399 protein-coding genes, 1 tRNA gene and 6 pseudogenes (1 of these 406 cut by a window edge) are annotated in these 413,361 nt (G+C 63.0%); 188 read left to right on the top strand and 218 right to left on the bottom strand.

All coding sequences use genetic code 11. The annotated features are described in order from the left end of the window. The 6 genes from ACODS1_RS03420 to ACODS1_RS03395 all read left to right on the top strand — a co-directional run. The coding region (locus ACODS1_RS03420; protein ID WP_489084535.1) for a hypothetical protein at nt 1-185 on the top strand (185 nt) is incomplete at its 5' end. 14 nt (nt 186-199) lie between these two features. Further along, on the top strand, nt 200-502 hold the full coding sequence (locus tag ACODS1_RS03415; RefSeq protein WP_489084534.1) for a type II toxin-antitoxin system RelE/ParE family toxin: 303 nt from the start codon (nt 200-202) through the stop codon (nt 500-502). Further along, nucleotides 495-788, top strand: a complete 294-nt coding sequence (locus ACODS1_RS03410) for an addiction module antidote protein (RefSeq protein WP_489084533.1) — start codon at nt 495-497, stop codon at nt 786-788. The genes ACODS1_RS03415 and ACODS1_RS03410 overlap by 8 nt, the downstream gene beginning before the upstream one ends. A 293-nt stretch (nt 789-1,081) precedes the next feature. Further along, nucleotides 1,082-3,085, top strand: a complete 2,004-nt coding sequence (locus ACODS1_RS03405; RefSeq protein ID WP_489084532.1) for a hypothetical protein — start codon at nt 1,082-1,084, stop codon at nt 3,083-3,085. A 493-nt stretch (nt 3,086-3,578) separates the two neighbouring features. After that, nucleotides 3,579-3,821, top strand: a complete 243-nt coding sequence (locus tag ACODS1_RS03400) for a hypothetical protein (RefSeq protein ID WP_489084531.1) — start codon at nt 3,579-3,581, stop codon at nt 3,819-3,821. Continuing rightward, the gene (locus ACODS1_RS03395) at nt 3,814-4,125 is read left to right on the top strand and encodes a LasR-specific antiactivator QslA (RefSeq protein WP_489084530.1); all 312 of its coding nucleotides are present in this window, start codon (nt 3,814-3,816) and stop codon (nt 4,123-4,125) included. Before ACODS1_RS03400 ends, ACODS1_RS03395 begins: the two co-directional genes overlap by 8 nt. A gap of 118 nt (nt 4,126-4,243) precedes the next feature. On the opposite strand, the gene ACODS1_RS03390 is transcribed toward ACODS1_RS03395, so the two are convergent. Further along, nucleotides 4,244-4,540, bottom strand: coding sequence for a hypothetical protein (locus tag ACODS1_RS03390; protein ID WP_489084529.1), 297 nt, complete (start codon nt 4,538-4,540; stop codon nt 4,244-4,246). A gap of 225 nt (nt 4,541-4,765) precedes the next feature. Beyond that, entirely contained in the window at nt 4,766-5,932 is a 1,167-nt protein-coding gene (locus tag ACODS1_RS03385; RefSeq protein WP_489084528.1) for an MFS transporter, read from the bottom strand. A 95-nt stretch (nt 5,933-6,027) separates the two neighbouring features. On the opposite strand from ACODS1_RS03385, the gene ACODS1_RS03380 reads away from it, so the two are divergent. Then, nucleotides 6,028-6,921, top strand: a complete 894-nt coding sequence (locus tag ACODS1_RS03380; protein ID WP_489084527.1) for a LysR family transcriptional regulator — start codon at nt 6,028-6,030, stop codon at nt 6,919-6,921. A 148-nt stretch (nt 6,922-7,069) separates the two neighbouring features. Here the strand turns inward: ACODS1_RS03380 and ACODS1_RS03375 are convergent, their stop codons facing one another. Continuing rightward, a complete protein-coding gene (locus tag ACODS1_RS03375; protein WP_489084526.1) occupies nt 7,070-7,939 on the bottom strand; it encodes an AraC family transcriptional regulator in 870 nt (289 codons plus the stop codon). Between the two features lie 311 nt (nt 7,940-8,250). Next, the gene (locus ACODS1_RS03370) at nt 8,251-8,754 is read right to left on the bottom strand and encodes a MarR family winged helix-turn-helix transcriptional regulator (protein WP_489084525.1); all 504 of its coding nucleotides are present in this window, start codon (nt 8,752-8,754) and stop codon (nt 8,251-8,253) included. Nucleotides 8,755-8,839: 85 nt separating this feature from the next. Here ACODS1_RS03370 and ACODS1_RS03365 point away from each other — a divergent pair, with 85 nt between their 5' ends. Both ACODS1_RS03365 and ACODS1_RS03360 read left to right on the top strand, forming a co-directional pair. After that, nucleotides 8,840-9,742: a DMT family transporter gene (locus ACODS1_RS03365; protein ID WP_489084524.1), complete on the top strand. Its 903-nt coding sequence runs from the start codon at nt 8,840-8,842 to the stop codon at nt 9,740-9,742. Continuing rightward, a complete protein-coding gene (locus ACODS1_RS03360; protein ID WP_489084523.1) occupies nt 9,739-10,917 on the top strand; it encodes a cyanate transporter in 1,179 nt (392 codons plus the stop codon). The genes ACODS1_RS03365 and ACODS1_RS03360 overlap by 4 nt, the downstream gene beginning before the upstream one ends. 320 nt (nt 10,918-11,237) lie before the next feature. On the opposite strand, the gene ACODS1_RS03355 is transcribed toward ACODS1_RS03360, so the two are convergent. From ACODS1_RS03355 to fadD2, 3 genes are all read right to left on the bottom strand, one after another. Further along, complete coding sequence (locus ACODS1_RS03355) at nt 11,238-11,771, bottom strand: REP-associated tyrosine transposase (protein ID WP_489084522.1); 534 nt, start codon at nt 11,769-11,771, stop codon at nt 11,238-11,240. Between the two features lie 331 nt (nt 11,772-12,102). Next, nucleotides 12,103-13,791, bottom strand: a complete 1,689-nt coding sequence (gene fadD1, locus ACODS1_RS03350; RefSeq protein WP_489084521.1) for a long-chain-fatty-acid--CoA ligase FadD1 — start codon at nt 13,789-13,791, stop codon at nt 12,103-12,105. 396 nt (nt 13,792-14,187) lie between these two features. Continuing rightward, a complete protein-coding gene (gene fadD2 / locus ACODS1_RS03345) occupies nt 14,188-15,876 on the bottom strand; it encodes a long-chain-fatty-acid--CoA ligase FadD2 (RefSeq protein WP_489084520.1) in 1,689 nt (562 codons plus the stop codon). Nucleotides 15,877-16,104: 228 nt separating this feature from the next. Here fadD2 and ACODS1_RS03340 point away from each other — a divergent pair, with 228 nt between their 5' ends. The 5 genes from ACODS1_RS03340 (at nt 16,105) to codA (ending at nt 21,479) form a co-directional block, all read left to right on the top strand. After that, nucleotides 16,105-17,064: an alpha/beta hydrolase gene (locus ACODS1_RS03340; protein WP_322980640.1), complete on the top strand. Its 960-nt coding sequence runs from the start codon at nt 16,105-16,107 to the stop codon at nt 17,062-17,064. Beyond that, on the top strand, nt 17,061-17,531 hold the full coding sequence (locus tag ACODS1_RS03335; RefSeq protein WP_024307460.1) for a MaoC family dehydratase: 471 nt from the start codon (nt 17,061-17,063) through the stop codon (nt 17,529-17,531). Before ACODS1_RS03340 ends, ACODS1_RS03335 begins: the two co-directional genes overlap by 4 nt. A 209-nt stretch (nt 17,532-17,740) precedes the next feature. Then, entirely contained in the window at nt 17,741-19,012 is a 1,272-nt protein-coding gene (codB, locus tag ACODS1_RS03330; RefSeq protein WP_489084519.1) for a cytosine permease, read from the top strand. Beyond that, a complete protein-coding gene (locus ACODS1_RS03325; RefSeq protein ID WP_489084518.1) occupies nt 19,009-20,232 on the top strand; it encodes a PucR family transcriptional regulator in 1,224 nt (407 codons plus the stop codon). The genes codB and ACODS1_RS03325 overlap by 4 nt, the downstream gene beginning before the upstream one ends. A gap of 11 nt (nt 20,233-20,243) precedes the next feature. Then, nucleotides 20,244-21,479 carry a cytosine deaminase gene (gene codA, locus ACODS1_RS03320; RefSeq protein WP_489084517.1) on the top strand — a complete coding sequence of 412 codons (1,236 nt, stop codon included), beginning with the start codon at nt 20,244-20,246 and terminating at the stop codon, nt 21,477-21,479. Between the two features lie 184 nt (nt 21,480-21,663). On the opposite strand, the gene ACODS1_RS03315 is transcribed toward codA, so the two are convergent. From ACODS1_RS03315 to yegS, 3 genes are all read right to left on the bottom strand, one after another. Beyond that, nucleotides 21,664-22,470, bottom strand: coding sequence for an MOSC domain-containing protein (locus ACODS1_RS03315; protein ID WP_489084516.1), 807 nt, complete (start codon nt 22,468-22,470; stop codon nt 21,664-21,666). Nucleotides 22,471-22,531: 61 nt separating this feature from the next. Beyond that, nucleotides 22,532-23,464, bottom strand: a complete 933-nt coding sequence (locus tag ACODS1_RS03310; RefSeq protein ID WP_322980646.1) for a chemotaxis protein CheV — start codon at nt 23,462-23,464, stop codon at nt 22,532-22,534. Nucleotides 23,465-23,561: 97 nt separating this feature from the next. Continuing rightward, entirely contained in the window at nt 23,562-24,476 is a 915-nt protein-coding gene (gene yegS / locus ACODS1_RS03305; protein WP_489084515.1) for a lipid kinase YegS, read from the bottom strand. Nucleotides 24,477-24,651: 175 nt separating this feature from the next. Here yegS and ACODS1_RS03300 point away from each other — a divergent pair, with 175 nt between their 5' ends. Then, entirely contained in the window at nt 24,652-25,350 is a 699-nt protein-coding gene (locus ACODS1_RS03300) for a pirin family protein (protein WP_489084514.1), read from the top strand. Between the two features lie 220 nt (nt 25,351-25,570). On the opposite strand, the gene ACODS1_RS03295 is transcribed toward ACODS1_RS03300, so the two are convergent. The 3 genes from ACODS1_RS03295 to ACODS1_RS03285 all read right to left on the bottom strand — a co-directional run bounded on the left by ACODS1_RS03295 (nt 25,571) and on the right by ACODS1_RS03285 (nt 30,427). Beyond that, nucleotides 25,571-27,130: an FGGY-family carbohydrate kinase gene (locus ACODS1_RS03295; protein WP_489084513.1), complete on the bottom strand. Its 1,560-nt coding sequence runs from the start codon at nt 27,128-27,130 to the stop codon at nt 25,571-25,573. Nucleotides 27,131-27,251: 121 nt separating this feature from the next. Next, a complete protein-coding gene (locus tag ACODS1_RS03290) occupies nt 27,252-28,829 on the bottom strand; it encodes a glycerol-3-phosphate dehydrogenase/oxidase (protein WP_489084512.1) in 1,578 nt (525 codons plus the stop codon). A 2-nt stretch (nt 28,830-28,831) separates the two neighbouring features. Beyond that, nucleotides 28,832-30,427: an FAD-binding oxidoreductase gene (locus tag ACODS1_RS03285; RefSeq protein WP_489084511.1), complete on the bottom strand. Its 1,596-nt coding sequence runs from the start codon at nt 30,425-30,427 to the stop codon at nt 28,832-28,834. Nucleotides 30,428-30,566: 139 nt separating this feature from the next. Here ACODS1_RS03285 and gliR point away from each other — a divergent pair, with 139 nt between their 5' ends. Continuing rightward, nucleotides 30,567-31,604, top strand: a complete 1,038-nt coding sequence (gliR, locus tag ACODS1_RS03280; RefSeq protein WP_489084510.1) for an AraC family transcriptional regulator GliR — start codon at nt 30,567-30,569, stop codon at nt 31,602-31,604. Nucleotides 31,605-31,687: 83 nt separating this feature from the next. Here gliR and ACODS1_RS03275 read toward each other — a convergent pair whose 3' ends face one another. The 3 genes from ACODS1_RS03275 to ttcA form a co-directional block, all read right to left on the bottom strand. Continuing rightward, nucleotides 31,688-32,359, bottom strand: coding sequence for a DNA-3-methyladenine glycosylase I (locus ACODS1_RS03275; RefSeq protein ID WP_322980653.1), 672 nt, complete (start codon nt 32,357-32,359; stop codon nt 31,688-31,690). 290 nt (nt 32,360-32,649) lie between these two features. Further along, the gene (locus ACODS1_RS03270) at nt 32,650-33,708 is read right to left on the bottom strand and encodes a 3-deoxy-7-phosphoheptulonate synthase (protein WP_489084509.1); all 1,059 of its coding nucleotides are present in this window, start codon (nt 33,706-33,708) and stop codon (nt 32,650-32,652) included. A gap of 564 nt (nt 33,709-34,272) precedes the next feature. Continuing rightward, nucleotides 34,273-35,097 carry a tRNA 2-thiocytidine(32) synthetase TtcA gene (gene ttcA / locus ACODS1_RS03265; protein WP_106736268.1) on the bottom strand — a complete coding sequence of 275 codons (825 nt, stop codon included), beginning with the start codon at nt 35,095-35,097 and terminating at the stop codon, nt 34,273-34,275. 100 nt (nt 35,098-35,197) lie between these two features. On the opposite strand from ttcA, the gene ACODS1_RS03260 reads away from it, so the two are divergent. The 3 genes from ACODS1_RS03260 to ACODS1_RS03250 all read left to right on the top strand — a co-directional run bounded on the left by ACODS1_RS03260 (nt 35,198) and on the right by ACODS1_RS03250 (nt 37,181). Further along, entirely contained in the window at nt 35,198-35,791 is a 594-nt protein-coding gene (locus ACODS1_RS03260) for a DNA-J related domain-containing protein (protein ID WP_489084508.1), read from the top strand. Between the two features lie 165 nt (nt 35,792-35,956). Then, on the top strand, nt 35,957-36,556 hold the full coding sequence (locus ACODS1_RS03255; protein WP_322980657.1) for a Yip1 family protein: 600 nt from the start codon (nt 35,957-35,959) through the stop codon (nt 36,554-36,556). A 130-nt stretch (nt 36,557-36,686) separates the two neighbouring features. Beyond that, nucleotides 36,687-37,181, top strand: a complete 495-nt coding sequence (locus ACODS1_RS03250; protein WP_322980658.1) for a SprT family zinc-dependent metalloprotease — start codon at nt 36,687-36,689, stop codon at nt 37,179-37,181. Nucleotides 37,182-37,329: 148 nt separating this feature from the next. On the opposite strand, the gene ACODS1_RS03245 is transcribed toward ACODS1_RS03250, so the two are convergent. The 9 genes from ACODS1_RS03245 to gspE form a co-directional block, all read right to left on the bottom strand. Continuing rightward, nucleotides 37,330-37,854: a type II secretion system protein M gene (locus ACODS1_RS03245; RefSeq protein WP_489084507.1), complete on the bottom strand. Its 525-nt coding sequence runs from the start codon at nt 37,852-37,854 to the stop codon at nt 37,330-37,332. Between the two features lie 2 nt (nt 37,855-37,856). Continuing rightward, entirely contained in the window at nt 37,857-38,996 is a 1,140-nt protein-coding gene (gene gspL / locus ACODS1_RS03240; RefSeq protein WP_489084506.1) for a type II secretion system protein GspL, read from the bottom strand. Then, nucleotides 38,993-39,967, bottom strand: coding sequence for a type II secretion system minor pseudopilin GspK (gene gspK, locus ACODS1_RS03235; protein WP_489084505.1), 975 nt, complete (start codon nt 39,965-39,967; stop codon nt 38,993-38,995). Before gspK ends, gspL begins: the two co-directional genes overlap by 4 nt. Then, nucleotides 39,964-40,605 (bottom strand): type II secretion system minor pseudopilin GspJ, encoded by a 642-nt coding sequence (gspJ, locus tag ACODS1_RS03230; RefSeq protein ID WP_489084504.1) that lies wholly within the window; start codon nt 40,603-40,605, stop codon nt 39,964-39,966. The genes gspK and gspJ overlap by 4 nt, the downstream gene beginning before the upstream one ends. 56 nt (nt 40,606-40,661) lie before the next feature. Then, nucleotides 40,662-41,048 (bottom strand): type II secretion system minor pseudopilin GspI, encoded by a 387-nt coding sequence (gspI, locus tag ACODS1_RS03225; RefSeq protein WP_489084503.1) that lies wholly within the window; start codon nt 41,046-41,048, stop codon nt 40,662-40,664. Further along, a complete protein-coding gene (gspH, locus tag ACODS1_RS03220) occupies nt 41,045-41,554 on the bottom strand; it encodes a type II secretion system minor pseudopilin GspH (RefSeq protein ID WP_489084502.1) in 510 nt (169 codons plus the stop codon). The genes gspI and gspH overlap by 4 nt, the downstream gene beginning before the upstream one ends. 98 nt (nt 41,555-41,652) lie before the next feature. Next, nucleotides 41,653-42,081, bottom strand: coding sequence for a type II secretion system major pseudopilin GspG (gene gspG / locus ACODS1_RS03215; protein ID WP_489084501.1), 429 nt, complete (start codon nt 42,079-42,081; stop codon nt 41,653-41,655). 4 nt (nt 42,082-42,085) lie between these two features. Continuing rightward, nucleotides 42,086-43,303 (bottom strand): GspF family T2SS innner membrane protein variant XcpS, encoded by a 1,218-nt coding sequence (gene xcpS, locus ACODS1_RS03210; RefSeq protein WP_489084500.1) that lies wholly within the window; start codon nt 43,301-43,303, stop codon nt 42,086-42,088. Continuing rightward, nucleotides 43,304-44,791 (bottom strand): type II secretion system ATPase GspE, encoded by a 1,488-nt coding sequence (gspE, locus tag ACODS1_RS03205; RefSeq protein ID WP_489084499.1) that lies wholly within the window; start codon nt 44,789-44,791, stop codon nt 43,304-43,306. A 310-nt stretch (nt 44,792-45,101) separates the two neighbouring features. Here gspE and ACODS1_RS03200 point away from each other — a divergent pair, with 310 nt between their 5' ends. Next, nucleotides 45,102-45,734, top strand: coding sequence for a type II secretion system protein N (locus ACODS1_RS03200; protein WP_489084498.1), 633 nt, complete (start codon nt 45,102-45,104; stop codon nt 45,732-45,734). 4 nt (nt 45,735-45,738) lie between these two features. Beyond that, on the top strand, nt 45,739-47,682 hold the full coding sequence (gene gspD, locus ACODS1_RS03195) for a type II secretion system secretin GspD (RefSeq protein WP_489084497.1): 1,944 nt from the start codon (nt 45,739-45,741) through the stop codon (nt 47,680-47,682). 277 nt (nt 47,683-47,959) lie between these two features. Here gspD and ACODS1_RS03190 read toward each other — a convergent pair whose 3' ends face one another. Beyond that, nucleotides 47,960-49,663 (bottom strand): amidase, encoded by a 1,704-nt coding sequence (locus ACODS1_RS03190; RefSeq protein ID WP_489084496.1) that lies wholly within the window; start codon nt 49,661-49,663, stop codon nt 47,960-47,962. Between the two features lie 187 nt (nt 49,664-49,850). On the opposite strand from ACODS1_RS03190, the gene ACODS1_RS03185 reads away from it, so the two are divergent. Beyond that, nucleotides 49,851-50,204, top strand: coding sequence for a DUF7079 family protein (locus ACODS1_RS03185; protein ID WP_489084495.1), 354 nt, complete (start codon nt 49,851-49,853; stop codon nt 50,202-50,204). Nucleotides 50,205-50,224: 20 nt separating this feature from the next. Here ACODS1_RS03185 and ACODS1_RS03180 read toward each other — a convergent pair whose 3' ends face one another. Further along, nucleotides 50,225-51,142 carry a LysR family transcriptional regulator gene (locus ACODS1_RS03180; protein WP_489084494.1) on the bottom strand — a complete coding sequence of 306 codons (918 nt, stop codon included), beginning with the start codon at nt 51,140-51,142 and terminating at the stop codon, nt 50,225-50,227. Between the two features lie 64 nt (nt 51,143-51,206). On the opposite strand from ACODS1_RS03180, the gene ACODS1_RS03175 reads away from it, so the two are divergent. From ACODS1_RS03175 to ACODS1_RS03165, 3 genes are all read left to right on the top strand, one after another. Then, on the top strand, nt 51,207-51,824 hold the full coding sequence (locus ACODS1_RS03175) for a LysE family translocator (RefSeq protein WP_489084493.1): 618 nt from the start codon (nt 51,207-51,209) through the stop codon (nt 51,822-51,824). Nucleotides 51,825-51,877: 53 nt separating this feature from the next. Next, a complete protein-coding gene (locus ACODS1_RS03170) occupies nt 51,878-52,267 on the top strand; it encodes a GFA family protein (RefSeq protein ID WP_489084492.1) in 390 nt (129 codons plus the stop codon). Nucleotides 52,268-52,572: 305 nt separating this feature from the next. Continuing rightward, a complete protein-coding gene (locus ACODS1_RS03165; RefSeq protein ID WP_489084491.1) occupies nt 52,573-53,628 on the top strand; it encodes an AI-2E family transporter in 1,056 nt (351 codons plus the stop codon). A gap of 15 nt (nt 53,629-53,643) precedes the next feature. Here the strand turns inward: ACODS1_RS03165 and ACODS1_RS03160 are convergent, their stop codons facing one another. Beyond that, a complete protein-coding gene (locus ACODS1_RS03160; protein WP_489084490.1) occupies nt 53,644-54,537 on the bottom strand; it encodes a LysR substrate-binding domain-containing protein in 894 nt (297 codons plus the stop codon). 108 nt (nt 54,538-54,645) lie between these two features. Between ACODS1_RS03160 and ACODS1_RS03155 the strand changes: the two genes are divergently transcribed. From ACODS1_RS03155 to ACODS1_RS03145, 3 genes are all read left to right on the top strand, one after another. Continuing rightward, entirely contained in the window at nt 54,646-55,536 is an 891-nt protein-coding gene (locus tag ACODS1_RS03155) for an alpha/beta fold hydrolase (protein ID WP_489084489.1), read from the top strand. 280 nt (nt 55,537-55,816) lie between these two features. Then, a complete protein-coding gene (locus ACODS1_RS03150) occupies nt 55,817-57,310 on the top strand; it encodes a hypothetical protein (RefSeq protein WP_489084488.1) in 1,494 nt (497 codons plus the stop codon). A 141-nt stretch (nt 57,311-57,451) separates the two neighbouring features. Further along, the gene (locus ACODS1_RS03145; protein ID WP_489084487.1) at nt 57,452-58,501 is read left to right on the top strand and encodes a lipase family protein; all 1,050 of its coding nucleotides are present in this window, start codon (nt 57,452-57,454) and stop codon (nt 58,499-58,501) included. On the opposite strand, the gene ACODS1_RS03140 is transcribed toward ACODS1_RS03145, so the two are convergent. After that, nucleotides 58,494-59,183: a phytanoyl-CoA dioxygenase family protein gene (locus ACODS1_RS03140; protein WP_489084486.1), complete on the bottom strand. Its 690-nt coding sequence runs from the start codon at nt 59,181-59,183 to the stop codon at nt 58,494-58,496. The two genes, ACODS1_RS03145 and ACODS1_RS03140, sit on opposite strands and share 8 nt — an antisense overlap. Nucleotides 59,184-59,716: 533 nt before the next feature. Here ACODS1_RS03140 and ACODS1_RS03135 point away from each other — a divergent pair. From ACODS1_RS03135 to ACODS1_RS03125, 3 genes are read left to right on the top strand one after another with little or no spacing between them, the layout of a single operon-like run. Next, nucleotides 59,717-60,610 (top strand): MBL fold metallo-hydrolase, encoded by an 894-nt coding sequence (locus ACODS1_RS03135; RefSeq protein WP_489084485.1) that lies wholly within the window; start codon nt 59,717-59,719, stop codon nt 60,608-60,610. A 12-nt stretch (nt 60,611-60,622) separates the two neighbouring features. Continuing rightward, nucleotides 60,623-61,537, top strand: a complete 915-nt coding sequence (locus ACODS1_RS03130; protein ID WP_489084484.1) for a LysR family transcriptional regulator — start codon at nt 60,623-60,625, stop codon at nt 61,535-61,537. A 51-nt stretch (nt 61,538-61,588) separates the two neighbouring features. Beyond that, the gene (locus ACODS1_RS03125) at nt 61,589-61,999 is read left to right on the top strand and encodes a hypothetical protein (RefSeq protein WP_489084483.1); all 411 of its coding nucleotides are present in this window, start codon (nt 61,589-61,591) and stop codon (nt 61,997-61,999) included. A 4-nt stretch (nt 62,000-62,003) separates the two neighbouring features. Here the strand turns inward: ACODS1_RS03125 and ACODS1_RS03120 are convergent, their stop codons facing one another. Then, nucleotides 62,004-62,684: a phytanoyl-CoA dioxygenase family protein gene (locus tag ACODS1_RS03120; RefSeq protein WP_489084551.1), complete on the bottom strand. Its 681-nt coding sequence runs from the start codon at nt 62,682-62,684 to the stop codon at nt 62,004-62,006. Nucleotides 62,685-63,178: 494 nt separating this feature from the next. Between ACODS1_RS03120 and ACODS1_RS03115 the strand changes: the two genes are divergently transcribed. Next, complete coding sequence (locus ACODS1_RS03115) at nt 63,179-65,230, top strand: TonB-dependent receptor (protein ID WP_489084482.1); 2,052 nt, start codon at nt 63,179-63,181, stop codon at nt 65,228-65,230. Nucleotides 65,231-65,292: 62 nt separating this feature from the next. Here the strand turns inward: ACODS1_RS03115 and ACODS1_RS03110 are convergent, their stop codons facing one another. After that, the gene (locus tag ACODS1_RS03110; protein WP_489084481.1) at nt 65,293-66,432 is read right to left on the bottom strand and encodes an acetyltransferase domain-containing protein; all 1,140 of its coding nucleotides are present in this window, start codon (nt 66,430-66,432) and stop codon (nt 65,293-65,295) included. Nucleotides 66,433-66,599: 167 nt separating this feature from the next. On the opposite strand from ACODS1_RS03110, the gene ACODS1_RS03105 reads away from it, so the two are divergent. Then, entirely contained in the window at nt 66,600-68,366 is a 1,767-nt protein-coding gene (locus tag ACODS1_RS03105) for a S8/S53 family peptidase (protein ID WP_489084480.1), read from the top strand. Nucleotides 68,367-68,375: 9 nt separating this feature from the next. On the opposite strand, the gene ACODS1_RS03100 is transcribed toward ACODS1_RS03105, so the two are convergent. The 3 genes from ACODS1_RS03100 to ACODS1_RS03090 all read right to left on the bottom strand — a co-directional run bounded on the left by ACODS1_RS03100 (nt 68,376) and on the right by ACODS1_RS03090 (nt 70,220). Then, the gene (locus ACODS1_RS03100; protein ID WP_489084479.1) at nt 68,376-68,906 is read right to left on the bottom strand and encodes a GNAT family N-acetyltransferase; all 531 of its coding nucleotides are present in this window, start codon (nt 68,904-68,906) and stop codon (nt 68,376-68,378) included. 57 nt (nt 68,907-68,963) lie between these two features. Continuing rightward, complete coding sequence (locus tag ACODS1_RS03095) at nt 68,964-69,533, bottom strand: DUF1285 domain-containing protein (protein ID WP_322980684.1); 570 nt, start codon at nt 69,531-69,533, stop codon at nt 68,964-68,966. An 84-nt stretch (nt 69,534-69,617) separates the two neighbouring features. Next, complete coding sequence (locus tag ACODS1_RS03090; protein ID WP_489084478.1) at nt 69,618-70,220, bottom strand: DUF4823 domain-containing protein; 603 nt, start codon at nt 70,218-70,220, stop codon at nt 69,618-69,620. Nucleotides 70,221-70,421: 201 nt separating this feature from the next. Between ACODS1_RS03090 and ACODS1_RS03085 the strand changes: the two genes are divergently transcribed. After that, complete coding sequence (locus tag ACODS1_RS03085) at nt 70,422-71,171, top strand: COG4705 family protein (RefSeq protein WP_489084477.1); 750 nt, start codon at nt 70,422-70,424, stop codon at nt 71,169-71,171. A 38-nt stretch (nt 71,172-71,209) separates the two neighbouring features. Here ACODS1_RS03085 and ACODS1_RS03080 read toward each other — a convergent pair whose 3' ends face one another. Both ACODS1_RS03080 and ACODS1_RS03075 read right to left on the bottom strand, forming a co-directional pair. Further along, nucleotides 71,210-72,178, bottom strand: a complete 969-nt coding sequence (locus ACODS1_RS03080) for a GTP 3',8-cyclase MoaA (protein WP_489084476.1) — start codon at nt 72,176-72,178, stop codon at nt 71,210-71,212. A gap of 113 nt (nt 72,179-72,291) precedes the next feature. Next, nucleotides 72,292-72,912 (bottom strand): TetR/AcrR family transcriptional regulator, encoded by a 621-nt coding sequence (locus ACODS1_RS03075; protein ID WP_322980688.1) that lies wholly within the window; start codon nt 72,910-72,912, stop codon nt 72,292-72,294. Nucleotides 72,913-72,987: 75 nt separating this feature from the next. Between ACODS1_RS03075 and ACODS1_RS03070 the strand changes: the two genes are divergently transcribed. Then, entirely contained in the window at nt 72,988-74,121 is a 1,134-nt protein-coding gene (locus ACODS1_RS03070) for an aminotransferase class V-fold PLP-dependent enzyme (protein WP_489084475.1), read from the top strand. 229 nt (nt 74,122-74,350) lie between these two features. On the opposite strand, the gene ACODS1_RS03065 is transcribed toward ACODS1_RS03070, so the two are convergent. The 13 genes from ACODS1_RS03065 to ACODS1_RS03005 form a co-directional block, all read right to left on the bottom strand. Then, the gene (locus tag ACODS1_RS03065) at nt 74,351-75,133 is read right to left on the bottom strand and encodes a TatD family hydrolase (RefSeq protein ID WP_489084474.1); all 783 of its coding nucleotides are present in this window, start codon (nt 75,131-75,133) and stop codon (nt 74,351-74,353) included. A 99-nt stretch (nt 75,134-75,232) separates the two neighbouring features. Beyond that, a complete protein-coding gene (locus ACODS1_RS03060) occupies nt 75,233-75,589 on the bottom strand; it encodes a PilZ domain-containing protein (RefSeq protein ID WP_042556691.1) in 357 nt (118 codons plus the stop codon). A 127-nt stretch (nt 75,590-75,716) separates the two neighbouring features. Further along, complete coding sequence (locus tag ACODS1_RS03055) at nt 75,717-76,709, bottom strand: DNA polymerase III subunit delta' (protein ID WP_489084473.1); 993 nt, start codon at nt 76,707-76,709, stop codon at nt 75,717-75,719. Beyond that, nucleotides 76,702-77,334 carry a dTMP kinase gene (gene tmk, locus ACODS1_RS03050; protein WP_489084472.1) on the bottom strand — a complete coding sequence of 211 codons (633 nt, stop codon included), beginning with the start codon at nt 77,332-77,334 and terminating at the stop codon, nt 76,702-76,704. The genes ACODS1_RS03055 and tmk overlap by 8 nt, the downstream gene beginning before the upstream one ends. A gap of 10 nt (nt 77,335-77,344) precedes the next feature. Beyond that, nucleotides 77,345-78,397 carry an endolytic transglycosylase MltG gene (mltG, locus tag ACODS1_RS03045; protein WP_489084471.1) on the bottom strand — a complete coding sequence of 351 codons (1,053 nt, stop codon included), beginning with the start codon at nt 78,395-78,397 and terminating at the stop codon, nt 77,345-77,347. Between the two features lie 3 nt (nt 78,398-78,400). Next, the gene (pabC, locus tag ACODS1_RS03040) at nt 78,401-79,216 is read right to left on the bottom strand and encodes an aminodeoxychorismate lyase (RefSeq protein WP_489084470.1); all 816 of its coding nucleotides are present in this window, start codon (nt 79,214-79,216) and stop codon (nt 78,401-78,403) included. Continuing rightward, nucleotides 79,216-80,460, bottom strand: coding sequence for a beta-ketoacyl-ACP synthase II (gene fabF / locus ACODS1_RS03035; RefSeq protein WP_322980695.1), 1,245 nt, complete (start codon nt 80,458-80,460; stop codon nt 79,216-79,218). The genes pabC and fabF overlap by 1 nt, the downstream gene beginning before the upstream one ends. A gap of 109 nt (nt 80,461-80,569) precedes the next feature. Continuing rightward, nucleotides 80,570-80,806 carry an acyl carrier protein gene (gene acpP, locus ACODS1_RS03030; RefSeq protein ID WP_322980696.1) on the bottom strand — a complete coding sequence of 79 codons (237 nt, stop codon included), beginning with the start codon at nt 80,804-80,806 and terminating at the stop codon, nt 80,570-80,572. 228 nt (nt 80,807-81,034) lie between these two features. Continuing rightward, the gene (gene fabG, locus ACODS1_RS03025; RefSeq protein WP_489084469.1) at nt 81,035-81,778 is read right to left on the bottom strand and encodes a 3-oxoacyl-ACP reductase FabG; all 744 of its coding nucleotides are present in this window, start codon (nt 81,776-81,778) and stop codon (nt 81,035-81,037) included. A 15-nt stretch (nt 81,779-81,793) separates the two neighbouring features. Continuing rightward, nucleotides 81,794-82,732: an ACP S-malonyltransferase gene (fabD, locus tag ACODS1_RS03020; RefSeq protein WP_489084468.1), complete on the bottom strand. Its 939-nt coding sequence runs from the start codon at nt 82,730-82,732 to the stop codon at nt 81,794-81,796. Nucleotides 82,733-82,858: 126 nt separating this feature from the next. Beyond that, complete coding sequence (gene plsX / locus ACODS1_RS03015) at nt 82,859-83,869, bottom strand: phosphate acyltransferase PlsX (RefSeq protein ID WP_322980699.1); 1,011 nt, start codon at nt 83,867-83,869, stop codon at nt 82,859-82,861. 3 nt (nt 83,870-83,872) lie between these two features. Next, on the bottom strand, nt 83,873-84,055 hold the full coding sequence (gene rpmF / locus ACODS1_RS03010) for a 50S ribosomal protein L32 (protein ID WP_037048542.1): 183 nt from the start codon (nt 84,053-84,055) through the stop codon (nt 83,873-83,875). Nucleotides 84,056-84,068: 13 nt separating this feature from the next. Then, nucleotides 84,069-84,596, bottom strand: coding sequence for a YceD family protein (locus ACODS1_RS03005; protein ID WP_322980701.1), 528 nt, complete (start codon nt 84,594-84,596; stop codon nt 84,069-84,071). Nucleotides 84,597-84,706: 110 nt separating this feature from the next. On the opposite strand from ACODS1_RS03005, the gene ACODS1_RS03000 reads away from it, so the two are divergent. Further along, a complete protein-coding gene (locus tag ACODS1_RS03000; protein ID WP_489084467.1) occupies nt 84,707-85,288 on the top strand; it encodes a Maf family protein in 582 nt (193 codons plus the stop codon). 53 nt (nt 85,289-85,341) lie between these two features. Here ACODS1_RS03000 and sppA read toward each other — a convergent pair whose 3' ends face one another. Genes sppA through rluC form a run of 3 tightly spaced genes read right to left on the bottom strand, consistent with a single transcriptional unit; the run spans nt 85,342 to nt 87,953 of the window. Continuing rightward, the gene (sppA, locus tag ACODS1_RS02995) at nt 85,342-86,322 is read right to left on the bottom strand and encodes a signal peptide peptidase SppA (RefSeq protein ID WP_489084466.1); all 981 of its coding nucleotides are present in this window, start codon (nt 86,320-86,322) and stop codon (nt 85,342-85,344) included. Then, nucleotides 86,312-87,007: an HAD-IA family hydrolase gene (locus ACODS1_RS02990; RefSeq protein ID WP_489084465.1), complete on the bottom strand. Its 696-nt coding sequence runs from the start codon at nt 87,005-87,007 to the stop codon at nt 86,312-86,314. The genes sppA and ACODS1_RS02990 overlap by 11 nt, the downstream gene beginning before the upstream one ends. Beyond that, nucleotides 87,000-87,953, bottom strand: a complete 954-nt coding sequence (gene rluC, locus ACODS1_RS02985; protein WP_489084464.1) for a 23S rRNA pseudouridine(955/2504/2580) synthase RluC — start codon at nt 87,951-87,953, stop codon at nt 87,000-87,002. Before rluC ends, ACODS1_RS02990 begins: the two co-directional genes overlap by 8 nt. 580 nt (nt 87,954-88,533) lie before the next feature. Between rluC and rne the strand changes: the two genes are divergently transcribed. Further along, nucleotides 88,534-91,572, top strand: coding sequence for a ribonuclease E (gene rne / locus ACODS1_RS02980; RefSeq protein ID WP_489084463.1), 3,039 nt, complete (start codon nt 88,534-88,536; stop codon nt 91,570-91,572). A 106-nt stretch (nt 91,573-91,678) separates the two neighbouring features. Here the strand turns inward: rne and murB are convergent, their stop codons facing one another. The 8 genes from murB to ACODS1_RS02940 form a co-directional block, all read right to left on the bottom strand. Next, complete coding sequence (gene murB, locus ACODS1_RS02975; RefSeq protein ID WP_489084462.1) at nt 91,679-92,698, bottom strand: UDP-N-acetylmuramate dehydrogenase; 1,020 nt, start codon at nt 92,696-92,698, stop codon at nt 91,679-91,681. After that, nucleotides 92,695-93,159, bottom strand: coding sequence for a low molecular weight protein-tyrosine-phosphatase (locus ACODS1_RS02970; RefSeq protein ID WP_489084461.1), 465 nt, complete (start codon nt 93,157-93,159; stop codon nt 92,695-92,697). The genes murB and ACODS1_RS02970 overlap by 4 nt, the downstream gene beginning before the upstream one ends. Continuing rightward, nucleotides 93,159-93,923 (bottom strand): 3-deoxy-manno-octulosonate cytidylyltransferase, encoded by a 765-nt coding sequence (kdsB, locus tag ACODS1_RS02965; RefSeq protein WP_489084460.1) that lies wholly within the window; start codon nt 93,921-93,923, stop codon nt 93,159-93,161. The genes ACODS1_RS02970 and kdsB overlap by 1 nt, the downstream gene beginning before the upstream one ends. Continuing rightward, nucleotides 93,924-94,109, bottom strand: coding sequence for a Trm112 family protein (locus ACODS1_RS02960; RefSeq protein WP_003245207.1), 186 nt, complete (start codon nt 94,107-94,109; stop codon nt 93,924-93,926). 19 nt (nt 94,110-94,128) lie between these two features. Then, nucleotides 94,129-95,133 carry a tetraacyldisaccharide 4'-kinase gene (lpxK, locus tag ACODS1_RS02955; RefSeq protein WP_489084459.1) on the bottom strand — a complete coding sequence of 335 codons (1,005 nt, stop codon included), beginning with the start codon at nt 95,131-95,133 and terminating at the stop codon, nt 94,129-94,131. Continuing rightward, nucleotides 95,134-95,562 (bottom strand): ExbD/TolR family protein, encoded by a 429-nt coding sequence (locus ACODS1_RS02950; RefSeq protein ID WP_159972580.1) that lies wholly within the window; start codon nt 95,560-95,562, stop codon nt 95,134-95,136. It abuts the gene before it with no gap. Beyond that, the gene (locus ACODS1_RS02945) at nt 95,559-96,191 is read right to left on the bottom strand and encodes a MotA/TolQ/ExbB proton channel family protein (protein WP_322980711.1); all 633 of its coding nucleotides are present in this window, start codon (nt 96,189-96,191) and stop codon (nt 95,559-95,561) included. Before ACODS1_RS02945 ends, ACODS1_RS02950 begins: the two co-directional genes overlap by 4 nt. A gap of 72 nt (nt 96,192-96,263) precedes the next feature. Further along, nucleotides 96,264-98,489 (bottom strand): DNA internalization-related competence protein ComEC/Rec2, encoded by a 2,226-nt coding sequence (locus ACODS1_RS02940; protein WP_489084458.1) that lies wholly within the window; start codon nt 98,487-98,489, stop codon nt 96,264-96,266. A gap of 118 nt (nt 98,490-98,607) precedes the next feature. Here ACODS1_RS02940 and ACODS1_RS02935 point away from each other — a divergent pair, with 118 nt between their 5' ends. Continuing rightward, nucleotides 98,608-99,132 carry a DUF2062 domain-containing protein gene (locus tag ACODS1_RS02935; protein ID WP_489084457.1) on the top strand — a complete coding sequence of 175 codons (525 nt, stop codon included), beginning with the start codon at nt 98,608-98,610 and terminating at the stop codon, nt 99,130-99,132. 35 nt (nt 99,133-99,167) lie between these two features. Here the strand turns inward: ACODS1_RS02935 and ACODS1_RS02930 are convergent, their stop codons facing one another. The 3 genes from ACODS1_RS02930 to ACODS1_RS02920 are packed head-to-tail and all read right to left on the bottom strand — an operon-like array spanning nt 99,168 to nt 102,365. Next, nucleotides 99,168-100,412: a lipoprotein-releasing ABC transporter permease subunit gene (locus tag ACODS1_RS02930; protein ID WP_489084456.1), complete on the bottom strand. Its 1,245-nt coding sequence runs from the start codon at nt 100,410-100,412 to the stop codon at nt 99,168-99,170. Beyond that, nucleotides 100,412-101,098, bottom strand: coding sequence for a lipoprotein-releasing ABC transporter ATP-binding protein LolD (lolD, locus tag ACODS1_RS02925; protein ID WP_489084550.1), 687 nt, complete (start codon nt 101,096-101,098; stop codon nt 100,412-100,414). Before lolD ends, ACODS1_RS02930 begins: the two co-directional genes overlap by 1 nt. A gap of 19 nt (nt 101,099-101,117) precedes the next feature. Beyond that, nucleotides 101,118-102,365: a lipoprotein-releasing ABC transporter permease subunit gene (locus ACODS1_RS02920; protein WP_489084455.1), complete on the bottom strand. Its 1,248-nt coding sequence runs from the start codon at nt 102,363-102,365 to the stop codon at nt 101,118-101,120. A gap of 139 nt (nt 102,366-102,504) precedes the next feature. On the opposite strand from ACODS1_RS02920, the gene ACODS1_RS02915 reads away from it, so the two are divergent. The 3 genes from ACODS1_RS02915 to ACODS1_RS02905 are packed head-to-tail and all read left to right on the top strand — an operon-like array spanning nt 102,505 to nt 104,110. Beyond that, nucleotides 102,505-103,071: a PilZ domain-containing protein gene (locus ACODS1_RS02915; protein WP_489084454.1), complete on the top strand. Its 567-nt coding sequence runs from the start codon at nt 102,505-102,507 to the stop codon at nt 103,069-103,071. Nucleotides 103,072-103,091: 20 nt separating this feature from the next. After that, the gene (locus ACODS1_RS02910) at nt 103,092-103,394 is read left to right on the top strand and encodes a phosphodiesterase (protein ID WP_489084453.1); all 303 of its coding nucleotides are present in this window, start codon (nt 103,092-103,094) and stop codon (nt 103,392-103,394) included. Beyond that, complete coding sequence (locus ACODS1_RS02905; RefSeq protein WP_489084452.1) at nt 103,391-104,110, top strand: glycerophosphodiester phosphodiesterase; 720 nt, start codon at nt 103,391-103,393, stop codon at nt 104,108-104,110. The genes ACODS1_RS02910 and ACODS1_RS02905 overlap by 4 nt, the downstream gene beginning before the upstream one ends. Before the next feature lie 228 nt (nt 104,111-104,338). On the opposite strand, the gene sthA is transcribed toward ACODS1_RS02905, so the two are convergent. The 10 genes from sthA to ACODS1_RS02855 all read right to left on the bottom strand — a co-directional run bounded on the left by sthA (nt 104,339) and on the right by ACODS1_RS02855 (nt 114,684). Beyond that, the gene (gene sthA / locus ACODS1_RS02900; protein ID WP_489084451.1) at nt 104,339-105,733 is read right to left on the bottom strand and encodes a Si-specific NAD(P)(+) transhydrogenase; all 1,395 of its coding nucleotides are present in this window, start codon (nt 105,731-105,733) and stop codon (nt 104,339-104,341) included. 97 nt (nt 105,734-105,830) lie between these two features. Next, nucleotides 105,831-106,061 (bottom strand): (Na+)-NQR maturation NqrM, encoded by a 231-nt coding sequence (gene nqrM / locus ACODS1_RS02895; RefSeq protein ID WP_159972569.1) that lies wholly within the window; start codon nt 106,059-106,061, stop codon nt 105,831-105,833. Then, nucleotides 106,058-107,083, bottom strand: a complete 1,026-nt coding sequence (locus ACODS1_RS02890) for an FAD:protein FMN transferase (protein WP_489084450.1) — start codon at nt 107,081-107,083, stop codon at nt 106,058-106,060. Before ACODS1_RS02890 ends, nqrM begins: the two co-directional genes overlap by 4 nt. A 2-nt stretch (nt 107,084-107,085) precedes the next feature. Continuing rightward, entirely contained in the window at nt 107,086-108,309 is a 1,224-nt protein-coding gene (nqrF, locus tag ACODS1_RS02885; RefSeq protein WP_322980719.1) for an NADH:ubiquinone reductase (Na(+)-transporting) subunit F, read from the bottom strand. A gap of 15 nt (nt 108,310-108,324) precedes the next feature. Continuing rightward, a complete protein-coding gene (nqrE, locus tag ACODS1_RS02880; RefSeq protein WP_159972566.1) occupies nt 108,325-108,933 on the bottom strand; it encodes an NADH:ubiquinone reductase (Na(+)-transporting) subunit E in 609 nt (202 codons plus the stop codon). Then, the gene (locus tag ACODS1_RS02875) at nt 108,933-109,607 is read right to left on the bottom strand and encodes an NADH:ubiquinone reductase (Na(+)-transporting) subunit D (RefSeq protein WP_322980841.1); all 675 of its coding nucleotides are present in this window, start codon (nt 109,605-109,607) and stop codon (nt 108,933-108,935) included. The genes nqrE and ACODS1_RS02875 overlap by 1 nt, the downstream gene beginning before the upstream one ends. After that, nucleotides 109,604-110,392, bottom strand: a complete 789-nt coding sequence (locus ACODS1_RS02870) for a Na(+)-translocating NADH-quinone reductase subunit C (RefSeq protein WP_322980720.1) — start codon at nt 110,390-110,392, stop codon at nt 109,604-109,606. The genes ACODS1_RS02875 and ACODS1_RS02870 overlap by 4 nt, the downstream gene beginning before the upstream one ends. Beyond that, nucleotides 110,385-111,596: an NADH:ubiquinone reductase (Na(+)-transporting) subunit B gene (locus ACODS1_RS02865; RefSeq protein ID WP_489084449.1), complete on the bottom strand. Its 1,212-nt coding sequence runs from the start codon at nt 111,594-111,596 to the stop codon at nt 110,385-110,387. The genes ACODS1_RS02870 and ACODS1_RS02865 overlap by 8 nt, the downstream gene beginning before the upstream one ends. Before the next feature lie 3 nt (nt 111,597-111,599). Further along, nucleotides 111,600-112,937: a Na(+)-translocating NADH-quinone reductase subunit A gene (locus ACODS1_RS02860; protein WP_489084448.1), complete on the bottom strand. Its 1,338-nt coding sequence runs from the start codon at nt 112,935-112,937 to the stop codon at nt 111,600-111,602. Nucleotides 112,938-113,217: 280 nt separating this feature from the next. Further along, the gene (locus tag ACODS1_RS02855) at nt 113,218-114,684 is read right to left on the bottom strand and encodes a glyceraldehyde-3-phosphate dehydrogenase (RefSeq protein WP_489084447.1); all 1,467 of its coding nucleotides are present in this window, start codon (nt 114,682-114,684) and stop codon (nt 113,218-113,220) included. Nucleotides 114,685-114,815: 131 nt separating this feature from the next. On the opposite strand from ACODS1_RS02855, the gene mfd reads away from it, so the two are divergent. Next, nucleotides 114,816-118,268, top strand: a complete 3,453-nt coding sequence (gene mfd / locus ACODS1_RS02850) for a transcription-repair coupling factor (RefSeq protein ID WP_489084446.1) — start codon at nt 114,816-114,818, stop codon at nt 118,266-118,268. A gap of 12 nt (nt 118,269-118,280) precedes the next feature. Beyond that, nucleotides 118,281-118,802 (top strand): CsiV family protein, encoded by a 522-nt coding sequence (locus tag ACODS1_RS02845; RefSeq protein WP_489084445.1) that lies wholly within the window; start codon nt 118,281-118,283, stop codon nt 118,800-118,802. Nucleotides 118,803-118,853: 51 nt separating this feature from the next. Here ACODS1_RS02845 and ACODS1_RS02840 read toward each other — a convergent pair whose 3' ends face one another. From ACODS1_RS02840 to ACODS1_RS02825, 4 genes are read right to left on the bottom strand one after another with little or no spacing between them, the layout of a single operon-like run. Continuing rightward, nucleotides 118,854-119,591 (bottom strand): S-methyl-5'-thioinosine phosphorylase, encoded by a 738-nt coding sequence (locus tag ACODS1_RS02840; protein WP_489084444.1) that lies wholly within the window; start codon nt 119,589-119,591, stop codon nt 118,854-118,856. A gap of 5 nt (nt 119,592-119,596) precedes the next feature. Next, nucleotides 119,597-120,595, bottom strand: coding sequence for a beta-N-acetylhexosaminidase (nagZ, locus tag ACODS1_RS02835; RefSeq protein ID WP_489084443.1), 999 nt, complete (start codon nt 120,593-120,595; stop codon nt 119,597-119,599). Between the two features lie 11 nt (nt 120,596-120,606). Further along, nucleotides 120,607-121,134, bottom strand: a complete 528-nt coding sequence (locus tag ACODS1_RS02830; protein WP_489084442.1) for a L,D-transpeptidase family protein — start codon at nt 121,132-121,134, stop codon at nt 120,607-120,609. Nucleotides 121,135-121,175: 41 nt separating this feature from the next. Beyond that, the gene (locus ACODS1_RS02825; protein WP_489084441.1) at nt 121,176-121,883 is read right to left on the bottom strand and encodes a TetR/AcrR family transcriptional regulator; all 708 of its coding nucleotides are present in this window, start codon (nt 121,881-121,883) and stop codon (nt 121,176-121,178) included. Nucleotides 121,884-122,110: 227 nt separating this feature from the next. Between ACODS1_RS02825 and lexA the strand changes: the two genes are divergently transcribed. Beyond that, complete coding sequence (gene lexA, locus ACODS1_RS02820; RefSeq protein WP_159972554.1) at nt 122,111-122,725, top strand: transcriptional repressor LexA; 615 nt, start codon at nt 122,111-122,113, stop codon at nt 122,723-122,725. 16 nt (nt 122,726-122,741) lie between these two features. Then, nucleotides 122,742-123,212: an SOS-induced cell division inhibitor SulA gene (gene sulA / locus ACODS1_RS02815; RefSeq protein WP_489084440.1), complete on the top strand. Its 471-nt coding sequence runs from the start codon at nt 122,742-122,744 to the stop codon at nt 123,210-123,212. Nucleotides 123,213-123,433: 221 nt separating this feature from the next. Here sulA and ACODS1_RS02810 read toward each other — a convergent pair whose 3' ends face one another. From ACODS1_RS02810 to fadB, 6 genes are all read right to left on the bottom strand, one after another. After that, a complete protein-coding gene (locus ACODS1_RS02810) occupies nt 123,434-123,673 on the bottom strand; it encodes a hypothetical protein (protein ID WP_322980731.1) in 240 nt (79 codons plus the stop codon). Nucleotides 123,674-123,753: 80 nt separating this feature from the next. After that, nucleotides 123,754-124,272: a DUF6586 family protein gene (locus ACODS1_RS02805; RefSeq protein ID WP_489084439.1), complete on the bottom strand. Its 519-nt coding sequence runs from the start codon at nt 124,270-124,272 to the stop codon at nt 123,754-123,756. An 84-nt stretch (nt 124,273-124,356) separates the two neighbouring features. Further along, nucleotides 124,357-126,963 carry a type I DNA topoisomerase gene (gene topA / locus ACODS1_RS02800; protein ID WP_322980733.1) on the bottom strand — a complete coding sequence of 869 codons (2,607 nt, stop codon included), beginning with the start codon at nt 126,961-126,963 and terminating at the stop codon, nt 124,357-124,359. Between the two features lie 104 nt (nt 126,964-127,067). Further along, complete coding sequence (locus ACODS1_RS02795) at nt 127,068-127,310, bottom strand: DUF1653 domain-containing protein (RefSeq protein WP_322980842.1); 243 nt, start codon at nt 127,308-127,310, stop codon at nt 127,068-127,070. A 128-nt stretch (nt 127,311-127,438) separates the two neighbouring features. After that, nucleotides 127,439-128,614, bottom strand: a complete 1,176-nt coding sequence (gene fadA, locus ACODS1_RS02790) for an acetyl-CoA C-acyltransferase FadA (RefSeq protein WP_322980734.1) — start codon at nt 128,612-128,614, stop codon at nt 127,439-127,441. A 30-nt stretch (nt 128,615-128,644) separates the two neighbouring features. Beyond that, the gene (gene fadB / locus ACODS1_RS02785) at nt 128,645-130,792 is read right to left on the bottom strand and encodes a fatty acid oxidation complex subunit alpha FadB (protein WP_489084438.1); all 2,148 of its coding nucleotides are present in this window, start codon (nt 130,790-130,792) and stop codon (nt 128,645-128,647) included. 465 nt (nt 130,793-131,257) lie between these two features. Here fadB and ACODS1_RS02780 point away from each other — a divergent pair, with 465 nt between their 5' ends. Together ACODS1_RS02780 and ACODS1_RS02775 are read left to right on the top strand one after the other, a co-directional pair. Next, nucleotides 131,258-132,079: a hypothetical protein gene (locus ACODS1_RS02780; RefSeq protein WP_489084549.1), complete on the top strand. Its 822-nt coding sequence runs from the start codon at nt 131,258-131,260 to the stop codon at nt 132,077-132,079. 128 nt (nt 132,080-132,207) lie between these two features. Then, nucleotides 132,208-132,657, top strand: coding sequence for a universal stress protein (locus ACODS1_RS02775; RefSeq protein WP_322980737.1), 450 nt, complete (start codon nt 132,208-132,210; stop codon nt 132,655-132,657). 16 nt (nt 132,658-132,673) lie between these two features. On the opposite strand, the gene ACODS1_RS02770 is transcribed toward ACODS1_RS02775, so the two are convergent. Together ACODS1_RS02770 and ACODS1_RS02765 are read right to left on the bottom strand one after the other, a co-directional pair. Beyond that, a complete protein-coding gene (locus tag ACODS1_RS02770) occupies nt 132,674-133,360 on the bottom strand; it encodes a DUF6901 family protein (protein WP_322980738.1) in 687 nt (228 codons plus the stop codon). Between the two features lie 17 nt (nt 133,361-133,377). Beyond that, a complete protein-coding gene (locus tag ACODS1_RS02765; protein ID WP_489084437.1) occupies nt 133,378-135,309 on the bottom strand; it encodes an ATP-binding cassette domain-containing protein in 1,932 nt (643 codons plus the stop codon). A 213-nt stretch (nt 135,310-135,522) separates the two neighbouring features. Between ACODS1_RS02765 and ACODS1_RS02760 the strand changes: the two genes are divergently transcribed. Further along, nucleotides 135,523-137,451 carry a transglycosylase SLT domain-containing protein gene (locus tag ACODS1_RS02760; protein ID WP_489084436.1) on the top strand — a complete coding sequence of 643 codons (1,929 nt, stop codon included), beginning with the start codon at nt 135,523-135,525 and terminating at the stop codon, nt 137,449-137,451. A 132-nt stretch (nt 137,452-137,583) separates the two neighbouring features. On the opposite strand, the gene argC is transcribed toward ACODS1_RS02760, so the two are convergent. From argC to ACODS1_RS02720, 8 genes are all read right to left on the bottom strand, one after another. Further along, the gene (gene argC, locus ACODS1_RS02755; RefSeq protein ID WP_489084435.1) at nt 137,584-138,537 is read right to left on the bottom strand and encodes an N-acetyl-gamma-glutamyl-phosphate reductase; all 954 of its coding nucleotides are present in this window, start codon (nt 138,535-138,537) and stop codon (nt 137,584-137,586) included. A 120-nt stretch (nt 138,538-138,657) separates the two neighbouring features. After that, nucleotides 138,658-139,515: an efflux RND transporter periplasmic adaptor subunit gene (locus tag ACODS1_RS02750; protein ID WP_489084434.1), complete on the bottom strand. Its 858-nt coding sequence runs from the start codon at nt 139,513-139,515 to the stop codon at nt 138,658-138,660. A gap of 14 nt (nt 139,516-139,529) precedes the next feature. After that, nucleotides 139,530-139,733, bottom strand: a complete 204-nt coding sequence (locus ACODS1_RS02745) for a DUF1656 domain-containing protein (protein WP_322980743.1) — start codon at nt 139,731-139,733, stop codon at nt 139,530-139,532. Next, complete coding sequence (locus ACODS1_RS02740) at nt 139,720-141,708, bottom strand: FUSC family protein (RefSeq protein WP_489084433.1); 1,989 nt, start codon at nt 141,706-141,708, stop codon at nt 139,720-139,722. The genes ACODS1_RS02745 and ACODS1_RS02740 overlap by 14 nt, the downstream gene beginning before the upstream one ends. Nucleotides 141,709-141,940: 232 nt before the next feature. Beyond that, a complete protein-coding gene (ccoM, locus tag ACODS1_RS02735; RefSeq protein WP_017361612.1) occupies nt 141,941-142,057 on the bottom strand; it encodes a cytochrome c oxidase subunit CcoM in 117 nt (38 codons plus the stop codon). Between the two features lie 201 nt (nt 142,058-142,258). Continuing rightward, complete coding sequence (locus ACODS1_RS02730) at nt 142,259-142,420, bottom strand: hypothetical protein (protein WP_489084432.1); 162 nt, start codon at nt 142,418-142,420, stop codon at nt 142,259-142,261. Further along, complete coding sequence (locus ACODS1_RS02725) at nt 142,417-143,016, bottom strand: alpha-ketoglutarate-dependent dioxygenase AlkB family protein (protein ID WP_489084431.1); 600 nt, start codon at nt 143,014-143,016, stop codon at nt 142,417-142,419. Before ACODS1_RS02725 ends, ACODS1_RS02730 begins: the two co-directional genes overlap by 4 nt. Before the next feature lie 34 nt (nt 143,017-143,050). Next, entirely contained in the window at nt 143,051-143,344 is a 294-nt protein-coding gene (locus tag ACODS1_RS02720) for an aspartate-semialdehyde dehydrogenase (protein ID WP_322980747.1), read from the bottom strand. 162 nt (nt 143,345-143,506) lie between these two features. Between ACODS1_RS02720 and rapA the strand changes: the two genes are divergently transcribed. The 4 genes from rapA (at nt 143,507) to cmoB (ending at nt 148,890) form a co-directional block, all read left to right on the top strand. After that, on the top strand, nt 143,507-146,350 hold the full coding sequence (rapA, locus tag ACODS1_RS02715; protein ID WP_489084430.1) for an RNA polymerase-associated protein RapA: 2,844 nt from the start codon (nt 143,507-143,509) through the stop codon (nt 146,348-146,350). A gap of 132 nt (nt 146,351-146,482) precedes the next feature. Then, nucleotides 146,483-147,124: a lysoplasmalogenase gene (locus ACODS1_RS02710; protein ID WP_489084429.1), complete on the top strand. Its 642-nt coding sequence runs from the start codon at nt 146,483-146,485 to the stop codon at nt 147,122-147,124. Between the two features lie 57 nt (nt 147,125-147,181). Continuing rightward, a complete protein-coding gene (gene cmoA / locus ACODS1_RS02705) occupies nt 147,182-147,925 on the top strand; it encodes a carboxy-S-adenosyl-L-methionine synthase CmoA (protein ID WP_489084428.1) in 744 nt (247 codons plus the stop codon). After that, nucleotides 147,922-148,890, top strand: a complete 969-nt coding sequence (gene cmoB, locus ACODS1_RS02700; RefSeq protein ID WP_489084427.1) for a tRNA 5-methoxyuridine(34)/uridine 5-oxyacetic acid(34) synthase CmoB — start codon at nt 147,922-147,924, stop codon at nt 148,888-148,890. The genes cmoA and cmoB overlap by 4 nt, the downstream gene beginning before the upstream one ends. 277 nt (nt 148,891-149,167) lie before the next feature. Here the strand turns inward: cmoB and pdxJ are convergent, their stop codons facing one another. The 12 genes from pdxJ to rpoE all read right to left on the bottom strand — a co-directional run bounded on the left by pdxJ (nt 149,168) and on the right by rpoE (nt 159,565). Next, nucleotides 149,168-149,914: a pyridoxine 5'-phosphate synthase gene (gene pdxJ, locus ACODS1_RS02695; RefSeq protein ID WP_322980752.1), complete on the bottom strand. Its 747-nt coding sequence runs from the start codon at nt 149,912-149,914 to the stop codon at nt 149,168-149,170. Beyond that, on the bottom strand, nt 149,907-150,596 hold the full coding sequence (gene recO, locus ACODS1_RS02690) for a DNA repair protein RecO (protein ID WP_489084426.1): 690 nt from the start codon (nt 150,594-150,596) through the stop codon (nt 149,907-149,909). The genes pdxJ and recO overlap by 8 nt, the downstream gene beginning before the upstream one ends. Nucleotides 150,597-150,653: 57 nt before the next feature. Next, nucleotides 150,654-151,559 carry a GTPase Era gene (gene era, locus ACODS1_RS02685; RefSeq protein WP_489084425.1) on the bottom strand — a complete coding sequence of 302 codons (906 nt, stop codon included), beginning with the start codon at nt 151,557-151,559 and terminating at the stop codon, nt 150,654-150,656. Continuing rightward, a complete protein-coding gene (gene rnc / locus ACODS1_RS02680; RefSeq protein ID WP_489084424.1) occupies nt 151,546-152,235 on the bottom strand; it encodes a ribonuclease III in 690 nt (229 codons plus the stop codon). Before rnc ends, era begins: the two co-directional genes overlap by 14 nt. Further along, complete coding sequence (locus ACODS1_RS02675; protein ID WP_489084423.1) at nt 152,232-152,609, bottom strand: DUF4845 domain-containing protein; 378 nt, start codon at nt 152,607-152,609, stop codon at nt 152,232-152,234. The genes rnc and ACODS1_RS02675 overlap by 4 nt, the downstream gene beginning before the upstream one ends. Nucleotides 152,610-152,700: 91 nt before the next feature. Then, nucleotides 152,701-153,555, bottom strand: a complete 855-nt coding sequence (gene lepB, locus ACODS1_RS02670; protein ID WP_489084422.1) for a signal peptidase I — start codon at nt 153,553-153,555, stop codon at nt 152,701-152,703. A gap of 6 nt (nt 153,556-153,561) precedes the next feature. Beyond that, entirely contained in the window at nt 153,562-155,361 is a 1,800-nt protein-coding gene (lepA, locus tag ACODS1_RS02665; RefSeq protein WP_322980758.1) for a translation elongation factor 4, read from the bottom strand. 151 nt (nt 155,362-155,512) lie between these two features. Further along, nucleotides 155,513-156,901 (bottom strand): DegQ family serine endoprotease, encoded by a 1,389-nt coding sequence (locus tag ACODS1_RS02660; RefSeq protein WP_489084548.1) that lies wholly within the window; start codon nt 156,899-156,901, stop codon nt 155,513-155,515. 74 nt (nt 156,902-156,975) lie between these two features. Next, nucleotides 156,976-157,422 carry a SoxR reducing system RseC family protein gene (locus ACODS1_RS02655; RefSeq protein ID WP_322980760.1) on the bottom strand — a complete coding sequence of 149 codons (447 nt, stop codon included), beginning with the start codon at nt 157,420-157,422 and terminating at the stop codon, nt 156,976-156,978. Beyond that, a complete protein-coding gene (locus ACODS1_RS02650) occupies nt 157,419-158,366 on the bottom strand; it encodes a MucB/RseB C-terminal domain-containing protein (protein WP_489084421.1) in 948 nt (315 codons plus the stop codon). Before ACODS1_RS02650 ends, ACODS1_RS02655 begins: the two co-directional genes overlap by 4 nt. Nucleotides 158,367-158,380: 14 nt before the next feature. Next, nucleotides 158,381-158,953 carry a sigma-E factor negative regulatory protein gene (locus ACODS1_RS02645; RefSeq protein WP_489084420.1) on the bottom strand — a complete coding sequence of 191 codons (573 nt, stop codon included), beginning with the start codon at nt 158,951-158,953 and terminating at the stop codon, nt 158,381-158,383. Nucleotides 158,954-158,983: 30 nt separating this feature from the next. Beyond that, a complete protein-coding gene (gene rpoE, locus ACODS1_RS02640) occupies nt 158,984-159,565 on the bottom strand; it encodes an RNA polymerase sigma factor RpoE/AlgU (protein WP_268183036.1) in 582 nt (193 codons plus the stop codon). A gap of 367 nt (nt 159,566-159,932) precedes the next feature. Between rpoE and nadB the strand changes: the two genes are divergently transcribed. Next, nucleotides 159,933-161,564 (top strand): L-aspartate oxidase, encoded by a 1,632-nt coding sequence (nadB, locus tag ACODS1_RS02635; RefSeq protein ID WP_489084419.1) that lies wholly within the window; start codon nt 159,933-159,935, stop codon nt 161,562-161,564. Here the strand turns inward: nadB and ACODS1_RS02630 are convergent. Next, entirely contained in the window at nt 161,524-161,985 is a 462-nt protein-coding gene (locus ACODS1_RS02630) for a protein YgfX (protein ID WP_489084418.1), read from the bottom strand. The two genes, nadB and ACODS1_RS02630, sit on opposite strands and share 41 nt — an antisense overlap. After that, the gene (locus ACODS1_RS02625) at nt 161,969-162,223 is read right to left on the bottom strand and encodes an FAD assembly factor SdhE (RefSeq protein ID WP_322980765.1); all 255 of its coding nucleotides are present in this window, start codon (nt 162,221-162,223) and stop codon (nt 161,969-161,971) included. Before ACODS1_RS02625 ends, ACODS1_RS02630 begins: the two co-directional genes overlap by 17 nt. A gap of 145 nt (nt 162,224-162,368) precedes the next feature. Between ACODS1_RS02625 and ygfZ the strand changes: the two genes are divergently transcribed. The 3 genes from ygfZ (at nt 162,369) to ACODS1_RS02610 (ending at nt 165,013) form a co-directional block, all read left to right on the top strand. Then, complete coding sequence (gene ygfZ / locus ACODS1_RS02620; protein WP_489084417.1) at nt 162,369-163,310, top strand: CAF17-like 4Fe-4S cluster assembly/insertion protein YgfZ; 942 nt, start codon at nt 162,369-162,371, stop codon at nt 163,308-163,310. Nucleotides 163,311-163,356: 46 nt separating this feature from the next. Then, entirely contained in the window at nt 163,357-164,193 is an 837-nt protein-coding gene (locus ACODS1_RS02615; RefSeq protein ID WP_322980767.1) for an HDOD domain-containing protein, read from the top strand. A gap of 64 nt (nt 164,194-164,257) precedes the next feature. Then, nucleotides 164,258-165,013, top strand: a complete 756-nt coding sequence (locus tag ACODS1_RS02610; RefSeq protein ID WP_489084416.1) for a substrate-binding periplasmic protein — start codon at nt 164,258-164,260, stop codon at nt 165,011-165,013. Here the strand turns inward: ACODS1_RS02610 and ACODS1_RS02605 are convergent. Then, a complete protein-coding gene (locus tag ACODS1_RS02605; RefSeq protein ID WP_489084415.1) occupies nt 164,996-166,393 on the bottom strand; it encodes a sensor histidine kinase in 1,398 nt (465 codons plus the stop codon). The two genes, ACODS1_RS02610 and ACODS1_RS02605, sit on opposite strands and share 18 nt — an antisense overlap. Then, complete coding sequence (locus ACODS1_RS02600; protein WP_489084414.1) at nt 166,390-167,061, bottom strand: response regulator; 672 nt, start codon at nt 167,059-167,061, stop codon at nt 166,390-166,392. Before ACODS1_RS02600 ends, ACODS1_RS02605 begins: the two co-directional genes overlap by 4 nt. A gap of 230 nt (nt 167,062-167,291) precedes the next feature. Here ACODS1_RS02600 and ACODS1_RS02595 point away from each other — a divergent pair, with 230 nt between their 5' ends. The 10 genes from ACODS1_RS02595 (at nt 167,292) to ACODS1_RS02550 (ending at nt 178,426) form a co-directional block, all read left to right on the top strand. After that, on the top strand, nt 167,292-168,563 hold the full coding sequence (locus ACODS1_RS02595; protein ID WP_489084413.1) for an OprD family porin: 1,272 nt from the start codon (nt 167,292-167,294) through the stop codon (nt 168,561-168,563). 30 nt (nt 168,564-168,593) lie between these two features. Next, complete coding sequence (locus tag ACODS1_RS02590; protein WP_489084412.1) at nt 168,594-169,571, top strand: Bug family tripartite tricarboxylate transporter substrate binding protein; 978 nt, start codon at nt 168,594-168,596, stop codon at nt 169,569-169,571. A 61-nt stretch (nt 169,572-169,632) separates the two neighbouring features. After that, on the top strand, nt 169,633-170,076 hold the full coding sequence (locus tag ACODS1_RS02585) for a tripartite tricarboxylate transporter TctB family protein (protein WP_322980773.1): 444 nt from the start codon (nt 169,633-169,635) through the stop codon (nt 170,074-170,076). A 1-nt stretch (nt 170,077) separates the two neighbouring features. Continuing rightward, nucleotides 170,078-171,598 (top strand): tripartite tricarboxylate transporter permease, encoded by a 1,521-nt coding sequence (locus tag ACODS1_RS02580; protein WP_489084411.1) that lies wholly within the window; start codon nt 170,078-170,080, stop codon nt 171,596-171,598. Further along, nucleotides 171,582-172,604, top strand: a complete 1,023-nt coding sequence (locus ACODS1_RS02575; RefSeq protein ID WP_489084410.1) for an AbrB family transcriptional regulator — start codon at nt 171,582-171,584, stop codon at nt 172,602-172,604. Before ACODS1_RS02580 ends, ACODS1_RS02575 begins: the two co-directional genes overlap by 17 nt. A gap of 103 nt (nt 172,605-172,707) precedes the next feature. Continuing rightward, nucleotides 172,708-173,643 (top strand): LysR family transcriptional regulator, encoded by a 936-nt coding sequence (locus ACODS1_RS02570; protein WP_489084409.1) that lies wholly within the window; start codon nt 172,708-172,710, stop codon nt 173,641-173,643. A gap of 134 nt (nt 173,644-173,777) precedes the next feature. Further along, entirely contained in the window at nt 173,778-175,235 is a 1,458-nt protein-coding gene (gene tcuA / locus ACODS1_RS02565; protein WP_489084408.1) for an FAD-dependent tricarballylate dehydrogenase TcuA, read from the top strand. 10 nt (nt 175,236-175,245) lie between these two features. Continuing rightward, nucleotides 175,246-176,406 (top strand): tricarballylate utilization 4Fe-4S protein TcuB, encoded by a 1,161-nt coding sequence (gene tcuB / locus ACODS1_RS02560; protein WP_489084547.1) that lies wholly within the window; start codon nt 175,246-175,248, stop codon nt 176,404-176,406. 101 nt (nt 176,407-176,507) lie between these two features. Further along, on the top strand, nt 176,508-177,482 hold the full coding sequence (locus ACODS1_RS02555) for a Bug family tripartite tricarboxylate transporter substrate binding protein (protein WP_489084407.1): 975 nt from the start codon (nt 176,508-176,510) through the stop codon (nt 177,480-177,482). A 239-nt stretch (nt 177,483-177,721) separates the two neighbouring features. Next, nucleotides 177,722-178,426: a 4'-phosphopantetheinyl transferase family protein gene (locus ACODS1_RS02550; RefSeq protein ID WP_489084406.1), complete on the top strand. Its 705-nt coding sequence runs from the start codon at nt 177,722-177,724 to the stop codon at nt 178,424-178,426. On the opposite strand, the gene ACODS1_RS02545 is transcribed toward ACODS1_RS02550, so the two are convergent. The 3 genes from ACODS1_RS02545 to ACODS1_RS02535 are packed head-to-tail and all read right to left on the bottom strand — an operon-like array spanning nt 178,427 to nt 181,337. Then, a complete protein-coding gene (locus ACODS1_RS02545; RefSeq protein WP_489084405.1) occupies nt 178,427-180,034 on the bottom strand; it encodes an ATP-binding protein in 1,608 nt (535 codons plus the stop codon). After that, nucleotides 180,031-180,615 carry a GNAT family N-acetyltransferase gene (locus ACODS1_RS02540; RefSeq protein ID WP_489084404.1) on the bottom strand — a complete coding sequence of 195 codons (585 nt, stop codon included), beginning with the start codon at nt 180,613-180,615 and terminating at the stop codon, nt 180,031-180,033. Before ACODS1_RS02540 ends, ACODS1_RS02545 begins: the two co-directional genes overlap by 4 nt. Further along, nucleotides 180,612-181,337, bottom strand: a complete 726-nt coding sequence (locus tag ACODS1_RS02535) for a winged helix-turn-helix domain-containing protein (RefSeq protein WP_489084403.1) — start codon at nt 181,335-181,337, stop codon at nt 180,612-180,614. The genes ACODS1_RS02540 and ACODS1_RS02535 overlap by 4 nt, the downstream gene beginning before the upstream one ends. Nucleotides 181,338-182,084: 747 nt before the next feature. On the opposite strand from ACODS1_RS02535, the gene ACODS1_RS02530 reads away from it, so the two are divergent. The 6 genes from ACODS1_RS02530 (at nt 182,085) to ACODS1_RS02505 (ending at nt 189,483) form a co-directional block, all read left to right on the top strand. Continuing rightward, nucleotides 182,085-184,991, top strand: coding sequence for a ribonucleoside-diphosphate reductase subunit alpha (locus ACODS1_RS02530; RefSeq protein WP_322980784.1), 2,907 nt, complete (start codon nt 182,085-182,087; stop codon nt 184,989-184,991). Nucleotides 184,992-185,431: 440 nt separating this feature from the next. Next, nucleotides 185,432-186,682, top strand: coding sequence for a ribonucleotide-diphosphate reductase subunit beta (locus ACODS1_RS02525; protein ID WP_489084402.1), 1,251 nt, complete (start codon nt 185,432-185,434; stop codon nt 186,680-186,682). 118 nt (nt 186,683-186,800) lie between these two features. Further along, a complete protein-coding gene (locus ACODS1_RS02520; protein ID WP_489084401.1) occupies nt 186,801-187,310 on the top strand; it encodes a Pycsar system effector family protein in 510 nt (169 codons plus the stop codon). After that, nucleotides 187,307-188,041, top strand: coding sequence for an adenylate/guanylate cyclase domain-containing protein (locus ACODS1_RS02515; RefSeq protein ID WP_396465930.1), 735 nt, complete (start codon nt 187,307-187,309; stop codon nt 188,039-188,041). Before ACODS1_RS02520 ends, ACODS1_RS02515 begins: the two co-directional genes overlap by 4 nt. Nucleotides 188,042-188,172: 131 nt before the next feature. Further along, on the top strand, nt 188,173-188,703 hold the full coding sequence (locus tag ACODS1_RS02510) for an REP-associated tyrosine transposase (protein WP_489084400.1): 531 nt from the start codon (nt 188,173-188,175) through the stop codon (nt 188,701-188,703). Between the two features lie 318 nt (nt 188,704-189,021). Then, nucleotides 189,022-189,483 (top strand): BRO-N domain-containing protein, encoded by a 462-nt coding sequence (locus tag ACODS1_RS02505; RefSeq protein ID WP_489084399.1) that lies wholly within the window; start codon nt 189,022-189,024, stop codon nt 189,481-189,483. A gap of 49 nt (nt 189,484-189,532) precedes the next feature. Here ACODS1_RS02505 and ACODS1_RS02500 read toward each other — a convergent pair whose 3' ends face one another. The 6 genes from ACODS1_RS02500 to ACODS1_RS02475 all read right to left on the bottom strand — a co-directional run bounded on the left by ACODS1_RS02500 (nt 189,533) and on the right by ACODS1_RS02475 (nt 193,034). Next, nucleotides 189,533-190,075 carry a hypothetical protein gene (locus ACODS1_RS02500; protein WP_489084398.1) on the bottom strand — a complete coding sequence of 181 codons (543 nt, stop codon included), beginning with the start codon at nt 190,073-190,075 and terminating at the stop codon, nt 189,533-189,535. Beyond that, entirely contained in the window at nt 190,072-190,584 is a 513-nt protein-coding gene (locus tag ACODS1_RS02495; protein WP_489084397.1) for a hypothetical protein, read from the bottom strand. The genes ACODS1_RS02500 and ACODS1_RS02495 overlap by 4 nt, the downstream gene beginning before the upstream one ends. Before the next feature lie 92 nt (nt 190,585-190,676). Further along, the gene (locus ACODS1_RS02490) at nt 190,677-191,099 is read right to left on the bottom strand and encodes a DUF4952 domain-containing protein (protein ID WP_489084396.1); all 423 of its coding nucleotides are present in this window, start codon (nt 191,097-191,099) and stop codon (nt 190,677-190,679) included. Continuing rightward, the gene (locus ACODS1_RS02485) at nt 191,100-191,852 is read right to left on the bottom strand and encodes a hypothetical protein (RefSeq protein ID WP_489084395.1); all 753 of its coding nucleotides are present in this window, start codon (nt 191,850-191,852) and stop codon (nt 191,100-191,102) included. A gap of 28 nt (nt 191,853-191,880) precedes the next feature. Continuing rightward, complete coding sequence (locus ACODS1_RS02480) at nt 191,881-192,381, bottom strand: PAAR domain-containing protein (RefSeq protein ID WP_489084394.1); 501 nt, start codon at nt 192,379-192,381, stop codon at nt 191,881-191,883. Then, nucleotides 192,378-193,034 carry a hypothetical protein gene (locus ACODS1_RS02475; protein ID WP_489084393.1) on the bottom strand — a complete coding sequence of 219 codons (657 nt, stop codon included), beginning with the start codon at nt 193,032-193,034 and terminating at the stop codon, nt 192,378-192,380. Before ACODS1_RS02475 ends, ACODS1_RS02480 begins: the two co-directional genes overlap by 4 nt. 211 nt (nt 193,035-193,245) lie before the next feature. On the opposite strand from ACODS1_RS02475, the gene ACODS1_RS02470 reads away from it, so the two are divergent. Continuing rightward, entirely contained in the window at nt 193,246-194,034 is a 789-nt protein-coding gene (locus ACODS1_RS02470) for a transporter substrate-binding domain-containing protein (RefSeq protein WP_489084392.1), read from the top strand. Nucleotides 194,035-194,116: 82 nt separating this feature from the next. On the opposite strand, the gene ACODS1_RS02465 is transcribed toward ACODS1_RS02470, so the two are convergent. The 3 genes from ACODS1_RS02465 to ACODS1_RS02455 form a co-directional block, all read right to left on the bottom strand. Then, entirely contained in the window at nt 194,117-195,109 is a 993-nt protein-coding gene (locus ACODS1_RS02465; RefSeq protein ID WP_322980798.1) for a GGDEF domain-containing protein, read from the bottom strand. Nucleotides 195,110-195,338: 229 nt separating this feature from the next. After that, nucleotides 195,339-195,527 carry a DUF1289 domain-containing protein gene (locus ACODS1_RS02460; protein WP_322980799.1) on the bottom strand — a complete coding sequence of 63 codons (189 nt, stop codon included), beginning with the start codon at nt 195,525-195,527 and terminating at the stop codon, nt 195,339-195,341. Then, nucleotides 195,511-195,846, bottom strand: a complete 336-nt coding sequence (locus tag ACODS1_RS02455) for a hypothetical protein (RefSeq protein WP_489084391.1) — start codon at nt 195,844-195,846, stop codon at nt 195,511-195,513. Before ACODS1_RS02455 ends, ACODS1_RS02460 begins: the two co-directional genes overlap by 17 nt. Before the next feature lie 383 nt (nt 195,847-196,229). Here ACODS1_RS02455 and ACODS1_RS02450 point away from each other — a divergent pair, with 383 nt between their 5' ends. The 3 genes from ACODS1_RS02450 to ACODS1_RS02440 all read left to right on the top strand — a co-directional run bounded on the left by ACODS1_RS02450 (nt 196,230) and on the right by ACODS1_RS02440 (nt 198,320). Next, nucleotides 196,230-196,976, top strand: coding sequence for a substrate-binding periplasmic protein (locus ACODS1_RS02450; RefSeq protein ID WP_489084390.1), 747 nt, complete (start codon nt 196,230-196,232; stop codon nt 196,974-196,976). A 174-nt stretch (nt 196,977-197,150) separates the two neighbouring features. After that, nucleotides 197,151-197,846 carry a GNAT family N-acetyltransferase gene (locus ACODS1_RS02445; protein ID WP_489084389.1) on the top strand — a complete coding sequence of 232 codons (696 nt, stop codon included), beginning with the start codon at nt 197,151-197,153 and terminating at the stop codon, nt 197,844-197,846. A gap of 168 nt (nt 197,847-198,014) precedes the next feature. Continuing rightward, a complete protein-coding gene (locus ACODS1_RS02440) occupies nt 198,015-198,320 on the top strand; it encodes a hypothetical protein (protein WP_489084388.1) in 306 nt (101 codons plus the stop codon). Nucleotides 198,321-198,344: 24 nt separating this feature from the next. Here the strand turns inward: ACODS1_RS02440 and ACODS1_RS02435 are convergent, their stop codons facing one another. Further along, complete coding sequence (locus tag ACODS1_RS02435; RefSeq protein WP_489084387.1) at nt 198,345-199,358, bottom strand: sterol desaturase family protein; 1,014 nt, start codon at nt 199,356-199,358, stop codon at nt 198,345-198,347. A 281-nt stretch (nt 199,359-199,639) separates the two neighbouring features. On the opposite strand from ACODS1_RS02435, the gene ACODS1_RS02430 reads away from it, so the two are divergent. Together ACODS1_RS02430 and ACODS1_RS02425 are read left to right on the top strand one after the other, a co-directional pair. Then, the gene (locus ACODS1_RS02430; protein ID WP_489084386.1) at nt 199,640-200,497 is read left to right on the top strand and encodes a DMT family transporter; all 858 of its coding nucleotides are present in this window, start codon (nt 199,640-199,642) and stop codon (nt 200,495-200,497) included. Nucleotides 200,498-200,583: 86 nt separating this feature from the next. Next, nucleotides 200,584-201,132, top strand: coding sequence for a hypothetical protein (locus tag ACODS1_RS02425; RefSeq protein ID WP_489084385.1), 549 nt, complete (start codon nt 200,584-200,586; stop codon nt 201,130-201,132). Between the two features lie 36 nt (nt 201,133-201,168). On the opposite strand, the gene ACODS1_RS02420 is transcribed toward ACODS1_RS02425, so the two are convergent. Together ACODS1_RS02420 and ACODS1_RS02415 are read right to left on the bottom strand one after the other, a co-directional pair. Further along, entirely contained in the window at nt 201,169-201,801 is a 633-nt protein-coding gene (locus ACODS1_RS02420) for a hypothetical protein (RefSeq protein ID WP_489084384.1), read from the bottom strand. A gap of 102 nt (nt 201,802-201,903) precedes the next feature. Beyond that, nucleotides 201,904-202,647 carry a class I SAM-dependent DNA methyltransferase gene (locus ACODS1_RS02415; RefSeq protein WP_489084546.1) on the bottom strand — a complete coding sequence of 248 codons (744 nt, stop codon included), beginning with the start codon at nt 202,645-202,647 and terminating at the stop codon, nt 201,904-201,906. 534 nt (nt 202,648-203,181) lie between these two features. On the opposite strand from ACODS1_RS02415, the gene ACODS1_RS02410 reads away from it, so the two are divergent. After that, nucleotides 203,182-204,273 (top strand): SMP-30/gluconolactonase/LRE family protein, encoded by a 1,092-nt coding sequence (locus tag ACODS1_RS02410; protein WP_489084383.1) that lies wholly within the window; start codon nt 203,182-203,184, stop codon nt 204,271-204,273. A gap of 50 nt (nt 204,274-204,323) precedes the next feature. Here ACODS1_RS02410 and ACODS1_RS02405 read toward each other — a convergent pair whose 3' ends face one another. Further along, a complete protein-coding gene (locus ACODS1_RS02405; RefSeq protein WP_416340204.1) occupies nt 204,324-204,824 on the bottom strand; it encodes a methyl-accepting chemotaxis protein in 501 nt (166 codons plus the stop codon). A 372-nt stretch (nt 204,825-205,196) separates the two neighbouring features. Further along, nucleotides 205,197-206,351, bottom strand: a pseudogene (locus tag ACODS1_RS02400) (FIST signal transduction protein); the annotation flags it as partial. A gap of 193 nt (nt 206,352-206,544) precedes the next feature. Here ACODS1_RS02400 and ACODS1_RS02395 point away from each other — a divergent pair. Together ACODS1_RS02395 and ACODS1_RS02390 are read left to right on the top strand one after the other, a co-directional pair. Next, nucleotides 206,545-206,892 (top strand): cupin domain-containing protein, encoded by a 348-nt coding sequence (locus tag ACODS1_RS02395; protein ID WP_489084382.1) that lies wholly within the window; start codon nt 206,545-206,547, stop codon nt 206,890-206,892. 198 nt (nt 206,893-207,090) lie between these two features. Then, nucleotides 207,091-207,912 carry an HDOD domain-containing protein gene (locus ACODS1_RS02390; RefSeq protein ID WP_489084381.1) on the top strand — a complete coding sequence of 274 codons (822 nt, stop codon included), beginning with the start codon at nt 207,091-207,093 and terminating at the stop codon, nt 207,910-207,912. Nucleotides 207,913-207,966: 54 nt separating this feature from the next. Here the strand turns inward: ACODS1_RS02390 and ACODS1_RS02385 are convergent, their stop codons facing one another. After that, nucleotides 207,967-208,611 (bottom strand): YecA/YgfB family protein, encoded by a 645-nt coding sequence (locus ACODS1_RS02385; RefSeq protein ID WP_489084380.1) that lies wholly within the window; start codon nt 208,609-208,611, stop codon nt 207,967-207,969. Nucleotides 208,612-208,754: 143 nt separating this feature from the next. Between ACODS1_RS02385 and ACODS1_RS02380 the strand changes: the two genes are divergently transcribed. Further along, entirely contained in the window at nt 208,755-210,767 is a 2,013-nt protein-coding gene (locus tag ACODS1_RS02380; RefSeq protein WP_489084379.1) for a peptidase U32 family protein, read from the top strand. Nucleotides 210,768-210,827: 60 nt separating this feature from the next. Here ACODS1_RS02380 and ACODS1_RS02375 read toward each other — a convergent pair. From ACODS1_RS02375 to ACODS1_RS02365, 3 genes and pseudogenes are all read right to left on the bottom strand, one after another. Continuing rightward, nucleotides 210,828-211,259 (bottom strand): annotated as a pseudogene (locus ACODS1_RS02375) (methyl-accepting chemotaxis protein); the annotation flags it as partial. A gap of 108 nt (nt 211,260-211,367) precedes the next feature. Continuing rightward, nucleotides 211,368-212,141, bottom strand: a pseudogene (locus tag ACODS1_RS02370) (PAS domain-containing protein); the annotation flags it as partial. A 111-nt stretch (nt 212,142-212,252) separates the two neighbouring features. After that, entirely contained in the window at nt 212,253-212,546 is a 294-nt protein-coding gene (locus ACODS1_RS02365) for a putative quinol monooxygenase (protein ID WP_489084378.1), read from the bottom strand. Between the two features lie 149 nt (nt 212,547-212,695). Here ACODS1_RS02365 and mdaB point away from each other — a divergent pair, with 149 nt between their 5' ends. After that, nucleotides 212,696-213,283: an NADPH:quinone oxidoreductase MdaB gene (gene mdaB, locus ACODS1_RS02360; protein ID WP_489084377.1), complete on the top strand. Its 588-nt coding sequence runs from the start codon at nt 212,696-212,698 to the stop codon at nt 213,281-213,283. Between the two features lie 5 nt (nt 213,284-213,288). Here the strand turns inward: mdaB and ACODS1_RS02355 are convergent, their stop codons facing one another. Further along, nucleotides 213,289-214,095, bottom strand: a complete 807-nt coding sequence (locus ACODS1_RS02355; protein WP_489084545.1) for a CAP domain-containing protein — start codon at nt 214,093-214,095, stop codon at nt 213,289-213,291. Between the two features lie 227 nt (nt 214,096-214,322). Between ACODS1_RS02355 and ACODS1_RS02350 the strand changes: the two genes are divergently transcribed. Next, complete coding sequence (locus ACODS1_RS02350; RefSeq protein WP_489084376.1) at nt 214,323-215,369, top strand: GGDEF domain-containing protein; 1,047 nt, start codon at nt 214,323-214,325, stop codon at nt 215,367-215,369. Here ACODS1_RS02350 and ACODS1_RS02345 read toward each other — a convergent pair. Further along, entirely contained in the window at nt 215,360-215,806 is a 447-nt protein-coding gene (locus tag ACODS1_RS02345) for a hypothetical protein (RefSeq protein ID WP_489084375.1), read from the bottom strand. The two genes, ACODS1_RS02350 and ACODS1_RS02345, sit on opposite strands and share 10 nt — an antisense overlap. A gap of 275 nt (nt 215,807-216,081) precedes the next feature. Between ACODS1_RS02345 and ACODS1_RS02340 the strand changes: the two genes are divergently transcribed. From ACODS1_RS02340 to ACODS1_RS02330, 3 genes are all read left to right on the top strand, one after another. After that, on the top strand, nt 216,082-216,363 hold the full coding sequence (locus ACODS1_RS02340) for a peptidylprolyl isomerase (protein ID WP_003462270.1): 282 nt from the start codon (nt 216,082-216,084) through the stop codon (nt 216,361-216,363). A 75-nt stretch (nt 216,364-216,438) separates the two neighbouring features. Then, a complete protein-coding gene (locus ACODS1_RS02335) occupies nt 216,439-217,983 on the top strand; it encodes a sensor domain-containing diguanylate cyclase (RefSeq protein ID WP_489084374.1) in 1,545 nt (514 codons plus the stop codon). Nucleotides 217,984-218,028: 45 nt separating this feature from the next. Then, nucleotides 218,029-218,568 carry a DUF1003 domain-containing protein gene (locus ACODS1_RS02330; RefSeq protein WP_489084373.1) on the top strand — a complete coding sequence of 180 codons (540 nt, stop codon included), beginning with the start codon at nt 218,029-218,031 and terminating at the stop codon, nt 218,566-218,568. A gap of 15 nt (nt 218,569-218,583) precedes the next feature. On the opposite strand, the gene ACODS1_RS02325 is transcribed toward ACODS1_RS02330, so the two are convergent. Further along, nucleotides 218,584-219,477, bottom strand: a complete 894-nt coding sequence (locus tag ACODS1_RS02325) for an EamA family transporter (protein WP_489084372.1) — start codon at nt 219,475-219,477, stop codon at nt 218,584-218,586. Between the two features lie 140 nt (nt 219,478-219,617). Between ACODS1_RS02325 and ACODS1_RS02320 the strand changes: the two genes are divergently transcribed. The 4 genes from ACODS1_RS02320 to ACODS1_RS02305 all read left to right on the top strand — a co-directional run bounded on the left by ACODS1_RS02320 (nt 219,618) and on the right by ACODS1_RS02305 (nt 222,187). Then, nucleotides 219,618-220,352, top strand: coding sequence for a sulfite exporter TauE/SafE family protein (locus tag ACODS1_RS02320; protein WP_489084371.1), 735 nt, complete (start codon nt 219,618-219,620; stop codon nt 220,350-220,352). 117 nt (nt 220,353-220,469) lie between these two features. Continuing rightward, nucleotides 220,470-221,171: a YebC/PmpR family DNA-binding transcriptional regulator gene (locus ACODS1_RS02315; RefSeq protein ID WP_489084370.1), complete on the top strand. Its 702-nt coding sequence runs from the start codon at nt 220,470-220,472 to the stop codon at nt 221,169-221,171. Between the two features lie 128 nt (nt 221,172-221,299). Next, a complete protein-coding gene (locus tag ACODS1_RS02310; RefSeq protein WP_322980817.1) occupies nt 221,300-221,701 on the top strand; it encodes an NUDIX hydrolase in 402 nt (133 codons plus the stop codon). A 156-nt stretch (nt 221,702-221,857) separates the two neighbouring features. Then, nucleotides 221,858-222,187: a DUF2025 family protein gene (locus ACODS1_RS02305; protein ID WP_489084369.1), complete on the top strand. Its 330-nt coding sequence runs from the start codon at nt 221,858-221,860 to the stop codon at nt 222,185-222,187. A 1-nt stretch (nt 222,188) separates the two neighbouring features. Here the strand turns inward: ACODS1_RS02305 and ACODS1_RS02300 are convergent, their stop codons facing one another. Both ACODS1_RS02300 and ACODS1_RS02295 read right to left on the bottom strand, forming a co-directional pair. Further along, the gene (locus ACODS1_RS02300; RefSeq protein WP_489084368.1) at nt 222,189-223,010 is read right to left on the bottom strand and encodes an amino acid ABC transporter permease; all 822 of its coding nucleotides are present in this window, start codon (nt 223,008-223,010) and stop codon (nt 222,189-222,191) included. Beyond that, entirely contained in the window at nt 223,007-223,828 is an 822-nt protein-coding gene (locus tag ACODS1_RS02295; protein WP_322980820.1) for an ABC transporter substrate-binding protein, read from the bottom strand. Before ACODS1_RS02295 ends, ACODS1_RS02300 begins: the two co-directional genes overlap by 4 nt. Nucleotides 223,829-223,931: 103 nt before the next feature. Here ACODS1_RS02295 and ACODS1_RS02290 point away from each other — a divergent pair, with 103 nt between their 5' ends. The 3 genes from ACODS1_RS02290 to ACODS1_RS02280 all read left to right on the top strand — a co-directional run bounded on the left by ACODS1_RS02290 (nt 223,932) and on the right by ACODS1_RS02280 (nt 226,426). Then, complete coding sequence (locus ACODS1_RS02290; RefSeq protein WP_489084367.1) at nt 223,932-224,828, top strand: homocysteine S-methyltransferase family protein; 897 nt, start codon at nt 223,932-223,934, stop codon at nt 224,826-224,828. Nucleotides 224,829-224,877: 49 nt separating this feature from the next. Further along, nucleotides 224,878-225,282: a GNAT family N-acetyltransferase gene (locus tag ACODS1_RS02285; RefSeq protein ID WP_489084366.1), complete on the top strand. Its 405-nt coding sequence runs from the start codon at nt 224,878-224,880 to the stop codon at nt 225,280-225,282. Nucleotides 225,283-225,388: 106 nt separating this feature from the next. Next, nucleotides 225,389-226,426: a GGDEF domain-containing protein gene (locus tag ACODS1_RS02280; protein ID WP_489084365.1), complete on the top strand. Its 1,038-nt coding sequence runs from the start codon at nt 225,389-225,391 to the stop codon at nt 226,424-226,426. Here ACODS1_RS02280 and ACODS1_RS02275 read toward each other — a convergent pair. Further along, on the bottom strand, nt 226,423-226,749 hold the full coding sequence (locus tag ACODS1_RS02275; protein ID WP_489084364.1) for a hypothetical protein: 327 nt from the start codon (nt 226,747-226,749) through the stop codon (nt 226,423-226,425). The genes ACODS1_RS02280 and ACODS1_RS02275 overlap by 4 nt on opposite strands. Nucleotides 226,750-226,937: 188 nt before the next feature. On the opposite strand from ACODS1_RS02275, the gene ACODS1_RS02270 reads away from it, so the two are divergent. The 3 genes from ACODS1_RS02270 (at nt 226,938) to ACODS1_RS02260 (ending at nt 228,257) form a co-directional block, all read left to right on the top strand. After that, entirely contained in the window at nt 226,938-227,231 is a 294-nt protein-coding gene (locus ACODS1_RS02270; protein ID WP_322980825.1) for a hypothetical protein, read from the top strand. 259 nt (nt 227,232-227,490) lie between these two features. Next, nucleotides 227,491-227,661: a YhfG family protein gene (locus ACODS1_RS02265; RefSeq protein ID WP_489084363.1), complete on the top strand. Its 171-nt coding sequence runs from the start codon at nt 227,491-227,493 to the stop codon at nt 227,659-227,661. Continuing rightward, entirely contained in the window at nt 227,661-228,257 is a 597-nt protein-coding gene (locus tag ACODS1_RS02260) for a putative adenosine monophosphate-protein transferase Fic (protein ID WP_489084362.1), read from the top strand. The genes ACODS1_RS02265 and ACODS1_RS02260 overlap by 1 nt, the downstream gene beginning before the upstream one ends. Nucleotides 228,258-228,335: 78 nt before the next feature. Here the strand turns inward: ACODS1_RS02260 and ACODS1_RS02255 are convergent. Both ACODS1_RS02255 and ACODS1_RS02250 read right to left on the bottom strand, forming a co-directional pair. Then, nucleotides 228,336-228,411, bottom strand: a tRNA-Thr gene (locus ACODS1_RS02255). Between the two features lie 55 nt (nt 228,412-228,466). Beyond that, nucleotides 228,467-229,309, bottom strand: coding sequence for a CvfB family protein (locus ACODS1_RS02250; protein ID WP_489084361.1), 843 nt, complete (start codon nt 229,307-229,309; stop codon nt 228,467-228,469). Nucleotides 229,310-229,539: 230 nt separating this feature from the next. On the opposite strand from ACODS1_RS02250, the gene ACODS1_RS02245 reads away from it, so the two are divergent. Beyond that, nucleotides 229,540-229,731: a hypothetical protein gene (locus tag ACODS1_RS02245; protein WP_322980827.1), complete on the top strand. Its 192-nt coding sequence runs from the start codon at nt 229,540-229,542 to the stop codon at nt 229,729-229,731. A gap of 6 nt (nt 229,732-229,737) precedes the next feature. Here the strand turns inward: ACODS1_RS02245 and ACODS1_RS02240 are convergent, their stop codons facing one another. Both ACODS1_RS02240 and ACODS1_RS02235 read right to left on the bottom strand, forming a co-directional pair. Beyond that, complete coding sequence (locus ACODS1_RS02240) at nt 229,738-230,880, bottom strand: PQQ-dependent sugar dehydrogenase (RefSeq protein WP_489084360.1); 1,143 nt, start codon at nt 230,878-230,880, stop codon at nt 229,738-229,740. A gap of 86 nt (nt 230,881-230,966) precedes the next feature. Beyond that, complete coding sequence (locus tag ACODS1_RS02235; RefSeq protein WP_489084359.1) at nt 230,967-231,692, bottom strand: substrate-binding periplasmic protein; 726 nt, start codon at nt 231,690-231,692, stop codon at nt 230,967-230,969. 139 nt (nt 231,693-231,831) lie between these two features. On the opposite strand from ACODS1_RS02235, the gene ACODS1_RS02230 reads away from it, so the two are divergent. Then, the gene (locus ACODS1_RS02230) at nt 231,832-232,809 is read left to right on the top strand and encodes a zinc-dependent alcohol dehydrogenase family protein (RefSeq protein ID WP_489084358.1); all 978 of its coding nucleotides are present in this window, start codon (nt 231,832-231,834) and stop codon (nt 232,807-232,809) included. A 228-nt stretch (nt 232,810-233,037) separates the two neighbouring features. On the opposite strand, the gene ACODS1_RS02225 is transcribed toward ACODS1_RS02230, so the two are convergent. Beyond that, a complete protein-coding gene (locus tag ACODS1_RS02225) occupies nt 233,038-234,366 on the bottom strand; it encodes a spinster family MFS transporter (protein WP_489084357.1) in 1,329 nt (442 codons plus the stop codon). A 529-nt stretch (nt 234,367-234,895) separates the two neighbouring features. Between ACODS1_RS02225 and ACODS1_RS02220 the strand changes: the two genes are divergently transcribed. After that, nucleotides 234,896-237,076, top strand: a complete 2,181-nt coding sequence (locus tag ACODS1_RS02220; RefSeq protein WP_489084356.1) for a putative bifunctional diguanylate cyclase/phosphodiesterase — start codon at nt 234,896-234,898, stop codon at nt 237,074-237,076. Nucleotides 237,077-237,158: 82 nt separating this feature from the next. Here ACODS1_RS02220 and ACODS1_RS02215 read toward each other — a convergent pair whose 3' ends face one another. After that, nucleotides 237,159-237,953: a hydroxypyruvate isomerase family protein gene (locus ACODS1_RS02215; RefSeq protein WP_489084355.1), complete on the bottom strand. Its 795-nt coding sequence runs from the start codon at nt 237,951-237,953 to the stop codon at nt 237,159-237,161. Then, the gene (locus ACODS1_RS02210) at nt 237,950-238,840 is read right to left on the bottom strand and encodes an NAD(P)-dependent oxidoreductase (RefSeq protein ID WP_489084354.1); all 891 of its coding nucleotides are present in this window, start codon (nt 238,838-238,840) and stop codon (nt 237,950-237,952) included. Before ACODS1_RS02210 ends, ACODS1_RS02215 begins: the two co-directional genes overlap by 4 nt. Nucleotides 238,841-238,968: 128 nt before the next feature. Here ACODS1_RS02210 and ACODS1_RS02205 point away from each other — a divergent pair, with 128 nt between their 5' ends. The 8 genes from ACODS1_RS02205 to ACODS1_RS02170 all read left to right on the top strand — a co-directional run bounded on the left by ACODS1_RS02205 (nt 238,969) and on the right by ACODS1_RS02170 (nt 247,703). Beyond that, nucleotides 238,969-239,820: a putative selenate ABC transporter substrate-binding protein gene (locus tag ACODS1_RS02205; RefSeq protein WP_489084353.1), complete on the top strand. Its 852-nt coding sequence runs from the start codon at nt 238,969-238,971 to the stop codon at nt 239,818-239,820. Next, entirely contained in the window at nt 239,817-240,623 is an 807-nt protein-coding gene (locus ACODS1_RS02200) for a phosphonate ABC transporter ATP-binding protein (RefSeq protein ID WP_489084352.1), read from the top strand. The genes ACODS1_RS02205 and ACODS1_RS02200 overlap by 4 nt, the downstream gene beginning before the upstream one ends. After that, nucleotides 240,617-241,444: a PhnE/PtxC family ABC transporter permease gene (locus ACODS1_RS02195; RefSeq protein ID WP_489084351.1), complete on the top strand. Its 828-nt coding sequence runs from the start codon at nt 240,617-240,619 to the stop codon at nt 241,442-241,444. Before ACODS1_RS02200 ends, ACODS1_RS02195 begins: the two co-directional genes overlap by 7 nt. Continuing rightward, nucleotides 241,441-242,205 carry a phosphonate ABC transporter, permease protein PhnE gene (gene phnE / locus ACODS1_RS02190; RefSeq protein WP_489084350.1) on the top strand — a complete coding sequence of 255 codons (765 nt, stop codon included), beginning with the start codon at nt 241,441-241,443 and terminating at the stop codon, nt 242,203-242,205. The genes ACODS1_RS02195 and phnE overlap by 4 nt, the downstream gene beginning before the upstream one ends. 141 nt (nt 242,206-242,346) lie before the next feature. After that, entirely contained in the window at nt 242,347-242,964 is a 618-nt protein-coding gene (gene imuA, locus ACODS1_RS02185; protein WP_489084349.1) for a translesion DNA synthesis-associated protein ImuA, read from the top strand. Between the two features lie 7 nt (nt 242,965-242,971). Next, on the top strand, nt 242,972-244,381 hold the full coding sequence (locus ACODS1_RS02180) for a Y-family DNA polymerase (protein ID WP_489084348.1): 1,410 nt from the start codon (nt 242,972-242,974) through the stop codon (nt 244,379-244,381). After that, on the top strand, nt 244,378-247,446 hold the full coding sequence (locus tag ACODS1_RS02175; RefSeq protein ID WP_489084347.1) for an error-prone DNA polymerase: 3,069 nt from the start codon (nt 244,378-244,380) through the stop codon (nt 247,444-247,446). The genes ACODS1_RS02180 and ACODS1_RS02175 overlap by 4 nt, the downstream gene beginning before the upstream one ends. A 98-nt stretch (nt 247,447-247,544) precedes the next feature. Further along, nucleotides 247,545-247,703: a YqaE/Pmp3 family membrane protein gene (locus tag ACODS1_RS02170; RefSeq protein ID WP_003084988.1), complete on the top strand. Its 159-nt coding sequence runs from the start codon at nt 247,545-247,547 to the stop codon at nt 247,701-247,703. 99 nt (nt 247,704-247,802) lie between these two features. On the opposite strand, the gene ACODS1_RS02165 is transcribed toward ACODS1_RS02170, so the two are convergent. Further along, nucleotides 247,803-248,669 (bottom strand): LysR family transcriptional regulator, encoded by an 867-nt coding sequence (locus tag ACODS1_RS02165; RefSeq protein WP_489084346.1) that lies wholly within the window; start codon nt 248,667-248,669, stop codon nt 247,803-247,805. A gap of 130 nt (nt 248,670-248,799) precedes the next feature. On the opposite strand from ACODS1_RS02165, the gene ACODS1_RS02160 reads away from it, so the two are divergent. Then, nucleotides 248,800-250,005 (top strand): YbfB/YjiJ family MFS transporter, encoded by a 1,206-nt coding sequence (locus tag ACODS1_RS02160; RefSeq protein WP_489084345.1) that lies wholly within the window; start codon nt 248,800-248,802, stop codon nt 250,003-250,005. Nucleotides 250,006-250,021: 16 nt separating this feature from the next. Here ACODS1_RS02160 and ACODS1_RS02155 read toward each other — a convergent pair whose 3' ends face one another. Both ACODS1_RS02155 and ACODS1_RS02150 read right to left on the bottom strand, forming a co-directional pair. Beyond that, complete coding sequence (locus tag ACODS1_RS02155) at nt 250,022-250,507, bottom strand: hypothetical protein (protein WP_489084344.1); 486 nt, start codon at nt 250,505-250,507, stop codon at nt 250,022-250,024. Nucleotides 250,508-250,652: 145 nt separating this feature from the next. Continuing rightward, nucleotides 250,653-251,540 (bottom strand): LysR family transcriptional regulator, encoded by an 888-nt coding sequence (locus ACODS1_RS02150; protein WP_489084343.1) that lies wholly within the window; start codon nt 251,538-251,540, stop codon nt 250,653-250,655. 92 nt (nt 251,541-251,632) lie between these two features. Here ACODS1_RS02150 and ACODS1_RS02145 point away from each other — a divergent pair, with 92 nt between their 5' ends. Next, nucleotides 251,633-252,409 (top strand): SDR family NAD(P)-dependent oxidoreductase, encoded by a 777-nt coding sequence (locus ACODS1_RS02145; RefSeq protein ID WP_489084342.1) that lies wholly within the window; start codon nt 251,633-251,635, stop codon nt 252,407-252,409. Next, nucleotides 252,406-253,179: an SDR family NAD(P)-dependent oxidoreductase gene (locus tag ACODS1_RS02140; protein ID WP_489084341.1), complete on the top strand. Its 774-nt coding sequence runs from the start codon at nt 252,406-252,408 to the stop codon at nt 253,177-253,179. Before ACODS1_RS02145 ends, ACODS1_RS02140 begins: the two co-directional genes overlap by 4 nt. Here ACODS1_RS02140 and ACODS1_RS02135 read toward each other — a convergent pair. After that, on the bottom strand, nt 253,173-253,922 hold the full coding sequence (locus ACODS1_RS02135; RefSeq protein ID WP_489084340.1) for a substrate-binding periplasmic protein: 750 nt from the start codon (nt 253,920-253,922) through the stop codon (nt 253,173-253,175). The genes ACODS1_RS02140 and ACODS1_RS02135 overlap by 7 nt on opposite strands. A 144-nt stretch (nt 253,923-254,066) precedes the next feature. On the opposite strand from ACODS1_RS02135, the gene ACODS1_RS02130 reads away from it, so the two are divergent. Beyond that, nucleotides 254,067-254,468 carry a MerR family transcriptional regulator gene (locus ACODS1_RS02130; RefSeq protein WP_489084339.1) on the top strand — a complete coding sequence of 134 codons (402 nt, stop codon included), beginning with the start codon at nt 254,067-254,069 and terminating at the stop codon, nt 254,466-254,468. Between the two features lie 419 nt (nt 254,469-254,887). Here ACODS1_RS02130 and ACODS1_RS02125 read toward each other — a convergent pair whose 3' ends face one another. Next, nucleotides 254,888-255,178 carry a hypothetical protein gene (locus tag ACODS1_RS02125; RefSeq protein ID WP_322981602.1) on the bottom strand — a complete coding sequence of 97 codons (291 nt, stop codon included), beginning with the start codon at nt 255,176-255,178 and terminating at the stop codon, nt 254,888-254,890. Between the two features lie 138 nt (nt 255,179-255,316). Between ACODS1_RS02125 and ACODS1_RS02120 the strand changes: the two genes are divergently transcribed. Then, a complete protein-coding gene (locus ACODS1_RS02120; RefSeq protein ID WP_489084338.1) occupies nt 255,317-255,826 on the top strand; it encodes a winged helix-turn-helix transcriptional regulator in 510 nt (169 codons plus the stop codon). Here the strand turns inward: ACODS1_RS02120 and ACODS1_RS02115 are convergent, their stop codons facing one another. The 3 genes from ACODS1_RS02115 to ACODS1_RS02105 are packed head-to-tail and all read right to left on the bottom strand — an operon-like array spanning nt 255,827 to nt 258,668. Further along, nucleotides 255,827-257,017 carry an MFS transporter gene (locus tag ACODS1_RS02115; RefSeq protein WP_489084337.1) on the bottom strand — a complete coding sequence of 397 codons (1,191 nt, stop codon included), beginning with the start codon at nt 257,015-257,017 and terminating at the stop codon, nt 255,827-255,829. 58 nt (nt 257,018-257,075) lie between these two features. Further along, nucleotides 257,076-257,840: an SDR family oxidoreductase gene (locus ACODS1_RS02110; RefSeq protein ID WP_489084336.1), complete on the bottom strand. Its 765-nt coding sequence runs from the start codon at nt 257,838-257,840 to the stop codon at nt 257,076-257,078. Nucleotides 257,841-257,867: 27 nt separating this feature from the next. Then, the gene (locus ACODS1_RS02105; protein WP_322981598.1) at nt 257,868-258,668 is read right to left on the bottom strand and encodes an SDR family NAD(P)-dependent oxidoreductase; all 801 of its coding nucleotides are present in this window, start codon (nt 258,666-258,668) and stop codon (nt 257,868-257,870) included. Nucleotides 258,669-258,777: 109 nt separating this feature from the next. Between ACODS1_RS02105 and ACODS1_RS02100 the strand changes: the two genes are divergently transcribed. From ACODS1_RS02100 to ACODS1_RS02075, 6 genes are all read left to right on the top strand, one after another. Beyond that, entirely contained in the window at nt 258,778-259,728 is a 951-nt protein-coding gene (locus ACODS1_RS02100; protein WP_179544324.1) for a GlxA family transcriptional regulator, read from the top strand. Between the two features lie 79 nt (nt 259,729-259,807). Next, nucleotides 259,808-261,043, top strand: a complete 1,236-nt coding sequence (locus ACODS1_RS02095) for an NADH:flavin oxidoreductase/NADH oxidase family protein (RefSeq protein WP_489084335.1) — start codon at nt 259,808-259,810, stop codon at nt 261,041-261,043. A gap of 163 nt (nt 261,044-261,206) precedes the next feature. Then, nucleotides 261,207-261,380, top strand: a complete 174-nt coding sequence (locus ACODS1_RS02090) for a hypothetical protein (protein WP_489084334.1) — start codon at nt 261,207-261,209, stop codon at nt 261,378-261,380. Nucleotides 261,381-261,569: 189 nt separating this feature from the next. Beyond that, the gene (locus tag ACODS1_RS02085) at nt 261,570-263,270 is read left to right on the top strand and encodes a putative bifunctional diguanylate cyclase/phosphodiesterase (RefSeq protein ID WP_489084333.1); all 1,701 of its coding nucleotides are present in this window, start codon (nt 261,570-261,572) and stop codon (nt 263,268-263,270) included. 55 nt (nt 263,271-263,325) lie between these two features. Next, the gene (locus ACODS1_RS02080; RefSeq protein ID WP_489084544.1) at nt 263,326-267,735 is read left to right on the top strand and encodes a PAS domain-containing hybrid sensor histidine kinase/response regulator; all 4,410 of its coding nucleotides are present in this window, start codon (nt 263,326-263,328) and stop codon (nt 267,733-267,735) included. Nucleotide 267,736: 1 nt separating this feature from the next. Further along, entirely contained in the window at nt 267,737-268,669 is a 933-nt protein-coding gene (locus ACODS1_RS02075) for a diguanylate cyclase (protein WP_489084332.1), read from the top strand. 2 nt (nt 268,670-268,671) lie between these two features. On the opposite strand, the gene ACODS1_RS02070 is transcribed toward ACODS1_RS02075, so the two are convergent. The 7 genes from ACODS1_RS02070 to ACODS1_RS02040 all read right to left on the bottom strand — a co-directional run bounded on the left by ACODS1_RS02070 (nt 268,672) and on the right by ACODS1_RS02040 (nt 274,950). Further along, a complete protein-coding gene (locus ACODS1_RS02070; RefSeq protein WP_489084331.1) occupies nt 268,672-270,705 on the bottom strand; it encodes a pyridoxamine 5'-phosphate oxidase family protein in 2,034 nt (677 codons plus the stop codon). A 51-nt stretch (nt 270,706-270,756) separates the two neighbouring features. Then, nucleotides 270,757-271,383: a glutathione S-transferase family protein gene (locus ACODS1_RS02065; RefSeq protein WP_489084330.1), complete on the bottom strand. Its 627-nt coding sequence runs from the start codon at nt 271,381-271,383 to the stop codon at nt 270,757-270,759. Between the two features lie 275 nt (nt 271,384-271,658). Beyond that, complete coding sequence (locus ACODS1_RS02060) at nt 271,659-272,552, bottom strand: LysR substrate-binding domain-containing protein (protein WP_489084329.1); 894 nt, start codon at nt 272,550-272,552, stop codon at nt 271,659-271,661. Further along, a complete protein-coding gene (locus ACODS1_RS02055) occupies nt 272,549-273,472 on the bottom strand; it encodes a LysR family transcriptional regulator (RefSeq protein ID WP_489084328.1) in 924 nt (307 codons plus the stop codon). The genes ACODS1_RS02060 and ACODS1_RS02055 overlap by 4 nt, the downstream gene beginning before the upstream one ends. A 42-nt stretch (nt 273,473-273,514) precedes the next feature. Further along, on the bottom strand, nt 273,515-274,135 hold the full coding sequence (locus ACODS1_RS02050; RefSeq protein WP_489084327.1) for a LysE family translocator: 621 nt from the start codon (nt 274,133-274,135) through the stop codon (nt 273,515-273,517). Between the two features lie 50 nt (nt 274,136-274,185). Further along, entirely contained in the window at nt 274,186-274,554 is a 369-nt protein-coding gene (locus ACODS1_RS02045) for a DUF5064 family protein (RefSeq protein ID WP_322981586.1), read from the bottom strand. Nucleotides 274,555-274,632: 78 nt separating this feature from the next. Further along, on the bottom strand, nt 274,633-274,950 hold the full coding sequence (locus ACODS1_RS02040; protein ID WP_489084326.1) for a DUF2288 domain-containing protein: 318 nt from the start codon (nt 274,948-274,950) through the stop codon (nt 274,633-274,635). 294 nt (nt 274,951-275,244) lie between these two features. Here ACODS1_RS02040 and ACODS1_RS02035 point away from each other — a divergent pair, with 294 nt between their 5' ends. The 5 genes from ACODS1_RS02035 to ACODS1_RS02015 all read left to right on the top strand — a co-directional run bounded on the left by ACODS1_RS02035 (nt 275,245) and on the right by ACODS1_RS02015 (nt 280,134). Next, nucleotides 275,245-276,366 (top strand): branched-chain amino acid ABC transporter substrate-binding protein, encoded by a 1,122-nt coding sequence (locus tag ACODS1_RS02035; RefSeq protein ID WP_489084325.1) that lies wholly within the window; start codon nt 275,245-275,247, stop codon nt 276,364-276,366. Between the two features lie 119 nt (nt 276,367-276,485). Then, a complete protein-coding gene (livH, locus tag ACODS1_RS02030; protein WP_322981583.1) occupies nt 276,486-277,409 on the top strand; it encodes a high-affinity branched-chain amino acid ABC transporter permease LivH in 924 nt (307 codons plus the stop codon). Next, nucleotides 277,406-278,665, top strand: coding sequence for a high-affinity branched-chain amino acid ABC transporter permease LivM (locus ACODS1_RS02025; protein ID WP_489084324.1), 1,260 nt, complete (start codon nt 277,406-277,408; stop codon nt 278,663-278,665). The genes livH and ACODS1_RS02025 overlap by 4 nt, the downstream gene beginning before the upstream one ends. Continuing rightward, nucleotides 278,662-279,429, top strand: coding sequence for a high-affinity branched-chain amino acid ABC transporter ATP-binding protein LivG (gene livG / locus ACODS1_RS02020; RefSeq protein WP_489084323.1), 768 nt, complete (start codon nt 278,662-278,664; stop codon nt 279,427-279,429). Before ACODS1_RS02025 ends, livG begins: the two co-directional genes overlap by 4 nt. A 3-nt stretch (nt 279,430-279,432) precedes the next feature. After that, nucleotides 279,433-280,134, top strand: a complete 702-nt coding sequence (locus ACODS1_RS02015; protein WP_322981580.1) for an ABC transporter ATP-binding protein — start codon at nt 279,433-279,435, stop codon at nt 280,132-280,134. Nucleotides 280,135-280,238: 104 nt separating this feature from the next. Here ACODS1_RS02015 and ACODS1_RS02010 read toward each other — a convergent pair whose 3' ends face one another. Continuing rightward, nucleotides 280,239-280,955, bottom strand: coding sequence for a UTRA domain-containing protein (locus ACODS1_RS02010; protein ID WP_322981579.1), 717 nt, complete (start codon nt 280,953-280,955; stop codon nt 280,239-280,241). Nucleotides 280,956-281,262: 307 nt separating this feature from the next. On the opposite strand from ACODS1_RS02010, the gene ACODS1_RS02005 reads away from it, so the two are divergent. From ACODS1_RS02005 to ACODS1_RS01980, 6 genes are all read left to right on the top strand, one after another. Next, nucleotides 281,263-282,321 carry an ABC transporter substrate-binding protein gene (locus ACODS1_RS02005; RefSeq protein WP_322981578.1) on the top strand — a complete coding sequence of 353 codons (1,059 nt, stop codon included), beginning with the start codon at nt 281,263-281,265 and terminating at the stop codon, nt 282,319-282,321. A 189-nt stretch (nt 282,322-282,510) separates the two neighbouring features. After that, nucleotides 282,511-283,317, top strand: coding sequence for an alkaline phosphatase family protein (locus ACODS1_RS02000; protein WP_489084322.1), 807 nt, complete (start codon nt 282,511-282,513; stop codon nt 283,315-283,317). Next, nucleotides 283,314-284,159 carry an ABC transporter permease gene (locus ACODS1_RS01995; RefSeq protein ID WP_489084321.1) on the top strand — a complete coding sequence of 282 codons (846 nt, stop codon included), beginning with the start codon at nt 283,314-283,316 and terminating at the stop codon, nt 284,157-284,159. Before ACODS1_RS02000 ends, ACODS1_RS01995 begins: the two co-directional genes overlap by 4 nt. After that, nucleotides 284,146-284,943 (top strand): ABC transporter permease, encoded by a 798-nt coding sequence (locus ACODS1_RS01990; protein WP_489084320.1) that lies wholly within the window; start codon nt 284,146-284,148, stop codon nt 284,941-284,943. Before ACODS1_RS01995 ends, ACODS1_RS01990 begins: the two co-directional genes overlap by 14 nt. Then, a complete protein-coding gene (locus ACODS1_RS01985; RefSeq protein WP_322981574.1) occupies nt 284,940-285,926 on the top strand; it encodes an ABC transporter ATP-binding protein in 987 nt (328 codons plus the stop codon). The genes ACODS1_RS01990 and ACODS1_RS01985 overlap by 4 nt, the downstream gene beginning before the upstream one ends. Further along, a complete protein-coding gene (locus ACODS1_RS01980; protein ID WP_322981573.1) occupies nt 285,926-286,579 on the top strand; it encodes an HAD family hydrolase in 654 nt (217 codons plus the stop codon). Before ACODS1_RS01985 ends, ACODS1_RS01980 begins: the two co-directional genes overlap by 1 nt. A gap of 86 nt (nt 286,580-286,665) precedes the next feature. Here the strand turns inward: ACODS1_RS01980 and ACODS1_RS01975 are convergent, their stop codons facing one another. The 4 genes and pseudogenes from ACODS1_RS01975 to ACODS1_RS01960 all read right to left on the bottom strand — a co-directional run. Next, on the bottom strand, nt 286,666-287,370 hold the full coding sequence (locus ACODS1_RS01975) for a methyl-accepting chemotaxis protein (protein ID WP_489084543.1): 705 nt from the start codon (nt 287,368-287,370) through the stop codon (nt 286,666-286,668). Nucleotides 287,371-287,568: 198 nt separating this feature from the next. After that, a pseudogene (locus ACODS1_RS01970) lies at nt 287,569-288,453 on the bottom strand (methyl-accepting chemotaxis protein); the annotation flags it as partial. A 331-nt stretch (nt 288,454-288,784) separates the two neighbouring features. Next, nucleotides 288,785-289,489 (bottom strand): methyl-accepting chemotaxis protein, encoded by a 705-nt coding sequence (locus ACODS1_RS01965; RefSeq protein WP_489084542.1) that lies wholly within the window; start codon nt 289,487-289,489, stop codon nt 288,785-288,787. A 198-nt stretch (nt 289,490-289,687) separates the two neighbouring features. Further along, a pseudogene (locus ACODS1_RS01960) lies at nt 289,688-290,707 on the bottom strand (methyl-accepting chemotaxis protein); the annotation flags it as partial. A 460-nt stretch (nt 290,708-291,167) separates the two neighbouring features. Here ACODS1_RS01960 and ACODS1_RS01955 point away from each other — a divergent pair. Next, nucleotides 291,168-292,115: a bile acid:sodium symporter family protein gene (locus tag ACODS1_RS01955; RefSeq protein ID WP_489084319.1), complete on the top strand. Its 948-nt coding sequence runs from the start codon at nt 291,168-291,170 to the stop codon at nt 292,113-292,115. Nucleotides 292,116-292,147: 32 nt separating this feature from the next. Here ACODS1_RS01955 and ACODS1_RS01950 read toward each other — a convergent pair whose 3' ends face one another. Continuing rightward, a complete protein-coding gene (locus ACODS1_RS01950) occupies nt 292,148-294,022 on the bottom strand; it encodes an MFS transporter (protein ID WP_489084318.1) in 1,875 nt (624 codons plus the stop codon). Between the two features lie 565 nt (nt 294,023-294,587). Here ACODS1_RS01950 and ACODS1_RS01945 point away from each other — a divergent pair. The 12 genes from ACODS1_RS01945 to ACODS1_RS01890 all read left to right on the top strand — a co-directional run bounded on the left by ACODS1_RS01945 (nt 294,588) and on the right by ACODS1_RS01890 (nt 310,326). After that, nucleotides 294,588-295,898 carry a nucleotide sugar dehydrogenase gene (locus tag ACODS1_RS01945; protein ID WP_489084317.1) on the top strand — a complete coding sequence of 437 codons (1,311 nt, stop codon included), beginning with the start codon at nt 294,588-294,590 and terminating at the stop codon, nt 295,896-295,898. 116 nt (nt 295,899-296,014) lie between these two features. Then, the gene (locus ACODS1_RS01940; RefSeq protein WP_489084316.1) at nt 296,015-297,442 is read left to right on the top strand and encodes a mannose-1-phosphate guanylyltransferase/mannose-6-phosphate isomerase; all 1,428 of its coding nucleotides are present in this window, start codon (nt 296,015-296,017) and stop codon (nt 297,440-297,442) included. A 62-nt stretch (nt 297,443-297,504) separates the two neighbouring features. After that, a complete protein-coding gene (locus ACODS1_RS01935; protein WP_489084315.1) occupies nt 297,505-299,010 on the top strand; it encodes a glycosyltransferase in 1,506 nt (501 codons plus the stop codon). 17 nt (nt 299,011-299,027) lie between these two features. Beyond that, complete coding sequence (locus tag ACODS1_RS01930) at nt 299,028-300,170, top strand: PilZ domain-containing protein (protein ID WP_489084314.1); 1,143 nt, start codon at nt 299,028-299,030, stop codon at nt 300,168-300,170. A 7-nt stretch (nt 300,171-300,177) separates the two neighbouring features. Beyond that, a complete protein-coding gene (locus ACODS1_RS01925; RefSeq protein WP_489084313.1) occupies nt 300,178-301,653 on the top strand; it encodes a sel1 repeat family protein in 1,476 nt (491 codons plus the stop codon). Further along, nucleotides 301,650-303,065, top strand: a complete 1,416-nt coding sequence (locus ACODS1_RS01920; protein ID WP_489084312.1) for an alginate export family protein — start codon at nt 301,650-301,652, stop codon at nt 303,063-303,065. Before ACODS1_RS01925 ends, ACODS1_RS01920 begins: the two co-directional genes overlap by 4 nt. A gap of 17 nt (nt 303,066-303,082) precedes the next feature. Continuing rightward, a complete protein-coding gene (locus ACODS1_RS01915; RefSeq protein WP_489084311.1) occupies nt 303,083-304,522 on the top strand; it encodes an MBOAT family O-acyltransferase in 1,440 nt (479 codons plus the stop codon). A gap of 10 nt (nt 304,523-304,532) precedes the next feature. Then, nucleotides 304,533-305,624, top strand: a complete 1,092-nt coding sequence (locus ACODS1_RS01910) for an alginate O-acetyltransferase (protein ID WP_489084310.1) — start codon at nt 304,533-304,535, stop codon at nt 305,622-305,624. A gap of 14 nt (nt 305,625-305,638) precedes the next feature. Continuing rightward, a complete protein-coding gene (locus ACODS1_RS01905; RefSeq protein ID WP_489084309.1) occupies nt 305,639-306,283 on the top strand; it encodes an alginate O-acetyltransferase AlgF in 645 nt (214 codons plus the stop codon). Between the two features lie 49 nt (nt 306,284-306,332). Continuing rightward, a complete protein-coding gene (locus tag ACODS1_RS01900; protein WP_489084308.1) occupies nt 306,333-307,736 on the top strand; it encodes an alginate O-acetyltransferase AlgX-related protein in 1,404 nt (467 codons plus the stop codon). Further along, the gene (locus tag ACODS1_RS01895) at nt 307,727-308,833 is read left to right on the top strand and encodes a polysaccharide lyase (RefSeq protein WP_489084307.1); all 1,107 of its coding nucleotides are present in this window, start codon (nt 307,727-307,729) and stop codon (nt 308,831-308,833) included. The genes ACODS1_RS01900 and ACODS1_RS01895 overlap by 10 nt, the downstream gene beginning before the upstream one ends. A 14-nt stretch (nt 308,834-308,847) precedes the next feature. After that, the gene (locus tag ACODS1_RS01890; RefSeq protein WP_489084306.1) at nt 308,848-310,326 is read left to right on the top strand and encodes a right-handed parallel beta-helix repeat-containing protein; all 1,479 of its coding nucleotides are present in this window, start codon (nt 308,848-308,850) and stop codon (nt 310,324-310,326) included. A gap of 36 nt (nt 310,327-310,362) precedes the next feature. Here the strand turns inward: ACODS1_RS01890 and ACODS1_RS01885 are convergent, their stop codons facing one another. Further along, complete coding sequence (locus tag ACODS1_RS01885; RefSeq protein ID WP_489084305.1) at nt 310,363-311,046, bottom strand: polysaccharide lyase family 7 protein; 684 nt, start codon at nt 311,044-311,046, stop codon at nt 310,363-310,365. A gap of 310 nt (nt 311,047-311,356) precedes the next feature. Continuing rightward, complete coding sequence (locus ACODS1_RS01880) at nt 311,357-312,238, bottom strand: RluA family pseudouridine synthase (RefSeq protein ID WP_489084304.1); 882 nt, start codon at nt 312,236-312,238, stop codon at nt 311,357-311,359. A gap of 122 nt (nt 312,239-312,360) precedes the next feature. Here ACODS1_RS01880 and ACODS1_RS01875 point away from each other — a divergent pair, with 122 nt between their 5' ends. From ACODS1_RS01875 to ACODS1_RS01865, 3 genes are all read left to right on the top strand, one after another. After that, complete coding sequence (locus ACODS1_RS01875) at nt 312,361-313,032, top strand: COG3650 family protein (RefSeq protein WP_489084303.1); 672 nt, start codon at nt 312,361-312,363, stop codon at nt 313,030-313,032. A gap of 120 nt (nt 313,033-313,152) precedes the next feature. After that, the gene (gene gap, locus ACODS1_RS01870; RefSeq protein ID WP_489084302.1) at nt 313,153-314,175 is read left to right on the top strand and encodes a type I glyceraldehyde-3-phosphate dehydrogenase; all 1,023 of its coding nucleotides are present in this window, start codon (nt 313,153-313,155) and stop codon (nt 314,173-314,175) included. Nucleotides 314,176-314,332: 157 nt separating this feature from the next. After that, a complete protein-coding gene (locus ACODS1_RS01865) occupies nt 314,333-315,937 on the top strand; it encodes an NAD(P)/FAD-dependent oxidoreductase (RefSeq protein ID WP_489084301.1) in 1,605 nt (534 codons plus the stop codon). Nucleotides 315,938-316,030: 93 nt separating this feature from the next. Here ACODS1_RS01865 and ACODS1_RS01860 read toward each other — a convergent pair whose 3' ends face one another. From ACODS1_RS01860 to ACODS1_RS01825, 8 genes are all read right to left on the bottom strand, one after another. Further along, nucleotides 316,031-316,426 carry a hypothetical protein gene (locus tag ACODS1_RS01860; protein WP_489084300.1) on the bottom strand — a complete coding sequence of 132 codons (396 nt, stop codon included), beginning with the start codon at nt 316,424-316,426 and terminating at the stop codon, nt 316,031-316,033. A 21-nt stretch (nt 316,427-316,447) separates the two neighbouring features. Then, entirely contained in the window at nt 316,448-316,780 is a 333-nt protein-coding gene (locus ACODS1_RS01855) for a Na+/H+ antiporter subunit G (protein ID WP_489084299.1), read from the bottom strand. Between the two features lie 146 nt (nt 316,781-316,926). Next, nucleotides 316,927-317,196, bottom strand: coding sequence for a K+/H+ antiporter subunit F (locus ACODS1_RS01850; protein WP_159973263.1), 270 nt, complete (start codon nt 317,194-317,196; stop codon nt 316,927-316,929). Continuing rightward, entirely contained in the window at nt 317,181-317,684 is a 504-nt protein-coding gene (locus ACODS1_RS01845) for a Na+/H+ antiporter subunit E (protein WP_489084298.1), read from the bottom strand. The genes ACODS1_RS01850 and ACODS1_RS01845 overlap by 16 nt, the downstream gene beginning before the upstream one ends. After that, nucleotides 317,681-319,186, bottom strand: a complete 1,506-nt coding sequence (locus ACODS1_RS01840) for a monovalent cation/H+ antiporter subunit D (protein ID WP_489084297.1) — start codon at nt 319,184-319,186, stop codon at nt 317,681-317,683. The genes ACODS1_RS01845 and ACODS1_RS01840 overlap by 4 nt, the downstream gene beginning before the upstream one ends. Further along, entirely contained in the window at nt 319,183-319,512 is a 330-nt protein-coding gene (locus tag ACODS1_RS01835; RefSeq protein WP_322981560.1) for a Na+/H+ antiporter subunit C, read from the bottom strand. Before ACODS1_RS01835 ends, ACODS1_RS01840 begins: the two co-directional genes overlap by 4 nt. Nucleotide 319,513: 1 nt before the next feature. Then, nucleotides 319,514-322,306, bottom strand: coding sequence for a monovalent cation/H+ antiporter subunit A (locus tag ACODS1_RS01830; RefSeq protein ID WP_489084296.1), 2,793 nt, complete (start codon nt 322,304-322,306; stop codon nt 319,514-319,516). A 431-nt stretch (nt 322,307-322,737) separates the two neighbouring features. Further along, entirely contained in the window at nt 322,738-323,199 is a 462-nt protein-coding gene (locus ACODS1_RS01825; RefSeq protein ID WP_322981558.1) for an outer membrane lipoprotein, read from the bottom strand. Nucleotides 323,200-323,339: 140 nt separating this feature from the next. On the opposite strand from ACODS1_RS01825, the gene ACODS1_RS01820 reads away from it, so the two are divergent. Next, nucleotides 323,340-323,600 carry a hypothetical protein gene (locus tag ACODS1_RS01820; protein WP_489084295.1) on the top strand — a complete coding sequence of 87 codons (261 nt, stop codon included), beginning with the start codon at nt 323,340-323,342 and terminating at the stop codon, nt 323,598-323,600. On the opposite strand, the gene ACODS1_RS01815 is transcribed toward ACODS1_RS01820, so the two are convergent. From ACODS1_RS01815 to dinG, 8 genes are all read right to left on the bottom strand, one after another. Next, a complete protein-coding gene (locus ACODS1_RS01815; RefSeq protein ID WP_489084294.1) occupies nt 323,574-324,710 on the bottom strand; it encodes a glycerate kinase in 1,137 nt (378 codons plus the stop codon). The genes ACODS1_RS01820 and ACODS1_RS01815 overlap by 27 nt on opposite strands. 55 nt (nt 324,711-324,765) lie before the next feature. Beyond that, the gene (locus tag ACODS1_RS01810; protein ID WP_489084293.1) at nt 324,766-326,133 is read right to left on the bottom strand and encodes a GntP family permease; all 1,368 of its coding nucleotides are present in this window, start codon (nt 326,131-326,133) and stop codon (nt 324,766-324,768) included. A 268-nt stretch (nt 326,134-326,401) separates the two neighbouring features. Further along, a complete protein-coding gene (locus ACODS1_RS01805; RefSeq protein ID WP_322981554.1) occupies nt 326,402-327,514 on the bottom strand; it encodes a sugar diacid recognition domain-containing protein in 1,113 nt (370 codons plus the stop codon). A 75-nt stretch (nt 327,515-327,589) separates the two neighbouring features. Beyond that, nucleotides 327,590-328,117: a ProQ/FinO family protein gene (locus ACODS1_RS01800; RefSeq protein ID WP_489084292.1), complete on the bottom strand. Its 528-nt coding sequence runs from the start codon at nt 328,115-328,117 to the stop codon at nt 327,590-327,592. Between the two features lie 263 nt (nt 328,118-328,380). Beyond that, on the bottom strand, nt 328,381-329,028 hold the full coding sequence (gene pdxH, locus ACODS1_RS01795; protein ID WP_489084291.1) for a pyridoxamine 5'-phosphate oxidase: 648 nt from the start codon (nt 329,026-329,028) through the stop codon (nt 328,381-328,383). Between the two features lie 41 nt (nt 329,029-329,069). Beyond that, nucleotides 329,070-329,720: an OmpA family protein gene (locus tag ACODS1_RS01790; RefSeq protein ID WP_489084290.1), complete on the bottom strand. Its 651-nt coding sequence runs from the start codon at nt 329,718-329,720 to the stop codon at nt 329,070-329,072. 69 nt (nt 329,721-329,789) lie between these two features. Then, a complete protein-coding gene (locus tag ACODS1_RS01785) occupies nt 329,790-330,935 on the bottom strand; it encodes a serine hydrolase domain-containing protein (protein ID WP_489084289.1) in 1,146 nt (381 codons plus the stop codon). Nucleotides 330,936-331,029: 94 nt separating this feature from the next. Next, nucleotides 331,030-333,174, bottom strand: a complete 2,145-nt coding sequence (gene dinG, locus ACODS1_RS01780) for an ATP-dependent DNA helicase DinG (protein WP_489084288.1) — start codon at nt 333,172-333,174, stop codon at nt 331,030-331,032. 130 nt (nt 333,175-333,304) lie between these two features. On the opposite strand from dinG, the gene ACODS1_RS01775 reads away from it, so the two are divergent. Then, a complete protein-coding gene (locus ACODS1_RS01775) occupies nt 333,305-333,769 on the top strand; it encodes a CopD family protein (RefSeq protein WP_322981531.1) in 465 nt (154 codons plus the stop codon). 42 nt (nt 333,770-333,811) lie between these two features. Here the strand turns inward: ACODS1_RS01775 and ACODS1_RS01770 are convergent, their stop codons facing one another. From ACODS1_RS01770 to ACODS1_RS01760, 3 genes and pseudogenes are all read right to left on the bottom strand, one after another. Next, nucleotides 333,812-334,573 carry a collagen-like protein gene (locus tag ACODS1_RS01770; RefSeq protein ID WP_489084287.1) on the bottom strand — a complete coding sequence of 254 codons (762 nt, stop codon included), beginning with the start codon at nt 334,571-334,573 and terminating at the stop codon, nt 333,812-333,814. Continuing rightward, complete coding sequence (locus tag ACODS1_RS01765) at nt 334,566-334,859, bottom strand: DUF1145 domain-containing protein (protein WP_489084286.1); 294 nt, start codon at nt 334,857-334,859, stop codon at nt 334,566-334,568. Before ACODS1_RS01765 ends, ACODS1_RS01770 begins: the two co-directional genes overlap by 8 nt. A gap of 160 nt (nt 334,860-335,019) precedes the next feature. Next, a pseudogene (locus ACODS1_RS01760) lies at nt 335,020-335,373 on the bottom strand (OmpA family protein); the annotation flags it as partial. Nucleotides 335,374-335,839: 466 nt separating this feature from the next. Here ACODS1_RS01760 and ACODS1_RS01755 point away from each other — a divergent pair. The 3 genes from ACODS1_RS01755 to ACODS1_RS01745 all read left to right on the top strand — a co-directional run bounded on the left by ACODS1_RS01755 (nt 335,840) and on the right by ACODS1_RS01745 (nt 338,027). Next, nucleotides 335,840-336,337 carry a DUF6231 family protein gene (locus tag ACODS1_RS01755; RefSeq protein ID WP_322981528.1) on the top strand — a complete coding sequence of 166 codons (498 nt, stop codon included), beginning with the start codon at nt 335,840-335,842 and terminating at the stop codon, nt 336,335-336,337. 4 nt (nt 336,338-336,341) lie between these two features. Beyond that, nucleotides 336,342-336,821 (top strand): YchJ family protein, encoded by a 480-nt coding sequence (locus ACODS1_RS01750; RefSeq protein WP_489084285.1) that lies wholly within the window; start codon nt 336,342-336,344, stop codon nt 336,819-336,821. A gap of 84 nt (nt 336,822-336,905) precedes the next feature. Beyond that, nucleotides 336,906-338,027, top strand: coding sequence for a hypothetical protein (locus ACODS1_RS01745; RefSeq protein ID WP_489084284.1), 1,122 nt, complete (start codon nt 336,906-336,908; stop codon nt 338,025-338,027). Nucleotides 338,028-338,094: 67 nt separating this feature from the next. Here ACODS1_RS01745 and ACODS1_RS01740 read toward each other — a convergent pair whose 3' ends face one another. Further along, nucleotides 338,095-338,640 carry a hypothetical protein gene (locus ACODS1_RS01740; RefSeq protein WP_489084283.1) on the bottom strand — a complete coding sequence of 182 codons (546 nt, stop codon included), beginning with the start codon at nt 338,638-338,640 and terminating at the stop codon, nt 338,095-338,097. A gap of 228 nt (nt 338,641-338,868) precedes the next feature. On the opposite strand from ACODS1_RS01740, the gene ACODS1_RS01735 reads away from it, so the two are divergent. The 4 genes from ACODS1_RS01735 to ACODS1_RS01720 all read left to right on the top strand — a co-directional run bounded on the left by ACODS1_RS01735 (nt 338,869) and on the right by ACODS1_RS01720 (nt 342,650). Continuing rightward, a complete protein-coding gene (locus ACODS1_RS01735; protein WP_322981524.1) occupies nt 338,869-339,366 on the top strand; it encodes an LEA/WHy family protein in 498 nt (165 codons plus the stop codon). A gap of 5 nt (nt 339,367-339,371) precedes the next feature. Continuing rightward, the gene (locus ACODS1_RS01730; RefSeq protein ID WP_037049080.1) at nt 339,372-339,566 is read left to right on the top strand and encodes an SEC-C metal-binding domain-containing protein; all 195 of its coding nucleotides are present in this window, start codon (nt 339,372-339,374) and stop codon (nt 339,564-339,566) included. 7 nt (nt 339,567-339,573) lie between these two features. Next, nucleotides 339,574-340,038 carry a DUF2489 domain-containing protein gene (locus ACODS1_RS01725; RefSeq protein WP_322981523.1) on the top strand — a complete coding sequence of 155 codons (465 nt, stop codon included), beginning with the start codon at nt 339,574-339,576 and terminating at the stop codon, nt 340,036-340,038. Nucleotides 340,039-340,136: 98 nt separating this feature from the next. Then, nucleotides 340,137-342,650, top strand: coding sequence for a penicillin acylase family protein (locus ACODS1_RS01720; RefSeq protein ID WP_489084282.1), 2,514 nt, complete (start codon nt 340,137-340,139; stop codon nt 342,648-342,650). Nucleotides 342,651-342,882: 232 nt separating this feature from the next. On the opposite strand, the gene ACODS1_RS01715 is transcribed toward ACODS1_RS01720, so the two are convergent. Next, nucleotides 342,883-343,572, bottom strand: coding sequence for an NUDIX domain-containing protein (locus ACODS1_RS01715; RefSeq protein ID WP_489084281.1), 690 nt, complete (start codon nt 343,570-343,572; stop codon nt 342,883-342,885). A gap of 100 nt (nt 343,573-343,672) precedes the next feature. Here ACODS1_RS01715 and ACODS1_RS01710 point away from each other — a divergent pair, with 100 nt between their 5' ends. The 3 genes from ACODS1_RS01710 to nadE are packed head-to-tail and all read left to right on the top strand — an operon-like array spanning nt 343,673 to nt 346,399. Further along, a complete protein-coding gene (locus tag ACODS1_RS01710) occupies nt 343,673-344,359 on the top strand; it encodes a nicotinamidase (protein WP_489084280.1) in 687 nt (228 codons plus the stop codon). Continuing rightward, complete coding sequence (pncB, locus tag ACODS1_RS01705; protein WP_322981519.1) at nt 344,356-345,561, top strand: nicotinate phosphoribosyltransferase; 1,206 nt, start codon at nt 344,356-344,358, stop codon at nt 345,559-345,561. The genes ACODS1_RS01710 and pncB overlap by 4 nt, the downstream gene beginning before the upstream one ends. A 10-nt stretch (nt 345,562-345,571) precedes the next feature. Then, nucleotides 345,572-346,399: an NAD(+) synthase gene (gene nadE, locus ACODS1_RS01700; RefSeq protein WP_489084279.1), complete on the top strand. Its 828-nt coding sequence runs from the start codon at nt 345,572-345,574 to the stop codon at nt 346,397-346,399. 59 nt (nt 346,400-346,458) lie between these two features. Here nadE and ACODS1_RS01695 read toward each other — a convergent pair whose 3' ends face one another. Continuing rightward, nucleotides 346,459-346,671 (bottom strand): hypothetical protein, encoded by a 213-nt coding sequence (locus ACODS1_RS01695; protein ID WP_489084552.1) that lies wholly within the window; start codon nt 346,669-346,671, stop codon nt 346,459-346,461. Between the two features lie 130 nt (nt 346,672-346,801). After that, entirely contained in the window at nt 346,802-347,368 is a 567-nt protein-coding gene (dcd, locus tag ACODS1_RS01690; RefSeq protein WP_322981517.1) for a dCTP deaminase, read from the bottom strand. 300 nt (nt 347,369-347,668) lie between these two features. Here dcd and ACODS1_RS01685 point away from each other — a divergent pair, with 300 nt between their 5' ends. Next, complete coding sequence (locus ACODS1_RS01685) at nt 347,669-347,881, top strand: cold-shock protein (protein ID WP_268178504.1); 213 nt, start codon at nt 347,669-347,671, stop codon at nt 347,879-347,881. Nucleotides 347,882-348,098: 217 nt separating this feature from the next. On the opposite strand, the gene apbC is transcribed toward ACODS1_RS01685, so the two are convergent. Further along, nucleotides 348,099-349,187, bottom strand: a complete 1,089-nt coding sequence (gene apbC, locus ACODS1_RS01680) for an iron-sulfur cluster carrier protein ApbC (RefSeq protein WP_489084278.1) — start codon at nt 349,185-349,187, stop codon at nt 348,099-348,101. Between the two features lie 183 nt (nt 349,188-349,370). On the opposite strand from apbC, the gene metG reads away from it, so the two are divergent. The 10 genes from metG (at nt 349,371) to ACODS1_RS01630 (ending at nt 359,338) form a co-directional block, all read left to right on the top strand. Then, entirely contained in the window at nt 349,371-351,407 is a 2,037-nt protein-coding gene (metG, locus tag ACODS1_RS01675; RefSeq protein WP_489084277.1) for a methionine--tRNA ligase, read from the top strand. Between the two features lie 21 nt (nt 351,408-351,428). After that, nucleotides 351,429-352,184: a DUF4349 domain-containing protein gene (locus tag ACODS1_RS01670; RefSeq protein WP_489084276.1), complete on the top strand. Its 756-nt coding sequence runs from the start codon at nt 351,429-351,431 to the stop codon at nt 352,182-352,184. 133 nt (nt 352,185-352,317) lie between these two features. After that, on the top strand, nt 352,318-352,902 hold the full coding sequence (gene rsxA, locus ACODS1_RS01665) for an electron transport complex subunit RsxA (RefSeq protein WP_277374313.1): 585 nt from the start codon (nt 352,318-352,320) through the stop codon (nt 352,900-352,902). Next, nucleotides 352,899-353,474, top strand: a complete 576-nt coding sequence (gene rsxB / locus ACODS1_RS01660) for an electron transport complex subunit RsxB (RefSeq protein WP_489084275.1) — start codon at nt 352,899-352,901, stop codon at nt 353,472-353,474. The genes rsxA and rsxB overlap by 4 nt, the downstream gene beginning before the upstream one ends. Further along, nucleotides 353,471-355,915 (top strand): electron transport complex subunit RsxC, encoded by a 2,445-nt coding sequence (rsxC, locus tag ACODS1_RS01655; protein WP_489084274.1) that lies wholly within the window; start codon nt 353,471-353,473, stop codon nt 355,913-355,915. The genes rsxB and rsxC overlap by 4 nt, the downstream gene beginning before the upstream one ends. 123 nt (nt 355,916-356,038) lie before the next feature. Next, nucleotides 356,039-357,070, top strand: a complete 1,032-nt coding sequence (locus tag ACODS1_RS01650) for an RnfABCDGE type electron transport complex subunit D (protein WP_489084273.1) — start codon at nt 356,039-356,041, stop codon at nt 357,068-357,070. Between the two features lie 2 nt (nt 357,071-357,072). Further along, nucleotides 357,073-357,708: an electron transport complex subunit RsxG gene (gene rsxG, locus ACODS1_RS01645; RefSeq protein WP_489084272.1), complete on the top strand. Its 636-nt coding sequence runs from the start codon at nt 357,073-357,075 to the stop codon at nt 357,706-357,708. After that, a complete protein-coding gene (locus ACODS1_RS01640; protein WP_489084271.1) occupies nt 357,705-358,412 on the top strand; it encodes an electron transport complex subunit E in 708 nt (235 codons plus the stop codon). Before rsxG ends, ACODS1_RS01640 begins: the two co-directional genes overlap by 4 nt. After that, complete coding sequence (gene nth / locus ACODS1_RS01635; RefSeq protein WP_013714588.1) at nt 358,409-359,047, top strand: endonuclease III; 639 nt, start codon at nt 358,409-358,411, stop codon at nt 359,045-359,047. Before ACODS1_RS01640 ends, nth begins: the two co-directional genes overlap by 4 nt. 111 nt (nt 359,048-359,158) lie before the next feature. After that, nucleotides 359,159-359,338 (top strand): PA3496 family putative envelope integrity protein, encoded by a 180-nt coding sequence (locus ACODS1_RS01630; RefSeq protein WP_159970462.1) that lies wholly within the window; start codon nt 359,159-359,161, stop codon nt 359,336-359,338. A 123-nt stretch (nt 359,339-359,461) separates the two neighbouring features. Here the strand turns inward: ACODS1_RS01630 and ACODS1_RS01625 are convergent, their stop codons facing one another. Both ACODS1_RS01625 and ACODS1_RS01620 read right to left on the bottom strand, forming a co-directional pair. Next, the gene (locus ACODS1_RS01625) at nt 359,462-360,679 is read right to left on the bottom strand and encodes an argininosuccinate synthase (protein WP_489084270.1); all 1,218 of its coding nucleotides are present in this window, start codon (nt 360,677-360,679) and stop codon (nt 359,462-359,464) included. 106 nt (nt 360,680-360,785) lie between these two features. Further along, nucleotides 360,786-361,721, bottom strand: a complete 936-nt coding sequence (locus ACODS1_RS01620) for a flagellar protein MotY (RefSeq protein ID WP_489084269.1) — start codon at nt 361,719-361,721, stop codon at nt 360,786-360,788. Between the two features lie 153 nt (nt 361,722-361,874). Between ACODS1_RS01620 and pyrC the strand changes: the two genes are divergently transcribed. The 3 genes from pyrC to ACODS1_RS01605 all read left to right on the top strand — a co-directional run bounded on the left by pyrC (nt 361,875) and on the right by ACODS1_RS01605 (nt 363,986). Then, complete coding sequence (pyrC, locus tag ACODS1_RS01615; RefSeq protein ID WP_489084268.1) at nt 361,875-362,921, top strand: dihydroorotase; 1,047 nt, start codon at nt 361,875-361,877, stop codon at nt 362,919-362,921. After that, nucleotides 362,918-363,592 carry a ribonuclease T gene (rnt, locus tag ACODS1_RS01610; protein WP_012017982.1) on the top strand — a complete coding sequence of 225 codons (675 nt, stop codon included), beginning with the start codon at nt 362,918-362,920 and terminating at the stop codon, nt 363,590-363,592. Before pyrC ends, rnt begins: the two co-directional genes overlap by 4 nt. A gap of 175 nt (nt 363,593-363,767) precedes the next feature. Then, nucleotides 363,768-363,986 carry a bacterioferritin-associated ferredoxin gene (locus ACODS1_RS01605; RefSeq protein ID WP_489084267.1) on the top strand — a complete coding sequence of 73 codons (219 nt, stop codon included), beginning with the start codon at nt 363,768-363,770 and terminating at the stop codon, nt 363,984-363,986. Between the two features lie 59 nt (nt 363,987-364,045). Here ACODS1_RS01605 and ACODS1_RS01600 read toward each other — a convergent pair whose 3' ends face one another. Both ACODS1_RS01600 and pap read right to left on the bottom strand, forming a co-directional pair. Then, nucleotides 364,046-365,230: a thiolase family protein gene (locus ACODS1_RS01600; RefSeq protein ID WP_489084266.1), complete on the bottom strand. Its 1,185-nt coding sequence runs from the start codon at nt 365,228-365,230 to the stop codon at nt 364,046-364,048. 213 nt (nt 365,231-365,443) lie between these two features. Next, nucleotides 365,444-366,931 (bottom strand): polyphosphate:AMP phosphotransferase, encoded by a 1,488-nt coding sequence (gene pap, locus ACODS1_RS01595; protein ID WP_439748578.1) that lies wholly within the window; start codon nt 366,929-366,931, stop codon nt 365,444-365,446. A gap of 143 nt (nt 366,932-367,074) precedes the next feature. On the opposite strand from pap, the gene mnmC reads away from it, so the two are divergent. Then, a complete protein-coding gene (gene mnmC, locus ACODS1_RS01590) occupies nt 367,075-369,036 on the top strand; it encodes a bifunctional tRNA (5-methylaminomethyl-2-thiouridine)(34)-methyltransferase MnmC2/FAD-dependent 5-carboxymethylaminomethyl-2-thiouridine(34) oxidoreductase MnmC1 (protein ID WP_489084265.1) in 1,962 nt (653 codons plus the stop codon). A 17-nt stretch (nt 369,037-369,053) separates the two neighbouring features. On the opposite strand, the gene ACODS1_RS01585 is transcribed toward mnmC, so the two are convergent. Beyond that, complete coding sequence (locus ACODS1_RS01585) at nt 369,054-369,947, bottom strand: DMT family transporter (protein WP_489084264.1); 894 nt, start codon at nt 369,945-369,947, stop codon at nt 369,054-369,056. 150 nt (nt 369,948-370,097) lie between these two features. Between ACODS1_RS01585 and ACODS1_RS01580 the strand changes: the two genes are divergently transcribed. The 3 genes from ACODS1_RS01580 to ACODS1_RS01570 all read left to right on the top strand — a co-directional run bounded on the left by ACODS1_RS01580 (nt 370,098) and on the right by ACODS1_RS01570 (nt 374,226). Next, nucleotides 370,098-372,011, top strand: a complete 1,914-nt coding sequence (locus ACODS1_RS01580; protein WP_489084263.1) for a UvrD-helicase domain-containing protein — start codon at nt 370,098-370,100, stop codon at nt 372,009-372,011. A gap of 20 nt (nt 372,012-372,031) precedes the next feature. Beyond that, complete coding sequence (locus ACODS1_RS01575) at nt 372,032-372,931, top strand: LysR family transcriptional regulator (RefSeq protein ID WP_489084262.1); 900 nt, start codon at nt 372,032-372,034, stop codon at nt 372,929-372,931. A 107-nt stretch (nt 372,932-373,038) separates the two neighbouring features. After that, nucleotides 373,039-374,226, top strand: coding sequence for an MFS transporter (locus ACODS1_RS01570; protein WP_489084261.1), 1,188 nt, complete (start codon nt 373,039-373,041; stop codon nt 374,224-374,226). Between the two features lie 224 nt (nt 374,227-374,450). Here the strand turns inward: ACODS1_RS01570 and ACODS1_RS01565 are convergent, their stop codons facing one another. The 4 genes from ACODS1_RS01565 to bglX all read right to left on the bottom strand — a co-directional run bounded on the left by ACODS1_RS01565 (nt 374,451) and on the right by bglX (nt 381,766). Then, nucleotides 374,451-374,984 carry a cytochrome b gene (locus ACODS1_RS01565; RefSeq protein WP_489084260.1) on the bottom strand — a complete coding sequence of 178 codons (534 nt, stop codon included), beginning with the start codon at nt 374,982-374,984 and terminating at the stop codon, nt 374,451-374,453. A 152-nt stretch (nt 374,985-375,136) separates the two neighbouring features. Next, a complete protein-coding gene (mdoH, locus tag ACODS1_RS01560) occupies nt 375,137-377,683 on the bottom strand; it encodes a glucans biosynthesis glucosyltransferase MdoH (protein ID WP_489084259.1) in 2,547 nt (848 codons plus the stop codon). Continuing rightward, nucleotides 377,676-379,172 (bottom strand): glucan biosynthesis protein G, encoded by a 1,497-nt coding sequence (locus ACODS1_RS01555; RefSeq protein WP_489084541.1) that lies wholly within the window; start codon nt 379,170-379,172, stop codon nt 377,676-377,678. The genes mdoH and ACODS1_RS01555 overlap by 8 nt, the downstream gene beginning before the upstream one ends. A 299-nt stretch (nt 379,173-379,471) precedes the next feature. After that, complete coding sequence (bglX, locus tag ACODS1_RS01550; RefSeq protein ID WP_489084258.1) at nt 379,472-381,766, bottom strand: beta-glucosidase BglX; 2,295 nt, start codon at nt 381,764-381,766, stop codon at nt 379,472-379,474. A gap of 178 nt (nt 381,767-381,944) precedes the next feature. Between bglX and ACODS1_RS01545 the strand changes: the two genes are divergently transcribed. Beyond that, on the top strand, nt 381,945-382,817 hold the full coding sequence (locus ACODS1_RS01545; protein ID WP_489084257.1) for a helix-turn-helix domain-containing protein: 873 nt from the start codon (nt 381,945-381,947) through the stop codon (nt 382,815-382,817). A 121-nt stretch (nt 382,818-382,938) separates the two neighbouring features. After that, complete coding sequence (locus ACODS1_RS01540; protein WP_489084256.1) at nt 382,939-385,569, top strand: DEAD/DEAH box helicase; 2,631 nt, start codon at nt 382,939-382,941, stop codon at nt 385,567-385,569. A gap of 88 nt (nt 385,570-385,657) precedes the next feature. On the opposite strand, the gene ACODS1_RS01535 is transcribed toward ACODS1_RS01540, so the two are convergent. Further along, complete coding sequence (locus ACODS1_RS01535; protein WP_322981709.1) at nt 385,658-386,152, bottom strand: phosphate-starvation-inducible protein PsiE; 495 nt, start codon at nt 386,150-386,152, stop codon at nt 385,658-385,660. 123 nt (nt 386,153-386,275) lie between these two features. Continuing rightward, nucleotides 386,276-387,448, bottom strand: coding sequence for a diguanylate cyclase domain-containing protein (locus ACODS1_RS01530; protein ID WP_489084255.1), 1,173 nt, complete (start codon nt 387,446-387,448; stop codon nt 386,276-386,278). A gap of 228 nt (nt 387,449-387,676) precedes the next feature. On the opposite strand from ACODS1_RS01530, the gene ACODS1_RS01525 reads away from it, so the two are divergent. Together ACODS1_RS01525 and ACODS1_RS01520 are read left to right on the top strand one after the other, a co-directional pair. After that, a complete protein-coding gene (locus tag ACODS1_RS01525) occupies nt 387,677-388,642 on the top strand; it encodes an MBL fold metallo-hydrolase (RefSeq protein ID WP_489084254.1) in 966 nt (321 codons plus the stop codon). Between the two features lie 109 nt (nt 388,643-388,751). After that, complete coding sequence (locus ACODS1_RS01520; RefSeq protein WP_322981706.1) at nt 388,752-389,009, top strand: YebG family protein; 258 nt, start codon at nt 388,752-388,754, stop codon at nt 389,007-389,009. A gap of 191 nt (nt 389,010-389,200) precedes the next feature. Here ACODS1_RS01520 and ACODS1_RS01515 read toward each other — a convergent pair whose 3' ends face one another. Next, entirely contained in the window at nt 389,201-390,223 is a 1,023-nt protein-coding gene (locus ACODS1_RS01515) for a Leu/Phe/Val dehydrogenase (RefSeq protein ID WP_489084253.1), read from the bottom strand. A gap of 106 nt (nt 390,224-390,329) precedes the next feature. Here ACODS1_RS01515 and ACODS1_RS01510 point away from each other — a divergent pair, with 106 nt between their 5' ends. Then, nucleotides 390,330-391,133: a SirB1 family protein gene (locus ACODS1_RS01510; protein WP_489084252.1), complete on the top strand. Its 804-nt coding sequence runs from the start codon at nt 390,330-390,332 to the stop codon at nt 391,131-391,133. Between the two features lie 2 nt (nt 391,134-391,135). Here the strand turns inward: ACODS1_RS01510 and ACODS1_RS01505 are convergent, their stop codons facing one another. The 3 genes from ACODS1_RS01505 to ACODS1_RS01495 all read right to left on the bottom strand — a co-directional run bounded on the left by ACODS1_RS01505 (nt 391,136) and on the right by ACODS1_RS01495 (nt 392,421). Then, nucleotides 391,136-391,492: a PilZ domain-containing protein gene (locus ACODS1_RS01505; protein ID WP_489084251.1), complete on the bottom strand. Its 357-nt coding sequence runs from the start codon at nt 391,490-391,492 to the stop codon at nt 391,136-391,138. Nucleotides 391,493-391,550: 58 nt separating this feature from the next. Continuing rightward, nucleotides 391,551-391,973, bottom strand: a complete 423-nt coding sequence (locus tag ACODS1_RS01500; protein WP_489084250.1) for a DUF4124 domain-containing protein — start codon at nt 391,971-391,973, stop codon at nt 391,551-391,553. Between the two features lie 73 nt (nt 391,974-392,046). Then, nucleotides 392,047-392,421 carry a tetratricopeptide repeat protein gene (locus ACODS1_RS01495; RefSeq protein WP_322981701.1) on the bottom strand — a complete coding sequence of 125 codons (375 nt, stop codon included), beginning with the start codon at nt 392,419-392,421 and terminating at the stop codon, nt 392,047-392,049. 150 nt (nt 392,422-392,571) lie between these two features. Between ACODS1_RS01495 and ACODS1_RS01490 the strand changes: the two genes are divergently transcribed. The 3 genes from ACODS1_RS01490 to pyk all read left to right on the top strand — a co-directional run bounded on the left by ACODS1_RS01490 (nt 392,572) and on the right by pyk (nt 395,877). Beyond that, the gene (locus ACODS1_RS01490; protein WP_489084249.1) at nt 392,572-393,378 is read left to right on the top strand and encodes a tetratricopeptide repeat protein; all 807 of its coding nucleotides are present in this window, start codon (nt 392,572-392,574) and stop codon (nt 393,376-393,378) included. Between the two features lie 67 nt (nt 393,379-393,445). After that, on the top strand, nt 393,446-394,354 hold the full coding sequence (locus tag ACODS1_RS01485) for a universal stress protein (RefSeq protein WP_489084248.1): 909 nt from the start codon (nt 393,446-393,448) through the stop codon (nt 394,352-394,354). Between the two features lie 71 nt (nt 394,355-394,425). Beyond that, nucleotides 394,426-395,877 carry a pyruvate kinase gene (pyk, locus tag ACODS1_RS01480; RefSeq protein WP_322981698.1) on the top strand — a complete coding sequence of 484 codons (1,452 nt, stop codon included), beginning with the start codon at nt 394,426-394,428 and terminating at the stop codon, nt 395,875-395,877. Between the two features lie 54 nt (nt 395,878-395,931). On the opposite strand, the gene ACODS1_RS01475 is transcribed toward pyk, so the two are convergent. From ACODS1_RS01475 to ACODS1_RS01460, 4 genes are read right to left on the bottom strand one after another with little or no spacing between them, the layout of a single operon-like run. Then, nucleotides 395,932-396,135 carry a hypothetical protein gene (locus ACODS1_RS01475; RefSeq protein ID WP_489084247.1) on the bottom strand — a complete coding sequence of 68 codons (204 nt, stop codon included), beginning with the start codon at nt 396,133-396,135 and terminating at the stop codon, nt 395,932-395,934. Further along, nucleotides 396,135-396,908 carry an enoyl-CoA hydratase gene (locus ACODS1_RS01470; protein WP_489084246.1) on the bottom strand — a complete coding sequence of 258 codons (774 nt, stop codon included), beginning with the start codon at nt 396,906-396,908 and terminating at the stop codon, nt 396,135-396,137. Before ACODS1_RS01470 ends, ACODS1_RS01475 begins: the two co-directional genes overlap by 1 nt. Nucleotides 396,909-396,939: 31 nt before the next feature. Then, nucleotides 396,940-397,875 carry an iron-sulfur-binding ferredoxin reductase gene (locus tag ACODS1_RS01465; protein ID WP_489084245.1) on the bottom strand — a complete coding sequence of 312 codons (936 nt, stop codon included), beginning with the start codon at nt 397,873-397,875 and terminating at the stop codon, nt 396,940-396,942. After that, nucleotides 397,868-398,995: a GGDEF domain-containing protein gene (locus ACODS1_RS01460; RefSeq protein WP_322981694.1), complete on the bottom strand. Its 1,128-nt coding sequence runs from the start codon at nt 398,993-398,995 to the stop codon at nt 397,868-397,870. The genes ACODS1_RS01465 and ACODS1_RS01460 overlap by 8 nt, the downstream gene beginning before the upstream one ends. A 274-nt stretch (nt 398,996-399,269) precedes the next feature. On the opposite strand from ACODS1_RS01460, the gene ACODS1_RS01455 reads away from it, so the two are divergent. Further along, entirely contained in the window at nt 399,270-400,793 is a 1,524-nt protein-coding gene (locus ACODS1_RS01455) for a fumarate hydratase (protein WP_322981693.1), read from the top strand. A gap of 67 nt (nt 400,794-400,860) precedes the next feature. On the opposite strand, the gene dsdA is transcribed toward ACODS1_RS01455, so the two are convergent. Further along, nucleotides 400,861-402,216 (bottom strand): D-serine ammonia-lyase, encoded by a 1,356-nt coding sequence (gene dsdA, locus ACODS1_RS01450; RefSeq protein WP_489084244.1) that lies wholly within the window; start codon nt 402,214-402,216, stop codon nt 400,861-400,863. A 184-nt stretch (nt 402,217-402,400) separates the two neighbouring features. Between dsdA and ACODS1_RS01445 the strand changes: the two genes are divergently transcribed. Then, nucleotides 402,401-403,075 carry a DUF1028 domain-containing protein gene (locus tag ACODS1_RS01445; protein ID WP_489084243.1) on the top strand — a complete coding sequence of 225 codons (675 nt, stop codon included), beginning with the start codon at nt 402,401-402,403 and terminating at the stop codon, nt 403,073-403,075. On the opposite strand, the gene ACODS1_RS01440 is transcribed toward ACODS1_RS01445, so the two are convergent. Then, entirely contained in the window at nt 403,072-404,046 is a 975-nt protein-coding gene (locus ACODS1_RS01440; RefSeq protein ID WP_489084242.1) for a GlxA family transcriptional regulator, read from the bottom strand. The two genes, ACODS1_RS01445 and ACODS1_RS01440, sit on opposite strands and share 4 nt — an antisense overlap. Nucleotides 404,047-404,139: 93 nt before the next feature. On the opposite strand from ACODS1_RS01440, the gene ACODS1_RS01435 reads away from it, so the two are divergent. Further along, the gene (locus ACODS1_RS01435) at nt 404,140-404,688 is read left to right on the top strand and encodes an isochorismatase family protein (protein ID WP_489084241.1); all 549 of its coding nucleotides are present in this window, start codon (nt 404,140-404,142) and stop codon (nt 404,686-404,688) included. A gap of 1 nt (nt 404,689) precedes the next feature. On the opposite strand, the gene zapE is transcribed toward ACODS1_RS01435, so the two are convergent. Genes zapE through ACODS1_RS01420 form a run of 3 tightly spaced genes read right to left on the bottom strand, consistent with a single transcriptional unit; the run spans nt 404,690 to nt 407,276 of the window. Next, nucleotides 404,690-405,808 carry a cell division protein ZapE gene (zapE, locus tag ACODS1_RS01430; RefSeq protein WP_489084240.1) on the bottom strand — a complete coding sequence of 373 codons (1,119 nt, stop codon included), beginning with the start codon at nt 405,806-405,808 and terminating at the stop codon, nt 404,690-404,692. Then, a complete protein-coding gene (locus ACODS1_RS01425) occupies nt 405,805-406,689 on the bottom strand; it encodes a carbon-nitrogen hydrolase family protein (RefSeq protein ID WP_489084239.1) in 885 nt (294 codons plus the stop codon). The genes zapE and ACODS1_RS01425 overlap by 4 nt, the downstream gene beginning before the upstream one ends. Further along, on the bottom strand, nt 406,686-407,276 hold the full coding sequence (locus tag ACODS1_RS01420) for a GNAT family N-acetyltransferase (RefSeq protein ID WP_489084238.1): 591 nt from the start codon (nt 407,274-407,276) through the stop codon (nt 406,686-406,688). The genes ACODS1_RS01425 and ACODS1_RS01420 overlap by 4 nt, the downstream gene beginning before the upstream one ends. A 112-nt stretch (nt 407,277-407,388) precedes the next feature. On the opposite strand from ACODS1_RS01420, the gene ACODS1_RS01415 reads away from it, so the two are divergent. Beyond that, the gene (locus ACODS1_RS01415) at nt 407,389-407,787 is read left to right on the top strand and encodes a nuclear transport factor 2 family protein (protein ID WP_322981685.1); all 399 of its coding nucleotides are present in this window, start codon (nt 407,389-407,391) and stop codon (nt 407,785-407,787) included. A 1-nt stretch (nt 407,788) separates the two neighbouring features. Here the strand turns inward: ACODS1_RS01415 and ACODS1_RS01410 are convergent, their stop codons facing one another. From ACODS1_RS01410 to ACODS1_RS01395, 4 genes are all read right to left on the bottom strand, one after another. Further along, nucleotides 407,789-410,983, bottom strand: a complete 3,195-nt coding sequence (locus ACODS1_RS01410) for a type I restriction endonuclease subunit R (protein WP_489084237.1) — start codon at nt 410,981-410,983, stop codon at nt 407,789-407,791. 28 nt (nt 410,984-411,011) lie between these two features. Next, complete coding sequence (locus ACODS1_RS01405; protein WP_489084236.1) at nt 411,012-412,061, bottom strand: PDDEXK nuclease domain-containing protein; 1,050 nt, start codon at nt 412,059-412,061, stop codon at nt 411,012-411,014. After that, on the bottom strand, nt 412,058-412,993 hold the full coding sequence (locus ACODS1_RS01400) for a GIY-YIG nuclease family protein (RefSeq protein ID WP_489084235.1): 936 nt from the start codon (nt 412,991-412,993) through the stop codon (nt 412,058-412,060). The genes ACODS1_RS01405 and ACODS1_RS01400 overlap by 4 nt, the downstream gene beginning before the upstream one ends. A 156-nt stretch (nt 412,994-413,149) precedes the next feature. Continuing rightward, nucleotides 413,150-413,361: the 3' end of a restriction endonuclease subunit S gene (locus ACODS1_RS01395; RefSeq protein ID WP_489084234.1), read on the bottom strand. 1,141 nt of this gene lie beyond the right edge of the window; only the last 212 of its 1,353 coding nucleotides appear in the window; the start codon falls outside the window, past its right edge; its stop codon occupies nt 413,150-413,152.

Below are 413,361 nucleotides of genomic sequence, written 5' to 3'. Positions count from 1 at the left end.
CATCCGGGTGCCTTGTGCTCAAGAGCGACTTGAGCAAAAACAAAATACAAGGGTGGATCGGAACGCCGACCGCTCGTAGGGCCAGCGAACAGTCCACCAATCCAGACTCAAAACAGCGCTACAACCTATCATTTAGCACTCCAAAAGCCGCCATATCCTCCAGCTTGGCAATTCGTGCTTTATAAACTACATTCAGCCCATGCAAAAAATCGAATCCGCCACCTTCAGAAACTGGCTGAAGAAGCTCAAGGACGACACCGGCAAGGCGCGCATCGTGGCCCGGATAAACCGGCTGATGGAAGGCCTGCCAGGCGACGTGGCGCCGGTCGGCCATGGCGTCAGCGAACTGCGGATTCACTATGGCCCCGGCTACCGGGTGTATTTCCACCAGCAAGGCGACACGCTGGTGATCCTGCTCTGCGCAGGCGACAAGGGCAGCCAACGCCGTGACATAGAGGCCGCCCAGCAGATCCTGCAGACGTGGAGAAAACGAGATGACTGAAACCTTTAGCGACTTCGATCCCGCCGAATACCTCACCAGCCCCACAGCCATTGCCGAGTTCATGAGCGACGCTCTGGAAACCGGCGATGCCGGCTATATCGCCAAAGCCCTGGGCGTGGTGGCACGCGCCAAAGGTATGACCGAACTGGCCAGAGAAACCGGCCTGTCCCGCGAGCAGCTTTATCGCTCATTCAGCGAACACGGCAACCCGACACTAAAAACCATGCTTGCGGTGATGAAGGCGCTGGGGGTTGATATGGCGGCACGGCCGCATGGTGCGCGGTAAGGGTGTTAGTGTACACAGGGATTACAAGCAAACTTATTATTTAAAAGACACAAGCAGAAAAATAAATACCCCCTCTTTTTGCTGTACACATGAAAATCATAATCACGACATTGCTCTTCACTGAAACTAACCTTAAAAATTAGCGCTGAGAAAAAACATGACACTTGATATTCGAGGAAGTATAAAAAAACACCAAACTCAGCACTAATCCGTACGTCGTATTTGAAGAACTAATCTCGAATGCAATTGACTCATACCTAATCCGAAGATCTCGTGACCCGCAAGTCCCGGACATGCAAATCGAGATAGATGTTACCTTCATCCCGGCAGGGCTTGATGAAAACCAAGAAGACATGATTATTTCCTGCCAGGATAATGGCTGCGGCTTAGGTGAAGAACAACTCAAAGCCTTTCTAACTAAAGACACATCATACAAAGACGACCTTTCAATCCCGGGAATTGGCCAATGTAAAGGTGCTGGCCGAATCCAATATTTCCACCACTTCGCAGAGCTTATTCTTGAGAGCACATATCAAGACGGCGATACATTTATCGATCGAAAGCTTCATTATCTGGAACCCCAAAAGCAAATTGAAGCTGAAAATTTCATTTCAACCCCGACAAACAAAGCAACAACAGGAACGCGAGTCACACTAAAACAACTCAAACCGTTAGTGCACTCCAAAATAATGCGAAGCGAAGAACTAAGCACCCTATTCTCCGCCTCAGACTTAAAAAAGAATGTCCTTGTAACATTCCTTCAAAGATTAATTGGACTTGATAGCCGCCTAGGTGAATTTAGCATTATTTTTAGCAGCCAACATTGGAGTAAAGAACCTCAGCATTCGTCTCTGAAGCGCAGTGACCTACCGAGTGTCACAAGCGTAAAAATAGTAACTGCCGAAGAGTTCAATCCCACAACTAACGAGAGAGTAGCTGAACCTCAAGAAATAAAGATATCCCACTACAAACTAGACACCAAACATTACGACCTCCCTAAAAACTCTATTGCATTATGCGCCAAGTCTTCCCCTGTCAAAGACATTACATCAAGATATCTGAGATCCAAAACCGAGCAGAATAATCCAGTAGGCAACCACCATCATATAGTTCTTATCGAAAGCAGCTACCTAGATCAACGCGTTAATGAACAGCGGGATGACTTTGACTGTATACCTGCTGAGTTCATACCAGACGACATGTTCTCGCCAGATGGTATTTCATATGCCGCCATCTACGACGCCATTGATCCTGTAATCCAAGAAATGGTCACCCCCGCAGACTGGAAAAAAGAAACAGTTCTAAGTTTAGTTTCAAATCAATTCGGCATAAGCGAAGATATGCTAAAAGACACCTCAACGCGTATTGTTTATGGCGATACGCCCCTAGCCGTTGCAGAGCGTGTCTTAAAGAAATATCAAGAGCGCGTCATTGAAGAAACTGCGGAAATCATGACCCTCAAAGACGAGATCACCAAGTCCGAACCAGACTCGGTAGACTTTAGAGAAAAGGTCAATGAGTTATCTTGGAAATACACTGCCTCGCTCAAGAATATCGACATGGCAAACTTATCTCAACTTATTGTGAGACGCGCCGCGGTCGTACAAATACTTGACTTAGCATGCAGAAAAAGGCTGGCGATACAAAAGATCAATAGCGAAGCAAAGCGCAAGGACGAAAGAATTATTCACAGCATTTTCTTTCCTATGCGAAAAGACAGTTCGGATGTTACTGATCATGACATCTGGCTTCTAAGCGAAGAGTACCACTACTATGACTATATCGCCTCTGATCTTCCGCTATCAAAACTAAAATGGGATAACGGCAACAAAATATTTTCCGAGGACATAGACCAACAACTTCAAAAAGTTCTAGACAAGCGATCTAATGAAAACAGCAGCAAACGCCCCGACATAGCCATCTTCAGTAAAGAAGGCTCGGTTATTATTGTAGAATTTAAAGCACCCGGAGTGCAGATGGACGAGCATATAGGTGATCTGCAGGAGTACGCCTATCTGCTAAACGCCAAATCAGGCGGAAAGCTAAAGAAATTTTATGGATACTTGATAGGCGATACAGTCAACACTCTTCGCCTAGGCGGCTGGACTAAATTTCCGACAGGCAATGGTTGGTTTCAATCGAATGCTCTGATTGACCCTGAGAATAATACAAAGCTAGGCGAGACATACTTCGAGATACTACATTTTGAGGATGTCATTGATAGAGCAAAAAAAAGAATTGGCGTTTATCAAGACAAATTAAACCTAAAACTAGATTTTCAAGACTCCGACTACTGACTCGCTCAACCACTCAAGGCGTAGGGTGGACTCGGGAGCGTCAGCGAGCAGTCCACCGGCCCAACAAAAGGCGTACTGCTCCGCGAGTACGCCCTACAAGGCTTCTGACCGATAGCAGCCGCTCCAAAACCTTGCCCTGTCCTTCATCCCGCGCTACAGTCCGCCCCGTCACGGTCAATCCCGTGACCGGGTGTGGTAACCCGTTTTGTCCGGGCGCGGTAGCGCCATAGTCGAGAGCAGGCGCTTTTTTTGTGCCTGCTGTTTTCTCGTGCATTTATGGCGGGCCGTGTGAGGCAGGCTTCGGCCTGGCCGGTTCCCTCGGACGCCGGTTTACCACCCTTGCACGGTCCGCCTCCATTCCGTGTGGTAACGGGTGGAACGCGGCTCCTTAAACGTTCGAGGAGCATAAGGAAAATGCACTATCCCCCTTTTACCCAAGGGCTCCGCCCTGGGCTGCTGGCTGTCGTGTCGACTTCCGTTTTGGAGGTGCTGCATGACCAAGTCTGAATCCGTCGTTATCCCCTTCCCTTCACCACGCAATCCGTTGCACAGCTTTGTCGCGGACGAGTGCCCGTTGCAGGCAGCGGCCGAGTACCGGGCAGCGTTGCTGACCAAGCTGTTGCGGCGAATGCCAGAGCCGGAGTTGGCCAATAGCACCAGTGCGCTGCTGAGCGAGCTGATCGTGCTCTACCGCCGAGCCATCGCCCAGGCAGCCGGGAGGGCCAAGCATGATTGAAGTGCAACGGTACCTCATCCACCTGCCCGGCCATGATGGGCAACCACCTGCCGAATTCGGCTGGAACGTAGATTGCCAGGTGAGCTTCGATCATGGCGTAAAGACCGCGCAGGTCTGGCTGGACAACGCCAATAGCGGCTGGGCGGCGGGCATCAGGCATTGCGGACGGAATTACGGCTGTAACGACTCAGGCGAGGGCATGCCCTCGCCTTTTCATTTGGCAACGAATTTTCTATGTACCGTTCACAAAGCTGAACAATTCTCGCAACGGTGGATGAAAAAAGCGTCATCCACCCTACGGTGAAACCACGGCGTAGGGTGGACAACGCGCAGCTTGTCCACCGCGTCTTCAAGCGCCATCGGTGCTCGAAAATACGCCCCAGGCCCATAGTGTTTGAAGCTACCGCCGCCCGGCCAAATACCTACATCGCCTTGCAAGCATCCAACTCATCTTGAGTCTTCAGCTCGGTCTCGATACCCAGCCGGTGCTTGCAGTAAGCGATCACCACGCTGCGCTCTTCATCACTGAGTTGTGCGAGGGGTTTGTCATCTCGATCAGACAGAAAGATGTTGTCGAATCGAACCTGCAACGTCGGATAATTTTTTATGAAAAAAACAGTGCGATTATCCTCAGCAAAGTGTGTTTCATAAAACCCCATATTCAACCATGACACCAACAAGGAAAAAGCCATCAAAGCAAAGAGTACAGTTCTTTTCATGGTGAAGTCCGCGTAGGCAAAAAGCCTGCCCCCTCATGCTCCTTACAAATTCGATCCCGACATTACCCGTACAGATCCTGTCGTCTACCGTCTGCTATGAAAATTCGCGATACCCTCACAGTTGCTTGATCCCAAAATGCGCTTTGAGCGTGTTTATCAAACTGGTAGCAGCATGATCCCCAAGGGAATCGATTTAGCCCTCACCCTTTTCACTACCGACGATCTTCACGCCACCGCAGCCGCCACCGCCCTGGAACGCCAGGCAAACCCCAGCACCATCAGCAGTCCCAGCCCCGCCATCGCTGCACCGGCCAGGGAGATCGCCGGGTAGCCCAGCCCCGCGTTGATCACTGCACCGCCCAGTGCTGCGCCAATCGCATTACCGAGATTGAAGGCGCCGATATTCACCGCCGAGGCCAGGTTGGGTGCGGCCTTGGCGGCTTCCATCACGCGCATCTGCAGCGGCGGCACGATGGCGAAGCTGGCGATACCCCAGATCAGGATGGCCACGGCGGCCGGCAGCGGCCAGCGCATCAGTACAGTGAAGGCCAGCAAGACCAGGATCAGCGCACTGAGCGAGACGATCAGGGTGCGGTCGACGGAGCGATCCGCTGCCTTGCCACCCCACACGTTGCCCAACGTCAGGCCGATGCCATACAGCACCAGCATGGCGGTGATGAAGGCGGTGGATGCCTGAGTCTCGCTGCTGAGGATCGGTGCGATATAGGTGAACACGGTGAACATCGCGCTGGAGCCGATCACGGTCAGGGCCAGGGCCGCCAGTACCGGACCACGGCCCAGTACGCGGATTTCCGCCAGCACGCCATCGCTCTTCGGCAGCGGCACGTTGGGCAGCGCGAACCACAACGCGAACATCGCCAATACGCCCAGGCCGGTAATGCCCGCAAAAGCCGTACGCCAGCCCAACACCTCGCCGAACCAGGTCGCCAGCGGCACACCGCCGATGGTCGCCAATGTCAGCCCCATGAACATCGCCGCAACTGCCCCGGCGCGTTTGTCCGGCGCCACCACGCTGGCGGCGACGATGGAGCCGACGCCGAAGAAAGCACCGTGGTTCAGCGAGGTCACCACCCGCGCGATCAACAGGCTGGTGTAGTCAGTCGCCAGGGCCGACATCAGGTTGCCCAAGGTGAAGATGGCCATCAGCCCGATCAGCAGGTAGCGTCGGGGAATCTTGCCGGTGGTCAGGGTCATCAGTGGCGCGCCGAGCAGCACGCCCAGCGCGTATGCGCTAACCAGAAGGCCGGCCGCCGGAATGGAAACGCCGAGATCGCTGGCGATGCCCGGCAACATGCCCATGGGGGCGAACTCGGTGACACCGATGCCGAAGGCACCGATGGCGAGTGCAACGAGTGGTGGATTGATACGCATGGAAAGGCTCCTCATCTATGCCGCGAATGCTAGGATCCAAACCTTGACGGCGGTAGATGGCATTTCTGGCAAACACCTTTGCTTGCGGAGCACAAATGGACATAGGCGGCCGATCAGGTGATATGGCGGTGTTCGCCACCGTGGCGGAGCAAGGCAGCCTGTCGGCCGCCGCACGTGCGCTTGGGCTGACGCCCTCTGCGGTCAGCCGGATCATCGCGCGCACCGAGCAGCGTCTCGGCACCCGCCTGCTACTCCGCACCACCCGCGCGATCACCTTTACCGCGGAGGGCGAGGCGTACTTGCGCGGCGCCCGGCGCATCCTTGCCGATATGGCGGAGGTCGAAGACGCCATCGCCGATCAAGGCGTGCCACGGGGCCGCTTGCGTGTGAGTGCTGCGCTCGGCCATGGGCGGATGACCATCGTGCCGCTGGTGGCGGCGTTCAGCGCGCGCTACCCGAACATCACCGTCGACCTCAGCCTGGGCGACGAAGTGGTCGACATTCTCGGCGGCCAGGCCGACGTGGCGATACGCTTCGGCCATCTGCCGGACAGCCCGTTGACCGCACGCAAAGTCGGCGAAACCGGTCAGGTGGTGGTGGCCTCCCCCGACTATCTACAACGCCATGGCACGCCGCAGCAGCCGGAAGACCTGCTGCAGCACAACTGCCTGCGCTTCAACTTCCGCCGCGCCGAACCCAACTGGCCATTCATCCGTGATGACCAGGCGTTCTCACTCAAGGTCTGCGGCAATATCGAATGCAGCAGCGGCGAAGCACTGGCGCAGTTCGCCAGGGTCGGCGCCGGCATCGCGCGCATCGGCGAATTCACCGTGGCCGAGGACATCCAGCGCGGCGATCTGGTGCCGCTGCTGCAAGTCTTCAACCCCGGTGATCGAGAGCCGATTCATGCGGTGTTCGTGGGTGGCTCGGCGATGCCGGCACGGGTGCGGGTGTTCGTGGATTTCCTGCTGGAACAGCATCGCATGTAAGCACCCGCGAGACCTCGTAGGGCGGCCTCACGAGCGCAGCGAGTAGCCCGCCAGGCCATGCCAAGCCTGGCAGCACGACCATCGCTCGAAATCCCATTGGCGTACTGCTTCTGAGTGGCCAGCGCCCCGTTACGCTCTACGTTCGCTTCTAACGCAGCGGCACGTAGATATCCGTTTGCCATTGATCCTTGGGCGTCTCGGGGTAAACGCTCAGGTATTCAAAGAACAGCGGCTGGTCGCGCAGTTCCTCGCCGCTGTTCGGCAGCCAATCGCGGTAGATCGGATAGATCGTTTCGCCGATATGATCCGGGGAGCCCGCATGCCGAACCACGGCATAACGCCCGCCGGGAATGGTCAGCTCGCGAACGTTGAATTCGTTCGCGGCCACGGCCTGTTGAATCTCGCCGCAAATGGCGAAGCGGAACTCGTGCGCGGGCGTGGTATCGGGGTTGCCGTATGGAATGCCGAAGGAGCGGCTCGATGCTATCGGTGATTGCCCGCTTTGCATGCGCCATTGGATGAAGGTGTTGACGCTTTGATCAACCAGTTCGGGTGGGCCGCAGTGCTCCAATGCAGCGACGCGGACGGGAGAGAAATCGACGATTTTTACGTGCATGGCGACAGTCCTTGAAAAGTGAGGGATGGCAAATACCGTATTCCACACCTGCCAATTGGGGGCCTTTCTGAATTCGCTCGGAGATACACCAAACGCTCGCCTGAACGCCCGGCTGAACGCCTCAGGACTTTCAAAACCAGCCTGGAGCGCGGCGTTCAATACCGAGAGCTCGGCCCGAGCCACCAGCCCATGCGCAGCGCGCCGCAGTCGCATCAGTTGCACATAGCGTGAAACCGGTACGCCAATGAATGCGCCGAACTGCCGATGGAAGTGAAAGGGCGAAAAGCTGGCCACCTGACTCAGCGCCTTGACCGACAGATCACCATCGAGATTGGCCTCGATATAGGCGAGCACAGCATCGAAACGCTGCGTGTAGGCAGAGGAAGATGATCGAACAGACACGCTGCAGGAACTCCAGGAATACGGTGATCACTAGCGTAGGCAATCGCGCTGCCCCGCCGCCTAGCCGCATTTGCTCAATTGGGCCTGTTGATCACTCCCACTTGCAGCGCAGTGAGTAAGATGCTGCTGCCCCGATTACCGGCGACATCCAGTAGGGCGGCCTCACGCGCGCAGCGAGTAGCCCGCCAGTCCATGCCAAGCCTGGCAGCACGAGCATCGCTCGAAACGCCATTGGCGTAATGCTTCGAGAACAGATAGCCGCCCGATCTGCCCTACGCCCTCCCCGTCGCGAGCACGGGCATCTTCGTCAATTACTCTGCGACCTGCTGCGCCAAGCCCGCCAACAACTTGCCATTCAATTCATGCAACGTGCGCTGCTCGTCAGCGGTCAATCCTGAAAGCACGCGCTGCAGGTTGGCCACATGGCCTTCGAGCATGCCGTCGATCAGTTCGAACCCAGCCGGGGTCAGCGCCACCAGCACGCCACGGCGGTCGCTGGGGTGTTTACGCCGTTCGATCAGCCCGGCCTTTTCCAGACGGTCGATACGGCTGGTCATACCGCCCGAGGAGATCATCGCGCTTTCATACAAGGCGGTGGGCATGAGGGCGTAGGGCTCGCCCGAACGACGCAGGGTGGCGAGCAGGTCGAACTCGCCGGCCTGCAGGCCGTGTTCGGCGAACAATGGCAGCAGGTGATCGCGGCTGATCACATGGCTCAGCTCACCCAGGCGGCCAATGATGGCCATGGCCAAGCCGTCCAGATCCGGTCGTTGCTGCTGCCACTGTTCGGCAGCCAGTTGTGCGCGGTCTTGCATGTCGCCCTCGATTTATCTTGCCATCAAGATACTTTTCAAAAAGAATGTCGCCATCGTAACGTATTCATGCCAAGGAGGCATCCGCATGCCAGGCTCCAATTTTCGCCCTCTTCTGGCCCTCTCACTGCTGCTGGTGATCGGCACGCTGATGGGGCTCACCAGCAATCTGGTCAAACTGGCCGGCAGCGTTGGCTGGCAGCCGATGGCCTATCTGCTGTGGAGTTTGCTCGGTGGCGGTGTGTTGCTGTTGCTGTTCGCCTGGTGGCGCGGCGAGCGGCCCGGCATGAGCCTGCCAGCGCTGCGCTACTACCTGGCGTCCGGCTTGCTCAGCATCGCGGTGCCGAATGCGCTGTTGTTCAGCTCCATCGGCCATGTTGGCGCCGGTTTCGCCTCGATGTGCCTGGCCTTCCCGCCCTTGTTCACCTACCTGCTGGCGCTGGCACTGCGCATGGAGGGGCTGAGCCGCATCCGTCTGCTGGGCATTTGCGTGGGCCTGTCCGGCAGCCTGATCCTGGCGCTGGGCAAGTTGCATGGCGGCGATAGCCCGACATTGTGGGTTCTGGCTGCGCTGAGCGTGCCGGTGTTCCTGGCACTGGGCAATATCTACCGTGCGCGCTACTGGCCGAGCGGTGCCACACCGCTGTCGCTGGCACCCGGCATGTTGCTCGGTGGCGCCTTGCTGCTGATGGCCACGGCCCTGCTCGGCGTCGACTTCTCTGCGCGCCTGGACAGCCCGCTGGCGGTCGGACTGCTGGTGCTGCAGATGCTGCTGTTCGCGGCGGTCTATGCGTTGTTCTTCATCCTGCAAAACCTGGCCGGCACGGTATTCCTCAGCCAGATCGGTTCGGTGGCGGCGATCACCGGCGCGGCGATGGCCATTGGCCTATTCGGTGAACCGGGCAGCCTGAGCCTGTTGCTGGCAGCGTTGTGCATCGTCGGCGGTGTGCTGCTGGTGGCCTGGCGCGGCGCGAAGGGGGCTCAAGCATGAAGCGCCAGAGCCTGTTGTTGATCGCCATCGTCCTGCTCGGTCTGAACCTGCGCCCGGTGCTGGCCGCCATCGGCCCGCTGCTCGACCGTATCCAGCGCGATACGGGCCTGGATCATGTCGGCGCCAGCCTGTTGACCAGCCTGCCAGTGGTGATCATGGGCCTTGGCGCCCTCAGCGCCGCCCTGCTGCGCCAGCGTCTCGGCGAACGCAACGGGATACTTCTCGGGGTGTTGCTGATCGCCCTCGCCTGTCTGCTGCGTGGCCTGCTACCAGAGGCCTCCACCTTGATCGCGACGGCCTTGCTGGCTGGTGCCGGGATCGCCTTCGTGCAGGCGCTGCTACCCGGCCTGATCAAGTCACGCTTTGCCGCTGACAGCGGGCCCCTGATCGGTTTCTACAGTTGCGCGATCATGGGTGGCGCGGCCTTCGGTGCAGCACTGACGCCCTGGCTGGCGCAGTCGATAGGCTGGTCATGGGCGCTGGCGAGCTGGACGCTGCCGGCCCTGCTGGCCGCAGCGTTCTGGCAACGCGCTGCGCCAGGGCAAGCACTGGCAGCAGCGGCCGATGCGCCTCAGTTGAACGTCTGGCGTTCACCCAGAGCCTGGCTGCTGATGAGCTTCTTCGGTGTCGGTACCGCCGGCTACACGCTGGTGCTGGCCTGGTTGCCGCCCTACTACACCGCGCTGGGCTGGAGCGCGCAGTCGAGCGGCTTGCTGCTGGCGGCGCTGACGCTGTGCGAGGTGTTCGCCGGCCTGCTGGTATCGAGCCTGCTGCCGCGCTATTCGGATCGGCGTGTGCTGCTGGCGGTGGTACTGGTTGCGCTGCTGGTCGGCCTGCTTGGCCTGATCTGCGCGCCGCTGCAGTTGGTGGTGCCGATCTGCTTCCTGCTGGGTATCGGCATCGGTGCGCTGTTCCCGCTGTCGCTGGTGGTGGCCCAGGATCATCTGGACGATCCGCGCCAGACCGGCGACCTGCTGGCCTTCGTGCAAGGCGGCGGCTACCTGATCGCGGCTACGGCGCCATTTCTGGCCGGCCTGCTGCGCCAGTACACCGCCGACCTACGCCTGAGCTGGCTGGCGATGGCCGTCGCCACCCTGGTGCTGATGGCTATGGCAATGCAGTTCAAGCCAGGCAGCGGACGCTTCCATACACGGCCCACCGAACCCAATGCGTAGGGCAGCCTCACGAGCGAAGCGAGTAGCCCGCCGGGCAAGGCACCACGGCGTTCCAACGAGCCCCTGACGGCGTACTGCTTCGCGAGTACGCCCTACTCGCTGATGGCCATGGCAACAAGTTTTACACCGGGCAGCGGGCGGATCCACACCCGCCCCATTCGCGGCATGTAAGCAGAACCGGAACGCCGACCACGTAGGGCGGACTCAGGAGCGAAGCGAACAGTCCGCCGGGCAATGCCAAATCTGGCACCACGAGAATGCTCACAACTCCAGGGGCGTACTGCTTCGCAAGTACGCGCTACGCGTCAGCCCTAGCACGCTCAATCGTCATAGAGTTCCACATCCGTCTGCGGATCTCCCGCCCAATCCAGAGGATAGAGCCCGTCCTCGACGTCTCGGTGAAAAGTGGAATAGGGCCAGTCGCTTACCCGCTGCACCAAGCCATGCTTGAGCGGGTTGATGTGGATGTAATCGAGATGACGGCGGAAGTCCTCGTCGTCACGAATCAGGTGCTCCCAGTAACGACGCTGCCAGATATCGCGTTCACGCCGGCGTAGCAGGATCTTGGAGCGCCACTCGTCAGCCGGCACATCACGGGAGAAGAGCATCTTGATGAGGCGCCAGCGCAGTGCAAAATCTGCCTCGCCGGGCGGAAGCTCGATCAGGCAATGGAGATGATCGGGTAATACCACCCAACCATGTATTAGGAACGGATGGCTGCGTCGGACAGTACGCACGGAATCGCGCAGAACGTCGATATGGCGGACAAGCAGGTCGTTACCGTGGCGAACACGCAGGGCGTGCGTAAAGAAGTAGGTGCCACCCTGACACCAAATGCGGCGGTAGTTGGGCATGAGACGTCGTCCTTGACGGTCTTGGTAGGGAAAAGTCTAGACGACAGATTGTGCAAATATCTCAATCCATAACGGCGTACTGCTTCCGAGCGGCCGGCGTCCCGGTACGCCCTACTCGGTAGCCTGGAGGTTTAGCCTGAGCGTAGGGCGGACTCAGGAGCGCCAGCGAACAGTCCGCCAAGCACCACAACGATCCGGCGAAACCCTGACAGCGCACCGCTTCGCGACGACTGCATGGACGCAGGAAACCAAAGCCAAATACGCCCTACCGTCCAGATCGCCAGGCAACAAAAAACCCGCCGTAGCGGGTTTTCGTTTTAGCAGGCTCGAATCACTTCTTACCCAGTTTCTTCAGCTCTTCGTCGCGCAGTTCGCGGCGCAGGATCTTGCCAACGTTGGTGGTCGGCAGCACGTCGCGGAACTCGACGGCCTTGGGCACCTTGTAGCCGGTGAGGTTGGCGCGCATGTGCTCCATCACCTGCTCTTTGGTCAGGCTCTCGCCGGGTTTGACCACGATGAACACCTTGATCGCCTCGCCGGATTTCTCGTCCGGAATACCAATGGCGGCGCATTGCAGCACGCCCGGCAGGGTCGCCAGCACGTCTTCCAGTTCGTTCGGGTAGACGTTGAAGCCGGACACCAGAATCATGTCCTTCTTGCGGTCGACGATGCGCAGGTAGCCATCTTCCTGGATCAGGCCGATATCGCCGGTCTTCAGCCAACCATCGGCGTCGAGGATTTCATCGGTGGCGTCCTGGCGCTGCCAGTAGCCTTTCATCACCTGCGGGCCCTTCACGCACAGCTCGCCGATCTCGCCGATGGCCAGTTCCTGGCCGTCGTCGTTGATGATGCGGCACAGGGTCGAAGGCACCGGAATACCGATGGTGCCGAGCTGGATGGCGCTGAACGGGTTGACCGTGGCCACCGGGCTGGTCTCGGTCATGCCGAAGCCTTCGCAGATGGCACAGCCGGTAACGTCCTTCCAGCGCTCGGCGGTGGCCAGTTGCAGGGCCATGCCACCAGACACCGTGAGCTTCAGACGGGAGAAGTCCAGCTTGCGGAAGTCCTCGTTGTTGCACAGGGCGACGAACAGGGTGTTGAGGCCGACGAAGCCGGTGAAGGGATACTTGGCCAGATCCTTGACCACGGACGGCAGGTCGCGCGGGTTGGTGATCAGGATGTTGTGCCCGCCGATCAGCATCATCGCCATGCAGTGAAAGGTGAAGGCGTAGATGTGGTACAGCGGCAGCGGCGCGATCAGCACCTCGCAGCCCTCGTTGAGGTTAGCCCCCATCAGCGCCTTGACCTGCAGCATGTTGGCCACGAGGTTGCGGTGGGTGAGCATGGCGCCCTTGGCCACGCCGGTGGTACCACCGGTGTACTGCAGTACGGCGATGTCGCCATTGCTCGGGTTGGCATCGTTGACGCGCTGGCCACGGCCTTTGGCCAGGGCATCGGTGAGCTTGACCGCCTGCGGCAGGTGGTAAGCCGGCACCATCTTCTTCACGTGCTTGATCACGAAATTGACCAGCAGACGCTTGAAGGTCGGCAGCATGTCGCCAACTTCGGTGACGATCACCGTCTTCACGCCAGTCTTGGGTACGACCTGTTCGGCCAGATGGGCCATGTTGGCCAGGCAGATCAGCGCCTTGGCACCGGAATCGTTGAACTGGTGCTCCATTTCCCGCGCGGTGTACAGCGGGTTGGTGTTGACCACGATCAGCCCGGCACGCAGGGCACCGAAGACCACGACGGGGTATTGCAGGACGTTGGGCAGTTGCACGGCGATGCGGTCGCCGGGCTTGAGATCGGTGTGCTGCTGCAGGTAGGCCGCGAAGTCACCGGACAGCTTGTAGATCTCGCCGTAGGTGAGGGTCTTGCCCAGGTTGCTGAAAGCAGGCTTGTCGGCGAAGCGTTGGCAGGACTCTTTCAGTACCGCGAGGATGTTCGGGTACTGGTCGGGATTGATTTCGGCAGCGACCCCAACGGGATACTTGTCCTTCCAGAAATTTTCGGTCATGGAAGCCCACTCCTAAGCTACAGCTGATCATTACCGCGCCGAGGCGGCTATTTGTTGTGTTTAGCTCGCCAGCCCACTGGCCTTGGGCTCGGAAGCGCGCCGAGAGTAGCAGCTTTGCCAGAGGCTCACCAGCACCACACCCCGGCTACACAGTCATTAAAATGACCGAAAAACACAATTCAGTCACAAGCCATCTACTGCAACACAGAGCATCGAAAAGCCTCTATCTCGCTAGTTACAGCGGATAGAGCCTAGCTTGAATCGAATCAGGGCGCAGTGTCGAGTTCGGCATTCGAGCGCAAAGCGCAGGCGTGCAGTTACCAAATCACAACAATTGGTCGGGCGACCGATGAGGCGGGACAGCCCCACCTTCCGAGCGGAAGATGGGGCTGCGGGTCAGGCGATGTCGCGCAGTTCGCGACGCAGGATCTTGCCGACCGGGGTCATCGGCAACGAATCCTTGAACACGATCTGCTTGGGTACCTTGTAGCCGGTGAAGTTTTCCTTGCAGTAAGCCTTGAGCTCTTCCACGGTCACGCCACCATCGCGCGGCACGACGAACAGCTTGACCACCTCGCCGGATTTCTCGTCCGGTACGCCGATGGCCGCGCAGTTGGCCACCTTCGGGTGAGCCATGACCACGTCTTCGATCTCGTTGGGGTACACGTTGAAGCCGGAGACGATGATCATGTCCTTCTTGCGGTCTACGATGCGCACGTAGCCGTCCGGGTCGATCACCGCGATGTCGCCGGTCTTGAACCAGCCCTCGGCATCGAGCACTTCGTCGGTGGCTTCGGGTCGCTGCCAGTAGCCCTTCATCACCTGCGGGCCCTTGATGCACAACTCGCCGCGCTCGCCCAGGGCCAGCTCATTGCCGTCGTCGTCGATCACCTTGAAGTTGGTGCCCGGCACCGGAATGCCGACGGTGCCCAGGCGCGCCAGACGGCCATAGGCGTTGGCACTGGCGATCGGCGAGGTCTCGGTGAGGCCATAACCTTCCACCACGGAGCAGCCGGTCATGGCCTGCCAGCGCTCGGCCGTGGCCTTGACCAGCGCGGTGCCGCCGGAGTTGGTGACCTTGAAGTTGGAGAAGTCGAGGTTCTTGAACTCGGGGTGATCCATCAGCGCGACGAACAGGGTGTTCAGCCCCAGCAGCGCGGAGAACTTCCACTTGCCCAGTTCCTTGACGAAGCCGGGAATGTCGCGCGGGTTGGTGATCAGCACGTTGTGGTTGCCGTTGACCATCATGCACATGCAGCACACGGTAAAGGCATAGATGTGGTACAGCGGCAGCGGCGCGATCATGATTTCCTGGCCCTGCTTCATCAGCGGCGTGCCGTCGTCGCCGAGCTGGGACAGGCAGGCGTCGGCCTGCAGCATGTTGGCGATCAGGTTGCCGTGGGTGAGCATCGCGCCCTTGGCCACACCGGTGGTGCCGCCGGTGTATTGCAGCACGGCAACGTCCTCCTGGCTGGCCTTGACCGGCGTCAGTGCCTGGCCCTGGCCCTGCTTGAGCAGTTGCTTGAAGGCGATGGCCTGCGGCAGATGGTAGTCGGGCACCATCTTCTTGACCTTCTTCACCACGGTGTTGACCAGCCAACCTTTCAGGCTTGGCAGCAGGTCACCCATCTTGGCTTCGATCAGGTAGTCGATCTCGGTGTCCGGCAGCACTTCCTGCACCAGCTTGCCGAACATGTTCAGGTACACCAGCGCACGCACGCCGGCATCCTTGAACTGGTGCTTCATCTCGCGGGCGGTGTACAGCGGGTTGGTGTTGACCACGATCAGCCCGGCGCGCATGGCACCGAACACGGCGATCGGATACTGCAGCACGTTGGGCATCTGCACGGCGATGCGCTCGCCCGGCTTGAGATCGGTGTGCTTCTGCAGGTAGGCGGCGAAGGCAGCGGAGAGGCGATCCAGCTCGGCATAGGTCAGCGTGACACCGAGGTTGCTGAAGGCCGGACGATCGGCGAAGCGCTTGCATGAGCGCTCGAACACTTCGATGACCGACTTGTAGCTGGCCAGGTCGATATCGCTAGGCACGCCAGGGGCGCGTTTGTCGTTCCAGAAATCAGGTTGCATTGTTCTTGTCCTCTTCCCCTGAAGTGATCTGACTGCCCGGAAAGTAGCAGTTCAAAGGCGCTGCGCCTATAGCGCGGAGGCGTCATTGATGGGCTGAATCTCGGTTTAAATGCGGCGATTCGTTACCGATCTTTACCGCAACCGGAAAAACACCATGCAGTGCGCAGCCCTTTGCGCAACGCTGGCCAGGGTGCACAATGCCGCCAGTTTCCGGCACAAGGATTCGCCATGCGCCACAATGCCTTCCCGATGGCCACCAGCGACGGCCTGCACCTGCACGTCAATCACTGGCACGGCGACACAGCCCCGCGTGCGGTGGTCATGCTCGCTCACGGCATGGCCGAGCACAGCCTGCGTTATGCGCGCCTGGCCGAGCGCCTGGTCGCTGCCGGCTTCGACCTCTATGCCCATGACCAGCGCGGCCACGGCCGCAGCGCCGAACACGGCACCCTGGGCCACTACGCCGACGAAGACGGCTGGCACAAGGTGGTGGGCGATCTTGCGACCCTCAACCACCATATCCGCCAGCAGCATCCGCAGGCGCCGATCTTCCTGCTCGGCCACAGCATGGGCAGCTACATCGGCATGGCCTACCTGCTCGGCCACAGCTGCAGCCTGCAGGGCGCCATCCTCTCCGGCTCCAACTACCAGCCGGTGGCGCTGTACAAGGCCGCGCGGCTGATCGCCGGCTTCGAGCGCTGGCGCCTCGGGCCCAAGGGCCGCAGCAAGGTCATCGACTACCTGTCCTTCGGCTCCTTCAACAAGGCCTTCAAGCCCAACCGTACGGCGTTCGACTGGCTCAGCCGCGACGCCGCCGAAGTGGACAAATACGTGACCGACCCGCTGTGCGGCTTCGTCTGCACCACGCAGTTGTGGTGCGACCTGCTCGAAGGCCTGCAACAGATCACCCCGGTGGAAAACCTGGCGCAGATCGACGCCGACCTGCCGCTGCTGGTAATCGGCGGCGACCGCGACCCGGTCAGCGACGGCACGCGCCTGCAGCACCTGGCCGAAGCCCTGAGCGCAGCCGGCATGCACGACGTGCAGTTGAAACTCTACCCAGAGGCCCGTCACGAGTTGCTCAACGAACTCAACCGCGACGAGGTCAGCGAACATTTGGTCGGCTGGCTCGAGCAAGTGCTCGGCCGCAGCCGGCAATGCCCTACCGATACAAGGAGCGAAGCATGACCCAGGTAACCAACATCCCCTACGAGGCCCTCGAAGTCGGCCAGCAGGCGAGTTTCGAGAAGCAGGTAGAGGAACGCGACGTGCAGCTGTTCGCCGCCGTATCCGGCGACAACAACCCGGTGCACCTGGACGCCGCCTTCGCCGCCGAGACCATGTTCAAGGAGCGCATCGCCCACGGCATGTTCACCGGCGCACTGATCAGCGCCGCCATCGCCTGCAACCTGCCCGGCCCAGGCACCATCTACCTCGGCCAGCAGCTCAAGTTCACCCGCCCGGTGAAACTCGGCGACACCCTCACCGTTAAGCTGGAAGTGTTGGAAAAACTGCCGAAGAACCGCGTGCGTATCGCCACCCGTGTGTTCAACCAGGACGGCAAGCAGGTAGTGGACGGCGAAGCCGAAGTGCTTGCCCCAAGCGCCGAGCAGACCGTAACCATGCCGCCGATGCCACAGGTCACCGTCAACTGAGGCGCTGCAAGCTGGTGCGCGACCGCAGCGTCGCGCACCACTTTTGTTCTACACTCACAAACCTTGAGCGATCTGGCGCTCCATAAGCGTATTTCGTTGTGCATATCGCACAAAACCTTTTGATCACTCTGCCAAGCAGCCTGCTGTTCTGCTTTCTGGCACGTCCCCTGCTATCGCCAAGGCCTCACCCTCTTACCGGAGCCAGGTCCATGAGCAACGTCACCCCCGATAGCGATTACCCCCTGAGCGAGGTGCCCAACGGCGCGCGCAAGGGGCTGTTCTCCACCGCCATCCTGCTGTTCGGTTTCACCTTCTTCACCGCAACCATGTTCGCCGGCGGCAAGATCGGCATGGCCTTCGATTTCACCACCCTGCTCTGGGCGGCGGTGATCGGTAACCTGCTGCTCGGCCTGTATGCCGCTGTGCTGGGGCTGATCGCCTGCCGCAGTGGGCTGAATTCGGTGCTGATGGGCCGCTTCTGCTTCGGCGAGGTGGGCAGCAAGCTGTCCGACATGCTGCTCGGCTTCACCCAGATCGGCTGGTACGCCTGGGGTACGGCGACCATCGCCATCGTCCTGGTGAAGATCCTTGGCCTGCCCGAAAGCCTCACCATCCCGCTGATGGTGCTGTTCGGCTTCGGTTTCTGCCTCACTGCCTTCGTCGGCTACAAGGGCCTGGATCTGCTCTCGCGCGTCGCCGTGCCGGCCATGCTGGTGCTGCTGGTGGTGTCGCTGTGGATCGCCACCCGTGATATCGGCGGCCTGGCCGGCCTGCTCGCAGTGGAGCCCAAGGAGAGCATGAGCCTGAGCGTGGCCATCACCCTGGTGTTTGGCACCTTCGTCAGCGGCGCCACCCAGGCCACCAACTGGACACGCTTCGCCAAGAGCGGCCGCGTCGCGGTGCTGGCCAGTCTGTTCGGCTTCTTCATTGGCAACGGCCTGATGATCGTTGCCGGCGCCTATGGCGCCATCGTCTACCAGCAGCCGGACGTAGTCGAAGTGCTGGTGCTGCAGGGTCTGTCCATGGCCGCCGTGATCATGCTGTTCCTCAACCTGTGGACGACCCAGGACAACACCATCTACAACTTCGCCGCAGCCGGCTGCAACCTGCTGCGCACCGGCAAGCGCAAGACCGTGACCCTGGTCGGCGCCGGCATCGGCACCCTGCTGGCCATCGGTGGCATGTACGAGATGCTGATTCCCTTCCTGATCCTGCTCGGCTCGGTCATCCCGCCGATTGGCGGCGTGATCATGGCCGACTACTTCTACGGCCACCGTGCGCGCTACCCGAAACTGGCCGATGTGCGCCTGCCCGCATTCAACTGGGTCGGCCTGGGCGCCTACCTGATCGGTGCGCTGAGCGCCTACTTTTCGCCCTGGGTCGCGCCATTGGTGGGCATCGCCGTGGCTGCCGTAGCCTACGTCGTGCTGTTCGAATTGAACAAAGCCCTGGCCGGCCGCCAGCAGGTCGCCGGCGCGTGAGTCTGACCGTCGCCGACGTACTCGCCCTACCCGACCTGGCCAGCATGCGCCTGCGTGCCGGCCAGGCCGGGCGCGAGAATGCCGTGCGCTGGCCCTACGTGGCGGAGAACGAAGGCATCGCCGACTGGGTGATGGGCGGCGAGCTGATCTTCGTCACCGGCATCAACCACCCGCGCGACGAAGCCAACCTGCTGCGCCTGGTGCGCGAGGGCCATGAGCGCGTGGTCGCCGGCATGGTCATCCTCACCGGCGCCGAGTTCATCCAGGCCATCCCGCCAAGCGTGATCGCAGAAGCCGAGCGCCTAAATCTGCCGCTGATCGAGCAGCCCTACGCGCTGAAGATGGTGGTGGTCACCCAGGCCATCGGCACCGCCCTGGTTCACGCACAGCAGCTCGGCCGCTCGCGCCAGCACGTGCTGGAGCAGGTGCTCGACGGCGATTACCAGTCGCTCGAGGTGCTGCTGCAACGTGGTGACAGCCTTGGCCTGGCACTGCATGTGCCGCGTCAGGTGGCACTGCTGCGCCTCGACGGCAGCGAGCAACTGTTCGGTGATCTGCCCGACGAAGACGCCGAGCGCCAGCTGCAGAGTCGCCAACAACTGCTGCAACGGCGCCTGGAGCAGAGCCTCGGCGAACTCGGTGACGCGCTGCCGCTGGTCAGCCAGGGCCGCCACTGGATCGCCCTGCTGCCCTGCCCCGATGCCCACGCCGAAGCGCGCAACCGCCAGGCCATGACCACGCTGCTCGATGAACTGCGCCCACAGCTCGGTCCGCTACGCCTGTTCCTTGGCCTGGGTAGCGCCGGCTGCGAGGCGCCACGTTTCGCCCAGGGCCTGGGTGAAGCACGCCAGGCCCTGGCCGTGGCACAGCGCTTTCCCGAGCGCCTGGGCCTGTGCAGTTTCAATGAGTTGGGCGTGCTGGAGTTGCTCGGCGCGATCCGCGACCGCAGCCTGCTCGACCGCTTCGTCGAGCGTGTGGTCGGCCCGCTGATCGGCGACGACTCACGCCACCAACCGGTGCTGATGCCGACACTGGAGGCCTGGTTCGCCGAGAACGGCAACCTGGCCCTGGCCGCACAGCGCCTGAACGTTCACCGCAATACCCTGAGCTACCGTCTACAGCGCATCGAAGCGCTGACCGGCTGCTCGTTCGAAGACCCGCACGACCGCCTGAACATCAGCGTTGCGCTGTTGATCCGGCGCCTGTCGTCGCCTGCCTGAGAGGAAATCTGATGATCATCCACAATGCCCGCCTGCGCGGCCGCGACGGCCTGCATCGCATCACCCTGGACGGCGAGCGCATCGCCGCCATCGACGCCCAGCACGCCCTGCATCCCATCGCCGAGGGCGATCTGGACGCCGCCGGCAATCTCGTGGTGCCACCCTTCGTCGAGCCGCACATCCACCTCGACGCCACGCTGACCGCCGGCGAGCCAGCCTGGAACATGAGCGGCACGCTGTTCGAGGGCATCGAGCGCTGGGCCGAGCGCAAGGCGCTGGTCACCCATGAAGACACCAAGACCCGCGCCAAGAAGACCATCGACATGCTGGTCGACCATGGCATCCAGCACGTGCGCACCCACGTCGACGTCACCGACCCGACCCTGGCCGCGCTCAGGGCGATGCTCGAAGTGCGCGAGGAAACCCGCCATCTGATCGACCTGCAGATCGTCGCCTTCCCGCAGGAGGGCATCGAGTCCTATGCCAATGGTCGCGCGCTGATGGAACAGGCCATCGAGCTAGGTGCCGATGTGGTGGGCGGCATCCCCCACTTCGAGAACACCCGTGACCAGGGTGTGTCGTCGATCCAGTTCCTCATGGATCTGGCAGAACGCACAGGCTGCCTGGTGGACGTGCACTGCGACGAAACCGACGACCCGCAATCACGCTTTCTCGAAGTGCTGGCCGAGGAAGCCCGCGTGCGCGGCATGGGCGCACGCGTCACCGCCAGCCACACCACGGCCATGGGCTCCTACGACAACGCCTACTGCTCCAAGCTGTTCCGCCTGCTGAAGATGAGCGGCATCAGCTTCATCTCCTGCCCCACCGAGAGCATCCACCTGCAGGGCCGCTTCGACACCTACCCGAAACGCCGCGGCCTGACCCGCGTGGCGGAGATCGACCGCGCCGGGATGAACGTCTGCTTCGGCCAGGATTCCATCGTCGACCCCTGGTATCCGCTGGGCAACGGCAACATCCTGCGCATCCTCGAAGCCGGCCTGCACATCTGCCACATGCTCGGCTACGAGGATCTCAAGCGCAGCCTGGATCTGATCACCGACAATTCGGCGCGCGCGCTGAACCTGGGTGAAGGTTACGGCCTGGAAGTGGGTCGCCCGGCCAACCTGCTGATCCTCTCGGCGCCGGACGATTACGAGATGGTGCGCAGCCAGGGCCACGCGCTGGTGTCGGTGCGCCATGGCAAGGTGCTGATGCGTCGTACCCCGGCACAGATCGAGCGTGCCTGAAGGCACGCAGGGCACGCCCGACCTTTATTCGCGATAGTTGTTGCTCAGTGCCCGGCATGATCGCGAATGAATTCGCTCCTACAAAAGGCGAACGGTCGTGTAGGAGCGGATTTATCCGCGAATGGGTTGGCGCCGTAGCCTCCTGCATCACGAATAAATTCGCGCCTACAACGCTAGCCTGGCCTTATTCGAGCACTTCCACCGGCATGCCGACCTGCAACTCGCCGACGCCGCGCGGCAAGAGGTTCTGGCCGAAGTACACATCGCCTTCGCGCTCACGGTAAGTCTTGAGGGTGGTCAGGGGCTCACGGTCGGCGCTGCGTTCGCCGCTCTGCGGGTCGACCGTGGTGAGGATGCACCGGGTGCACCCCTTGGCCACCTCGAACTCCACCTCGCCGATACGGATGCGTTTCCAGCTGTCCTCGGCGTAAGGCTCGCTGCCGACCACCACCAGGTTGGGACGAAAGCGCAGCATCGACAGCGGCCGACCGACACGCTGCGCCAGGTCATCCAGCGAAGCCTGGCCGATCAGCAGCAGGGGGAAACCATCGGCGAAGGCCACACGATCACCCGGCAGGGCATAAGCCGTGTCGACCTGACGGGTGCGCGCTTCGGGCACCTGCACCAGACGGCACGACCGACCCAGCAGCTCGCTGAGCCAGGCCGCCGCTTCATCACCCGCATCCGGCACTTGCAGGCTGTCCTGCCAGACGGTTACGCCGCGAAGATCCTGCTCGGGATCGGGCACCGCCACCTCCAGCTCACCGTGCCCGGCAGCGCTCAGGGTCAGGCCACCACGCAGGTTGTACAGCGCGGATAGTTGGCTCATCTGCGGCAAAAGACGCTGGGTGATGAAACGCCCGTTGGCAGCATCGACCACCATCCAGCGGCGATCGCCGCTCAGCCCGAGGCCGTCGACGGCGCAGCGCTGCAGCACCTCCCCGCGACCGGACTTGAGTGGATAGCGATATAACTGCGAAAGACTCAACATGACGCGATTCCCTTGCCGGCAAAACGTCCTTATACGAATTGCCGGCGGGCATCACAAGCGATCAAGCAGGCTCGTCGAGTGTGAGGCGGGTACGAATGACCTCGACCAGCTTGTCCGGCTGGAATTTGGAGAGGAAGCCGTCGCAGCCAACCTTTTTCACCATGGCTTCGTTGAAGCTGCCGGACAACGAGGTATGCAGCACCACGTAGAGATCCTTCAGGCGTGGGTCGCTGCGGATCTCGCTGGTCAGCCGATAGCCGTCCATTTCCGGCATCTCGGCATCAGTGAAGATCATCAACAGTTTGTCAGTCATCACTTCGCCGGTGTCGGCCCACTTCTTCAACAGGTTGAGGGCCTTGAGGCCGTCGCTGGCCATGTGCAGGCGAATGCCGAGCTGGGTCAGGGTGTCGCGCAACTGGCTGAGCGCCACGCTGGAGTCGTCGACCAGCAGCACTTCACGGCCACGAGCCTTTTCCAGCAACGGGTCGGCAAGCTTCTCGGCCGAAACCTTGGTGCTCATGGGGACGATTTCGGCCAGCACCTTCTCGACGTCGATCACCTCGACGATCTGGTCGTCGACCTTGGTGATCGCGGTCAGGTAGTGCTGACGACCAGCCCCACCGGGCGGCGGCTGGATCGACTCCCAGTTGAGGTTGAGGATGCGATCGACGCTGCCGACCAGGAAGGCCTGCACCGAACGGTTGTACTCGGTGACGATGATGGTGCTGCGCTCATCCGGCACCAGCGGGCGCATGCCAATGGCTTGCGACAGGTCGATCACCGGCAGCGTATGACCGCGCAGGTTGACCACGCCACAGACATAGCGATGCCGCTGAGGCATGAGCGTCAGCTTGGGTAGTTGCAGCACCTCTTGCACCTTGAACACGTTGATCGCGAACAACTGGCGTCCGGCCAGGCGGAACATGAGGATTTCCAGACGGTTTTCACCGACCAGTTGTGTACGTTGATCTACTGAATCAAGGATGCCGGCCATCATGCGCTCCCGTGGTGTTTAGTGAGTCTAGCCTGCCTTTCGCGTTATCGGCAGACTGCCGGCGGACTAAAGATTGCTGGCGCGCAGCCATCATGCCTCAGCCCCGTGCGCCTGACCAGTGATGCAACAGCGGCGACCGTTCCGGCAAATGCAGGCGCAGCGCAGCGGGTTTGACGGCGAAACGCAGGCTGCTGCTTTCCAGCGGTTCGCCATCGAGGTTGAGATCCAGCCCTTCCGGCGCGTCCACCTCCAGCCAGGGTAGGCGCGCGCTGACAGCCACGCTCTGCAGACCATGAATACCACCGGAGAGCAGCGTTCCAAGCGTACCGACCGCATCCTGCGCCGCCGGCACGATGCACACGTCCAACAGGCCATCGTCGACCGTCGCCTCGGGGCACAGCAGGTGCCCGCCACCGGCCTGACGACCATTGCCGATGCCCAGCGCGAGAAACTCTCCCTCCCACTGGAAATCAGGCCCGCGAAAACGCCCGACAGCCGGACGCACTTCGGAAAAGCGAGTGAGCCCGGTGAGCAGATAGGCGGCGCCGCCGAGAACTTTCTTAAGCTCCTCCGGCGTATTGGCGGTCACGTTCGAGCCGAAGCCGCCCGTGGCCATGTTGAGGAAGGCACGCTCGCCCGCCAGACCGATATCCACCGCGACCGGCTCGACCTCGAGCAACGCCAGCGCTTCAGCCGGCACCAGAGAAATACCGGCGGCATGGGCGAAGTCATTGGCGGTGCCCAGTGGCAGCAGTACCAGGCTGGCCTGGCTATCGGCCTTGATCATCGCCTCGACCACATCGCGCAGGGTTCCATCGCCACCGCCGGCGATCAGGGTCGGGTAGCCCGCCGCCAGGCCTTCTTCCACCAGGCGTTCGGCATCGCCGGCCTCCCAGGTCAGGCGTACCGCCAAGTCCCAGCCACGCTCACGCAAGGCCTGCACTGCAGCCCTTACCTCGCCATTCAGCGCCTGCTTGCCATGCAGTATCAGCCAGGCCTTGCGTTCGTTCATCGTGGTTCTCCTTGATTCACCCGCGCAAGCCTAGTGCTTCGACCCGCCGCTAATTGATCAATTATTTAGATATTTATGTGAATAAATTTGCGCTTTTAAATCAGTTGATACGAAACGATCATTCACCCATCGACACTGCACGGGACTCCGCCCGTGCGTGACTGGAGGATTGACCATGATCGATGTACGTCCGTTCGAACAACTCGGTGGTGCTCACCACGGCTGGCTGAATGCCCGTCACCACTTTTCCTTCGCCGAATACTATGACGCCGAGCGGATGAACTGGGGCCGCCTGCGGGTCTGGAATGACGACGAGATCGCACCGCATTCGGGGTTCCCGCCGCACCCGCACCGCGACATGGAGATCATCACCTACGTTCGCGAAGGCGCCATCAGCCATGAGGACAACCTGGGCAACAAGGGCCGCACCGAAGCCGGCGACGTGCAGGTAATGAGTGCCGGCACCGGCATCGCCCACAGCGAGTACAACCTGGAGGATGAAACCACCAAGATCTTCCAGATCTGGATTCAGCCGAATCAGGCCGGCCTGCCGCCCTCCTGGGGCGCCAAGCCGTTCCCCAAAGGCGACCGCGCCGGGGCCTTCGTCACCCTGGCCAGCGGTTACGAGGAGGATGTCGACGCCCTACGCATCCGTACCGACGCTCGCCTGGTAGCTGCCACGGTCAAGGCCGGACAGAGCGCCGAGTACAGCCTGCAGCCAGGTCGCAAGGCTTATCTGGTCGGCGCTACCGGTGCCTTCAAGGTCAACGGCGTGGCGGCCAAGGCACGTGATGGCGTGGCCATTGCGGATGTCGAGGTGATCCGCGTCGAAGCGCAGGAAGACAGCGAGATCGTACTGGTGGATGTCGCCTGACCCCCATCGCCCTCCACTGCGGAGGGCGATCTTTTTTGTAGGAGCCAGCTTGCTGGCGATCATTGATTAACGGCATCGCCAGTGACGTAGGGCGTACTCGGCTTTGGCTTCCTGCGTCGCTCTACCTCCTGCATCCATGCAGTCGTCGCGAAGCAGTACGCCGCTGAGTTGGTATAGCACCAAAGAATGGCGGACTGTTCGCTTCGCTCCTGAGTCCGCCCTACGCCGGGTAACCAGTGATCTTGCGAATGCGCTGGTACAGCGGTTTGAGCTGACGGTACATGCGCTGGTAAACCTGCCCATAGAGCTGCTGATAAACGCGCTGGGCCTCCGGGTTCGGCTGGAACACCTGGCCGACGCGGGTCATGGCGGCGATGGCGCTCGGGTAATCCGGGTGCAAGCCCAGGCCCACCGCACAGTTGATCGCCGCGCCCAGGCCGCTGGTCTCATACAGATGCGGGCGCTCGGCCGGCAAGCCGAAGATATCGGCGGTCAGTTGCATCGCCGCATCGCTCTGCGAACCGCCGCCAGACACGCGCAGGCGCTCGATACGCGTGCCGGAACGTTTTTCGATACGTTCCTTGCCCTGACGCAGGGCGTAGGCCAATCCCTCCAGAATCGCCCGATACAGATGCGCGCGGGTGTGCACGTCACCAAAACCGATGATCGAGCCCTTGGCCTCCAGCCCCGGCTCACGAATGCCCGGCGTCCAGTACGGCTGCAGCATCAGGCCCATGGAGCCCGGCGGCACGGCGTTGACCAACTCGTCGAACAGCACCTCGGGCGTTACGCCCAACGCCTCGGCGCGCTGCATTTCACGCAGGCCGAACTCGCGCTTGAACCAGCTGACCATCCAGAAACCGCGATAGATCATCACCTCGGTGTTGAAATGATCCGGCAGCGCCGCCGGATAGGGCGGGATCAGCGGGATGGTTTCCATATAACGGCTGCGCGTGGTGTTGATGGTCGCGGTGGTGCCGTATGAGAGGCACGCCGTGCTGGGCTGCAGCGCACCGGAACCCAGCACCTCGCAGGCCTTGTCGGCCCCGGCGGCTATCAGCGGCAAGCCCTCGGGAATACCGGTATGGCGGCTGGCCTCGGCGCTGATCTGACCCAGTCGCTCCCCCGGCTTGAACAATTCGGGCAGTTGCTCACGGCGTACCTTCAGCGCCTGCCACTTCCAATCACCGGGCGCGGCCCAGCGCAGGCGCTTGTAGTCGAACGGCAGGTAGGCAACGCAACTGCTGGTGGAATCGACGAAGCGACCGCAAAGGCGATGGGTGAGAAACCCTGAAAGCAACAGCACCTTGTGCGTGCGTGCCGCAATCTCCGGCTGATGTTGGGCGACCCAGTTGACCTCGGCCTGGCCACGAAAGTGATCGACCGCCTCCTCGGCGCGCACCAGTTTGAATAGCCAACCCCACAGCCCCTTGATCCGCCCCTGCACCTCGGCACGACGCTGGTCGAGCCAGAGAATCGCCGGGCGCAGCGGCGCGCCCTGCTCATCGACGTGAATGATGCTGCCGCGCTGGGTGGTGACGGCGACGCCCTTGATCTGCCTGCGGTCGATAGTGACCTGCTGCCACAGCTGGCGGCAGGCCTCGCCGAGGCTGGCCCAGTAATACTCCGGATCCTGCTCGGCCCAGCCCGGCTGGCTGGAGAAATAGGGATCGAGCTCGACCTTGCCCTTGGCGAGCAGGTTGCCGTTGGTATCGAACAGCAGCGCGCGCACGCTCTGGGTGCCGTTGTCGATGCTCAGCAGGTAGCTTGGTTCGCTCAAGGTGTGACCTCTGCTTGGAATGCACGGTATTGCCGTAGGAGCGAACTCTGCTCGCGAACGGGGATAGCGCAAAAGCTTCGCGAGCAGAGCTCGCTCCTACGGAAAGTCGGCAGCGCCATCATTAAGTCTCTGGCAGGCTGTAGCAGCGTTGCCACAACGCCAGGTAATCCGTCTCTTCCTGCTGCCAACGCGCATCGCTCCAGCCAAGCCGTGGTTGGCACAGCGCGCGGATACGCGGCAGCTCGGCGCGGCCGCCTTCAGCCAGCAACAGGCCCAGGCGCGTGCGGCGTAGCAGCAGATCATCCAGATGCAGCACCAGCTCACCTTCGGCAGCCCAGGCCAGCTCGGCCCACAAGGTGTCGGTAGCAGCGACACAGTCAGCGCCGATTTGCTCGATCAGCCGCAGCACATCCTTCAGTTGTCGGCCATGGCGGCCAAGCAGCCGGCGTTGCTGCGCCGGGCTCAGGTGCGGCATGGCTGGCGGCATGCCGTCACGGAATACGGCGCAGCCACGATCATCCACCGGCTTGCCGACGAATCCGGCACAGGCACGCAGCACCTCCAGCGCCAGCAGACGGAAGGTGGTGAGCTTGCCGCCGGCCAGGGTCACACTGCCCGGCTCGATCCACAGCGCATGTTCGCGCTTCTCGTCCGAGGGTTTCAGCCCGGCGCTGCCATCGCCCACCACCGGACGCACGCCCGCCCAGGTCGACAGCACATCAGTGCGGCTCACCTGCGCAACCGGGAACTGCTGGGCGCAGGCGGTCAGCAGGTAATCGACCTCGTCGGCACTGATCGCCGCCTCGGCGTCCAGATCGTCCGCATGATCCAGATCGGTGGTGCCGATCACCGTCGCGCCTTCCCAGGGGAAAACGAATACCGGGCGCCTATCGCTCTCGTGCATAAAGCTAAAAGCATGCGCAACCGGCAGGCGCCAGCTCGGCAGCAGCAGGTGGCTGCCGCGCAGCGGGCGGATGCGACCATTGCCTGGCTGGCGCAGGCGATCGGCCCAGGCCCCGGTGGCTTGCGCCACGGCGCGGCTGCGCAGGCGGTATTGCTCGCCCGTTTCCACATCCTCGGCCAGCACGCCGACCACCTGCCCCGCCTCGCGCAACAACTCGACCACGCGCATGCCATTGAGCGCCTCGCCGCCTTCGGCGCGCGCCTCGCCCAGCACGCGCTGCACCAGGCGGGCATCGTCGGTCACTGCATCGAAGAAGCGCGTGCCACCGAGCAGGCCGTCCTCGCGAATGCCCGGCGCCAGGTAACGCAGTTGCTGCAGCGGGTAGAACAGATGATTGCGTTTGCCGGCCAGGGCGTCGTACAGGCTGAGCAGGCCACCGAATACCTTCGGCCCAGGAAAGCCGCCACGGTAGTGCGGCATGACGAAGCTCAGCGGCTCCACCAACCCCGGCGCCTCACCGAGCAGGCGCTGGCGCTCGCGCACCGAGTCGCGAGTCAGCCCCAGTTGGCCCTTGGCAACGTAACGCAAGCCACCGTGCACCATCTTCGACGAGCGACTGGAGGTACCCCAGGCGAAATCGCGTTGCTCCAGCAACAGGCAGCGCCAGCCACGCCTCGCCGCCTCACGCAGGATGCCGGCGCCGCAAATGCCGCCGCCGATTACCAGCAGATCCCAGTCGCGTATGGCCAGTTCAGGCAGCGCGCGCGTGCGCCAGGTGGCGTTCCAGGGTTCCATGCTCAGTCCTGCAGCAACACGCCAGGCGCCAGGCGCTGGTCGGGGTCGAAATGCGTGGCCAGGCTGCGCAGTGTGGCCATGCCCAGCTCGCCCTTCTCTGCGCCCAAATAGGGTGCGTGGTCGCGACCGACGCCGTGCTGGTGGCTGATGGTGCCGCGATTCTCGGCGATGGTGCGGCTGGCCGCTGCTTTCAAGCGCTGCCAGCGCGACATGGCTTCGGCGTAGTCGCTGCCGGGGCGGAACACGTAAGTGGTGTAGATGCTCGAACCTTCGCCATAGACGTGCGACAGGTGGGTGAACACGTGCACCCGTTCGCCCTCCCCGGTCAGCTCGTCACGCAGGCTGGCCTCGACCTTGTTCAGCAGGTTGTCGACGTTCGACCAGTCGGTGGCGGTTTCCAGAGTGTCCACCAGGTAGCCGCGCTCCCACAGACCATGACGCAGGTAGGGGAAGCGGAAACGGTTCTGCTCCCACTTCTTGCCCAGCAAGGTGCCGGTGAACACGCCGCCAAAGCCTTTCAGCAAGCGCCGCGCCTGTTTCAGCGAGGCAGCGTTCTGCACCCGGCTGCCGGTGACGCCGAAAGTCAGCATGCACTTGCCGTCACGGGCGCCGCGCAAGGCCAGGTATTTTTCCAGCAGCGCGATCTGCTGCGGGTGACCGGCCAGGGCCAGTTGGGTACGGGTTTCGATGGCGTTGGACAGGCGCAGCATGGACAGCGGCACGCGCGCCTGGGCCAGGCTGCGAATGGCGCTCAGCGCCTGCTGCCAGTTGGGCAGAAACACCGCGTAGAAACGCTCCTGCTCGGCCAGGCGACTGATGCGCACACGCACCTCGGAGATCACCCCGAAGCGTCCTTCCGAGCCCATCACCAGCTCGCGCAGATCGGGCCCGGCCGCCGAGGCCGGGAAGGTGGGAATCTCCAGGGTGCCGGCGAAAGTTTCCAGCTTGCCGCCCGCGAACAATTGCTCGATCCGCCCGTAGCGCAGCGACTGCTGACCGCTGGAGCGACTGGCGACCCAACCACCAAGCGTCGACAGCTCCCAGGACTGCGGAAAATGCCCCAGGGTGTAGCCACGTGCGCGTAGTTGGCTCTCGACTTGCGGGCCATTGGCGCCGGGACCAAAGGTGGCGATCAGGCTGTCCTCATCGATATCCAGCAGGCGCGTCATGCGCTCCAGCGACAGGGTCAGCACCGGGCGCAAGCCGGCCTGCGGGTTGATATGGCCGGCCACCGAGGTGCCGCCGCCGTAGGGAATCAGGGTGACGTCATGCTGCTGCGCCCAGGCCAGCAAATCACGAATCTGCTCGGCACTTTCCGGGCAGGCGACGCCATCGGGAAACAGGCCGAAGTCACCGGAGCGCATCGCCAGCCAGTCCGGCAGGCTCTGGCCACGGGCGTGGCGCACGCGCACTTCGGCATCGACGCTGATCAGCGGATGCGGCGCCAGGCGCGAGGCCGGCACGCGCGCCAGCACATCCTGCAGGCTGGCATCGGCCAGACACTGGCCCGGCCCGACCAGTTCGGCGAGAAAAGCCTCGCCATGGGCCGGCAGTTCCACTTCGGTCGCCTCGTCACCCCATCCGTTCCAGCGTCGCATCGCATCCCCCATTCCGATCAGCACTTATGGCTGCCTATACTAGCCAGCCGCCGCCGGCCGTCACTGTCGGATGGTGACAGCCGTTGTCGCCAATCAAGCCAGGCGTCGCGTCGCTTCCACTGCAGAACAAGAAGAATCCATGGAAAACCTCGGCTACACCTCGGTTCCCGCCCTGCTCAAGTACCTGCGCCAGGCCGAACAGCTCGGCCTGGACATCGACCGCGCCCTGGCCGCTGCCGGCATTGGCGCGCAGGATCTGGCCGACAATGGCAAGCGCATGCCCGGCGAGGTGCACGAACGCCTGCTGGCGCATCTGGTCGAGGTGTCCGGCGATCCCCTGTTCGGCCTGCACTCGGCGCGTTTCGTCCAGCCCGGTTCGTGGAGCGTGCTCGGCTACATCGCCATGAACTGCGCGACTCTTGGCGAAGCCATGAGCCGCATCGTGCCCTACGAAAAGCTGGTGGGCGACATGGGCACCAGCCGTATCGAGGCGGCCGAGGATCATGTGCGGCTGATCTGGAGCTGCCGCCATCAGGCACCGGACGTGCGCCGTCACATGGTCGAGAACGTGCTCGCCTCCTGGCTGCTGTACGCCCGCTGGATCGCCGACTCCGAACATTCGCCGCGCCAGGTGTGGTTCGAACACGCACAACCGGGCGCCACCGAGCTGGCCGAATACCAGCAACTGTTCGGCTGCCCGGTGCTGTTCGAACAACCCTGCAACGCCCTGCTGGTGCCGCTGGACTACCTCGGCGTGCCACTGCGCCAGGCCGACGCCAACCTGCTACGCACGCTGGAGGAACATGCCCTGGCGCTGATGGCCGGACTGGACGACGACGAGCCACTGCCACGCCGGGTGAAGAATGCGCTGCGCCTGTTGCTCAAGGACGGCCTGCCGCGCAAGGAACGGGTGGCGGAGAAGTTCGACATGACCGTGCGCACCCTGCAACGTCATCTGCAGCAGGCCGGCACCAGCTACCAGCAGATCCTCGACGAGCTGCGCCAGGAGTTGGCCGAGCACTACCTGCTGCGCAGCGACCTGGCGATCCAGGACATCGCCTGCTACCTGGGCTTTACCGAGGCGCGCTCGTTCCACCGCAGCTTCAAGGCCTGGACGGGGCAGACACCGGGCGAGTTTCGCGAGGCGCGGCGCAGCCGCGAAGGTTTGCTGTCGTAGCCGAAGTTGCATCCACTGTGGGAGGGGCTTTAGCCGCGATGGCTAGCAATAAGAGTCGCTGCTAAATCGCCTCCCACCGCTACTCAATGATTGACCGTATGCGCCAGCATCACCGATAGCTGGCACAGTGGTCGGCCGCTTTCCGCGTGCCACTGATTGAAGGCAGCCTGCACAGCGGCCAGGTCTTTCAGGCTGGTCGGTGCCTTGTCGATCACATCCTGCGCCTTTAGCGCGGCGACCATGTCATCGGTCGGGATGAAGGTGTCCTTACCCGCCATACGCAGGAAACGCGGCGCCGACAGACCACCGAGCTGATTGCCGTGCTTGGCCAGGTACTTCCACAAGCCGACGATATCGGTCACCGGCCAGTCGGCGATCAGTGCACCAAAGCTACCTTTCTCGCGGCGTACGTCGAGAACGAACTGCGCGTTGCGCGGCACGCTCTTGAGCTTGCCCAGGTGGCGGATCAGCCGCGCGTCCTGCATCAGGTTCTCCAGGCGCTCGGCGCCCATCAGCACCACCTTTTCCGGGTCGAAGCCGAAGAACACCTGCTCGAACGCCGGCCATTTGGCGTCCACCAGGCTGTGCTTGAGCCCGGCGCGGAAGATGCGCAGGCTGATCAGCGACAGGTAGCGGTCATCGCTCAGCGCGCGCAGCTCGGCCTCGCTGCGCGGCTGCGGCAGCATGGCCTCCAGCGCCTTGGCCGAGCCGAAGCGATTGAGGCAGAACTCGTGCAGCCACTTGTAATCACGCATGAATCGAATCCTTCATAAAACGGACGACAGAGCCTGCACGCAGCGCGTCGAACACTCAAGTCCCACAGCGATGGCTCTCCCGTAGGGCGGGTGAAACCCGCCAAACTCGAACCGGCGGGTTGCACCCGCCCTACCCGCGCAAACGCTCAGCGGCGTGGCGCAGTGCCGCTTCGGTGCTGCTCCAGCCCAGGCAGCCGTCGGTGATCGACACACCGTAACGCAGCTCACCGAACACAGCCCGTAGGGCGGGTGAAACCCGCCAAGCTCGAACCGGCGGGATTGCACCCACCCTACCCGCGCAAACGCTCGGCGGCCTGGCGCAGTGCTGCCTCGGTGCCGCTCCAGCCCAGGCAGCCGTCGGTGATCGACACGCCGTAACGCAGCTCGCCGGACAGCGCCTGGCAGCCGTCGAACAGGTGGCTCTCCAGCATCACCCCGCGCAGGCTGTCATCGCCAGCCAGGCGCTGGTCGATCACGCTGTCCAGCACCGCCGGCTGGCGCAGCGGATCCTTGCCACTGTTCGCGTGGCTGCAGTCGACCATGATGCGTGGGGCGATACCCTGACGCTGCAATGCCTCCCGTGCAGCGGCGACGCTTGCCGCATCATGATTCGGCGCGCCGTGGCCACCGCGCAGCACCAGATGAGTGTCCGGGTTGCCGGCGGTGTGTAGCAGGGCCGGATGGCCGAGGTCGTCGATACCGAAGTGCTGGTGCGGGTGCGCCGCCGAGCGCATGGCGTCACAGGCGATGCCGACGCTGCCATCGGTGCCGTTCTTGAAACCGACCGGCAGATCCAGGCCACTGACCATCTCGCGGTGCACCTGCGACTCGCTGGTGCGCGCGCCGATGGCCGCCCAACCGAGCAGATCGTCGAAGTAGCCGGCGGCCATCGGCTGCAGCAACTCGGTAGCCAGCGGCAGGCCGCGCTCGAGGATATCCAGCATCAATTGTCGCGACTGGCGCAGCCCTTCAGCCATGTCACCACTGCCATCCAGGTGTGGGTCGTACAGCAGCCCTTTCCAACCGACGGTGGTGCGCGGTTTTTCCATGTAGGCGCGCATCACCAGCAACAGTTGGTCATCGACATGCGGCGCCAGCTCGGCCAGGCGTTCGGCGTATTCGAGCGCCGAAGCGCGGTCATGCAGGGAACAGGGGCCGACCACCACCAGCAGGCGCGGATCGACGCCATCGAGCACGGCGCGAATGGCGTCACGATCAGCGGCGATACGTTCGGCAAGGGCGGCGGATAACGGCAGGCGCTGGCGCAGTACGGCGGGACTGGGCAGCGGCTGGGCGCTGCGACGGGTGATGGTGGTGACGGTAGAGACGAGTTGAGCGGAGCTGTTCATGATCTGGCGGTTCCTTGGCCGGCGCGGTCGATGCCGCGGCGGCGCTAACTGAGTGTTCGTGGCAAAGGTGTCAGGGCGGTGGTGACGCTGCTAAATCGCCAGTCGTAGCGGTAGTTGCGGTAATAACGGTTCATCTGTGAGTCCTCGATTTGTGGCCGTTTTCGGCCGGAAAAAACAAAACCCCCGGTCGGGTTGCCGACCGGGGGTTTTCTGGAAAACGTCTCTGGTGGCGACCCTGGTGCTCAGGCCGCCTGTGGGGTATCAGGCGCGCCTGTGGCTAAACCAATACCCAAAGAAGTAATACGCCGCGGCCACAAGCGACTGCGCACGCGCCAACGCAGCGCGCGAGGCACCGGCTTGCAGCATGGACAGGAGGTTGAGGCTGGCGGACATGGAATTCTCCAAAGCGATGGCCGAAACATACTCCAGGCCTTTGCGGCCTGGCAAGCGTCGCGGCTAAAGCCCCTCCCAAAAGCAAGACACATCGTGGGGGGGCGTAGGGTGGATGTCGCTTTTTACATCCACCACCCCGCGGCACGGTGGATCGGTGAAGCGTGATCCACCCTACAGGCTCATCACATCAAGAAAGCGCGGCGTGGCGCTGTCGTCGATCTTCAGGCTCTTGAAGTCGAACAGGTTGCGATCCGCCAGTTGCGAGGGATGCACGTTCTGCAACGCGCGGAACATAATCTCGACGCGGCCCGGGCTCTTGCGCTCCCAGTCCTGCAGCATCTCCTTGACCACCTGGCGCTGCAGGTTCTCCTGCGAACCGCAGAGGTTGCACGGGATGATGGGGAATTCCTTGAGCTGGCTGTAGGCCTCGATATCGGCCTCGGCGCAGTAGGCCAGCGGGCGGATCACCACGTTGCGGCCGTCGTCGGAGAGCAGCTTGGGCGGCATGGCCTTGAGCGTGCCGCCGTAGAACATGTTGAGGAAGAAGGTTTCCAGGATGTCGTCGCGGTGGTGCCCCAGGGCCATCTTGGTCGCGCCGATCTCGTCGGCGTAGGTGTACAGGGTGCCACGACGCAGACGCGAGCACAGCGAGCAGGTGGTCTTGCCCTCGGGGATCTTCTCCTTGACCACCGAGTAGGTGTCCTTCTCGATGATGTGGTACTGCACACCGATGGATTCGAGGTAGGCCGGCAGCACGTGCTCGGGGAAGCCGGGCTGCTTCTGATCCATGTTCACCGCGACGATCTCGAATTTGATAGGCGCCACCTTCTGCAGGTACAGCAGCACGTCGAGCATGGTGTAGCTGTCCTTGCCGCCGGACAGGCAGACCATCACCTTGTCGCCATCCTCGATCATGTTGAAGTCGGTGATAGCTTCGCCGGCCAGGCGGCGGATGCGCTTCTGCAGTTTGTTCTGGTTGACCGAGAGGGTGCCCATGGTGCGTCGAAATCCGAGGGGTGGGAACGAAAGCGCGACATTTTACGCACAATGGCGCCGCGCCCCTACCCCACTGGCAACTAAATGATAGGCTCGGCCGATGAATGACGACCTCGACCCCAGCCAGGATCTCGCCGACCAGGTGCTGCAGCTACTGCAGGCAGCCCCCGACGGCCTGGCCGAATACGCCCTGATCCAGCAGCTCAAGACCCACCACAGCGGCCACCTGCCCAACCTGCCGCTGACCGACAAACTGGTGCTGTTTCGTACCCACTTTCTGCTGTTCAACGCCCTCTACCGCCTGCGTGATCGGCTTTGGCAGGCGCAGACGCACCTGCTCGAGATCAGCCCCCTGTGCATCCGTCTGCTGCCCTATCAGGCCGGCAGTGCAGCACTGAGCGAACGCGACGCGCTGCGTGATTACTACCTGGACATGAGCCAACTGAGCGACACCGATGAGCGCGACGTCGAGCGCCTGCTGACCAGTTTCTGGACGCGCATGCAGGGCGGCGAGGAAAAGCTCGCCGCCCTGCAACTGTTCGAACTGGACGACGACGCCCCGCTCGACCTGGCGCGCATCAAGCAGCGCTACCGGCAACTGGTGAGCCTGCATCACCCGGATCGCGGCGGCAGCACTCAGCGGCTGCAGTCGATCAACAAGGCCATGGAAATTCTGAGCCGCTATTACAACTGAGGCCGAGAGAGCGATTCACTCTAAAGCCAGGCAACACGCGGCCTCCAGACCCGTCCTATACTGCGACACAAGGTCGCAGATGTTCGGCCTTGGCACCTGGTGGCGCTGGTCATGCGCGCCAGGCGCTGCTGGGGGCGACCGCCATAACAAGAGGAGGTGTCTGGCATGATCCATCACGTCTGGGGGCTCTTCACCCATCCCGATCAGGAGTGGCAGGAAATCCGTGGCGAGGAAGAAAGCATCAGCCACATGTATCTGACCCACGTACTGCTGCTTGCAGCCATCCCGGCCATTTCGGCCTTCATCGGTACCACACAGGTCGGCTGGGCCATCGGCGACCGACCGCCCGTCATGCTCACCGAAGCCAGTGCGATGAGTATGGCGATCATGTCCTACCTGGCGATGCTGGCCGGCGTTGCCGTGATGGGCGCCTTCATCCACTGGATGGCGCGCACCTACGACGCCAACCCCAACCTGACGCAATGCGTGGTATTCGCTGCTTACACCGCCACCCCGCTGTTCATCGGCGGCCTGGCGGCGCTGTATCCACACCTGTGGCTGGGCATGATCATCGGTACGGTGGCGATCTGCTACACGGTGTACCTGCTGTATGTGGGCATCCCGACCTTCATGAACATCCCCGAGGACGAGGGTTTCATGTTCTCCAGCTCGGTGCTGGCAGTAGGACTGGTGGTGCTGGTGGCGATGATCGCCAGCTCGGTGATCCTCTGGGGGCTGGGAGTTGGGCCGGTTTATACCAGTTGACTCACGCAACATGCGCAAAGGCCGTCTTCACAGACGGCCTTTTCGTTAACAAAACCCTGATCGAGGCCCAAGGTGAAGCGCTGCGCGGCTTGCGGCATAATCGGCAAACCGCAATATTCCGACAGCGATCATGCCCGAACAGCTCCACGCCCGTGTCGAGGCCTGCTACCAACTGGCCGAGACTTTCTTCAAGCAGCGTTTCCCTCGCCCCGAAGTCAGCTTCAAGCTGCGTGGGCAGAAGGCCGGTGTCGCGCACCTGACGGAAAACAAGCTGCGCTTCAACCTGCAGCTGTATCGCGACAACCGTGAGGATTTCCTGCGCCAGACCGTGCCACATGAGGTGGCTCATATGGTCGCCCACCAGCTGTTCGGCCCATGCATCCAGCCGCATGGCGAGGAATGGCAACTGATCATGCGTGGCGTCTACGAACTACCACCGCATCGCTGCCATAACTACGAGGTCGAACGGCGCCAGATCAGCCGCTTCATCTACCGCTGCAGTTGCCCGGACGGCGAGTTTCCCTTCTCCGCCCAGCGCCACGCCCTGGTGGCCAAAGGCAGGCGCTATTACTGCCGGCGCTGCAAGGCGACGCTGCACTTCACCGGCCAGCAACGCCTGGCGTGACCGGCTAGCAGGCCGTTGAAAAACGTAGGCGAGGCGGCCAGTGCAAGGCAAAAACAGCCGAAAAAGCGCAGTTTACGCGTTGTAAATGAGCATTTTGAGGCTGTTTTAAACGCAGCAATGGCAACGTAGGTAGTTTTTCAACAGCCTGCTAGCTGCCGGCCCGCAAACCTAGGCGGGCCACTACTCGATTGTCTTCGCCACGATCAAGGCCGGCCTCCTGCACGCTCACGCCCTGCGCCTCCAGGCTCTGAATCCAGCGCAACAATTGCTCGAATGGTAATGCCTGCAGACCGACCTGCACCGCGCCATCGCCGTCGGAATCCATCCGTTCGATGACCACGCCCTGCTCTGCAGCCGAGGCCGTCACCACCCCTTGCAGCCGCGCTGGGTCGATATTGCTGCGCGGTTGCAGGTCACGCCCGCGCAACTCGGGCGCGCGGCTCTGCAGGTAGGCATACAGCGCACGCTGCTCCTCGAATGCGGCACGGGCCGCTTGCGCCTGACGCTGCGCCGGCTGCCAGAGCAGCAGATAACCCAGCACCAGCAGCAGAAAGCCGCCGAGCACCAGCAGCGCCAGACGGTCACGCGGTGGCAGCGTGTGCCAGCGCTGCGCCAGGGGCGAGCGCTGCCAGTGCAGATAAACGCTTTGTTGGAGTACTCGCCAGGCCGTCATGCTCATCCTCCTATCACCAGGCGCGCACTGACGCCGTCGGCCTCGCGGCTGGCCGAGCCCATCTGCACGGCTCGGCCAGTCTGTTCCAGGCGCTCACGCAGGTGTTCGAGCTCGGCGAAACCCGGCGCCTGCAGCTGCAGCGCCAGGTCGCCACGGGTGGCGCTGTAGTCCAATTGGTTGATCTGCACCTGCGCGGCGCCGTCGGCATGCAGGGCAGCCGCCACATCCCCGAGCAGCCCAAGCAATGGGCTGTCGCCCTGTGTAGCTTCGGCCAGGTGCTGATCGAGTTGCGCACGCAGGTTGATCAGCTTGCTGTCCTGCGGGAACAGTTCGCGGTACAGCGCGGCGCTGGCCTCAGCATAGGCATCGGCCTCGCGCTGCAGATACCAGCCCTGGGCCAGGTTGAAGCCCCATTGCAGCAGCAGGCACAGCGCGACGACACCGACCAGTGGCTGCCAACGCCGCCCACCTGAACCCACCTCACGCAAGGCGAATTCGCCCTGGGCGAGATCCACGCCGCCACCCTGCTGCACCAGCCAGGACTCAGGCTGTTCCAGCACCTGCGCCTCGTCGACCGGCTCGGGCAGCGCCTGCCCAGACATGGCACTTGCCCGGTGCGGCATTGGGCAGCGCGAGGCCAGCAGCGGCCAGTCCTCAGCCTGCATGGCCAGGCGGGCGATGCCCTCGCCGCCCAGCAGCCAGCGACCGTGCAGCCAGAGCAGTTGGCTGCCCTGGCGCGGCAGTAGGTCGGCGTCCATGCGGATCGCCTGCGGCGGCTTGGCGGTAAACAGCGCCAGGCACTCGCGCAGCCAGGCGGCACGCATGGCATAAACACGGTGGCGACCGTCACCCAGCACCTCGCCCAGCGCCAGGTGCATCTGCTCGACATCCTCGGCCAGCAGTTCCTCTACTGCGAACGGCAGCGCCTGACGCAGCCAGCGCGCACGCTGAGTGGGCAACTGCACTGCGCAGGCGCTGACGGCCTCGACCGGCAACACCAGCTCCCAGGGGCCATCCAGCGTAGCCAGCGCCTCGTTCAACGGCAGCGTCCGTGCGCCATCGCCTGCCAGCAGGCGTACCGGTAGCTCAGGCCCCAGCGCCTGGCAGCCCTCGGGCGGCAGAAATATCCATCGTCGATTCATCGTTGCGGTTCCTCGCGGGGCGGTGCCGGCATGGCGCCGCCCTGCCCCAGATCACGGGCCAGTACGCTGACCTGGCCATCATTGCTGCGCTGCAGCAGGCTGCGCAACAGCGCACGACGCTCGCCAAGGCTGACCTCGCTGAACACCTCGAAATACTGGCTGCCCACTGCCACGCCTTGCGCCACCTGCGTCCCCAGTCCGGCCAGCATGGGCTGCGCAGAGAAGGCTGCCGTGCTGGCATAGCCCTCGCGCCCGCGCGCGGCGACCAATGCCTGGGCGGTGTTGAGGTCGAGGCCATCGGCCAGGCTGGAGAGCACCACGGCGCTGGCGGTGTTGGCGTTGAGCAGCACCTCGCTTGGCAGCGCGCTGACGAAGGGCAACAGGCGCCGGTAATCGGCATCGTCCATTTCCAGCAGCAGGTGCAGCTCGGAGACGTCGGCGACCTGCCGGTTGGCCGTACGGTAAGGCGGGCTGGCCAGTAGGTACTGGTTGTCTTCCGCGCCCAGGCTACCGCGGGGTTCGCTGTCGCCATCGAGCCAGTCGACCAGGCGCTCCGCATAGGGTTTGTCGATCTGCAGGCGCAGCAACAGACGACGAAAGCGTTGCAGCGCCAACGTATCGACCTGACCGCGACGCACCAGGCTGTTGAGGTTGAAGCGGCCGCTGGGATCGACGATGCGCACGCGCAGCTCGCCGCCTTCGTCCAGCGGGAAGATCATGGGCTGCGCCCAGGGCTCGCCGAGATGGTCCACTGGCAGGCGCGGATCACCCTGGCGCAGGTCACGCTGCAGGATCGCCTTGGCCAGGGTCTCGCCACCCAGGGCGTACTGCCAGGCCTGGTTGACGTGTAGCTGATTGGCGCTGCTGCGGATCGACAGTTGCTGGCGGGCGATCAGCCCGGCGCACATCACCGTGACCACGGCGACCACCAGCAGCACGGTGATCAGCGCAACACCTCGCTGACGGCTCATGGCTGCACCTGCGGATCGGCTGGCGCGGTTTCCGGTGGCAAATCCGGCAGGCGTATCAGCCGGCGCAATTCACCGTAATGGCGATGTTGCAGGCGCAATTCCACGGCACGCGGCAAGCCGGTGAGCTGGGCATCACCACTGACGCTGCTGGGTGGCCAATCGGGCTGCCACTGGCCGTCCTTGTCCAGATAACGGAGGCTCAGGCTGGTCACACCCTCGAGTGCTTGCTGCACCTGTGGTTGGCTGTCCTGGGCACGGTCGAGCACGCGCCAGTAACGGCGCTGCCATTGCTCGCCGCTCAGTTGCCAACGCACCCGCTGCAGCTCGGCGCGCGACTGGCCGAGCGGGTTGCGCCAGCCAGCGCGGGTCAGCTCCAGTGCCGTGGCATCGGTCAGGTCGCTGTGCAGAGCCGGCTGCGGATCGCCGAAACCATCGCGAATGGGGCGTACCGCCACCTGCCGCAGATCGCGCTCGAAGGCGGAGATGGCGCGGGTCAGCTCGCGCAACTGGCGTTCGTGCTCACGGGTGACGGCATCGGCACTGAGCACGCTGTCGAGCATGCGGTAGGTGGCCAGGCCCAGCAGGGCGAAGATGGCGATGGCGATCAGCAACTCGAGCAGGGTGAAGCCACGTTGCAATGACGCTGCATCGCGGCCATTTCGCGAGCAGAGCTCGCTCCTACCGGACAGACGGATCACTGCAGCGCCCCGAGAAAACCGCTGAGGCTGACCACCGCGCGCTCACGCAGATCGCCGCTGGCGCCGCGTTGCTCAGGTGCGACCCACAGGGTGACACGGCGCATGGCCGGCTCGCTGGTGGCCTCGATCTCGCTCTGCCACACCCAACGGCGCCCGGCGAACTCCACCTGGCCCTGGTCGCGACCATCGGCCGGCGGAGTGTCAGCCAGTTGCAGTTCCGTCAGGCGGTTGTCGGCCACCCACATGGCCAGGGTCTTGTCTTCCAGCTGGCTGGCGGCGCGCACGCTACGGGCGCTGGCGGTCAGCACGCTGGCGGCGACCAGGGCGAAGATGGCCAAGGCCACCAGCACTTCGAGCAGGGTGAAGCCGCGCACCGACCTCATCCGGCACGCCTCGCGTCCAGGCGCTCGACACGCGGCAGTGCGAAGCCGTCGCTGGACAGTTGCAGGCGCAAGCCATCACGGCCACGCTCGCTCAGGCGCAGGCGAAAGGGCGTCAGCTCGCCACTGGAGAGGATCAGCAGTTGCGGCGCCGTGGCCTCGGCATCGGTCGGCAAACGCAGCGGTTCGCCTTCCACCTCGAACACCAGCTCAGCCCAAGCCGGCAGGCGATGTGCCTGGCTATCGAGCACCTGCCATTCGGCACGTTGCGGCTCGTAACGCAGCACCCGGTAGCCGTCCTGGGTAAAGCTCAGGCCGTATTCGCGGTTATCCAGTACCGCTTCATCGGCCAGCACGCCAATCAGCCCGCTAAGGCGCTCGGCCTCGCTGCGCAGCTCGCGCGCCGGCCCGGCGATACCGGTGCTGAACACCGCCAGGCCGATCAGGCAGCCGAGGATGACCAGCACCACCAGCAGCTCGATCAGGGTGAAGCCACACTGCGCCGTCACTGTAGGAGCGAGCTCTGCTCGCGAACGGTTTCTACAGCAAAGGATTCGCGAGCAGAGCTCGCTCCTACCCAGACACGCCGGCACGCGCCTCACGACTGTCAGAGATCCCAGTTGCCGATATCGGCGTTCAGGTCGCTGCCGCCCTGCTTGCCATCGGCGCCGAGCGAATAGAGGTCATAGGCACCGCCCTTGGTGCCGGGTGCAAGGAATTGATAAGGATTGCCCCAAGGGTCGATGGGCAGGCGCTTGAGGTAACCGTCCTTGTTCCAGTTCTTCGCTGGCGGGTTGCCGCTCGGCTTGCTCACCAGCGCCTCCAGGCCCTGCTGGGTGCTGGGGTAGTTGTGGTTGTCGAGCTTGTACATGTCCAGCGCCGCACCGATGGCACGAATGTCGTTCTGAGCGGCGGTGACCTTGGCCTGATCCGGCCGGCTCATCACCTGCGGCACCACCAGGGCGGCGAGGATACCGAGGATCACCACCACCACCATGATTTCAATCAGGGTGAAACCCGCTTGTCTGCTATTCACCTAACTACCCCACCATTTGGTTCAACGAAAGAATCGGCAGCAGGATGGCCAGCACGATCACCAGCACCACTGCCCCCATGAACACCAGCATGAACGGCTCGAACAATCCGACCAGCAAGGCGATCTGTGCGCTCAGGTCGTTTTCCTGATTCTTCGCCGTGCGCGCCAGCATCTGATCCAGCTCGCCGGAGCGTTCACCGCTGGCGATCATGTGCAGCATCATCGGCGGAAACTGCCCGGTGGCCTCCAGCGAACGGGTCAGGCTGCCGCCCTCGCGCACCTTCTGCGCCGCCACCAGTACTTCGCCACGGATCACCCGGTTGCCGATCACCTCGCCGGCAATCGCCAGCGCCTCCACCAGCGGCACGCCGCTGCGGGTGAGAATGGCCAGGGTCGAGGCGAAGCGCGCACAATCGGTGGCGCGACCCAGCCGGCCGATCAGCGGCACACGCAGCAGAAAGCGGTGCCAACGCAGGCGGAAGGTCTCGTCACGCAGCGCGGCGCGCAAGGCGATCACCGCCAGCACCAGCACCACCAATGCGACCAGGCCCCAAGCCTTGACCCAGTCGCTGAGAGCGATCAGCCCACGCGTCAGCATCGGCAAGGTCTGTCCGGAGTCGACGAATACCTTGACCACGTCCGGCACCACATAACCCAGCAGAAAGCCCACGATCAGCAGGGACGCGCACATCAGGATCACTGGATAAAGCAGTGCAAGCTGTACCTTCTGCCGCGACTGCTGGCGCTGCTCGGTGTAATCGGCCAACTGCTCCAGCACCGGGCCGAGGTGCCCGGCATGCTCACCCGCTGCCACCGTGGCGCGGTACAGCTCGGGAAAGGCGGCGGGAAATTCCTTGAGGCTGGCCGCCAGGCTGTGGCCCTCCAGCACGCGGGCGCGCACCGCCAGCAGCATGCCCTGGATACGCGAGTGAGTGGATTGCGCGGCAGCCGCACGCAGCGCCTCCTCGATGGGCAGCGCCGCCTGGATCAGCGTCGCCAACTGGCGGGTAACCAGGGCCAGATCACGTGCCGACAGGCCACGGGCAAACCCAAGGCGTGCCCCACCGCTGCCCTGCTCACGGCTGCGCGTGGCCTTGACCTCCAGCGGCGCCAACTGACGCTCGCGCAACAGCTGACGCACCTGGCGCGCACTGTCGGCTTCCAGCACACCCTTGTGTTGGCGACCGCGCCCATCCAGGGCGATGTATTCAAAGGCCGCCATTTATTCCTCCCGCGTCACGCGCAGCACTTCTTCTACCGTGGTCACCCCTTCCAGCACCTTGCGCCGCCCATCGTCGCGGATGCTCGGGCCCAACGTGCGGGCGTGGCGGGTCATGTCCTGCTCGGAAGCCCGGCTGTGCACCAGGGTGCGCATGGTTTCATCGAACACCACCAGCTCGTAGATGCCGGTGCGCCCGCGGTAACCCTGCTGATGGCACTGAGCACAACCACGCGCATGGTAGAGCGTCGGCGCCGGGCTGGCCGGTACGCCGAGCAGCACGCATTCGGCTGCATCCGCCGTGTAGGCTTCCTTGCAGGCCGGACACAGCACGCGCACCAGACGCTGGGCTAGTACGCCTAGCAAGGAGGACGACAGCAGAAAGGGCTCCACGCCCATATCCACCAATCGAGTAATGGCGCCAATGGCGCTGTTGGTGTGCAACGTCGACAGCACCAGGTGGCCGGTGAGCGAGGCCTGCACGGCGATTTCGGCGGTTTCCTTGTCACGGATCTCGCCGACCATCACCACATCCGGATCCTGACGCAGGATGGCGCGCAGGCCACGGGCGAAGGTCATGTCCACCTTGGTGTTGACCTGGGTCTGGCCAATGCCTTCGAGGTGATATTCGATGGGGTCTTCGACGGTGAGGATGTTGCGCGTGTGGTCGTTGAGGCTGACCAGACTGGCGTACAAAGTGGTGGTCTTGCCCGAACCGGTGGGCCCGGTGACCAGCAGGATGCCGTGTGGCTTGCGCACGGTTTCTTCCATCAGCGCGCGATCCTCGCCGCGCATGCCCAGATGCTGCAATGACAGGCGTCCGGCCTGCTTGTCGAGCAGGCGCAGCACCACCCGCTCGCCGTTGGCCGAGGGCAAGGTGGACACGCGAATGTCCACCTCGCGCCCGCCCACCTTGAGCGAGATGCGCCCATCCTGCGGCACGCGCTTCTCGGCGATGTCCAGGCGCGCCATGACCTTGACCCGCGAGACCAGCAGCGCGGCCAGCTCGCGCTTGGGTTCGAGCACCTCGCGCAGGATGCCATCCACACGAAAGCGCACCACCAGGCGTTTCTCGAAGGTTTCCAGGTGGATGTCGGAAGCGTTTTCCTTGATCGCTTCGCCGAGGATGGCGTTGATCAGACGGATGATCGGCGCGTCGTCTTCCTGCTCCAGCAGGTCTTCGGTTTCCGGCACCTGCTCGGCCAGCGAGGCCAGGTCGAGGCTGCCACCGATGTCCTCGGCCAATTGCATGGAAGCGGAGTCATGTTGATAGGCCGCGCCCAGCACCTGAGCGAAGGCAGCGGCGTCCAGCGCCTGCAACGGCAGGCTGCGCCCGGCAAAACGCTGCGCCTCGGCCAGGGCCACCAGCTCGCAATCGGCGCGATGGGCCAGGCATAGCTGCCCCTCGTGCATGACGAAGGCCACACCGTGGCGCTTGGCGAAGCTGAAAGGCAGGCGACGGAGCACATTATCGAGCGCAGAAGCATTCATGCAGCGAACCTTGAACCGGGACCTTGGTCTTGAATAACCCAGCCGCACGCGGCTACCGATACCTGTGAAACAGGGTGTCAGCGCTCAAGAGAGTCCGAGGTTGGCTATCGGTTCCCCTGGTACGCACAACCACCACACCGGCAAGAAAGGTCTTTTTAGAATGATTATGGCGGCTATCTTTAGCACATTGCCCGGTGTGGTACACCCATCCTATTTTTCCGCTGCGAACTGCGCACGGGCTGCTATGATCGCCCCGCGACACCCCGCCGATAAGAAAAAGAATTAGAGCAATGTCTTCGGAGTGATGCATTTGGCCCTTCCCCTGCACCTCAAGGAAAAAGCCCCGGGTCTGATCGGCAGTGTGCTGCTGATCGCCCTGTGCCTCGCGCTCGCCTGGCAGAGCGCCGATCTGCTGCGCCTGGTGCGTGGCCCGCTGCCAGAGCAGCACACCGAGGGTGCGACGAACCTAACACCCGCCAACCAGGCGCTGATCGCCCAACTGTTCGGCAGCCCGTCGCGCGGCGACACTGGCCCTGCACCAGCCACCAACCTGCAACTGACGTTGCTCGGCAGCTTCGTGCACAGCGATGCAAAACGCTCCAGCGCGCTGATCCAGCGCCAGGGCGAGCCTGCGCAACGCTATGCCGTCGGCAGCGAAGTCGCCCCCGGTGTACGCCTCGACGCGGTGTATGCGGATCGCGTCGAGCTGCTGCGTAACGGTCGCCGTGAAAGCCTCGCCTTCCCCCGCGCCAACAGTGGCCAGTACAGCGCTTACGCACCGCCCGCAGCGCCTACCGAAGACGCCCTCGACCAGCTCGACCAATTGCAGCAGGACAACGTCGAAGACCTGCGCCAGCGCATGCAGACGCTACGCGAACACATGCAAGCCACCGGCGAACCGGAGCCGGATACCCCCACCGATCAGCCCCAGGAAAGTGACTGAACCGATGCACGTTCTCCGTAGCCACCTGACCTGCACCCTGCTTCTTGCCAGCCTCGCCAGCGCCTCGCTGCCGCTGCACGCCGAAATCACCGCGGTAGCGGGCAGCGCCAACCAGCAGGACGAAAGCTGGACCATCAACCTCAAGGGCGCGGACATCCGCGAATTCATCGACCAGGTCGCGTCCATCACCGGGCAGACCTTCGTCGTCGACCCGCGCGTCAAGGGCCAGGTCAACGTGGTCTCCAGCTCACCGCTAGGGCTATCCGAGGTCTACCAGCTGTTTCTCTCGGTGATGGCGACCCACGGGTTCAGCGTGATCACCCAGGGCGACCAGGCGCGCATCGTGCCCAATGCCGAGGCCAAGGCCGAAGCCGACAACAGCCGCCCTGCGCCGGATCGCCTGGAAACCCGCCTGATCCAGGTGCAGCAGGTGCCGGTGTCCGAACTGATTCCGCTGATTCGGCCCTTGATTCCGCAGTACGGCCATCTGGCCGCCGTCACCTCGGCCAATGCCCTGATCATCAGCGACCGCAGCGCCAACATCGCCCGTATCGAAGACCTGATGCGCCAGCTCGACCGCAGCGGCGCGCAGGATTTCAGCGTGGTCACCCTGCAACACGCCTGGGTGATGGACGCTGCCGAAGTCCTCAACACCGCCATCGCCCGTGGCCAGGCCAAGGGCACCAGCGCCACCCAGGTGGTGGCCGATGCGCGCACCAACCGCCTGATCCTCCTCGGCCCGCCGGAAGCCCGCGCCAAGCTGGCCGACCTCGCCCGCTCGCTGGACAGCCCCAGCAGCCGCTCGACCAATACCCGCGTCATCCGCCTGCGCCACAACGACGCCAAAGCCCTGGCCGAAACCCTCGGCGAACTCACCGACGGGCTGAAGAACCAACAGACCGGTGAAACCACCGGCAAGCCGTCGAACATCCTCATCCGTGCCGACGAGAGCCTCAACGCCCTGGTGTTGCTGGCCGAACCCGACGTGGTGGCGACCCTCGAAGACATCGTGCGCCAACTCGATGTGCCGCGCGCTCAGGTGATGGTGGAAGCAGCCATCGTCGAAATCTCCGGCGACATCACCGACGCCCTTGGTGTGCAGTGGGCGGTCGACGGTCGCGGAAAAAGTGGTGGCCTGGGCGGCGTCAACTTCGCCGGTACCGGCCTGTCGGTCGGCACCGTGCTGCAGATCCTGCAGGATGGCGACATTCCAGACGGCACCACCCTGCCCGACGGCGCCATCATCGGTGTTGGCAGTGATCGCTTCGGCGCGCTGATCACTGCCCTGTCGGCCAACAGCAAGAGCAACCTGCTGTCCACGCCGAGCCTGCTCACCCTGGACAATCAGAAGGCGGAAATCCTCGTCGGGCAGAACGTGCCCTTCCAGACCGGCTCCTACACCACCGATGCAGCAGGTTCGAGCAACCCCTTCACCACCATCGAGCGCAAGGACATCGGCGTCACCCTCAAGGTCACCCCGCATATCAACGAAGGCGCCACCCTGCGCCTGGAGATCGAGCAGGAAATCTCCTCCATCGCCCCCAGCACCGGCCTCAACGCGCAGGCAGTCGATCTGGTGACCAACAAGCGCTCGATCAAGAGCACCATCCTCGCCGACGACGGCCAGGTCATCGTGCTCGGCGGGCTGATTCAGGACGACATCACCGAATCCGTTTCCAAGGTGCCGCTGCTGGGCGACATGCCCTTGATCGGCGGGCTGTTCCGCTCCACCCGCGAGTCGCACATCAAGCGCAACCTGATGGTCTTCCTGCGCCCCACCATCGTTCGTGATGGGGCTGGTCTGGCGGCGCTGTCCGGCAAGAAATACGGCGACATCCGCATTCTCGGTAACGGTGGCAGCGCAGACGGCCGCCCGAGCATCCTGCCGCGCCAACCGGCGCAGCTGTTCGACGGCCAGGGCGCACCGGCAGTGGATTTGCGCGAGTAATTCAGGGTTCGTAGGGCGGGTGTAACCCGCCACAAGGGCAATACCGGGTTGCACCCGCCCTACCTACTGCCAGGCAAGCAATACATTTTCAGCAACGGTCGCAGCGCAGACGGCCAGGGCGCACCGGCAGTGGATTTGCGCGAGTCACTCAGGACTCGTAGGGCGGGTGCACCCCGCCACAAGGGCAATGGCGGGTTGCACCCGCCCTACGTACGGAGTCGTGGAGAGCTTCGCGCCGTGGGAGGCGCTTTCGCGGCGACTCCCCGAGCGATCCGAATCACGCCAACGGCGGCGTACGCGGCGGTACCAGGCGTTTACTGCCGGTCGACTCGTAGGCCGAGGCCAGTTGCAGCAGCGTCGAGTCATCGTAGGCACGACCGGCGAAGGTCAGCCCCACCGGCATGCCGATATCAGCCATCACGCCCATCGGCACGGTGACGGTCGGCACGCCGAGGTGGCGGATCGCCAGGTTACCGTTGGCCACCCACACCCCGTTGCTCCAGGCGATATCCGCAGAGGCCGGGTTCACATCGGCATCCGCCGGGCCGACATCGGCCACGGTGGGGAACAGCACCGCGTCCAGCCCGAGCTGATCCATCCAGTCCTCCAGATCGATCCTGCGCGTGTGTTCCAGGCCTCGCAGGCCATCAGGCAGCGTGGCGATCTGATCCCAAGGTTTGATGCCGCGCTTGGCCATGTTGACGTACTCGTCCATGCCCGCCGCCAGATCGCCCTCGCGGTTCGGCAGCGTGCCGGGGTCGTGCGGGAAGATCTGCGGGCCATCCACATCGGCCAGGCGATTGAGCTTGGGATCACCATTGGCCCGCAGGAAATCGTCGAAGGCCCAGCCGGAAAGCTCCCACAGCTCGTCATGCAGGAACTCCGGCGTAACGATGCCGCGATTGAACACGGTCGGCGCTCCAGGACGGTCGCCTTCGCAGTTGGAAACCAGCGGGAAGTCCACTTCCACCATCTCGGCGCCGGCCGCTTCCAGAGCCTGGCGCGCAGCTTCCCACAAGGCGATCACGCTCGGCCGGGTATGAATGCGCTGGCCGGTCGGGCCGCCAATACCGGGCGACTCGCTGGTGCCGGCCAACTCGTCCTTGTTGATGAACATGCGCGGCACACCCAGGCGCTTGCCGGCCAGAGCATCGGCCTTGGCCGCCAGTGCCAGGTAGGATTCAGGGCGTACATCGGACGGGCGCGGGATCGGCACCCAGGGCTGCAGGCGCCACAGGTCGCCACGCGTGTCTGCATCCTCGGCCACCACCACATCGAGCACTTCCAGCAGGTCGGCCATGCTGCGGGCGTAGGGCACCACCACATCCATGGTCGGCGTCAGCGGCCAGTTGCCACGCACCGAGATCACCCCGCGCGACGGCGTATAGGCGCACAGCCCGTTATTCGAGGCTGGGCCACGCCCGCTCGACCAGGTTTCTTCGGCCAGGCCGAAGGCACAGAAGCTGGCGGCGGTCGCCGTGCCGGCACCGTTGGACGAGCCCGAAGCGAAGGGCGCGGTCAGGTAGTCGGCGTTGTAGGGGCTTTCGGCGCGACCATAGATGCCACGCTGCATACCGCCATTGGCCATCGGCGGCATGTTGGTCTTGCCCAGGCAGATGGCCCCGGCCGCGCGCAGGCGTTCGATGGTGAAGGCGTCACGCTGCGCCACCAGATCCTTGAACGCCGGGCTGCCGGAGGCCGCCGTCAATCCCTTGACCAGGTAGCTGTCCTTGGCCGTGTAGGGAATGCCATCGAGCGGGCTCAGCGTCTCGCCACGGGCACGGCGCGCATCGGAAGCCTCGGCTTCCTTGAGCGCATCGGGGTTATGCACCACCACCGCGTTGAGCTGGGTCGGCGTATTCGGCCCGTCATAGGCCTCGATGCGCGCCAAATAGGCCTTGACCAGCTCGACCGCCGTGGTGCGGCCAGACTCCAGCGCGGCACGCAGCTCGGCAATGGAAACTTCGGTTACCTCGATCATGGTGTCATCACTCGCAGAGGGAAGACCGCCTGAAGCGGCCCGGATACGAAACAGGCTTAGCGCAATCGCGGCGCCCACAAGCGCCCGATGATACATCCGCCGAAGTTTCACAGCAGCCCGAGGCGGATGGTCAGGCTGCACGCCAGCCATTACAGTCTCGCCATTTCCTGCAAGCGGATGAAGGCCCATGACTCGCGAAGAACGCATCCAGCTGTGGTCGGCCTTGTCAGAGGTCTTCGTCGATAACGAGGTTGACTACGGATACATCGCTCGACAGTTGCAGGGATTCGACCACGCCACGGCGCAAGCCGCCCTCTACGAGGATGTCGGCCCCGCCTGTTACGGCAACCTGCTCGCGCCCATCCCGCCGATCTGGACTGGCTTCGACAGCACCTGGCTCGCTGAAACCATCGAACGCAACCAGGTCGCCCGGCAACGCTGGCCGCTGCGCCGTCTACGCGATCAGCTATTCATCGCCTACCTGCGTCGCGCCTTGAAATCGGAATGGGCGAAGATCGAAGCGGAACTGGATCGTCTCTGAGCCAAGCGCAAGGCTAACTCTTACCCCTGGCCCATCTCCCGCAACCAGGCCAGCAGTTGTCCATGCAGGCTCTCGGTGCCAGGCACACCGGGTGAAAGCAGGCAGTAACGCGAGCCATCCTCGACGAAACCAAGCGGTGCGACCAGCAACCCACTCTCAATGTCGTCGCATACCAGGTGCCAGGGCCCAATGGCCACCCCCAGGCCAGCGACGGCGGCCTGCAAGCTGAAGTAAAAGTGCTCGAAAGTCTGCCCTGGCCCACCCTGCGCTACCCGCCCAGCGGCGGCCGCCCACTCGGCCCAAGCACCGGGACGCGTACGGGTGTGCAGTTGCGGCGCATCGGCGCGCAAGCCCTGGGCATCGAACCATTGTTCAACCTTGTCCGCCCGGCAGACCGGCCCTACCCGCTCGGCAAACAAAGGGTCGACGTGATAGTCAGCAGGCCAGGAAAAATCATCGCGGCGGATGGCCAGATCGATGCCCACCTCGAAGGTGAACGGCCCACCACCGGCCAGCAGATGAATCTCCTGCCCTGAGTGGGCGGCCTGAAACTCCCCCCAGCGCGGAATCAGCCAGCGCATCAGCAAGGTCGGTTCACATGACAGTGTCAGGGGGCGCGCCAGCCGAGTGCTGGCGCGCAACTCACCGCAGGCCTGACGCATCAGCCCCAGCCCATCACCCACCGCGCGCGCCAGCTTGCGCCCTGCCTCGTTGAGAAATACCCGCCGCTTGCGCCGCTCGAACAATGCAACGCCCAAGTCCTCTTCCAGCAAACGCACTGCGCGGCTGACCGCCCCATGGGTCAGGTGCAACTCGTCCGCTGCCCGACTGAAATTCTCCAGCCGCGCCGCTGCCTCGAAGCAACGCAGCGCCAGAAGCGAGGGCAGACGCGATCCGTTCGATTGTGAGTCAAGCTCACCATCCATGTCAGAACTCATCGTTATTCATCGCCGCTGATTATCGAAATAATTGGCTCAACTTCAAACAACGCAAGAATACGCCATGACCGAATGGATAGCTGTAATCACCATTACTCTGCTTGCAGTGATCAGCCCTGGGGCAGATTTCGCCCTGGTCACTCGCAACAGCCTGCTGCTGTCGCGCCGCGCTGGCATGCTCACGGCGCTGGGCATCGGCCTGGGTGTACTGATCCACGTCGCCTACACCCTGCTCGGCGTCGGCCTGCTGCTACAGCAATCGATCTGGCTGTTCGATGCCCTCAAGCTGGCGGGAGCGACCTACCTGATTTATCTCGGTGTGAAGATGCTGCTGAGCAAAGCTGGCAGCGCAGCACCCAACCCCGCGCAGATGCCGCCAACAGACCGTGCTGCGCTGCGCACCGGCCTGCTGACCAACGCCCTCAATCCCAAGACGGCCGTGTTCATCGTCAGCCTGTTCATGCAGGTGGTGCAGCCTGACACGGGCCTGGTCACGCAACTGGGTTACGGCGCCTTCATCGCCCTGGCTCATATCGGCTGGTTCGCGCTGGTCGCCCTGTGCTTTTCCGCCGGTGCCGTGCGAGACCGGCTGCTGGCCGCCAGATTGTGGATCGACCGCCTGTTCGGCGGACTGCTGATCGGTTTCGGCACCCTCCTTGCGCTTGCCAGTCAGCGTCAGTAGCACAGCAATACTTTGCTAGGCTGGCGGAACACGTGGCACAAGAGGACAAGGCAATGGAACGACACAGCGGCGGCTGTCTATGCGGCCAGGTACGCTTGGAAGCCCAAGGCCAGCCTTATCGCGTGGGGGTTTGCCACTGCCTGGACTGCCGCAAGTACCACGGTGCACTCTTCCACGCGTCGGCGATCTTTGCGCAGGAGGCGGTGACGATCCTGGGCGAAACCAGCCACTACGCCGGGCGCCATTTCTGCCCGCGCTGCGGCTCGTCGGTGTTCTCGCGCTCGGCGGATGAAATCGAGGTGAACCTCGGCTCGCTGGATGAACCGGATCGTTTCATGCCCACTTATGAGCTGTGGACGATCCGTCGCGAAGCCTGGCTACCGCCCTTCCCCTTCACCCGGCACTACCTGCGCGACCGCGAAAACGACGCACGCCACGAGTAGCGTGCGTCCCTCACGCCGTTGCCTCGCGCGAGCACAGCCAGGCGTGCATCCATCCCATCTGGAGGAACTGCGTGGGCGCAGCAAAGCCCGTGGGTCGAACAGCGCCTGGGTTCCCCGTCACGCATGGCAAACCTCCATCGGAGGATCGTGCTCATGTCATCCATCATCCCAGGGCCGTCAAGCCACTCTTGCGCGGATCGAGCGACTGCAGTTCAGCCCAGGGAAACGACGCCCTGACAACTTAGCGGGCACTTTGCCCAAAATCTGGGGGACTAACGGGCACACCCTTTCCCGGCGAACCCGATATGCAGAGCCCGACCTTCGAACAGAAAGCCTTCATCCTCCTGCTCGCCCTGGTGACGGTCGCCTTCTTCTGGATCTTGCTGCCGTTCTACGGCGCCGTGTTCTGGGCGATAGTGCTGGCGGTGGTGTTCGCTCCGCTGCAGCAACGCCTGTTGCAGCGCCTGGGCGGCAAGGGCAACCTGGCCGCCCTGCTGACCCTGACCACCTGCCTGCTGGTGGCAATCCTGCCGGTGATCTTCATCACCTCAGCCGTGGTGGCCGAAGGCACTGCGCTGTATCAGAAACTGGAATCGGGCGAGCTGGACATCGGCGCCTACGTCACCGAAACCGTGCAGATGCTGCCCCCTTCGCTGCAGCAACAACTCGACCGCGTTGGCGCAAGCGACCTCGACGGTCTGCGCGAAAAGGTCTCGCAGGCCGCGATGGCCGGAAGCCAGTACCTGGCCACCAAGGTCTTCGCCATCGGCCAGGGCACCTTCGAGTTCTTCGTCATGCTCTACCTGCTGTTCTTCCTGCTGCGCGATGGCCGCAAGCTGGCGCATGACATCCGCGCCACCGTCCCTCTGGGGGACACCACCAAACGCCGCCTGCAGCTCAAGTTCACTCGCGTGGTGCGCGCCACCGTCAAGGGCAACGTCGTCGTTGCAGCGGTACAGGGTGCGCTCGGCGGCCTGATCTTCTGGGTGCTGGGCATCTACAGCCCGCTGCTGTGGGGCGTGCTGATGGCCTTTCTGTCGCTGCTACCCGCCGCTGGCGCCGGCATCATCTGGGCGCCCGTGGCCCTATACCTGATGCTCAGCGGCAGCCTGGTACAAGGCATCATTCTTACTGCCTTCGGCGTGCTGGTGATCGGCCTGGTGGACAACATCCTGCGCCCCATCCTGGTCGGCAAGGACACCCGCATGCCCGACTACCTGATCCTGATTTCCACCCTCGGCGGCCTGGCCCTGCTCGGGCTCAACGGTTTCGTCATCGGGCCGCTGGTAGCGGCGCTGTTCGTGGCCAGCTGGAATCTGTTCGGGACGAAGGGCCAGGTGGAGCGTTTGCCGAAGCCGTGACGCCCCTGGGCATCGTCATGCCCGCAGGCCAAATAGACTGAAGCGGCTCTGCCCGGCACGACGGGCAGCCTCGATCAACGCCGTACAGGCCGGCGTATCCTCGCAGGTGAACGCGTAGAAACGCGCGACTGGCAATTGCGGCAACCCCTGCTCGCTGCCGAGCACGCGCAAGCCTTCACCACGCTGACTGTCGGCGATGACCGTTACGGCAAAACCGGCACGCGCCGCCGCCAGGCAGCCGGCCATGCTGCTGCTTTCAAAAACGATGTGCCAGGTGCACGCGGATTTGCCCAGCGCCGTGACTGCCGCCTCCCGATACACGCAAGGCTCTGGAAAAACCGCCAATGCCAGCGGCTCACTGGCCGACAGCGGCTGATCCGCCGCATAAGCCCAGACCAGCGGCTCCTCCCACAACAGGATGCCGCTACCCTCGACCTGGCTGCATTGCTTGCCGAACACCAGATCCAGACGTCCACGTGCCTGCTGCCGCAGCAGATCGGCGGTGATACCGACCTTCAGCTCGATCGTCGCCTCGGGGTGCCACTGCCGAAATCCTTGCAGCACCTGCCGCAACCAGGCGCTCGCGAAATCCTCCGAGGCACCGATACGCAAGCGCCCGCGCAGTGACGTACCGCGTAACTTGGCGCGCGCTTCGCGCTCCAAAGCCAGGATGTTGCGGGCATATGCGTACAGGGTATCGCCCGCCTGCGTCAGCGCCAGGTGGCGTGTGGTGCGCGCCATCAGGCTGACGCCTGCGAGTTGCTCGAGCCTGCGCATGTGCCCGCTGACCGCCGAAGGCGTCAGCGCCAGCCGCTCGGCGGCCGTGGCGAAACTGCCGCAGTCCGCGATTTCGAGAAAGGTGCGTAAGAGCACGGTGTCCAGCAGCGGGCCGTCAATGTTGGGAAGCATGTTGCCTCGATCACTCAACACAAAAAATCATCAATGCCTGGCGATTATTCGCCAATCAAACCGAACCGTCTAACTACTCTGAGGCACCGTCATGATGAGAGACCGTCCATGCCCAACTACCAGTTCATCGCGACCGAGCGGCTCGACATCGCCTACCTCGAATGGAACCCGCAAGGCGCCCGAACAGCCATTCTCCTGCATGGCTGGCCGGACAGCCCGGAATGCTGGAAGGAGGTGGCGCCTCTCCTTGCAGAAGCGGGTTACCGCATCCTGGCACCGGCATTGCGCGGCTTCGCGCCCACCCGTTTTCACGATCCGCTCACCCCGCGCAGTGGCCAGCTATCAGCCCTGGGCCGCGATCTGCTGGAGTTCATCAATTCCCTAGACCTGAGCCAACCTGCACTGATCGGTCATGACTGGGGGGCCCGCGCCGCTGCCAATGCCTGCGGCCTGCGCGAGGGAGTGGCCGCGCATCTGGTGATGCTATCGGTGGGCTATGGCACCAACGACCCTAGCCAGCCCCTGCCGCTGCTACAGGCGCGCAACTACTGGTATCACTGGTACATGGCCACCGCACGCGGCGTGCAGGCGCTGCACAACGAGCGCGAGAATTTCACCCGCATGATGTGGGACACCTGGGCCCCCGCTGGTTGGTATGAGCCAGCCGACTTCGATGAGGCTGCAAAGGCCTTTCAATGCAACGACTGGGCCGAGATTGTCCTGCACTCCTACCGCCACCGCTGGGGCTTCGCCGAAGGCGATCCAGCCTATGCCGCCGACGAGGCACGTCTGCATCCTGCGCCCGTGCTGTCAGTACCCACCTTGGTCTTGCACGGTGGCGCCGACACCTGTAACCACCCCGACAGCTCCATGGGACGTGAAGCCTTCTTCACAGGACGGTATGAACGACAGGTGCTCGATGGCATCGGCCACTTCCCGCAACGCGAAGCGGCGCAGCCCATCGCCGCAGCCATTCTGCGGTTTTGCCAAGCGATGTAGCCCCCAGCGCTCGGCTGCAACGCCTGCAGATGGTCGAGCACAATCGCTGCTCCGCCCCGTCCAATAGTCACTGCGGCGATGAGCTATTGCTATGTAAATCAGAGCCACCACTGGACACCACGCGCCGAAACGCTGCAAATCGCGGCAAGGGCACAGATAGATATCGCCGAAGAAGCCACAAGGTCTGTCACTTGCGCTTTCAAAAGCCCGGTCTACGCTTGCCAGATGTCTCAAGGCCATCGCATGGATGGCGCTTTGCCGATTCATGGAGGAGTGTGAAATGCAACGCGACTCAAAGGCCTGCTTGTATGCTCATTGCACAACGTTAGCAGCCTGCTGCCTACTTCTGGCAAGTTGTATTTCTGTTCCCACAGGTACAGCCCACCTCTATCGCCAGGTAGAGTCTTCCAAGAGACAGCAGACCACTGATGGACTCGCACCCTCTCTATTCACCAATGCACTTGACCCCAAACTGACCATCCGCAAATCGGATGTCGATAAAACCGGCGCTGATGTATTTGCCATCTACTTGAGCGATGCCTACTTCAAGTATCTGAAAGACATCGGCGGCGTTAACGAAGTGGTCGTGATCGCTCAGTTCACCGAAACTAATGCTGGCAACGAGTCGGATACCGTGACCCGAGTTCTAGGCCCCTATTTCGGTGTATCCGACAAGGCTGGAGCGCCGTTTCTCAACAAGCTGCTTTATGGCCCCAAGACACTCGACTCCGACCATCTCAACATGAAACTGACGGTGTTGGAGTATGACCAGGGCGAAAATGAAAATTCTGCCGCATTCTTGGACTTTATCCATTCAGTCACTCAAACCCTGTCGCTGGCTAATCCTGTCACGCTGTCGGAACAAACCTTCACCAAGGAAATAGCCAAAAGCTTGCTCAGCTTGAACAAGGATGATGTGGTGATGGAAATCGACGTCAACTTCACGGGTAATGCCGGTGAGCTGGCAAGCATCTCCAACAATGGTTCCTACCTTCCCTTACAGGTTGGCGATTATGTGCTGATCAACCAGGAGCACTGTGTACCGGCCAATTGCTTCATGCAGATGACCGACGAAGGGAAATCATGGAACCCCTTTGCCTGGATCGGCGATATCGTCATGCTGGTTCCAACAGCCATACGCCGTGGCTGGACTGATACGCCTGATGGCGCTGCACTTGAAGAAATCAGCGTAAACAATCTGCAGTACGTTGATCATCGAGTCATGTCGAAAGACGGGAATGCCCTCACCCCCTTTGCCGACAAAACCTGGCTGGCTCTCTCAATCGTCAAGGGTGGTGACGCCTCGCTCTGGCAGAAGCGTAAGCTGCTGACTCAGGCAGAAGCCGCCATTCAGAACCTGATCAAGGTGCGCGGAGAATCTCTTGCATTCAGTCAAAACTATGAGACGGCCAGGCAAGCACTGGAAGCTGCCAAAACAGCTGCGGCACTGAGCAGTTCCGGCATAACTTTCGTATCCCCCGTATCCAGCGAGGGTCTATTCACGCCCACCACAACGGATGGCGAATATTGCATGCATCACTCACGCAATGTCACCAACGTAGTCGCCAGCTTCTATCGCCTGGATGCCAATGCTGTTCCCCAGCAATTGGCCCCGGCAGATATCACCAAGAATGCCGCCAAAGTTACGCCCAACAATACCTGCTTCACCGTAAGTAGCACAGCACGCACGCTTGGCACATACGACATGATTGCAACCTACAAGGTCGGCAAAGAAATCCTGACGCAGAAGGTTCGCTACAAAATAGAAAAATAGCATGCACGAGGAATATCCCGTCTTCTCGTGCCTGACGGTAACTATCTCGATTAGCTCGCTTGCTTCCTGACCTGGAAATATCGACCGAGTAGGCGCCCCCTATCGATTCATTCCCCACATACGCCACAAGAGGTCTGGTTCATGAAACCCAGCATACTCATGCTGCTCTTTGCTGTTGCTCTATGCACTGGTTGTAGCGTCTGGTCGCAAAAGGAAGGCACCGTACTCACCAGGGAAGCCCGCCAATCGAGTTACACCCTGTCCACTGACGTCAGCGAGACGGCAAAAACGTATTGGCAATATACAGCGCTTGCCGCCAATGCCTATCACTTGGCGTGGCCAGACTATAAACAAACACTTTCAAGCACCAAGAAAGAAGCTCACCAACTGTCACTCGAAGAACAATTCGCACACGCTTGTCAGCCTGACAGCAACAAGCTGATCCCAACACCAGGCTGGTTCGCATGGAAAAACTTTCCATCGCAAGCGATAGCGGATCGAGCTGAAAAGGCCAAACTGTTCTTCAGCGTTTGGGAACGACGCCCCAAGGGTTCTGTTGATGTCACGGAGGTGGCGATCGTCTTTCGCGGCACCGAGGCAGACCAACGACAAGATTGGTTCTCCAATCTCCGCTGGTTCATCCCCACCAGGCTCCGCGGCGAAGACCAATACGACATTACACGTGACCTGGTTTCCCGCATATTCGAAGCAGAGCTTCAAGACCGTATACGCCAAGGCACACTTCCAGCCCAAGTAAAAATACTGGCCATCGGTCATTCTCTGGGCGGCGGGCTTGCCCAGCAGCTCGCTTATGCAATGCCACGAACGTCACCGCATCCGCTCAAGGTCAGCACTGTCATTGCATTCAACTCATCGCCTGTGACAGGTTGGTTCTCAACCGCCAACCCACCCCGCGACGAAAACACCAGAGGGCTCGAGATTGATCGAATTTTCGAGCATGGCGAGGCTTTAGCCTATATTCGCCTACCGATAAACCTCATCGTCCCGCCTTACAAACGAGAATCGGCCGTACGAGATATCCGGCTCAATCTGGACACCACCACCGGGGGCATCAAGAACCATGGCAGTCAGTTCTTTGCCTGTCGATTGGCAGAGGCGTCAGGTGCAACGAAAGGCGTGACTCATACGGAGAGCTTCATACCCGATAAGCCACTAGACGAGCCTATATGAAAGTAGCGCCAGGCCAGGGGAAGTCGGCAGGTTCGAAGCGCTCGCGACAATCCATACCTACAGCGCGCAGGGCTTTGGTCTGCAGATGTGAGGCGTACAGGGGTTCAGCAAAGTAGCTGATGAGGATCGAGCGCCGCCGGGCGCCGCTGCGATTGAGGCTGCCGGCGTGTACCAGGTCGGCATCGAACACCAGGATGTCACCTGCACAGCCCGATAGCTGCACGACCTGGGATTCGTCGTTGCCGTCGAGCGGCGGCGCGTCTGGCCTGGGCCGATGGCTGCCGGGCACAAGACGCGTGGCGCCATTCCCCGGGCCATAGTCGTCGAAAAAAGCCAATGCAATAGCGGTGTCGCCCGGTCGCTGGGCTGACAGATCGCGGTGTAGCAACTGCATCCCACCACCGTGCAGCGGCTCACGTCCTTCCACCTGCGCCAAAAAGAAGCGCTCGCCCACCAGTTCGGCAACCACTGCGAGCAGATGTGGCAAACGGCAAACGGCCTGCACCAAGGGCTGGTGGTCAAGACGAGCATGGCGGTATTCGCGGCTGCGCGGCACTGGCCATTTATCGCCTGACAGGATGCCTGTCTCGAAGGCGGCACGCAGCTCGTCCAGCCAAGCGGGCGGGATGGCGTTGCGCAGCAGCAGATAGCCTTCGCGGTGCAGCGAGTCGGGCTCTGTCATGGCGTAAGACTCCTTTCCCTCGCACTTAGATTGCAGGGCTTTCTGCGTTCCTGAGCGACGCAGAAGCAATACTTGTAATAGCAAAAGAACGTAATTCGTAAGCGTCTGGCCAACACACCTCCCCTATTCCTCCAGCTAGCGGCATGGTGTCCACCTGTTTTTGGTGGACACCATTCCAAGCCCCTTGCGGAGGATCTCCCGTGCCAGGCCAACGCCGCTCCTATCCCAAAACCTTCAAGGCCCAGGTCGTCGATGAGTGTATCCAGCCCGGCGCCATTCAATTGGCAACTCATCGAATACATGGACGAAAAAGAAAGCACCGCTTCAGCATCAAGGCTCAAAGCGACCAATCCATGTAATGGATAGGTCGTATAGAGCCTGACCATCTAGATGGATACCTGCTCATTTCCTACGATGCTGCCTTTCTGTAAAGGAGGCCTATCATCATGCCCGCAATGAAAATACGCATCGCAACAGGGCTGCTGGCTGCAGCTCTGTTCCAACTTCCCCTGGCGCATGCCCAAGCAACACCAGTGCCCTTACATGCCGTGCAACAGCAGGCAGGCGGCTACCACGTACGTGTCGGCGATGTTCGGGTGACCGCGCTGAGCGACGGAACAATCGATATCGACCTGCACAAACTGCTGAAGGGAGCCGCGCCGGAAGATATCGACAAGCTGCTGATGAAGAGCTTCCAGCGCAACCCCATGGAGACCTCGATCAATGTTTTTCTGCTGACTCTGCCTGGGCACCAGATACTGGTCGATACCGGCGCCGGCCAGTTGTTCGGCCCAGGCAAAGGTGGACGTCTGATCGAAAGCCTGGCCACGCAAGGCCTGCGCCCGGAGGATGTGACGGACGTATTGCTCACCCATGCTCACTCGGATCACTCTGGTGGGCTGGTCAAGGATGGCCAGCGCGTATTTCCGAATGCCATGGTGTATGTCGGCAAGCCGGACGTGGACTTCTTCTTCGATGAAAGTAACCAGAAGAGAACCGGATACGCGCAAAGTTACTTCGACATTGCCCGGCTGACTCTCAAGCCTTACCTGGATGCAGGCAAGGTGCGGACGTTCTCGGCAACCGAGGAAATCCTGCCGGGGATCACGGCGACCCTGCATCCCGGCCATACCCCAGGCTCGGCCTTCTATCGACTGACCAGCCAAGGCGAGAGCCTGACCTTCGTCGGCGACATCATCCATGCCGCAGCTGTGCAGTTTCCCATGCCTGGGGTGACCATCACGTTCGACCAGAGTCAGGCGCAAGCGGCAGCCGTGCGCAAGGCGCAGTTTGCCTCATTCGCCCGTGAGCGAGCCTTCATCGCCGCGCCCCACCTGCCCTTCCCCGGCATGGGCTACCTACGCCCGCGTGCTGCCGGTGGTTATGATTGGGTTCCCGTCACCTATACCAATCGTGAGGGTAACTAGGAGGTCATTGGCATGAAGTTGCCATCGGGCATCGACATGGATCTGCTGCTGACGCTGGACGCCTTGCTGACCGAGCAGAACATCACCCATGCCGCGCTGCGCCTTGGCATCAGCCAGCCCGCAATGTCCGCGCGGCTGGCGCGCCTGCGCCAGATATTCGGCGAGCGCCTGTTCGTTACCGCGCCCAGCGGCCGTGGCGTCCTGCCCACGCCACGCGCCCTGGCACTGCGGCCTGCCTTGCAGCAGGTGCTCAATGGCATGTCGGCACTGCTGGAGCCAACGCAGTTCGACCCGGCCACCAGCGAGCGGACGTTCGTTGTAGCCTTGCATGAGAACCCGGCCTTGATGCTCGGCTCCGATCTGCTCAATCGTATGCGTGAGCAGGCCCCCAGAGTGCGCTTGCGCTTCGCTCTACCCGATCCAGACATGCTGCATCGACAGATGGAGCAAGGCGAAGTCGACCTATTCATCGGTATTGGCGAGGCCGCCAACGAAGCCTGGGTGGGGCGTCAGCTGTTCACCGATGATTTCGTCACCGCACAGCGCAAGGGCCATCCACGCGGGCAGCGTGAACTGGATCTGCCGACGTTCTGCTCCGCGCAGCATTTATTGGTTTCGTCGGCAGGCGATCCCTTTGCCGGCACCGTAGATCGCGCCCTGGCCAAGCTGGGAAAGAGCCGCCAGGTGGTGATGTCGACGCAGAGTTACGCCATGGCACCGCCACTGGTAGCAGGCACCGATCTTCTGTGCACCTTGCCACGCCGCCTGCTGCAGCGATTCACCACCTCACTGGATCTCTTCGAGCCGCCACTGGCTCTGCCATCGCTGTCGCTCAATACCTATTGGCATCCGCGCAATCACGAAGATGCCGCCAGCCTCTGGTTGCGCGAACAGATATTCAGTGTCGCCGGCCTGGCAGGCCGATAAATGCCCCTGCGTGCATGAACGACAGAAGCCCTTCCTGAGCCAGATAGCGATATGAGAAAAACCCTTACCATCGTCGGCTGCCTTGTCACCGTACTTGCTTCATGCCTGGGCTGGGTTGTGCACGATGCGCTCAACGCACCAGCATCGGTCTCTGAGATCAGCCCACTGGGCGGTTATCTGATCGAAAGCGTGCCAGTCGGCGGCATGCTTGCACCTCTGAGCGGGCTCGCGTACCTGCGCATCATCGACCGCCAGAATCCTGACCACGTGTTTCGCAGCCCGCTCTACCTGCGCCAGTCCGTCGATATGCGCATTACAGAGGATGAACGGAGTCTGGGCGTAACCTGGATCGAGTTCGACAAGCACCAGCGCCGATTCACCCTCAGCATTCCCCAATGGCGTCCGGATTGGCGCAACACCTTCATCAGCAACACGCCTTACGACGTGCTGCCGAACGGCTGACGACTCAGGCGCCAGGCCAGGGAAAATCGGCAGGCTCGAAGCGTTCCTGACAGTCCATGCTCACGCCGCGCAGCGTCCGGGTCTGCAGGTGCGAGGCATACAAGGGTTCGGCCAGGTAGCTGATGAGGATGGAACGCCTTCGTGCACCGCTGTGGTTGAGGCTGCCGGCGTGCACCAGATCGGCATCGAACACCAGGATGTCACCCGCCGCGCCTGATAGTTGCACGGCCCGCGACTCGTCGTTGCCATCGAGCGGCGGCGCATCCGGTTCGGGGCGATGGCTGCCTGGCACGAGACGTGTCGCGCCGTTCTCGGCGCCATAGTCATCGAAGAATGCCAAGGCGAGGGCCGTGTCACCCGGCCGCTGGGCCGACAGGTCACGGTGCAGTAACTGCATTCCGCCCCCACGCAACGGCTCTCGCCCTTCAACCTGAGCCAGAAAGAAGCGCTCACCGATAAGTTCGGCAATCCCTGCGAGCAGAAGCGGCAGGCGACATAGCGCCTGCACCACTGGCTGGTGGTCGAGCAGAGAGTGGTGATAGTCGGTGCTGCGCGGCACCGGCCAGCGATCACCGGGCAGGATGCCGCTGTCGAAAGCTGCACGCAGTTCATCTAACCATTCAGGCGCAATGGCGTTACGCAGCAGCAGGTAACCATCGCGCTGCAATTGCTCGGCTTCTGTCATGGCGTATTCGGCTTCCTTCCTTGTTTTCATGCTGCCCCTTGGCTTATCGCGGCAAGCAGCCCGGTGCCGCCAGGGTCGTTGCAGTTACCGGCGGCATCATCACTGATCTCGCCCAACCGATAAGCCACTGCGTAATCCCTGGCAATCCACTCTATCGCGATTGCTGCACTGCATCGAGAAAGGTGCGCGCACACGGGTCATGGTGCAGACAGGACGGCCGCCCGCATCAACGACGCGATCAATAGCGGCCCAGGCCTCGGCAAGATCCTGCTGCGCCCTTGAGACGCCAACCTCCACATGCGAATCAGCGAGACGCCCGCAGCCGGCTGCCGGGCGACAGAATATGCAGACAAATTGTTATGGTATAACATATTTATCATCCACCCTGGATCCGCCCCAGAGGCCGAGCCAGAGCCCTGCAACTCCAATCCATAACAACATCGCTCAATCGCGAAGCCTTCTGCCCACCGCCAGCACGACAACTAGGAATACCCATGAAAGCCACTTCGGCCTCCCTCGCCGTCCTGACTGCACTGTTCACTGCCGACCTGCATGCCGAATCGTCCGGCACCTCCACTCTCTCGCTGGGCGCAATCACCGTGACGCCCAAGGATAACGGCCCGCTGCTCACCGACAGCATCCTGACTTCGGTCGACATCATGGGCAGCGACAAGATCGAAGATAAGACCGTGAGCAACAGCTGGGAGCTGCTGGGCCAGATGCCCGGCATCCAGCTCACCGAAACACGCATGGGCGCCGAATCCGGCAAGGTCACCTTCCGCGCCTTCAATGGCGAGGGCTACATCAACGGCATCAAGACCCTGATCGATGGCATCCCGAGTAACGTCAACAGCGGTAACCAGCGCTTCATCGACATGATCTTCCCGCTGGACATCGATTACATCGAGGTGGTGCGTGGCACCAATGACCCGCGTTACGGCCTGCACAACATCGGCGGCAATATCAACTTCGCCACTCGCCAGGGCGGCAACTACACCGATGGCCGCCTGACCTACGGCAGCTTCGACACCCGCGAAGTGCAACTGGCCGTCGGCCACGAAGAAGGCAACTTCGCGCAGAACTACTTCATGGCCAAACAGGACTCGCAGGGGGTTCGCGATCACAGCGAGTCGAACAAGTACTCCCTGGGCGGCAAGTGGTTCGTCAGCGACGACGAGCAAACCATGAAGCTCGGCCTGATCGCCCGCCTCTACCATCACCAGGCCGAGGAACCGGGCTTTCTCACCGCGCAGCAACTGGCCGCCAGCCGCACTCAGTCGCCGGAAAAGAACGCCAATGACGGCGACGACCGCGACATGAAGCACCTCAGCGCGCATGCCGACTTCCAGCTCAACGACGACCTCAGCCTGAGCAACAAGCTGTACTTCAACAGCTACGACGATGACCGCACCGTGACCTTCACCGATTACCCGGTCGGCAACGCCCCACGCCAGCGCCGCCAATGGCAGGAACGCCAGACCGGCATGCTCAGCAACCTGACCTGGCGCGCCCACGAGATGCTCACCCTCGACGGCGGCATCAACTACGAGCAGCAGAACAACGAGTACCGCCGCTACCGCTACAGCTTCGGCATCCCCACCGACTTCGACGCCACGCCGGCGCGTACGCAGAACGACGACAGCTACACGCTCTACAACACCGGGGCTTACGTCCAGGCGATCATCCAGCCCATCGAGCAGTTGAAGATCATTCCGGCCTACCGAGTGGATCAGTTCTCGGGTAATACCGAGCTGATGAATGGCGTGAAGGCCAAACTGCAGGACTACGGCTGGATCGAGCAGCCCAAGCTCAGCGTGGTGTACAGCGTCACGCCCGACATCGATGTCTACGCCAACTGGGGGCGTACCTTCCAGGTTCTCACCGGTTCTGAGCAGGGCTATATGAGAGCTGGCCAGGCTTCGTACAAACCGTCGATCAACACCGGCAAGGAAGTGGGCATGAAGTTCAAGCCGTTCGCCGACTCGGAAGCTCGCATTGCCGTATGGCAGCAGAAGGCCTCCGACGAAGTGGCCAACATGCCCAGCACCGGCACCACCGTCGGCCTGGGTGAAACTCGCCGACGTGGCGTCGACATGCAGCTTACCGTTCAGGTCAACGAGCAATGGACGGTCTGGGGCTCACACTCCATCCAGGAAGCCAAGGTGGTCAGCGCCTTTACGGCTGACGGTAAATCGCTGGCCGGCAAGGAAGTATTCTCCACCCCGCGCTACATCAGTAATGCTGGCGTCGACTATATGCTCAACGACGACTGGCGCTTCGGCCTGTCTGCACGTGCACAGGGCGACTACTACATCGATACGCTCAACGAACAGGGCAAATACGGCGGCTTCGCAGTACTCGATGCCAACGTGCGCTACCAGCTGTCCGCCAGCACCAGCCTCGATCTGCAACTGAAGAACCTGACCGACCGCGACTACGAGTACGTCTGGTTCGACAACTTCTTCTGGCCAACCGGCCAGGAGCAGCCGATGTTCTCGCCGGCACCAGGCCGCTCGGCCTATCTCTCGGTCAACATGAAGCTGTAACCCATGCACCCAATGAAAAGGCCAGGTCAAACCTGGCCTTTTCGTCTGCGTAAGACGACCTGTCAGAGATACTTCAACCAGGCGATGTCACGACGTCGCGCCTTGAGCCGGGCGAACCACTGCGTCGGCGGGAACAGCAGCACCGCCAGCACCAGCATCGTCAGCCAGACCCAGGCCATTGAAGCAAAACCGAAGTAATGCCCCTGATTCGCGCCCCAGATGGCGAAGGCAGCGATATAGAGCAGCTTGAGCACATACAGGTGCAGCAGATAGAAAAACATCGGCGCACTGCCGAATACCGCCAGAGTGCGTACCACACGCCCCGCATTGCGCCGCTCGAAGTAGGCCAGCAGCAACAGGCCGATGCCCAGCGTCAGTGCCAGGAACAACAATGACGGCGGGTACTTGGTGACATTGAACAGGCCCATCAGGGTGTGCTGCCAGGTGTCCTCGACCGCCCAGGGCTTCTCGCCATAGACGTTGGCCAGCCGCAACACGACGAACAGCCCCAACGCCCCCAGACCGCACCGGCGCAGTGCTTGCAGTCGCGACTGCGCTGGGCTCGACCAGCGAAACCATGGCCCGATCACGTAGCCCAGGGCGATCACACCGATCCACGGCAACACCGGGTAAGACGTGCGCAGGCGCAGCGTATCGGAGAATACGAGCCAGCCACGATCGTGCAGCACTGCCCAGGGAATGTGCATGGCCGACTCGGGCGCAAAATGCAGCCCATCGAGCAGGTTGTGCCCGGCTACCAGCACCAGCCCCAGCAGCGCCAACAACGCACGCGGCAACCACAGCAGCAGTGACAGCGCCAGCATGCTCAAGCCGATGGCCCAGATCACCTGCAGGTAGATCACCGTGGGCGGAAACTGGAACGTCCAGGCGAAATTCACCAGGGTTATCTCCAGCACCACGAGGAACAGGCCACGCTTGAACAGGAAGGCACTAGTCGCCGCCCGGCTCATCTGCTTCTCGCCATAGAGAAACGCCGACAGACCGGTCAGCAGGATGAACACCGGCGCACACAAGTGCGCCAGGGTGCGGCTGAAGAACAGCGCCGGATCGGTGGCCGTCACATCCATCGGATCTCCCACCTGCATATGCAGGTAGAAGGTTTCGCGAACGTGATCGAGCAGCATGAAGAGGATGACCAAGCCGCGCAGGGCATCGATCGAAAGTAGACGATTGGAGGACATGGATCGCTTCGACAGTGGGCTAAAAAGAAACGTAATACTATAACTTTTATTGATTGAAACGGAGTGACTGACCGCTACATAAGCGAACATCGGCAAGAAGCCCCCGCCTGAACGAAGCATGGCGCCAGCAGTCGGAAAGCAGAACAGCCGCCACGGAGCCTCGCCCCATGCAGCCGAACCGCGCCCTGCTCTGCGCTTTTTTCATGGCCTTGCTCAGCCCACTGGCAGACGCCGCAGAAGCCCTGCGTATCAAGAGCCTGCAGCGCTGCGGCGACCTGCTCGACAACCAGCACCAGGACTGGTGCCTACAGGTACGCGGGCTCGGCAGCACGCTACCGAAACTGCATCTCGGCGAAAGCACTCTGCCCGCCTCGCTCGTACGCCGCAGCGAAGGCGGCCTGCGCCTGCAGTTGAGCACGGCTCAATACCGCAGCGCAGCACTTTGGCTGGAGGATGGTGAACGGGTCAGCAACCCGGTATGGCTGTCGCTCAACAGCAGCCACGTGCTCGCTGCCACGCCCGATGAGGTGGCGAAGAACATGGATGGGCTGACCACTTATGTCGACCTGGTCAGCGTTCTGATCGAGGAGAGCCACGAAGGCCGCGATGAGGCCACCCGTCTGGCGAAGAAATACGGCGCCGAGGTGGTCGGCGCCATCCCACCGCTGAACACCTACCAGTTGCGCTTGCCAGTGAAGAACCTCACCGAACGCGATGCCCTGGTGCTGCGCATCGGCAGCGAAACCAGCGTCGACGCCGTGGTGGTCGAGGAAAGCGCCCCGGAACGTGGCCAGGAAGCCGAAGCAGCGCGCGCGCCAAGGCCGCAGAGGAACTCGGAAGAATGGGCGGCGAACCGTTTCGCCGATGCGGTGAACTACTACCGGCGGCGCCTTCCTGCTGGCGACGCCCCCATCGAGCCCCAGCCAATTCGCGTCGGGGTGATCGAACGTGACGTCGATTTCGACGCGCCAGACTTTGCCGACTACCTGGGCGCCTGCCCCGACGGCAAACCGCGCACCTGCCTCTACGCCCGTGATGCCGAGCAACCGGACGGCCACGGCAGTACGGTCGCCGGTATTCTCGCCGCGCACTGGGACAAGGGCGGCAATACCGGCTTCCTACGTGGGCTGGACAAGGCCAGCAACGGCTTCGAAGTGATCGTCGAACGCAACTCCGATGCCGGCATCACCGCCAATATCGCCGCCTCGGTCAACCTGGTCGAAGATGGCGTGCGCGTACTCAACTGGAGCTGGGGCATCCACCGCGTCGGCACGCGCAATGTCGAGGGCGACGAGATCGACTCACTGGTGCGTTCGGGCATCGCCATGAGCGGCTACGAGGAACTGCTGGAGGAGTTCTTCCTGTGGCTGCGCAAGGAGCACCCGGACGTGCTGGTGGTCAACTCCGCGGGCAACGGCTCGTCCTTCTCCGGGCGCGACGAATACCGCCTGCCCTCCTCCTTCATCACCGAGCAGTTGCTGGTGGTCGGCGGGCACCAGCGCAGCGAAAGGCCGGACGTCACCGTGGACGACCCGGCCTACGTGGTCAAACGCAACTCGTCGAACGTCGACATGCGCGTCGACATCACTGCTGCGGCATGCGCCCGTGCCTCCACCCGCGAAGCCGATGCGACCGGCGAGGTGCATTGCGGCACGTCCTACGCCACGCCGATGGTCACCGGTATCGTCGCCGCCATGCTGTCGATCAACCCGCGCCTGCAGCCCGAACAACTGCGCATGCTGCTGCGACGCAGCGCCATGACCATCGGCGGCGACTACGACTTCGAACCAATGGATGCCGAAGACCTCACCGCCCCCATCCTGCCATCGGAACGCAACTACCAACTGAGCGACAAGGACGTCGGCCGCTCGGCGCGGCTGGATATGCAGAAGGCACTGGATCTGGCAGTGCAGAGTCGGGATCGGGTGCGTTGAGCACGCGGCTCAAGCCTCGGACACCCGCTCATACAGCTCGACCGGTTCAACCTTGCCCTGGTGGCCGCATGGGCTGTGGCCCAGACCCAGATGGCGGAAACCGGCCTTGAACAACACGCGCCCGGATTGCGGATTGCGCGCCAGATGGCTGGCATGCAGGCGGCGCAGGCGCAATTGCTGGAAGGCGAAGTCGACCAGCGCATTGCACGCCTCGCTGGCATAGCCACGACTCCAGTACGGCACACCGATCCAGTAACCCACCTCGGCCTCGCCTCGGGTGATGTTCTGGAGCGACATGCTGCCAACCAGCTGGCCACTGGCCGATTCGGTGATAACGAAGCTGGCCGCCGCACCACTGGCCCAATCCTGCGCGCAGCGTTCGATCCACTGCTGCGCCAATTCTTCCGGATAAGGGTGGGGAATGCTGCGGGTGACATCGGCAATACGAAAATCCCCCGCCAGGCGCTGCACCTCGGCGGCATCCTGCGGCTGCGGCGGGCGCAGCGTCAGACGCTGCGTTTCGATGCGATGCTCATCCATTTGCGCCTCCTGTCATAACCCTGGCCCATCGAACCAGCCGGCAATAACCACGATGCCTCAAACCGGCATTGGGCCTATGGGATAGAACTGCCCGGCACTCCAGACACCCAGCCAGGATTCGCCGTTGATCTCACGCTCCACCGCCAACTCGACGAGTTGATAGAACACGTTGCGGTGAATCAGCGCTTCGAGGTTACGCCGCACCAGCACGTAGGGCGAGGGTTCCTGTGTCGCAGGGTCGATGACCACACGAATCGGATGCTCCTCGCCAGCGCTGACCTCGTCCTCGACATTGGTGGTGAAACGTAGCACCTGCGCCTCGCCCTCGCCTTCGACCTGCAGGGTCACCGCCACGAAGGGCGCATCCTCGACCTGAATACCGACCTTCTCCACCGGGGTGATCAGGAAGTAGTCATCGCCATCGCGACGAATGATGGTGGAGAACAGCCGCACCATGGGTTTGCGGCCGATGGGCGTGCCCAGGTAATACCAGGTGCCGTCGCGGGCGATGCGCATGTCGATATCGCCACAGAAATCCGGATTCCACAAATGCACGGGAGGCAACCCCTTGCCTTCACCTTTGGGAATCTGCGCCAGCAGGTCGCCGGCCTTGCCTGGATCGCTCATGCTCTGTCCTCGTCAGCCTTGCTGCAGGCGGCAAAGGATACACCGTGGGAGGGGCTTTAGCCGCGACCGGCAGTGCTACCCAGCTCAGCGCGCCACGCCCAACAAGCTGCGCGCGTAGTCCTCCAGCGCCGGGCCGATGATGTCCTGTGGCTGCACGTCATAGAACGTCAGGAATCCGCCACGGCTACGGATCCGAGCCGTATCCACGAGAAAGCGTGTGTTGGTCTCGATCAGCATGAGCTGGATCACCGCGCGGTCAGTACCCAGACGATCCAGGGCTTCCTGATCCTCCCACTCCTCGACGGTACCGATTCGGTCGTCGCTGTAGGCGAAACGGGTGTAGAGCAGGTAATGGGCGCCGGCTTCGCGCGCCTGTCCCATCGCCTCCTCCAACCCCAGCGGCTGCTTGGCCCGACGCACCAGCGGGAAATACTGAACGAAGCCCTTGAAAGCCTCCTCGGCCACCACGTTGGGCCGTGGATAGCCATGTCCAGGCGGCACGAAATGCCCCTGGGCAATGTAGATGAAGGAGTCCTGCTGCAAACGCCGCGAGGCCATGCGCTCGGTACGACCATGGTCGAGAACCCCGGCGTCGCCCAGGTAATACTCGGTACTGCTGGCCATGTCGCTGACCTTCATGCAGCCGGTCAGGCTCAGTAGCGCCAGCAATAGAAGCAGGTTACGCATCAATCGATCCTCCACGGGCCGGCGACGGAAAACCGGCAGATATGCCAGGGATGCAGTTTCTGCGCCAGCCGTGTGCAAGATACATCGGGCTCACACCATCGCTTTGACGATTTTTTCATGCCTTTTTGACGAGGCTTCGACACGCACCGGCCTAGTCTGCCAACACCTGCCAAACCCCTTGGCACTCAAGAGTGCGCGCCTATGAACAAGCTTCCTCAGATCACCCTGGCCTTCTGGGTCATGAAAATATGTGCCACCACGCTAGGCGAAACGGCAGGTGATCTGCTGTCGATGACCCTGGATATCGGCTATGCACTCAGCTCGCTGCTGCTGATCAGCCTGTTCTTCGTCTCACTGTTCGGCCAACTGCGCGCACGTAGCTATCAGCCAGCGCTGTACTGGACGGTGATTCTCACCACCAGCACCGCCGGCACGACGATATCGGACTTCATGGATCGCTCGCTGGGGCTGGGCTACGCCTCCGGCGCGCTGGTACTGATCAGCCTGCTGGTGGGCGTGCTGGCGGCCTGGCGGCTCAGTGAGAAATCACTGTCGGTGGATCACATCAACAGCCGCCGTGGCGAGCTGTTCTACTGGGGCGCCATCCTGGTCTCCAATACCCTGGGCACTGCACTGGGCGACTACCTGGCGGACGACTCGGGCCTGGGCTTCGCCGGTGGCGCCCTGCTGATCGGCAGCCTGCTGGCCGTGGTCGCCATGGCCTACTACCGCACGAAGCTGTCGCGCGTAGCCCTGTTCTGGATCGCCTTCGTGCTTACCCGCCCCTTCGGCGCCACCCTTGGCGACGTGCTGACCAAGAGCACGGAAAAAGGCGGCCTGGACCTGGGCACCATCGGCTCATCGGCCGTGCTGGCGAGCGTGCTGGCGGTCATGGTGTGCATGGCCATCTGGGCACAGCGGATGACACCGGTCGCCATCCGCAACGACTGACGCCTGCGCCAGCGCCGCCAATGGCGGCGCTGGCGACATCAGCCACCGATGATCTTCATCACCGTGGCACCGCCCGAGAAAGCCAGATCCTGCTTGTCCCCCAGCGCCTTGATCAGCAAGCGCTGCAGTGCTGGCAACGCCTGGTGGCGTGGTTTGTCCAGCAGATCGCCCACGTAGTGGCGGTTGCTCGACGACAGGCAGCCATGCAGCCAGCCGGTCGACGACAGCCGCAGACGCGAACAGGTGCGGCAGAACGGCACGCTCTCGTTGGCGATCACGCCGAAATGGCCGACGCCGGGAATGGCATAGCGCATCGCTGTGGCGTCCACCGGGGCGCTGGCCTGCACGTACTGGTGGCGCTCACCAATCAGTTCGAGCAACTCGGGCAGGCCGACGAACTGCTGGTTGAAGGCATTGGCGTCGCGCGCCAGATGGCCCATGCGCATCAGCTCGATGAAACGCAACTCGAAGCCACGCTCCAGACAGTAATCCAGCAGGGGCAATACCTGGTCGAGGTTCTGCCCACGCAGCGGCACCATGTTGACCTTGATCTTGACTCCCGCCTCACGCGCCGCCTCCATGCCAGCCAGCACGGTGGCCAGATCGCCGCCACGCGCGATGCTGCGGAAAGCAGCGGCATCGAGGGTGTCGAGGGACACGTTGAGACGACGGATGCCACAGTCGATCAGCAACGGCAGCTTGCGTTCGAGCAACTGGCCGTTGGTGGTCAGGCTGATGTCGTCCAGGCCCATCTGGCTGACCTGACGCAGGAAAGATTCGAGTCGCGTACTGACCAGCGGCTCGCCACCGGTGATGCGCAGGCGCTCAATGCCCGCCGCCTCGATCAGATAGGCCACGCCGCGCGCCATGGCGTCGGCGGACAGTTCGTCCTGGGCAGCGACCAGGCGCTTGCCGTCCGGCACGCAATAGGTACAGGCGTAGTTACAGGCGGCAGTGAGGCTGATACGCAGGTTGCGGAAACGTCTGCCCTGGCGGTCGACGATCATGAAAGGCTCCGGTGGCTCGATGCCCCGGAGTATATCGCGAGGCCAGCTGCGGCAAAGGTGCCGGCCGGCCTCGGAGGCGGCGAGGTCGCAATCGCAGTGTCGCGAGGTCGTGCTCAGTCGCGCTTGCGCTTGTTGCCCATACGCACGCCGATATCCATGAGGAACTGGAAGAAGCCTTCCTGATCTTCCAGCACGTTGCTCCAGAACGGCGAGTGGTACAGCGCCACGGCACCGTGTACCAACGCCCAGGCGGCGCAATAGTGGAAGTACGGCGGCACGTCTTCCAGCTTGCCCTCGGCGATACGCCCCTTGATCAACTGGGTCAGACGCTCGAAGTTGGAGGCGCGGATCTTGTGCAGTTGCTCGACCATCTCCGGCACCTGATTGCCCTTGACCACCTTCTCTTCCAGGCGGTCGAACAGGCGGTAACGCTGCGGATCGCGCATGCGGAACTCGAAGTAGGCGCGCGACAGCGCTTCCTTGTCCCGATCCACATCGGCCGAGTGCAGCAGCTCGTTCAGGTCGCGCTCGTAGTCGAGCATCAGGCGCAGGTAGATCTCCGCCTTCGACTTGAAGTGCTTGTAGATGGTGCCTTTGCCGATGCCCACCGCGTCGGCGATCATTTCGACGGTGACGCTGTCTTCCCCTTCATCGAGGAAGAGTTTCAGTGCGGTGTCGAGAATCTCTTGTTCGCGGCGACGAAATTCGCGGACCTTACGGGGTTCTTTCTGCATAAAGGGACTGCGGAGTCAAAATTTGAAGCCGCACATTATGCCTAAATGTAGCCAAATTGCACGGATCATCCGACCATGTACGAGTTTCATGATGAGTTCCCGCAGGAACCCGGCCTGCGTTATCTGAACCACGCAGCCGTGGCACCCTGGCCCAAACGCAGCGCTGAAGCGGTGCGGCGCTTCTGCGAAACGAACGTAAGCTGCGGCGCACGTGACTATCCGGACTGGTTGAAGCTCGAGCGAACCCTACGCGAACGCCTTGCACGCCTGCTGAATGCACCGAGCACGGGTGACATCGCCCTGGTCAAGAACACCTCCGAGGCGCTCTCGTTCGTCGCCTTCGGTCTGGACTGGCGCCCCGGCGACCAGGTGATCATCAGCGACGAGGAATTCCCGTCCAACCGCGTCGTCTGGCTGGCACTGGCCGCGCAGGGCGTGGAAGTGGTCGAAGTCAGCCTCAAGGGCGCAGACCCCGAGGGCAACCTGCTCGCCGCCTTTACCCCGCGTACACGCCTGCTGGCGATCAGCGCCGTACAGTTCGCCAGCGGCTTGCGCCTGGATCTGCAACGTCTCGGCCAGGGCTGCCGTCAACGGGGCGTGCTGTTCTGCATCGACGCCATCCAGCAACTCGGTGCCCTGCCCTTCGACGTGCAAGCCTATGACTGCGACTTCGCCATGGCCGACGGCCACAAATGGATGCTAGGGCCGGAAGGGCTTGGGGTCTTCTACTGCCGCAGCGACAGGCGCGCCCAGCTCAAGCTGCATGAATACGGCTGGCACATGCTCGAACATGCCGGCGACTACAGCCGCCAGGACTGGCAACCGGCGCGCAGCGCGCGGCGCTTCGAGTGCGGCAGTCCGAACATGCTCGGCGCCTTCGCCCTGGAAGCGAGCCTGTCGCTGCTCGAAGAGGTCGGCATGGTACGAGTCGGCGAGTTACTGGAAGAACGAGTGCAACGCCTGACCGAGGGCATTCGCGCGCTACCCGGAGCCAGCCTGCACAGTCCGCGTTCACCCGAGCGACGTGCCGGTATCGTCAACTTCAGTCTGGCGGGCTGGGATAACACGGCACTGCAGCAACGCCTGCGCGAAGAGAAGATCATCTGCATCCAGCGCGGTGCCGGTGTCCGCCTGTCGCCTCATTTTTACACCCGTGAACAGGTCATCGAGCAAACTCTGGACGTCCTAACCCAGGTGGCAAAAGGGTGAGCACTCAGCAGCGTCCGCGGTATTCCAAATCTGTTTAAAAAACGCTCGATTCGGCCTGGACGCTCGCCCAGCCTGGCCAATACTGAAACGTACTGGCGTGCGGCGTCTCCCCCCAAGTGCCCCGCCAGCCAGGGCACCGTGGATTGCGTGCCTTGCTTTACTCCTAATGGTCTTGACCCGGATTCACTCCCCCAGAGTCCGGGTTTTTTTTGCCTGCCCGAAACCGGGGTCAGGCCACGCTGGCGAGCGGGAACAAGCGCTTGAAGTTACTGGAGGTCTGTTCGGCCAGCGTCTCGTAGCTGACACCCCGCAGCACCGCCAGGTACTCGGCCACTTCGCGCACGTACTGCGGCAGGTTGGGCTTGCCGCGATACGGCACTGGCGCCAGGTACGGCGAGTCGGTTTCCACCAGCAGGCGATCGGCCGGCACCTGGCGCGCTACCTCACGCAGCGCCTCGGCATTGCGGAAGGTGACGATGCCCGAGAGCGAGATGTAGAAGCCGATATCCAGCGCGGCCTTGGCCATTTCCCAGTCTTCGGTGAAGCAGTGCAGCACCCCGGCTTGCGGCAGCGCCGCTTCGCGCAACAGGGCCAGGGTATCGGCACGTGCCTCACGGGTGTGCACGATCACGGGCTTGCCGGTGATACGAGCGGCGTCTAGATGGAGACGGAACGAGGCTTGCTGCAGCTCGGCAGATTCGGGCTCGTAGTGATAATCCAGGCCAGTTTCACCGATGGCCACCACCTTCGGATGGGCCAGCTCGCCCAGCAACCAATCCAGCGCAGGCTCTGCGCCCGGCTGTAGATCCAGCGGATGCACGCCCACCGAGCAGTCGACGTCGACATAGCGCTCGGCCAGGCTCTTGACGGTGGCGGCATTGTCGGCACTCACGCCGATGCACAGGAAGTGGCCAACACCGGCCGCACGCGCCGCCTCCAGGGCAGCATCCAGGGAACCACCATGGGCAGCGAGGTCAAGACGATCAAGGTGGCAGTGGGAGTCGATCAACATCAGGGAAAGCCTCAAGCGGCAAGCTTCAAGCCGCAAGTAAAAGCGAGCGGAAACACTGCCGCTGTCTTGTCGCTTGAGGCCTGCAGCTTGCCGCTGCAGTTACATGGTGTGGGTCGGGCGGTCAGACTTGAGTGCACCGGCCAGGTAGGTTTCGATCTTGTTGCGCGCGGTGTTGTCGCCCTCATTGAACTGCACCCCGACACCGGCGGCACGGTTGCCCTGGGCGCCTTTCGGGGTGATCCACACCACCTTGCCGGCGACCGGAATCTTTTCCGGCTCGTCCATCAGGTTGAGCAACATGAACACTTCGTCACCGAGCTTGTAGCTCTTGTTGGTGGGAATGAACAGACCGCCGTTCTTGATGAAAGGCATATACGCCGCGTAGAGCACGGACTTGTCCTTGATGGTCAGGGACAGGATTCCGTTACGGGGGCCCAGATTGGGTGGCAGGCTCATCAGCGTATTTCCCGGCTGCTATTGCGTAATGGCCGATTCTAGGGCCTGTTCAGGGCTGCGTGCAAACCACTGCTGGCACGCAGCCAGCGGAATGTGACGCCCCGCAGAAAGCATCGAGGCTCTGCGCTCAGCGTCGCTCTCCTGCCGGCAGCGCGGCCCACTGCACCAGCAGCGCCTCTAGCAGCAGCGCCGGGTTGAGATTGGCCTTGCCGATGACCTTCTGGCGCTGCTCGAGCAGCCAGCTCTGCATGGCCAGCAGTTGCCCCTGAGGGGTCTTGTCAGCCATGTACTGCACCACCTTGCGCATGTCCTCCAGGCCCAGCCCGGCTTCGTCCCGGGTCAACTGATAACGCAGCATCAGCTGCGCCCAGTCGCAGAACCAATCGAACAGCAGTTTCAGTGGCAGCGCTTTCCAGCTTTCGGCCAGGTGGCTCGGCGCGACCTGCTGCTTGAGCAACTTCTTCACGCCGTCGACCGCCTGGGCGCGCTGCTCGCGCACACCCTGCTCCTCCAGGCGCAGGGCAGCCAGTGGCGAGCCGGCAGCCAGGGCCAGTAGCTCGTCACGCGCCTCGGCGCTCATCTCCGGCAGCGCCTTGGCCAACCACTCGAGGCTGACGGCCTGCCCTGGCAGCGGACAGGCCTGCTGCACGCAGCGACTCTTGATAGTCGGTAGCAGGCGACTGGGTTGGTGGCTGATCAACAGCAACACGGTATTGCCGGACGGCTCTTCCAGGCTCTTCAGCAAGGCATTGGCGGCATTGAGGTTCATCGCCTCGGCCGGCTCCAGCAGTACCACCTTGCGCCCGCCGAGCTGCGCGGTCTGCACCACGAACTCAACCAGCTCGCGCACCTGATCGACCTTGATCGGCTTGTCCGCTTCCTCGGGCTCGAGGACGAAGTTATCCGGATGCGTACCCGCTGCCAGCAGGTGGCAGGACTTGCAGCTACCGCAGGCATCCAGCCCTGCCGGGCTCTGACAGAGCAGACGCGCCATCAGGCGCTCGGCCAGGGCGCGCTTGCCGATGCCGGCCGGGCCATGCAGCAGATAGGCGTGCGCATGCTGGCTGCGGCCAGCGAGCTGTTGCCAGAGGCCGACCTGCCAGGGGTAGACGTCAGCCACGGCAGGCCTCCAGCAGACGCGGCAGCAAGGCGTCGAGATCGGCCTGCACCTGCTCCAGGGTCTGCGCCGCATTCAGCACGTGATAACGCTGCGGTGCCTGTGCGGCACGCTGCAGATAGGCATGACGCACTGCGTCGAAGAAGCCCCGCCCTTCCTGCTCAAAACGATCCAGGCGGCCACGCGCAGCGGCACGTGCCAGGCCTACTTCGATGGGCAGGTCGAAGATCAGCGTCAGATCCGGACGCAGATCGCCCTGAACAAACTGCTCCAACTGGGCAATACGTTCGATGGGCAGCCCACGACCACCGCCCTGGTAGGCATAGGTGGCGTCGGTGAAGCGGTCGCACAACACCACGCAACCCCGCGCCAGCGCAGGGCGGATCACCTGCTGCAAATGCTGGGCACGGGCAGCGAACACCAGCAGCAGCTCGGTATCGACCGCCATGGGCTCGTCACTGGGTGCCAGGAGCAGCTCGCGAATGCGCTCGGCCAAGGGCGTACCACCTGGCTCACGGCTCAGCAACACTTCCACGCCCTGCTCGCGCAGACGCTCGGCGAGGTAATCGCGATTGGTGCTCTTGCCGGCGCCTTCCGGGCCTTCGAGGGTGATGAACAAACCGGTCACGGATAGAACCTTATTGGCTTTCAGCCGCGCGCGGCGCTGGGCTGGAGCGGTAGTCGGCTCGACGCTTGAGCTGGTACTCGCGCACGGCGCGGTTGTGCTCGTCGAGGGTATTGGAGAACACGTGGCTGCCATCGCCCTTGGCAACGAAGTACAGCGCCTTGCCTTCCTGCGGGTGCAGCGCGGCATGGATGGCCTCGCGGCCGACCATGGCAATCGGCGTCGGCGGCATGCCGTCGATGGTGTAGGTGTTGTAGGGCGTCGGCGTGCGCAGGTCGGCGCGAGTGATGCGGCCGTTATAGCGCTCACCCATGCCATAGATCACGGTCGGATCGGTCTGTAGACGCATGCCGACCGCCAAGCGGCGCACGAACACGCCGGCGATCTCGCCGCGCTCCTCGGGCACGCCGGTTTCCTTCTCGATCATCGAGGCCATGATCAGCGCCTCATAAGGGTCGCGGTAAGGCAGATCGTCGGCACGCTGCTGCCACTCTTCGGCCAGGACGGCCTCGAGCCGAGCATTGGCCTTCTTCAGCAGCTCCTCATCGCTCATGCCACGCACGTAATGATAGGTATCGGGGAAGAAACGCCCTTCCGGATGCTGGCCGGCCAATCCCAGGCGTGTCATGACCTCGGCATCGTCGAGGTCGGCCAGGCTCTGCGTCAGCGCCTCCTGTTTGGCCAACGCGCTACGCAACTGGCGGAAGCTCCAGCCCTCGACCAGCGTCAGGCTGTATTGCACCACCTCTCCACGCTGCCACAGACCAAGCATGTCGCGCGCCGTCTGCTGCGGCAGCAGGCGGTATTCACCGCTGTGCAAGGATGGCCCCTTGAGGTTGAAGCGCCAGTAAAGGCGCAGCCAGAAGGCCCCATCGACCACGCCTTCGGCCTCCAGGCGGTTGAGCAACCCGCTCGGAGTCGAGCCAGGCGGCACCTGCAACAGGCGATCGGCATCGAGGTGCAGCGGCTGATCCAGCGCTTTTTTCTGTTGCCAGGCGGCTCCCACCACCAGCAGAGCGGCCAACAACACGCCGCATTCGAGCAGCAACAAGAGCTTGCGTAGCACTGATCAGGATTCCAGAAGGCTGCGAACGATGGCCTGCAGTTTACGGGTGAGCGCACCAACCGGCCAGTGTTGTGCCTGCAGTGCGCGCACGGGCCAGATGCCGTAAAGGCTGTTGCAGACAAAGACCTCGTCGGCAGCCAGCAGTTCGTCGTAGCGGATATCGCCCACCGTCACCGGCACGCCGAGCAACTGCGCCTGCTGCAGGATCTCGGCGCGCATCACCCCGGCCACCCCACAACGCGACAGCTCGGCGGTGAACAAGCGTCCATCGCGCACCAGAAACAGGTTGCTGTACACGCCCTCGATCACCCGCCCACTGCTATCGCACATCAAGCCTTCGCTGCAGTCGTTGCCCTGCCACTCGGCACGGGCCAGCACCTGCTCCAGGCGATTGAGATGTTTCAGGCCGGCCAGCAAGGGCTGCTCGGCGAGACGGGTGGCACACGGAAACAGACGCACACCCCGTTCGGCATGCTCGGCGGGATACTGCGGTAAAGGCGCGGCCTGCAGGATACGCAGCGGCTGGCATGGCTGCGGCGGCGCATAACCCCGCTGCCCCTCGCCACGCGTCATGATGAGCTTGGCAACGCCCTCGCCGAGCTGAATGGCGAAGGCCTGCAACTCGGTTTCTACCAGGGCAACATCGAGCGGGATGGACAAGCGCCGGCAGCCGTCGGCCAGACGGGTCAGGTGCCGGGCCAGCAGCGGGATGCGTCCGCCACGCACGGCGATGGTCTCGAACAGACCATCGCCATAGGCCAGGCCACGGTCGCGAACCGACAACTGCTCGCCGGGCGCGCCGTTGACCCAGCCCTGCATCAGCCGTGGTACCGACGGAACAGCAGCGAGCCGTTGGTGCCGCCGAAACCGAAGGAGTTCGACAGGGCGATCTCGATCGGCATAGCCTTGGCCTGGTGCGCAACGAAATCCAGGTCGCACCCTTCGTCCGGCTCATCCAGGTTGATGGTCGGCGGCGCAACCTGGTCGCGCAGCGCCAGGATACTGAAGATCGCTTCTACAGCCCCGGCGGCACCGAGCAGGTGACCCGTCATCGACTTGGTCGAACTGACCGAGAGCTTGTAGGCGTGATCACCGAACACGCTCTTCACCGCTGCGACTTCAGCCTTGTCACCCGCAGGCGTCGAGGTGCCGTGCGCGTTGATGTACTGCACCTGATCGGCGTTGATACCGGCATCGCGCAGAGCGTTGGCCATGCAGCGCGCGGCACCGGCGCCATCTTCGGGTGGCGAGGTCATGTGGTAGGCATCACCACTCATGCCGAAGCCGATCAGCTCGGCGTAAATGGTAGCGCCACGCGCCTTGGCGTGTTCCAGCTCTTCCAGCACCAGGGCGCCGGAGCCGTCGGAAAGAACGAAGCCATCACGTCCCTTATCCCACGGACGGCTGGCCTTGGTCGGCTCGTCGTTGCGCGTGGACAGCGCACGCGCTGCGCCAAAGCCGCCCATGCCCAAACCGCAGGCCGCCATTTCGGCGCCACCGGCGACCATCACGTCAGCTTCGCCATAGGCGATGTTGCGTGCGGCCATGCCGATGCAGTGAGTGCCCGTGGTGCAGGCCGTGGCGATGGCATAGTTGGGCCCCTGCAGACCCAGGTGGATCGACAGGAAACCGGAAATCATGTTGATGATCGAGCCCGGAACGAAGAACGGCGAAATGCGCCGCGGCCCTTGTTCGTGCAACGACTTGCAGTTGTTCTCGATATTGGTCAGGCCACCGATGCCGGAGCCCATGACGACACCGATACGCTCACGATTGGCGTCGGTGATTTCCAGACCGGAATCACGCACGGCCTGAAAGCTCGCTGCGAGACCGTACTGGATGAACAGGTCGAGCTTGCGTGCCTCCTTCGCAGAGAGGTAGCCCTCGACATTGAAATCCTTGACCGACCCGCCAAAACGGGTGGAGTAGGCGGACAGGTCCATGTGCTCGATCAGACCGATGCCACTGCGCCCGGCCAAAATGCCCTGCCAGCTGCTCGGCACATCGTTACCCAGCGGCGACAACATGCCCATCCCGGTAACCACGACGCGTCTACGCGACACAGCAATCTCCTCTTGTTCGACTCAGGCGCCGCATGCGCCTTGCACGTAAAAAAAGCCGCACGCCTGTTTAGGGCAGTGCGGCTTTTCTCGGTCAGAAGCTGACAGTGACTTATTGCGCGTTGGCAGTCACGTAGTCGATGGCTTCTTGAACGGTGGTGATCTTCTCTGCTTGCTCGTCCGGGATCTCGGTCTCGAATTCTTCTTCGAGAGCCATCACCAGCTCAACGGTGTCAAGAGAGTCGGCACCCAGGTCTTCGACGAAGGAAGCGCTATTGGTAACTTCGTCTTCTTTAACGCCAAGTTGCTCGGCAACGATTTTCTTGACGCGTTCTTCGATGGTGCTCATACCTTGTTTTCACTCCTATTGGACAAATCCAGGCAGCTGGTAGCGGCCAAGTGTATAGAAAGGGTTTTTAGCATTTCAAGCTGAATGCCGGGGAGCCCCCAGGAACACTTCAACGATCTGTCTATAAACCTGTTGCAGCTTTATAACGGATTTTAGACAGCAACTATGACAGTTTTCTGATGGCTCGCGTCACATTCGAGAGCCTCCGGACGTCCGAAGGCCCGATTTTTAGCTCATGTACATACCGCCGTTGACCGGAATTGTCGCCCCGGTCACGTAACCAGCGCCGTCGGAAGCCAGGAAACCGACCACCTTGGCGATCTCTTCAGCCTGACCCAGACGGCCCAGCGGAATCTGCGTCAGCAGCGCGTCGCGCTGCGCTTCCGGCAGTTCACGCGTCATGTCGGTGTCGATGAAACCGGGAGCCACCGCGTTGACGGTGATGCCACGCGAACCGACTTCACGCGCCAGGGCGCGGCCGAAACCTTCCAGGCCAGCCTTGGCAGCAGCGTAGTTGGCCTGCCCGGCGTTACCCATGGCACCAACCACGGAACCGATGTTGATGATACGACCGAAGCGCGCCTTGGTCATGCCACGCAGCACACCCTTGGACAGGCGATAGAGGCTGTTGAGGTTGGTGTCGATGACATCGAACCACTCGTCGTCTTTCATGCGCAGCATCAGGTTGTCACGGGTGATACCGGCATTGTTGACCAAAATCGCCGGCGCACCGAACTGCTCGGCAATGGAGCCCAGTACGGCCTCTACGGACTCGGCGCTGGTTACGTTCAGCTCCATGCCGGTACCGCTGATGCCGTGCTCTTTGAGCGTGGCAGCGATACGCTCGGCGCCGGAAGCAGAAGTAGCAGTACCGATCACGGTAGCGCCCTGACGACCCAGTTCCAGGGCGATTGCCTGACCGATACCACGGCTGGCGCCGGTGACCAGCGCGACCTTACCTTGCAGACTCATGTTCGTTCTCCTTTCTCAAGCCAACGCAGCACGAGCAGCGGCGAAAGCATCGGGGGTATCCAGGTTGTAAGTGTTGATGCCTTTGACGCAGCGCTTGTTCAGACCACTGAGCACCTTGCCGGGGCCGCATTCGACCAGGTCGGTCACGCCCTGCTCGGAGAGACGCACCATCGACTCGACCCAGCGCACCGGACTGTACAACTGAGCCAGCAGGTCAGCTTTCAGCGTGGTCAGATCCGATACCACGGCCGCACTGACGTTCTGCACCAAGGGAATCTGCGGCGCCTGCCAGCTCAGCGCTTCGACCGACTCGGCGAAACGCTCGGCGGCCGGCTTCATCAGCGCGCAATGCGACGGCACGCTGACCGGCAGCGCCATGGCGCGTTTGGCACCACGCGCCTTGCAGGCCTCGATGGCGCGCTCGACGGCAGCAGCGCTACCCGCGATCACCACCTGACCGGGGGCGTTGAAATTCACTGCGCTGACCACGTCACCTTGCGCAGCCTCGGCGCAGGCGGCCAGCACGTCGGCGTCTTCCAAACCGAGTATGGCGGCCATGCCGCCCTGCCCGGCCGGAACGGCCTGCTGCATCAGTTGGCCGCGACGCTCCACCAGCTTCACGGCATCGGCGAAGGCGATGCTGCCAGCGGCGACCAGCGCAGAGTATTCACCCAGGCTGTGACCGGCGACGAAGGCCGGCTTGGCGCCACCCTCGGCCTGCCACAGACGCCAGAGGGCGATGGAAGCGGTGAGAATGGCCGGCTGGGTCTTGTCGGTCTGGTTCAGTTGCTCTTCCGGGCCCTGCTGGGTCAGCGCCCAGAGGTCATAGCCGAGCGCTTCAGACGCTTCACCGAAGGTATCGAGCACCAGCTTCTGCTGGGCACCGTGGTCGGCGAGCATGGCCAGGGCTTGCGAACCCTGACCGGGAAAGACGAATGCGAGGGATGCAGACATGAAAAAGTCCCTTGAGTCGAAAAACCAACGCCAGGCGAGCCTGGCGCAGCAAACTGACAGTTGGATGACAGGCCGCTCTGCGCAGTCACATTCCGCTGCAGGCCACGCCCTGAAAACGCGACGATTCTACAGCAACAGGTCTTCGAGTCGACCATGCAGTCGCTGCGGCAGATTTTCCTGCACCTCGCGCAGCGCACAGCGTATGGCGCTCTGAAAGCTCTCCTGCCCCGCCGCGCCATGACTCTTGACCACGATGCCCTGCAACCCGAGAAAGCTCGCACCGTTGTGCCGGGCCGGCGCCAGGTCGGCCTTGAGCCGACGCAGCAGCGGCATCGCCAGGGCGCCGACCGCCTGGGCAAACAGTCCGTCATTGAACAGTTTCTCGACCCGCCCGGTGATCATCTTCGCCAAGCCTTCGCTGGACTTGAGCAGGATGTTGCCGACGAAGCCGTCGCAGACCACCACATCAGCCTCGCCGCGATAGACCCCGTCGCCCTCGATGTAACCAACGAAGTTCAGCCCATGGGCCTGCTGCAGCATATTGGCAGCCAGCTTCACCTGCTGATTGCCCTTGATGTCTTCAGTGCCGACATTGAGCAAGGCCACGCGCGGCCGAGATACACCAAGCGTCTCGGCCGCAACCGCGCCCATGATCGCGAACTGGTAGAGGTGCTCGGCGCTGCAGTCGACGTTGGCGCCCAAGTCCAGCAGGTAGCAATGGCCACGCTCGGTCGGAATCGGGCTGACCATGGCCGGCCGGTCGATACCCGGCAAGGTCTTGAGCACGTAACGCGACAGCGCCATCAATGCCCCGGTATTGCCGGCACTGACGCAGGCATGCGCCTGCTGCTGACGCACCAGTTCCAGCGCCACGCGCATCGAGGCGTCCGGTTTGCCACGCAGGGCCTGCGCCGGACGCTCGTCCATGGCTATCACTTCACTGGCGTGGTGAACCTGCAGACGTGCACGATCGACGCCAGACTGGCGTGCAAGCTGATCTTCGATAAGGGGGGCTTGGCCGACGAGGGCCAGGTGTAGCGAGGGGAATTCGGCCAGCGCAGAAATGCAGGCCGGGACAATGCAGTGGGGACCGAAGTCCCCACCCATTGCATCAATCGCGATGATCGAGGCGGACAAGGATTACTCGTCAGCGCCCTTGTCGATCACTTTGCGACCGCGGTAAACGCCTTCCGGAGAAACGTGGTGGCGCAGGTGAACTTCACCGGTGCTCTTCTCTACGGACAGGGCGCTGGCCTCGAGAGCGTCGTGCGAACGACGCATGTCGCGGGCGGAACGGGATTTTTTGTTCTGCTGAACAGCCATAACTGATTAACTCCTAAACGTTTGGGTCACGCTTTAACTGCGCCAATACACTGAACGGGTTGGACCGCGATACCTCGTCCTCGCTCGGCTCGGGCTCATCGAGACCGTCCGGCTGCTGGCAATCACCTGGGGCATGAGCGGGAACGATCGGCAGAGCAAGAAGCAATTCATCCTCGACCAGACCGAGCAGCTCCAGCGGCTCTTCACCCACTTCCAGCACGTCGTAGCCCTTCGGCAAGGACTGAGTGTTCGCTCCAACCCGAACCACCGCGTATTCACATTCGCTGCGGATGGGTAGCGCGACCAGCTCGAGACAACGCTGGCAGACCATTTTGACCTCAACCTCGAGCTCACTGCGGATGACCACAGTTTTCTGCTCGTCACGGGCGAAATGAAACTTCGCCTGCACCACGCCTGCCGTATCGGAAAGCGGGTCGCAGAGACGCGGCAGGCTTGCCAGTTCGAGTTGCCCTTCGAGGGTAACTTCGCGGTCGGCGAGCTTGCGCGGATCAACGTGAGGTGGAATCGGCCCATTCAACATAGGCGCAGCATTCTAGGGATGCACCCTGCCCGTGTCAAAGGAAATTCAGCCTGTCTTCGAATGACAGCGATCAGTAGAATTCCCCATCCACCTATATAAAGGAAGAGAACATGCCAGCGCTGCTGCTCGCCTCCAGCTCCCCCTATCGCCGCGAGTTGCTCGAACGCCTGCAACTCCCCTTCACCTGGCAATCACCAAGCATCGACGAAACCCGCCTGGAAGATGAAAGCGGTATCGACCTGGTGAAGCGCCTGGCCGAGGAAAAAGCTCGCGCCCTTGCAGACCGACACCCCGACCACCTTATCATTGGATCGGATCAGGTCGCCGTACTCGGCAATGGCGAGATCCTTGGCAAACCCCACGACCTGCCGAGAGCCCAGCAACAGCTGCGCGCCGCCTGCGGCAGCAGCGTCACCTTCCTGACAGGCCTGGCACTACTCAATTCGAACACCGGCCAATGCCAGGTCGACTGCGTGCCGTTTACCGTACATTTCCGCCCACTGAGCGACGAACGGATTCTGCGCTACCTGCAGCGTGAGCAACCATTCGATTGCGCCGGCAGCTTCAAGTCCGAAGGCCTGGGCATCAGCCTGTTCCGCAGCACCGAAGGTGAGGACGCCACCAGCCTGATCGGCCTACCCCTGATTCGCCTGGTGGACATGCTACTGAACGAAGGCGTCGAAATACCGTAGGCCGGGTGTAACCCGCCGACCGAGATCGGCAGACTACACCCGCCCTGCCAACGTTATTGCAGTGTCGGCCCCTGGAAGCCCATCCACAGCGCAATACGATCCGCGACACTGGTACCCAGACGCTTGGCAAAACGGTCGAACGGCGTATCGCGCTGAGTGAAATCGACCATTTCCTTCTCACCGATCACTTCACGCGCCACATAACTGGCACTGCCCAGCGCATCGACCAAGCCCAGTTGCAGCGCCTGCTCACCCGACCAGATCAGGCCAGAGAAGAGTTCGGGATGCTCATCCGCCTTGAGGCGATCACCACGCCCCTTCTTCACACTGTCGATGAACTGGCGATGAGTGGTATCGAGCACGGTTTTCCAGAAGCGCGTCTCCTCATCCTTCTGCGGCTGGAACGGATCGAGAAACGCCTTGTGCTCACCCGAGGTGTAGACACGGCGCTCGACACCGAGCTTCTGCATGGTTTCGACGAAACCGAAGCTGGCAGCCGTGACACCGATGGAGCCGACCAGGCTGGCCTTGTCGGCATAGATCTCATCCGCCGCACTGGCGATGTAGTAAGCGCCGGAAGCACCCAGATCACTGATCACCGCATAGACCTTGATCTGCGGGTACTCGCCACGCAGGCGGCGAATCTCGTCATAGATATAGCCGGACTGCACCGGACTGCCGCCCGGGCTATTGATGCGCAGGATCACACCCTTGGTATTGGCGTCCTCGAACGCCGCACGCAGACTGCCAATCACCTTGTCGGCACTGGCCTCCTCACGATCAGCGATCATGCCGCGAATCTCGATGACAGCCGTATGCGGCCCAGTCGTAGCGGCCTTGTCCAGATGCAACGCCGGCAGGAACAACGCCAGCGCCACGAACAGATAGGTAAAGGTCAGCAGCTTGAAGAAGATGCCCCAGCGCCGCGAACGACGCTGCTCCTGCACACTGGACAGCAATGCATTCTCCAGCAGCTTCCAGCTCTTGGCATCCTCGCCTTGAGAGCCGTTAGAGGACTTCCACTCATCCGACATGTTCACTCACCCCGGTAGCGCGCCGCAGTGGATGCCCATCCAGCCATGCACGCAGTTCATTGAATTGATTGATCGCCAGACGCGGCCCGCACTCGCGCAGAACCGACAGGGGCTGGGCGCCGTAACCGACCGCCACACAATCCATACCAGCATTGCGCGCCATCAGCAGATCGAAGGTCGAATCCCCCACCATCAGCGAGCGCTCGGGCGGTACCCCACAATGCGCCATGATCTCGTGAAGCATCCGCGGATCAGGCTTGCCGGCCGTTTCATCGGCGCAGCGGGTGATATCGAAATAGTCCAGCCAACCCTTGTCCGCCAGCACACGCTGCAAGCCGTTGCGCCCCTTGCCGGTAGCCACGGCCAACTGATACCCCTGATCACGAAACCAGGCCAGCGACTCGCTCACTCCTTCGTAAAGCGGCGAAGGCTCACGCTCCAGCAGTAGATACTGCTCGCTGTAGGCGCGCCGAATGGCTTCGATTCTGGCCGGCTCATCGAGTTCCGGGTAGAGCGTGCAGATGGCATGCCCCAGCTCCAGCCCGATGATGCCTCGCACTTCAGCATCGCTGCAGCGCGGCAATTCGCCAACATCCGCAGCACGATGCATGGCCTCGACGATACGGCCGATGGAATCGACCAGCGTCCCGTCCCAGTCGAAGATCAGCAGTTGATAATCAGGCACTCAGGCGCTCCACTGTCCTGGCCCACACCTCATCCACCGGCGCCTCGAGCTTCAACACACCACCCTCAGGCAACGGCACATGCAGCTCGTAGGCATGCAGGAACAGGCGCTTGCCACCCAATTCGCGAATCTCGCGAGTGAATTCGTCATCGCCATACTTGGAGTCGCCAGCGATGCAGTGCCCGGCATGCTTGGCGTGCACGCGGATCTGGTGGGTACGCCCGGTTACCGGCTTGGCTTCGACCAGCGTGGCAAAGTCACCGAAGCGACGCAGCACACGGAACAGCGTCAGCGCCTCCTTGCCCTCGCTATCGACTTCGACCATGCGCTCACCCGAGCGAAGATTGCTCTTCTGCAGTGGCGCATTGACCTGCTTCTTGGCCGTCGCCCAATGGCCACGCACCAACGCCATATAGCGCTTGTCGACGCCATCACCACGCAGCTGCTCGTGCAGATGCCGGAGCATGCTGCGCTTCTTGGCGATCATCAAAAGACCGGACGTATCACGATCCAGACGGTGCACCAACTCCAGATCCTTGGCATCAGGACGTAACTGCCGGAAGGCTTCAATCACCCCGTAATTCAGGCCACTACCGCCATGCACGGCGATACCGGCCGGCTTGTTCAGCACGATCAGCGCCTTGTCCTCGTAGACGATGGCCGCTTCGAGACGCTCGAGCAGCCCTTGCGCCAACGGTTCGGGCTCGTCGCGCTCGGCCAGGCGCAGCGGCGGCACGCGCACGACATCGCCAGCCTGCAGCTTGTACTCGGGCTTGATGCGCCCCTTGTTCACGCGCACCTCGCCCTTGCGCAGAATGCGGTAAATGAGGGTCTTGGGCACGCCCTTGAGCTGCGCCCGGAGAAAGTTGTCGATACGTTGGCCGGCGAGTTCCGGTGCAACCTCGAGCAGCTGGACGCCGGAGGTTGGAGAGGCAGGAGTAGTCATCGCGCAATCATAACAATTTTTTATGGAATTGAAGCACTTAATCATTACTGATATAGTCGCGAACGCCGCCAAAAGTGGCCTGGCTTGAGGATGTTCGCCAAACCTGCCATCCCCTGCCCGTGCAAACCATTCTGGACGTGAGGCCGTCCGACGGATTCTTCAGAGTCAAAAGACTGCAAAGTGGTCACGAAGAGTTCGGAAATAATGCCTTGAGTATGATGCGCGATTCGCCATTACCGGCGGTCGCGGTAAATGACAACCGCTGCGGAATCCGCGCGCGGCACCCGATTTTCAGCGATACGTGTAGGGTGGAGATGTACAACTGCGGCCTGCGTAGCCCATGGCTTGATCAAAGACGCCTCATCTCGTCCGCGACCTGCAGTTGATTCCTCCTCCTGACTGAGTGCTTTCTGTCACCACAGCAAGCAGGAGACGTCCGTCGCGACCGCAGCCTGGTAATGGCTGACCGTCGCTCGACAGTGGAACGATTTACGACCGTTTCTGACGCGCCTGACACCGACCCTGAGAGTCGTGTGTGCCTAACGTGGCTTCCGGTAGCCCCGGAGTCCATTGGTACAACATGAAAAGAATGCTGATCAACGCAACTCAGCCCGAAGAGTTGCGTGTAGCCCTGGTAGACGGCCAAAAACTCTACGATCTGGACATCGAGTCCGGTGCTCGCGAACAGAAGAAGGCCAACATCTACAAAGGCCGCATCACTCGCGTCGAACCCAGCCTTGAAGCCGCCTTCGTCGATTTCGGTTCCGAACGCCACGGCTTCCTCCCCCTCAAAGAAATCTCCCGCGAATATTTCTCCAAATCTCCTGAAGGCGGCCGCGTCAACATCAAGGACGTGCTCAAGGAAGGCCAGGAAGTCATCGTCCAGGTCGAGAAAGAAGAGCGCGGCAACAAAGGCGCAGCCCTGACCACCTTCATCAGCCTGGCCGGTCGTTACCTGGTGCTGATGCCGAACAACCCACGCGCTGGTGGCATCAGCCGCCGCATCGAAGGCGAAGAGCGTAACGAACTGCGCGAAGCGCTGAACGGCCTCAACGCTCCGGCCGACATGGGCCTGATCGTACGCACCGCCGGCCTCGGCCGCTCCAGCGAAGAAATGCAGTGGGATCTCGACTACCTGCTGCAACTGTGGAGCGCCATCAAGGAAGCCTCCACCAGCCGCCCTGCTCCGTTCCTGATCTATCAGGAATCCAACGTGATCATCCGCGCCATCCGCGACTACCTGCGTCAGGACATCGGCGAAGTACTGGTCGACAGCGTTGAAGCCCAGGAAGAAGCCCTGAGCTTCATCCAGCAGGTGATGCCGCAGTACGCCAGCAAGATCAAGCTGTACGAAGACAGCGTGCCGCTGTTCAACCGCTTCCAGATCGAAAGCCAGATCGAAACCGCCTTCCAGCGCGAAGTGAAGCTGCCGTCCGGTGGTTCCATCGTCATCGACCCGACCGAAGCCCTGGTTTCCATCGACATCAACTCGGCGCGCGCCACCAAGGGCAGCGACATCGAGGAAACCGCGCTGCAGACCAACCTGGAAGCGGCCGAGGAAATCGCCCGCCAACTGCGTCTGCGTGACATCGGCGGCCTGATCGTTATCGACTTCATCGACATGACCCCGGCGAAGAACCAGCGCGCCGTGGAAGAGAAGGTGCGCGAAGCCCTGGAAGCCGACCGCGCCCGCGTCCAGGTCGGCCGCATCTCGCGCTTCGGCCTGCTGGAAATGTCCCGCCAGCGCCTGCGTCCGTCGCTGGGCGAGACCAGCGGCATCGTCTGCCCGCGCTGCAACGGTCAAGGCATCATCCGCGACGTCGAATCGCTGTCGCTGGCCATCCTGCGCCTGATCGAAGAAGAGGCGCTGAAGGATCGCACCGCCGAAGTCCGCGCCCAGGTACCAATCCCGGTCGCCGCCTTCCTGCTCAACGAGAAGCGCAACTCGATCACCAAGATCGAACTGCGTACCCGCGCGCGCATCGTGATCCTGCCAAACGACCACCTGGAAACGCCGCACTTCGAAGTCCAGCGCTTGCGTGACGACAATCCCGAAGCGCTGAGCGGCCAGACCAGCTACGAAATCGCTGCGACTGCCGAAGCCGAAGACGCCACAGCCCACCCGGCTGCCGCCACGCGCACCCTGGTTCGCCAGGAAGCCGCAATCAAGGCAGCGCCGCGCAGCAGCGCACCGGTCGCTGCCGAGCCGCAACCTGCCCCGCTGGCACCGACCAAGGCACCTGAGCCAAGCCTGTTCAAGGGCTTGGTGAAGTCCCTGGTCAGCCTGTTCGCCGGCAAGGAAGAAGAAGCCCAACCGGCCGTCGTCGAGCAGAAGAGCAGCGAGCGTCCGCCGCGCGAAGAGCGTCGCAACGGTCGCCAGCAGAGCCGCAACCGTGGCGGCCGTCGTGACGAAGAGCGCAAACCGCGCGAAGAGCGTGCTCCCCGTGAAGAACGCGCCCCGCGTGAAGAGCGCCAACCCCGCGAGGAACGCCAGCCGCGTGAAGAGCGTCAGCCACGTGAAGGCCAGGAAAACCGTCGCGAGCGCCGCCCACGCGAAGACCGCGCACCGCGTGAAGAGCGCGTACGCGAACTGCGTGAGCCAATCGATGGCGCTGTCGCCGAACAACCGCACAACGAAGAAGCACGCGCCGAGCGTCAGCCTCGTGCCGAGCGCCAGGAGCGTCAGCGCCCGCCGCGTGAAGAGCGCCAACCGCGGCCTGAGCAGGCCGAAGCACCGCAGGACGAAGCACTGCCGAACGACGAGCAACAGGCTGATGACGAGCAGGACAATGGTAACGACAGCGAGCGTCCGCGCCGCCGTTCCCGTGGCCAGCGTCGCCGCAGCAACCGTCGTGAGCGTCAGCGTGATGCCGATGGCAACCTGATCGAAAGCGCCGAGAACAGTGAGGCTGCCGGTCAAGAAGCTCAGGCTGCCACCCCGGCTGCCATCGCCACCGCGGCTGCCGTGGTTGCAGAAAGCGTCGACAGCAGCGAGAACGTCGCCAACGAAGCACCGGCAGTAGAGGCGCCAGTCGCACAGGTTGAAGCCCCCACCGCCCAGCCGGTCGAAGTACAGGCCGAAGCTGCCGTGACTGAAGTGGCCGAAGCCGCTCCCGTCGCAGCAGAGCCTGTCGCCGCAGTCGAAGCGCCGGTTGTCGCCGAAGCGCCGGTCGCTGAGCAGATCGTGCAAGCCGAGCCAGCTGTAGAAGTCGCTCAGGAGCCGGCACCCGTAGCGGAAGCTCCGGTTGCAGAAGCTCCGGTCGCCGAAGCACCTGCTGCAGTTCCGGCCAACGCTACCGGCCGCGCGCCGAACGACCCGCGCGAAGTGCGTCGTCGTCAACGCGAAGCCGAGCGTCTGGCACGCGAAGCCGCCGAAGCCGCTGCCGCCGCGCCTGTGGTAGAAGCTGCCGCGGTAGCCGAAGCCGCTCCGGTCATTGAAGAAAGTGCTCCGGCAGAAGCCGAAACCAGCACGGTCGAAACTGCAGCTACGGTCGAGCCGGTCGCTGAAACCGAAGTCACTCCGGTCATCAGCGAGCAGAGCGCGAGCGAAGCGGTAGAGCAAGCGCAACCGCAAGAAGACGCGCAAGCCGACAAGGAAGAGATCAAGCCTCAGGCTTGATCCTTCTGCGGCCACTAAAAAGGGGATGCCTAGGCATCCCCTTTTTCATGTCCGTGACCTGGTAAACAGATGCAATCCGGGAGTGGCATCCTCCCGGATGCACAGATCAAAGCACGTTGGGCTCGATCTCCAGCTCGACGCCAAAACGCGTCAGGATGTCGGCCTTGATACGCTGCGCCAGCTCCAGTAACTGAGCCCCCGTCGCGTTGCCGTAGTTGACCAGCACCAATGCCTGTAGCCGGTGCACACCTGCATCGCCCTCGCGAAAGCCCTTCCACCCTGCCCGCTCGATCAACCAGCCTGCCGCCAGCTTGACCACACCATCACCGGCCGGGTAACTGACCAGATCGGCATGTTCGGCACGGATGCGCTCGGCCAGCTCGAACGACACCAGCGGATTCTTGAAGAAACTGCCGGCATTCCCCAGCTCTGCAGGATTCGGCAGTTTTTCGCTGCGGATGGCGCAGATCGCTCGGCTGACATCGGTGGCGGTCGGCACTTCGACGCCCATTTCCGTGAGGCGCTGGCGCACCGGGCCATAGTCCAGGCGCAGCGAGGCCACGCGACTCAAGCGGAAACGTACGCGCAGGATCAACCAGCGCCCGGCTTCACGCTTGAACAGGCTGTCGCGGTAAGCGAAAGCGCATTCCTCCAGGCCGAAGTCTCGCAACTCGCCACTGTGCCGATCCAGGGCGGTCAGGCCGGCGAACACATCCTTGATCTCAACCCCATAGGCGCCGATGTTCTGCATCGGCGCCGCGCCGACAGTGCCGGGGATCAGGCTGAGGTTTTCCAGGCCATTGAGCCCCTGCGCCAGGCTCCAGTGCACGAAGGGATGCCAGGGCTCGCCGGCCTCGGCCTCCACCAGCACCTGCTGGCCATCGTCTTCGAGGATACGAACGCCACGGCTGGCCATACGCAGCACCAACGCCTCGACATTCCGGGTAAGCAACAGGTTGCTGCCACCGCCGATCACCAGCAGCGGCAGGCTGCGCTGCGCGGCCAGGCTCAGCGCCTCGCGCACGTCATCATCGTCGTGCGCTTCGGCAAACAGCCGCGCAGGCACCTCTACGCCAAAGCTATTGAACGCCTTGAGCGAAACGTCGTTCTGCAGATTCAGGCTCACAGGCGCCCCTTGATTTCCAGCAGCAGCGCATCGCTGGCTTGTTCGATCAGATCCAGCACCTGCTCGAAACCGTCTTCACCGCCGTAGTACGGGTCAGGCACTTCATCCAGAGCCAACTCGAAGCGGCGCAGATAAAGGTCGAGATCGGCACGAGCATCCGCCGGGCGCAGGGCCTTGAGATTGCGCAGATTGCTCTGATCCATCGCCAGGATCAGGTCGAAGCGCTGAAAGTCGGCGACTTCGACCTGGCGTGCACGCTGCGCCGACAGGTCATAACCACGGCGCAGAGCAGCCTGACGGGTGCGGCTGTCCGGCGCCTTGCCGACGTGCCAGTCACCGGTGCCAGCCGAATCAACCTGCACGCGATCTTCCAGCCCTGCGGCACGCAACTTGTGGCGGAAGACGCCCTCGGCAGTGGGTGAACGGCAGATATTACCCAGGCAGACGAACAGAACCTTCATCAGGCCCCCAGCAGGTGGCGTACCCGCTCCAGGTCTTCGGGCGTGTCCACGCCCGCAGCAGGCGCTTCGAGGGCATCGGCAACGTGGATACGGACGCCGTGGTAGAGCGCACGCAGTTGTTCCAGACACTCGGTGTCTTCCAGCCAGCATGGGCCCCAGGCGACGAAGTCATGCAGGAAACCCGCGCGGTAGGCGTAGATGCCGATATGGCGGCGGTACGGCACGCCAGCCGGCAGCACGTCGCGGCTCTTGGCGAAGGCATCACGCGCCCAGGCCAGCGGCGCACGGCTGAAGGTCAGGGCCAGGCCATTCTTGTCGGCCACCACCTTGACCACGTTGGGGTTGAACAGCGCGGTGACGTCCTCGATAGGCTCCGCCAGCGTAGCGATGCCGGCCTGTGGGTTGTTGGCCAGGTTGGCGGCCACCTGATCGATGATCACCGGCGGGATCAAGGGCTCGTCGCCCTGCACGTTGACCACGATGGCATCGGCAGCAAGGCCGAGCTGGCTGGCCACTTCGGCCAGGCGGTCGGTGCCGGAGTTATGATCGACGCGGGTCAGCAACACCTCGGCGCCGAACGCCTGGCACGCCTCGACGATACGGGCATCGTCGGTGGCAATCACCACGCGATCTGCCGAACTCTTCTTCGCCTGTTCCCAGACGTGCTGCACCATGGGCTTGCCGGCGATGTCCTGCAACGGCTTGCCGGGCAGGCGGGTGGAGGCGTAACGGGCAGGAATGACGACGGTGAAGGCTGTGCTCATTTACTTGTCCAGACGCTCGTCGGTGGTCAGGGTACGGGCTTCGCTTTCCAGCATCACCGGGATGCCATCGCGAATCGGATAGGCTACACCGGCACCCTTGCTGATCAGTTCGGTCTTGTCTTCGGAAAGCTGCAACGGGCCCTTGCAGATCGGGCAGGCGAGAATGTCGAGCAGTTTAAGGTCCATGCTGGAGTCCTTGCTGGGGTCATCGAGACCCCGGTATGAGGCGGGCCAACGCCTTATCCAGCCAGTCGACGAAGGCCGGCGTAGGCACGGCATCGACGGCCAGGTACCACCAGTCGGCGGCGGCGAAAGCCCGGCATTTCACCGCATCCTTCTCCGTCATCAGCAGCGGCAGCGATGGCTCGAAGCTGAGCTGCGCCACGTCGTACTGAGCATGGTCGGCGAAGGGGTGCGGAACCGGGCGCCAGTTTAGCGCTTCGAGGGTATTGAAGAAACGCTGCGGGTTGCCGATGCCGGCCACCGCATGCATGGCCTGCCCGGCCGGGAAATGCTCGAGCCCTACCCGCTCGCCACTGGCCAGGTTGACCAGCGCCGAAGGCTGCAGGCGGAAGGCGAATCCATCAGGGCGGTCTGACTCGGCGCCGTTGAACAGCACGGCATCGACGCTTTCCAGGCGTTTGGCTGGCTCGCGCAGCGGTCCCGCAGGCAGGCAGCGACCATTGCCCAGGCCACGGGCGGCATCGATCAACACCAGCTCCAGATCACGCGCCAGGCGATAGTGCTGCAAACCGTCGTCGCAAAGAATCAGATCCAGCGATTCTTCGGCCAGCAGCGCACGCACAGCGCGGCTGCGATCCGGATCGATCATCAAGGGTACGCCCGTACGCTGCACGATCAGCAGCGGCTCGTCACCGGCCTGCGCCGCCGGCTGCTCGGCGCGCACGCGCCACGGCAGACTCGGTGGCGTGGCGCCATAACCCCGGCTGACCACGCCGACCTTGAGGCCGCGGGCGCGGCAGTGTTCGATAAGGAAGAGGATCAGCGGCGTCTTGCCGGTACCGCCGACGGTGATGTTGCCCACCACCAGCACCGGCACCGGCGCGCGGTAGATATAGCCCTCACCCGCCAAAAAGCGCGCGCGCTTGCCCTGCACCACGCGGCGATACAGGCACTCCAGCGGGCGCAGCAGCGCCAGCGCCGGATGGCCACGATACCAGGCCTCGAGCAGACGATCGGCAACACTCACTTAAGGGGCTTCCTGCGCTTCCACCGTGGTGATGCGCAGGTGCGCGAAGCCCAGTTTGCCGGCCGCGTCCATGGCGGTGATCACCGCCTGGTGCGGAGTCTTGCCATCGGCACTGATGATCAGCGGCAGACTGTTGTCGCCAGCGGATTCCTTCTGCATTGCTGCCATCAGATTTTTCAGGTTGCTTTCCAGCAGCGCATTGCCATTGACCGAATAACCACCATCGGCGCCAATCAGCACTTCGATCTGCTTGAGTTCGGTCTGCTCCGGCGGCGTGCCACTGGCGGCCTCGGGTAGGTCGACCTTGAGTTGGGTCTCGCGGGTGAAGGTAGTGGTGACCACGAAGAACAGCAGCAGGATGAACACCACGTCGATCAACGAGGCCAGGTTGATCTCGACGTTTTCCCGCGGTTTGCGCCGGAATTTCACGCCTTTTCCTCGCCCAGGTCGACGTCGCGATCGCCCTGCACCATTTCCACCAGCTTGATCGCCTCCTGCTCCATACCCACCACCAGCTCATCGACACGACGCTGCAGATAACGGTGGAAGAACAGTGCCGGAATCGCCACGAACAAACCCGAAGCGGTGGTGATCAGCGCCTTGGAGATACCGCCGGCGAGGATGGCCGCATTACCGGTGCCGTTGCCCATGAAGGAGCTAAAAATGTCGATCATGCCCAGCACGGTGCCGAGCAGGCCAAGCAGCGGTGCGATACCGGCGATGGTGCCGAGGGCATTGAGGTAGCGCTCCAGATCGTGGATGACGCGAGCGGCGGCCTCCTCGATACACTCCTTCATGATCTCGCGACCATGCTTGGAGTTGGCCAGGCCGGCAGCGAGGATCTGCCCCAGCGGCGAATCTTCCCGCAGTTCCTTGAGCTTCTGGTTGTTGAGCTTCTTGTCCTTGATCCAGCGCCACACCTGGGCCAGCAGGTTGGCCGGGGTGACGCGGGCGGGCCGCAGAGTCCACAGGCGTTCGGCGATGATGCCGGCAGCGGCGATGGAGCAGAGAATGATCGGCAGCATCATCCAGCCGCCAGCTTTGACCAGTTCCCACACGGTAGTGAATCCCCCTCGAAAAAGTCGCGCCACTCTAGCATAGGGTGCAGTGCCCACCGAACGCCGCCGTTCTCATTTTTCCCGCCAGAAGCGCGCCTCTTCTCGCAGGCCATGGGCGCGAGTCTGTGCGCCCAGGGTTATTTGCAGGGCGCCGCTCAAGGCGGTGTCCTGCAGCTCGGCGCCAACCTCGCGGTAGCGCGCCAGAACCGATGGATGCGGATGACCGAAATGATTGTGCCGCCCGCGCGAGATCAGCGCCTGACTGGGCGAAAGTGCCTCGACGAAAGCCTGGCTCGACGAAGTGCGACTGCCATGATGCGGCGCCAGCAGCCAGTGCACCGGGCGTGGCAGGTTGGTGGCGAGCAAGGCGGCCTCGGCCTGGACGTCGATATCGCCAGTCAGCAGCAGGCGTTCGCCTACGGCATCGACCAGCAGCACACAGGAGCGCTGGTTGCCTGTAGTGCCTTGCGCCCACTGCCAAAGCGTGAAGGTCACGCCGTCCCATTGCCAACGCTGGCCGGAGGCACAGGCCTCGGCCAGGCGCACCGAAGCACCGCGCTCGGGTTCACCACTGATCAGCCTATCGACCGGCAGCCCCGCCATGATCGCGCCGGCGCCACCGGCATGATCGGTGTCGGCATGGCTGAGCAGCAGCATGTCGAGTCGCCGCACATTCAATGCACGCAACGACGGCAATACCACACGCTCACCGACATCGAAATCGCCAAAACGCGGCCCAGCGTCGTACAGCAGGCTGTGCTCGCGGGTACGTACCAGCACCGACAGCCCCTGGCCGACATCGAACAGCCATACCTCCGCCCTGCCCTGTTCAGGCGCCTCGGCCGGCAGCAGCAACGCTGGTAGCAGCAGTGCGGCCCCCGGCAAACGCAGGGCAACGCCGGCCGGCAGCAACAGCAGCAAAACGCCCAGCACGAGCATCAGCCACGCCCACAACGGCAGCTTGCTCGGCAGCCAGGCCGGCATCCAGGCAGCGATGAGCGCCAGTAGCTCGAACAACAGGTTCAACGCGCCGCCGGCCAACCACAGCAGCCCATCCCCCAGCAGTGGAATCGGCAACAGCAAGGTACCGAGCAAGGCCATGGGCACCACCAGCAGGCTGACCCAGGGCACCGCGACAAGATTGGCCAAAGGCCCACTGATGCTCACCGGCAAGCCCAGCGCCAGCATCATCGGTAGCAGGCCGACGGCCATGGCCCATTGCGCGCGCGTGAGGCTGCGCCACCAGCCCCAACGCCCCAAACGGCCACCAAAGATCAGCACCAGCAGCGCCACGGCCGAGAAGGACAACCAGAACCCCGGCTGCAGGGAGGCCAGCGGCTCGAGCAACAGCACCACCAACAGGGCAACCAACAATGGCCAACCCGCGCCAAGATGGCGAAAACGCAGGCGCCACAGCAGCACCAGGGCAACCATCACGCAGGCGCGCCTGACCGGCACTTCGAAACCCGCAAGCGCACCGTAGAACAGCGCTCCACTCAGGGCCAGCAAACAGGCGCAAGGCAGCCAGGGCACACGTGCCGGCCACCAGCCACGCTTGGCCAGGCCAGCAACCAGCAGATAAAGGAAGCCGGACAGCAGCGCGATGTGCTGCCCGGAGATGACCATCAGGTGCACCGTACCGGTGTGCTGCAACAGGCGCCAGTCCGCGGTGCTGAGCCCGGAACCGTCGCCCAGCACCAGCGCCGCCAGCCCGCCCTCACGACCGAATGCCGGGCTGGCAAGCAGGCGCTGACGCAAGGCGTCACGCCAGCTCGCCCAGCCTGTTGCCTCGCTCAGACGCTGGCCGGACTTGATGGTGCCCGTGCCGCCGATACGCTGGGCCAGCAACCAGGCTTCATAGTCGAAGCCCTGCGGGTTGACCAGCCCCTGCGGGCGCTTGAGATTGACCGCCAGCCGCCAGCGCTCCCCCGCCTGCAGCCGTGGCCCGCCATACCAGGCCAGACGCAGGCGCTGGGGCAATTGCGCGCGACGCGACAGCGCATCCTCGAATTCGAAACGCACCACGCCCTCACCCACCTCGGGCAGCCCGACGACTCGCCCCTCGATCCACAGAGTTCGACCATCGAGCGCTGGCGCCAGGCGATCATCCAGCGCCGATTGCGCCGACAGGCAGGCCCAGGCAACGCCAAGCAGAAAAAAACCCACGAGATACACACGGGTAAATAGCAGCAAGACCGCGAAAGCGGCTGCCGCAAACAGCCACTCGTACGGCGGCAAGGCGGGTAGAACAGGCAGGGTCAGCAGACCGGCTGCCAACGCGAGCATCCCTGTGCGCATCGACGCTCCTTCGTCGCGGGGGCACGCAGGCAGCGTGCATTTGCGGTCACAATATCGTCAGGCCAATGGTCATCAATCCGGGCATAATGCCAGGGCTTCCGCTTGCCAGAGTCTCTTCATGCCGCGTCGTCTCTTCAAACGCTACATGCCTTCCCCTGACAGCATCAAGGGCAACAAGTCCCTGCGCTTTCTCGGCACCCTGATCCATGACCCGAATCTCTGGCACCTGAACCGCCACTCGGTAGCGCGCGCCATGGCTGTGGGGCTGTTCTGGGCGATGATTCCCATGCCGATGCAGATGCTCGCGGCCGCCGCCGTGGCCATTCCACTGCGCGCCAATCTGCCGATTTCCATTGGCCTGGTCTGGCTGACCAACCCCATCACCATGCCGCCGGTGTTCTACTGCAGCTACAAGCTGGGCGCCTGGCTCAGCGATACGCCAACCATGCGCATGCCCGAACACCTGACGCTGGAGTGGATGACGGCGGAATTGACGCACCTGTGGAAACCGCTCTATCTCGGCTCGTTCGTCGCAGGCGTGGTACTGGCCATACTGGGCTATTGCCTGACCATGCTCTACTGGCGCTGGTGGGTACAGCGTAGCTGGCGCAAGCGCCAGGAGAGCCGGAAACAACGGTTGTAAGCTGCAAGCCTCGCAGGCCTGCAGCTTACCGCTGCTTATTCGTAGCGCAGCGCCTCGGCGGGCTGCACCTGGGCGGCACGCCAGGAGGGATAGAGCGTAGCCAGGAAGCTGAGGATCAAGGCCGCCGAGCAGATCAGCGCCACGTCCAGCCATTGCAGATCCGAGGGCAGGCTGTTGATGAAGTAGACGTCGGAGCTCAGCACGCGCTCCCCTGCGAAGGACTCCAGCCAGGCCACCAGTGCGCTGACATTGAGCGCCGCGAGCACGCCGAGTACGCCACCGATCAGGGTGCCGACCACACCGATCACCGTGCCCTGCACCATGAAGATCGCCATGATCTGCCGAGGCGTGGCGCCCAGCGTGCGCAGGATGGCGATGTCACCGCCCTTGTCGGAGACCACCATGATCAGGGTGGCGATGATGTTGAACGCCGCCACCGCGACGATCAGCAGCAGCAGCAGGCCGATCATGGTTTTTTCCATCTTCATTGCACTGAACAGGCTGCCCTGAGTGTGCGTCCAGTCGTCGGCGCGGTAGCCGCTACCCAGCTCGGCGACCAGCGACTTGGAGACTTGCGGCGCCTGATACAGATCCTTCAGCGCCAGGCGAATGCCCGGCACCGTGCCGTCCGGCAGGCGCTGCAAGGTAGCGGCATCGGCAACGTTGATCAGTGCCAGCGAGCTGTCCAGCTCGGCACCGACCTTGAAGATCGCCGCCACGTTCAGGCGCTGCATGCGTGGCGTGACGCCACCAGGCGCGTTGCTCAGCTCGGGGATGATCAGGGTCAGCTTGTCGCCCACCTGCAGGCCGAAGCGGCGCGCGGTGATATCGCCGATGACCACGCCAAACTCGCCGGGCTGCAGATTGTTCAGGCTGCCCTGACGGATGTGATTGGGCAGGATCGACACCTTGGCCTCCTCGGCCGGGTCGATGCCGTGAATCTGGATCGGCTGCATCGTGCCGCGATGCGAGAGCATGCCTTCCAGTTCGGCATAAGGCGCAGCCGCCTTGACCTGCAGGTTGGCCATGGCCTTATTTGCCAGCGCGTGCCAGTCGGCCACCGGCTCGGCGCCATAGAGCATGGCGTGCGGCACCATGCCGAGGATGCGCGAGCTCATTTCCTTCTGGAAGCCGTTCATCACCGACAGCACCACGATCATCGCCAGCACGCCGAGCGCCAGGCCGATCATCGACGTCAGCGAGATGAACGAGATGAAGTGGTTACGGCGCTTGGCCCGCGTATAGCGGGTGCCGATGAACAGACTTAGCGGGCGGAACATCAGATGGTCACCAACTTGCCGTCCTGCAAGCTCAACACGCGATCCATCTGCCGTGCCAGCTGCATGTCATGGGTCACCACCAGAAACGCCGTGTTGGAATCCTGGCTGAGTTCGCGCATCAGTTCCTGAATGCCTTCGGCTGTGTGCTGGTCGAGGTTGCCGGTAGGCTCATCGAGCAGCACCAGGCCCGGACGGTTGACCAGCGCACGGGCGATGGCCACGCGCTGACGCTCACCACCCGACAGCTCGGCCGGTTTGTGATTGAGGCGATGGCCAAGGCCGACCCGTTCCAGCAGCGCAGTGGCGCGCTGACGCGCCTCGGGGATAGGCGTTTTGCCGATCAGCAGCGGCATGCAGGCATTTTCCAGCGCAGTGAATTCAGCCAGCAGATGGTGGAACTGGTAGACGAAACCCAGCGCACGGTTACGCAGCAGGCCACGGGCGGTTTCGCTGAGCGCCGACAACTGCTCGCCGGCCAGCCACACGCTGCCCTCGCTGGGCGTATCCAGGCCACCGAGCATGTTCAGCAAGGTACTTTTACCCGAACCGGAGCTGCCGACGATGGCCACGCGCTCGCCCGGAAAGAGTTCCAGCTCCAGGCCATCGAGCACCACCACCGACTCGGGGCCTTCGTCGTAACGCTTGCTCAGGTTGCGGCAACTGAGCACGGCATTGTGCTGTTTCATGGCGTTCGGGGTCATGGATTCACTCATAACGCAGGGCCTCGGCAGGCTGGGTACGCGACGCGCGCCAGGCGGGATACAGGGTGGCGAAGAAACTCAGGAACAGGGCGGCGCTGCAGACCATGATCACGTCGGCGGCCTGCAACTGCGACGGCAGATAGTCGATGAAGTACACATCGGCATTGAGAAACTTGATCCCCAGCATCCGCTCGATGCCAGCGATCAGCGCACTGACGTTGAGCGCGGCGAGAATACCCAGCACGGCGCCGATCAGAGTGCCGACCACGCCGATCACCGTGCCCTGCACCATGAAGATGGCCATGATCTGCCGCGGCGTGGCGCCCAGGGTGCGCAGGATGGCGATATCGCCCTTCTTGTCGTTCACCACCATCACCAGCGTGGAGATGATGTTGAACGCAGCCACGGCGACGATCAGCAGCAGCAGCAGACCGATCATGGTTTTCTCCATGCGGATGGCCTGGTACAGGTTGCCGTGGGTGCGCGTCCAGTCACGGGCGTAGAAGTCGCCATCCAGACGCTGGGCGATCTCCCAGGAAGCACGCGGGGCCTGGAACAGGTCGTCGAACTTCAGACGCAGGCCCTGCACCTGATCCGGTTTCCAGCGCTGCAGGCGTGCCAGGTCGGTAATGTTGGCCAGGGCCAGGCCGCCATCGATCTCGCCAGCACCAACATGGAAGATACCGCTGATGGTGAAGCGCTTGAGTCGCGGGAACATGCCGGCTGGGGTCACGGTGACCTCGGGGGCGACGAAGGTGACCTTGTCACCGACCTTGACGCCCAGCTTGGTCGCGGCCTTGTCGCCGATGATCATGGCGAACTCGCCGGGCGCCAGACTCGCCAGATCACCTTCGCGCATGAAGTTGTCGATGATCGACACCTTGTGCTCCTGCTCGGGATCGATGGCGTTGATCAGCGCCTTCTGCACCTTGCCATCGTGGGTCAGCAAGCCCTGCATCTGGGTGAACGGAGCCACAGCAACCACCCCTGGATGCTGCTTGACCTGACGCTCCAGCGCCGGCCAGTCGCTCACCGGGGTCGGCGACTCGACAGTCGCATGCGGGATCATGCCCAGTACGCGAGTGCGCATCTCGTGGTCGAAGCCGTTCATCACCGACAGCACCAGGATCATTACCGTCACCCCCAAGGTGAGGCCGAGCATGGAGGTCAGCGAGATGAAGGATACGAAGTGGTTGCGGCGCTTGGCCCGGGTGTAGCGCGTACCGATGAAGACGAACAGAGGTTTGAACATGTCGGGGAGGATTCGGGGAAAGAGGAACGTCCTTGTGGCGGGGCCTGAGCAGCGGCCTTACACTCAGAACCTATGCGAACCCGGCCCTGGCCGGATCGTCAACGAGTTCTCTGACCACCACCGCTGCCATGGGTTCGCCATGTCGACTAACGATGTAGATGATCGCCGCGAATACTACCGTATCGACGATACGATCGCACTGGAATTCAACCAGCTGTCCGGTGCTGCGGCGCATTCCAGCGACGTGCTTCACGACTCATCGCCGCTGTTCAACTTGCTCAGCGACCTGCACCTGATGGACTTCGAGTCGCAGCACCTGCTGCGCCATATCAGCGAGCGCGACCGCACGCTGGCCAACTACCTCAAGGTGATCAACAAGCGCATCGACCTGCTCGGCCAGGCCATGGCGCAGAGCCTGCTGCGTGACATCGGCACGCCGCGACGGGTGTCTCTGTCCGAGGGCGGCATCAGTTTCAACAACCTGCAACCGGTAGCGCCGGGCAGCCACCTGGCCATCAAGATGGTGCTGATGCCCCAGGCACTCGGCCTGCTGCTGCGTGCGCAGGTGGTGCATTGCAGCGAGCGCGCGGACGGCCAATACGAGATCGGTACGGAGTTCGAAGCACTGACCGACGCCCAGCGCCAGCTGCTGGCCCGGCACATCCTGCAGAAACAGGCGCTGGAAAGGCGCCAGGCCCGCGAATGACCGTCACCCAAGGAAGCACCATGCGCCGTCTCGCCCTGCTGTTCGCCCTGCTCGCGCCCGGCGCCTTGCTCGCCGACACCCTGACCATCCCCGTCGGCAGCCAGGGCGCGGATATCGATGCAGCCAGCCTGCCGCACAAGGGCGAGTCGAAACGTGCGGTGCTCGAACGCTTCGGCCTGGCCGACGAAGAACATGCGCCCGTCGGCAAACCACCGATCACGCGCTGGGACTACCGCGACTTCAGCGTCTACTTCGAATACGACCACGTGATCGACAGCGTGCGTCATCATCAGCCACGCCAACCCGCCAAGGAGCAACAGTGACCCTCATTTACGGCCATCGCGGCGCCAAGGGCGAAGCCCCGGAAAATACCCTGGCCAGCTTCCAGCGTTGCCTGGAACATGGCGTCGATCGCTGCGAACTGGATCTGCACCTGTCTCGCGACGGCGAGTTGATGGTCATCCATGATCCGACCCTCAGGCGCACCACCGGCCTGCGCGGCAAGGTGGTCGAACATGCTGCCGCCGAACTGGAACGGTACGACGCGCGCAAGGGTGGCCCGGGCTGGGTGCGCCCCTGCCCCATTCCACGCCTGCAAACCCTGTTCGAACAGTGCGACTTCAAACACTGGCAACTGGAGGTCAAGAGCGCCTCGCGGGTTCGTGCGGCACGTACCGTGCTGGCCATCGCCGAGCTGGCCGAGCGTCACGGCCTGCAGGATCGCATCACCATCACCTCCAGCTCCCGCCAGGTGCTCAAGGCCGCCCGCGAACTGACGCCGCACCTGCAACTCGGGCTGGTGGCCGAATACGCCTGGCTCGACCCACTCAAGGTTGCCGCCCATTACCAGTGCCACCTGCTGGCATTGAACTGGACGCTGTGCACGCCGGAGCGTTTACTCAAGGCGCAGAAGCAAGGGCTGCATGTGTCGGTGTGGACCGTCAACGAGCCCGCGCTGATGCGCCGCCTGGCCGACTTCGGCGTCGACAGCATCATCAGTGATTTCCCCGGTCTGGCGGTACAGACGCTGCGCGGTTGAGGCAACCGACCCGACATGACATAGGGCGGCGGGTTGCACCCGCCCTACTCTTGCAGGCCGGGAACACGGCGCCAATTGCATCCCCAAGAACGAAAAAACCGGCGCAAGGCCGGTTTTGTCGTTACTGACGCCTGAAAAGCTAGAAACTCTCCCGATTCGGCCAGCGCCAGTCGGAAGCCGCTACCCAGCCAGACTCCCCGACCGGCTCAGGCCGCCGGCCGGTGCCGCTCAAAAAAGCCGGTTGAGGCCGTCGAACGCCGCCACTCGATAGGCCTCGGCCATGGTCGGGTAGTTGAAGGTGGTGTTGATGAAGTACTTGACCGTGTTGGCCTCGCCCTTCTGGTTCATGATCGCCTGGCCGATGTGGACGATCTCCGACGCCTGATAGCCGAAGCAGTGCACACCGAGCACTTCCAGGGTTTCGCGGTGGAAGAGGATCTTCAGCATGCCCACCGGCTCCACCGAGATCTGCGCACGGGCCATGCCCTTGAAGAAGGCTTTGCCCACTTCGTAGGGGATCTTGGCCTGAGTCAGCTCACGCTCGTTCTTGCCGATCGAGCTGATCTCGGGAATGGTGTAGATACCGGTCGGCACGTCGTCGACGAAGCGCCAGCTACCGTTGTCGACGATGCTGCCAGCCGCCGAACGGCCCTGGTCGGAGGCGGCACTGGCCAGGCTCGGCCAGCCGATCACGTCGCCAGCGGCGTAGATGTTGCTGACCTCGGTACGATAGAACTCGTCCACCTGGATCTGGCCACGGCTGTTGACCGCAATACCGATGTTCTCCAAGCCCAGCTTGTCGGTATTACCGGTACGACCGTTACACCACAGCAGCGCATCGGCCTTGATCTTCTTGCCCGACTTGAGGTGCAGGATCACCCCGTTCTCCACCCCTTCGATGCGCTCGTAGTCCTCGTTGTGACGGATCAGCACATTGTTGTTGCGCAGGTGGTAGCTGAGCGCATCGGAGATTTCGTCGTCGAGGAAGCTGAGCAACTGGTCGCGGTTGTCAATCAGGTCGACCAGCACGCCCAGACCGCTGAAGATCGAGGCGTATTCGCAGCCGATCACGCCGGCTCCGTAGATGATCAGGCGACGCGGCGTGTGACCGAGGCTGAGGATGGTGTCGCTATCGTAGATACGCGGGTGGTTGAAATCGATATCGGCGGGGCGGTAAGGGCGCGAGCCGGTAGCGATGACGACCTGCTTGGCCACGAGCTTTTCCACCACACCATTGAGGCAGACCACTTCGACGGTCTGCTCGTCGGCGAAACTGGCGGTACCGAAGTAGGTGTCGATGCGGTTACGCGCGTAGTAACCGGTGCGCGAGGTGACTTGCTTGGCGATCACCTTCTCGGCGCTTTTCAGCACATCGGGGAAGGAAAACCAGCGCGGCTCACCGATCTGGCGGAACATCGGGTTGGTGTTGAACTGCATGATCTGCCGCACCGAGTGGCGCAGCGCCTTGGACGGAATGGTGCCGAGGTGGGTGCAGTTACCGCCGACCAGCGGGCGGTTGTCGACAACCGCCACCTTGCGCCCGGCCTTGGCCGCGTTCATCGCCGCGCCCTCGCCCGCCGGGCCGGAGCCCAGCACCACTACGTCATAGTTGTAGACCGCCATGTTTACTCCTCAGATCAGGCCGGAGCGCTTGTGGCGCACCCTCGGCAGGGCCGGCCCAGGTTGGAGGGCCGGCTATCGTTCAATGCTTCGCTCGCACTCAGCGCTTGCTGGCGTCGTAAGCGAGGTCGGTACGCGGCGCTTCGTCCTTGTCGCGGTTCACCTCTTCGCACTTCTCGCGGCTACCGCCACAGATCGAGCATTCCTTTTCGATGCCCAGATTGGCGATGCCGCCGCAGGAACCGGCGATGGGCTTGCGCCCCATGATCACACCAATGGCCATCATGCCGACGACCAGCACCATGACCAGAAATACCACCACGAATGTCATTGCTCTTCTCCTGCAGCGAATAGCTGCTCGAATGCGCGCGTGCCCTGCGTGACGAAGCCCTTGCCTTCACGCGTGATGAAGAACGCGGCGATACCGTTGCGCTCGGCGAAGGCCATGCCGGCTTCGGGCCCGAGCACCATCAACAGAGTAGACAAGCCATCGGCGCGCAAGGTCGACCGATCGGCCACGGTGACAGCTGCCAGCTTGTGGCGAACCGGGCGCCCGGTCAACGCATCGAGCGTGTGCGAATAGCGCTCGCCATTCTCCTCGAAATAGTTGCGGTAATCACCTGAGGTGGAAATACCGTAGCCATCGAGCTGGAGAACTCGCTGGGCGACACGCTCATCGTCACGCGGCGCTTCAAGGCCGATGCGCCAGTGGCTGCCATCGGGCTTGAGACCGGCGGCCTTGAGCTCGCCCGTGGCCTCGACCAGGTAACTGGTGACGCCCAGCTCGCCCAGACGCGCGACGATGCGATCCACTGCGTAACCGGCGGCAATGCTGTTGAAATCGACCTGCACGTCGGCGTCCTTGCACAGCTGCTCGCCGTCGATGCGCAGATGCTGCTGACCGACACGCTGGCGCACCTCGGCCAGCTTCTCCTCGCTCGGCACCGCCTCGCCCTTGCCCCTGGGGCCAAAACCCCAGAGATCGAGCAGCGGCTCCAGGGTCAGGTCGAACGCACCCTGGCTTTCCTCGTGCAGGCGATCACCGGCACGCACCAGTTGCAGCACGCCCTCGGGCATGGCCTGACAGGTACCGGCTGGCGCCTGGTTGAACTGCTCGATCAGCGAATCGTCGCGGTAGGTGGACATCTGCTGGTCGATCTCGGCGAGGATCGCCTCGGTCGCCGCCTTCAGTTCGGTTTGCGGCGCGACGCCGTCGTTGCGCACGTATTTGATCGAATAGGTGCTGCCCATGGTCGGGCCGCCGAACTCTTCGATCCGTTCAGAATGCAAGCAGCCCGTTAGGGCTGCCGCCAGGGCGACAGCGATAACGGGCTGGAGTACAGCTGACTTCATGCTTAACCGCCGAAGTCGTCGAGGAGAATGTTCTCCGGCTCGACGCCCAGATCGGTCAGCATCTTGATCACCGCGGCGTTCATCATGGGCGGGCCGCACATGTAGAACTCGCAATCCTCAGGCGCCTTGTGGCTCTTGAGGTAGTTCTCGTACAGCACGTTGTGGATGAAGCCTTTCAGACCGGTCCAGTTGTCTTCCGGCTGCGGATCGGACAGCGCCAGATGCCACTGGAAGTTCGGGTTCTCGGCCTGCAGCTGATCGTATTCCTCGACGTAGAACGCCTCGCGCAGGGAGCGCGCGCCGTACCAGAAGCTGATCTTGCGCGTGGATTTCAGGCGCTTGAGCTGGTCGAAGATGTGCGAACGCATCGGCGCCATGCCGGCACCACCGCCGATGAAGACCATCTCGGCATCGGTGTCCTTGGCGAAGAACTCACCGAACGGCCCGTACACGGTGACCTTGTCGCCCGGCTTGAGGCTGAACACCCAGGACGACATCTTGCCCGGCGGCAGGTGATCCTTGCCCGGGGGCGGCGAAGCGATACGGATGTTGAACTTCACCAGGCCGCGCTCTTCCGGGTAGTTGGCCATGGAGTAGGCGCGGATGGTGGTTTCATCCACCGTCGACACGTACTTCCACTGGTTGAACTTGTCCCAGTCACCCCGGTATTCGGGCTGAATGTCGAAGTCCTTGTAGTGCACGGTGTGCGGTGGGCATTCGAGCTGCACGTAGCCACCGGCGCGGAAGTTGACGTTCTCGCCTTCCGGCAGTTTCAGCGTCAGTTCCTTGATGAAGGTGGCCACGTTCGGGTTGGACTCGACCGTGCATTCCCACTTCTTCACGCCGAAGACTTCTTCGGGGACTTCGATCTTCATGTCCTGCTTGACCGCGGTCTGGCAGGACAGACGCCAGCCTTCACGGGCTTCGCGCTTGGTGAAGTGCGACTCTTCGGTGGAGAGCATCTCGCCGCCGCCACTTTCCACGATGCACTTGCACTGGGCGCAGGTACCGCCGCCACCGCAGGCCGAGGACAGGAAGACGTTGTTCGCAGCCAGGGTTTGCAGCAGCTTGCCGCCGGCCGGTACCACGATGGTTTTTTCGCCGTTGATCTCGATGCTCACGTCACCGCTGGAAACCAGCTTGGCGCGGGCGGCGAGAATCATCACCACCAGCGCCAGGACGATGGCGGTGAACATGCCGATGGCGAGGAAGATTTCGTAATTCATCTGTTCATCCTTTCCTTACAGCTGCACGCCGGAGAAGGACATGAAGCCCAGCGACATCAGACCGATGGTGATGAAGGTGATGCCCAGACCCTGCAGGCCGGCCGGCACGTCGCTGTACTTGAGCTTCTCGCGGATGCCCGCCAGCGCAGCGATGGCCAGTGCCCAGGACAGACCCGAGCCGAAGCCGTACACGGTACTTTCCGCCAGGTTGTAGTCACGCTCGACCATGAACAGGGTGCCACCCATGATGGCGCAGTTCACGGTGATCAGCGGCAGGAACACACCCAGGGCGTTGTAGAGCGCCGGGACGTACTTATCCAGCAGCATCTCGAGGATCTGCACGATGGCGGCGATCACGCCGATGTAGCTGAGCAGACCGAGGAAGCTCAGATCCACGTTCGGCAGACCGGCCCAGGCCAGCGCGCCGTCCTTGAGCAGATAGGTGTAGATCAGGTTGTTGGCCGGAACGGTGATGACCTGAACCACGACCACGGCGATACCCAGACCGATCGCAGTCTCCACCTTCTTGGAGATGGCGATGAAGGTGCACATGCCGAGGAAGAAGGCCAGGGCCATGTTCTCGACGAACACCGCCTTGGCCAGCAGGCTGAGATAGTGCTCCATTAGTAGGCCTCCTTGTTGGACACCTGAGGCGCCATCTTGTAGCTGGGCTTCTCGACCTGATCCTTCTTCCAGCTACGCAGTGCCCAGATGAACAGACCGATCAGGAAGAACGCGGACGGTGGCAGCAGCAGCATGCCATTGGGCTGGTACCAGCCGCCGTCGTTGACCACCGAGAACACCTCGTAGCCCATCAGCTTGCCCGCGCCGAACAGCTCGCGGATCACGCCCAGGGCGACCAGCATGGCGCTGTAGCCGAGGCCGTTACCGATGCCGTCGAAGAACGACAGTACCGGCGGATTCTGCATGGCAAACGCTTCGGCACGACCCATCACGATGCAGTTGGTGATGATCAGACCGACGAACACCGACAGCTGCTTGGACAGACTGAAGGCGTAGGCCTTGAGCACCTGATCCACCACGATCACCAAGGACGCGATGATCACCATCTGCACGATCATGCGGATGGAGCTGGGGATCTGGCTGCGAATCATCGAGATGAACAGGTTGGAGAAGGCCGTTACCAGAGTCAGGGCAACGGACATCACCAGCGCGGTCTTCAGGTTCGACGTCACCGCCAGGGCCGAGCAGATCCCGAGGATCTGCAGGCCAATCGGGTTGTTGTTGAATACCGGGTTGAGCAGGACTTCTTTGATAGTCGGCTGCGACATGATCAGGCCTCCCCTGCACGCAGGTTAGCGATAAACGGACCGAAGCCGTTCTGGCCAAGCCAGAACTGCAGCAGGTGACTGACACCGTTGCTGGTCAGGGTCGCGCCAGCCAGGGCATCGACCTGATGCGCAGCTTGCGGACTTTGCGGATCGACACCGCCTTTGACCACTTTCACCGCCAGTTTGCCGTTCTCGTCGAACAGCGTCTTGCCTGGCCATTGGCCCTTCCATTTCGGATTGTCGACTTCACCACCGAGGCCCGGCGTCTCGCCGTGCTGGTAGAAGCCCATGCCGACCACGGTATTGAGGTCGCCCTTGACGGCGATGAAGCCGTACAGGGTCGACCACAGGCCGTAGCCGCGCACCGGCAGAATCAGGGTTTGCACCTGACCGTCCTTCTCCACCATGTAAACGGTGCTGTAGTGCTCCTGACGCTTGATACCCGCCACGTCTTCACTGCCCTTGAGAACGGTGGAGAGCTTCGGATCCTTCGCCGCCTTGAGCGGATCGAAGGTCAGCGGGTCGAACGCATCGGAGAATTTACCGGTGCGCAGATCCACCAGCTTGGCGGTGATGGTGCTGTCGAAAATTTCTTTCACCTTGGCCGAGGACATGCCCGGCTCACCCAGGCCGGCGATGGCCAGGATGCTGCGTTGCTTGTCCAGCAGGCGGTTTTCCACCTGGGTCGGCTTCAGGGCGATGGCCGCGCCGGCCACGAACACCGAGCACACCAGGCAGACCAGCAGGGCTACCGTGAGGGTGCGGACGGTGGATTCTTTTTGACTAGACATTACGTGCCAGCCTCCGCTTGATATTGGCCTGAACGACGAAGTGGTCGATCAGCGGTGCGAACAGGTTGGCGAGCAGAATCGCCAGCATCATGCCCTCGGGGAAGGCCGGGTTGACCACACGGATCAGCACGACCATCACGCCGATCAGGGCACCGAATATCCATTTGCCGGTGTTGGTCATGGAAGCCGATACCGGATCGGTGGCCATGAAGAACATGCCGAAGGCGAAGCCGCCCACCACCAGATGCCAGTACCAGGGCATGGCGAACATCGGGTTGGTGTTCGAGCCAATGGTGTTGAACAGCAGGGACAGGCCGATCATGCCCAGCATCACGCCGGCGACGATGCGCCAGGAAGCGATGCGAGTCATCAGCAGGATCAGACCGCCGATGGCAATGGCCAGGGTGCTGGTTTCGCCCAAGGAGCCGTGAATGGTGCCGACGAAGGCGTCCATCCAGGTCACGCCATGGTTGATCACGTTCTCGACGCCGCCGGATGCCGCCAGGCTCAGCGAAGTCGCGCCGGCAAAACCGTCGACAGCCGTCCACACCGCGTCACCCGACATCTGCGCCGGATAGGCGAAGAACAGGAAGGCACGGCCGGTCAGCGCCGGGTTGAGGAAGTTCTTGCCGGTACCGCCGAACACTTCCTTGCCGATCACCACGCCGAAGCTGATGCCCAGAGCCACCTGCCACAGCGGAATGCTCGGCGGCAGGATCAGGGCGAACAGCACGGAGGTGACGAAGAAGCCTTCGTTGACTTCGTGACGACGGATCGAGGCGAACAGCACTTCCCAGAAGCCGCCGACGATGAAGGTCACCGCGTAGACAGGCAGGAAGTAGGCCGCGCCCTGGATGAAGTTGTCCCACAGGCTGTTCGGATCGAAGCCGGCCAGCGAGCCGATCAGGGCGAAGCGCCAGCCTTCTTGCGCCGCCAGCAGATCAGGGCTGTTGGCGAAGATCAGGTTGGCCTGGTAGCCGGTGTTCCACATGCCGAAGAACATGGCCGGGAAGGTGCACAGCCACACGGTGATCATCATGCGCTTGAGGTCAATGCCGTCGCGCACGTGAGCGGTGGTCTTGGTCACGCTACCAGGGCGATAGAAGAAGGTGTCGATCGCCTCGTACAAGGCGTACCACTTCTCGTACTTGCCGCCCTTCTCGAAGTTGTGCTCGATTTTATCGAGGAATGCACGGATACCCATGAGTTAACCCTCCTTCTCGATGCGGGTGAGGTTATCCCGCAGGATCGGGCCATATTCATATTTGCCGGCACAGACGTAGGTGCACAGCGCCAGGTCTTCTTCGTCGAGTTCCAGGCAACCCAGTTTCTGGGCCATCTCGGTGTCACCGACGATCAGGTAGCGCAGGAGTTGAGTCGGCAGGATGTCCAGTGGCATCACTGCTTCGTAGTTCCCCACCGGCACCATGGCACGCGGGCTGCCGTTGGTGGTGGTGGTGAAGTTGAACAGCTTGCCGCTGGTCAGCTTGGACACGAAGATGTTGAGCACCGAGTGTTTGTTAACCCCGGCACGCAGGTAATGCATCATTTCGCGGTCGTTGCCCTCACTCAGGCAAGACACCTGATTGTGGTAACGGCCGAGGAAAGCGAACGCACCACGCGCCGTACGGCCACCGAAGACCGAACCGGAAATGACGCGATTGACGCCCGGTTTGAGCTCACCGGCGGTGAGTTCTTCCAGGCTGGCGCCCAGGCGGGTGCGCAGCAGACGCGGCTGCTCAGCCACGGGGCCACCCAGCGCGACGACGCGCTCGACGAACAGTTGGCCGGTGGTGAACAGCTTGCCCACGGCGATCACGTCCTGATAGCCGATCTGCCAAACGCTCTTGCTGGCGCTGACCGGATCGAGGAAATGAATGTGGGTGCCCGGCAGGCCGGCCGGATGCGGACCGGCAAAGGCTTCGCTCTGTACCTTGGCGAGTTTCTCGCCTGGCAGGCTGACGCCTTCGGCCTTGCATAGGAAGACCTTGGCCAGTTGCCCGAGGACTTTCAGACCGTTTTCGAAATCAGTGGCATGTTCAGCGATGATCACCGCAGGATCCGCAGCGAGCGGATGGGTATCGATGGCGGTAACGAAGATCGAACTGGGTACGGCGTCAATGGCCGGCACCTTGCTGAACGGACGGGTGCGCAAGGCAGTCCAGAGACCGGACTGCTGCAGGCTCTCGCGAACCTGGGCATCACTCAGCGATTCGAGCTGGTCGGCTGAGTACTGGGCGAAGGTCTCCTGCTCGTCGCCATCGATGTCGATGACCACGGACTGCAACACACGCTTCTCGCCGCGATGGATGGCGCTGATCACGCCGGCAGCCGGAGCGGTATAACGCACGCCAGGTGTTTTCTTGTCGGTGAACAGCAGTTGACCGAGTTTCACTCGATCGCCCACTTCCACTTCCATCGTCGGCTTCATCCCGTGATAGTCGAAGCCGATGACGGCGACGCTGCGTACGGGCCTGCCGGCCTCGATACGCTGTGTCGGCGCACCTGTTATGGGCAAATCAAGCCCATGCTTTAGTTTGATCATAGGTCTGCCTAACCACTGATTTAGAAAGCTTCTTATAGGACAGGGGTTGCACTCGAAAACCCAATAGGGCCACCCACGCCTGCGCATTGCGAGCATGAATGTAGGTGCATAACCTGGGTAAAAAACCGCTCAATTATAGAGATGCCCCCCTGCACTGACCACCCAAGCACTTGTTTTTTTGGCGCTTCGGTAACAGTCAGCAACAGACTTGCGCCCCGCCATGAGCCGCCAGAAAAGAAAAACGGGAGCCTGAGCTCCCGTTTTTCATACTGGCCGCTGATCAGCGCGGAAAGGCAGGCGGGTTGACCCCGGCCATGTCTTCCATCACGCGAACCACCTGGCAGCTGTAACCGAATTCGTTGTCGTACCAGACGTACAGAACTACACGGTTATCGTTGGCGATGGTGGCCTCGGCGTCGACCACACCGGCGTGGCGCGAACCGACGAAGTCGGTGGACACCACTTCCTGCGAGCTGACGAAATCGATCTGCTTCTGCAGATCCGAGTGCATGGCCATCTGGCGCAGGTACTCGTTGATCTCTTCGCGGCTGGTGGCCTTTTCCAGGTTCAGGTTGAGGATGGCCATGGACACGTTCGGCGTCGGCACACGAATGGCATTGCCGGTCAGTTTGCCCTTGAGCACCGGCAGCGCCTTGGCGGCTGCGGTGGCGGCGCCAGTCTCGGTAATGACCATGTTCAGCGCGGCGCTACGACCACGACGACTGCCTTTGTGGAAGTTGTCGATCAGGTTCTGGTCGTTGGTGTACGAGTGAACGGTCTCGACGTGACCATTGACGATGCCGTACTTGTCGTTGACCGCCTTGAGCACCGGCACGATGGCGTTGGTGGTGCAGGAAGCTGCGGAGATGATCTTGTCTTCCGGGCTGATCTCGCCATGGTTGATGCCATGCACGATGTTCTTCAGCGCGCCCTTGCCCGGAGCGGTCAGCACGACGCGATCCACGCCCGGGCACTTGAGGTGCTGGCCCAGGCCTTCGGCGTCACGCCATTTGCCGGTGTTGTCGACCAGCAGGGCGTTCTTGATGCCGTACTGGGTGTAGTCGATCGACGCCGGGTCGTTGGAGTAGATCACCTGGATCAGATTGCCATTGGCAGTGATGGTGTTGTGCTCTTCGTCGATGGTGATGGTGCCATCGAACTTGCCATGCACCGAGTCACGACGCAGCAGGCTGGCGCGCTTGACCAGGTCGTTGTCGGCGCCCTTGCGCACAACAACGGCACGCAGACGCAGGCCGTCGCCGCCACCGGTCTTCTCGATCAGGATGCGCGCCAACAGGCGGCCGATACGGCCGAAACCGTAGAGCACCACGTCAGTACCTTCACGCGCCGAACCATTCTGCTTGCCAACCACATCGGCCAGCTCGTCCTTGACGAACTGCTCGACGCTGCGACCAGCACCTTCGGCCTTGAACTTGGCGACCAACTTGCCCAGGTCGACGGACGCCGCACCGAGCTTCAGTTCGCTCATGGTCTTGAGCATCGGGAAGGTGTCGTGCACGGACAGCTCGGCCTCGTCGGCCAGGCGGTGACGCGCGAAGCGATGGGCCTTGAGAATGTCGATGACCGAACGATTGATCAGGCCACGGCCATAGATCGAGGTCACCACATTGTTGTTGCGGTAGAGCTGACCAATCAGCGGAATCATTGCTTCCGCGAGGGCTTCACGATCGATCCATTCACCGAGACACTGGTCGGGCTTCTGAGTCACGGGCAGTACCTTCCACATGTAGGGGCTGAAAAAAGGGGCTACATTATGACGGTGCGCGCGAGCATGAGCAATGCGCGCCTGTCGCGACTGACATTGACCACCAAGCCCCGCTACAATTCCGGGCCTTTCGTCATGATCGTGAGCCGCCTGTGTCCGCAACGACCGCGTCCGTACTCAGACTCCCTTCCCTGCCATCCAGCGCCGGCAAGCAACAATGGGGCAACCTGCCTGGTGCGGCGATCTCGCTGGCCATCGCCGAAGCTGCCAGAGACGCCAGGCGCTTCACCCTGGTGCTGACCGAGGGCAGCCAAAGCGCCGAGCGCCTGCAGGAGGAGCTGGCTTTCTTCGCGCCCAACCTGCCGGTGCTGCACTTCCCCGATTGGGAAACCCTGCCCTACGACGTCTTTTCGCCGCACCAGGACATCATTTCCCAGCGTATCGCCACGCTCTATCGCCTGCCGGAGCTGGCCAACGGCATTCTGGTAGTTCCCATCACCACCGCCCTACACCGCCTGGCGCCGAAGCGCTTTTTGCTCGGCAGTGGCCTGGTGCTGGATGTCGGCCAGAAGCTGGATGTGGAACAGATGCGTGCACGCCTGGAGGCGGCCGGCTATCGCTGCGTGGACACCGTCTACGAGCATGGCGAGTTCGCCGTGCGCGGTGCGCTGATCGACCTGTTCCCGATGGGCAGCGACACGCCCTACCGCATCGACCTGTTCGATGACGAGATCGAAACCCTGCGCACCTTTGACCCGGAAACCCAGCGCTCGGTGGACAAGGTGGAGTCGATCCGTCTGCTGCCGGCACGCGAGTTCCCCCTGGAGAAGAAGGCCGTCACCGATTTCCGTGGGCGTTTTCGCGAGCGCTTCGACGTGGATTTCCGCCGCTGCCCGATCTATCAGGACTTGTCCTCGGGTATCACCCCGGCCGGCATCGAGTACTACCTGCCGCTGTTTTTCGAGGAAACCGGCACCCTGTTCGACTACCTGCCGAGCGACACCCAGGTATTTTCCCTGCCCGGCATCGAAAAGGCCGCCGAGCAGTTCTGGCTGGATGCGCGCAACCGTTATGAAGACCGCCGCGTCGACCCCGAGCGCCCCCTGCTGCCGCCTGCCGATATCTTCCTCCCGGTCGAGGACTGTTTCGCCCGCCTGAAGAGCTGGCCGCGTGTGGTGGTCAACCAGGCGGATATCGAACCCGGCGTCGGCCAGACCCGCTTCGACGCGCGCGCCCTGCCGGATCTGGCGATCCAGGCCAAGGCAGGCGAACCGCTGGCGGCACTGCGCCGCTTCATCGAGGACTACCAGGGCCGCGTGCTGTTCTGTGCGGAATCCGCCGGTCGCCGCGAAGTGCTGCTGGAACTGCTCGCCCGCCTCAAGCTCAAGCCGAAGGAAGTCGACGGCTGGCCGGCGTTCGTCGACAGCGACGAACGCCTGAACATCTGCATCGCGCCCCTGGATGAGGGCCTGCTGCTCGACGAACTGGCACTGATCCCGGAAAACCCGCTGTTCGGCCGGCGCGTGATGCAGCGTCGTCGCCGCGAGAAAGGCCGTGAAGGCGGCGACAATGTGATCAAGAACCTCACCGAGCTGCGCGAAGGCGCGCCGGTGGTGCATATCGATCACGGCGTCGGTCGTTATCTGGGCCTGGTGACCATGGAATTCGACGGCCAGGCCGCCGAGTTCCTCGCCCTGCAGTACGCCGACGAGGCCAAGCTCTACGTGCCGGTAGCCAGCCTGCACCTGATCGCCCGCTACAGCGGCAGCGACGATGCCCTGGCGCCGCTGCACCGCCTCGGCTCGGAAGTCTGGCAGAAGGCCAAGCGCAAGGCCGCCGAGCAGGTGCGCGACGTCGCCGCCGAACTGCTCGATATCTACGCCCGCCGCGCCGCCCGCGAAGGCTTCGCCTTTCAGGATCCGGCCGTTGACTACGCCACCTTCAGCGCCGGCTTTCCCTTCGAGGAAACGCCGGATCAACAGACCGCCATCGACGCCGTACGCAGCGACATGCTCGCCGGCAAGCCGATGGATCGCCTGGTCTGTGGCGACGTCGGCTTCGGCAAGACCGAGGTGGCCATGCGCGCCGCCTTCATCGCCGTGCACAGCGGCAAGCAGGTGGCGGTGCTGGTGCCCACCACCCTGCTCGCCCAGCAGCACTACAACAGCTTCCGCGACCGCTTCGCCGACTGGCCGGTGAAGGTCGAGGTGATGAGCCGCTTCAAGAGCGCCAAGGAAGTCGAAGGCGCCGTGGCGCAACTAGCCGACGGCAAGGTGGACATCGTCATCGGCACGCACAAGCTGCTGCAGGACGATGTGAAATTCCACAACCTGGGCCTGGTGATCATCGACGAGGAACACCGTTTCGGCGTGCGTCAGAAGGAGCAGCTCAAGGCATTGCGCAGCGAGGTGGACATCCTCACCCTCACCGCCACGCCCATCCCGCGCACCCTGAACATGGCCGTGGCCGGCATGCGCGATCTATCGATCATCGCCACGCCACCGGCGCGGCGCCTGTCGGTGCGCACCTTCGTCATGGAGGAGAACAAGCCGACCATCAAGGAAGCGCTGCTGCGCGAACTGCTGCGCGGCGGCCAGGTGTACTACCTGCACAACGACGTGAAAACCATCGAGAAATGCGCCGCCGATCTGGCCGAGCTGGTGCCGGAAGCACGTATCGGCGTGGGCCACGGGCAGATGCGCGAGCGCGATCTCGAACAGGTAATGAGCGACTTCTACCACAAGCGCTTCAACGTGCTGGTGGCCTCGACCATCATCGAGACCGGCATCGACGTGCCCAGCGCCAACACCATCATCATCGAGCGCGCCGACAAGTTCGGCCTGGCCCAGTTGCACCAGCTACGGGGCCGCGTTGGCCGCAGCCACCACCAGGCCTACGCCTACCTGCTCACGCCGCCGCGCAAGAGCATGACCGAAGACGCCCAGAAGCGTCTGGAGGCGATTGCCGGCGCGCAGGATCTCGGCGCCGGCTTCATCCTCGCCACCCACGACCTGGAAATCCGTGGCGCCGGCGAGCTGCTCGGCGATGGTCAGAGCGGGCAGATCCAGGCTGTCGGTTTCACCCTGTACATGGAAATGCTCGAGCGCGCGGTCAAGGCCATTCAGAAAGGCGAGCAGCCCAACCTCGACCAACCGCTGGGCGGCGGCCCGGAGATCAACCTGCGCGTACCGGCGCTGATCCCCGAGGACTACCTGCCCGACGTGCATGCCCGCCTGATCCTCTACAAGCGCATCGCCTCGGCCATCGACGAGGATGGCCTGAAAGAGCTGCAGGTGGAGATGATCGACCGCTTCGGCCTGCTGCCGGAGCCGACCAAGCACCTGATGCGCCTGACGCTGCTCAAGCTGCAAGCGGAAAAGCTCGGCATCACCAAGGTCGACGCCGGCCCGCAAGGCGGCCGCATCGAGTTCGCCGCGGAAACCTGCGTCGACCCACTGACGTTGATCAAGCTGATTCAGGCCCAACCGAAACGCTACAAATTCGAAGGCGCCACTGTCTTCAAGATCCAGGTACCGATGGAGCGTGCGGAAGAGCGTTTCAACACCCTGGAAGCCCTGTTCGAGCGCCTTGCGCCCACTCACTAGAAGGACTCCTCAATGCGCCCACTGCACCTGATTGCCCTGCTGCTCTGCCTGCTCGCCCCAAGCGCCTTCGCCGAACGCCTGTACCAGGTGGAATTGCTGGTGTTCCGCCAACCGGGTGAAGCGGTGATCGCGCCCAAGATCGCCCCGGACGACTGGGCCGCCACCGCACTGCCCATCAGCGGTAACGAGCGCGCCACCGCACTGAATGACGAAGCCGCCAAGCTCAACCCGAACAATGGCTATCAGGTATTGCTGCACAAGGCCTGGAGCCAGACCATGAGCAACGCGCCCAGCCGCGTCGCCGTGAGCAGCGGCAATGGGCAATTCGGCCACTACCCGATCGAAGGCACACTCAACTTCGTTCAGGATCGTTTCACCGATCTGGATCTGGAACTGTGGATCAACCACTTCAGCGCCGATGGTCTGCTGCAGACCAGCGAACACATGAAGGTCGCTCAGCGCCTGAAGGACGGCAGCCTGACCTACCTCGATCACGGCAGCCTGGGCGCGCTGATTCGCATCAGCCCGCTCTGAGCGCATCATCCGACGCATGAAAAGGGCCGCTCAGCGGCCCTTTTCATTTGCTCAACCAAGCAACACCCGCGTCAGCACCGACCTGATCGTGCTCATGCCCTGCGCCAGAACCTGCTCGATGGCTTCCATGGTGATCGGCGCACTCGACTTGCCCGCAGCAGGGTTCACCACCAACGCCAGACAGGCGTAAGGCAGCTCCAACTCTCGCGCCAGAGCTGCTTCCGGCATGCCGGTCATGCCCACCAGATCGCAACCATCACGCTCCAGGCGCAGAATCTCGGCAGCCGTCTCCAGCCGCGGCCCCTGCGTGCAGCCATAGATGCCGTGATCACTGAATGCGGCCCCTTCGCTGCGTAAAGCCGCGATCAGTGCCGCACGCAGCCTGGCATCGTAAGGTTCGCTGAAATCGATATGAGTGACCTGCTGCAACTCGCCTTCGAAGAAGGTTTGGGCACGGCCATAGGTGTAATCGATGATCTGCTGCGGCACGCAGAAATGCCCGGCCGGCATCGCCTGGGGAATGCCACCGACCGAGTTGACCGCGAGAATGGCCTCGGCGCCGGCCTGCTTGAGCGCCCAGAGATTGGCACGGTAATTGACCTGATGCGGCGGGATACGATGCGGATGGCCGTGGCGCGCCAGAAACAGCACCGTACGCCCAGCATAATCGCCTCGCAGAACCGGCGCAGAGGGCGCCCCGTAAGGCGTCTCCATGACAAGCTCGGCGTCGATGCGCAGCCCGTCGAGCTGCGTCAGCCCGGTGCCGCCGATGATCGCGTAGACAGTCATGGCTTCTAATCCAGCAACTGCGCAGCGCGCAGCGCCGCCATAGCCTGCGACCAACGCGGCGACGCTCGGTAATCAGTGGAGGCATGCCCATGGCCGCGCATCCGCGCCAGGCGCGGCGATGCTTTCACCTGCAGGCGCTGCAGAGCGACCAGGGCCACCTCTGCCGCAGCACGGTCATTGCACACCAGCCCCATATCGCAGCCAGCACGCAGCGCCGCCTCGATACGCTGACCGGCATCACCGGCCACATGGGCCCCTGCCATCGACAGATCATCACTGAAGATCACCCCATCGAAGCCCAGCTCACCGCGCAGGATCTCCTGCAGCCAGCGGCGCGAGAACCCTGCCGGCTGCTCATCGACCTGCGGATAGATCACGTGAGCCGGCATCACCGCATCCAGCGCAGCACCAAGCAGGCGGAACGGCTGCAGGTCGCAGGCGCGCAGCTCATCGAGGCTGCGTTCGTCCACAGGAATGGCCACGTGGGAATCGGCCTCGGCCCAACCATGCCCCGGAAAGTGCTTGCCGGTAGCCGCCATGCCGGCCTGATGCATACCCCGAATGAAGGCCCCGGCCAGATGGGCGGCGCGTTGTGGATCACCTTCGAAGGCCCGACTGCCGACCACCGCACTGCGCTGGTGATCGAGGTCGAGCACCGGCGCGAAGCTCAGATCCAGCCCGACCGCCAGCACTTCGGTAGCCATCAGCCAACCACAATGCTCGGCCAACGACTCGGCATCGTCGTTATCGGCGATGGCACGCATCGCCGGCAAGCGCACGAAGCCCTGACGCAGGCGCTGGACACGACCACCTTCCTGATCCACCGCCAGCAACAGATCCGGGCGCACGGCACGGATGCTCTGGCACAGCTCACGCACCTGGCGTGGCGACTCGATATTACGGGCAAAGATGATCAGGCCGCCCACCTCGGGCTGGCGCAGCATCTGGCGATCCTCGGCGCTCAACCAGGTGCCGCCGATGTCCATCATCAAAGAACCTTGCATGGGGATATTCCTTATTGAAAATCTGGGCCTGCCGACCATTGCGGGCAGGACGCCTCGTCGATCAGCACCCGGCAATGCAGCGGTACACGCTCGAACAGGGCCAACATGTCGGTATTGCGCAGGCGAATGCAGCCATGGGACAGCGCCGTGCCCATGGGTTCCGTATCCGGTGTGCCGTGCAGGTAAATGTAGCGACGAAAGGTGTCGACCGAACCGAGGCGATTGCGCCCTGGCTCCAGGCCGCTGAGCCAGAGGATGCGAGTCAGGATCCAGTCGCGCCCGGGGAATTGTTCATGCAACTCGGGCGTCCAGACTTCGCCCGTCCAGCGCCGCCCGCGCAGTACCGCCGCCAAGGGCAAGCCCGCACCGATACGCGCACGCACCTGATGCAGACCGCGCGGCGTGCAACCACTGCCATTGTCCTCACCCGCTCCGTTGAGCGCCGTTGAAACGGCACAGCGCACACGCAGACGCCCGGCCTGTAGGCCGTAGAGCATCTGGTCAGCAATGGAGATGTGCAGCAGATCGAGATCCAGCATGCGGCTAGCTTAGCGGATGACTCGGGTCGAGCCCACCGCTGTCATGCCTTGGCCGGTACGCTCACGGTCTTGTTGCGCGGTTTGAGCTGGGCAGTTGCCAGCAAGGGATCGGCGACACCGGAATCGGCACGCATACCGGCAGCGAGGAACGGCACCATCATGCGCATCACCTGTTCGATGGAGGTGTGCACGCCGAAATCCGTTTCCGCCATGGCACGTAGCGCCTTGATACCGGACATGCTGAACGCCGCCGCCCCCAACATGAAGTGCACCCGCCAGAACAGTTCCAGCGGCGGGATACGCGGCGCGGCATCGTGCACCAGCAGCATGTAGCGGCGGAACACCTTGCCGTAAACCTCTTCGAGGTATTTACGCAGGTGCCCCTGGCTCTGACTGAAGGCCAGGCCCAGCAAACGCATGAAGATCGACAGGTCATTCCCGCTGCGCGGCTTGACGGCCAGCGCCTGCTCGACCAGCAACTCGAGCAGTTCCTCGAGTGTGGCCTGGGTTTCGGCCTTGGCCTGGCGGCGGTCCAGTTCCTTTTCCAGGCTGGTGCAGAATGGCCCGAGGAAACGCGAGAAGACCGCCTGAATCAGCGCCTTCTTAGAACCGAAGTGATAGTTGACGGCCGCGAGGTTGACCCCGGCCTTGCTGGTGATGAGCCGCAGCGAGGTTTCGGCAAAGCCCTTTTCCGCGAACAGCTGTTCTGCTGCATCGAGAATGCGTTCAACGGTTTCTGACTGAGCCATGAAATATCACCTGACAAACACTCGTTTGAAACATACGTTTCAGCCCACTGCATTGTCAAGCCGCGCCGGCCAGGTTTCGTCTGGTCGGTCACAGCATACAACAGGCAGAGACGAGCGTTGAGGACGGCAAGTTACAGCGCAACTGCGCCCAGGATGAAATTGATCGTTGCCAAGCAGCCTTCACTGTATATAATCCCAGTCACTGTATAAAAAGACAGAGCCCAGCCATGCTGAAACTGACCCCCCGCCAAGCCGAAATCCTCGCATTCATCAAGCGCTGCCTGGAAGACAATGGCTACCCACCTACCCGCGCGGAAATCGCTCAGGAGCTGGGCTTCAAATCACCCAACGCGGCAGAGGAACACCTCAAGGCGTTGGCACGTAAAGGCGCCATCGAGATGACGCCAGGTGCCTCGCGCGGCATTCGCATCCCCGGCTTCGAACCAGGCGCCGCCAACGACGACGATGGTTTGCCGGTAATCGGCCGTGTCGCTGCCGGTGCGCCGATCCTGGCCCAGCAGCATGTCGAGGAATCCTGCCAGATCAACCCTGCCTTCTTTCAGCCCAAAGCCGACTACCTGTTGCGCGTACGCGGCATGAGCATGAAGGACATCGGCATCTTCGACGGCGATCTGCTTGCCGTGCACACCACACGCGAAGCCCGCAACGGCCAGATCGTGGTCGCGCGTATCGACGACGAAGTCACGGTCAAGCGCTTCAAGCGCGAGGGCAACAAGGTCTGGCTGATTGCCGAGAACCCTGAGTTTTCCCCGATCGAGGTCGATCTGGAACATCAGGAATTGATCATCGAAGGTCTGAGTGTCGGCGTGATCCGCCGATAATTCCCTGGAGGCTCCCATGCAGTTGCAGCAGTCGTTCGAGCGCCCTCAACTTCCCCTGTTCGACGCATTTCTGGCCAATGCGCCTGCCGACGGACTGCCTGTCGAGCCCCTGCCAGGCCTGGAAGATGATCAGGCTTTCAGTGAATTGGCACTGCGCGGCGCTGCCGGGCATTGTCTGCACCTGCTGGCGCCCATATTGCGTGAACTGAGTCAGAATCAGGATGCTCGCTGGCTGACACTGGTAGCACCACCGGCCAGCCTGACCCAGACCTGGCTGCGTGATGCCGGCCTCAACCGTGAACGCATCCTGCTGCTGCAGCCACGCCAGGAGCAGAGTGCGCTGGAGCTGACCGAAGAAGCCCTCAGACTGGGTCGCAGCCACACCGTGATCAGTTGGCTACATCCGGTCGAACGCAGTACTCGCCAACGCCTGGCCAAGGCAGCGCGAACCGGCCAAGCGCAGAGCCTCAACATCAGCCTGGGCTAACCAGCGAAGTCCCCACCTGCTGGAGCGGCTTCAGCCGCGAAATGGACGAGCACCCTCCGCCCATTTCGCGGACAAAGCGAAACCTCTACATATCGCGAGTGAATGCGCTCCTGCAGAGCGGCCGCGCCCTCAAAGCATACTCAGAAAACGCGAAAGCCCCTCATAGTAGAGGGGCTTTCGCTATTACTTGCAGCCTGCAGCGTGTGACCTGCGGCTAATATTCAGTGCAAGACGCGCGGTGACTCTTCGTCCTCGCTGCTGAAGTCGCCTTCAGCCATACGCCCCGCCATCTGCACACCCACGTTGAGCATGGCCTTGGCCACTTCGACGTGCTGGCCTTGCAGGAATGCCTTGGCATCAGCGGAGAAATCCAGCGTCACCAATGCCTCTTCATCCTCTGCACGACGCAGGGCGATACGCCCATCGGGCAGTTCGACGATTTCCAGAAAGGATGTAGGCATGGGTCAGTCTCTTTGCGAAAACGCGATATTGTAACAGTCGGCCGGGGACAGCCCCAGCCCACTTGTCCAGATTAATGCGATCAGCACTCGCTGAGGCCTTCACGAAAGCGCAATACCAGTGCCTTGAGCTGCTGCCGGTAGTCATCCAGCTCGTCCAGTGTCAGCTCGGGGCGCACCTGATCCAGACTCACCGCCGTGATCAGTGGCATGGCGGGGTCGACCTTCGCCTTGCGCGCCTCCTGAGGCGGCTTGAACAACTCGGCGTAGGCCGCCAGCAACTGCGCTAGCCAGGTCTCCGATTGCTGCGCCAGCTCCACCAGCTCGGCCAGTTCAGGGCTCGGAGAACGCTCGAGCACGGTCTGATCGAGGAAAGCATCGACACGCGTCGACGTGGTGTCGGCCATGCGGTAGTAGCCAGCGATCTCATGGCACAGGCTCAGCACACTGCCGTACAGATGGAACAACGCCGCCTCACGCTCGGCCTGTACCAGCGCCTGCACGTTGAAGGCGCCAGAGGCTTCTGCCTTGCGCCAGTTGTCCAGCGCGATCCCGGCGAAGAATATCTTCTGGTTGGTGCGGGTATAGAGTTCTTTGGCCATTACGGCGATCTCCATTGCAGATGGAGCCATCATACGCGCGCCGACGACTGTCGGCGCGCGCATGCGATCAGAAGCGGCAGAGGTTCAGCGCTTGTCCTCGACCTTCCACTTGCCGCCATCGAAGAACGCACGCCAGCCGGTCGGCTTGCCATCCACTTCGGATTGCACGTACTGCTCCTTGGTCTTGCGGCTATAGCGAATCACGGCCGGGCGGCCATCCGGATCCTTCTGCGGAGCATCGCAGAGGAAGTGGTACTTGGGATCGATCTCGTGCTTGTGCGGAACGATTTCCAGCACCAGCGGAGCGCGCGTCTCACGGTTCTTCGGGAAACCGCTGGCGGCGAGGAACAGACCCGACGCGCCGTCGCGCAGTACGTAAGTGTCATCGACCTTCTCGCACTTGAGCTCAGGCATCTCCACCTTGTCCATCTTGGGAGGCGCAGCTTCACCATTCTTCAACAGCTTGCGGGTGTTCTTGCAACTGGCATTGGTGCAGCCGAAGAACTTGCCGAAACGACCGGTCTTGAGCTGCATCTCGCTGCCGCACTTGTCGCACTCCAGGCTCGGCCCTTCGTAGCCCTTGATGCGGTACTGGCCCTGCTCGATCTCGTAGCCCGTGCAATCCGGGTTGTTGCCGCAGATGTGCAGCTTGCGGGTTTCGTCCAGCAGGTAGGCATCCATGGCCGTGGAGCAGATCGGGCAACGATGCTTGCCCAGCAGCACGCGGGACTCGGACTCGCCCTCGTCGTCCGCGGCGATCTCGTCGCCCGGCACCAGGTTGATGGTGGCCTTGCAGCGCTCCTTAGGCGGTAGCGCATAGCCGGAGCAACCCAGGAACACGCCGGTGGAGGCGGTACGAATCATCATCGGCCGGCCGCAGTCGCGGCAGGGAATATCGGTCAGGGTCGGCTGGTTGGCACGCATGCCGCCCTCGCCTGCCTCGGCCGCCTCGAGCTTCTTCTTGAAGTCGCCGTAGAACTCGTCGAGCAGATGCTTCCACTCGCGCTCGCCCTGCGCCACGTCATCCAGACGCTCTTCCATGCCAGCCGTGAAACCATAATCCATCAGGTTGGCGAAGCTCTCGTCGAGGCGCTCGGTGACGATATCGCCCATCTTCTCGGCGTAGAAGCGACGGTTGTGTACCGTGACGTAGCCGCGATCCTGAATAGTGGAGATGATCGCCGCATAGGTCGACGGGCGGCCAATGCCACGCTTTTCCAGCTCCTTGACCAGGCTCGCTTCGGAGTAGCGTGCCGGCGGCTTGGTGAAGTGCTGGCTGGGGTCGAGCTGGATCAGCTTGAGGCCCTCGCCTTCCTTCATTTCCGGCAGGACATCGTCCTCGCCGGGCTTGCTCTGCTGCGGCAGTACGCGGGTATAACCGTCGAACTTGAGGATGCGGCCCTTGGCGCGCAGCTCGAAGTTGCCGGCAGCCACGGTGACGCTGGTGGACAGGTACTCGGCCGGAGGCATCTGGCAAGCGACGAACTGACGCCAGATCAGGTCATACAGACGCTCGGCATCACGCTCCATACCGGAGAGCTGGGTCGGGCGCAGGTTGACGTCGGACGGACGAATCGCTTCGTGCGCCTCCTGCGCGCCTTCCTTGCTCGAATACAGGTTGGGCTTGCCCGGCAGGTACTTGTCGCCGTATTCGCTGCCGATGAAACCACGCACCATCTCCACCGCGTCGTTGGACAGGTTGGTCGAGTCGGTACGCATATAGGTGATGTAGCCGGCCTCGTAGAGACGCTGGGCCATCATCATGGTTTTCTTCACGCCGAAGCCAAGACGGTTGCTCGCCGCCTGCTGCAGGGTGGAGGTGATGAAAGGCGCCGAGGGCTTGCTGCTGGTCGGGCGGTCTTCACGCTTGACCACGCTGTAGCTGGAAGCCTTGAGCTTCTCCAGCGCCGCCATGGCCTGCGCTTCGTTGACCGGCTTGAACGCCGAGCCGTCTTCGCGAACGACTTCGAAGCGCACCTTGGCGTTCTTCGCAGTGCCGAGATCAGCGTGCACTTCCCAGTATTCTTCCGGGACGAAGGCACGAATTTCTTTTTCACGCGCAACGACCAGCTTCACCGCTACCGACTGCACGCGACCGGCAGACAGACCACGGGCGATCTTGGCCCACAGCAGCGGCGAGACCATGTAGCCCACCACGCGGTCGAGGAAGCGACGCGCCTGCTGGGCGTTGACGCGGTTGATATCCAGCTCACCGGGCTTGGAGAAGGCATCCTGAATCGCCTTCTTGGTGATCTCGTTGAATACCACGCGCTTGTAGCGGCTGTCGTCACCACCGATGGACTCGCGCAGGTGCCAGGCGATGGCCTCCCCCTCGCGATCCAAGTCGGTTGCGAGATAGATGGTGTCAGCATCCTTGGCCAGGCGGCGCAGTTCCTCGATCACCTTTTCCTTGCCAGGCAGGATCTCGTACTTGGCCTTCCAACCATGCTCGGGGTCGACGCCCATGCGGGCGAACAGCTGACGTTTGGCCTTTTCCTTGGGCGACAGTGCAGGCGCCTCCGCGGCGGCCTTGCCACGCTTGGCAGGCTCCTTGGTGGCGCTTGCCGAGCCGCTGGTAGGCAGGTCACGGATGTGGCCGATGCTCGACTTCACCACGTACTGGCTGCCCAGGTACTTGTTGATGGTCTTGGCCTTGGCCGGGGATTCCACGATGACCAGCGATTTGCCCATGGATCAGAAAATTCCTGAATTGCGAAATATAGAAGGCGGGTAACCTTAAGGCCCCGCTATATATAGTGGCGACCGAGTGAAGGTCAAGCGCGGGGAAATGCGCCTCAGACCTCTGCACCACCAATAGGGCTGACTTCGGCCTGAATCAAAGCAAAGCGCGGAAGCGTCTGGCCGTCCACCTCGACCTGCTCGCAAAACATTGCCAGCGGCCTGACCCAGAGCCCGAACTCCCCATACAGTGCCTGATAGATGACCAACGGTTCCTCGGTCTCGGAATGCTGCGCCACGCCGAAGACGCGATACTGCGGCCCTTTGTAGTGACGATAGAGCCCTGGTTGTAGCTGCATGACGTTTCCCCGCATGAAAAGCCCGGCCATGACGGCTCGGCTTGCCGGGCGCCGTGGCAGCACCCGAATGAACAAGGCCAGAAAGCAAAACCGGGGCACTAGGCCCCGGTCTTGTTTGGCTCGGACGCTTAGACGCGTTCGAACACGGTGGTGATGCCTTGGCCAAGGCCCACGCACATGGTGGAGACACCGAAAGTGCCACCGTTCTGCTTCATGACGTTGAGCAGGGTACCGGAGATACGGGCACCGGAACAACCGAAGGGGTGACCCAGGGCGATCGCGCCGCCGTGCAGGTTGACTTTCTCTTCCATCTTGTCGAGCAGCTTCAGATCCTTCAGCACCGGCAGAGCCTGGGCCGCGAAGGCTTCGTTGAGCTCGACGAAATCGATGTCAGCCATGCTCAGACCGGCACGCTTGAGCGCCTTCTGGGTCGACGGCACCGGACCGTAACCCATGATCGCCGGATCGACACCGGCAACGGCCATGGCGCGAACCACGGCCATCGGCTGAATGCCCAGATCCTGAGCACGCTGGGCGCTCATGACGATCATGCAAGAGGCGCCGTCAGTGATCTGCGAGGAAGTACCCGCAGTCACGGTGCCGCCTTTCGGGTTGAACGCAGGCTTCAGCGCAGCCAGGCTTTCCAGGGTGGTTTCCGGACGAATGGTTTCGTCGAAGTCGTACATCTTCAGGAAACCGTTCTCGTCGTAGCCTTGCATCGGGATGATTTCATCCTTGAACTTGCCTTCGACGGTGGCCTTGTGTGCCAGACGGTGCGAACGCTCACCGAAGGCGTCCTGCTGCTCACGGCTGATGCCATGCATCTTGCCCAGCATTTCAGCGGTCAGGCCCATCATGCCGGACGCCTTGGCGGCGTACAGCGACAGGTGCGGGTTCGGGTCGACGCCGTGCATCATGCCGACGTGGCCCATGTGCTCCACACCGCCGACGACGAATACATCGCCGTTACCGGTCTGGATCGCCTGCACGGCGGTGTGCAGGGCGCTCATGGACGAACCACACAGGCGGCTGACGGTCTGGCCGGCGCTGGTGTGCGGGATCTGGGTCATCAGCGACGCCATGCGCGCGATGTTCCAGCCCTGTTCTAGGGTCTGGTTGACGCAGCCCCAGATCACGTCCTCGACTTCGGCCGGATCGACCTTGGCGTTACGCTCCAGCAGCTTGCTAATCAGGTGCGCGGACATGGTCTCGGCGCGGGTGTTACGGTGCATGCCGCCCTTGGAACGACCCATCGGGGTACGACCGAAGTCGACGATCACTGCATCTCTAGGATTCAGGCTCATATTTCTATTCTCGCTCTGTTCGCTGCACGATTAACCGAAGAACTTCTGGCCCTTGGCGGCCATCTCGCGAAGTTTTGCGGTCGGGTGGTACAGGGCGCCCAGCTCGGCATACTTGTCGGCCAGGGCGACGAATTCAGCCACACCGATGGAATCGATGTAGCGCAGCGCACCGCCACGGAAGGGAGGGAAGCCGATACCGTAGATCAGGCCCATGTCGGCCTCGGCTGCGGTGTCGACAATGCCATCTTCCAGGCAACGAACGGTTTCCAGGCACAGCGGGATCATCATGAAGTTGATGATGTCCTCGTCGGTGACTTCACGCTCTTCGACCACGATGGACTTGAGCAGCTCGTAAGCCGCCGGGTCGGAGACCTTCTTCGGCTTGCCGCGCTTGTCGGTTTCGTAGGCGTAGAAGCCTTTGCCATTCTTCTGGCCCAGGCGGTTGGCTTCGTACATCACGTCGACAGCGGTCTTGCCTTCGACAGCCATGCGATCCGGGAAGCCTTCGGCCATCACGTCACGGCCGTGGTGGCCGGTGTCGATGCCGACCACGTCGGAGAGATAAGCCGGGCCCATGGGCCAGCCGAACTTCTCCATCACCTTGTCGATACGCACGAAGTCGACGCCGAAGCCCAGCAGCTTGGAGAAGCCGCCGAAGTACGGGAACAGCACGCGGTTAACCAGGAAGCCGGGGCAGTCATTGACCACGATCGGGTTCTTGCCCATTTTCTTGGCGTAGGCAACGGTGGTGGCCACGGCCACTTCACTGGACTTCTCGCCACGGATGACTTCCACCAGCGGCATCATGTGCACCGGATTGAAGAAGTGCATGCCGACGAAGTTTTCCGGACGCTTGAGCGCCTGAGCCAGCAGGCTGATGGAGATGGTCGAGGTGTTGGAGGCCAGGATGGCGTCTTCACGCACCACGCCTTCCACTTCGGCCAGCACGATCTGCTTGACCTTCGGGTTCTCGACCACGGCTTCGACGACGATGTCGACGTTGCCAAAATCACCATAGGACATGGTCGGGCGGATGGCGTTGAGGGCTTCGGCCATCTTCGCTGGGGTCATGCGGCCCTTCTCGACGCGCTTGCCGAGCAGCTTGGAAGCCTCGTTCAAGCCCATCTGGATACCCTCTTCACGGATATCCTTCATCAGGATCGGGGTGCCCTTGGAAGCCGACTGGTAGGCAATGCCACCGCCCATGATGCCCGCGCCGAGGACGGCAGCCAGTTTCACGTCGCGAGCGATTTCGTCGTGGTGCTTGGCCTTTTTCTTCAGTTCCTGATCGTTCAGGAACAGACCGATCAGGCTCTCGGCAACCGAGGTCTTGGCCAGTTTGACGAAGCCGGCAGCTTCGACTTCCAGCGCCTTGTCACGGCCGAAGTTGGCAGCCTTCTGGATGGTTTTGATCGCCTCGACCGGCGCCGGGTAGTTCGGGCCGGCCTGGCCAGCGACGAAGCCCTTGGCGGTCTCGAAGCACATCATCTGCTCGATGGCGTTGAGCTTGAGCTTTTCCAGCTTGGGCTGACGCTTGGCCTTGTAGTCCAGCTCGCCAGAGATGGCGCGCTTGACCAGATCCAGTGCAGCGTCCTTGAGTTTGGCGGGTGCGACCACGGCATCGACGGCGCCGACTTTCAGCGCGTCGTCTGCACGGTTTTCCTTGCCGGAGGCGATCCACTCGACAGCGTTGTCGGTGCCGATCACGCGCGGCAGGCGCACGGTACCGCCGAAGCCCGGGTAGATACCCAGCTTGACTTCTGGCAGACCGATCTTGGCGGTCTCGCTCATTACGCGGTAGTCACCAGCCAGGCACATCTCGAAACCGCCACCCAGGGCGATGCCGTTGATGGCGACGACGGTCGGCACGGCGAGGTCTTCGAAATCACTGAAGATCTTGTTGGCTTCGAGGTTGCCAGCTACCAGCTCTTCGTCCGGCAACTTGAAGTTGTCGACGAACTCGGTGATATCCGCACCGACGATGAACACGTCCTTGCCACTGGTGACAATCACGCCCTTGATCGAACCGTCAGCCTTGATCGCGTCGACGGAGGCGCGCAGCTCATTGAGGGTAAGACGGTTGAATTTGTTGACGGACTCACCCTTGAGGTCGAAATTCAATTCGACGATGCCGCTCTCAAGAGCCTTAACCGTGATGGCTTTACCTTCGTAAATCATCAACTGATCTCCACGGTATGGAAGCTGAACAGTACACATCGGAGCCAACCGGCAAGCCAGCTCACAGCATAGCCGCGAGCATAGCTCCAATCGGTACGACACACCCACCGACGCGATATTCGGGCTGTAGTGGCGCGCCTGACCAGGCAAACGCTCAATTCATACGCCCGTTTGATTTGGGTGTGCACACCATCGGGGAAAAGCCAGAACTTGTCAATTGGCCTTCCTGCGCAGCCGTTTCGTTTTATCAGGCCCGCTCAGCAAGTACGCGGCTTGCAGGGCTACTCGATAAACAGCATCTATACCCGGATATCGCGATGATTTCGTGAACCCGGCGCGCCCCCGCCTTCGCCTAGCCAAACGCCGAGGCTGCGGGTACAGTCGCCTCAGGCTCGCCTGGCCCTGGCTTGCGAGCCTGAATACAACAACAAGTCGAGCCCATCGATGGGCCATGCGGAGTTCACCATGTCGAGCCGCCGTAAGCTTGCCTCCCCACTGGGCGCCCTCCTCGCCCTCGTACTGCAGTTGTTACTCGCCCCTTGTCTTCTGGCGGCACCAGCCGACGATCTGTTGCATCTCCACCAGATGCGCCTGGCGGCCCAGAAGAGCCTGGGTGATTTCTACATGTTCAACGGCATGGAAGGCGATCAGCGCTATGCCCGGAGGATCAACGAGTCCGTACAACAGGCGCAGACACAGCTGGATGCGCTGGGCGTCATGCCGGGTGACGGCTCGAAGACGCTGCAGCAGCGCCTCAGCGGCGAATGGCAGAACTATCGCAGCGCATTGCAGAATTTGATGGAGACGATGCGCAAGCAGGGCTTCACCGACCTGCAGCCAGTCGCCGACATGGCCGAAAGCAATCGGCAGCTCATGGACATCGCCCAGGCGCTTTACCTGAAAATCCAGGAAGAAAGCGGACAGGTCGTGCCCACACTGGCTCAACGCAGCCGCGAGCAGAGTCTTTTGATGCAGGGCATCGCGCTGGACTACGCTTCACGCAGCGCCTCGGTGGGTGCCAGCTTCTTCGGCGGCGGCGAGGAGCGCGCCCTTGACGAACTGGTGCGAGCCTTCGCCAGCCGTCTGGATGACCTCACCCAGGAAAGCCAGAACACAGCGCAGATCAGGACGGAACTTGGCATTATTGGCACCAAGTTTCGCTATATCGAGAAATCTCTGCTGAACTACAACCAGAACACCGTCCCCTTTCTGGTCAACAAGTATTCCGACAGCATCATCGAGGGGCTGGAAGACGTAGCGGCCCAATACGCCGCCAACCAGCTCTGATGTTTCTTTCCGGCCTGCCTGGCCATCCCCGGCCCGGTGCTCGCACCGGGCTTTTTATTCAAGACATCAACGCGCATCCAGAGCCATACTGGACGCAGAGCGGTTTCTATCCTTAGGAGGAGTTCACCATGCCCTACCAGCACATTCTGGTCGCCGTCGACCTCACCGAGGAATGCGATCCTGTCGTGAAACGGGCGTACAAACTGGCCCAGGCCAGCAACGCCAAGATGTCCCTGGTGCACATCGTCGAACCCATGGCGATGGCCTTTGGCGGTGACGTGCCGATGGATCTGTCGATGCTGCAACAACAGCAGTTCGAGCAGGCACGCGAGCGCCTGGACGCGTTCAGCGGCAAGTACCCGGAGTTGACAGCGGATCAGCGCCACCTGGCCTACGGCCAGCCGCGCCAGGAGATTCACCGCCTGGCGGAAGAACAGGGCTGCGACCTGATCGTCGTGGGCAGCCACGGGCGTCACGGCCTGGCGCTGCTACTCGGCTCAACCGCCAATGACGTACTGCACGGTGCGCCCTGCGACGTGCTGGCCGTGCGCCTGAAGAAATCCGATAAGAGCGCCTGATCGACGCCGATACAGGTCAGTCGAAGGAGTCGCCCGCGCTCATCACCAGCGGGCGGATCTTCTGCAGCTGGGTCTCGAGCGAGACCGTCATGCTCGATGACATCGAGAAGAAGGTGAGGAAGGCCTTGAGGTTGGAATCACCTTCGCAGGTGTCATGGATGCGCTGCCAGAACGCCTGATTGACCAGCTTGAGCTGCTGGAACATGCGCACCAGCCCCTTGAGTTCCCAATCCGCCAGACGTCCTTCGCGCATGTTGAAGTACTGCCGCGTCAGGTACAGCGACACAGTGCGCAGGATGAACTCCTGGTTGTTGGCGAACGGCAGATGATGCTGCGCCATCGGCCGCAGACGTCCCAGCAGCGGGCAGGCACTGGTGGCCATGATCACACCGAGCAAGGCGCGCAAGCCCTCTTCCAGCCCGAGGTGCTTGGTGTACTCGCGCTCGGGCGTGCGCACCCAGACACTGGCCTTCTTGAAGGCCGGCAGGCCACGAAAATCCTCAATGACGCGGTGCAGATCCACAGCCGCCGGACAATGGCTGAACTGCTCGCGGCTGAGCGGACAATTGCTGCACTGCTGATGCCCGAGACGAGTCCAGGCCGGTGTTTGCCGGGCCTGCTCGGGGTCATACTCTCGGTTCAGCTCGATCCTGTAGCTGAACTGATGATTGTCGTCGAGGGTGATGCGGTATTCGATGGCCATGCGCTTAAGTGCCCCTTTCAGGCTTCCAGTTCTGCCCAGCGCTCGATCAACCTGTCCAACTCCGTCTGCAGGTCATCGAGACGCGCCAATGCTTGCGTAGTGATCTGCGACGCCTGCTGGTAGAAGGCCGGATCGGCGATCTGCGCCTGCAGCGTCGCCATTTCCTGCTCCAGAGCATCGATCTGCCCGGGAATCGCCTCCAGCTCACGCTGCAGTTTGTAGCTCAGTTTCTTCTTCGCCGGTTCAGCCGTGGCCTGCGTCGCCGCTGGCGCGCTCGCCGTCGGCTGCGGTGCCTCGACCACGGCACTGGCCAGCTCGGCCTTGCCCGACTTGCTCTCGCCAACACCCAGCAGGCGCGGCGATCCGCCTTGACGCAGCCAGTCCTGATAACCGCCTACGTACTCACGCACGCGGCCTTCGCCCTCGAACACCAGGGTGCTGGTGACCACGTTATCGAGGAACGCCCGGTCGTGGCTGACCATCAGCACCGTACCCGGGAAGCTCAGCAGCACCTCTTCGAGCAGCTCGAGGGTTTCCACATCCAGATCGTTGGTCGGTTCGTCCAGCACCAGCAGGTTCGCCGGTTTGCTGAACAGCTTGGCCAACAGCAGACGCGCTCGCTCCCCGCCGGACAAGGCCTTGACCGGGGTACGGGCACGCTGTGGACTGAACAGGAAGTCCCCCAGGTAGCTGAGGACGTGACGGCTCTGGCCGTCGATGACGATGAAGTCGCGACCTTCCGCGAGGTTGTCTATCACGGTCTTTTCAGGTTCCAGCTGGAGGCGCAACTGATCGAAGTACGCCACCTCCAGCTTGGTACCTGCCAGTATCGTGCCAGCAGTCGGTTGCAACTCGCCGAGCAACAGCTTGAGCAGTGTGGTCTTGCCGGTGCCATTGGCGCCGAGCAGGCCGATGCGGTCGCCACGCTGCAGCACCATGGAGAAGTCTCGCACGAGAGCAACTCCCCCTGCGTGCGCAAAACTGACGTTTTCTGCCACTATCACCTGCTTGCCGGACTTGTCCGCCGCATCCAGCTGGATGCTGGCCTTGCCCTGGCGCTCACGGCGCTCGGCACGTTCGGAGCGCATCGCCTTGAGGGCACGCACGCGGCCTTCGTTGCGAGTACGCCGGGCCTTGATGCCCTGGCGGATCCACACTTCTTCCTGGGCCAGGCGCTTGTCGAACAGCGCATTGGCGGTTTCCTCGGCAGCCAGTTGCTGCTCCTTGTGCACCAGGAAGCTGGCGTAGTCGCCGTTCCAGTCGATCAGGCCGCCACGATCCAGTTCGAGAATGCGCGTGGCCAGGTTCTGCAGGAAGGAACGGTCGTGGGTGATGAACAGCACGGCACCGCCAAAGTCTTTCAGCGCTTCTTCGAGCCAGGCGATGGCGCCGATGTCCAGGTGGTTGGTCGGCTCGTCGAGCAGCAGCAGATCCGGCTCGGACACCAGTGCCTGGGCCAGCAGGACGCGACGGCGCCAGCCACCGGAAAGCTCGGCCAGGGTCTTGTCCGCTGGCAACTGCAGGCGGCTCAGGGTGCTGTCGACCAGTTGCTGCAGGCGCCAGCCGTCTTTGGCTTCCAGCTCCTGCTGCACGTGCATCAGTTGCTCGAGGTCGTCATCGCCGTGGATGTTCTGCGCCAGGTGGTGATAGCGCGCCAGCAGCTCACCAACGCCAGCCAGGCCTTCGGCCACCACGTCGAATACCGTCCGCTCGTCGGCGCGCGGCAGCTCCTGCGGCAACTCGCCGATCTTCAGCCCCGGCGCGCGCCAGATTTCGCCGTCATCGGCCATCTGATCGCCCTTGACCAGGCGCAGCATGCTCGACTTGCCAGTGCCGTTACGGCCGATGATGCACACCCGTTCGCCCCGGGCGATCTGCCAGGACACCCCGTCGAGCAGGGGCATGGCGCCATAGGCGAGGGAAACATCGGCGAACTTGAGCAGGGTCATGACTACCTCCGGAAACAGGGGGCGCATTCTACCCGAGTTGCTCGCGGCAGGTTCCCGTTTCGGCATGAGCGGCCGATCCGCCTGCGCGTATTTTTCCAGCTGTGTCGGTAGGCTGCTCCGCGCTTTCGCCGGCAGGGGTCGAAGGGCTAAGCTAGAGCCATGCGGCCAGATGGATGCGGCTGCCCACTTACCTGTTCGCCCCCTGGAATTGTCATGCGTGGTCGTCTTTTCTCCGTTCTGTCCTGTCTGATACTCAGCACCGTCGGCATCGCCCAGGCCGATGCTGCCAACCTGGCCCAGCAACGCCAGTTCTACGATGAAGCCAAACGTGCCCTGGCCAAGGGCGACAGCGGCCCCTACCGCAACTATGCCGGCGCCCTGCGCGATTACCCGCTGACGCCGTACTTGGCTTACGACGACCTGACCAACCGCCTGAAGTCGGCAAGCAACGCCGAGGTGGAAAAATTCCTCGCCGAACACGGCGACCTGCCGCAAGCCAGCTGGATGAAGCTGCGCTGGCTGCGCCTGCTAGCCGAACGTGGTGACTGGAAGCCCTTCCTCACCTACTACGATGCCAAGCTCAATTTCACCGAACTGGACTGCCTGTACGGCCAGTACCAGCTCAGTCATGGCCTGAACGCCGAGGGCAACGTCACTGCCGAGAAGCTCTGGTTGGTCGGTAAATCGCAGCCCAACGCCTGCGATCCCCTGTTCGAGCGCTGGGCCGCCAACGGCCAATTGACCGAACAGCGCCGCTGGCAACGCACCAAGCTGGCCGTCGAGGCTGGCAACTACGGCCTGGCCAATCACCTGATCAAGAGCATGCCGACCCTCGGCGCTCGTGGCGCACTGCTGGTGGAGGTGGCGCAGAAGCCGCAGATACTCAAGCAGAGTGCTCGCTTCACACCGGCTGACGCGGCCATGGCCGATGTGGTCGGCCTGGGCTTGCGCCGTCTGGCCAGGCAGAGCCCGGAAGATGCCCTGAGCCTGCTCGACAGCTACGCCCAGCGCATGAAGTTCTCCCAGGACGAACAGGTCGCCATCGCCCGCCAGATCGGTCTGACCCTGGCGCGACGCTTCGACCCACGCGGCCTCGACGTCATGGCCAAGTACGACCCGCAACTGCGTGACAACACCGTCAGCGAATGGCGCGCCCGCCTGCTGCTGCGCAGCGGTCGCTGGGACGAGGCCTATCAGCTGACCCAACGCATGCCGGCCGAACTGGCCAGCAGCAACCGCTGGCGCTACTGGGCGGCGCGCAGCCTGCAGCTCTCTCAGCCGAACAGCCAGCAGCCGGCGACCCTGTTCCAGGCGCTGGCCAAGGAACGTGATTTCTATGGCTTCATGGCCGCCGATCAGGTCAAGGCACCCTACAAGCTGAACAACCAGCCGTTGGCGCTCGACCCCAAGGTGGTGCAGAAGGTGCGCAATACCGCCGGCATCAAGCGCGCCCTGGAATTCCATGCGCGTGGCCAGATCGTCGACGGGCGCCGCGAGTGGTACCACGTCAGCCGCCTGTTCAGCCGTGACGAGCTGGTAGCGCAAGCGCGCCTGGCCTACGACATGGGTTGGTACTTCCCAGCCATCCGCACCATCAGTCAGGCCCAGTACTGGGATGATCTGGACGTGCGTTTCCCCATGGCTCACCGCGACGAACTGGTGCGTGAAGCGCAGCGCCGCGACATACATTCGAGCTGGGTATTCGCCATCACCCGTCAGGAAAGCGCCTTCATGGCCGACGCCCGCTCCCATGCCGGCGCCATGGGCCTGATGCAATTGATGCCGGGCACCGCCAAGGAAACCGCGCGCAAGTTCAGCATTCCCATGGCCTCACCGCAGCAAGCCCTCAACCCTGACGTCAACATTCAACTCGGTGCAGCCTACCTGAGCCAGATATATGGCCAGTTCAATGGCAACCGAGTCCTCGCCTCCGCTGCCTACAACGCAGGCCCGGGCCGCGTACGCCAGTGGCTGCGTGGCGCCAATCACCTCAGTTACGACGTGTGGGTGGAGAACATTCCCTTCGACGAAACGCGCCAGTACGTGCAGAACGTGCTGTCCTACTCGGTGATCTACGGCCAGAAGCTGGGCAGCCCGCATCCGCTGGTGGCCTGGCACGAGCGGTATTTCGACGATCAGTGACATGGAGCCGGATAGCCGACAATCGGCGTCTGGACAATAGAAAACGCCGCGAATCCTGTTGGGTTCGCGGCGTTTCTCTATATGGACCTAGGCGGGCAATCTCCAGAGCGCCACCTCTGGAGAACTGGGGCTTTACAGCCCGCTGCTCAGCCCGGTGTCTTCGGACGCGCCGATATGCACGTTCATGCATTGCACAGCCGCACCAGCCGCGCCCTTGCCGAGGTTGTCCAGGCGCGCCACCAGGGTCACCCGCTCGGCATTGCCGAAAACGAAGAGATCGGCCCGGTTGGTGTCATTGCAGCCCTGCACGTCGAAGAAGCCCTCATCCAGGTTCTGCTCCCCTTCCAGCGGCATCACCCGGATGAAACGCTCACCAGCGTAGTGGCGCTGCAGGGCTTCATGCACTTGTTGCGGCGTAGTGCCGGGCGCCAGGCGATCCAGGTGCAGCGGCACGGTAACGGACAGCCCCTTGAGGAAGTCGCCGACGATGGGGCTGAACACCGGTGCCAGGGTGATGCCGGTCTGCACGCGCATTTCCGGCAGGTGCTTGTGCCCCTGGGTCATGGCATAGGGACGCGGGCTCTTCAGGCGCGCATCGCCACCGGCTTCGTACTGGGCGATCATCGACTTGCCACCACCGCTGTAACCGGTCAGGGAGAAGGCGCTGATCGGGTAATCCTTGGGCAGCAGGCCAGCGTCCACCAACGGGCGCACCAGCAGGATGAAAGCCGTAGCGTGGCAACCCGGGTTGGCGATGCGCTTGCTGGCACGGATCGCCTCGCGCTGGCCGGCAGCCAGTTCCGGCAGGCCGTAAGTCCAGCCGCTGTCGGTGCGGAAGGCAGTGCTGGCGTCGATGATGCAGGTGTTCGGGTTGGTCACCAGGCTCACGGCTTCACGCGAGGCGGCATCCGGCAGGCAGAGGAAGGCCACGTCGGCAGCATTCAGGAAGCGTGCACGCTCGGCACTGTCCTTGCGTTTGGCCTCGTCGATGCGCAGCAGCTCGATGTCCGGGCGCCCGGCCAGGTAATCCAGCAGACGCAGGCCGGTGGTACCTTCCTGGCCGTCGACGAAAACTTTGAACGACATGACATGACCTCTCGACAAGGGCCGGTCGCAGCCGGCCTGAAACGGTGGACGAAACAGCGGGGCCATAGTGTCGGCCATGTGCGCGTTCGCGTCACGCGCTTCGCGCAGATTGTGCGTGGATCAGTCGCTCAGCACCCGCACGCTGGCGGTCATGCCGGCACTGAGCTGTACACCCTGCGGCAGCTCGGCCAGACGGATGCGCACCGGTATCCGCTGCGCCAGCCGCACCCAGTTGAAGGTCGGCTCGACATTGGCCAGCAATTGGCCGTCCGGGCTGGAGTTGCGGTCGGTGATACCGCGACTGATGCTCTCTACCTCCCCGTCCAGCGGCTGATCCCTGCCCATCAGCCAGACCTGCACCGGGGCGCCGACCTTGATGCGCGGTAGCTTGGTTTCCTCGAAATAGGCCTGCACGTAGAACGAGCCCTCGTCCACCAGGGCCAGCACCGGCTCACCTGCACGCACGTAGTTACCCTCGGCCAGTTGCAGGTTGGTCACCTGCCCGGCACGCGGTGCGCGCACCTCGCTGCGCTGCACGTCCAGTTCGGCGAGTTTCACTGCCGCCTGCGCCTGGCGATATTCACCACGCGCGATCTCGGCATTGAGCTGGGCGTTGTCGCGCAACTCGGCGCTGATCGCCTGCGGCCCCAGGCGATCACGTCGCACGGCCTCGTGTTCGCGCAACAGCAATTGCTGGTGGCGTGTCTCAGCCACGGCCTGCGCCTGCTCCAGAGCCGCCTGGTAGCGATCCCGGTCCAGGCTCATCAGCAGCTCGCCGGCCGCAACCTGCTGGTTGTCGCGCACCTTCAGTTCGCGCACCCAACCGGACAGATCCGGGGCGATGGTGACCACATCGGCGCGCACGCGCGCATCGCGCGTCCAGGGCGAATACAGGTAGTGCTGCCACAGCCAGGCACCGGCGATGATCGCCGCGGCTACCAGGCTCAAGGTAATGCCGACACGCATGACAGAACGCATGCCTTTCTCCTCGTTCATTGTCCCAAAACGGCCACCACGGCCGCCAATACGCACACATAGAGGGCGCAATCGAACAGCGCCTCATGCCAGATCCAGCGCGCCATGCCGACCCGCTGCAAGCCGATGCGCAGCACGCCGGTCAGCAGCAGCGCCAGTAACGCATACAACAACAGCGGGCTGAGCAAGACGCCGCCCAGCGACCATTCACGCAAGCCCATCGGAGCCCTCCTGTAATCCACACCAGCGACGCCAGCCATCCTGCAACTGCAGCAAAGCAGCCTCTGCCAGGCGCCTGTCGATACTCGACGGCGCGGCCCGCAGAGCCTGCAGCAGCTGGTTAGCCGCCTCATCCAGGGCCGATTCGCGCTCGGCTGCCGGCCCCAGCAACAATTGCTGACGCAGGCGCGCGAGAAAGTCCGCTTCAGCCTGCCCCAGAGAGCTGTCACCGGCTGCCAGGCAGGCTCGCAGATGCAACAACTCGTCACCCAGATCCAGGCTGGCAACGCCATCATCCCAGCGGTTGCGGGTCTGGCTCGGCAACAACGGATAATGCCGCGCCAATTGCAGCAAGCGATCAGCCATGCGCCCACCGAACCAGCTCTCCGCACCGATCAAGCGGTGCTGCGTCAGACGCGCCAGATCCTGCAGGGTTGCTCGCAGCAAACGACGACCATGCCAGCGCGGGCTGCGCAAGCCGATCAGATTGAACGCCAGCACGGCACAGGTGACACCGATGAGCATGGCCTGCGCCTCGTTGAAGAAAAACGCCAGGTCGTAGTTCATGTCGTTCTGCGGTGCGCACAGCACGATGAAGTGCAGACAGAAGGAGGTCGCCGTCGCGCCCAGTGCCGGCTTGGCCATGCCCAGCGCACCGAAGAACAGCGGTACGCCCAATGCCAGGCAGAGCATGGGGAAACCACTGAGCTGTGGCAGCAGAATCTGCCCGACGAAAAAAGCCACCGGCAAGGCATAGAAGATGCCACGCAGAAACAACAGGCCGATCTGCGCCGCGTTCTCGCGGCTGGCGAACAGGCTGCAGACCACGCTGGCCAGCAACATCGCGCCGCTGGCGGCCGTCCAGGCCGTGGCCATCCAGAACGCCGCCAATGCCAGAAAGGCCAGGGCGCTGCGCGAGCCATAGAGCATTGCGGTTTGCCAGTCGCGGTGCCAGGACAACGCGGGTGGCAGACTACCGCGTACCTCGCCCTGCTCCACCGCCTGCAGCGCGTTGCCTGCAGTTTCCAGGCGCAGCATGAGCAAAGCGAGTCGCTCCAGACAGCGTCGCTGAGCGGCGCTCAGCGCCTGGTCTTCGGCGACTTCGCGCATTTCCTGCGCCAGGGCCGCGCAGCGCGAACCCTGCGGATCCGATAGGCAGTCGCGCACACGCTGCATCCAGGGCGCCAGGGCGTGGTTCTCGACCTCGTCGAGCTGCCGCCATTGCCGGCCGACGCCGCGCGCCAGGCGCAGCATCGTCAGCAGATCACGGCTGAGCAGGCGCAAGGCCGCCGCGCGTTGCCGGCCGCGATTACCCTCGAACCAGGCATGCTCACGCTGGGCGTCCACCGCCACCATGCGTCCCAGTACCTCCAGCAACCCCTGACGCGCCATGGGCTCACCCGCCAATGTCTGGCTGGCGGCGCTCACCCCGGCCTGCCAGACGCTACGCGCCTGCTGCCCCAGTTGCCGCTCTACGCGCTGCGGCCAGAGCACGGCACTGACCACCGTGGCACAGAGAATGCCCAGGGCAATCTCGGTACCGCGCGCAACCGCCTGATCGAACACCGTCAGGGGTTGGCTGATGGCCGGCAGGCCGATGATCGCCACGGTGTAACCGGCCAGCACGAAGGCGTAGCTCCAGGCGCTGCGCAGCATGGTCGAAGCCGCCGTGCACAGGCCCATCCACAGCGCCACGGCGATCAGGAACAACCAGGGTGCCTGGGCGAACAGAGCCATCAGCAGCACCGTCATGCTCGCCCCGATCAGGGTACCGAGCAGGCGCGCCAGGCCTTTCTGCACCACCATGCCGGACAAGGGCTGAGCGACGATAAAAGCGGTCATCAACGCCCATTGCGGCTGCTCCAGGCCGAAACGGAACGCACACCACAATGCCAGCCCAGCGGCCAGGAGGGTCTTGATCGCGAATTGAACGGCCTGGGCGCTGGGCGCGACGAAGGCCAGCAGGGAGTCACGCATGGAGTCGAGATCTGAAGAAAGACGAAAGAAGCATAGACGGCCGCCCGAGCGGACTGCCAATGGGGCTAATTATTAGCCTGCTATCTAGTTTTCGTCCACCCCCAGCCGCGCCGCCTGTCGCTCGCGCAAGCGCTATCGCTGCTCAGTGATGGCGCCCCGCAAAATGCGCAGAACAAAAAAAGGGCGACCGAAGTCGCCCGAATTGCCTTGCGTGCCCAGTTAACTGGAAGGATCAGCTCTGCTTGCGCTTGTGAGCATCCTTCCAGATGAAGTAACCAACACCCCCGAAGAACGCGACCATCAGAAGAACGGTGCCGACTCCGGCGAGAACCACTGTATCGACGAACATGGCTGCCTCCTGTTGTGCCTGTCTGTCTGGGATGGCTTCACGTTATCAGCGCTGGCGGCAGGAAAATTGATCTGGATCAATGGCCAGCGAGCAGGTGCGATCAGGCCTGGGGGAATACTGACCCAGGTCAAGAAATCGAGGGGGTACGAGGCGGGAGGTGCGGCCCAGAGGGGCCGCATGCAGCGGGACGGACAGCGGTACTCAGCGCTTCTTCGGCTTGCTCTTGGACTTCTTCTTGCCTTTGGCCAGCGGCAGCACCTGCTCGAAGGCCTGGCGCATGTCGTTGAGACGCTTGTCGTTGAGATCGTGGATGCGCTTGTCGCGCTCGGCGGCGAAATCGATCAGCTTGTCGTCGTTGCTCATAGCGGAAACCGGATCAGGCGAAAGGTCAGGTTCAGGCGCGGTGCGCAGGCTCGCCGCGTCTTCGCCACTTGGTGCTGCCAATGATGCTGGGTCGGCCCGCGCATGACCAGTAGCGAAGCGTGGTCGAGTGTCAGCGAATGTTCGATACGCGTCGTGCCCACCCGGCGCAAGTCGAAACGCCGGCTGCCACCCAGGTTCAGCGAGGCGATCAGCGGATTGCGCCCCAACTCGGGCTCTGCATCGCTGTGCCAGCCCATGGAGTCCTGGCCGTCGCGGTAGTAGTTGAGCAGCACGGCATTGAGCGGCTGGCCCACCTCTTTCGCGACTCGCTGGCGAATCTCGTCCAGCAAGGGCGTCCAGGGCAACGGCTCGTGCACCTTACCGGAATAGCGATAACGCGCCTCGGGGTCGCCGTACCAGGCCGTCAGCCGTGGCGTTGGATGGTAGCACCCATGGATGAACAACTCTGGCTGCTGCCAGGGCGTTTGCTCGACCAGCGCTTGCAGCCAGCTCTCGGCCAGGGCAGCGTCGACCCAACCGGGTAGAAAATCCAGCTCGGCATCGGCGAGTGCGGGTAACGGGTCGGCGAACAGCATGACGATCTACGCGCAAGAAGGTTAAGGGAGTGTCTCAAACTTCCACATCGACCCACAGCCCTTGCCTGGGCAAATCCCCCAGCGCCTGCTCCACCTCTTCCGGCTCGGCCTCGGCCAACTGCTCCGGGGTGTAGCCGCGCCGCTGCCGACGGCGCTGCTCTTCACGCAGCAACTCCTCGGCCTCTTGCGGATGGCGCCTGTCCAGCCCGAGCGCACTTTCCTTGGCACTGCCTTCGGCAGGCGTGACCGGCGGAATTTCGGGCTTGGGCTTGATCACGTCCTGCGTGGCAGTGACCGGCACCAGGCTATGGGGGATCGGTGGCAGCATGGCACAGCACCTCCTTTGGTCAGGCTGTCGGCGCCGGGAACCGCGACTTGAGGACACGCTCGCTACACTTTCGACTGACGGACGCATCGATAGTGCCACGAGCGCTTTGGCCATGGCGCGGCATCCGTTACCATAGCCGGCTTTTTCACACGGGAGACAGGCATGGCGCAGTATCAACCGGGGCAACGCTGGATCAGTGACAGCGAAGCGGAACTGGGGCTTGGAACCATCCTCACCGAGGACGGCCGTCTGCTCACCGTGCTCTACCCGGCCACCGGCGAAACGCGCCAATACGCCACCCGCAACGCACCGCTGACCCGTGTGCGCTTCGTGCCCGGCGACGAGATCACCCATTTCGAAGGCTGGAAACTCAGCGTCCAGGAAGTCGAGGACATCGACGGCCTGCTGGTCTATCACGGGCTCAATGCCCAGCATCAGCCGGTCAGCATGCCGGAAACCCAGTTGTCGAACTTCATTCAGTTCCGCCTGGCCAGCGACCGCCTGTTCGCCGGCCAGATCGATCCGCTGAGTTGGTTCGCCCTGCGCTACCACAGCCTGGAACACAACAGCCGCCTGCTGCAGTCCTCGCTCTGGGGCCTGGGCGGCGTGCGCGCGCAACCCATCGCGCACCAGCTGCACATCGCCCGCAGCGTCGCCGACCGTATCGCCCCGCGCGTACTGCTGGCCGACGAAGTGGGTCTGGGCAAGACCATCGAAGCCGGCCTGGTGATCCATCGCCAACTGCTCTCCGGCCGTGCCAGCCGTGTGTTGATCCTGGTGCCGGAAAACCTGCAGCACCAGTGGCTTGTGGAAATGCGCCGACGCTTCAACCTGGAAGTGGCGCTGTTCGATGCCGAACGCTTCATGGAAAGCGACGCCAGCAACCCCTTCGAGGATTGCCAACTGGCCCTGGTCGCCCTGGAGTGGCTGGTGGACGACGAGAAGGCGCAGGACGCCCTGTTCGCCGCCGGCTGGGACCTGCTGGTGGTCGATGAAGCTCACCACCTGGTCTGGCACCCGGAGAAGGCCAGCGCCGAATACGCGCTGGTCGAGCAACTGGCCGAGGTCATCCCTGGCGTGCTGCTGCTCACCGCCACCCCGGAACAGCTCGGCCAGGACAGCCACTTCGCCCGTCTGCGCCTGCTCGACCCAGCGCGCTTCCACGATCTGCAGGCCTTCCGCGCGGAAAGCAGCCAGTACCGCCCGGTGGCCGAAGCGGTGCAGGAACTGCTGGATCAGGGCTCGCTGAGCGCCCAGGCGCGTGATGCCATCGGCGGCTTCCTCGGCGACGAAGGTCGCGAACTGCTGGATGCCATCGACGGCGGCGACGAAGAAGCCCGCGCCCGTCTGGTGCGCGAGCTGCTCGACCGCCACGGCACCGGTCGCCTGCTGTTCCGCAACACCCGTGCCGCCGTGCAGGGTTTCCCCGAGCGCGAGCTGCACCCTTATCCGCTGCCCTGCCCGGTCGAATACCTGGAACTGCCAATCGGCGAACACGCCGAGCTGTACCCGGAAGTCAGCTACCAGGCGCAGGACGAGGTGGACGAGGAGCAGCGCTGGTGGCGCTTCGACCCGCGCGTCGAGTGGCTGATCGACACCCTGAAGATGCTCAAGAAGTTCAAGGTGCTGGTGATCTGCGCCCACGCCGAGACCGCGCTGGATCTGGAAGATGCCCTGCGCGTGCGCTCCGGCATTCCGGCCACCGTCTTCCATGAAGGCATGAGCATCCTCGAGCGCGACCGCGCCGCCGCCTACTTCGCCGACGAGGAATTTGGCGCGCAGGTGCTGATCTGTTCCGAGATCGGCTCCGAAGGCCGCAACTTCCAGTTCGCCCATCACCTGGTGCTGTTCGATCTGCCGGCCCACCCGGATCTGCTCGAGCAGCGCATCGGCCGTCTCGATCGTATCGGCCAGAAACACAAGATCCAACTGCACGTGCCCTACCTGGAAACCAGCCCGCAAGCGCGCCTGTTCCAGTGGTACCACGAAGCCCTGAATGCCTTCCTGGCCACCTGCCCGACCGGCAACGCCCTGCAGCACCAGTTCGGCCCACGCCTGCTGCCGATGCTTGAGGGCAGCGATGGTGATCAGTGGCAAGCGCTGATCGACGAAGCCCGCGAGGAACGCCAGCGCCTGGAAAGCGAACTGCACAACGGCCGCGACCGCCTGCTGGAGCTGAACTCCGGCGGCGCCGGTGAAGGCGAAGCCCTGGTCGAAGCCATCCTCGAACAGGACGATCAGTTCACCCTGCCGATCTACATGGAAGAGCTGTTCAACGCCTTCGGCATCGACAGCGAAGACCACTCCGACAACGCCCTGATTCTGCGCCCCAGCGAGAAGATGCTGGATGCCAGCTTCCCCCTGGGCGACGACGAGGCAGTGACCATCACCTACGACCGCGAGCAGGCACTGGCGCGCGAGGACATGCAATTCCTCACCTGGGAACACCCCATGGTGCAAGGCGGCATGGATCTGGTGCTGTCTGGCTCGATGGGCAACACCGCCGTCGCGCTGATCAAGAACAAGGCGCTCAAGCCCGGCACCGTGCTGCTGGAACTGCTCTACGTCAGCGAAGCCGTCGCGCCGCGCAAGCTGCAGCTGGGCCGCTTCCTGCCGCCGGCTGCGCTGCGCTGCCTGCTCGACGCCAACGGCAACGACCTGGCCGCGAAAGTCGGCTTCGAGACGCTCAACGATCAGCTCGAAAGCGTACCGCGTGCCAGTGCCAACAAGTTCATCCAGGCCCAGCGTGACGTACTGGCCAAGCAGATCGCCGCCGCCGAGGCGAAGATCATGCCGCGCCACGTCGAGCGCGTCGCCGATGCCAAGCGTCGCATGGTCGCCGAACTGGATGAGGAGCTGGCCCGCCTGGTCGCCCTGCAGGCGGTCAACCCCAGCGTGCGCGACAGCGAGATCGCTGCTCTGCGCGAGCAGCGTGAGCAAGGCCAGGCCATGTTCGACAAGGCCGCCCTGCGCCTGGAGGCAATCCGCGTCCTGGTCGCCGGCTGACCCGAAGCGCGCCGGCTTCGTCCGGCGCGCTGCGGCGCCATAGGTCTGTGAATCTGGCGCGCCGTGCGCTGGCAAGCCGATGACCTGCCCGGCATAGTCGCACCCCATTCCACGCGTGAAAGGACGCTCATCATGGGTTGGTTGCTACTGGGTCTGGCAGGGGCCGTCGTCTACCTCGTCAGCCTGATCAATGGCGATGCGCAACTCGGCCTGTTCGCCAAGGGCTTCCCGGTCATCGCCCTGTTGCTCTGGCTGCGCCAGGCGCCAGCAGGCCTGTATCGCCGCTGGATCGGCGTCGGCCTGCTGTTTTCCCTGGCCGGCGACCTCCTGCTGGCTTGGCCCGATGACTTGTTCGTGTTCGGCCTCGGCGCCTTCCTGCTGGCTCACCTCGCCTACCTGCGCGCCTATGTCTCCGATAGTCGGCGCCCAGCGCTACCCGCATTACTGCTGGCGCTGGTCGTCGGCGGCGTGATGTTCACTGTGCTGGCCCGTGCCGGTCTGGGCCCCCTGCTGGTGCCGGTGGCCTGCTACGTCACGGCGATCTGCCTGATGCTCTGGCGCGCCCTGGCCCGGCTTGGCGCCCCCGGTCTGCAACCGCGCTCGACCTGGCTCGCAGCAGTTGGCGCCCTGCTGTTCGCACTCTCCGACAGCCTGATCGGCATCAGCCGTTTCGTGGTCAATTTCGACGCGGCGCCCTACGCCATCATCCTCACCTACTGGCTCGGCCAGTGGGGCATCACCGCTTCGGCCTTTAAACGTACCGACAGCGCCTGACTGTTGCACCACACTTGGCTAAAATGCCGGCCTTTTCCGCTACCCGTTGCGATTGCCGTGAGCCAAGAACCCGACCGCCTGTTCGCCCAGCCCCTGGCCGAGGTGCCCGATTTCGTCTTCAACGAGGACGTGGTGCGGGTCTTCCCCGACATGATCAAACGCTCGGTGCCCGGCTACCCGACCATCGTCGAGAACATCGGCGTACTCGCCGGCCAGTTCGCCCAGCCCCATACCCGGCTGTATGACCTTGGTGCCTCGCTCGGCGCGGTAACCCAGGCGCTGCGCCGCCATGTGAAGGCCGATGGCTGCCAGGTGATCGCCGTGGACAACTCCCCGGCCATGGTCGAACGTTGCCGTGAATACCTGCATGCCCAGGACGCCATGTTCCAGGAGCTGCTGCCGGTGGAGGTCATCGAGGCCGATATTCTCGCCCTAGACCTGCAGCCGGCCTCACTGGTGACGCTGAACTTCACCCTGCAGTTCATCCCACCGGAGCGGCGCCTGGAGCTGCTCGGCAACATACGCCAGGCCCTGCTGCCAGGCGGCGCACTGATCCTCTCGGAGAAGCTGCGCTTCGAGGATGCCGCCGAACATGAGCTGCTGACCGAACTGCACGTTGCCTTCAAGCGCGCCAATGGCTACAGCGAACTGGAAATCGCCCAGAAGCGTAGCGCCATCGAGAAGGTGATGCTGCCCGACAGCCTCGAACAGCATCGCGAGCGCCTGCTGGCTGCGGGCTTCAGCAAGGTGCTGCCCTGGTTCCAGTGCCTGAACTTCGCTTCGCTGGTGGCCCTGCCATGATGCGCGATCTGGATCTCGACGCCCTGCAGGCGCAGTTGGCTGGAACTCCGTTGCAAGACTGGGCCTGCGGGCTGCCCGCTCAACTCGATGCCAAACTGGCTATCGGTCACGGCGACCTGGCGCGCTGGTACGGCGCGGTGCAGGCACTGCCGCCGTTGCCGGTAAGCGAAGTGGAACTGGCGCAACGCTTTGCCTTTGGCGGTGCCTGTGACGACGCCACGCGGGGGCAATTGAAAACGGCGCTGCAGGGGCTGATTCCCTGGCGCAAGGGGCCATTCGAGCTGTTCGGCGTGCATATCGACACCGAATGGCGCTCGGACTGGAAATGGCAGCGCGTCGCCCCGCACCTGGATCTGGCCGGTAAACGCATCCTCGATGTCGGTTGTGGCAACGGCTACTACATGTGGCGCATGCTCGGCGCCGGCGCAGACAGCGTGGTCGGTATCGACCCCAACTGGCTGTTCCTCTGCCAATTCCTGGCGATGAAGCGATATCTGCCTGATTACCCCGTCTGGCACCTGCCGCTGGCCTTCGAAGAGCTGCCAGCCAAACTGCAAGGCTTCGACACGGTGTTCTCCATGGGCGTGCTCTACCACCGCCGCTCGCCCATCGACCACCTGCTCGACCTCAAGGACGCCTTGGTCAAAGGTGGCGAACTGGTGCTGGAAACCCTGGTGGTCGAAGGCGATGCCGAACAGGTGCTGGTGCCGGAGGATCGCTACGCGCAGATGCGCAACGTCTGGTTCCTGCCCTCGGTGCCGGCACTGGAACGCTGGCTGCGCCGCGCCGGCTTCGAGGACGTGCGCTGCGTCGATGTCAGCACCACCTCGGTGGAGGAACAGCGCGCCACCGAGTGGATGCGCTTCCAGTCGCTGCCCGAGTTCCTCGACCCAGCCGACCACAGCCGCACCATCGAAGGCCTGCCAGCACCGACCCGCGCCGTGCTGGTCGCGCGTAAGCCATAGGAGCAACCCTCCCGTAGGGCGGGTGAAACCTGCCAGAAGGCAAGTGGCGGGTTGCACCCGCCCTACGATTGCAGCCTTCAGCGGCTCAGGGCGCGAGCGCTCGTAGCGAAGCGAACAGTCCGCCATCGGTGCGCCCAGAATTTCAGCATGAGCCCCCCCGCAACAGCGTACTGCTACGCGACGACCGCATGGATGCAGGAGGCTTGTGTAGGGCGGGTGAAACCCGCCAGAGAGCAAGTGGCGGGTTGCACCCGCCCTACGCCAGCAGCGCTAACCCTCAGCCGCGATTGGCAGCGGCGACGATCAGTGCCTTCATTTCGGCGACAGCCTGCTTGAAGCCAACGAACAGAGCATGGGAGACGAGCGCATGGCCGATGTTCAGCTCGTTGATGCCCATGATCGCCGCCACCGCCTCGACGTTGTGGTAGTGCAGACCATGACCGGCGTTGACGATCAGGCCATGATTGAGGCCGCAGATCACCCCGTCACGGATGCGCGCCAGCTCCTGGGCCGCCTCTTCTGCCGTGTGAGCATCGGCGTAACGCCCGGTATGCAGTTCGATGGCCGGCGCGCCGACGCGCATGGCGGCCTCGATCTGTCGCTCCTCGGCATCGATGAACAACGACACCTCGCAACCGGCCAGCGATAGGCGCTCCACAGCTGCGGCGATGCGCGACTCCTGCCCCGCCACGTCCAGGCCACCTTCGGTGGTCAGCTCCTGACGGGTTTCCGGGACCAGGCAGACATGCGCCGGACGGATTTGCTCGGCGAAGCCGAGCATGAACTCGGTGACGCCCATCTCGAAGTTCATCCGCGTCTGCAGCACGTCGGCCAGCACACGCACATCGCGATCCTGGATATGCCGACGATCCTCACGCAGGTGCACGGTGATGCCGTCAGCGCCCGCCTCTTCGGCGTCCAGCGCGGCCTTGACCGGATCGGGGTAGCGCGTGCCGCGCGCCTGGCGCAGGGTGGCGACGTGGTCGATGTTGACACCGAGCAGAATACGATTGGCCTCAGTCACGCTTGGGCTCCTTGAGCGTCATGAAAAGTTCGCGGCTGACCAGCGGTCTGCCGCCGAGATGGGGGGCCAACGCCTGGCGCATGAGGCGTTTGGCGGCGGCCAGTGCGCCAGGCGTCTGCCAGTCTGCTTCGGCCATGGCCAATAGTTCGCGGCCCTGGAATACACCGGGCTGCAGTTGTACCACCGGCACCAGGCCGATGTCCTGCTGCCAGCGATACAGGCCAGCCGGAGCAATGGGCTGATCATGCTGGTCACGATCCAGGGCGAAACCATAGCCCAGCTCGTCCAGCAAACGCCATTCGAACGCACGCAGCAGCGGCTCCAACGGCCGCCCAGCCGCCAGCGCCTGCAGGGTCAGGGCGTAATGTTCGAGCATCAATGGGTGCGGGTCTTCGGCCGGCAACAGGCGAATCAGCAATTCGTTGAGGTAGAGGCCGGAGAACAGCGCCTCGCCGGTCAGCAACAGCGGAATGCCGGCGCTTTCCAGACGGCCAACGGTCTTCAATTCGCCGCGACCGCGCAGCTCCAGCTCCAGCGGCGCGAATGGCCGGGCGATGCTGCCAAGCTTGCCGCGCGCGGCACGCAGCACGGCACGAATGCGCCCCTGAGCGGTGAAGAAATCCACCAGGGCGCTGCTTTCCTTGTAGGGACGGCTATGCAGAACGTAGGCGGCAGAAGTCATGTGGGTAACCGCCAGAATGCGCCATGCGCAACAACGAGGATGCGCATGGCGCCTCGATCAATCCAGGTAACCCAGTGAACGCAGGGCTCGCTCGTCGTCGGACCAACCACCTTTGACCTTGACCCAGAGGTTGAGCATCACTTTGGAGTCGAACATGGTTTCCATGTCCTTGCGCGCATCGGCACCGATGCGTTTGATGCGCTCGCCCTTGTCACCGATGATGATCTTCTTCTGCCCGTCGCGCTCCACCAGAATCAGGCCGTGGATATGCAGGATGCGACCCTCCTGCTTGAACTCCTCGATCTCCACAGTGATCTGGTACGGCAGCTCGGCACCAAGCTGGCGCATGATCTTCTCGCGGATCAGCTCGGCCGCCAGGAAGCGGCTGGAACGGTCGGTGATCTGGTCTTCCGGGTAGAAATGCTCGGACTCCGGCAGGCGCTCGCCCACCAGTTTTTCCAGGGTGTCGAGGTTCTGCCCCTGCAGCGCGGAAATCGGCACGATCTCGGCCTGCGGCAGTTGCTCGGCCAGCCAGTTCAGATGCGGCAGCAGCTCGCTCTTGTCTTCCAGGCGATCGGACTTGTTGACCGCCAGCAGGATCGGGCATTTGACGTGCTGCACCTTCTCCAGCACCAGTTGATCCTCGTCGGTCCAACGCGTGCGGTCGACCACGAACACCACCACGTCGACGTCCTTCAGCGCGCTTGAAGCGCTGCGGTTCATGTAGCGGTTGAGCGCCTTGTCGTTGTGCTTGTGCAGACCGGGCGTATCGACGTAGACGGCCTGAACCTCACCCTCGGTCTTGATCCCGAGCATGTTGTGGCGAGTGGTCTGCGGCTTGCGCGAGGTGATCGCCAGCTTCTGCCCGAGGATGTGGTTGAGCAGCGTCGACTTACCCACGTTGGGCCGGCCGACGATGGCGACATAGCCACAGCGAGTCATAGGTGCATCAGTCATTGCCATTCTCCACCCCGAGGGCGATCAGCGCCGCAGCCGCAGCGACCTGCTCGGCGATACGCCGGCTGCCGCCCTGGCCCAGGGTCTTTTCATTGAGCAGGGCGACCTGGCACTCGACCATGAAGGTACGGCAGTGCGGTTCGCCCTGGATGTCCACCACCTCGTAACGAGGCAGCTCGCAGGCGCGCGACTGGAGAAACTCCTGCAGCCGCGTCTTCGGATCCTTGTTGGTGTCGACCAGGGTCAGGCCATCGAGCTCGCTTACCAGCCAGGCCAGCACGCGTTCACGCGCCGCGTCCATGCCGGCATCCAGATAGATGGCACCGATCAGTGCTTCGAGCGCATCGGCGAGGATCGACTCGCGGCGGAAACCGCCACTTTTGAGCTCGCCGGAGCCCAGGCGCAGGTACTCGCCCAGCTCGAAGCCACGGGCTAGCACGGCCAGGGTTTCACCCTTGACCAGACGCGCACGCAGACGCGACAACTGGCCCTCGCGGGCCTGCGGGAAGCGCTCGAACAGCGCTTCGCCGGCAACGAAGTTGAGGATGGCATCACCGAGAAATTCCAGGCGCTCATTATTGCGCCCGGCGAAACTGCGATGGGTCAGGGCCAGGATCATCAGATCCTGATCCTTGAAGTGGTAGCCGAGCTTGCGCTCGAGACGGGATAGGTCAGAACTCACGGCATTCGTACACGAAATTCTTTATCGAAATTGACCACCAGATCGAGGTTCTCGATCAGCGGCTCACGTTTTTCGTACTTGAGGTGAACCTGGAACTCGTTGTTCTCCAGGCTCACTTTCACGGCATCACGCAGATTCAGGTCACGGATGTTGTTGATCTGCATGCCTTTGCTCAGATGGTTGTAGAAATCACCGACGGTGCGAATTTCCAGCGCTTTGTCGGTTTCCACCGAGGTGATGAGCTTTTCCATCGACATGTAGTCGAGGTAGTGCGGTATCACCTTGAAGGCGGTGCTGGCGAAGAACGCCACGAGGGCCAGGGTCACCAGCCAGCCAAGAATGGAAAGCCCCTGCTGCGAACGCGCGAATTTCATGTGTATCCCCAGAAGATTCGGTCTTGTTGGAATGCCGATACGGCAAGACTAGTTATAGCCTGGCGCGCTGTACTGAACAGCGCGCCAGTGCTCAATGAATCAGACCGACGCGGGAGAAGCTGGGCAGATGACTGATTTTCGGCTCAGGCCAGCTCATCCAGATGGCGAAGGCCTTGCCGACGATATGGTCGTCCGGAACCATACCCCACAGCTCCTGAGGAATATTGCGGTCACGCCAGAAGCGGCTGTCGTTGGAGTTGTCGCGGTTGTCACCCATCATGAAGTAATGCCCTTGCGGCACCACCCATTGGCCGCCCGGATCACGGCGCATGCGGCTCATTTCCTTGCGGATGACGTGCTCGACCTGACCCAGGTGCTCCTGGTACAGCGTGACGCTGCCCAGACTGCCCGGTTCTTCACCCAGGAGTTTTTCGGCAATGGGTTCACCGTTGATCAGCAGGCGCTTACCCTGGGTGTACTCGATACGATCCCCCGGCAGTCCGACCACGCGCTTGATGTAGTTGATGCTCGGATCGCTGGGATAGCGGAACACAATGACATCGCCGCGCTGCGGGTTATCGACTTCGATCACCTTGGTGTCGATCACCGGCAGGCGGATGCCGTAGGCGAACTTGTTGACCAGGATGAAATCGCCCACTTCCAGTGTCGGCTTCATCGAGCCGGACGGAATCTGGAACGGCTCGACCAGAAACGAGCGCAGCACCAGCACGATGGCCAGCACCGGGAAGAAGGACTTGCCGTACTCGACCAGCAGGGGCTCCTTGTTCAGGCGCTCCAGCACCCGCTCATCGGGCTCGTCGACACGGCCCTGATAAGCGGCGATCGCCGACCGGCGCCGAGGCGCCAGCAGGATCAGATCGATCAGTGCGAGAAAACCGCAAACGGCAACGGCGATAACCAACAGAAGCGGGAAATTGATCGACATAGAGTCTTAGCTATCCAACCTGAGCACCGCAAGGAAGGCTTCTTGTGGGATTTCCACGTTGCCGACCTGCTTCATGCGTTTCTTACCGGCCTTCTGCTTCTCGAGCAGTTTCTTCTTACGGCTCACGTCGCCACCGTAACACTTGGCCAGTACGTTCTTTCTGAGTGCCTTGACAGTGGTTCGCGCGATGATCTGGCCGCCAATGGCTGCCTGGATCGCCACATCGAACATCTGCCGCGGAATCAGTTCTTTCATTTTCTCGGTCAATGCACGCCCCTTATAGGCGGCATTGTCACGGTGCACGATCAATGCCAGGGCATCGACCTTGTCACCGTTGATCAGCACGTCCAGCTTGACCAGATTAGCCGACTGGTAGCGATCGAACTGATAGTCCAGCGACGCGTAGCCACGACTGGTCGACTTCAGGCGGTCGAAGAAGTCCAGCACCACTTCGTTCATCGGCAGGTCATAGCGAACCTGAACCTGCGAACCGAGGAATTGCATGTCGCGCTGAACGCCACGCTTCTCGATGCACAGAGTGATGACGTTACCCAGGTGTTCTTGCGGCACCAGGATGGTCGCGGTGACGATGGGCTCACGGAAGTCGGCGACCGCCGATACATCCGGCAGTTTGGACGGGTTGTCGACGGTGATGGTTTCACCGGTCTTGAGCTCGATCTCGTAGATCACGCTCGGCGCGGTGGTGATCAGATCCAGGTCGTACTCGCGCTCCAGGCGCTCCTGGATGATCTCCATGTGCAGCATGCCGAGGAAGCCGCAACGGAAGCCAAAGCCCAGCGCATCGGAGCTTTCCGGCGCGTACTGCAGCGACGAGTCGTTCAGGGTCAGCTTCTGCAGGGCATCACGGAAGTCCTCGAAATCGTCGGAGCTGACCGGGAACAGACCCGCGTAGACCTGCGGCTGGATCTTCTTGAAGCCCGGCAGCACTTCGACTTCGGGCGTCGAAGACAGGGTCAGGGTGTCACCGACCGGTGCACCATGAATGTCCTTGATGCTGGCGATGATGAAGCCCACTTCACCGGCCTTGAGATCGACGGTTGCGGTGTGTTTCGGGGTGAAGACACCGACGCTGTCGACCAGGTGCACCTTGCCGGTGGACTTGACCAGAATCTTGTCGCCCTTCTTCACCCGGCCCTGGCGCACACGCACCAGCGACACCACGCCCAGGTAGTTGTCGAACCAGGAGTCGATGATCAGCGCCTGCAGCGGCGCGTCGATATCGCCCTCAGGCGCGGGAATGGTCTGCACCAGACGCTCGAGTACCTCGTCCACGCCCATGCCGCTCTTGGCGCTGCACGCCACGGCGTCGGTGGCGTCGATACCGATGATCTTCTCGATCTCGTCCTTGACGCGATCAGGATCGGCCTGCGGCAAATCCATTTTGTTCAGCACCGGCATGACCTCGAGGCCCTGCTCGATGGCGGTGTAGCAGTTGGCCACGGACTGGGCTTCGACGCCCTGCCCCGCATCCACCACCAGCAGTGCGCCTTCACAGGCAGCCAGGGAACGGCTGACCTCGTAGGTGAAGTCGACGTGGCCGGGGGTGTCGATGAAATTCAGTTGGTAGGTCTTACCGTCCTGCGCCTTGTAATGCAGCGTGACGCTGTGGGCCTTGATGGTGATGCCACGCTCACGCTCCAGATCCATGGAGTCCAGCACCTGCGCTTCCATTTCGCGCGCGGCGAGGCCGCCGCAGATCTGGATGAACCGGTCGGCCAGGGTGGATTTGCCATGATCGATGTGGGCGATGATGGAGAAATTACGGATATGACTCAGGTCACTCACAGATCAACACTCGAAGAGGCTACAGGCCAGATGCCTGACGAAAATAGTCGCGGAGTGTACCCGATCAGGACGACTGGCGTCACGCCCACAGCTTGCGCGGGCATGCAAGTGCGAGGCGCCACGAGGCGCCCCGCGATCCAGCCCTGGCGATTTATTCCGCCAGTTTGAAGGTGATGAAGCTGGCTCGTCCCTGACGCAGCACGCGCATCGAGACCGAACGGTTCTTCGGCAGGTCTTTCGCCACTTGGGTAAAGGTACTGGTGGAGTCGATGGCCTGGTTGTTCAGGTGCGTGATCACATCGCCCGGACGCAGGCCGATCATCGCTGCCGGCCCGTCGAGCACGTCCTTGACCACGACGCCGCCCTTGAGATCCAGACCTTTCTTCTGCTCGGCAGTCAGTTCGACCACGGTCACGCCCAGGCGATTGTTGCTGAGCTCACCACCCGGCATGCCGTTAGCAGCGATCTCCTGGCCCTCTTCAGGCAGGGTACCGATGGTGACGCTGATCTTCTTGCGCGAACCATCGCGCACGACATCCAACTCGGCCTTCTCGCCCGGCTTGAGGTTGCCAACCAGGTGCGGCAGATCGGCCGACATGATGATGGGCTTGCCGTCCAGGGACAGAATCACGTCGCCCACCTGCAGGCCGCCCTTGTCGGCCGGACCATCCTCCAGCACCTGGGCAACCAGGGCGCCAGCCGGTTTTTCCAGGCCGAAGGATTCAGCCAGATCCTTGTTCACTTCCTGAATCACCACGCCCAGCCAACCACGGGTCACCTTGCCGCCAGCCTTGAGCTGGTCGGCCACCTGCATGGCCACGTCCATGGGGATGGCGAAGGACAAGCCCATGAAGCCACCGGAGCGGGTGAAGATCTGCGAGTTGATCCCGACCACTTCACCCTTGAGGTTGAACAGCGGGCCGCCGGAGTTACCCGGGTTGATTGCCACGTCGGTCTGAATGAACGGTACATAACTGTCGCTCGGCAGACTGCGCCCCTTGGCGCTGACGATACCGGCCGTCACGGAATGGTCGAAGCCGAACGGCGAACCGATGGCCAGCACCCACTCGCCCACCTTGAGGTCTTCCGACTTGCCCAGGCGCACGGTCGGCAGGTTCTTGCCGTCGACCTTGAGCAGCGCCACGTCACTGCGCGGATCGGCGCCAATCAGCTTGGCCTCCAGCTCGCTGCGATCAGACAGGCGCACGATGATCTCGTCGGCATCGGCGACCACATGGTTGTTGGTCATGATGTAGCCGTCGGAGGAAATGATGAAGCCCGAGCCCAGGGACTGTGCTTCACGCTGACGACCGCCAGGATTGCGCGGCATCTGCGGGATGCTGCGCTCGAAGAACTCGCGAAACATCGGCGGCAAGCCTTCCAGATCAGGCAGTCCCTGCTGCGCAGCGACGCTGCGATCAGGCACTTTCTGTCGCGTGCTGATGTTCACCACCGCAGGCGACGCCTCCTCCACCAGTGGCGTGAAGTCAGGCAGATCGGCCTGCGCCACCAGACTTTGCCCCCAGAGCAGGGCAGCCATCAGCAACGGCACAACGGACTTGATATTTCTCATCGGCTACAACTCCAGATGCAGAACGAAATACGCGCAGGGATTCACGGGCCGGAGGCCAGCAAGGCGCGCAGGACAACAGGTTGCAAAAGGGGATCATCGGCCACTCGCGACGCATGCCAGCGCACCAGTAGCCAGGAAATGAGAAGGCCGCCAAGACCACAGAGAATGGTCAAGGGCTCGCCCAGGCCCAATGCGTCAGCCGCAATGGCGCTGGCCAGCAAAGCCAGAACAGGCAGGAGATAGACAAGCAGGGAGCTGCGAACCAGCAGTTGCTCCCCCACACCGATCACGACGGCATCACCTACGCGCAGATTCAGCGTGGACAGCGCGCGGACGTAGCCACGCTCACGACCAATACCCAGGCGCTCCATCAGCCCCTGGCCACAGGCCGCATTGGCCGAACAGGCCGAGCAGGTGCTCTTGCGCAGCGTTTCCACCCAGACCACGCCAGGTTCGACCGCCACCACACGCCCCTGCTCTTCGATCATTGTGTGGCCTGTTCGCTCGCTCCGGTACGCATCGACAGGGCAATTCGCTCAGCGGTGCCCAGAGGAATCTCACCCACCACCGTGACCATCATGTCACCTTCGTGGGTGGTCATACGTCGTGATACGGCAACAGTCGGGCCCAACTGACTGCGCACATCATCCGCCACCGCACCTTGCAGCGGCTCGAGGAAGACAGAGAAACGCGCCAGGCCATCACCGTACATGAGGACAGCCACAGGCTCATCGGACACCTCGCTGCGCCGCAGTTGCGCCGAGATCAGCGAGAAACCAGGCGGCAGCCAATCGGAGCGCCAGGCGCCATCAGCCATGGCATCGGCGGGCTTGAAGTGAACCGGCTGGCAGTCGGATGTCGGCTGCAGCGCTTCGGCATCCGGCACACGGGCTTCCAGATCGGTGAACTGGAAGCGCTCCAGAAGCTGGCCTTTGTCGCTCAGGAGCAAAGACTTCAATGGCAGACCGGTTTCACGGTCGAGGTGCAGCTCGAAGCCGTAACGGTGCTGATCCTTGGGCGACAAGATCAGCACGACGGCGTCACGTCCAGCGATGCGGGAGTGCCCCGCAACACGCATGTCGTACCATTCGCCGAGCTGAGCCGCATCGAAATTACGCGCAGGCCAAGACTGACCATCACTGACCTGATCAGCCAGCGCGCCACTCACGCAGCGGGTCTGACCATCCACCTTGAACACCTCTTGAGACGGCCCATCGAGCTGCATCAGCCGCTCATGTATCGAGCCGTCCGACTCCACCGCATGCCACACGCTGTGCGTGGAGAAGCTGCCATTGCGCTCATAAACGAAGGTGCCCTGAAAGCTCTGCTGACGCTCCGCCTCGGCGAGACGCTTGAGCCAATCCTGCACCTCGGATGCCTGAACCGGCAATGCCAGCAGACCACTGAGCAGGCAAAGAGGGATTGCGCGCATGTGACTCCTTAGCGTTAGCGGTTTTCCAGGCTTGCAGCGCGTGCATAAGGCAGAGCGGTTTCGCCCGTACCCATGGCCGCTTGCTGGGCATGCTGACGCAGATAGGACGGCAGACGCTGCTCGTGCCAGCTAGGCTCGGCCGCTGCACTGGGCTCGACGCTTTCCTCGGTGGTGTACCCCGCCAGGATGGCCGGCCCCTGCACCTGCGGCAACGCCATGGCCGGAGCAGCGCCTTGTTGCGCCAACTGCTGACCACCCGCCAGATCGTCCTGGTTGTACAGACGCACACCTGCCAACACGGCAACGGTGACGGAAGCGGCAACCGCTACGCGACCGATGTTGCGCCACAGGGGAATCTTGCGGGCCGGTACGGCCTCGTCAGCCAGGGCTGCCGAAACTGCCGCTGCGATGTCGAGACGCGGCACCAGCAACTCCTTGTGCATGACGGCACGGGCAACCTGGTAACGCGACCAGGTGTCGCGCAGCTCACCATCCGCACTGGCGGCAAGCACACGTCGAAGTTCTAGTTCATCCGCTTCGTTATCCATCACTGCGGACAGCGATTCCTGCAGGGTTTCACGACTCATGGCGTTCCTCTCTTGGCTGTCGCCGCTGCCTCAAGCTTCCTGCAACAGGGGTTGCAGGGACTTATCAATGGCCTCACGTGCACGGAAGATCCGCGAACGTACGGTACCGACAGGACACTGCATGACGCTGGCAATGTCCTCATAACTCAGACCCTCGAATTCACGCAAGGTCAACGCCGTACGCAAATCATCCGGTAGCTGGGCGATGGTTCGATGCACGGTGGCTTCGATTTCGTCGCGCAGCATGGCTCGCTCTGGTGACTCGATATCCTTGAGGGCGTGATCGCCGTCGTAGAATTCCGCGTCATCACTGCTTACATCGCTATCCGGCGGCCGCCGACCGCGGGACACCAGATAGTTCTTCGCCGTGTTGATGGCGATGCGGTACAGCCATGTATAGAACGCGCTGTCACCGCGAAAGTTTCCAAGCGCCCGATATGCCTTGACGAAGGCTTCCTGGGCAACATCCTGCGCCTCGTGAGTGTCGTGCACGAAGCGCACGATCAAGCCGAGGATCTTGTGCTGATACTTCAGCACCAACAGATCGAAGGCACGCTTGTCACCGCGCTGCACTCGTTCGACCAGCTGCTGATCATCTTCCTGGGTTAGCATGCACTCTCCTCGTGAAGCCTGGAGGGGGCTTGTACCCGCAAGCCAATCAGCTTGCCAAGATAGACTCGGACCTTACGCAAAAGTTCTCCCCTCCAAGCAAGCTTCCCGCAGAGTCTGTTTTTCTCTGCTGGGAATGACGCAAACGGAACTTTTCCGCTTACGCAAATAATCTTATCGCCGCTCATTTCCGCCTTCTTGCAACGCTTGGAAGGCCGGCACGCGACAGCGCGCTCTGTTCATATGGGCGACCCGGTTTGGAACCTTAATGACTAAGAAAGTTCCCGAGCACTGCGGTCGGTCATAAGCTGGCTATTGTGCCGATGGCCCTCTCTATATACTAGGCCTCGCTTTCACGCGGAATTCCTCCATGAGCCAACACTTCCAGCACGACGTTCTGATCATCGGCAGCGGTGCAGCCGGCCTCACGCTCGCCCTCACCCTGCCTGCCGAATTACGCATCGCAGTGCTGAGCAAAGGCCCCTTGGCCAATGGCTCGACCTACTGGGCACAAGGCGGAGTCGCCGCCGTGTTGGATGATACCGACACGGTCGAGTCGCACGTGGCCGACACCCTCGATGCCGGCGCCGGCCTGTGCCGCGAGGATGCCGTACGCTTCACCGTCGAACACAGCCGCGAGGCGATCCAGTGGCTGATCGATCAGGGCGTTCCCTTCACCCGCGAGGATGAAACCGCACGCGAAGACGGTGGCTTCGAATTCCACCTGACCCGCGAAGGTGGACACAGCCACAGGCGCATCATTCACGCCGCCGACGCCACCGGCGCAGCCATCTTCAATACGCTGCTGGAGCAAGCACGGCGACGCCCCAACATCGAACTGCTGGAGCAACACGTGGCAGTCGACCTGATCACCGAGCGCAAGCTGGGCCTTACAGGCGATCGCTGCCTGGGCGCTTACGTGCTGGATCGCTCACACGGCGAGGTCGATACCTTCGGCGCCCGCTTCGTCATCCTCGCCACCGGCGGCGCGGCCAAGGTCTACCTCTATACCAGCAACCCGGACGGCGCCTGCGGCGACGGTATCGCCATGGCCTGGCGTGCCGGCTGCCGGGTGGGCAATCTGGAGTTCAACCAGTTCCATCCGACCTGCCTGTACCACCCGCAGGCCAAGAGCTTCCTGGTCACCGAAGCCGTACGCGGAGAGGGCGGACTGCTCAAGCTGCCCAATGGTGAACGCTTCATGCCGCGTTTCGACCCACGCGCCGAACTGGCGCCGCGTGACATCGTCGCTCGCGCCATCGACCACGAGATGAAGCGCCTGGGTGTCGACTGCGTCTACCTCGACATCAGCCACAAACCCGCCGAGTTCATCAAAAGTCATTTCCCCACTGTTTATGAACGCTGCCTGAGCTTCGGCATCGACATCACCCGCCAGGCCATCCCGGTCGTACCGGCGGCGCACTACACCTGTGGCGGCGTAGTGGTCGACCAGCATGGCCGCACCGATGTCAGCGGCCTGTACGCCATCGGCGAAACCAGCTTCACCGGCCTGCATGGCGCCAATCGCATGGCCAGCAACTCGCTGCTGGAGTGTTTCGTCTACGCCCGCTCCGCCTGTGCCGACATTGTCAGCCAGTTGGGCAGCGTGAGCATGCCGAGTGATCTGCCCTGCTGGGACGCCAGCCAGGTCACCGACTCCGACGAGGACGTGATCATCGCCCACAACTGGGATGAGCTGCGCCGCTTCATGTGGGACTACGTCGGCATCGTGCGCACCAACAAGCGCCTGCAACGCGCCCAGCACCGCGTGCGCCTGCTGCTGGACGAAATCGACGAGTTCTACAGCAACTACAAGGTCAGTCGCGATCTGATCGAGCTGCGCAACCTGGCTCAGGTCGCCGAACTGATGATCAACTCGGCCATGGAGCGCAAGGAGTCTCGGGGACTGCACTACACCCTGGACTACCCCGACCTGCTGCCCGAAGCACGCGACACCATCCTCACTCCGCCACTTGCGGCGGCGCCCAGCGCCTGCGACTGAACTTCAGGCGCAAGCGCAACCGCCGGTGCCATTCGCACGGCATGGCGTCATAAGGAATGCACAGGCCACGCGTGAAGCGCTGGCCTGGCAGGCGAAAGCGCAGCACCACCAGCCACGGTAGAGCCAGGCTGTCCGGGCGCAATTGCACGGCTTGCCAACCGTGCGCAGCGCTCCACAGATGCCAGCCATCGACATCGCGGCGCAGCGCGCGAACGGCATCGGGAGATGACAACAGGATCTGACGCGGCAAAACCCAGGCGGCATGCGCCAGGCAAGCCACGCATGCCAGCAGTTTGCACCAGAGGGGAATTGCCGCCAGCCAGGGCGCCAGCATGGCCAGCGCCAGGACGGCCAGGTAGAGCCTCAGCAGCGCGCGGGACGGCTGCCAACGGCACTCGAAGGTGTCACTTGGGTTGGACACGATCCAGGATCATGCGCACCATGCGCCGAAGATCGGCATCTTCCGGCTCGCCGCGCTGCATGAACCAGCCGAACATGTCCTGATCCTCGCACTCCAGCAGCTTGCGGTAGCGCGCCTGATCCTCGGCATCCAGCGTGGCGTACACCTCCTGCACGAACGGAACCAGCAACACATCCAGCTCCAACATGCCGCGACGGCTGTGCCAGAACAGGCGATTCAACTCAGTTTGCTCAACCATGCAACGAACTCCTCGAACGAGGCGGGCAGTATAACGGCGAATTGCTTCGCTGTTCACGGAGAGGCAGTGCAATTGCGCTGACAAGGCCCTACCACGCCCTCTATGATGGTGCCCCTGACTTTCCTCCTGCGATTCGATTTGCACCATGGCCGATAGCGCGTATTTCACCCTCCTCGACCACGAAGGCCTGCTGGCAGTGCGTGGCGCGGACGCTGCCAAGTTCCTGCAGGGCCAAGTGACCTGCAACCTCAATTACCTGTCCCTCAGCCAATCCAGCCTCGGCGCCCGCTGTACGCCGAAAGGCCGCATGCTGTCGAGCTTCCGCATCGTCCCGGTGGACGGTGGCTACCTGCTGGCCATGGGCCGCGAACTGCTGGAAACCCAGCTGGCCGAACTGCAGAAGTACGCCGTCTTCTCCAAATCCAAGCTCAGCGACGAAACCGGCGCCTGGACACGCTTCGGCCTGTCGGGCGCAGATGCCGTGCTGAGTGACCTCGGCCTCGACCTGGGCAGCGCCGCCGACAGCGTTGCCAGCAGCGCCAACCTGCTGGCGGTGCGCCTGGTCGATGGTCGCGCCGAGCTATGGGCACCTGCCAGCGAAGCCGCCGCCCTGCAGAACAAGCTGAGCGCACAACTGCCCCAGGCCGAGCTGAACCAATGGTTGCTCGACCAGATTCGTGCCGGTATCGGCCAGGTGTTCGGCGCCACCCGCGAGCTGTTCATCCCACAGATGATCAACTTGCAGGCCCTTGGTGGCGTGAGCTTCAAGAAAGGCTGCTACACCGGCCAGGAAATCGTCGCGCGCATGCAGTATCTGGGCAAACTCAAGCGCCGCCTCTACCGCCTCACCCTGACAACGGAAGAAACACCTGCCGTCGGCTGCGAGCTCTTCTCGCCGGTACACGGTTCGAGCGTCGGCGAAGTCGTGTTGGCCGCGCGCACGCCCACCGCAGTGGAGCTGCTTGCCGTGCTGCAGGAGGACGCCGTCAGCGATGGCCGCATCCACCTCGCCAGCCTCGACGGCCCGAACCTGACCCTACTCGACCTGCCCTATCAGTTGGATGCCGATCAGGAAATCCAGCGCTGACTACACTTGCCGGGCCTCGTCCGGCAACGCCAAAGAGAGCCAACGCATGAGCAAACTCGCTGAAAGAGTGCAACAGGAACTGATCCACGCCATTGAGAACGATGAACTGGTGCTGCCCACCCTCCCCGAGGTGGCGCTGAAGGTTCGCGAGGCTGCGGAAGATCCCGACGTGGGCATTCCGCAGATCAGCAAGGTCATCGGTAACGATGCCGCGCTCACCGCCCGCATCATCAAGGTGGTCAACAGCCCACTACTGCGCAGCAACAAGGAAATCACCGACCTGCAGATGGCGGTCAGTCGCCTGGGCATCAACTACACCTGCAACCTGGCCACCGGCCTGGCGATGGAGCAGATGTTCCAGGCCACCAGCGACGTGGTCGACCGCAAGATGCGCGAAGTGTGGAACAAGAGCACCGAAATTGCCGGTATCTGCCACGTTCTCTGCCGTCACTACACCCGCCTGATGCCCGACCAGGCGACCCTCGCCGGCCTGGTGCACCAGATCGGCGTGCTGCCGATCCTCACCTATGCCGAGGAACACAACGAACTGCTGGCCGACTCCATCAGCCTCAACCATGTGATCGAGCAGATTCACCCGATCATCGGTGACAAGATCCTGCGTACCTGGGAGTTCCCCGAGCCCATCGCCATGGTACCCAGCCAATACCTGAACTTCAGCCGCGATTCGGCCAAGGTCGATTACGTCGACATCGTCCAGGTGGCGACGCTGCAGAGCTACCTGGGCAGCGAGCACCCTTACACCCAGCTGGACTGGAGCCAGATCCCTGCCTTCGCCAAACTTGGCCTCGACCCCGACGTCGACATGCAGGCCGATGAAGACCTCTCTGCGGCCATGGAAGCCGCCACCAGCATGCTGCAATAACGGCACTCGCCAAGGACGGCATTACGCCACTACACTCCAGTGACTCGCTCAGGGATGTAGCGCCATGCACCGTGCCCTTCTTCTGCTTCTGCTCCTGCTGGGCAACGCCCAGGGCGCCGATACGGTACGCCTGACCAATGGCGAATGGCCGCCCTACCTGGGCGCCGACCTGCCCTACCACGGCGTCGCCTCGCGCATCGTCGCCGAAGCCTTCGCCCTCGAAGGCATCGACGTGCAGTGGGAATTTCACCCCTGGGCGCGTTCACTGAAGATGGCTGCCGATGGTCAACGCGATGGCAGCGCGGTCTGGCTCCCCAGCCGAGAGCGCGAAGAGCACTTCTATGTCAGCGATCCGGTGATCGAAACCACCTACTACCTGTTCCACCTCAAGGGGCGCGCGTTCGACTGGCAAACCGCCGCTGATCTGCGCGGTTTTCGCCTGGCCGCTACGCGCGGCTATGACTACGGCGAGACGTTGCGTAGCGCCGAAGCGACCGGCGAGCTGCAGATCACCTACCTCAACAGTGACGAGCAAGGACTGCGGCAATTGCTGGCCGGGCGCATCGACCTGTTTCCGCTGGACAAGGTGGTCGCCTTCGACCTGCTCTATCAGCATTTCAGCAGCGCCGAGCGCCAGCGCCTGAGCTTCCACCCGCTACCACTGCGCAGCGACAGCCTGCACCTACTGCTGTCACGCGAGGTGCCTGGCAATGCCGAGCGCATGGCGCGCTTCAATCATGGCCTGGCCCAGATGCGCAGCAGCGGCAAGATTTCCCGCTACCTGCTGGAGATCCATCAACCGCTAAGCCTCGGCCCCTGAAACGGGAAATTCGACCCGAACTCGCAAACCTTTCGTAGCCCCCTGATGCAGGCTGATCTGCGCGCGGTGGGCGCGGCAGATTTCCCCGACAATGGCCAGGCCCAAGCCAGCACCGCTGCCCTGATTGCCACGCCGGTAGAAGCGCTCGAACACCTTGTCGTGCTCTTCGGACGGAATACCCGGGCCGTCATCCTCGACCTCCAGCACCGCAGGCGCGAAGACCCGCAGGATCAGGTTGCCCTCCTGCGGCGTATGCGCCAGGGCGTTATCCACCAGATTGCTGAGCAGTTCGTTGAGCAAGGTCGGTTCGCCATCGATCCACACCGGTTGCTCGGCCTCCAGTGCCAACGCCACGCCCCGCGCATGCGCCAGCGGTGCCATGGCCATGGCCAGTTCACGGGTGAGCTGGCTCAGGTCGATCCGCTGCGCCCCACCCTCGGAGATCGCCCGCCCACCGCTTTCGATACGCGCCAGTGAGAGCAACTGGTTGGCCAACGCGGTCAGACGATCGCTCTGCAGCGCCACCTGCTCCAGCGTCGAACGCCATTCCTCAGGCGTCTCGGCCCGTAACCCCAGGGCGATGCGGGCCTTAAGCGCGGCCAGCGGCGTGCGCAGCTCATGCGCGGCGTCGGCAATGAACAGCGATTGCCGCTCGAACAGGCCATGCAGGCGCTCGTTGAACTGATTCAGCGCATCCACCAGCGGCAACACCTCGCGCGGCAAACCGGCCTCCGGCAACGGCCGCAGATCATCACTGGCACGCAAGGCCACGGCGCGTCGCAAGGTTTCCAGTGGGCGCAGCGCCAGGTTCACCGCCACCCATACCAGCAACAGCGCACTGATCGACAGCAGCCCCATGCGCCACAGGGTGCCCACCAGCAACTCCCGCGCCATGCGCTCACGCGCACCCTGGGTTTCGGCCACACGGATCTCGGCGATGCCATTGACCTGCGGTTCGCTGACCGGTTGCAGCAAACTCACCACACGCACGCCCTGCCCGCGATACGTGGCGTCGTAGAAATGTGCCAGCGCGGGGTAGTCATTGGTACGGGGCGTTGCCGCCGGAGGCGCCGGCACACCTTCGTACCCTGAGATCAGTTGCCCGTCGAGATCGAACACCTGGTAATAGATACGCCCGGCACTGTCATAAGCGAAGGTATCGAGGGCGACGTAGGGCACATTGGCCTTGAGCTGCCCCTCTTGCGTGTACAACCCATCAGCCACGGCGCGCGCCGAAGCCAACAGGGTACGGTCGTACGCCGTATCGGCCGCCCGCCGAGCACTCCAATAGGCACTGAGGCTGCTGAGCAGCAGGATCGCCCCGAGCAGAATGGCCAGACGACGCAGCAGACGGCCACGCAGACTGCCGCCCAGCCTCATGACTCGACGGCCTCCAGGAGATACCCCAGGCCGCGGAACGTGACGATACGCACAGCGCGCCCCTCGAGCTTCTTGCGCAGGCGGTGTACGTAGATTTCGATGGCGTCCGGGCTGGCTTCCTCGTCCAGGCCGAACACCTGAGCGGCCAGTTGCTCCTTGCTCATCACCCGCCCGGGGCGGGCAATCATGGCTTCCAGCACGGCCTGCTCGCGGGCCGTCAAGGTCAGCGTCTCACCGTCCAGACTGAAGCGGCGCGCGCCCAGGTCATAGACCAACGTGCCGCAGCGCTGCACCTGCTCGCCGCCGAGCACGCTACGCCGTAACAGCGCCTTGACCCGCGCCTCCAGCTCGGACAACTCGAACGGCTTGGCCAGGTAATCGTCGGCGCCCAGATTGAGGCCGTGCACCCGATCCTTGACCTCGCCACGCGCGGTCAGCATCAGCACCGGCAGGGTCTGGCCACGGTCGCGCGCGCGCGCCAGCACGGCAAAGCCATCCAGACGGGGCAAGCCGATGTCGAGAATCGCCAGGGCATAATCCTCACTGGCCAGGGCCAGGTCGGCCGCCACGCCGTCATGCAGCAAATCCACCGTCCAACCGGCGCCCTTGAGCGCCTGGGCCACGCTCTCCGCCAACTGCGGATGGTCTTCGACCAGCAGAATCCGCACGCTATCACTCCCACCACTCGCTCGATCAAGGCGCGCAGTTTAGCGCCAGGCGAGGCGCTGTGAATCGCTGAAATGCCAGAGCGAGAAACAAGCTGAAAAACTTTCAGCACTGAAAGCCTGTTGAAAGCTTGCCTGCCTAGCATCGCCAGAAGGTGGCTCGAACCACCTGCCTGAGCGTGATCGCAGTGGTGCGAACACGCAACAAGAACAAGAACCGGAGACACCACACAATGTTGCATGCCTATCGTCAGGCCCTGCCGCCTGTACGCCTGCTTTGCCTGGCCATCGCCGCCGCCTCCCCAGTCGCCAACGCCGCCTTCATCGAAGACAGCAGCGCCAGCCTCACTGCCACCAACATCTACCTCAATCGAGATTTCCGCGAGAATACGCAACCTCGAAAACAGCAGAACAAGCGCGAGGAATGGGGTCAGGGTCTGTGGCTCGACATGAAGTCCGGCTACACCGAAGGCACCGTCGGCTTCGGCCTGGATGCCATGGGCCTGCTGGGCATCAAGCTCGACTCGGGCAAAGGCCGCACCGGCACCGACCTGCTGCCCGTGCAGGACGATGGCGGCACACCCGACCAGTTCGGTCGCGTGAGCGCGACCGCCAAGGTCAAGATTTCCTCCACCGAATTGCGTTATGGCTCGCACGTGCCGGAACTGCCGGTGGTCAAGGCCAGCGACAGCCGCCTGCTGCCTCAGGTATTCGAAGGCGGCCTGCTGACCTCCTCCGAGCTTGAAGGCCTGACCTTCACCGGTGGTCGCCTGGACAAGGTGATCGACCGCGCTTCGACCAACTCCGAGAAGATGCTGCTCAACAGCAAGAACAGCCGTTTCGCTGGCGACATCGAAGCCGACCATCTCGACCTGGCCGGCGTGGACTACCAGTTCGCCAAGGGCGTCACCGGCCGCTACTACTTCGCCGACCTCGACGACATCTATCGCCAGCATTTCTTCGGCCTGCTCACCAGCCACAAGCTGGGTGCCGGCACCCTGAGCAGCGACGTGCGTTATATCGTCAGCCGTGACAGCGGCGCCGCCAATGCCGGCAAGGTCGACAACCAGGCCTTCAATGCCATGCTCAGCTACGGCCTGGGCAGCCACAAGTTCGGCCTGGGCTTTCAGGACATGAGCGGCGATACCGGTTTCGCCTACATCGATGGCAGCGATCCGTTCCTGGTCAACTTCGTCCAGATCAACGACTTCGCCAACGCCAACGAGCGCTCCTGGCAGGCCCGTTACGACTACAACTTCGCCAGCGTCGGCGTGCCCGGTCTGACCTTCATGACCCGCTACATCCGTGGTGATGACGCTGAGGTCGCAGGCAGCGACGACCATGGCGGCGAATGGGAACGCAACATCGAATTCAAGTACGTGGTGCAGAACGGCCCGCTCAAAGACCTCTACGTGCGCGTACGCAACGCCAGCTTCCACTCCGACTTCGCCCGCGACGCGGACGAGAACCGCATCATCGTCGGCTATACCCTGCCGATCTGGTAAACAACAACAAGCCCTGCGAGGACTGAAATCATGAAATCCGTTCTGACCCGCGCCGCCCTGGCGACAGCCTGCCTGGCCTTCGCTGGCCAACTGCTGGCCGCCGAGCCCAAGCGCCCCGAGTGCATTGCCCCGGCCAAGCCCGGTGGTGGTTTCGACCTGACCTGCAAGCTGGCCCAGAGCGGCCTGAAGGATACCGGCCTGCTCAAGGCGCCGATGCGCGTCACCTACATGCCGGGCGGTGTCGGCGCCGTGGCCTATAACGCCGTGGTCGCCCAGCGCGCCAAGGATCAGGGCACCATCACCGCGTTCTCCTCGGGCTCGCTGCTCAACCTGGCTCAAGGCAAGTTCGGCCGCTACGACGAAAACGCCGTGCGCTGGCTGGCTGCCATCGGCACCGACTACGGTGCTATCACCGTACGCGCCGATGCCCCGTGGAAAAACCTCAGCGAGCTGGTCGAAGCGCTGAAGAAAGATCCGAGCAGCGTGGTATTCGGCGCCGGCGCCACCATCGGCGGCCAGGACTGGATGCAAACCGCACTGATCGCCCGCGCCGCCGGTATCGATCCGAAGAACCTGCGCTACGTGGCCTTCGAAGGCGGTGGCGAGACCCTGACTGCCATGCTCGGCAACCACGTCCAGGTGACCTCCAGCGGTCTCGGCGAAGTCACCCCGCAACTGGCCGCCGGCAAGGTGCGCATCCTCGCCGTGCTGTCCGACGAGCGCCTGCCGGGCAAGCTGTCCGATATCCCCACCGCCAAGGAGCAGGGTTTCGACATCAGCTGGCCGGTGATCCGTGGCTTCTACATGGGCCCGGAAGTCTCCGACGCAGACTTCAACTGGTGGAAAGGCCAGTTCGAGACGATGCTGGCCCGCAACGACTTCGCCACCCTGCGCGAACAGCGTGACCTGTTCCCGCTGTCGCTGATCGGTGCCGAACTGGACGCTTTCGTGCACAAGCAAGTGCAGGAGTACAAGGCCCTGGCCGGCGAGTTCGGTCTGATCCAGTAACGCTCAGCGCAATCCGTGCTCGGCCGCCTTCGGGCGGCCGCAGCCCTTGAGGTAAATTTCCATGTACGTCCGCCTGTTCTCCGCGATCTGGTTGCTGCTGTGCGCCTGGCTCGCTGTCGTCGCCTGGGGTTTCCAGGCTCCCTTCGCCTATGACCCGGTCGGCCCGCGCGCCTACCCGCTGCTGCTGCTCGGCCTGATGGGGATTGGCAGCCTGTGGCTGGTGATCAAGCCCGGCATGATGGATCAGCGTCTAGATATTCCCACCGCCCTGCGCAGCGTGCTGTGCATCGCGGCACTGCTGCTTTACGCCGTGACCTTCGAGCCTCTGGGTTTCGTGCTCAGCACCGCCCTGTCGACCTTCCTGCTCGGTCTGCTGTTCACCGGTCGCCCTGTTCCCTGCCTGATCAGCGCCGTGCTGATGGGCGTATTGCTGTACGTACTGTTCGATCTGCTGCTGGACGTGCCCCTGCCGCTCGGCCTGCTTGAAGCCTTCGTGGAGAGCTGAAATGGAAACCCTTAACTTCCTCATGCAGGGCTTTGGCGTCGCCACGCAGCCACAGAACCTGCTGGTAGCACTGTTCGGCGCCTTCGTCGGCACCGTAGTCGGCCTGCTGCCGGGCCTCGGCCCGATCAACGGCGTGGCGCTGCTGCTGCCGCTGGCCTTCGCCCTCGGCCTGCCGCCGGAAACCGCACTGATCCTGCTTGCCGCCGTGTACCTGGGCTGCGAATACGGTGGCCGTATTTCCGCCATCCTGCTCAACGTGCCGGGCGACGCCGCGGCCATCATGACCACCCTCGACGGCTACCCGCTGGCGCGTCAGGGCAAGGCTGGCATCGCCCTGTCGCTGTCGGCGGTCAGTTCCTTCGTCGGTAGCATGATCGCCACCTGCGGTGTGGTGCTGTTCGCCCCGCTGCTGGCGAAATGGGCCGTGGCCTTCGGTCCGGCCGAATACTTCGTGTTGATGATCTTCGCCATCGCCTGCCTCGGCGGCATGGTCGGCGACAAGCCGGTCAAGACCCTGATGTCGGCGCTGATCGGCCTGGCTCTGGCCACCGTCGGCGTGGACTCGACCACTGGCGTGTACCGCTTCACCTTCGACAGCGTCAGCCTGTCCGATGGCATCCAGTTCGTCATCGTGGTGATCGGCCTGTTCAGCGTCAGCGAAATCCTCCTGATGCTGGAAAACACCCACTCCGGCCAAGCGGCCGTGAAGGCCAGCGGTCGCCTGCTGTTCAACTTCAAGGAGTTCTGCTTCACCTTCTGGACCATGATTCGCAGCGCCCTGGCTGGTTTCGTCATCGGCACCCTGCCCGGTGCCGGCGCCACCATCGCCAGCGCCATGACCTACATGACCGAGAAGCGCATGGCCGGTACCAAGGGCCGCTTCGGCGAAGGTGACCTGCGCGGCCTGGCCGCTCCGGAAGCCGCCAACAACGCCTCGGCGTGCGGTTCGCTGATCCCCATGCTGACCCTCGGCGTACCGGGTTCGGGCACCACCGCGGTGATGATCGGCGCCCTGACGCTGTACAACATCACCCCGGGCCCGCTGATGTTCGAACACCAGCCCGACGTGGTGTGGGGCCTGATCGCCTCGCTGTTCATCGGCAACATCATCCTGCTGGTGATGAACATTCCGCTGGTTGGCCTGTTCTCGCGCATGCTCGCCGTGCCGAACTGGATCCTGGTGCCGGCCATCACCGCCGTCAGCCTGGTGGGCGTCTATGCCGTGCACAGCACCACCTTCGACCTGGTGCTGATGGTGCTGCTGGGCATCTTCGGCTACATCCTGCGCAAGCTGGACTTCCCGCTCTCCTCGCTGATCCTCGGCTTCGTCCTGGGTGAAATGATGGAAGACAACCTGCGCCGCGCCCTGTCGATCTCCGCTGGCGAGCTGTCCATCCTCTGGAGCAGCCCGATCACCCTGGCGCTGTGGGGCCTGACCGCGCTGATGCTCGCCCTGCCGGGTATCCGCTGGATGCGTCGCCGCAAGCAGCTCAAGGCTCAGGCAGATGCCGCTGCCGCGTGACCTGTGGGTAACGCCGCTGACCGGTGCGGTCGGCGGTTACCTGGCTAGCCTCGCCGGCTGGCCTTTGCCGTGGATGGTCGGCTCGCTACTGGCGGTAATCGCCATACGCTGCCTGACCAACCGCCCCTTCAGTGAACTGCCAGGCGGGCGCAAGGCCGGCCAGTGGCTGGTGGCGACCGGCATCGGCCTGCACTTCACCAGCGAAGTGCTGGAACAGGTCGTCACTCACTTCCCCATCATCGTCATCGGCGCCATCGGCACCCTGCTGCTCGGCCTGATCGGCATTGCCATCCTGATGCGCAGCGGCGTCGACCGTGCGACGGCGTTCTTCGCCAGCATGCCTGGCGGCGCCAGCGAGATGGTCAATCTGGCCCTGCGCCACAACGCCCAGCCTGCACGCGTAGCCGCTGCCCACAGCATGCGTCTGCTGCTGGTGGTGCTGTTGATCCCGGCCCTGTTTACCTGGAGCCTGCCGGCCGTTCCCGCGCCAACACGCGCTCCAGTGGATTGGGCCTGGCTCGCCGGCTTGCTGGCTGCCGGTGGCGTTCTCGCCCTGCTGTGGAACCGCCTCAAACAACCCAACCCGTGGATGCTGGGGCCGCTGGTCGCCAGTGCGGTGGCCAGTGCCAGTTTCGATCTGCATCTGGGCCTGCCGGCAGGCCTGGGTCAGTTCGGCCAGTGGCTGATCGGCTGCGCCCTGGGCTGCCATTTCGACCGCGCCTTCTTCCGCAGCGCACCGGGCTTCCTCGCCCGCGTCCTGGCGTTCACCCTGCTCGCCATGCTGGCCGCCGCCCTGCTGGGTGAGGTGCTCGGCTGGGTGGCTGGCGAGGATCACCTGTCGCTGATGCTGGGCATGATGCCCGGCGGCATCACCGAGCTGTGCCTGACCGCCGAAGCCTTGCAACTGTCGGTGGCATTGGTTACCGCGCTGCAGGTACTGCGGCTGTTCCTGGTGATGTTCCTTGCCGAGCCGTTATTCAAGCTCTGGTGCAAGAACCACGCTTAGCCCGCCTTGTGCGGGCTTTTTTTGCTCTGGATGAACACCCAACGCTTTTCTTCCCAAACCAGGCCACTATCCTCGGCACTCCTCCAGCGATGACGGACAGGCGATGGAACTCAGACAACTGCGTTATTTCCTCAAGGTGGTCGAACACGGCAGCCTGGGGCGTGCGGCTGTGGAGCTGGGCGTCGGCACCTCGGCGCTGAGCCAGCAGATCAGCAAGCTGGAAAGCGAGCTCAGCACTCGCCTGCTGACGCGCAGCAGCACCGGCGTTACCCCCACTCCAGCCGGCATCGCCTTCCAGCACCATGCCCAGCTCACCCTGCGCCAGGCGGAAAACGCCGCCCAGGCCGCGCAGCGCGAGCGCATGAGCGGCTACGTGAGCCTGGGCTTCGCCCCCAGCACCTCCTCGGTGCTGGCGTTGCCGTTGATCGCAGCGATGCGCCAGCGCTACCCGAACATCCAGCTGCATCTGGTGGAAATGCTCTCCGGCTACCTGAGCAGCCAGTTGCAGGCACGCCAACTGGATCTGGCCATCCTCTTTCACAGCGACCCAGGCAGGCGCTGCCGTGTCAGGCCGTTGCTCGACGAGAAGCTGTTCCTCATCGCCCCCACCAACCTGCCGGGCGTCCCCGCGGGTGATAGCGTCACACTCGCCGAGCTGACCCAGGTGCCCCTGGTGCTGCCCAGCGACCAGCACGGCCTGCGCAGCACCATCAACAATGCCTTCGCCCATTCGCGCTGCGAACCCTGCGTGGTGATGAACGTCGACGGCCTGACGCTGCTGATGGACACGGTCAAGGCCGGCTACGCCGCCACCATCCAGCCGGGCGCCGTGGCGGCCAGAGCCCGCGAACAGGGCCTGAAGGTGGTGCAGATCGCCGATGCCCACGCCGGTCGGCGCAACCTGCTGGTGTCGCTGCCTGACGATGAATTGTCCCCGGCAGCGCTGGCCGCACGCGTGGCCATCCTCGATATCACCCGCGAGCTGGTCGCCAATGGTCGCTGGCCAGGCGCTCATCTGCTGGACGAACACGACACCTGACCTCGCCTGGGTGTTTAGCAATACTGAACACCCCCTGCATTTCCTGGCCTTTCGAGCCCCTTAACCCCCTCTTAAAGTCCCCTCCATTCCGGGGGAGCGGCCATGCCGTGCTCCTCCGCCAACGAGGAGACGAGATGATCGATGTTCTGGTTATAGGCGGCGGCAATGCGGCCTTGTGCGCAGCGCTGATGGCCCGTGAAGCAGGCGCCAGCGTCATGCTGCTGGAAGGCGCCCCGCGTGCCTGGCGCGGCGGCAACTCCCAGCACACCCGCAACCTGCGCTGCATGCACGACGCCCCGCAGGACGTGCTGGTCGACGCCTACCCCGAAGAAGAATTCTGGCAAGACCTGCTCAAGGTGACCGGCGGGCAAACCGACGAGCACCTGGCACGCCTGGTGATCCGCGCCTCGTCCAACTGCCGCGACTGGATGCGCAGCCATGGCGTGCACTTTCAGCCGCCGCTGTCCGGGGCCCTGCACGTCGCCCGCACCAACGCCTTCTTCATGGGCGGCGGCAAGGCACTGGTCAACGCCTACTACCGCAGCGCCGAGCGCCTGGGCGTGCAGATCCGCTACGACGCGCCGGTCGATGACATCGAACTGGATGGCGACCGCTTCGTCGCGGCGCATATTCCCGCGCGGGAAGTCGAGGGCAAGCACTGCCCAGCCGAGCGCATCGAAGCGCGCACCTGCGTATTGGCGGCGGGCGGCTTCGAGTCCAATCGGCAATGGCTGCGCGAAGCCTGGGGCGTCAACGAACGCGGCGAATACCCGGCGGACAACTTCCTGATCCGTGGCACTCGCTTCAACAATGGCGTGCTGCTGCGCCGCCTGATCGATGCAGGCGCCGAGACCATCGGCGACCCGACCCAGGCGCACATGGTCGCCATCGACGCCCGCGCGCCACTCTACGACGGCGGCATCTGCACCCGCATCGACTGCGTGTCGCTGGGCGTGGTGGTCAACTGCGAGGGCGAACGCTTCTACGACGAAGGCGAGGATTTCTGGCCCAAGCGCTACGCCATCTGGGGCCGGCTGGTGGCCCAGCAGCCGCGCCAGGTCGGCTTCTCGATCATCGACCAGAAAGCCATCGGCCGCTTCATGCCGCCGGTGTTCCCCGGCACCACGGCCAACAGCCTGGAAGAACTCGCCAGCAAGCTCGGCCTGCCGGTCGAGGCCTTCGTGAAGACCCTGCAGGCCTACAACAATGCCTGCGTGGGCGACGACTTCGACCACACTCGCCTCGACGGCTGTCACACCGAAGGCGTAACGCCGGCCAAGACCCACTGGGCGCGCCCCATCGACACCCCGCCCTTCTACGGCTACCCGCTCAAGCCGGGCGTGACCTTCACCTATCTCGGCCTGAAGACCGACGACACCGCCGCCGTGCGCTTCGCCGGCCAGCCCAGCGCGAACCTGTTCGTGGCCGGCGAAATGATGGCTGGCAACGTCCTCGGCAAGGGCTACACGGCAGGCGTCGGCATGTCCATCGGCACCGCGTTCGGCCGCATCGCCGGCACCCAGGCCGCTGCGGCAGCCGGCCATGGCCCCACCACTACAACAAGCGCTGGAGAGTCCCGTGCAATCGCCTGAAGTCATCCAAATCGCCTCTCAAAGCAAGAGCGCGGCGCAGCCCAACCTGATTCCTCTATTGAACGTTCACGAGGCCGAAGTCGACCGGCAGATGCACATCTGCAACGCCTGCCGTTACTGCGAAGGGTTCTGCGCGGTCTTTCCCGCCATGACCCGTCGCCTGGATTTCGCCAAGGCCGACGTGCATTACCTGGCCAACCTCTGCCACAACTGCGGCGCCTGCCTGCATGCCTGCCAGTACGCCCCGCCGCACGAGTTCGCCGTGAACGTGCCGCAGGCCATGGCCAAAGTGCGCCTGAACACCTACATCGAGTACGCCTGGCCTGGCAAGCTCGGCACGCTCTACCAGCGCAACGGCCTGACCCTGTCACTGGCCCTGGCCGCCTCGCTGGCGTTGTTCCTGCTGCTGACGCTGCTGGTCAAGGGCACGTTGTTTCCCGGGCCGCTGGCCGGCAACTTCTACGCGATCTTCCCGCACAACACCCTGGCCCTGATGTTCGGCGCTGCCTTTGGCTTCGCCATCCTCGCCCTGGCCATTGGCGTCAGCCGTTTCTGGCGGGCGATCAGCCCAGCCGATGCGCGCGCGCTGGCCAGCGGCGCCGCCGTTGCCGAAGCCTCCGGCGCGGTGCTCACGCTCAAGTACCTCGATGGCGGCCACGGCCAAGGCTGCAACAACGACAGCGACCGCTTCACCCTCTGGCGCCGGCGCTTCCATCACTTTACCTTCTACGGCTTCATGCTGTGCCTGGCCTCAACCAGCGTAGCCACGCTCTATCACTACCTGCTCGGCCTGCACGCGCCCTACCCGCTGCTGAGCCTGCCGGTGCTGCTCGGCACCCTGGGCGGCATCGGCCTGCTGATCGGCCCGGCCGGCCTGCTCTTGCTCAACTATCGCCGCGCTCCGGAACAGGGCGACCGTGCCCAGGCGCCGATGGATCGCGGCTTCATCCTGCTGCTGTTGCTGATCAGCCTGAGCGGCCTGGCCTTGCTGGCCTGGCGCGACAACGGCGCGATGGCCGTGCTGCTCGCCATCCACCTCGGCACGGTGCTGGCGTTCTTCCTCACCATGCCTTACGGCAAGTTCGCCCACGGCATCTTCCGTAGCGCAGCGCTGCTCAAACATGCGATCGAGAAGCGCCAGCCCGATACGCTCAAGCTCGGCAACGACTGAGAGGCCCCACACTGGCGGGCTGCCCTGCGCGCCCCGCTCGTCGTCCTGACCCGGCTGCGCCGGGTCAGCCAGCACCACAATAAAACTCCACAGGAGAACAGATGAAAAACCGTGTCCCTCTCATCGCGCTGATGGCCTCGAGCCTGCTTGGCGCCAGCCTCGCGCTGGCCGAACCGAAACGCCCCGAATGCATCGCCCCGGCCAAGCCGGGTGGCGGCTTCGACATCACCTGCAAACTGGCCCAGAGTGGCCTCAAGGACAGTGGCCTGCTCAAGGCACCACTGCGTGTCACCTACATGCCTGGCGGCATTGGCGCGGTCGCCTACAACGCGGTGGTGGCGCAGCGGCCCAAGGAGGCCGGGTTGATCACCGCCTGGTCGAGTGGCTCGCTGCTGAATCTGGCGCAGGGCAAGTTTGGCCGCTACGACGAAAACGACGTGCGCTGGCTGGCGGCCATCGGCACCGACTATGGCGCGGTGATCGTGCCGCGCGACTCGCCCCTGCAAAGCTTCGATGAGCTGATCCAGCAACTGAAAAAAGACCCGACCAGCCTGGTCATCGGCGCCGGTGGCACCGTCGGCAGCCAGGACTGGATGCAGGCGGCGCTGATCGCCCGCAGCGCTCAGGTTGCCCCCGAAAACCTGCGCTACGTGGCGTTCGAGGGCGGCGGCGAACCCATGACGGCGCTGCTCGGCGGCCATGTCCAGGCGGTCGTCAGCGGTTTCGGTGAAGCGACGGCGCAACTGGAGGCCGGCAAGGTGCGCATCCTCGCGATCCTGGCCGAAGAGCGACTGCCGGGCAAACTGGCGCAGATTCCAACCGCCAAGGAACAAGGCTACGACGTCGTCTGGCCGATCGTGCGCGGCTTCTACATGGGCCCAGAGGTCAAGGACGAAGACTTCCAGTGGTGGCAGAAGCAGTTCGAAACGCTGCTCACCCAGGAAACCTTCAATGCCAAGCGCGAGCACTTCGACCTGTTGCCTTTGGCCATTACAGGCCAGGAGCTTGAGACCTTCGTGCATCAGCAGGTGGCCGACTACCGAAAGCTCGCCGACGAGTTCGGCCTGCTTCGCTAAACAGCCGCACCACGGCAAAAAATCGGGGCAAAAAAACGGCAGCCCAACGGGCTGCCGTTCTCGAACTTGGAGAAAAGCCAGTGCCAGGCACCGGCACAACCTCACCTGCATTCGGTATGAATGCGAGGCCGAGTGTGGCAAATGTTCATTCAAACATCCGTTTAACTTTGTTGCGCGCCTGCAAAGAAATGTAAACGGCGGATGACTGGTCGGTTCCTGCCACGGCAGAATGCCGCTCCATGAACACCTACCATCCCGCCTGCTGCTCACCGCTCGATGATCATGACCCGCTGCCCCAGCCGCTGGCTGGCAGCCGCCTGATCAGCACCCGTTTCGATCCCGCCCGGCTGCACGCCGAGGACTTTCCGCGCTGCGGCATCCCGCCGGTGCCGGGCGTGGCCAAGCGCCAGAGCGAGCACCTGGCGGGCCGCCTGTGCGCCCGCGAAGCGCTGCACCGCCTGACCGGGCAGGCCAGCGTGCCGGCGGTCGGCAGCGACCGTGCGCCGCAGTGGCCACTCAGTGTGGCCGGCTCGATCACCCATGGCGATGGCTGGGCGGCTGCGCTGGTGGCGCCGCAACAGCAGTGGCGCGGTGTCGGCCTGGATGTCGAGCAACGGCTGCCGGTCGAACGGGCGCTGCGTCTGCAAGGCGAGATTCTCACCCCGGCCGAGCTGGAACGCCTGCAAACGCTGGACGATGCGGAACGCGCCCTGCGCATCAGCCTGACCTTCTCCTTCAAGGAGAGCCTGTTCAAGGCGCTCTACCCGCTGACCCTGACGCGTTTCTACTTCCACGACGCCGAGCTGCTGCACTGCACCCCGGACGATACGCGCCTGCGCCTGCTCATCGACCTGAACGACGAATGGCGCAGCGGCACCGAACTGAACGGGCAGTTTGCGCAGTTCGATGACAAGGTGCTGAGCTGCGTGGCGGTGGCCGCCTGATCACTCGTCCTGGCTGCGCGGCCAGACCAGGCTGAAGCGCGCCCCGCCCAGATTGTCGCTGCGACCGATCTGCGCGCGCCCGCCGTGCCAGTAGATGATCCGACGCACGATCGACAGCCCCAGGCCATGCCCGCCCGATGAACGCGTGCGGCTGTCATCCAGACGCAGGAAGGGGCTGAACAACCGCTCCCAGGCTTCTTCCGGCACGCCTGGCCCGTCATCCTCGACATCGATGCGGCAACGCTTGTAACCCACCTGGCAACTGATCGAGACGCGCGACTCGGCGTAACGCATGGCATTGCTCAGCAGGTTCTGCAGCGCCCGATGCAGGTAGCGCGGCTCAGCCTCGACCCAGCACGCGCCCTCCTCCTGCACGCTGATCAGCGCGCCACGCTCGACCCGCACGCTGGCGCGCAACGGCGCCAGTTCATCGATCACCTGATCGATCAGCGCACGCAGCTCCACCTTCTGGAAGTTCAGCGCCGGCGAGCCTTGTTCCAGACGCGCGTAGGTCAGCATCTCGTCGACCAGCTTGTCGAGATCCTGGATGTCGCTGTCCATGCCATCCATGTATTTGCGCCGCGCCTTGTCGCTCTCGGCATCGGCGATCATCTCCAGGCCGAAACGCAGACGCGCCACCGGCGTGCGCAGCTCGTGGGACACCGCGCGCACCAGCTCGCGCTGGGTGCTCAGGGAGGTCTGCAGGTGTTCGGCCATGGCGTTGAAGCTGCTGGCCAGGCGCCCCACCGAGTCGGCGCCACGGGTCGGCACGCGGGCATCCAGATGGCCACTGGCGATACGCGTGGCAGCGCCTTCCAGCCCGCGCAGGCGCTGCTCCAGCGAACGTACCAGCAGGTAGACGATCAGGCCGATCAGGCTCAGGCCGACGGCGCCGATCAGCACCAGCAGTTGCGGCGGATAGGGATTCATCTGGTACAGCGGACCGATTTCCAGCACCCAGGGCGTATCGACAATGCCCGAGAACACATAGATGGAGTCGCCGCCGCGGCCCAGCGCCATCACCGTATCGCCCTCGTCGATGCGCCGGCGCTGGTCGAGGTCGAGGCGCGCGTCGTCCAGGCGCACCAGATGCAGGTCGTAGCCGAACTGCTTGTCTTCCTTGAGCTGGGCCAGGCGCTGCGGCTGCTCGTCGACCGGGTAACGAATCAGTTCATCGATCAGCAGGTAGTTGGTGGCCCGCGCCAGTTGCTCGCTGATCTGCTGGATTTCCCCGGTCAGCAGCAACGGTTGCTTGCCATCGATCAGGCCATAGACCTGCGCCGAGTGCGGGCCGGTCTGCTGCACCAGCACATGGCCGCGCTGCAGGCGGTTGCGCTCGCTGCTGTCGAGTGGGGCATCGTTCAAGTTCTGCAACTGCAGGGGGATGCCCAGCAAACGCGACCACACCACTAGCGCTCGGCGCCGCTCGACATCACTCATGCCCGCCAGATTGTCCGCCATCAGGCGGAAGGTGCCGCGCGCCAGGCCCTCGCGGTACTGATCGCCACGCACCTCGTTGACCAGATGCAAGGTGCCGACACCGAGCAGCGCCACCAGCACCAGGGCGGCGAGCATGCCGCCGTAGATGCGCAGGAAGATCGAGTTCATCGCCACCCCCGCTGTGTACGCAGCAGGCCGAAGCAGTCCAGGCTGAGGTAGCGCCCGTTGTGCAGCTCGCACTCGCGGCGTACGCCCTCATGGGTAAAGCCCAGGCGGCGCAACAGGCCACTGCTGGCAGCGTTGTCGGTATCCACAACCGCTTCGATGCGGTGCAGATCCATCGCGGCGAAACCATGCGCGATCACCGCCTCCAGGCTTTCGCGCATGATGCCGTCGCGCCAGTGCTGTGGCAGCAGCCAGTAACCCAGTTCCGCGCGGCGGTGATCGTGCTCCCAGTCGTTGTAGCCGCATGCGCCGAGCAGCTCGTGCGGCGCATCCGGCCGGCAGATGATCCACCAGATGCCGGTGCGTTCGAGCAACTGCTCGCGGTACCAGTCCATCTGCTCCTGGGTGGCCTCCAATGTGGCATAGGACACGCCGTAGTAGCGGGTCACCTGTGGATGGGACAACCCGCGAAAGATGCCGTGGATATCGTCCTGGACGATATCGCGCAGCAGCAGACGCTTCGTCGTCAGCGTGTTGAAAACGGCTGGCTCGCTGACCTGGCGGGCAGGGATCGAGGTGCTCACAACAACCCTTCGGCAGCTTCCCTGACGAACAGGTAGCCCTTGCTGCGCACCGTCTTGATCAGCCGTGGATGCATCGGGTCGTCACCGATCTTCGGGCGGATGCGTGAAATGCGCACGTCGATGGAGCGATCCTGGCCGTCGTATTCGATGCCGCGCAGGGCATTGAAGATTTCCTCGCGCGAAAGGATGCGCCCGGCATTGACCGCCAACAGCCAGAGCAGATCGAACTCGGCGCTGGTCAGCTCGATGCCCTGCTCGCCCAGCCAGGCCTCGCGCATGGCGCTGTCGATGGCCAACGGGCCGAATTGCAGGCGCCGTGGCTGACCTTCGTCACGCTCGCTCTCGCCACTTTCACGGCGACGTAGCAAGGCACGGATGCGCGCCAGCAGCACGCGCGGGCGTACCGGCTTGCATACGTAGTCATCGGCGCCCATCTCCAGGCCCAGCACCTGATCCATGTCGTCGGTACGCGCGGTCAGCATCAGGATCGGCCCGTTATAGCCGTCGCGCACCTTGCGGCAAATGCTCAAGCCGTCCTCGCCGGGCAGCATCAGGTCGAGCATCACCAGATCCGGCTGCTCGGCCAGGATGCGCGCCGCCGCTTTTGCCCCATCGGCCTCGATGGCCACACGCAGGCCATTGCCTTCCAGGTACTCCTGGGTCAGCTGCGCCAGGCGCTGATCATCCTCGACGATGAGGATTTGCCATGCTTCTTGCTCCACACACCACCTCATCTGCATCGCCAACGTTGGCCATTCTAGGGGCTGCGCCCGCTTCGGCGCGAGCGGCAGAACCGGGCAGTCCGTGGCTAGCACAGCACATGCCAACATCACTATATATAGTGGTAGTCTGTGCACCACCGAACAGCTGCGACAACTCGCCTCGGCGCCTCGATAATCCGCGACGAACGGTCAGGCCCGGCCAGAGCCAGAGATGACGGGGGCTTGCCCGACAACACCCACAAGGCACCCACACGTTATCCACAGGTTGTTCCATGGTGAGCGCCTTGCATTGCCGCAAACAGCGCACTATCTTGTATCCCCGTTGCACAGCACCCACCAGATGTTGGGTTGCAGCGAGAAACCGGACACAAAAAGAACGAATCGCGCAAGCCCTTTTCACAGGGTTTTCCCGGTGACTCGAGCGACAGATTCACGCATGCCCAGGCTTGTTCTGGGCTGCAGCCGCACCAGACCCACTCGGAGCTGGTTCGGGCTGGTCAGGCAGTGAGCAGACTCGCTGACCGACCACTATATGTAGTAGTAGACGGGGTGCCAAAGCGCCCCGTTTTGACTTTTAAGCGCCAGGACGGCACGGGAAGTCGTGCCTTGCCTGCCCGCTCTTGCAACACCCCCGTACCCGGCCCCGCTGCCGCGTGCGGCTTTGAGTTGTTAATGGAATGAACGGCGGACAGGGCACGGTTTCCAATCGTGACGTCCAACCAAAAATTACAGAACACGGAGATCTCCATGCATACCGAGACCACTCGCGAGAACCCGCAGGCCGCCGCGCCGCAGGCCGCCGATTCCTCCCAGGATCTGGCCGCCACCGCCCCCGGCCAACTGCGCGTGATCAAGCGCAACGGCACTGTCGTCCCCTACACCGATGACAAGATCACCGTCGCCATCACCAAGGCCTTTCTCGCCGTGGAGGGCGGCACCGCTGCCGCCTCGTCGCGTATCCATGACACCGTCGCGCGCCTGACCGAGCAGGTCACCGCCACCTTCAAGCGCCGCATGCCGTCCGGCGGCACCATCCACATCGAAGAAATCCAGGATCAGGTCGAACTGGCCCTGATGCGCGCCGGCGAGCAGAAAGTCGCCCGTGACTACGTGATCTACCGCGAAGCCCAGGCCAGCAAGCGCAAGGCCAGCGCCGGCAGCGAAATCGCCCAGCCGCACCCGAGCATCCGCATCACCAACGCCGCTGGCGAAGTGCAGCCGCTGGACATGGGCCGCCTGCAGACCATCATCCGCGAAGCCTGCGAAGGCCTGGCCGAAGTCGATGGCTCGCTGATCGAGCGCGAAACCCTGAAGAACCTGTACGACGGCGTGGCCGAGAAGGACGTCAACACCGCCCTGGTGATGACCGCCCGTACCCTGGTCGAGCGTGAGCCGAACTACAGCTACGTCACCGCCCGCCTGCTGATGGACAACATCCGCGCCGAAGCCCTGAGCTTCCTCGGCATCGCCAGCAGCGCCACCCACCACGAAATGGCCGACCTGTACGCCAAGGCGCTGCCTGCCTATGTGGCCAAAGGTGTCGAGTTCGAGCTGCTGGACAGCAAGCTGCAAGGCTACGACCTGGAGAAACTGGGCGCCGCGATCAACCACGAGCGCGACCAGCAGTTCACCTACCTGGGCCTGCAGACCCTGTACGACCGCTACTTCATCCACAAGGACGGCATCCGCTTCGAACTGCCGCAGGTATTCTTCATGCGCGTGGCCATGGGCCTGGCCATCGAAGAGCCGAAGAACCGCGAAGACCGCGCCATCGAGTTCTATAACCTGCTGTCCTCGTTCGACTACATGGCGTCCACACCGACTCTGTTCAACGCCGGCACCCTGCGTCCGCAGTTGTCCTCCTGCTACCTGACCACCGTGCCGGATGACCTGTCGGGCATCTACAACGCCATCCACGACAACGCCATGCTGTCCAAGTTTGCCGGCGGCCTGGGCAACGACTGGACGCCGGTGCGCGCGCTGGGCTCCTACATCAAGGGCACCAACGGCAAATCCCAGGGCGTCGTGCCCTTCCTCAAAGTGGTCAACGACACCGCCGTGGCGGTCAACCAGGGCGGCAAGCGCAAGGGCGCGGTCTGCGCCTACCTGGAAACCTGGCACATGGACATCGAGGAATTCCTCGAGCTGCGCAAGAACACCGGTGACGACCGTCGTCGTACCCACGACATGAACACCGCCAACTGGATTCCGGATCTGTTCATGAAGCGCGTCTTCGAAGACGGCAAGTGGACCCTGTTCAGCCCGAGCGAAGTACCGGATCTCCATGACCTGACCGGCAAGGCCTTCGAAGAGCGCTACGAGTACTACGAAGCCCTGATCGAGTACGGCAAGATCAAGCTGTACAAGACCATCCAGGCCAAAGACCTGTGGCGCAAGATGCTCTCGATGCTGTTCGAGACCGGCCACCCATGGCTGACCTTCAAGGATCCATGCAACCTGCGCAGCCCGCAGCAGCACGTGGGCGTGGTACACAGCTCCAACCTGTGCACCGAGATCACCCTGAACACCAACAAGGACGAGATCGCCGTCTGCAACCTGGGCTCGGTCAACCTGGTCAATCACATCGTCGACGGCAAGCTGGACATCGAGAAACTCGGCCGCACCGTGAAGACCGCTGTGCGCATGCTCGATAACGTCATCGACATCAACTACTACAGCGTGGATCAGGCGCGTAACTCCAACTTCAAGCACCGTCCGGTCGGCCTCGGCCTGATGGGCTTCCAGGACGCCCTGTACCTGCAGCACATCGCCTACGGCTCCGACGCTGCCGTCGAGTTCGCCGACAAGTCGATGGAAGCCATCAGCTACTACGCCATCCAGGCCTCCTGTGACCTGGCCGAAGAGCGCGGCAGCTACAGCACCTTCGAAGGTTCGCTGTGGAGCAAGGGCATCCTGCCGCTGGATTCGCAGCAACTGCTGATCGAAGCCCGTGGCCAGAAGTACATCGACGTCGACCTGTCCGAATCGCTGGACTGGGCACCGATCCGCGAGCGCGTGAAGAAAGGCATTCGTAACTCGAACATCATGGCCATCGCGCCGACCGCGACCATCTCCAACATCATTGGCGTGTCGCAGTCCATCGAGCCGACCTACCAGAACCTGTACGTGAAATCGAACCTCTCCGGCGAATTCACCGTGATCAACCCCTACCTGGTACGCGACCTGAAAAACCGCGGCCTGTGGGACAGCGTCATGGTCAACGACCTGAAGTACTACGACGGCTCCGTGCAGCAGATCGAGCGCATCCCGCAGGATCTGAAAGACCTGTACGCCACCGCGTTCGAAGTGGAAACCAAGTGGATCGTCGACGCTGCCAGCCGTCGCCAGAAGTGGATCGACCAGGCTCAGTCGCTGAACCTGTACATCGCCGGCGCCTCGGGCAAGAAGCTGGACGTGACCTACCGCATGGCCTGGTACCGTGGCCTGAAAACCACCTACTACCTCCGTGCCCTGGCCGCCACCAGCACCGAGAAGTCCACTATCAACACCGGCAAGCTCAATGCTGTTTCCGCCGGTGGTGATGACGGCTTCTCGGCCAAGGCCCAGGCTCCTGCCCAGCAGGCCGCCCCGGCCCCGGCGCCAGTACCGAAAGCGTGCGCCATCGACGAACCCGACTGCGAAGCTTGTCAGTGATCTAAGCGCGCGTATCTGAGCGGCATTCGCGGCGTTACCTGCTAGAGCGGCCCCCATCACGTACATGCGTACGCTCAGGGGTTCCACTCCAGCAGGTGCCTTGCGACTACTCGCTCAGCTACACGCTCGCACCGAGTGCGTTTAGTCCCCTCTCCCGCTTGCGGGAGAGGGTGAGGGAGAGGGCAAAGCGGTTCGGCTTGTACATGTGGGAGGGGCTTTAGCCGCGACCCAAAACCCAAGCAGAAACGCACCCTCCCCTACCAATTCCCGCCCTCCTCCCTTCGGGGTCGAGCGGCACAGGCCGGCAGGCAATCCACCGCCTACCGACCAGCGGCACCCGTTTCACCCTTGCGCGCAGACCGCAACGGAACATAATTACTCAAATATCTGTATATCCATACAGGCCGGACTTTTACCGGCCCTCACGCAGGAGCCAAGCCATGCTGAGCTGGGATGAATTCGACAAGGAAGACGGTGCAGAAGCCGCCGTCGCACACAAAGCCACCGCACAAACCGGCGACATGAGCCTCGACGCACTGAACCGCGTTGGCGGTGACGCCGCCCTCGAAGCGCGCGCCGTCGACGCCAACGACTCCGACGCCGTAGCCCGCGCCAAGAAAGCCCTGGACGCCCTCGACATCCAGGAAGGCCTGGACGAACTTGAAGGCGAAGGCGCACGCGTCCACGTCGGCGACAAGCAGATGATCAACGCCCGTGCCGACCTCAACCAACTCGTACCCTTCAAGTACGACTGGGCCTGGCAGAAGTATCTGGATGGTTGCGCCAACCACTGGATGCCGCAGGAAGTGAACATGAACGCCGACATCGCGCTGTGGAAGAGTACCGATGGCCTGACCGAAGACGAGCGCCGCATCGTCAAGCGCAACCTCGGCTTCTTCTCCACCGCCGACAGCCTGGTCGCCAACAACCTGGTGCTGGCCGTGTACCGCCTGATCACCAACCCCGAGTGCCGCCAGTACATCCTGCGCCAGGCCTTCGAAGAAGCGATCCACACCCACGCCTACCAGTACTGCATCGAATCGCTGGGCATGGATGAAGGCGAAATCTTCAACATGTACCACGAGATCCCGAGCGTCGCGAAGAAAGCCTCCTGGGGCCTCAAGTACACCCGCTCGATCAGCGACCCCACCTTCCAGACCGGCACCCCGGAAACCGATCGCCAGTTCCTCAAGAACCTGATCGCTTACTACTGCGTACTGGAAGGCGTGTTCTTCTACTGCGGCTTCACCCAGATCCTCTCCATGGGCCGCCGCAACAAGATGACCGGCACCGCCGAGCAGTTCCAGTACATCCTGCGCGACGAATCCATGCACCTGAACTTCGGCATCGACATGATCAACCAGATCAAGATCGAAAACCCGCACCTGTGGGACGCCGAAATGAAGGACGAAGCGACCCAGATGATCCTGCAAGGCACCCAACTGGAGATCGAATACGCGCGTGACACCATGCCGCGCGGCGTACTGGGCATGAACGCAGCGATGATGGAGGACTACCTCAAATTCATCGCCAACCGCCGCCTGACCCAGATCGGCCTGAAGGAAGAGTACCCGGGCACCACCAACCCCTTCCCGTGGATGAGCGAGATCATGGACCTGAAGAAGGAGAAGAACTTCTTCGAGACCCGAGTGATCGAGTATCAGACTGGTGGGGCGTTGAGCTGGGATTGATTCCGGTGACTCACTAAAGAAATTAAGAGCGCTTTACCTAAAATGGATGTTTGGGTGGCGATTAGCAAGATCAAAAGCCCCCGTCTTATACGGGGGCTTTTTGCTTTGAGAGTACATAATGCTAGAAAGCATCTTTAGCAATACAAATGAATGGCTGAAATTTGCCGAAGCAAAATCTGCATCATTGATCGCAGGAAATCTTGCATTAATATTTGGAATTACTGAAGCAGCAAAAGACTCCACCGCAAATATTCTAGCATTGACATTAGCAATAGCCGCAATCAGCCAATTATTAATTAGCTCGATATTCCTATTAATATCATTTATACCTTCCCTACAAATAAGAGCATTCGACATTGACACACCAGGCGACGGAAAAAACCTAATTTACTTTGCAAACATTAAAAACCAAACCCCATATGAGTTTGCAAGAAAAATAAAGGAAGCATCTGACTGCACTGAAAAAATTACCGACTACCAGATAATGCTTGCCGAGCAAATAATAAATAACGCAAAAATTACAAATAAAAAATATCAACTATTTAAAATAGCAATCTGGCTTACGACCTCCGCAATTGCCACCCCTCTTGTTGCAGCATTCATATTTTACATGAGAGATCATAAATGAAGAGTGGCATCGAAGAAAAATGCAAAGAGATCCTCGACAACGAGCTATCCGTAACTGATATCTCCTACGTTCCAGACATTGAAGATAAATCGCTCACCTTTGGAAACACTGGCCTAAGGTTTGAAGCCACAACGCTATTCATCGACATGCGAGGCTCAACAAAGACGCTTAATAAACATAACAGAAGAACTGTCGCAAAAATCCACAAAGCGTACTTTCACGTAGTTGTAACAGTGGTAAAAAGCCTAGGCGGAGAAGTACGAAGCTTTAACGGCGACGGAATGTTAGCCTTCTTTCAAGGCACGACAAAAACAACACTAACAAATGCCGTAAAGGCAGCAATGAAGATAAAATTCCTTCTAACACAAGACGAATCAAAAGTAAAAGGAGCCTTGGAAAAATACTCCCCTATAAACTTCGGAATTGGAATTGACGACGGGAAGATTATTTGCTCAAAGGTTGGGATATCCGGGAGCAATAATCGAGATTTAGTATGGATTGGAAATGCTGTAAACAAATCAGTAAAAATTGGAGATACTAGAGAATCACCAAAACAAATTGGAATTTCATCAATTGTCTACAACAATCTATTAGACGAAGCTCGCTATCACACATACAAAGACTCATACGGCATCGAAAGAAAAATTGATATGTGGACAGCAGAGAGCATCATGTACAACGACCAGTATGAAACATACTACACAACAAGCTACTACTGGACAGTTAGCTAACCGGCAATTGCGGACTGAAAAGGGAACAGCGAGTAGCCCAGATATTCACGGTACTGACCATACGTAGGGTGGACCACGCGAAGCTTGTCCACCATGGTTCATGCAACACCACCGCTCAAGGATGAGCCGCCATGTCCAATTACCGACGCACCCGCGTTCCTGGCGCCACCTACTTCTTCACCGTCAATCTGCGTGATCGCACAAGCGATCTGCTGATCCGCGAAATCGACTTGCTGCGCGAGACGGTACGCGCCACCAAAGCACGCCATCCCTTTCATATCGATGCCTGGGTGGTATTGCCCGAGCACATGCATTGCATGTGGACGCTACCGCCAGATGATGCCGACTTCGCCCTGCGCTGGAAGGTGATCAAGTTCGCCTTCAGCAAGCGCCTGCCCGTCAGCGAAACACTCAGCGCCAGCCAGCAACACCGTCGCGAGCGGGGCATCTGGCAAAGGCGCTACTGGGAACATCTGATTCGGGACGAACGCGATTACCAGCGCCATTTCGATTACATCCACTACAACCCGCTCAAACATGGTCATGTGCTGCGGCTGGTGGATTGGCCCTATTCAAGCTTCCATCGGGCCGTGGCAATGAGTATTTATGCACCGGATTGGTGTGGGGGGCCGGAACAGAGCGATGGTGGTTATGGTGAATGAGTACCGGGCAAGCCTCCAGATGGTGGATGAAAAAAGCGTAATCCACCCTACGCCTCAATCAGCACGGCTTGACCCTTTTACACCAGCGGCCTACCCTGCGACCGGCGCCTAAGAAACGCCTTACCAGAGCGGTATACCGCACCCGACAGCTATGCGGCTTTTTGCGTTCGCGGCTTTGCCACGTCCGTCGAAAATTCCGTGCTGTCGGGAGTGGGCTAATACAAGACCCGAAAGGGGAATACGTCCGGCTCATCTCTGGTGGGTTTCTTAGCTCCCGACTCCAATCAAGCCCTAAGAAAGCTTCCAGAGGTAATGGATATGCCTACCCAATCCGCATCCCCCGCCATACCCGCCCTTGCCGGCGAAATCCTGGTTCCGCAAACCTTCACCCGCCACCGTCGCCAACTACGCGTCCTGCTGCTCGAACAGCAATGCTGGTTCAGCACAACGGATCTTGGCCGGCTGATCGGCCAGCCGCATCTGGACGAACGCGCTACACGCACGCTCGATGCCGACCAGCTACTCGATGCTGTGGTACTCAACACCCACGGCCAACCGGAGACGACAAGGCTGATCAGCGAGTCCGGCGTCTATGCCGCGCTGATCCACTACTACCATCCGGAAAACCGCTGCATCCGCCGCTGGATCACCGCCGACGTGGTGCCGACGCTGCGCGAGGCCGAACAATCCAGCGAGCGCCGACCAAGGCGCGAGAATCGCCAGGGGCTGTCGTTGTTGCATTGGCAAGGCGATACCTGGATGCCTTATCGGCCTGCGTAACCAGCGCCACTCAGAGAGTGGATGGCCAGAAGGTCATCCACCTGACGCGCTACTTATCCAGCTCGCGCAGGATATCGGCGCTGGGTATCCGTAAAACGCCCGAGAGATAGGCTTTGAAGCCATAGGCAGTAGCCCGATAAACACAGGGCACTGACTGCCTGGCACCCAGCAGCTCACGCAGCTCCTGCGCCTGTAAAACGCGCTCGCTACGCCCCTCATTAAGGTTCTCGACGAACATGATCGAGGAGTGAAAGACGAAGGGGGAAACAGCCGGCCCTGCCGCAAGAGAGGAAATCAACCCGCTGGACACATAGCGCCCATCGTCGTATCTGACAGGCGCCTCATCGCTAGTGAGCGCACAAAGCAACAGCCCACCCACCGGAGAGTCTTCGGGTTTGAAAATATTCAGAAGGTCGGCATCCGCAGTAAAACTGACCTGATAGTCATAGGCACTTTGCCTAGAAAAGCCGAGATAACCCAGTTCGGCAGGCGGGATGTGATGATCCTTGGCGCAGCCCAGAAAGAATGGCAACACGGCCAGCCACAAGAACTTGCTTTGCCATCTTGCCTGCTTACGCACTACCGGAATCATTGACCAAGCTCGCGCAAGAGATCAGCGGTGGGAACCTGAAATGTTTCAGAGTGATAGGGTTTGGCTCCATAGATGGTCGCCACGTACTGGCAGGGAATGGAGCGCTTTTCTGCAACCAGCGACCGAATTGCTTCGTCACTCAACGCTCGCGTTGTCGTGCCTTCATCGAGGGTCTCGCTGAAAGACAAGGCAGCCACGAATGCAAAGCCATCACCGCCTTCATGCTGGGCATCGTGCTCGACGAAGCCAGAGGCCAACGTCTTCATGAAATGGCCCACCGAAAAATCCACATCATCACCCGGGGCGCAGTACATCATCCCGCCCACGAAACCCTCTCCTGGCCCAAACAGTCTGAGCAAATCGACATTCGACCTGAACCGCAGATCATAGAATCCAGCGTCTGTTCGAGCACCAATCGACTCGTAATTCAGGGTGGCAATCGGCTTGCCATGTCCCTTGGCACAACCACTACTCAGAAGTACCAGCCCAATCAGAAATAACCTGAACATCCTGCCGCCTCATGCAGTCAGTAAACCGTCCCCCACCTGCGGTGGCTGAAACATTTCCATCTACCCGATTTAACAACTCTTTCACGAAGCGATCATGGATCTTCAGTCGCCAGAGAAACATTGATGTAGAAAAACTTTATCTCTGGCCAGGCATCACGTTTATTTATGGGTGTTTCCTCGGAGCCCATACCTAGCATGTAGCCCAGCCCTGTCGATTTATCACGATAAAAATAAGGCGTTGAATCCCAGCCACAGCAGATAAACTTAAGCGTTGGCAGACCGAAGTCATGGCTCATATATCGTTCGGCCTCAGGAGCATCCAAGCCTGTTACACGGTAGCGAGCGACAAAAGGCTTTCCCTGTGCATCGACGTTTTGAGTACAGCCTAGGAACTCAACGGAATCTGGTTTATCGCTGAGCTGGGCAAGAAAATCTCCGCAGCGCAACTCCGCTTCCGCACAACCGGCCAACGCAGATAATACTGCGAACAAAAGTACAAAAATCAATCGATTCATTCACTTCTCCACAACCAGTGTTCCGATGTATTTCCCCTTCCCCTCTTTCATACGCCTGCCAATCAGGTAGTCATAAATATCATTCCACTTGAGAAGCTCGTAAAACGTTACGCAACCCTCTGACAAATGACCAATGTGTATATATCGACTGCTATTCCCAGTCGTACCCTCTACCTCTATTGGGAACCAGACATCATTGCATCGAATTCTCCCAGGATGAGCGGCTTTGTAACCGCTTGTAGGGATATTGGCATGAGACTGATCAGGAGCCATGATTCTATGAGTCCCCGGCGGGATCGGTGTGTATTGATACCCCCAGACACTGTTTAGCGTCACCCTGGCAGTTTTTCCATCAAAACTTGCAATTGCCCACTGCTGCTTATTTTCATCCCCCCTGATTTCAGAGCGAACAAGCACCGGACTACCGCTGTACTTTACCTTCACGGTAGCCGGCCCTTTAGGCGCATCGTCCAGCAGGTATTTGTTCGCATTTTGTGTGGCCATACTGGCCTCTTTTCCTACATGTGCGCTATTACCATCAGCTACCCTAAAGTAGGTGCGACCGGACTTCTCTCTAAGCAAAGTAACTTTTGTATATTCACAGAGGTACGCATCATCACCACTTGGTTCAAGGCGTATCCTTAACCAACCACTGTCATCAGGCCGCCTCGAATACTTGGTGGCAACAGTAACTTGATGGCTACTACCCTGCTGGTCGTTTGAGCTTGTTCGATTATTAGAAAGCACTGTCATTTTTCAGCATCCATTCAAAGAATTAGCGTCAAGCGAAATCGTCCGGTTCAAGGTGCAGCTCTTCAATAACCGAAGTTGATATACGCTGGGTTTTCCCTGCTTCGTTCGTCACCCCTCTGAAAACCTTCCCTGACGAGGTAGTTATCTTGTAGGCAAAATCAGCCACGGGTTCGCCTTCCATATCGAGCAAAGTGAATTGTTCATCGAAGCCAAACGAAACCGGGACGATAGGGGTAAATAACGCCCCTCCCCCGCTATTGCCGATGATGACGGTACCAGAGCCACTGACCACCACGTTCCCATGACTTCCTAAGGTTCCAATGGTGGTAGCCGGCAAGCCGTTGATCAGTACATTCGAAACGACATTGCCGGCCAACGCACTACCACAGGCCGTGCTATCGGTTTGCCGGGCAGCGCTCAGGCCGTCGAAAATCACATCTGGCGAGCCGCTGACGATTGGATTGGTGCCATGCCCCGGCAATGGGCAGGCTGTCGGGTCGCTCACTCGGGCGGCGGGTTTTCCACTCATGACAATGCTCCTTGAGGTTGTATCCTGGCGTGCGGCTCGTGCACATCCATGTTCGAGTTGGCAAAACACCAACGACACTCGACTGCATCGAACAACGCGAACTGAGAAGGTGTTTGATGGGAGGAAAGAGGTAGCGGCATGGCATGCAGGGCTTCATCTGTATGCCAACGCATCTCAGCAGCACAGACATCGTCCCATTCATTGAGCAGGGCGTTGTAATTGCGTAGCCCTACTCGGTCGTAACAGGCCTGCAGTTGCTGAGGCAGTTGCTGCCCCCAGGCCAGATAGTGTGCCGAAGTCCATTCACCGATATGCGCCTGAGCTAACCAGCCCATGGGAATCAAGCGCTGTTCCGCCTCTAGCAGACGCCGGCTATGCGCCGCGAACCCACAGCAAATGTGCAGGTTCAACCAGCCATGGTGATCACGAAGATAGGCATTGGGATCGAAACATTCGGATAGCAGGCGAGCCTGATATCCCTCTATGCCACAAGAGCGGATAACGATCTCGGCATCCAGACGCGAAACGAAAGCCCAAACGGCATCGCAACCCTTGAGGCTGTGTACACACGCAATCTGGCCGGTCTGTTCACCTGAGCCAGTCCTGAACAGGCCATAGAGCCGAATAGAAGATTTGAACGTGGGAACACTCATCCTGACTCCCTAGCACGATCCTGTGGGCGCTGCTGCGTTCCGTTGCTGATCCTAGGCCAGAGTGTGTTGCACTTGCAGCAGGCATGTCCCGAACGCATGTCACAAAAAATGACGGCATGCACCGACGCGCCAAGCCAATCCCCCTGTTGCACTCGGCAATTACAACCGCCACCCTCCGCCTCACCTTTCCAAACAAGAGCATCGACCCACCATGAACAATCTTGCCTACAGCGCCATAGCCGCCTTGATGATCGGGCTGTCGAGTTTCGCCCAAGCTCAGGAGCTGCCTTCGCATCTGGACAGGGTGCTGGAAAAAGGGGAGCTGGCGGTGTGTACCACCGGCGATTACAAGCCTTATACGTTCCTGCGCGAAGACGGTGAGCACGAAGGCATCGATATCGAGATGGCCCGCTCGCTCGCGCAAAGCCTCGGAGTGAAGGTGCAGTGGGTGCCGACCACCTGGAAAACCCTGCTGCCGGATGTGGTTGCCGATAAATGCGACATCGCCATGGGCGGTATCTCGGTGACGCTAGAGCGTCAGAAGAAGGCCTTTTACAGCAGCACGCTGGATGTCGACGGCAAGATCCCCCTGGTGCGCTGTGAAGACGTCTCGCGCTATCAGACCATCGAGCAGATCAACCAACCATCGGTGCGCCTGATCGAGCCGGCGGGCGGCACCAACGAGGCCTTTGCGCGGGCATTCCTGCCACGCGCGCAGTTGGCGTTCCATGACAACAAGACCATCTTCCAGCAACTGCTGGACAAGAAGGCCGATGTGATGATCACCGACTCGTCCGAGGCCCTGTATCAGCAGAAGCGCATGCCCGGCCTGTGCGCCGTCAACCCGACGAACTACATGCAATATGGCGAGAAGGCCTACCTGCTGCCGCGCGGTGATGTGGTCTGGAAGAGCTATGTCGATCAGTGGCTGCATTTGAGCAAGGCCACCGGCGCCTATCAGAAGACCCTCGCCCAGTGGCTGGCCGTGCCGGAACAGTGAGCGAGCAACCCGGATAACCGCTGAGGGTGGATGAAAAGAGCTTCATCCACCCTCAATCAATCACCTGACAACCAAAACCGCGTTAACCGATTGCAGCAGAATCGTCACTGAACACCGCGCAGTCACGTCCACGCGCCTTGGCTGAATAAAGCGCTTCATCCGCACGCTTCAGCCAGATATCAGCAGTCATTCCCGGCAGCCAAGGTGCCACGCCAAATGACACCGTTACTTCCTTACCATCGGGCGTTTTCAGGTTGTTTTTGATGGCCTCTCTAAGGTTGTTGATACAGGCCTGTTGCTGCTGAAGGCTGACCTCAGGAATGAGCAGGACAAACTCCTCCCCGCCGAACCGGTAAAATTGATCATATTTGCGGATATTGGCCATAGTAATGGCGGAAAAATCCCTCAAGACTTGATCACCAACAGCATGACCATAATTATCATTCACCACCTTAAAGTGATCGATATCCACAATAGCCAATAACTGCTGAGTGCCATTACGTTCCGCACTGGATAATGCCGCCGCCATACCTGAGCGCAACGACCGTCGATTAAAGGCACCCGTCAAAGGATCAATAGTATTCAGGGTTTCCAGCAAATCAAACTGCTTCAAGCTATGGCGGGCATACACGTAGGCACTCATTGACAACATAATGCTTGTGATAATAAAAGAATTCAGCGAGACAATATTAAATACATCTGCCAACGCCACCACCACTGCACCGGCGACTGCATTTATAAACAGGGCTTCAACAGGCCTTACGAGAATAAACGTACTGGCGCATACGGGGTAAACCCACAAAACACCATCCACCCCATTATTAATAGCAACGATCACTGCGCCAGCGTTAATAAATACGGCAGCTATTGCACTAACAGTTCGAATTTTCTTGAAATAGTACGCGCAAGCAACAATACATATGAGCCCAACAATCAGCAGCGCATCAACGAGCATTGCAATGAAGTTACCTTCCTGATAGCGGATAACCACAAAGGGCGAAACACCCAACACAGCAACTGCACCGAGTAACGCCAACATCGAAAGCTGATATTTTTGCTGCAGTTGATTAATCATAATTCACTCAAAAAATAAAAACGACCAATACTGAAATCTAAAAACACTCAACCCCGTTGAAAAGCTCGGCATCAGGTTACTAATTTCTCACCCCCCATGCGAAAAGTGGGCAGATTTATTATCCTCGTTGCCCAAGACCACTGATTTCGCCTTTACGACAAGCGAGTAGCCCGGACAACCGCCGCAAGGGTGGATGCAAAGAGCGTCATCCAGCCTACGAGGCTAGCCATTAACCCTTGCCTTTCTTCTTAGCAATCGCCTTCACCCGCGCCGCCGCCTTCTGCACGGTGGCCATCTTCTCGGGGCGTTTCATGCCGCGCCATTTGCGGATTTCCTCACGGGTGCGCCCGCAACTGACGCACAGTTCGCCGTTGAGCTGGCACAGCGAGACGCAGGGGTTCTCAATGTCCTTGGCCACGTTTACCCCTTACTGGCTGCTCGACCGAGAACGCAATATGGGCCGCGATGTCGGCAACGCTGATGCCCACCTCTTCGAAGGCGGCCTGGGTCAACTCGCGCATTCTCGCCGCGTCCGTGCTGGCGAGTGCCTGCGTCTTGTTCGCCTCGCTGCCAAACATCCAGGTCACCACAAGGCTCTGCGGGAACTGCTGGTAGTCCACCTCATGGGTCAGCCACTGAAACCCGACGATTTCAGCTTTGGCCGTTTCGCAGGCCCGGGTCAGGGCGCGGATCAGTTCGCGCTCGATGCCTGAGTATTTTCGTTTCGACGATGCCATAACGCCATTCTGGGTCTAAGTTCGATAGAGGGGCATGTTACCCGAGCTGATCAACGTCGGCAGGCAACGGGTTCGCCTGCCGGCGCGGCATGGTTTGTTCACTGCTCGGCCTTGCGGCGACGCCAACAGGCCGGAAGTTTTGATGCAGGCCACATGCTATCCATCCCACTACTGCAACCCCGCCGCGTTTGCTGGAGAATGCCCCGCCCCGAGCAGAGCAGAAAATGGGTGAAGGCTGGGCTCGCCAGGCTCATGCCGTCATCGACATCGGGGCGCTGTAGGTGAGATACGCCGGGGGAAGCCATTCGGGCGGCGTCGATCTCATAGGCAAGGCGAACCGAATGTTCGCGTCACGAAAAAATAAAGGTCACAAGGAGTTGCCCATGCTTCACAAGACAGTCTGCCGAATCATGTTCTCACTGCTGCCAGTGTTCGCTGCCAACGCCCAGGCAGAAGATGTCATTCAGATCCTGACCCAGAATTATCCGCCCTTCAGCATGTCGGTCAGCGGCAAGAATTTCGAGCGGGAAGACGGTATCGAGGGCATCGACAAGGAGGTGGTGGTCGAGCTGTTCAAGCGTGCCGGCATTCCCTATCAGATGACGCTGCGGTTCCCATGGAGCCGCTTGCAGGAAATGGCCGAACAGCAACCCGACTTTGCCGTGTATTCGCTCAGCCGCAACGCCGAACGCGAGTCGCGCTTCAAGTGGGTTGGGCCATTGAGCGAGATTCAGTTGGTGCTGTTGAAGATACCGGGCAACCCGATCACGCTGAACAGCCTCGACGATGCCCGTCAGTACAGCATTGGTTCAGTCGCAGGCACCAGCGTCAGCCAGTATCTGGAGAAGCAGAACTTCACCGTGAAGAACGTTCTGAGCAACGCCCCCGCCAAGCTTCAGGCGGGTGAATTCGACCTCTGGGCTACCACCAATCCGGCGGGCGACTACGAGGCCAGAAAGGCCGGCATCGGCAAACTGGAACTCGCCTTTTCCATCAGCAGTACCCAGCTCTATCTGGCGTTGAACAAGGAAACACCGGATGAGGTCGTGCAGAAGCTGCAAAGCACGCTGGATCAGATGCGCAAGGAGGGCTTCATCGATCAGGTAACGGCCCGTTATCTGACCGAGTAATCATGTGGAGCCCGACGCGCCAGCGCGGGCTCCATACGGATACCGGAGCATCAGCGGATTATTGGGGGGCAGAAGCGCGAAAACGCTCGATAGCCCATCCTGCGTAATCGAGAAGCTCCCTCTTCGACTTACAATACCGCGCTCACGCACCAGCTCAGCGGAGCCCATCTGCCCATGTTCACCCTCTCCCACCTCAGCAGCCCACCGCCCGAGTCCCTGACAAATCAGGTGCTGCAGATGGTGGTGGATAACTTCGCTGATATCAGCTCGATGCCGCTGCTGCCAAGCAATCCGCTGTATCCGCTGTATCAGTACGTGATCGGCTACGAGGTGCATCTGTACCTGCAGGCCATGAACGACGAGGCCGAAGGCCCCGTGCAGTTGCTGCTGGCGCTGGATGATGAAGACCCGGCGCGGGTATTGGGCTTTGCGCTCTACCTGCCAAGCCCGGACGACACCGCCGCCTGTACCCTGCCCTACCTGGCGGTGCAGGCCGAATATCGCGGCAAGGGCATCGGCCGTGCACTGCTACAACGCGTGCTGATGCACCGCCCACACCTGGAACTGGCCTGCGTGGCGAGCAAGGTGCCGCTGTTCGAGACCCTGGGTTTGCAGGTAATGGCCGCACAGGGTTCACAGGTGCTGATGAGCAGTCGCGACTATCGCTCCAACGGCATGGTGGCAATCACCGACCTGAAGCCAGTGTTTGCCTCCACGGAAGTCCGGCAGATTCATGCCTACCTGCTCAAGCAACACGGCCAGCGCGCCATGCAGCAGGCCGAAAAGCAGCGCGATGCGCACCTCGACGCGCTGGCCATCGACGCTAAACAGCTTGTGGACGAGCGCCTGCCGTCGCGTGCGCTGCACTGAGCCAACTGCGCGAGTCTCACGGATCACAGCAGCACGGAAGCTGAGAACACGCCCATCGATCTGTCGCGGCTAAAGCCCCTCGCACGCCACCTCAAACAGCGACATATCGGGTTGCCTGCGCGCGGCGACCGGGGCAGGATTCAGGCATAACAACAAGGATGCCGGGCCATGACCCCACATGACTACGACCACCAGCGCATGCAGGTTCACTTCCTCGAATCCGTACTGACCTGGTTGGTGATTGCATTGTTTCTGCTGGCGATTTTCGGGTTGGGCAGTGAATGGTTGATCGCCCTGGCCGTGATGATCGCGGGCGTACTGCTCAACCTGCAGCGCAAGCACCGTCTGATCGCGGGCTATGCCTGTCCCGCCTGTGGCGAGTCACCGCACTATCGGAGCGATCCGGTATGTGGCGACTGGCAGGAACCGGCAACACCAAACTGCCTGCATTGCGGCGCACCACTATCGGAGTGAGGCGTACCGCGCCACTACTCCCAACTAGACCTCACGTCTCGGCGCGCGTCGATTGAGCAGCGGCAGCGCTTTGCGCGCCGTGTCGACGAAGGGCAGCAGGATCAGGCTGTACAGGCTCAGGTAGCGATGCGCATCTCGCTCGGCCGTGCCGAAGCTCAGCTGTTCAGGGGTATGGGTGGTGGTGTAGAGCGTGCCGAACATCCAGTCCCAGAGCGACAGGTTGGTGCCGAAGTTGCGGTGGAAGTGATGCGGGGCGTCGCTGTGATGGATCTGGTGCTGCGCCGGGCTGTTGATCACATGCTCCAGCAGCGGCCCGAACGACAGCCAGATATGGGTGTGGCGCAAGTTGGCTGCCAGGCAGTTAAAGATGAAGACCAGATAGGTGACGCCAAACAGGGTGTAACGGCTGACCTCCCCGCCGCACAGGTACCAGAACAGGCCGGAATAAGCGCCGAGCAATATCAGGGTCAGCAGGCTGTCGGCGATCTTCTCCACGAAATGCACACGGCTGGCGGTGAACGGCACCAGCACCGGCGCGACGTGGTGCACCTTGTGAAACTCCCACAACCAGCGGCTATGAAAGGCACGGTGCGTCCAGTAGCTGGCGAAGTCGTTGATCAGGAACACACCCAAGCCGTACAGCAGGCTGAGCCCGAGGTTTTCCCCCAGACGTGGCCGCTCGCCCCAGAGCTGGCTGAAGAAGGCGACGTAATCGGCCGAGCGCAACACGTATGGGTCGACCAGACCGATGACCGGCACGATCAATAACACACGCAACGCGGCCCGCAGGATGAAATAGCGGTAATCGAGCAGAGCCGACGGATGCAGCCACACCTGGCGACCGCCGATGAACTGCCAGAACGAGGCGACGCCCGCCTGCACGCGGCGCCGGCGATAAAGCAGGTAAGCCACGCTGTAGGAGAGCGCGAGGAACAGCAGGCCGATGCGGCCGTTGAGATCCAATAGCCCATGCAACTGCCTGACCACAGCGGCCGCCACCTGCGTCAGCGGCTCGACAGCCCATGACTGCGCATCCACACCCCAGCCTCCCCCAGGCAAAAGTGACGGCATGATAAGCAAGGCACGCGCATTAGCAAATGAGAATAAGTGTCTTGTGAAAGCGGTTCCGCCTTTTTGCGCCGCGCGCCCGTCATCGATCACAGCCGCCAAGGTCGTTAACCGTAGCCCCCGGGACGCTTCTGGGCAGGTTCGGGCCGACGTCCGGCGCCATCATCGGTGCAACACCTGAATGCGTACGTCTGCGAATGCGCATCCAGCCAAGGACAACAAGCCGTCGACGGCATGCCGAGGACACACGGATGAAAGATTCAGCACGCGGCCTGTTGCTCGTCACGAGCGGCATTCTGGTACTCAGCTTCGACGGCCTGCTGGTCAGGCTGGCGCAGACCGATGCCTGGAGCATCCTGTTCTGGCGTGGCCTGCTGATGTTCCTGGCGCTGGGCGTGTTCTCGCTATCGGCGAAAAGCCGCGCCAGCGTTCGCGCACATCCCTTGCTGAGCGCCAGCTCTGCCCTGCTGCTGGCCCTGATCTCGATCTTCTTCGTCCTGGCGATCATCCATACCCAGGTCGCCAACGTGGTGATCATCCTCTGTACCGCGCCGCTGTTCGCCGCCCTGTTCACCCGCTTCTTCCTCGGTGAGCACGTCGCCCTGCACACCTGGCTGGCAATCGGCGTGGCGGCATTGGGGATCATGGTGGTATTCGCTGGCGCATTCTCGGCAAGCGATCTGACCGGCAACGGCTATGCCCTGCTGTCGTCGGCGGCAGTGGGCGCCAACCTCACGCTCCTGCGCCGCCACCCGGATCTGCAGCGCATGCCCCTGATCGCCCTCGGCGGCCTGATGGCGGCGCTGATCGCCTGGCCCAACGCGCAACCCTTCGGGCTCGGAAGCTCGAGCTATTGGGTGCTGGCGCTCATGGGTCTGATCCAGATGCCCCTGGCCACGCTGCTGATCAACAACGCCACCCGCTACCTGCCGTCTGCCGAGGTCGCCCTGTTCTATCTGCTGGAAAGCGTACTGGGCACCTTATGGGTCTGGTACTTCCTGGAGGAAACGCCGACCCACGCCGCGCTCTACGGCGGCGCGCTGGTCATCGCCACGCTGGTGGCGCACGCTGGTCTGACCTTGCGTCTGCGCCCAGTCCTACCCGCCTGAGTTATGTCGACGCCGCTGTCTGCATGCGACGCCAAAGTGGCATTGCGCTATCATCGCCCCTCCTAAAACTGCACGAAAGGATTCACATGTTGAAGCGCATCGTTCTACTGACTGCCACGGTAGCCCTGCTGCACGGTTGTGGCGTAACCATGCCGCGCTATGAACCCAGCTACGACAACGTCCAGTTACTCAAGCAGCAGGCCCCGTTGCATAGTTTGGATGCGCCAAGCGTGGTAGCGGACAAAGGGCAGGACTCAATTGCCGTTCGCGCCAACCCTATCCGTAGTCCCGATGGCTCGATGAGCAAACACGTACAGCAAGCACTGGAAGGTGAACTGCGCCTAGCCGGGCTACTGGCGCCCTCGGCCACTCGCCATCTGGAAGTTCGCTTGCGTGAAAACAGCCTGACCGCAGGCATGGGCAGCGGTAATGGCCTGATCCGCGCAGATTTCGACCTGCGCGAGGGCAATACTTCGCTCTACAGCGCAAGCAAAACGGTTACCAGCGTCTGGGACAGCAGTTTTGTCGGCGCCATCGCCATTCCGGCTGCTGCCAACGCCTACAACCCGCTGGTACGCAAACTGCTGGCAGAGCTGTACCAGGATCCGGCGTTCATCAAAGCGCTGAAGCAATGATCGATGATCGGCGCGCCCAAGGCGCGCCGATTCCTTTCAGCCACGCAGTAACAGCGACCGGCCCTGAGCGTATTTCAGCATCTGCTTGTCGAGCATTTGCTTGAGCAAGGCCGTGAGCTGGCGGCGGAAGCTGTCGTTGATGGCATCAGCCGGCGTGTGAGCCATCATCGGCAGGAATACCCATCCCATCCAGGTGCGAACCGAATCATGGTTCTCACCGACCTTGACGAGCTGGCCTTGGCCGTCGATGACCTGCAACGTCATGGTGTACTCGTCTTTGCCGCTGCCCGGAATGATGCCGAGGGTGAACCCCGTGATCATCCCACTGAGCATCGCCGCACCAGTCGAACCGCTGTTGTAGACGTTCAGCTTAAGCGTGTAGTCGCCCGGCTGTTTCTGAAACTGATCGAGGGTATAGCGGCTGAACATTCCAGAGTCCCGGAGCACAGCCTCAAGCTGCGGCTTGAGCTGGTCACGCCCTTGCGGCACTTCGACCGCACCTGCACTACCAGCCTCACCACGGTAGAAGTTGAAATCCACGAACACGCCAGGCCGCTCTTGATAATTGACCATCGATGGCAGTTGAGTTTCTGCCACTTCCTCTCCGGGAAAACTGGCGCACCCTGCCAGGCCCAGAAACATGGCCATCGCAATCATCTTGAACTTCATGTCGACCTATCCTTGTTGAGTTGAAAGCGCCGTTGTCGCAACGGCGGCCACACTCTATGCAAAGACCGCAAAGATGGCAAACAGCCATCAAACGATCGCACTTCAACGCTTGGTGCAGGCGAACAGCGCATTGCCCGATTGGCCATCCCAGGGCAGCAACCTCTGGTAGTCGTGCTCAAGCACCTGCACCTCGAAGTACGGCGACAGCAGTTCCTGCAGTTCACTGAAGCTCACCGCCACCATCGGGTGCTCGTCGTTCCAGACTTCGGCCTGCCCGGCCTGGCTGCGCTCGATACGCAAGCGCAGCGCCTGCTGCTGGCCTTGACCGCTGTAGTGCCAACCGGAGCTGAAGCGGAACTGGCCTTCGGCATTCAGCACGCTATGGGATACGAACGAGGCGTTATCGATACGTTGCTTGTCCACGGCGTTGAAGCAGAACACGCCACCGTCAGCCAGGGCGCTGTGAACGCTGGCGATACAGGCAACGAGCCGTTCGGTGCTGGCGCTGTAGTGAATGGAGTAGAGAAAGCAGGTGATCAGATCCAGCGGCTGCTCGACCTCAAACGTGCACATGTCCTGGCAGGCGAACAGCGCCTCCGGGCAACGCAAAGCGGCGCGGTCGAGCATCGGCTGATTGATGTCCAGGCCACCGCTGGTGTAGCCGGCATCGAGGAAATGGCGCACGTGCGGGCCAGTACCACAGGCCAGATCCAGGTGGCGCCGGCCGCCATTACCGAACAGTTGCTGCAGGCGCTGCACGCAGTGGCTCTGCGCCTGATAGTCGATATCCGCGCACATCAGGTCGTAATAACCGGACAGGTCGGTGTAGAGGGCGTTGCCGGACATGCTGACCTGCGCGAAGCGAAGCGGTGAATAGGGGGCGCGCATCATATCCCAAGCCTGCACCACGCTGTATGCGCCGTGTATCGGCGCTACCGGTACCTATCGCCAGACAAGGCGCCCCCGTATCCAACAGTTGTTTGCAGCCAGAGCAGCATCGCCGACCAGGCAGTCTGCTGCCACTTAACACCGCCACAAAGGGCGCGCGCTGGCAATCTGAGCCGTGGCAACAGCCAGGTCGAGCTGGATCTGGAGTTGTCAGGTGGTCGAGGACGTCCAGGATGGTGCGCGCCGCGTGATCTCGGCGGCGGAGAGTTTCGTCACCACGGTCTGAGGCGGATATCGTCTGACTTCGCGGGTATTTGTCATACAACATCAGAACACACCCAACTTCCCACAACCTTATTCTTGAACCCTTAACGGCTATACATAAGGCGTCTGGACTCGGCGTTTGGATGCCAGCATTCCAAAGTCATCATACATCGTATAAGTTTCGACGGTCGCCTTCGCGACTGACAAGAACAACAAGGAACTCCCACGATGAACGAAGAGCACCAACCAAGCGGCTCGCGTCGCCAATTTCTCAAGCAAACCCTCACATACTCGGTCGCCGCTGCCAGCGCGGGCTCGCTTCTGCCGCACCTGGCCCAGGCCGGTGAACCGCTGAACCTGCGCTACCCCGATCCGTCGGTGGAAATCCTCGACGACAGCTTCCTGGAACTGCGTCTGTTCAACGCCAGCGTCGAGAAAGTTGCAACTGGCCTGCGCTGGGCTGAGGGGCCTGTATGGGTAGGCGACGGTCGTTACCTGCTGATCAGCGACATCCCCAACAATCGCATCATGCGCTGGGACGAGATCAGCCAGTCGCTCGGCGTCTATCGTGAGGCATCGAACTACTCCAACGGTCTGACCCGCGACAACCAAGGCCGTCTGATTGCCTGTGAAGGTTCGACCACACAGGAGCTGGGCCGCCGTATCACCCGTACCGAGCCCGATGGCCGCATCACCGTGCTGGCCGACAACTACGAAGGCAAGCGTTTCAACTCGCCGAACGACATCGTGGTCAAGCGTGACGGCTCGGTGTGGTTCAGCGATCCACCTTTCCAGGCCGGCAACGAGTATGAAGGGCACAAGGTGCAGATCGAGCTGCCGCACGGCGTGTATCGCATCGATGGGCAGACGCTGAAGGTCACCCGAGTGATCGACGATCTGGCCGGGCCTAACGGCCTGTGCTTCTCACCGGACGAAAAGACCCTCTACGTGGTCGAGGGCCGCGCCAAACCCAACCGTCTGGTCTGGGCCTATGCGGTGAACGCCGATGGCTCACTGGGCGAGCGACGCAAGCATATCGACGGCGGCGCCACCGGGGCACTGGATGGCATCAAGTGCGACGAGTCTGGCAACCTCTGGTGCGGTTGGGGCAGCAACGGCTCGCCACAAGGCAAACCCACAGAGTTGGACGGCGTACGTGTGTTCAACACGCAAGGCAAGACTATCGGCCACATCTACCTACCCGAGCGCTGCGCCAACCTGTGCTTCGGCGGCGCTCAGGGCAACCGCCTGTTCATGGCCAGCAGCCACTCGATCTATTCGCTTTACGTGAACACCCGCGGCGCCACCTTCGTCCGCTGAGCCCAAGCCTGCACCGCCGATGGGCGGTGCAGGCCGCACAATGAGGTGGTTCAACCGACATTCCCGGTCAACCCCGTCAGGGTATCGGCCAGTTCACGGGTGCGCTGCGAGGTCTCCTCGGTCAGTTCGGCCGAATCACGCAGCGAATCGATCATCCCGCCCAGCGCCGAAACCTCGCTGACCTGCTGCTGGATATGCCCGGAGACGGCGCTGATGGCCTGGGACAGCTGATCGACGTCGGTACCGATCTCGGCCGCATTCTTGTGGGTGATCTGCGCCAGGTTGCGCACCTCGTCGGCCACCACGGCGAAGCCCCGGCCCATCTCTCCGGCCCGCGCAGCCTCGATGGCAGCGTTGAGCGCCAGCAGATTGGTCTGCCCGGCAATCTGCTGGATGACCTGCACGATGGACTGGATACGCAAGCTGGAGCGCGCCAGCTCATCGGCACTGCGCACCACGGAAGCGCCCTGCTCGCTCAGGCTGCGCACCACACCCTCGGCCTGCTCGGTCACCTCGCCCTGGCGGGCGATGTTGTCGGTCAGGGCATCCATGCTCTGGTGCAACTCATGGGCGTGCAGGTGCAACTGTTCGCCGATCTCGCGTTGCCGTGCCTCGGCCGCCTGCAACACCTGGCCGAGATCGGCCAGCCCCTCGAACACCGGGCGAATGTGCTCGTCGAGTCCGGCGCTGTCGACGCAACTGCCATAGTCATGGCGCTTGAAGGCATCGATCTGGCTCACCACCACCTGGCTGAGCCCGGCCAGTTTCTTGATTTGCCGACGCAGGAAGAACGCCTTGAACTCACCGTAGTGAATGGGGAAGCGGTCGATGTAATCGTCACTGAATGCAGTGCCCGGCGGCACCTGGAAGAAGAAGATCGCCGTCAGCGTCTGATTGAGGTTCAGGCCGAGAATCTCGCCGAAGGTAGAGAAACCGATGACCGGCACCCGGCCAAACACCGAGCCCATCTTCCCCAGTTCCGCCGCATTGTTCAGCCGGCGCAGGATGCAGTCGTTGAGCAGGCCGAGCAGTGGCGTGCCACCCTTGCCCTGCAGGAAACGCTCGAAATCACGCCGCGTGCCCTCGACCAATGGTGTGCGCCTGACCAGCACCAATTCCTCGCCTGGCGCCACGTCACAGAACAGGTGGACGATTTCCTGCTGCAGGTCGATGCGGGCGATGGAGCGCACGAACAGCTCGCTGCCGACGCGAATGGCGAAGGAATAATTGGCCAGCTTGCTTTCCAACTGCTGCGGCGAGCACTGCAACTCGGCGCACAAGGCCGCGACCATGCTGAGGATGTTGCCGCGCGCGTCGATCACCTGACGGATGCTGCGCTCCTCGAGCGAGGCGGTCAGCACACTGAGGCTGATCGAAGTCGGCTCGAAGTTCTGGCTCTTGAACACGCCAAAGCGGACACCGGGCGCGCTCTTGAGAAAGACCACCAGGGCATGGTTCTCGTAACGACGCTGGCCGTCATGCAGGAAGGTCTGGCGGAAGTCGCTCTTGCCACCGGCCGAACCGCCGACGAACAGGCAGGGAAAACGCCCGGACTCATACAGCGCCTCCATGAAGAACGATTCGGAGGCCGACAAACCGTCGAACAGCACATACGCGAGGGTGTCGCGGGCATCGATGGGCGTCTTCACCTGCAACGCCTGCAGTGATCGAGTCAGCTTGGCGATGCGCTCACGCAACGACATGCGCGTGCCACCGGCGCGAATGTCCTGGCTTTCCAGCGGCACGCTGACCAGCTCTGCGCTGAGCAGTACCCGGCTATCGAACAGCGCCAGCACCAGACGATCCCACTGCCCGCTGGCATCGCAGTAGAGCTGCCCTTCACTGCCGCACAGCTCGCCGGCGCTGCTGCTCAGACTCAGCGTGACACCGGGAAAGCGCTCCTGAATTTGCCGGGCGATGCGTTCGATATCCAGGTGCGGTGAAACGTAGCCGGTAATGAAGCTGGGGCGTATACGCACCGCAGCCAACTGGCTGGCCAGCTCGCTACCACGGCAACTGATCTGCGCGGTTGCGCCCTGCAGCGACTGGGTGAAGCGTTCACGACGAAAAAACCCCATAAGCGCCTCTCTACCCGAACGGTTCTCTATTTGAAGAGTAGATGTAAAAGCGCTGCGCTTCTCTCGTCCTTTGGGCGTAAAGATGTCGCAGGCAACAGCGCAAACGACTAGCCCGATGTCGACACCAGACAAACTCGCCACGCGCACGCGGCCTATGGTGAAGGCCCTTTTTTACTCGCACCGGGAGCCAGACATGGCCAACAAACCGATCACCGTTCTGCGCGACACCCAGCCGATGCCCGTCGTCGATGCCTGCAAATGGGAACGCATCGAAGGTGACCCGCACACCGTCAACCTCAACGCCTACACCTCCGATGACGGCAGCAAGATCATGGGCACCTGGATCTGCACGCCCGGCAAGTGGCGCGTCGAATACGTGAAGTGGGAGTACTGCCACTTTCAGGAAGGCTACTGCATCATCATCCCGGACGGCATGGAGCCGATCCACCTCAAGGCCGGCGACATCTTCGTGGTCGAGCCCGGCATGAAAGGCACCTGGGAAGTCGTGGAGACGGTGCGCAAGTACTTCGTTTTCGCCTGATTCCAGAGCAGACGCCGAGGCCATTGCCGCGGCGTCGATTTCAGGAGCATCAATAATCCAGCGCCAGATTCACAACGCTGCACCCTCGTTCCAATCGGCAAAAAATCCCGCCCTAGACACCTTTCGACGCTGACGCGCGTGTATGGTCTGGCTATGCTCAAGCCATTCGCTCACCGAGCGCCTCTAACGGAGTCAGCCATGGATATCGAAAGCCTGTTTGCCGAACTGCACAGCCTGCCCAGCATCCCCAAGGTAGCGCAGGAACTGATCCAGCAATTCGACAACCCCACTTCCAGCCTGGAAAGCGTGGCACGCAATATCGAGCGCGACCCGGTAATCGCTGCCAAGGTTCTGCGCCTGGCCAACTCGGCACGCTTTCGCGGGGCACGCGAGGCCACCAGCGTCGAGGACGCCGCCATGCGCCTGGGCTTCAACACCCTGCGCACGCTGGTGATGGCTTCGGCCGTGACCGGCGCCTTCAAGGTGGACACCGGCTTCGATCTCAAGACCTTCTGGATCCATAGCTTCCGTGTGGCCAGCATCGCCCGCACCCTGGCCAAGCAGCTCAAGCTGGATGCAGACGCGGCCTTCACCTGCGGCATGATGCACAACATCGGCGAGTTGCTGATTCAGGCCGGCGCGCCGGATTTTGCTCGCAAGCTCAACCGTCAGCCGCAACGCGAAGCCGCTGCCCATGCCGCCGAGGAAACCCTGCAACTGGGCTTCGGCTACCCCGAGGTAGGCGCCGAGCTAGCGCGGCGCTGGCAGTTGCCGGTGCTGATCCAGAACGCTATCGCCTTCCAGGCGCGCCCGAATGCAGCGCCGGACGATGGCCGTTACGCCCGCCTGGTCGCGCAATCCATTCTGGTCGGCGAGACCGTGGAGCTCGATGGCGTCAGCGAGCAGGCGCAGCAGAGCCTGGACAGCCCGCTGTTCGAAGAGATCGACCTGCCCGCGCTGTTCGCCGCCCTGCCCGCCGTGCTGGAAGCGGACAAGGCCTTTGCCGAACTGCTGGGCTAAGCAACGCGCCCCCAGGCGCCCGTCAAGGCGGGCGCGCTACTCACGCCGGTTACATCAGCGCATGCAGCACTGCTTGTGTTTCTTGCCGCTGCCACAGGGACAAGGATCGTTACGCCCCACCTTGGCCTCGTCACGGCGAACCGGCAACAGCGGATCGAGGTGCTCTTGCCAGTAGGCATACAGCTCGACCGCTGCCGGCTCGACCAAGGCTACGCTGGCGTCGTACTCGGCATCCGACATGGCATTGAGCGTCTCCTGGCCCTCTTCGCTGCCGTGCAGGACGATGCTCTGCAAAGCCGCCGCCACGGCGTCCGGCAACTCGGCGTCGATCCAGCCGGCCACTTCCGCGCCGCGCAGGTAGCCCGCGCACCATTGCGAAACGATCAGCTTCTCGCCCTTGCCGTTAGCATCGGCCAGGAAGATCGCCTCGTAGTCATCCGGCTCCTCGGCGAGCATGTAGGCCGCCTCGCTCATCAGCTCGACGGCCAGCTTCATGAAGCGCTCGCCGTCCTTGTCGCTCGGCCATTGCGGCGGCTGGTTGGCCCAGATCGCCGAATACCACACGGCCGGCGCCACCTGGCGTGGCGCCGAGACGATGGCGGCAAAGAAGCCGTCCAGCTCGCTGGCCGACAGGATCGAGTCGTCGTTGCCGTATTTGAGCAGCCACTGATCGAGCTTCTCCAGTCCTCGGTTATCCATCGCAAACGCCCCCATGAAAAAGGCCGCTACTGTACAGCCATCGGGCCGAGTTGCCAGCGCCGTCCGGCATCTGGCGAGTGCCCTCGCCGCCTCTGCCCGCTACAATGCGCGCCTTGCCCGTGCCGCCTGATAAAGAAAAAACCATGTCCCTGCCCAAACACCACCTGGAACTGCTCAGCCCTGCGCGTGATGTCGAGATCGCTCGCGAGGCCATCCTCCACGGCGCCGACGCCATCTACATCGGCGGCCCGAGCTTCGGCGCGCGGCACAACGCCTGCAACGAGGTGAGCGAGATCGCCAAGCTGGTCGAGTTCGCCCGGCGCTACCATGCGCGGGTGTTCACCACGCTCAACACCATCTTCCACGACGATGAACTGGAGCAGGTTCGTACGCTGATCCACCAGCTCTACGACGCCGGTGTCGATGCGCTGATCGTGCAGGACATGGGGGTGATGGAGCTGGATATTCCGCCGATCGAGCTACACGCCAGCACCCAGACCGATATTCGCACCCTGGCACGGGCGCAATTTCTCGACCAGGCCGGTTTCTCCCAGCTGGTGCTGGCGCGGGAGCTGAATCTGCAGGAAATCCGCCAGATTGCCGATGCCACCGACGCGGCCATCGAGTTCTTCATCCACGGCGCGCTGTGCGTGGCCTTCTCCGGCCAGTGCAATATCTCCCATGCGCAGACCGGGCGCAGCGCCAACCGTGGCGACTGCTCGCAGGCTTGCCGCCTGCCCTACACCCTCAAGGATGAAAAAGGCGGCGTGATCGCCTACGAAAAACACCTGCTGTCGATGAAGGACAACAACCAGAGCGCCAACCTGCGCGCCCTGGTCGAGGCCGGCGTGCGCTCGTTCAAGATCGAGGGCCGCTACAAGGATGTGGCCTATGTGAAGAACATCACAGCCCACTACCGCCGCGAACTCGACGCCATCCTCGAAGACCGCCCGGATCTCGCGCGTGCCTCCAGCGGCCGCACCGCGCACTTCTTCGTGCCCGATCCGGACAAGACCTTCCACCGTGGCAGCACCGACTATTTCGTCACCGAGCGCAAGGTGGATATCGGCGCCTTCGATTCACCGACCTTTACCGGCCTGCTGGTCGGTAACGTGGAGAAGGTGAACAAGCGCGACCTGATCGCCGTCACCCATGAGCCGCTGTCCAACGGCGACGGCCTCAATGTGCTGGTCAAGCGTGAAGTGGTGGGCTTTCGCGCCAACATCTGCGAACTCAAGGGTGAGTTCGAGGAAGACGGCGAGAAGCGCTACCGCTACCGCGTCGAGCCCAACGAGATGCCCGAAGGGCTGCTGCGCCTGCGCCCTAACCACCCACTGTCGCGCAACCTCGACCACAACTGGCAGCAGGCGCTGCAACGCACCAGCGCCGAGCGCCGCATCGGCGTGAGCTGGAAGGCCGTGCTGCGTGAAGACGCCCTCACGCTCACCGCCACCAGCGAAGAAGGCATCAGCGTCGACGTCGCCCTGCCCGGCCCATTCGGCGTGGCCAACAAGCCGGAACAGGCACTCGATGGCCTGCGTGACCTGCTCACCCAGCTTGGCACCACCATTTACCACGCTCAGGGCGTCAGCCTCGATGCACCGCAGGCGTTCTTCGTGCCCAACTCGCAGCTCAAGGCGCTGCGCCGCGACGCCATCGAGGCACTGACCGAAGCGCGCGTCGCCGCCCACCCGCGCGGTAGCCGCAAGGCCGAGAGCGATCCGGCGCCGGTGTACCCGGAGTCGCACCTGTCGTTCCTCTACAACGTCTACAACCAGAAGGCCCGCGACTTCTATCACCGTCACGGCGTGCAATTGATCGACGCAGCCTACGAGGCGCATGAAGAAGAAGGCGAAGTGCCGGTGATGATCACCAAGCACTGCCTGCGTTTCTCCTTCAACCTCTGCCCGAAGCAGGCCAAGGGCGTGACCGGCGTGAAAACCAAGGTCGCACCGATGCAACTGGTGCACGGCGATGAAGTGCTAACCCTGAAGTTCGACTGCAAGCCGTGCGAGATGCACGTAGTGGGCAAAATGAAGGGGCACATCCTCGATCTGCCGCAACCGGGCAGTGCCGCCACTCAGGTGGTCGGCCAAATCTCGCCGGATGATCTGCTCAAGACCATTCGCAACCGGCCAACCGGCTACAGCCACTGATCGAAAGCGGCGGCTGTTGCCCTAGGCGCGCCGCAACGCGCCGGGCAGTCGCTGGCCCGGCTACTGCAGGTGGCGGGAGAAGCGCTCCACAGCGCCCAGCACCTGCTTGGCACCCTGGCGAATTTCGACGATGACGTCGCCCGCCTGCCTGGCCAGATCCAGACCGGCCTCGGCCTGGACACGGCTGCTGGCCATGTTGTTCACGGCAGCGTCGACCAGCTTCTGGTTATCCTGCACGACCTCGACGATTTCCTCGGTCGCCTTGCTGGTTCGGCTGGCCAGTTGCCGCACCTCGTCGGCGACCACCGCGAAACCACGCCCCTGATCGCCCGCGCGCGCCGCCTCGATTGCAGCGTTGAGCGCCAGCAGGTTGGTCTGCTGCGCAATGCCGCCAATGGTCTGCACCATGGTGCTGATCAGAATCGACTGCTTGCCCAGCGCCTCGATGCCTTCGGAGGCCGAGGTCATTTCTGCAGCGATGCGCTGCATGGTCTGCACCGTTTCCGTGACCACCTGAGCACCACGCTGGGCGGTGGTATCGGTCTGCTGGGAAATGCCGAAGGCGGTATCAGCGGCGTCATTGACCTCGTCCTCACGATTGACCTGCTCGGTGATCACGGTGGCGAACTTGACCACCTTGTACAGGCGATCCTGCGTGTCGTGCACCGGGTTGTAGGTAGCTTCGAGCCAGACCACACGGCCATGGCTGTCCAGACGTTTGAAACGACCGGCGACGAACTCGCCACGGTTCAAGCGCTCCCAGAAACGGGCATATTCGGCCGAGGCGGTTTCGTGCGGGTCGCAGAACATGCGGTGATGCTGCCCCTTGATACGCTCCAGGCTGTAGCCCATGGCGCCGAGAAACTGCGCGTTGGCCGTGAGCACATGGCCCTTGAGATCGAACTCGATCACCGCCGTGGAACGCAGCAGCGCGCTGATGAAATCCTCGTTCTCGCGCGCCTTGTTCATGCTGTCGGTAACGTCGCAACCTACGCACTGGATGTGCCGTAGCGTGCCCTTTTCGTCCGCCAGCGGCTGCCAACAAGCCTGGATCCAGACCATTTCGCCGTCACTGCGCAAAAAGCGATAGTAATCGCTGACCGACTGGCCCGAGCCAATGGCTGCGTTGAGGTTCTTGAAGCACGGCAGATCCCTGACGTAGCTCGGTACGAAGTCACTCAACGGGCGACCGATGAGTTGATCGGCGGCATGGCCCACGAAACGGGCAAAGTTGTCGTTGACCTCGACGATGCGCCGCGTCGGATCGATCGCGAGCATGATCATCTGCGCCTGTATGCCCTGATACAGCTGCTTGTACAGTGACAGCTCGGTGTCCTTGTCATGCAGTGCTTTCCTCAATCGGTTACCGAACATGCCCATTCTCCGTTAGCCATCAGTCCAGATGTCGGCAGGCCCCGGCATTCATTGAGGCCCGTAACGACTCAAGCATAGAAGGCTGAGCAGCAAGCGTGTCGCAGCAACTGATCAAACGGGGTCGATGACCTCGACCTCACGGATGTCCAGCTCCTGACTCAGGTACTCCATGCGCTGCGCATGGAACTGGCGCATGTGCGGCAAGGCCATGTGCGCATCCAGAGCATCGCGCGAGGCCCAGACCTCATGGAAGACGAACAGCGTCGGATCCTGCGCATCACGCAGCATGTGGTACTGGAGGCAGCCGGCCTCGTCACGGCTGGGGGCTATGTAGCGACGGAACAACTGTTCGAAGGCATCAGCCCGCTCGGGCCGGGCGTGAGCGTAGACGAGAAAGGCGTACATGGTGACTCCGCAGAAGGTGGAATACCTCACCTTAACGCGGAATCAACACAGGATTTCATGACTTTCAGTCAACAATCATTTGAGCGTCACGGGGTGTTTCATGCGCGCAGGCCCCGCTAACCTGCCGCCACATTTTCTGGAGACTCCCGATGAAAAAGATCCTCCTGCTCAACGGCGGCAAAGCGTTCGCCCACTCCAACGGCCAGTACAACACCACCCTGCATGAAGCAGCCGTGGCCTTCCTCGACCGCGCCGGCTTCGACATCAAGACCACCTTCATCGACGACGGCTACGACGTGGAAGAAGAAGTGCAGAAATTTCTCTGGGCCGACGTGGTGATCTATCAGATGCCGGGCTGGTGGATGGGCGCGCCGTGGACGGTGAAACAGTACCTCGATGAGGTCTTCACCGCCGGCCACGGCAGCCTCTACGCCAACGATGGCCGCACCCGCTCCGATGCCTCGCAGAAATACGGCAGCGGCGGGCTGATCCAGGGCAAGCAGTACATGCTCTCGCTGACCTGGAACGCACCGGTACAGGCCTTCGACGATCCCTCGGACTTCTTCGAGGGCAAGGGCGTTGATGCCGTGTACTTCCCCTTCCACAAGGCCAACCAGTTCCTGGGCATGAGCGCCCTGCCCACCTTTATCTGCAACGATGTGATGAAGGTGCCGAACATCGAGCGCGACGTGGCGCGCTACGAGCAGCACCTGGCCGAGGTATTCGGCACCCGCTGAGTCGCTCAGCGCCCGCCGAACAGCGCCGTCCAGTAGATTCCGGCATCGCTCTTCGGATCGCTGCCGTAGGCCGCGCCCAGCTCACTGAACTGGGGGTTCATCAGATTGGCGCAGTGATCCGGGCTGGCCAGCCAGGCTTCCACCACGCGCTCCGAGGAATCCTGAGCGGCGGCGATGTTCTCGCCAACGCGACCGCCCTCGTAACCGGCCAGCTCGGCCCGATCACCGGGGGTGCGGCCATCACGATCGAGGTGCGAGAAGAAGTTGCCATTGGCCATGGCCCGGCTATGGCCCTGCGCCGCTGTAGCCAGACTTTCATTCCAGGCCAGGGCCGATGTTGCAGCAAAGGAGCGCTCGCCACATTGACGAGGTTGGGCGCGGGCCGCGTTGATGCGCTCGAGCAACTTCTGCCCTTCCGCCTTCTCATCGCCCAGCTTGGCGCTCAGTAGCGGCCGCGCCAGGACGATGCGCCAGTCGCGATCCTCCCGGCTGATGCCGATATCGACGAACTGCGGATCGAGCAGAATCTGACAGAAGCTCTCGCTCAAGGCTTGCATTGCCGAGGCTGCATCACGCGGGCCGGATAGCGTGATCGCCTGCACCGTGACCATGGGGTAACCGGCGCGGGTCAGCTCCTGCTGCAGATCACCTTTGCCAGCTACCGGTAGTTCCAGACGCCCATCGGCCGCGAGCGGCGGCAGAGGTTCGAACGCCTTGCCGGCACAGCGCTGCACCTCGCCGCGATAGCCATTGATTGCATTGACCAGTTGCGGCTCCTGCGCGGCCTGCACCCAGGGCGCAATCAGCAGCATCAACGCCAGCCACAGGCTGTATCGCCAGGTACTCATCTTCACCGTTTCTGTCATACCATCTCTCCAACGGACGTCGTGATTCTGACGCAAGATCGGGCGTCGCAGCATAGCTGGCACGTGCAGGTTCTGCCGAGCCTCGGCGATCGCTGTTGCAAAAGCCATAGGCAGGCTTCGTGCAGGGCTAACACCCTACCGGCTATCGTCTTCCCGCTGACATGGAACAATCAATGACCGGCCCGCTCGCCTCCAACGAACGACACCGCCGCCAGGTACTCAAGGCGCTGCTGTGGGTCACGCTGGTCGGCGGCCTGTTCTTCTCGGTCGTCAACCTGCTGCACGACAACTGGCCACTGGCGCTGCTGGAGCTTTGCTATGCCGGGGTATCGGCCTATCTGCTCAGGCTGATCGACCATACCCGCCATCTGCAGCTATTGACCGCCGTCTACCTGGTGCCGTTCTTCAGCATCATGATCCTGGCCGTGTCGCAGGCGCAGACCACCTTTGCCGTGTTTGCCTGGGTACAGACCATTCCGATCATCTGCTACATGCTGCTGGGCCTGCGCCTGGGCATGATCAGTTCGGTACTGTTCGTCGGTATCGGCCTGTGGGTATTCAGCCGCCGCTTCTGGTCAGAGGGTTGGCTGCCAAACCTCGAGATCATCACCAACCTGGGCCTGGCCAGCCTGCTGATCATGCTGTTCGCGCATATCTATGAATACAGCCGCCTGCTCAATGAAAAGCGCCTGACCGAACTGGCCTCCACCGACACGCTGACCGGGCTGGCCAACCGGATGAAACTGGCGGAAGTCTTCGAGCGTGAGCGCGCTCATGCCCAACGCAACGGTACGCCGCTGGCGCTGGTGTTTCTCGATATCGATCATTTCAAGCAGATCAACGATCGCTTTGGCCATGAGGTCGGTGATCGGGCGCTGGAACATTTCGCCGAGAGCCTGTCGCAACGCCTGCGTGTCAGCGACCTGCTGTGCCGCCTCGGTGGTGAGGAGTTCGCCGTGCTGTTGCCAGGCAGCAATGCCCGTCAGGCTCAGGACATCGCCGAGGACCTGCGCGCGCGTCTGGTGCAAAACCCGATGCCGCTGGCCGATGCGACGCTACCGATGACCCTGAGCGCAGGCATCGCCGAACTCGGTAGCGATGGCCAGACACTCGACGACCTGCTGCTGGCAGCGGATCGACGCACCTATGCGGCCAAACGCGCGGGACGCAACCAGGTGATCGCCTGGGACGAGGCGCCGCAAGCTGCGCCTCAGGCGTAGACGCTGATACCGCCCTTGGCCTGCAGCCACTGCTGGTAGGTCTTCAGCGAATCGGTCTTCTGTTCGCCATTGCTGCCGCTGAAGCTGAAGGTATTGCCCAGACCGGCTGCCTCCAGCTTCTGCAGTTTTTCGAGCAGATTGGCCGCCTCGTCACGATCCAGGCTGGCGACGTCCGGCAGTTTGACACCTGCCGTGCCACTATTTCCGCTTGTCAGCGTGCTCGACGCAATACTGGGCGTCGAGGTACTGCCGTTCATGGCACGCAGCAGTCCCCCCTCGCTACGCGCCACCATCTGCTTGGCCAGGCTGCGCAAATCCGCCAGCGGATCGCTACTGGCCTGCCCCTTGGAGTCTCCGGCATTGGCAGCAGCCTGCTTGCTGGCCTGTTTGCCGTAATAGCTGATCATGGCGGCAGGGCTGTTGTTGATACTGGTCATGATGGCCTCCTGAATCGTCCTGCCGCTCAGGTTGCAGATATCGGGCCATTGTACAGGAGCCAATAACGACAAGGTCTGTAGCCTTTTCAGGAGGCAGGCGCTTGCCCCATCTGGCAATCCGTTGCCGCTCGTAGCCGCGGCAAGGGATTATCGGTATCTACAGAGGCTTCATCACGTCCCAGCGATGCCCTGGCGCGACGAGTGTCAACGTGCTCGATTTGCTTGGCACGCCGATTACGTTAGGCTCGTCAGCTCATTCCAACGGAGGTACTCCCATGGCTCGCGCCACTGCCCGCCACATCCTGGTTGCCAGCGAAGACAAGTGCAACGAACTGAAAGCCGCTATCGAAGGCGGGGCTGATTTCGCCCAGCTGGCGAAAGACAACTCCAGCTGCCCGTCCGGCCGCAGCGGCGGTGACCTGGGCTCGTTCGGCCCCGGCCAGATGGTCAAGGAATTCGATACCGTGGTCTTCAGTGCGCCGGTCGGCGTCGTACAGGGCCCGGTGAAAACCCAGTTCGGCTATCACCTGCTGGAAGTCACCAGCCGCCAGGACTGATGCACTCTGGGAGGCTGCGCTGCGGCCTCCCATTCTCCAGGTCTTTCCTCTCTCGCAGGGCTCCGGGCTTCCTTCATGAGACGCGGTATCCGCCTCACCTCACTGTTGCTGGTCGTCATCTGCCTGTCCCTGGCGGCGCTGACGACGTGGCAAGTCTGGTTCTCGCGCGAACGCGCCCTGCACGAGCTGAACGTCAGCAATCTGAATCTGGCGCAGGCACTGGACAACTACAGTGAAGGTGTCATCCGCCAGTCCGAACTGGTCTTGCTCGAACTGGTGGAACGCCTGCAGCAAGACGGCCGCAGTCCGGCTCAACTCGCCCGCCTGGAAAACGTCCTACACGAGCAGATCAAGGTGCTGGGGCCATCGCGCACCATCATCATTTACGACGCACAGGGCAATCGCCTGCTCAGCTCGAGCGGAATGCTCAACCCATCCACCCCCAACGGTGCGGATCGAGCCTTCTTCATCCATCATCGCGACGATCCCTCGGATGCCCTCTTCATCGGCCCGACCATCAAGAGCAGGCTCAGCGGCGAGTGGGTCTTCACCGTCAGCCGGCGCCTGCAGAACGCCGATGGCCAGTTCGATGGCGTGGTGGCGGTCACCCTGGGCGTGGAACAGTTCCTGCGTCTGTTCGGCCGGCTCGATGTCGGTACGCAAGGCTCGGTGAGCCTCTCCACGAGTGACAACAAGCTGCTGTTCCGCTACCCGTTTCGCGAGCAGGATGTGGGCCTGAACTGGTCCGATTCTCCGATACTTCAGCAGCTTCGGATCAGTGGCGAAGGCGTCATCGAGAGTTCATCACGCATCGACGGGGTGAAGCGCCTGTACGCTGCGCGCCGCAATGAACGACTGCCATTGATTACCATCGTCGCTCGAGGCCGTGACGAAGCACTGGCGTCCTGGCGTCGCGACGCCGAGCTGTTCGCCACGCTGATCCTGATTCTGGTGGTGAGCGTGGCAATCATCGGCAGCCGCCTATTGATCGACATCCGCCGTCGCTCGCGCGCCGAACGCCAACTGCGCAGCGCACGTGAGGAGTTGCTCGATGCCAACAGCCGCCTGGAAGTGCTCGCCTCCCAGGATGCCTTGACCGGCCTGGCCAACCGCCGCAGCTTCGATCAGACCCTTGAGGTGGAAATCCGCCGCGCGCAGCGACGCAGCTCGCCACTATCGCTGCTGCTGATGGATATCGACCTGTTCAAGCGTTACAACGACCGCTATGGCCATGTCGCGGGCGACGCCTGCCTGCGCGCAGTGGCCGAGCAGCTCAAGCAGTGCGTGCGCCGCCCAGGTGATCTGGCAGCACGCTATGGCGGCGAAGAAATGGCCGTCATCCTGCCCAACACCGACCCGCAAGGCGCACAGGCCGTGGCTGAAACCTTCATGCACAACCTGGCGCAGGCCAATCTCTCGCACCAGGCCAGCCCCTTCGAACGGGTCACGGCCAGCATCGGCCTGGCCAGCCTCGTACCAGGCCAAGCGCATGGTTCCACCACCGAGTCCCTGATCGGGGCCGCCGACAAGGCGCTCTACGACGCCAAGGCCAAGGGCCGCAACCGCATCGAGAACGCCAGCGCGCCCGATGCCGAAGAGCGTGACAAGACCACCGATTAAGGTTCAGCATCGGCGCCATGCCCTCGGCCCGGAAGTCTGGACACGATGAACGACCACGCCCCCAATCCACTGCAACAGCTCGCTCAGAACCTGCTCGGCAAGGCCGTGCATGAACTGGAACCGGAAGAAAGCCACGTACTGGAACAGATTCGTCAGCGTCGCCCGATCAGTCGCGACGCGGCCGATGCCTCGGACGAAGAATCGACGCTCGGCGAGCGCCTCTCCGACAAGGTCGCGGCGGTCGGTGGCTCCTGGACCTTTATCATCTGCTTCTCGCTGACCATGCTCGGCTGGATGCTGATCAACACCGACGTGCTCGCGCACTTCGGCATGGCTTTCGACCCCTACCCCTACATCTTCCTCAACCTGATGCTGTCGACCCTGGCCGCGGTTCAGGCGCCGATCATCATGATGAGTCAGAACCGCCAGGCGGCGAAGGATCGCCTGGCCGCCAGCCTGGACTTCGAGGTCAACCTGCGCGCCGAGCTGGAAATCATGCGCCTGCACGAGAAGATCGATCAGCGCATTCAGCAACGCTTGGATCTGATCCTCGAGCGTCTCCCCGAAAAGCGTCAGGAAAGCTGACAGTACATACGCACGTCAGGCGGTGCCTGGCGTGCGGCGACGCCAGCGGTCGAGCAGACGTCCGCCCCAGACGTTGATCAGCAAACCGCCCATGACCAGCGTGGCGCCGAGCATCTGCAGGCTGCCCAGGCGCTCGTCCAGCAGCAGCGCCGATGAACTGATGCCCACCACCGGCACCAGCAGCGAGAACGGCGCCACCTGGCTGGCCGGATAACGCGACAACAACCGGCTCCACAGGCCGTAGCCGAGAATGGTCGCGCCAAATGCCAGGTAGGCCAGCACCAACGCCGAGTCCAGGCTGAAATGACGCAGCGAATCCGCAATCACCTGCGGCCCGTCGAGCCACAGCGACAGCCCCAGAAAGGGCAACGGCGGAACCAGACTTCCCCACACCACCAAGCCCACCAGATTCACCTTGCCCAGCTTGCGCGTGACCACGTTGCCCAACGCCCACATCGAGGCGGCCGCGATGGTCAGGGCAAACCCGGCCAGGGTCATCATCTGGTCACCCTGCAGGCCAATCAGCGCCAGCCCGGCTGCAGCCACCAGCAGCCCGAACAGGTTGCTCCCACGCAGGCGCTCGCCGAGAAAGAGCGCGGCAAAGAACAGCGTAAAGAACGCCTGCGACTGCAGCACCAGCGAGGCCAACCCAGCCGGCATGCCGACATGCATCGCATAGAAGAGAAAGGCGAACTGCCCCAGCGATATGGTCAGGCCGTAGGCCAGCATCCAGCGCAACGGCACCTGTGGGCGACGCACGAAGAGGATGGCGGGAAAGGCCGCGAGCAGAAAGCGCAATGCGCCCAAGAGCATTGGCGGCATACCGTGCAGCCCGACCTTGATCACCACGAAGTTCAGGCCCCAGACCACGATCACCAACACTGCCAACAACAAATCCCTGGGTGACATGAACACAGGCCTCGCACTGAATGAGCCCGCATTAGAGCAACAAGACGGTCACTGCCGACAGACACAGTCGGTCATGAAAAAAACCACACAGGAGCGCCTGACTGCTAACCTGCGCCCTCTTTCGCTGTGCCCTGCCCACCATGACCCTGCACGATTTCCTGCTCTTCGCGCTGCCGGCGATCTTTCTCACCGGCCTGTCCAAAGGTGGCTTCGGCGGCGCCCTGGGGGGTATCGCCGTGCCCCTGCTGGCACTGGCTACCTCACCGAAACAGGCCGTTGCGGTCATGCTGCCGATTCTCTGCCTGGCCGATGTGGTGGGCCTGAAGGCCTATTGGGGCAAATGGGATCTGGCCAACCTCAAGGTGATGCTGCCCGGCGCGGTGATCGGCATCGCAATCGGTTCGCTGACCTTCGGTTTCTTCGATGAACGTGCCATTGGACTGCTGATAGGCGGCATTGCCATCAGCTTCGTCGGCCTGGGCCTGCTGGCCAGCAACCAGACGCCAAGACCGTTGCAGAAGGGGCGCGGCTTGCTGCTGTCGAGCCTTGCCGGTTTCACCAGCTTCGTCGCCCATGCTGGCGGGCCACCGGTGATGATGCATCTGCTGCCGCAGCAACTGGACAAGGTGCGCTTCGTCGCCACCATCAACCTGTTCTTCCTGCTGACCAACGCCGCCAAGCTGCTGCCCTACGCGGCGTTGGGCCAGTTCACCCAGGAAAACCTGCTGCTCAGCCTGATGCTCGCCCCCATCGTGCCGCTGGGCGTCTGGAGCGGCCTGTGGCTGCAAGCCCGGGTAAACCACCTGTGGTTCTACCGCATCGCGCGGCTGGGCATTCTGCTGGCCGGGGTGCAGTTGATCTGGCGTTACGCCTAGACCAACGGAAATTGCAGGTGCCGACAGCCGCGCAAGGCACTAGAATCCGCACCCTATCCGATCGTCAGGCGCACCCGGGCCTGACGCCGATTCACTTCTCGGCCAGGAGACCCCCAGATGGGCGCCCAGTGGAAAGCCAAACCCAAAGAAGCCGCCGCCAATGCCCGAGGCAAGATCTTCGGCAAGCTGGTGAAGGAAATCATGATCGCTGCGCGTAACGGCGCCGACCCGGACATGAACCCCAAGCTGCGCCTGGCCATCCATCAGGCCAAGAAAGCCTCGATGCCCAAGGACACGCTCGATCGCGCCATCAAGAAAGGCGCCGGGCTGTCCGGTGAAGTGGTCAACTACGAGCGCACCCTGTACGAAGGTTTCGCCCCGCATCAGGTGCCGCTGATCGTCGAGTGCCTGACCGACAACGTCAACCGCACCGTCGCCGAGATCCGCGTGCTGTTCCGCAAGGGCCAGCTCGGCGCCTCCGGTTCGGTGAGCTGGGATTTCGACCACGTTGGCCTGATCGAGGCCAGCACTGACAACGATGCCGACCCGGAACTGGCCGCCATCGAAGCCGGCGCCCAGGACTTCGTGCCGGATGACGAGGGCGCGACCCTGTTCATCACCGACCCGACCGACCTCGACGCCGTGTGCAAGGCACTGCCGGAGCAAGGTTTCACCGTCAACTCGGCCAAGCTCGGCTACCGTCCGAAAAACCCGGTGACCAGCCTGACCCCGGAGCAGATGGAAGAAGTCGAAGCCTTCCTCGAGGCCATCGACGGTCACGACGACGTGCAGAACGTCTACGTCGGCCTCGCCGGCTGATATTCACCAGGCGCCCTGAATGGGGCGCCTCTGTCAGACTCCCCTGTGGGAGCCCCGCCCCGGGGCGAAGCTTGGCAACGTGCGTTGTCCGGCTTCGTCAGAGACGCCATCAGTTCAGTGCCTGCCCCATGAAAACCACCCTGCATATCGCCGCTGCCTGCCTGTTCGATGAACAAGGTCGCCTGTTGCTGGTACGCAAGCGCAACACTCGCTTCTTCATGCTGCCCGGAGGCAAGCGCGAGCCCGGTGAAGATGCACTGTCGGCGCTCAAGCGTGAATTGCACGAAGAGCTTGAGCTGCAACTGGAGGACGCTGCGCTAGAACCGCTCGGCCAGTTCCAGGCCCCAGCCGCCAACGAAGCCGATACCTGGCTGCAAGCGGACATCTACCGCGCCGCCCTGCCCCATGCCGTGCAGGCAGCCGCCGAGCTGGAGGAGCTGCGCTGGCTCGACAGCACACAGCCACTGCCCGATGACCTGGCGCCGCTACTGCGCGAGCATGTGCTGCCGGCATTGCAACGCCGTTCTTGAAGCCTTCCCCAGTCGGGCAGACGCCAGCGACGCCAGAAATGGCTCCCGGCAGTTTCTTGATCCACGGCAAGGCTGGCGAGGGCGCGAGCCGTTAGGCTGTGCCGATAACCAGAACCATTCTCTTTGCGTGCAAACCCACAGTCCGCGAGGTTTGCCATGAGTATCACGTCCACCCTGATCTGCCAGGCCGCCGACCAGTTGCAAGGTTTCGTCGGTTTCAACGCCAAGACCAGCCAATATCTGCTGCGTTTCTCCGAAGACAGCTTCGGCCTCGACGTGCCGGCCGACACCATCACACCGACTTGCGAGCATGTCTGGCAGGCCGACGATGCCGGCCTGATGCGCCTGGATCGTCAGCGCCTGGCCTGGCTGCAGGAGCAGCGCATCGACGACCGGGTGAACCTCAGCGAGCCGCTGCGCGTTTACCTGAGGCGCAGCGACCTGCCGGAGATCCGCGCCGAGCGCCGCCCACTGGTACCGGCCTAAGTCAGCGCTGGTAGCCGCGCGAGAAGTGCCGCTCCAGGCGCGCCTGCAGCAACTCCAGCAGGATCGACAGTACCCAGTAGATCACCGCTGCGGTGGTCAGCATCTCCAGATAACGGTAGCTGGAGCGGCCGTAGGACTGGGCCAGGAACATCACTTCCCAGACGCCCATCACCGAGATCAGGGACGAGTCCTTGAGCATCGAGATGAACTGGTTGGCCGTGGGCGGGATGATAGTGCGCATGGCCTGCGGCAGAACGATGTGGAAGAAAATCTGCGCCGGGCGCATGCCCATCGCTATGGCGGCCTCACGCTGGCCGGAGGGCACAGCGATGATGCCGGCGCGGAAGATCTCACTCAGGTAGGCGCCGTAGTTCAGCGACAGCGCGATGATGCCGGCACTGATCGCCCCCGGCACCACACCAATCTGCGGCAGACCGAGGTAGATCAGCAGAATCTGGATCATCAACGGCGTGCCGCGGAAGAACGAGGTGTAGAAGCTGGCGATGCCAAGCAGCACCGCGCTGTTCGACAGCCGCGCCAGGGCAGCCGCGAAACCGAGCAGCAGTGATACCACGATAGAGCACAGGCACAGGAACAGCGTCAGCGCCGCGCCCTGCAGGAAGCCGTTCGGGCCAAGCTTGAAACCAGCCAGATAGGGAAACTTCTCCACGATGATGGAGAACTTCAGATCGAAGCTGAGGAAGAAGGCGACGAACAGGACGAACAACGCCAGCCAGGTCAGGTACAGGCGCGAACGGAAACCGAACAATTCGAAGCCAGCCCCGTCCTGGGTCTGGCCCCGGGTAGATTGCTGATCACTCATTTACTGATGTCGGCACCGATCCACTTCTGCGACAGACGCGTCAGCGTGCCGTCTGCCTTGAGCTCGGCGAATGCCTGACGCACCTTGGCGTCCCATTCGGCATCGCCCTTCTCGATGGCCACCGAGTTGGGTTCTTCGTACAACGCTGCACCTGCCAGCTTGAAGCGATTGTCCTGCTGCAGGCGCGCCTGCGCCGTCACCAGATTGGTCAGTACGGCATCCAGGCGCACACCGGCACCCAGGGCCAGATCCTGGAAGGCAACGTTCTCGGTGTCATAAGGGGCGGCCTGCACGAAGTCGAACGGGTAATCGATCTTGCGATCCTCGTCCCCTTCGATCACCAACCCCTTGTTCAGGTAGCTCTCGTAGCTGGATGCGCTGATCACACCGACCTTGAGGCCATTGAGATCCTTGGCCGAGTGAATGCGTTCATCCTTGGCGTTGACCACGATCACCGCCGGCGAGGCGTAGTATTCCACCGGGAAGTCGAAAACCTCGGCGCGCGCCTGGCTCGGCGTCATCGAGCAGATGCAGATGTCGTAGCGGCCATTCCAGCGGCCTGCGGCGATCACGTCCCAGGACGGCGTCTCGAAACGCACCTTGACCCCAAGCTTCTCGGCCACGGCCTTGGCCACGTCCACGTCGAAGCCATCGAGCTGGTTCTGCTCGTTGAGGAAGGAGAACGGCGGGTAGCTTTCCATCAGGACGTTGACCATTTCCTGCTTCGACTGCACGCGATCGAGGATCTCGCCGGCCAGGGCTTGGGTGGTAAAGGTCGCCGCGAGCAGAGTCGCACTGAGCAAGGTTGGCAAACGCATGGAAATACCTGAACAATAGATAGGCAAAAGGATGGCGTATTAAATAGTTATAAACGGCATCCAAGAAGTGAATTCTATTCATATTGATATATTCGGATCTTATATGCACGACAAGCCTTTGGTTATCCTCGATGGCGGTATGGGCCGAGAGCTGCAGCGCCGTGGCGCGCCCTTTCGCCAGCCGGAATGGTCGGCCCTGGCCCTGACCGAAGCACCGGAGGCCGTGATTGCCGCTCATACGGCGTTCATCGAGGCCGGCGCGCAGGTCATCACCAGCAACAGCTACGCTGTCGTGCCCTTCCATATCGGTGAGGAGCGCTTTACCGCCGAAGGCCTGAGCCTGGCCGACACCGCAGGCCGCCTGGCGCGCAGCGCTGCCGATGCCAGCGCTCATAAGGTGCGTGTAGCCGGCTCGCTACCGCCGCTGTTCGGCTCCTACCGGCCGGATCTGTTCCAACCGCAACGCGTCAGCGAAATCCTCACGCCACTGCTGCAGGGCCTCGCCCCGCATGTCGACCTGTGGCTGGCCGAAACCCAGAGTTCCATTGCCGAAGTGCGCGCCACCCATGCCCTGCTGCCGCAAGACGGCAAGCCGTTCTGGGTGTCCTTTACCCTGCAGGACGATGGTGTCGATGATGTGCCGCGCCTGCGCTCCGGTGAGGCACTGAGCGAAGCGGCCGAAGCCATGGCCAGCCTCGGCGTGCAGCACCTGCTGTTCAACTGCAGCCAGCCGGAAGTGATCGGTGCGGCCATCGACGTCGCCCGTGAAACCTTCGCCCGCCTGGGCGTGGACGTCACCCTCGGCGCCTATGCCAACGCCTTCCCGCCGCAACCCAAGGACGCCAAGGCCAATGACGGCCTGGATGAACTGCGCGAAGACCTCGATCCGCCGGGCTATCTGGTCTGGGCCAAGGACTGGCGCCAGCGTGGCGCGAGCATGCTGGGCGGCTGCTGCGGCATCGGCCCCGAGCATATCGCCGAGCTCAAGCGCCAACTCTAAGCGCCTGCGCGCCTGGCTTTGTCTCGCGACGTTGCCAGGCGCTACCTGCATGCCCATCTGCCGCCTGCTACCCGCCCCATTGCGCCCGCTGGTCGACAAGTTCTACCGCCAGCAGCGCTCGCCCATGCGCAGCCAGAGCGGAGATGAATGCTGGGTCGCGCAGGATGGCAGTGAAATCGTCGCAGCCCTCAACCTTCGCCACGTAGCGGATGGTCAATGGCTGACCGGGTTGTTCGTCACGCCTGCGTTACGCGGCCAGGGTTTGGCCTCGATGCTCACGGCGCGCGCACTGCAGACGCACCCTGAACCAATCTGGCTGTTCTGCCACCCCGACCTGCTCGCGTTCTACCAGCGTCTGGGATTCAGCCCCTGTCAGGCGCTGCCTGCCGAACTGCAACAACGCCTGCTTCGCTACCAGCGCAGCAAACTGCTGATTGCCCTGCGCATCCACTGACACCCTGGCACAACGGCGTAAATGCTGGCACTTTGATCAGGAAAACCCCTTGCCAGCGCATGGCCAAGCTCTGCATGCTTGCCCGCATAACAACGAAAGAAGTGCCATGGCCACTCAATTCGCACGCTTGCTCAAGCGCCTGCGCAACGACTTCCAGCTGTCGATCATCAGCCTGATGGGGCTGTTCGGCATCATCGGCATTTCCCCTTATGCCGCGTACCGTCTGCTGACCGGCAACTATCTGGTGGGTATCGCCGACACCATCATCGTCTGCTCCACACTGATTGCCGTGCTCTACGCCTGGATAACCCGCGACACGGTCAAGCCGGGGATCTATCTGGCAGCCGTGTTCTCGCTCGGCGCCACCCTGATCGCCATCAATCTGGGGGTCAACGGCCTGTTCTGGATCTACCCGCTGATCCTCTTCAACTTCTTCATGGTTACGCCTGGCAAGGCCCTGCTGGCGACCCTGCTGGTGCTGGGCGGCCTGGTCAGTCACGCCCTGCTGGTACCGGGCAGCGTATTCGAAAGTCACTATCAGATGGTGTCGTTCCTGGTCACCGGCATGATGGCCAGCATGCTCAGTTTCATCTTCGCCTTCCGCACCCGCACGCAGCGGGATCGGCTGCAACTGATGGCCATTCAGGATCCGCTGACCGGCGCCCGCAACCGACGCGCGATGAACGACGAACTGAAGATCGCCATGTCCAGCCACCGTCGTCATCAGCACAGCTTTGGCATGCTGGTGATGGATCTGGATCACTTCAAGCAAATCAACGACCGTTTCGGTCATCAGGTAGGCGACCAGGTGCTGGTCGCGTTCGTCGAACTGATCCAACGCAGCTCACGCAAGGAAGACCGGTTGTTCCGCTTCGGCGGTGAGGAATTCCTGCTACTCCTGCCCAACACAGAGGCGAGCGGCCTGCACAGCGCTGCCCAGCATCTGCTCAGGCGGGTCGCGGAAGAACTGGAAAGCCCGGCTGGGAGCGTCACCGTATCCATTGGCGGCGCCCTGCTACGCAGCGATGAGCATTGGGAGAACTGGCTGCAACGCGCCGACGCAAGCCTCTATCGGGCGAAGAGCGAGGGACGCAATCGCGCGATCATCGACAGCACGACCCAGGCGATTCCAACCGAAGCCTAGCGACTGCGCTGTTGCTGATAAGAACCGGATCCAGGCTGACGCTCGATGATCAGCCCACCCGGGTATTCGGTGCTTTGCCGGATACTGCCACGCGTCTCGCTGGAGTAACTGCCATAGCCGCTTTCCTGGCGCACACTGCCCTGCGGCAAGCGCTGCCCGCCATACAGATCGTGTCGCTCGTACTGCACCGACTCGGAGACGCTACCACTGGCACCCGGGCTCACATAACTCTTGGGGATCACCCGAATCGTCTGTGGTTCTGCCGCCATAGCCGCCGCACCATACATGCACAATGCAAGCATCAACCCAACGCGAAATGACATAGACCCCTCCTGTAACGGAGCGTTGAAAAACGACCTGCCTCCAAGCTTTGACCGCCAGGGGCAAAAAGGTTTCGGCATATGGCTCACCAGCAGAACCTCGACCACGTCACATATTGCTAGCTTTTTTAACGCCGTTCTGTAGCATTGCGACACCCGTGATAGCACTTAGCCAGGAGGCACAAATGGGCATGGATAGCCGCGAATGGTACCGAGACGAACCGAGCCGCATCGGCAAGCGACCGTCCTGGGACAACTTCAGTGCATCGCCACGCACCGAAACGATCGCACCTCAAAACCAGAAGGTGGTGAAAATCATCCGCCCCCTGAAAAAATCCCAGCCGCCTACCCACCTGCAACGCCAGGCCCAGCAAATCCTCGAAGCGCATAGCGCCTCCCAGCAGGGTAGCCTCTGGCCGGTATACGGCATCTTCCTTTTCGCCTTCGGCATGCTCGGCTACGTCAGCTACAACCTGATGTACTGACAGCTTGCCAGAAACGACAAAGGGCTAGCCGAAGCTAACCCTTTGATTTTTTGTGGCGCCGGGCACAGGAGTCGGATATGAGGTGACTCCTCGGCCCCAGCAACATCGAGATGACCATCCGTGATTCGCACTTGGCGCCGGATCACTTCGCTACAGTGCGAAGTCATTCACCCTTGGCCTTGCTCAGCGAAAAGGCCTGCAAGACGCTGCAAACCTGCATCCGCTATAATGCCGACATGTCGCGCACGAGGTTTGAGCCATGTCCAATCTGACCCTGGAAGACAAAAAGGCCTACTACGCCAAAATCCGCCAGTCGAACTATGCCGCCAGCCTGCGCCTGGAAGGCTTCGACACCACACCAGACGATGCCAAGCGCAAACTCCCAACGCGTGAAGCGGCCCTGCATGCCTTACGCTCCCGGCAGGCTTGATGCTCGACAAATATGGTGTCGGTCAGGATCCTCTCTGCTATCCAGGCACTACGGTTCTACGTAACCGCCTCGGCCTGACCGATGACAATGCGCTCCACGAAGCAGAGCGCACCCTCTCCGAAATCGCCGCCGGCACCATCGATTTCGACCTCCCACCTTACGATCTCCCCTACCTGCAGCAGATCCACCGCACCCTCTTCGCCGACGTGTACGAATGGGCTGGAGAGCTTCGCACCCTGGACATCTCCAAGGGCGGCACGCACTTCTGCAACGTCACACGGATAGAGGCTGAGGCTGCAAAGCTGTTCAATCGACTGGCGGCAGCTAACTGGTATGAGGGAATGACACGGCAGCAACTGGTTAGCGCCGTTGCAGAGTTCTACGGCGACCTGAACATGATTCACCCATTCCGCGAATGCAACGGCCGGGCACAGCGCATCCTGTTCGAGCACATCATCGTCAATGCCGGTTATGAAATCAGTTGGTGGGCGGTTCAGGAGAACGAATGGATCCAGGCCAACATCGATGCGGTGGTCTGTGACTATCGGGCCATGACAGCAATCTTCGAGCGCTGCATCGGCCAGCTAATCGCCTAGCGGGGACAAGAAAGGGACACTTCGGGGACACCGCCAGAAACGACAGAGGGCTAGCCGAAGCTAACCCTTTGATTTTTATGGTGCCGGAAACAGGAGTCGAACCTGCGACCTTCGCATTACGAATGCGCTGCTCTACCAACTGAGCTACACCGGCGAGAAGACCGGCGCATTATGCGAGTTGGCGCGGCGGGACTCAAGCCGTGGCTGCATCAACCTTTCAGCAGTTCGATGCGGTCGTCGTGGATGCGGATTCGCCCTTCCTTGTAGAGGCCGCCGATGGCCTTCTTGAAGTTGCCCTTGCTGACCCTGAATTGCTCGGTGATCGCCTCCGGTGGGCTCTTATCGCTCAGGGCCAGCACGCCGCCCTGCTCGTGCAGGCGTTCGAGGATCTGCTCGGCCAGGCCGGTGGCGGCTTCGCGACCGATTGGCTGGAGGCTGAGGCTGATCTTGCCATCGTCACGCATTTCCTTGATGTAGCCCTTTTCGCGCATGCCGCTGCGCACGAACTTGAACAGTTCGTTCTTGTGAATCAGGCCCCAGTGCTTGCCGTTGATGATGGCCTTGAAACCCAGGTCGGTGCGCTCGGCGACCAGCAGGTCGACTTCCTGACCAGCCTGGTAAGGCGCGGGGGTCTGGTCGAGATAGCGATCCAGGCGCGCCGTGGCGGTCAGGCGGCGGGTACGCTTGTCCAGATAGAGGTAGACCACGCAGTAGTCGCCAACCTGCAACGGACGCTTTTCCTCGGAGTGTGGCAGCAACAGATCCTTGGCCAGGCCCCAGTCGAGGAACAGGCCGATGCGGTTGATGTCGACGACCTTGAGGCTGGCGAATTCACCAAGCTGGATCTTCGGCTTTTGCGTGGTGGCGATCAGCTTGTCTTCGCTGTCGAAGTAGATGAACACATTGAGCCAGTCATCGACTTCGCTGGGCGTGTCCTTGGGAATGTAGCGTTTGGGCAGGAGGATCTCGCCATCGGCACCGCCATCGAGGTACAGCCCGAAGTCGGTGTGTTTGACCACCTGCAAAGAATTCATCCGCCCAATCAAGGCCATCGTCTTTCACCTCACCAAAACAGCCGGGCATTCTAAACCAGTTGGGTCGTCATCGGGCCGTCTACTACATTATTCGACAGCCGGTCAGAAACGATTCAACTGACTGATCAGGCAGGTTTTTCTGCTGATTCTGCAGGCCTGTCGCAGTAGGGCAATGGCAATCAACCAAGCAAAAATGCCCCCGATCAGGCACAATGGCCGGCCGCCCATCGAAAAGACAGAGAAAGCTCATGGCTACCCTGCGCGTAAAATCCTCCTCCGGCAAAAGCAGCAAACCCGAAGCGGCCGTGGCCACTCGCGAATCGCTGGATGCACAGATTGCTGCCTTCCTCAATGGCGGCGGCGAGATCCAGCAGATCGCCAAAGGCGTCAGCGGTCAGCAGGCCGGTGGCACGCGGCAGATCACCATCAGCCGCAAGTAAGCCGCACTACTGCGCCAACCCCAGGCGCAACAACTGGCCACGCGGTGCATCCGTCAGTACGTAGAGATAGCCGTCCGGCCCCTGCCGTACGTCACGCACCCGTGCGCCGAGCGTCTGCAGCAGACGCTCCTCGTGCACCACGCGATCACCGTCGAGTTGCAAGCGAATCAGCGCCTGGCCGGCCAGCGCACCAATGAACAGGTTGTGCTGCCAGGGCGCAAAGCGCTCAGCGTCGTAAAAGGCCATGCCACTGATCGCCGGTGATTTTTCCCAGACGTGGTGCGGTGCTTCGGTGCCGTCGACCGTCTCGCCCTTGGCCTCGGGAATCGGCAGCAGCGAATAGTTGATGCCATGCGTGGCCAGCGGCCAACCATAGTTCTTGCCGGCCTTGGGAATATTGATTTCGTCGCCGCCGCGTGGGCCATGCTCGTGTGTCCACAGCACGCCTGTCCAGGGATTGAGCGCGGCCCCCTGCTGGTTGCGATGGCCATAGGTCCAGATTTCCGCCCGCGCACCGTTGTGCCCCATGAAGGGGTTGTCCTCGGGGATGCGCCCATCGGGGTAGATACGCACTACCTTGCCCTGCAATTTGTCGAGATCCTGCGCGGTGGGTCGCTGGTTGTTGTCGCCCAGGGCGATGAACAGGTGACCGTCGCGGTCGAAGACCAAACGCGAGCCGAAATGCGCGCCACTGGACAGCTTGGGTTGTTGGCGGAAGATCACCTGAAAATCCTCCAGCGCATCGGCCTCGTTCGACAACCGCCCGCGTCCGACAGCCGTGCCAGCAGCGCCATCCCCCGCTTCGGCGTAGGACAGATAGACCAGGCGATCCTCGCTGAACGTTGGTGAAAGCACGACATCGAGCAACCCACCCTGCCCCGAGGCATAAACCTCCGGCACGCCACGCAGGGGCTCGGACAGTGCGCCAGCGGGACTCACGCGACGCAGGTGGCCCGGCCGCTCGCTGATCAAGAATCCCTGCTGCTCCGGCAGAAAGGCCACAGCCCAGGGGTGGGCCAGACCTTCGACCACGGTCTGCACTTGCACTGGGCCGAGTTCACTGGGCAGTTGCCGATCCTGCGCCAGAACGGGCGAGGCGCCGAACAGGGCAATCAGTGCGAGGCTGGCGAAGGGAATCGAACGGAACATTGAGGCGGCTCCTGCGCGGATGGGACGAACGCCAAGGGTGCTACAGCATGAGCGAAGAGGCAGCCGCGCAAAGGTTTCGCCAGGTTTCAGGGCTCCTGGTAGCGTTCGATGATCTGCTCGTATTCACCACTTTCACGCAACTGACGCAGCCCCTCATCGAAGCGTTGGCGCTGCGTGTCGAGGCGAAAGCCGACGCGATAGGGAGTCGGTGCAAAGAGCGCGTACCAGGTCAGGGGTTGGGTGATATCGACCTGATCGGCCACCTCTCGATCGAAGTAACGAATGATGCGTTGATCACCCACCACGACATCGATACGACCACTGTAAAGCAGGCGGTTACGGTTGATCTGCTGAGCTTCTTCGCGGTAGCGCGGGTTGTTCAGTGCCATGCGCTCGAACTCCGGCCCCATCAACAACCGCGCACGCTGGAAGGCGCTGATCGAATGCCGGGAGAGATCGGCGATGGTCTTGATGCGATAACCGCGACTGGCCAGGGCCACCGCGACGTTGTGGTAGTGGATGTAGACCTCGGAATAATGCGCATCGATGCCGCTGGCGTGGTTGGTGGTGGTGATCGCATCGATCTCACCACGGCGCAGCATCAGATGCAGGCGTTCGATGGGCGCATAATAGGCCGTCACCGCGAAGCCGGCGTTTTCCGCAGCGCGGTTGACCAGCTCATACTCCAACCCGCGTGGTTCGCCCTCGAACACGTAGGGCGGTTTATTGGTACCAAAGCCAACATGCAACGTTTGCGCGTGCACCACCGTCGCCAGCCATGGCAGCAACGCCGCCAACCACCATTTGTGCATGCATTCCCCCGCAATCGTTCGGACTGAGCATAGCCTGCTGTGCGCCTTCATCACCCAATTGGATGCTGGAGGATTCATTCCGCTTTGCACCATCACGGCTAGACTGGCTCGACACATTCGTATCTGCCAGGAGAAGACCATGCTCAAAGCCGAATACCAACACCGCGGCCCCGTTCCGCAAGACGTGATCGAAGCCGTCGAACTGACGCTCGCCGAGCCGGCGGCTGGCCAGGTACGGGTGAAAGTGCTGGCCGCACCGATCAACCCCTCCGACGTACTCACGCTGACCGGTGCCTACGGCATGCTGCCGCCGCTGCCGGCCGTTGGCGGCAACGAAGGCGTCGGCCGTGTGGAAGCGCTCGGTGAAGGCGTCAGCCACCTCAAGGTCGGCCAGACCGTGCTGCTGCCGGTGGGCTGCGGTACCTGGGTCAGCGCCATGAACGCACCGGCAGACAAGCTCATTCCGCTACCGGATGCCGATCCGCAGCAACTGGCGATGCTCACCGTCAATCCGCCGACCGCCTCGCTGCTGCTGAGCGAGTTCGTCGATCTCAAACCCGGTGACTGGGTGATTCAGAACGCCGCCAACTCGGGTGTTGGCAGCTACCTGATCCAGTTGGCCAAGCTGCGCGGTTTCAAGACCATCAACGTGGTGCGGCGTGAGTCGGCCGTGGCAGCGGTACAGGCCGAAGGGGGCGATGTGGTGCTGGTCGACGGTCCGGATCTGGCCAAGCGCGTGCGCGAAGCCACGGGCGGCGCTGAGGTGCGCCTGGGGATCGATGCGGTGGGTAGCGTCAGCACCGATCACCTGGCGGCCGCGCTGAGCAACGGTGGCGTGCTGGTCAACTACGGCATGATGAGCGGCCAAGCCTGCCAGGTCTCACCGGCTTCCTTCGTGTTCCGCGATGTGACGTTGCGCGGCTTCTGGCTGGCCAAATGGTTCCAGCAGGCCAGCCAGGCGCAGCAGATGAAGGTGTTCGGTGAGCTGGTGCAGCTTATCGCCAGCGGCAAGCTGAAGACCCGCGTGGCGGCCACCTACGACCTGGCACACATCAAGGATGCAATAGCCGCGGCCGCCAGTGGCGAGCGCGACGGCAAGATCCTGCTGGTTCCCTGAGCCGGCCGTACAGGGCGGATCGGGAGGCCGACCGCCCTTAGCCACGCAGAATCGACTCAGGAGCGCAGGGCGAACCGGGACGCCGGCCGCTCGTAGCGCCAGCGAACAGTCCGCCGGGCCACACTAGGCCTGTGCCCCCCTAACGCTCCGTAAAAACACCCACGGCGTACTGCTCCAGGAACGGAGCAGCGCCGCTACGCCCTGTAGGCAAGCCAGAACTTCTCCGGATCAGGCCGGCACGGCCTGCTCCATGCCTTCGCGCATGCGCAGGGCATCCTGTTGGAAGCAGCGCGCCGCCTGCAGCAGCGCCAGCAGGGTCAGCAGCAGGGCCACCGGAATCAGCAGCATCGCATCATGCAAGCCGACGGCCTTGAAGGCCTCGCTCATCTCCTCGGCGCCTGCGGCATGCATCGCCGCCTTGGCGTAGTGATCCGACAGCCAGCCCACGGCCACCGGGCCCAGGCCACCGCCCAGCAGGTACAGGCCGGCGAAATACAGCGCCATCGCTGTGGCCCGCAGACGCGGCTCGATGACATCCTGAATCGCCGTGTAGACGCAGGTGTAAAAGTTGTAGGCGAATAGCCAGCCCAGGCTGAACACGCCGACGAACAGCGCCGTGTCGATACGCCCGGCGAGCAGCGCCCAACCGGTGCACAGGCAGCCGACCAGCATGCTGAAGGCCCCCAGCAAGAGACGCCCATTGGCCCAGCGCTGATGCACCTTGTCCGCCACCCAGCCGCCCAGGGTCAGGCCGACCAGCCCGGTCAGGCCAACGATCACCCCGGTCGCCATCGCCGCGTTATGCAGCGTCAGACCGTAGTAGCGCTGCAGCATCGGCACCAGGAAGGAATTGCAGGCATAGGTGGCGAAGTTGAACGCCAGCCCCGCCAGTACCAGCCACCAGAAGGTGCGAATCGCCAGCACCTTGCGGATGGGCTTGTCCACCGGCTCCGAGCTGACCGGGGTACTTTCGGCCGCACCACGCGCCGGTTCACGAATGAAGAACAGGAATACGGCAAGGATCAGCCCCGGCACGGCGGCGATCACGAAGGGCGCACGCCAACTGTCGAAGGCCTGCACCATGGCGCCGATGGTGAAGAAGGCCAGCAGCAGGCCCAGCGGCAGGCCCAGCATGAAGATGCCCATGGCCCGCGCGCGCTTGTGCGCAGGGAACAGATCACCGATCAGGGAGTTGGCCGCCGGTGCGTAGCTGGCCTCACCGATGCCCACGCCCATGCGGATCAGCAGGAAGCTCCAGAAATTCCAGGCCAGGCCATTGAGCGCCGTCAGGCCACTCCAGGCAGCCAGGCCCCAGCCCATGATCTTGCGCCGCGCCCCGGTGTCAGCCATGCGCCCCAGCGGCACACCGGCGATGGCGTAGACGATGGTGAACGAGGTGCCGATCAGCCCCAGTTGCAGGTCACTCAGGCCCCATTCCATACGTATCGGTTCGATGATGATGGCCGGGATGGTGCGATCGAAGAAATTGAACAGGTTGGCGAGAAAGAGCAGAAACAGAATGCGCCAGGCATTCGAAGCTTGCTGATTGGGCTGCATGGCAAGTCATCTCTTGTTGTTATCTGCGCCAGGCCTCCTGATGCCGCCGACCCTGGCAGCACCGGCCAAACGCCGGAGACTGCAATCTAGAACCTTTGCCAGGCAGTGTCTGCGAACATTCGCTACGTTTATGCCTGTCGATGGCCTGCAGGAAAACCTGCGCCAAACGCCTTTACCTGCACGCAAGCTGTCGATTTCCATGCTAGAACCAGTTAGGGCCCCTATATGGCAAAAAGCCACTTGCAGGGCATTAAATGAGTCGATACCCACGAAGCAGGGGATTTTGCGCTGAGGCGTGAACAGGCAATGCCCATATGGAGCTGGCACCGTATCAAGGAGCGGATGAGTTTCGCGTTCAATCGTCACGCGACACCTGAGTAGTCCCATACGCCCGGCAGCCGCGGTCATGACCGCAGCCAACGCTATTTGGCATCGCCCCCATCACGCGCCGTGACGTTTCATCCAGCGCACGTATCGGCTGTCAATCGCAGATGCTGACGAGGCGGTGCCTCGACAAGACGGGGTGGCTATGGAAGGACTTTCGATCCGTTTTCTCGAGGACTTGCCCACGCAGGGCCAACTGCTGCTCGACTGCCGCCACGATCCCTGGCTGGTATTGCTCTCCTACATCATTGCCACCGCCGGTAGCCTGAGCACCCTGAACATCACCAAGCAGCTCGATCACGTGCAGCAGCACAGCATGCGCGTGGCCTGGGTTCTGGTCGGCGCGTTGTGCCTAGCGGGCGGCATCTGGTCGATGCACTTCATCGGCATGCTGGCGTTCCAGGCGCCCGTGGCCATCCACTACGACCTCACCACCACGCTGCTGTCGCTGCTGGTTGCCCTGGCCGCGGCACTGCTCGCCCTCTACTGCATGGCCCAGCCACGTCCTGGCCTGAAGCGTCAGGCGCTGGCCGCCTGCATCATCGGCAGTGGCATCGCCGCGATGCACTATAGCGGCATGGCCGCCATCCGCTCCCCCGCGCAGGCCTACTATCACGGCGGTCTGTTCGCCCTCTCCATTGCCATCGCCATTTCGGCGAGCTTCGCCGCCTTGCTGCTGGCCCAGTACTTCCGCTACGGCTCGCTGCGTCGCCAACAGTCGCTCAAGTATTCCGCTGCGCTGGTGATGGGCGCCGCTATCACCTCCATGCACTACACCGGCATGGCCGCGCTGCGCCTGGTGGTGCCCGAAGGTACCGAACTGCAGCTGCGCAGCGCCGACAACAGCGTACACCTGGTGCTGATCGTGGCCACCGCCACCCTGCTGATCCTCAGCCTGAGCCTCGCCGCTGCCTGGATCGGCCGCAAGCTGGATGACAAGGAGCGCGACCTGCAGCGCGTCAACGCCCTGCTGGTACAACTGGATCATGCCCGGGCTTCGCTGGAACAGGCGGCGCATTTCGACCCACTCACCGAACTGCTCAACCGCCGCGGTTTCAACCGGGTGTTCGCCGCCGCCCTCGAAGAGCACGCCATTACCGGGCGCAACCTGGCGGTGATGTTCCTCGATATGGATCACTTCAAGCGCATCAACGACACCCTCGGCCACGATGCCGGCGACGAGCTGCTGCGGGTGGTGGCGCACCGCATCCGCAACACCCTGCGCGAGCGCGATATCGTCGCGCGTTTCGGCGGTGACGAGTTCTGCGTGGTGGCCAGCCTCGACAGCCATACCGCGCCCCGGATTCTCGCTCTGCGCCTGCTGGAGCAGATGAAGGAACCCATCGTGCTGGCCGGGCGCAAGATGGTCATGACCACAAGCATCGGTATCAGCCTCTTCCCGCAAGACGGCAACAGCGCCGACGAGTTGCTCAAGCACGCCGACCTGGCGCTCTATCAGTCCAAGGGCAGCGGACGCAACGTGGTGCATTTCTTCAACCCGCACCTGCGGCAGAAGGCGTCCTTCGAGCTGCAACTCGAAGAAGACCTGCGCCAGTCACTGCAACAGGGTACCGACCTGCTCCTCTATTACCAGCCAATCATCGACCTGCGCACCGGTGGGCTGGCCAAACTGGAAGCGCTGGTGCGCTGGCAACACCCGCAGCATGGCCTACTGACGCCTGAGCGCTTCATCGCCATCGCCGAAGCCAATGGTTTCATCGCCCAGCTAGACGACTGGGTGCTGGCCCAGGCCTGCCTCGACCTGCGTTATCTTGCGGATCTGGGCTATTCGGAGCTTAGCGTGGCCGTCAATTGCTCGGCCCTGAACCTGGGCAACGACCAACTCCCCGGCAGGGTCGAGCAGATTCTCAACGACACCCGCTGCCCGGCCCAGCGCCTGGAACTGGAGGTCACCGAAAGCGCACTGCTGAGCAACATCAACCGCGCCATCGGCCTGCTGGAAAACATTCGTGCACTCGGCGTGAGCCTGTCGATCGATGACTTCGGTACCGGCTACTCGTCCCTCGCCTACCTGCGCCGCCTGCCGCTCAACACCCTGAAAATCGACCGCTCGTTCATTCAGGACATCGCCCACTCCAGCCAGGATCGCGAGATCGTCCACGCCATCATCGCCATGGCCCATGCCCTGCATCTGAAGGTGGTCGCCGAGGGTGTAGAGTCGACGCAGCAACTGAGCTTCCTGCAGGAGCGCGACTGCGATCAGGTGCAGGGCTATCTGTTCAGCAAGCCGTTGCCACTGGACGAACTGATCCGCCAGTTCCAGCCCGACGAGCGGCCACTGGAGCGTATCGCCGCAAGGTTCTAGGGGCATCGCCGCTAAAGCGCCTCCCACAACAGCGGCCCCGATAGCGTGGGAGGGGCTTTAGCCGCGACACTGACCAGCGCACTCAAGCACTGGTCGCATTCGACCTGAACGACGGCAACCAGCCCAGGCTGGCCTGCGTGCCCTGCTCGCCCGGCTTGTACTCGGCGCCCAGCCAACCGTCATAACCGCTGTCACGCAAGGCGCCCAGCAACGGCGCGAAGGCCAGCTCGCCGCTGCCCGGCGCGCCCCGCCCCGGCACGTCGGCGAACTGCACATGACCGATACGCCCGGCCAGCAGGCGCATGCCGGCGACCACATCCAGGTTCTGCCGCGCCATATGGTAGAGGTCGTACTGCGCGGCCAGATTCGGGTGGTTCACCGCGTGCAGCAGCGCATCCAGATGCTCCGGTGTGTTGATCAGAAAGCCCGGCATGTCGATGAGGTTGATCGCCTCGACCAGCACACGAACGCCCAGTACGGCGAAGGCCTCCGCGCTCTTGCGCAGGTTGGCGGCCAGGCAGTCCAGTGCTTGCTCTCGGCTCACGCCCTCGGCCAGGCGCCCGGGCAGCACGTTGACCCAGGCCGGGCGCACCATGGCTGCGTAGCTCAGTGCCTCCTGCAGGGCAGCGTCGAACGCGTCCTGGCGCGCCGGTACGCTGGCCAGGCCGGGGCCACCGGTCATGAGGTCGCCCGCCGGCACATTGATCAGCACCAGCGGCAGACCGCTGAGTTCCAGCACTTCTTTCAGCACGACAGCCGGCAGTTCGTAAGGAAATTGAATCTCCACACCCTCGAACCCCGCGCGCATCGCGGCCAGCACACGCTCGCGCAGCGGCAGTTCGGTGAACAGCATCGACAGGTTGGCAGCAATTTTCATGGGCATTGCTCCCGCAGCAGTTCCACCAGGGTGGCGGGGTCGCGCTCCAGATTGCCCTGGCTGCCGTGCAGACGCATCAGTTGCGCGGCCAGGCCGCTCATGGGCGTGGCGCTGCCCTGCTCATGCGACAGTTTCACGGCGGTGTCGAGATCCTTGAGCAGCGTGCGCACATGCCACTTGATCGGCTCGAACTGACTCGCCGCCATCTGCGGTGCAAGGATCTGCAGCGGTTTGGAGTCGGCAAAACCACCGGCCAGGGCGGGTGCGATCAGGCTGGCATCGACCCCGGAACGCTCGGCCAGCGCCACCACCTCGGCGATCACCAACGCGTTGCAGGCGACGATCATCTGGTTGCACACCTTGGTCACCTGCCCGGCGCCCACCTCGCCCATGCGCGTCAGGCGCTGGCCCAGGTGCGCCAGTATCGGTCGCGCACGCTCCACGTCCTCTTCGCGGCCACCCGCCATGATCGCCAGGGTGCCGGCCTCGGCCCCCGGCGTGCCGCCGGATACCGGTGCGTCCACCCAGCGCATGCCGGTGCGCGCCTCCAGCTCGGCCGCCATCGTACGGGTGGCGGCCGGCTCCAAGCTGGAGAAGTCCACCAGCAACTGGCCGGGCCGTGCGCCCTCGACGATCCCACCGGGGCCGAACACCACCTCGCGCACCACCTCGGTATTGGCCAGGCAGAGCATTACCACACTGGCGTCGCGACACAGTTCGGCGGGGTTTTCGACACGATGCGCGCCCTGCGCCAACAGTGGCGCGCACTTGTCCGGCGAGCGATTCCAGACAGTCAGCGGATAGCCTGCGGCAAGCAGGCGGCGGGTCATCGGCAGGCCCATCAGGCCGATCCCGGCAAAGGCCAGGGCGGGCAGCGCAGCGGTCATCAAACGGCTCCAGGCAGTTGGCATCGAGGCAGCATCTTAACCTCGGTTTCGCCATCTGCGTGCTGCAAGGGCAGCGCCGGGCCACTATACTCCGCGCGCTTTCCCCGCCATTGAACCGGAGAATCCCCATGTTCAAGCACACCCTGGCACTTGCCGCCGGCATCGCCCTGTCCGTATCCGCCGTATTCGCGCACGCTGCCGACGTCCTCAAGGTTTCGGCCATTCCCGACGAGGCCCCTACCGAGCTGCTGCGCAAGTTCAAGCCGCTGGGCGCCTACCTGGAGCAGGAACTGGGCATGAAGGTGGAGTTCGTACCGGTGGCCGACTACGCCGCCGTGGTCGAGACACTGGCTGCTGACCGTATCGACATGGCCTGGCTGGGCGGCTTCACCTTCGTCCAGGCGCGCCTGAAAACCGGCAACGCCGTGCCGCTGGTGCAGCGCGAGCAGGACGCCGAGTTCACCAGCAAGTTCATCACCGCCGACCCGGCGGTGAAATCGCTGCAGGATCTGAAAGGCAAGACCTTCGCCTTCGGCTCGGTGTCGTCTACCTCCGGCAGCCTGATGCCGCGCTACTTCATGCTGCAGGACGGCATCAAGCCTGAAGAGTTCTTCAGCCGCGTGGCCTACTCCGGCGCGCACGACGCCACCGTCGCCTGGGTGCAGGCCGGCAAGGCCGATGCCGGCGTACTCAATGCCTCGGTATGGCAGAAGCTGGTCGATAGCAAGAAGGTCGACACCGACAAGGTCAAGGTCTTCGCCACCACGCCGACCTACTACGACTACAACTGGACGGTACGCGGCACCCTCGACCCGGCGCTGCAAGCGAAGATCAAGGCCGCCTTCCTCGCCCTCGACCCGGCCAAGCCGGAACAGAAGGCGATTCTCGACCTGCAGGCCGCCAGCCGCTTCATCGACACCAAGCCCGAGAACTACGAAGGTATCGAGGAAGCCGCTCGCGCCGCCGGCCTGCTGAAGTGAGTGTCACGCTGCGTGGCGTGGGCCTGGCCCACGCCAACGGCAAGGTCGCGCTGGAGAACATCGATCTGCACGTCGCGCCTGGCGAACGGGTCGCCATCATCGGCCCCTCGGGTGCTGGCAAGACCACCCTGCTGCGTCTGCTGGCCACCAGCCTGCAACCCACGCGCGGCGAGATCGACCTGCTGCTGCACAATCCCTGGCGCCTGGCCGCCGGCCAGCGCCAGCGTCTGCGCGCACGCATCGGCCTGATCCACCAGGCACCGCCGCTGCCACCGCGCCAGCGCGTGGTCACAGCCGTACTCGCGGGAAAGCTTGGCCAGTGGTCGTTGCTCAAGGGCCTGCTCAACCTGCTCCATCCACTCGATGCCAGCGGCGCGCAAGCTGCCCTGGCGCGGCTGGACATTGCCGACAAGCTCTACCAGCGCTGCGACCAACTCTCCGGCGGCCAGTTGCAACGCGTCGGCATTGCCCGCGTGCTGTACCAGGCACCAGAGCTGATCCTCGCCGACGAACCCGTCTCGGCCATGGATCCGGTGCTGGCCGGCCACACCCTGGCCGTGCTCAACCGCGAGGCCGCCGAACGCGGCATGACCCTGCTGGCCAGCCTGCACGCTGTCGACCTGGCCCTGGCGCACTTTCCCCGCGTCATCGGCATTCGCGACGGGCGCATCGCCTTCGACCTGCCGGCCAGTGAGGTGCAGCCTGCCCAGTTGGAGGCGCTCTACGCCAATGAGCAGTTGCAGGCCATGCCCAGTTCGCCCGTGCAGTCGCCGCCTCAGCCGGTGCACATCCCACGATGCTGAGCAAAGCCCCACGCGACCCTGCCGCCCTGCCGCGCCTGCTGATCACGGTGCTGGCGCTGCTGTTGTTATGGCCGGGCCTGCGCTTGAGCGAGCTGGATCTGGCCGTGCTGGTGGACGGCGACAACACCCGCGCCATGGGCAACTTCCTCGCCGGCTTCTGGCCGCCCGCGCACGATGCTGAATTTCTCCTCCTGCTCGGCCGCGCCACCCTGGAAACCCTGGCCATCGCTACCGCTGGCATGAGCCTGGCGCTGCTGATCGCCATTCCCGCCGCGCTACTGGCCAGCCGCGCGCTGTCGCTGTCGGCCGTGCATCGCGGTGGCCGCCCGGCCTGGTGGGCGAACCTGGCACGCTGGCCGGTGCGCGGCCTGCTGATCTTCCTGCGCAGCGTGCCGGAGATCGTCTGGGCACTGCTGTTCGTCCGCGCCGTCGGTCTCGGCCCCACCGCCGGGGTGCTGGCCATCGCCATCACCTACGCCGGCATGCTCGGCAAGGTCTATGCGGAAATCTTCGAATCGGTCGACGCCCGCCCTGCCCGCGCCTTGCTCGGTGCCGGCAGCGGCCGATTGACCGCATTCGCCTACGGCGTGCTGCCCAATGCCGCCGGGGAAATGCTCTCCTACACCGTCTACCGCTGGGAGTGCGCCATTCGCGCCTCGGTGGTGATGGGCTTCGTCGGCGCAGGCGGCCTGGGCCAGCAGATCGACCTGTCGCTGCGCATGTTCGCGGGCGGCGAAGTGGCCAGCATGCTGCTCACCTTCCTCCTGCTGGTGCTGCTGGCCGACCAGTTCAGCCGCCTGCTGCGCGCGAGGCTGGCATGAGAGTCGGCAATCTGATCCTGCTCGCCGCCATTCTCGGCGCGGTGGTCGCCTCGTTCCTCTATCTGGGCATCGACCTCGGCTCCCTGCTGGCCGGCGACAGCCTGACGCAGATGGGCAAGTACGCCAGCGGCTTTCTGCTGCCGGACTTCTCCGCCGCGCACCTGCAGGCCATCGGCCGTGGCGCGCTGGAAACCCTGGCCATGTCCGCCCTCGGCACCCTGCTTGCGGCTGTTCTCGGCCTGGCGCTGGCCCTGCCCGCCGCTGGCCGCTTCGGCGGCTTCGCCCTGCAGACTACGCGTTTGTTGCTCAACGCTCTGCGCGCCATTCCCGAACTGGTCTGGGCGGCCTTGATGGTGCTGGCCGCCGGCCTCGGCCCCAATGCCGGCACCCTGGCATTGGCCCTGCACACCGCCGGCGTGCTCGGCCGTCTGTTCGCCGAGGCGCTGGAAAACACCCCACGCGAGCCTGCCGACGCCATCCGCGAGAACGGCGGTGGCCGCATCGTCGCCTTCTGCTACGGCACCCTGCCGGGCGTGTGGCCGCAACTGGTCGCCTACAGCCTGTACCGCTGGGAAAACAACATCCGCATGGCCAGTGTGCTCGGCTTCGTCGGCGCCGGCGGCCTCGGGCAGATGCTCTACATGAGCCTCAGCCTGTTCCAGGAAGCGCAGGCGGCCACGGTGATCCTGGCCATGCTCCTGCTGGTACTGGCGGTCGACGCCTTGAGTGGCTGGGCGCGGCAGCGTTGGGTGAGTGGCTGAATACGCCATGACCTCTGGCGCAGCGCTACCAATGGAATCAGGGTGGTGGGGTTTGCTGGCGACTTCGTCACCTTGACTTGACCCAAACGGCCGACGCGCAAATACTGTTCATGCATACAGTATTTTTGGTGCCCTGCCAGCATGTCTTCCGTGGTTGCTCTTGATCGCCTGCTCGATGCCCGCCGTGTATGGCGTGGGCAGGCCACCTCCTGTGCTGCAAGCAGCAGCACGTCAACAGGCCATGCTGTGCTGGATGCAGCCCTGCCCGGCGGCGGTTGGCCACCTGCTGCGCTCAGCGAAGTACTGACGGCGACCATCGGTATTGGCGAACTACGCCTGCTATGGCCAACCCTGGCGCGCCTGACGCAAGCGAGTGAACGGGTGGTGCTGGTGGCACCGCCGCACCAGCCCTTTGCCCGAGCCTGGCTGGATGCCGGCATCGATCTGCGTCACCTGAACATCATCCATGCGCAACCCCGCGAAGCGCTCTGGGCGGCCGAGCAGTGTCTGCGTTCCGGCAGTTGTGGCGCTGTGCTGTGCTGGCTGCGTCAGGCCGATGACCGCTCGCTGCGCCGCTTGCAGGTAGCCGCCGCGACAGGCCAGACCCTGGCCTTCGCCTATCGCCCGCTCGAAGAAGCCGCCAACCCCTCGCCTGCCGCGTTACGTCTGGCGTTGGAGAGCCAGCCGGCGCGCATCCGTGTACTCAAGTGCCGTGGCGGCCTCGCCCCCCCACACCCCATTGCCGCGCCGTGGCACTGAGGCGCACATGCTCTGGGCCTGTATCCTGTTGCCACAACTGGCCATGGACGGCGTGCTGCGTCAGCGCAGCGATCCCGAAGCGCCTCTGGCCCTTCTCAGCGGTTCGCCTCAGCGCCGTGTACTGCAGGCGGTCAACCCGGCGGCACGCGCGCTCGGCCTCAGGCCCGGCCTATCGCTGACCGCTGCGCAGACGTTGACACGCGACTTCACGACCGCCGAGTACGACACCTCGCAAATCGAACGCTGGCACCAGTTTCTGGCAGCCTGGGCCTATGCCTTCAGTGCCCAGGTCAGCCTGCACTATCCGCGCTGCCTGCTGTTGGAGGTGCAATCGAGCCTGGGTCTGTTCGGCCCCTGGCCACGCTTCGAGGCGCGCCTGCGTGCCGAACTCTCGGCGCTGGGCTTTCAACACCGTATCGCCGCCGCGCCCAATCCGGCAGCGGCACGCGTGCTGGTCAATGTCGGTGACGGCCTGCTGGCAGAGGATGGCCATGGATTGCAGCCTCTGCTGGCTACGTTGCCGGTGGATCGTCTCGGCCTCAGTTCTGCGGCCAGCACGGCCTTTGCCCGCATGGGCCTGCGCCAGCTCAGGCAACTCTGGGAACTGCCGCGCGACAGCCTGGCCAGACGCTTTCCGGCCGAGGTGCTGGTGCAGCTCGACACCCTGCTCGGGCGCCGCCCGCTGCCTCTGCAGTTCTACACACCGCCGGATGTTTTCGACACCCGCCTCGAACTGAACTTCGAAGTGGAATCGCACCAGGCCCTGCTCTTTCCGCTGCGCCGCCTGACCGCTGACCTCGCTGCCTACCTGGCCAGCCGCGACAGTGGCGTGCAGCGCTTCGCCCTGCATCTGGAGCATCGCAGCGGCAATGAGACCCTCGTACAGATCGGCCTGCTCAGCGCTGAACGCGACGCCGGCATGCTCTTCGAGCTGAGCCGAGGACGCCTGGAACACCAGCAACTGCCTGCTCCGGTGCTGGCCGTACGACTGGTCGCAGGCGAACTGCCGAGCTTCACTCCGCAGCATCACCAACTCTTTGACGAACGCCCGCAACAGAATCAACCCTGGGAGCAATTGCGCGAACGCCTGCGTGCCCGCCTCGGTGATGACGCTGTGCATGGCCTGGGTGTACGTGCCGACCACCGCCCCGAACGAGCCTGGACGCAGCAGCCGCTTCTCACTGCCTTGCCGGCACAGGCACTACGCCCCGGTTGGCTGCTAGCCCAGCCGCAACCCTTGCACGAAGCGTCGCTGCGCATCCTGGGTGGCCCGGAACGCATCGAATCCGGCTGGTGGGATGGTGAAGACGTGCGCCGCGACTACTACCTGGTGGAAACCCGCGCCGGTCAGCGCGGCTGGGCTTTCCGCCCGGCTGGCGGCAACGGCCCGCTGCTGCTGCATGGCTGGTTCGCATGAGCGACTACGCCGAACTGCACTGCCTGTCGAACTTCAGCTTCCAGCGTGGCGCCTCCAGCGCCCAGGAGCTGTTCGAGCGTGCCGCCCGCCTCGGCTACCGGGCGCTGGCCATTACCGACGAATGCTCGCTGGCGGGCATCGTACGTGCCTGGCAGGCCGCCAAGGAAAGCCGCGTGGCACTGATCGTCGGCAGTGAGGTGCAGCTCGAAGACGGCCCCAAGCTGGTGCTGCTGGTCGAAAACCTGGCGGGCTATCAGGCGCTGTGCGGTTTGATCACCCGCGCCCGGCGGCGCGCTGCGAAAGGCCACTATCGCCTGCTGCGGGCCGACTTCGACGGCCCGCTCGACGGGCTACTGGCAATCTGGCTGGACGCGCAGGATGCCGAGCCGCTGTCCTGGCTACGCAGCTGCTTCGCTGAACGCCTGTGGCTGGGCGTGGAACTGCACCGTGGCGCCGATGACAACGTTCGTCTGCGGCACTGGCTCGCCCTGGCTCAGACCTGCAAGCTGCCCGCCGTGGCCTGTGGCGACGTGCACATGCATGCCCGTGGCCGCCGCGCCCTGCAGGACTGCATGACAGCCATCCGCTGGCATCTGCCCGTGGCCGATGCCGGCGCCTACCTGTTCGCCAACGGCGAGCGCCACCTGCGCCGGTACGAAGAGCTGGCCGAGCTTTATCCTGCGCATCTGCTCGAGGAAACCCTGCGCATCGCCGAGCGCTGCCGTTTCGACCTTGGCCAGTTGGAGTATCACTACCCGCGCGAACTGGTGCCTGCGGGCCACGACGCCACCTCCTGGCTGCGCCACCTGGTCGAGCACGGCGCACGCTGGCGCTGGCCTGAACACATTCCCGAACGGGCACGCGCCCAGCTGGAACACGAGCTGAGCCTGATCGCCGACCTGCAGTACGAGAGCTACTTCCTCACCGTCCACGACATCGTTCAGTTCGCTCGCGAGCAGGGCATCCTCTGCCAGGGGCGCGGCTCGGCGGCCAATTCGGCGGTGTGCTTCGTGCTCGGCATCACCGAACTGGATCCCACCTGCAACCGTTTGCTGTTTGAGCGTTTTCTCTCGCGCGAACGCAGCGAGCCACCGGATATCGATGTGGATTTCGAACATGAGCGCCGCGAGGAAGTCATCCAGTACGTGTTCCGCCGCTATGGTCGCACCCGCGCCGCGCTGACTGCGGTGGTCAACACCTACCACGGCGCCGGTGCGGTGCGGGATGTCGCCAAGGCGCTCGGCCTGCCACCCGACCAGGTCAACGCACTGGCCGACTGTTGCGGTCGCTGGAGCAACGAGCCGCCTTCGGCAGAGCGCCTGCTGGAGGCTGGTTTCGATCCACACAACCCAGTGCTGCACCGGGTGCTGGTGCTGACCGGCGAGCTGATCGGCTTTCCTCGCCATCTGTCGCAGCACCCCGGTGGTTTCGTGATCTCCGAACACGCCCTCGACACCCTGGTACCGGTGGAGAATGCCAGCATGGTCGAGCGCACCGTGATTCAGTGGGACAAGGACGACCTCGATCTGGTCGGCCTGCTCAAGGTCGATGTACTCGCCCTCGGCATGCTCAGTGCGCTGCGCCGTTGCTTCGCCCTGATCGAGCGCTACCGTGGCACGCGCTGGACGCTGGCCAGCCTGCCCCCCGAAGACAGCGCCACCTACGCGATGATCAGCCGCGCAGACACCATCGGCGCCTTCCAGATCGAGTCCCGCGCACAGATGGCCATGCTCCCGCGCCTGCGTCCGCAAACCTTCTACGACCTGGTGATTCAGGTCGCCATCGTCCGCCCCGGCCCGATCCAGGGCGACATGGTGCATCCCTACCTGCGCCGGCGTAACGGCGAAGAGCCCGTCGACTTTCCCTCGGAGGAACTGAAGCCGGTGTTCGAGCGCACCCTGGGCGTACCGCTGTTCCAGGAACAGGTGATGGAGCTAGCCATCGTCGCCGCCGACTACACACCCGGCGAAGCCGACGAGCTGCGCCGCAGCATGGCCGCCTGGAAGCGCCATGGCGGGCTCGAACCACACCGCCAGCGCCTGACCTCGCGCATGCTGGAAAAGGGCTACACGGTGGAATTCACCGAGCGCATCTTCAGGCAGATCGAAGGCTTCGGCAGCTATGGCTTTCCCGAGTCCCATGCCGCCAGCTTCGCCCTTCTGGCTTACGCCAGTTGCTGGCTGAAATGTCATGAACCGGCCGCCTATGCCTGCGCCTTGGTCAATAGCTGGCCGATGGGCTTCTACAGCCCGGATCAGGTGCTGCAGGATGCGCGGCGCCACGGCATCCAGGTGCGTCCGGTGGACGTGTGCCACAGCGACTGGGACTGCAGCCTGGAAGCCAGCGGCAATGAACAGCCAGCCATTCGCATGGGCTTGAAGATGATTCGCGGCATGCGTGCGGACGAGGCCCGGCGCATCGAAACCGCCCGCCAGGCAGCCACCTTCGGCAGTGTGGAAGACCTTTGCCAGCGCGCCCGGCTGGACGCCGCTGCCCGCGAGCGCCTGGCAGACGCCGGCGCCCTCGCCAGCCTGGTCGGCCACCGCCATCAGGCGCGCTGGGCCGTGGCCGGTGTCGAGCCGCAGCTGCCGCTATTCGCCGGCGCTGCCGCCACGCCGGAAGCGCCGTTGAACCTGCCCGAACCCTCGGTCGGGGAAAACCTGCTGACCGACTACGACACCCTCGGCACCACCCTTGGCCCCCACCCACTGGCTCTGCTGCGCGAACAACTGCGCGCGCTGCGCTGCAAAAGCTCGCACGACCTGCAAGCCATCGAACACGGCCGCCCCGTCAGCGTTACCGGCCTGGTGATCGGTCGGCAGCGGCCACAAACCGCCAGCGGCGTCACCTTCGTCACCCTCGAAGACGAGTTCGGCCTGGTCAATGTGGTGGTCTGGCACGACCTGGCCGAACGCCAACGCCGCGCACTGGTGCAATCACAGTTGCTGCGCATCGATGGCCACCTGGAAACGGTGGACGGTGTGCGCCACATCATTGCCGGGCGCCTGATCGATCTGACGTCGATGCTGACCGGGCTGGATATACGCAGCCGGGACTTCCATTGAGGACAGACGTCCCGGTCACCAACGAGGAACCCTTGCGGAGCCCGCGTGGTCGATTATCAGGAGAGCCCGTCGGGGCTCACTGAAAAGGGAGAACATGCATGGATCTGATCCGAATTCTGATCGCCATCCTCTTGCCGCCACTGGGCGTCTTTCTGCAGGTTGGCTTTGGTGGAGCGTTCTGGCTGAACATCCTGCTGACCCTGCTGGGCTATATCCCCGGCATCGTGCACGCGGTGTACATCATCGCCAAACGCTGAATACTGCCGCCCTGCCAAGACAAAGCCGCGCCATTGCGCGGCTTTGTCTTGTTACAGCGCATCCGCCGCAATCAGCCAGATGATGCTCGGTATGCCGCATCAGACCGAATCGAAAGCAGCGACGATAGCCTCGATCACCGCGCGAACCCGCGCGGTATGGCGCACGTCCCGGTGGGTCACCAGCCAGACGTCGTAAGGCGTCTGCTCGCGATCCGGCCATAACCGTACCAGGCCGTCGCGCATGCCCAGCGGCAATGCGACCTCACCGACGCCGATGCCCGCACTCAGCGCCTGGCGCACCATCAGGCCCGAGGTGCAGGTCATGGCGATGCGCCCGTGGGTGATGGGCTCGGCACCGAACGTGATCTCGCGTCCGCTGTCCAGATAGGGTTGGTAGAGCACCAGATCATGCCCGGCGAAGGCACTGCCCGGCTCGGGTATGCCGCGCGCGGCGACATACGCCGGCGAAGCGAAGATGGCGCTGCTCCAACGGGCCAGGCGGCGCACGATCAGTTCGGGGTTGTCCGGCTTGAGGTTGCGCACGGCGATATCCGCCTCGCGCTTGTTGAGGTTGAGCAGTTGCGTCGAGGCATGCAGCTTGACCTCGATGCCCGGGTGCTCACGGCGCAGCACCGCCATGGCCGGCATGATGAAGTCGACGGCGAAGGAATCGGTGGTGGTGATGCGCACTTCGCCAGCCATGCGCTCGTCCATGCCGAGGATGCGCCGCTGCAGGTCGGCGGCGGCTGCCTCCATGTCCTGCGCCGCTCTCATCGCCTGCTCGCCGGCGCTGGTCAGGCTGTAGCCGGCCGAGGTGCGCAGGAACAGGGTGGCGTCGAGGGATTGTTCCAGCGACATCAGCCGTCGCCCGACCGTGGCCTGATCCACCCCGAGCGTGCGCGCCGCGCCACGCAGGGTCTGCTCGCGGCACAGGGCAAGAAAGATACGGGCGTCGTCCCAGTTCATCGCAGGCGTCCTATCTGATGCATTTTTGCATTACTGAGCGTTAATAACGCTGCGTTATTTCTTCAGTCAAGCCTTCTATGATCGTGCCATCTCATTCGATGGCGCCCACCCGGTGGGCAGAGGAAGGATCATGCACAGCCATACCCAGGGTTCGTTGTGGATGCCAATATGGGCAGGCCTGTGCGCCAGCCTGGTGGGCATCGGCCTGGCGCGTTTCGCCTACACCCCGTTGATCCCGGCGCTGATCGAGGCGCATTGGTTTTCCGCCGCGTCGGTGGTCTACCTGGGCGCCGCCAACCTCGCCGGCTATCTGGTCGGTGCGCTGATCGGCCGACCGCTGGCCTTGCGCTACTCCAGCGCCGCTGTGCTGCGCGCGATGATGCTGCTGGTCGGCCTGGCGTTCCTCGCCTGCGCCTGGCCGCTGTCGGTGGCCTGGTTCTTCTCCTGGCGCCTGCTCTCTGGCATCGCCGGGGGAGTGATCATGGTGCTGGCCGCCAGCAGCATCCTGCCGCATGTCGCCGCTGGGCGGCGCGGCCTGGCCAGTGGCGCGATCTTTCTCGGCCTGGGCCTGGGCATCGCCGGCTCCGGCACGCTGGTGCCGGTACTCCTGGCACAGGGGTTGGCGAGCACCTGGATCGGCCTGGCCGTGGTGGCCCTGCTGCTGACACTGAGCAGTTGGCGTGGCTGGCCGGCGGACGTGCTGCATGCCGCTCCACCTGCCGCCGCGCAAGAGTCGGCAACGGCCAGTGGCGGTGTGCGCCTGCTGTTCGCCCAGTACGCATTGATGGCGGCCAGCCTGGTCGCACCGATGATGTTCCTGGTCGACTACATCAGTCGCGGACTGGGCGCGGGCACCCACAAGGGTGCACTTGTCTGGACGTTGTATGGCATCGGCGCCATCGTCGGCCCGGTGGTCTACGGCTACCTGGCCGACCGACTCGGCGCTCGTATGGCGATACGCCTGGTGCTGCTGATCCAGCTCGTCGCCCTGGGCGTGCTGGTGGAAAGCCAGGATCTCTACCTGATCGGCGGCGCCGTACTGGTGATCGGCTCGTTCCCGCCCGGCATCGTCCCGCTGGCCCTGGCGCGCGTGCATCAACTGGTGGATGGCCACGCCCGGCAGAACGCGACCTGGAGCCGAGCCACCGTCTCCTTTGCCACGTTCCAGGCGCTTGCCGGCTATGCCTATTCGGCGCTGTTCTCCGCCAGCCAGGGCAATTACCGTCTGTTGTTCGCAGTGGCGGTTGGCGCAGTGGCGCTGGCGCTTCTGCTGGAACTACCAGCTCTGCTGGGCAGAAGGAATGCAGCGCCAGACCTGCGCCTTGGCCGGCTATAAGCCGGCCAGCGAATCCTTAGCCTCGGGCGTTCTTCTTCAGCAGAATGTCCGAGGCTTCGTTGTAGGCGCTCTGGAAGGCGTCGCTGCCGATCCAGGCCATGGCCGCATCCTCGTCTTCCTCGTGGAAGATCGCGCGATAGACGATCAGCAGGCCCATCATGAAATCCATCGCGGCCTCCTGCGATTCCTCGGCCACCACCAGCTCCAGTACCGGGTACTGCAGGAACACCAGGCACAGGCCGAGCAGGCTGATGCCTTCGGCGGCTTTCATGGCCTGGAACAGGTCATCGAAATGCGCGGGGTCGAAGCCGTTTTCCTCGATGTCCTTGAAGTCGAAGGTGGAGAGGTCAATCTCGACATCATCGAACGGCTCGTCGATGAACGGATTGGCCAGGATCGGATGCACCACCTTGGCCTGCGGTTTGGCCTTGCCCATGCGGTTCTGCCTGGCCTTGGTCTTGGCCCGCTGGGCGCGTTTCTTCTGTTTGTCTGGAGAGGCCATGGGGCGGATTCCTCGTTCGATGCAGCCATGCTCATGGCGCGGAATGTTCAGGCGCGCATTGTATTCAGTCCTGGTCCTGGGCGGCGGCTGAATTTTCTGGCGGCAGCGCCGCAGGCGCCTCACGAGCCTAAGCGGTCAGCCAAGCCTAAGCCCTCGGTGGCTGCCCCGCCACACGCTGACGCATCAATTCCAGGTAGCGCCGCGCGCCCAGCCCGAGTGGCCGGCTGCTGCTCCAGACGATATCCACCCACAGGCGCAACTGGCTGGCCATGTTATCGAATGCCACCGTCTGCAAGGTGCCGGAGTCGATCAGGGCGGCGACCAGCGGATGCGGCAGGTAGGCCCAACCGAGCCCGGCCTGCACCAGGTTGAGGGTGGCCAGGTCGCTGTCGGTGAGCCACAGGTGATGGGACAAGATCATCTGTGGTTCGGTCGCCGACGCAGAACCGGCCGCGACGATGATCTGCCGCGCCTCGACCATCCCCTGCTCGGCCATCTGCCTGAGGTAGCCCGGCGCCGCGACTGCCGTCAGGAGCTGGCTGCCGGCTTCGAGAAAGTGTTCCCGCTCATCGATACCGGGGCGCTCGAACACCAGCGCCAGGTGCGCGCTGCCTTCGTGCATCAGGCGCACCGCCTCGGCCTGCGAGGCCGAGCGCACCTCGACCTCCAGCAGGGGGAATTCGTTCGCCAGGTCGATCAGTGGCTGACTCCACAGGCCGCTCTGCAACTCCGGCGCCATGGCGATCACCAGCCGCCGTTCCAGGCCCTGGTGCATCTGCAGGGCCTGGGCGTCGAGCCGGTTGAGTTGGCGCGCGACCTGACGTGCCTGGGGCTCCAGCGCCAGCGCAGCCTGGGTCGGCAGGGCCTTGCGCGTGCTGCGATCGAACAGCTCCAGATCCAGCTCCGCTTCGAGCTGGGCAATGGTCATGCTCACGGCCGAAGGCACACGCCCGAGCTGACGTGCCGCAGAAGAAAAGGAACCGCAGTCGAGCACGGCAAGAAAGACGCGCAGGGTTTCGCTGTTGAATGCCATGGCCGTTGTCAGTTTTCCTGATGACTATCGTCTTTTTTTATCAGCTTACTCCCTCTAACTTCCAGCCATCGACAACCCGATGGGAGCCTTGCATGAAACAGAACTGGAAAGACCAGGTTGCACTGATCAGCGGTGCCGGCAGCGAACACGGCATCGGCATGGCCATCGCTCGGCGTCTGGGCGCGGCTGGCGCGAAGCTGATCGTCACCGCCAGCAGTGCGCGCATCGCCGAACGCGTGGCGGAGCTGCGCGCCGAAGGCTTCGAGGCCGAGGGCCGGGCCGTCGACCTCACCGACGAAGCTGGTGTGCTGGCATTCGCCGCCTGGGCCGAAGGGCTGTGGGGGCACGTAGATATTCTGGTGAACAACGCCGGCATGGCGATGCAGGGCAGCCCCGAACCATTCGCCGAGCTGTCCAGCATGAGCCTGGAGGTGTGGAATCTCTCGCTCGCGCGCAATCTGACCAGTGCCTTCCTGCTCACCCGCGCCCTGCTCCCCGGCATGCGGTCGCGCGGCTACGGGCGGATCGTCAACATCGGCTCCACCACCGGTACGCGTGGCGGCAATCCCGGCGAGGCGGCCTACAGTGCTGCCAAGGCCGGCATGGTGGGCATGAACATGGGCCTGGCGCTGGAGGTGGCGCGCCAGGGCATCACGGTCAACACCGTGGCGCCGGGCTGGATCGCCACCGGCTCGAGCACGCCGGAAGAACAGCGCGCCGCAGCCTACGTGCCGATCGGCCGTGCCGGTCGCCCCGAGGAGGTGGCATCGGCCGTGGCCTTCCTCGCCTCCCCCGAGGCGAGCTACATCACCGGTGAATTACTGGTCGTCGATGGCGGCAACTGCCTGATCGAGAACAAGGCACCATGAAGACGATGAACGACATTCGCCCCGTAGTCCTGATCACCGGAGCCGCCGGTGGTGTCGGCAGTGCATTGGTCGCCCGCTTCCTCGCCGGGGGTTGGCAGGTATTCGCCACGGACGCCAACGCGAGCGGCCTGACCGAGCTGGGCCAGCGCCATGCGCTGGTCGGCAGCCTGACGGCGGATATCCGCAAGCCAGCCAACTGCAACGCGGTGATGAACGCGGCGATTGCCTCTTCCGGGCGACTCGACGCGCTGATCAACGCTGCCGGCGTATGGCGCGAAGGGCCGGTGGAGGCCTTCAGCGAGGAGGATTTCGATCTGGTGCTGGACGTCAACCTCAAGGCCAGTTTCTTCATGTGCGCGGCAGCCATCGCTCATCTGCGCCAGACGCGGGGCGCCATCGTCAATATTTCCAGCGACGCCGGGCGCCAGGGCAACCCGAATGCCGCCGCCTACTGCGCCAGCAAGGGCGGCCTGAGCATCTTCACCAAGGCCCTGGCGCTGGATCTGGCGCCCTACGGCGTGCGCTGCAACGCCGTCTCGCCCGGCGACATCGAGACACCGATGCTCAAGTTCCAGGCCGAGCATTACGGCAATGGCGACCCGCAGGCCTATTACCGGGAGTTGCTGGGGAAATACCCGCAGGGCGATCAGGCACGCTTCATCCAGCCGGAGGAAGTGGCGGAACTGGCGTTCTTCCTCTGCCAGCCCGGCGCCCGCTCGATCACCGGCGCCGACATGGCCATCGATCAGGGCGTGTCAGCCGGTCACTGATCGTCGAGCCGTTCGTAGCGGCGCTGGATGCGTGTCAACTCCCCCGAGCGGCGCAACGTGGCCAGCGCGGCGGCCCAAGCCGCGACCAGTGCATCGTCGCTGTCGCGGCTGAAGGCGATGTACAGCGAGGAGCGGTACAGCTCGATGGGAACCCGCCTGAGAGTGCCCGGGGCAATGCCCAGTTGACGACTGTAGTAGGCCACCCCAGCGTCGGTATCACCGACGATCAGCTCGGTGCGCCCGGCCAGGAGCATGCGATAGAGCTGATGACTCTCGGCCGCACTCTTGTCGAGATTCCTGAACCCCAGCGATTCGAGCATTTGCGGCACCAGGCCGGCGTGACGCGTGGTGATCTGCGGCGCGTGCATCAGTTGTTCCAGGGAGGTGATCGGCGCCGCCGTGCCGGCCACCTGATAAGGATGAATGGACTCCTCCACAATCGGCCCGACCCACTTGTACAGCGGCTCACGCTCGGGCGTGCGAAACATCGAGTACATGATGGTGTTGGGGCGGTTCTGCAGCGCATAGGTGGCGCGCATGGTCGGCAGCAGGTCGATCTCGAAGTCGCCTCCGGTAAGCGCCATGATGGCCCGCACGACCTCCGTCGACATGCCGGTGAGCTGGCCGTTGTCCTCATAGTTGTACGGCGCCCATTCTTCCGTGACGATCTGATAGGGCTCCGCTCTGGCCAGGGCGCCAGACAACAGGCACAGCAGCACGAGGGAGAGTATCGAAGGCTTCACGCGTCACGCCTGGCAATTCGGATGGTCAGCCAATCATAGCTGCTGCCAGCCAAGCCGCCCTATCACGCTGGTTGCGACGTGCGCAGCACCCATTAAAGTAGCGCTGCGAGCTCCAGACCCATCTCACTGCACAAGGCCCTTCGGATGAAGATTGGTGAATTGGCGCGGCGTACCGGCCTTGCGGCCTCACGCATTCGCTTCTACGAAAGCATCGGCCTGCTCAGGCTGGTGGAACGACAGGCCAACGGTTATCGCAGCTATCCGGAAGAGGCCGTACTGGTGCTCAAGCTGATCATCAGCGCCCAGCAGGCCGGCTTCAGTCTCGATGAGCTGCGTACACTGCTGCCACAGGATCTGTCGACGTGGCAGCACGGCAAGCTGCTCGACACCCTGCACGCCAAGGTGCGAGACATCGAAGCGCTGCAGCAGCGCCTGGCGCAGAGCAAGACGCACCTGCTTGCGCTGATCGGCGAGATCGAAAGCAAGCCGGAAGACATCGACTGCGCCGCCAATGCCAGGCGGGTACTGGCGAAGATCAATCCATAGGCTTGTATCTGAGCGGTGGTCACCAGAAGGCGCAGGTTGCGCCTCCCGGCCCCCATCGCCAAGGACGGTGCTCAGCGAATGCCCTGGCTGCGCAACGCCGCCGGCATGAACTCCGATTTGCTCGCCTTGAAACCGAAGGCGATGGGCTGCGCGCTGTTGTAGGTCAGGTCGGGAGGAGGTTGTCGCGCCAGGTCTAGAAGTTGCTGGCGTCGCTGGAAAACTTCACAGGGTCTCGGCGAAGGGATCGACGAACTGCTTGTCGATATCGCTCTAGGTCAGACCAAGGCTGAAGCCACTTGCCCAAACCGGAATGGAACCGCCGGCATTGGCAGCCGCCTCGGCGCCCAACTGCATGAGTTGCCACCGCGAAAGTTGCAGCACATGGCCGTGACTGTCAGCAGAGTCGCCTTGGTGAGGTTCTAGTCATGTCCCTGCCCTGCCTGTGCCAGTTTGCCTTCGACAGTCTCAAGATCCTGGCGCGCCTGGCTGGAGCCCAAGGTTTGCGCCCGCAGGAACCAACTGTGCGCGTATTCCAACGCCACGATGCCCTCGTCATTGGCACGGGCCAGATGGCAGTTGCCAGCGGCGGCAGCGAGATCCGCCGTGATCATGCGGTCATCCAGCTCGTTAGTGACGCAATCGCCATAGGGTTCGGCCTGCGCGCTGGCGACGATGAAGAAAGCAGTCGCAGTCAGAAGTTGCTTGATCATGGGATAGACCTCGGAAAGATGCTCGTCATAAAGGTTCTATAACAGAACCTAGCGACGAGAAAATTAGGTGCTATCATGAAACCTGTCAACCACTTTCTTGTCGGTAGCTACAAACTGCCCCCAACCGGAGACCCGCACGTGGAACGAGTTACTTTCGAAGATCGCAACTGTTCGGTGGCCCGCTCGGTAGATGTCCTGGGCGACTGGTGGAACCTGATGATCGTGCGTGAACTGTTCTGGGGGACGAACAAGTTCGATGAGTTCCAGCGCAACCTGGAGATATCCAAGGGCATCCTGTCCAAGCGCCTTAAGTTGCTGCAGGACTACGGCATCGTGGTGAAACACGCCGTTGGCAGCGGCACCGAATACGCACTGACCGAGAAAGGCCGAGCGCTGCACGTGATCATCATCGCCATGCTGCAGTGGGGAGATACGTGGAACCCGCTGGCCGAGGGCGCTCCGCTGATCCCCGTCAACCGCAAGACCGGAGCGCCACTGGCCCCGATTCAACTGACCGACATCAATGGCGAGCCACTCGCACTGAAAGATCTCGGCCTGGTCGTCGGCCCTGGTGCGGATGAGACGACGCGTGAGCGAATGGCCAGGCTGCGCCAGGCAGCCCAGCAGAGGGCCGAGGCCAGCCGCTGATCAACTCAGCCGCGCTTCGATCACCTGCCCACGGGCATGCCACTCGGAAAAACGCAGGCTGACGAAAGCCAGCAACAGAAACAGCAGCGAGGCCAGCAACAAGCCGATGAAGCCGACGAGGGGATAGAGCCATCCGGCAACAGCCGAGCCGGTGCCAATGCCGGCGAACATGAACGACGCGGTCAGGGCCAGGGCGATGCCGCGTTGCTCGGGCATCAGCTCGACGATACGCCGCTGCTGCGACGGCCAGACGATATCGGTGGCCAGCGCCCAGATCACCAGGGCCAGCAACAGCCCGCCGAACAGCCTTGGCATGGCGGCAAGGCCCAGCAGATCCAGCGCCAGCAGGCCGATGCCGATCAGCAACAAACGCTCGGCACTGACCCGCAGCGCCAGGCGCGTGACCAGCAGATTGCCCAGGACGCCGGCCACACCCAACACGGTCAGCGCCAGGGTGATGTCGCCGGCGCTGCCGTGGAAATCGTTGCCGATGATCGGCGCCAGAAAGGCATAGGTGGTGAACACGCCCGTGGTGACGAAGAACACCACCAGAAACGCGCTCAGCGAAGTGGCACGGGTCAGCAACATCATGACCTCAATCGGCGCGACACGCTGGCCCGCCACACGATCTGGCACCCACGCCAGAATCATCACCGCAATGAGCAGACCACTGGCACCGATCCCGAAGAACAGGCTGCGCGCTCCGAACTCATGGGCGATCCAGGCGCTGATCGGCATGCCGGCCAGCCCCGCGACACTCAGCCCGAGCAGCACGATGGCAATGGCGCTGCCCTGCTGCTCGCGCGTCACCAGGTTCGAGCCCAGAGCGCCGAGCACCGGGCCGATGAAGCCCGCCCCCAATCCCATCAGCACCCGAGACAGCAGCAGCGTCCGGTAATCCGGGGCAGCGGCGAACAACAGCGCCGCACCGCTGAACATCGACAACCCCAGCAGCACCTGCGAGCGGCGCCGCAAATGGCCCAAGGTCATCTGCAACAGCGGTGCGGCGAGCGCGAAGGTGATGCCGAACACGGTGATCAACAGGGCGCTCTGGGCGCTGCTCAAGGCCCAGGCGGAGGAGATCGCCTCCAGGCTGCCGACCACCGACAGGGCGCCGACCGCCTGGACGAAATAGGCCAGGCTGAGCAGGCGCAGGGCGAGGCGATCCGGTGCAGGAATGGGGCTATGCATGGGGTTCTCCAGAGGTGCACGAGAACGCCCGACCTCGTGATGAGGTCGGGCGCCGGAGTCAGGCAACGGGGATGGGGTTGTCGATGATCGACTGGTTGAACTGGTTCACCAGAGCGTGCTCGTTCGGCCCGACGTTGGCACGCAGTGCCGTGATGCCGTCGACGATCACCTCGGTGGTCGCCGTCTCCAGCTTGGCCAGGGTCTCGGCGATGAAGGCATCCAGCGGCATCGCGCGCGGGTCGCCGCTCCTGTGGATCAGGTCGGTGTCGACCCATGGCGGCGCGATCTCCAGCACCTTGACGCTGGTGTCACGCAGCATGAAGCGCTGCGACAGGCTGTAGGAGTGAATGGCCGCCTTGGTCGCCGAGTACAGCGCGGTCACCGCAATCGGGATAAACGCCAGCACCGAGCTGTTGTTGATGATCGTGGCGTCCGGCTGGCGCTTGAGGTGCTCGACGAAGGCCGCGCTGACCCGCACCGGGCCGAGCAGGTTGGTGGTCACCAGGCCGACCGCCTGCGCGTCGTCAAGCTCGCCCGAGGCGGCGTCGTCGAAGGGCATGATGCCGGCGTTGTTGATCACCACGTTGAGATCCGGGTGACGTTCGATCACCTGCTGCGCCACCTGCTTGATCTGCTGCGCATCGTTGATGTCCAGCACCACGGTGTCGATGCCGGGGTTGGCGCGGGCGATCTCGTCGAGCAGCGCCTGGCGGCGGCCGGCGATGATCACCTTGTTGCCGCGTTGATGGAAGGCTTCGGCCAGGCCGCGACCGATGCCCGAGGTGCCGCCGGTAATGAAGATGGTATTGCCGCTGAGTTTCATGCTGCTGCTCCTGTCATGAGGGGTCGATCAACGCTGGACGCTGTAGCGCGGCGCCGGTTGGTTGCTGGAAAGCTGGTTGAACATGGCCTTGCGCGCCGCCTCGTAGGCCTGCCACTGGCTGGCATCGTGCAATGAGGGAATGGAGATCAGTTCGCCGTGATCGAAGTCGATCAGCGCGGCGTCGACCAGGGCACTGGCCGGCATCACGATGGCCGGGTCGAGGTGTTCCAGCGGCAGGCCGCCGTTGTCCCAGAACTCGGTGGCGGTGGCGCCCGGCAGCACGGCCTGGATACGCACGCCCTTGTCGGCCAGCTCGTGGTGCAGCGACTGGCTGAAGGCGGTGACGAAGGCCTTGCTGCCGCCGTAAACGCCATTGAGCACTTCCGGGGCGATGCTGACGATGGACGAGATGTTGATGATGGCGCCATTGCCGCGCTCGACGAAGCCGGGGATGGCCGCGTAGCTCAGGCGCATCAGCGCGGTCACGTTGAGGTCGATCATCCGCGTCATCAGGCCGACATCGCTATCGAGCAGCGGCGTGTGGGTGCCGATGCCGGCGTTGTTGACCAGCAGGGTGATGCTCGCGTCTTGCTTGAGTTTGGCCTCGACGGTGGCCAGGCTGGCGGCGTCGCCCAGGTCGGCCTGCAGCACCTCGACCACGCGCTGGGTGTCGTCGGTGATGCGGCGAGCAAGGTCGTTGAGGCGTTCACGGTTGCGGGCGACCAGGATCAGGTCGTAGCCGCGCTGGGCCAGGCGTTCGGCGTACAGGGCGCCGATACCCGAGGATGCGCCAGTGACCAGTGCGGTGCCTTTCGATGCGGTGTTCATGGTGTGTCTCCAAGTACGGTGGGCTTGGGACACATGATGGCGAGGATGGGCAAAGACCTAAATGACGTATAAAGTCATGTTTTAGGACATGTCTTATACGAGACTCACCATGCACAGAATCGGCTACCTGCTCTCCGACGACTTCCAGGTGCTGTCGCTGGCCACCCAGACCGTCTTCGAGTACGCCAACATCGTGGCCGAGGCGCCCTTCTATTCCATCGAATTCTTCTCCGTCGCCGGCGGCATCGTGCGCTCGTCCCTGGGCTTGGGCATCGAAACTCGCGCGCTGAACAACCCCGGCCTGGCCGACACCTGGATGATCGCCGGAGTCAACAAGCCGCTGGAAACGCCACCGAGCGAGGCCGCCCTGGCCTTCGTGCACCAGGCCGGGCAGCAGGCGCGCCGCGTCGCCGGCATCTGCACCGGAGGCTTCGTGCTGGCCCAGGCCGGCCTGCTCGATGGCCGCCGCGCGACCACCCACTGGGCCTACGGCGCCGCCCTGCAAAGGCTGTATCCGCAGATCAGCGTCGAGGACGATCGCATCTTCATCATCGATGGCAACGTATGGACGTCTGCCGGCATGACCGCTGGCCTGGATCTGGCACTCGGTATGGTGGAAAAGGATCTGGGCCCTGACGTGGCGCGCTCGGTGGCGCACAAGCTGGTTATGCACCAGCGCCGCTCGGGCGGACAGTCGCAACACTCGGAGATGCTCACTCTCGCGCCGAAATCCGACCGTATCCAGAACGCCCTGAACTACGCCCGGCAGAACCTGCACAAGTCGCTTAGCGTCGAGGAACTGGCCGAAGCAGTGCACCTCAGCCCACGCCAGTTCACCCGTGTGTTTACCGCTGAGACCGGGCAATCTCCGGCCAAGGCCATCGAGCGCCTGCGTCTGGAAGCGGCGCGGGTAATGATCGAACAGAGCCGCCATTCGCTGGACGTGATCGCCAAGGAAACCGGCTTTCGCGATCGCCGCCATATGCGCGAGGTGTTCATTCGCGGCTTCGGCATCCCGCCACAGGCGATACGCCGCGATGTGCGTGGCGTGAAGGCCTGAGCGAACCACACGAACAGCCATTGACATTAAAGTGAACTTCAACGTTAAGGTCGCCTCACCCTAAGCCGAGGAAGCGCTGATGAACCTGTTCGATCCCCTTGCCCTGCCCAACGGCTCGACCATTCCCAACCGCATCGCCAAGGCGGCCATGGAAGAGAACATGGCAGATGCCGACCACGCACCGTCCGAGCAGCTGTTGCGCCTCTACCAGGCCTGGGCCGAAGGTGGCGCGGGTCTGCTGATCAGCGGCAACGTGATGGTCGACAGCCGCGCCATGACCGGGCCGGGTGGCGTGGTTCTGGAGGACGACGCGCAACTGGCCCGCTTCGAGCGTTGGGCACGCGTCGGCCGTGCTCGAGGCGCGCAATTCTGGCTGCAGATCAACCATCCCGGCCGGCAGATGCAAGCCAACCTGGGCCAGCCGACCTGGGCACCTTCGGCCGTAGCGCTGGAGCTGGGTAACCTGTCCAAGCGCTTCGCCACGCCACTGGCGATGACCGAGCCGATGATCGCCGAAGTGATCCGGCGCTTCGCCCACACGGCACAGCTCGCCGAACGTGTAGGTTTCAACGGTGTGCAGATCCACGCCGCGCATGGCTACCTGCTCAGCCAGTTCCTTTCACCGCTGAGTAATCAGCGCAGCGATCAGTGGGGCGGCACGCTGGAGAACCGCGCACGCCTGTTGCTGGAGATCGTCAAGGCAGTGCGTGCCGTGGTGTCGCCGGGCTTCGCCGTGGCAGTGAAGCTGAACTCGGCAGACTTCCAGCGCGGCGGCTTCAGCGCTGAGGACGCGCAGCAGGTGGTGCGCCTGCTCGACGGCCTGGGCGTGGATCTGGTGGAACTCTCTGGCGGCAGTTACGAGGCGCCGGCCATGCAGGGCCAGGCCCGTGATGGCCGTACCCTGGCGCGCGAGGCCTACTTCCTGGAGTTCGCCCGCGAGATTCGCGCGGTGGCGAGCATGCCGATCATGGTCACCGGTGGCATCCGCCGTGCACCGGTGGCGCAGCAGGTGCTCGATAGCGGCATCGAGCTGGTCGGCATTGGCACCGCTCTGGCAATCGACCCGAACCTGCCGCGTGACTGGCAACTGGGCCTCAGCAACGCCCCACAGTTGCCACCGATCACCTGGAACAACAAGGTGCTGGCCTCGCTGGCGAACATGGCGGTGGTCAAGTACCAACTGCGCAGACTCAGCCAGGGCAGTCAGAGCACACCCGAAGTATCACCCGCCTGGGCACTGCTGGTGCAGCAACTGGCCGATCTGCTGAGCACCCGCCGCTACCGCAGCTGGATGGCCAGACGCAACGCGCGTTGATCTTCCGCAGCGGCTGCCAGGCCACGACGACAACGCGATTGCCGTTTCGCTCGTTGCATCGATGCAACAGTCCTTTCTCGAATGCGCGGCTTAATTAGCTTGCTAACGAAGCGTATAAACGAGGTGCGACATCTCGCCGCACCCGTTATTCGAGGAGACAAGCATGAACGTGATCGTGCATGAGCGTGACAGCGAACATCTTTCCCATGAGGCCCGTGCCATGGGTATCGAGGTCTGGGATGTGATTCAGAACGGTGAGCTGGTCGGTATCTTCCGCTCTCAGGAAGACGCCGACGCCTATCGCAAGACGCTGGAAGAAGCTCAACCACAAGGATGATGCACAGGCTGTTGCCGTTTGTACTCAAACGGCAACAGCCTGCCCCCCGGACAGCCACAGGGCGAGCACGCATGTCCGCCCCGGCAACCGCCAATCGCGGCGTTGCCATAAAGGTACTCCAGACACCAGCCGCATTGCCGAAGCTGGGCTAGTCTCACCCACGGGAAAGAGGATTTCCGGAGTACCGAAATGGCTGAAAACCGATTCGACCCCACACCTGTGATCCTGATCGTCGACGACCAGCCCACTGACGTCAGGATTCTGCAGGAGGCCGTTGGCGAGCTGGCGCAGGTGCATGTCGCCAATGACGGCCGCATGGCTTTGGAAGTAGCGCGCTTCTGCAGACCAGACGTGGTGTTGCTGGACATCGAGATGCCCGGCATGAGCGGTTTCGAGCTGTGCCGCCTGATCAAGGCCGACGCCAAACTGTGCGATGCAGCGATCCTCTTCGTCACCGCACACACGCAGACGGAGAACGAGGTTCTGGCACTGGATCTGGGTGGCATCGATTTCATCCAGAAGCCGCTGAGCATCCCGGTGGCACGCGCGCATGTGCGAGCACACCTCAACCTGCGTGCCGAGGCCAAGCGCCTGGCCTATTTCGATGCGCTGACCGGCCTGCCCAACCGCATGTTGCTACGTGACCGGGCCGAGCAGATGCTGCAGAAGGCCCGGCGCAGCAGCGCCCGCCTCGCCCTGCTGCTGCTCGACCTGGACAACTTCAAGGGCATCAATGATTCCCTGGGCCATTCCACCGGCGACCTGATCCTCAAGGAAGTCGGCCGGCGCCTGAACGACACCTCGCGCAACGTGGATACCGTCAGTCGCCAGGGTGGTGACGAATTCGTGATCCTGGTGACCGATATCCAGCGCTCGGAAACCATCAGTGACTACGTGGAACGTCTGCTGCAGATCATCGCCCTGCCGATGAACATCGCCGGCCACCGCTTCGACCTTTCCGCCTGCATCGGCATCAGCGTCTACCCCGATGACGGTGAAGACCTCGAAGCGCTCTATCGTCAGGCCGACGCAGCGATGTACCAGGCCAAGCAGGAAGGTCGCAATCGCTACCGTTTCTTCTCCCAGAGCATCGAAAGCAACGCCCGCGCCCGACACCTGCTGGAAAGCCACATGCGCAGCGCGCTGGAATCCGGTGTATTCGAGGTGTTCTATCAGTTGCGCTTCGACGTGCGCAACGAGCACAGCTGTGGCATGGAGGCCTTGATCCGCTGGCGCCGCGACGAAGGCGAGCTGGTCTCACCGGCAGCCTTCATCCCGCTGGCCGAGGAAACCGGTTTGATCGTGCCGATCGGCAAGCAGGTGCTGTACCAGGCCTGTAGCGACGCCAGGACGCTACTCGACCGGGGCAAACGTCTGTGCGTGGGGGTGAACATCTCGGTGGTGCAATTTCGCGAGGAATCCTTTCTCGACATGATCAAGGAAGTGCTCTGCGAAACCGGGCTGCCCCCCGAACTGCTGGAGCTGGAAATCACCGAAGGCGTGCTGGCGCGCGACATCGACCAGGCGCGTGACCTACTGGAAGCGCTCAAGCAGATGGGGGTGCGCATCGCCATCGACGACTTCGGCACCGGTTACTCGAGCCTCTCCTACCTCAAGAAATTGCCGATAGACGTGTTGAAGATCGATCAGAGCTTCGTCCGTGACATGCTCACCGATCACAGTGACGCGGCGATCATCGAAGCCATCGTGCACATGGGCCAAGCCCTCGGTCTGGAGCTGGTGGCCGAAGGGGTGGAGAACCTGGAACAGTCCGAGCGGCTGCTTGCCCTGGGCTGCGAGTTGATGCAAGGCTTCCACTACTGCCGCCCCATGCCTTTCGAACAACTGTGCGCCTGTATGGGCCTGACAGCGGTATGGGAACAACAATGAGCCCAGGGAAGCGACTACGGTGCGGCTGATCATTCTTCTCACCTTCACCGCCGGCATGGCCGCCACGGCCCTGGTTGCCGGCGTATTGCAACAGAGCAACCAACAGCGGATCCACAGCGCTCTGGTCAATGCTACGGAGCGCGCTGCCTACGCGGTGACCAAACGCATCGAGCTCTACCAGTATGGTTTGCGCGGCGCACGGGGCGCCGTGTTGGCCAGTGGCGACCATGGCATTACCCGCAAGGGGTTTCTCCGCTACAGCAAGACGCGCGATGTCGCCCAGGAATTTCCTGGAGCCCGTGGCTTCGGCTTCATTCGTCGGGTGCCGGCGGAGGAACAGGATAGCTTTGTCGCCCTGGCCCGCGCCGACGATATGCCGGATTTCCAGATTCACCAACTGGCACCACATGACGGCGAGCGCTTCGTCATCCAGTACATCGAGCCGGTCGAGAGCAACCGCCAGGCCGTGGGGCTCGACATTGCCTCGGAAGACAACCGCCGCAGCGCAGCCATGGCGGCCATGGCCAGCGGCGAAGTGCGTATCACCGGGCCGATTACGCTGGTTCAGGCGACAGGTAGCCCGCTGCAATCCTTCCTGATCCTGCTGCCCATCTATCGAGACTCGGTCACACCCGACACCCTTGTAGCGCGCATGGCACAGGGGATTGGCTGGAGCTACGCCCCGCTGCTCACTGCGGAGGTCTTGCAGGGCCTGACACTCGACCGCGAAGGCCTGCACCTGCAACTGAGCGACATAACCGACCCCGAGCAACCCCTGGGCTTCTTCGGCCAACACCCCGACAAGGCGCCCGGCGAGGAGATCGCCAGCTTCGCACTGTCACGGCAGATATACGGGCGGCTCTGGCAGATCGAAGTGCATGCCCAGCCAGCCTTCATCGAGCAGTTGAACCTGCTCTCTCCGAGCCTGGTCGCCCTGATCGGAAGCCTGCTCAGCCTGCTGCTGGCCGCGCTGATGGGCATGATTCTGATCAGCCGCCAGCGCCATCGCCAGATCCTTGCCGAACAGGCCCGCTCGGCCGCCATCGTGGAAAGCTCCAGCGACGGCATCATTGGCCTAAATCTCGACGGTACCGTGCTGAGCTGGAACCGCGGCGCCGAGCGTATCCTGGGCTACAGCGCAGCAGAGACCATCGGCCATCCACTGCTCGGTCTGATCATACCGGAACACCTGGCCGATGAAGAGCGCGCGATCCTGCAGCGCATCGTCAGGCGCCAACCCGTAGACAATTTCGATACGCAACGTCTGCGCAAGGACGGCCGCCTGCTGGACGTATCCATCTCGGTATCCCCCCTGTTCGACGACAGTGGCGCACTGGTCGGCCTGTCCAAGACCGTGCGCGACATCTCCGCGCAAAAGGCTGCCGAAGCCCGCATCCTCGAACTCAATGCCAGCCTCGAAGAACAGGTCAGCGCGCGCACTCAGGAGCTGCATGAAGTCAACGTGCTGCTCAACACCGTCCTGCAATCAGCCTCCGAAGTGTCGATCATCGCCACCGATCTCGAAGGCGTGATTCGCGTGTTCAACCGGGGCGCCGAACGCCTGCTGGGGTATGACGCGAAGGACGTCGTAGGCGTGCAGACGCCGGCGCTCTTCCACCTCCCAGAGGAGGTTCGGACGCGCAGCGAAGAGCTCAGTCAGGAGTACGCTCAGCCCATCGAAGGCTTCCGCGTGTTCGTGCACAAGCCGGAGCTGGAAGATGCGGAAAGCCGCGAATGGACTTACTTGCGCAAGGATGGCTCGTACCTCTCGGTCACCTTGCTGGTCACCGCCATGCGCGATGCGGCAGGGAGTCTCGTCGGCTATCTGGGCATCGCCCTGGATCTGTCCAAGGAAGTACGCCTGCGCCGCGAAGCACTGGCTGCCCATGACCAGGTGTCGATGGCGGCACGGGTCGCGGAACTGGGTATCTGGTCATGGACACCGGCAGACAATCGCCTGCAGTGGAACGAGCGGATGTTCGAGCTGTACGACTATCCGCTCGAACTGCGTGAACAGGGGCTGGAGTATCGCTTCTGGCGCGATCGTATTCACCCTGACGACCGGCCGGCCACCGAGGCGAATCTCCGCGACGTGATGGCTGGCAAGGCAACCTTCGACCGCGTATTCCGCATCGTCAGGCCCGATGGGCAGGTGCTGTACATCCAGCCTGGCGCCCACGTCGAGCGCGACCTGCAGGGCATACCGGTGAAGATCACCGGGATCAACCGCGACATCACCGCGCAACTGCAACTCGAAGCCAGCCTGCGCCATGCCAAGGAGCAGGCCGACGCCGCCAGCGCCGCCAAGAGCGCCTTCCTGGCCAACATGAGCCACGAAATCCGTACGCCGATGAATGCGGTGCTGGGCATGCTGCAACTGGTACAGGCCACCGAACTCAATGCGCGCCAGCTCGACTACGTGCTCAAGGCGCAGGGCGCCGCGCATTCCCTGCTCGGCCTGCTCAACGACATTCTCGATTACTCGAAGATCGAGGCCGGCAAGCTGCAACTGGATCTGCATGATTTCGAGCTGGAGCCCATGCTGCGCGACCTGGCCGTGGTGCTGGCGGGCAACCAGGGCGACAAGGACATCGAGGTCATGTTCGACGTCGACACCCTCCTGCCCGCCGTGCTGCAGGGCGACAGCCTGCGTCTGCAGCAGGTACTGATCAACCTGGCCGGCAACGCCCTCAAGTTCACCCACAGTGGTCAGGTGGTGGTCAGCCTGCACCGCCTGCAGCGCACGGCCGAGCACGTCAGGCTGCGCGTGGCCGTAAGCGATACGGGCATTGGCATCAGCGAACATCAGTTGCAACGCATCTTCGACGGCTTCACCCAGGCGGAAGCGTCCACCACCCGGCGCTACGGCGGTACCGGGCTGGGCCTGGTGATCTGCAAGCGCCTGGTGGAATTGATGGGCGGCACGCTGCACGTGGAGAGCCAGCTCGGCGTCGGCAGTCGCTTCTGGTTCGACATCGAGCTGGGCGTCGGCGATGGCGCCGATCTGCTGGTGCACACGCGCGACGAACCAGAACACCTGCGCCTGCTGATCGTCGACGACAATCTGGTTGCGCGGCAACTGCTGCTGCAGACCATCCTCGACTTGGGCTGGCACGCCGAGACCGCCGACAGCGGCGACAACGCCCTGCTGCGCGTGCAACAGGCGCAGCAGCCTTATGACATTGTCCTGCTGGACTGGCGCATGCCCGGCATGGATGGCCTGGAGGTCGCCCAACGCATGCGCGAGAACGCCTCGCCGCATCGCCCGCCGCCAACGGTGATCATGATCACCGCCCATGGTCGCGAAGTGCTGGCCGACCGTTATGGCGAAGCCGATGCGCCGTTCGCCGGCTTCCTCACCAAACCCGTCACCCCACGGCAACTGGTGGCCTGCATCCTTCAGGCCCGCCATGGCGACAGCGGCGAGGCGCCGGTACCGGGCTACAAACTGGGGCAGCGCCTGCTGGGGCTGCGCCTGCTGGTGGTCGAGGACAATGCCCTCAACCGCCAGGTCGCCCGCGAGCTGCTGGCCGGCGAAGGCGCCGAGGTCAGCCTGGCCGAAGGCGGCCTGGAAGGCGTCAAACTGGCGCAAACCACGCAGCCGCCCTTCGACGCCATTCTGATGGACATCCAGATGCCGGATATCGACGGCCTGGAGGCCACACGACGCCTCCGTCAGCACCCGGCGCACAAGACGCAACCGATCATCGCCATGACCGCCAACGCCTCCAGCACCGACCGTGACCAGTGCCTGGCGGCCGGCATGAACGACCATGTTGGCAAACCGATCGACATCGAAAAGCTGGTCGCGGTGATTCGCCAATGGTGCGGTCTGGATCAGACACAGCCCGCTGTCACCGAGCATGACGACCCTCTGGAAGACGAGACCGCCATTCTCAAGCGTTTCGGTGGCAACCTGGCGCTGCTGCGCTCGATGCTGGAGATCTTTCCTGCCGATCTGCAGCAGCAGTTGGATCAGTTGCAGACGCACCTGCAGCAAGGCGACAACCGAACCATCCTCAGAAGCCTGCACAGCCTCAAGGGGAGTGCCGGCACCATCGGTGCTCGGCAGTTCTCGGCGCGCTGTGCCGAGCTGGAAAAGCAGTTCACCGAGGATGCCGGCCCGCTCCTGGCTGATACGCGCTGGTTATCTGACCTGCGCCAACAACTCAGCGAAAGCTGCGAGCGCCTGCAGGCGATGTTCGCCACGCCCAACGCTGTCGCGCCAGCCCCCCTCGCAACATCCGCCGCAACCTTGCAGTGGACGCAGGCCCTGCAAGCACTTAACGTGCAACTGCAAGCGCACAACCTGAGCGCGCTCGACTCGGTACAAGCCCTGGCCGCGCAGGTGCCGGATAATCTGCACAGTGACTTCGAGGCCATCCATCAGGCAGTCAATGCATTGGACTTCCAACGTGCATTGCACTTGCTCGAAGCGTTACAGCAATCGATAGAAGGGGAGTGACTTGGAGCGACTAAAACCCTACCTGCACGCCCGCCCGAAACTGCTGATCGTCGACGATCAGCCGCTGAACATCCGCTTGCTGCACGAACTGTTTCGCGACGACTGCGACGTGTACATGGCCACCAGTGGCGAGCAGGCGCTGACGATGTGCCGTGACCTCGCCCCGGATCTGATCATGCTCGACGTGATGATGGCGGACATGGACGGCCACGAAGTCTGCAGACGCCTGAAGGCTGAAGCCGAGACCAGTCAGATCTCGGTGATCTTCGTCACCGGCAAGGATCACGAGGACGACGAAACCATCGGTTTCGAGCTGGGAGCGGTGGACTACATCCGCAAGCCGTTTCATTCAGTGGTGGTGCGCGCCCGGGTGATGAACCACCTCAAGCTGAAACTGCAGAGCGATGTACTGCGCGAGATGGCCATGCTCGATGGGCTGACCGGCATACCCAACCGGCGCAGTTTCGACGAGCGTTTCGAAACGATGCGCGCACACGCCCTGCGCGAACAGCGCCCGCTGTCGCTGCTAATGATCGATGTCGACTACTTCAAGAAGTACAACGACCTCTACGGCCATCTGCGTGGCGACCAATGTCTGCGCGATGTCGCTCAGGCCCTGAATGACAACGTACGCCGCCCTCACGACCTGGTCGGGCGCTTCGGCGGCGAGGAGTTCGCCGTGCTGCTGCCGGATACCGACGAAGCCGGTGCGCTGACCGTGGCCGAGCAGTTGCACTCGGCGATTGCACGGCTCGCTATCGAACACCGAGCTTCCGATGTAGCCGACCGAGTCAGCCTGTCCATCGGCGCCGCGACCCGCCTGCCGACCTCGACGGCCAGCCTGGAGCAGCATCTGCAATGGGCCGACGAACAGCTCTACCGCGCCAAGAGCGAAGGTCGCAATCGCACCTGTATCCAGAGCTACGGGGCCTAGACCTATAAATCCAGCTGCAAGGGTTCTCCCGCTGCCGGGACTGCGCAGCAGATCAACACACCGCCGTCCTGCGGCAATTCGGCAGGCGGGTTCGGATAATGCACCTGGCCACTGACCAGGCGCGTCCTGCAGGTGCCGCAGGAACCACCCCGGCAACTGAACTCGGGCATGAGGCCACGACTTTCCGCCAGTTCCAGCAGGCTGCCGCTGTCCGGTGTCCAGCGCGCCTCCTTGCTCGAAGCGGTGAAATACACCGGTACCGGCTCCGCCGCTGCCGGCGGCTGCACCAGGGTGGCGGCCTGGCCGTCCGTGCGACGTTTGAGCGTCGAGGGACCGAACGCCTCGGCATGGATGCGCGTGTCGGCGACGTTCAGGTCGCGCAGGCCATCGTAGATCACCTGGGTAAAGGCGGCCGGGCCGCACAGGTAGAAGTCGTAATCGTCGAACGACAGCACCGACTTGATCTGCGCCAGCTCGATGCGCCCCTGCTGCTCGTAGTCGCGCCCCGGCAGCGCGCCAGCTTCCGGAGCGCTGAGGGCACGGTGAATCTTCAGCAAACCATCCGCATGCTGCACCAGTTCGCGCAGTTCGGCCTGGAACGGCAGATCGGCCAGCGTCCGCGCGCCCTGGAAGAAATGGATGCGCCTGCCCTGCCCCAACGCCACCTGTTCACGCAGCATCGACAGCAACGGCGTGATGCCAACCCCTGCGCCGATCAGCACCAGCGGCCGGTCGGTGTCGCTGTTCAGGGTGAAGCTGCCCAATGGCGGACGCACCTCCAGCAGATCACCCGCCTGCACCTGTTCGTGCAGATGCCGCGAAACCACACCCTGCGCCTTGACGCTGATGCGTAGCTGGCCGTCGGACGGCGCACTGGACAGGCTGTAGGTGCGCAGCAGGGTTTCGCCCGCAGCGGTGGTGATGCGAATGGGCAGGTGCTGACCCGCAGCGAAACTCGGAGCTGCGCCCGTTTCCGGCGCCAGCACGAACGAGCGAATGTCGGCACTCTCCTGCTGTACGCTCTGCACGCGCCAGCGTTGCCACTGATTGCACTGCTCACGCTCGCGCAGACGCGCGTCGGTTTCCGTCCAGGTGCCGGTCATCAGGCTGGTCGGTGCATATTCCTCGAACGCCCAACGTAGTGAGGTCGCGGCTGGGCGCAGTACCACTTGCTCGACGTCGAACGTCCACAGCCGCTCGGCGCCCTCGAAGGCCTTGATCAACGGGCTATCGAGGATGATCTCGGCGCGGCCAGCCAGTTGCAGCACATCACCCGTGGCGAAGTCGACGAACAACAGGCCGGCGCGCGGATTGACGCTGAGGTTGCCCAGGGTGTTGAAGAACAGGTTGCCGGCGTAGTCGGGAATGGTCAGGCGCTTGCCTTCCACTCGTACGAAACCGGCGCGGCCGCCCCGGTGCGAGACATCCACCGAACGACGACCATCGTCGTGCTCGACGTAACTGGCGACGAAGAAGGTGTCGCCGCCTTCGATCAGCGCGCGAGTACGCGTATCCAGTTCCGTTGAATCCTCGCGCTCGCCGCCACGCTCGGCCACACGGCGGTACTGGCGCAGTTGGATGTACTGCGGGCAATTGCCGTAGGAATGCTCCACGGCGATCTCCAGGCGTTGGGCCGCAGCCTGGAGAATCTGCCCGTTGATGCGATTGCGCCGCCGCGTATGCAACTCGATGCCCAGCAGGCCGATGGCACCGCCCGCCTGCAGGCCACTGCTGGCCGGGTCGAGCGGATCGAGCGCCATGGCGGCGAGATCGAACGACAGTCGGCGTGGATCGGGCGAGGTGACGAAGCCTTCCTCACCCTCGATCAGCGTGGCCCACGGCTGGCCTGCGCCATCCACGGCACCCGCGATCATGAACGGCAACTGGTGGTAGAACGCGCGATGCTGATCCGGCATGTAGTCGCGGATCACCTTCTGCCCGAGCACTTCCATGCGCTCGCCGACACCGACCTTTTCCTGCAGTTGCCGTTCACCGGCATGCCAGGGCGACTGCCGATGGCTGGGGAGCTGTTGCATGTTGCGCCCTCCTTCAGAGGTGCTGCCGGTGTACCCGGCAGCCACGGTATATCAGGCCTGCAGACCAGCGGCGGTACGCGGCATCGGCACGAAACCCGGCAGTGCCTCGATGCGTGCCAGCCAGGCGCGGATGTTCGGGTAGGGCTCCAGCGAGACATTGCCCTCCGGCGCATGGGCGATATAGGAGTAGTTGGCGACGTCGGCAATGCTCGGCTTGTCGCCGGTCAGGAATGGCGTTTCGCTCAGCTCACCCTCCATCACGGTGAACAGCGCGTGGGCGCGGTTGATCACTTCGTCGGTATTGAACGAGGCGCCAAACACGGTGACCAGACGCGCAGCAGCGGGGCCGAAGGCCACCAACCCGGCGGCGACCGACAACCAGCGCTGCACGCGGGCAGCCGCGGCCGGCTCTTGCGGCAGCCAGTCGTCATTGCCATAGCGCTTGGCGAGGTAGACCAGAATGGCGTTGGAGTCACTGACGATGGTGCCGCCATCATCGATCACCGGCACCTGGCCGAAGGGGTTGAGAGCCAGGAACTCCGGCGTCTTGTGCTCGCCCTTGGCCAGATCGACGAAGATCAGCTCGGTGGGCAGTTGCAGCAGCGAGAGCATCAGCTCGGCACGGTGGGCGTGGCCGGAGCGGGGAAAGTTATACAGCTTGATGGCGGGACGGGACATGGCGATGACTCCTTGAGAGTGGGAGGCAGGCCGCGGAAAAACGTTGGCGAGGCAGGCAGGACAAGGCAAAAACGACCGAAAAAGCGGAGTTTACGAGCTGTAAATGAGCATTTTGAGGTCGTTTTTAACGCCGTACTGCCAACGCAGATAGTTTTTCAGCGGCCTGACAGGTCATCGCGAGACGACATGCTTTCGCGACGATGGAGCGATGTTCACCCCATCCACTGCAAAGAAGAATTACCAGCCAAGACAATCCACTATTTCACTTTCCGCAATTACTTCATCGCAAACGCCGGATGAGCGCGCAGGCGCGGCACAGCGAAGTCGAGGAAGCTGCGCACCCGTGCGGCAGCACGGCGCCCCTCGCGGTAATACAGTTGCACCGGCAGAGGCGGCGCGGCGAAATCCTCGAGCACGGCCAGCAGTTGCCCCGCCTGCAACTCATGATGGGCTTCGTAACTCAGGCAGCGGGTCAGCCCGAAACCCGCGAGCGCCGCGCGGATGGACGCCTGCGGTGTGCTGCAGGTCAGCCGTGGCGCGACCTTCGCGGTTTCCTGCGCAAAGCGCCACTCAACCGCGTGGCCGGTCGACGAGGTGGCAATGGTGAGATGCGCTGCCAAGGCCTGTGGGTTGGCCGGCTGGCCCCAGCGCTCGAAGTAAGCAGGCGCCGCGCAGACCACTGGCCGTACCTGCCCCAGCGGTACGGCAAAACCGGACGAACTGGGCAACTGCCCAACGACCACGGCCAGGTCGATACCCTCCTCCAGCAACCTCGGCAGCTCTTCGCGCGCCAGAGTCGCCAGACTCACCTGGGGAAATGCCGCCAGGTACTCCACGGCGACGGGCATCAGCACCTGGTGCGTCATCAACAGCGGCAGGGCCAGGGTCAGTTGTCCGACAGGGCTGGCATGCAGGCCGGTCACCGACCGCTCGGCCTCGTCCAGCCGCTGCAAAATGCGCTGGCAGCTATCGGCAAACGCCGCACCTGCTGGGCTCAGACTGATACCGCGAGGCCCTCGCAACAGCAGGGCACTACCCAGGCGGTTCTCGAGCGCCGCCACGGTACGCATCACCGTCGCCTGCGACAACTGCAGCGCCCTGGCGGCAGCCGCCAGACTGCCCGCCTGCGCCACGGCGAGAAACACCTGCATCTCGCGATGATGATTCATGCGGCGGGTGGAACACCGGCCGCGCGCAGGGCCGGGTCGGCACGAAAGCTCGCGGCGCAATGGTCGACGAAGGTACGCACCTTGGCCGACACCTGGCGCCCGCCCTGGTGAATGATGTGCACCGGCAAGGCGGGTGGCTCGAACGCTTCGAGCACCAGTTCGATCTCGCCGCGCGCCACTGCAGCGGCGACCTGGTAGGACAGCACACGGGTGTAGCCCCAGCCCAGGCGTGCAGCACCGATTGCCGCCTGGTTGGAGCTGACGGTGAAGCGTGGCACCGGGGTGAAACCGAACCCGCCATCGGCGCCCACGAAGTTCCAGTGCGTCAGCAGCGTGCTGGCACTGGACATGACGATGGGCGCATCGAACAACTCATCCGGATGCTGCGGCCGACCGACCCGGTCGAGAAAAGCGGGCGATGCGCACACCACCGGGCGAATCTGCCCGACCTGCAAGGCCGGATGATCACCTTCAGGCAGCGAACCGATACGCACGGCGACGTCGATGCCCTCCTCCATCATGTTCACCACGCGGTCGACCAGAACGGCATTGACCTCCACGTCCGGGTAGGTATCGAGGTACTGAGCAATGCGCGGGATCAGGAACAGCTCGCCGAACATCACCGGCGCAGTGACGGTCAGGCGACCACGGGGACGCACCCTGCCACCGGCGGCCAACTCCTCGGCCTCCTCCAGTTCCAGCAGGATCCGTCGGCAGTCCTCGACATAGCGCTGGCCGGCTTCGGTCAGGCGCAGGCTGCGCGTGTTGCGCGCCAGCAACACTGTGCCCAGACGCGCTTCCAGCGCCGCGACGGCGCGGGTCGCACTGGGTGGTGAGATACCCAACCGCTTGGCGCCGCCGACAAAGCTCTCGGCTTCGGTCACGGCCAGCAGCACACGCATTTCCTGAAATCGATCCATCGTCACCGCCTAACACCAGACCCCGATAACGCCGATTCGCAGTCAGCGCCTGCTCAATGCCAGGCGCGCGGCGAACAGCATGAAGATCAGACCGGTACTGCGCTCCATCCACTTGATCACCGCTTCGCGCCGCAACCAGTGCCCGAGCGGCCGAGTGGCGCCAATCAGCAGCAGCGCCCAGACCAGGCTGAGCGCCACATGGATACCCACCAGGCCGAATGTCCAGGCAATCAGAGGCTGCCCTTGCGGGATGAACTGCGGCAGGAAGGACAGGTAGAAAATCCCCACCTTGGGGTTGAGCACATTGCCCAGCAGGCCACGCAGGAACCAGTTGGCGCCGGGCGTGCCACTCGCTTGCGCAGGGGCCAGCGAGGTACGCGGGCGCAGCAGCATGTTCAGCCCGAGCCAGGCCAGATAGGCCGCACCGCAGTATTTGAGGAGGTTGTAGCCGAATTCGGACACCGCCAGCAGTGCGCCCAGACCGAAAGCCACGGCGGCGCCCCAGAGCAAACAGCCGGCATTGATGCCAAAGGCTGCACGCCATGCCTGCCGCCGTCCCTCGACTGCCGCCGTACGCAACACCAGCGCGGTGTCGATGCCCGGCGTCAGGGTCAGCAGCGTGGCCGCCAGGGTGAAGGCGATAAGGTTTTCGGCAAAGGGCATAAAGACACCGGGATCGGGAAAGAGATTGGAAGATGGCGGCCCTGCCTGCGCTAGAGCCCGTCTTCCTGCAGATGATCGAAATTCACCGCCTCACCGGGCTTGGCCTGCAGCTTGGCGCGGATGTCCTCGAAAATGGCGTCGTATTCCTTGTGCTCGCGCATGATCGGGCTGTGGTTGGGATGCAAGCCATGCTTGGCGACCAGCCGCGAGATCACGCTGGCGAAGTTGAACGCGGTGTCACGGTGCATCTCGAAGGTTTCCTCGAAGGCCTTGCCCTCGATTTCTCCGACCAGGCGCCCGTGCAGCATCGGGCCCTCCTTGGCGTCCTGGCGCACCTCGTAATAGAAGTCGATGCTGTACTCGGGCTGCCCGGGGAGGCCTGGTAGGTTGTCACGATGCAAATGACCGGGTTCGAACATGTCGCCACTCCTTCACCTGTTCACGATTGCATGAGCCAAGCAGTCTAGACCGGGCATCCGCATCATGCCCGCCCCTTTTCAGTGCAGCGCCGCGCTCGATGCTCTTTCCTGTACCAGCACCCAGGGCGCGACGACCACGGCCCACAGCTGTGGATCACGAGCCAGCAGATCCTCGGCCTGGTCGTCCTCGAGTTTGCCCAGCACGCCTTGCTCCATCCACAGCTTGACCTTGGCCTGGTCATTACTGGCCACGGCCTCCGCGACCCTCACCAGATCCTGCCGGCCATCGACCCACAGCAACGCACCACGGGCGAAAAAAGGTTGCAGCTCCTGCCAGGTAATGGCGGCCGTTTGGCCAAGCAGCTTGGCATAGAGGGTGCTAGTTTGTTCCGTCATGGCATGCCCTGTGTCGGTTGGCGTATGGAAGCGCGCAATGATAGCGCCGACATACCCCCTGGCAAGCCGCCGGACGCTCAGCGCCCGCGTCGGGACACGCCGTATTTCTATACATTCCTTGTAATTAAGCGACACCCCTCATTTCGCCTCCAACTGTCGGCTTTTCAAGGCGCAAATCGGCGCTCTACACTGTTCCGGTACAGTTGCCGGCGGCATGGATGGGGTTTTCCAACCCGGTTCTGCAGCTACGGCCGCGAGAACTACAACAACGAAAACACAAAAGAGTGGAGCACTATGAAAAAGGCTACTAAGCAGATTTCCAAGCTGTTCGCCGCAATGGCCCTGGCGGGGGCGGCCAGCTATTCGATGGCGGCAGACACCATCAAGATCGGCCTGGCCGGCCCGGTGACCGGCGCGGTCGCTCAGTACGGTGAAATGCAGTTCATTGGCGCCAAGATGGCCATCGAGCAGATCAACAAGGCTGGCGGCGTCAACGGTGCCCAGCTCGAAGGCGTGGTCTATGACGATGCCTGCGATCCGAAGCAAGCCGTGGCCGTGGCGAACAAGATCGTCAACGACGGCGTCAAGTTCGTGGTTGGCCACCTGTGCTCCAGCTCTACTCAGCCGGCGTCCGACATTTATGAAGACGAAGGCATTCTGATGATTACCGCGGCTTCCACCAGCCCGGAAATTACCGCCCGTGGCTACGAACTGGTGTTCCGCACCATCGGTCTGGACAGCCTGCAAGGCCCGACCGCCGGTAACTTCATCGCCGACCACATCAAGCCGAAGACCGTTGCCGTCATCCACGACAAGCAGCAGTACGGTGAAGGCATCGCCACCGCGGTCAAGCAGACCCTGGAAAGCAAAGGCGTGAAAGTCGCCATGTTCGAAGGCATCAACGCCGGCGACAAGGACTTCTCCGCCCTGATCGCCAAGCTCAACCAGGCTGGTGTCGACTTCGTCTACTACGGCGGCTACCACCCGGAGCTGGGCCTGCTGCTGCGCCAGACCAAAGAGCGCGGCCTGAACGTCAAGTTCATGGGCCCGGAAGGCGTGGGTAACAAGGAAATCTCGGCTATCGCAGGCCCTGCCTCCGAAGGCCTGCTGGTCACCCTGCCGAAGTCCTTCGACCAGGATCCGAAGAACAAGGCGCTGGTCGAGGCCTTCAAGGCCAAGAACGAAGACCCGAGCGGCCCGTTCGTGTTCCCGGCTTACGCTGCCGTGCAGGTCATCGCCGAAGGCATCGAGAAAGCCGGCGACACCGACACCGCCAAAGTGGCCGCAGCCCTGCGCGCCAATAGCTTCGACACCCCCACCGGCACCCTGGCCTTCGACGCGAAGGGCGATCTGAAGGACTTCAGCTTCGTGGTGTACGAGTGGCATCAGGACGGCACCAAGTCCGAAGCCAAGTAAGCTACCTGTCTGAACTCAAAGCCCACTGCGCCTCCCGCAGTGGGCTTTGTCTATTAGAAGAATTCCGGCCTCGCGCTGCGCCACAAGCGCCGCTTTACGCGCTGCCCAGGAGTTAGGCTATGCCTGATCTTTATCACTACCTGCAACAGCTGCTCAATGGCCTGACCATAGGCAGCACCTATGCCCTGATCGCCATTGGCTACACCATGGTCTACGGCATCATCGGCATGATCAACTTCGCCCATGGCGAGGTGTACATGATTGGCGCGTACGTCGCCTTCATCGTCATCGCGGGTCTCTCCGCGTTCGGCATCGAAGCCGTGCCCGTGCTGATGATCGGCGCATTCGTCGTCACCATGATCGTCACCAGTGCCTACGGTTACAGCATCGAGCGCGTGGCCTATCGCCCGCTGCGCGGCGGCAACCGTCTGATCCCACTGATCTCGGCCATCGGTGTGTCGATCTTCCTGCAGAACGCCGTGCTGCTTTCGCAGGACTCCAAGGACAAGGCGATCCCCAGCCTGCTGCCAGGCAACTTCGTGCTTGGTGAAAGCGCAGCCAATGGCGTGGTGATTTCCTACATGCAGGTGCTGATCTTCATCGTCACCTTCATCGCCATGGTCGGCCTGACCCTGTTCATCTCCCGCTCGCGTCTGGGCCGTGCCTGCCGCGCCTGCGCCGAAGACCTGAAGATGGCCAACCTGCTGGGTATCAACACCAACAACATCATCGCCCTGACCTTCGTCATCGGTGCGGCACTGGCGGCCATCGCCTCGGTGCTGCTGGGCATGCAATACGGCGTGATCAACCCCAACCTGGGCTTCCTCGCCGGCATCAAGGCCTTCACCGCTGCCGTGCTCGGCGGCATCGGCAGTATCCCTGGCGCCGTGCTCGGTGGCCTGGTACTGGGTGTGGCCGAAGCCTTCGGCGCCGACATCTTCGGCGATCAATACAAGGACGTGGTGGCGTTCAGCCTGCTGGTGCTGGTGCTGCTGTTCCGTCCCACCGGCATCCTCGGCCGTCCGGAGGTTGAAAAGGTATGACGCGCAATCTCAAATCCGCCACGCTCGGCGCCCTGCTGGTGCTGATCATGGCCTACATGGTGCTGGGCCTGAAGCTGACCACCGTCGGCATCAGCCTGGAAGTCCACGGCGCCACGCCGTTCGAGCTGTGGTGCATCGCTGGCGCGGTCGTGCTGGTGTTCGTCTGGCAACTGCTGCGTGATCACATCACCCAGATCTGGAGCAAACGCCCCGCCCTGCCCAGTGGCTCCGGCCAGGTCGGCAACTTCCTGACCTTGCCCTCCACGCAGCGCTGGATCATCCTGGCCATGGTCATGGTCGCACTGGTCTGGCCGTTCTTCGCCAGCCGCGGCGCGGTGGACATCGCCACGCTGATCCTGATCTACGTGATGCTCGGCCTAGGTCTGAACATCGTGGTCGGCCTCGCCGGCCTGCTCGATCTGGGTTACGTCGGCTTCTACGCCGTCGGCGCCTACAGCTACGCGATCCTCTCGCACTACTTCGGTTTTGGCTTCTGGATCTGCCTGCCGATCGCCGGGATGATGGCGGCGCTGTTCGGCTTCCTGCTCGGCTTCCCGGTACTGCGTCTGCGTGGTGATTACCTGGCCATCGTTACCCTGGGCTTCGGCGAGATCATCCGTATTCTGCTGCGCAACCTCACCGACCTGACCGGCGGCCCGAACGGCCTGAGCATCGCCAACGAGAACAAGCCGACCCTGCTCGGTCTGTCCTTCGAGCGCCGGGTGCCGGCGGACATGCCGACCTTCCACGGCTTCTTCGACATGGCCTACAACTCGCAGTACAAGGTGGTCTTCCTCTACCTGATCGCCCTGCTGCTGGTGCTGCTGACCCTGTTCTTGGTCAATCGCCTGCTGCGCATGCCCATCGGCCGCGCCTGGGAAGCGCTGCGCGAAGACGAGATTGCCTGCCGCGCGCTGGGCCTGAACCCAACCGTGATCAAGCTCTCGGCCTTCACCATCGGCGCCAGCCTGGCCGGTTTCGCCGGCAGCTTCTTCGCCGCGCGTCAGGGCCTGGTGACGCCGGAGTCGTTCACCTTCATCGAGTCGGCGATGATCCTCGCTATCGTCGTGCTCGGCGGCATGGGCTCGCAGCTCGGGGTAATCCTCGCCGCCATCGTCATGGTGATGCTGCAGGAGATGCGTGAGCTGAGCGAGTACCGCATGCTGATCTTCGGCCTGGTCATGATCTTCATGATGGTCTGGCGCCCGCAAGGTCTGCTGCCGATGCAACGTCCCCACCTGGAGCTGAAGCGATGAGCCGCACGATTCTCGAAGTAAGCGGCCTGACCATGCGTTTCGGCGGCCTGCTGGCCGTCAACGGGGTGGGCCTGAACGTCAAGGAAAAGCAGGTGGTGTCGATGATCGGCCCGAACGGCGCCGGCAAGACCACCGTGTTCAACTGCCTGACCGGCTTCTACCAGCCAAGCTCCGGCAGCATTCGTCTGAACGGCGAGGCGATCGAAGGCCTGCCGGGCCACAAGATCGCCCGCAAGGGCGTGGTGCGGACCTTCCAGAACGTGCGTCTGTTCAAGGACATGACCGCGGTGGAAAACCTGCTGATCGCTCAGCACCGCCACCTCAACACCAGCTACCTGGCCGGCCTGTTCAAGACTCCCGCGTTCCGCCGCAGCGAGCGCGAGGCCATGGACTACGCCGCGCACTGGCTGGAGCAGGTCGACCTGCTGGAGTTCGCCAACCGTAACGCCGGCACCCTGGCCTACGGTCAGCAACGCCGCCTGGAAATCGCCCGCTGCATGATGACCCGCCCGAGCATCCTCATGCTCGACGAGCCGGCCGCCGGCCTCAACCCGCGCGAAACCGAAGACCTCAAGGCGCTGATCGCCATGCTGCGTGACCAGCACAACGTCACCGTGCTGCTGATCGAGCACGACATGAAGCTGGTGATGAGCATTTCCGACCACATCTACGTGATCAACCAGGGCACGCCCCTGGCCGACGGTACGCCGGAGCAGATCCGCAACAACCCGGACGTGATCAAAGCCTATCTGGGGGAGGCGTAATCCATGCTCAGCTTCAACAACGTCTCTACCTTCTACGGCAAGATCCAGGCCCTGCACGACGTCAGCATCGACGTGCAGAGAGGCGAGATCGTCACCCTGATCGGTGCCAACGGTGCCGGCAAGTCGACCCTGCTGATGACCCTGTGCGGCAACCCGCGCGCCACCAGTGGCAGCATCCGCTACCTGGGTGAAGAGCTGGTGGGTATGGAAACCCCGGAGATCATGCGCAAGAGCATCGCCATCGTGCCGGAAGGCCGCCGCGTGTTCGCCCGCCTGACCGTCGAGGAAAACCTGGCCATGGGCGGCTTCTTCGGCACCAAGGCGGACAATCAGGAGCAACTGGACAAGGTGCTGCACCTGTTCCCGCGCCTGAAGGAACGCTTCGCCCAGCGCGCCGGCACCATGAGCGGCGGTGAGCAGCAGATGCTCGCCATCGGTCGGGCGCTGATGAGCAAGCCCAACCTGCTGCTGCTCGACGAGCCATCGCTGGGTCTGGCGCCGATCATCATCCAGCAGATCTTCGACATCATCGAGCAATTGCGCAAAGACGGCGTGACCGTGTTCCTGGTCGAGCAGAACGCCAACCAGGCGCTCAAGCTCGCCGACCGTGGCTATGTGCTGGAGAACGGCCATATCGTCATGCGCGGCAGCGGCGAAGACCTGCTCAACGATCCGAAAGTCCGCGACGCCTACCTCGGCGGTTGATCCGCTGCAGAAGCAAACCGTGGGAGGGGCTTTAGCCGCGACAAGAGCCCGCCGCTGAAGCGCCTCCCACGGTCATTTATCCTGTAACCGACATTACCAACCCTCTATTCCGGCACCTCGACGCTGACGTGAATCGCGTCGTGCCGCCAGAACTCCAGATCGCAATCGATGATGCGCCCGTGCTGGTCACGGTTGACCCGCGTGATGCGCAGCGCCGGGCTGCCCGTTGCTACCCGCAGGCTGGCTGCCGCCTCGGCATGCAGCGCGGTCGGCACCATGTCGAAACGCACCCGCCCGTAGTGAATGCCGTACTCGCTGGCATACAGATCGGTCAGCGAACGGGTCAGGTCGAACTCGAGAATCCCGGGGAAATAGGCCGGGTTCAGGTAATGCTCGACGTACAGCACCAGCCGCCCGTCGATGCGCCGCGCCCGGCATACCTGATAGACGCTGGACAGCGCCGCCAGCTCCAGGGTCTGGCAGACCTCGGCCGGTGCCGGTATCAGCCGTGCGCTGAGCACCTCGGTGGCTGGCACCCGCCCCTGCCCCGCCACCATGGCATGGAAGTGCGTGCGTACCAGCGGGTTGTAGGCGATGCGCGTCGGCGAGACGAACCAGCCGCGGCGCTCCTCGCGGTAAATCAGCCCCTGCGCCTCCAACTGCCCCAGCGCCTCACGCAGGGTGATCCGCGTGGTGTCGAACAACTCGCTGAGCTTGCGTTCGGCCGGCAACTTGCTACCCGAGGGCAACAGACCGCGGTCGATCTGCTCCTGTAACGCATGGCAGATGGTGGTGACGGCGCGTGGCGCATCGATACGCATCAATTGTTTCCCTTTTGGACTAGTCCAGCCCCATCACAGGGCAAAAGCGTGCAGCGCGGATTCATGACAAGCCTAGGCAAGCCAGATGACCAGCAGATGACAGAACGACGACAAGCATGCCTCATGCCACGCTGCGACCCAGTCATTCCGGGTGTTTGACCATGGTCTACGCTTGTTGGGCGCAGCGCTTGGCTGGAACGCGATAGCAGTCGTCAGGCGTCAGGACACAAAACTGTCATCAAAGGCGCCTAGATTGGCTCGGGTATTGCTGATCTAGACCAACACTCACACCGCAAAGGAGTTTCCAATGAAACAACTGCTGCTGGCTTCACTGATGGGTTCGGCCATCGCTCTGGCCACTTCCGCCATGGCTGCAGGCACCGACCTGCAGGCACTGGAAAAAGCCGCTCGTGCCGAAGGCACGGTGAATAGCGTGGGGATGCCCGATAGCTGGGCCAACTGGAAGGACACCTGGAACGACCTGAACACCAAGTACGGCCTCAAGCACTCCGACACCGACATGAGCTCGGCCCAGGAGATCGCCAAGTTCGCTGCCGAGAAGGACAACGCCACCGCCGATATCGGCGACGTTGGCGCCGCCTTCGGCCCCATCGCCATGCAGCAGGGCGTGACCCAGCCGTACAAGCCGAGCACCTGGGAGCAGATCCCGAGCTGGGCCAAGGACGCCGATGGCCACTGGATGCTGGCCTACACCGGCTCCATCGCCTTCATCGTCAACAAGCAACTGGTCAAGGATGTTCCGAAATCCTGGGCCGACCTGAAGAACGGCAAGTACCGCGTCGCCATCGGTGACGTCAGTGCCGCCGCGCAGGCCGTCAATGGTGTACTGGCTGCCGCCATCGCCAATGGCGGTGACGAGAAGAACATCCAGCCGGGCCTGGACTTCTTCGCCGCCATCGCCGAGCAGGGCCGCCTGTCGCTGTCCAACCCGACCATCCAGACCCTGGAAAAAGGCGAAGTGGAAGTCGGCATCGTCTGGGACTTCAACGGCCTGTCCTACCGCGACCAGATCGACCCGAGCCGCTTCGAGGTGCTGATCCCCTCCGATGGCTCGGTGATCTCCGGCTACACCACCATCATCAACAAGTACGCCAAGAACCCCAACGCGGCCAAGCTGGCGCGTGAGTACATCCTCTCCGACGCCGGCCAGATCAACCTGGCCAAGGGCAATGCCCGGCCGATCCGCGCCGAGCACCTGACCCTGCCGGCCGATGTGCAGGCCAAGCTGCTGCCCAACGAGCAATACGCCAAGGTGCAGCCGATCAAGGACGCCGCCGCCTGGGAAGCCACTTCCAAGGCGCTGCCGCAGATGTGGCAGGAGAACGTGATCATCAATATGGAGTGATGCGCTGCATCGTGGGAGGCGCTTTAGCGGCGACAGTCGCGGCTGAAGCCCCTCCCACAAGCCGTAGGAGCGCGTAAGGTGGATCGGGGCGCGTAGCTGACGCTTCATCCGTCCACCTTGCCGTTTTGGCGTTTACCCATGCGGTGGATCGACGAAGCGCGATCCACCCTACGCTTTTCAGGATTCCCCATGCCTTCCAAGGTCATCCTCGTCGTGCTCGACGGCCTTAGCCACTCGGTCGCGCAACATGCCATGGGCCATCTGCATGCCTGGTGCGACGCCGGGCGCGCGGCCTTCTACCGTCTCGACTGCGAACTACCGGCGCTGTCGCGCCCGCTCTACGAGGCCATCCTCACTGGCGTGCGCCCCATCGACAGCGGCATCGTGCACAACGATGTGTCGCGCCTGTCGCGCGAACGCAGCCTGTTTCATTACGCCCGCGATGCCGGCCTAAGCACTGCCGCCGCGGCTTATCACTGGGTCAGCGAGCTGTACAACCGCTCGCCCTTCATCGCCGTGCGCGACCGTCACACCTGCGATGAATCGCTACCGATCCAGTACGGCCACTTCTACTACGCCGACCATTACCCGGATTCGCACCTGTTCGTCGACGCCGAGAGCCTGCGCCTGCAGCACGCGCCCGACCTGCTGCTGGTGCACCCGATGAACATTGACGACGCCGGCCACAAGCACGGCCTGGACAGCCCACAGTACCGCAACGCAGCGCGCATGGCCGACGTGCTACTGGCCGACCATCTGCAGAACTGGGTCGATGCCGGCTACCAGGTGCTGGTCACCGCCGACCACGGCATGAACGTCGACCGCTCGCACAACGGCCTGCTCCCTGAAGAGCGCCAGGTGCCGCTGTTCGTCATCGGCGACGCCTTCAGCCTCGATGCCAGCGCGCGCCCACGCCAGCTCGAACTGTGCGGCAGCATCTGTCAGTTGCTCGGTGTGCCCCACGACAAACCCTACTGCGCGGAGTTGCTGAAATGAGCGCGCCGTCCTCCCTGCGGCGCTGGCTGCCGCTGCTGTTCGTGCTGCCCTTCGCCGCGTTCTTCCTGGTGTTCCAGGTGGCGCCGCTGGCATGGGTGGCGATCAACAGCCTGAACAGCCCCGATGGCTGGGGCCTGGGTAATTTCGAGAAGATCTTCGCCTCCAAGTTCTACCTGCAGGCGATCAAGCACAGCCTGGAGATCGCCTTCTGGTCGAGCCTGTTCGGCATGGCCATTGCCATCCTCGGCAGCTACTCGCTGCGCCAGGTGGACTCGAAGCTGCGCGACTTCGTCATTGCCTTCTCCAACATGACCAGCAACTTCGCCGGTGTGCCGCTGGCCTTCGCCTTCATCATCCTGCTCGGCTTCAACGGCGCGCTGACCCTGCTGCTGATCCAGCTCGGCCTGATCGAGAGCTTCAACCTGTACTCGAAGAACGGTCTGATCGTGCTCTACACCTACTTCCAGATTCCGCTCGGCGTGCTGCTGCTCTACCCCGCCTTCGACGCCCTGCGTCAGGACTGGCGCGAGTCCGCCGCATTGCTCGGCGCTGGCACCTGGGACTTCTGGCGCCATATCGGCCTGCCGGTGCTGACCCCGGCGCTGCTCGGCACCTTCGTCATCCTTCTGGCCAACGCCCTGGGCGCCTACGCCACGGTGTACTACCTGACCACCGGCAACTTCAACGTGCTGCCCATTCGCATCGCGGCGATGGTTTCCGGCGATATCGCGCTGAACCCGAACCTGGCCAGCGCCCTGTCGATGATTCTGGTCGGGCTGATGGTGCTGATCACCGTCGTCCACCAGGTGCTGCTGAAAAGGAGCCAGCATGTCACGCGCTGATGCCCCCACCGCCAGCCTCTACCACCGCATCGTGGTCTGGCTGCTGTTTCTGATCCTGCTGCTGCCACTGGCCGGCACTCTGCTCTACTCGCTATCCACCAGTTGGTCGGCCACCATCCTGCCGGACGGTCTGACGCTCAAATGGTACGCCGCGCTGTGGAGCGACGAGCGCTTCCTGCGTGCCTTCGGCCAGTCGCTGCTGGTGTGCTTCGGCGCACTGGCATTGTCGGTGGCGCTGATCCTGCCGCTGATGTTCGTGGTGCACTACCACTTCCCGAAACTCGACACGCTGATGAATGTGCTGATCCTGCTGCCGTTCGCCGTGCCGCCGGTGGTGTCCTCGGTGGGCCTGCTGCAGCTCTACGGCTCCGGGCCACTGGCGATGACCGGCACGCCGTGGATTTTGCTCGGCTGCTACTTCACCATCGCCCTGCCGTTCATGTACCGCGCCATCGCCAACAACCTGCAGGCGATCAACCTGCGCGACCTGATGGACGCCGCCCACCTGCTCGGCGCCAGCACCTGGAAGGCGGCCTTGCTGGTGGTGCTGCCGAACCTGCGCAAGGGCCTGATGGTGTCGTTGTTCCTCTCCTTCAGCTTCCTGTTCGGCGAGTTCGTCTTCGCCAACATGCTGGTGGGCACCCGCTACGAGACGCTGCAGGTGTACCTGAACAACATGCGCAACAGCAGCGGCCACTTCAACAGCGCGCTGGTGATTTCCTACTTCTTCTTCGTCCTGGTGTTCACCTGGGCGGCCAACCGTTTGAACAGGGACAAGGCATGAGCTTTCTGAGCATCCAGAACCTGCATAAAAGCTACGGCGACACCCGTATTTTCAGCGACATCAACTGCGAGATCGGCCAGGGCGAGTTCGTCACCCTGCTCGGCCCCTCCGGCTGCGGCAAGTCCACCCTGCTGCGCTGCATCGCCGGCCTTACCGAGGTCGACGGCGGGCGTATCAATCTCAGCGGCGAAGACCTGGTGCCACTGCCACCGCAAAAACGCGGTATCGGCATGGTGTTCCAGAGTTATGCACTGTTCCCCAACATGAGCGTGGCGCAGAACGTCGCCTTCGGCCTGCGCATGCAGAAGGTGGCCAAGGCCGAGAGCGAACAACGCGTGCGCGAGGCGCTGGAGATGGTCGAGCTGGGCGACTTCGCCACACGCTACCCGCACCAGCTCTCCGGCGGCCAGTGCCAGCGCGTGGCCCTGGCCCGTTCTCTGGTCACCCGCCCACGCCTGCTGCTGCTCGACGAACCGCTGTCGGCCCTCGATGCACGCATCCGCAAACACCTGCGCGAACAGATCCGCGCCATCCAGCAGGAGCTGAACCTGACCACCATCTTCGTCACCCACGATCAGGAAGAGGCGCTGACCATGAGCGACCGCATCTTCCTGATGAATGCCGGCCAGATCGTCCAGAGCGGCGACGCCGAAACCCTCTACACCGCCCCGGTGGATGCCTTCGCCGCCGGCTTCATCGGCAACTACAACCTGCTCGAAGCCGACGCCGCCAGCCGCCTGCTCGGCCAGCCGATGGGCTCGCGCGTGGCCATTCGCCCGGAGGCCATCGCTTTCGCCGACAACGGCATCGCCGCAAGGATCATCAGCCACAGCCTGCTGGGCAACGTCATCCGCTACCGCGTCGAGGCGCAGGGCAGCCAGTTGCTGGTGGACGTGCTCAACCGCTCGGCCGCCGACCTGCATGGCAACGGCCAGGCGGTGAGCCTGCAGATCGACGCGAGCGCAATCCGGGAGGTGAAGTGATGGCCCTGGCAATTTTCGATCTCGACGAAACCCTGATCCATGGCGACTGCGCCAGCCTGTGGACGGAGGAAATGGTGAAGATCGGCTGGGCCGATGGTGAATCCTTCCTCGCCCACGAGCAGGAGCTGATGCGCCAGTACGCCGCCGGCACCCTGGCCATGGAGGACTATATGGCCTACACCCTGTCGCCGCTGGTTGGCCGCACGCCCGAGGAGGTCGCCCATGTGGTCGAGCCCTTCGTCGAGGATGTGATCGAACCGATCTTCTACACCGACGCCAGCCGTTGCCTGGCCGCGCATCGCCAGGCCGGCGACCGCCTGCTGGTGATTTCCGCCTCGGCGCATTTTCTGGTCAGTGCCATCGCCGAACGTTTCGGTATCGACCAAGTACTGGCCATCGACCTGGAACAGCAGCATGGCTTCTACACCGGGCGTACCCAGGGCGTGCTCACCTACCGCGAAGGCAAGGTCACGCGCCTCAATGCCTGGCTCGCCGAGCAGGGCGAAAGCCTGGCTGGGGCCAGCTTCTACTCCGACTCGCGCAACGACCTGCCGCTGCTGCAATTGGTCGACAAGCCGTTCACGGTCAATCCCGACCCGACCCTGCGCGCCCATGCCGAGCAGGCCGGCTGGCCGATCCTGAGCTGGCGGTGAATACGCGCTATCGCGGCTGAAGCCGCTCCTACGGGAGACTCTTCAACCGCGATCATCTGTAGGGCGGGTGAAACCCGCCACTTGTCTTACAGACGGAAACGACTGACCAACGCCTGCAGGTGCCCACCCAAACGCGCCAATTCGGCGCTGGAGGCGGCGGTTTCTTCGCTGGCACCGGCGGTCTGCTCGGAGATGTCGCGCACGCTGATCACGCTGCGGCTGATCTCCTCGGCCACCGCACTCTGCTCCTCGGCGGCGGCGGCGATCTGCTGGTTCATCGACTGGATGTTGGACACCGCCTGGGTGATGCTGGCCAGCGAGCTGCCGGCCTGGCGGCTCAGCTCCACGCTGCTGTCGGTGATGTCACGACTGGCGCGCATGGCGGCCGCGACCTGCTGCGTGCCGCTCTGCAGGCCGGCGATCAGCGCTTCGATTTCCTCGGTAGATTTCTGCGTACGCTGCGCCAGGCCACGCACCTCGTCCGCCACCACGGCAAAACCACGCCCGGCCTCACCGGCACGCGCCGCCTCGATGGCGGCGTTGAGCGCCAGCAGGTTGGTCTGCTCGGCCACCGACTTGATCACATCCATCACGCTGCCGATCTTGTCGCTTTCCTTCTGCAGACCGGTCATCGCCTCGGAAGAACGCCCCACCTCGGCAGCCAGACGTTCGATCTGCGCGACCACCTGGTTCACCACCTGATTGCCCTCACGGGCCTCGCCATCGGCAGCAGTGGCGGCATGCGCAGCCTGCTCGGCGTTCTGTGCGACCTCCTGCACGGTGGCCGACATTTCATGCATGGCGGTGGCCACCTGATCGGTCTCCTGGCGCTGATGGTTGGCACCGGCACTGGTCTGCTCGGTCACGGCCGAGAGTTGCTCGGCAGCGCTGGCGATCTGCGCCACGCCGTCGCGAATGCCGCCGATCAGTTCGCGCAGGGTACTGGCCATCTGGGCGATGCCCTGTTGCAGCAGGCCCAGTTCGTCGCGACGCACCACCTGCTGGGTATCGGTCAGGTCGCCCTCGGCGATGCGCCGCACCGCGCCCAGGGTGTCACGCAGCGGATGGGTGATCTGACGGGTGATCAACCAGGCCGCCAGCACGCCAAACAGCACCGCCAGAAGCACGGCGACTATCTGCCAGGTACGCGCCTGACTGCTTTCGATAGCCAGACGCTCGGTCTGGAACGCGTACAGAGCATCACTGATGCGCACGATCTCGCGCTGCTGATCGGTCATTTCCTGACGCGTACGGGCGATGTCCTGAGTGGCCTGCTTGAGGGCCTGCATGGCCTGGGCGTAGCTGCCGAGCAGCGTCTCGATCCGCGTGACATCATCGCTGCGCTGTGCGCCGAAGGCCTCGCGCAGCGGCTCCAGGGTCGCACGTGCAGCCGCCAGACGGGCTACCAGCGCCTGCTCGGTATCGCTGTCCGCGCTGTTGTCATAGCGTTCGAGCAGGTAGCGCACACTGAGCAACTCGCCCTGTGTCTGATTCAGTGCCTGCAACTGGCCGAAACGGCGACCATCGTATTCCGGCAGCAACTGCACGCCACGCTGCAGGCCCGCCAGCACCTGAGCCAACTGTTGTGCTTCGTCGGCCACCCGGCGCCGAGCCTGCTCGGCTGCCGCGTAGGCCGAACGCATGCCCGCCAGCGACTGCTGATAGGCCTGGTTGTAGCCATCCTGCTCACGCAGCAGCTTGACGTTGACCGGATTAGTGAACGTCTGCAGCAGCTTCCTCTGCTGTTGCAGGTAGATGTCCAGACTGCCGAGCAGGCGCTCGGTAGTCGGCGCATCGCCCTTGGCCAGCATGAACTGCAGGCGTGCGACGCGCAGGTTGGTGAGGGTGTTGTTGAGCTGAGCGATCTCGCTCATCCAGGTGCTGCGCTGAATAACGCTGCCGAGGCTGCTCCAGGCAACCCAGGCGAGCGCCAGGGTGAGTGCCAGAACCAGCCCGAAGCCGAGTGCCAGCTTGCGCGTAACGCTGAGGTTCGCAAACCACGAATGCATGAACAGTCTCCACGAGAGTCTTGGGGTTGCGCTGGAGAATTGTTCTTTTTGAAGCCAGCAAGGTCTGTGCTGACGCAGGCGAAGCGGCGGGAGGCACAGCCATTTATCGACTCCGTCACAAAACGGCAAAAGGCTGTGTTACCGAGGATTTCAAGCGACCATCGGACGTGGCGAGCGCCACGCCCGATCAGGAGGATCAGACCCGGAAGCGATTGACCAAGGTCTGCAGGTGAGTCCCCAGACGCGCCAGTTCCACCGAGCTGGCGGCGGTCTCTTCGCTGGCCTCGGCGGTCTGCTCGGCGACATCGCGCACATTGACCACGCTGCGGCCGATTTCCTCGGCCACCGCACCCTGCTGCTCGGCAGCTGCGGCGATCTGCTGGTTCATCGACTGGATGTTGGAGACCTTCTGATTGATCACCACCAGCGCATCGCCGGCCTTGCGCGCCAGACCGACACTGCCCTCGGTCAGGCTGCGGCTTTCCTGCAGCACGCTGGCCACCTGCTGGGTACCTCGTTGCAGGGCGCCGATCAGGCTCTCGATCTCTTCGGTGGACTGCTGGGTACGGCGTGCCAGGTTGCGCACTTCATCGGCGACCACGGCAAAACCGCGCCCGGCCTCACCCGCTCGCGCCGCCTCGATGGCGGCATTCAGCGCCAGCAGGTTGGTCTGATCGGCGACGGCCTTGATCACATCCATCACGCTGCCGATCTTCGCGCTTTCCTGCTGCAGCAGATCCATGGCCTCGGTGGAGCGCACCATCTCGCCCGCCAGTGCCTCGATCTGGCCGATGGCCTCGACCACCACCCTGCCGCCTTGATTCGCTTCGGCGTCGGCGTCGATGGCAGCACGCGATGCATCCTCGGCGTTACGCGCGACCTCGTGAACCGTGGCGGACATCTCCTGCATGGCGGTCGCCACCTGGTCGGTCTCGAGCTTCTGGCTGTTGACTCCGGCGCTGGTCTGCTCGGTCACCGCCGACAGCTGTTCGGCGGCGCTGGCGATCTGGCTGACGCCATCACGGATGCCGCCGATCAGCTCGCGCAGGGCATTGCCCATGCGCTGTACGCCTTGCTGCAGCGCACCGATCTCATCGCGCCGGGAGGTGTTGGGTATGGCAGTCAGATCGCCCCCTGCAATGCGCTCCACAGCGGCCAGAGTCGTGGCCAGCGGTACGGTAATCTGCCGCGTGATGGCAATGGCCGACAGCACGCCAACAGCCAACGCCAGCAGGGTCGCGATCACCTGCACGCTCTTGGCCATGGACGCGTCGGTATTGCTCTGCTCGACCTGATTGCGAATCAGCTCGTCGCTCAGACGAACGATTTCCGCTCCTTGTCGATCCAGCTCGTCACGCGCCTGGATGACGGCCGTATTGGCCTGCTGGAAAGTCTGCACGGCCGTGCGGTAACCCTCGAAGGCAGCCTGGATCGCCTTGACCTGCTCGGGAGCCTGAGCACCGATGATGCTATCGAGCTCATCGAGGCTCTCGCGAGTGCGCTGCAGTTGCCGCGTCACGGCCGCTTCGGTATCGGCGTTGACGTTGGCGGTGTAACCGCGCACCTCGTAGCGCATCAGTTGCAGCCCTTCCTTGGCGTCACGCATGGCGCGGTAGCTGGCGAGCCGCTGTGGGTCGTATTCGGGAATACGCAGCACCAGGGTCTCGATCTGCTCGAGCTGGGCGAAGGCGTCACGGGCCTGGCTGCCCATTTCACCACGCGCGGTACTGGCCTGACGGTAGGCAGCCTGCATGGCATTGAGCGAGGCCTGATAGAGATCGATCTGCTCGCTCTGAGCCTTGAATCGAGCAACGTTATCGGGATTGGTGAAATGCGCGCTGACGCGCTCATGGGCCTTTCGATACTGCTCCAGCGACTGCTGCATGCGCTCGGCCAGGGTGTTGTCACCATTGCTCGCGATGTAATGCAGGCGGCTGACGCGCAGGTCATCGAGCAGATCATTGACGTCGTTGATTTCGACGACACGCTCACTGCGCTCGGTCAGACGTCCAATGCTGTCCCAACCGGAAGCAGCCAGCACCAGGGTCAGCAGGAGGACGAGGCCGAAACCGAAGGCCAGTTTGAATGTGACACTGAGATTGCCGAGCCATTTGCTCATGTAATTCTCCAACCGAGGATCGGGGTTTCTGCAACCGCTGGAGAATTGTTCTTGTTACCAGACCGGAATTGTTCGGCACTTTGAGAAGTGACCAGGCGGTCGACAATATCACGGCGCCACTATTGCGTCATTCATCTAGTTGACTGATCTCAGGACTTTTCAGGAACTGCAGCCAAAAAGCCTGAGTGGGCGGCGCGGTTACCGGTCCGCAGCAGGCTCTAGCGCTCATCCTCGCCCCGGAGCAGATGACGGCGTATCAGAGGCGCATTGCTGGCGTCCCAATTCATCAACCAACACTCGTCCGCCCGGCTCATCCAGACAGGCGCCAGCCGCCAGAAGAAGACCACCGGAAACCGACAGTCAAAGCTGCCGTTCATCTACCCTACCGAACCCGCCCTCTTGCCCGGCCCGATTTGCTAGGCTTGCGGCCCTCTTCCAAAAACCTCTCGGATACACCGCCATGCGTGCCTTGATCGCCTTAAGCCGTTTCGTCGGCAATACCTTCGCCCTATGGGTATTGCTGTTCGCCATTCTGGCCTTCTTCCAACCGGCCTGGTTCCTGCCCCTGACCGCCTGGATCGTGCCACTGCTGGGCCTGATCATGTTCGGCATGGGCCTGACCCTGAAGACCGAGGATTTCCGTGAGGTGGCGCGGCGCCCGGTCGCCGTGCTGATCGGCGTGCTGGCGCAGTTCATCATCATGCCCTGCACCGCCTGGCTGCTGTGCCAGGTCTTCGGCCTGCCGGCGCAGATCGCCGTGGGCGTCATCCTGGTCGGCTGCTGCCCTGGCGGCACCGCTTCCAACGTGATCACCTGGTTCGCCCGTGGCGACCTGGCGCTGTCGGTGGCGATCACTTCGGTGACCACCCTGCTCGCCCCACTGGTGACGCCGGCGCTGATCTGGCTGCTGGCGTCGGAATGGCTGCCGGTATCGTTCAGCGCGATGTTCGTCTCGATCCTGAAGATGGTGCTGCTGCCCATCGTCCTGGGCCTGGTCGCCCAGCGCCTGCTCGGCGAGCGGGTAAAAACGGCGGTGGATGTGCTGCCGCTGATCTCCGTGGTGAGCATCGTCGCCATCGTTGCCGCCGTGGTCGCGGCCAGCCAGGCCAAGATCGCCGAGTCCGGCCTGCTGATCATGGCCGTGGTGGTGCTGCACAACGGCATCGGCCTGGCACTGGGCTACCTGGCCGGCCACCTGTTCGGCATGCCGCTGGCACAGCGCAAGACGCTCTCCATCGAGGTCGGCATGCAGAACTCTGGCCTGGGCGCCGCACTGGCCAGCGCCCACTTCAGCCCGCTGGCGGCGGTGCCAAGCGCGCTGTTCAGCGTTTGGCACAACCTCTCCGGCCCGCTGCTGGCGACCCTCTATCGCCGCATGGGCAACGATACGCCAGAGAAAAACGGCTGAGCCGAGGGTCGTCAGCTCGTTCGCACCACGGGCTAACGACGCTCTCCACGCAGTTCGCTTACCCGCGCCTGCAGCAGGTCACGCGTGGCCTGCTCGGGCGCAATGGCCTCACCCGCCACCAGCGTCACCCGTGACCACAGACGCTTGAACAACCCCTTGTTCGGGTCGTAGCTGAAGAAGCTGCCCCACAACCCCTGCAAAGCCATCGGAATCACCGGCACCGGGTTCTCATCGAGGATGCGCTGCACCCCGCCCTTGAACTCGTCGATCTCGCCGTCACGGGTCAGCTTGCCCTCGGGGAAGATGCACACCAGCTCGCCGTTGCGCAGGTACTCGGCGATCTTCTTGAACGCCGCGTCGTAGATCAACAGGTCCTCGTTACGCCCGGCGATCGGCACGGTGCCGGCGGTGCGGAAGACGAAGTTGAGCACCGGCAGGTCGTAGATCTTGTAGTACATGACGAAGCGCACCGGCCGGCGAATGGCGCCACCGATCAGCAGCGCGTCGACGAACGACACGTGATTGCACACCAGCACGGCCGGCCCATCCTCGGGGATGACCTGCAGATTGCGGTGCTCGACGCGGTACATCGAATGCCCCAGCAGCCAGATGAGAAAGCGCATGCTGAATTCGGGGACGATCTTGAAGATGTAGCTGTTGACCGCGACGTTCATCAGCGAGGCCACCAGGAACAACTGCGGGATGGTCAGGCCGGCGACGCTGAGGAAGAGGATCGCCGCAATGGCCGAGGCCACCATGAACAGCGCGTTGAGGATGTTGTTGGCGGCGATCACCCGCGCCCGCTCATGCTCGGCGGTGCGCGACTGGATCAGCGCGTACAGCGGCACGATATAGAAACCACCGAACAGACCGATGCCGAGGATGCTGCCGAGGATCCACCAGGCCTGGCCATAGCCGAGCAACGCCAACCAACTGTGCGGCGCAGCACCCTCGGGGAAGCCGCCGGAGCACCACCACAGCAGGATGCCAAAGAAGGTCAGGCCGATGGAGCCAAAGGGCACCAGACCGATCTCCACCTTGTGTCCGCTCATGCGCTCGCAAAGCATCGAACCCAGGCCGATGCCCAGCGAGAACACGGTAAGAATGAGCGTCACCACGCTCTCGTCGCCGTGCAGCCATTCCTTGGAATAGGCCGGGATCTGCGTCAGGTAGATCGCGCCGAGAAACCAGAACCAGGAGTTGCCCACCAGCGAACGCGACACCGCCGGACGCTGGCCAAGGCCGAGCTTCATGGTCAACCAGGACTGACGCAGGATGTTCCAGTCCAGCTGTAGCGTCGGCATCGCCGCCGCCGCACGGGGAATGCCGCGACTGGCCAGGTAGCCCAGCACCGCCACCCCCACCACCGAGCCGGCGACGATCGAGGCGTAGCTGCTGCTGGCCATCATCACGCCGGCGCCGATGGTGCCAGCGAGAATCGCCAGGAAGGTTCCCATCTCCACTAGCGCGTTGCCGCCGACCAGCTCGTTCTCCTGCAAGTGCTGAGGCAGGATCGAATACTTGACCGGGCCGAACAGGGCCGACTGCGTGCCCATGGCGAACAGCACCGCCAGCATCAACTCAAGATTATTCAGCAGCACCCCAGCAGCCCCGGCGAGCATGATGAAGATTTCCGCCAGCTTGATCTGACGAATCAGCGCGTCCTTGGCGAACTTCTCGCCGAACTGACCGCCGAGCGCAGAGAACAGAAAGAACGGCAGGATGAACAGCAACGCACAGAGGTTGACCAGCAGATCGCGGTCGGCGTCGGTGTTGAGCTTGAAGAGGATGGCGAGAATCAGCGACTGCTTGAAGATGTTGTCGTTGAAGGCGCCGAGCAATTGCGTCACGAAAAACGGCAGGAAGCGCTTCTTGCCGAGCAGGGCGAATTGCGATTGTTGGGTCATCGTCCATGGTCCTCGCGGGGGTCGGATTTGCCCGCACCTGCATTTGACTGCATATCCCCGCCAGAAAGCCACAAGCGCCCATCACCCCGCACCTCTCCCAGCGACCGCCTGGGCCTGAAGCGCCACACCTGCGGATTAACGAAAACTTAAAATCCATGTCATCAGACAAGAAAAAAGATAACTAACGCACAACTTCCGAGCACAAAGAAGAACAGTGATACATAATGGAGCAGGAACGGCGACGAACTAATGACGCCAAAAAATCCCCCAAAAGCAGCGAAACTATTTTTTGACGCTGGAAATAGTGAAAACTATAAGTTATTGATTTTATTGCTATTTTTAAAATCAATAAATAAAAAATAAAAAAACAACACCAACCAAAACTAGAGCTATTGAAATACCAAAACATTCGCCCTAGTATCCGCGCTAATTGCACACCAGCACCAACACACCAATAAAAAACAAAGTGATTGCGCGATAGCACATGCGCAGTCAGTACGTGTGTGTTTGCCTGGAATAAGCGCAGCAGATTTAGCCAATAACTTAGTGTTGAGGGGATGGAGCGATGAGAATCAGTATCTTTGGACTGGGTTATGTTGGGGCGGTCTGCGCAGGCTGCCTGTCAGCGCGCGGCCATGAAGTGATAGGCGTCGATGTCTCGCAGACCAAGATCGACCTGATCAACCAGGGTAAGTCCCCCATCGTCGAGCCAGGACTTGCCGAACTGCTCCAGGCAGGCGTCAACAGCGGCCTGCTGCGCGGCACGACCGACGTCGGCGCGGCCGTGCTGGCCAGTGATCTGTCCTTCATCGCCGTAGGTACGCCGAGCAAGCGCAACGGCGACCTGGATCTCGGCTATATGGAGTTGGTATGCAAGCAGATCGGCGCCGCCCTGCGTGACAAGGACGCACGTCACACCGTGGTGGTGCGCAGCACGGTGCTGCCGGGCACCGTGAAAAACGTGGTGATTCCGCTGATCGAAATGGAGTCCGGCAAGAAAGCCGGCGTCGACTTCGGCGTGGCCACCAACCCCGAATTCCTCCGTGAAAGCACGGCCATCAAGGACTACGACTTTCCGGCCATGACCGTGATCGGCGAGCTGGACAAGCAATCCGGCGATCTGCTGCAGGAGCTGTACAGCGAACTGGACGCGCCGATCATCCGCAAGACCATCGAAGTTGCGGAGATGATCAAGTACACCTGCAACGTCTGGCACGCCACCAAAGTGAGCTTCGCCAACGAGATCGGCAATATCGCCAAGGCCTGCGGCGTCGACGGCCGCGAGGTGATGGACGTGGTCTGCCAGGATCACAAGCTCAACCTCTCCAAGTACTACCTGAAGCCTGGCTTCGCCTTCGGCGGCTCCTGCCTGCCCAAGGACGTGCGCGCCCTCACCTATCGCGCGGGGCAACTGGATGTCGAGCATCCGTTGCTGGCCTCGATCATGCCGAGCAACCGCGCCCAGGTGCAGCGCGCCTACGACATCATCTCCACCTACGACAAACGCCGCGTCGGCCTGCTGGGCCTGAGCTTCAAGGCCGGCACCGACGACCTCCGCGAAAGCCCGTTGGTGGAACTGGCGGAAATGCTCATCGGCAAGGGCTTCGAGTTGCGCATCTATGACAGCAACGTCGAGTACGCCCGTGTCTTCGGCGCCAACAAGGAATACATCGAATCCAAGATCCCGCATGTCTCCTCGTTGCTGTGCAAGGAACTGGAGGAAGTGGTCGAGGCTTCCGATGTATTGATCCTCGGCAACAACGAGCCGCTCTTCGCCGAGGTACTGCAGAACCTGGGCAGCGACAAGCAGGTAGTAGACCTGGTCGGCTTCATGAAACACAGCACTCAGGAAAACAGGGAAGGCATCTGCTGGTAAGCATCCCCCCGAACGGCAGCGGCATATGCACGCTGCCGGGGGGGCATGGTCGAGACCAATGGTCTTTTTGCACTGCCTAGTAGGTTGCCAATCCGTGTTTGCACAGGAGTGACGAGATGATTCCCCTGATTTTGTCCGGCGGCAGCGGCTCGCGGCTCTGGCCGCTGTCGCGCAAGCTTTACCCGAAACAGTTCCTGCCACTGACCGGCTCGGCCACGATGCTGCAACAGACGCTGCAGCGCCTGGCCCCGAAGGGCCTGCACAAGCCCATCGTGGTGTGCAACGAAGAGCATCGCTTCATCGTCAATGAACAGCTCAGCGCCATCGGTTGCGAAGCGCACAGCATCCTGCTCGAACCCTTCGGCCGTAACACTGCGCCTGCCGTGGCCATTGCCGCCATGCACCTGTTCGCTGCCGGCCGTGACGAACTACTGCTGGTACTGCCGGCCGACCATGTGATCGAGGATCATGAGGTCTTTCACCAGGCGCTCGACCTTGCTCGGCAGGCTGCCGAGCAAGGGGAGATGGTGCTGTTCGGCGTGCCTGCCGAACGCGCCGAAACCGGGTACGGCTACATCAAGACCGGCACGCTGCAGGACGACCTCCCCGAAGGGGTAATGCCGGTGGAGCGCTTCGTCGAGAAGCCCGATCTGGCCACCGCGCAGGCATTCGTGGAACAGGGCGGTTACTTCTGGAACAGCGGCATGTTCCTGTTCCGCTGCAGCCGTTATCTGGAAGAGCTGCAGAAGCACGACCCCGATATCTACGACACCTGTCAGTTGGCGCTGAGCCGCAGCAAGAGCGATCTGCAGTTCATCCGTATCGACCCCAGTTCCTTCGCTTGCTGCCCGGACGACTCCATCGACTACGCGGTGATGGAGAAGACCGAGCGTGCCTGCGTGGTGCCGCTGGCCGCTGGCTGGAACGATGTCGGCTCCTGGTCCGCGCTGTGGGAAGTACGCAACAAGGACGCCAACGGCAACAGCCTGTCGGGTGATGTCCTGGTGCATGACAGCCACGACTGCCTGGCCCATAGCCAGAGCAAGCTGGTCACCCTGGTCGGCCTGCAGGACGTGGTGGTGGTGGAAACCAAGGACGCGGTGATGGTCGCGCACAAGGATCGCGTGCAAGACGTCAAGCAACTGGTCAATAGCATGACCCGCGATGGCCGCAGCGAGGCGCTCAACCACTGCCAGGTCTATCGCCCATGGGGCAGCTACGACTCCATCGACAACGGCAATCGCTTCCAGGTCAAGCGCATCGTGGTCAAGCCCGGCGAACAGCTCTCGCTGCAGAAGCACCATCACCGTGCCGAGCACTGGATCGTGGTATCCGGCACCGCGCGAGTGACCTGTGACGACAAGACCTTCCTGCTCTGGGAAAACCAGTCGACCTATATCCCCATCGCCGCCGTGCACCGCCTCGCCAACCCCGGAAAGATCCCCCTGGAGATCATTGAGGTGCAGTCCGGCGGTTATCTCGGCGAGGACGACATCGAACGCTTCGAGGACGTCTACGGGCGCAGCGACAACATCCTCGGCTAGCCAGGAAAGCGCTGCTGCCAATGCCTCGGCAGCGGCGCTCATCAATGAAGGAAGCACGTCAAATGCAAAGATCCTTTGCAGACAGATTGAACAAGTTCTTGGGCTGGGCCTGCCTCATCGCCCTGATCCTGCTCGCCTCGGAAATGATCGATCCGGCCTACCTAGATCCGGCGCATCAGAAGTTCATCTTCCTGATCGGGGCACTGGGCATGTGGCGCTATGGCAATGCGGTGATGCATTACCTGCGCGGCATGTACTTCCTGCACTGGCGCTTCCCACGTATCCGCAAGGCGGTCGAGCGGATGGGGACGGCGGCACTGCCTGAGCACATGTTCATGGTGGTCACCAGCTTCCGTATTCCCACCCAGACCACTTACAAGGTCTATCAATCGGTGTTTCAGGAAGTGCAGCGCATGCCCGTGCCCTGCACGGTGATTGCCTCGATCGTGGAAAAGAGCGACGAGAACTTCATCAAGGACATCATGCGTCAGGAAGTGCGTGGGCGTGACGATATCGATCTGGTCATCGTGCGCGCCCGTGGCACCGGCAAACGTGACGGCCTGGCCCATGCCTTCCGTGCCCTGTCACGGCGCATGCCGCTGGAGAACTCGGTGGTCGGCGTGGTCGATGGTGACACCCTGATGCTGCCAGGCTGCGTCGAGCGTGCAGTGAGCCTGTTCGCCTATCTGCCCAGCGTCGGCGGTCTCACTACCAACGAGTTCTGCGAGGTCGAGGGCAGTCGCCTGATGCGCGAATGGCACACCCTGCGCTTCGTCCAGCGGCACATCAACATGTGCTCGATGGCGCTTTCCAAGCGTGTGCTGACCATGACCGGGCGCCTGTCGTTCTTCCGCGCCAGCGTGATGACCGACCCGGCGTTCATCAAGGACGTCGAAGCCGACTACCTCGATCACTGGCGCCTGGGACGCTTCCAGTTCCTCACCGGTGACGACAAGTCCTCCTGGTTCAGCCTGATGCGCGCGGGCTGGGACACCTTCTACGTGCCCGACAGCCACACCCTGACCATCGAGCACCCGCCCAGCGACAGCTTCTTCCAAGCCACCCGACAACTGATGTACCGCTGGTATGGCAACTCGCTGCGGCAGAACTTCCGCACCACCCGGCTACTGGGTTTCAGTCGCCTGGGGCTGTTCACCATGTATGTCCTGTACGACCAGCGCGTGTCCATGTGGACCTGCCTGATGGGCCTCAGCGCTTCGGTGGTGGCCGGCCTGCTGTTCGGTATCCAGTACCTGCTGCTGTACCTGTTCTGGGTGCTGCTGTCGCGCACGCTGGTGACACTGCTGTTCTTCTTCAGCAAACACCCGGTCGATCCGTTCTACCCGTTCGTTCTCTATTACAACCAGATCGTCGGCTCGGTGATGAAGGTTTACACCATGTTCCACATGAACCAGCAGAGCTGGACGCGACAGAAAACCACGCTCAGCAATGGCAGCGTCAGTTTCGATGCAGCCCTTAACCGATGGACGTCGAAGGGCATGCTGTTCTCCTCGATCGCCATCTTTTTCGGGGTCATCTCGATCCTGCTCGAACTCACGCAACACTAAGCAAAGGCGCGCAGACCATGAGTAGCACTGTACTTCCCGCAAACATCGTTCATGAGGCCATCGACGAGCGTCAGTTCGTTCGCGCCAAGATCCCTGCCCGCGTCATCCTCGAGGGTAACGGGCTCAAAGGCCTGGAATGCGAAATAGAAGATCTGTCGCTGGGCGGCCTCGGTCTGTTGCTGGCTGAGCCCATGACCATCGGCAGCCTGTTCGATGCCTCGATCAAGCTGAAATTGAACAAGATCGACCTGAACATCGAAACCAAGCTGAAGATCGTCTCCCAGCGCAACAATCAAGTTGGCGCCGAGTTCGTCAACCTGGATCGGCAGAAAAGCGACATCCTGCGCTACATCATCTCGTCCTACATGTCCGGGGACATGGCCGATATCAACGGTCTGTTCAACGTGATGCAGCGCGAGAACTACATCAAGGAACGCAAGCAAAAGAACGCCGAAGCACGCACCGTCGGTGAGCGCCTGCGCGCCCTGTTCGGCTCGCTGCTGTTCCTCGCCGTCGGCCTCGCGGCTCTCGCCCTGATCGTCTACAAGAGCTACCTGCTGTTCTTCCAGATGCAAGCAGCACAGGCCGTGGTCGGGGCCAACGCCTACGTCGTCAGCATGCCGGAAAACGGTAACCTCAAGTACCTGATCGCCCCTGAACAAACGGAAGTCAGCACCGGTCAGCCACTGGCCAGCGTCTCCACCCAACTGGCCAGCAGCCTGACCAGCCCGACGGACATCGCCGCCCTGGCCAACCTCTCGGAACAGGACAGCGCCGCCCTGCTCGGCCGTGTAACCGTGGAAACGGTGATCGCCAGCCCATGCAATTGCAGCCTGTACTACCCCAAACCGCGTCAGGACGGCTTCGCCTACAAACAGGACGCGCTGGTACATCTGCTGCCGCTGGATCAGCCACTGAACATCAAGGCCAGCATTCCCTTCGCGCAGATGAACAAGCTCGAGCGTGTGCGTGGCGTGGAGATGCGCGTACTGGGCAGCGACCAGGTCTTTACCGGCGAGATCATCGCCAGCCGTTTGGACGATCAACGGCAGATGGTTGAACTGACCATCAAGCCGGATCAAGACCTGCCGCGCAACGACTATCAGTTGCCGGTGGCAGTCGACTTCAGGCTCGGCCTGCCCACGCGCTGGACATTCTGAGGTCGCCATGTCGATCAGATTCATCCTTTGCACAGGCGCCATGACCCTGGCGCTGAGCGGTATGGCACAGGCCGAGCGCAGCCTCGACCAGGTGCGCTATGCGCTGTTTCAGGACAACCAGGCAGCGGTGGAAGACGACCTGCGCCTGCTGTCCCAGCGCGGCGACCTGGCCGCCACGCGCCTGCTCGGTGAGATATTGGCCAGCCGCAGTCCAGCCAATACCGCGCAGGCCATCGCGCTGTTCAAGCAGGCCTTCGCCGATGGCCGTGGCGATATCGGCGCGTTGATCCCCCTGGCCCGCCTGGTGGACTACAAGCCACGCTGGCGTGCTGCCAATCGTGACTTCATGCGCCAGGCGCTGACGCGCTTTGCCGCCGAGCGTGACTTCGTCAACGTCGATACGCGCCTGGAAGTCTTTCTGGTCTACCCGGAACTGTTCAGCCAGGCCGAGGCGATGCAACTGATCGACCTGTATGACCGCGCCTGCCTGATCTACTGCCACGCCGCGCTGTACCGGGCGGTGGCAGCCGCACGCCAGGGTGACCGTAGCGAGGCCGGGAAGTGGTTTGAGCAGGCAGTGGAAAGCGATGCGCGTGCGGTGAACCGTTACTACGTCTTCCTCGGTGAACAGCGCAACGAACTGTTCCGCGCCTTCGCCACCCGCCTGGCCCCGCGCATGGACAGCCTGCCGGTGGATCTGGTGCAACGCATCGCCCAGCAACTGAGCGAGGTGCGCAACGCCGAGATCAGCACCTACAACAACAACCGTCCACTGACCCGTGCACAGACCGATGAAGAAAAGGCCGAACGGGAACAGAAGGCACAGGCGCAGGCCAGCCTGATCGAACAGATCGACCGTGAAGTGCTGTTGTGGCTGGATAACGCCATCGCCCGCGACTTCGGTCCGGCCATGGTCAGCAAGGCCTATTTCCTCATGACCGCCCCGGATCGCTATGGCCCGGAGCAGGTGATCGAACTGATCCAGCGCCTGGAGCAACGCCAGGGACAGAACCTCAGCCTGAGCATGGCCGAGCGCGAAGACCCGATCACTCCGCAACGCATCAAGGCCCTGCGCGCCAGCCTGCACATGGTGGTCTGGCGCACCCTCGACCCCCACCTGAGCCAACGCCTGATCGCCGAACTGCAAGCAGAAGGCTATCCCGAAGCGGCACTGCTCGAAGGCGACCTGTACAGCCAGGGGGTGCTGGACGAGCCCGATCAGCAACGCGCCCTGGCGCTGTACATGGCGGAAGCCAAAAGCGGCTCGACCAACGCCCTGATGCGCATTGCCCGCCTGTACACCTATGGCCGAGCTATCTGCCGCGACAACGGCAAAGCCTACACCTTCGCCTTTGCCGCTCAGGAACTGGGCGATCAACGCGCAGAGAGGCTGGCAGAGGCGCTGAGCACACGCCTGACGCCCGAGCAACGCACTGCAGCCATCCGTGAAGGCAACCGACTTATCGAGGAATTCGCCCAGTGATCCGCTCTCATATCCTGCGCCATACCGCCCTGCTGCTCGCCTGCCTGCCCCTGACCCTGGTGCAGGCCGAAGAAGCCGATAGCCCGCAGACAGAGACCAGCAACCTGTCGCCAGAGCTTGAGCCCGTCACCTCCCTGCTTACCCACAAGCTCTTCATGCGCACCGGCTATGGCCCGGATGAAACCCGCCTGGGCGAGGATCGTCGCAGCTTCTTCAGCCTGCGCTACGAACCCTCCTACCACTGGTACTCTCCTGAGCAGCGCTGGGCCAAATGGGAAGCCTTCGGCCGACTGTGGCTGAATTACGACACCGACCCCAATGCCCTGCAGGCCGTGGAGGGCGATAACGACACCCAGGCGCGTCGCCGCCATGCCTACAGCGAGGCGCGCGAATTCTATGTACGGCGCAACCTGCTCGGCGATGACCCGCGCTTCTCGGCGACCCTGGGTCGCCAGCGCTTCAGCGACCGTTTCGGGATCTGGTGGGATGACAGCCTCGAAGCCCTGCGCCTGGACTACAACGACAGCTTCGCCACGGGCTTCGTCGCCGTGGCCGAGAAGTTCTACTACTACAACTCCGACGACAATCGCCTCGACCCGCGCGACAAGAACATCCGCTACCTGATGGCCGAGTATGCATGGCGCTGGCATGCCGACCACTGGATCGGCGTACGCCTGCTGCACGAGGACGACTACTCCGGCAGCACCACCGATGACCGCCAGGACTTCGATGGTCTTCGCTATGGTCTGTTCCTGCGTGGCGACACGCGCCAGTTGACCTCGCTGATCAGCGATTACCAACTGGAACTGGTGCGTCTCGATGGCGATCAGGAAATCACTCAGCGCAACGGCCTTCGTGATCGCAGCGACAAGAATGGCTGGGCCGTGGTCGGCGATATCGGCAAACGCTTCGAGGATCTGCCCTGGACGCCACGTGTCGGCTTCACCGCGGGCCTCACCGACCGTCCAGACGACAGCGGCAACGACGGTTTCAGCCTCAACCGCATCCAGTCGGATCGCCGCAACGACCCGTTCAGCTACAGCAGCCGTCTGGTTAGCAACCTGGTCAGCGTCAACCTGAGCAACCTGGCGTTCTATGGCGTCAGCCTGGAAACCCACCCCACCGACCGCAGCCAACTGGACTTTCGCCTGAGCGACCTGCGCCTGCGCAACGCCTCCGCGCAACTGCCACTGCGCACCACCACCGAGGGCGAGGTGCGCAACAGCGACGCCTCTAGCCACCTGGGCCAGGTGCTGGACGTCACCCACTACTGGCGCATGTTCCCGTTGGCCTACGAGGGCAAGCGCATCCAGCTCAACACCCTGACCAGCCTGAGCTACTTCCGTGCCGGCAGCGCGCTGGAAATCGGCGATGACTACCAACTGACCCTGGGCGTCACCCTGACGTACTGACCGAGAGTAGTGCCAGCATGATCTTTGCCTCCAACGTCTTCCTGTTCCTCTTCCTGCCGGTATTTCTGCTCTGCTATTACCTGGCAAGAGAGCATTGGCGTTCCTACGTGATCGTGCTCGGCAGCTACCTGTTCTATGCCTGGTGGCGCCCTGACTTTCTGCTGCTGTTCGTCGCCATTTCCTACTGGAACTACTGGTTCGGCCTGCGCATCAAGGCGCGCATGGATGCGGGTGAGAAAAAGATCGCCTTCCGCCTGCTGACCGTTGGCGTGCTCGGCAACCTGGCCACCCTGGGCTACTTCAAGTACGCCAACTTCGGCGCCGATGTGCTGGCGGCGATACTGGAGCCGCTGGGCATCAACACCTTCACCCTGGAACACATCATCCTGCCGCTGGGCATCTCCTTCTACGTGTTCCAGGCGCTGAGCTACATCGTCGACATCTACCGGCGCAACGCCGAGCCCACCGAGCGCTTCGTCGACTTCGCCGCCTACATCGCCATCTTTCCGCAACTGATCGCCGGGCCGATCCTGCGTTACAGCCTGATCGACAAGCAGTTGAAGCAACGCACCCATTCGCTGGAACTGTTCTCCCTGGGTGCCTGTCGTTTCATGCTCGGTTTCATCAAGAAGGTACTGATCGCCGACTCCCTGGCACCAATAAACGTGCTGTTCATCAGTGGCGGCAGCGCTGGAGACCTGCAAATGGCCGACGCCTGGTTCGGCCTGCTGATCTCCGCCCTGCAACTGTATTTCGACTTCTCCGGCTACAGCGACATGGCCATCGGCCTGGGCATGATGATGGGCTTTCGCTTCGCCGAGAACTTCAACCAGCCTTACATCGCCCAGAGCATCACCGAGTTCTGGCAACGCTGGCACATGACCCTGGCTGATTTCCTGCGTGACTACGTGTACATGCCGCTGGTACGCAAACGCCTGGTCGGCATGCTCACCGGGCTGGTGGTGACCATGCTGCTGTCGGGTCTGTGGCACGGACCGAGCTTCGCTTTCATCTTCTGGGGACTGTTCTTCGGTCTGGCCATGGTCAGCGAACGCAAGCTGGGTATCGCCACCAAGATCACCACGCCCTACAACTTCTGGCGCAACATGCGCTGCCTGCTGCTGCTGCTGTGCTCCATGCCACTGTTCTTCACCGGCAATCTGCCGCATAGCCTGCTGGTCTACCAGGCCATGTTCGGCTTCAACGGTTTCGGCTCGCTGGAGCCTTACTGGTTAGGCACCTCGGCCATGACCCTGAGTTTCACCCTGCTCACCGTGCTTTGGCTCGTCGTCGCCGGCACGATCAATCAGCGTTATTACGCCGGCAACAAGCAGCAGCCGTACTTCATGCAACACGTTGACGGCCTCAACACCCTGTTACTTTGGGCAGTCTTTCTGCTGACGCTGAGCCGTCTCGCGGCGAACTCCTTCTCCCCTTTCCTGTACTTCCAGTTCTGAGGAGACCTGCATGTTTCCCGTCATGAGTTCGGCCAGCAAGATCAATGGCATCCTCTTCATCGTGCTGCTGTTTGGCATGTTCCTGTATTCACTGCCACTGGTGTTCGGCTTCGCCGGTGGCCAGAGCCCCAGCCAGGCCATGGCGATGTTTCTCGATGGCAAGCTGGTGCGCAAGTTCGAGCACTACTACGACAAGAGCCTGTTCCTGCGCGACCCATCCGTCGAGCTGTGGGCCGATATTCAATATGCGCTGTTTCGCGAAGGCGCGAGCGGCGTGGTGCTGGGCCGCGATGGCTGGCTGTTCACCAACCAGGAATACCTGCTACCCGGCGCTCTGGAAGAGAACCTGGACAAGCAACTGGCTCTGATCGAGCAGACCCGCGAGCAACTGGCGGCCAAGGGCATGCGCCTGATCCTGCTGCCCATTCCGATGAAGCTGGACACCTACGCCGAACACGCGCGCCTGGCGCCCAGCGCACAACTCAGTGGTTTGTACGCGGACTTCCGCGCACGCCTGAGCGCGCGTGGCATCGCCTCGGCCGACCTGCGCAGTGCCTATCAACAAGCGGCCGCAGCCGTGCCCCTGTTCCTGCGCAACGATACCCACTGGACACCCCAGGGCGCCGACCTGGCCGCACGGACGTTGGCCGTACAGTTTCCCGAACTGGCCGGCAACACTCCCTACCTGACGCAGGCGGTGGGCGAAAAGCAGGTGCCGGGTGATCTGCTCAACTACCTCAAGTTCGACCCCAGGCTGGCCCCCAGTTACTTCGAGCCGGTACACATCGCTCTACACGAAACCCTCAAGGCGTCGTCACAGGATCTGGGTGACAGCCTGTTCAACGACGAGGCGGTGTCACTGGCGCTGGTCGGCACCAGTTATACGCATATCGAGGACTGGAACTTCATCGGCTTTCTCAAGCAGGCCCTGCAGCGTGATCTGGTCAGCGTGGCCCTGGAAGCACGTGGCCCGTTCGAGGCCATGAACACCTTTCTCGCCAGCCCGGCAGCCGCCAGCGGCGAAGTGCAAACCGTCATCTGGGAATTCCCCCTGCGCACCCTGCTCGCGCAACGCCAACTCCCCTTGCCCATCGCTCAATAATGAAGAGGTACTCCATGTTCACTCCCCTGCTTCGCGCCCTGTTCATGCTGCTGATCCTCGGCAGTGCCACGGCCCAGGCCGCACAGGACAACAATGCCGATCTGTATGACCCGGTGGCACCGGCCAACTCGGCGTTCATCCGTGTGCTGAACCTGAGTGAGCGCAACATCGAAGTCAGCCTGAGTGGCAAGAACAAGCCCCAGCTCGTCAGCAGCGGGCAGTTCGGTGGCTATCGTTTCGTTGCACCGGGCAAGCAGCTCATCAGCACCGGCGGGCAGACCCTGGAAAGCGAGCTCAAGGCCAACACGGCCAGCACCGTGATCTACCGCGACGGCAAGTTGCTGCTGCTGGCCGACAAGTTCGTCGACGAGCCGCGCAAGGCGCAGATCGCCTTCTACAACCTGACCGACAAACCGGCGGCCCTGAAGACCGTCGACGGCCAGCATGTGGTGGTCGATACCCTGCAGCGCGACCAGACCGGCAGCCGCATGGTCAACGAGCTGAAGATCGCCTTCGCCGCCTACGCCGACAACGACAAGCTCAGCAGCTTTGACGAGTTGTTCCTGAAGAAGGGCCGCTCCTACAGCTATGCCCTGCTGCCGGCAGGCAGCGGCTACCGCGCCATCACCCTGGCCAACAGCATCGACCCCACAGAATGAAATCCGAACGGCAGGTCCAACGAGTGAGCGGACGATGATCCCGACGAAGATGAAGCACTACCTTTCCCTGGCCATCGGCAGCCTGCTGACCAGCGCCCTGCAAACCAGCTTCGCTGCGGAACCAGCAAGCAAGACCGACGACTGCACGGATCTGCAATGCCTGATCTGCCCGCAACTGAGCGCGCCCGAGGAATACGCCGAGGGCAACATGAAGGCCCTCAAGCAGATCGTGCCCGGCAGTGATCGCTGGCTGTTCCGCTCCGAAGTGGATCTGACCAACGACTTCGGCATCCCACCCGCCATGCAGCCGGAATTCGCCCGCCTGATGCGCGCCTTCGCCAGCCACGGCACGCAGGTGGCAGTGGCGGTGCAGCCAACCCGTGGTCTGATGCATCGTGCCCAGCTCCTGCCGGGGCAAGCGCACGGCTTCGATTACGCTCTGGCCAGCCGCAACCTGCGCCATTTCCTGCAGCAGATGCGTGACGCAGGCGCCATCGTGCCCGACATCATGCCCCTGGTGGAGCAACCGCCGAAGGACTTCTTCTTCCGCCGTGACCACCACTGGACGCCCGTGGGAGCCGAGGCCGTCGCCAAGCTCACCGCCGAGGCCATCCGCCAGCAACCGGTCTACGCCCAACTCACGCACAAGGGCTACAAGACCGAGCAGAACATGACGCTGTACAAGGACGGCACCCTCAACCTCGGCCTGAACTCGATCTGCGGTAACCACTACGGCAACCAGTTCGTGCCCGGCTACCAGACCTTCCCGGAGAACAACGACGCCGCCCAGCTCTTCGAGGAACAGCCCGAGCCAGAGATCGTTCTGGTCGGTACCAGTAACTCCGCCGCCCGTGAAGACGAAACCAAGCAGTTCAACTTCGACGGTTTCCTCAAGCAGTACCTGAGCAGCGACCTGCTCAACTACGCCCTGCCCGGCGCCGGCCAGGACGGTTCGCTGCTGCAATACCTGCTATCGGACAACTACGCGCCGGACAAGGCCCCCAAGCTGATCATCTGGGAACTGCCCGCCAACTACCGTCTGGACGGCGAGACCACCTACCGGCAATTGGTGCCTGCGGTCAACGGTGGCTGCAAGGCCAGCCCCAGCGAACTCGAAAGACGCGTCGAACGCCCTGGCCTGCAGCTCAATGATCGTGTCGAATTGCTCAGCAATGCCGGGGAGCAACGCAAGGATCTCAAGGGCCGTGATGCCGTGCTGGACATCCGTATCAGCGACCGCAACCTGAAGAGCTTCTACATCATCACCTACTACGACAATGGCACCCGCGACAAGGTGTGGTTCCGCCGCGAAGCCATCGTCAACGGCGGGCAGTACTACCTGGAACTGAGCCGCGCCGCCGAGTTTCGCGACGCCAACCTGCTATCCGTCTTCCTCGAGCCCACCGAGGTCGTCGAGCAACCTCTTCAGATCGAGACCAAGCTATGCCTGTGACTACGTCAACCAGGTGGCTGGCTGCCGCCCTGCTGCTCGGTCCATTGAGCGCCAGCGCCGCACAATCGATCTGGGTCAGCCAGGCCACACCAGCCTCCAGGCTGGTGGCCGACTACCGCAGCCAGCGCTGTCCGAAAACGCCGCCACCCGCCTATACCGGCCACCTGCAACTCGACAGCAAATACGACCAGAGCGACAGCAGCAAATCACGCCTGACGGCCAATCAGAGCAAGGACACCCAGCGAATTCGCAAGCAGGTGCAGTACTACATCGGCGGCCTGGTCAAGGCCGGTGAAGTGTTCCAGCGCTCGAAGAAAGCCGACGAAGCCAACATTGCCCTGGCCTGCCTGGATCAATGGCTCGACGCCTGGGGTAGCCAATCGGCACTGCTCAGCGACGATGCCAGCAAGACTGGCGTGGCCGCACGTAAATGGGCATTGGCCGCCATTGCCTCGACCCTGCTCAAGGTGCGCGCCCTCAGCGATCAACGCTATCAGTTGAGCAACGTACAAACGCGCTGGCTCGGCCAGCTTTCGACCAAGGTGATATCCGAGTACGAGCCGCGTCGCCACGACCCTCGCATCTACTTCAACAACCATGATTACTGGGCCGCCTGGGCCGTCGCCGCCAGCGCCATGCTGCGCAATGACGATGTTGCTCTGGCCTGGGCCGACGTGGCCTTGCGTCGCGCCTTCGGCCAGATCACCAGCGGCCAGGGCGATTACGCCTACCTGCCACTGGAAGTCGCCCGAGGTCGCCTGGCCGCCGACTACACGCATTACGCACTGGTGCCACTGACCCTGCTGGTGGAAACGGCAGAACATAACGGCAGACCACTCACGACAGAAGAGCGCAGCAAGTTCGCCGCCCTGGCCAACTTCGCCGCGCGCGCCGTGCTCGAACCCAAGACCCTGCCTGAATTGACCCAGCGTCAGGCCGAGGTCGGTACGCACAAGATGGTCTGGCTGCTGCCGTTCATCACCCGTTATCCGCAGCATGCATGGGCCAAACGCCTCTATCAGGCAGACGGCCAAGACATCAACGGCTACAGCCAGGTGGGTGGCGATCTCAAGCCACTCTACCCTCGCCTCAACTGATACAGGACGCCGCCATGCCCCAGGCACTGCCCCTCTCCCGCGCACTGCTCCTGCTGAGCTGCATGACCTGCGCCCTGCTCGCTCAGGCAGATCCTGCCGCCCTGCGTACGCTCGATCCCCAATGGCAGGAGCAGCAAGAGCTCCCTAGTCAGCAGATTCTCCAGCGCAGCCAACCTCCGGCCGTTGAAATCTCGGTGCCCAGCAAGCGTGGCAGCGCCTCTCTGGAGCCCATGTACTCGGCCCAGGCCGGTAGCTGGCCGTTCGAGCCCTTCGTGCACAATGGCCTGTTCCGTGCCATCGCCAGCTACCAGGCGCAGCATCCACAGGCGCTGGTCATTCGCGGTGGCGCCATCACCCTGGCGCAACTGCAAGCGCAACTGAACGACCCGAAGGTTCTGCGACGCCACCAGGACGGCTACCTGCTCAGCTACCCGCTGATGATCGGCGAAGACGCTGCCCTGCTGATCGATGACCAGGTGCTCTACCTGTTCGCCCCCTCCGGCACCGCGCTGATCAACCAGGGCGTGCTGCAGGTGCGTAACTCACGTCTGGAAAGCTGGAGTGACGGCCGCGCCCTGAATACCGACCGCCCCACTCGCCCTTTCATCATGAACTGGGCTGGCAGCAGCCTGAGCCTGGATAACGCCCACCTGGTCAAGATCGGCTACAACGCCAACTTCTCGCGTGGCATCAGCAGCGGCCTGAGTCCCCAGCAGTCACCCAGCCAAGCGCCTGCGCGCATCCTCATCAGCAACAGCCAGTTCGACAACATGGCCAGCGCCCTGGAACTGCGCCACAGCGATGCGCAGATCCGCGACAACCGCTTCAACCAGCAACAGCAGTACGCCATCGACCTCGGCAATAGCCGCTTCATCATTGCCGACAACCGTATCGACGGGGTCAAGCACAACAGCGGCATCCGCATCAGCGGCAGCAGCAGCGGGCGCATTCGTGACAACCTGATCCTGCACACGGGCAAGAGCGCCATCGAAGTCACCGAACAGAGTGGCGCCCTGCTGATCCGCGGCAACCTGATGGGCGCCTCCCTGGGCTACGGCATGATGCTGCGGCAGATCAAAGACGGCAGCCAACTGCTGATCGAAAACAACCTGATCGCCAACAGCCGCCTGAGCGCCATCGATGCTGGCGAACTCAATGGGGCCTGGATCCTCGGCAATCGCATCAGCTCCACCCCCGAGTACGCCATCAGCCTGCGCAACGGCCAGCCAGCCGCCGGCGAACTGGTGATCACCGGCAACACCCTGGAAAACATCGGCAAGGCCATGATCCGCGTCGAAGGCATGCAGCACACCGTACTCGGCGACAATCAGTTCCGCGCCAACCCACTGCTGCAGAACCTGCTGATCGGTGACCTGCTGCCTCTGCAGAGCCAGATTCTCGACAGCACCGTGCGCCGTCATTGCCATCTGCAGATTTCCCGGACGCCAGCGAACAAAACCGTCGCCAGCGATGCTCCCAACTGCAGTAATTAGCAAGGGCTCCCTTGGGTGGCATTCGCCACTCAAGGGTCACTGGCGGTGTTCAACCTGCAAATCCGTGAAAACCGCCGCTCCCGCGTTGGTTTCATTGCCGCTGTTGTCGAGGGTGTAAACCCCAGCCTTGAAATACAGGCCATAACTGGCCCAGGCCTTGTTTACCGAGGCACTCCAGGTTTTCACTGCGCCACCTGGCTCGACCAGGCCAATGGTCAGTTTGCCACTCTTCGAGAGCTGCACTTCATACCTGAAGTCCTGATTCAGCCTGACGTTGCTCGACAGCACGATCTTCGTGGAGTCGGCAGAATCAGGATGCCCGCGAAACGCGATCACCACATTGCCGTAGCCACTTTGGGGAAGATATTGATAACCCAACATCAGCAGCGGCGAACTGCTCTGCTTGGCGTGAATCTGAGAGAACGCCAGTATGCCGCTGGCCGGTACCTGCGTGATTCTGGCGGTAGCGCTGAGCACATCATTGGCTGCCGTATAGGACCAGTTGCGCAGGACACCATCGGCATAGGTTTCGCGTAACTCACTGCGCGGGAAAGTCGAGTTGAGGGTGGTCGAACCATTGGCCGGCGCCCAGAAGAAGATCCGCCCGTCCCGGGATTGGAAATAGTTGTCCTGATATCCGCCGGCTAGCAAAGGGGTATCGATGACGGTCGCAGGTTGACCTACGGGAATGGTCAAGTTCCAGGTAGCAAGATCGATCATGATTGAAGTCCATGGATAAAACGGCCGCCAAAGGCCCACTCAGCCCCGCCAGACAGCGAACCTAGACCGGAGGTCAAGGGCTCTGACTTGCAGTGAGCTTATCTTCAGCTTTGACGGGGATTAACGACCACTCATCGCCATATTGACGCCTATTTTTTGACATTGCCATGCACGCGTTGGCTCGCCCCTCCCTTTGCCTCGCCCCACAACGCATATTTGCTGGCATCGCGCACGAGGCACAGAAAAACCAGACTCCGTACTGCTCAGGCAAATGCCAGGAATGTGAACGAATCGAGGATTTACCCGCAGCTCACCACTCCAGTTGCAACGCGCTGTGGAACTCGCGCTCTTGCGCGCTGACCGGGTCGCTGAAACACAAGCCACGCGCCAGCAGCTTGAGCGGTTTGCTGTAGTCGTCGGCCTGCTGGCGGGTGCTGCTGAGTTGTGGGTAGAAGTCGTCGCCCTGGATCGGCGCACCGAGGCCGGCCAGATGCACGCGCAACTGGTGTTTGCGCCCGGTCACCGGCGACAGGCCGTAGCGCCAAAATTGGCCACGTCGCTCCAGCACCTCGATATGCGTCTCGCTGTTGGCCTCCCCCACCACCTCCTGCATGCGGAAGAAGGGCTCGCCCTCGACCATGCGCGAACGGTGCACGTAGGGAAATTCGAGCTGCGGCAACGCCGGAGCGATGGCCTCGTAGCGCTTGTGCACCTCACGCTGGCGAAACAGCGCCTGATACGCGCCGCGCGTACTCGGCTGAACCGAGAACAGCACCAGACCGGCAGTCAGGCGGTCGATGCGGTGGATCGGCACCAGATCCGCGTTGCCGGTACGCCTGACCAGACGCGCCAATAGCGTCTGCTCGACGTATTCACCGGCCGGCATCACCGGCAGGAAGTGCGGCTTGTCGACCACCAGCAGGTGCTCGTCCTGCCACAGCACCTGTTCCTCGAAGGGAATCGGCGTTTCTTGCGGCACTTCGCGGAAGTAGCGCACCTTGAGCCCGGCGCGATAGGGATGCGTTGCATCGAGGGGCGCACCCTCGGCATTCAGCACCCGTCCGCGTGCCATACGTTCGAGCCAGGTGGCGCGGTCGATGGCCGGGAAGTGGTCGCACAGGCAGTCGAGCACCGTGGCCCACTCGCCCTGCGGCAGGTGAAGGGTGCTGGGACGCATGGCGGGGCTGGACATGAATGATCGACCGAAAGCGGGAAACCGGCGCATTAGGCCGCAGCAGGCGCGTCTCGTCAAAGCAAACGGCTTGAGCCGCGAACGCGCTGTGGCTATGGTGGCGGCTTCCTTCGGAGGCCCCCATGTCCATCACCCGCAGCCTGTTCGCCACCCTCGCCCTGCTCCCCCTCGTGACCGCCTGCCAGGTTTATACCGGCAAGCCCGAAGGCCCGCCGCCGGCCACGCGCCTGCAAGGTGAGGTGCAAGTCCAGAACGGCGCCCTGCTGTTCACCCCCTGCCAGGAGCAACGTCGCTTTACCCTGGTCGACGCCAGTGGCAGCGGTATCGAGCGCGAAGCCATGGATCTGATGGCAGACGGACACAGCAACCTGTTCGCCGATGTCGCCGGACAACTGGGTGGCAGTCAGGGTCAGGGCAGCGATGGCCGCTTCGAGGTCATCCGCCTGTATCGCCTGCAGGGCGAAGGTCATGGCTGCGACGACCTCAACTTCAAGCGCCTGACCTTGCGCGCCAGTGGCAACGAGCCGTTCTGGCAGGTGGAAGTCGGCAGCAAGGGCCTGGTGCTCAACCGTCCGGATCACGAGCCGCTGGCCCTGCCCTATCTGGAAGAACAACTGCCGGACGAACGCATCAGCTTCAGCAGCGAGGCCAACGGCCAACGGCTGGAGCTGTGGGTCGCGCCGCAGCGCTGCGTCGACGCCATGAGTGGCACGGTCAACCACCTCAGCGCCGAACTGCGCCTCGATGGCCAGGTGCTGCGGGGTTGCGCCCACTTCGGCGGCATGCGCAATTGACAGGCGCGCGTGCCGGTAGTGCACCGGCACGCGACTTCCGTCATCTTTTGCCACTGCCGGTTGGCCAGGTCTCGGGCTCTGCACCTAAGCTGAAAGAGCCAATGATGGAAGGAGACCGCCATGCTACGCATTGCCCTGAATGGATATGGGCGTATCGGCCGAGCCCTGGTACGCGCGCTGGTGCAACGCGACCTGCAACAACGCATCCGCCTGGTCGCGATCAATGACCTCGGCGACCACGCCACCCTCACCCACCTGACCCGCTTCGACTCCACCTTCGGCCGCTTCCCCGGCGATGTCGACCTGATCGGCGAGCAACTGCACCTCGGCGGCCAGGCCATCCACCTGCTTAGCGAGCGCGAAGCCTTCAACCTGCCGTGGAACCGCCTGGGCGTCGATCTGGTGCTGGAGTGCTCGGGCAAGTTCAAGAAACGCGAGCAGGCCGAGCAGCACCTGACCGCCGGCGCCCAGCGCGTGCTGCTCTCGCATCCGCTGGAAAGCGCAGACCTGACCGTGGTCTACGGCGTCAACCATCAACTCCTGAGCAACCAGCAGCAGGTCGTTTCCAACGCCTCCTGCACCACCAACTGCCTGGCGCCACTGGCCAAGGTGCTGCACGAGGCGGTGGGCATCCGACAGGGGTTGGTCAACACCGTGCATGCCTACACCAACGACCAGAACCTGCTGGACAAGGCCCACGACGACCTCTACCGCGCCCGCGCTGCAGCGCTGTCGATGATCCCCACCAGCACCGGCGCGGCGAAGACCATCGGCCTGGTGCTGCCGGAACTGGCCGGTCGCCTCGACGGTCTTTCCGTGCGGGTGCCAACACCCAACGTGTCGCTGCTCGACCTGACCTTCAACGCCGAACGCCCGGCCAGCCGCGAAGCCATCAACGCCGCCCTGCAGGACGGGGCCAAGGCGCTGACACCGGGGGTGATGGAGTGCAACGAGCTGCCGCTGGTGTCCAGCGACTTCAACGCCTATCCGGTGTCGTGCGTGGTCGACCTCAACCACACCCGCGTACAGGACGATCTGGTCAAGGTGCTGGCCTGGTACGACAACGAATGGGCCTTCGCCAACCGCATGCTCGACGTGCTGCTGCACTGGCATCACCTGAGCCGCGCTGACAATCGCGGCTAAAGCCCCTCCCACACAAGCCTCCTGCGATCCTGTGGGAGGCGCTTCAGCGGCGACAGCTCTGCTACGCCGAGCGACGACCGGCACGCGGCGATCCTGTACAATCGCCGCCCTTCTTTACACCCTGCCGGATCACCACCGGCCCTGCTGGATACCCGCCATGATTCGCCTGACCGAACTGAAACTGCCGCTCGACCATCCAGAGGAAGCCCTGCGCCCGGCCATCGTCCAGCGCCTGGGCATCGAGGATGCCGAGCTGCTCGCCTTCGCCGTATTCAAGCGTAGCTACGATGCGCGCAAGAAGTACGGCGACATGCCGTTCATCTACACCGTTGACTGCGAAGTGAAGAACGAAGCAGTGCTGCTCGCCCGCCTGAGCGATGACAAGCATGTCGGTCCAGCACCGGACATCGCCTACAAACCGGTGGGCAAGGCCGAAACGCCGCTGGATGAACGCCCCATCGTCGTCGGTTTCGGCCCCTGCGGCATCTTCGCCGCGCTGATCCTGGCTCAGGCCGGTCTGCGCCCTATCGTACTGGAGCGCGGCAAGGAAGTGCGTCAGCGCACCAAGGACACCTGGGGCCTGTGGCGCAAGAACGTGCTCGACCCCACCTCCAACGTGCAGTTTGGCGAAGGCGGCGCCGGCACCTTCTCCGATGGCAAGCTGTACAGCCAGATCAAGGATCCCAACCACTACGGGCGCAAGGTGCTGGAAGAGTTCGTCAAGGCCGGCGCGCCGGACGAGATTCTCTATGTCAGCAAGCCGCATATCGGCACCTTCCGCCTGACCGGCGTAGTCGCCACCATGCGTGAGGAGATCAAGGCCCTTGGCGGCGAGGTGCGCTTCCAGCAGCGCGTCAGCGACCTGCTCATGGCAGACGGCCAACTCAGCGGCGTGGTGCTGGAAAACGGCGAGCAACTGCTCAGCAAGCATGTCGTGCTCGCCCTCGGCCACAGCTCGCGCGACACCTTCCGCATGCTGCATGCCCGCGGCGTGTACCTGGAAGCCAAGCCGTTCTCGGTGGGTTTCCGCATCGAGCACCCGCAATCGCTGATCGACCGTGCTCGCCTGGGCAAGTACGCCGGGCACCCGAAAATCGGCGCCGCCGACTACAAGCTGGTGCACCACGCCAGCAACGGTCGTGCGGTGTACAGCTTCTGCATGTGCCCGGGCGGTACCGTGGTCGCCGCCACCTCCGAGCCGGAGCGCGTAGTCACCAACGGCATGAGCCAGTACTCGCGCAACGAGCGCAACGCCAACGCCGGCATCGTCGTCGGCATCACCCCCGAGCAGGACTACCCGGGCGGCCCGCTGGCCGGCGTGGAACTGCAGGAGCGCCTGGAGTCGCACGCCTACGTGCTCGGCGGGCGCAACTACGAGGCGCCGGGGCAATTGGTCGGCGACTTCATCAAGGGCACGCCGTCCACAGCACTTGGCGAAGTGCAGCCGTCGTACAAGCCGGGCGTACGCCTGGGCGATTTGGCCCCCTCGCTGCCGGACTTCGCCATCGAGGCGATCCGCGAGGCGATCCCGGCCTTCGCCAAGCAGATCAAGGGCTTCGACCTGGCCGATGCGGTGCTCACCGGCATCGAGACGCGCACCAGCTCGCCGGTGCGCATCACCCGTGGCGATGACCTGCAAAGCCTGAATCTCAAGGGTCTGTACCCGGCCGGTGAAGGCGCGGGCTATGCCGGCGGCATTCTCTCTGCGGGCGTCGATGGCATCCGCGTGGCCGAGGCGGTGATCAAGGATATGCTCGGCTAACCCTGATCACGACTGCGTCTCCTGTAGGAGCGGCTGGGCGGCATTCCGCTTCAGCCGAGAAGCGTTTGTTTTACCGGCCTCGTCCAGCCGCTCCTACAGCTGTTTCTGTCGGCTTCTGCCAAAACGCAGCCGCAACAGCCCTGCCGGCAATGCCAGAACCAGCACACCCACACCGACCACCAGCAGGCTGCGCAGCGGCATGCTGGTGAAGCCATTGGCCCAGTACAGCGCCCATAGCGCCAGGCAAATGCAACAGCCGATCAGGCCGCTGCGTTGACTGCGGCAACTGATCAACCAGATCGCATTGGCCAGCGCCAGAATGGCAAATACATAGAGCGAATGGTGCAGCTGCAGGCCGTAGCTGATATCGCGACGAATGCTGCCAGCCATCTGCCGATAAGCACCGAAAGCACTGTTGTAGAGCACCAGTGCCAGCACTGGCTGCAGCACAGCCAGTGAGGTAATCGCAGCCAGACGCTTGATCATCATGCGTTCGCTGCGGCTACACCCTCACTGCTCCCAGGGGCGACCGCGAGTGTTCTCATTCATCGGCAGCTTCTGCTGCAGCGCAGCCTTGGCCAGCATATGCGCGCTGACCGGCGCGGTGATGAACAGGAACAGGGTGATCAGCAGCTCGTGCAGGCTGATGCCATTGCCGCGCGTGCCGAAGTAGATCAGCGAAGCGATGACCATGCCGCCCACGCCCATGGTGGTGGCCTTGGTCGGGCCATGCAGGCGCATGAAGAAATCCGGCAGACGATACAGGCCGATGGCGCCCACCAGGGCGAACAGGCTGCCGATTAGCAGAAACAGGGCGACCAGGCCTTCGATCCAAGTTTGCATACAGCAATCTCCGTAGAACGATTCAACGATCTCGCGAGCTAGCTCCATGCAAGGCAAAAACAGGCGAGGACGCGGAGTTTACGAGTTGTAAATGAGCATCCGAGCCTGTTTTTAACGCAGCAGGGCCGACGCGCAGCAGATCGTTCTTATTCGATGATGTCGCCGCGCAGCAGATACTTGGCCACTGCAACGGTACCGATGAAGCCCATCACCGCGATCAGCAGCGCTGCCTCGAAATACAGATCGCTGCCCAGCCAGATGCCAAACAGCACCAGCAGCGCAATGGCGTTGATGTACAGGGTATCCAGGGCCAGGATGCGGTCAGGCATGTCCGGCCCCTTGATCAGCCGGGCCAGGGTCAGCACCAGCGCCAGGCCCATGATGGCCAGGCAAATCGGGATCACGAACGCGAGCATGCGAACACCTCCAGCAGCGGGGCTTCGTAACGGGTCTGAATGGTGCGCACCAGTTCGGCTTCGTCGTCCACGTTGAGGCTGTGGATCAGCAGCGTGCGCTTGTCGTCGCTGAGGTCGGCCGAAACGGTGCCCGGCGTCAGCGAAACGATACTGGCGAGCATGGTCAATGCCAGTTCATCGTCCAGTTGCACCGGTACTTCGACGAACGCCGGGCGCAGACGACTGGTCGGACCGAGGATGAGCTTGGCCACTTCCAGGTTGGCCACCACGATGTCGCCCAGTACGCGCAACAGGAACAGGCACAGCTTGATGGGCTTGCGGATCTGCGGCGGGTTGATCCAGAACACCTGGCTGACCAGCGGAATCAGCCAGCCCAGGAAAGCCCCCAGCAGGCAATGGCCAAGGCTGAAGTCGTTCACCAACAGCAGCCAGACGCCGAGCAGGCACAGGCTCAGCAGCGGATGCGGCAACCAGCGACGTGCGTTCATGCACCACCTCCGCTGCGCAGGATCATGTGATAGCTCCCCAGGTCATGCAGTTGCGCCACCGTGGCCGCCAGGTAGTCCAGCGCAGGCGCGGCGCAGAGCACCAGCAGCGGGCTCATCAGCAGCAGGCCGATGGCCGCGACCAGGCGGCCTTCGTCCAGTTCGGCGCTGTCGAGTTGGCTCAGGCCAACGCGCCAGAACAAAGTGCTGCCAGCACGGCTGAGGCTGATCAGGGTCACCAGACCGCCGATCAGCACCACTGGCCACAACAGCGCCGCTTGCCAACCAGTCCCGGCAGCCTTGAGCAGCAGCACCTTGCCGAAGAAACCGGACAGCGGCGGCAAGCCCGCCACGGCAATGGCACCGGCGAAGAACAGGGCACCGAGGATATGCGGGTTCTGCAGCGCCGGCCCCTGGATCAGTTGACCGACCTTGATACCGCGCTGGCGGCTGATCAGATCGGCGATCAGGAACAGCGCACCCGCTACCCAGGTGCTGTGGATCAGGTAGAACAGCGCGGCCTGCAGCGCCTCGGGCGTACCCAGCGCCATGCCGGCGAGCAAGGTGCCCACCGACAGCACCACCAGATAGGCGAGCATGCCCTGCAGCGTGACCGAGGCGAAGGCGCCAATGGCGCCCAGCGCCAGGGTCAGCAGGGCCAGCGGCCACAGCCACTCCTGCACCAGGTTCGAGAGGTTGCCGGCCTCGTCGCCGAATACCAGGGTGTAAACACGCAGGATCGAATACAGGCCGACCTTGGTCATGATCGCGAACAGCGCCGCCACCGGCGCAGTGGCCGAGGCATAGGCGCGCGGCAGCCAGAAATACAGCGGCAGGAACGCCGCCTTGAGGCCGAACACCACCAGCAGCAACATGGCCGCCGCGGCGATCAACGGCGCATGATCGGCACCGGCTGCGGCGACGCGCTGCGACATGTCGGCCATGTTCAAGGTACCGGTCACGCCATACAGCGTACCCACGGCGATCAGGAAGAACGCCGAGCCGACCAGATTGAGCACCACGTAATGCAGCCCCGCACGCACCCGATCCTTGCCGCCGCCATGTAGCAGCAGCGAGTAGGAGGCGATCAGCAGGATCTCGAAGAAGACGAATAGGTTGAACAGATCGCCGGTGAGGAAGGCGCCATTGATGCCCAGCAACTGGAACTGGAACAGGGCGTGGAAGTTACGTCCGCGCTCGTCATCGCCACGCATCGCGTAGAGCACAGCGAACAGCGCCAGCACCGAGGTCACGGTCAGCATGAGCGCGCTGAGGCGGTCGAGCACCAGCACGATACCGAACGGCGGCTGCCAGTTACCCAGGGCATAGACCTGAATGGCGCCCTGGTCGGCCTGCAACAGCAACCACAGGCTCAATGGCACCAGCAAGACGCTGCTGGCGACGGAAACCAGCCGCTTGAACGGCATGTCGCGACGCGCCGCCACCAGTAGCAGGCTGCCCGCCAGCAGGGGCAGGAGAATCGGCAGGATCAACGCATGATTCATCGATGCTGCTCCCGGCCATCGACGTGGTCGGTGCTCAGCTCACCGACGCTGCGCAGTGCCAGCACCACGACGAACGCGGTCATGGCAAAACCGATGACGATGGCGGTCAGCACCAGCGCCTGCGGCAGCGGATCGACATACTGCGAACCGCGCCCGATCACCGTCGAGGCGCCGCCTTGCAGACGACCCATGGCGAACAGGAACAGGTTGACCGCGTAGGAAATCAGGGTCAGGCCCATGACCACCGGGAAGGTTCGGGCGCGCAGCAGCAGATAGACCCCGCTCGAGGTCAGGATGCCGAGCGCCACGGCAAACAGCGCTTCCATATCAGAGTACCTCCTGTCCGGGCTTTTCCTGGGTCAGCTTGCCCAGGTTGGCGAGGATGAGCAGGGTCGCCCCGACCACGGTCAGGTAGACGCCCAGGTCGAACAGCATGGCGGTGGCCAGCTCGATCTCCCCCACCAGCGGAATGTTGAAGTGACCGAATGCCGAGGTCAGGAACGGCCGTTCGAACAGCAAACTGCCCAGCCCCGTAGCAGCGGCGATGAGCACGCCGGCGCCGGCCATACGGTGGTAATTGAGCGGCAGACGCGACTGCGTCCACTGCACGCCGCTGGCCACGTACTGCAGGATCAACGCCACGGCGGTGACCAGGCCGGCGATGAAGCCGCCACCTGGCAGGTTGTGACCACGCAGGAAGATGAACACCGAAATCAGCAGCGCCATCGGCAGCAGCACGCGCGACAGGGTGGCAAGGATCAGCGGGTGGCGATCACGCGCCCAACTGCGTCCCTCGGCGTCGGCATTGGGCTGGAACAGGCGCAGGCCATCGAGCATCGCGTAGATGCCGACACCGGCGATGGCCAGCACGGTGATCTCGCCGAGGGTATCGAAGCCCCGGAAATCCACCAGAATGACGTTGACCACGTTGGTGCCACCGCCGCCGGAAACGCTGTTGGCCAGGAAGTAACCGGCGATCGTTTCGTAAGGGCGGGTCAGCACGGCGAAGGCCAGCATCGACACCATCACCCCGCTGCCAATGGCCAGGCTGAAGTCACGCAATGCACGCATGCTGCTGGACTCGACGCGAGTCTGCGCCGGCAGGAAGAACAGCGCCAGCATCAGCAGGATGATGGTCACCACCTCCACCGACAGCTGCGTCAACGCCAGATCCGGCGCCGAGTAACGGGCGAATGCCAGGGCCACCATCAGGCCGACCACGCTGAGCATCAGCAGCGCCACCAGGCGCTGGCGATGGAAGATCACCGTGACCAGCGCCGCCAGGGTCATGATGCCCAGGCCCAGCGCGGTGATGCCATCGATCGGGCTCAGCGGCACCGAACCGCCCAGCTCAGGCAGCGGCCCCAGCGCCATCACCACCACGACGATGGCCGAACCCAGCAGGTAGGCGATGTAGCGTTGCAGCGAAGCATTGTCCAGGCGACGGGTCAGCGCCGTCGCACTGATGAACAGGCTGACCACCATGCGCTCGAACACCAGCTTGGCATCGACCTTGGGCATACCCGAATACCAGCGGAACAGCGGCTTGCGCAGGGCGTAGACCAGCACACCGCCGACCAGCGCCACCACGCTCATGATCAGCGGCAGGTTGATGCCATGCCAGATCGACAGGCTGTACTCCGGCAGGTTGCCCCCCAGGGTTGCCGAAGCCGCCGCGGCCAGCAGCGGCGCGACGGTATAGGCCGGCACGATCCCCACCAGCAGGCAGAGGAATACCAGCACCTCGACCGGCACCTTCATGTAACGCGGTGGCTCGTGCGGCGGGTATTTGGGCAGGTCGATGGGCTCGCCATTGAAGAACACGTCATGGATGAAGCGCAGCGAATAGGCCACCGAGAAGACCCCGGCCAGGGTCGCCACCGCCGGAATCACCCAGTTGAAACTGCCCAGCAGGTGCTGGTGCAGGGTTTCGGTGAAGAACATTTCCTTGCTCAGGAAGCCATTGAGCAAAGGCACCCCGGCCATTGCCGAAGCCGCTACCATGGCCAGCATCGCCGTGTGCGGCATGTACTTCCACATACCATTGATACGGCGCATGTCGCGGCTGCCGGTTTCATGGTCGATGATGCCGGCGGCCATGAACAACGAGGCCTTGAAGGTGGCGTGGTTGATGATATGGAACACCGCCGCCACCGCAGCCAGGCGCGTATCAAGACCGAACAGCAGGGTAATCAGGCCCAGGTGGCTAATGGTCGAGTACGCCAGCAGCCCCTTGAGGTCATGCTGGAACAGCGCCAGAGTCGCGCCGATCAGCAGCGTGGCCAGGCCGGTCAGGCTGACCAGGTAGAACCACCACTCGGAGCCGGCCAGCGCCGGGTACAGACGCGCCAGCAGGAAGACGCCGGCCTTGACCATGGTCGCCGAGTGCAGATAGGCCGACACCGGCGTCGGTGCGGCCATCGCATGCGGCAGCCAGAAGTGGAACGGAAACTGCGCCGACTTGGTGAACACACCCAGCAGCACCAGGATCAGGGCGAGTGGATACAACTCATGGGCACGGATCGCGTAACCCGCGGCGAGCACCTGCGACAGCTCGAAACTGCCAGCGATATGCCCGATCAGCAGAATGCCGGCCAGCAACGCCAGACCGCCACCGCCGGTGACGGCCAGCGCCATGCGCGCGCCCTTGCGTGCATCGGAGCGCGAACCCCAGAAGCCGATCAGCAGGAACGACGACAGGCTGGTCAGCTCCCAGAACACCAGCATCAACAGCAGGTTTTCCGACAGCACCACACCGAGCATGGCGCCCATGAACAGCAGCAGGAAGGCGAAGAATCGCCCCATCGGCTCGCTCTTGGACAGGTAATAGCGGGCGTAGAGGATCACCAGCAGACCGATGCCGAGAATCAGCAGGGCGAAGAGAAAGCCCAGGCCATCGAGGCGCAGGCTGAGGTTGAAGCCCAGTTGCGGCAACCACTCAAGCTTGGCCCGCAGCACGTCACCGGCGAATACACCCGGCTGCAGACTGAACAACAGCACCAGTGCAATCAACGGCGGCAGCGCAGCCGCAACGGCACAGGCCGAGCGCCCCAGGCGCTCGGTGAGCACGGGAAGAAACAGCCCCAGAAATGGCAAGGCGACGATCAACGCAAGCGCCATCAGCAAAACCCCTTATGCAGGCACGCCGGCCAGCCACGACCGGCGACGAGAATTGGAGTCGCAACTCCCTGACGGTGAACAACCACACACGACAACGACTCAGCTAAGTCGTTGTCGTGACAAGAATAACCACCGATTATCCATACCTATCGGTGGATCGTCATGCATTGAATTATTACTAAACACACCGGCAGCTGAATAAGCGAATCTATCTATCGCCCGATAGACGAACGCACATAAAAAAACCGGAGCAGCCTGTGACTGCTCCGGTTTCTTCGATCAGCGACTTCGGGCGCCTCTAAAAACGTAGGCGAGGCAGTCAGCACAAGGCAAAAACAAGCGAAAAAGCGGAGTTTACGAGTTGTAAATGAGCATTTTGAGCTTGTTTTTAACGCAGTGATGACAACGTAGATAGTTTTTAGAGGTGTCCGTTAGTGAGTAACGCGACTGGTGCCATTGACCGTCATAATGCGCACACGCTCACCGACGCGGAAGATCTGGTTCGGCTCGACTTCCTGCACATAGGCGCGCATGGTGCCGTCGTCTTCACGCACGGTGATTTCCACGCCTTGGGTGCGGGTCAGGCCTTCCTCGGCCGCCGCGCCCAGCAGGCCACCGGCCACTGCGCCGACCACCGCCATCACGACGCTACCGCGACCGCCACCGAGCGCACTGCCGCCGACACCACCGACGACCGCGCCAGCGCCAGCGCCGATTGGCGTCTTGGTACCCTCGATCTTCACCGGGCGCAGGGACTCGATGGTGCCCATGCGCACGGTCTGAACCTGGCGAGCCTCATCACGGCTGTAGGTGTCACCGGTCAGGCTCGAGGCGCAACCACCGAGCGCGAGAGTCGCGGCAACGAATACAGCCATAGCTGCGGGCTTACGCATGGTTTGTTTCCTCCATTGATGACTGATGCCTATTAGACTCCTTGCCTGGCCGAGTGTCACCCGGCGCGGCGCAAAGACGCAGCGCCGTACAGCCGGGCGACAGCTAGAATGCGACCTGCATCAAGGCAACAGAGTATTGCATGGACTATTTCATCATCGTCGTCACGACCGTCGCCGGCCTGGCCTTTCATGCCTGGCTGTATCTGCGCATGCGCCAATGGATCGACCGTGACCAGGCACTGGCGCTGGCCGGCGACAATCCCGACATGTGCCGCTACATGCTCGAATGCCTGGCCGCCGCCCGTCAGCAGAAGGTGCCGCGCAAGCAGTTGCCGGCCTTCCTCGAACGGGCCGCCGCGGCCTACCGCGAAGCTTCAGCCCCGCCCGGCGAGACGCCATAGGCGCGCGATATCCACGGCGCGCGCCTGCAGCTCGCCAGCAGCGCCTGCCATCGCCTGCTCCAGGCTCAGCGGCCCTGGTGCCAGGCTGAAGGCGGCTTCGATACCGGCGTCATACAGCGCCTGATAGTTGTCACCGAGGCTGCCCGCCAGGGCGATTACCGGTACGCCAGCGCCCTGTGCCACACGTGCCACGCCCATCGGCGTCTTGCCATGCAGGGTCTGCGCATCCATCCGCCCTTCCCCGGTTATCACCAGATCGGCACCCGCCACGGCCGTGGCCAGGCCGGACAGTTCGGCCACCAGCTCGATCCCCGGGCGGAAGGTCGCCTTGAGAAAGGCCCGCGCGGCAAAGCCGAGACCGCCCGCCGCACCAACGCCTGGGAAGGTGGCGTGGTCTTCGCCCAGCGTCGCCGCGACGATGCGGGCGAAACGCCCCAGGGCCAGATCCAACTCCTCGACATGCGCAGGCGTCGCGCCCTTCTGCGGGCCGAATACCGCCGAGGCGCCACGCGGGCCACACAGCGGGTTGTCGACGTCCGCAGCCACTTCCACCTGCACCGACAGCAGGCGTGCGTCCAGGCCACTCAGATCGAGTTGATCGAGCGCAGCCAGTGCCGCGCCGCCCGGCGGCAGCTCGCGCCCCTGTTCGTCGAGCAGGCGCATGCCCAACGCCTGCAACAAGCCTGCACCGCCGTCGTTGGTGGCGCTGCCGCCCAGACCAAGGATGATCCGCGAGGCGCCGGCATCGAGCGCCTGCAGAATCAGCTCGCCAGTGCCGTAGCTCGATGCCTGGCGAGCATCGCGTTGTTCGCGCGGTACCCAGTGCAGGCCACTGGCAGCGGCCATTTCGATGACCGCCGTACCGTTATTGAGCAAACCCCAGTGTCCCTGCACCGGCTGGCCCATGGGCCCACGCACCTGGCATTCGCGACGCTCACCGCCCACGGCGGCGAGCAATGCGTCGACCGTGCCCTCACCGCCATCAGCCATGGGCCGCAGCAGGCACTCGGCCTCGGGGAACACCTGTTGCCAGCCACGGGCGATGGCAGCCGCCACGTCGGGCGCGCTGAGGCTCTCCTTGAAGGAGTCGGGGGCAATGACGATTTTCATCTTGGGTACCTCGGCAGGGGCGAGCGACCGTATGGTCGCCCACCTGTGGAGCGGATTACAGCAGCACCAGGCTGAGCAGCCAGACGGTGAGCATGCCGGCGATGCCCTGAATCAGGGTCGCCAGGGTCTGAGCGCGGTAGGCGGTCGAGACCTTCATGCGGCTGAACTGGGTCACCACCCAGAAGAAGCTGTCGTTGGCGTGGGACACGGTCATCGCGCCGGCGCCAATGGCCATCACGGTCAGCACGCGGCCCATCTCGCTGTCCAGGCCCAGGTTGCCCAGCAGCGGCGCGACCATGGCCGAGGTGGTGACCAGTGCCACGGTGGAGGAGCCCTGCGCACTCTTCAGCGCAGCTGCCACCAGGAACGGCATGAACAGACCGATGCCCAGCGCCGACAGGGTGTCGCCCAGGTAGCCGGTCAGCGCGGTGGCCTTGAGCACCGCACCGAAGGCACCACCGGCACCGGTGATCAGCAGGATCGGGGCGGCATCCTTGAGGCCGTCGGCGACGAAATCATGGAACTGCTTACGTTTGTCCTCGCCCTTGAGCAGGCTGCAGGCCAGGGCCAGGCCGACCAGCAGCGCGGCAACCGGCTGGCCAAGGAAGCTCAGCACCTGGAACAGCCCCTCGGTACCGAACGGCTTGCTCGGGAAGGCGGCGATCGAACCCAGGCAAATCAGAGCGATGGGCACGAAGATCGGCGCGAAGGCCTGCCAGGCACTCGGCAGTTTGCCGTAACGGGCACGCAGTGCTTCGAAGTCGACGTTCTCGGCCAGCAGTTCGCTGGGGGCTTCCTCCAGCAGTTGGCTGTCATCCTGCTTGAGATAACGGTTGGCCCAGAGCATGCCGGCGAATGCGGTTGCCGCAGCGACCACCAGACCCACCAGGATCACCAGGCCCAGCGAGGCATCGAGGCCCAGGTTGCCGGCAGCGGCAATCGGACCGGGGGTCGGCGGCACGAAGGTGTGGGTGGCGTACAGGCCGGTGGCCAGGGCCACGCTCATGGCCACCACGGAGACTTTCATGCGCGCGGCCAGGGCATTCTTCAGCGAGTTGAGGATGACGTAGCCGGAGTCGCAGAACACCGGGATCGACACCAGGTAACCGATGATCGACATGGTCAGCGTGGGGAAGCGCTGGCCCAGCAGGCGGATCACCGTCTCGGCCATGGTGATGGCGGCGCCACTGCGCTCGAGAATCACGCCGATGATGGTGCCGAGCACGATGACGATACCGATGTAGCCGAGGATGCCCCCGAAGCCTGCGGTAATGGTCTTGATGATTTCAGCGCTGGGCAGCTGATAGGCGAAGCCGGCAATCAGCGCGGCGCCCAGCAGGGCCAGGAAGGGATGAAGTTTAAGGCGGGTAGTGGAAAGCACGATGAACGCGATCAGCGCCACCAGAATCAGGACCAGGCCCATGACCAGTCTCCTCGTTGTTGTTATGAGCGGATGTCACATCCGCTTGGGAATGCCGAACAGGCGGGCCATTGTGGCTCAGCGCGCCCCACTATCGCTCTGTGCACAGGCACCAACCGCCCCAACATGATCGCGCATCCCCCTGTGCATACGCACAACGCCATCATCTTGTAGGAGCGGCTTCAGCCGCGATCTTCTCCGATGCCGTGCCAATCCCATCGCGGATAAATCCGCTCCTACGACAGCGCGTCATGCAGCTATCTGCAGAGCTTCACCCCTGAGCCTTCGGCTCCAGCAGGCCGAGCCCCAGAGACAGCTGCAGGCGCTGCTCCAGACGATTGAGATCCAGCCCGCTCAGTTCGCCGATGCGCTCCAGGCGGTAACGCAGGGTGTTGCGGTGAATGCCCAATGCCTGGGCACAGGCCTGTGCCTGACCGTCGTGGGCGCACCAGGCTTCCAGGGTTTCGCGCAGGCTGCCCTGGGTGTCCTGCGCCAGCACCCGGCGCAGCGGCGCCAGCCAGCCTTGCAGCAACCAGTTGTGACGCTGGGCATAGAGCAGCGTAGGCAGGCGCAGCTCATCCAGGCGCAGCAAGCGGCGCTCGGGAAAGCGCGCCTGACCGTAGGCCAGCAGGTCGCGCAGCACCAGGCTGGCCTGGCGCAACTCGGTCAGATTGGCCAGAGGGTCGCTGAGCGACAAGCACTGCACGCCCCACTCGCGCTCGTCCGCCTGCGCCAGCCAGGCCTGATCGTCACGCGTGGCGCTGTAAGGTCGACACCAGAGCAGTTCGAAACGCCCCAGTGGCGCCACCAGATGCTCGCTCTTGGTCAGTGCAGCCAGCAGGCGCGCCTGACGCGGCAAGGGATCGCCCTCCTGGCTCAGTTGCAACAGACACATCTGCCTCGGCCAGCTCAGGTTCAGCCCCAGGCGTTCGGCTTCGGACGCCAAGCCCGCCAGGCCCTGCTGCGGATCGAGCAGATGGCGCAACCAGGCCTCCTGCTGATGCCGCTGCCAGTGTCGCTCGGCCTGTAGCACGCGATGCTCGACGAGCATCTCGGCAGCCATGCGCACCAGCTCGGCATAAGGCCGCACCGTTTCCGGATCGCCGGTGATGCCGAGCACACCAATCAGTTGATCGGCATGCAGCAGAGGCAGGTTCACTCCGGGCTTCACCCCACGCAGACAGGCTGCGGCCTGGGCATCGATCTCCACCACACGGCGGTTGGCCAGCACCAGTTGCGCCCCCTCGTGGCGAGTGTGCAGGCGACTGGGATCACCACTGCCGATGATCATGCCCTGTGCATCCATCACGTTGATGTTATGCGGCAGGATGGCCATGGCGCGATCGACGATGTGTTGCGCCAGGGTGGAATCGAGTTCGAGCATGGAGTGCGGCCTCGCGGGTGAGGCCGCCATTGTAGGCTGATCAGAAGCGCTTCACGATGGAGGCGCCGGGCGGCCTCACTCAGCGCTTGCCGGCGTTGCGGCCTCGACTGCCTTGTCGTCTGCTGGCACTTTCGCCTTGGCCTGATTGCGCCGCGCCTCCATGCGCTGACGTCTGGCCTGCTGCTTGGCATGCAACGCCTGCGGCGCAGTCACCACGCCCGCAGGCTGGCCTTGCAGATCGAGGCGTGGCGCATTCTCGGTCATGGCAGACCAGTAACGCCCACCGCGACACCAGGCGGCGATGCCCAGTTTGAGCTGCTCGAGGCTGATGCCCAGCAACTCCAGATGCTGCTCGGCATCCTTAAGAATCCCCTCTTTGAGCGGCACCTTGGGCGCTGGGTTGACCGGGAAGGCCAGAGGGAAATGCTTCTGCAACCGCCAGATCGCCTCGATAGCCGGCTCCTGCTCACGCGGCTTGGTCTTCTGCGGCGCCTTACGCTTCTGCGGCTTGGGGCTTTCGTTCTTTACCTGCGGCGCCTGCTTGTCCTGCTGTTTCTCGGCGCGCAGGCGGTCACGTAGCTCGGCTAATTGTTCAAAACCCATCGTTCGGTTCACAGCATCCTGGTTGGTTCGTGGCGCAAGGGTAGCCTATGTGCTCGATTCATTCAGCCTTCTTAGCGACTAGTGCGCTCGGCGGTCACAGGTTTGGGGGTAAGGGGGCATCTGTAGGGGCCGCTTTGGACCCAAATTTGTTCCACGGCGACGCGGACTGCGATTCAGCGCGCAGGGTGGACTCAGAAGCGCAAGCGAACAGTCCACCAGCCAGAACAAAAGGCGCACTGCTTCGCCGTCCTACGCGCTGGAACTCAAGGTGCCAGCCGCTCGCGAATCCAGGCCTCGCCCTTGAGACGGTAGTTGAGGCGGTCGTGCAGGCGGCTCGGGCGGCCTTGCCAGAACTCGATGCGCTCGGGCAGCAGGCGGTAACCGCCCCAGTGTGGCGGACAGTGCGGGGTCTGGTTGAGGAAGCGTTTTTCGGTTTCCGCCAGCAGGCTCTCCAGCTCGGCACGGTCGCGGATGACGCGGCTCTGCGGCGAGGCCCAGGCGCCAATGCGGCTGCCCAGCGGGCGTACCTGGAAGTAACCGTCGGATTCGGCCGGGGTGACCTGCTCGACACGCCCCTCGATACGCACCTGACGCTCCAGGCTGGGCCAGAAGAAGGTCATGGCAGCGAACGGCCGCGCCGCGAGCTGACGCCCCTTGGCGCTGTCGTAGTTGCTGAAGAAGGTGAAGCCGCGCTCGTCGAGGCCCTTGAGCAGCAGCACGCGGCAGTGCGGCCGGCCGTCGTCGTCGACGGTGGCCAGGGTCATGGCGTTCGGTTCGACCGGAGGTTGCTCGGTCTTTACCGCATCCTCGAACCACTGGCGAAACAGGGAGAGGGGTTCCAGCGGGGCCTGAGTCTCGCTCAGGCCGTCGCGGGTGTAGTCACGGCGCATATCGGCCAGGGTTTGGGTCATGACGCGTCCTCAATCCTTTGGAAATGCCCCCAAGCTTACTCCTACTTACCCTGTTTTCCTTGATCTACGGCAGCTACCTTGGGCGCCTCTTTCAACTCGGCCTTGGCCGGCTGGCTGTATTTGGCGATGAGGCCCTGCATGGTGTCGCGCGAGGTCAGGAGGATTTCCACGCGGCGGTTGAGGGCACGGCCAGCAGCCGTGTCGTTGGCCGCACGCGGTGCATCGGAGCCCAGGCCCATGACCTGCAGACGGTTCTGCTTGAGGCCGCTGAGGCGGAAGATCGAGGTGACGGCACGCGCACGCTGCTGGCTCAGCTCGCGGTTATCGGCGGCGTTACCACTGCTGTCGGCATGGCCGAGTACCACCACGGCAACGTCATTGTCGGCTTCGAGCAGCTTGGCGACACGGGTGATCGGCCCCAGGCTGGCTGGCAGCAGCATCTGCGGACGATCCGGGTTGAACGAGCCCTGCACCGGCGCGGTGACGACCAGCAGGTTCTCGCGGCGCTCGAGTTCGAAGTTGGTGCCCTTGACCGCTTCACGCAGCTTCGGCTCGTATTCGTCGAGCCAGGCGCGAGTGACCTGCGGCGGCGGCATCACGGCCGGCTTGGCGGCCTCTTCCTTTTTCTTGTCCGCACTGGAGCAGCCAGCGATCAGCAGGCAGCAGGTGAAGGCGATGATCTTGTTGCGCATGAAGCCCCCCAGGGTCTCAATCAATTCGAATTATTCATAACGCGACTGCCGAGCAGTGTAGACCGGCAGTTACAGGCATTGGGCCAATACCCGCGCCAGCTTCTGCGCGCGCGGATCCATCAGAACGTAGGGGCCCAGGTTGTTGATAACGAAGCCGAACGCGACATCGCGCTCGGGGTCGGCAAAGCCGCTTGAGCCGCCTGCGCCTGGATGGCCGAAGGCGTTGCCGCCGAGGCCGTAGGTGGCGTTGGCCACCTCGGCCTGGTCGAGCATGCAGCCGAGGCCGAAACGGGTGCGGGTGAGCAGGGTCTTGTCTTCGCCGACACCATGTTCACGGGTCATCTCGTTGAGCAGTTCGCTTTCCAGCAGGCTGCCGTCGAGCAGACCGGCATAGAAGCCAGCCAGGCTGCGCGCGTTGCCGTGGCCGTTCGCCGCTGGCTGCTGCATGCGCCGCCACTCGGGCTTGTTGGTGCTGGTCATGATCGATGGCGGGTTGGTGAACGAGCGCGTGCTCATGGCACTGGCGTCAGTCATCATCACCTTGAGCAGACGTTGCGCGGCGGCATCGCCGAGATTGCCCTTGCCGCGGGCGATATGCGCCACGCGGTCGAATTCGCTGTCTGCCAGGCCGACATGAAAATCCAGGCCCAGCGGCTTGGCGATGCGCGCGGCGATGCTCTCGCCGGGGCCACGCCCTTCGACGCGACGAATCAGCTCGCCGATCAGCCAGCCATAGGTGATCGGCGCATAACCCTGGCCGTCGCCAAGTGGCCACCAGGGGGCCTCAGCAGCCAGTGCGGCGGTCATCGTCGACCAGTCATAAAGGGCTTCAGCCGGCAGCAGCTCGCGCAGCGCCGGCAAACCGGCCTGGTGGCAGAGCAGGTGACGCAGGGTGATGCGCTCCTTGCCGGCGGCCGCGAACTCGGGCCAGTAGCGGGCTACCGGAGCATCCAGTTCGAGCTTGCCCTCGCCCACCAGTTGCAGGGCGACCACGGCGGCAAAGGGCTTGGTGCAGGAGAACAGGTTGGCGATGGTGTCGCTGTGCCAGGCCTGCTGGCCGTCCTTGTCCATCACCCCGGCCCAGATATCGATGACGGTTTCACCGCCGACCTGAATGCACAGCGCGGCACCGCGCTCCTGAGGATCGTCGAAAAGGCTGGCGAAGGCTTCCTTCACCGCCTCGAAGCGCAAGTCGAAATAACCCTGAACCTGCACGTTTGACTCCTTGAACGAAATTGCGCGCATTGTTCCAGCCAATGCGCCAGTTGGGAACCGTCAGCACCCCACAAAGGCCCGTGGTACGGGCGCTTCAGTGGATTTCCCGACGAAAGGGCGGCAAGGCATTGAGAATCGCCTTGCCGTAGCGCTGGGTGACCACGCGCCGATCCAGCAGGGTGATGGTGCCGCGGTCGGCCTCGGTACGCAGCAAACGCCCGCACGCCTGCACCAGGCGCAGCGAGGCGTCGGGCACGGCGATTTCCATGAAGGGGTTGCCGCCGCGCGCCTCGATCCATTCGGCCAGCGCCGCTTCGACCGGATCGTCCGGTACGGCGAAAGGAATCTTGGCGATCACCACGTGCTCGCAGTAGGCGCCGGGCAGGTCGACGCCCTCGGCGAAGCTGGCCAGGCCGAACAGTACGCTCTCTTCGCCGGAATCGACGCGCGCCTTGTGCTTGTTCAGGGTCTCCTGCTTGGACAGGTTGCCCTGGATGAACACGCGCTTGCGCCAGTCACGCTCCAGGCCGTCGAACACGTCCTGCATCTGCCGGCGCGAGGAGAACAGCACCAGCGTCCCGCGGCTGCCAGCCACCAGCGTCGGCAGCTCGCGGATGATCGCAGCGGTGTGCGCGGCGGCATCGCGCGGGTCGGCCTTGAGGTCGGGCACACGCAGCACGCCAGCATCGGCGTGGTGGAAGGGGCTCGGCACGATGGCGGTGACCGCCACCTTGGGCAGCCCGGCACGCATGCGGTAACGGTCGAAGGTGCCCAGCGCGGTCAGCGTGGCGGAGGTCACCAGGCAGCCGTACGCGACATTCCATAGGTTGCGACGCAGGGTTTCAGCGGCGAGGATCGGGCTGGCATTGACCTCGATGTCGTACAGCGCGCCGCTCTCGGCCAGGGTCAGCCAGCGCGCCATGGGCGGGCTTTCTTCCGGGTCTTCGGCGGTGAAGGCCAGCCACAGCTCCCAGTTGCCCTTGGCACGCGCCATCAGGCTGCCGAACAGCGGATACCACTCCTCGGCCTGGTGGCTGGCGATGCCCACGGCGCCCTCGCCGTCCATCGCTTCCTTGAGCAGTTCGGTGACGCCGGTAAACAGATCGTTGAGCTTGGAGAAGCCCTTCTTCAGCTCCAACCCCAGCTCAGTCAGATGCTCCGGCACCACGCCGCCGACGAAGCGATGACGCGGGCGTTCGCGCCCTTCCATGTCCTCGCCGGCTTTGAAGTCGGCAATCTCTTCGCAGGCGTTGAACATGAACTGCTGCTGGGTCTTCAGCTCACGGGCCAGCTCCGGCACCTGTTCGATCAGGCGGCCGAGATCGCCCGGCAGCGGGTTCTGCGCCAGCAGCTTGGTCAGGTTCTTGTCGATCTGGCTCAGCCAGTCGGAGGTACTGCGCAGGCGGGTGAAATGGGCGAAGTGGCCGATGGCCTTGTCCGGCAGGTGGTGACCTTCGTCGAACACGTAGAGGGTTTCGCGCGGATCCGGCAGCACCGCACCGCCGCCCAGCGCCAGGTCGGCCAGTACCATGTCATGGTTGGTGACGATCACGTCGACCTTACCCATGCCCTCGCGCGCCTTGTAGAAGGCGCACTGCTGGAAGTTCGGGCAATGGCGGTTGGTGCACTGGCTGTGGTCGGTGGTCAGTTGTGCCCAGCGGCTGTCTTCCAGCTCTTCGGGCCAACTGTCGCGGTCGCCGTCCCACTTGTTGCCGGCGAGCTTCTCGATCATCGCGGTGAACAGCTTCTGGCCCTGCTCGTCGACGTCGATCTTGAAGCCTTCATCCTCGAACAACTGGGCCGTGGCGCTCTGTGCGGCGCCGTCCTGCAGCAGGTTGTCGAGCTTGGACAGGCACAGGTAGCGGCCACGCCCCTTGGCCAGGGCGAAGCTGAAGTTCAGGCCGCTGTTGCGCAACAGATCGGGCAGATCCTTGTGCACAATCTGCTCCTGCAGGGCCACGGTAGCGGTGGCGATCACCAGGCGCTTGCCGGCCGCCTTGGCGGTAGGGATGGTGGCCAGGCTGTAGGCGACGGTCTTGCCGGTACCAGTGCCGGCCTCTACAGCTACCACGGCGGGGTCGCCCAGGCGCTTGCCCTCGTCGTCGCTCTTGATGGTGCCGAGCACCTTGGCGATCTCGGCGATCATCAACCGCTGGCCGTAGCGAGGCTTGAGCGACTTGGCCTCGAGGAAGCGGGAATAGGCGCCCTGGATCTGGGACTTGAGTTCAGTGCTGAGCATGGATTCTGAAACGAAAAAGGCTGGATAAATTTTCAGTATTCGCGGAGCGGCCGCTATCATAGCGCGCCAATCGATCCGGCGCAGAACCCTGTGCTGAACGAGCATGACAAGAATCGACAGGAGAAGCCCGATGACCTTCTACGCACCGCTCTACACCCTGCACCTGCTGGCAGCCCTGATCTGGGTCGGCGGCATGTTCTTCGCCTGGATGATCCTGCGCCCCGCCGCCGTCGAGGTGCTGGAAGCCCCTGCCCGCCTGCGCCTGTGGCTGAACGTGTTCAAGCGCTTCTTCGTCTGGGTCTGGGTCGCGGTGCTGGTGCTGCCGGTAACCGGCATGGGCATGCTGCATGCGGGCTACGGCGGCTTCGACGGCGCACCACGCTACGTGCACATCATGATGGGGCTGTATCTGGTGATGCTGGCGCTGTTCCTGCGTATTCAAGCCCTGCAACTGCCGGAGCTGCGCCGCGCGGTAGAAGCGGAGAACTGGCCGGCTGGCGGCGAAGTGCTGGGGCGCATCCGCCGTGTGGTGGGCAGCAACCTGCTGATCGGCCTGGCGCTGATCGCGCTGGTGGCCATGCGCCCATCCTTCTGAATCGGCGGACAAGCGCCGGGCTCGCACCCGGCGCACAAGCGCTTAAAAGCGCAGTACCTGCAAGTCGCCATCGGGGCCGGCGCTACCCGGACGCCCCGGCTTGCCTGGGCTGCCGTCCGGCGCACCCTTGACGCCATACAGCCAGCAATCCTTGGCTGCACCGCCACGCCCGGCCTTGCCAGCGCTGCCGGCTTCACCACCGGCACCACCGTCGAGCAGCACCTGCAACTTCTCCTGCGCCACTTCGTTCGGCACTTCCAGGATGACCTTGCCGCCCGGAGCACCCGGATGACCGTCGCTGCCATCCTGGCCGTCGTAACCGGCGCTGGCACTGCCCCAGGTGCAGCCACCGGGCTGACCGTGGGCACCATCGAGGCCGGCATAGCCGGGCCTGCCACGGCCGCCGCGCACGTCGAGGGTCAGCGACTCCACCGTCAGTTTGTGCATCTTCACGCGGATCTCACGGCCCGGTGTAGCCGGATGGTTGTAGGTACCTGCCGCGCCCTTGGCGCTGATCCAGGCGCCATCCGCGACATCGGCATCAAGCACTTCGATGCGCAGGGGCTGATCGCTCGGTGCCACACCGATACGGGCTTCACGGCCCATTAGCAATTGGCCGATATGCAGCTCGGTGACCGAGGGCGGGATCAGCAGGGTCGCCTGATCCGCCACTTCGAGCCGGTCGAGATACAGCACGCTTGCCGAAGTCGGCAGACGCATCAGGGTGTTGCTGGCGACACTGACCTGCGAGTTGGCCATGGCTGTCGCCGCGCAAAAGCACAGTGCATAGGCAAGTTTACGCATGAGCCACCTCCGCGTTCGCAACCGCTGGGGCTTCGGGCTTCGCTAGCGCATAGAGATGGAAGATACCGAACAGCATGACCTGGAAACGGTCATGCCAGGGGCTGGCGCCGGTTGCCGGTACCTTGACGAACAGCCACAGCTGCAGAGCATGCAGTACCAGCAGGCAGGCGGCGAGCAGGTAGATCATCTGCTGGAACGGGCTATCCAGCCAGTGCCCTAGTGCCGCCGCAAAAACCAGCCAGAACGCCCCGGCAAGCACCTTGCCAAGCATCATCAGTACCTTCATCGCCGCCCTCGTGTAAGCATTCTTCTAGTTGGGTGCAGCACGTTAACCGGTCGCGAGGGCAACCACCAGAGCAACACGCGATATCCAGGCGCCTGCACGCCAGAAATGACGAAGCCCCGCCTGGCCGGAGCCAGACGGGGCTTGCGCTGACAGGCGAGGGTCAGGGACGCGCTTCGACCTCAGCCTCTACACGACGGTTGATGGCACGGCCTTCGGCAGTGGCGTTGTCAGCCACCGGACGGGACTCGCCATAACCCACGGCATTGACGCGGTTGCCTTCGACACCGTACTGATTGACCAGGACGTCACGCACGGCCTTGGCACGACGCTCGGACAGGCCCTGGTTGTAGGTATCGCTGCCCACGGAGTCGGTGTGACCTTCGACCACGGTGCTGGTGGATGGATACTGTTTCATGAAGTCCGCGAGCGCCTTGATGTCGCCGTAGCTCTCCTGCTTGACCTGGGCCTTGTCGAAGTCGAACTTGACGTCCAGCTCGACCCGCACGGCTTCAGCCGGCTCGGCGACCACGACTTCTTCCTGCTCGACGACCACTTCCTCGACTTGAGCAACCTTCTGCGAATCGGCACCGTGCACCCAGCAATAGGCTGCACCCATGCCCGCACCGACCAGAGCGCCGCCGCCCGCCCAGCTAGAACTTTCGATCGCCCCCAATGCCGCGCCACCCACACCGCCGACGGCGGCACAGGTCGGCCAGTCGGTTTTCTGCACGCCGGCGCAGCCGGTCAACAGGGTGCCGGCCAGAATCAGGGGTACTGCGTTCCTTGTGATACTCATAATTTTAGGTCTCCAATGTTCATCGGCCCATAACCGATCCTCAACCAGTAAAGACGGCTATGGAGTGATACGCCAGTTATGCCCTTTCCACGGTGATGCATGCGCCGCATTGGCGCGTTCCCTGCCGCAATGGCAGTGAATGACGCACTGGGTTAGCCTTTGCTTCCCAGCTAGAGGACGCCAGATGACCCGCCATCCTTCTTCCCGTACACCTCAGCAGGCCCTGGCCGCCCTGCTCGATCGCTATGCCCCGCAGCACCTGCTGCTGGTAGGCGCCAGCGCCCTGCCGGCCGTCAGCGCCTTCCAGGAGGCTCATCCACAATGCCGCATCGACATCGCCCCGGCGGCCCCGCTTTCCACCGAACTGCGCAGCCAGCGCTACGACCTGGCCCTGCTGGTCGACTGCCTGGAGCACCTGTCCAAGAAGCAAGGCCTCGAGCTGCTCGGCGGCATTCGCAACCTCAATGCCAGCCGCGTCGCCACCCTGGTGGACATGCACGCCTGCGACTGGCAGGAAACCGACTTCTACGCCCTGGCCATGCAGGCCAGCGAATGCTTCCAGCGTGAAGGCCAAGTGCTACATCTGTTCACCTATGATCTACTCGATTACAAGCAAGTTCCCGACTGGTTGAACGCAAAGTTCTGGGCCAACCCCGAACTTTTCGGCAAATACTGGTGGTGAGCCGATGACGACCGCTATTTCCAACTGCCCGTGCGGCAGTGGCAACCCGCTCGCACAGTGCTGTGGCCGCTACCATGCCGGCACCCCGGCGCCCTGCGCCGAGCAACTCATGCGCTCGCGCTACAGCGCCTATGTACTGGGCCTGGTGGACTACCTGGTGGCAACTACCTTGCCAGCTCAGCAAGCGCTTCTGGATCGCACCGCCATCGCCGCCTGGAGCGCCCAGAGCACCTGGCTTGGCCTCGAGGTGGAAAGCCGCGAAGTCTTCGGTGGCAAGCCCGAACATGCCCAGGTTACCTTCACTGCACGCTGGCATGACGAGAACGGCGAGCACAGCCATCGCGAATGCTCGGCTTTCGTGCAGCACGAGGGCCACTGGTACTTCATCGACCCCACCGCGCCGCTCAAGGCAGGCCGCAACGATCCCTGCCCCTGCGGCAGCGGCCAGAAGTTCAAGAAATGCTGCAGCGCTTACCTGGGCTGAATATGCCCTGACAAGCGCACCGGCTTCTGCTTGAGTTGATCACTTCGGGCCAGCCAATCGCCCGCGCTCAACAAGGAGAAGCACATGCACAAGCAACGTGGTATCGCCCTCTTTCTGGCCAGCTTGCTGGCCGGTTGCGTCAGCACGCCCCATGAACACTCGAGCGACTTCATCGACCTGGGCGATAGCCAGCGCGTCACACGCCTGTTCGCCTACCCCAACAACTGCAACGTCATCTGCTACCGCGACTGGACGCTGGAACAGACGGTCGAGCACTACCTCGACCAGAGCCTGCAACGCGATGGCTATGCCCAGGCCAGCGTCGAGGTGAAACGCGAAGGCGAGCGCATTCACGCCCATTTCAAGGGCGTGCCGGCCGACTACGGCAAACCGCTCGAAGAACTGCTCGACGCCGGCGACCTGGCCTACGACGGTGCCAGCCGCCTGAACCGCGACGGCAAATGGCAGTACAACTGGTATTTCTTCCTGCCCCTGGGCATGGCCCTGGAGAATCGCAAGAGCGTCGAGCTGCTGCACTTCCCGCCTGACTACTCCCTGACCCAGGCACAGGATTACCTGCATTCCAGCACCACAGACCGCTGGGCGGCGCTGCTCACCTACAACGGCATTGCGGCGACGCAGACACCGGCCTACCAGACCATCATCGACATCGCTCCCATTGCCGCACCAGCCAGCGCCGGTAGCTCGCTGGAGGGCGTTTACGACTATTTCAACAGCTACCAGCAACGGATGGTCAGCGAACTCAGTGCGGGCAAGGGGGGCACCAGTCTGCCCATGGTTGCCTTCGGCAGCCCGGTGCGCAGCTGGATCCAGCAGCAATATGGGGTGACCCTGCCAGTGCTGGGCCTGGGCCAGATCACCGCCGCGCCCGGTCAGACGGTCGCGGTGCTGGGCGCCAACCACCCCAGCTACATCTGGTATGCAGCCGACCCTGCCAATAATGGCGGCAGCCAGACCAAGGCCGACGCCAATGGCATCCAGGTCATGGGTCAGGATCTCAGTGCGGCCTGCTGGCAAGCCGGCATGGGTCAGCAGCCTTCAGCCAATGCGCAGCAAACCCTCGATGGCTGCACGCAGAAATGGCAGGTGACCGACAAGTTGCAGACCTGTGAGCTGTTCTACATCAGCGTGCGCAAGCTCAAGCCCGAGGAAGCCGAAGCCAAGTGCACGAACCAGGCGGGCTAGATGCAAAAACGCCGCACGGCCATGGCAGCGCGGCGTTTTTTGGAGGAGTTGCAGCCGTGCAGTTACCTCAATCCTGCAACTTCAGGTGCGAGGTATCCGGCGCTGGTGCAGTTGCCTCAGCCCGTGCCTGACCCATGTCGCTACCCACAGGCGCCAGGCTGAACTGCGACAGGTCGACCTGCGGCGCCTCGGCCTCCGGCCTGGCATCCTGCAGATCGCTGCCGACCGGCGCGATGCCGAAGTCCGGCGCGTCGACATTGCTGAAAGCCGCCATGTACTCGTCACGCGGCGCAACCTGCAAGCGCCCCGGACGCCCGGCCTGGGCGACAGGAACGCTCGGCGGCTCCATCGGCGGCGGCGCCAGCTCCACTTCCTCGATCGGCATGTCCATGTCGACCACCTCGACCAGCGCTCCGGCTCGCTCCAGTGTTACCCGGTACTTCTCGGCACCGGCGGCATCAAGATTGTTCTTGATCACGATGCGGCGCCCGGAGAACAGCTGAGCGATGCGTTGGGCATCGGCCTGGAACAACTTGGCCAGGTTGGCCTTCACCGGCTCCAGCTGGGCACCCGGCACCAGTTGTCCGGAAAAGGCGATCTCATAGCGGCTCATGGTCACACTCCTGTCCTATTCGGCACTCAGTATGGCGCAGGTTTTTTCCGGCTCACAACGACGCCGTCTCAGCGCCGACCACAGCGTCAGGCAAAACCGGTCGAACGCACTACAAACAGCGGCTTAGGCTACCCAACAGGCGAATCGGGGCACCCGGAAAATAATTGACGCCCCCCAGGTTGCAGCCAAGCGGTTGCTTGTTACACTGGGGCGCAATGGGGGTATGAAATGTTTTCTCAGGCGCAAACGATAAGAATTATCAGCCTATTGATGTTTTTGGGCCTGACTTCAGGCCTGGCAGGATGCTCCACCTGGATGACGGGTGGTTTCAAGGACCCGGATGTCCGACTCATCAAGGTAGACGTGATCAAGGCCAAGCTGCTCGAGCAGGAGTTTCGCCTGCGCTTTCGCATCGACAACCCCAACGGCGTCAGCCTGCCGGTGCGTGGATTGGACTACGACGTCACCCTCAACGACATCCCCCTGGCCGAAGGTTCCTCCAGCGAGTGGTTTACCGTGCCTGCTCACGGCCACCACACCTTCGAGATTCCGGTACGCACCAACCTCTGGCGTCATGTACGCCAGGTGGTGAAGATGCTGGAAAAACCCAACAAGCCGATCCGCTATAGCCTCAAGGGCGAGGTGAAAACCGGCATGCTGTTCAGCCGCAGCGTGCACATGTCGCGCAATGGCGAGATAATTCCCGGCGATTTCATCCCGGAGTAACCCCCATGAGCAACCAACCCCACGTCCACGGCCCTGACTGCAACCACGACCACGATCATCACGATCACGGCCATGTGCACGGCCCGCATTGCAACCACGGCCATCAGGAGCCGGTACGCAACGCGCTGAAGGATGTCGGCCGCAACGATCCCTGCCCGTGCGGCAGCCAGAAAAAATTCAAGAAGTGCCACGGCGCCTGAACCGCGCATGACCACTCTGACCTTGTCCCTGCTGCTCGCCGGCCTGCTGCTGATCGCGGCTTTGGCTGTCTACGCCTGGCACCTCTGGCGCCGCGTCTGGGCCCAGCAACGCGCCCAGGATGAAGCCCGCGAGGAACGCCAGGATCGGCTCGGCGGCGACCTGAACATCCTCGCCAGCAGTCTGCTCGACGAGCAGTTGCCGCTGATCGAGGGCGCCATTCGCATCAAGGTGCTGCTCGACAACTATGACAGTGCCCTGAGCAATGACAGCCGCTGCCAGGTGTTCCACCTGATCTTCGACGCCACTGCCGACGTTCCGACCCACGCCGCCTGGAAGGCGCTGGACAAGACCGAGCGGCGGCGCTTCGAGAAGCGCTTCAACGAACTGGAACTGCAGCACAAGGCCGCCGCCCGCACGGCGGCGCGCTGGCTGCTCGACGATGGGCTCAGGCGCGCACGCACGAACGCCTGAGTCCCTCTTGCCAGGCTGCGACGGCCTCTTTACCTTGGCGCCTTTGTGGCCGATCGACACAGGATCGGCCTTGCCCACGCACACCAAGGAAATCCGCCATGCGCACGCTGGCCCGCCTGACGCTTGCCGCCTCCCTGATCAGCCTCGCCGGCTGCCAGTCCCTGCTCAATAGCCGCTACGCCGACAGCGTGCCGCCCACCCGTGGCGTGGAGCGGGTCAAGGGCGTGGCCGAGAGCGCATCGGTACGGCGCAACGCCCTGGGTATGCCGCTGATCGAGTCGAGCACCTTCCACGACGCCCTGTTCACCCTCGGCTACGTGCATGCCGGCGACCGTCTCAGCCAGATGGTCGGCATGCGCCTGCTGGCCCAGGGACGCCTGGCTGAGATGACCGGACCAGGCGCGCTGGAGATGGATCGATTCATGCGCGCGGTGAACCTGAAGAAGAGCGCGGAGATCCTTTACGCCGACGCCTCGCCGCGCCTGAAGCGCTTCTTTGAGGTGTACGCACGTGGCGTCAACGCCTACCTGTTCCGCTACCGCGATCGCCTGCCCATGGATCTGGCCGAATCCGGCTATCGCCCCGAATACTGGAAGCCAGAGGATTCGGTGCTGCTGTTCTGCCTGCTGAATTTCGGCCTGTCGGTGAACCTGCAGGAAGAAATCGCGGCGCTGACCATGGCCCAGCAAGTGGGCGTGGACAAATTGCCCTGGCTGCTGCCGATCTACCCGGACGAGCCGCTGCCCTTCGCCGAAGCGGAGAAGCTCGCCGGCCTCGATCTCAAGGGCCAGTTACCCGGCCTGCAGGCGATGGCGCGCACCGCTGCGCAGATCGCCGACCAGCACATGCTCGGCGTCGCCGCCTCGAACAACTGGGCCATCGCCCCCGAGCGCAGCCGTGGCGGCAAGAGCCTGCTGGCCAACGACACGCACCTGCCGCTGAGCATGCCGTCGCTGTGGAATTTCGTGCAGATCCGCTCGCCCAAGTACCAGGCTGCCGGCATCTCCCTGGCCGGCGTACCGGCCGTGGTCGCCGGCTACAACGGCAAGCTGGCCTGGGGCATGACCATGGTCATGGGCGACAACCAGGACATCTTCCTCGAACGCATCAAGCGTGAAGGCAGTCGCCTGATGTACCAGGCCGACGGCAAGTGGCTGCCGGTCAGCGAGCGCCAGGAAACCTTCTTCATCAAGGGCCAACGGCCGATCCGCGAAACCCTGTACGAGACCCGCAATGGCCCGCTGCTCAACACCGTGCTGGGCGAGCGCAAGAACATGCTGCAACCGCTCCCCGTACAGAGTGGGTATGGCCTGGCACTGAAGACGGCCCTGTTCGAGCGCGACAAGAGCCTCGATGCCTTCTTCGACCTGTCCCGCGCCCAATCGGTGGACGAAGCCTTCGAAGCCGCGCGGGAAATCCGCGCCATGCCGCTTAACATCGTCTTTGCCGATGCCCAGCACATCGGCTGGCAGGTTACCGGGCGCTACCCGAACCGCAGGGAAGGTCGCGGCCTGATGCCGTCGCCCGGCTGGGACGACCGCTATGCCTGGGATGGCTACGCCGACCCGATGCTGCATCCCTATGACCAGGATCCGCCACAGGGCTGGCTGGGAACAGCCAACGAACGCAGTGTGCCGCCGGGCTACGGCATGCAGTTGTCCAGCTCCTGGTATTACCCGGAGCGCGCCGAGCGTATCGCCGAACTGGCCGGCAACGGTCGCCATGATGCGCGCAGCATGATCGCCATGCAGTACGACCAGACCTCACCCTTCGTCGCCAAACTGCAGGCCATGTTCAATGATCCGGCCATGCATGATTCGCTGCGCCAAGCCATCGCCGCCCTGCCGGCTGGCCAGCGCGAACGCGCCGAGGAGGCGCTGAAGCGCCTGCTGGCCTTCGATGGCAAGCTGGCCGCCACCTCTGCAGATGCGGCCGTCTACGGCGCCTTCCTGCAGGAAAGCGCGCGGCAGATCTTCCTCGACGAACTCGGCCCCGAAGGCAGCCCGGCCTGGAAGGCCCTGCTGGAGACCGCCAATACCTCCTACTCGGCGCAGGCCGATCACCTGCTCGGCCGTCCTGACAGCCCGTTCTGGGACGACATCCGCACCCCGCAGAAGGAAGACAAGCCGGCCATCCTGGCGCACAGCCTGGCCGCCAGCATCGACCTGCTGGAAAGCCGCCTGGGCAGCGAACGGCGCAATTGGCAGTGGGGCAAGCTGCACACCTACGAGTGGGTCACCGACACCACCCGCATGGCGCCCTACATGAGCGCCAGCCAGCGCAGCAGCATCAATGCGCTCAAAGGCTACCTGGATCGCGGCCCCTACCCGGCCGGTGGCGACCACAGCACGCTGAACGTCTCGGCTTACCCCTGGGGACAGGACTTCAACACGTTCCTGATTCCAGCGATGCGCATTGTCGTCGACTTCTCTGCCGACGAGCCGCTGATCGGCGTCAACAGTTCGGGGCAGTCCGGCAACCCGGCCAGCCCGCACTATGCCGATGGCATCGAGTCCTGGCTCAAGGGCGGCTACATGAGCTTCCCGTTCAAGGCGCAGAATCTGGACAAGGTCTACGGCAGCCAACGTCTGCTGCTGATGCCGGGCAAGTAACGACCGTTCGTCGGCAGGCGCTGAACCTTTTGCTCAGCGCCACGCTCTGAATAATCGACTTACTCCATAGATCATCTTTAAGGCGCCCTTGGCGCCTTTTCTTTTGCCTGCAGAAAAATCAGCCGGAATTGAACTTCGCAGAGATCGCAGGCTCAGAACCTATGCATCGATTGCAATGCTCCCCTGGCGCCTCTGGCGCCTATTTTTTTGCCTGCGTTTTCTACACTCGACCTCAGGCCAGCAGGCTGCGGTCGAAAATGAAGGCTGCCCCGGCCTGCGGGCGATGCTCGAGCAGCATCTGCGGGCGCCCCATCTTCGGGTAGTTCTTCTCGCCGGTATCGATGATCCAGCCTTGCGCCTTCATGCGCTCCAGGCGTCCACGCAGCGTGGTGTGCTGCACCGGCTCACCCAGGCTGGCCTGGAAGGCCGCGAGCGCCTCGGTGACGCTGAAGCGTGGCGCCAGCAGGAACAGCGGCAGCGAGCTGTAAACCGATTTGCCCTGCAGACGCTCGGCAGCCAGGCGCACCAGGTGGGCATGATCGAACGGCAGCGCCTGCTGCCCCCCTATCACCGCCTGCAAGTCGACGAAACGTAGACCTTCATCCTGAGGCTCGACGTCCGGCGCGAGCAGCGCTAGGTAGCAGGTACTCAGCGACCAGCCACGCGGATCACGTACACCATTGCCCACCGTGGCCACCTGCTCCAGATGCTGCGGTTGCAAACGCGCCTTTTCCGCCAGCGCCCGCACGGCGGCGGCGTCCAGGCTGGCATCGGCGCAACGGCCGTTGACCAGCACACCCGGCAACGCCCATTGCCCGGCATAGGGCTCACGCTGGCGGCGCAGCAACAGCACCTGCAAACCTGCCTCCCCCAGGCGCAACGCCACGATGTCGACGCCCGCCAAAACCTCCACTGCACTCATCGCGCCCCTCACGTCTCCTTGCACTTATTTCATCTTGACCAATAAGCCCGCGCTTTTCACCTCTGGATGATAAAAAACGCTTGACTACATATTTCATCAGATGAAATATGTAGTCACCCCATGCGCAGGAAGGAGGCGCACCATGAAGATCGCCAGCTTCGATGTAGACGCCCAGAAAGGCTTCACCCCGCTATGCCCGAGCGAGCTGCCCGTGCCCGGTGGCGACACCATCGTCCCGGCACTGAATCAGATGGCCGCTTGCGCGCAACTGCGCATCGGCAGCAAGGATGCCCACAGCCCGCAGGCCGCCTGGGTGGTCGACAGCCACGCCGAGATGCTCCGCGCCCTGCCCCTGGCCAACGCCGATCTGACCTGGGTCAGCCACTGCGTACCGGGCACCCAAGGCTTCGAGTTGCTCGACGGCCTCCCCGCACCGCTGGACTATGACTACTTCGTCTGGAAAGGAGTGGAACCGGATCTGCACCCCTACGGCGCCTGCTACCACGACCTGGCCGAGAAGCGCAGCACGGGCGTGATCGAATTTCTCCGGCACAATGGCGTCGACCATGTAGTGGTCGGCGGCCTGGCATTGGATTACTGCGTCAAGACCACGGCCCTGCAACTGCGTCGTGCAGGTTTCGAGGTAATCGTCTATCTGCCCGCCTGCCGCGCCATCGCCGAAGATACGGCCTCGATCGCCAGCCGAGCGATGGTGGACGCCGGCATCATTCTCGCCGCCAGCCAGGAAGAGCTGGAGGCGACCCTGCCCCTGGAGACACAAGGATGAGCGACAGCATCTTCGCCGACCGCATCGTGCAGAACCTGCTCGATACCGACCTGTACAAACTGACCATGATGCAGGCGGTGCTGCACAACTACCCCAACGCCGAAGTGGAATGGGAGTTCCGCTGCCGCAACAGCGAGGATTTGACGCCCTACCTGGCCGAGATCCGCTACCAGTTCGAGCGCCTCAGCGAACTGAGCCTGACCGTCGATCAGCTCGCTTTCCTCGAACGCATTCCGTTCATCAAGCCGGACTTCATCCGCTTCCTCAGCCTGTTTCGCTTCAACCTGCGTTACGTGCACACCAGCATCGAAGACGGCCAGTTGAGCATTCGCCTGCGTGGCCCCTGGCTGCATGTGATCCTCTTCGAAGTGCCGCTGCTGGCGATCATCAGCGAGGTGCGCAATCGCTACCGCTACCGCGAAGTGCTGCTGGAGCAGGCGGCCGAGCGCCTCTACGAGAAGATCGACTGGCTGCGCAGCGAGGCCAGCGACGACGAGCTGGCCGGTTTCCAACTGGCCGACTTCGGCACCCGTCGGCGTTTTTCCTATCGCGTGCAGGAACAGGCCGTACGCATCCTCAAACGCGATTTTCCCGGCCGTTTCGTTGGCACCAGCAACCTGCACCTGGCGCGCGAGTTCGATGTCAAACCCATCGGTACCATGGCCCACGAATGGCTGATGGCGCACCAGCAACTCGGCCCGCGCCTGATCGACAGCCAGATCGCCGCACTGGACTGCTGGGTACGCGAGTACCGTGGCCAGTTGGGTATCGCGCTGACCGACTGCATCACCATGGACGCCTTCCTGGCCGACTTCGACCTGTACTTCGCCAAGCTCTTCGATGGTCTGCGCCACGACTCCGGCGACCCATTGGTGTGGGCGGAAAAAGCCATTGCCCACTACGAGAGCCTCGGCATCGACCCGATGACCAAGACTCTGGTGTTCTCCGACGGGCTCGATCTGAAGAAGTCGCTACGGCTCTACCGTGCACTTTCCGGGCGAATCCACGTAAGCTTCGGCGTCGGCACCAACCTGACCTGTGACATCCCCGGCGTCGAGCCGATGAACATCGTGATCAAGATGATCGCCTGCAACGGTCAGCCGGTGGCCAAGATTTCCGATACGCCCGGCAAGACCCAATGCCGCGACGAGAACTTCGTCCACTACCTGAAACACGTCTTTCGCGTCCCTGACGCCCAGTGAGGACACAGACATGAGCAACCGCCAAGCCGAAATTGCCGCCGCCCTCGACGTCGTGCCGCCGTTTGCCGACGACGCCGCGCTGATCGCGGAGATCGAGCGGCGCAAAACCTTCATCAAGCACACCCTCAAGCAGTCCGGCCTCAAGGTACTGGTGCTCGGCATCAGCGGCGGCGTCGACTCGCTGACCGCCGGGCGCCTGGCCCAGCTGTCGGTCGAAGAACTGCGCACGGAAACCGGCGATAACGCCTACCGTTTCATCGCCGTGCGCCTGCCGCACAACGCCCAGCATGACGAACACGACGCCCAGGATTCGCTGAAATTCATCCGCGCCGACGAGGAAGATACCGTCAATATCGCGGCCAGCGTGCTGGGTCTGGGCGAGCAGGTCACCCACCTGCAAAAACTCACTGATGCCCGTCGCGACTTCGTCGTCGGCAACATCAAGGCACGCATTCGCATGGTCGCCCAGTTCGCAATCGCCAACGCCAACAATGGCCTGGTGATCGGCACCGACCACGCTGCCGAAGCGGTGATGGGCTTCTTCACCAAGTTCGGTGACGGCGCCTGCGACCTCGCTCCGCTGTCCGGCCTGGTGAAGAAACAGGTGCGCGCCATTGCCGCGCATTTGGGCGCACCGCAGCACCTGGTGATGAAGACCCCGACCGCCGACCTGGAAGAACTGCGCCCAGGCAAACCGGACGAAGAAGCGCACGGCGTGACCTACGCCGAGATCGACGCCTTCCTGCATGGCGAGAAGGTCAGCGACGAGGCCTATGCCACCATCGTGCGCACGTACGACAACAGCCGTCACAAACGCGAACTACCGCTGGTGCCTTGATCCTCGCCGACCGAAAAAGAAGCCGGGCATTGCCCGGCTTCTTCGTTTGCAAACCTGCGCTAATGCCACTCGCCCGCGACACGCTCCGCCGGTGCGACACAACGCTCGACCATCTCGCGAGGCCGGCACTGGGCGACCGGCACCGATGGCGGCTGATCCGGCACCGTCGGCTCACCCGGCTCCTGCGGGGGCACGGGCTTACCAGGCTGATCGGGAATATCGGGTTCCGGCTGGCCGGGAATAGCAGCGGCGCTGAAATCGACAAGGGGCATGGAAGGCTCTCCTGAACGTGGGCTATTGCAAGTTGAGTGCTGCCCGCTCGGGAAATTCAGCCTTTTCGATCAATGACGCTGCTCATGAAAAAGCCGGGCATTGCCCGGCTTCTGCTGCTGACCTGGTCGATCAGGCTTTCGGCAGAGTGACGCCTCTCTGCCCTTGGTACTTGCCACCGCGATCACGATACGACACCTCGCAGGCCTCGTCGGACTGCAGGAACAGCATCTGCGCTACGCCCTCGTTGGCGTAGATCTTCGCCGGCAGGTTGGTGGTGTTGGAAAACTCCAGGGTCACGTGGCCTTCCCACTCCGGCTCCAGCGGCGTGACGTTGACGATGATGCCGCAACGCGCGTAGGTGCTCTTGCCCAGGCAGATGGTCAGCACGTCACGCGGAATGCGGAAGTACTCGACGGTACGGGCCAGGGCGAAGGAGTTCGGCGGAATGATGCAGACATCACTCTTGATGTCGACGAAGCTCTTCTCGTCGAAGTTCTTCGGGTCGACGATGGCAGAGTGAATATTGGTGAACACCTTGAATTCGTCGGCGCAGCGCACGTCATAGCCGTAACTGGACACGCCGTAGGAGATCACGCGACTGGCGTCGGCACCGCGTACCTGGCGCTCGACGAACGGTTCGATCATCCCGTGTTCCTGGGCCATGCGGCGAATCCACTTGTCCGATTTGATGCTCATGGCGAAGGTCCTGAATGGTTCGTTGCGAAAAAGTGCACGCATCTTACCGAGGCTGGCGCCGGGCTTCAAAGAGCGCTGCCAGAACCTTCGCGGATAATTTGCGAAAAAAGCTGCATCCAGCATTCGCACTCGGCGATAAAAACACGTATGGTGTGTTCACTGTGCTGCATGTGTCACCGCGAATCGCTACTTGATGCCTAGATTTCGATCCAAACATCGTCCGACTCCTAGTACTCGTTGCACTCAGTCCCGGCCTGGGCTTTTCCGAGGCTGTTATCAATTCTGTTTAGGAGACATCACATGTCCAATCGTCAGAACGGCACCGTCAAGTGGTTCAATGATGAGAAAGGCTACGGCTTCATCACCCCGCAATCCGGTGACGACCTCTTCGTACACTTCAAAGCCATCCAGGCTGACGGCTTCAAGACCCTGAAGGAAGGCCAGCAGGTCTCCTTCGTGGCTACCCGTGGCCAGAAAGGCATGCAAGCTGAAGAAGTTCAGATCGTTGGTTGATCTGCGCTTTTAAGCTGCAATAAAGAGCCCCGCCCAGTGCGGGGCTTTTTTATGCCTGTTTGTACGCCCTGTATAGCCGGAGCTATTCACGCAATTCGCGGCTGAAGCCGCTCCTACGCAAACAGGGTCGGAGAAGGATGCGTCCATCGCCCTCTCCCACCCTTCGGCCCACTCCCATAAATAGGATGGGGTAACCAGATGCCGCTACGCGGCGCTTTTAGTCCTCGCTGATCTCGATGTTTGGCATGGTCGGCTTGCCCGCCTGGGCGATACGCGCGCCCACCTTGCGCGCCAGATCCTGATAGATCATCGCCAGTTGGCTCTCCGGATCGGCAATCACGGTCGGTTTGCCCTCATCGGCCTGCATGCGGATGGCCATCGACAGCGGCAGCGATGCCAGCAGCTCGACACCATACTGCGCGGCCAGCTTCTCGCCGCCACCTTCGCCGAACAGATGTTCGGTGTGGCCACAGTTTGAGCAGATGTGCACCGCCATGTTCTCCACCACACCCAGCACCGGGATATGCACCTTGCGGAACATTTCCACGCCTTTTTTGGCGTCCAGCAGAGCCAGATCCTGCGGGGTGGTGACGATCACGCTGCCGGCCACCGGCACCTTCTGCGCCAGGGTCAGCTGGATGTCGCCGGTGCCCGGCGGCATGTCGATCACCAGGTAGTCGAGGTCGTTCCAGGCGGTCTGGGTGATCAGTTGCAGCAACGCGCCACTGACCATCGGCCCGCGCCAGACCATGGGCGTGTTGTCGTCGGTGAGAAAGGCCATGGACATCACCTGCACGCCATGAGCTTCGAGCGGCACGAACCACTTCTGCTCCTTGACCTGCGGCCGCGTGCCCTCGGCGATGCCGAACATGATGCCCTGGCTGGGGCCGTAGATATCGGCATCGAGCATGCCCACCCGCGCACCTTCGCGGGCCAATGCGAGCGCCAGGTTGGCGGCGGTGGTGGACTTGCCCACGCCGCCCTTGCCCGAGGCCACGGCGATCACGTTCTTCACCCCGGCCAACGCCGGCACCTGGGCCTGACCCTGGTGGGAATCGATCACGCAGTCGACCTGCACGCGAACACTGTCCACACCCTCGAGGTTCTCCAGGGCCATCTGCAGCATCTGCGCCCAGCCGTTCTTGAACAGCCCGGCGGCGTAGCCGAGCTCCAGGTGCACGGCCACGCGCGCGCCCTGGATGTCGACTTCGCGCAGGCAACCGGCGCTGATCGGATCCAGCTCGAGATGGGGGTCGGTGAACTGACGCAGACAGGCTTCGACCGCTTCGCGGGTGACGGCACTCATGCAAGAACTCCAGAAGGCAGGCAAAAAATCAGATGAGCATCTTAACAGCAGCGACCCACCGCATACGTCTGACCACGACCATGACCCTGCATATATCCGCTCTTGCTTGCAGCTTGTGGCTTGCAGCCTGCCGCTGCTTTATAGTTGCCGACTTCCCTCGTTTTACCAGTGCAGCCGATCACCATGACCGAAGCCCGCAAGATTCTCGTTACCAGCGCCCTCCCCTACGCCAACGGTTCGATCCACCTCGGCCACATGCTCGAGTACATCCAGACCGACATGTGGGTGCGCTACCAGAAACTGCGCGGCAATCAGGCCGTCTACGTTTGCGCCGACGATGCCCACGGCTCGGCGATCATGCTGCGCGCCGAGAAGGAAGGCATCACCCCCGAGCAACTGATCGACGGCGTGCGTGCCGAGCACATGGCCGACTTCGCCGACTTTCTGGTGGATTTCGACAACTACCACTCCACCCACTCGGAGGAGAACCGCGAGCTGTCGGCGTCCATCTACCTGGCGCTGCGCGACAAGGGCCATATTGCCACCCGTGCGGTGACCCAATACTTCGACCCTGAGAAGGGCATGTTCCTCGCCGATCGTTTCATCAAGGGTACTTGCCCGAAATGTGGCACTGACGACCAGTACGGTGACAACTGCGAGAAATGCGGCGCCACCTACGCGCCGACCGAACTGAAGAACCCTCGCTCGGCCATCTCCGGCGCCGTACCGGTGCTCAAGGAGTCGCAGCACTTCTTCTTCAAGCTGCCGGACTTCGAGGCCATGCTCAAGCAGTGGACGCGCTCCGGCACGCTGCAGGAGGCGGTGGCCAACAAGCTGGCCGAATGGCTCGATAGCGGTCTGCAGGAGTGGGACATCAGCCGCGATGCGCCCTACTTCGGCTTCGAGATTCCGGGTGAGCCGGGCAAGTACTTCTACGTCTGGCTGGACGCGCCGATCGGCTACATGGCCAGCTTCAAGAACCTCTGCACACGCCGCCCGGATCTGGACTTCGACGCCTTCTGGGGCAAGGACTCCACGGCCGAGCTGTACCACTTCATCGGCAAGGACATCGTCAACTTCCACGCCCTGTTCTGGCCGGCCATGCTCGAAGGCGCCGGCTACCGCAAGCCGACCGCAGTCAACGTGCATGGCTACCTGACGGTGAACGGGCAGAAGATGTCCAAGTCGCGCGGCACCTTCGTCAAGGCGCGCACCTACCTGGATCACCTGAATCCGGAATACCTGCGTTACTACTACGCCAGCAAGCTGGGCCGTGGCGTCGATGACCTCGACCTGAACCTCGAGGACTTCGTGCAGAAGGTCAACTCGGATCTGGTCGGCAAGGTGGTCAACATCGCCAGCCGCTGTGCCGGCTTCATCCACAAGGGCAATGCCGGCGTGCTGGTCACGGCCAACCCCGAGCCCGCCCTGTGGGATGCCTTCCAGGCCGCCGCACCGAGCATCGCCGACGCCTACGAGGCGCGTGACTTCTCCCGCGCCATGCGCGAGATCATGGCGCTGGCCGACCGCGCCAACGCCTGGATCGCCGACAAGGCGCCCTGGGCGCTGAACAAGGTCGAGGGTAAGCAGGCCGAGGTGCAGGAAATCTGCGCCCTGGGCATCAACCTGTTCCGCCAGTTGGTGATCATGCTCAAGCCAGTGCTGCCGAAACTGGCTGCCGATGCCGAGGCCTTCCTCAACGTGCCGGCACTGACCTGGGCAGACCTGACCATGCCGCTGGCCGACCACCAGCTCAACCCGTTCACCCCGCTGCTGACCCGCATCGAGCCGGCGAAGATCGAAGCCATGACCGAAGCCTCCAAGGAAGACCTGGCCGCCGAAGCCAGCAAACCTGCTGGTAACGGCGAACTGGCCAAAGACCCGCTGGCCGCCGAGATCAACTTCGACGCCTTTGCCGCCGTCGACCTGCGCATCGCCCTGATCGAAAAATGCGAGTTCGTCGAAGGCGCTGACAAGCTGCTGCGCCTGTCGCTGGATATCGGTGACGAGAAGCGCAACGTGTTCTCCGGCATCAAGTCCGCCTATCCGGATCCGAGCAAACTGGAAGGCCGCCTGACCCTGTACGTGGCCAACCTGGCGCCGCGCAAGATGAAGTTCGGCATCAGCGAAGGCATGGTGCTGGCCGCCGGCCCAGGTGGCGAGGAAATCTACCTGCTCAGCCCGGACAGCGGCGCCAAGCCGGGCCAGCGCGTCAAGTAACGAACGAGCCAGGAGGCCTCGATGAAACCATGGATGGTGTTACCCCTTCTTGCCCTCGCCGGCTGCTCGCCATCGCCCGATACGCCGGGCGGTGGTGGCTTGCAGGGCGAGCGCAACCAGGCCGGGAACTACCTGGCCTACGAACATCAGGTGGTGATCGAGCTGCCCGCCGAGCAGATTGGCGAGCGCCTCGCCAGCACCCGTGAGGCCTGCCTGACCGCCCGCTTCGGCAACTGCAGCCTACTGGGCGCGCAGCAAAGCAGCGGCCGCGCACCTCGCGGCGAGCTGACCTTGCGCATCGTGCCGGAAGGTGTCGAACCGCTCACCCAACTGGCCAGCGCGGGCGGCGAACTGGTCAGCCGCAGTACCCATGCCGAAGACCTGGCCCAGGCCGTCAGCGACAACCAGCGCCAGCACGAACGACTGCTGCGCCAGCAACGTACCCTCCAGCAGTTCGAGCAACGTGATGATCTGGCGGTGGCCGACCTGCTGGCCCTGGCCCGCGAGCAGGCCGCACTGGAAGTACAGTTGCAGACCATCGCCCAGGAAGCCGCCCAGCAGCAGCGGCGCCTCGACACCAACCTGCTGACCCTGACCTTAACCAGCAGCTACGAACACAACCGCATCGGCGACGCCTTCTCGCGCCTGCAGGACAACCTGATCGAAGGCACCGCCAACGTCATCGAGTTCGTCGGCTACAGCCTGCCCTTCCTCATCGTGCTGTTCCCGGTGGCGCTCGGCCTGCGCAAGTTGTGGAGACGCCTCACCCAGCGCTGAAATCTGCCAGACTGCTGAGCGTGAAACACAGCCGAGCGCAGGCAAATCGCCGCACTCGGCTTGTATGGCCCGGGCCGCTTCCCGATAATAGGCGCCCTTTTCCTATGGCCTTTGCGCACTCGACGGCAACCCGATGACCGAACTCGTCCTGATCATGGTCAGCGCCATCCTGGTCAATAACTTCGTGCTGGTGCAGTTCCTCGGCCTGTGCCCGTTCATGGGCGTGTCGAAGAAGATCGAAACCGCCATCGGCCTGTCTCTGGCGACCACCTTCGTGCTGACCTTGGCCGCCATGTGCAGCTACCTGGTGCAACAGTACGTGCTCAAACCGCTGGATCTGGAATTCCTGCGCACCATCAGCTTCATCCTGGTGATCGCCGTGGTGGTGCAGTTCACCGAAATGGTGGTGAACAAGACCAGCCCCTTGCTCTATCGCGTACTGGGTATCTTCCTACCGCTGATCACCACCAACTGCATCGTCCTCGGCGTGGCCCTGCTCAACGCCAACAAGGCCGAGTTCACCTTCGTCACCGCTACCGTCAACGGCTTCGCTGCGGGGCTGGGGTTTTCCCTGGTATTGGTGCTGTTCGCCGCCATGCGTGAACGCATCGCCATCGCCGACGTGCCGAAATCCTTCCAGGGCGCGGCCATCGGCATGATCACCGCCGGGCTGATGTCGCTGGCCTTCATGGGCTTCTCCGGGCTGATCAAGCTATGAGTCTGGTTTTGGTCGCCGTCCTTGCCCTGCTCGCGCTGTGCCTGGTCGCCGGCGCTATCCTCGGTTTCGCCGCCGTGCGCTTCAAGGTCGAGGGCGACCCCATCGCCGAGCAGATCAACGCCCTGCTGCCGCAGACCCAATGCGGCCAGTGCGGCTACCCCGGCTGCAAACCCTACGCCGAGGCCATTGCCGGCGGCGACAAGATCAACAAGTGCCCGCCCGGCGGCGAGGCGACCATCGCCGCACTGGCCGACCTGCTGGATGTGGAGCCGGAGCCGCTGGATGCGGTGGAAGGCGAGAAGCCGCAGATGGTCGCCTTCATCCGCGAGGCGGAATGCATCGGCTGCACCAAGTGCATCCAGGCCTGCCCGGTGGACGCCATCGTCGGCGCGGCGCGGCAGATGCATACGGTGATCGTCAGCGAGTGCACCGGCTGCGACCTGTGCGTCGAACCCTGCCCGGTGGACTGCATCGACATGCTCGAAGTCGGTAGCAGCGTGCAGAGCTGGAAGTGGGACAAGCCGCTGGCGCCCGGCCAGTTGATCGCCAGCGACCGGGAGCAGGCTGCATGAGTGCACAGGAACGTATCTGGGATATCCCTGGCGGCATCCATCCTGCCGAGCGCAAGGAGCTGTCCAACCGCACGCCAATCCAGCAAGCACCATTGCCCAAGCACCTGGTGCTGCCGCTCGGCCAGCACATTGGCGCTGCCGCCGAGACCTGCGTGGTCGTTGGGCAGCGTGTACGCAAGGGCGAGAAGATCGCCAGCGCCAACGGCTTCGTCAGTGTGCCGCTGCATGCGCCGACTTCCGGCACTATCGCCTTTATCGGTGAGCAGCCTTATCCGCATGCTTCCGGCATGCTGGCGCCGGCCATCGTCATCGACAGCGATGGTCTGGACGAGTGGGTCGAACTGACGCCGCCAGCCGACTATCGCAGCCTGGAGCCGTCCGAACTGCTGGCATTGATCCGCGAGGCCGGCATCAACGGCCTCGGCGGCGCCGGCTTCCCCACAGCGGTCAAGCTCACCGCACGGCCAACACAGAAGATCCATACGCTGATCATCAACGGCACCGAGTGCGAGCCGTACATCACCGCCGATGACGTGTTGATGCGCGAGCGCGCTGCCGAGCTGGTGGCCGGTATCGAGGTGCTCGCCCATCTGATCCAGCCGCAGCAGGTGCTGATCGGCATCGAGGACAACAAGCCCGAAGCCATCGCTGCCGTACGTGCTGCCTGCGCCGGACATGACTACCAGGTGCGGGTGTTTCCCACCAAGTACCCGTCCGGCGGCGAGAAACAGCTGATCCAGATTCTCACCGGCGTCGAGGTGCCCAGCGGCGGGCTGCCGGCCGATATCGGCATCCTCTGCCAGAACGTCGGCACCTGTGTGGCTATCCACGACGCCATCCTGCTGGGCAAACCGCTAATCTCGCGCATCACTACGCTGACCGGTGAAGCACTGGCGCGCCCCGGCAACGTCGAGGTGCTGATCGGCACACAGGTGGGCGAATTGCTGACCTTCGCCGGGCTCAACCCGAGCAAGATCAACCGCTTGATCATGGGCGGCCCGATGATGGGCTTTACCCTGCCATCGCTGGACGTGCCGGTGATCAAGACCAGCAACTGCCTGCTGGCCAGCACAGCTGCCGAACTGCCACCACCGCCACCGGCCATGCCCTGCATCCGCTGCGGCGAATGTGCGCAGGCGTGCCCAGCCAGCCTGCTGCCACAGCAACTGCACTTCTTCGCCCTCGGCCAGGAGCACGAGCAGCTCAAGGAACACAATCTGTTCGACTGCATCGAGTGTGGCGCCTGTGCCTACGTCTGCCCGTCGAGCATCCCGCTGGTGCAGTACTACCGTGTGGCCAAAGCGGAAATTCGCGAGCTGGAACAGAAGCAGCTCAAGGCCGAACACTCCAAACAGCGCTTCGAGCAACGCCAGGAACGCCTGCGCCGCGCCGAGGAGCAGAAGGAAGCCGAGCGCAAGGCCCGCGCCGAGAAAGCCGCCCGCGCCAAGCTAGCACAAGCCGAAGCCCCGCCTGCTGCCGCAGCGGCGCCGGCCGATGAAGCGCTGAAGAAACTCAAGATCGAAGCCAGCATGGCCCAGGTCGCGTTGAAGAAGGCGGAAAAGCAACTGGCCGCCCACGACACGCCCGAGCTGCAGGCACAGGTCACAGAGTTGCGTGCAGCGGCCGAAGCCGCGCAGAAAGCGCTGACCAATGCCCAGGCAGCAGCACCAGTCCCGGCGCCCAAACCGGCCGGTGACGAAGCGCTGAAGAAGGCCAAGATCGAAGCGGCCATGCTCAAGGCGCAACTGCGCAAGCTGGAGAAGATCGAGGCCCCGGACGACGAACAGCAAGCCGAAATTGCCCGCGTGCGCCAGCAACTGGAAGCCGCCGAGCAAGCACTGGCCGAGTTGGACAGCCAGAAGCCCGCAGCCGCTGCCAAACCCGCTGGCGACGAAGCGCTGAAAAAAGCCAAGATCGACGCCGCCATGCTCAAGGCGCAATTGCGCAAGCTGAAAAAGATCGAAGCCCCGTACGACGAGCAAAAAACCGAGATCGCCCGCGTACGCCAGCAACTGGAAGCCGCCGAGAAAGCTCTGGCCGAGCTGGACAGCCAAAAGCCCGCTGCGGCCGCCAAACCCGCCGGTGACGATGGACTGAAGAAGGCCAAGATCGAACTGGCGATGAAACGTGCCGAGCTGAAGAAGGCGGAGAAAGCCGGCAGCGACGAAGCCGCACTGCAACCGCTGCGCGATGCCCTGGCCGCTGCCGAGCAAAGCCTGCACGCCGCCGAAGCGGCCTCGGGTAAACCTGCGCCGGAACTTGTACGCACCGAACGCCCCGGCGTGGATGCCGAGCTGAAAGCGCTGAAAACAGAAGTGGCCTTCGCCCGCGCCGACCTGCGCAAGCTGGAGCGTGACGACAACGCCACCAGCGATGCGCTGGAGCAGGCCCGTACGCGCCTGGCCGAGGCCGAACGCAAGCTGGCGGAATACCAGGCCTGACAACCTTCCCGGATTGCATCCGGGCTACAAAAGATAACCCGTCGCGCCGGATCATCCGGGCGGCAAAGACACCGTAGCCCGGATGCAATCCGGGGAATGAACACCAGAAACACCGGAGCGCCGATGGCCCTGCCCCGTATCACATCGCCCCACGCCACGGGCAGCAACCGTACCCAGCAGGTCATGCTGCAGGTGCTGCTGGCCTGCGTGCCAGGTATCCTCGCCCTGACCTGGCTGTTCGGCGTCGGCACCCTGTTCAATCTGGTCTGGGCCAGCCTCTGCGCCCTGGGCTTCGAGGCTGCGCTGCTGGCCGCGCGCAAACGCCCGATCGCCTTCTTCCTCAAGGACTACAGCGCCCTGGTCACCGCCGTGCTGCTGGCCCTGGCCCTGCCACCCTACTCGCCCTGGTGGCTGACGCTGATCGCCTGCGGCTTCGCCATCGGCCTCGGCAAGCAGCTCTACGGCGGCCTTGGGCAGAATCCGTTCAACCCGGCCATGGTCGGCTACGTGGTGGTGCTGATTTCCTTTCCCGTCGACATGACCAGTTGGCCCACGCCACACGGTGTCGCCGCGCTGGATGGCATCCAGCACATCCTCGGAATCGCCAATCTCCCGGATGGCTGGGCTCAGGCCACCGCGCTGGACGCGTTGAAAGTGAACAAGAGCCTGACCATCGACGAGCTGCACGCCAGCAACCCGGCCTTCGGCCATTTCGGCGGTGCCGGCAGCGAGGTGGTAAACCTGGCCTTCCTCGCCGGCGGCCTGTATCTGCTGCATAAACGCCTGATCACCTGGCATGCGCCAGTGGGCATGCTCGCCGCGCTGTTCATCATGAGCCTGCTGTTCTGGAACGGCAGCGGCTCGGATTCCAACGGCTCGCCGCTGTTCCATCTGCTCACCGGCGCCACCATGCTCGGCGCTTTCTTCATCGTCACCGACCCGGTGTCCGGCGCCACCAGCAATCGCGGGCGCCTGGTGTTCGGCATCGGCGTCGGCGTGCTGGTCTACGTGATCCGCACCTGGGGCGGCTACCCGGACGCAGTGGCCTTCGCCGTGCTGCTGATGAACCTGGCAGCGCCGACCATCGACTACTACACCCGGCCGCGCAGCTACGGCCATCGCAAGCCCAACAGCGGCTTCAAGCTGGGAGAATGAGCATGCTGCCGGAAATCAGCCGCTCGATGCTGAAGAACGCCCTGGTGCTTGGCCTGTTCGCCATCGGCACCGTCGGCACCGTCGCCTTGCTGCAACAGGGAACCGCCGAGCGCATCGCCAACGCCGGGCGCGAAGCGCAGGTGCGTGCCCTGGCGGAAATCCTACCGGCCGGCAGCTACGACAATCACCTGCTGGATAACCGCATCGAGCTCAACGCCCCCGAGCTGGGCCACCGCAGCCCACAGTCAGCCTATCTGGCACTCAAGGGCGGCGAGCCCAGCGCACTGATTCTGCCGGTGACCGCACCGGACGGCTACAGCGGCGCCATCCACCTGCTGGTCGGCATCTTCGCCGATGGCCGCCTGGCCGGCGTGCGCGTGCTCAGCCACAAGGAAACCCCTGGGCTGGGTGACAAGATCGAGCTGGCCAAGAGCGACTGGATCCTCGGTTTCGCCGGCAAATCCCTGGATAATCCCGGCGAAGACGGCTGGGCGGTGAAAAAGGATCGCGGCGACTTCGACCAGTTCGCCGGCGCCACCATCACCCCACGCGCCGTGGTCAAGGCCGTGCATGGCGCCCTACGCTACTTCGACACGCACCGCGCACAACTACTGGGCCTGGCGGAGGACGAACGATGACCAGCTACCGCGACATCACCCTCAACGGCCTGTGGAAGAACAACCCGGCGCTGGTGCAATTGCTCGGCCTCTGCCCGCTGCTGGGGGTAAGCAACTCCACGGTCAACGCCCTCGGTCTGGCGCTGGCCACCACGCTGGTGCTGATCTGCTCCAACACCGCCGTGTCGCTGGTGCGTGGGGTGGTCAATACCGCCGTGCGCCTGCCGGCCTTCGTCATGATCATCGCCGCGCTGACCACCTGCATCGAGCTGCTGATGCAGGCCTACACCTACGAGCTGTACCAGATCCTCGGCATCTTCATCCCGCTGATCACCACCAACTGCGTGATCCTCGGCCGCGCCGACGGCTTCGCCGCCAAGCACGACCCGGCCCGCGCCGCCTATGACGGCCTGATGATGGGCCTGGGCTTCGGCTCGGTGTTGGTGTTGATCGGCGCCATCCGCGAATTGCTCGGCACCGGCGCATTGTTCGCCAACATGCACCTGCTGTTCGGCCCGATGGCCGCCGACTGGAAACTCACCCTGGTGCACGACTACCGCGGTTTTCTGCTGGCCATCCTGCCACCGGGCGCCTTCATCGTCCTGGGCCTGCTGATCGCCGGCAAGAACCGCATCGACCAGATCGCCGCCGAACGAGCCAAGGCAGCCGCACCCGAGCTGCCCGCCCAAAGCCGCCGCGTTCGCGTTACCGGAGTCATCGAATGAACGCTGCCAAACGCCTGGAAATCTTTCGTCGCCTGCATGAGGACAACCCCGAACCGAAGACCGAGCTGGCCTACAGCACGCCGTTCGAGCTGCTGGTGGCGGTAACGCTCTCGGCCCAGGCCACCGACGTCAGCGTCAACAAGGCCACGGCCAAGCTGTTCCCAGTGGCCAATACGCCAGAGGCTATCTACGCCCTCGGCGTCGAAGGTTTGAGCGAGTACATCAAGACCATCGGCCTGTACAACAGCAAGGCGAAGAACGTCATCGAGGCCTGCCGCATCCTGATCGAGAAGCACGGCAGCGTCGTGCCGGACAACCGCGAGGATCTCGAAGCCCTGCCAGGCGTCGGCCGCAAGACCGCCAACGTGGTGCTCAACACGGCCTTCCGCCAGCTCGCCATGGCCGTGGACACGCACATCTTCCGTGTCAGCAACCGCACCGGCATCGCCCCCGGCAAGAACGTGGTCGAGGTGGAAAAGAAGCTGCTCAAGTTCGTGCCCAAGGATTATCTACTCGATGCCCACCACTGGCTGATCCTGCACGGGCGCTACGTTTGCACCGCGCGCAAACCCCGCTGCGGAGCCTGCCGCATCGAAGATTTGTGCGAGTACAAGGCCAAGACCTCCGACGATTGATCAGGCATAGAATCCAGCGATCATCTGATTGAAAAAATCTTTTTTACCCGCTCAATTTTTGCCGCTATAAGGTGCGCAAATGGCCCCAGTCACTGGCCTGGAGTGGAATAGATGAGCACTGACAAAGAAGACCTCGAGCTGGACGAAGACTTTGTCGCAGAGGATGCGGACGATGCCGAGCCTGCGGTGGAAGTCGCCAAGACCAATCTGACCAAACGCCGCATCATCGACAATTTCCTCGAAGAGCGCCGCCTGCACAAACAGCTGGCCGAATACGACTTCGATATCTGAAGGCCGCTGCCTTCTCCAAGAGCCCCGCAAGCCGGGGCTTTTGTTTGAGCGCTGAAATTAACAGACCAGAAACGACGAACCCCGGCACATGGCCGGGGTTCGTTGGCAGGCTGAAGCGGGCTATCAGACCAGCTTGCGCCCCTTGCCGGCGGCAATACGCATGCGCAGGGCGTTGAGCTTGATGAAGCCCGCCGCGTCCTGCTGGTTGTAGGCGCCGCCATCTTCCTCGAAGGTCGCGATGTTGGCGTCGAACAGCGAATCGTCGGACTTGCGGCCGGTGACGATGACGTTGCCCTTGTACAGCTTCAGGCGTACCACGCCGTTCACGCTGGCCTGGGAGGCGTCGATCATCTGTTGCAGCATCAGACGCTCCGGGCTCCACCAGAAACCGTTGTAGATCAGGCTGGCGTACTTCGGCATCAGCTCGTCTTTCAGGTGAGCGACTTCGCGGTCGAGGGTGATCGACTCGATGGCGCGGTGACCTTTGAGCATGATGGTGCCGCCGGGGGTCTCGTAGCAGCCACGGGACTTCATGCCGACGAAACGGTTCTCGACGATGTCCAGACGGCCAATGCCGTTCTCGCCACCGATGCGGTTCAGCTCGGCCAGCACCTGAGCCGGGGTCATTTCCTTGCCATCGATGGCAACGATGTCACCCGCGCGGTAGGTCAGCTTGATGTAGGTCGGAACGTCAGGCGCCGCTTCCGGCGACTTGGTCCAACGCCACATGTCTTCTTCGTGCTCGGTCCAGGTGTCTTCCAGCACGCCACCTTCATAGGAAATGTGCAGCAGGTTGGCGTCCATGGAGTACGGCGACTTCTTCTTGCCGTGGCGCTCAATCGGGATGGCGTGCTTCTCGGCGTAGTCCATCAGCTTCTCGCGCGAAAGCAGATCCCACTCGCGCCACGGGGCGATGACCTTGACGCCTGGCTTGAGCGCGTAGGCGCCCAGCTCGAAACGCACCTGGTCGTTACCCTTGCCGGTCGCGCCGTGGGAGATGGCGTCGGCGCCAGTCTCGTTGGCGATCTCGATCAGGCGCTTGGCGATCAGCGGACGGGCGATGGAAGTACCCAGCAGGTACTCGCCTTCGTAGATGGTGTTGGCGCGGAACATCGGGTAGACGAAATCACGCACGAATTCTTCGCGCAGGTCGTCGATGTAGATTTCCTTGACGCCCATAGCCTGAGCCTTGGCGCGGGCCGGCTCGACCTCTTCGCCCTGGCCGAGGTCGGCGGTGAAGGTCACCACTTCACAGTTGTAGGTATCTTGCAGCCACTTGAGGATCACCGAGGTGTCCAGGCCACCGGAATAGGCCAGAACTACCTTTTTGACGTCCGCCATGCCATCACTCCACGGGTTGTACGGTAAAACCCGTGATTCTACTGGCCAAGCGACTCAATTTACAGGGGCGCGACAGGCGGAGTTGACGAAGCGACGCCCAGAAGGCTCAGGACGGCTGACTACCGGGCGGATCAACGGGTGTTGGGGCCGGTGCGCTCTGCTGCGGCGCCTCGACCGGCGGCATGCGATCCAGGCGCAAGGTTACCCGGCGGTTCTTGGCGCGATTGGCCTCGCTGGTGTTCGGCACCAGAGGGTAGCGCTCTCCGTGGAAGCGCACGCTGATCTGCTCGACGGGAATGCCATGGGCCTTGAGGTATTCCTGCACCGCCAGCGCGCGGCGGCGCGACAGATCGCGATTGGTCAGACGGTTACCGCTGTTGTCGGCATGACCGTCGATCTGGAAGCTGTTGATGCTCGGGTCGGCCTTGACGAACTCGAGGATGATATCGAGCTTGGCCTTGGCCATCGGGTCGAGGTCGATCCCACCACCGGGAAAACCAATCTGCGCCAGGCGAATCTGATCGAAATTCACTGGCAGCAACTTGGCCGTGCAGGCTTCGTAATCGTCGTAGGCCTTGTGAAACTTCACCGGTAGCAGGCGCACTTCCAGTCTATCGCCGCCGTTGAAGGTGCGGTGGCGTACCACCGGGCTGCGCCCCTCCAGCAAGCCGGCGAGCAATCGCGCCCCCTGCTCCTGCGAGCTGTTGAACGGTACCTCGCCGCTGGCAACGCTGACCGAACCCAGATTGATGTCGCCACGCCCCGGCTGCCAGGGCGCGGCAGCAGCCAACAAAGTCGCCGAACCATTGCCGAGCCAGTGCTCACGCGCCTTGAGGCGGAAGGTGACCTGCTCACCGGCGCGGCGCACGAACTCGCCACTGCCGAAGTTGCTGATCGGCTGGCTCAGACGACACTCGAACTTGTCACCCTCGACCGTCCACTCGACCTTTTCCAGCCGCGTCTGGAAGCTGATGGCATGCGCCGGCAGGCACAAAGGCATGCCAGCCAGCAGGCTGATCAGGAGCAAATTGGGCGCACGCACGGTCGACTCCACGGCGGTTCACGGCATTCTCACGGGGTATCGGTCAGGCGCGCGGAAACTTGACCCCCTGCGTGCGATTGTCGCGCCGGCGCGAGCGCGAAGCGGCGCTTTTCAGGTACCATGCGGCCACGTTTTACCCGCCTGGAAGCCTCCATGTCCGACCGTCTGACTCTTCTGCGTCCCGATGACTGGCACATCCACCTGCGCGATGGCGCGGTGCTGCCACATACCGTCGGCGATGCCGCGCGCACCTTCGGCCGCGCCATCATCATGCCCAACCTGGTACCGCCGGTACGCAACGCCGTCGAGGCCGACGCCTATCGCCAGCGCATTCTCGCTGCACGCCCGGCCGGCAGCCGTTTCGAGCCGCTGATGGTGCTCTACCTCACCGACAACACCAGCCCGGAAGACGTGCGCGCAGCCAAGGCCAGCGGCTTCGTGCATGCCGCCAAGCTCTATCCGGCCGGCGCCACCACCAACTCCGACTCGGGCGTGACCAGCATCGACAAGATCTTTCCGGTGCTCGAAGCCATGGCCGAAGTCGGCATGCTGCTGCTGGTACACGGTGAAGTGACCCGCGCCGAGATCGACGTGTTCGACCGCGAGAAGACCTTCATCGACGAACACCTGACCCGCGTGGTCGAACGCTTCCCGACGCTGAAAGTGGTGTTCGAGCACATCACCACCCGTGACGCGGTGCAGTTCGTCGAAGCTGCCTCGGCCAACGTCGGCGCCACCATCACCGCCCATCACCTGCTGTACAACCGCAACCATATGCTGGTCGGTGGTATTCGCCCGCACTTCTATTGCCTACCGATCCTCAAGCGCAACGTGCACCAGGAAGTCCTGCTCGATGCCGCCACCAGCGGTAACGTCAAATTCTTCCTCGGCACCGATTCGGCACCGCACGCCAAGCACGCCAAGGAAGCCGCCTGCGGCTGCGCCGGCTGCTACACCGCCTATGCCGCCATCGAGCTGTACGCCGAGGCGTTCGAACAGCGCAATGCACTGGACAAGCTGGAAGCCTTCGCCAGCCACCACGGCCCGGACTTCTATGGCCTGCCGCGCAACACGGACAGCATCACCCTGGTACGTGAAGAATGGAGCGTGCCGGCCAGCCTGCCGCTGGGCGACAACAGCGTAATCCCGCTGCGTGCCGGCGAAACGCTGCGCTGGAAACTGCTGGAGGGTCAGGCGTGAGCGAAGACAACTACGAAGACGAACTCGAACCGAGCCTGCCATCCGGTCCGCGCACGCCCATGGCGGCGCGCTTTCGCGGCTACTTGCCGGTCGTCGTGGACGTCGAGACCGGCGGTTTCAACAGTGCCACCGATGCCCTGCTGGAAATCGCCGCGACCACCATCGCCATGGACGAGAGCGGCTTTCTCTACCCGGATCACACCCACTTCTTCCGCATCGAGCCCTTCGAGGGCGCCAATATCGAGGCGGCGGCACTGGAGTTCACCGGCATCAAGCTCGATCACCCGCTGCGCATGGCAGTGAGCGAGGAACATGCCCTGGGCGAGATCTTCAAGGGCCTGCGCAAGTCGATCAAATCCGCCGGCTGCAAGCGCGCGATCCTGGTCGGGCACAACAGCAGTTTCGACCTGGGCTTCCTCAATGCCGCGGTGGCGCGTTGCGGCATCAAGCGCAACCCTTTCCACCCCTTCTCCAGCTTCGACACCGCCACCCTCGCCGGCCTCGCCTACGGCCAGACCGTGCTGGCCAAGGCCTGCCAGGCCGCCGGCATCGAGTTTGATGGCAAAGAGGCGCACTCGGCACGTTATGACACCGAGAAGACTGCCGAGCTGTTCTGCGGCATCGTCAACCGCTGGAAGGAAATGGGTGGCTGGGACGAGTTCGATCAGTAACCCATCCTCTCTCGCGGACATAAAAAACCGGCTCAGGCCGGTTTTTTCATGTCTGGGCAACGGAGTAATGCCGCTCGTCGGCTGCCGCGATCATTCGCAAACGATCTTTGACAAGCATTCTCATTAACATTAGTATCCGACCCATCAAACAGAATCACCTGGACGAGCCTTGCCCATGTACGTCTGCCTCTGTGAAGGTGTCACCGATACCCAAATCCGCGAAGCGGTCTATGAAGGCTGCTGCAGCTACCGTGAAGTGCGCGGCAGCCTCGGCATCGCCAGCCAGTGCGGCAAGTGTGCGTGCCTGGCCAAGCAGGTAGTACGCGAAACCATCGCTGAAGTGCAAAGCAGCCAGGCCAGCCTCGCCTACCCCGCTAACTTCGTCGCTGCCTGATTCTCCCGAACACAAAAAACCGGATCATCGATCCGGTTTTTTTATGCCTGCCGTTCGCCTCAGCGGTAGGCCTCGAACAGCCCCGTGGCGCCCATGCCACCACCTACGCACATGGTGACGATGCCGTAGCGCAGTTCGCGGCGCTGCAGCTCACGCACCAGGTGGCCGACCTGGCGTGAGCCGGTCATGCCGAACGGATGGCCGATGGAAATGGAGCCGCCGTTGACGTTGTATTTGTCGTTGTCGATTTCCAGTTTGTCGCGGCAGTACAGGCACTGCGAGGCGAACGCTTCGTTGAGCTCCCACAGGTCGATGTCGGCCACGTTCAGGCCTTTGGCCTTGAGCAGCTTGGGCACCGAGAACACCGGGCCGATGCCCATCTCGTCCGGCTCGCAGCCGGCCACGGTAAAGCCGCGGAAATAGGCCTTGGGCTTGAGGCCCAGCTCCAGCGCTTTTTCCAGGCTCATCACCAGGGTCATGGAGGCGCCGTCGGACAGTTGCGAGGCGTTGCCCGCCGTGACGCTACCCGCCGGGTCGAATGCCGGCTGCAGCTTGGCCAGGGATTCCAGGGTGGTATCCGGGCGGTTGCAGTCATCGGCCTCGACCACGCCATCGACGATCTTCTTCTCGCCGGTGGCCTTGTCCTCAACCTGATACTTCACCGTCATCGGCGCAATTTCGTCGGCGAACAAGCCTTCGGCCTGCGCCCGCGCGGTGCGCTGCTGGCTTTGCAGGGCATAGATATCCTGGGCTTCGCGGCTGATGCCGTAGCGGTTGGCGACGATCTCGGCGGTCTTGCCCATCGGGTAGTAGATGCCGGGGTTTTCCTGTTGCAGCAGCGGGTTGAACAGGTTGTCCATGTTCATGCTTTTCAGGGTCATGGTGATGGACTCGACGCCGCCGGCGACGATGATCTCGCTGCAGCCGGATGCCACCTGGTTGGCGGCGATGGCAATGGCCTGCAGGCCCGAGGAGCAGAAACGGTTGAGGGTCATGCCCGCCACCGGGTTGCCCAGGCGCGAGAGCACGGCGACGTTGCGACCGATGTTCATGCCTTGCGCGCCTTCGTTGGAGCCGGCGCCGACGATGCAGTCATCGACCAGCTTCGGGTCGATACCGTTGCGCGTCAGCAGCGCATCGACGCAGTGAGCGGCCATGTCGTCCGGCCGGGTCATATTGAACTTGCCGCGGAAGGACTTGGCCAGACCAGTCCGCACGCTATCGACGATCACCACATCACGCATGACGCACCTCGTTGTTATTGGATGGCGAATGGCGTGACGATAAATCCAGCCGATCCCTGGGCGCGACCATCATTGATCTGGCGTATACGGGACAATGCCAGCGCGTAGCGCGGATGCATGCTGGGCTTGGATGTCGAAACAAAAGCATCGCGGCTGAAGCCGCTCCTACAGAACTCACCGCACAGTGGGAGGGGCTTTAGCCGCGACAAGACATCAATCCCTGGCGAACGCCGCCTCGATGGCCTCGTTGATGGTGCGCAGTACCTTGACCCGAGCGAAGCGCTTGTCATTGGCCTCGATCAGCGTCCAGGGCGCGATCTCGGTGCTGGTGCGGTCGACCATGTCGCCCACCGCATCGGCGTAGTCGTCCCACTTGTCGCGGTTGCGCCAGTCCTCCTCGGTGATCTTGAAGCGCTTGAAGGGGATCTGCTCACGCTCCTTGAAACGCTCCAGTTGGGTCTGCTGGTCGATGGCCAGCCAGAACTTGACCAGAATCACCCCGGCGTTGGTCAGCTCCTCCTCGAAATCGTTGATCTCGCCATAGGCGCGCAACCAGTCAGCCTGGCTGCAGAAGCCCTCGACCCGCTCCACCAGCACGCGGCCGTACCAGCTACGGTCGAAGATGGTGAAGTGCCCGCGCGCCGGAATATGCCGCCAGAAGCGCCAGAGATAGGGCTGCGCACGTTCTTCCTCGGTCGGCGCCGCCACCGGCACGATGCGGTACTGGCGCGGGTCGAGGGCCCCAGTGACACGGCGAATCGCACCGCCCTTGCCAGCGGCATCGTTGCCTTCGAACGCGGCGATCAGGGCGTGCTTGCGCATGCGCTTGTCGCGCATCAGCCCGGACAGGCGCGCCTGTTCGGTGGCCAGTTGTTCTTTGTAATCGTCCTTGTCCAGCGCCTGGCTCATGTCCAGGCTGGCCAGCAGGCCGCGATTATCCAGGCTCGACACCAGGGGCGCCGAATGTGGCTGCAACTTCGCGCCCTGCGGGTTGGCCAACGCAGACTGCAGGCCTTCGAGCAGAATGCGCCCGACGGTGAGGCTGCGGTAATAGTGATCGACACCCTCGACCACGTACCAGGGCGCGTAGTCACGGCTGGTGCGGCGCAGGATGCGCTCGCCGTAACGCACGAACTTGTCGTAGGTCTTCGACTGCTGCCAGTCCAGCGGGCTGATGCGCCAGCTGTGCAGCGGGTCGTCCTTGAGCGCCTCGAGGCGTGCCTTCATCTGCTTCTTGGACAGGTGGAACCAGAACTTGAAGATCAGCGCGCCCTCGTCGCAGAGCATGCGCTCCAGGCGCTCGGCGCCGTCGATGGCCTGATCCAGCACCGCATCCTTGAAGTGCCCGTGCACCCGCCCCTGCAGCATCTGGCTGTACCAGTTACCGAAGAACACGCCCATGCGCCCTTTCGGCGGCAACTGTCGCCAATAGCGCCAGGCCGGCGGCCGCGCCAGTTCTTCATCGGTCTGAATATCGAAGGTGCTGACCTGGATCAGCCGCGGATCCATCCACTCGTTGAGCAGCTTCACCGTCTCGCCCTTGCCAGCCCCCTCGACGCCGTTGATCAGCACGATCACCGGGAAGCGCGCCTGCTGCTTGAGCTCGTACTGCGCCTCCAGCAAGGCCTCGCGCAGCGCCGGCTCTTCGGCCTCGAATGTGGCCTTGTCGATACTGCGGCCGATTTCGGCGGATTCGAACATGCAATGACCTCCCTGGAATGATCATCAGAGCCTAACGGATAGAACGCGACTTTGCCTGACGGCGGCTCGACACGGATTGACCTGCGCCGGGAAAAGCACATGCGCAGCGGTTAGAATCGCCGCCTGTTTTATCGGGAGCCACCATGTCCGACGTCCACAACGCCCAGCTCGACTGGGACGAACACGGCCAGCCGCTGTCGCGCAGCTATGGCGACGTGTACTTCTCCCGCGCCAACGGGCTGGAAGAAACCCGTCACGTTTTCCTCGCCCATAACCAGATCATCGAGCGTTGCCAGGCCTTGCCGGCCGGCGGGCGCCTGGTGATCGGCGAAACCGGCTTCGGCACTGGGCTGAACTTCCTCTGCGCCTGGCAGGCCTTCGCCGAGCACGCCCCGAGTGATGCGCGGCTGCACTTCGTCAGCGTGGAGAAATTCCCGCTGGCCCTGGCAGATCTGCAACGCGCCCTGGCCCTGTGGCCGGAGCTTGCGCCCTACGCCGAGCAACTGCTGGCGCAGTACCGCGCCATGCATCCCGGCTTCCAGCGCCTGCTGCTCGATAGCGGCCGCGTGGTGCTGACGCTGATGATCGGTGACGTGCTCGACTGCCTGCCGCAGCTCGATGCCAAGGTGGACGCCTGGTTCCTCGACGGCTTCGCCCCGTCGAAGAACCCGGAGATGTGGACGGACGCCCTGTTCGCCGAGCTGGCGCGGCTGTCGACGCCAGGCGCCACCCTGGCCACCTTCACCAGTGCCGGTTTCGTCCGTCGCGGACTGATCGCGGCGGGTTTCGCCGTGGTGCGAGTCAAGGGCTTCGGCCACAAACGCGAGATGCTCACCGGCCCATTCCAGGCGCAGCAGATGCAGCGCCCAGCGCCCTGGTTCGCCCGCCCGGAATTGCCGAAAGGCGAACGTCAGGCCGTGGTGATCGGCGCCGGCCTGGCCGGCTGCGCCACCGCCGCCAGCCTGGCCGCGCGCGGCTGGCGCGTGATTGTGCTGGAGCGCCATGACGATATCGCCCGCGAGGCGTCCGGTAATCCACAAGGCGTGCTCTACCTGAAACTGTCGGCACACGGCACCACATTGTCGCGGCTGATCGTCGCCGGCTTTGGCCATACCCGCCGTCTGCTCGAATGTCTGCAACGCGGCCAGGACTGGGACGCCTGCGGCGTGCTGCAACTGGCCTTCGATGCCAAGGAAGCCGAGCGCCAAGCCAAACTGGCTGCGGCCTTCCCGAATGATCTGCTGCACGCGCTGACGCAGGATGAAGCCGAGCAGCAGGCTGGCATCGGCCTGCCGGCCGGTGGCCTGTTCTACCCGGATGCCGGCTGGGTGCATCCACCGGCACTGTGCCGGCAACTGGTGCAACACCCGTTGATCGAGCTGCGTCCTTACCAGGAGGCGCTGAGCCTGAGTCGTCAGGATAATCGCTGGTGCGTCGAAGGACAGAACAGCGTGTTGGCCGAGGCGCCCGTGCTGGTATTGGCCTGCGCCGCCGAGATCTCCCGCCTGCTGCCAGATGCGAATCTGCCACTCAAGCGCATTCGCGGGCAGATCAGCCGCCTGCCAGCCAGCGAGTCCAGCCGGGAGCTGCGCACCGTGGTCTGCGCCGAAGGTTACGTCGCCCCCGTACGTGATGGGGAACATACCCTGGGCGCCAGCTTCGACTTCCATAGCGATGACCTCACGCCCAGCGTCGCCGAGCATGCCGGCAACCTCGAACTGCTGAGGGAGATTTCCACGGATCTCGCCGAGCGCCTGGACGCGCAAGCGCTCGACCCGGCCACGCTGCAAGGCCGCGCCGCCTTCCGCTGCACCAGCCCGGACTACCTGCCGCTGGTAGGGCCAGTAGCCGAGCAGCAGGCGTTCAACGAGGCCTATGCAGTGCTGGCCAAGGACGCCCGCCAGGTGCCGGAAACGCCCTGCCCCTGGCTACCCGGCCTGTACATCAACAGCGGCCACGGCTCACGCGGGCTGATCACCGCGCCACTGTCAGGCGAACTGATCGCCGCCTGGCTGGAGGACGAGCCGCTGCCAGTTCCGCGCGAGGTGGCCGAAGCCAGCCACCCCAATCGTTTTATGCTGCGCAAGCTGATTCGCGGGAGCTGACTTCCGGGTGACCGCGCTTAGGCCCTGGCCTCGGCAAGCACCGGCTTCGGCTTGCGAAACACCAGCACGTTACCCGCCATCACCAGGCCCAGGCCGAGCAGCGCCGAGGCCGTCCATTGGTAGCCCTCGAGGAACACCGAGATATTCAGCGCCACCACCGGGAACAGCACCGTGCAGTAGGCGGCGCGCTCCGGGCCCATGCGCCCGACCAGCGTCAGGTAGGCGGTAAAGCCGATCACCGAGCCGGGAATTGCCAGGTAAAGCAGCGAGCCGACATAGCGTGCGTTCCACTCGAAGGCGAACGGCGTGCCGCTGACCAGGCAGATGCCCACCAGCATCATTGCGCCATAGAGCATGCCCCAGGCGTTGGTGGTCAGCGGCTTGAACCCGGCCTTCTGCTGCAGGCTGGAGAGCATGTTGCCGGCGGAGAAGCACAGCGTGCCGCACAGTGCCAGGCCGATGCCCAGCAAACTCTCACGACTGGCCTCATGCCCCGCCAGCTCAGGCCAGAACAGCAAGCCCAAGCCGGCCAGCCCCAGCGCGCCGCCGAGCAGCACGTTGGCGGCAATGCGCTGCTTGAAGAACAGCCGCGCATTGATCGCGTTCCACAGAGTGGCGGTGGAGAAGATCACCGCGATCAGCCCGCTGGGGATCCACTGGCTGGCGGTGTAGAAACACAGGAAGTTGAGGCAGAACAGGCACAGGCCCTGTAGCAGGCAGATGCCCTGGCCTCGGCGATCCAGCGGCTGCAGGCGGCCGCTGAACCAGAGCATGGCGAACAGCACCAACGACGCCAACGCGAAGCGATAGGCGATGGAGGCGGCAACGGCCACCTCGCCCATCTGCAATTTGATGGCGATCCAGGTGGTGCCCCAGATCAGTACGGTCAGCAGGTAAAGCGATAGGTTCATCGAGAATCTCCCAAGACTGGAGCACAGTCTGGAAGCGATGTACGCCGGGCGCTTGCACAAAGTTGCGCATTTATCGCTGCGCCATCACTGCCTGCCATCGCGCTGCAGGCTTTATCATGCGGGCTTTATTCGTCAGGTCGTTCTCACCGCATGCTTTCCGCTGTCGCACGCTACAAACAACTGCTGTCCAGCGCCCTCGCCCGTTACTTCCCCCGCACCACCGCCTACCTGCGCGCCGAGCGCGAGGCTGCGCAGCCGCGCAAGCCCGTGCGCAAGCAGAGCAAGAAGAAGTCCACCGCCAACAAGAAAGCCACCGGTCGCAAGACCGCCAGCGGCAAGCCTGGCCCCGCCGGTATTTACACCGCCACCCGGCTGAAGATCGAAGAGGCCCAGGTACAGGCCATGCGCGAGCGCGTGGCCCAGGCGGTGAACGCCGGGCTGATCGGCGCACCGTCGGACGAACAGTGGGCGATGATCCTGTGCCGCGCGCCGCTGGCACGCATCTTTGCCGGCGCCGGCTCGGGCAAGTCGAGCACGCTGGTACTGCGCGTGGTGTTCCTGCTCTGCCACCTGAATCTCGACCCGCAAAGGCTGACGGTAATCTCCTTCACCAATGCCTCCTGCCACGAGCTACGCGAGCGCCTGCAACGCCTGCTCGACTTCTGGCACTACCCGCATGATGCGCGCCAGTGCGTGCGCACCTTCCACGCCGCCATGGCGACGCTGGCCAAGGAAAGCCTGGGCAACCCGCGCTGGTTCGAGCAACTGGACGAGCCCAGCGACGAACCGGACAACCCACTCGCCGGCGCTCGCCTGCGCCCCACGCAACAACGCCTGCTCAAGCAGGCCTACCAGAACGCCTACGCCGACGACCCGCGCTTTCGCGCCCTGACTCACCGCCTGCTCAAACTGCCGGCACCCGAAGAGCCGCCACGGGGCAAGCCCAAGGCGCCACTGGATGCTTGCAAGCTACCCGGTGAATTCGCCGCCCTGCCGCTGTTCGAGCTGCTGCACGGGCAGATCGACTTCGCCGAGAGTCTAGGGATTCGTCTCGAGCGCCTGGACGTGAAGGCCCTGGGCTGCGCGCCCCGCGAACGTGATTTCATCGAGGCCATGCAGCGCTTTCACCAGCACTTCAGCGCCCTGCTACAGAGCCAGGGGCTAATCAGCTTCAACGGTGCCTTCGCGCAATTGAGCGAGCGACTGAGCAGCGACCGCGGCAAATCCGGCCCCGCCCTGCTTGCCCTGAGCCACTTGCTGATCGACGAATTCCAGGATATCTCGCCGCAGATCGTGCTGTGGCTGCAGGCCGTGCATCGCCGCCTGCACGCGGCGGGCGAACACATCAGCCTGATGGCCATCGGCGACGACTGGCAATCGATCTACGGCTGGCGCGGCAGCTCGCCGGAGCTGTTCATCGACTTCGACCGTCACTTCCCCAGTCGTGGACGCAGCAAAAGCACCACCCTGCTGCTGGGCACCAACTACCGCAGCATCGAGCCGGTGATCCGCGATGGTGAGAGGGTGCTGGCCGAGGTGCACAGCAAGCAGGCCAAGACCTGCATCGCGGCCAAGGCCATGCAACCGGGCGACCACGGCGTCAGGCTGATCCAGCGCTTCGACCTGGCCAGCGGACTGCCGGCGCTGCTCAAGGAAATCACCGCGCAGTGCCAGCACGTCAGCCAACGCCCCAACGCGGATCGCACCGCCGTGCTGCTGCTTAGCCGACGCAACGAGCCGCTGCAGCAGGTGCGCGCGCAACTGGACAAGGCGCTGCCGGTCAAGGCCCTGACCATCCACCGCGCCAAGGGCCTGCAGGCTGAAGTGGCAATCATCCTCGACGACTGTCTGCCCGTGGACAAACACCCGCTGCGCAACGCGCTCTACGCCCAGTGCGGTTTCTTCGCCGGCAGCTACGATCAGGCCATGCAGGACGAAGCACGGCGCCTGGCCTATGTCGCCATCACCCGCGGCGTGAGCCGAGTGTTGTGGTACACGCGCAAGGCCCAGGGCGCCACGCAGTGCTTGGCAGCGAGCCAACCTATCGCGCAAGCTTCAGGCTGATCGGCACTTCAGGCGTTCCCATGGACAAACTGCTGGCTCTGCGCACCTTCGTCGCCACCGTTCGCTGCGGTGGCTTTTCCGCTGCAGCGCGGCAACTGGGGCTGGCTACCTCATCGGTGACCCGCGCAGTCAACGCCCTGGAGCAGGAGCTGGGCTGCGTGCTGCTCAACCGCAACACACGGCAGATCAGCGTCAGCGAGGCCGGACGCGACTACTTCGAGCGTGCCCTGGCCATCCTCGATGCGCTGGACGAGGCCGACGCCGCCGTGGCCGACAAAGACGGCGAAGTACGCGGCCGTCTGGCCGTAAGCGTGCCGGTGGAGTTCGCCCGACGCATCATCGCACCGCACCTCGGCAAGCTACTGGAACGACACCCACAACTGGAGGTGACCCTACGCGTCACCGACGAGGTGGTCGACCTGCTCAGCGAACGGGTCGACCTGGCGCTACGCCTGGGCTCATCCATCGTCAGCGACGACGTGGTCAGCCAGCGTGTCGGCAGCTTTCGCCGCTGGCTGGTAGCGAGTCCGCATTATCTGGCTCGCACCTCGCCCATCGAACATCCGGACGCACTGCAGGCGCACGCCTGCCTGCTGTACGACTACGGCAGCCCGGCGAACTACTGGCGCTTCGAACAGGACGGAAAGACCTTGCAGGTGCCGATCAGCGGGCGCCTGCGCAGCAACAACGCCGATATCCTGCGTCAGGCGGCGCGGGATGGTCAGGGCATCGCGCTGCTGTCGGACTGGCTGGTACGCGACGATGTAGACAGCGGCAAGCTGCAGCGCCTGCTGCCCGACTATGAAGTCGCTCCCGGCCCGCACGAAGGCACCATTCATCTGCTGTACCTGCCGAACCACCGTGGCTCTCGGCGCATCGCCGCGTTCAGCGAGTTTCTCCAGGAACTACTGCAAGGCTAAGGGCTTTTGCACGGCGTGCAACGCAGCGTTGCCGATTCGACGGATTCTCCGCCAGTCGTTACCTGCCTAACCTTGCGCCTGTCGCTTCCTCTCATCGAGATCCCATCATGACTAGCCAGACCTCCTCACTCACGAGCGAGTCGCCAGCCCTGCCACAGGCACTGGTGCTGCTGTTCGCCCTGTGCTGCGGCGCGATCGTCGCCAACCTCTATTACGCCCAGCCGATCATCGAGCTGATCGCCCCGGATGTCGGCCTCAGCGCCGAACGCGCCAGCCTGATCGTTTCGCTGACGCAGATCGGCTATGCCCTCGGTCTGTTGTTCCTGGTACCGCTGGCCGACCTGCTGGAAAGCCGTCGGCTGATGCTGATCACCACTGCCGCCGCCCTGCTCTGCCTGTTGGCGGCCGCCTTCGCGAACCAGCCGGATCTGTTCCTCGGTCTGGCGCTGCTGATCGGTCTAAGCTCGGTCTCGGTGCAGATGCTGATCCCTCTGGCCGCCAACCTGGCGCCGGAGGCCAGCCGTGGCCGTGTGGTGGGCAATATCATGAGCGGTTTGCTGCTGGGCATCCTGCTGGCACGCCCGCTGGCCAGCCTGGTCGCCGGTGAATTCGGTTGGCGCGCGGTGTACCTGATGGCAGCGGCCCTGATGCTGGTGATTACCCTGGTGATCGCCACCACCATTCCGCGCCACGCCCCCAGCCACAAGGCAAGCTACGGGCAACTGCTGGCCTCGCTCGTTCACCTGCTGCGCCGCTACCCGACACTGCGCCGTCGTGCGCTTTATCAGGGCCTGATGTTCGCCAGCCTCAGCCTGTTCTGGACGGTGGCGCCGTTGGAATTGTCGCGTCACCTGGGCTTGAGCCAACAGGACATCGCCCTGTTCGCCCTTGCCGGTGCCATCGGCGCAGTCGCGGCCCCTATTGCCGGACGCCTGGCCGATGCCGGCCATACCTGGCGCGCCAGTCTGGTGGCACTGATTCTGGCACCACTGGCTTTTGCGCCCAATCTGCTGGACGCAGGGCTGGGCTGGATCGGCCTGGTCGCCACCGCCATCGTGCTGGATTTCGCCGTGCAGATGAGCATGGTGCTGGGTCAACGCAGCATCTACACCCTGGAGCCGCAAAGCCGTGCGCGGCTCAATGCGCTGTACATGACCAGCATTTTCGTCGGCGGCGCCATCGGCTCGGCACTGGCCAGCCCGATCTACGAGCGCTTCGGCTGGTCGGGCACGGCACTGCTGGCCGCCGGGCTGCCATTGCTCGCACTGCTGGTATTCATCGGTAAAGAGAAGTGAGGAGTCGGCGCATATAAAAAATCGCAGGCAACAAAAAACCCGCCTAAGCGGGTTTCTTCCCAACCATCCGACATCCTGTCGGTAGCCATCTTGGCCTGGTCATCTTCCGTGATCCTCAGCGATCCATCGCTGCAGGGGATGTGTGTAGATTAGAGATCAGCCCTCGATGGCAACAGTGGCGGTTGCCGCCTGAACGTGTAAGCCTTTTGCCATAGCCAGCGGATTCAGCGACCGATCATGCGTGCAAGGACGTCCTCACCGCTCAGGCGACGATGGACGAACGCCATCACCACATGGCCGATGACCAGCACCAGCAGCAGCCAGCCGAGGTTGCCGTGCAATAGATTGGCCGGCTCGATCATCCATCTGATCTTGCCGTCGCTGAAACCCGGCATGAGGGTCATGCCGAATGCCACGAACTCGCGACCCGAGCCGTACTGACGCAGCAGCGCGACCAAGGGGATGAGGAACATCAACACATAGAGCGTAACGTGCCCCAGCCTTGCCAGCAGGCTGATTGCAGCGGGGCGACGGCTGAGACTGGCAACCGCCCAAACCAGACGAATCAGCACCAGGATCATCAGCAGCAAGCCGGTAGGCTTGTGCGTACTCCACAGGAGCTTGTCCAGGCCGCTGTCTTCCATGGCCGTATGGGCGATCACGGTAACGAACTGCCAGCCCAGAAGAATCGCCATGCTCCAATGCAGCAGGCGCGTGACCAGACCATAGCGATCTGCAGAGTCGTAAAGATTGGACATGGCGGCTCCTTTTCTATCGAACTCGATCCCTGGCCGGCTGCGTAGAGCGATAACAATCGATTTGCATGACCTGCTCGCACAGGCTGCGGTGGCTTCGCTTCAGGTTAGCAGGTATATCGGCGAGCCCTCGCAAGCAAGGGCTCGCCGCATCGTCAGCTATCGCGCAACGCTTCGCGGGCGTCGCGCCAGGCGCGATATTGCGGCTCCTGCCAGACACGAGCATGCAGACGAGCCATGCCATCGGGGTCGTTGAGCAGGCGCCAGCGCGTCGCCTCGACACGGCCATCCGGCCCAGCCGCGAGGATTTCCTCGATGCGCTCGTCACGCAGGGCCTCGGCAGCGGGCACTACCTTGGCATGGCGCGCACGCGCCATGGCGCATACGAGAGCGTTGTACAGCGGGTCGACCACCGCACGCACGAAGCCTTTGCGCAGAGCGCGCGAGCTGTTCAGGTGCTCGTACTCGGCGGTATCGCTCAACTCACGCGGCACCTGATGCTCCTCGGGGATCAGGAACAGCTTGCCGCGCTTGGCGGCCAGGCCGGGAGCGGTACGACTGGTCAGCACCGAAACCACCGGCGACAGAATCAGCGAGACGACGATGGGTGCCAGCCACCAGAGGAAGTCCGGATTGAGCCAGGCCACCAGCGCCGTCCAGCTGATACCGATCAGTACCTGGGTGCCGTGGCGACGGAAGGCTTCGCTCCAGGGCGTGGAATCATCCACGCGCTGCGGCGAGTTCCATTGCACCGACCAACCGAGGAAGGCGGCCGTGACGAACAGGCTGTGGAACAACATGCGCACCGGCGCCAGCAGCACCGAGCAGGATGCCTCCAGCAGCATCGACAGCAGCACGCGCATGCGACCGCCGTATTCCTCGGCGCCCTGAATCCAGATCAGCAACACACTGAGCAGCTTGGGCAGGAACAGCAGGGTCATGGTCGCCGAGAACAGCGCCACGGCCTCCTCCGGTTGCCAACGCGGCCACAGCGGATAGAGCTGATTGGGCTGCAGGAAGTACTCCGGCACCATCAAGGTATGGATCGCCAAAAGGCTGGTGGAGAGCACCAGGAACAGCAACCACAGCGGGGCCGACAGGTAGGACATGACGCCGGTGAGGAACACCACACGATGCACCGCATGCATGCCCCGCACGAGGAACAGGCGGAAGTTCATCAGGTTGCCCTGACACCAGCGCCGATCCCGCTTGAGTTCGTCGAGCAGGTTCGGCGGCAGCTCTTCGTAGCTGCCCGGCAGGTCGTAAGCGATCCACACGCCCCAGCCGGCACGGCGCATCAATGCAGCTTCGACGAAGTCGTGCGACAGAATCGCACCGGCAAAGGCGCCCTTGCCCGGCAACGGCGCCAAAGCGCAGTGCTCGATAAAGGGTTTGACCCGAATGATCGCGTTGTGCCCCCAGTAGTGCGACTCGCCGAGCTGCCAGAAATTGAGGCCGGCGGTGAACAGCGGGCCGTAGACGCGCGTGGCGAACTGCTGCAGACGGGCGTAGAGGGTATCCATGCCCGATGCTTTCGGCGCGGTCTGGATGATACCGGCGCCCGGGTTGGCCTCCATCAGGCGCACCAGGCGAGTCAGGCATTCACCACTCATCACGCTGTCGGCATCGAGCACCACCATGTAGCGGTAATTGCTACCCCAGCGACGGCAGAAGTCGTCGATGTTGCCGCTCTTGCGCTTCACCCGGCGCCGACGGCGACGGTAGAAGATATGGCCAAAGCCCTCGACCTCGCGGCACAGCTCCATCCAGGCCTGCTGTTCGGCGACGCAGATGTCCGGATCGTTACTGTCGCTGAGGATGAAGAAGTCGAAATGCTCGAGCTGACCGGTCTTCTTCAGCGACTCGAATGTGGCGCGCAGACCGGCGAAGACGCGTGGCACGTGCTCGTTGGCAATCGGCATGACCAGCGCAGTGCGGGCCTTGGGCGAAATCGGCTCGTCGCCGCACGACGTGGCAGAGATGCTGTAGCGATCACGCCCCTTGAGCAGTTGGAAGAAGCCCATCAGCGCCGTCCAGAAGCCCATCGACACCCAGCAGAACAGCAGCGCGAACAGCGCCAGGATGCTGGTTTGCACCACATAGGGCAGGATCTGCCGTGCCGACTCCAACCAGGGTTGTTCGAACACCAGGCCCAAATCGACCAGTGACCAGCCCTGATAAGGCAGCACCGATTTCATGTACCAGGTGGCGACCACGGTCTGCGCGATCATCAGCACCATCAGCGCTGCACGGCGTACCGCGGCCACGTGGCGCCAGTGTTCTTCACTGAAGTCCTCGGACTCACGGGTACGGGGTCGCGGGTTCGACTTGTGCCCCTTCAGGCGCCACCAGCCAAGTTCGAGAATGTTGGTCTGCCAGGGCTCCGGCACCATGCGCGTACGCTTGATCGGCGGCGTCGATTCGATGGTCGGTCGACCCTGGTGATCCTGCACCAGTTGGCAACCCCGCTCGACGGCATCGGGCCAGCCCATGGACAAGCGCACCGGCACGGACTCGAGCAGTTCGCGGGTTTCCTCATCCACTTCTTGCGCGGCGACTGCCGGAGGCAGCAGGGCGTGATGCAGTTCAGCCAGATCGCCGCCCTCCTCCAGGCGGCGCTCCAGTTCCTGTTGCTGAGCCTGATCCAGGGGCAGTTCGTCCAGATAGTCCTGGATCAGCGTAGCGTCGGGAGATTTATTCATGGGCAGGCAGCTGATAGCTCCAGGTTTCCGACAGGGGCTTGCCGTCCTCGATCAGGGCAGCGCGCATTTCCACCGGTTGCGCCGGATCCTTGACCATGACCCGCAGGGTCAGGCGCCAGCCTTTGCTCACCGGGTTGTAACGCAGGTTCTTCTCCACGATGTCGGCATTGCCATCGACGCTGATCTGCGGCTCGATGGCCGCATCCGGCGCGCGTTCAGCCAGAACCGGGCCGGCGAAATCCACCACCAGTGCGGTGCTGCCATCAGGCTGACGAATCAGGTTGGCCTGTTTCACATCACCTTCGGACAAGCGGGTCTGAGTGACCATGGCCAGCTTCGGATCATGCAGCTTGGCGTCGTCACGGCTGAAGTGTAGACGGTAGTGAACGTCGAGGGCTTCACCCGGCGCCGGCTGCTTCTCGGGGCGCCAGAGCGCAACGATGTTGTCGTTGGTCTCATCCGGGGTTGGAATTTCCACCAACTCGACGTGGCCAGGGCCCCAATCACCGACGGTTTCCACCCAGCCACTGGGACGCAGCTCGTAGCGATCATCCAGATCCTGGTACTGGGCGAAGCTGCGGCCACGCTGCATCAGACCAAAGCCACGCGGATTCTCGATGCTGTAGCTGCTGACGTTGAGGCGCTTGGGGTTGTTCAGCGGGCGCCACAGCCACTCACCGTTACCAGCGGCAATGGCCAGGCCGTCGGAGTCATGCAGCTCCGGGCGGTAATTGTGGCGCGGCCAGGGCTGGTTGGCACCGAACAGGTACATGCTGGTCAGCGGGGCGATGCCGAGTTTCTCAACCGGCTCGCGCAGGTAGACCTTGGCCTGCACGTCGAGCACGCTGTCGCGGCCCGGGTCGATTTCCATACGGTAGGCACCGGTGGCACGCGGCGAATCCAGCAGCGCATAGAACAACAGGGTGGCGCGATCAGCTTTCGGCTTCTCGATCCAGAACTCGGTAAAACGCGGGAACTCTTCGCCCGATGGCAGTGCGGTATCGATCGCCAGGCCGCGAGCCGACAGGCCGTAGACCTGGCCCTTGCCAACGATGCGGAAGTAACTGGCGCCCAGCACGCTCATCACTTCGTCCTGCTTGCCCGGCTCATTCAGTGGATGAATGATCTTGAAGCCGGCAAAACCCAGATCCTTGAGGTCATCCGGGTTGAGCTTGACGTCAGCGAAATCGAACATCTCCGGGGAATACTTGATCTCCCGAGTACCGGTTGCGGTGACCTCGTTGAGCTTCACCGGAACGTCGAAGTGCATGCCCTGATGGAAGAAATACAGCTGATACGGCGTCTTGCCATCGCGCCAGTAGGCGTGATCCTCACGGAAGCGCACCTTCTGGTAATCGGCGAATGGCATCTGACGCAACGCCGTCGGCAAGCGGCTCTGCGGAGCGCTATAGCGCTCTGACGCAAGGGACTTGGCCTTGACTGCCACATCATCCAGATCGAATGCCCAGATCTGGGCAGCGAACAGCATGGGCAAAGTGCACAGGATCAACCGGCCGGTCTTGCCCAGACGGGTTCCAGAACGACGACTCATTGACTAACAGCCTCCAAGGCATACGGATTGACGCGCAGCGGACGCCCCACGGGTCGCCGCTGCACGGGGTTCAAATTTGGGCGGAAAATGATGCAAGAAAGCGCTCGTGTCACGTCAGGCCTCGAAAAGATGGCTACTGGCCGTATGCACGTATTTTTCTGCGCATTATTACCGGATCGCGCTGCCCGGCACAGGGGCTCACACAGGTATATTTTCGCCTCCTTGGGCCGCACCACTCACTGGCGCGGCAACAGTTCGAATCGGGCCTCCTGCACAGCCTCCGAATCCAGCCCTAACTGAACGCGGAAAGCACCTGGCTCGCTGACATGACGCAGGCTGGCATCGTAGAAGCGCAGCATCGGCTCGTCGATCTCGAAACTCACCTCACGTGACTCACCTGCCTCAAGCTTGACCTTGCGGAAATCCTTGAGTTCCTTCACCGGACGGATCACCGAGGCCGCTTCGTCATGCAGATACAGCTGCACGACGGCAGCACCGGCGCGGGTTCCGGTGTTTTTCAGGGTTACGCTGACACGGATTTTTTCATCCGCCTTCATGCGTTCGGCCGAGAGTTTCGGCGCCGACAGCTTGAAGTCGCTGTAGCTTAGGCCATAACCGAACGGATACAGCGGGCCGTTGGGCTCCTCGAAGTATTGCGAGGTGTAATTGCCAGGCGTGCCGGGGGTATAAGGGCGGCCCAGACGCAGGTGATTGTAGTAGGTGGGAATCTGCCCGACCGAGCGCGGGAAGGTGATCGGCAGCTTGCCCGACGGATTGTGCTCGCCGAACAGCACGTCGGCGATGGCGTTGCCGCCTTCGGTGCCGCTGTACCAGGTTTCCAGCATGGCGTCGGCGTTTTCCTTTTCCCAGGTCAGCGCCAGCGGGCGGCCGTTCATCAGCACCAGCACCAACGGCTTGCCGGTGGCCTTGAGTGCGCGCAGCAGGGCCTGCTGGCTGTCGGGAAGATCCAGACGGGTACGGCTGGAGGACTCGTGCGACATACCGCGCGCCTCGCCCACGGCGGCGACGATGACGTCGGCCTGCGACGCGACACGCACCGCTTCTTCCAGCATCGCCTGCGGGGTGCGCTTGTCGAGTACGACTTCCGGGCGATCCCAATTGAGTTGGTTGAGGTAGTTGATCACGTGGGGGTCGTCGGTGACGTTGGCACCACGCGCGTACATCAACATGCCATGCCCCTTGAGCGCCTTGGCCATGCCGGTTCGCAGGGTCACCGCTTGCTCAGGAATACCCGCTGCCGACCAGCTACCCAGCATATCCACCGGCGAATCAGCCAGCGGGCCAATCAGTGCGACGGTGGCTTTCTTGTTCAGCGGCAGCGTGTCACCGTGGTTTTCCAGCAGCACCATGGAATCACGCGCCATGGCACGTGCCTCGTCACGGTGCAGACGCTGCTCGGCATTCACGTCGGCCGGATCGTCTTCTGCACGGCCAATACGCAGGAACGGATCGTGAAACAAGCCCATATCGTACTTGGTGCCCAGCAGATGCCTCACGGCGTCATCAAGTACGGTTTCGGACACCGCTCCACTTTTGACCAGCTTCGGCAGTTCCTGATCATAGAGGGTATCGGCCATGCTCATGCCCACCCCGGCATTGATTGCCAAGCGCGCCGCCTCAGCGCCATCAGCAGCCACGCCATGGCGCATCAACTCGGTAATGGCGCCGTGATCGCTGAACACCCCGCCCTTGAATCCCCAGTCGCGACGCAGCAGATCCTGTAGCAGCCAGGTGTTGGCCGAAGCCGGCACACCATTGACCGCATTCAGGGCGACCATCACCCCGCCCGCCCCGGCATCGATGGCAGCGCGGTAGGGCGGTAGGTAGTCCTGGTACATGCGCATCGAGCTCATATCGACCACGTTGTAGTCACGTCCGCCCTCCACGGCGCCGTAAAGGGCGAAGTGTTTGACGACAGACATGATGCGCTGCGGTGAGTTGGCACCCTCACCCTGATAGCCCCTGACCATCGACTCTGCAACACGCGAGACCAGGAACGGATCTTCGCCAAAGCCTTCGGATGTGCGCCCCCAGCGCGGATCGCGAGCGATATCCACGGTCGGCGCGAAGGTCATGTCCAGACTGTCGGAGCTGGCCTCCAGCGCTGCGATTCGCGCGCTGTTCTCGATCGCGGGCAGATCCCAGCTCGACGCCAGCCCCAGGCCGATGGGGAATGTCGTGCGATGGCCATGAATAACGTCATAGGCGAAGAACATCGGAATCTTCAGGCGGCTGCGCATGGCGGCCTCCTGCATCGGTCGGTTCTCCGGTCGACTGATGGAGTTAAACGTCCCGCCGATGCGCCCGGCGGCGATCTCCTGACGTATCAGCTGGCGCGGCATCTCAGCACCGATACTGATCAATCGAAGTTGACCGACCTTCTCCTCCAGCGTCATGCGATTGATCAGGTCATTGATAAAGGCATCCTTGTCATCCAGCGAGGGGCTGGCGAGAACAAAGCCCGAGGTACAGAAAAGAGTGGCGAGCGCGAGCGAGGGCAGGCATTTCATCAAGACAGGTATCCAGCCAGTTACATTGTTCGAATGGCCGCCAAGATACCGCGACTGCGCACATCCCGCGCCTGGGCGACAGAAAAATATTCACTTGCATGAACTTGCGCTTTTTATGGCCAAGGGGCTGGCATGCCGGTGCAGTGAGCGTAGCATCATCGCTCAACCGGAGAATGTGATGGCGCCACTGGAACATCTGCAGGTCTTTCACAGCATGAGCCAATCGCCCAATGCGCACCTGCATGCGCGGGCCGATCTGGGCGCTGGCCTGGCGCTGGCGCGCTGGAGCAATGCCCACGACTCCCGCGATTACGTCGCCCCGAGCCATCACACCCTGTCGTGCTACCTGAGCGGTGGCACCGGCACCTTCCGCCGTGAGCAGCCGTTTGCCAAAGGCGCGCCGGATCGCCTGTGCGTCATGCCGGCCGGGCATGAGTCGGCCTGGATCATCAATGGCGAGGTGCAACTGGCGCACCTCTATATCGAACAGGAGCGTTTCGCCCTGGGTGCCGTCACCTTGCTCGACCGCGAACCGCGTAGCCTGCAACTGACAGAGGCCACCTTCCTCGAGGACGCCGAGCAGGCGACTCGTTTCCGTCAGTTGTGCACGCTCGACTGGCAGGAGCCAAGCGAGCGCGTGTTGGCCAGCAGCCTGGCGCATGACCTGCTCGACCACGCCCTGCTGACCCAGGTTGGCCTGCGTCAGGGCCTGCAACTGAAAGGCGGCCTGGCGCCACACCAACGTCGCCAGTTGCGCGACTATATCGAGCAGCACCTGGCCGAACCGCTGCCGCTGAGCGAGCTGGCCGGCCTCTGCGCCCTCTCGGAATACCATTTCGCGCGCATGTTCCAGATCAGCTTCGGCCTGCCGCCGCACCGCTACGTACTCGCCAGGCGTCTGGCTCAGGCCTGCCATCTGCTGCGCCACGGCACACTGGCGCTGGGCGAGGTAGCCCTGGCCTGTGGTTTCGCCAGCGCCAGCCACTTCAGCAATCGTTTCCGCCAGGCCATCGGCGCCACGCCCGGCCAGTACCGTAACGCCTTTATCTAGCATCGCTGCAATCTCGTCGGCACGCCTGCTAATCGCCGTGCAGCTATGCGAGAATTTGCGGCTTTGCATCGATCAACGGCTGTTTCATGCGCCTCGCTACTGCTCGCTCGAGTCATCGTCGATGACCCTGGATATCCATCACCTGCACCAGGACGACTGGCGCTCCGAATTCGGTGCCGGCGACCTGCGCCGCGGCATCGCCTACGCGGAAGAAAAGCGCAGCAAACTGCTCAGCCTCAGGGACAACAGCCTGCTCGCCAATTGCCGCGGATCAGGCTGGGAGACCTACCAGCAACGCATCACCCTGCACCCTTACGGGCGTAAATGGAGCGTGACCGGTCACTGCACCTGTCCGGTGGGCTTCAACTGCAAGCATGTAGCCGCCGCCCTGCTCACCCTGGAAGCCCAGCAACGCGCCGGCAGCGACCTCTCAACCATCATCGTGGCCGACAAGGAACTGGCGGAAACGCGTCTGGAGGGCATCGCGCCCACGGCCATCCTCAGCCTGGGGAGCCAGGTGCGCGTGCATTTCGATGCGCGCAAGGGGCGCATGCAGGAGCAGACCCAGCACCGCGCCGCACTGGCCTTCGACTATGCAGGGCACAAGGTCTTCGGCAAACCGGCCAAGGATCTGGTCAAACGTCTGGATGCAGAAACCAATCTGCGCCTGATCCGCGATGGCGCTGCCGAGGCCGCTCTGCGCAAGCGCCTGGAAAGCCTTGGCCTGCAGGTAGCCTTGCGCCAGAGCGATGCACTGCCGGCGGAAGCAGGCGAGCCATTCGAGCTGGAACGCGAGCGCGACTGGCTGAATTTCGTCCAGCAGCAGTTGCCGCAGTTGCGCGCCGAAGGCTGGCAGATCCACATGCGCCCCGACTTCCAGTACAACCTCGCCGAGGTCGACAGCTGGTACGCCGAGGTCGAGGAAGATCCGCAGCAGAACTGGTTCGATCTGGAACTGGGCATCGAAGTCGAAGGCCAGCGCCTGAGCCTGCTGCCGATCCTGCTCCAGGCCATTCGCCGCACGCCCTGGCTGCTGGCGCCCGAAGCGCTGGCCCAGCGCGCCGATGAAGACCGCCTGCTGGTCAACCTGCCACACGGCGGCAAACGCATCGCCCTGCCCTTCGCTCGCCTCAAGCCATTGCTGGCCACCCTGGGCGAGCTGTATTTCCGCGACCCAGGCGAAGACCATCTGCCGCTGCGCCTGGGCCGCGCCGATGCCGCGCGCCTGGGCGAACTCGCGCATGGTTCCGCACTGAGCTGGCAAGGGGGCGAAGAACTGCGCAGTTTTGCCAAGCGCCTGCAGAACCTGGCCGTGCGCGAGATAGCTCCACCCGAGGGCTTGCAGGCCGAATTGCGCAGCTATCAGTTGCAAGGTCTGAACTGGATGCAGACCCTGGCTGAACTGCGTGTCGGCGGCGTGCTTGCCGACGACATGGGCCTGGGCAAGACGCTGCAGACCCTGGCGCACATCCTCTGCGAGAAACAGGCCGGACGTCTCGACAGGCCAGCGCTGATCGTCATGCCCACCAGCCTGATCCCCAACTGGCAGGACGAGGCCGCACGCTTCACGCCCAGCCTGCGCGTACTGGCCCTGCATGGCAGCAAGCGCAAGGCGCTGTTCGAGGAAATCGCCGAGCACGATCTGATCCTCACCACCTACGCCCTGCTGCCGCGCGACCTCAAGACGCTGAATCAACAGCGTTATCGCCTGCTGATTCTCGACGAAGCGCAGAACATCAAGAACCCGCGCAGCAAGGCGGCTACTGCCGCCGCCCAGGTGCAGACCGACCTGCGCCTGTGCCTGACCGGCACGCCCCTGGAAAACCACCTGGGCGAACTCTGGTCGTTGTTCCATTTCCTCATGCCGGGCTGGCTGGGCGACGCCAAGGCCTTCACCCGTGACTACCGCACGCCCATCGAGAAACGTGGCGACGCTCAGCGCCTGAACCACCTGAATGGACGTATCCGCCCGTTCCTGCTGCGCCGTACCAAGGAACAGGTGGCCAGCGAACTGCCACCGAAGACCGAGATCGTCCAATGGGTCGAGATGACGCAGCTGCAACGCGACCGTTACGAGACCCTGCGCCTGGCCATGGATCAGAAGGTGCGTGACGAAATCGCCCGCCAGGGCCTGGCGCGCAGCCACATCGTCATCCTCGAAGCGCTGCTGCGCCTGCGCCAGAGCTGCTGTGACCTGCGCCTGTTGGGCGAGGCTGACCAAGCGCTGCAGGCCAGCGACTCCGGCAAGCTCAGCGCGCTGCTGGACATGCTCGAGGAATTGGTCGCCGAAGGCCGCCGCGTGCTGCTGTTCTCGCAGTTCACCTCGATGCTGGCACTGATCGAGGCGGAACTGCTCGCGCGCGACATCGGCTACGCCAAACTGACCGGCAGCACCCAGGATCGGCGCACGCCGGTGCAGCGCTTCCAGGCCGGAGAATTTCCGGTGTTCCTGATCAGCCTCAAGGCAGGCGGCAGCGGCCTCAACCTGACCGCCGCCGACACCGTGATCCACTTCGATCCCTGGTGGAACCCCGCCGCCGAAGCCCAGGCCAGCGACCGCGCCTACCGCATCGGCCAGGACAAGCCGGTATTCGTCTACAAGCTGATCGCCCGTGGCAGCGTCGAGGAAAAGATCCAGCAACTGCAGCAGGCCAAGGCCAGCCTGGCCAAGGGCGTACTCGAAGGCGGCAGCCAGGGCCAATGGCAACTGGATGAAACCGATCTGGCAGCGCTGTTCGCGCCGCTCGACTGACATCCCGCCTCGTAGGGTGGATCGCGCTCTTTTCATCCACCGTGACGCCCGCCCCGGTGGATGAAAAGAGCGTCATTCACCCTACGCCTCAATCCGACGTATCGTCGCGCTCGGCCTCGGCATCCTCGCGATTACGCGGTTTGCTGCGCGGATTGGGCGCTGCCACGGCCGGGAAACGCGACGAGGCATAGCGCACCACCAGGATCGCCAGCGCCAGCAACAGGATCGCGCCCGAGACCATCACCACGCCCCAGCTCGGCTTGTGGGTGTGGGAGATATCGGAGATCAGCAAACGCGTCAGCGCCGTGATCGCGACATAGATCATGAAGCGAATCGGCATGTGGTTGGTCTTGAAATAGATCCCCACCATCGCTGCCAGCTCGAGATAGATGAACAGCAGCAGGATGTCATCGACCGTGATGTGGCCTTTCTCCAGCATGCCGAGGAAGGCCATCACCCCCGCCCAAGCGGTAATCGCACCGATGGCGAACAACGCCAGGTAATGGAAGGCCTCCATCAACAGGTTGCCCAGCGATTCGGCCAGGCCATGCAGCCCTTCGCGCAGACGTTCCGCCCAATTCATTCCGTACTTCTCCCCAAAACCGGCATCGACGCCTGAGCGCTCGGGATGAACGCTCCCCAAACGAGGATGCAGGAAAAAGACCAACTACAGGATGAAGCAGGAAAATGACCGCAAGACACAGTCTCACACGACGGCCAATACCGGAGGGCGGGATTCAGGCCAGGCATAGCAATGCTTGCCGGCCTCCTTGGCGCGGTACATGGCAGTGTCGGCTGACGCGACCAGCCGGCGCCTGTCCTCACCGTGCTCGGCATAGAGCGCCAGGCCCACGCTGACCCCGACTCGCACCTGCGGATGCTGTGGCAGCAAGGCGCTATCGAGCACCTCGATCAAACGTGCCGCCAAACGCTCGACGGCTTCGGCATCGCCTGCCGCAATCACGGCGAATTCGTCGCCACCGAGCCGGGCCAACAATTCTCCCTCGCGTATCACCGTCTGCCAGCGCGCCACCACGGCCTTGAGCAGCGCATCGCCGGTCGCATGCCCAAACTGGTCGTTCACCGGCTTGAAACCATCCAGATCGAGGTAGAGCAGCGCCACCTGCCGCTCACCACGGCGCGCCAGCGCCAGCGCCTGATCGAGCGTGTCATTGAATGCACGGCGGTTGGGCAGGTGCGTCAGGCTGTCGTGCTGCGATTCGAACGCCAGGCGCTGGAGCAACTCGGCACGCTCGCGCAAATCCTTGCGCAGGTCGACGAACAGCAGCGTCAGCAGCCCCAGCATGAGCACGGCACCGCCACCGCCACCCCAGAGTGCCAGCGCCGAACGCGTGACCAGATCCTGCTTCTGCTTGAGCAGGGCTGCGCTCACGCCGCTGCGAATATGGGCAATGCGTGCTCGCAGTTCGTCCATATAGACCTTGCCCCTGGGTTCCAGCCCCTCCGGAAAGCCTTTGCCGTTCTGGCGACGCCGCGCAATGCTTTCGGCCAACTCGTCGCGCTTGAGCCGACTGAGCTGCGTAATGGCGGCAAGATCCGCTGCGTAGGAGTCAAGCACCGGGTTTTCGAGCAACTGCTCCAGTTGACCGTCGACCAGCTTGATTGCCCGTTCGTATGGCGCCAGGTAGCGCTCATCATTGCTCAGCAGGTAGCCGCGCTGACCGATCTCGGCATCCTGCAGGCTGGAGAGCAGCTCGGAAAGCAGGTAAAGCGACCGATACAAATCCTGTACAGAGCGTCCATTCGACAAGCTGGTCTGACTGCCCCAGATGGCACCCACCAGCAGCATCAGGCTGAGGTAGAACAGCGCCACGAGCGCAAGCAGCTTGCGCTCGACTCGACCAATTGAGTTGAACATGTAGACCTCGCGCCAAAAGGGTCAACGAAGGTTTTCGGTAGTGCTCTGACGACACCCTAGCGGCCAATGAGATAACGGCTCAAAACGAGATTTGCACCAGCATCTGCCGATGGATTCTGGGCCCGCCGCTACATATACACAACCTGTACAGCACAACTTATTTGCCGGCTCGCAAAATATGCCATCACGGCGCAAACTTCTGTCTTTGACTCGCCCAAGGAGCAACACATGCGACTTCTATCGATCGGTACCGCTGCCCTGATCGCCTGGTTCAGCCTGCCTGCCCATGCCCAGGCACCGGCCCAACAGAAAACCCAGGTGCCAGGCTACTACCGCATGATGCTCGGTGAGTTCGAGGTCACCGCGCTCTATGACGGTTACGTCGACCTTCCCAGCACTCTGCTCAAGGGCATTGGCGACAAGGATCTGCAGGATCTGCTGGCGCGTATGTTCGTGCAGTCCACCCCTGGCGTGCAGACCGCGGTCAATGCCTACCTGGTCAACACCGGCAACAACCTCGTGCTGGTCGACACCGGTGCCGCGCAATGCTTCGGCCCCACCCTCGGCGTGGTAGAGCGCAACCTAGAGGCATCCGGCTATACGGCCGATCAGGTGGATACCGTCCTGCTCACCCACCTGCATCCGGATCACGCCTGCGGCCTGCTGAAAACCGACGGCAGCCCGGCCTACCCCAACGCCACCGTGGAGGTTCCCAAGGCTGAAGCGGACTTCTGGCTGAGCGAGGCGAACATGGCCAAGGCGCCTGAAGGCATGCAGGGCATGTTCAAGCTCGCCCAGACCGCTGTTGCGCCCTATATCAAGGCCGGCAAGCTCAAGCAGTACCAGAACGAAGGTACGTTGCTGCCCGGTATCGACCTGGTATCCAGCATCGGTCATACGCCTGGGCACACCTCCTACCTGTTCAAGTCGGGCGAGCAGCGCCTGCTGGTCTGGGGCGACATCGTGCACAACCATGCCGTGCAGTTCGCCAAGCCGGAAGTGGTGATCGAGTTCGACGTCGACAGCGACAAGGCGCGTGAGTCGCGCCAGCGTCTGCTGGCCGAAGCGGCTCAGGACAAACTCTGGGTTGCCGGCGCGCACCTACCCTTCCCCGGCCTCGGTCACGTCCGCAAGGAAGCACAGGGCTACGCCTGGGTACCAGTCGAGTTCAGCCCGGTGCGCAGTGATCGGTGAATATCGGCTCACTCGCTGCTGGCCAAATAGCAGCGAGTTCTTTATGCTTCGAACACTGTATAAATACACAGCAAACAACTGACACGCATGAAGGCAGATGAGGTGATGAATGGCCGTCGAAGTGGTGTACCGCAGCAGTCGCGATCCGGAGCATTTGTTCATGGATAAGGCCGAAGCCGATCGTTACGACAAGATGCTCGAGCTGGCCGAGCGGCTGACCGAGGTGCTGCACAAGGCCGTTCCCTCGCTGAGCGAGCAGCAAGGCGAAGAACTGGGCATTTACATGGCCAAGAATCGCGATGTGTTCGCCAAGGCCTTCAAGAACCAGCCCGACGCACTCGACGAGCTGGGCGAAAACGCCGAATGATGTCCCCTTGGCCCCGCATCTCAGACCGTGTGAAAACGTAGCGAGCGAAGGTCAGGCAAGGCAAAAAACGGCGAAAAAGCGGAGTTTACGAGCTGTAAATGAGCATTTTGAGCCTTTTTTTAACGCAGCATGGCCGAGCGCAGTAGTTTTCACACAGTCTGATCTGCGGGGCTTTCTTTTTATGGGGTAGCTCAGGCGCCGTACAACAGCCGCTCGGCCAACTGGTCGGCAACGCGCGCGGGGGAACGTTTGTCCGCCTGGGCATGAGCGTAGATTTCCGTCAGCCGCTGCCTGATGCGGGCCAGATGGGCCGTGACCGCACTCGGCGGTTCGCCACAATGGCGCAAGGCGACATGGATCAAGCCGCCGGCATTGATCACGTAGTCCGGCGCGTAGAGGATGCCGCGCGCCTCCAGTGACTCGGCCACGTCCGGGCTGGCCAATTGATTGTTGGCCGCGCCCGCCACGGCAGCACAACGCAAATGAGCAACCGTCTGCATGTCGAGCACGCCACCCAGACCACAGGGCGCGAGGATGTCGCACGGCGTGGTGAGCAATGCCTCGCATGCCACCGGATGCGCCCCCAATTGCTCGACGGCGAGCTGCACGCGACCACCATCGAGGTCGCTGACCAGCAGCTCGGCGCCTGCGGCATGCAGTGCCTCGGCCAGCGCTAACCCCACGCTGCCCAGCCCCTGAATGGCGACGCGCAGCCCATCCAGATCATCATTGCCCAGACGTGCCATGGCCGTGGCGCGAATACCGGTGAATACGCCCATGGCCGTGTGCGGCGAAGGATCGCCCTGCTCGCTGGTGCTGGTGACGTGCTGGGTATGCCGGGCGATGCAATCCATGTCGATGCTCGAGGTGCCGCTGTCGGTGGCGGTGATATAGCGGCCACCCAGGGTTTCGATGAAGCGTCCGAATACCTCGAACAACGCCGCCCGGTTCTGCACATGGGGCTCGCGCAGAATCACCGCCTTGCCCCCACCCTGCTCCAGGCCCGCCAGCGCCGCCTTGTAGCTCATGCTCCTGGCCAGGCGGATGGCGTCTTCGATGGCACTGCGTTCATCGCCATATTGCAGATAACGGCAGCCACCCAGTGCCGGCCCCAGACGGGTGCTGTGGATGGCGATCACGGCACGCAGACCGCTGGCCGGATCCTGCACCAGGTGCAGGGCCTCGAGGCGGGCCGCTTCCATCGCAGCGAACATGGCAGGCTCCCCGTCTGAACGTGTCCACCCAGTATAGGCCGCAGGCCGAAACTGGACGCCCGACCGACAAAGCGCTACAAACCAGAGACCAAGCGGAGATTGTGCGATGAGCCCACGTCAAGCCTGTCTGCTGTGTCTGGAGCGCGAGCCGCCGGCCTTTTTCGAAGCGGCACTGTGGATTGCCGCCGAGCATGACCCGCACCTGCAACCGGCTCAGGCGCTGGCCGATCTGCATGGCCTGCAGGTACAGATCGATGCCGGCCTGCCGGAACTGCCACGGCGTGAGCTGGCGCAACCGCTGTTGCGACGCCTCAGCGAACTGGACTACCGCGAAAATGACGAGGGCCCGACACGCCCTCGCCACGCGCTGCTGCACGAAGTGCTGCGCTGGCGGCGCGGCCAGCCGCTGGCCCTGGCCTTGATCGCGCTGGAACTAGCCAGACGTCTGGATATACCGCTGCAGGGCGTGAACTTTCCCGGGCACTTTCTCCTGCGCGTGCCTGGCGCCGATCACCTGCTCGATCCCTGTGGCGGGCGACGCCTGTATACGCGCGACTGCCGCGAACTGCTGCTGCATCACCTGGGGCCGGCGGTGGAACTGAGCGCAACGCATCTGCAAGGCGCCGACGCCCGCAGCATGCTGCAGCGTCTGTCACGCAACCTGCGTCACCTGCACCTGCAACAGGACGACCACCTGGCCGCGCTCAAGGATGCCGAGCGCGTGCTGCAGCTGGGCCCGCCGAATCTGGCCGATCACCTGGCTCGCGCCGACATCTATCACCGCCTGGAATGCCCGCAGGGCGAACGCTACGACCTGCAGCATGCGCTGCTGCTATGCGAGGAAGTCGGGCAACGCCTGCACCTGAGCCAACGCCTGCGCAATCTGGAGGCGGTAACGGCACTGCATTGAAATCAGGCCGAGGCTGATTGGGTGTGGAAGCTGAAGTAGTAGCGCAGCGCGTCGATCATCTCGATGTAATCCGCCGGCGGTGCAACCAGGGCAAAACCTGAGTCGTAGCTGCCTGGCGTGACGTCCTCGCGGCACCACTGGCAGTTGGCGGAAAAGTCGATGAAATGCGGGCCACTCAGACCCGGCAGTTTCAGGCGCATGTCGAAGCAACCGCCGACCAGCATGGGTAACTGACTGATCAGCATCAGCCCATCCACCGAAACATTGCCGATGAACCCCATCGGCTTGTCGGTGATGCGGTTGAACACCTTCAGGTAGTAGGGCAGTTGATGCCGCTCGATTCGACGTTGGCTACGCATGGTGGCATATCGCTACAAGGGATTGGAGTATGCGCCCCTGGCCGCCACCACACCAGCCTCAGGAGCACCGCTCGGCGAGCCGTTCGCGCACCTGGCGACGAGCGGCGTCGAGCTCTTCATCACTGTAGTAGATTCGTTCGCCGTTGGCGCCCTCGCGGAAATACCGATAGCCATCGGGCAACTGCGCCAGGCGCTGGCGCAACTCGCGACATTCGCCGTCGCGCTCCTGACGCTGCTGGGCGGCCGTGGCGGCGGTTTGCTCGCGCTCGGCCTGACGCGCCTGGTAGTAGCGCTCGCTGCGTGCCTCACGTTCGCGGGTGTGGGCGTCGCGCTCGACCACCTGCGGTTTGACCTCGACCCGCTCGGCACCATTGACCGGGCGCTGGCCAAAATGCACCTGCCCCTGCGCATCGGTCCAGCGATAGATTTCCGCACCTGCCAGAGCCGGCAGTAACGACGCGATCAGCAGCAGACGGCGCATGTTCATCCTCCATGAACGAAGGCCGTCAGCTTATACCGCCACGCAGAACCGGCAAAGACGCACAGCCCGCCACTTACAGCGGAGCCGGGCTGGGTTTGGCCGGCGCACCAGGCGTGTAGTGGCCGAGCTGCTCCAGCGTCTGCAGACGTGCCCGCGCACGGTAGGCGTACTCGCTGGCGGGGTAGCGGGTAATGATGAACTGATAGGTCTGCGCTGCGTCGACGAACAGGCTTTCACGCTCCAGACACTGGCCACGCAACAGGGAGATTTCCGGCTGCACGTAGCTGCGCGAGCGGCTCTGCCGCTCGGCCTGCGAAAGCTCCAGCGCAGCCTGGGCGCAATCACCTTCGTTATAGGCACGATAGGCATTGTTCAGGTGGTGATCGAGCGAAACGCGGGAACAACCCGTAGCAGCCAGGGCCACGGCCAGAATGATCAGGGTACGCATGGGCAAATCCTCCAATGAGCAGTGTATCGACAGCGCGGAGAAAAACTGAACAGCCACAAACCTCCGATGGGTTGTGCAGCCGTCGCCTTGCACCTTGAACAGCTAACACTAGACTGCGGGCCATCGGTCGATTACGGCCAAGGAGCCCGCATGCCGCTCACCCGCCTGCTTCCCATTATCCTCGGCGCCTTGCTGTTGAGCGCCTGTGCGCCGACCACGCCATTGTTCGTCGCCCAACTGACCACCAACGAGGTGGTGGAATACAAGGCGCTCAAGGCCAAGCGCATGGCGGCAGCCATCGAAGAGGAAGGTGATCTGCTGACCTACAGCGCCCTGGCCATTCGCGATGCCCACAGCGACAAGGCCGAAGCCCTCTACCTGGAGGGCTACCGCGACACCCGCCTGAGCAGCGAGGTGCGCGCCATCGCGCTGTACCAGATCGGCCTGATCTACATGAACGCCTTCAATGATCAGCGTGATGACACCCGGGCACGCAATTATTTCTACCAGGTGATCAACGAGTTTCCCGCCACGCACGCCGCCAGCCGCGCCGAGGAGCGCATCACACTGATGCGCCAGCGCGACGCGCAGCCCATCCAGCAGAACGCACGCGAACGCCTGGCGCAGTGGCAGCCGAGCCAGAATCTCGATCTGTACCAACCCAGCCTCGATCCGGACATGACCCTGCTGTCGCGCCGCGCCGTGCTCAAGGGCCGCGTCGCCGAAGCCGAAACGCTCTACCAATTGGGCCTGGCCGACCCGCATGTACCGGCCGACATCAAGGAGAAGGCGCTGTATCAACTGGCACTGATGCACATGGCGCCCGACAACCCGACGCCGGATCGCGACAAGGCCATTGCCTACCTACGCCGCCTGCTGGCGCAATACCCCAACGGCGCACTCGCCGCGAAAGCGGCTCGCCACCTCGATCTGGCGCTGAACCCGGGGCAACGCTGACCCACATCAATGCCGGCTGGCCTGCGCTGACCTGTAATGCGGGAACTCCCCAAGGCGAGGCCCCGTCATGAAACTCGAACGCCTGCTGGTGATCATCGACCCCGACCAGGATCAGCAACCCGCCCTGCAACGCGCGCTATGGCTGGCCCGCCAGAGCGGCGTGCGCCTGCATCTGCTGCAGGTGGACTACCACCCGCGCCTCGAGAGCGGCCTGCTCGACGGGCACATGCTCAAACGCGCCCGCGAAGCGCTGCTGCAACAACGCCAGGACAGCCTGCACGCCAGCGTCGCCGAATTTATCGACGAGGGGCTGCAGATCGACGTGGAGGTGCGCTGGCACAAGCACCGTCATGAGACCATTCTCGCCCGAGCCGCCGAGCTTCAGGTCGACCTGCTGCTCAAGTCCGCCCACCCCGGAGGCATGCTGCGTCGCCTGCTGTTCAGCGACACCTGCTGGCAACTGATTCGCCACTGCCCGATGCCGCTGTGGCTGGTGCACGACATGCACTGGCGTGGGCAGCGCATGTGTACCGCGCTCGACCCGCTGCACAGCGCCGACAAACCGGCCGCACTCGACCACAAGCTGATCCGCGAAAGCCAGGCATTGCAGATGCAACTCGGCCTGCAGGGCGATTACGTGCATGCCCTGGCGCCAATGCCGCATTCGCTGCTGTTCGATGCCGAGGTAGCCCAGGCGTATGACGACTACGTGACGCGCAGCGCTCAGGCGCATCGCCAGGCCTTCGACACCCTGATCGGCCAGTATCCGATCGCCGCCGAACGCGCCCACCTGCTCGACGGTTTCGCCGAAGACGCCATCCCGCATTTCGTGCACAAGCACAATATCGATCTGCTGGTGATGGGCGCCATCGCCCGCGGCCAACTGGACAGCCTGCTGATCGGCCATACCGCCGAACGGGTGCTGGAGCACGTGGAGTGCGACCTGCTGGTGCTCAAAGCGGACGACAAAGGGTAGTGCACAGGAACAATGACTACAGCGAAAGGCCGTAGTAGCCTCCCAGGCATAGTCCACTAGGGAGTTCGTGCATGACCTTTCGCCGCACCAAAATCGTCGCCACCCTGGGCCCAGCCAGCAGCTCGCCGGAAGTGCTGGAACAACTGATCCTCGCCGGCCTGGACGTGGCCCGTCTGAACTTCTCCCACGGCACGCCCGACGATCACAAGGCGCGTGCCGCTCTGGTTCGTGAACTGGCTGCCAAGCATGGCCGTCATGTCGCCCTGCTCGGCGACCTGCAAGGCCCGAAAATCCGTATCGCCAAGTTCGAGAACAAGCGCATCGAACTCAAGGATGGCGACCTGTTCCGCCTTTCCTCCAGCCACTCGCGCACCGCAGGCACCCAGGACGTGGTCGGCATCGACTACCCGGCGCTGATCCAGGATTGCGACGTCGGTGACGAGCTGCTGCTCGACGATGGCCGCGTGGTCATGCGCGTCGAACTCAAGGGCGCCGACGAGCTGCACTGCCGCGTACTGATCGGCGGCCCGCTGTCGGACAACAAAGGCATCAACCGCCGTGGCGGTGGCCTGACCGCACCGGCCCTGACCGAGAAAGACAAGGCCGACATCAAGGTCGCCGCCGAGATGGATCTGGACTACCTGGCGGTGTCCTTCCCGCGCGACGCCGCCGACATGGACTACGCCCGTCGCCTGCTCACCGAAGCCGGCGGTACCGCCTGGCTGGTGGCCAAGATCGAACGCGCCGAAGCTGTGGCCGATGACGAAGCCCTCGACGGCCTGATCCGCGCCAGTGACGCAGTAATGGTCGCCCGTGGTGACCTGGCCGTGGAAATCGGCGATGCCGAGCTGGTCGGCATCCAGAAGAAAATCATCGCTCACGCCCGTCGCCTGAACAAAGCCGTGATCACCGCGACCCAGATGATGGAGTCGATGATCCACAGCCCGATGCCAACCCGCGCCGAAGTGTCCGACGTGGCCAACGCCGCGCTGGACTACACCGATGCGGTGATGCTGTCGGCCGAGAGCGCCGCCGGTGAATACCCGGTCGAAGCCGTGCAGGCCATGGCCCGCGTATGCCTGGGCGCCGAGAAGCACCCGACCAGCAAGCAGTCCAGCCACCGTCTGGGTCGCACCTTCGAGCGCTGCGACGAAAGCATCGCCCTGGCCACCATGTACACCGCCAACCACTTCCCGGGCGTCAAGGCCATCATCAGCCTGACCGAAAGTGGCTACAGCCCGCTGATTATGTCGCGCATCCGCTCGTCGATCCCGATCTTCGCCTTCACCCCGCACCGCGAAGCCCAGGCCCGCGTAGCGCTGTTCCGTGGCGTCTACACCGTGCCGTTCGACCCGGCCTCGCTGCCGGCGAACAAGGTCAGCCAGGCCGCGGTGGACGAGTTGCTCAAGCGTGGCGTGGTCGAGCCGGGTGACTGGGTCATCCTGACCAAGGGCGACAGCTACCACGGCACCGGCGGCACCAACACCATGAAGATCCTGCACGTCGGCGATCCGATGGTGTGATCCAGGCGTGAATGCAAGAGGCCGCTCACCGAGCGGCCTCTTCGTTTCTGGGGCTCAGGTACGCACGAAATAGGCAATGCCGATCAGCGCCAAGCCGCCCAGTACCAACCACAAGGTGCCATCGACCAAGTAGGGCAACCCCATCAGCCCCAGTCCACAGAGAAACGGCACGGGCTTGCTCTGGCGTCGCCCGTAGATGACGAAGCCCAGGCCGATGCTGCCGAACAGCAAGCCCCAGAGCAGCACGGCAGCGTCCATCAGGCGAACCTCGTGAAATCCGCCGGGCGCCGTTGCATGAAGGCCGTCAACGCCTCGATGGCCTCCGGTGAGCGCAGGCGTTGACCGAACAAGGCACCCTCCTCCTCGATCACCTGCCGCAGTTGCTCGCGATCCGGTGCACGCATCAGGCGCTTGCTGTCGGCGAGCGCCGATGGCGCCAACTGGAGAAACCGCCGCGCCATCTCGCGGGCCTTGCCAAGTGTCGCGGCGCCATCGTCGAGCGCCTGGTTGGCGATGCCCCAGGCCGCCGCCTGCTCGCCACTGAAGCTCTGTCCGAGCAACAACAACTCGGCTGCCCGGACGTGCCCGAGCATGCGCGGCAGAATCAGACTGGAACCGTACTCCGGGCACAGGCCGAGGTTGATGAAAGGCATCTTCAATTGCGCATCACGGCTGACGTAGACCAGATCGCAATGCAGCAGCAAGGTGGTGCCGATGCCGACTGCGGGGCCCGCCACCGCCGCCACGACCGGCTTGGGAAAGTCGAACAGTGCGCGCATGAACTGGAATACTTCACTGTTCAGCCCGCTGGGCGGCGCCTGCAGGAAATCGCTGACATCGTTGCCACTGGTGAAGCAATGCTCGCCGCCGGTCAGCAATACCACGCGCACGCTGGAGTCGCGCGCAGCCTCATCCAGCACCTCGGCCATGCCGGCGTACATGGCGCGGGTCAGCGCGTTCTTCTTGTCCGGACGCTGCATGCACAGGGTCAGCAGGCCGGCGTCACGCTCGATAGACAGGTATTGGCTCATCAGGCACTCCGCAGCGCCATCGGCAGACGACCTAGGCGCGGGTCAGAAAGGCGTCAGCGAGCATCTGGCCGCGCGGCAAACCGGCCATGTAGAGGCGCCGCGCGAAGCTCTCGACCGTCGTGGGATGGCCGCAGAGTAAGGCGAGGGTCTGCCGCGAAACAAGGCGCAGTTCAGCCAAAGCAGCCGGCAACTGCGCCGCCGTCACCTGTTCGACCTGCAACTGCGGATAAGCTGTAGCCAACGTCTGCAAGGGCTCGGCCAGGTAATGCTCGGCCGGCTCCGCAGCGACATGCAGCAGGCGAATGGGCGCTGCATGCTCCTGGCGCAGGGCTTCACGCAGCACGCCGAACAGCGGCGCCAGGCCGGTACCTGCGGCCAGCAACCAGAGCGGTCGGGCCTGCCAGTCGGGGTCATAATGCAAGGCGCCGCCACGCAGCTCGCCCAGACGCAGCGTATCGCCCACTGCCAATGCCCGAGCTGCATCGGCGAAGGCTCCGCTATGGCCGCAATCGATATGAAACTCCAGCCAGGTATCCTCCGCCGGCACGCTGGCCAATGAATAGGGCCGCGCCACTTCGCCACACCACAGAACCAGGTGCTGGCCGGGTCGATAACGCAAGGGACGGCTCGGCTGCAGGCGCAGACGCAATACCCGTGGGCTGAGCCAGTCGGCACTTAGCACCTCGGCGGGCAGGCCATCACGTTGCGGATCGAAGGGCTCCACCTGCAGATCGTCGAGCACCTGGCACTGACAGGCCAGACGCCAACCCTCGGCGCGGCGTTCCGCCGGCAGCGCTTCAGGCAAACGATCCTGCGGCTCGCCACGCAGGCAGCGCACCAGGCAAGCATGACAACTGCCGGAGCGACAGCTGTACGGCACGCTCACGCCATTGCCCAACAGGGCATCGAGCAGGTTGCTTTGTGCAGTGACCTGAAAGCTTCGGTCACCTACGCGCAGTTCAGGCATCAGCCTCATCCCAGGTGGCTTCACAACGGTTACGACCGCTGCGCTTGGCCTGGTAGAGCGCCTGATCGGCGCGGTGCAGCGCCTCGTCGAGGTCGTCTCCGGCACAGAGCAGGGTCATGCCCACGGAAAGGCTGAGATTATCCACCTTTACGCCCACCGGTTCAGCCCGACTGAAGGTTTCTCGTAGGCGCTCGCAGCAACTGCTGAACTGATCAGCATCGGTATTGGGCAGCAGCAGCACGAACTCCTCACCGCCATAACGGGCAATGGTGTCGCCGTCACGTAGACAGGAACGCGCCACGGAGGCAAAGGTTTGCAGCACGCGGTCACCGGCAGCATGGCCGTAGCGGTCGTTGATACGCTTGAAATGATCGAGGTCGATCAGCGCCAGGCCGTGCCGCTGCCCTGCATGCATCGCCTGCAACTCGCGCCCCGCCAGACGCAGGAAATGACGGCGATTGAACAGGCCGGTCAACTCGTCGGTGGCGACCAGATCCTCGAGCTGGCGCATCATGCCGCGCAGCGTGTCCTGATGCGCCTGCAGGGCGAAACGGCGCTGACGCATGCGCTTGCGCATCGCCTGCACATAACTGGAAAACAGACACAACCAGACCAGCAGAATGAACAGCACCCACACCTGCAACCAGGCCATGCTTGGGTCGACCAACTGCATGCGATAGGCCTCGAGCAGCACCATCGCGGCAAAACCGAGGAAAGCGAAGGCCGCGCAGCGCACGAACACAGGCGGGCGCAGCTGGAATACGCCGAACAGCAGGATCAGTACGTAGAAGACCATCATCACCCCGCGCGCGCTGTCGAACAGCGCCAGCACCGGGGGCTGCCAGGCCAGTGCTACCAGCACCTGGGCTTCGGTCAGGCTAGGGTCGGCGCAACGGAGATTGCGGCCGGAGAGAAACAGCCAGAGGAATACCAACTGGCTGGCGAACACGCCCAGGGTGAGCCAGCCGGCGGTACTGACCGTACCGATGAACAGACCATTGAAGATGGCGAACCAGCAGACAAGCGCCATCATCGCGTAGGTCGTAACTGCCATGGCGAAGCGTTTGAGCAATAGTTTCTGCAAGCTGCGTTGCGAGGCGCGGCGGCTGATCGAGCTCATGGGCTCCGTCCCATACTGGCATCTGGCCGTACTCTACAGGCCTCCTCAGAAAAATCCTAGTTACAACTCAGCCAGGGCCAGCCCTTCTTCAACCTCGACTGCTGTGCCCCTCAACCCCGGCGCGTTATACTGCCGCGCCTTTTTCGTGGCCCGCCATTGCCGGCAGCCATTGTCCAGGCCGTCGCGGGACGATTTCCCCGACCTTTTTACGCCGTTGCGCCGGGTCATGATTCGGCGCTTCCTTATAGATGTTCCCTGACAGAGGAGCGCCCCAATGACCGTGATCAAGCAGGACGACCTGATTCAGAGCGTCGCTGACGCCCTGCAGTTCATCTCCTATTACCACCCCGTCGACTTCATCCAGGCCATGCACGAGGCCTACCTGAAGGAAGAGTCGCCGGCCGCCAAGGACTCCATGGCGCAGATCCTGATCAACTCGCGCATGTGTGCCACCGGCCACCGCCCGATCTGCCAGGACACCGGCATCGTCACCGTATTCGTCAAGGTCGGTATGGACGTGCGCTGGGACGGCGCCACCATGAGCGTCGACGACATGATCAACGAGGGCGTGCGTCGCGCCTACAACCTGCCCGAGAACGTGCTGCGCGCCTCGATCCTGGCCGACCCGGCCGGTGCCCGCAAGAACACCAAGGACAACACCCCGGCCGTGATCCACTACTCCATCGTCCCCGGTGACAAGGTGGAAGTGGATGTCGCGGCCAAGGGCGGCGGCTCCGAGAACAAGTCGAAGATGGCCATGCTCAACCCGTCCGACTCCATCGTCGACTGGGTACTCAAGACCGTGCCGACCATGGGCGCCGGCTGGTGCCCGCCGGGCATGCTCGGCATCGGCATCGGCGGCACCGCCGAGAAGGCTGCGGTAATGGCCAAGGAAGTGCTCATGGAGCACATCGACATTCACGAGCTGAAAGCCCGCGGCCCGCAGAACCGCATCGAGGAACTGCGCCTGGAGCTGTTCGAGAAGGTCAACCAGCTGGGCATCGGCGCCCAGGGCCTGGGCGGCCTGACCACCGTGCTCGACGTGAAGATCATGGATTACCCGACCCACGCCGCCTCCCTGCCGGTGTGCATGATCCCGAACTGCGCCGCCACCCGTCACGCTCACTTCGTGCTCGACGGCTCCGGCCCGGCCTCGCTGGAAGCGCCGGATCTGGACGCCTACCCGGAAATCGTCTGGGAAGCCGGCCCGAGCGCGCGCCGCGTCAACCTCGACACCATCACCCCGGAAGAAGTGCAGAGCTGGAAGCCGGGCGAGACCGTCCTGCTCAACGGCAAGATGCTCACCGGCCGCGACGCTGCGCACAAGCGCATGGTCGACATGCTGAACAAGGGCGAAGAGCTGCCGGTGGATCTGAAAGGCCGCTTCATCTACTACGTCGGCCCGGTCGATCCGGTCGGTGACGAAGTGGTCGGCCCAGCCGGCCCGACCACTGCCACGCGCATGGACAAGTTCACCCGCCAGATCCTGGAAAGTACCGGCCTGCTGGGCATGATCGGCAAGTCCGAACGTGGTCCCATCGCCATCGAAGCGATCAAGGACAACAAGGCCGTGTACCTGATGGCCGTCGGCGGCGCCGCCTACCTGGTGGCCCAGGCGATCAAGGCCTCGAAGACCATCGCCTTCCCCGAGCTGGGCATGGAAGCGATCTACGAATTCGAGGTCAAGGACATGCCGGTGACCGTCGCGGTCGATACCAAAGGCGAGTCGGTGCACAACACCGGCCCGGCGATCTGGAGCAAGAAGATCGCCGAAAGCCTGGCGGTAGAAGTGAAGTAAGACAGTCGCAAGCGATAAGCTTCACACTGCAAGCAGAAGCCCGGCCAAGTGCCGGGCTTCTGCGTTTTCAGGCGTCCAGCAGCAACTGTCGGCCACGCGCCAGGTAACGCTCCATCTCCACCTCCGGCACCATGCTGCCGCCAGTGGCCCAGACCAGATGAGTCGCTTGCGCCATACGCTGTGGCGTCAGGCCCAGGCGCTGGCGGTAGCCCTGCTGCTCGGCCAGCACACGCAGCACCCCCGGCATGCCGGCCAGGGCCGAAGGCTCCAGGCGCTGGCCTTCGGCCTGTTCCAGCAGCGCCAGGTAGCGGAACATCTGCTCGTCGCTGACCGTGTAGTAGCCATCGATCAGGCGCTGCATGGCCCGGCCGACAAAGCCGGATGGGCGGCCGACCGCCAGGCCATCGGCTGCGGTGCGGTTGTCGATGCCGAAATCCTGCACCGCCAGTTCTTCATGTCGGCCGGTGTGCACGCCAAGCAGCATGCACGGCGAATGCGTCGGCTCGGCGAACAGGCAATGCACCGCATCGCCAAATGCCAGCTTCAGGCCGAAGGCCACTCCACCCGGCCCACCGCCGACACCACAGGGCAGATAGACGAATAGTGGATGCTCGGCATCGACCACGACCTTGGCCGCAGCCAGTTGCTGCTTGAGGCGTTCGCCGGCCACCGCGTAGCCGAGGAACAGGTGCCTGGAGTTCTCGTCATCGACGAAGTGGCAGCGCGGATCGCCTTCAGCCTGGCGCCGCCCCTGCTCCACCGCAACGCTGTAATCGCTGGCGTATTCGACCACGGTCACGCCATGGGCACGCAGCTTGTCCTTCTTCCACTGACGCGCATCGGCGGACATATGCACCGTGGCCTGAAAGCCCAGACGTGCACTGATGATGCCGATGGACAGGCCGAGATTGCCGGTGGAGCCGACCGCCACCTGATAGCCCCCGAAGAAAGCGCGCATCGCATCGCTATCGAGGCAGGCGTAATCGTCATCGAGGCTGAGCAGGCCGGCGGCCAGCGCCAGATCCTCGGCATGCTTGAGCACCTCGTAGATGCCGCCACGGGCCTTGATCGAACCGGAGATGGGCAGGTGGCTGTCACGCTTGAGCCATAGCGCGCCAATCTCGCCTTCGCCCTGAAGCTCTGCACTCAGCAAGGTCTGCATCTGCGGCAGAGGCAGGATGTCCGACTCGATGATGCCGGCGCTGGCGGCGGTCTGCGGAAATACCCGCGCGAGATAAGGTGCGAAGCGCTCCAGGCGCGCACTGGCCTCGACCACGTCAGCAGCACTCAGGCCGACATCGACAAGGGCCTCTGCAGCAGATGTCACGGCAGGATTGAACCAACTGGTTTCGCGCAGGGCGATCAGCTGGTCGAGCAGCGGGTATTCCGCGCGCCAGGCGGCGAGCGGCTTGCCAAGGATCATTGCAGTACTCCTGATTGCAGGCATTGGGGCAGCGCCCATTAGACGACCCTCTGCGCCACCTGGCAAAGGATGCTTGCCCACTGCAGAAAATGGCGCACCAACCGGGCGTATGGCGGCCATAGCCGTCAGCGGAACGATAGCCGGCCGACCATGGCCTAACGGACAAATCGGCCAAGGAGTTGCCATGACCTTTTCCCTTATTGCGCGCTGCCCTCGTAGCGGCCAGTTCGGTGTCGCGGCCGCCACGGCCATGCCCGCAGTCGGCAAGCTGCTCAGCCATGCGGCAGCCGGCTGCGGTGCTGTGGCCACGCAGGCCCAGGTCAATCCCTATCTGGGGCTCGATGGTCTGGCCCTGCTGCGCGCGGGTCATTCGGCCCAAGCGGCTCTCGAACGTCTGAAAACCAGCGATCCCTGCATGGAGCTGCGCCAGTGTGCGTTGATCGACGCCCATGGCGATAGCGTCTGCTGGACTGGGGTCAAATGCCTGCCCTGGGCCGGTTCGCTGCGTGGCGAACAATTTTCCGTGCAGGGTAATCGCCTGGTTGGCCCGCAGGTGCTGGACGCAGTGGCCGAGGCCTTTTGCCGGGAAGCTCAACGCCCATTGATCGAGCGTCTGATAGAAGCCCTGGCTGCGGGCGATCGCTGCGGCGGAGATCGCCATGGCGAGTCCTCGGCGGTGATCTACGTGGTCGATCAGGAGGAGTATCCGCTGTGGGATATCCGCGTCGATCACCATCCTGATCCGGTGGCCGAACTGCGCCGCCTGCACGCAGTATTCGCCCGAGACGTACTGCCGGAGATACTCGCCATGCCGACCCGCGACAATCCGGCGGGCAAGGCAGCCGAAGACGCGGTCTAGCGCGCGGCCGTACCGAAACGCCGGCGATAGTCACCCGGTGAGACGCCGACCAGGCGGGCGAACACCTTGCGGAAGGCTCCACTGTCGCGATAGCCCACCTGCCAGGCCACCTGATCGATGCTCTGGCGGGTGAATTCGAGCAGCTCGCGGGCCTTGGTCACACGCAATTGCTGGCAATACTCGGTGGGCTTCAGCCCAGTGGCCGCGCGGAAGCGCCGCAGGAAGGTGCGTTCACCCAAACCGGCGCGAGCGGCCATGCTGGCCAGGCTCGCCTCGGCGCCAGCGTCGCCCTGCAGCCAGTGCTGCACGGCCAACACCGCCGCATCACCATGATCGAAGCTGGGTACGAAGTGGCTGAAATGTCGCTGCGATTCGCGGTTCAGATCCACCACCAGAAAGCGTGCGGTTTCCGCGGCAATGGTCGGCCCCAGCAGGCGCGTCACCAGTGCCAGCCCAAGATCAGTCCAGGCCATCAGGCCGCCGGCGGTGATCAGGTCACCATCGTCGATCACCATGCGCTCGGGCAGCACCTGAACCCTGGGAAAACGCGCCGCCAGTTCTGCAGCCAAGGCCCAGTGCGTGGTCACCGTGCGGCCGTCGAGCAGGCCGGCATCGGCCAGTGGGAAGGCGCCCGCGCAGACCGAGGCCAGGGTCGCTCCGGTACCATGCAGGTGGCGCAGCCAGTCGTGGTAACAGGCGGCGAGCGGTTGCTCGGCGTCACCGTCAAGGCAGGGTGGCAGAATTACCACCTGCGGCGTGCCGGCGTCCTGCGGCTGGCTGTCGTACACCCGGCGCAAACGACCGCTCTCATCCGCCTGCCAATGGCTGATGCGCAAGGTGGGCAGGCCGTGGCGGTTCCGCTCGACAACCCGGCGGTTGGCCACGCCGAACAGATCGCCCAAGCCGTACACCGCAGCCAGTTGCACCCCCGGATACAGCAACAGCCCGATCTCCAGGCAACGTTCGCTCATTGTCAGTTTTTCCCCGCAGATTGTCGGCCTCGCCCATCCTCACGCCAGCGCTGCAGCGCTAAGGTGGGCGCACATCATCCCACGGAGAACCCCATGAGCAAGCGTGCCCTGATCCTCATCGACATCCAGAACGATTACTTTGCAGACGGTAAATGGCCGCTGGCCGGCATGGACACTGCCGCTGCCCATGCCGCACAGGTGTTGGCCGCCGCGCGCGCGGCGGGCGATACGGTGATTCACGTCCGTCATGAGTTCGAGAGCGACGACGCGCCCTTCTTCGCCCCAGATAGCGAGGGTGCCCGTACCCATGCCAGCGTGCTACCGCAGGCCGGCGAGGCGATCGTGCTCAAGCATCAGGTCAATGCCTTCCTCGGCACCGACCTCAAGGCGCAGCTCGATGCAGCCGCCATCGAGCAGATCACCCTGGTCGGCGCCATGAGCCACATGTGCATCGCCGCTGCAGCCCGCGCCAGTGCCGACTTCGGTTACGCGACCACGGTCATTCACGATGCCTGCGCCACCCACGATCAGACGTTCGAAGGCGTCACCGTGGCCGCGGCTCAGGTGCACGCAGCCAACATGGCCGCCCTGGCCTTCGCCTATGCCCAGGTCGTCTCGACCGAACAGTATCTGGCTGGCTGATTCAACTGGCGCCGAAGCGCTGTAGCTGCATCTCACGCAAACGGCTCAGCGTACGGCGGAAGGCAAACTCGAGGTAGCCCTGAGTGTACAGCGCCTCCAGCGCTACCTCGGCCTCGATATACAGGGGCACGCGGCGGTCGTAGCACTCGTCGACCAGAGCGATGAAGCGGCGCACCGCATCGTCGTTGCGCGCTAGCGCCGGCAGCGGCCGATCCCCGGCCACGACCCCCTCGGCGCCGTCCTCGGTGCCACGGGCGATGCGGCCCTCGCGTTGCTCACCGCCCAGGCGTGGCACCTCGCCCAGCAGGATGATCGGAAAGCGCTCGCACAGCTCGATGAAATCGGCTGCGGCCAGCGGCTGTTCGCACAGATCACTGAAGCGGCACCACAGCGCGGCCGGACTGTGGCCCAGATTGGCGATATGCCGGTGACTGAGCGCGACCGGCTCACGGCTGATCACCTGGCTCTCGCTCACGCGGGCAAACAGCTCAGCCAGCGCCTGCGGCTGCTGCACCCAATAGCGCTGCACCTCGGCGCCGGGGTGCAGGCGATGATCCTGCTCGCCGTCCACGGTCACCACCTGCATGTGCGCCTGCAGTGCGGCGATGGCCGGCAGGAAGCGCTCACGGTTGTAGCCATCGGCATACAGCTGATCCGGCGGCTGGTTGGAGGTCGCCACCAGCACCACCCCCTGCTCCACCACCAGGCTGAGCAGGCGGCCGAGCAACATGGCGTCACCGATGTCGCTGACGAACAGCTCGTCGAAGCACAGCACACGTACCTCGCGCCCCAACTCTTCAGCCAACAGGCGCAGCGGATCGGCGTTGCCGGTGAGTTGGAACTGACGACGATGCACCCACTGCATGAAGTGATGGAAATGCTGCCGCCGCGCCGGTACGCGCAGGCTGTTGTAGAAGCTGTCCATCAGCCAGGTCTTGCCACGCCCCACCGGCCCCCAGAGGTACACGCCGGGCGGGCATTCGCCGCGCTGCACGGCTTCCTGGCAGTGCTGCAGCGCCTCAACCGCTCGGCGCTGCGCGGCATCGGCGACGAAGCCACCCGCCAGGGCCTGTTCATAAGCAGCCAGCGGCGAGCCTGGCAATGCCTCTGGCGCGTTCAACGCAGCACCAGCCGGCCATCGTCGAACTGCCTTGGCCAGTCGCGCCGGGTGAATACCTGGCCCTGCTCGCGCACGCGGCGCACCTCGGCCAGATCCAGCTCGGCGAACAACCAGTGGCTGCGTGCGGGGCACAGCTCGGCACTCTCGGCAATCACGCCAGTGGCCGGCATGCCGTAGTCCGATGGCACGTACAGCGCGGCGCGGCCAATGTTCTCGTCCAGCGCTGGCGACCAGGGCGCCAGGCCAACCGTGGGCGACTGCAGCACGGCGATCTGGTTCTCCAGCGCTCGCGCCTGAGCGCCGATGCGCACACGATAGAAGCCCGCTTCGGTATCGGTGCAACTGGGCGCCAGAATCAGGTCCACTCCGGCCTCGGCCAGGGTGCGCGCCAGCAGCGGAAACTCGTTGTCGTAGCAGATCAGGATGCCCAGCTTGCCCAGCGCCGTGTCGAACACCTTGAGCCCGCTGCCGGCAGCGATCTGCCATTGCTCCAGCTCGAAGCGGGTCATCATCAGCTTGTCCTGGCTGCCCAGGCAGCCGTCCGGGCCAAACAGCCAGGCGCGGTTGCGGTAAAGGCCATCTTCATCCAGCACGGCCACCGAACCGGGTTGCAGATGAATCTGCAGCCGCTTCGCCAGGCTCTCGCACAGTTCCAGCCAGCGCGGCAGCAGCGCCTGGATGCCGGCGATGGAGCCATGCAGATCGCTGCGCTGGGCCTCTGGCAACTGCCCGGTCAGCACCAGCCCGGCGTATTCCGGCAGCAGCAGCAGCTCGGCACCCTGCCCGGCGGCCTCTTCGCACAGCTCGGTCAGGTGCGCGGCATAGGCGTCCCAACTGGTCAGCAGGTCGATGTGATATTGGCAGGCGGCAACCTTGATCATGAAGTGAGTTCCTTGAGCCAGAACGACATGGGCTTGGCCGATTCCTCGGCTTCGTCCAGATCGCGCCAATGATAGTGGGTGTGCAGTTCGGGATGATGACGATAACCACGACGCACCCAGAAGGCGTCCAGCGGCTGGTAGTCGGCGGGCCTGCGCAGGTGATCAGCCGGGCGCTGCACGGCGCAGAAGGCGCACCAGTCGAAACGGCCCAGTTTGCGCGCATGGGCCTCGCGCTCGGCAAAGAAGCACACACCCAGACCACGGCCGCGCCAGGCCGGCAACACCACCGACTCGGCGCAGTAGAAAATGCGCGCCGGGTCCCAACCCGTCGATAAGAACGGCTGCTGGAACTCCAGGGTTTCATCGGCCAGAGGAAGCGCCGTGGAGGCACCGACCACACGGCCTTCGTCACGCACCAGCACGCACAGGCTATCGGCGCTGCGCACGTAGGTGTCGAGGTACTCGGCCTCGTAGTCGAGGCTGCCGTCGTAGAGGTAGGGAAATTCGCGGAAGACCGTGATCCGCAAATGCGCCAGGTCTTCGATATGGGGGGCTATCTGCGGCCCCCGGAGCAATTCGATGTCCATCTGGAGTCGTTCGCCAGCAGCAGGGTGACGCCGGCGGCTATGCCGGCTCGAAGGCGCGAACTTATCATGCGGGCCAACCCACCACTAACCACGCTACGAAAGGAACTTAGCCATGACCGCCACCGAACTGGTTCAGGCCTACTACGCCGCCTTCAATGCCGGCGACATGCCCACCTTCCTCGACCTGCTGGCCGAGGACGTGGTGCACGACATCAACCAGGGTGAGCGCCAGGTCGGCAAGGCCACCTTCGCCGCCTTCATGGACAAGATGAACCGCTGCTACCGTGAGCGCTTGGCCGACATCGTGGTGATGCAGAACGCCGCCGGCGACCGCGCTGCCGCCGAATTCGTGGTGCACGGCGAATACCTGGCCGACGACGAAGGCCTGCCACCGGCCAACGGCCAGACCTACGTACTGCCGGCCGGCGCCTTCTTCGAGATCAAGAACGGCAAGGTCGCGCGCATCAGCAACTATTACAACCTGAATGACTGGATCGCTCAGGTCTGCTGAATCACTGCCGCGCAGCCCCCAGCAACTGCGCCCCCACATCACGCTTGAGCAGCTCATAGAGCACGGTGATGAAGAACTCGCGGCTGGGCTCATCGCTCAGCAAGCGAGTCGCCATGCTGTTATGGCTGCTCATGGCACCGACGATGGCCTCAACGGCGCGAATCGGCAGGTCAGCCTTCAGCGCCTGTTCGAGGTCGTTGTTGTGAATCTGCGCCATCACCACCGGATCGCTGCGCAGCGTCTCGGACACCTGTAGCGCCAACATCACCTGATCAGTGTCGGAAACATCCTTGCCGAAGGCAGCGTTGAGCCGTTCGATCAGCTCGGTCAGGTACTTCTTCTCACGGTCGCGGGCCTCGCGTAGGCCATTGTCGGTAATACCGTACAGGCCGGGTGTTTCCCCTTGAACCGCCACGCCATCGAGGCGCTCACCCGCTTTGACTCGGTAATGGCTGAGCTTGAGATCGCCCAGATCCACCTGCTCGGCGCCAATGCCCTTGAGGCGCTTACGCAATAGGCGGGCGAAGCTGGCGAAGGCTTCCAGACTCGGATCGCCCAAGTCCACCAATTGCGCGATGTACTCGTAGCAACGCACGAACTTGGACAGGCTTTCGCTGAAGATCAGCAGCTCATCGCGCTGCTTGCAGTATTCCGCGCGCTGCGCATCGGCATAGGCCGCGCCTGCGTCATCGCCCGTTTCTTCGGCCTTGAACAAAGCCCGTTCCCACTGCTCGATGGCATCGGTGAGGGTCTTGAGCTTGCCGTTGAAGCGGTCAGTAGCCGGCTGGGTCAGCGCATAGAGTTTCTGGTGCGTGACCTTGGGATCGACGATGGCATCGCCGAACGCCTCCACCTCGGCGCGCTCGTAAAGGTGCATGCCATCCAGGCGCTGGCGAATGTCGAAGACGATGTTGGGGTCTTGAATATCGGCCATCCGCGCATCGCGGTAGAAGGTCTGGAAGGCTTCGAGAATCTCCTTGGCCTCGTTGGCGAAGTCGATGACGTAGGTCTTGTCCTTGCCTGGATAAGTACGGTTCAGCCGTGACAGCGTCTGCACCGCCTCCACACCGGAAATCTTCTTGTCCAGGTACATGGCCACCAGCTTGGGCTGGTCGAAGCCGGTCTGGTACTTGTTGGCGACGATCATCACCTGGTAATGCGGCGTATCGAACAGCGTGCGCATGTCCTGGTTGCCCAGTTTGGCGTTGAGGTTCTGCTCGTTGAAGGCATGCTCGTCCGGCAGGCTGGCGGCCAGCGGCGCTTTCAGATCCGGGTCGAGGTTGGGCACATCGCCGGAGAACGCCACCATCGCCCGCACATTGCCGTAGCCACGCCGCTGGCAGTAATCCTCCAGCGCCAGGTGGTACTTCACCGCTGCCGCGCGCGAACTGGTCACCACCATGGCCTTGGCCTGGCCACCGAGCAGGTGAGCGACGTTCTTGCGAAAGTGCTCGACGATCAGCTCCACCTTCTGCCCGACGTTCACCGGGTTGAGCGACAGCCACTTGGCCAGCTTGCGCCGCGCGCTCTTCTCGTCCACGCGTTTGTCGTCCACCAGCTCGTTGCCGATGCGCAGCGCCACGTCGTAGCTGGTGTAGTTGCGCAGCACATCGAGGATGAACCCTTCCTCGATGGCCTGTTGCATGGTGTACAGGTGAAACGGCACAGGTGGGTTGCTTTTGCTCACTGCCAACTCGGGCTGGCGCGGACGACCAAACAGGCTCAGCGTCGAATGCTTGGGCGTGGCGGTAAAGGCGAAATAACTGGCGTTATTCGGCCGGCTGCGCGACGACTGCCAGACCGACAAACGCTCATCACGCGATAGCTTCTTCCACTCCTCCTCGCTCTGCCCGGTGAGCACGTAACGTAGATCATCCGCCGTGCTGCCGCCCGTGGAGCTGTGCGCCTCGTCGATGATGATGGCGAAGCGGCGATCACGCAGGTTGCGCTCTTCGAGAATGGCCTTCTGCGCATGGGGGAAGGTCTGCAGCGTGCAGACGATGATCGGCACGCCTGCCAGCATCGCCTCCGCCAGTTGCTTGCTCTTGGGCAGGCTGGACTGCTCACGGTCGATGGCGCGCACCACACCGGCTTGGTGGTCGATCTGGCGAATCGCCTCCTGCAACTGTTGATCCAGCACCTGGCGGTCGGTCACCACGATGACGCTGTGAAAATACGGCTCGCCATCAGGCCGGCGCACACGAATCAACGAATGCGCCGTCCAGGCGATGGTGTTGGTCTTGCCGGAACCGGCGCTGTGCTGGATCAGATACGGCTGGCCGACACCCTCACGGCGCACCGCATCGATCATTCGCGTCACCCCGTCCCACTGATGAAAGCGCGGGAATACCAGGCGCTCCCTGAATCGGGTATTGCCGTTGGCGTCCTGCTGGGCCTTGCGCTCCAACAGCACGAAGCGGTGGAAGATATGCAGCCAGTTGTCCTTCTGCAGCACGCTCTGCCACAGATAGCTCACCGGGTAGTCGTCGCCCTCGGCCTTGTTGCCGGCAGCACCATCATTGCCACGGTTGAAGGGCAGGAACACCGTCTCGGCCCCCGCCAACTGCGTGCTCATGCGGATATCGCTGTCGCTCATGGCGAAGTGCACCACCGCGCCCCGCTTGAAGGTCAGCAGCGGCTCGCTGCCACCGCTCTTGCGCTCCGGGCGACGATCCTGGCGGTACTGCGCCATGGCCGCCTCCACAGACTGGGTGAAATCGGTCTTCAGCTCCACCGTCGCCACGGGAATGCCGTTGATGAACAACGCCAGGTCGAGTTCGTCGGCTTTGTCCTGCGAATAACGCAGTTGCGGCACCACCCGCAGGCGATTGGCGGCGTAACGCATGGCCACGGTTTCGTTGCGCGCATCCTCGGGCAGCGCCTGGCTCATGGCCAGGGTGCCGGCGCCAGCGATGGAGAAACCGCTGCGCAACACATTGAGCGTGCCGCCTTCGCTCTTGTTCTCCAGTTGCTTGACCAGGCGATCGAGCAACGCAGCTTCGGTGCCCGCGCCATTGAGCGCACGCAGCTTCGCCATCGCCTCAGCCTGGCTGGTATCGAGCCAGGCCAGCACATCTTCGCTGTACAGCGCACGCGCCGCGTCATAGTTCGCGGAGCGGCCAACCAGCCAACCGGCGGCGGCCAGTTGCTCGACGATGTGTCGCTCCAATTCGCATTCGTGGTGCACGTGGCTCATGCCATCCCTCGCCATCCAATCAATGGGCTTATGCCCGCGTGTCATACAGCCCGTGCTGCTCGGCCAGGCGCGCCCGCTCCCGATCCAGCTCGGCGCGTAGCTCTTCCTCGCTGGGCAACACCAGCTTGTACTTGCTGGCGAACAGTTGCTCGCTGCCCTGTAGTACCGAGTAGCGCACCAGCGACGCATCTTTTTGCGCACAGAGGATGATGCCGACAGTGGGGCCATCCTCAGGGCCGCGTTTAAGGTCATCGAACATGCGCACGTACATGTCCATCTGGCCGATGTCCTGATGGGTCAGCTCGCCGCGCTTGAGATCGAAGATCACGAAGCACTTGAGCAGGTAGTTGTAGAACACCAGGTCGATGTAGAAATCCTTGCTCTCGGTGCTGATGCGCTGTTGCCGGCCGACGAAGGCGAAGCCCTTGCCCAGCTCCAGCAAAAACTGCTGCAACTGGTCGATCAGCGCCTGCTCCAGCTCGCTTTCCAGCAAGGTGCCGGCATTGGGCAGGCCGAGAAACTCCAGCAGCACCGGGTCACGCACGAACTCGCGCGGGCTCTTGCCTAGCGCCTGCAGGTTGCTCGCGGCTTCCTGCTCCACCGCCGCGCGATCCTGGCTGGCCAGCAGGCGCTCGTAATACAGCGTGCCGATCTGCCGCTCCAGCGCGCGGGTGCTCCAGTTCTGCGTGGCGGCCTCGTTCATGTAACACTGGCGGGCACTGTCACTTTCCACCTTGAGCAGAGTGCGATAGTGCGTCCAGCTCAATTCGGAACGCAGTGCGTTCCAAATCGGGAATGCCTGATAGAAGGCGCGCATATGCCGCAGGTTGCGCTCATCGAAGCCCTTGCCGAACTCGGCCGTCAGCCCATTGGCCAGGTTGGCCAGCAGCTTCTTGCCGTAGGTAGCACGTGCCTGCCCAGCCTGCTCGAACTCGACGATATGCCGCCCCACTTCCCAGCAGGTTTGCACCTGAATCGCATCCACCGCTCGCACGGCCTGCTGCCGTGCCTGGCGGATCAGCCCAGCCAGCTCGGCGAGCAAGGGTTGCAGCGCGGTCTGTTGGTTGGACGCGCTCATGCGTCTTCCAGCGCCGGTTGCAACGCGCTTAGCTGTTGATCCTGCCAAGCGGCATAGGTTTGTCCGGTGCCATCGACAGACCAGACGACACGGCCATTAGCGCTACGCCCGGAAACCACTGCCGCTGCTGCACTGGGGCTGGCGAATGCATAGTCGTCCTTGAATGCCAGGTGCTCAGCACCATCAGCGATCAGCACGCCATCGGCGACCAGTTGCAGGAACAATCCCTGATAACCGCCATCCACGCCAATCCACTGTTTGCGCGTGCGCGAGCCTTTGAGCACGAAGAACTCACCACCGATTTCCTGGGCATAAGCCGTCACGCCGAACTTGGGAATATCCAGACGGAAACGCGGCGAGCGCTCGATGATGGGTACGCTCTCGGCCATCACCGGAGCAGGCGGTTTGCTCAACTCACGCAGAAACTCGAAACCCAGCACCGGCAGCACCGTGCGGATTTGGTCGAGAAAGAACGCCATATCGGCGCGGTCAGACTCGGGCAGCCCGGCGTACTCATGTGCCGTGCCATTACTCAGCACACAACGCCCGGCGCTGGCAGCAATGCCGATCAGCTTGCTTTCCAGGTACTTCACATGGGCCTTGGTCAGGTTCTGATCCTTGCTGGTGACCAGGCACACACGCTCCCAGAAATCCTTGCCGCCTGCGTCTTCCGGGCGGTTGTGGGTTTTCAGGCGTTGCGCCACATCGTCGGACTCACCGATATACACACGGGTACGCAGGCTGTCGTCCGGGTCGGGGCCAACCAGAAAGTACACGCCGGTACGCGCGCATTCCGGGCGCTGCACCAGCTCGGCCAGTTTGCTGCGCGGGCCGGTCAGCACATGGCCCGTCCAGTTCATGATCTCGGCGGTCAGCAGACCATTGGGCGTGCCGTCCACCAGAAAGAGTCGAATGCTGCGGCCTTGGGTCATGGCACATCCTTGTCAGGTGTTAGCGAGAAAGCGTGGGGCGGAACATATCACGCGGGGTGGATAACGCTCTGTTCATCCACTTCTGCACAACACGACGGCAGGCAGCCCCCTGCAAGACCGCTTGGTGGATCGATAAAGCGTGATCCACCCTACGGCTCATAGCGCCTCCCGCAGGTCGATCTGGCCGGTGACGGCAGCGGTGATCAGGGCGGAGCGGCGTTCTTTCAAAAGAGCCACGCTGAGCGACGCTTTCTGCTCAATCTTGATTAAACGTTCACTCTGGGTCACCAGAGATAACAAAAGCCGCTCTTGCTCAGCAGTAGAAGGAGGAAGCGCCAAAGGGAGGCTGCCAAGAATGCCTTCATTAA

The sequence above is a fragment of the Pseudomonas sp. FG29 genome (genome assembly GCF_057809355.1).
This window is presented reverse-complemented; position numbering and strand designations above follow the sequence as displayed.

What these genes read in the sequence shown, in the direction of transcription:
- ACODS1_RS03415 (WP_489084534.1), top strand. Translation starts at nt 200, where the DNA reads ATGCAAAAAATCGAATCCGCCACCTTCAGAAACTGGCTGAAGAAGCTC.
- ACODS1_RS03410 (WP_489084533.1), top strand. Translation starts at nt 495, where the DNA reads ATGACTGAAACCTTTAGCGACTTCGATCCCGCCGAATACCTCACCAGC.
- ACODS1_RS03405 (WP_489084532.1), top strand. Translation starts at nt 1,082, where the DNA reads ATGCAAATCGAGATAGATGTTACCTTCATCCCGGCAGGGCTTGATGAA.
- ACODS1_RS03400 (WP_489084531.1), top strand. Translation starts at nt 3,579, where the DNA reads ATGACCAAGTCTGAATCCGTCGTTATCCCCTTCCCTTCACCACGCAAT.
- ACODS1_RS03395 (WP_489084530.1), top strand. Translation starts at nt 3,814, where the DNA reads ATGATTGAAGTGCAACGGTACCTCATCCACCTGCCCGGCCATGATGGG.
- ACODS1_RS03390 (WP_489084529.1), bottom strand. Translation starts at nt 4,540, where the DNA reads ATGAAAAGAACTGTACTCTTTGCTTTGATGGCTTTTTCCTTGTTGGTG.
- ACODS1_RS03385 (WP_489084528.1), bottom strand. Translation starts at nt 5,932, where the DNA reads ATGCGTATCAATCCACCACTCGTTGCACTCGCCATCGGTGCCTTCGGC.
- ACODS1_RS03380 (WP_489084527.1), top strand. Translation starts at nt 6,028, where the DNA reads ATGGACATAGGCGGCCGATCAGGTGATATGGCGGTGTTCGCCACCGTG.
- ACODS1_RS03370 (WP_489084525.1), bottom strand. Translation starts at nt 8,754, where the DNA reads ATGCAAGACCGCGCACAACTGGCTGCCGAACAGTGGCAGCAGCAACGA.
- ACODS1_RS03365 (WP_489084524.1), top strand. Translation starts at nt 8,840, where the DNA reads ATGCCAGGCTCCAATTTTCGCCCTCTTCTGGCCCTCTCACTGCTGCTG.
- ACODS1_RS03360 (WP_489084523.1), top strand. Translation starts at nt 9,739, where the DNA reads ATGAAGCGCCAGAGCCTGTTGTTGATCGCCATCGTCCTGCTCGGTCTG.
- ACODS1_RS03355 (WP_489084522.1), bottom strand. Translation starts at nt 11,771, where the DNA reads ATGCCCAACTACCGCCGCATTTGGTGTCAGGGTGGCACCTACTTCTTT.
- fadD1 (WP_489084521.1), bottom strand. Translation starts at nt 13,791, where the DNA reads ATGACCGAAAATTTCTGGAAGGACAAGTATCCCGTTGGGGTCGCTGCC.
- fadD2 (WP_489084520.1), bottom strand. Translation starts at nt 15,876, where the DNA reads ATGCAACCTGATTTCTGGAACGACAAACGCGCCCCTGGCGTGCCTAGC.
- ACODS1_RS03340 (WP_322980640.1), top strand. Translation starts at nt 16,105, where the DNA reads ATGCGCCACAATGCCTTCCCGATGGCCACCAGCGACGGCCTGCACCTG.
- ACODS1_RS03335 (WP_024307460.1), top strand. Translation starts at nt 17,061, where the DNA reads ATGACCCAGGTAACCAACATCCCCTACGAGGCCCTCGAAGTCGGCCAG.
- codB (WP_489084519.1), top strand. Translation starts at nt 17,741, where the DNA reads ATGAGCAACGTCACCCCCGATAGCGATTACCCCCTGAGCGAGGTGCCC.
- codA (WP_489084517.1), top strand. Translation starts at nt 20,244, where the DNA reads ATGATCATCCACAATGCCCGCCTGCGCGGCCGCGACGGCCTGCATCGC.
- ACODS1_RS03315 (WP_489084516.1), bottom strand. Translation starts at nt 22,470, where the DNA reads ATGTTGAGTCTTTCGCAGTTATATCGCTATCCACTCAAGTCCGGTCGC.
- ACODS1_RS03310 (WP_322980646.1), bottom strand. Translation starts at nt 23,464, where the DNA reads ATGGCCGGCATCCTTGATTCAGTAGATCAACGTACACAACTGGTCGGT.
- yegS (WP_489084515.1), bottom strand. Translation starts at nt 24,476, where the DNA reads ATGAACGAACGCAAGGCCTGGCTGATACTGCATGGCAAGCAGGCGCTG.
- ACODS1_RS03300 (WP_489084514.1), top strand. Translation starts at nt 24,652, where the DNA reads ATGATCGATGTACGTCCGTTCGAACAACTCGGTGGTGCTCACCACGGC.
- ACODS1_RS03290 (WP_489084512.1), bottom strand. Translation starts at nt 28,829, where the DNA reads ATGGAACCCTGGAACGCCACCTGGCGCACGCGCGCGCTGCCTGAACTG.
- ACODS1_RS03285 (WP_489084511.1), bottom strand. Translation starts at nt 30,427, where the DNA reads ATGCGACGCTGGAACGGATGGGGTGACGAGGCGACCGAAGTGGAACTG.
- gliR (WP_489084510.1), top strand. Translation starts at nt 30,567, where the DNA reads ATGGAAAACCTCGGCTACACCTCGGTTCCCGCCCTGCTCAAGTACCTG.
- ACODS1_RS03275 (WP_322980653.1), bottom strand. Translation starts at nt 32,359, where the DNA reads ATGCGTGATTACAAGTGGCTGCACGAGTTCTGCCTCAATCGCTTCGGC.
- ACODS1_RS03270 (WP_489084509.1), bottom strand. Translation starts at nt 33,708, where the DNA reads ATGAACAGCTCCGCTCAACTCGTCTCTACCGTCACCACCATCACCCGT.
- ttcA (WP_106736268.1), bottom strand. Translation starts at nt 35,097, where the DNA reads ATGGGCACCCTCTCGGTCAACCAGAACAAACTGCAGAAGCGCATCCGC.
- ACODS1_RS03260 (WP_489084508.1), top strand. Translation starts at nt 35,198, where the DNA reads ATGAATGACGACCTCGACCCCAGCCAGGATCTCGCCGACCAGGTGCTG.
- ACODS1_RS03255 (WP_322980657.1), top strand. Translation starts at nt 35,957, where the DNA reads ATGATCCATCACGTCTGGGGGCTCTTCACCCATCCCGATCAGGAGTGG.
- ACODS1_RS03250 (WP_322980658.1), top strand. Translation starts at nt 36,687, where the DNA reads ATGCCCGAACAGCTCCACGCCCGTGTCGAGGCCTGCTACCAACTGGCC.
- ACODS1_RS03245 (WP_489084507.1), bottom strand. Translation starts at nt 37,854, where the DNA reads ATGACGGCCTGGCGAGTACTCCAACAAAGCGTTTATCTGCACTGGCAG.
- gspL (WP_489084506.1), bottom strand. Translation starts at nt 38,996, where the DNA reads ATGAATCGACGATGGATATTTCTGCCGCCCGAGGGCTGCCAGGCGCTG.
- gspK (WP_489084505.1), bottom strand. Translation starts at nt 39,967, where the DNA reads ATGAGCCGTCAGCGAGGTGTTGCGCTGATCACCGTGCTGCTGGTGGTC.
- gspI (WP_489084503.1), bottom strand. Translation starts at nt 41,048, where the DNA reads ATGAGGTCGGTGCGCGGCTTCACCCTGCTCGAAGTGCTGGTGGCCTTG.
- xcpS (WP_489084500.1), bottom strand. Translation starts at nt 43,303, where the DNA reads ATGGCGGCCTTTGAATACATCGCCCTGGATGGGCGCGGTCGCCAACAC.
- gspE (WP_489084499.1), bottom strand. Translation starts at nt 44,791, where the DNA reads ATGAATGCTTCTGCGCTCGATAATGTGCTCCGTCGCCTGCCTTTCAGC.
- gspD (WP_489084497.1), top strand. Translation starts at nt 45,739, where the DNA reads ATGCACGTTCTCCGTAGCCACCTGACCTGCACCCTGCTTCTTGCCAGC.
- ACODS1_RS03190 (WP_489084496.1), bottom strand. Translation starts at nt 49,663, where the DNA reads ATGATCGAGGTAACCGAAGTTTCCATTGCCGAGCTGCGTGCCGCGCTG.
- ACODS1_RS03185 (WP_489084495.1), top strand. Translation starts at nt 49,851, where the DNA reads ATGACTCGCGAAGAACGCATCCAGCTGTGGTCGGCCTTGTCAGAGGTC.
- ACODS1_RS03180 (WP_489084494.1), bottom strand. Translation starts at nt 51,142, where the DNA reads ATGAGTTCTGACATGGATGGTGAGCTTGACTCACAATCGAACGGATCG.
- ACODS1_RS03175 (WP_489084493.1), top strand. Translation starts at nt 51,207, where the DNA reads ATGACCGAATGGATAGCTGTAATCACCATTACTCTGCTTGCAGTGATC.
- ACODS1_RS03170 (WP_489084492.1), top strand. Translation starts at nt 51,878, where the DNA reads ATGGAACGACACAGCGGCGGCTGTCTATGCGGCCAGGTACGCTTGGAA.
- ACODS1_RS03165 (WP_489084491.1), top strand. Translation starts at nt 52,573, where the DNA reads ATGCAGAGCCCGACCTTCGAACAGAAAGCCTTCATCCTCCTGCTCGCC.
- ACODS1_RS03160 (WP_489084490.1), bottom strand. Translation starts at nt 54,537, where the DNA reads ATGCTTCCCAACATTGACGGCCCGCTGCTGGACACCGTGCTCTTACGC.
- ACODS1_RS03155 (WP_489084489.1), top strand. Translation starts at nt 54,646, where the DNA reads ATGCCCAACTACCAGTTCATCGCGACCGAGCGGCTCGACATCGCCTAC.
- ACODS1_RS03150 (WP_489084488.1), top strand. Translation starts at nt 55,817, where the DNA reads ATGCAACGCGACTCAAAGGCCTGCTTGTATGCTCATTGCACAACGTTA.
- ACODS1_RS03145 (WP_489084487.1), top strand. Translation starts at nt 57,452, where the DNA reads ATGAAACCCAGCATACTCATGCTGCTCTTTGCTGTTGCTCTATGCACT.
- ACODS1_RS03140 (WP_489084486.1), bottom strand. Translation starts at nt 59,183, where the DNA reads ATGACAGAGCCCGACTCGCTGCACCGCGAAGGCTATCTGCTGCTGCGC.
- ACODS1_RS03130 (WP_489084484.1), top strand. Translation starts at nt 60,623, where the DNA reads ATGAAGTTGCCATCGGGCATCGACATGGATCTGCTGCTGACGCTGGAC.
- ACODS1_RS03125 (WP_489084483.1), top strand. Translation starts at nt 61,589, where the DNA reads ATGAGAAAAACCCTTACCATCGTCGGCTGCCTTGTCACCGTACTTGCT.
- ACODS1_RS03120 (WP_489084551.1), bottom strand. Translation starts at nt 62,684, where the DNA reads ATGACAGAAGCCGAGCAATTGCAGCGCGATGGTTACCTGCTGCTGCGT.
- ACODS1_RS03115 (WP_489084482.1), top strand. Translation starts at nt 63,179, where the DNA reads ATGAAAGCCACTTCGGCCTCCCTCGCCGTCCTGACTGCACTGTTCACT.
- ACODS1_RS03110 (WP_489084481.1), bottom strand. Translation starts at nt 66,432, where the DNA reads ATGTCCTCCAATCGTCTACTTTCGATCGATGCCCTGCGCGGCTTGGTC.
- ACODS1_RS03105 (WP_489084480.1), top strand. Translation starts at nt 66,600, where the DNA reads ATGCAGCCGAACCGCGCCCTGCTCTGCGCTTTTTTCATGGCCTTGCTC.
- ACODS1_RS03100 (WP_489084479.1), bottom strand. Translation starts at nt 68,906, where the DNA reads ATGGATGAGCATCGCATCGAAACGCAGCGTCTGACGCTGCGCCCGCCG.
- ACODS1_RS03095 (WP_322980684.1), bottom strand. Translation starts at nt 69,533, where the DNA reads ATGAGCGATCCAGGCAAGGCCGGCGACCTGCTGGCGCAGATTCCCAAA.
- ACODS1_RS03090 (WP_489084478.1), bottom strand. Translation starts at nt 70,220, where the DNA reads ATGCGTAACCTGCTTCTATTGCTGGCGCTACTGAGCCTGACCGGCTGC.
- ACODS1_RS03085 (WP_489084477.1), top strand. Translation starts at nt 70,422, where the DNA reads ATGAACAAGCTTCCTCAGATCACCCTGGCCTTCTGGGTCATGAAAATA.
- ACODS1_RS03080 (WP_489084476.1), bottom strand. Translation starts at nt 72,178, where the DNA reads ATGATCGTCGACCGCCAGGGCAGACGTTTCCGCAACCTGCGTATCAGC.
- ACODS1_RS03075 (WP_322980688.1), bottom strand. Translation starts at nt 72,912, where the DNA reads ATGCAGAAAGAACCCCGTAAGGTCCGCGAATTTCGTCGCCGCGAACAA.
- ACODS1_RS03070 (WP_489084475.1), top strand. Translation starts at nt 72,988, where the DNA reads ATGTACGAGTTTCATGATGAGTTCCCGCAGGAACCCGGCCTGCGTTAT.
- ACODS1_RS03065 (WP_489084474.1), bottom strand. Translation starts at nt 75,133, where the DNA reads ATGTTGATCGACTCCCACTGCCACCTTGATCGTCTTGACCTCGCTGCC.
- ACODS1_RS03060 (WP_042556691.1), bottom strand. Translation starts at nt 75,589, where the DNA reads ATGAGCCTGCCACCCAATCTGGGCCCCCGTAACGGAATCCTGTCCCTG.
- pabC (WP_489084470.1), bottom strand. Translation starts at nt 79,216, where the DNA reads ATGCAGGGCTGGGTCAACGGCGCGCCCGGCGAGCAGTTGTCGGTTCGC.
- acpP (WP_322980696.1), bottom strand. Translation starts at nt 80,806, where the DNA reads ATGAGCACCATCGAAGAACGCGTCAAGAAAATCGTTGCCGAGCAACTT.
- fabG (WP_489084469.1), bottom strand. Translation starts at nt 81,778, where the DNA reads ATGAGTCTGCAAGGTAAGGTCGCGCTGGTCACCGGCGCCAGCCGTGGT.
- fabD (WP_489084468.1), bottom strand. Translation starts at nt 82,732, where the DNA reads ATGTCTGCATCCCTCGCATTCGTCTTTCCCGGTCAGGGTTCGCAAGCC.
- rpmF (WP_037048542.1), bottom strand. Translation starts at nt 84,055, where the DNA reads ATGGCTGTTCAGCAGAACAAAAAATCCCGTTCCGCCCGCGACATGCGT.
- ACODS1_RS03005 (WP_322980701.1), bottom strand. Translation starts at nt 84,596, where the DNA reads ATGTTGAATGGGCCGATTCCACCTCACGTTGATCCGCGCAAGCTCGCC.
- ACODS1_RS03000 (WP_489084467.1), top strand. Translation starts at nt 84,707, where the DNA reads ATGCCAGCGCTGCTGCTCGCCTCCAGCTCCCCCTATCGCCGCGAGTTG.
- sppA (WP_489084466.1), bottom strand. Translation starts at nt 86,322, where the DNA reads ATGTCGGATGAGTGGAAGTCCTCTAACGGCTCTCAAGGCGAGGATGCC.
- rluC (WP_489084464.1), bottom strand. Translation starts at nt 87,953, where the DNA reads ATGACTACTCCTGCCTCTCCAACCTCCGGCGTCCAGCTGCTCGAGGTT.
- rne (WP_489084463.1), top strand. Translation starts at nt 88,534, where the DNA reads ATGAAAAGAATGCTGATCAACGCAACTCAGCCCGAAGAGTTGCGTGTA.
- ACODS1_RS02970 (WP_489084461.1), bottom strand. Translation starts at nt 93,159, where the DNA reads ATGAAGGTTCTGTTCGTCTGCCTGGGTAATATCTGCCGTTCACCCACT.
- kdsB (WP_489084460.1), bottom strand. Translation starts at nt 93,923, where the DNA reads ATGAGCACAGCCTTCACCGTCGTCATTCCTGCCCGTTACGCCTCCACC.
- ACODS1_RS02960 (WP_003245207.1), bottom strand. Translation starts at nt 94,109, where the DNA reads ATGGACCTTAAACTGCTCGACATTCTCGCCTGCCCGATCTGCAAGGGC.
- ACODS1_RS02940 (WP_489084458.1), bottom strand. Translation starts at nt 98,489, where the DNA reads ATGCGCACAGGGATGCTCGCGTTGGCAGCCGGTCTGCTGACCCTGCCT.
- ACODS1_RS02935 (WP_489084457.1), top strand. Translation starts at nt 98,608, where the DNA reads ATGCCGCGTCGTCTCTTCAAACGCTACATGCCTTCCCCTGACAGCATC.
- ACODS1_RS02930 (WP_489084456.1), bottom strand. Translation starts at nt 100,412, where the DNA reads ATGTTCCGCCCGCTAAGTCTGTTCATCGGCACCCGCTATACGCGGGCC.
- lolD (WP_489084550.1), bottom strand. Translation starts at nt 101,098, where the DNA reads ATGAAACAGCACAATGCCGTGCTCAGTTGCCGCAACCTGAGCAAGCGT.
- ACODS1_RS02920 (WP_489084455.1), bottom strand. Translation starts at nt 102,365, where the DNA reads ATGTTCAAACCTCTGTTCGTCTTCATCGGTACGCGCTACACCCGGGCC.
- ACODS1_RS02915 (WP_489084454.1), top strand. Translation starts at nt 102,505, where the DNA reads ATGTCGACTAACGATGTAGATGATCGCCGCGAATACTACCGTATCGAC.
- ACODS1_RS02910 (WP_489084453.1), top strand. Translation starts at nt 103,092, where the DNA reads ATGCGCCGTCTCGCCCTGCTGTTCGCCCTGCTCGCGCCCGGCGCCTTG.
- sthA (WP_489084451.1), bottom strand. Translation starts at nt 105,733, where the DNA reads ATGGCGGTCTACAACTATGACGTAGTGGTGCTGGGCTCCGGCCCGGCG.
- nqrM (WP_159972569.1), bottom strand. Translation starts at nt 106,061, where the DNA reads ATGACATTCGTGGTGGTATTTCTGGTCATGGTGCTGGTCGTCGGCATG.
- ACODS1_RS02890 (WP_489084450.1), bottom strand. Translation starts at nt 107,083, where the DNA reads ATGAAGTCAGCTGTACTCCAGCCCGTTATCGCTGTCGCCCTGGCGGCA.
- nqrF (WP_322980719.1), bottom strand. Translation starts at nt 108,309, where the DNA reads ATGAATTACGAAATCTTCCTCGCCATCGGCATGTTCACCGCCATCGTC.
- nqrE (WP_159972566.1), bottom strand. Translation starts at nt 108,933, where the DNA reads ATGGAGCACTATCTCAGCCTGCTGGCCAAGGCGGTGTTCGTCGAGAAC.
- ACODS1_RS02870 (WP_322980720.1), bottom strand. Translation starts at nt 110,392, where the DNA reads ATGTCTAGTCAAAAAGAATCCACCGTCCGCACCCTCACGGTAGCCCTG.
- ACODS1_RS02865 (WP_489084449.1), bottom strand. Translation starts at nt 111,596, where the DNA reads ATGGGTATCCGTGCATTCCTCGATAAAATCGAGCACAACTTCGAGAAG.
- ACODS1_RS02860 (WP_489084448.1), bottom strand. Translation starts at nt 112,937, where the DNA reads ATGATCAAACTAAAGCATGGGCTTGATTTGCCCATAACAGGTGCGCCG.
- ACODS1_RS02855 (WP_489084447.1), bottom strand. Translation starts at nt 114,684, where the DNA reads ATGTGGAAGGTACTGCCCGTGACTCAGAAGCCCGACCAGTGTCTCGGT.
- ACODS1_RS02845 (WP_489084445.1), top strand. Translation starts at nt 118,281, where the DNA reads ATGCGCCCACTGCACCTGATTGCCCTGCTGCTCTGCCTGCTCGCCCCA.
- ACODS1_RS02840 (WP_489084444.1), bottom strand. Translation starts at nt 119,591, where the DNA reads ATGACTGTCTACGCGATCATCGGCGGCACCGGGCTGACGCAGCTCGAC.
- nagZ (WP_489084443.1), bottom strand. Translation starts at nt 120,595, where the DNA reads ATGCAAGGTTCTTTGATGATGGACATCGGCGGCACCTGGTTGAGCGCC.
- ACODS1_RS02830 (WP_489084442.1), bottom strand. Translation starts at nt 121,134, where the DNA reads ATGCTGGATCTCGATCTGCTGCACATCTCCATTGCTGACCAGATGCTC.
- ACODS1_RS02825 (WP_489084441.1), bottom strand. Translation starts at nt 121,883, where the DNA reads ATGGCTCAGTCAGAAACCGTTGAACGCATTCTCGATGCAGCAGAACAG.
- lexA (WP_159972554.1), top strand. Translation starts at nt 122,111, where the DNA reads ATGCTGAAACTGACCCCCCGCCAAGCCGAAATCCTCGCATTCATCAAG.
- sulA (WP_489084440.1), top strand. Translation starts at nt 122,742, where the DNA reads ATGCAGTTGCAGCAGTCGTTCGAGCGCCCTCAACTTCCCCTGTTCGAC.
- ACODS1_RS02810 (WP_322980731.1), bottom strand. Translation starts at nt 123,673, where the DNA reads ATGCCTACATCCTTTCTGGAAATCGTCGAACTGCCCGATGGGCGTATC.
- ACODS1_RS02805 (WP_489084439.1), bottom strand. Translation starts at nt 124,272, where the DNA reads ATGGCCAAAGAACTCTATACCCGCACCAACCAGAAGATATTCTTCGCC.
- topA (WP_322980733.1), bottom strand. Translation starts at nt 126,963, where the DNA reads ATGGGCAAATCGCTGGTCATCGTGGAATCCCCGGCCAAGGCCAAGACC.
- ACODS1_RS02795 (WP_322980842.1), bottom strand. Translation starts at nt 127,310, where the DNA reads ATGCAGCTACAACCAGGGCTCTATCGTCACTACAAAGGGCCGCAGTAT.
- fadA (WP_322980734.1), bottom strand. Translation starts at nt 128,614, where the DNA reads ATGAGCCTGAATCCTAGAGATGCAGTGATCGTCGACTTCGGTCGTACC.
- fadB (WP_489084438.1), bottom strand. Translation starts at nt 130,792, where the DNA reads ATGATTTACGAAGGTAAAGCCATCACGGTTAAGGCTCTTGAGAGCGGC.
- ACODS1_RS02780 (WP_489084549.1), top strand. Translation starts at nt 131,258, where the DNA reads ATGTCGAGCCGCCGTAAGCTTGCCTCCCCACTGGGCGCCCTCCTCGCC.
- ACODS1_RS02775 (WP_322980737.1), top strand. Translation starts at nt 132,208, where the DNA reads ATGCCCTACCAGCACATTCTGGTCGCCGTCGACCTCACCGAGGAATGC.
- ACODS1_RS02770 (WP_322980738.1), bottom strand. Translation starts at nt 133,360, where the DNA reads ATGGCCATCGAATACCGCATCACCCTCGACGACAATCATCAGTTCAGC.
- ACODS1_RS02765 (WP_489084437.1), bottom strand. Translation starts at nt 135,309, where the DNA reads ATGACCCTGCTCAAGTTCGCCGATGTTTCCCTCGCCTATGGCGCCATG.
- ACODS1_RS02760 (WP_489084436.1), top strand. Translation starts at nt 135,523, where the DNA reads ATGCGTGGTCGTCTTTTCTCCGTTCTGTCCTGTCTGATACTCAGCACC.
- argC (WP_489084435.1), bottom strand. Translation starts at nt 138,537, where the DNA reads ATGTCGTTCAAAGTTTTCGTCGACGGCCAGGAAGGTACCACCGGCCTG.
- ACODS1_RS02750 (WP_489084434.1), bottom strand. Translation starts at nt 139,515, where the DNA reads ATGCGTTCTGTCATGCGTGTCGGCATTACCTTGAGCCTGGTAGCCGCG.
- ACODS1_RS02745 (WP_322980743.1), bottom strand. Translation starts at nt 139,733, where the DNA reads ATGGGCTTGCGTGAATGGTCGCTGGGCGGCGTCTTGCTCAGCCCGCTG.
- ACODS1_RS02740 (WP_489084433.1), bottom strand. Translation starts at nt 141,708, where the DNA reads ATGCGTGACTCCCTGCTGGCCTTCGTCGCGCCCAGCGCCCAGGCCGTT.
- ccoM (WP_017361612.1), bottom strand. Translation starts at nt 142,057, where the DNA reads ATGTTCGTCGATACAGTGGTTCTCGCCGGAGTCGGCACCGTTCTTCTG.
- ACODS1_RS02730 (WP_489084432.1), bottom strand. Translation starts at nt 142,420, where the DNA reads ATGAGCAACGACGACAAGCTGATCGATTTCGCCGCCGAGCGCGACAAG.
- ACODS1_RS02725 (WP_489084431.1), bottom strand. Translation starts at nt 143,016, where the DNA reads ATGCTGTTCGCCGACCCGTTACCCGCACTCGCCGATGCCGAGCTGGAT.
- ACODS1_RS02720 (WP_322980747.1), bottom strand. Translation starts at nt 143,344, where the DNA reads ATGCTGCCACCGATCCCCCATAGCCTGGTGCCGGTCACTGCCACGCAG.
- rapA (WP_489084430.1), top strand. Translation starts at nt 143,507, where the DNA reads ATGGCGCAGTATCAACCGGGGCAACGCTGGATCAGTGACAGCGAAGCG.
- ACODS1_RS02710 (WP_489084429.1), top strand. Translation starts at nt 146,483, where the DNA reads ATGGGTTGGTTGCTACTGGGTCTGGCAGGGGCCGTCGTCTACCTCGTC.
- cmoB (WP_489084427.1), top strand. Translation starts at nt 147,922, where the DNA reads ATGATGCGCGATCTGGATCTCGACGCCCTGCAGGCGCAGTTGGCTGGA.
- recO (WP_489084426.1), bottom strand. Translation starts at nt 150,596, where the DNA reads ATGACTTCTGCCGCCTACGTTCTGCATAGCCGTCCCTACAAGGAAAGC.
- era (WP_489084425.1), bottom strand. Translation starts at nt 151,559, where the DNA reads ATGGCAATGACTGATGCACCTATGACTCGCTGTGGCTATGTCGCCATC.
- ACODS1_RS02675 (WP_489084423.1), bottom strand. Translation starts at nt 152,609, where the DNA reads ATGAAATTCGCGCGTTCGCAGCAGGGGCTTTCCATTCTTGGCTGGCTG.
- lepB (WP_489084422.1), bottom strand. Translation starts at nt 153,555, where the DNA reads ATGTCGATCAATTTCCCGCTTCTGTTGGTTATCGCCGTTGCCGTTTGC.
- ACODS1_RS02660 (WP_489084548.1), bottom strand. Translation starts at nt 156,901, where the DNA reads ATGGCTGCCCTGCTCTGGGGGCAAAGTCTGGTGGCGCAGGCCGATCTG.
- ACODS1_RS02655 (WP_322980760.1), bottom strand. Translation starts at nt 157,422, where the DNA reads ATGATCGAAGAGCAGGGGCGTGTGGTGGCGGTCGAACCTGGCGTGGTC.
- ACODS1_RS02650 (WP_489084421.1), bottom strand. Translation starts at nt 158,366, where the DNA reads ATGCGCGCAATCCCTCTTTGCCTGCTCAGTGGTCTGCTGGCATTGCCG.
- ACODS1_RS02645 (WP_489084420.1), bottom strand. Translation starts at nt 158,953, where the DNA reads ATGAGTCGTGAAACCCTGCAGGAATCGCTGTCCGCAGTGATGGATAAC.
- rpoE (WP_268183036.1), bottom strand. Translation starts at nt 159,565, where the DNA reads ATGCTAACCCAGGAAGATGATCAGCAGCTGGTCGAACGAGTGCAGCGC.
- nadB (WP_489084419.1), top strand. Translation starts at nt 159,933, where the DNA reads ATGAGCCAACACTTCCAGCACGACGTTCTGATCATCGGCAGCGGTGCA.
- ACODS1_RS02625 (WP_322980765.1), bottom strand. Translation starts at nt 162,223, where the DNA reads ATGGTTGAGCAAACTGAGTTGAATCGCCTGTTCTGGCACAGCCGTCGC.
- ygfZ (WP_489084417.1), top strand. Translation starts at nt 162,369, where the DNA reads ATGGCCGATAGCGCGTATTTCACCCTCCTCGACCACGAAGGCCTGCTG.
- ACODS1_RS02615 (WP_322980767.1), top strand. Translation starts at nt 163,357, where the DNA reads ATGAGCAAACTCGCTGAAAGAGTGCAACAGGAACTGATCCACGCCATT.
- ACODS1_RS02610 (WP_489084416.1), top strand. Translation starts at nt 164,258, where the DNA reads ATGCACCGTGCCCTTCTTCTGCTTCTGCTCCTGCTGGGCAACGCCCAG.
- ACODS1_RS02605 (WP_489084415.1), bottom strand. Translation starts at nt 166,393, where the DNA reads ATGAGGCTGGGCGGCAGTCTGCGTGGCCGTCTGCTGCGTCGTCTGGCC.
- ACODS1_RS02595 (WP_489084413.1), top strand. Translation starts at nt 167,292, where the DNA reads ATGTTGCATGCCTATCGTCAGGCCCTGCCGCCTGTACGCCTGCTTTGC.
- ACODS1_RS02590 (WP_489084412.1), top strand. Translation starts at nt 168,594, where the DNA reads ATGAAATCCGTTCTGACCCGCGCCGCCCTGGCGACAGCCTGCCTGGCC.
- ACODS1_RS02585 (WP_322980773.1), top strand. Translation starts at nt 169,633, where the DNA reads ATGTACGTCCGCCTGTTCTCCGCGATCTGGTTGCTGCTGTGCGCCTGG.
- ACODS1_RS02580 (WP_489084411.1), top strand. Translation starts at nt 170,078, where the DNA reads ATGGAAACCCTTAACTTCCTCATGCAGGGCTTTGGCGTCGCCACGCAG.
- ACODS1_RS02575 (WP_489084410.1), top strand. Translation starts at nt 171,582, where the DNA reads ATGCCGCTGCCGCGTGACCTGTGGGTAACGCCGCTGACCGGTGCGGTC.
- ACODS1_RS02570 (WP_489084409.1), top strand. Translation starts at nt 172,708, where the DNA reads ATGGAACTCAGACAACTGCGTTATTTCCTCAAGGTGGTCGAACACGGC.
- tcuA (WP_489084408.1), top strand. Translation starts at nt 173,778, where the DNA reads ATGATCGATGTTCTGGTTATAGGCGGCGGCAATGCGGCCTTGTGCGCA.
- ACODS1_RS02555 (WP_489084407.1), top strand. Translation starts at nt 176,508, where the DNA reads ATGAAAAACCGTGTCCCTCTCATCGCGCTGATGGCCTCGAGCCTGCTT.
- ACODS1_RS02550 (WP_489084406.1), top strand. Translation starts at nt 177,722, where the DNA reads ATGAACACCTACCATCCCGCCTGCTGCTCACCGCTCGATGATCATGAC.
- ACODS1_RS02545 (WP_489084405.1), bottom strand. Translation starts at nt 180,034, where the DNA reads ATGAACTCGATCTTCCTGCGCATCTACGGCGGCATGCTCGCCGCCCTG.
- ACODS1_RS02530 (WP_322980784.1), top strand. Translation starts at nt 182,085, where the DNA reads ATGCATACCGAGACCACTCGCGAGAACCCGCAGGCCGCCGCGCCGCAG.
- ACODS1_RS02525 (WP_489084402.1), top strand. Translation starts at nt 185,432, where the DNA reads ATGCTGAGCTGGGATGAATTCGACAAGGAAGACGGTGCAGAAGCCGCC.
- ACODS1_RS02520 (WP_489084401.1), top strand. Translation starts at nt 186,801, where the DNA reads ATGCTAGAAAGCATCTTTAGCAATACAAATGAATGGCTGAAATTTGCC.
- ACODS1_RS02515 (WP_396465930.1), top strand. Translation starts at nt 187,307, where the DNA reads ATGAAGAGTGGCATCGAAGAAAAATGCAAAGAGATCCTCGACAACGAG.
- ACODS1_RS02510 (WP_489084400.1), top strand. Translation starts at nt 188,173, where the DNA reads ATGTCCAATTACCGACGCACCCGCGTTCCTGGCGCCACCTACTTCTTC.
- ACODS1_RS02505 (WP_489084399.1), top strand. Translation starts at nt 189,022, where the DNA reads ATGCCTACCCAATCCGCATCCCCCGCCATACCCGCCCTTGCCGGCGAA.
- ACODS1_RS02500 (WP_489084398.1), bottom strand. Translation starts at nt 190,075, where the DNA reads ATGATTCCGGTAGTGCGTAAGCAGGCAAGATGGCAAAGCAAGTTCTTG.
- ACODS1_RS02495 (WP_489084397.1), bottom strand. Translation starts at nt 190,584, where the DNA reads ATGTTCAGGTTATTTCTGATTGGGCTGGTACTTCTGAGTAGTGGTTGT.
- ACODS1_RS02490 (WP_489084396.1), bottom strand. Translation starts at nt 191,099, where the DNA reads ATGAATCGATTGATTTTTGTACTTTTGTTCGCAGTATTATCTGCGTTG.
- ACODS1_RS02485 (WP_489084395.1), bottom strand. Translation starts at nt 191,852, where the DNA reads ATGACAGTGCTTTCTAATAATCGAACAAGCTCAAACGACCAGCAGGGT.
- ACODS1_RS02480 (WP_489084394.1), bottom strand. Translation starts at nt 192,381, where the DNA reads ATGAGTGGAAAACCCGCCGCCCGAGTGAGCGACCCGACAGCCTGCCCA.
- ACODS1_RS02475 (WP_489084393.1), bottom strand. Translation starts at nt 193,034, where the DNA reads ATGAGTGTTCCCACGTTCAAATCTTCTATTCGGCTCTATGGCCTGTTC.
- ACODS1_RS02470 (WP_489084392.1), top strand. Translation starts at nt 193,246, where the DNA reads ATGAACAATCTTGCCTACAGCGCCATAGCCGCCTTGATGATCGGGCTG.
- ACODS1_RS02465 (WP_322980798.1), bottom strand. Translation starts at nt 195,109, where the DNA reads ATGATTAATCAACTGCAGCAAAAATATCAGCTTTCGATGTTGGCGTTA.
- ACODS1_RS02455 (WP_489084391.1), bottom strand. Translation starts at nt 195,846, where the DNA reads ATGGCATCGTCGAAACGAAAATACTCAGGCATCGAGCGCGAACTGATC.
- ACODS1_RS02450 (WP_489084390.1), top strand. Translation starts at nt 196,230, where the DNA reads ATGCTTCACAAGACAGTCTGCCGAATCATGTTCTCACTGCTGCCAGTG.
- ACODS1_RS02445 (WP_489084389.1), top strand. Translation starts at nt 197,151, where the DNA reads ATGTTCACCCTCTCCCACCTCAGCAGCCCACCGCCCGAGTCCCTGACA.
- ACODS1_RS02440 (WP_489084388.1), top strand. Translation starts at nt 198,015, where the DNA reads ATGACCCCACATGACTACGACCACCAGCGCATGCAGGTTCACTTCCTC.
- ACODS1_RS02430 (WP_489084386.1), top strand. Translation starts at nt 199,640, where the DNA reads ATGAAAGATTCAGCACGCGGCCTGTTGCTCGTCACGAGCGGCATTCTG.
- ACODS1_RS02425 (WP_489084385.1), top strand. Translation starts at nt 200,584, where the DNA reads ATGTTGAAGCGCATCGTTCTACTGACTGCCACGGTAGCCCTGCTGCAC.
- ACODS1_RS02420 (WP_489084384.1), bottom strand. Translation starts at nt 201,801, where the DNA reads ATGAAGTTCAAGATGATTGCGATGGCCATGTTTCTGGGCCTGGCAGGG.
- ACODS1_RS02415 (WP_489084546.1), bottom strand. Translation starts at nt 202,647, where the DNA reads ATGTCCGGCAACGCCCTCTACACCGACCTGTCCGGTTATTACGACCTG.
- ACODS1_RS02410 (WP_489084383.1), top strand. Translation starts at nt 203,182, where the DNA reads ATGAACGAAGAGCACCAACCAAGCGGCTCGCGTCGCCAATTTCTCAAG.
- ACODS1_RS02405 (WP_416340204.1), bottom strand. Translation starts at nt 204,824, where the DNA reads ATGGATGCCCTGACCGACAACATCGCCCGCCAGGGCGAGGTGACCGAG.
- ACODS1_RS02395 (WP_489084382.1), top strand. Translation starts at nt 206,545, where the DNA reads ATGGCCAACAAACCGATCACCGTTCTGCGCGACACCCAGCCGATGCCC.
- ACODS1_RS02390 (WP_489084381.1), top strand. Translation starts at nt 207,091, where the DNA reads ATGGATATCGAAAGCCTGTTTGCCGAACTGCACAGCCTGCCCAGCATC.
- ACODS1_RS02385 (WP_489084380.1), bottom strand. Translation starts at nt 208,611, where the DNA reads ATGGATAACCGAGGACTGGAGAAGCTCGATCAGTGGCTGCTCAAATAC.
- ACODS1_RS02380 (WP_489084379.1), top strand. Translation starts at nt 208,755, where the DNA reads ATGTCCCTGCCCAAACACCACCTGGAACTGCTCAGCCCTGCGCGTGAT.
- ACODS1_RS02365 (WP_489084378.1), bottom strand. Translation starts at nt 212,546, where the DNA reads ATGTACGCCTTTCTCGTCTACGCTCACGCCCGGCCCGAGCGGGCTGAT.
- mdaB (WP_489084377.1), top strand. Translation starts at nt 212,696, where the DNA reads ATGAAAAAGATCCTCCTGCTCAACGGCGGCAAAGCGTTCGCCCACTCC.
- ACODS1_RS02355 (WP_489084545.1), bottom strand. Translation starts at nt 214,095, where the DNA reads ATGCTGCTGATTGCGCCCTGGGTGCAGGCCGCGCAGGAGCCGCAACTG.
- ACODS1_RS02350 (WP_489084376.1), top strand. Translation starts at nt 214,323, where the DNA reads ATGACCGGCCCGCTCGCCTCCAACGAACGACACCGCCGCCAGGTACTC.
- ACODS1_RS02345 (WP_489084375.1), bottom strand. Translation starts at nt 215,806, where the DNA reads ATGACCAGTATCAACAACAGCCCTGCCGCCATGATCAGCTATTACGGC.
- ACODS1_RS02340 (WP_003462270.1), top strand. Translation starts at nt 216,082, where the DNA reads ATGGCTCGCGCCACTGCCCGCCACATCCTGGTTGCCAGCGAAGACAAG.
- ACODS1_RS02335 (WP_489084374.1), top strand. Translation starts at nt 216,439, where the DNA reads ATGAGACGCGGTATCCGCCTCACCTCACTGTTGCTGGTCGTCATCTGC.
- ACODS1_RS02330 (WP_489084373.1), top strand. Translation starts at nt 218,029, where the DNA reads ATGAACGACCACGCCCCCAATCCACTGCAACAGCTCGCTCAGAACCTG.
- ACODS1_RS02325 (WP_489084372.1), bottom strand. Translation starts at nt 219,477, where the DNA reads ATGTCACCCAGGGATTTGTTGTTGGCAGTGTTGGTGATCGTGGTCTGG.
- ACODS1_RS02320 (WP_489084371.1), top strand. Translation starts at nt 219,618, where the DNA reads ATGACCCTGCACGATTTCCTGCTCTTCGCGCTGCCGGCGATCTTTCTC.
- ACODS1_RS02315 (WP_489084370.1), top strand. Translation starts at nt 220,470, where the DNA reads ATGGGCGCCCAGTGGAAAGCCAAACCCAAAGAAGCCGCCGCCAATGCC.
- ACODS1_RS02310 (WP_322980817.1), top strand. Translation starts at nt 221,300, where the DNA reads ATGAAAACCACCCTGCATATCGCCGCTGCCTGCCTGTTCGATGAACAA.
- ACODS1_RS02305 (WP_489084369.1), top strand. Translation starts at nt 221,858, where the DNA reads ATGAGTATCACGTCCACCCTGATCTGCCAGGCCGCCGACCAGTTGCAA.
- ACODS1_RS02300 (WP_489084368.1), bottom strand. Translation starts at nt 223,010, where the DNA reads ATGAGTGATCAGCAATCTACCCGGGGCCAGACCCAGGACGGGGCTGGC.
- ACODS1_RS02295 (WP_322980820.1), bottom strand. Translation starts at nt 223,828, where the DNA reads ATGCGTTTGCCAACCTTGCTCAGTGCGACTCTGCTCGCGGCGACCTTT.
- ACODS1_RS02290 (WP_489084367.1), top strand. Translation starts at nt 223,932, where the DNA reads ATGCACGACAAGCCTTTGGTTATCCTCGATGGCGGTATGGGCCGAGAG.
- ACODS1_RS02285 (WP_489084366.1), top strand. Translation starts at nt 224,878, where the DNA reads ATGCCCATCTGCCGCCTGCTACCCGCCCCATTGCGCCCGCTGGTCGAC.
- ACODS1_RS02280 (WP_489084365.1), top strand. Translation starts at nt 225,389, where the DNA reads ATGGCCACTCAATTCGCACGCTTGCTCAAGCGCCTGCGCAACGACTTC.
- ACODS1_RS02275 (WP_489084364.1), bottom strand. Translation starts at nt 226,749, where the DNA reads ATGTCATTTCGCGTTGGGTTGATGCTTGCATTGTGCATGTATGGTGCG.
- ACODS1_RS02270 (WP_322980825.1), top strand. Translation starts at nt 226,938, where the DNA reads ATGGATAGCCGCGAATGGTACCGAGACGAACCGAGCCGCATCGGCAAG.
- ACODS1_RS02265 (WP_489084363.1), top strand. Translation starts at nt 227,491, where the DNA reads ATGTCCAATCTGACCCTGGAAGACAAAAAGGCCTACTACGCCAAAATC.
- ACODS1_RS02260 (WP_489084362.1), top strand. Translation starts at nt 227,661, where the DNA reads ATGCTCGACAAATATGGTGTCGGTCAGGATCCTCTCTGCTATCCAGGC.
- ACODS1_RS02250 (WP_489084361.1), bottom strand. Translation starts at nt 229,309, where the DNA reads ATGGCCTTGATTGGGCGGATGAATTCTTTGCAGGTGGTCAAACACACC.
- ACODS1_RS02245 (WP_322980827.1), top strand. Translation starts at nt 229,540, where the DNA reads ATGGCTACCCTGCGCGTAAAATCCTCCTCCGGCAAAAGCAGCAAACCC.
- ACODS1_RS02240 (WP_489084360.1), bottom strand. Translation starts at nt 230,880, where the DNA reads ATGTTCCGTTCGATTCCCTTCGCCAGCCTCGCACTGATTGCCCTGTTC.
- ACODS1_RS02235 (WP_489084359.1), bottom strand. Translation starts at nt 231,692, where the DNA reads ATGCACAAATGGTGGTTGGCGGCGTTGCTGCCATGGCTGGCGACGGTG.
- ACODS1_RS02230 (WP_489084358.1), top strand. Translation starts at nt 231,832, where the DNA reads ATGCTCAAAGCCGAATACCAACACCGCGGCCCCGTTCCGCAAGACGTG.
- ACODS1_RS02225 (WP_489084357.1), bottom strand. Translation starts at nt 234,366, where the DNA reads ATGCAGCCCAATCAGCAAGCTTCGAATGCCTGGCGCATTCTGTTTCTG.
- ACODS1_RS02220 (WP_489084356.1), top strand. Translation starts at nt 234,896, where the DNA reads ATGGAAGGACTTTCGATCCGTTTTCTCGAGGACTTGCCCACGCAGGGC.
- ACODS1_RS02215 (WP_489084355.1), bottom strand. Translation starts at nt 237,953, where the DNA reads ATGAAAATTGCTGCCAACCTGTCGATGCTGTTCACCGAACTGCCGCTG.
- ACODS1_RS02210 (WP_489084354.1), bottom strand. Translation starts at nt 238,840, where the DNA reads ATGACCGCTGCGCTGCCCGCCCTGGCCTTTGCCGGGATCGGCCTGATG.
- ACODS1_RS02205 (WP_489084353.1), top strand. Translation starts at nt 238,969, where the DNA reads ATGTTCAAGCACACCCTGGCACTTGCCGCCGGCATCGCCCTGTCCGTA.
- ACODS1_RS02195 (WP_489084351.1), top strand. Translation starts at nt 240,617, where the DNA reads ATGCTGAGCAAAGCCCCACGCGACCCTGCCGCCCTGCCGCGCCTGCTG.
- phnE (WP_489084350.1), top strand. Translation starts at nt 241,441, where the DNA reads ATGAGAGTCGGCAATCTGATCCTGCTCGCCGCCATTCTCGGCGCGGTG.
- imuA (WP_489084349.1), top strand. Translation starts at nt 242,347, where the DNA reads ATGTCTTCCGTGGTTGCTCTTGATCGCCTGCTCGATGCCCGCCGTGTA.
- ACODS1_RS02180 (WP_489084348.1), top strand. Translation starts at nt 242,972, where the DNA reads ATGCTCTGGGCCTGTATCCTGTTGCCACAACTGGCCATGGACGGCGTG.
- ACODS1_RS02175 (WP_489084347.1), top strand. Translation starts at nt 244,378, where the DNA reads ATGAGCGACTACGCCGAACTGCACTGCCTGTCGAACTTCAGCTTCCAG.
- ACODS1_RS02170 (WP_003084988.1), top strand. Translation starts at nt 247,545, where the DNA reads ATGGATCTGATCCGAATTCTGATCGCCATCCTCTTGCCGCCACTGGGC.
- ACODS1_RS02165 (WP_489084346.1), bottom strand. Translation starts at nt 248,669, where the DNA reads ATGAACTGGGACGACGCCCGTATCTTTCTTGCCCTGTGCCGCGAGCAG.
- ACODS1_RS02160 (WP_489084345.1), top strand. Translation starts at nt 248,800, where the DNA reads ATGCACAGCCATACCCAGGGTTCGTTGTGGATGCCAATATGGGCAGGC.
- ACODS1_RS02155 (WP_489084344.1), bottom strand. Translation starts at nt 250,507, where the DNA reads ATGGCCTCTCCAGACAAACAGAAGAAACGCGCCCAGCGGGCCAAGACC.
- ACODS1_RS02150 (WP_489084343.1), bottom strand. Translation starts at nt 251,540, where the DNA reads ATGGCATTCAACAGCGAAACCCTGCGCGTCTTTCTTGCCGTGCTCGAC.
- ACODS1_RS02145 (WP_489084342.1), top strand. Translation starts at nt 251,633, where the DNA reads ATGAAACAGAACTGGAAAGACCAGGTTGCACTGATCAGCGGTGCCGGC.
- ACODS1_RS02140 (WP_489084341.1), top strand. Translation starts at nt 252,406, where the DNA reads ATGAAGACGATGAACGACATTCGCCCCGTAGTCCTGATCACCGGAGCC.
- ACODS1_RS02130 (WP_489084339.1), top strand. Translation starts at nt 254,067, where the DNA reads ATGAAGATTGGTGAATTGGCGCGGCGTACCGGCCTTGCGGCCTCACGC.
- ACODS1_RS02125 (WP_322981602.1), bottom strand. Translation starts at nt 255,178, where the DNA reads ATGATCAAGCAACTTCTGACTGCGACTGCTTTCTTCATCGTCGCCAGC.
- ACODS1_RS02115 (WP_489084337.1), bottom strand. Translation starts at nt 257,017, where the DNA reads ATGCATAGCCCCATTCCTGCACCGGATCGCCTCGCCCTGCGCCTGCTC.
- ACODS1_RS02110 (WP_489084336.1), bottom strand. Translation starts at nt 257,840, where the DNA reads ATGAAACTCAGCGGCAATACCATCTTCATTACCGGCGGCACCTCGGGC.
- ACODS1_RS02105 (WP_322981598.1), bottom strand. Translation starts at nt 258,668, where the DNA reads ATGAACACCGCATCGAAAGGCACCGCACTGGTCACTGGCGCATCCTCG.
- ACODS1_RS02100 (WP_179544324.1), top strand. Translation starts at nt 258,778, where the DNA reads ATGCACAGAATCGGCTACCTGCTCTCCGACGACTTCCAGGTGCTGTCG.
- ACODS1_RS02095 (WP_489084335.1), top strand. Translation starts at nt 259,808, where the DNA reads ATGAACCTGTTCGATCCCCTTGCCCTGCCCAACGGCTCGACCATTCCC.
- ACODS1_RS02090 (WP_489084334.1), top strand. Translation starts at nt 261,207, where the DNA reads ATGAACGTGATCGTGCATGAGCGTGACAGCGAACATCTTTCCCATGAG.
- ACODS1_RS02085 (WP_489084333.1), top strand. Translation starts at nt 261,570, where the DNA reads ATGGCTGAAAACCGATTCGACCCCACACCTGTGATCCTGATCGTCGAC.
- ACODS1_RS02080 (WP_489084544.1), top strand. Translation starts at nt 263,326, where the DNA reads ATGGCCGCCACGGCCCTGGTTGCCGGCGTATTGCAACAGAGCAACCAA.
- ACODS1_RS02070 (WP_489084331.1), bottom strand. Translation starts at nt 270,705, where the DNA reads ATGCAACAGCTCCCCAGCCATCGGCAGTCGCCCTGGCATGCCGGTGAA.
- ACODS1_RS02065 (WP_489084330.1), bottom strand. Translation starts at nt 271,383, where the DNA reads ATGTCCCGTCCCGCCATCAAGCTGTATAACTTTCCCCGCTCCGGCCAC.
- ACODS1_RS02060 (WP_489084329.1), bottom strand. Translation starts at nt 272,552, where the DNA reads ATGAATCATCATCGCGAGATGCAGGTGTTTCTCGCCGTGGCGCAGGCG.
- ACODS1_RS02055 (WP_489084328.1), bottom strand. Translation starts at nt 273,472, where the DNA reads ATGGATCGATTTCAGGAAATGCGTGTGCTGCTGGCCGTGACCGAAGCC.
- ACODS1_RS02050 (WP_489084327.1), bottom strand. Translation starts at nt 274,135, where the DNA reads ATGCCCTTTGCCGAAAACCTTATCGCCTTCACCCTGGCGGCCACGCTG.
- ACODS1_RS02045 (WP_322981586.1), bottom strand. Translation starts at nt 274,554, where the DNA reads ATGTTCGAACCCGGTCATTTGCATCGTGACAACCTACCAGGCCTCCCC.
- ACODS1_RS02040 (WP_489084326.1), bottom strand. Translation starts at nt 274,950, where the DNA reads ATGACGGAACAAACTAGCACCCTCTATGCCAAGCTGCTTGGCCAAACG.
- ACODS1_RS02035 (WP_489084325.1), top strand. Translation starts at nt 275,245, where the DNA reads ATGAAAAAGGCTACTAAGCAGATTTCCAAGCTGTTCGCCGCAATGGCC.
- livH (WP_322981583.1), top strand. Translation starts at nt 276,486, where the DNA reads ATGCCTGATCTTTATCACTACCTGCAACAGCTGCTCAATGGCCTGACC.
- ACODS1_RS02025 (WP_489084324.1), top strand. Translation starts at nt 277,406, where the DNA reads ATGACGCGCAATCTCAAATCCGCCACGCTCGGCGCCCTGCTGGTGCTG.
- livG (WP_489084323.1), top strand. Translation starts at nt 278,662, where the DNA reads ATGAGCCGCACGATTCTCGAAGTAAGCGGCCTGACCATGCGTTTCGGC.
- ACODS1_RS02015 (WP_322981580.1), top strand. Translation starts at nt 279,433, where the DNA reads ATGCTCAGCTTCAACAACGTCTCTACCTTCTACGGCAAGATCCAGGCC.
- ACODS1_RS02010 (WP_322981579.1), bottom strand. Translation starts at nt 280,955, where the DNA reads ATGCGTATCGATGCGCCACGCGCCGTCACCACCATCTGCCATGCGTTA.
- ACODS1_RS02005 (WP_322981578.1), top strand. Translation starts at nt 281,263, where the DNA reads ATGAAACAACTGCTGCTGGCTTCACTGATGGGTTCGGCCATCGCTCTG.
- ACODS1_RS02000 (WP_489084322.1), top strand. Translation starts at nt 282,511, where the DNA reads ATGCCTTCCAAGGTCATCCTCGTCGTGCTCGACGGCCTTAGCCACTCG.
- ACODS1_RS01995 (WP_489084321.1), top strand. Translation starts at nt 283,314, where the DNA reads ATGAGCGCGCCGTCCTCCCTGCGGCGCTGGCTGCCGCTGCTGTTCGTG.
- ACODS1_RS01990 (WP_489084320.1), top strand. Translation starts at nt 284,146, where the DNA reads ATGTCACGCGCTGATGCCCCCACCGCCAGCCTCTACCACCGCATCGTG.
- ACODS1_RS01985 (WP_322981574.1), top strand. Translation starts at nt 284,940, where the DNA reads ATGAGCTTTCTGAGCATCCAGAACCTGCATAAAAGCTACGGCGACACC.
- ACODS1_RS01980 (WP_322981573.1), top strand. Translation starts at nt 285,926, where the DNA reads ATGGCCCTGGCAATTTTCGATCTCGACGAAACCCTGATCCATGGCGAC.
- ACODS1_RS01975 (WP_489084543.1), bottom strand. Translation starts at nt 287,370, where the DNA reads ATGTCGGCCACCGTGCAGGAGGTCGCACAGAACGCCGAGCAGGCTGCG.
- ACODS1_RS01965 (WP_489084542.1), bottom strand. Translation starts at nt 289,489, where the DNA reads ATGTCCGCCACGGTTCACGAGGTCGCGCGTAACGCCGAGGATGCATCG.
- ACODS1_RS01955 (WP_489084319.1), top strand. Translation starts at nt 291,168, where the DNA reads ATGCGTGCCTTGATCGCCTTAAGCCGTTTCGTCGGCAATACCTTCGCC.
- ACODS1_RS01950 (WP_489084318.1), bottom strand. Translation starts at nt 294,022, where the DNA reads ATGACCCAACAATCGCAATTCGCCCTGCTCGGCAAGAAGCGCTTCCTG.
- ACODS1_RS01945 (WP_489084317.1), top strand. Translation starts at nt 294,588, where the DNA reads ATGAGAATCAGTATCTTTGGACTGGGTTATGTTGGGGCGGTCTGCGCA.
- ACODS1_RS01940 (WP_489084316.1), top strand. Translation starts at nt 296,015, where the DNA reads ATGATTCCCCTGATTTTGTCCGGCGGCAGCGGCTCGCGGCTCTGGCCG.
- ACODS1_RS01935 (WP_489084315.1), top strand. Translation starts at nt 297,505, where the DNA reads ATGCAAAGATCCTTTGCAGACAGATTGAACAAGTTCTTGGGCTGGGCC.
- ACODS1_RS01930 (WP_489084314.1), top strand. Translation starts at nt 299,028, where the DNA reads ATGAGTAGCACTGTACTTCCCGCAAACATCGTTCATGAGGCCATCGAC.
- ACODS1_RS01925 (WP_489084313.1), top strand. Translation starts at nt 300,178, where the DNA reads ATGTCGATCAGATTCATCCTTTGCACAGGCGCCATGACCCTGGCGCTG.
- ACODS1_RS01915 (WP_489084311.1), top strand. Translation starts at nt 303,083, where the DNA reads ATGATCTTTGCCTCCAACGTCTTCCTGTTCCTCTTCCTGCCGGTATTT.
- ACODS1_RS01910 (WP_489084310.1), top strand. Translation starts at nt 304,533, where the DNA reads ATGTTTCCCGTCATGAGTTCGGCCAGCAAGATCAATGGCATCCTCTTC.
- ACODS1_RS01905 (WP_489084309.1), top strand. Translation starts at nt 305,639, where the DNA reads ATGTTCACTCCCCTGCTTCGCGCCCTGTTCATGCTGCTGATCCTCGGC.
- ACODS1_RS01900 (WP_489084308.1), top strand. Translation starts at nt 306,333, where the DNA reads ATGAAGCACTACCTTTCCCTGGCCATCGGCAGCCTGCTGACCAGCGCC.
- ACODS1_RS01895 (WP_489084307.1), top strand. Translation starts at nt 307,727, where the DNA reads ATGCCTGTGACTACGTCAACCAGGTGGCTGGCTGCCGCCCTGCTGCTC.
- ACODS1_RS01890 (WP_489084306.1), top strand. Translation starts at nt 308,848, where the DNA reads ATGCCCCAGGCACTGCCCCTCTCCCGCGCACTGCTCCTGCTGAGCTGC.
- ACODS1_RS01885 (WP_489084305.1), bottom strand. Translation starts at nt 311,046, where the DNA reads ATGATCGATCTTGCTACCTGGAACTTGACCATTCCCGTAGGTCAACCT.
- ACODS1_RS01880 (WP_489084304.1), bottom strand. Translation starts at nt 312,238, where the DNA reads ATGTCCAGCCCCGCCATGCGTCCCAGCACCCTTCACCTGCCGCAGGGC.
- ACODS1_RS01875 (WP_489084303.1), top strand. Translation starts at nt 312,361, where the DNA reads ATGTCCATCACCCGCAGCCTGTTCGCCACCCTCGCCCTGCTCCCCCTC.
- gap (WP_489084302.1), top strand. Translation starts at nt 313,153, where the DNA reads ATGCTACGCATTGCCCTGAATGGATATGGGCGTATCGGCCGAGCCCTG.
- ACODS1_RS01865 (WP_489084301.1), top strand. Translation starts at nt 314,333, where the DNA reads ATGATTCGCCTGACCGAACTGAAACTGCCGCTCGACCATCCAGAGGAA.
- ACODS1_RS01860 (WP_489084300.1), bottom strand. Translation starts at nt 316,426, where the DNA reads ATGATGATCAAGCGTCTGGCTGCGATTACCTCACTGGCTGTGCTGCAG.
- ACODS1_RS01855 (WP_489084299.1), bottom strand. Translation starts at nt 316,780, where the DNA reads ATGCAAACTTGGATCGAAGGCCTGGTCGCCCTGTTTCTGCTAATCGGC.
- ACODS1_RS01850 (WP_159973263.1), bottom strand. Translation starts at nt 317,196, where the DNA reads ATGCTCGCGTTCGTGATCCCGATTTGCCTGGCCATCATGGGCCTGGCG.
- ACODS1_RS01845 (WP_489084298.1), bottom strand. Translation starts at nt 317,684, where the DNA reads ATGAACGCACGTCGCTGGTTGCCGCATCCGCTGCTGAGCCTGTGCCTG.
- ACODS1_RS01840 (WP_489084297.1), bottom strand. Translation starts at nt 319,186, where the DNA reads ATGAATCATGCGTTGATCCTGCCGATTCTCCTGCCCCTGCTGGCGGGC.
- ACODS1_RS01835 (WP_322981560.1), bottom strand. Translation starts at nt 319,512, where the DNA reads ATGGAAGCGCTGTTTGCCGTGGCGCTCGGCATCCTGACCTCGAGCGGG.
- ACODS1_RS01830 (WP_489084296.1), bottom strand. Translation starts at nt 322,306, where the DNA reads ATGGCGCTTGCGTTGATCGTCGCCTTGCCATTTCTGGGGCTGTTTCTT.
- ACODS1_RS01825 (WP_322981558.1), bottom strand. Translation starts at nt 323,199, where the DNA reads ATGCGTAAGCCCGCAGCTATGGCTGTATTCGTTGCCGCGACTCTCGCG.
- ACODS1_RS01820 (WP_489084295.1), top strand. Translation starts at nt 323,340, where the DNA reads ATGGACTATTTCATCATCGTCGTCACGACCGTCGCCGGCCTGGCCTTT.
- ACODS1_RS01815 (WP_489084294.1), bottom strand. Translation starts at nt 324,710, where the DNA reads ATGAAAATCGTCATTGCCCCCGACTCCTTCAAGGAGAGCCTCAGCGCG.
- ACODS1_RS01810 (WP_489084293.1), bottom strand. Translation starts at nt 326,133, where the DNA reads ATGGGCCTGGTCCTGATTCTGGTGGCGCTGATCGCGTTCATCGTGCTT.
- ACODS1_RS01805 (WP_322981554.1), bottom strand. Translation starts at nt 327,514, where the DNA reads ATGCTCGAACTCGATTCCACCCTGGCGCAACACATCGTCGATCGCGCC.
- ACODS1_RS01800 (WP_489084292.1), bottom strand. Translation starts at nt 328,117, where the DNA reads ATGGGTTTTGAACAATTAGCCGAGCTACGTGACCGCCTGCGCGCCGAG.
- pdxH (WP_489084291.1), bottom strand. Translation starts at nt 329,028, where the DNA reads ATGACCCAAACCCTGGCCGATATGCGCCGTGACTACACCCGCGACGGC.
- ACODS1_RS01790 (WP_489084290.1), bottom strand. Translation starts at nt 329,720, where the DNA reads ATGCGCAACAAGATCATCGCCTTCACCTGCTGCCTGCTGATCGCTGGC.
- dinG (WP_489084288.1), bottom strand. Translation starts at nt 333,174, where the DNA reads ATGCTCAGCACTGAACTCAAGTCCCAGATCCAGGGCGCCTATTCCCGC.
- ACODS1_RS01775 (WP_322981531.1), top strand. Translation starts at nt 333,305, where the DNA reads ATGACCTTCTACGCACCGCTCTACACCCTGCACCTGCTGGCAGCCCTG.
- ACODS1_RS01770 (WP_489084287.1), bottom strand. Translation starts at nt 334,573, where the DNA reads ATGCGTAAACTTGCCTATGCACTGTGCTTTTGCGCGGCGACAGCCATG.
- ACODS1_RS01765 (WP_489084286.1), bottom strand. Translation starts at nt 334,859, where the DNA reads ATGAAGGTACTGATGATGCTTGGCAAGGTGCTTGCCGGGGCGTTCTGG.
- ACODS1_RS01755 (WP_322981528.1), top strand. Translation starts at nt 335,840, where the DNA reads ATGACCCGCCATCCTTCTTCCCGTACACCTCAGCAGGCCCTGGCCGCC.
- ACODS1_RS01750 (WP_489084285.1), top strand. Translation starts at nt 336,342, where the DNA reads ATGACGACCGCTATTTCCAACTGCCCGTGCGGCAGTGGCAACCCGCTC.
- ACODS1_RS01745 (WP_489084284.1), top strand. Translation starts at nt 336,906, where the DNA reads ATGCACAAGCAACGTGGTATCGCCCTCTTTCTGGCCAGCTTGCTGGCC.
- ACODS1_RS01740 (WP_489084283.1), bottom strand. Translation starts at nt 338,640, where the DNA reads ATGAGCCGCTATGAGATCGCCTTTTCCGGACAACTGGTGCCGGGTGCC.
- ACODS1_RS01735 (WP_322981524.1), top strand. Translation starts at nt 338,869, where the DNA reads ATGTTTTCTCAGGCGCAAACGATAAGAATTATCAGCCTATTGATGTTT.
- ACODS1_RS01730 (WP_037049080.1), top strand. Translation starts at nt 339,372, where the DNA reads ATGAGCAACCAACCCCACGTCCACGGCCCTGACTGCAACCACGACCAC.
- ACODS1_RS01725 (WP_322981523.1), top strand. Translation starts at nt 339,574, where the DNA reads ATGACCACTCTGACCTTGTCCCTGCTGCTCGCCGGCCTGCTGCTGATC.
- ACODS1_RS01720 (WP_489084282.1), top strand. Translation starts at nt 340,137, where the DNA reads ATGCGCACGCTGGCCCGCCTGACGCTTGCCGCCTCCCTGATCAGCCTC.
- ACODS1_RS01715 (WP_489084281.1), bottom strand. Translation starts at nt 343,572, where the DNA reads ATGAGTGCAGTGGAGGTTTTGGCGGGCGTCGACATCGTGGCGTTGCGC.
- ACODS1_RS01710 (WP_489084280.1), top strand. Translation starts at nt 343,673, where the DNA reads ATGAAATATGTAGTCACCCCATGCGCAGGAAGGAGGCGCACCATGAAG.
- pncB (WP_322981519.1), top strand. Translation starts at nt 344,356, where the DNA reads ATGAGCGACAGCATCTTCGCCGACCGCATCGTGCAGAACCTGCTCGAT.
- nadE (WP_489084279.1), top strand. Translation starts at nt 345,572, where the DNA reads ATGAGCAACCGCCAAGCCGAAATTGCCGCCGCCCTCGACGTCGTGCCG.
- ACODS1_RS01695 (WP_489084552.1), bottom strand. Translation starts at nt 346,671, where the DNA reads ATGCCCCTTGTCGATTTCAGCGCCGCTGCTATTCCCGGCCAGCCGGAA.
- dcd (WP_322981517.1), bottom strand. Translation starts at nt 347,368, where the DNA reads ATGAGCATCAAATCGGACAAGTGGATTCGCCGCATGGCCCAGGAACAC.
- ACODS1_RS01685 (WP_268178504.1), top strand. Translation starts at nt 347,669, where the DNA reads ATGTCCAATCGTCAGAACGGCACCGTCAAGTGGTTCAATGATGAGAAA.
- apbC (WP_489084278.1), bottom strand. Translation starts at nt 349,187, where the DNA reads ATGAGTGCCGTCACCCGCGAAGCGGTCGAAGCCTGTCTGCGTCAGTTC.
- metG (WP_489084277.1), top strand. Translation starts at nt 349,371, where the DNA reads ATGACCGAAGCCCGCAAGATTCTCGTTACCAGCGCCCTCCCCTACGCC.
- ACODS1_RS01670 (WP_489084276.1), top strand. Translation starts at nt 351,429, where the DNA reads ATGAAACCATGGATGGTGTTACCCCTTCTTGCCCTCGCCGGCTGCTCG.
- rsxA (WP_277374313.1), top strand. Translation starts at nt 352,318, where the DNA reads ATGACCGAACTCGTCCTGATCATGGTCAGCGCCATCCTGGTCAATAAC.
- rsxB (WP_489084275.1), top strand. Translation starts at nt 352,899, where the DNA reads ATGAGTCTGGTTTTGGTCGCCGTCCTTGCCCTGCTCGCGCTGTGCCTG.
- rsxC (WP_489084274.1), top strand. Translation starts at nt 353,471, where the DNA reads ATGAGTGCACAGGAACGTATCTGGGATATCCCTGGCGGCATCCATCCT.
- ACODS1_RS01650 (WP_489084273.1), top strand. Translation starts at nt 356,039, where the DNA reads ATGGCCCTGCCCCGTATCACATCGCCCCACGCCACGGGCAGCAACCGT.
- rsxG (WP_489084272.1), top strand. Translation starts at nt 357,073, where the DNA reads ATGCTGCCGGAAATCAGCCGCTCGATGCTGAAGAACGCCCTGGTGCTT.
- ACODS1_RS01640 (WP_489084271.1), top strand. Translation starts at nt 357,705, where the DNA reads ATGACCAGCTACCGCGACATCACCCTCAACGGCCTGTGGAAGAACAAC.
- nth (WP_013714588.1), top strand. Translation starts at nt 358,409, where the DNA reads ATGAACGCTGCCAAACGCCTGGAAATCTTTCGTCGCCTGCATGAGGAC.
- ACODS1_RS01630 (WP_159970462.1), top strand. Translation starts at nt 359,159, where the DNA reads ATGAGCACTGACAAAGAAGACCTCGAGCTGGACGAAGACTTTGTCGCA.
- ACODS1_RS01625 (WP_489084270.1), bottom strand. Translation starts at nt 360,679, where the DNA reads ATGGCGGACGTCAAAAAGGTAGTTCTGGCCTATTCCGGTGGCCTGGAC.
- pyrC (WP_489084268.1), top strand. Translation starts at nt 361,875, where the DNA reads ATGTCCGACCGTCTGACTCTTCTGCGTCCCGATGACTGGCACATCCAC.
- ACODS1_RS01605 (WP_489084267.1), top strand. Translation starts at nt 363,768, where the DNA reads ATGTACGTCTGCCTCTGTGAAGGTGTCACCGATACCCAAATCCGCGAA.
- ACODS1_RS01600 (WP_489084266.1), bottom strand. Translation starts at nt 365,230, where the DNA reads ATGCGTGATGTGGTGATCGTCGATAGCGTGCGGACTGGTCTGGCCAAG.
- pap (WP_439748578.1), bottom strand. Translation starts at nt 366,931, where the DNA reads ATGTTCGAATCCGCCGAAATCGGCCGCAGTATCGACAAGGCCACATTC.
- mnmC (WP_489084265.1), top strand. Translation starts at nt 367,075, where the DNA reads ATGTCCGACGTCCACAACGCCCAGCTCGACTGGGACGAACACGGCCAG.
- ACODS1_RS01585 (WP_489084264.1), bottom strand. Translation starts at nt 369,947, where the DNA reads ATGAACCTATCGCTTTACCTGCTGACCGTACTGATCTGGGGCACCACC.
- ACODS1_RS01580 (WP_489084263.1), top strand. Translation starts at nt 370,098, where the DNA reads ATGCTTTCCGCTGTCGCACGCTACAAACAACTGCTGTCCAGCGCCCTC.
- ACODS1_RS01575 (WP_489084262.1), top strand. Translation starts at nt 372,032, where the DNA reads ATGGACAAACTGCTGGCTCTGCGCACCTTCGTCGCCACCGTTCGCTGC.
- ACODS1_RS01570 (WP_489084261.1), top strand. Translation starts at nt 373,039, where the DNA reads ATGACTAGCCAGACCTCCTCACTCACGAGCGAGTCGCCAGCCCTGCCA.
- ACODS1_RS01565 (WP_489084260.1), bottom strand. Translation starts at nt 374,984, where the DNA reads ATGTCCAATCTTTACGACTCTGCAGATCGCTATGGTCTGGTCACGCGC.
- mdoH (WP_489084259.1), bottom strand. Translation starts at nt 377,683, where the DNA reads ATGAATAAATCTCCCGACGCTACGCTGATCCAGGACTATCTGGACGAA.
- ACODS1_RS01555 (WP_489084541.1), bottom strand. Translation starts at nt 379,172, where the DNA reads ATGCTGTTCGCTGCCCAGATCTGGGCATTCGATCTGGATGATGTGGCA.
- bglX (WP_489084258.1), bottom strand. Translation starts at nt 381,766, where the DNA reads ATGAAATGCCTGCCCTCGCTCGCGCTCGCCACTCTTTTCTGTACCTCG.
- ACODS1_RS01545 (WP_489084257.1), top strand. Translation starts at nt 381,945, where the DNA reads ATGGCGCCACTGGAACATCTGCAGGTCTTTCACAGCATGAGCCAATCG.
- ACODS1_RS01540 (WP_489084256.1), top strand. Translation starts at nt 382,939, where the DNA reads ATGACCCTGGATATCCATCACCTGCACCAGGACGACTGGCGCTCCGAA.
- ACODS1_RS01535 (WP_322981709.1), bottom strand. Translation starts at nt 386,152, where the DNA reads ATGAATTGGGCGGAACGTCTGCGCGAAGGGCTGCATGGCCTGGCCGAA.
- ACODS1_RS01530 (WP_489084255.1), bottom strand. Translation starts at nt 387,448, where the DNA reads ATGTTCAACTCAATTGGTCGAGTCGAGCGCAAGCTGCTTGCGCTCGTG.
- ACODS1_RS01525 (WP_489084254.1), top strand. Translation starts at nt 387,677, where the DNA reads ATGCGACTTCTATCGATCGGTACCGCTGCCCTGATCGCCTGGTTCAGC.
- ACODS1_RS01520 (WP_322981706.1), top strand. Translation starts at nt 388,752, where the DNA reads ATGGCCGTCGAAGTGGTGTACCGCAGCAGTCGCGATCCGGAGCATTTG.
- ACODS1_RS01515 (WP_489084253.1), bottom strand. Translation starts at nt 390,223, where the DNA reads ATGTTCGCTGCGATGGAAGCGGCCCGCCTCGAGGCCCTGCACCTGGTG.
- ACODS1_RS01510 (WP_489084252.1), top strand. Translation starts at nt 390,330, where the DNA reads ATGAGCCCACGTCAAGCCTGTCTGCTGTGTCTGGAGCGCGAGCCGCCG.
- ACODS1_RS01505 (WP_489084251.1), bottom strand. Translation starts at nt 391,492, where the DNA reads ATGCGTAGCCAACGTCGAATCGAGCGGCATCAACTGCCCTACTACCTG.
- ACODS1_RS01500 (WP_489084250.1), bottom strand. Translation starts at nt 391,973, where the DNA reads ATGCGCCGTCTGCTGCTGATCGCGTCGTTACTGCCGGCTCTGGCAGGT.
- ACODS1_RS01495 (WP_322981701.1), bottom strand. Translation starts at nt 392,421, where the DNA reads ATGCGTACCCTGATCATTCTGGCCGTGGCCCTGGCTGCTACGGGTTGT.
- ACODS1_RS01490 (WP_489084249.1), top strand. Translation starts at nt 392,572, where the DNA reads ATGCCGCTCACCCGCCTGCTTCCCATTATCCTCGGCGCCTTGCTGTTG.
- ACODS1_RS01485 (WP_489084248.1), top strand. Translation starts at nt 393,446, where the DNA reads ATGAAACTCGAACGCCTGCTGGTGATCATCGACCCCGACCAGGATCAG.
- pyk (WP_322981698.1), top strand. Translation starts at nt 394,426, where the DNA reads ATGACCTTTCGCCGCACCAAAATCGTCGCCACCCTGGGCCCAGCCAGC.
- ACODS1_RS01475 (WP_489084247.1), bottom strand. Translation starts at nt 396,135, where the DNA reads ATGGACGCTGCCGTGCTGCTCTGGGGCTTGCTGTTCGGCAGCATCGGC.
- ACODS1_RS01470 (WP_489084246.1), bottom strand. Translation starts at nt 396,908, where the DNA reads ATGAGCCAATACCTGTCTATCGAGCGTGACGCCGGCCTGCTGACCCTG.
- ACODS1_RS01465 (WP_489084245.1), bottom strand. Translation starts at nt 397,875, where the DNA reads ATGCCTGAACTGCGCGTAGGTGACCGAAGCTTTCAGGTCACTGCACAA.
- ACODS1_RS01460 (WP_322981694.1), bottom strand. Translation starts at nt 398,995, where the DNA reads ATGAGCTCGATCAGCCGCCGCGCCTCGCAACGCAGCTTGCAGAAACTA.
- ACODS1_RS01455 (WP_322981693.1), top strand. Translation starts at nt 399,270, where the DNA reads ATGACCGTGATCAAGCAGGACGACCTGATTCAGAGCGTCGCTGACGCC.
- dsdA (WP_489084244.1), bottom strand. Translation starts at nt 402,216, where the DNA reads ATGATCCTTGGCAAGCCGCTCGCCGCCTGGCGCGCGGAATACCCGCTG.
- ACODS1_RS01445 (WP_489084243.1), top strand. Translation starts at nt 402,401, where the DNA reads ATGACCTTTTCCCTTATTGCGCGCTGCCCTCGTAGCGGCCAGTTCGGT.
- ACODS1_RS01440 (WP_489084242.1), bottom strand. Translation starts at nt 404,046, where the DNA reads ATGAGCGAACGTTGCCTGGAGATCGGGCTGTTGCTGTATCCGGGGGTG.
- ACODS1_RS01435 (WP_489084241.1), top strand. Translation starts at nt 404,140, where the DNA reads ATGAGCAAGCGTGCCCTGATCCTCATCGACATCCAGAACGATTACTTT.
- ACODS1_RS01425 (WP_489084239.1), bottom strand. Translation starts at nt 406,689, where the DNA reads ATGATCAAGGTTGCCGCCTGCCAATATCACATCGACCTGCTGACCAGT.
- ACODS1_RS01420 (WP_489084238.1), bottom strand. Translation starts at nt 407,276, where the DNA reads ATGGACATCGAATTGCTCCGGGGGCCGCAGATAGCCCCCCATATCGAA.
- ACODS1_RS01415 (WP_322981685.1), top strand. Translation starts at nt 407,389, where the DNA reads ATGACCGCCACCGAACTGGTTCAGGCCTACTACGCCGCCTTCAATGCC.
- ACODS1_RS01410 (WP_489084237.1), bottom strand. Translation starts at nt 410,983, where the DNA reads ATGAGCCACGTGCACCACGAATGCGAATTGGAGCGACACATCGTCGAG.
- ACODS1_RS01405 (WP_489084236.1), bottom strand. Translation starts at nt 412,061, where the DNA reads ATGAGCGCGTCCAACCAACAGACCGCGCTGCAACCCTTGCTCGCCGAG.
- ACODS1_RS01400 (WP_489084235.1), bottom strand. Translation starts at nt 412,993, where the DNA reads ATGACCCAAGGCCGCAGCATTCGACTCTTTCTGGTGGACGGCACGCCC.